At 43.0% G+C, this 461,373-nt stretch carries 427 protein-coding genes, 2 tRNA genes and 1 other RNA gene (2 of these 430 cut by a window edge); 204 read left to right on the top strand and 226 right to left on the bottom strand.

What is annotated here, in order from left to right; genetic code table 11:
• Nucleotides 1-135, top strand: the 3' end of a protein-coding gene (locus R8G66_22490; protein ID MDW3195160.1) for a hypothetical protein. It extends 429 nt beyond the left edge of the window; the window shows 135 of its 564 coding nt (coding positions 430-564); its start codon lies beyond the left edge, outside the window; its stop codon occupies nt 133-135.
• A 63-nt stretch (nt 136-198) separates the two neighbouring features.
• Here the strand turns inward: R8G66_22490 and R8G66_22495 are convergent, their stop codons facing one another.
• On the bottom strand, nt 199-1,233 hold the full coding sequence (locus tag R8G66_22495) for a response regulator (protein MDW3195161.1): 1,035 nt from the start codon (nt 1,231-1,233) through the stop codon (nt 199-201).
• Nucleotides 1,211-2,827, bottom strand: a complete 1,617-nt coding sequence (locus tag R8G66_22500) for a PAS domain S-box protein (protein MDW3195162.1) — start codon at nt 2,825-2,827, stop codon at nt 1,211-1,213. The genes R8G66_22495 and R8G66_22500 overlap by 23 nt, the downstream gene beginning before the upstream one ends.
• 118 nt (nt 2,828-2,945) lie before the next feature.
• On the opposite strand from R8G66_22500, the gene R8G66_22505 reads away from it, so the two are divergent.
• Nucleotides 2,946-3,380 (top strand): universal stress protein, encoded by a 435-nt coding sequence (locus R8G66_22505; GenBank protein MDW3195163.1) that lies wholly within the window; start codon nt 2,946-2,948, stop codon nt 3,378-3,380.
• Here the strand turns inward: R8G66_22505 and R8G66_22510 are convergent.
• Nucleotides 3,366-3,611 carry a hypothetical protein gene (locus R8G66_22510; protein MDW3195164.1) on the bottom strand — a complete coding sequence of 82 codons (246 nt, stop codon included), beginning with the start codon at nt 3,609-3,611 and terminating at the stop codon, nt 3,366-3,368. The two genes, R8G66_22505 and R8G66_22510, sit on opposite strands and share 15 nt — an antisense overlap.
• Before the next feature lie 239 nt (nt 3,612-3,850).
• The gene (locus R8G66_22515; protein MDW3195165.1) at nt 3,851-4,717 is read right to left on the bottom strand and encodes a universal stress protein; all 867 of its coding nucleotides are present in this window, start codon (nt 4,715-4,717) and stop codon (nt 3,851-3,853) included.
• Nucleotides 4,718-5,103: 386 nt separating this feature from the next.
• Here R8G66_22515 and R8G66_22520 point away from each other — a divergent pair, with 386 nt between their 5' ends.
• Nucleotides 5,104-5,697 (top strand): DUF6567 family protein, encoded by a 594-nt coding sequence (locus R8G66_22520; GenBank protein MDW3195166.1) that lies wholly within the window; start codon nt 5,104-5,106, stop codon nt 5,695-5,697.
• Here the strand turns inward: R8G66_22520 and R8G66_22525 are convergent.
• The 5 genes from R8G66_22525 to R8G66_22545 form a co-directional block, all read right to left on the bottom strand.
• Nucleotides 5,692-6,399: a methyltransferase gene (locus R8G66_22525; protein MDW3195167.1), complete on the bottom strand. Its 708-nt coding sequence runs from the start codon at nt 6,397-6,399 to the stop codon at nt 5,692-5,694. The two genes, R8G66_22520 and R8G66_22525, sit on opposite strands and share 6 nt — an antisense overlap.
• 61 nt (nt 6,400-6,460) lie before the next feature.
• Nucleotides 6,461-9,130 carry an ABC transporter permease gene (locus R8G66_22530; GenBank protein ID MDW3195168.1) on the bottom strand — a complete coding sequence of 890 codons (2,670 nt, stop codon included), beginning with the start codon at nt 9,128-9,130 and terminating at the stop codon, nt 6,461-6,463.
• Between the two features lie 10 nt (nt 9,131-9,140).
• The gene (locus R8G66_22535; protein ID MDW3195169.1) at nt 9,141-9,473 is read right to left on the bottom strand and encodes a helix-turn-helix transcriptional regulator; all 333 of its coding nucleotides are present in this window, start codon (nt 9,471-9,473) and stop codon (nt 9,141-9,143) included.
• A gap of 397 nt (nt 9,474-9,870) precedes the next feature.
• Nucleotides 9,871-10,329 carry a ribonuclease HI gene (rnhA, locus tag R8G66_22540; protein MDW3195170.1) on the bottom strand — a complete coding sequence of 153 codons (459 nt, stop codon included), beginning with the start codon at nt 10,327-10,329 and terminating at the stop codon, nt 9,871-9,873.
• Nucleotides 10,330-10,899, bottom strand: coding sequence for a MarC family protein (locus tag R8G66_22545; protein ID MDW3195171.1), 570 nt, complete (start codon nt 10,897-10,899; stop codon nt 10,330-10,332). It abuts the gene before it with no gap.
• Nucleotides 10,900-11,027: 128 nt separating this feature from the next.
• Here R8G66_22545 and R8G66_22550 point away from each other — a divergent pair, with 128 nt between their 5' ends.
• Nucleotides 11,028-12,335, top strand: a complete 1,308-nt coding sequence (locus R8G66_22550) for a hypothetical protein (protein ID MDW3195172.1) — start codon at nt 11,028-11,030, stop codon at nt 12,333-12,335.
• Here R8G66_22550 and R8G66_22555 read toward each other — a convergent pair.
• The 3 genes from R8G66_22555 to R8G66_22565 all read right to left on the bottom strand — a co-directional run bounded on the left by R8G66_22555 (nt 12,332) and on the right by R8G66_22565 (nt 14,807).
• Nucleotides 12,332-13,399 (bottom strand): aminotransferase class V-fold PLP-dependent enzyme, encoded by a 1,068-nt coding sequence (locus tag R8G66_22555; GenBank protein ID MDW3195173.1) that lies wholly within the window; start codon nt 13,397-13,399, stop codon nt 12,332-12,334. The two genes, R8G66_22550 and R8G66_22555, sit on opposite strands and share 4 nt — an antisense overlap.
• Nucleotides 13,392-13,826: a type II 3-dehydroquinate dehydratase gene (gene aroQ, locus R8G66_22560; GenBank protein MDW3195174.1), complete on the bottom strand. Its 435-nt coding sequence runs from the start codon at nt 13,824-13,826 to the stop codon at nt 13,392-13,394. The genes R8G66_22555 and aroQ overlap by 8 nt, the downstream gene beginning before the upstream one ends.
• 114 nt (nt 13,827-13,940) lie before the next feature.
• Complete coding sequence (locus tag R8G66_22565) at nt 13,941-14,807, bottom strand: AraC family transcriptional regulator (GenBank protein ID MDW3195175.1); 867 nt, start codon at nt 14,805-14,807, stop codon at nt 13,941-13,943.
• A 128-nt stretch (nt 14,808-14,935) separates the two neighbouring features.
• On the opposite strand from R8G66_22565, the gene R8G66_22570 reads away from it, so the two are divergent.
• The 5 genes from R8G66_22570 (at nt 14,936) to R8G66_22590 (ending at nt 20,106) form a co-directional block, all read left to right on the top strand.
• A complete protein-coding gene (locus R8G66_22570) occupies nt 14,936-15,844 on the top strand; it encodes a dihydrodipicolinate synthase family protein (protein ID MDW3195176.1) in 909 nt (302 codons plus the stop codon).
• Between the two features lies 1 nt (nt 15,845).
• Nucleotides 15,846-17,450, top strand: a complete 1,605-nt coding sequence (locus tag R8G66_22575) for an aldehyde dehydrogenase (NADP(+)) (GenBank protein ID MDW3195177.1) — start codon at nt 15,846-15,848, stop codon at nt 17,448-17,450.
• Nucleotides 17,407-18,363 carry an ornithine cyclodeaminase family protein gene (locus tag R8G66_22580; GenBank protein ID MDW3195178.1) on the top strand — a complete coding sequence of 319 codons (957 nt, stop codon included), beginning with the start codon at nt 17,407-17,409 and terminating at the stop codon, nt 18,361-18,363. Before R8G66_22575 ends, R8G66_22580 begins: the two co-directional genes overlap by 44 nt.
• 1 nt (nt 18,364) lies before the next feature.
• Nucleotides 18,365-19,366: a 4-hydroxyproline epimerase gene (locus R8G66_22585; protein MDW3195179.1), complete on the top strand. Its 1,002-nt coding sequence runs from the start codon at nt 18,365-18,367 to the stop codon at nt 19,364-19,366.
• Nucleotides 19,367-19,560: 194 nt separating this feature from the next.
• Complete coding sequence (locus tag R8G66_22590; GenBank protein MDW3195180.1) at nt 19,561-20,106, top strand: hypothetical protein; 546 nt, start codon at nt 19,561-19,563, stop codon at nt 20,104-20,106.
• A 160-nt stretch (nt 20,107-20,266) separates the two neighbouring features.
• On the opposite strand, the gene R8G66_22595 is transcribed toward R8G66_22590, so the two are convergent.
• The gene (locus R8G66_22595; protein ID MDW3195181.1) at nt 20,267-20,728 is read right to left on the bottom strand and encodes a hypothetical protein; all 462 of its coding nucleotides are present in this window, start codon (nt 20,726-20,728) and stop codon (nt 20,267-20,269) included.
• A 209-nt stretch (nt 20,729-20,937) separates the two neighbouring features.
• Between R8G66_22595 and R8G66_22600 the strand changes: the two genes are divergently transcribed.
• The 5 genes from R8G66_22600 to R8G66_22620 all read left to right on the top strand — a co-directional run bounded on the left by R8G66_22600 (nt 20,938) and on the right by R8G66_22620 (nt 23,652).
• Complete coding sequence (locus R8G66_22600) at nt 20,938-21,669, top strand: hypothetical protein (protein MDW3195182.1); 732 nt, start codon at nt 20,938-20,940, stop codon at nt 21,667-21,669.
• Between the two features lie 146 nt (nt 21,670-21,815).
• Nucleotides 21,816-22,418 (top strand): MarR family transcriptional regulator, encoded by a 603-nt coding sequence (locus R8G66_22605; GenBank protein MDW3195183.1) that lies wholly within the window; start codon nt 21,816-21,818, stop codon nt 22,416-22,418.
• 42 nt (nt 22,419-22,460) lie between these two features.
• Nucleotides 22,461-22,661, top strand: a complete 201-nt coding sequence (locus tag R8G66_22610) for a hypothetical protein (GenBank protein MDW3195184.1) — start codon at nt 22,461-22,463, stop codon at nt 22,659-22,661.
• A 204-nt stretch (nt 22,662-22,865) separates the two neighbouring features.
• Nucleotides 22,866-23,180 carry a hypothetical protein gene (locus R8G66_22615; protein MDW3195185.1) on the top strand — a complete coding sequence of 105 codons (315 nt, stop codon included), beginning with the start codon at nt 22,866-22,868 and terminating at the stop codon, nt 23,178-23,180.
• A gap of 43 nt (nt 23,181-23,223) precedes the next feature.
• Complete coding sequence (locus R8G66_22620; GenBank protein ID MDW3195186.1) at nt 23,224-23,652, top strand: DUF1801 domain-containing protein; 429 nt, start codon at nt 23,224-23,226, stop codon at nt 23,650-23,652.
• Between the two features lie 68 nt (nt 23,653-23,720).
• Here the strand turns inward: R8G66_22620 and R8G66_22625 are convergent, their stop codons facing one another.
• Together R8G66_22625 and R8G66_22630 are read right to left on the bottom strand one after the other, a co-directional pair.
• Complete coding sequence (locus R8G66_22625) at nt 23,721-26,282, bottom strand: ABC transporter permease (protein ID MDW3195187.1); 2,562 nt, start codon at nt 26,280-26,282, stop codon at nt 23,721-23,723.
• Entirely contained in the window at nt 26,282-26,626 is a 345-nt protein-coding gene (locus R8G66_22630; protein MDW3195188.1) for a helix-turn-helix transcriptional regulator, read from the bottom strand. The genes R8G66_22625 and R8G66_22630 overlap by 1 nt, the downstream gene beginning before the upstream one ends.
• Before the next feature lie 251 nt (nt 26,627-26,877).
• Here R8G66_22630 and R8G66_22635 point away from each other — a divergent pair, with 251 nt between their 5' ends.
• Nucleotides 26,878-27,774: a DUF2807 domain-containing protein gene (locus R8G66_22635; GenBank protein ID MDW3195189.1), complete on the top strand. Its 897-nt coding sequence runs from the start codon at nt 26,878-26,880 to the stop codon at nt 27,772-27,774.
• A gap of 481 nt (nt 27,775-28,255) precedes the next feature.
• Here the strand turns inward: R8G66_22635 and R8G66_22640 are convergent, their stop codons facing one another.
• The 8 genes from R8G66_22640 to R8G66_22675 form a co-directional block, all read right to left on the bottom strand.
• Nucleotides 28,256-28,777 (bottom strand): hypothetical protein, encoded by a 522-nt coding sequence (locus R8G66_22640; protein ID MDW3195190.1) that lies wholly within the window; start codon nt 28,775-28,777, stop codon nt 28,256-28,258.
• Between the two features lie 36 nt (nt 28,778-28,813).
• Complete coding sequence (locus R8G66_22645) at nt 28,814-32,548, bottom strand: M12 family metallo-peptidase (protein ID MDW3195191.1); 3,735 nt, start codon at nt 32,546-32,548, stop codon at nt 28,814-28,816.
• Between the two features lie 12 nt (nt 32,549-32,560).
• A complete protein-coding gene (locus R8G66_22650; protein MDW3195192.1) occupies nt 32,561-33,073 on the bottom strand; it encodes a hypothetical protein in 513 nt (170 codons plus the stop codon).
• A 72-nt stretch (nt 33,074-33,145) separates the two neighbouring features.
• On the bottom strand, nt 33,146-37,309 hold the full coding sequence (locus tag R8G66_22655) for a S8 family serine peptidase (protein MDW3195193.1): 4,164 nt from the start codon (nt 37,307-37,309) through the stop codon (nt 33,146-33,148).
• Between the two features lie 96 nt (nt 37,310-37,405).
• A complete protein-coding gene (locus tag R8G66_22660; protein ID MDW3195194.1) occupies nt 37,406-38,206 on the bottom strand; it encodes an SDR family oxidoreductase in 801 nt (266 codons plus the stop codon).
• Between the two features lie 8 nt (nt 38,207-38,214).
• Entirely contained in the window at nt 38,215-38,715 is a 501-nt protein-coding gene (locus tag R8G66_22665; protein MDW3195195.1) for a dihydrofolate reductase, read from the bottom strand.
• Between the two features lie 27 nt (nt 38,716-38,742).
• Nucleotides 38,743-39,654 carry a methionyl-tRNA formyltransferase gene (gene fmt, locus R8G66_22670; GenBank protein ID MDW3195196.1) on the bottom strand — a complete coding sequence of 304 codons (912 nt, stop codon included), beginning with the start codon at nt 39,652-39,654 and terminating at the stop codon, nt 38,743-38,745.
• 97 nt (nt 39,655-39,751) lie between these two features.
• Entirely contained in the window at nt 39,752-40,924 is a 1,173-nt protein-coding gene (locus R8G66_22675) for a DUF1343 domain-containing protein (GenBank protein ID MDW3195197.1), read from the bottom strand.
• Between the two features lie 38 nt (nt 40,925-40,962).
• Between R8G66_22675 and R8G66_22680 the strand changes: the two genes are divergently transcribed.
• The gene (locus R8G66_22680; protein ID MDW3195198.1) at nt 40,963-42,180 is read left to right on the top strand and encodes an FtsX-like permease family protein; all 1,218 of its coding nucleotides are present in this window, start codon (nt 40,963-40,965) and stop codon (nt 42,178-42,180) included.
• On the opposite strand, the gene R8G66_22685 is transcribed toward R8G66_22680, so the two are convergent.
• Nucleotides 42,137-42,916 (bottom strand): polyprenol monophosphomannose synthase, encoded by a 780-nt coding sequence (locus R8G66_22685; GenBank protein MDW3195199.1) that lies wholly within the window; start codon nt 42,914-42,916, stop codon nt 42,137-42,139. The genes R8G66_22680 and R8G66_22685 overlap by 44 nt on opposite strands.
• A 51-nt stretch (nt 42,917-42,967) precedes the next feature.
• Here R8G66_22685 and R8G66_22690 point away from each other — a divergent pair, with 51 nt between their 5' ends.
• Together R8G66_22690 and R8G66_22695 are read left to right on the top strand one after the other, a co-directional pair.
• Nucleotides 42,968-43,495, top strand: a complete 528-nt coding sequence (locus R8G66_22690) for an HAD-IIIA family hydrolase (protein MDW3195200.1) — start codon at nt 42,968-42,970, stop codon at nt 43,493-43,495.
• Between the two features lie 205 nt (nt 43,496-43,700).
• On the top strand, nt 43,701-47,528 hold the full coding sequence (locus R8G66_22695; protein ID MDW3195201.1) for a two-component regulator propeller domain-containing protein: 3,828 nt from the start codon (nt 43,701-43,703) through the stop codon (nt 47,526-47,528).
• Nucleotides 47,529-47,598: 70 nt separating this feature from the next.
• Here the strand turns inward: R8G66_22695 and R8G66_22700 are convergent, their stop codons facing one another.
• The 3 genes from R8G66_22700 to R8G66_22710 all read right to left on the bottom strand — a co-directional run bounded on the left by R8G66_22700 (nt 47,599) and on the right by R8G66_22710 (nt 51,915).
• Entirely contained in the window at nt 47,599-50,019 is a 2,421-nt protein-coding gene (locus R8G66_22700; GenBank protein ID MDW3195202.1) for an FtsX-like permease family protein, read from the bottom strand.
• A 97-nt stretch (nt 50,020-50,116) separates the two neighbouring features.
• Complete coding sequence (locus tag R8G66_22705) at nt 50,117-50,884, bottom strand: LytTR family DNA-binding domain-containing protein (GenBank protein MDW3195203.1); 768 nt, start codon at nt 50,882-50,884, stop codon at nt 50,117-50,119.
• Nucleotides 50,881-51,915 carry a histidine kinase gene (locus tag R8G66_22710; GenBank protein ID MDW3195204.1) on the bottom strand — a complete coding sequence of 345 codons (1,035 nt, stop codon included), beginning with the start codon at nt 51,913-51,915 and terminating at the stop codon, nt 50,881-50,883. The genes R8G66_22705 and R8G66_22710 overlap by 4 nt, the downstream gene beginning before the upstream one ends.
• Nucleotides 51,916-52,242: 327 nt before the next feature.
• On the opposite strand from R8G66_22710, the gene R8G66_22715 reads away from it, so the two are divergent.
• From R8G66_22715 to R8G66_22760, 10 genes are all read left to right on the top strand, one after another.
• The gene (locus R8G66_22715) at nt 52,243-52,461 is read left to right on the top strand and encodes a hypothetical protein (protein ID MDW3195205.1); all 219 of its coding nucleotides are present in this window, start codon (nt 52,243-52,245) and stop codon (nt 52,459-52,461) included.
• 456 nt (nt 52,462-52,917) lie between these two features.
• The gene (locus tag R8G66_22720) at nt 52,918-54,300 is read left to right on the top strand and encodes a vitamin K epoxide reductase family protein (GenBank protein ID MDW3195206.1); all 1,383 of its coding nucleotides are present in this window, start codon (nt 52,918-52,920) and stop codon (nt 54,298-54,300) included.
• A 63-nt stretch (nt 54,301-54,363) separates the two neighbouring features.
• Complete coding sequence (locus tag R8G66_22725; protein ID MDW3195207.1) at nt 54,364-56,565, top strand: peptidase domain-containing ABC transporter; 2,202 nt, start codon at nt 54,364-54,366, stop codon at nt 56,563-56,565.
• 6 nt (nt 56,566-56,571) lie between these two features.
• Complete coding sequence (locus R8G66_22730) at nt 56,572-57,060, top strand: hypothetical protein (protein MDW3195208.1); 489 nt, start codon at nt 56,572-56,574, stop codon at nt 57,058-57,060.
• Between the two features lie 6 nt (nt 57,061-57,066).
• The gene (gwsG, locus tag R8G66_22735) at nt 57,067-58,077 is read left to right on the top strand and encodes a grasp-with-spasm system ATP-grasp peptide maturase (protein ID MDW3195209.1); all 1,011 of its coding nucleotides are present in this window, start codon (nt 57,067-57,069) and stop codon (nt 58,075-58,077) included.
• Nucleotide 58,078: 1 nt separating this feature from the next.
• A complete protein-coding gene (locus R8G66_22740; GenBank protein ID MDW3195210.1) occupies nt 58,079-58,327 on the top strand; it encodes a hypothetical protein in 249 nt (82 codons plus the stop codon).
• On the top strand, nt 58,324-59,361 hold the full coding sequence (gene gwsS, locus R8G66_22745) for a grasp-with-spasm system SPASM domain peptide maturase (GenBank protein MDW3195211.1): 1,038 nt from the start codon (nt 58,324-58,326) through the stop codon (nt 59,359-59,361). Before R8G66_22740 ends, gwsS begins: the two co-directional genes overlap by 4 nt.
• 87 nt (nt 59,362-59,448) lie before the next feature.
• The gene (locus R8G66_22750; GenBank protein ID MDW3195212.1) at nt 59,449-60,027 is read left to right on the top strand and encodes a TetR/AcrR family transcriptional regulator; all 579 of its coding nucleotides are present in this window, start codon (nt 59,449-59,451) and stop codon (nt 60,025-60,027) included.
• Between the two features lie 278 nt (nt 60,028-60,305).
• Nucleotides 60,306-60,749: a hypothetical protein gene (locus R8G66_22755; protein MDW3195213.1), complete on the top strand. Its 444-nt coding sequence runs from the start codon at nt 60,306-60,308 to the stop codon at nt 60,747-60,749.
• 35 nt (nt 60,750-60,784) lie between these two features.
• Nucleotides 60,785-61,267: a VOC family protein gene (locus tag R8G66_22760; protein MDW3195214.1), complete on the top strand. Its 483-nt coding sequence runs from the start codon at nt 60,785-60,787 to the stop codon at nt 61,265-61,267.
• On the opposite strand, the gene R8G66_22765 is transcribed toward R8G66_22760, so the two are convergent.
• Entirely contained in the window at nt 61,268-61,783 is a 516-nt protein-coding gene (locus R8G66_22765) for a GNAT family N-acetyltransferase (protein MDW3195215.1), read from the bottom strand. It abuts the gene before it with no gap.
• A gap of 92 nt (nt 61,784-61,875) precedes the next feature.
• Complete coding sequence (locus tag R8G66_22770) at nt 61,876-62,742, bottom strand: AraC family transcriptional regulator (protein ID MDW3195216.1); 867 nt, start codon at nt 62,740-62,742, stop codon at nt 61,876-61,878.
• 147 nt (nt 62,743-62,889) lie between these two features.
• Between R8G66_22770 and R8G66_22775 the strand changes: the two genes are divergently transcribed.
• Entirely contained in the window at nt 62,890-64,020 is a 1,131-nt protein-coding gene (locus tag R8G66_22775; protein ID MDW3195217.1) for an MFS transporter, read from the top strand.
• Nucleotides 64,021-64,030: 10 nt separating this feature from the next.
• Here the strand turns inward: R8G66_22775 and R8G66_22780 are convergent, their stop codons facing one another.
• The 4 genes from R8G66_22780 to R8G66_22795 all read right to left on the bottom strand — a co-directional run bounded on the left by R8G66_22780 (nt 64,031) and on the right by R8G66_22795 (nt 65,953).
• Nucleotides 64,031-64,681, bottom strand: a complete 651-nt coding sequence (locus tag R8G66_22780) for a fibrobacter succinogenes major paralogous domain-containing protein (protein MDW3195218.1) — start codon at nt 64,679-64,681, stop codon at nt 64,031-64,033.
• 129 nt (nt 64,682-64,810) lie between these two features.
• Nucleotides 64,811-65,041: a hypothetical protein gene (locus R8G66_22785; protein ID MDW3195219.1), complete on the bottom strand. Its 231-nt coding sequence runs from the start codon at nt 65,039-65,041 to the stop codon at nt 64,811-64,813.
• Nucleotides 65,042-65,049: 8 nt separating this feature from the next.
• Nucleotides 65,050-65,415, bottom strand: coding sequence for a hypothetical protein (locus tag R8G66_22790; protein ID MDW3195220.1), 366 nt, complete (start codon nt 65,413-65,415; stop codon nt 65,050-65,052).
• 46 nt (nt 65,416-65,461) lie between these two features.
• Nucleotides 65,462-65,953 (bottom strand): hypothetical protein, encoded by a 492-nt coding sequence (locus R8G66_22795; protein ID MDW3195221.1) that lies wholly within the window; start codon nt 65,951-65,953, stop codon nt 65,462-65,464.
• A gap of 220 nt (nt 65,954-66,173) precedes the next feature.
• Between R8G66_22795 and R8G66_22800 the strand changes: the two genes are divergently transcribed.
• Nucleotides 66,174-67,100 carry a nucleoside hydrolase gene (locus R8G66_22800; protein ID MDW3195222.1) on the top strand — a complete coding sequence of 309 codons (927 nt, stop codon included), beginning with the start codon at nt 66,174-66,176 and terminating at the stop codon, nt 67,098-67,100.
• A gap of 23 nt (nt 67,101-67,123) precedes the next feature.
• On the opposite strand, the gene R8G66_22805 is transcribed toward R8G66_22800, so the two are convergent.
• The 6 genes from R8G66_22805 to R8G66_22830 are packed head-to-tail and all read right to left on the bottom strand — an operon-like array spanning nt 67,124 to nt 75,857.
• Entirely contained in the window at nt 67,124-67,630 is a 507-nt protein-coding gene (locus tag R8G66_22805) for an endonuclease V (GenBank protein ID MDW3195223.1), read from the bottom strand.
• 56 nt (nt 67,631-67,686) lie between these two features.
• The gene (locus tag R8G66_22810; GenBank protein MDW3195224.1) at nt 67,687-69,351 is read right to left on the bottom strand and encodes an alpha/beta hydrolase-fold protein; all 1,665 of its coding nucleotides are present in this window, start codon (nt 69,349-69,351) and stop codon (nt 67,687-67,689) included.
• A gap of 22 nt (nt 69,352-69,373) precedes the next feature.
• A complete protein-coding gene (locus R8G66_22815) occupies nt 69,374-71,071 on the bottom strand; it encodes a hypothetical protein (GenBank protein ID MDW3195225.1) in 1,698 nt (565 codons plus the stop codon).
• Nucleotides 71,072-71,109: 38 nt separating this feature from the next.
• Complete coding sequence (locus R8G66_22820; GenBank protein MDW3195226.1) at nt 71,110-72,954, bottom strand: serine hydrolase; 1,845 nt, start codon at nt 72,952-72,954, stop codon at nt 71,110-71,112.
• Nucleotides 72,955-72,979: 25 nt separating this feature from the next.
• On the bottom strand, nt 72,980-73,867 hold the full coding sequence (locus R8G66_22825; protein ID MDW3195227.1) for a hypothetical protein: 888 nt from the start codon (nt 73,865-73,867) through the stop codon (nt 72,980-72,982).
• 40 nt (nt 73,868-73,907) lie between these two features.
• The gene (locus tag R8G66_22830; protein ID MDW3195228.1) at nt 73,908-75,857 is read right to left on the bottom strand and encodes a serine hydrolase; all 1,950 of its coding nucleotides are present in this window, start codon (nt 75,855-75,857) and stop codon (nt 73,908-73,910) included.
• 228 nt (nt 75,858-76,085) lie between these two features.
• On the opposite strand from R8G66_22830, the gene R8G66_22835 reads away from it, so the two are divergent.
• Nucleotides 76,086-77,771 carry a histidine kinase gene (locus tag R8G66_22835; protein ID MDW3195229.1) on the top strand — a complete coding sequence of 562 codons (1,686 nt, stop codon included), beginning with the start codon at nt 76,086-76,088 and terminating at the stop codon, nt 77,769-77,771.
• A 102-nt stretch (nt 77,772-77,873) separates the two neighbouring features.
• A complete protein-coding gene (locus R8G66_22840) occupies nt 77,874-78,572 on the top strand; it encodes a LytTR family DNA-binding domain-containing protein (protein ID MDW3195230.1) in 699 nt (232 codons plus the stop codon).
• Between the two features lie 9 nt (nt 78,573-78,581).
• Here the strand turns inward: R8G66_22840 and R8G66_22845 are convergent, their stop codons facing one another.
• On the bottom strand, nt 78,582-79,220 hold the full coding sequence (locus R8G66_22845) for a membrane-binding protein (GenBank protein ID MDW3195231.1): 639 nt from the start codon (nt 79,218-79,220) through the stop codon (nt 78,582-78,584).
• Nucleotides 79,221-79,286: 66 nt separating this feature from the next.
• A complete protein-coding gene (locus R8G66_22850; protein MDW3195232.1) occupies nt 79,287-80,060 on the bottom strand; it encodes a YHYH protein in 774 nt (257 codons plus the stop codon).
• Nucleotides 80,061-80,314: 254 nt separating this feature from the next.
• On the opposite strand from R8G66_22850, the gene R8G66_22855 reads away from it, so the two are divergent.
• Nucleotides 80,315-81,325: a histidine kinase gene (locus tag R8G66_22855; GenBank protein ID MDW3195233.1), complete on the top strand. Its 1,011-nt coding sequence runs from the start codon at nt 80,315-80,317 to the stop codon at nt 81,323-81,325.
• Nucleotides 81,322-82,008, top strand: a complete 687-nt coding sequence (locus tag R8G66_22860) for a LytTR family DNA-binding domain-containing protein (GenBank protein ID MDW3195234.1) — start codon at nt 81,322-81,324, stop codon at nt 82,006-82,008. Before R8G66_22855 ends, R8G66_22860 begins: the two co-directional genes overlap by 4 nt.
• A 153-nt stretch (nt 82,009-82,161) precedes the next feature.
• Here R8G66_22860 and R8G66_22865 read toward each other — a convergent pair whose 3' ends face one another.
• The 25 genes from R8G66_22865 to R8G66_22985 form a co-directional block, all read right to left on the bottom strand.
• Nucleotides 82,162-83,949, bottom strand: coding sequence for a D-arabinono-1,4-lactone oxidase (locus R8G66_22865; GenBank protein ID MDW3195235.1), 1,788 nt, complete (start codon nt 83,947-83,949; stop codon nt 82,162-82,164).
• Nucleotides 83,950-84,350: 401 nt separating this feature from the next.
• A complete protein-coding gene (locus R8G66_22870; protein MDW3195236.1) occupies nt 84,351-84,809 on the bottom strand; it encodes a VOC family protein in 459 nt (152 codons plus the stop codon).
• Nucleotides 84,810-84,858: 49 nt separating this feature from the next.
• Nucleotides 84,859-85,152 (bottom strand): hypothetical protein, encoded by a 294-nt coding sequence (locus R8G66_22875; GenBank protein ID MDW3195237.1) that lies wholly within the window; start codon nt 85,150-85,152, stop codon nt 84,859-84,861.
• A 1-nt stretch (nt 85,153) separates the two neighbouring features.
• Nucleotides 85,154-85,660, bottom strand: a complete 507-nt coding sequence (locus R8G66_22880) for a sigma-70 family RNA polymerase sigma factor (protein MDW3195238.1) — start codon at nt 85,658-85,660, stop codon at nt 85,154-85,156.
• A gap of 114 nt (nt 85,661-85,774) precedes the next feature.
• A complete protein-coding gene (locus tag R8G66_22885; GenBank protein ID MDW3195239.1) occupies nt 85,775-86,167 on the bottom strand; it encodes a DUF1428 domain-containing protein in 393 nt (130 codons plus the stop codon).
• Between the two features lie 563 nt (nt 86,168-86,730).
• Nucleotides 86,731-87,771, bottom strand: coding sequence for a serine hydrolase domain-containing protein (locus R8G66_22890; GenBank protein MDW3195240.1), 1,041 nt, complete (start codon nt 87,769-87,771; stop codon nt 86,731-86,733).
• 298 nt (nt 87,772-88,069) lie between these two features.
• Nucleotides 88,070-88,513 (bottom strand): hypothetical protein, encoded by a 444-nt coding sequence (locus R8G66_22895; protein ID MDW3195241.1) that lies wholly within the window; start codon nt 88,511-88,513, stop codon nt 88,070-88,072.
• A gap of 115 nt (nt 88,514-88,628) precedes the next feature.
• Entirely contained in the window at nt 88,629-89,123 is a 495-nt protein-coding gene (locus R8G66_22900) for a hypothetical protein (protein MDW3195242.1), read from the bottom strand.
• Between the two features lie 6 nt (nt 89,124-89,129).
• A complete protein-coding gene (locus tag R8G66_22905) occupies nt 89,130-89,720 on the bottom strand; it encodes a hypothetical protein (protein MDW3195243.1) in 591 nt (196 codons plus the stop codon).
• Nucleotides 89,721-90,008: 288 nt separating this feature from the next.
• The gene (locus tag R8G66_22910; GenBank protein MDW3195244.1) at nt 90,009-90,452 is read right to left on the bottom strand and encodes a hypothetical protein; all 444 of its coding nucleotides are present in this window, start codon (nt 90,450-90,452) and stop codon (nt 90,009-90,011) included.
• Between the two features lie 364 nt (nt 90,453-90,816).
• Nucleotides 90,817-92,976 carry a prolyl oligopeptidase family serine peptidase gene (locus R8G66_22915; GenBank protein MDW3195245.1) on the bottom strand — a complete coding sequence of 720 codons (2,160 nt, stop codon included), beginning with the start codon at nt 92,974-92,976 and terminating at the stop codon, nt 90,817-90,819.
• A 220-nt stretch (nt 92,977-93,196) separates the two neighbouring features.
• A complete protein-coding gene (locus tag R8G66_22920; protein MDW3195246.1) occupies nt 93,197-94,309 on the bottom strand; it encodes a Gfo/Idh/MocA family oxidoreductase in 1,113 nt (370 codons plus the stop codon).
• A 317-nt stretch (nt 94,310-94,626) separates the two neighbouring features.
• Complete coding sequence (locus tag R8G66_22925; GenBank protein ID MDW3195247.1) at nt 94,627-95,136, bottom strand: DUF2262 domain-containing protein; 510 nt, start codon at nt 95,134-95,136, stop codon at nt 94,627-94,629.
• A 308-nt stretch (nt 95,137-95,444) separates the two neighbouring features.
• Entirely contained in the window at nt 95,445-95,990 is a 546-nt protein-coding gene (locus R8G66_22930; GenBank protein ID MDW3195248.1) for a hypothetical protein, read from the bottom strand.
• A 140-nt stretch (nt 95,991-96,130) separates the two neighbouring features.
• Nucleotides 96,131-97,216, bottom strand: coding sequence for a serine hydrolase domain-containing protein (locus tag R8G66_22935; GenBank protein MDW3195249.1), 1,086 nt, complete (start codon nt 97,214-97,216; stop codon nt 96,131-96,133).
• A 61-nt stretch (nt 97,217-97,277) separates the two neighbouring features.
• The gene (locus R8G66_22940) at nt 97,278-97,850 is read right to left on the bottom strand and encodes a Crp/Fnr family transcriptional regulator (protein ID MDW3195250.1); all 573 of its coding nucleotides are present in this window, start codon (nt 97,848-97,850) and stop codon (nt 97,278-97,280) included.
• A 63-nt stretch (nt 97,851-97,913) separates the two neighbouring features.
• Nucleotides 97,914-98,552: a hypothetical protein gene (locus tag R8G66_22945; protein MDW3195251.1), complete on the bottom strand. Its 639-nt coding sequence runs from the start codon at nt 98,550-98,552 to the stop codon at nt 97,914-97,916.
• A gap of 264 nt (nt 98,553-98,816) precedes the next feature.
• On the bottom strand, nt 98,817-99,308 hold the full coding sequence (locus tag R8G66_22950) for a nuclear transport factor 2 family protein (protein ID MDW3195252.1): 492 nt from the start codon (nt 99,306-99,308) through the stop codon (nt 98,817-98,819).
• A 44-nt stretch (nt 99,309-99,352) separates the two neighbouring features.
• Entirely contained in the window at nt 99,353-99,745 is a 393-nt protein-coding gene (locus R8G66_22955; protein MDW3195253.1) for a hypothetical protein, read from the bottom strand.
• Between the two features lie 144 nt (nt 99,746-99,889).
• Entirely contained in the window at nt 99,890-100,522 is a 633-nt protein-coding gene (locus tag R8G66_22960) for an AraC family transcriptional regulator (protein ID MDW3195254.1), read from the bottom strand.
• 534 nt (nt 100,523-101,056) lie between these two features.
• Nucleotides 101,057-101,494, bottom strand: a complete 438-nt coding sequence (locus R8G66_22965; GenBank protein MDW3195255.1) for a hypothetical protein — start codon at nt 101,492-101,494, stop codon at nt 101,057-101,059.
• Nucleotides 101,495-101,650: 156 nt separating this feature from the next.
• Complete coding sequence (locus R8G66_22970; protein MDW3195256.1) at nt 101,651-102,103, bottom strand: hypothetical protein; 453 nt, start codon at nt 102,101-102,103, stop codon at nt 101,651-101,653.
• A gap of 20 nt (nt 102,104-102,123) precedes the next feature.
• Complete coding sequence (locus R8G66_22975; protein ID MDW3195257.1) at nt 102,124-102,465, bottom strand: YciI family protein; 342 nt, start codon at nt 102,463-102,465, stop codon at nt 102,124-102,126.
• Between the two features lie 68 nt (nt 102,466-102,533).
• A complete protein-coding gene (locus R8G66_22980; GenBank protein MDW3195258.1) occupies nt 102,534-103,349 on the bottom strand; it encodes a sigma-70 family RNA polymerase sigma factor in 816 nt (271 codons plus the stop codon).
• 249 nt (nt 103,350-103,598) lie between these two features.
• Nucleotides 103,599-104,444, bottom strand: coding sequence for an alpha/beta hydrolase-fold protein (locus R8G66_22985; GenBank protein MDW3195259.1), 846 nt, complete (start codon nt 104,442-104,444; stop codon nt 103,599-103,601).
• A gap of 334 nt (nt 104,445-104,778) precedes the next feature.
• Here R8G66_22985 and R8G66_22990 point away from each other — a divergent pair, with 334 nt between their 5' ends.
• Together R8G66_22990 and R8G66_22995 are read left to right on the top strand one after the other, a co-directional pair.
• Complete coding sequence (locus R8G66_22990) at nt 104,779-105,642, top strand: histidine kinase (protein MDW3195260.1); 864 nt, start codon at nt 104,779-104,781, stop codon at nt 105,640-105,642.
• Nucleotides 105,635-106,330 carry a LytTR family DNA-binding domain-containing protein gene (locus tag R8G66_22995; protein ID MDW3195261.1) on the top strand — a complete coding sequence of 232 codons (696 nt, stop codon included), beginning with the start codon at nt 105,635-105,637 and terminating at the stop codon, nt 106,328-106,330. Before R8G66_22990 ends, R8G66_22995 begins: the two co-directional genes overlap by 8 nt.
• A gap of 160 nt (nt 106,331-106,490) precedes the next feature.
• Here the strand turns inward: R8G66_22995 and R8G66_23000 are convergent, their stop codons facing one another.
• The 12 genes from R8G66_23000 to R8G66_23055 form a co-directional block, all read right to left on the bottom strand.
• Nucleotides 106,491-107,552 carry a S41 family peptidase gene (locus R8G66_23000; GenBank protein MDW3195262.1) on the bottom strand — a complete coding sequence of 354 codons (1,062 nt, stop codon included), beginning with the start codon at nt 107,550-107,552 and terminating at the stop codon, nt 106,491-106,493.
• Nucleotides 107,553-107,640: 88 nt separating this feature from the next.
• Complete coding sequence (locus R8G66_23005; protein MDW3195263.1) at nt 107,641-108,738, bottom strand: helix-turn-helix domain-containing protein; 1,098 nt, start codon at nt 108,736-108,738, stop codon at nt 107,641-107,643.
• A 174-nt stretch (nt 108,739-108,912) separates the two neighbouring features.
• Complete coding sequence (locus tag R8G66_23010; GenBank protein MDW3195264.1) at nt 108,913-109,692, bottom strand: hypothetical protein; 780 nt, start codon at nt 109,690-109,692, stop codon at nt 108,913-108,915.
• Between the two features lie 246 nt (nt 109,693-109,938).
• On the bottom strand, nt 109,939-110,499 hold the full coding sequence (locus R8G66_23015; protein ID MDW3195265.1) for a hypothetical protein: 561 nt from the start codon (nt 110,497-110,499) through the stop codon (nt 109,939-109,941).
• Between the two features lie 158 nt (nt 110,500-110,657).
• On the bottom strand, nt 110,658-111,683 hold the full coding sequence (locus R8G66_23020; GenBank protein ID MDW3195266.1) for a leucine-rich repeat domain-containing protein: 1,026 nt from the start codon (nt 111,681-111,683) through the stop codon (nt 110,658-110,660).
• A gap of 150 nt (nt 111,684-111,833) precedes the next feature.
• Nucleotides 111,834-112,235, bottom strand: a complete 402-nt coding sequence (locus tag R8G66_23025; protein ID MDW3195267.1) for a RidA family protein — start codon at nt 112,233-112,235, stop codon at nt 111,834-111,836.
• Nucleotides 112,236-112,418: 183 nt separating this feature from the next.
• Nucleotides 112,419-113,528, bottom strand: a complete 1,110-nt coding sequence (locus R8G66_23030; GenBank protein ID MDW3195268.1) for a YARHG domain-containing protein — start codon at nt 113,526-113,528, stop codon at nt 112,419-112,421.
• Nucleotides 113,529-113,615: 87 nt separating this feature from the next.
• Entirely contained in the window at nt 113,616-114,026 is a 411-nt protein-coding gene (locus tag R8G66_23035; GenBank protein MDW3195269.1) for a hypothetical protein, read from the bottom strand.
• 4 nt (nt 114,027-114,030) lie between these two features.
• Nucleotides 114,031-114,531, bottom strand: coding sequence for a hypothetical protein (locus tag R8G66_23040; GenBank protein MDW3195270.1), 501 nt, complete (start codon nt 114,529-114,531; stop codon nt 114,031-114,033).
• Nucleotides 114,532-114,844: 313 nt separating this feature from the next.
• Nucleotides 114,845-115,351, bottom strand: a complete 507-nt coding sequence (locus tag R8G66_23045) for a DUF5063 domain-containing protein (GenBank protein MDW3195271.1) — start codon at nt 115,349-115,351, stop codon at nt 114,845-114,847.
• Between the two features lie 128 nt (nt 115,352-115,479).
• Nucleotides 115,480-116,151 carry a hypothetical protein gene (locus R8G66_23050; GenBank protein ID MDW3195272.1) on the bottom strand — a complete coding sequence of 224 codons (672 nt, stop codon included), beginning with the start codon at nt 116,149-116,151 and terminating at the stop codon, nt 115,480-115,482.
• A 79-nt stretch (nt 116,152-116,230) separates the two neighbouring features.
• Nucleotides 116,231-117,163, bottom strand: a complete 933-nt coding sequence (locus R8G66_23055; protein MDW3195273.1) for a tyrosine-type recombinase/integrase — start codon at nt 117,161-117,163, stop codon at nt 116,231-116,233.
• Nucleotides 117,164-117,552: 389 nt separating this feature from the next.
• On the opposite strand from R8G66_23055, the gene R8G66_23060 reads away from it, so the two are divergent.
• Nucleotides 117,553-118,260 carry a hypothetical protein gene (locus tag R8G66_23060; protein ID MDW3195274.1) on the top strand — a complete coding sequence of 236 codons (708 nt, stop codon included), beginning with the start codon at nt 117,553-117,555 and terminating at the stop codon, nt 118,258-118,260.
• A 513-nt stretch (nt 118,261-118,773) separates the two neighbouring features.
• Here the strand turns inward: R8G66_23060 and R8G66_23065 are convergent.
• The 4 genes from R8G66_23065 to R8G66_23080 form a co-directional block, all read right to left on the bottom strand.
• Nucleotides 118,774-120,195: a TlpA disulfide reductase family protein gene (locus tag R8G66_23065; GenBank protein MDW3195275.1), complete on the bottom strand. Its 1,422-nt coding sequence runs from the start codon at nt 120,193-120,195 to the stop codon at nt 118,774-118,776.
• Nucleotides 120,196-120,551: 356 nt separating this feature from the next.
• On the bottom strand, nt 120,552-121,685 hold the full coding sequence (locus tag R8G66_23070) for an alpha/beta hydrolase-fold protein (protein MDW3195276.1): 1,134 nt from the start codon (nt 121,683-121,685) through the stop codon (nt 120,552-120,554).
• Nucleotides 121,686-121,762: 77 nt separating this feature from the next.
• Nucleotides 121,763-122,905, bottom strand: a complete 1,143-nt coding sequence (locus R8G66_23075; GenBank protein ID MDW3195277.1) for a hypothetical protein — start codon at nt 122,903-122,905, stop codon at nt 121,763-121,765.
• A 155-nt stretch (nt 122,906-123,060) separates the two neighbouring features.
• Entirely contained in the window at nt 123,061-125,283 is a 2,223-nt protein-coding gene (locus R8G66_23080) for a DUF5916 domain-containing protein (GenBank protein MDW3195278.1), read from the bottom strand.
• A 202-nt stretch (nt 125,284-125,485) separates the two neighbouring features.
• Between R8G66_23080 and R8G66_23085 the strand changes: the two genes are divergently transcribed.
• The 4 genes from R8G66_23085 (at nt 125,486) to R8G66_23100 (ending at nt 128,374) form a co-directional block, all read left to right on the top strand.
• On the top strand, nt 125,486-126,550 hold the full coding sequence (locus R8G66_23085; protein ID MDW3195279.1) for a histidine kinase: 1,065 nt from the start codon (nt 125,486-125,488) through the stop codon (nt 126,548-126,550).
• Between the two features lie 435 nt (nt 126,551-126,985).
• A complete protein-coding gene (locus R8G66_23090) occupies nt 126,986-127,708 on the top strand; it encodes a LytTR family DNA-binding domain-containing protein (GenBank protein ID MDW3195280.1) in 723 nt (240 codons plus the stop codon).
• Nucleotides 127,709-127,759: 51 nt separating this feature from the next.
• The gene (locus R8G66_23095; GenBank protein MDW3195281.1) at nt 127,760-128,026 is read left to right on the top strand and encodes a hypothetical protein; all 267 of its coding nucleotides are present in this window, start codon (nt 127,760-127,762) and stop codon (nt 128,024-128,026) included.
• A 3-nt stretch (nt 128,027-128,029) separates the two neighbouring features.
• On the top strand, nt 128,030-128,374 hold the full coding sequence (locus R8G66_23100) for a type II toxin-antitoxin system RelE/ParE family toxin (GenBank protein MDW3195282.1): 345 nt from the start codon (nt 128,030-128,032) through the stop codon (nt 128,372-128,374).
• Between the two features lie 15 nt (nt 128,375-128,389).
• Here R8G66_23100 and R8G66_23105 read toward each other — a convergent pair whose 3' ends face one another.
• Complete coding sequence (locus R8G66_23105) at nt 128,390-129,517, bottom strand: 8-amino-7-oxononanoate synthase (protein ID MDW3195283.1); 1,128 nt, start codon at nt 129,515-129,517, stop codon at nt 128,390-128,392.
• A gap of 53 nt (nt 129,518-129,570) precedes the next feature.
• Here R8G66_23105 and R8G66_23110 point away from each other — a divergent pair, with 53 nt between their 5' ends.
• A complete protein-coding gene (locus R8G66_23110) occupies nt 129,571-130,548 on the top strand; it encodes a lipid A deacylase LpxR family protein (protein MDW3195284.1) in 978 nt (325 codons plus the stop codon).
• Between the two features lie 270 nt (nt 130,549-130,818).
• On the opposite strand, the gene R8G66_23115 is transcribed toward R8G66_23110, so the two are convergent.
• Complete coding sequence (locus R8G66_23115; GenBank protein ID MDW3195285.1) at nt 130,819-131,373, bottom strand: hypothetical protein; 555 nt, start codon at nt 131,371-131,373, stop codon at nt 130,819-130,821.
• 263 nt (nt 131,374-131,636) lie between these two features.
• On the opposite strand from R8G66_23115, the gene R8G66_23120 reads away from it, so the two are divergent.
• The 10 genes from R8G66_23120 to R8G66_23165 all read left to right on the top strand — a co-directional run bounded on the left by R8G66_23120 (nt 131,637) and on the right by R8G66_23165 (nt 145,538).
• Nucleotides 131,637-134,570, top strand: a complete 2,934-nt coding sequence (locus tag R8G66_23120; protein MDW3195286.1) for a hypothetical protein — start codon at nt 131,637-131,639, stop codon at nt 134,568-134,570.
• Nucleotides 134,571-134,596: 26 nt separating this feature from the next.
• A complete protein-coding gene (locus R8G66_23125; GenBank protein MDW3195287.1) occupies nt 134,597-136,024 on the top strand; it encodes a M20 family peptidase in 1,428 nt (475 codons plus the stop codon).
• 319 nt (nt 136,025-136,343) lie between these two features.
• Entirely contained in the window at nt 136,344-137,036 is a 693-nt protein-coding gene (locus R8G66_23130) for a hypothetical protein (protein ID MDW3195288.1), read from the top strand.
• A complete protein-coding gene (locus R8G66_23135) occupies nt 137,033-139,312 on the top strand; it encodes a TonB-dependent receptor (GenBank protein MDW3195289.1) in 2,280 nt (759 codons plus the stop codon). The genes R8G66_23130 and R8G66_23135 overlap by 4 nt, the downstream gene beginning before the upstream one ends.
• Entirely contained in the window at nt 139,312-140,217 is a 906-nt protein-coding gene (locus R8G66_23140; protein MDW3195290.1) for a DUF4249 family protein, read from the top strand. Before R8G66_23135 ends, R8G66_23140 begins: the two co-directional genes overlap by 1 nt.
• A 75-nt stretch (nt 140,218-140,292) precedes the next feature.
• Nucleotides 140,293-141,630, top strand: coding sequence for a DUF2851 family protein (locus R8G66_23145; GenBank protein MDW3195291.1), 1,338 nt, complete (start codon nt 140,293-140,295; stop codon nt 141,628-141,630).
• Nucleotides 141,627-142,835: a hypothetical protein gene (locus tag R8G66_23150; GenBank protein ID MDW3195292.1), complete on the top strand. Its 1,209-nt coding sequence runs from the start codon at nt 141,627-141,629 to the stop codon at nt 142,833-142,835. Before R8G66_23145 ends, R8G66_23150 begins: the two co-directional genes overlap by 4 nt.
• A 36-nt stretch (nt 142,836-142,871) precedes the next feature.
• Entirely contained in the window at nt 142,872-143,507 is a 636-nt protein-coding gene (locus tag R8G66_23155; GenBank protein MDW3195293.1) for a NeuD/PglB/VioB family sugar acetyltransferase, read from the top strand.
• Nucleotides 143,508-143,634: 127 nt separating this feature from the next.
• A complete protein-coding gene (locus R8G66_23160; protein ID MDW3195294.1) occupies nt 143,635-144,624 on the top strand; it encodes a rhodanese-related sulfurtransferase in 990 nt (329 codons plus the stop codon).
• Between the two features lie 56 nt (nt 144,625-144,680).
• Nucleotides 144,681-145,538 (top strand): nucleoside phosphorylase, encoded by an 858-nt coding sequence (locus R8G66_23165; GenBank protein MDW3195295.1) that lies wholly within the window; start codon nt 144,681-144,683, stop codon nt 145,536-145,538.
• Here the strand turns inward: R8G66_23165 and R8G66_23170 are convergent.
• Nucleotides 145,506-146,303: a hypothetical protein gene (locus tag R8G66_23170; GenBank protein ID MDW3195296.1), complete on the bottom strand. Its 798-nt coding sequence runs from the start codon at nt 146,301-146,303 to the stop codon at nt 145,506-145,508. The two genes, R8G66_23165 and R8G66_23170, sit on opposite strands and share 33 nt — an antisense overlap.
• A 795-nt stretch (nt 146,304-147,098) precedes the next feature.
• Between R8G66_23170 and R8G66_23175 the strand changes: the two genes are divergently transcribed.
• The gene (locus tag R8G66_23175) at nt 147,099-147,620 is read left to right on the top strand and encodes an NAD(P)H-binding protein (protein MDW3195297.1); all 522 of its coding nucleotides are present in this window, start codon (nt 147,099-147,101) and stop codon (nt 147,618-147,620) included.
• 166 nt (nt 147,621-147,786) lie between these two features.
• Here R8G66_23175 and R8G66_23180 read toward each other — a convergent pair whose 3' ends face one another.
• Together R8G66_23180 and R8G66_23185 are read right to left on the bottom strand one after the other, a co-directional pair.
• Nucleotides 147,787-148,491 (bottom strand): hypothetical protein, encoded by a 705-nt coding sequence (locus R8G66_23180; protein MDW3195298.1) that lies wholly within the window; start codon nt 148,489-148,491, stop codon nt 147,787-147,789.
• A 211-nt stretch (nt 148,492-148,702) separates the two neighbouring features.
• On the bottom strand, nt 148,703-149,095 hold the full coding sequence (locus tag R8G66_23185) for a glyoxalase (protein MDW3195299.1): 393 nt from the start codon (nt 149,093-149,095) through the stop codon (nt 148,703-148,705).
• Nucleotides 149,096-149,193: 98 nt separating this feature from the next.
• Here R8G66_23185 and R8G66_23190 point away from each other — a divergent pair, with 98 nt between their 5' ends.
• Nucleotides 149,194-149,973: a hypothetical protein gene (locus R8G66_23190; GenBank protein ID MDW3195300.1), complete on the top strand. Its 780-nt coding sequence runs from the start codon at nt 149,194-149,196 to the stop codon at nt 149,971-149,973.
• Between the two features lie 110 nt (nt 149,974-150,083).
• Here R8G66_23190 and R8G66_23195 read toward each other — a convergent pair whose 3' ends face one another.
• The gene (locus tag R8G66_23195; GenBank protein ID MDW3195301.1) at nt 150,084-150,482 is read right to left on the bottom strand and encodes a hypothetical protein; all 399 of its coding nucleotides are present in this window, start codon (nt 150,480-150,482) and stop codon (nt 150,084-150,086) included.
• 2 nt (nt 150,483-150,484) lie between these two features.
• Complete coding sequence (locus R8G66_23200) at nt 150,485-151,069, bottom strand: hypothetical protein (protein MDW3195302.1); 585 nt, start codon at nt 151,067-151,069, stop codon at nt 150,485-150,487.
• Nucleotides 151,070-151,351: 282 nt separating this feature from the next.
• Between R8G66_23200 and R8G66_23205 the strand changes: the two genes are divergently transcribed.
• From R8G66_23205 to R8G66_23245, 9 genes are all read left to right on the top strand, one after another.
• Nucleotides 151,352-151,639, top strand: coding sequence for a winged helix-turn-helix transcriptional regulator (locus tag R8G66_23205; protein MDW3195303.1), 288 nt, complete (start codon nt 151,352-151,354; stop codon nt 151,637-151,639).
• Nucleotides 151,640-151,737: 98 nt separating this feature from the next.
• A complete protein-coding gene (locus R8G66_23210) occupies nt 151,738-151,935 on the top strand; it encodes a hypothetical protein (GenBank protein ID MDW3195304.1) in 198 nt (65 codons plus the stop codon).
• 94 nt (nt 151,936-152,029) lie between these two features.
• Complete coding sequence (locus R8G66_23215; GenBank protein ID MDW3195305.1) at nt 152,030-153,520, top strand: glycoside hydrolase family 30 protein; 1,491 nt, start codon at nt 152,030-152,032, stop codon at nt 153,518-153,520.
• 28 nt (nt 153,521-153,548) lie between these two features.
• A complete protein-coding gene (locus R8G66_23220; GenBank protein ID MDW3195306.1) occupies nt 153,549-154,403 on the top strand; it encodes an AraC family transcriptional regulator in 855 nt (284 codons plus the stop codon).
• Nucleotides 154,404-154,470: 67 nt separating this feature from the next.
• Complete coding sequence (locus R8G66_23225) at nt 154,471-155,049, top strand: hypothetical protein (GenBank protein ID MDW3195307.1); 579 nt, start codon at nt 154,471-154,473, stop codon at nt 155,047-155,049.
• A 141-nt stretch (nt 155,050-155,190) separates the two neighbouring features.
• Entirely contained in the window at nt 155,191-156,033 is an 843-nt protein-coding gene (locus tag R8G66_23230; GenBank protein MDW3195308.1) for an NAD(P)H-binding protein, read from the top strand.
• Between the two features lie 62 nt (nt 156,034-156,095).
• Nucleotides 156,096-156,671: a DUF1080 domain-containing protein gene (locus R8G66_23235; GenBank protein MDW3195309.1), complete on the top strand. Its 576-nt coding sequence runs from the start codon at nt 156,096-156,098 to the stop codon at nt 156,669-156,671.
• Between the two features lie 7 nt (nt 156,672-156,678).
• Nucleotides 156,679-157,419 (top strand): hypothetical protein, encoded by a 741-nt coding sequence (locus R8G66_23240; GenBank protein ID MDW3195310.1) that lies wholly within the window; start codon nt 156,679-156,681, stop codon nt 157,417-157,419.
• A 151-nt stretch (nt 157,420-157,570) separates the two neighbouring features.
• Nucleotides 157,571-158,842 carry a hypothetical protein gene (locus tag R8G66_23245; GenBank protein ID MDW3195311.1) on the top strand — a complete coding sequence of 424 codons (1,272 nt, stop codon included), beginning with the start codon at nt 157,571-157,573 and terminating at the stop codon, nt 158,840-158,842.
• A gap of 137 nt (nt 158,843-158,979) precedes the next feature.
• Here R8G66_23245 and R8G66_23250 read toward each other — a convergent pair whose 3' ends face one another.
• Entirely contained in the window at nt 158,980-159,621 is a 642-nt protein-coding gene (locus tag R8G66_23250) for a peroxiredoxin (GenBank protein ID MDW3195312.1), read from the bottom strand.
• 242 nt (nt 159,622-159,863) lie between these two features.
• Here R8G66_23250 and R8G66_23255 point away from each other — a divergent pair, with 242 nt between their 5' ends.
• Nucleotides 159,864-161,135: a hypothetical protein gene (locus R8G66_23255; GenBank protein ID MDW3195313.1), complete on the top strand. Its 1,272-nt coding sequence runs from the start codon at nt 159,864-159,866 to the stop codon at nt 161,133-161,135.
• Nucleotides 161,136-161,171: 36 nt separating this feature from the next.
• Here the strand turns inward: R8G66_23255 and R8G66_23260 are convergent, their stop codons facing one another.
• Nucleotides 161,172-161,444 (bottom strand): hypothetical protein, encoded by a 273-nt coding sequence (locus tag R8G66_23260; protein ID MDW3195314.1) that lies wholly within the window; start codon nt 161,442-161,444, stop codon nt 161,172-161,174.
• A gap of 114 nt (nt 161,445-161,558) precedes the next feature.
• On the opposite strand from R8G66_23260, the gene R8G66_23265 reads away from it, so the two are divergent.
• Nucleotides 161,559-163,166: an ATP-binding protein gene (locus tag R8G66_23265; protein ID MDW3195315.1), complete on the top strand. Its 1,608-nt coding sequence runs from the start codon at nt 161,559-161,561 to the stop codon at nt 163,164-163,166.
• Between the two features lies 1 nt (nt 163,167).
• On the top strand, nt 163,168-163,857 hold the full coding sequence (locus R8G66_23270) for a response regulator transcription factor (GenBank protein MDW3195316.1): 690 nt from the start codon (nt 163,168-163,170) through the stop codon (nt 163,855-163,857).
• A gap of 2 nt (nt 163,858-163,859) precedes the next feature.
• Here the strand turns inward: R8G66_23270 and R8G66_23275 are convergent, their stop codons facing one another.
• From R8G66_23275 to R8G66_23290, 4 genes are all read right to left on the bottom strand, one after another.
• On the bottom strand, nt 163,860-165,140 hold the full coding sequence (locus R8G66_23275; GenBank protein ID MDW3195317.1) for a site-2 protease family protein: 1,281 nt from the start codon (nt 165,138-165,140) through the stop codon (nt 163,860-163,862).
• A 40-nt stretch (nt 165,141-165,180) separates the two neighbouring features.
• Entirely contained in the window at nt 165,181-167,397 is a 2,217-nt protein-coding gene (locus tag R8G66_23280; GenBank protein ID MDW3195318.1) for a c-type cytochrome, read from the bottom strand.
• 351 nt (nt 167,398-167,748) lie between these two features.
• The gene (locus tag R8G66_23285) at nt 167,749-168,141 is read right to left on the bottom strand and encodes a DUF559 domain-containing protein (protein MDW3195319.1); all 393 of its coding nucleotides are present in this window, start codon (nt 168,139-168,141) and stop codon (nt 167,749-167,751) included.
• Between the two features lie 53 nt (nt 168,142-168,194).
• Nucleotides 168,195-169,091, bottom strand: a complete 897-nt coding sequence (locus tag R8G66_23290) for a pirin family protein (protein MDW3195320.1) — start codon at nt 169,089-169,091, stop codon at nt 168,195-168,197.
• Nucleotides 169,092-169,436: 345 nt separating this feature from the next.
• Between R8G66_23290 and nudK the strand changes: the two genes are divergently transcribed.
• The 4 genes from nudK to speB are packed head-to-tail and all read left to right on the top strand — an operon-like array spanning nt 169,437 to nt 172,544.
• On the top strand, nt 169,437-170,021 hold the full coding sequence (nudK, locus tag R8G66_23295; GenBank protein ID MDW3195321.1) for a GDP-mannose pyrophosphatase NudK: 585 nt from the start codon (nt 169,437-169,439) through the stop codon (nt 170,019-170,021).
• Nucleotides 170,018-170,869, top strand: a complete 852-nt coding sequence (locus tag R8G66_23300; GenBank protein MDW3195322.1) for a hypothetical protein — start codon at nt 170,018-170,020, stop codon at nt 170,867-170,869. Before nudK ends, R8G66_23300 begins: the two co-directional genes overlap by 4 nt.
• A complete protein-coding gene (locus R8G66_23305) occupies nt 170,862-171,722 on the top strand; it encodes a hypothetical protein (protein MDW3195323.1) in 861 nt (286 codons plus the stop codon). Before R8G66_23300 ends, R8G66_23305 begins: the two co-directional genes overlap by 8 nt.
• Before the next feature lie 12 nt (nt 171,723-171,734).
• Entirely contained in the window at nt 171,735-172,544 is an 810-nt protein-coding gene (gene speB / locus R8G66_23310; protein ID MDW3195324.1) for an agmatinase, read from the top strand.
• Nucleotides 172,545-172,558: 14 nt separating this feature from the next.
• Here speB and R8G66_23315 read toward each other — a convergent pair whose 3' ends face one another.
• Complete coding sequence (locus R8G66_23315) at nt 172,559-177,136, bottom strand: PKD domain-containing protein (GenBank protein MDW3195325.1); 4,578 nt, start codon at nt 177,134-177,136, stop codon at nt 172,559-172,561.
• A gap of 275 nt (nt 177,137-177,411) precedes the next feature.
• Here R8G66_23315 and R8G66_23320 point away from each other — a divergent pair, with 275 nt between their 5' ends.
• Genes R8G66_23320 through R8G66_23330 form a run of 3 tightly spaced genes read left to right on the top strand, consistent with a single transcriptional unit; the run spans nt 177,412 to nt 180,082 of the window.
• Nucleotides 177,412-178,344, top strand: a complete 933-nt coding sequence (locus R8G66_23320; protein ID MDW3195326.1) for a hypothetical protein — start codon at nt 177,412-177,414, stop codon at nt 178,342-178,344.
• Nucleotides 178,344-179,390, top strand: a complete 1,047-nt coding sequence (locus R8G66_23325) for a PorP/SprF family type IX secretion system membrane protein (GenBank protein MDW3195327.1) — start codon at nt 178,344-178,346, stop codon at nt 179,388-179,390. The genes R8G66_23320 and R8G66_23325 overlap by 1 nt, the downstream gene beginning before the upstream one ends.
• A complete protein-coding gene (locus R8G66_23330; GenBank protein ID MDW3195328.1) occupies nt 179,387-180,082 on the top strand; it encodes a class I SAM-dependent methyltransferase in 696 nt (231 codons plus the stop codon). Before R8G66_23325 ends, R8G66_23330 begins: the two co-directional genes overlap by 4 nt.
• A gap of 22 nt (nt 180,083-180,104) precedes the next feature.
• On the opposite strand, the gene R8G66_23335 is transcribed toward R8G66_23330, so the two are convergent.
• Nucleotides 180,105-180,983 (bottom strand): DUF72 domain-containing protein, encoded by an 879-nt coding sequence (locus tag R8G66_23335; protein MDW3195329.1) that lies wholly within the window; start codon nt 180,981-180,983, stop codon nt 180,105-180,107.
• A 140-nt stretch (nt 180,984-181,123) separates the two neighbouring features.
• Here R8G66_23335 and R8G66_23340 point away from each other — a divergent pair, with 140 nt between their 5' ends.
• Nucleotides 181,124-181,777: an alpha/beta hydrolase gene (locus R8G66_23340; protein ID MDW3195330.1), complete on the top strand. Its 654-nt coding sequence runs from the start codon at nt 181,124-181,126 to the stop codon at nt 181,775-181,777.
• A gap of 16 nt (nt 181,778-181,793) precedes the next feature.
• Here R8G66_23340 and R8G66_23345 read toward each other — a convergent pair whose 3' ends face one another.
• The 5 genes from R8G66_23345 to R8G66_23365 all read right to left on the bottom strand — a co-directional run bounded on the left by R8G66_23345 (nt 181,794) and on the right by R8G66_23365 (nt 186,721).
• Entirely contained in the window at nt 181,794-182,642 is an 849-nt protein-coding gene (locus tag R8G66_23345; protein MDW3195331.1) for an SDR family NAD(P)-dependent oxidoreductase, read from the bottom strand.
• Nucleotides 182,639-183,043: a thioesterase family protein gene (locus tag R8G66_23350; GenBank protein ID MDW3195332.1), complete on the bottom strand. Its 405-nt coding sequence runs from the start codon at nt 183,041-183,043 to the stop codon at nt 182,639-182,641. The genes R8G66_23345 and R8G66_23350 overlap by 4 nt, the downstream gene beginning before the upstream one ends.
• Before the next feature lie 27 nt (nt 183,044-183,070).
• The gene (locus R8G66_23355) at nt 183,071-183,682 is read right to left on the bottom strand and encodes a 3'-5' exonuclease (GenBank protein MDW3195333.1); all 612 of its coding nucleotides are present in this window, start codon (nt 183,680-183,682) and stop codon (nt 183,071-183,073) included.
• Nucleotides 183,682-185,184: a Na+/H+ antiporter NhaC gene (gene nhaC / locus R8G66_23360; GenBank protein ID MDW3195334.1), complete on the bottom strand. Its 1,503-nt coding sequence runs from the start codon at nt 185,182-185,184 to the stop codon at nt 183,682-183,684. Before nhaC ends, R8G66_23355 begins: the two co-directional genes overlap by 1 nt.
• A gap of 391 nt (nt 185,185-185,575) precedes the next feature.
• A complete protein-coding gene (locus R8G66_23365; GenBank protein MDW3195335.1) occupies nt 185,576-186,721 on the bottom strand; it encodes an FAD-dependent oxidoreductase in 1,146 nt (381 codons plus the stop codon).
• Between the two features lie 69 nt (nt 186,722-186,790).
• On the opposite strand from R8G66_23365, the gene R8G66_23370 reads away from it, so the two are divergent.
• From R8G66_23370 to R8G66_23385, 4 genes are all read left to right on the top strand, one after another.
• A complete protein-coding gene (locus tag R8G66_23370; protein ID MDW3195336.1) occupies nt 186,791-187,285 on the top strand; it encodes a hypothetical protein in 495 nt (164 codons plus the stop codon).
• A 110-nt stretch (nt 187,286-187,395) separates the two neighbouring features.
• A complete protein-coding gene (locus R8G66_23375) occupies nt 187,396-188,247 on the top strand; it encodes a PstS family phosphate ABC transporter substrate-binding protein (protein ID MDW3195337.1) in 852 nt (283 codons plus the stop codon).
• Nucleotides 188,248-188,467: 220 nt separating this feature from the next.
• A complete protein-coding gene (locus R8G66_23380; GenBank protein ID MDW3195338.1) occupies nt 188,468-191,845 on the top strand; it encodes a methylmalonyl-CoA mutase family protein in 3,378 nt (1,125 codons plus the stop codon).
• A gap of 121 nt (nt 191,846-191,966) precedes the next feature.
• Nucleotides 191,967-192,425: a nucleoside deaminase gene (locus tag R8G66_23385; protein MDW3195339.1), complete on the top strand. Its 459-nt coding sequence runs from the start codon at nt 191,967-191,969 to the stop codon at nt 192,423-192,425.
• A gap of 120 nt (nt 192,426-192,545) precedes the next feature.
• Here the strand turns inward: R8G66_23385 and R8G66_23390 are convergent, their stop codons facing one another.
• Complete coding sequence (locus R8G66_23390; GenBank protein MDW3195340.1) at nt 192,546-192,812, bottom strand: hypothetical protein; 267 nt, start codon at nt 192,810-192,812, stop codon at nt 192,546-192,548.
• Between the two features lie 231 nt (nt 192,813-193,043).
• Here R8G66_23390 and R8G66_23395 point away from each other — a divergent pair, with 231 nt between their 5' ends.
• Nucleotides 193,044-194,168 carry an amidohydrolase family protein gene (locus R8G66_23395; GenBank protein ID MDW3195341.1) on the top strand — a complete coding sequence of 375 codons (1,125 nt, stop codon included), beginning with the start codon at nt 193,044-193,046 and terminating at the stop codon, nt 194,166-194,168.
• A 6-nt stretch (nt 194,169-194,174) separates the two neighbouring features.
• Here R8G66_23395 and R8G66_23400 read toward each other — a convergent pair whose 3' ends face one another.
• Nucleotides 194,175-194,705 (bottom strand): dihydrofolate reductase family protein, encoded by a 531-nt coding sequence (locus tag R8G66_23400; GenBank protein ID MDW3195342.1) that lies wholly within the window; start codon nt 194,703-194,705, stop codon nt 194,175-194,177.
• 472 nt (nt 194,706-195,177) lie between these two features.
• On the opposite strand from R8G66_23400, the gene R8G66_23405 reads away from it, so the two are divergent.
• The 5 genes from R8G66_23405 to R8G66_23425 all read left to right on the top strand — a co-directional run bounded on the left by R8G66_23405 (nt 195,178) and on the right by R8G66_23425 (nt 197,648).
• On the top strand, nt 195,178-195,687 hold the full coding sequence (locus R8G66_23405; GenBank protein MDW3195343.1) for a hypothetical protein: 510 nt from the start codon (nt 195,178-195,180) through the stop codon (nt 195,685-195,687).
• 29 nt (nt 195,688-195,716) lie between these two features.
• Nucleotides 195,717-196,292: a Crp/Fnr family transcriptional regulator gene (locus R8G66_23410; protein ID MDW3195344.1), complete on the top strand. Its 576-nt coding sequence runs from the start codon at nt 195,717-195,719 to the stop codon at nt 196,290-196,292.
• A gap of 63 nt (nt 196,293-196,355) precedes the next feature.
• The gene (locus R8G66_23415) at nt 196,356-196,712 is read left to right on the top strand and encodes a DUF4406 domain-containing protein (GenBank protein MDW3195345.1); all 357 of its coding nucleotides are present in this window, start codon (nt 196,356-196,358) and stop codon (nt 196,710-196,712) included.
• A 56-nt stretch (nt 196,713-196,768) separates the two neighbouring features.
• Nucleotides 196,769-196,930 (top strand): Lacal_2735 family protein, encoded by a 162-nt coding sequence (locus R8G66_23420; GenBank protein MDW3195346.1) that lies wholly within the window; start codon nt 196,769-196,771, stop codon nt 196,928-196,930.
• 85 nt (nt 196,931-197,015) lie between these two features.
• Nucleotides 197,016-197,648: a hypothetical protein gene (locus tag R8G66_23425; GenBank protein ID MDW3195347.1), complete on the top strand. Its 633-nt coding sequence runs from the start codon at nt 197,016-197,018 to the stop codon at nt 197,646-197,648.
• Here R8G66_23425 and R8G66_23430 read toward each other — a convergent pair.
• Nucleotides 197,645-198,409: an NUDIX domain-containing protein gene (locus R8G66_23430; protein MDW3195348.1), complete on the bottom strand. Its 765-nt coding sequence runs from the start codon at nt 198,407-198,409 to the stop codon at nt 197,645-197,647. The genes R8G66_23425 and R8G66_23430 overlap by 4 nt on opposite strands.
• Nucleotides 198,410-198,523: 114 nt before the next feature.
• Here R8G66_23430 and R8G66_23435 point away from each other — a divergent pair, with 114 nt between their 5' ends.
• From R8G66_23435 to R8G66_23455, 5 genes are read left to right on the top strand one after another with little or no spacing between them, the layout of a single operon-like run.
• Nucleotides 198,524-201,913 (top strand): ThuA domain-containing protein, encoded by a 3,390-nt coding sequence (locus tag R8G66_23435; GenBank protein MDW3195349.1) that lies wholly within the window; start codon nt 198,524-198,526, stop codon nt 201,911-201,913.
• 2 nt (nt 201,914-201,915) lie between these two features.
• The gene (locus tag R8G66_23440; GenBank protein MDW3195350.1) at nt 201,916-202,764 is read left to right on the top strand and encodes a ThuA domain-containing protein; all 849 of its coding nucleotides are present in this window, start codon (nt 201,916-201,918) and stop codon (nt 202,762-202,764) included.
• 57 nt (nt 202,765-202,821) lie between these two features.
• Nucleotides 202,822-203,469 (top strand): hypothetical protein, encoded by a 648-nt coding sequence (locus tag R8G66_23445; protein MDW3195351.1) that lies wholly within the window; start codon nt 202,822-202,824, stop codon nt 203,467-203,469.
• The gene (locus R8G66_23450) at nt 203,462-203,812 is read left to right on the top strand and encodes a hypothetical protein (protein ID MDW3195352.1); all 351 of its coding nucleotides are present in this window, start codon (nt 203,462-203,464) and stop codon (nt 203,810-203,812) included. The genes R8G66_23445 and R8G66_23450 overlap by 8 nt, the downstream gene beginning before the upstream one ends.
• Before the next feature lie 32 nt (nt 203,813-203,844).
• Entirely contained in the window at nt 203,845-204,675 is an 831-nt protein-coding gene (locus R8G66_23455) for an alpha/beta fold hydrolase (GenBank protein ID MDW3195353.1), read from the top strand.
• Nucleotides 204,676-204,691: 16 nt separating this feature from the next.
• On the opposite strand, the gene R8G66_23460 is transcribed toward R8G66_23455, so the two are convergent.
• Nucleotides 204,692-205,180 (bottom strand): DUF3124 domain-containing protein, encoded by a 489-nt coding sequence (locus R8G66_23460; protein MDW3195354.1) that lies wholly within the window; start codon nt 205,178-205,180, stop codon nt 204,692-204,694.
• A 381-nt stretch (nt 205,181-205,561) separates the two neighbouring features.
• Between R8G66_23460 and R8G66_23465 the strand changes: the two genes are divergently transcribed.
• The gene (locus tag R8G66_23465; GenBank protein ID MDW3195355.1) at nt 205,562-206,233 is read left to right on the top strand and encodes a DUF2461 domain-containing protein; all 672 of its coding nucleotides are present in this window, start codon (nt 205,562-205,564) and stop codon (nt 206,231-206,233) included.
• Between the two features lie 18 nt (nt 206,234-206,251).
• Here the strand turns inward: R8G66_23465 and R8G66_23470 are convergent, their stop codons facing one another.
• The 7 genes from R8G66_23470 to R8G66_23500 all read right to left on the bottom strand — a co-directional run bounded on the left by R8G66_23470 (nt 206,252) and on the right by R8G66_23500 (nt 213,514).
• The gene (locus tag R8G66_23470; protein ID MDW3195356.1) at nt 206,252-207,409 is read right to left on the bottom strand and encodes an LLM class flavin-dependent oxidoreductase; all 1,158 of its coding nucleotides are present in this window, start codon (nt 207,407-207,409) and stop codon (nt 206,252-206,254) included.
• Between the two features lie 27 nt (nt 207,410-207,436).
• Nucleotides 207,437-208,327, bottom strand: coding sequence for an aldo/keto reductase (locus R8G66_23475; GenBank protein MDW3195357.1), 891 nt, complete (start codon nt 208,325-208,327; stop codon nt 207,437-207,439).
• Nucleotides 208,328-208,533: 206 nt separating this feature from the next.
• On the bottom strand, nt 208,534-209,529 hold the full coding sequence (locus R8G66_23480; GenBank protein MDW3195358.1) for a LacI family DNA-binding transcriptional regulator: 996 nt from the start codon (nt 209,527-209,529) through the stop codon (nt 208,534-208,536).
• A 229-nt stretch (nt 209,530-209,758) separates the two neighbouring features.
• On the bottom strand, nt 209,759-210,160 hold the full coding sequence (locus R8G66_23485) for an HIT family protein (GenBank protein ID MDW3195359.1): 402 nt from the start codon (nt 210,158-210,160) through the stop codon (nt 209,759-209,761).
• 26 nt (nt 210,161-210,186) lie between these two features.
• Nucleotides 210,187-210,657: a transcription elongation factor GreA gene (gene greA, locus R8G66_23490; GenBank protein MDW3195360.1), complete on the bottom strand. Its 471-nt coding sequence runs from the start codon at nt 210,655-210,657 to the stop codon at nt 210,187-210,189.
• Between the two features lie 164 nt (nt 210,658-210,821).
• Entirely contained in the window at nt 210,822-212,204 is a 1,383-nt protein-coding gene (locus R8G66_23495; protein MDW3195361.1) for a sodium-dependent transporter, read from the bottom strand.
• A gap of 209 nt (nt 212,205-212,413) precedes the next feature.
• Nucleotides 212,414-213,514 carry a hypothetical protein gene (locus tag R8G66_23500; protein MDW3195362.1) on the bottom strand — a complete coding sequence of 367 codons (1,101 nt, stop codon included), beginning with the start codon at nt 213,512-213,514 and terminating at the stop codon, nt 212,414-212,416.
• A 94-nt stretch (nt 213,515-213,608) separates the two neighbouring features.
• On the opposite strand from R8G66_23500, the gene R8G66_23505 reads away from it, so the two are divergent.
• Nucleotides 213,609-213,923: a YbjQ family protein gene (locus tag R8G66_23505; GenBank protein ID MDW3195363.1), complete on the top strand. Its 315-nt coding sequence runs from the start codon at nt 213,609-213,611 to the stop codon at nt 213,921-213,923.
• A 460-nt stretch (nt 213,924-214,383) separates the two neighbouring features.
• Here the strand turns inward: R8G66_23505 and R8G66_23510 are convergent, their stop codons facing one another.
• The 8 genes from R8G66_23510 to rsmA all read right to left on the bottom strand — a co-directional run bounded on the left by R8G66_23510 (nt 214,384) and on the right by rsmA (nt 222,342).
• A complete protein-coding gene (locus R8G66_23510) occupies nt 214,384-215,160 on the bottom strand; it encodes a hypothetical protein (protein MDW3195364.1) in 777 nt (258 codons plus the stop codon).
• Nucleotides 215,157-215,846 carry a hypothetical protein gene (locus tag R8G66_23515; GenBank protein ID MDW3195365.1) on the bottom strand — a complete coding sequence of 230 codons (690 nt, stop codon included), beginning with the start codon at nt 215,844-215,846 and terminating at the stop codon, nt 215,157-215,159. The genes R8G66_23510 and R8G66_23515 overlap by 4 nt, the downstream gene beginning before the upstream one ends.
• A 76-nt stretch (nt 215,847-215,922) precedes the next feature.
• Nucleotides 215,923-217,185 carry a hypothetical protein gene (locus R8G66_23520; protein MDW3195366.1) on the bottom strand — a complete coding sequence of 421 codons (1,263 nt, stop codon included), beginning with the start codon at nt 217,183-217,185 and terminating at the stop codon, nt 215,923-215,925.
• An 82-nt stretch (nt 217,186-217,267) separates the two neighbouring features.
• Nucleotides 217,268-217,867: a hypothetical protein gene (locus R8G66_23525; GenBank protein ID MDW3195367.1), complete on the bottom strand. Its 600-nt coding sequence runs from the start codon at nt 217,865-217,867 to the stop codon at nt 217,268-217,270.
• Complete coding sequence (locus R8G66_23530; GenBank protein MDW3195368.1) at nt 217,864-219,141, bottom strand: hypothetical protein; 1,278 nt, start codon at nt 219,139-219,141, stop codon at nt 217,864-217,866. The genes R8G66_23525 and R8G66_23530 overlap by 4 nt, the downstream gene beginning before the upstream one ends.
• 130 nt (nt 219,142-219,271) lie before the next feature.
• Nucleotides 219,272-220,210: an NAD(P)-dependent oxidoreductase gene (locus tag R8G66_23535; GenBank protein MDW3195369.1), complete on the bottom strand. Its 939-nt coding sequence runs from the start codon at nt 220,208-220,210 to the stop codon at nt 219,272-219,274.
• Nucleotides 220,211-221,575 (bottom strand): magnesium transporter, encoded by a 1,365-nt coding sequence (mgtE, locus tag R8G66_23540; protein MDW3195370.1) that lies wholly within the window; start codon nt 221,573-221,575, stop codon nt 220,211-220,213. It lies immediately after the preceding gene.
• The gene (gene rsmA, locus R8G66_23545) at nt 221,572-222,342 is read right to left on the bottom strand and encodes a 16S rRNA (adenine(1518)-N(6)/adenine(1519)-N(6))-dimethyltransferase RsmA (GenBank protein ID MDW3195371.1); all 771 of its coding nucleotides are present in this window, start codon (nt 222,340-222,342) and stop codon (nt 221,572-221,574) included. Before rsmA ends, mgtE (R8G66_23540) begins: the two co-directional genes overlap by 4 nt.
• Nucleotides 222,343-222,619: 277 nt before the next feature.
• On the opposite strand from rsmA, the gene pdxA reads away from it, so the two are divergent.
• The 15 genes from pdxA (at nt 222,620) to R8G66_23620 (ending at nt 237,508) form a co-directional block, all read left to right on the top strand.
• Nucleotides 222,620-223,642 carry a 4-hydroxythreonine-4-phosphate dehydrogenase PdxA gene (gene pdxA / locus R8G66_23550; protein MDW3195372.1) on the top strand — a complete coding sequence of 341 codons (1,023 nt, stop codon included), beginning with the start codon at nt 222,620-222,622 and terminating at the stop codon, nt 223,640-223,642.
• A gap of 435 nt (nt 223,643-224,077) precedes the next feature.
• Nucleotides 224,078-226,846 carry a hypothetical protein gene (locus R8G66_23555; protein MDW3195373.1) on the top strand — a complete coding sequence of 923 codons (2,769 nt, stop codon included), beginning with the start codon at nt 224,078-224,080 and terminating at the stop codon, nt 226,844-226,846.
• A complete protein-coding gene (locus R8G66_23560; GenBank protein MDW3195374.1) occupies nt 226,843-227,874 on the top strand; it encodes an FAD-dependent monooxygenase in 1,032 nt (343 codons plus the stop codon). Before R8G66_23555 ends, R8G66_23560 begins: the two co-directional genes overlap by 4 nt.
• A gap of 28 nt (nt 227,875-227,902) precedes the next feature.
• Complete coding sequence (locus tag R8G66_23565; GenBank protein MDW3195375.1) at nt 227,903-228,055, top strand: hypothetical protein; 153 nt, start codon at nt 227,903-227,905, stop codon at nt 228,053-228,055.
• A 707-nt stretch (nt 228,056-228,762) separates the two neighbouring features.
• Nucleotides 228,763-229,290: a DUF177 domain-containing protein gene (locus R8G66_23570; protein MDW3195376.1), complete on the top strand. Its 528-nt coding sequence runs from the start codon at nt 228,763-228,765 to the stop codon at nt 229,288-229,290.
• Nucleotides 229,291-229,311: 21 nt separating this feature from the next.
• Complete coding sequence (gene rpmF, locus R8G66_23575) at nt 229,312-229,503, top strand: 50S ribosomal protein L32 (protein ID MDW3195377.1); 192 nt, start codon at nt 229,312-229,314, stop codon at nt 229,501-229,503.
• 66 nt (nt 229,504-229,569) lie between these two features.
• Nucleotides 229,570-230,568 (top strand): beta-ketoacyl-ACP synthase III, encoded by a 999-nt coding sequence (locus R8G66_23580; protein ID MDW3195378.1) that lies wholly within the window; start codon nt 229,570-229,572, stop codon nt 230,566-230,568.
• A gap of 21 nt (nt 230,569-230,589) precedes the next feature.
• Nucleotides 230,590-231,156 carry an elongation factor P gene (gene efp / locus R8G66_23585; GenBank protein MDW3195379.1) on the top strand — a complete coding sequence of 189 codons (567 nt, stop codon included), beginning with the start codon at nt 230,590-230,592 and terminating at the stop codon, nt 231,154-231,156.
• Nucleotides 231,157-231,267: 111 nt separating this feature from the next.
• Complete coding sequence (gene accB, locus R8G66_23590; GenBank protein ID MDW3195380.1) at nt 231,268-231,741, top strand: acetyl-CoA carboxylase biotin carboxyl carrier protein; 474 nt, start codon at nt 231,268-231,270, stop codon at nt 231,739-231,741.
• Between the two features lie 12 nt (nt 231,742-231,753).
• The gene (gene accC, locus R8G66_23595; protein ID MDW3195381.1) at nt 231,754-233,100 is read left to right on the top strand and encodes an acetyl-CoA carboxylase biotin carboxylase subunit; all 1,347 of its coding nucleotides are present in this window, start codon (nt 231,754-231,756) and stop codon (nt 233,098-233,100) included.
• A 93-nt stretch (nt 233,101-233,193) separates the two neighbouring features.
• Nucleotides 233,194-233,766 carry an adenylate kinase gene (locus R8G66_23600; GenBank protein MDW3195382.1) on the top strand — a complete coding sequence of 191 codons (573 nt, stop codon included), beginning with the start codon at nt 233,194-233,196 and terminating at the stop codon, nt 233,764-233,766.
• Between the two features lie 3 nt (nt 233,767-233,769).
• Complete coding sequence (gene obgE / locus R8G66_23605; GenBank protein MDW3195383.1) at nt 233,770-234,753, top strand: GTPase ObgE; 984 nt, start codon at nt 233,770-233,772, stop codon at nt 234,751-234,753.
• A 112-nt stretch (nt 234,754-234,865) separates the two neighbouring features.
• Nucleotides 234,866-235,450 (top strand): nucleotide exchange factor GrpE, encoded by a 585-nt coding sequence (locus R8G66_23610; GenBank protein ID MDW3195384.1) that lies wholly within the window; start codon nt 234,866-234,868, stop codon nt 235,448-235,450.
• 2 nt (nt 235,451-235,452) lie between these two features.
• Nucleotides 235,453-236,565, top strand: a complete 1,113-nt coding sequence (gene dnaJ / locus R8G66_23615) for a molecular chaperone DnaJ (protein MDW3195385.1) — start codon at nt 235,453-235,455, stop codon at nt 236,563-236,565.
• A 49-nt stretch (nt 236,566-236,614) separates the two neighbouring features.
• Nucleotides 236,615-237,508, top strand: a complete 894-nt coding sequence (locus tag R8G66_23620; GenBank protein ID MDW3195386.1) for a hypothetical protein — start codon at nt 236,615-236,617, stop codon at nt 237,506-237,508.
• 15 nt (nt 237,509-237,523) lie between these two features.
• Here R8G66_23620 and R8G66_23625 read toward each other — a convergent pair whose 3' ends face one another.
• The 8 genes from R8G66_23625 to R8G66_23660 form a co-directional block, all read right to left on the bottom strand.
• On the bottom strand, nt 237,524-238,195 hold the full coding sequence (locus tag R8G66_23625) for a lysoplasmalogenase (protein MDW3195387.1): 672 nt from the start codon (nt 238,193-238,195) through the stop codon (nt 237,524-237,526).
• A 28-nt stretch (nt 238,196-238,223) separates the two neighbouring features.
• Nucleotides 238,224-239,363 carry an MFS transporter gene (locus R8G66_23630; GenBank protein MDW3195388.1) on the bottom strand — a complete coding sequence of 380 codons (1,140 nt, stop codon included), beginning with the start codon at nt 239,361-239,363 and terminating at the stop codon, nt 238,224-238,226.
• 36 nt (nt 239,364-239,399) lie between these two features.
• Nucleotides 239,400-240,035, bottom strand: a complete 636-nt coding sequence (locus R8G66_23635) for a hypothetical protein (GenBank protein ID MDW3195389.1) — start codon at nt 240,033-240,035, stop codon at nt 239,400-239,402.
• Between the two features lie 262 nt (nt 240,036-240,297).
• A protein-coding gene (gene prfB, locus R8G66_23640; GenBank protein MDW3195390.1) for a peptide chain release factor 2 occupies nt 240,298-241,390 on the bottom strand; the annotation gives its coding sequence in 2 pieces (ribosomal slippage) (nt 240,298-241,329 and nt 241,331-241,390; 1,092 coding nt in all).
• Between the two features lie 71 nt (nt 241,391-241,461).
• Nucleotides 241,462-242,562, bottom strand: coding sequence for a hypothetical protein (locus R8G66_23645; protein ID MDW3195391.1), 1,101 nt, complete (start codon nt 242,560-242,562; stop codon nt 241,462-241,464).
• Nucleotides 242,563-242,737: 175 nt separating this feature from the next.
• Entirely contained in the window at nt 242,738-243,379 is a 642-nt protein-coding gene (locus R8G66_23650; protein MDW3195392.1) for a hypothetical protein, read from the bottom strand.
• A 72-nt stretch (nt 243,380-243,451) separates the two neighbouring features.
• On the bottom strand, nt 243,452-243,898 hold the full coding sequence (locus R8G66_23655; protein ID MDW3195393.1) for a hypothetical protein: 447 nt from the start codon (nt 243,896-243,898) through the stop codon (nt 243,452-243,454).
• 7 nt (nt 243,899-243,905) lie between these two features.
• Complete coding sequence (locus R8G66_23660) at nt 243,906-244,616, bottom strand: DUF6624 domain-containing protein (GenBank protein MDW3195394.1); 711 nt, start codon at nt 244,614-244,616, stop codon at nt 243,906-243,908.
• Nucleotides 244,617-244,715: 99 nt separating this feature from the next.
• Here R8G66_23660 and R8G66_23665 point away from each other — a divergent pair, with 99 nt between their 5' ends.
• The 3 genes from R8G66_23665 (at nt 244,716) to R8G66_23675 (ending at nt 248,581) form a co-directional block, all read left to right on the top strand.
• Nucleotides 244,716-245,504, top strand: coding sequence for a LytTR family DNA-binding domain-containing protein (locus tag R8G66_23665; protein ID MDW3195395.1), 789 nt, complete (start codon nt 244,716-244,718; stop codon nt 245,502-245,504).
• Nucleotides 245,505-245,611: 107 nt separating this feature from the next.
• Nucleotides 245,612-245,935, top strand: a complete 324-nt coding sequence (locus tag R8G66_23670; GenBank protein MDW3195396.1) for a PadR family transcriptional regulator — start codon at nt 245,612-245,614, stop codon at nt 245,933-245,935.
• Nucleotides 245,936-245,938: 3 nt separating this feature from the next.
• Nucleotides 245,939-248,581, top strand: coding sequence for an ABC transporter permease (locus R8G66_23675; protein ID MDW3195397.1), 2,643 nt, complete (start codon nt 245,939-245,941; stop codon nt 248,579-248,581).
• Nucleotides 248,582-248,585: 4 nt separating this feature from the next.
• On the opposite strand, the gene R8G66_23680 is transcribed toward R8G66_23675, so the two are convergent.
• Entirely contained in the window at nt 248,586-248,999 is a 414-nt protein-coding gene (locus tag R8G66_23680; protein MDW3195398.1) for a DUF4249 family protein, read from the bottom strand.
• A gap of 236 nt (nt 249,000-249,235) precedes the next feature.
• On the opposite strand from R8G66_23680, the gene R8G66_23685 reads away from it, so the two are divergent.
• Entirely contained in the window at nt 249,236-250,000 is a 765-nt protein-coding gene (locus tag R8G66_23685; GenBank protein MDW3195399.1) for a glucose 1-dehydrogenase, read from the top strand.
• An 11-nt stretch (nt 250,001-250,011) separates the two neighbouring features.
• On the top strand, nt 250,012-250,485 hold the full coding sequence (locus R8G66_23690) for a YciI family protein (GenBank protein ID MDW3195400.1): 474 nt from the start codon (nt 250,012-250,014) through the stop codon (nt 250,483-250,485).
• Here the strand turns inward: R8G66_23690 and R8G66_23695 are convergent.
• The 12 genes from R8G66_23695 to R8G66_23750 all read right to left on the bottom strand — a co-directional run bounded on the left by R8G66_23695 (nt 250,482) and on the right by R8G66_23750 (nt 268,233).
• Nucleotides 250,482-251,348, bottom strand: coding sequence for an ion transporter (locus R8G66_23695; protein ID MDW3195401.1), 867 nt, complete (start codon nt 251,346-251,348; stop codon nt 250,482-250,484). The two genes, R8G66_23690 and R8G66_23695, sit on opposite strands and share 4 nt — an antisense overlap.
• 57 nt (nt 251,349-251,405) lie before the next feature.
• Nucleotides 251,406-251,741, bottom strand: coding sequence for a gliding motility protein GldC (gene gldC, locus R8G66_23700; GenBank protein MDW3195402.1), 336 nt, complete (start codon nt 251,739-251,741; stop codon nt 251,406-251,408).
• Nucleotides 251,742-251,798: 57 nt separating this feature from the next.
• A complete protein-coding gene (locus tag R8G66_23705; GenBank protein ID MDW3195403.1) occupies nt 251,799-253,979 on the bottom strand; it encodes a T9SS type A sorting domain-containing protein in 2,181 nt (726 codons plus the stop codon).
• 100 nt (nt 253,980-254,079) lie between these two features.
• Nucleotides 254,080-257,196, bottom strand: a complete 3,117-nt coding sequence (locus R8G66_23710; protein MDW3195404.1) for a T9SS type A sorting domain-containing protein — start codon at nt 257,194-257,196, stop codon at nt 254,080-254,082.
• Between the two features lie 76 nt (nt 257,197-257,272).
• Nucleotides 257,273-257,956: a hypothetical protein gene (locus tag R8G66_23715; GenBank protein ID MDW3195405.1), complete on the bottom strand. Its 684-nt coding sequence runs from the start codon at nt 257,954-257,956 to the stop codon at nt 257,273-257,275.
• Between the two features lie 79 nt (nt 257,957-258,035).
• The gene (locus R8G66_23720; protein MDW3195406.1) at nt 258,036-258,569 is read right to left on the bottom strand and encodes a hypothetical protein; all 534 of its coding nucleotides are present in this window, start codon (nt 258,567-258,569) and stop codon (nt 258,036-258,038) included.
• Nucleotides 258,570-258,586: 17 nt separating this feature from the next.
• Nucleotides 258,587-260,020 (bottom strand): SusD/RagB family nutrient-binding outer membrane lipoprotein, encoded by a 1,434-nt coding sequence (locus R8G66_23725; protein ID MDW3195407.1) that lies wholly within the window; start codon nt 260,018-260,020, stop codon nt 258,587-258,589.
• A gap of 14 nt (nt 260,021-260,034) precedes the next feature.
• Nucleotides 260,035-263,148, bottom strand: coding sequence for a SusC/RagA family TonB-linked outer membrane protein (locus tag R8G66_23730; protein ID MDW3195408.1), 3,114 nt, complete (start codon nt 263,146-263,148; stop codon nt 260,035-260,037).
• A 310-nt stretch (nt 263,149-263,458) separates the two neighbouring features.
• Nucleotides 263,459-265,846 carry a sodium-translocating pyrophosphatase gene (locus tag R8G66_23735; protein MDW3195409.1) on the bottom strand — a complete coding sequence of 796 codons (2,388 nt, stop codon included), beginning with the start codon at nt 265,844-265,846 and terminating at the stop codon, nt 263,459-263,461.
• Nucleotides 265,847-266,151: 305 nt separating this feature from the next.
• Nucleotides 266,152-267,171 carry a ligase-associated DNA damage response exonuclease gene (locus tag R8G66_23740; GenBank protein ID MDW3195410.1) on the bottom strand — a complete coding sequence of 340 codons (1,020 nt, stop codon included), beginning with the start codon at nt 267,169-267,171 and terminating at the stop codon, nt 266,152-266,154.
• Nucleotides 267,168-267,863, bottom strand: coding sequence for a GTP cyclohydrolase I FolE (gene folE / locus R8G66_23745; GenBank protein MDW3195411.1), 696 nt, complete (start codon nt 267,861-267,863; stop codon nt 267,168-267,170). The genes R8G66_23740 and folE overlap by 4 nt, the downstream gene beginning before the upstream one ends.
• Entirely contained in the window at nt 267,826-268,233 is a 408-nt protein-coding gene (locus R8G66_23750; GenBank protein MDW3195412.1) for a 6-carboxytetrahydropterin synthase, read from the bottom strand. Before R8G66_23750 ends, folE begins: the two co-directional genes overlap by 38 nt.
• Nucleotides 268,234-268,381: 148 nt before the next feature.
• On the opposite strand from R8G66_23750, the gene R8G66_23755 reads away from it, so the two are divergent.
• Both R8G66_23755 and R8G66_23760 read left to right on the top strand, forming a co-directional pair.
• Nucleotides 268,382-269,038: a phosphoadenylyl-sulfate reductase gene (locus R8G66_23755; protein MDW3195413.1), complete on the top strand. Its 657-nt coding sequence runs from the start codon at nt 268,382-268,384 to the stop codon at nt 269,036-269,038.
• Nucleotides 269,035-269,952, top strand: coding sequence for an SDR family oxidoreductase (locus R8G66_23760; GenBank protein MDW3195414.1), 918 nt, complete (start codon nt 269,035-269,037; stop codon nt 269,950-269,952). Before R8G66_23755 ends, R8G66_23760 begins: the two co-directional genes overlap by 4 nt.
• Here R8G66_23760 and R8G66_23765 read toward each other — a convergent pair.
• From R8G66_23765 to R8G66_23780, 4 genes are all read right to left on the bottom strand, one after another.
• Nucleotides 269,949-270,329 (bottom strand): hypothetical protein, encoded by a 381-nt coding sequence (locus R8G66_23765; protein MDW3195415.1) that lies wholly within the window; start codon nt 270,327-270,329, stop codon nt 269,949-269,951. The two genes, R8G66_23760 and R8G66_23765, sit on opposite strands and share 4 nt — an antisense overlap.
• A 185-nt stretch (nt 270,330-270,514) precedes the next feature.
• Nucleotides 270,515-271,615: a DNA polymerase III subunit gamma/tau gene (gene dnaX / locus R8G66_23770; protein ID MDW3195416.1), complete on the bottom strand. Its 1,101-nt coding sequence runs from the start codon at nt 271,613-271,615 to the stop codon at nt 270,515-270,517.
• 54 nt (nt 271,616-271,669) lie between these two features.
• Complete coding sequence (locus tag R8G66_23775) at nt 271,670-272,467, bottom strand: hypothetical protein (GenBank protein ID MDW3195417.1); 798 nt, start codon at nt 272,465-272,467, stop codon at nt 271,670-271,672.
• A gap of 140 nt (nt 272,468-272,607) precedes the next feature.
• On the bottom strand, nt 272,608-273,510 hold the full coding sequence (locus R8G66_23780) for a carbon-nitrogen hydrolase family protein (protein MDW3195418.1): 903 nt from the start codon (nt 273,508-273,510) through the stop codon (nt 272,608-272,610).
• A gap of 46 nt (nt 273,511-273,556) precedes the next feature.
• Between R8G66_23780 and R8G66_23785 the strand changes: the two genes are divergently transcribed.
• Both R8G66_23785 and ssrA read left to right on the top strand, forming a co-directional pair.
• Complete coding sequence (locus R8G66_23785; GenBank protein MDW3195419.1) at nt 273,557-274,840, top strand: hypothetical protein; 1,284 nt, start codon at nt 273,557-273,559, stop codon at nt 274,838-274,840.
• Nucleotides 274,841-274,873: 33 nt separating this feature from the next.
• Nucleotides 274,874-275,279, top strand: a transfer-messenger RNA (tmRNA) gene (ssrA, locus tag R8G66_23790).
• 1,586 nt (nt 275,280-276,865) lie between these two features.
• Here the strand turns inward: ssrA and R8G66_23795 are convergent.
• Nucleotides 276,866-277,051: a hypothetical protein gene (locus R8G66_23795; protein MDW3195420.1), complete on the bottom strand. Its 186-nt coding sequence runs from the start codon at nt 277,049-277,051 to the stop codon at nt 276,866-276,868.
• 278 nt (nt 277,052-277,329) lie between these two features.
• On the bottom strand, nt 277,330-277,806 hold the full coding sequence (locus tag R8G66_23800) for a hypothetical protein (protein MDW3195421.1): 477 nt from the start codon (nt 277,804-277,806) through the stop codon (nt 277,330-277,332).
• Between the two features lie 2,031 nt (nt 277,807-279,837).
• Here R8G66_23800 and R8G66_23805 point away from each other — a divergent pair.
• The 3 genes from R8G66_23805 to R8G66_23815 all read left to right on the top strand — a co-directional run bounded on the left by R8G66_23805 (nt 279,838) and on the right by R8G66_23815 (nt 283,522).
• Nucleotides 279,838-280,638 (top strand): helix-turn-helix transcriptional regulator, encoded by an 801-nt coding sequence (locus R8G66_23805; GenBank protein ID MDW3195422.1) that lies wholly within the window; start codon nt 279,838-279,840, stop codon nt 280,636-280,638.
• Nucleotides 280,639-280,702: 64 nt separating this feature from the next.
• Nucleotides 280,703-281,266 (top strand): dihydrofolate reductase family protein, encoded by a 564-nt coding sequence (locus R8G66_23810; protein MDW3195423.1) that lies wholly within the window; start codon nt 280,703-280,705, stop codon nt 281,264-281,266.
• 3 nt (nt 281,267-281,269) lie between these two features.
• Nucleotides 281,270-283,522 (top strand): excinuclease ABC subunit UvrA, encoded by a 2,253-nt coding sequence (locus R8G66_23815; GenBank protein MDW3195424.1) that lies wholly within the window; start codon nt 281,270-281,272, stop codon nt 283,520-283,522.
• Nucleotides 283,523-283,684: 162 nt separating this feature from the next.
• Here R8G66_23815 and R8G66_23820 read toward each other — a convergent pair whose 3' ends face one another.
• Entirely contained in the window at nt 283,685-285,343 is a 1,659-nt protein-coding gene (locus R8G66_23820; protein ID MDW3195425.1) for a T9SS type A sorting domain-containing protein, read from the bottom strand.
• A 1,064-nt stretch (nt 285,344-286,407) separates the two neighbouring features.
• On the bottom strand, nt 286,408-286,536 hold the full coding sequence (locus tag R8G66_23825) for a hypothetical protein (GenBank protein MDW3195426.1): 129 nt from the start codon (nt 286,534-286,536) through the stop codon (nt 286,408-286,410).
• A gap of 137 nt (nt 286,537-286,673) precedes the next feature.
• Between R8G66_23825 and R8G66_23830 the strand changes: the two genes are divergently transcribed.
• Nucleotides 286,674-287,153: a hypothetical protein gene (locus R8G66_23830; GenBank protein ID MDW3195427.1), complete on the top strand. Its 480-nt coding sequence runs from the start codon at nt 286,674-286,676 to the stop codon at nt 287,151-287,153.
• A gap of 6 nt (nt 287,154-287,159) precedes the next feature.
• Here the strand turns inward: R8G66_23830 and R8G66_23835 are convergent, their stop codons facing one another.
• Both R8G66_23835 and R8G66_23840 read right to left on the bottom strand, forming a co-directional pair.
• A complete protein-coding gene (locus tag R8G66_23835) occupies nt 287,160-287,840 on the bottom strand; it encodes a LytTR family DNA-binding domain-containing protein (GenBank protein MDW3195428.1) in 681 nt (226 codons plus the stop codon).
• A gap of 53 nt (nt 287,841-287,893) precedes the next feature.
• Nucleotides 287,894-289,003: a hypothetical protein gene (locus R8G66_23840; GenBank protein ID MDW3195429.1), complete on the bottom strand. Its 1,110-nt coding sequence runs from the start codon at nt 289,001-289,003 to the stop codon at nt 287,894-287,896.
• 123 nt (nt 289,004-289,126) lie between these two features.
• On the opposite strand from R8G66_23840, the gene R8G66_23845 reads away from it, so the two are divergent.
• Nucleotides 289,127-289,483, top strand: a complete 357-nt coding sequence (locus R8G66_23845; protein ID MDW3195430.1) for a hypothetical protein — start codon at nt 289,127-289,129, stop codon at nt 289,481-289,483.
• Here the strand turns inward: R8G66_23845 and R8G66_23850 are convergent.
• From R8G66_23850 to R8G66_23905, 12 genes are all read right to left on the bottom strand, one after another.
• Nucleotides 289,475-289,846, bottom strand: coding sequence for a response regulator (locus tag R8G66_23850; GenBank protein MDW3195431.1), 372 nt, complete (start codon nt 289,844-289,846; stop codon nt 289,475-289,477). The genes R8G66_23845 and R8G66_23850 overlap by 9 nt on opposite strands.
• Entirely contained in the window at nt 289,833-291,563 is a 1,731-nt protein-coding gene (locus tag R8G66_23855; GenBank protein MDW3195432.1) for an ATP-binding protein, read from the bottom strand. Before R8G66_23855 ends, R8G66_23850 begins: the two co-directional genes overlap by 14 nt.
• 179 nt (nt 291,564-291,742) lie before the next feature.
• Nucleotides 291,743-292,261: a DUF3124 domain-containing protein gene (locus tag R8G66_23860; GenBank protein ID MDW3195433.1), complete on the bottom strand. Its 519-nt coding sequence runs from the start codon at nt 292,259-292,261 to the stop codon at nt 291,743-291,745.
• A gap of 134 nt (nt 292,262-292,395) precedes the next feature.
• The gene (locus tag R8G66_23865) at nt 292,396-293,316 is read right to left on the bottom strand and encodes a mechanosensitive ion channel family protein (protein ID MDW3195434.1); all 921 of its coding nucleotides are present in this window, start codon (nt 293,314-293,316) and stop codon (nt 292,396-292,398) included.
• Nucleotides 293,317-293,432: 116 nt separating this feature from the next.
• Nucleotides 293,433-293,705 (bottom strand): YtxH domain-containing protein, encoded by a 273-nt coding sequence (locus tag R8G66_23870; GenBank protein MDW3195435.1) that lies wholly within the window; start codon nt 293,703-293,705, stop codon nt 293,433-293,435.
• Between the two features lie 106 nt (nt 293,706-293,811).
• Entirely contained in the window at nt 293,812-294,330 is a 519-nt protein-coding gene (locus tag R8G66_23875; GenBank protein MDW3195436.1) for a DNA starvation/stationary phase protection protein, read from the bottom strand.
• Between the two features lie 249 nt (nt 294,331-294,579).
• On the bottom strand, nt 294,580-296,028 hold the full coding sequence (locus tag R8G66_23880; GenBank protein MDW3195437.1) for a PAS domain-containing protein: 1,449 nt from the start codon (nt 296,026-296,028) through the stop codon (nt 294,580-294,582).
• Nucleotide 296,029: 1 nt separating this feature from the next.
• On the bottom strand, nt 296,030-297,406 hold the full coding sequence (locus R8G66_23885) for a sigma-54 dependent transcriptional regulator (protein MDW3195438.1): 1,377 nt from the start codon (nt 297,404-297,406) through the stop codon (nt 296,030-296,032).
• Nucleotides 297,403-297,756: a response regulator gene (locus R8G66_23890; GenBank protein ID MDW3195439.1), complete on the bottom strand. Its 354-nt coding sequence runs from the start codon at nt 297,754-297,756 to the stop codon at nt 297,403-297,405. The genes R8G66_23885 and R8G66_23890 overlap by 4 nt, the downstream gene beginning before the upstream one ends.
• Before the next feature lie 74 nt (nt 297,757-297,830).
• A complete protein-coding gene (locus R8G66_23895) occupies nt 297,831-298,658 on the bottom strand; it encodes a formate/nitrite transporter family protein (protein MDW3195440.1) in 828 nt (275 codons plus the stop codon).
• Nucleotides 298,659-298,675: 17 nt separating this feature from the next.
• The gene (locus R8G66_23900; protein ID MDW3195441.1) at nt 298,676-299,521 is read right to left on the bottom strand and encodes a universal stress protein; all 846 of its coding nucleotides are present in this window, start codon (nt 299,519-299,521) and stop codon (nt 298,676-298,678) included.
• The gene (locus R8G66_23905; protein MDW3195442.1) at nt 299,518-300,339 is read right to left on the bottom strand and encodes an OmpA family protein; all 822 of its coding nucleotides are present in this window, start codon (nt 300,337-300,339) and stop codon (nt 299,518-299,520) included. The genes R8G66_23900 and R8G66_23905 overlap by 4 nt, the downstream gene beginning before the upstream one ends.
• 454 nt (nt 300,340-300,793) lie before the next feature.
• On the opposite strand from R8G66_23905, the gene R8G66_23910 reads away from it, so the two are divergent.
• From R8G66_23910 to R8G66_23925, 4 genes are all read left to right on the top strand, one after another.
• Nucleotides 300,794-301,042 (top strand): hypothetical protein, encoded by a 249-nt coding sequence (locus R8G66_23910; GenBank protein ID MDW3195443.1) that lies wholly within the window; start codon nt 300,794-300,796, stop codon nt 301,040-301,042.
• A gap of 407 nt (nt 301,043-301,449) precedes the next feature.
• Complete coding sequence (locus R8G66_23915; protein ID MDW3195444.1) at nt 301,450-302,199, top strand: NYN domain-containing protein; 750 nt, start codon at nt 301,450-301,452, stop codon at nt 302,197-302,199.
• A gap of 258 nt (nt 302,200-302,457) precedes the next feature.
• Nucleotides 302,458-305,268, top strand: a complete 2,811-nt coding sequence (locus R8G66_23920) for an AAA family ATPase (protein MDW3195445.1) — start codon at nt 302,458-302,460, stop codon at nt 305,266-305,268.
• 130 nt (nt 305,269-305,398) lie between these two features.
• On the top strand, nt 305,399-306,187 hold the full coding sequence (locus R8G66_23925; GenBank protein MDW3195446.1) for a DUF4263 domain-containing protein: 789 nt from the start codon (nt 305,399-305,401) through the stop codon (nt 306,185-306,187).
• A gap of 81 nt (nt 306,188-306,268) precedes the next feature.
• Here R8G66_23925 and R8G66_23930 read toward each other — a convergent pair whose 3' ends face one another.
• Complete coding sequence (locus R8G66_23930) at nt 306,269-306,484, bottom strand: helix-turn-helix transcriptional regulator (GenBank protein MDW3195447.1); 216 nt, start codon at nt 306,482-306,484, stop codon at nt 306,269-306,271.
• A gap of 100 nt (nt 306,485-306,584) precedes the next feature.
• On the opposite strand from R8G66_23930, the gene R8G66_23935 reads away from it, so the two are divergent.
• The 4 genes from R8G66_23935 (at nt 306,585) to R8G66_23950 (ending at nt 308,799) form a co-directional block, all read left to right on the top strand.
• Nucleotides 306,585-306,860, top strand: coding sequence for a hypothetical protein (locus R8G66_23935; protein ID MDW3195448.1), 276 nt, complete (start codon nt 306,585-306,587; stop codon nt 306,858-306,860).
• A gap of 80 nt (nt 306,861-306,940) precedes the next feature.
• Nucleotides 306,941-307,657 carry a hypothetical protein gene (locus R8G66_23940; GenBank protein MDW3195449.1) on the top strand — a complete coding sequence of 239 codons (717 nt, stop codon included), beginning with the start codon at nt 306,941-306,943 and terminating at the stop codon, nt 307,655-307,657.
• 136 nt (nt 307,658-307,793) lie between these two features.
• Complete coding sequence (locus tag R8G66_23945) at nt 307,794-308,519, top strand: hypothetical protein (protein ID MDW3195450.1); 726 nt, start codon at nt 307,794-307,796, stop codon at nt 308,517-308,519.
• A 64-nt stretch (nt 308,520-308,583) separates the two neighbouring features.
• Nucleotides 308,584-308,799, top strand: a complete 216-nt coding sequence (locus R8G66_23950; GenBank protein ID MDW3195451.1) for a hypothetical protein — start codon at nt 308,584-308,586, stop codon at nt 308,797-308,799.
• 224 nt (nt 308,800-309,023) lie between these two features.
• On the opposite strand, the gene R8G66_23955 is transcribed toward R8G66_23950, so the two are convergent.
• Nucleotides 309,024-309,476 carry a hypothetical protein gene (locus R8G66_23955; GenBank protein MDW3195452.1) on the bottom strand — a complete coding sequence of 151 codons (453 nt, stop codon included), beginning with the start codon at nt 309,474-309,476 and terminating at the stop codon, nt 309,024-309,026.
• Nucleotides 309,477-309,640: 164 nt separating this feature from the next.
• Entirely contained in the window at nt 309,641-310,147 is a 507-nt protein-coding gene (locus R8G66_23960; GenBank protein MDW3195453.1) for a DUF2391 family protein, read from the bottom strand.
• A gap of 168 nt (nt 310,148-310,315) precedes the next feature.
• Between R8G66_23960 and R8G66_23965 the strand changes: the two genes are divergently transcribed.
• From R8G66_23965 to R8G66_24005, 9 genes are all read left to right on the top strand, one after another.
• Nucleotides 310,316-311,212 (top strand): DUF3078 domain-containing protein, encoded by an 897-nt coding sequence (locus R8G66_23965; GenBank protein MDW3195454.1) that lies wholly within the window; start codon nt 310,316-310,318, stop codon nt 311,210-311,212.
• A 154-nt stretch (nt 311,213-311,366) separates the two neighbouring features.
• Nucleotides 311,367-311,807 carry an Hsp20/alpha crystallin family protein gene (locus R8G66_23970; protein ID MDW3195455.1) on the top strand — a complete coding sequence of 147 codons (441 nt, stop codon included), beginning with the start codon at nt 311,367-311,369 and terminating at the stop codon, nt 311,805-311,807.
• A 596-nt stretch (nt 311,808-312,403) separates the two neighbouring features.
• A complete protein-coding gene (locus tag R8G66_23975) occupies nt 312,404-313,921 on the top strand; it encodes a Do family serine endopeptidase (GenBank protein ID MDW3195456.1) in 1,518 nt (505 codons plus the stop codon).
• A 252-nt stretch (nt 313,922-314,173) separates the two neighbouring features.
• Nucleotides 314,174-314,608 carry an Hsp20/alpha crystallin family protein gene (locus R8G66_23980; protein MDW3195457.1) on the top strand — a complete coding sequence of 145 codons (435 nt, stop codon included), beginning with the start codon at nt 314,174-314,176 and terminating at the stop codon, nt 314,606-314,608.
• Nucleotides 314,609-314,745: 137 nt separating this feature from the next.
• The gene (locus tag R8G66_23985; protein ID MDW3195458.1) at nt 314,746-315,000 is read left to right on the top strand and encodes a DUF2158 domain-containing protein; all 255 of its coding nucleotides are present in this window, start codon (nt 314,746-314,748) and stop codon (nt 314,998-315,000) included.
• A 101-nt stretch (nt 315,001-315,101) separates the two neighbouring features.
• Entirely contained in the window at nt 315,102-315,275 is a 174-nt protein-coding gene (locus tag R8G66_23990; GenBank protein ID MDW3195459.1) for a hypothetical protein, read from the top strand.
• A gap of 12 nt (nt 315,276-315,287) precedes the next feature.
• Nucleotides 315,288-315,491 carry a hypothetical protein gene (locus R8G66_23995; GenBank protein MDW3195460.1) on the top strand — a complete coding sequence of 68 codons (204 nt, stop codon included), beginning with the start codon at nt 315,288-315,290 and terminating at the stop codon, nt 315,489-315,491.
• A 666-nt stretch (nt 315,492-316,157) separates the two neighbouring features.
• A complete protein-coding gene (gene mgtE / locus R8G66_24000; GenBank protein MDW3195461.1) occupies nt 316,158-317,507 on the top strand; it encodes a magnesium transporter in 1,350 nt (449 codons plus the stop codon).
• Nucleotides 317,508-317,576: 69 nt separating this feature from the next.
• Complete coding sequence (locus R8G66_24005) at nt 317,577-317,885, top strand: hypothetical protein (GenBank protein MDW3195462.1); 309 nt, start codon at nt 317,577-317,579, stop codon at nt 317,883-317,885.
• A 6-nt stretch (nt 317,886-317,891) separates the two neighbouring features.
• Here the strand turns inward: R8G66_24005 and R8G66_24010 are convergent, their stop codons facing one another.
• Nucleotides 317,892-318,278: a hypothetical protein gene (locus R8G66_24010; protein MDW3195463.1), complete on the bottom strand. Its 387-nt coding sequence runs from the start codon at nt 318,276-318,278 to the stop codon at nt 317,892-317,894.
• A gap of 229 nt (nt 318,279-318,507) precedes the next feature.
• On the opposite strand from R8G66_24010, the gene R8G66_24015 reads away from it, so the two are divergent.
• Nucleotides 318,508-319,644, top strand: a complete 1,137-nt coding sequence (locus tag R8G66_24015) for a putative porin (protein MDW3195464.1) — start codon at nt 318,508-318,510, stop codon at nt 319,642-319,644.
• A 51-nt stretch (nt 319,645-319,695) separates the two neighbouring features.
• Here R8G66_24015 and R8G66_24020 read toward each other — a convergent pair whose 3' ends face one another.
• From R8G66_24020 to R8G66_24050, 7 genes are all read right to left on the bottom strand, one after another.
• The gene (locus R8G66_24020) at nt 319,696-320,004 is read right to left on the bottom strand and encodes a hypothetical protein (GenBank protein ID MDW3195465.1); all 309 of its coding nucleotides are present in this window, start codon (nt 320,002-320,004) and stop codon (nt 319,696-319,698) included.
• A gap of 415 nt (nt 320,005-320,419) precedes the next feature.
• Nucleotides 320,420-321,949: a retropepsin-like aspartic protease gene (locus R8G66_24025; GenBank protein MDW3195466.1), complete on the bottom strand. Its 1,530-nt coding sequence runs from the start codon at nt 321,947-321,949 to the stop codon at nt 320,420-320,422.
• A gap of 60 nt (nt 321,950-322,009) precedes the next feature.
• Nucleotides 322,010-322,246 carry a hypothetical protein gene (locus R8G66_24030; protein MDW3195467.1) on the bottom strand — a complete coding sequence of 79 codons (237 nt, stop codon included), beginning with the start codon at nt 322,244-322,246 and terminating at the stop codon, nt 322,010-322,012.
• A gap of 24 nt (nt 322,247-322,270) precedes the next feature.
• Entirely contained in the window at nt 322,271-322,501 is a 231-nt protein-coding gene (locus tag R8G66_24035; GenBank protein ID MDW3195468.1) for a hypothetical protein, read from the bottom strand.
• Nucleotides 322,485-322,856, bottom strand: a complete 372-nt coding sequence (locus tag R8G66_24040; GenBank protein MDW3195469.1) for an HTH domain-containing protein — start codon at nt 322,854-322,856, stop codon at nt 322,485-322,487. The genes R8G66_24035 and R8G66_24040 overlap by 17 nt, the downstream gene beginning before the upstream one ends.
• Nucleotides 322,857-322,874: 18 nt before the next feature.
• Nucleotides 322,875-325,040, bottom strand: coding sequence for a peptidase domain-containing ABC transporter (locus R8G66_24045; GenBank protein MDW3195470.1), 2,166 nt, complete (start codon nt 325,038-325,040; stop codon nt 322,875-322,877).
• Nucleotides 325,037-326,194 (bottom strand): HlyD family efflux transporter periplasmic adaptor subunit, encoded by a 1,158-nt coding sequence (locus R8G66_24050; GenBank protein MDW3195471.1) that lies wholly within the window; start codon nt 326,192-326,194, stop codon nt 325,037-325,039. Before R8G66_24050 ends, R8G66_24045 begins: the two co-directional genes overlap by 4 nt.
• A 525-nt stretch (nt 326,195-326,719) precedes the next feature.
• Between R8G66_24050 and R8G66_24055 the strand changes: the two genes are divergently transcribed.
• Nucleotides 326,720-326,896, top strand: coding sequence for a hypothetical protein (locus tag R8G66_24055; GenBank protein ID MDW3195472.1), 177 nt, complete (start codon nt 326,720-326,722; stop codon nt 326,894-326,896).
• A gap of 172 nt (nt 326,897-327,068) precedes the next feature.
• Nucleotides 327,069-328,409 carry a tetratricopeptide repeat protein gene (locus tag R8G66_24060; GenBank protein ID MDW3195473.1) on the top strand — a complete coding sequence of 447 codons (1,341 nt, stop codon included), beginning with the start codon at nt 327,069-327,071 and terminating at the stop codon, nt 328,407-328,409.
• A gap of 42 nt (nt 328,410-328,451) precedes the next feature.
• On the opposite strand, the gene R8G66_24065 is transcribed toward R8G66_24060, so the two are convergent.
• A complete protein-coding gene (locus tag R8G66_24065; protein MDW3195474.1) occupies nt 328,452-328,991 on the bottom strand; it encodes a helix-turn-helix transcriptional regulator in 540 nt (179 codons plus the stop codon).
• A 148-nt stretch (nt 328,992-329,139) separates the two neighbouring features.
• Here R8G66_24065 and R8G66_24070 point away from each other — a divergent pair, with 148 nt between their 5' ends.
• Both R8G66_24070 and R8G66_24075 read left to right on the top strand, forming a co-directional pair.
• Nucleotides 329,140-329,451, top strand: coding sequence for a hypothetical protein (locus R8G66_24070; protein MDW3195475.1), 312 nt, complete (start codon nt 329,140-329,142; stop codon nt 329,449-329,451).
• Between the two features lie 475 nt (nt 329,452-329,926).
• Nucleotides 329,927-330,358: a hypothetical protein gene (locus tag R8G66_24075; protein ID MDW3195476.1), complete on the top strand. Its 432-nt coding sequence runs from the start codon at nt 329,927-329,929 to the stop codon at nt 330,356-330,358.
• Between the two features lie 168 nt (nt 330,359-330,526).
• On the opposite strand, the gene R8G66_24080 is transcribed toward R8G66_24075, so the two are convergent.
• Genes R8G66_24080 through R8G66_24090 form a run of 3 tightly spaced genes read right to left on the bottom strand, consistent with a single transcriptional unit; the run spans nt 330,527 to nt 338,270 of the window.
• Nucleotides 330,527-331,057, bottom strand: coding sequence for a hypothetical protein (locus R8G66_24080; protein MDW3195477.1), 531 nt, complete (start codon nt 331,055-331,057; stop codon nt 330,527-330,529).
• A 19-nt stretch (nt 331,058-331,076) separates the two neighbouring features.
• On the bottom strand, nt 331,077-334,634 hold the full coding sequence (locus R8G66_24085; protein ID MDW3195478.1) for a DUF6443 domain-containing protein: 3,558 nt from the start codon (nt 334,632-334,634) through the stop codon (nt 331,077-331,079).
• 6 nt (nt 334,635-334,640) lie between these two features.
• Nucleotides 334,641-338,270: a hypothetical protein gene (locus R8G66_24090; protein ID MDW3195479.1), complete on the bottom strand. Its 3,630-nt coding sequence runs from the start codon at nt 338,268-338,270 to the stop codon at nt 334,641-334,643.
• 260 nt (nt 338,271-338,530) lie between these two features.
• Here R8G66_24090 and R8G66_24095 point away from each other — a divergent pair, with 260 nt between their 5' ends.
• From R8G66_24095 to R8G66_24105, 3 genes are all read left to right on the top strand, one after another.
• A complete protein-coding gene (locus R8G66_24095; protein ID MDW3195480.1) occupies nt 338,531-338,815 on the top strand; it encodes a hypothetical protein in 285 nt (94 codons plus the stop codon).
• A gap of 68 nt (nt 338,816-338,883) precedes the next feature.
• Complete coding sequence (locus R8G66_24100; GenBank protein MDW3195481.1) at nt 338,884-339,615, top strand: restriction endonuclease; 732 nt, start codon at nt 338,884-338,886, stop codon at nt 339,613-339,615.
• A gap of 117 nt (nt 339,616-339,732) precedes the next feature.
• Nucleotides 339,733-341,250 carry a hypothetical protein gene (locus R8G66_24105; protein ID MDW3195482.1) on the top strand — a complete coding sequence of 506 codons (1,518 nt, stop codon included), beginning with the start codon at nt 339,733-339,735 and terminating at the stop codon, nt 341,248-341,250.
• A gap of 20 nt (nt 341,251-341,270) precedes the next feature.
• Here the strand turns inward: R8G66_24105 and R8G66_24110 are convergent, their stop codons facing one another.
• The 4 genes from R8G66_24110 to R8G66_24125 all read right to left on the bottom strand — a co-directional run bounded on the left by R8G66_24110 (nt 341,271) and on the right by R8G66_24125 (nt 344,417).
• Nucleotides 341,271-341,747 carry a hypothetical protein gene (locus tag R8G66_24110; protein MDW3195483.1) on the bottom strand — a complete coding sequence of 159 codons (477 nt, stop codon included), beginning with the start codon at nt 341,745-341,747 and terminating at the stop codon, nt 341,271-341,273.
• 42 nt (nt 341,748-341,789) lie between these two features.
• Nucleotides 341,790-343,136, bottom strand: coding sequence for a winged helix-turn-helix domain-containing protein (locus R8G66_24115; protein ID MDW3195484.1), 1,347 nt, complete (start codon nt 343,134-343,136; stop codon nt 341,790-341,792).
• Between the two features lie 85 nt (nt 343,137-343,221).
• Nucleotides 343,222-344,088, bottom strand: coding sequence for a hypothetical protein (locus R8G66_24120; GenBank protein ID MDW3195485.1), 867 nt, complete (start codon nt 344,086-344,088; stop codon nt 343,222-343,224).
• 122 nt (nt 344,089-344,210) lie between these two features.
• Complete coding sequence (locus R8G66_24125) at nt 344,211-344,417, bottom strand: hypothetical protein (protein ID MDW3195486.1); 207 nt, start codon at nt 344,415-344,417, stop codon at nt 344,211-344,213.
• 373 nt (nt 344,418-344,790) lie between these two features.
• Here R8G66_24125 and R8G66_24130 point away from each other — a divergent pair, with 373 nt between their 5' ends.
• The gene (locus R8G66_24130; GenBank protein ID MDW3195487.1) at nt 344,791-345,105 is read left to right on the top strand and encodes a hypothetical protein; all 315 of its coding nucleotides are present in this window, start codon (nt 344,791-344,793) and stop codon (nt 345,103-345,105) included.
• A gap of 446 nt (nt 345,106-345,551) precedes the next feature.
• On the opposite strand, the gene R8G66_24135 is transcribed toward R8G66_24130, so the two are convergent.
• The 3 genes from R8G66_24135 to R8G66_24145 form a co-directional block, all read right to left on the bottom strand.
• A complete protein-coding gene (locus tag R8G66_24135; protein MDW3195488.1) occupies nt 345,552-345,902 on the bottom strand; it encodes a hypothetical protein in 351 nt (116 codons plus the stop codon).
• A gap of 371 nt (nt 345,903-346,273) precedes the next feature.
• Complete coding sequence (locus R8G66_24140) at nt 346,274-347,155, bottom strand: putative DNA binding domain-containing protein (GenBank protein ID MDW3195489.1); 882 nt, start codon at nt 347,153-347,155, stop codon at nt 346,274-346,276.
• A 154-nt stretch (nt 347,156-347,309) separates the two neighbouring features.
• A complete protein-coding gene (locus R8G66_24145; GenBank protein MDW3195490.1) occupies nt 347,310-347,759 on the bottom strand; it encodes a nuclear transport factor 2 family protein in 450 nt (149 codons plus the stop codon).
• Nucleotides 347,760-348,105: 346 nt separating this feature from the next.
• Here R8G66_24145 and R8G66_24150 point away from each other — a divergent pair, with 346 nt between their 5' ends.
• Complete coding sequence (locus R8G66_24150) at nt 348,106-348,768, top strand: DUF2490 domain-containing protein (GenBank protein MDW3195491.1); 663 nt, start codon at nt 348,106-348,108, stop codon at nt 348,766-348,768.
• Between the two features lie 109 nt (nt 348,769-348,877).
• Entirely contained in the window at nt 348,878-349,723 is an 846-nt protein-coding gene (locus R8G66_24155; protein MDW3195492.1) for a LamG-like jellyroll fold domain-containing protein, read from the top strand.
• A gap of 94 nt (nt 349,724-349,817) precedes the next feature.
• Here the strand turns inward: R8G66_24155 and R8G66_24160 are convergent, their stop codons facing one another.
• Nucleotides 349,818-350,282 (bottom strand): GNAT family N-acetyltransferase, encoded by a 465-nt coding sequence (locus tag R8G66_24160; protein ID MDW3195493.1) that lies wholly within the window; start codon nt 350,280-350,282, stop codon nt 349,818-349,820.
• 40 nt (nt 350,283-350,322) lie between these two features.
• Nucleotides 350,323-351,096 carry an AraC family transcriptional regulator gene (locus R8G66_24165; GenBank protein ID MDW3195494.1) on the bottom strand — a complete coding sequence of 258 codons (774 nt, stop codon included), beginning with the start codon at nt 351,094-351,096 and terminating at the stop codon, nt 350,323-350,325.
• Nucleotides 351,097-351,160: 64 nt separating this feature from the next.
• Between R8G66_24165 and R8G66_24170 the strand changes: the two genes are divergently transcribed.
• The 3 genes from R8G66_24170 to R8G66_24180 all read left to right on the top strand — a co-directional run bounded on the left by R8G66_24170 (nt 351,161) and on the right by R8G66_24180 (nt 355,163).
• Nucleotides 351,161-352,087 carry a universal stress protein gene (locus tag R8G66_24170; GenBank protein ID MDW3195495.1) on the top strand — a complete coding sequence of 309 codons (927 nt, stop codon included), beginning with the start codon at nt 351,161-351,163 and terminating at the stop codon, nt 352,085-352,087.
• A gap of 160 nt (nt 352,088-352,247) precedes the next feature.
• Entirely contained in the window at nt 352,248-353,249 is a 1,002-nt protein-coding gene (locus tag R8G66_24175) for a YhdH/YhfP family quinone oxidoreductase (protein ID MDW3195496.1), read from the top strand.
• A gap of 3 nt (nt 353,250-353,252) precedes the next feature.
• Complete coding sequence (locus R8G66_24180) at nt 353,253-355,163, top strand: propionyl-CoA synthetase (protein ID MDW3195497.1); 1,911 nt, start codon at nt 353,253-353,255, stop codon at nt 355,161-355,163.
• A 78-nt stretch (nt 355,164-355,241) separates the two neighbouring features.
• Here R8G66_24180 and R8G66_24185 read toward each other — a convergent pair whose 3' ends face one another.
• On the bottom strand, nt 355,242-356,066 hold the full coding sequence (locus tag R8G66_24185) for an alpha/beta fold hydrolase (protein ID MDW3195498.1): 825 nt from the start codon (nt 356,064-356,066) through the stop codon (nt 355,242-355,244).
• 139 nt (nt 356,067-356,205) lie between these two features.
• Here R8G66_24185 and R8G66_24190 point away from each other — a divergent pair, with 139 nt between their 5' ends.
• Together R8G66_24190 and R8G66_24195 are read left to right on the top strand one after the other, a co-directional pair.
• Nucleotides 356,206-356,601 carry a hypothetical protein gene (locus R8G66_24190; protein MDW3195499.1) on the top strand — a complete coding sequence of 132 codons (396 nt, stop codon included), beginning with the start codon at nt 356,206-356,208 and terminating at the stop codon, nt 356,599-356,601.
• A gap of 62 nt (nt 356,602-356,663) precedes the next feature.
• Entirely contained in the window at nt 356,664-357,548 is an 885-nt protein-coding gene (locus R8G66_24195; GenBank protein MDW3195500.1) for a glycoside hydrolase family 16 protein, read from the top strand.
• 44 nt (nt 357,549-357,592) lie between these two features.
• Here the strand turns inward: R8G66_24195 and R8G66_24200 are convergent, their stop codons facing one another.
• Nucleotides 357,593-358,540: a DUF6268 family outer membrane beta-barrel protein gene (locus R8G66_24200; GenBank protein ID MDW3195501.1), complete on the bottom strand. Its 948-nt coding sequence runs from the start codon at nt 358,538-358,540 to the stop codon at nt 357,593-357,595.
• 434 nt (nt 358,541-358,974) lie between these two features.
• On the opposite strand from R8G66_24200, the gene R8G66_24205 reads away from it, so the two are divergent.
• Entirely contained in the window at nt 358,975-361,731 is a 2,757-nt protein-coding gene (locus R8G66_24205; protein MDW3195502.1) for a tetratricopeptide repeat-containing sensor histidine kinase, read from the top strand.
• Here the strand turns inward: R8G66_24205 and R8G66_24210 are convergent.
• From R8G66_24210 to R8G66_24235, 6 genes are all read right to left on the bottom strand, one after another.
• A complete protein-coding gene (locus R8G66_24210; GenBank protein ID MDW3195503.1) occupies nt 361,728-362,378 on the bottom strand; it encodes a DUF6515 family protein in 651 nt (216 codons plus the stop codon). The genes R8G66_24205 and R8G66_24210 overlap by 4 nt on opposite strands.
• Before the next feature lie 42 nt (nt 362,379-362,420).
• Nucleotides 362,421-363,269 carry an AraC family transcriptional regulator gene (locus R8G66_24215; protein ID MDW3195504.1) on the bottom strand — a complete coding sequence of 283 codons (849 nt, stop codon included), beginning with the start codon at nt 363,267-363,269 and terminating at the stop codon, nt 362,421-362,423.
• Nucleotides 363,266-364,339 carry an SRPBCC family protein gene (locus R8G66_24220; protein ID MDW3195505.1) on the bottom strand — a complete coding sequence of 358 codons (1,074 nt, stop codon included), beginning with the start codon at nt 364,337-364,339 and terminating at the stop codon, nt 363,266-363,268. Before R8G66_24220 ends, R8G66_24215 begins: the two co-directional genes overlap by 4 nt.
• Nucleotides 364,340-364,608: 269 nt before the next feature.
• Nucleotides 364,609-365,796 (bottom strand): hypothetical protein, encoded by a 1,188-nt coding sequence (locus tag R8G66_24225; protein MDW3195506.1) that lies wholly within the window; start codon nt 365,794-365,796, stop codon nt 364,609-364,611.
• Between the two features lie 33 nt (nt 365,797-365,829).
• On the bottom strand, nt 365,830-366,621 hold the full coding sequence (locus R8G66_24230; protein MDW3195507.1) for an outer membrane lipoprotein-sorting protein: 792 nt from the start codon (nt 366,619-366,621) through the stop codon (nt 365,830-365,832).
• A 28-nt stretch (nt 366,622-366,649) separates the two neighbouring features.
• Nucleotides 366,650-369,022: an MMPL family transporter gene (locus tag R8G66_24235; protein ID MDW3195508.1), complete on the bottom strand. Its 2,373-nt coding sequence runs from the start codon at nt 369,020-369,022 to the stop codon at nt 366,650-366,652.
• 174 nt (nt 369,023-369,196) lie between these two features.
• On the opposite strand from R8G66_24235, the gene R8G66_24240 reads away from it, so the two are divergent.
• The 3 genes from R8G66_24240 (at nt 369,197) to R8G66_24250 (ending at nt 371,943) form a co-directional block, all read left to right on the top strand.
• Entirely contained in the window at nt 369,197-369,667 is a 471-nt protein-coding gene (locus tag R8G66_24240; protein MDW3195509.1) for a winged helix DNA-binding protein, read from the top strand.
• A gap of 909 nt (nt 369,668-370,576) precedes the next feature.
• Nucleotides 370,577-371,305, top strand: coding sequence for a hypothetical protein (locus R8G66_24245; protein MDW3195510.1), 729 nt, complete (start codon nt 370,577-370,579; stop codon nt 371,303-371,305).
• Entirely contained in the window at nt 371,302-371,943 is a 642-nt protein-coding gene (locus R8G66_24250) for a response regulator transcription factor (protein MDW3195511.1), read from the top strand. Before R8G66_24245 ends, R8G66_24250 begins: the two co-directional genes overlap by 4 nt.
• Before the next feature lie 55 nt (nt 371,944-371,998).
• Here the strand turns inward: R8G66_24250 and R8G66_24255 are convergent, their stop codons facing one another.
• From R8G66_24255 to R8G66_24265, 3 genes are read right to left on the bottom strand one after another with little or no spacing between them, the layout of a single operon-like run.
• On the bottom strand, nt 371,999-373,852 hold the full coding sequence (locus R8G66_24255) for a multicopper oxidase family protein (GenBank protein ID MDW3195512.1): 1,854 nt from the start codon (nt 373,850-373,852) through the stop codon (nt 371,999-372,001).
• Nucleotides 373,853-373,872: 20 nt separating this feature from the next.
• Nucleotides 373,873-374,166 carry a hypothetical protein gene (locus R8G66_24260; protein ID MDW3195513.1) on the bottom strand — a complete coding sequence of 98 codons (294 nt, stop codon included), beginning with the start codon at nt 374,164-374,166 and terminating at the stop codon, nt 373,873-373,875.
• A gap of 5 nt (nt 374,167-374,171) precedes the next feature.
• Entirely contained in the window at nt 374,172-375,668 is a 1,497-nt protein-coding gene (locus R8G66_24265; GenBank protein MDW3195514.1) for a tyrosinase family protein, read from the bottom strand.
• Between the two features lie 382 nt (nt 375,669-376,050).
• On the opposite strand from R8G66_24265, the gene R8G66_24270 reads away from it, so the two are divergent.
• The 4 genes from R8G66_24270 to R8G66_24285 all read left to right on the top strand — a co-directional run bounded on the left by R8G66_24270 (nt 376,051) and on the right by R8G66_24285 (nt 378,853).
• On the top strand, nt 376,051-376,623 hold the full coding sequence (locus tag R8G66_24270) for a YeeE/YedE thiosulfate transporter family protein (protein ID MDW3195515.1): 573 nt from the start codon (nt 376,051-376,053) through the stop codon (nt 376,621-376,623).
• 12 nt (nt 376,624-376,635) lie between these two features.
• Complete coding sequence (locus R8G66_24275) at nt 376,636-377,049, top strand: DUF6691 family protein (protein ID MDW3195516.1); 414 nt, start codon at nt 376,636-376,638, stop codon at nt 377,047-377,049.
• A gap of 65 nt (nt 377,050-377,114) precedes the next feature.
• Nucleotides 377,115-377,741: an ATP-binding cassette domain-containing protein gene (locus R8G66_24280; GenBank protein ID MDW3195517.1), complete on the top strand. Its 627-nt coding sequence runs from the start codon at nt 377,115-377,117 to the stop codon at nt 377,739-377,741.
• On the top strand, nt 377,738-378,853 hold the full coding sequence (locus tag R8G66_24285) for a hypothetical protein (GenBank protein MDW3195518.1): 1,116 nt from the start codon (nt 377,738-377,740) through the stop codon (nt 378,851-378,853). Before R8G66_24280 ends, R8G66_24285 begins: the two co-directional genes overlap by 4 nt.
• A gap of 66 nt (nt 378,854-378,919) precedes the next feature.
• Here R8G66_24285 and R8G66_24290 read toward each other — a convergent pair whose 3' ends face one another.
• Entirely contained in the window at nt 378,920-382,060 is a 3,141-nt protein-coding gene (locus R8G66_24290) for a multicopper oxidase domain-containing protein (protein ID MDW3195519.1), read from the bottom strand.
• A gap of 149 nt (nt 382,061-382,209) precedes the next feature.
• Nucleotides 382,210-382,410, bottom strand: a complete 201-nt coding sequence (locus R8G66_24295) for a DUF2892 domain-containing protein (protein MDW3195520.1) — start codon at nt 382,408-382,410, stop codon at nt 382,210-382,212.
• 95 nt (nt 382,411-382,505) lie between these two features.
• On the opposite strand from R8G66_24295, the gene R8G66_24300 reads away from it, so the two are divergent.
• Nucleotides 382,506-383,018 (top strand): DsrE family protein, encoded by a 513-nt coding sequence (locus R8G66_24300; protein MDW3195521.1) that lies wholly within the window; start codon nt 382,506-382,508, stop codon nt 383,016-383,018.
• Between the two features lie 11 nt (nt 383,019-383,029).
• Nucleotides 383,030-383,296, top strand: coding sequence for a hypothetical protein (locus tag R8G66_24305; protein ID MDW3195522.1), 267 nt, complete (start codon nt 383,030-383,032; stop codon nt 383,294-383,296).
• A 28-nt stretch (nt 383,297-383,324) separates the two neighbouring features.
• Here R8G66_24305 and R8G66_24310 read toward each other — a convergent pair whose 3' ends face one another.
• Nucleotides 383,325-383,960 (bottom strand): Crp/Fnr family transcriptional regulator, encoded by a 636-nt coding sequence (locus R8G66_24310; protein ID MDW3195523.1) that lies wholly within the window; start codon nt 383,958-383,960, stop codon nt 383,325-383,327.
• Between the two features lie 64 nt (nt 383,961-384,024).
• Between R8G66_24310 and R8G66_24315 the strand changes: the two genes are divergently transcribed.
• The 3 genes from R8G66_24315 to R8G66_24325 all read left to right on the top strand — a co-directional run bounded on the left by R8G66_24315 (nt 384,025) and on the right by R8G66_24325 (nt 388,162).
• Nucleotides 384,025-384,654 carry a Crp/Fnr family transcriptional regulator gene (locus R8G66_24315; GenBank protein ID MDW3195524.1) on the top strand — a complete coding sequence of 210 codons (630 nt, stop codon included), beginning with the start codon at nt 384,025-384,027 and terminating at the stop codon, nt 384,652-384,654.
• 302 nt (nt 384,655-384,956) lie between these two features.
• Nucleotides 384,957-386,672, top strand: a complete 1,716-nt coding sequence (sulP, locus tag R8G66_24320; GenBank protein ID MDW3195525.1) for a sulfate permease — start codon at nt 384,957-384,959, stop codon at nt 386,670-386,672.
• A gap of 80 nt (nt 386,673-386,752) precedes the next feature.
• The gene (locus tag R8G66_24325) at nt 386,753-388,162 is read left to right on the top strand and encodes an MBL fold metallo-hydrolase (protein MDW3195526.1); all 1,410 of its coding nucleotides are present in this window, start codon (nt 386,753-386,755) and stop codon (nt 388,160-388,162) included.
• Nucleotides 388,163-388,974: 812 nt separating this feature from the next.
• On the opposite strand, the gene R8G66_24330 is transcribed toward R8G66_24325, so the two are convergent.
• The 3 genes from R8G66_24330 to R8G66_24340 form a co-directional block, all read right to left on the bottom strand.
• Entirely contained in the window at nt 388,975-390,330 is a 1,356-nt protein-coding gene (locus R8G66_24330) for a TolC family protein (GenBank protein MDW3195527.1), read from the bottom strand.
• A gap of 144 nt (nt 390,331-390,474) precedes the next feature.
• Nucleotides 390,475-391,188, bottom strand: coding sequence for an ABC transporter ATP-binding protein (locus tag R8G66_24335; protein MDW3195528.1), 714 nt, complete (start codon nt 391,186-391,188; stop codon nt 390,475-390,477).
• A gap of 44 nt (nt 391,189-391,232) precedes the next feature.
• Entirely contained in the window at nt 391,233-392,486 is a 1,254-nt protein-coding gene (locus R8G66_24340; GenBank protein MDW3195529.1) for an efflux RND transporter periplasmic adaptor subunit, read from the bottom strand.
• A gap of 770 nt (nt 392,487-393,256) precedes the next feature.
• Between R8G66_24340 and R8G66_24345 the strand changes: the two genes are divergently transcribed.
• From R8G66_24345 to R8G66_24355, 3 genes are read left to right on the top strand one after another with little or no spacing between them, the layout of a single operon-like run.
• Complete coding sequence (locus R8G66_24345) at nt 393,257-393,649, top strand: BlaI/MecI/CopY family transcriptional regulator (GenBank protein ID MDW3195530.1); 393 nt, start codon at nt 393,257-393,259, stop codon at nt 393,647-393,649.
• Nucleotides 393,646-394,698 carry a M56 family metallopeptidase gene (locus tag R8G66_24350; GenBank protein MDW3195531.1) on the top strand — a complete coding sequence of 351 codons (1,053 nt, stop codon included), beginning with the start codon at nt 393,646-393,648 and terminating at the stop codon, nt 394,696-394,698. The genes R8G66_24345 and R8G66_24350 overlap by 4 nt, the downstream gene beginning before the upstream one ends.
• A 56-nt stretch (nt 394,699-394,754) precedes the next feature.
• On the top strand, nt 394,755-395,978 hold the full coding sequence (locus tag R8G66_24355) for an alpha/beta hydrolase-fold protein (GenBank protein MDW3195532.1): 1,224 nt from the start codon (nt 394,755-394,757) through the stop codon (nt 395,976-395,978).
• 60 nt (nt 395,979-396,038) lie between these two features.
• On the opposite strand, the gene R8G66_24360 is transcribed toward R8G66_24355, so the two are convergent.
• The 3 genes from R8G66_24360 to R8G66_24370 all read right to left on the bottom strand — a co-directional run bounded on the left by R8G66_24360 (nt 396,039) and on the right by R8G66_24370 (nt 398,471).
• Nucleotides 396,039-396,120, bottom strand: a tRNA-Leu gene (locus tag R8G66_24360).
• A 99-nt stretch (nt 396,121-396,219) separates the two neighbouring features.
• On the bottom strand, nt 396,220-396,762 hold the full coding sequence (hslV, locus tag R8G66_24365) for an ATP-dependent protease subunit HslV (GenBank protein MDW3195533.1): 543 nt from the start codon (nt 396,760-396,762) through the stop codon (nt 396,220-396,222).
• Nucleotides 396,763-396,830: 68 nt separating this feature from the next.
• A complete protein-coding gene (locus R8G66_24370) occupies nt 396,831-398,471 on the bottom strand; it encodes a pyruvate dehydrogenase complex dihydrolipoamide acetyltransferase (GenBank protein MDW3195534.1) in 1,641 nt (546 codons plus the stop codon).
• Nucleotides 398,472-398,617: 146 nt separating this feature from the next.
• On the opposite strand from R8G66_24370, the gene R8G66_24375 reads away from it, so the two are divergent.
• The 6 genes from R8G66_24375 (at nt 398,618) to R8G66_24400 (ending at nt 408,064) form a co-directional block, all read left to right on the top strand.
• The gene (locus R8G66_24375; protein ID MDW3195535.1) at nt 398,618-399,574 is read left to right on the top strand and encodes an alpha/beta fold hydrolase; all 957 of its coding nucleotides are present in this window, start codon (nt 398,618-398,620) and stop codon (nt 399,572-399,574) included.
• Nucleotides 399,575-399,600: 26 nt separating this feature from the next.
• Nucleotides 399,601-400,272, top strand: coding sequence for an SOS response-associated peptidase family protein (locus R8G66_24380; protein ID MDW3195536.1), 672 nt, complete (start codon nt 399,601-399,603; stop codon nt 400,270-400,272).
• A 96-nt stretch (nt 400,273-400,368) separates the two neighbouring features.
• On the top strand, nt 400,369-402,387 hold the full coding sequence (locus tag R8G66_24385; protein MDW3195537.1) for an OmpA family protein: 2,019 nt from the start codon (nt 400,369-400,371) through the stop codon (nt 402,385-402,387).
• 207 nt (nt 402,388-402,594) lie between these two features.
• Nucleotides 402,595-404,649, top strand: coding sequence for an OmpA family protein (locus R8G66_24390; protein ID MDW3195538.1), 2,055 nt, complete (start codon nt 402,595-402,597; stop codon nt 404,647-404,649).
• A gap of 91 nt (nt 404,650-404,740) precedes the next feature.
• Nucleotides 404,741-406,273, top strand: coding sequence for a hypothetical protein (locus R8G66_24395; GenBank protein ID MDW3195539.1), 1,533 nt, complete (start codon nt 404,741-404,743; stop codon nt 406,271-406,273).
• A gap of 189 nt (nt 406,274-406,462) precedes the next feature.
• On the top strand, nt 406,463-408,064 hold the full coding sequence (locus R8G66_24400; GenBank protein MDW3195540.1) for a two-component regulator propeller domain-containing protein: 1,602 nt from the start codon (nt 406,463-406,465) through the stop codon (nt 408,062-408,064).
• Here R8G66_24400 and R8G66_24405 read toward each other — a convergent pair.
• The 5 genes from R8G66_24405 to typA all read right to left on the bottom strand — a co-directional run bounded on the left by R8G66_24405 (nt 408,061) and on the right by typA (nt 416,163).
• On the bottom strand, nt 408,061-409,512 hold the full coding sequence (locus tag R8G66_24405) for a TolC family protein (protein MDW3195541.1): 1,452 nt from the start codon (nt 409,510-409,512) through the stop codon (nt 408,061-408,063). The genes R8G66_24400 and R8G66_24405 overlap by 4 nt on opposite strands.
• Nucleotides 409,505-410,854 (bottom strand): ABC transporter permease, encoded by a 1,350-nt coding sequence (locus R8G66_24410; protein ID MDW3195542.1) that lies wholly within the window; start codon nt 410,852-410,854, stop codon nt 409,505-409,507. Before R8G66_24410 ends, R8G66_24405 begins: the two co-directional genes overlap by 8 nt.
• Nucleotides 410,855-410,885: 31 nt before the next feature.
• On the bottom strand, nt 410,886-412,184 hold the full coding sequence (locus R8G66_24415) for an efflux RND transporter periplasmic adaptor subunit (protein MDW3195543.1): 1,299 nt from the start codon (nt 412,182-412,184) through the stop codon (nt 410,886-410,888).
• 213 nt (nt 412,185-412,397) lie between these two features.
• Complete coding sequence (locus R8G66_24420; protein MDW3195544.1) at nt 412,398-414,257, bottom strand: peptidase M61; 1,860 nt, start codon at nt 414,255-414,257, stop codon at nt 412,398-412,400.
• A gap of 106 nt (nt 414,258-414,363) precedes the next feature.
• On the bottom strand, nt 414,364-416,163 hold the full coding sequence (gene typA, locus R8G66_24425) for a translational GTPase TypA (GenBank protein MDW3195545.1): 1,800 nt from the start codon (nt 416,161-416,163) through the stop codon (nt 414,364-414,366).
• Nucleotides 416,164-417,214: 1,051 nt separating this feature from the next.
• Here typA and R8G66_24430 point away from each other — a divergent pair.
• The 5 genes from R8G66_24430 (at nt 417,215) to R8G66_24450 (ending at nt 422,340) form a co-directional block, all read left to right on the top strand.
• Nucleotides 417,215-418,450: a hypothetical protein gene (locus R8G66_24430; protein MDW3195546.1), complete on the top strand. Its 1,236-nt coding sequence runs from the start codon at nt 417,215-417,217 to the stop codon at nt 418,448-418,450.
• An 87-nt stretch (nt 418,451-418,537) separates the two neighbouring features.
• Entirely contained in the window at nt 418,538-419,548 is a 1,011-nt protein-coding gene (locus R8G66_24435; protein MDW3195547.1) for a histidine kinase, read from the top strand.
• Nucleotides 419,545-420,303: a LytTR family DNA-binding domain-containing protein gene (locus tag R8G66_24440; protein ID MDW3195548.1), complete on the top strand. Its 759-nt coding sequence runs from the start codon at nt 419,545-419,547 to the stop codon at nt 420,301-420,303. Before R8G66_24435 ends, R8G66_24440 begins: the two co-directional genes overlap by 4 nt.
• Nucleotides 420,304-420,736: 433 nt before the next feature.
• Nucleotides 420,737-421,951, top strand: a complete 1,215-nt coding sequence (locus R8G66_24445) for a hypothetical protein (GenBank protein ID MDW3195549.1) — start codon at nt 420,737-420,739, stop codon at nt 421,949-421,951.
• On the top strand, nt 421,948-422,340 hold the full coding sequence (locus tag R8G66_24450; GenBank protein MDW3195550.1) for a hypothetical protein: 393 nt from the start codon (nt 421,948-421,950) through the stop codon (nt 422,338-422,340). The genes R8G66_24445 and R8G66_24450 overlap by 4 nt, the downstream gene beginning before the upstream one ends.
• A gap of 312 nt (nt 422,341-422,652) precedes the next feature.
• On the opposite strand, the gene R8G66_24455 is transcribed toward R8G66_24450, so the two are convergent.
• Nucleotides 422,653-423,138 carry a hypothetical protein gene (locus R8G66_24455; GenBank protein MDW3195551.1) on the bottom strand — a complete coding sequence of 162 codons (486 nt, stop codon included), beginning with the start codon at nt 423,136-423,138 and terminating at the stop codon, nt 422,653-422,655.
• Nucleotides 423,139-423,443: 305 nt separating this feature from the next.
• On the opposite strand from R8G66_24455, the gene R8G66_24460 reads away from it, so the two are divergent.
• The 7 genes from R8G66_24460 (at nt 423,444) to R8G66_24490 (ending at nt 429,105) form a co-directional block, all read left to right on the top strand.
• Nucleotides 423,444-424,691: a hypothetical protein gene (locus R8G66_24460; protein MDW3195552.1), complete on the top strand. Its 1,248-nt coding sequence runs from the start codon at nt 423,444-423,446 to the stop codon at nt 424,689-424,691.
• A gap of 200 nt (nt 424,692-424,891) precedes the next feature.
• A tRNA-Gln gene (locus R8G66_24465) sits at nt 424,892-424,964 on the top strand.
• Between the two features lie 52 nt (nt 424,965-425,016).
• A complete protein-coding gene (locus R8G66_24470; protein MDW3195553.1) occupies nt 425,017-425,955 on the top strand; it encodes a ribose-phosphate pyrophosphokinase in 939 nt (312 codons plus the stop codon).
• A gap of 24 nt (nt 425,956-425,979) precedes the next feature.
• Nucleotides 425,980-426,579, top strand: a complete 600-nt coding sequence (locus tag R8G66_24475; GenBank protein ID MDW3195554.1) for a 50S ribosomal protein L25/general stress protein Ctc — start codon at nt 425,980-425,982, stop codon at nt 426,577-426,579.
• A 231-nt stretch (nt 426,580-426,810) separates the two neighbouring features.
• Nucleotides 426,811-427,371: an aminoacyl-tRNA hydrolase gene (gene pth, locus R8G66_24480; protein ID MDW3195555.1), complete on the top strand. Its 561-nt coding sequence runs from the start codon at nt 426,811-426,813 to the stop codon at nt 427,369-427,371.
• Nucleotides 427,364-427,900: a GNAT family N-acetyltransferase gene (locus R8G66_24485; GenBank protein MDW3195556.1), complete on the top strand. Its 537-nt coding sequence runs from the start codon at nt 427,364-427,366 to the stop codon at nt 427,898-427,900. Before pth ends, R8G66_24485 begins: the two co-directional genes overlap by 8 nt.
• Nucleotides 427,897-429,105, top strand: coding sequence for an aminoacetone oxidase family FAD-binding enzyme (locus R8G66_24490; protein MDW3195557.1), 1,209 nt, complete (start codon nt 427,897-427,899; stop codon nt 429,103-429,105). The genes R8G66_24485 and R8G66_24490 overlap by 4 nt, the downstream gene beginning before the upstream one ends.
• On the opposite strand, the gene R8G66_24495 is transcribed toward R8G66_24490, so the two are convergent.
• The 3 genes from R8G66_24495 to metG form a co-directional block, all read right to left on the bottom strand.
• Nucleotides 429,089-429,415: a hypothetical protein gene (locus R8G66_24495; GenBank protein ID MDW3195558.1), complete on the bottom strand. Its 327-nt coding sequence runs from the start codon at nt 429,413-429,415 to the stop codon at nt 429,089-429,091. The two genes, R8G66_24490 and R8G66_24495, sit on opposite strands and share 17 nt — an antisense overlap.
• 49 nt (nt 429,416-429,464) lie before the next feature.
• A complete protein-coding gene (locus tag R8G66_24500; protein MDW3195559.1) occupies nt 429,465-430,358 on the bottom strand; it encodes a hypothetical protein in 894 nt (297 codons plus the stop codon).
• Nucleotides 430,359-430,449: 91 nt separating this feature from the next.
• Nucleotides 430,450-432,504, bottom strand: coding sequence for a methionine--tRNA ligase (gene metG, locus R8G66_24505; protein MDW3195560.1), 2,055 nt, complete (start codon nt 432,502-432,504; stop codon nt 430,450-430,452).
• A 283-nt stretch (nt 432,505-432,787) separates the two neighbouring features.
• Here metG and R8G66_24510 point away from each other — a divergent pair, with 283 nt between their 5' ends.
• Nucleotides 432,788-433,522: a DUF2927 domain-containing protein gene (locus R8G66_24510; protein MDW3195561.1), complete on the top strand. Its 735-nt coding sequence runs from the start codon at nt 432,788-432,790 to the stop codon at nt 433,520-433,522.
• 8 nt (nt 433,523-433,530) lie between these two features.
• Here R8G66_24510 and R8G66_24515 read toward each other — a convergent pair whose 3' ends face one another.
• Nucleotides 433,531-434,184, bottom strand: a complete 654-nt coding sequence (locus tag R8G66_24515) for a hypothetical protein (GenBank protein ID MDW3195562.1) — start codon at nt 434,182-434,184, stop codon at nt 433,531-433,533.
• A gap of 92 nt (nt 434,185-434,276) precedes the next feature.
• Here R8G66_24515 and R8G66_24520 point away from each other — a divergent pair, with 92 nt between their 5' ends.
• The 4 genes from R8G66_24520 to R8G66_24535 all read left to right on the top strand — a co-directional run bounded on the left by R8G66_24520 (nt 434,277) and on the right by R8G66_24535 (nt 440,368).
• Nucleotides 434,277-435,521, top strand: a complete 1,245-nt coding sequence (locus R8G66_24520) for a competence/damage-inducible protein A (GenBank protein MDW3195563.1) — start codon at nt 434,277-434,279, stop codon at nt 435,519-435,521.
• Nucleotides 435,522-435,577: 56 nt separating this feature from the next.
• A complete protein-coding gene (locus R8G66_24525) occupies nt 435,578-436,918 on the top strand; it encodes a dihydrolipoamide acetyltransferase family protein (GenBank protein MDW3195564.1) in 1,341 nt (446 codons plus the stop codon).
• 414 nt (nt 436,919-437,332) lie between these two features.
• Nucleotides 437,333-438,970, top strand: coding sequence for an acetolactate synthase large subunit (locus tag R8G66_24530; protein MDW3195565.1), 1,638 nt, complete (start codon nt 437,333-437,335; stop codon nt 438,968-438,970).
• A 6-nt stretch (nt 438,971-438,976) separates the two neighbouring features.
• A complete protein-coding gene (locus R8G66_24535) occupies nt 438,977-440,368 on the top strand; it encodes an aldehyde dehydrogenase family protein (protein ID MDW3195566.1) in 1,392 nt (463 codons plus the stop codon).
• A gap of 1 nt (nt 440,369) precedes the next feature.
• On the opposite strand, the gene R8G66_24540 is transcribed toward R8G66_24535, so the two are convergent.
• Entirely contained in the window at nt 440,370-440,900 is a 531-nt protein-coding gene (locus tag R8G66_24540; protein MDW3195567.1) for a hypothetical protein, read from the bottom strand.
• Between the two features lie 634 nt (nt 440,901-441,534).
• On the opposite strand from R8G66_24540, the gene R8G66_24545 reads away from it, so the two are divergent.
• From R8G66_24545 to R8G66_24555, 3 genes are all read left to right on the top strand, one after another.
• A complete protein-coding gene (locus R8G66_24545; protein MDW3195568.1) occupies nt 441,535-442,278 on the top strand; it encodes a response regulator transcription factor in 744 nt (247 codons plus the stop codon).
• Nucleotides 442,279-442,801: 523 nt separating this feature from the next.
• A complete protein-coding gene (locus tag R8G66_24550) occupies nt 442,802-443,017 on the top strand; it encodes a hypothetical protein (GenBank protein MDW3195569.1) in 216 nt (71 codons plus the stop codon).
• Nucleotides 443,018-443,113: 96 nt separating this feature from the next.
• A complete protein-coding gene (locus R8G66_24555; GenBank protein ID MDW3195570.1) occupies nt 443,114-445,045 on the top strand; it encodes a hypothetical protein in 1,932 nt (643 codons plus the stop codon).
• Here the strand turns inward: R8G66_24555 and bioA are convergent.
• Nucleotides 445,035-446,300 carry an adenosylmethionine--8-amino-7-oxononanoate transaminase gene (bioA, locus tag R8G66_24560; GenBank protein MDW3195571.1) on the bottom strand — a complete coding sequence of 422 codons (1,266 nt, stop codon included), beginning with the start codon at nt 446,298-446,300 and terminating at the stop codon, nt 445,035-445,037. The two genes, R8G66_24555 and bioA, sit on opposite strands and share 11 nt — an antisense overlap.
• 12 nt (nt 446,301-446,312) lie before the next feature.
• Nucleotides 446,313-446,921, bottom strand: coding sequence for a dethiobiotin synthase (gene bioD, locus R8G66_24565; protein ID MDW3195572.1), 609 nt, complete (start codon nt 446,919-446,921; stop codon nt 446,313-446,315).
• 71 nt (nt 446,922-446,992) lie between these two features.
• On the opposite strand from bioD, the gene R8G66_24570 reads away from it, so the two are divergent.
• Complete coding sequence (locus R8G66_24570) at nt 446,993-447,367, top strand: hypothetical protein (GenBank protein MDW3195573.1); 375 nt, start codon at nt 446,993-446,995, stop codon at nt 447,365-447,367.
• A gap of 1 nt (nt 447,368) precedes the next feature.
• Here R8G66_24570 and R8G66_24575 read toward each other — a convergent pair whose 3' ends face one another.
• Entirely contained in the window at nt 447,369-449,990 is a 2,622-nt protein-coding gene (locus R8G66_24575; GenBank protein ID MDW3195574.1) for an FtsX-like permease family protein, read from the bottom strand.
• A complete protein-coding gene (locus R8G66_24580) occupies nt 449,990-450,325 on the bottom strand; it encodes a helix-turn-helix transcriptional regulator (GenBank protein MDW3195575.1) in 336 nt (111 codons plus the stop codon). The genes R8G66_24575 and R8G66_24580 overlap by 1 nt, the downstream gene beginning before the upstream one ends.
• A 180-nt stretch (nt 450,326-450,505) precedes the next feature.
• Between R8G66_24580 and R8G66_24585 the strand changes: the two genes are divergently transcribed.
• A complete protein-coding gene (locus R8G66_24585) occupies nt 450,506-451,012 on the top strand; it encodes a hypothetical protein (GenBank protein ID MDW3195576.1) in 507 nt (168 codons plus the stop codon).
• Entirely contained in the window at nt 451,000-451,809 is an 810-nt protein-coding gene (locus R8G66_24590; protein MDW3195577.1) for a hypothetical protein, read from the top strand. Before R8G66_24585 ends, R8G66_24590 begins: the two co-directional genes overlap by 13 nt.
• A gap of 3 nt (nt 451,810-451,812) precedes the next feature.
• Here R8G66_24590 and R8G66_24595 read toward each other — a convergent pair whose 3' ends face one another.
• Nucleotides 451,813-452,289 (bottom strand): cytochrome c, encoded by a 477-nt coding sequence (locus R8G66_24595; protein MDW3195578.1) that lies wholly within the window; start codon nt 452,287-452,289, stop codon nt 451,813-451,815.
• 35 nt (nt 452,290-452,324) lie between these two features.
• Here R8G66_24595 and R8G66_24600 point away from each other — a divergent pair, with 35 nt between their 5' ends.
• The 4 genes from R8G66_24600 (at nt 452,325) to R8G66_24615 (ending at nt 457,665) form a co-directional block, all read left to right on the top strand.
• Nucleotides 452,325-453,017, top strand: coding sequence for a DUF1080 domain-containing protein (locus R8G66_24600; protein ID MDW3195579.1), 693 nt, complete (start codon nt 452,325-452,327; stop codon nt 453,015-453,017).
• A 495-nt stretch (nt 453,018-453,512) separates the two neighbouring features.
• Entirely contained in the window at nt 453,513-454,604 is a 1,092-nt protein-coding gene (locus R8G66_24605) for a proline racemase family protein (GenBank protein ID MDW3195580.1), read from the top strand.
• A gap of 159 nt (nt 454,605-454,763) precedes the next feature.
• Nucleotides 454,764-456,803 carry a hypothetical protein gene (locus tag R8G66_24610; protein MDW3195581.1) on the top strand — a complete coding sequence of 680 codons (2,040 nt, stop codon included), beginning with the start codon at nt 454,764-454,766 and terminating at the stop codon, nt 456,801-456,803.
• Complete coding sequence (locus R8G66_24615; GenBank protein ID MDW3195582.1) at nt 456,787-457,665, top strand: T9SS type A sorting domain-containing protein; 879 nt, start codon at nt 456,787-456,789, stop codon at nt 457,663-457,665. The genes R8G66_24610 and R8G66_24615 overlap by 17 nt, the downstream gene beginning before the upstream one ends.
• 15 nt (nt 457,666-457,680) lie before the next feature.
• Here R8G66_24615 and R8G66_24620 read toward each other — a convergent pair whose 3' ends face one another.
• Nucleotides 457,681-458,583 carry an alpha/beta hydrolase gene (locus R8G66_24620; protein ID MDW3195583.1) on the bottom strand — a complete coding sequence of 301 codons (903 nt, stop codon included), beginning with the start codon at nt 458,581-458,583 and terminating at the stop codon, nt 457,681-457,683.
• 281 nt (nt 458,584-458,864) lie between these two features.
• On the opposite strand from R8G66_24620, the gene R8G66_24625 reads away from it, so the two are divergent.
• Both R8G66_24625 and R8G66_24630 read left to right on the top strand, forming a co-directional pair.
• Entirely contained in the window at nt 458,865-460,310 is a 1,446-nt protein-coding gene (locus R8G66_24625) for a bifunctional UDP-sugar hydrolase/5'-nucleotidase (GenBank protein MDW3195584.1), read from the top strand.
• A 204-nt stretch (nt 460,311-460,514) separates the two neighbouring features.
• Complete coding sequence (locus R8G66_24630; protein ID MDW3195585.1) at nt 460,515-461,255, top strand: hypothetical protein; 741 nt, start codon at nt 460,515-460,517, stop codon at nt 461,253-461,255.
• A gap of 68 nt (nt 461,256-461,323) precedes the next feature.
• On the opposite strand, the gene R8G66_24635 is transcribed toward R8G66_24630, so the two are convergent.
• Nucleotides 461,324-461,373: the 3' portion of a glucose 1-dehydrogenase gene (locus R8G66_24635; GenBank protein ID MDW3195586.1), read on the bottom strand. The gene runs 700 nt beyond the window's last position; 50 of the gene's 750 nt are visible here — the last part of the coding sequence; its start codon lies off the right edge, out of view; its stop codon occupies nt 461,324-461,326.

Raw genomic sequence — 461,373 nt, forward strand, 5'->3', positions numbered from 1 at the left:
CAAGGCCAGATAGGCGCGAGTATGTCCTACCAATTCAATCCCGATATTGATGGCACTCCTGCTACCTTCAATGCGGGCTTCTCACAGCAAGATGTGAGCCTAATTCTGGCATATCGTTTTCGAAAGAGAACTTAACCTAACCAGCTCAATTGATAAAGTGTTGTCACACTGATCAGCCCCCCCGAGGCGCTCGAATTGTCACCACTTCACGGCTTCCAGCTTCTGCCGATCCAGGATTTTTATGCCGTGACTTTTGATATCAATGACGCCTTCCTTTTTGAATTCGGAGAGGATACGGATGACTGATTCTGAAGCGGTACCCACTAATCCGGCCAGGTCATTTCTAACTACCTTGAAGTACTCCTCACCTTCATAAGAATCGGCAAGCATCAGCAGTTTATCGACCACCCTTTTGCGGACAGTATCATAAGCCAAATGCAGCAACTCAGATTCTTTTTCACTGACTTCATTTGCCAATTGCTTTACAAAACTTACTGAAATGTGTTTATCCGCAAAAACCAACTGATGAAAGGAATCACGCGTAATCAGCTTGAGTTCTACATCTTCCAGGCAAGCCGCAAATTCCGTGTGGTTGGCATCCAGCAGCAAGGCACGATAGCCAAAATATTCACCGGGACCTAAAACCGAAAGGATGAATTCTTTGCCTTCTTCACTGATCTTATATGTTTTGACCTTCCCACTGACGATGTAAAACAGATAATGCGGAAAGTCTCCATCCCGAAAAATGATGTCCTGTTTCACATATCTCCGATCTTGTGCCGCAGCGGCTTCCAGGGACTTCACTCCCGACAAGCCATTAAGAAAATCATCCGGAGCTTTTGCATCGGAGTTCGCTTTGAGCTTATCATATTTATCTAGTCGGCCCTCGATGGCTTTCAGCAAGTCCATGTCATCAAAAGGCTTGGTCAGATAATCATCAGCTCCCAGACTCATTCCTTGTCGGAAGTCACTTCTTTCAGACTTTGCGGTCAGGAAAATGAATGGAATGGTTGAAGTATTCGGATCCTTACCTAACATATACAGTACTTCATAGCCGTCCATTTCTGGCATCATGATGTCACAGAGGATCAAGTCTGGATGCTCATTTTTGGCCACCTTCACTCCCTCTTTACCATTTGGGGCTTCTACTACCTCGTAGTTGGATAGTTCCAGTATCTCAACGATGTTTTCTCTTACATCAAGGTTATCTTCAATGACTAGTATCTTTTGCATGTTTAGGTAGTTTTAGAAAAAACGACGTGCCTTTATCTTCTTCGCTTTTGAATGAAATTTCACCCCCAAGCATAGTTAAATAATTCTTCACAATGTAAAGCCCGAGTCCGGTGCCTTGAATGTTGGTCACATTGCCTGCGCGGAAAAATCGAGTAAAAATATTCGATTGCTCCGCCTTCGGGATGCCATTGCCGAAATCCTGAATGGTCATATCGAGATAGCTACCACGATCGACACAAGCCACCATCACTTGTTGATTTTCATCTGAATACTTCGAGGCGTTGGACAAAAGGTTGAGAAAAACATTCTTCAGCAGCCTTGGATCTGACCAAATCTCTATCCCTTCCTTACATTCACAGACCAGTTCCTGCCCACCTTTCAACGAAGGCTCTATTTCCTCACGAGTTTCATGGATCAGAGCCGTCAAATCTACTGTCTCAAAAGTTGGATCTACTTTCCCTTCCTCCAATCGACCTATCGACAGAAAATCATTCAGAATATTGGTGAGGTTCGCAATCGCAGATTTAATCCTGAGAATGTGCTTTTGTCGTTTTTCGCGGGCATCATCAGGGTATTTGCCTATCAGCGAAACAGAAGACAAAATAGTACTCAAAGGTGTTCGAAATTCGTGGCTGGCCATGGAAACGAATCGGGACTTCAACTCATTCAATTCCTTCTCCTTTGCCAGGTTCTGTTGAACCTCATCTTGCGCTTTCTTTTGCGCTGTGATGTTCTCTTCCACGATCAACAACTGAAAAACCGCATCTTCATCATCCCTTAGAGGTGCTCCATGCAACTGATAGGTTTGATCAGCCAGGGTCACTTCTATTGATAACTCTTTCCCGCTAGCAATTTCATGTAGAAAAGGCTCCACATCCTCCGGATTGCTCACATAAGACAAGTAGGTCTTCCCAATCAAATCCGCTCTATCCAACCCACGTCGATTGAACTCTGATCCATTCACAAACACAAATCGGAAATCCATGTCCAGCACAGAAATAAGGCCATTTGGGAAATTTTCAGCAATGGCTGTATATAGTTTTTGGGCCTCAACCAGGGTTGCTTCCGCTACTTTTCGCTCTTGAACCTGACTTTGCAATCCTAGGTTCAGAAACTCCAATTCCTGTGTGCGTTCTTTTACTTTCTGCTCCAGTTTTTCTGAATACTCCTTGAGCCGGGCCTCATTTTCCTTTATATTCAATTCATGCTGCTTGCGTAAGGTCACGTCTACGATGAATGCAGCAGTATACATCTCATCATTCGAATAAAAGGAACTCAGACTGATCTCCACGGGAAGTTCTGTTCCATCCTTTCTCAAGGCGGTGAGGTCGAGTCCAGATGCCATTTTTCTAGATTTAGGCGCTTGAAAAAAGCCTTCACGATGTTGTGGGTGATGTGCCCTGTAACGACTTGGAATCAATACTTCAAGGGTCTCCCCCTCCAACTCTTCAGACTCGTAACCAAAGAGGTTTTCTGCACTTTTATTGGCCAATACAATCTGGCCTTCGCGATTCACTATGATGATACCTTCAGAGGCTGATGTAAATACACTCTGCAGCAGGTTGAAGTCGTAAGAAGTAACTTGATGATCCATCGAATGGTGACAAAGGTCAGGTGCTCAATATAGTGAGGACATGACAAAAATCAGTCGTCTCCAAAATGAATGTCAGCATCATTTTTTTAATTTCTATAGAAATTGCAATGAATTTTTTATGTCTTCTACGTTGCAACAAATCAAAAACATCTTAGTACCTACGGATTTTTCTCCAGCATCCTGGGAAGCCACACGCTATGCCCTGGATCTTTGTCACCAGCATCAGGCGAAGATGACCCTGCTACACATCGTTCCCGGAAAGAACGGCAGCCAGGCAATGCAGGTAGCACACATGAGCAAAAAGCTCGATGAACTCACGCAAAGCCTGAATACTAGTGACCTGAACAATCTCATTTCAGGGTTGACCAAATCAGGCATGGTTGTCCAGGAAATCCTCAATCATTTGAAGGAAGTACCTTACGATATTGTGGTGATGGGGGTCAATGGTAATGGCGGAATGAACATGAATTTGGGCAAAAATGCCAGGGAAATTGTAGAAAACTCCCAGATACCCGTTCGATTGGTCCCCAACAAAAAATCAAACGGTAGCTAAAAATGCCATTGCTTCTTCTAGCGTGTCAAATGATCGATTGTTTCCTTTCACGATTCGGACAAATCCCTGAAAAAGAATTTTCTTTAATCCAGTAATACCGACAATGGCGCGCTTGTTCACTTTGTGGCCTGTTTTCTTGCCAACCTCTTTCACGCGAGCCATGTATTCGGAACTGCCCGGTGCTCCGGTCACATCCACCAGCACCCTGGCTCGTCCATCATAATCCAGCAAAAATTACTCACTCTCATCCACAACAGCAAGGGTCTCTTCGGGCACCTTACAGTGGGAGTAGTCGATCAAAATGATTTCCGTTCCGCGATGTTGTATGAGTTTTATGGACATGGTTTTACTAATGGTATATGTTACTAACAAGCCGAAGAAAACTTGGTTCTATCCTGCCACACCTCAAGCACAAAAAACCCCCACAGTTTGCCTGCGGGGGTCCAACCAACTACCTGAAGTATTCACTGCTATGCGACAGCCTCCTCCAATTGCTCTTGCATTTTCAAAGTCCAGATAGGAATGTCCGCATGGTTCGCCACAGATTCAGATACGCTGCCTCCAAACAGATGAGCCAGCCCTGTTCTTCCATGAGTGCCCATCGCCGCCATGTCTATTTTGTTATGTGTCGCGAATGTCAGGATACCTTCTTCTGCAAATTCCGCTTCGACCGTGCTCAGAATATAGTTTTTGAAGTGGTGTTTTTCGGCAAAGGCATTCAGTTGATCCATGGCACTGCTCTTCACCAGAAAGTTATAGGGTGTGATCACCCGCACCAGGTACAACTGAAATCCGAGTAGTTCCTGAAGTGCTTTCACATGCCCAACCACTTGTTCCTGCTCTTCCGTGCAGTCCGTAGCGTATACAAAGGACTTAATATCTTTCAGGTGTGTTTCACCTTTCACTGTCAGTACCGGGCAATTCGCATGTCGGATCACTTTCTCTGCGTTAGAGCCAATGAAGAACTCAGACAAACCAGAAGCACCTTTGCTACCCATCACGATCATGTCCATGTCCTGTGCCGTGACGGTCTTGTGGATGTGAGAAAAAGTATTGCCAAACACAAAATGGGCAGTCGTATTGATCCCGCGACCCACTAAATCGTCCACTAGTTCATCCAGTTCCCGTTTTGTTTGTTTGATCAGCTGTACTTGAAATACATTTTCGAAGGAAGAAGAAGGAATGAATTCACCCATCACGCTGTAAGAGCCATAGGGGATTTCCATCACATGTAGCAGGTGCAGTTCAGCCTCAATGCGCTCAGCAATTTCAGCAGCAAGTTGCATGGCGTAGTTGGCTTCTTTAGAAAAGTCGGTAGGTACTAATATTTTTTTCATGGCATTATTATTTAGAGGATGGAGACATCCTGATCATTCACGAAATAATTACAGTACCAAAGTTGATTGATGCGGAAGCGTTTTACACTGATGTATGTCAGGTGCCGTAATGACTTTCACAGGCCAGGGTATCAGAATGCAAGTCATCCCGAAATGAGTCTTAACCTCTGAGTCTCCTGGGAGGCCCTACTTAAGAGCAATGTGATTTGGAACAGTGTGTATTGAAATCTGCAAATACGATAGCATCCATTACGGAAATTCAATTGAGAAAATCTGTGATGGCCTAACAAATTACGATCGGGGAAGAAAAGTTACCGTTTTATGAAAATTAAAAGCTATATCAGCGTAAAAGTTGCAATCAATCTGGAAAAATGAAATATCAACTAATGAAGAAATTCAAAACTTTAGGACTTCTGTTTAGCATTCTCTTATCATCTTGCTCTTACCATATTGGAACAATTGGAGGAGGAACAGGAACCATTACTAATAATCAGTTTAAAAGCATAGATTTCGGATATGGAACGGCAAAAACCACAAAATTCTTAGGAATAGGTGGTAACGAGAAAGATGGATTGGTTCTTGAAGCGAAAAGAAATCTATATCGGAATTATAAACTCCGACCTGCTCAAGTAATTGGGCAAACAACTGTTGATTTTAAAAGAACTTTCTTCTTTCCTATTAGTACGACGAAAGTGACTATCTCTGCCGAGATCATAGATTTTTCAGACAGTGTCATGGATTCGGCTCAAATTCAGCAAAACAAAGAACAATTTGAAGGGCAGGAAAACACGGGAGAATTTGCTTTAGGAGAAGTCGTTATTTTTCAAGAAAATGAAAAAAAATACGTACACACGGCAACGATTCTTTCATTTAAAGACGGTAAATACACCATAAGGTACGTTAGTCGCAGAAACATTATAAAAATTAAAACGGTACATCCAGTTCTTTTGAAGGCACAAACAAAAAAGGTGACGTTATAAATAATAAGGAGCTACTAATCCTTGAAACCGATCGCTATATGTTCCATTCTCTTCTTTGATGAAAATCACTTCCGATTCAGGTTCATCTTGTTTATAACACCCAAAAACTCCAACCTTCCTGAAAATAGACTTTTCTGGCCGATCATAGATCTCAAATTGTTTCTGCAGTAGCAGCCCTTGAGACTTTGCGACTTCCACCATTTGGTCAAACTCGTAAGAAGGATAGATCACCCATAACAGGCCTTTCTGTTTCAATAGATTGATTACCGATTGGCAGAGATCTTCTAGAGACAAATCATCACTATGAATCGCCTGGTCCTTTGCCTTTCCGGACTTCAGATGGCCTTTGAAAAAAGGTGGATTCGATACAATCAGGTCATATTTTTGATCAGCAACCGATGCAAATTCCTGAATGGCCCCATTCCATACGCTTAGGCGTTCGGACCAGGGACTGTTATCGAAATTTCCAGTCGACTGATTCGCAGCATCAGAAGATAACTCAACCGCATCAATCTTAGCCTCTGATCGCTGAGCGATCATTAAAGCCAACAATCCTGTACCTGTTCCAATATCGAGGATTTGTTGCTCGCTTCCCTCCAACGACACCAGCGCACCAAGCAAACAACCCTCAGTGGTCACTTTCATGGCTGTCTGACCTTGCTCTATTCGAAACTGCTTGAACTGGAAGTACGTGTTGGGCATAGCGAAGCAAAAGTAATCTGATCACTTAAGTGATCAGGTTACTAGCTAAGCTGGCCGAAGCCTACTCGTACCTTAAAGCCTTCACAGGGTTGGTTCTCGCAGTGGTCACGGTTTTGTATCCTACAGCCACTATGGCGATCAACATCACAAGCAAAGCCGCAACTAACAATACCGGAATCCCAATACTGATCCTGCTAGTAAAATTGTTCAACCATCCATCCATGATCAGGTAGATCACTGGCCAGGATATTACATTGGCGATAGCAAGTAAGATGATAAACTCTTTGGATAGGATCATCACGATCTGGGAGACTCCTGCGCCAAGTACTTTTCTCACCCCAATTTCCTTGGTACGTTGCAACGTACTGAAAGAGGTTAACCCAAACAGACCCAAACATGCCACGATGATGGCAAACAGGGCGAATAGAGTGAACGTTCTGCTGAAGTTTTGTTCATTGGCATACTGCCGATTGTAAAACTCATCCAGAAAAAAGGTATCAAAAGGAGAACCCGGGAAATAGCGATCGAAAGTGGCTTGTACTTCTTCGAGCGCTTGCTGATATTGGTCCGAACTTAGCTTGACCGTGATATAGTTGGAATTTTGCTCGATCAGGGGAAATACCAATGGATTCACATCGTGCTTCAACGAACGCTGCGTATAGCTATCCACGATACCGATGATGGTACGGGTGTCGCCGCCTACATTTACTTTCACGCCAATGGCTGCTTCCGGATCTACAATGTCTAGCGACTTCATCGCAGCATAATTGATCAAAATGTTTCCGGTATCGGTCGACAAGGATCTGTCATAGTTCCGCCCGGCGAGGATATTGATATCATACGACTCGAAATAATCGTAATCCACGCCAGCCAGATAGACGATGAAATTTTTGTCTTGCGTATCCTCCAGTTTACGCATGCCACGAGTCCAGAAAATCTCATCGCCGGGCACATTCGAACTGGTAGTTACCTTTTCTACGATTGGTTTATTGGTCAGGGTATTTCGGAAAGCCTGCATCGTCGAATTAAAAGTCGAGTCAGTACTCGCAGGTCCCTGGATCACCATCGTATCCGTCATGTCAAAACCCAGGTCCAGGTTTTTCATGTGATCCAGTTGCTGGTACACAATGATGGTTCCTGCGATCAGCGTGATAGATGCCGCAAATTGAAAAACCACCAAAGACCTCCTCAGCATGATTCCCGATTTATTAGTCGTCAACTTTCCTTTCAATACATGGATCGGTCGGAAAGAAGAGAGAATGAACGCTGGATAAAGACCTGAAAGTGCCGAGCCCAATACCAGAATTCCTCCAACAATTCCCCAGAAGGATGGTCGCAAAAAGAATTCCCTGCTGAGAGGTGCATCTGCCAGCTGGCTAAACATAGGGGTCAGCAGTATCACCAGTACAACTGCAATGACCAACGCCAGTAAATTCAGCACAAAAGACTCCACCAAAAACTGATAGATCAACTGCTTTTTGTAAGCACCCATTGATTTTCGGACTCCCACTTCCTTGGCACGTTCCAGTGACTTAGCGGTCGACAGATTCACATAGTTGATCCAGGCTATTACCAGAATAAATACCGCAATCACGGAAAGGAAAAATACTGTATCTCCGTCGCCCTGTTCTTGTGGTTCAGATTCCTGCAGTAAATTAGAATAGAGATGAATATCCGTGATTGGCTGCAAAGGAAAGTCCGCCCGAAAGTCATATTTCTCAAACACTTCTCCACGTTCCTCCCATAAGACTTCTTTAAATTTCGCATCAAAGACTTTCGGGTCTGTGCCAGGACGTAGCGCCACATAAGTATTAAAATCATACCACCCCCAGGCAGTCTCCGAGGAAGCCTGCCCATCGTCATTCCGAGTCTGGTTGTTCAGTGTCTCATAGGAGATCAACACATTGTACTTCAAATGAGAATTGTTAGGAACATCCGCTGTTACACCTACTACCTTGAAATTACCACGGGGCCAGGAAACCATTTCCAGGGTCTCACCCAGCACATCTGTTCGACCATAGTATTTCTTGGCGGTGGATTCGGTAATCACCACTTGATTAGGTTCATTAAGCGCCTCTTCCAGGTTACCGTATAGCAACGGATAATCAAACATGGTCAAAAAAGACGGATCGGCTATCTGCACCCGTTGTTCACGGTATTGAATGTTATTGCTTTCAAATACGCTCTCCATCGGGAATGCCCGTACAAATGCTTCGACCTCAGGCATTTTTTCTTTCATAAATGGCCCTACGCGTGGCACCGCTGCCGCACAGTCTATGTCCAGATCCCCTCCCCGATAGACCATGTATTTCACACGGTACAAGTTTTCGTGGTTGGGATGGAATTTATCGTAGCTGTATTCATAGTCCACGTATTGTACAATGAACAGACACGCCGCCAGTCCCAGCGCCAGTCCCATGATGTTCAGGGTGGAATAGATCCTGTTTTTAGAGAGCGTTCTAAAGGTGGTTTTTACATAATTGCTAACCATAGGTAATTTATTATTTCGAGTGACCTTTCTTTTTCTTCTTAAATCGTAGTTCCTGAATGATAACACCGCATCTTTGAGATAAAGCATCTTGGCATGAGTGGCGCCGTTGACCTCTGCCCTATCCTGATAGATCTCATCAAGGTCACCCAAAATGTCATCGATGAGCGACTCATCGTAGATGAACTTTAGCAACCTTTCCCCCATGCGAGGTGGGCGATATTTATGTTCTTCAGGTTTCACACTTTTTCAATCACAATTTGACAAATGCCAATCGTGGTATGGTTTTCCAATAGTCCTGGCGCAAATCTTTTGATTGTTGTAATGCCGCATATCCGGCATTGGTAACCTGGAAGTAGCGTTTGCTTTTCCCGCCTCTTTTTTGTGTAGCTCCTCCGAATGCCGAGGTGAGGAAACCTTTGTCTTCCAATCGATATAGCGACGAATGTATCGCACTGATGTTCGTGGTTCGTTGGGCCCTTCGCTCCAGTTCTTCTTTTACCGACACAGCGTACGCCTCCTGCTCCAAAGCAGCGACAGTTAGCAATATCAGTTCTTCAAATTCGCCCAGGTTACTTCCCTTCATAATGATGATTTTAGGATAATCCTCATAAATGTAAATGTTTACGAGAGTATAATACTCATGTTTGTAAACAAAAGTTACATGACATGACATCATTTTACCTGATGATCAGGTTACGTGTTTATAGACACTTCCATTTTATAATGGATGCACGCATTCAATAATTAGTGATTAAACCGTGATTGGTTTGATCACTAGCAATAAGTGTAAAGGATTAAAAAGCTGCAAAAGGTATTAAAATCACCCTGGTCTTCGACCACCCCCTCTACAAAGGGGAGGTTTAACTATACCGTCAATAGCGGTCATTGGTCATATGACCGGCGACAGATTATTTGAGGATAAAAAAGCTTGAAGAATATCGAAGAATCCCCTCACTCCCTTTTCAAAGGGGGATCAACATCTATACCGTCTTCTCAAATTCCGTATCGACGCTTTGCTGGTATTCCTGAAGTTCGGCGGCTTCTACCGCAAGCTGATCACAGCGTTCGTTTTCGGGATGACCGGCGTGACCTTTCACCCATTGAAAGCTTACCCGATGACGGTAATACACTTTTAAAAATCGCTCCCACAGATCCCGGTTCTTTTTCCCTTTGAAGTCTTTGACCACCCAGTTTTTCAACCAGCCCTTTTCCACGGCATCCACCACGTATTTGGAGTCGGAAACGATTTTCACGGTCCAACCATCCTTTTTGATGGACTCCAACCCTACGATCACCGCCAGTAGTTCCATGCGGTTATTAGTCGTCATCCGAAAACCCTCCGAAAGCTCTTTTCGTTTGCCTTTGTAATCGAGGATGGTACCAAATCCACCAGGGCCTGGATTTCCTTTAGCCGCTCCGTCTGTCCAGATCGTAATCATTTATAAAAACCAGTTTGCTTTGAATAATTTAATAGCAATAGAAAGCAGGATGATCCCAAATACTTTCCGTAATACGTTGAAACCTGCCGGGCCGATTCTCTTTTCAAGCCATTCTGAAGATTTCAACATGGCATAGACCAGAATCAGGTTAATCACTACACCTATCAGGATATTGACTTCATGATATTCTGCTCGCAGCGAGATCAAAGTAGTCATGGTACCCGCTCCTGCAAGGATCGGAAACGCCAACGGCACGATGGAAGAAGCTGATCCCTCGTCGGTAGAAGGCTTAAAAATCTGCAACCCCAGTACCATTTCCATCCCTATGATGAACATGATAATGGCTCCGGAAATGGCGAATGAGCCAATATCGAGCCCAAACAAATTCAGAATCTGCTCTCCCAGAAATAAGAACAACACCATGAGCATACCTGCTACGAGGGTCGCTTTACCCGATTCGATTTTCCCCCACCTTCGACGCAAGTCGACGACCACAGGAATATTCCCCAGGATATCTATCACCGAGAAAAGAATGAGGGTTACTGAAAAAATTTCCTTGAAATTGAGCATTTAGACCAACTTTACTTAACACAAAGCTAATGACTTACGTAAGGTATGAAAGTCAGAATTTTACTCACTTTGCGGAAAATTTAAGCCGCACCTAGACGTATACATCTATTTACCATATCCTTGCAGCTATGAGATCCCTTTTGTTTAGCATTTTTTCAATGGTGGCTTTGGCCATGTACGCTCAACCCGGTTGGAATTGGCCTGAAGATGAGACGTTGCGTGATCAGGCCAAAGAAAAACAAGCCTACTACAAGATCCAGGCTCAATTAGACGATCAAAACGCCACTTTCAATACGTTGCAATGGCTTTACCAAAACAATCCGGACCTCAATGCGTCCATCTACATCGATGGCGCAAAAACCCTGGGGATCATCATCAAAGATGAGGCTGACAAGGACCGAAAGACCAGACTTCAGGACTCTTTGCTCTGGATGTACGATCAGCGGATCAAATATTTTGGCGATGAAGCAAAAGTCATAGATCGAAAGGCTTATGATGCCTTCAAGCAATTTTATCGTTACCCTGCCCGATATCCCATGCTATTGGAGCTTTATCAAAAAAACTTCGAGATGAATGGCAATGATGTGGCAGATTTCAACCTGATTCCCTACATGACCCTGGCCAAGTTCTATTACGAAAGATCCCCGGAGGTTATGACTGGTGAAATGGTACTGGAAATACACAGTCAGGTCTCTGAAGCGCTGGCCTATAAATTAGCCAATGGTGCAAAGCCCGATAAGGTTAAAAAGGACCTGGATAAAATAGATGCACTGCTAACTTCACTGGACGGCATCCTGAATTGTACATTCATCGAAGGCAACCTGGTCCCACGACTGGAATCCAATCCTGAAGATTTGAATACGGCAAAAAAGATCTTCAAATATTCACTTCAGGCAAAATGTACTGATCAAGCTTATTTTACCCAGGCAGGTGAATTGGTCTATAACGAAAGCCCTTCCTTTGGCCTGGCCAAGGCCCTGGGGGATAAGTACGCTAGCGCAGGGGATTATGCCAAAGCGCATGAATATTATGACAATGCCATCACCCTGACAGAAGATAATGAAGAGAAATACGAAGCTTACATCAACAAAGCCAACGCTTATTACAAGACTGGCGACAAAGTCAAAGCTCGTACCACCGCCTACAAAGCCAGCTCACTTAGTCCTGAAAAATCAGCACCTTATAACCTGATTGGTAACCTGTATTTCGGAAGCTACGAGGAATGTAAGGAAGGAAAATCCAGGGTATTGGATCGCGCGGTATTCATAGCAGCTTACATCATGTACAAAAAGGCAGGTAATGAGTCACAAATGACTGCATCCGCAGAACAATTCCCATCTATTGAGGACATCTTCAATGAGAATTACGAAGAAGATGATGAAGTAGACATCAAATGCTGGATCAATACCTCTGTTTCTGTTGAAAGAAGACCTTAACGCGAGGTGGAATATTGCTTTCGCAAGAATTTGCTGAGAAGTTCAATCTCTTTGCGTTTGATGGCAGGAAAATTGGCAATTCGAAAACTTGAGGCTTTCCAATCTCCATACCCGTTGCCCAGGGTAATTCCAGCTTCCTGCGATAGCTTCTTTACTTCCTGGGCATGATCACTGGAAATGGCGACGACCGTTGGAGATCGCACCAGGGGATTTTCAGCCAAAAAGGTAAACTCCTTAAACTCCTCCAGAAACTCAATCCAGTAAGCGAACCTTTTCCTTAACTTTTCCTCCACCAGGTCAATGGTTTTTGAATATTCCTGAGTCCGGTAGAGCAAATAGATCCCCAGCACATTTGGAGTTAGATGCGTCTGATGCTTAGCTTCATTTTCGAGCATCCGCAACAGGCTGTTATAATGACCCTTTTCACCGATCTCTTCTGCTCTTTTCACTGCTTTTGGTGAAACTACAGCGATGCCCAGGCCTGCCGGAAGGCCAAAACACTTTTGCACCGACGCATACCAGTAATCTCCCTTTTCCCATGGCAAATGCAATCCTCCCATGCTACTCGTAGCATCGATGGTCACCAGTTGGTCGGGATTTCGCTGCTTGTCCAACTCTTCCAGGAGGACAGATGAAATGAAGGTACCGTTGGAAGTCTCACAATGGGTCAGGCAAATGCAATCCGCTTCCGGAGATAATTCCTGAATAGGTAATGCGGAATTCAGCCCAAAAGTGGTTCCAAGGGTATGATCTAAAATCGAATCCGCGTACTGGTGCCATTTCTTCCCAAATGCACCATTGTAAAAATGCTGGGAGCAATTTTTGGTGAGTGACTGAGCAGTCACCTCCCAGGATTCAGTTGCAGATGAAAGAAAAAGTATTCGATAATCCTGTGGGATCCCTAATTTCTCATGTAAGACCGATTTGGTTTGTTTTGCGAGCTCCATGAACGCATCACTTCGGTGATTGATGGTCATGATCCCGTCCTTGTGCGCTTCATAGATGTATTCCGGTACGTTGGAGTACACCCTGCTCGGACCAGGATAAAACGTCACATTAGCCATGTTGTTCCAGCAAGAATTTCAAAGCCAATTCGTAGCCTTTCAAACCAAAACCAGTGAGCACACCGGCACTTACCGGGCTGATGTAACTGTGCTTTCTAAACTCTTCTCTGGTAAAAATATTGGAAATGTGTACTTCCACCACGGGTGCATCTACGGCTGCCACCGCATCCGACAGAGCGACGGAAGTATGTGAATATCCTGCAGGATTGAGAATGATCCCAACGTTTGAAAAACCAACTTCCTGGATTTTTGAGACCATTTCACCCTCGTGATTGGATTGAAAATACTCAAAGGTCACATCAGGATATTTCTCCTTCAATTCCTCATAAAAATCAACAAAAGACGTACTTCCGTATACCTCAGGTTGACGCTTTCCTAACAGGTTCAAATTAGGCCCGTTAATAATGATTATACTTTCTACTTTCATAAATGGTGCTACAAAGTAAGTAACAAATCAAGGTTTCAGTGGGCGGAGTGTCGACTAAAACTAATCTTTCTAGCTGATTTTTGTCATGAAAAGGTTTTCAAAATCCGTTTTCCATTATATCAGCTGTCTTCCATACTTGCCCGGCGTTACCTGCATGACCTTTTTGAACGAACGATTGAAATGTGCCAAATTCTGAAAACCCGATAAATGTGCCACCTGACTTACCGATAATCTGTTCTTTTGCAAGAGCTGACAAGCATGTGCAATCCGAATCTCATTCAGGTAATTCAAATAGGTTTTCCGAGTCCTCAACTTGAAGTACCGACAAAAGGAATTTGGTGCCATATGTGCCACAGCGGCGATCTCATCAATACCTATGGGTGACTTGAAGTTTTTCAGTGTGTATTGCACCACCGCATTCATGCGCTGCCCTTCATCATCCTTCATCACTGGAAAAAGCTCATGACTTAGAAATTGTGGATTTGAATCGCTCATCAATGCTTCTATCAATTCCAGAAAAACCACAATCAGAGACAACCCCTCCTGATGGATACTCTTCTCCAGTATCGCACTACCCTTTTTAGCCGAAGTTTCTGAAAATTTTATGCCATAGATTGCTTTTGCTAAAAACTTTTTCAATTGTCTGGACTCTTTCAACTCCAGAAATCGGGCTCCCAAAGCATCATCCTGAAAAAAGACAGAAACCATTCGCACATGTAGTGCGCTGTTCTGTTCGTAGTACTCCTCATCGCATTTCAAGACATGCGGTTGATTAGATCCAAAGAAAAAAACATCCCCTGTTTCAAACCGTCCCAGGTATTCGCCACAGATCAGGGTTCCCGATCCTGCAGCGATAAACGTGACCTGATGATCTTCATGTTTATGCAGCGTGTCATAAAAGTATTCCCCTTCGTCCACCTGTACCACCACTGCCGGATCACCAGTCTTAGGAATTTTAAAGGGTAAGGCATTCAGTGACATAAACTATGTATTACTAACTTAATTTGCATAAATACAATACAATCTAGTTAATATCATACATTTTTAAACTCATATTCCCTCTTCCTTTGCTCACCTAAATCGTTTTATTATTCGATCTCATGCAAACAATCAATTGGTCCGGGGTATTTCCGGCTGTTACGACCAAGTTTACCGAAAATGACGAACTGGATCTGGATCTTTTTCGTCACAACCTGTCTGCCCAAATTGATGCAGGGGTCAGTGGTATCATTTTAGGAGGCACACTCGGAGAAGCGTCCACACTGGATAATGATGAAAAATATCGATTGGTAGCTGTCGCTGCAGAACATGTAGCTGGTCAGGTTCCGATCATAATGAACATCGCTGAGCAAACCACAAAAGCAGCCATAGCCACCGCAGAAAAAGCGGAAGATCATGGTGCGAGTGGACTTATGATGCTTCCACCCATGCGATATAGTGCGGACGATCGGGAAACGGTGGCCTATTTTAAATCCACGGCAAAAAGCACTTCATTGCCAATCATGATCTACAATAACCCTGTGGACTACAAGATCCTGATTACCTTAGACATGTTTGACCAACTGGCCACTTGTGATAATATCAATGCAGTTAAAGAGTCTACCAGGGACATCACCAATATCACCCGAATGATCAATCGATTTGGAGACAGGTATTCGATCCTTTCCGGGGTAGATACCCTGGCCATGGAAAGTATTTTGATGGGTGCAAGGGGCTGGGTAGCCGGATTGGTTTGTGCGTTCCCTAGAGAAACGGTGGCCATCCACAACTTGATCACCTCCGGAAGAATAGAAGAAGCCCGGGAAATCTACCGGTGGTTCATGCCCTTGCTTGAATTGGACATTCATCCAAAGTTGGTTCAATACATCAAGTTGGCCGAACAAGAAGTGGAATTGGGATCTGAGCATGTACGTGCGCCTCGATTGCCTTTGGTGGGTGAAGAAAGATTCAACGTGGTAAACATCATTCGTACAGCTCTCGAAAAACGACCGGTACTTCCTGAATACGAACTTGTCTGATATGATCACGGGGAAGAACATCATTGGATTTCAATCATCAGACCTTGGGCATGTGAAACTGCATGCGATCAATGCGGCCACTCAGGAAGTCCTGGACGGAACATTCGTGGGAGCCACTGTTCAGGAAGTGGCTTTGGCCGTTCAGATGGCTAAATCTGCTCATCAGAGCTTTGCAAAGACGGTACCAGAGGAAAGAGCCACTTTCCTTGAGGCAATTGCCGAAGAAATTGAAAGTATTGGAGAAGTCTTATTGGAACGTGCCTCCAAGGAAAGTGGTTTGCCTCTGGGGCGGTTTCAGGGAGAACGAGGACGTACTTGTGAGCAACTCCGATTATTCGCAAAAGTGGTTAGGGAAGGGTCGTGGGTTGAGGCGACCATCGATCTGGCAGATCCTGATCGCACCCCACTTCCCAAACCCGATCTGCGAAAAATGCTTGTCGCGACAGGGCCCATTGTGGTCTTTACTGCCAGCAATTTCCCATTGGCCTTCTCAACCGCCGGTGGAGATACCGCCTCTGCCTTAGCCGCAGGTTGTCCGGTGATCGTGAAAGCTCATGAAGCACACCTGGGCACCAATGAATTGGTGGCGCAATGCATCAAAAGGGCTGCAGAAAAAACAGGCATGCCTGAAGGCGTTTTCTCTTCCTTGAATGGTGATGGATTTAAAACGGGAGAGCAACTCGTCAATCATCCTGACATAAAGGGGGTGGCGTTCACTGGCTCAGGAAAAGGAGGCATGGCCCTGTATCAAATGGCCCAAAACAGAAAAGTACCTATTCCTGTCTTTGCAGAAATGGGCAGTGTCAACCCCGTGATCTTGCTCCCGGAAAAACTAAAAAAAGATGGTGCATCTGTTGCTGAGGCCTACGCAGGTTCCATCACTCTGGGCGTTGGGCAATTCTGCACAAATCCTGGCTTATTGATTGGCATCGCCTCTCCTGAATTACAGGATTTTAAAATCAGCCTGTCAGGAAAGCTGAATGAAACTTCAGCCGCTACGATGCTCACGATGGGCATTGAACAACACTTTGAAGAAGGCAAGCGTTTGGCCATTGAACAAGTAGGCGTTTCGAAATTGACCCAGAAAAATGGTCAGGCAACCTTAGCCGTGGTGACCAGCGATGCTTTCCTATCTAATCCGACCCTCCATCAGGAGATTTTTGGCCCCATGAGTATTTTGGTAGAGTGTCCGAATGAATCGGCACTCATGCAAGTAATCAAGAGCTTAGAAGGACAGTTGACCGGTACACTCATCGCCGATGATGCAGATATGGAACTGGCCCAACAAGTAAGCGAAACATTGCAGGATCGAGTCGGTAGAATCCTTTGGAATGGAGCACCTACTGGTGTTGAGGTAGGCCATGCCATGCATCACGGCGGCCCTTTCCCTGCTACGACGGATAGTAGGTTCACCTCGGTAGGTGCAGCAGCGATCAAGCGGTTTGCCCGTCCTTTGTGCTATCAGAATTTTCCAGATAACTTGCTTCCGGACGCACTCAAGCAAGAGAACGTCCTGAACATTCTGAGAAAAATCGATGACCGTTGGGTCGTCCCTGAAGCACATGAGTCAAACCATACCGTACCTTACCGCACAAGCACTTCATAACACCCTTAATTACCCTGATCTGGTAAACGCCTTGCGCGAAGGATTTACCAAAGACTACTTGGTTCCACCTAGAATGCACCTGAATTACTCCAATCAGCCTGAAAAAGCAGCAAACACCATGCTGCTGATGCCTGCCGTAAAATCGCAGGAAGATGCAGGGGTAAAGATCATTACGGTCGCTCCTGACAACAGTCAGGTAGGCTTACCTAGCATTCAAGGCATTTATTATCTGATGGACGCAATCACCGGATCACCAAAAGCACTATTGGAAGCCAAAACCCTGACCAACTGGCGAACGGCAGCCGCTTCAACATTGGCTTCTACTTTCCTCTCGCGCGAGGATAGCTCAAGCTTGTTACTGATCGGCACAGGATCATTAGCTCCGTATCTGATCGAAGCTCATGCAGCAATCCGTCCCATCAAATCCGTGATGGTCTACGGTCGTAACAAGGCAAAAGCAGAACAGTTAGTGGAACGCTTCTCCGATCAATTTGAACAGGTGGAAGCAGTGACCGATTTAAGTGAAGCTGTTCAACAAGCGGATATCATCAGCGCCGCCACCTTGAGTGCTGAACCCTTGATTTTGGGTAGTTGGTTACGACCCGGCCAACACGTGGACCTGGTAGGGTCTTATCTACCAAACATGCGGGAAGCCGATGATGAAGTCATTGCTAAAGGCCGAGTTTATGTCGACAATCTGGAAATGGCTCCTAAAGAAAGTGGAGACCTGGCCATTCCATTGGCTTCGGGGGCACTAAGCATGGAAGACATTCAAGGCGACTTGTTTGGCTTGTGTAAAGGCGAAGTAAAGGGTCGAGTAACTCAAGAAGAAATAACTGTTTTTAAATCTGTAGGCCATGCGCTGGAAGACCTGGTCGCGGCGCAACTCGTACTAAAAACCATTAACCCATAAAATGGCAAAAAGAACTTTCAGTTGTATTGACGCGCATACCTGCGGCAACCCCGTTCGGGTCGTATCCGGAGGTAGTCCACTCCTCAGTGGTAGCAACATCTTCGAGAAGCGTCTCCATTTTCTGGAGGAATACGACTGGATACGGAAGGGACTGATGTTCGAACCCCGAGGGCACGATATGATGTCAGGCAGCATCCTCTATCCGCCCAATGACCCTGAAAATGATATTGCAGTACTGTTTATCGAAACAAGTGGCTGCTTACCGATGTGTGGACATGGTACGATCGGCACCGTCACTATTGCCCTGGAAGAAGGTCTGGTTACTCCCAAAACCCCTGGGAGCCTTCGTCTGGAAACCCCGGCAGGACTGGTAAAAGTCAGCTATGTTCAGGAGGGGAAAAAAGTAAGATCTGTTACCCTTACTAACATCCCCTCCTACCTCCATTCCCAATCGCTAGAAGTCAATTGCCCGGATCTGGGATTGCTCAAGGTAGATGTGGCTTATGGTGGCAATTATTATGCGATCATCGATCCTCAGGAGCACTTCGCCGGGATCGAGCATTACACCACCCAGCAACTGATTCCGTGGAGTCGTGCCATCAGGAAGGAAATGAATGCACGATATACCTTCCAGCATCCGTTAAATCCTAAAATCAGTGGATTGAGTCATGTCTTATGGACAGGCAAAACACTGGATAAAGCCAGTACTGCCAGGAATGCTGTATTCTACGGAGAAAAAGCGATTGATCGTTCTCCCTGTGGCACGGGTACTTCCGCCAGAATGGCCCAATGGCATGCGAAAGGCAAATTACAACAAGGAGCACCTTTTATTCACGAAAGCATCATCGGTTCGAAGTTTACCGGCCGAGTCGAAGATACTACCAAAGTTGGAGACTATCCTGCGATCATTCCTAGCATCGAAGGCTGGGCACAAGTCACAGGCTACCAAACCATCTTCCTGGACGATGACGATCCGTTTGTGGAAGGGTTTTCGGTGATATAGGTTGTTTTTGGTTTCCTGTCTCTCAGAATCATTCTTCGAAGACTCTGAGAAATCAATGATCTCACCTTTCTAAATCAGAATCCTCTCCAAGCGACTCTGATGAAGGTTCGATAAAGCAACCTTCCCACTACAGGACTTGTCTCATTGACTTGTTACACCCCTGATGATATTGCATCAAAACATTAAACCAACCCATGTCTTTAAATCAACTGCCGAAGTATTTAGCTGTCCTAATTGTTGCTACTTTTTTGACTTTCTTCTTTCACGAGATGAGTCATTGGATCGCTTATGAACTATTAGGCTATGATGCAGGATTCACGTTGAATGGTGCTTCTGTGAAAGACCCTGCAATTAAACTCAACAAGTCAGAACGCATGTTCACCAGTGCCGCGGGACCTATTTTCACAATCATACAGGCCATTGTATTCTATTTCATTTTACTGAAGCGAAGAAGCATCATGTTGTATCCTTTCTTGTTCCTTCCTTTTTTCATGAGGCTGGGGGCAGGTTGGGCCAATCGGTTTCAACCTAATGATGAAGGCAGGATCAGTCTGGATTTGGGCTTGAATCTCTATACAATCACGTCCATTGTTGTCGCTTTCCTCTTATTCCTGGTAATTAAGATCTCCAGAAAGAATAATTACTCACTAGCCCAAAATGCCATCACGTTTATCATTTCAGCCATCCTGTTGTTCACGCTGGCATACGTCGATGCGAAGTTTAAGATTAGGTTTGTTTAGTTTCCATTTCCATGAACTTAAGCCAAAAAATTATTATCCGTCATTCCGCGCGTATGCCGGAATCTCAAGCTCAAATTGTACATCCTACATTGAGATTCCTACCGTTCCCGGCCGGGATCAATGTCAGGAATGACGCTTAAGTTGATGTTTATGATCCAGTTTAAGCATTCTTAGACTTCACCAACGACCTAATCAAAAAGAAGAGCGAACCTATTTCTATCACGACCCTTCCCCAATGCCAGGTACTCCAGGTAACCAATTCCCTTTTTAAATCTGCTTCAGAAAAGGCGGATTGAAAAAAGGCTTCATTGGCACCTTTGAAATAGACATAGAAAGCAGCGATAAACAGAACAGCCAACAGCGTGGAAATGAGTGCTTCATTAAAACCCTTAGATTGAGTCATTCGAAAATAGACCGCAAGCCCCAAAGGAATCAAAGCGGCGATGATCGTGAGGATCGTATAAAAGCGACCAATCATTCCTCCAAACGCTCCATAAAAGGCATAGAAATCCGGCCCACTTAAGGACTGCCAATAAGGGACCAGAATGACCCCTTCAGTAATTTGACTGCCTACAAAAATGGCGAATATGGCTACAAGCAAGTAGGATAAGAATTGTTTCATGACGGGCTAAAATTAACCGAATCAGAATAATTCGATCAGTGCTCCCATCACCGTATGCCCCAATACCCTATTGAGGGAATGACTCTGATTGGCTTCGAGATCATTTTAGCATCAATTAAATTTTAATAAGGATTCCTAATTAAAATGGAACTATTAAGAATAAGATGAAGTTGTGAAGGTATATTTAATAAGGATTCCTGATTATTATAATGAAAACACTTATCACAGTATTTCTAATTTTCGGATCAATCATCACATTTGCTCAAGGAGGAAATGAAGATCCGACCTTTGCCCGATCCAATGACCTACAGATCAAAAAAGCAGAAGTGAATTATGATTCAGACCTGGAGCAACTGATCTTTTCCATTGAAGTGAAAGGCGACGCAGGTGCATCCAAACCAAAAACGTTTGGCAGTCTGAATGGCGCCCCTGTATTGGGTTACGTATTTCCTACGTCATTGAAAGCAACAGACGTAGGTTTTTCTGCAGTTGAGGGAATCGTGGCACTGGCGCTGACCTCCCATCCTGATTTTGATGACACGCCGCTATGGGATGAGAACAATGACCGGGACTTTCTCAATGACGGACTGATCTGGCACGCCCACTGGGTGGTCCTCAATGGAGATGATCGTGTCCCCGGTGGGCTTTCAGTGATTCAATTTGATGCGAATGATTCGAATATCAAACTGCCTCCTACCAATCCTGGCATGCCGATCTACATGGACTCTCCGGGTTTCAATATCATTACCAGAGGTAACAAAATCACGGTTGTCGTGCCGGCTTTCCGCATGAATCGCCAAACGACATTCAATTTTGATGCGGTGACTGCTTACATGGAAGTGAATACTGAAAACAAGCAAAAACCTTTACTGGGTGTGTACGCGGTTTATTCGGTAGCTTCCGGTGATTTGTCTTTGCCGTATTCGGTGGGTACGCGGTGATTTACTTTCCGTTATAAAGGGAATGAAAAGAGCGTCGAATGAGATTCCAGACATTTTTCGATTTACGATAACTTAAGCCGAAAAATGCTGGAATGACGCTCTTAATTCTCAAAACGACTTACCTTGGAGCCGCATAAGCACATTGCATGGATTCTGCCTTTGACGTCAATCAACAACTGGAAAGTAAAGACCATAAAATCGTGGTGGCGCTGGAAAGGATCGCTGAAGCCTTCCGGGTATTACTTTGGCAAGAAACCAAAAAAACAGGCTTAAGTCCAATTCAATTGCAATTACTGATTTTCCTGCTTCACCATCCGGAACAAACCACGACACCCAGCTACCTGGCCACAGAGTTCAACCTGACAAAAGCCACGATCACGGATTCTTTGCGTATGTTGCTAAAAAAGGACCTGATCGTAAAACACACGGATCCGAGTGACGCTCGTAGCTATTCCATTCAATTGACCACAGCAGGGAAAACGATCGGTGAGTCTGCTACGCAATTTTCCAATCAGTTATTGGGTTCGCTGGAAGGTTTATCAGCTTCTTCCAAAGGAAACCTGTTAGAGGGATTACTCCACATGATCGGCCAACTCAATGACCAATCAGTGATCTCGCTCCAACGCATGTGTAAAAATTGTCGATTCCTCGAAAACAAAGATGGTGGACATTATTGCAGTTTTCTGGAACAACCTTTGGCTCCTGCTGAATTGAGGATCGATTGCTCGGAGTTTGAAAAAATTGCTTGAGTTGAAGATGTCTAGAACTCCTTATGAATCAATCATTCAAGGATGAAACAATTTGACACATTCATATTGCTAGAAGATGTAAACCCTAAAGTCAAGCAGGGAATGGAAGGGGTGATTCTGGACATCTACAATCCAATGATTATCGAGGTTGAGTTTGTGCAGGAAGATGGCACCAATATTGAATTTGAAGGTCAAATAACCTATCAAATCAGTCCTAAAATCATCAAGATCAAAACAACCTAAGCTCCGTTTTGTGAATAAATGCTAAAATCCGGTCAGCAACGCTATCCGGAGAAATATCTGTTCTAGCAAATCCGTTATCCTCTCACAAAACATTGATATCGTGACGGTCAAAATCCTAACTGTATTGTTATTATTCACTTCTTGCGTGGCCAGTAATAACCTGAGTAAGCTTGATCCAAAGCATTGAAACAGAGTCGAATGATCATGAAACGATTAGAGAAAGATGAAGACTTACAAAAAGAACTGGGAGGAGATAAGGCTTATGTACTTAGCAAAATTGTTGATGATCATACGAATTGCCCATTTAGTTCCATGAAGCAATTCGACATGTTTAATGGGAAGATAAGAGGCGAAGCCAACACGTTTCAATTTGTTTCTTTTCAAAATCAGCATTGCTCGGATAAGGTATTTATGATTGTGCATCAGATACATCAATGTTCGATTCAATTTGAAACCATATGGATCTTGCCAAGAGATGACTACAGCAAGCAAAAACAGAAACTATTGAAAGGTTATTGAATCAGGAAATGGGTAAGTTTGGATCAGTTTAATGCACAAGCACATGGCCAAACCCACCATCAAAACAGACCCTCAAGTTGAAGCCGTAATCGCTGATTATCCTGATTTTGTTCGTAACAAAATGCAATACCTAAGGACACTGGTTAGAGAAACCGCGGAGGAAATTGAAGGACTTACGATTTTGGAAGAAACGCTAAAATGGGGTGAGCCTAGTTTCGTGACGAAGCATGGAAGTACTCTTAGAATGGATTGGAAAGAAAAAACACCCGACAAGTATGCTTTCTATTTTCAATGTACCAGCCGGTTGGTAGATACCTTTCGGTTGGTTTTTGATCATCAATTTCAATATGAAGGAAAACGCGCCATCGTCTTTGAAATCAATCAGAAAATTCCGGAAGCGGAATTGAAAGCGTGTATCAAAGCCACGCTGACTTATCACAAAGTGAAGGACTTGATGACGTTGGGGTTGTGAAAGAAGAAAAGGTAGCCGCGCTTCGACAGGCTCAGCATGACTACCTTTTCAGCATGACATTCATTTAGTTAATCTCCTTTCAAGATCACAGCAGGATTGATTCGGATCACTTTTCGGATCTGCATAAATACGGTCAAGCCAATGGTAAATAGCATACAGATAATGGCAAGAATGATCGGCGTTGCGCCTAAAGGCTTGGTAATCGCAAACAAAGCTTTTACAAAACCTTCAATACCAAACCCTCCTAACGGAACTCCTACTACAAATGCAATCATCAGTATCCAGATAAATTCACGGTTCGCGACCCGGATGATATGACCTTTTGAAGCACCCAATACTTTTCTGATACTAAACTCTTTCAATTGATTTTGTAGTCGGAAAGCTAACAACCCATACAAGCCCAGGCAAGAAAGGAAAATAGTCAATGTTCCAAGTACTGCCATGAACCAAATATTGGTGTCTACATTATCATAATAGCGATCAAAACTATCTGCCTGGAAATAGCTCACATACGGATCGAATGGTGCCACTACCGACCAGCTTTCTGCCAGGTACTCGTCTACTCCTACCAAATTCGCAGGATCGGCCTTTACCACCAAAAAGTTTGGTTCGGATTGCCCGGTCGTAAACACCATGGGTCTTTGGATATCTGATGAGAAAAAGGCATGATAGACATTGGACACGACTCCAATGATCATTTTTGATTTCCCGGCAAACTCAATTTGCTGCCCAACAGGATCTTCAAACCCCATTTGGTCAACAAACAATTGATTCACTACAATGGAATTTCGATCTGCTCCTTCATTTGTGAAATACTTCCCATCAATCAGGGGCACGTTCATCAAACCCAAATAACCAGGCATAACATCATAAGTCATAACTCGAAACTGCTTCCCGAGATAGTCATAGGCGATTGGATTATTATTCACTCCCATGTGTCCACTGGCAGTAGCTACCGAAGTGATATGCGCATTGCGCAGTGCTTCACTTTTCATGGCCTCCAGAGTGGATTGTTCACCTATAGGTAAAGAAAGAATTCCTTCAGGATTATATCCCCAACTCAATTCCTTCACATATCGGGCATTGTCGCTGAAAACGAAACTTGCCAGAATGGTCATAAAAGCCAGCAAAAACTGGACAGTAAGCAGTACCCGGGTAAAATATGATCTTCCACCTAGCGATTTTTCTCCTTTGAAAATTCTAAGTGTCTGGAACCTGGAAATGTAGAGGGCCGGATAGCTTCCGGAGAGCAAGCCCAGAAAAAAGAACACACCGAGGAAATAGTATACCGCTGTTGCCACGGAGGAGAAGGCAAACGGAATAACGATAGGAGTCATCAGGTTGAAGCCCGGCAAAAGCAGAAAATAGGCTGCCAGTGTACCGATGGTCATAGCAATGGCGCAAGTGAGAAAGTTTTCAACCAAAAACTGGGTAGCGATGTTGCTTCTGGAACCTCCCATAACCTTTCGAACACCAATTTCTTTCAAGCGTGTTGTGGCAGAAGCAATGGCAATATTGATATAGTTGAGGCAGGCAAAAAAGATCAGCATAAAACCTATGCAAGCAATGGCAATGGTGCCTCCTTTATGGTTTCCAGGCACAATTTTGTCTTGTATTTCATTATTACTGGTGAGTTCATCAAAAGAAATGAGTTCAAATGCCAGGACCGGATCAGCCGCATTCGCTTCATTTTGAACTTTTGTGTAGTCGCGTAGTAATTGATTCGCAGAGGCCGGATCAACTTCTGGCCTTAGTGAAACAAAAGTGGCCTTGGCTTCATCTATCCAGTTATTTTTTCGAGCTTCCAAACGAAAAAAGTGATCTATGTGGAGCAAGATCTCCGGACCAAATGTCGTATTTGATGGCATCTGATCAAATACTCCAACTACATTAAAAGAAAGCACTTCCTCATCAAACTTAATATCGATACGTTTCCCCATCGGATCAACTTGACCAAAGTACTTTATCGCCATTTCATTGCTTAAAAACACCTCATTGGGATCAAGCAATTCACCATGCCCTTTTGCGAGCGGGAAATCGAAAACTTCCAAAAAACTCGGATCCGCAAATTGAATCAGCTCGCGAAATACGTTTTTTCCAAACTTGACATTGCCACGCAGGTATTGCACCCTGGCAACGTGTTCTACTTCCCTAAAATCTTCTTTCAATCGTGAGGCTATGATCATAGGTGTGGGACCATAGAGCTCTTCCGCATTGTTTTCTTCGATTCGACTAATGACCTGATAGATGTTGTCTTTGTTCTGATGAATGGAATTGAGATTCAGAAAGAAATCTGCGAACAAAAAGGTGGTAATAGAGCAGCCTACCGCAAGAGATAGTCCGGAAATATTGATCAGGGAATTACCCCAATTTCTTTTCAGGCTTCTTAAGCCTACTTTCAAATAATTGCTAATCATCATGACGTTTGAGTTATTGACTTTTCTGAAATTTGAGGGACGAAAAAATCGAAGGACATCCCAGATGAAGGCCAAGTTGGCTTTGGTCTTTCCATCTTCATCCACCCTAAATCCATAGAGCTCGTGGAGATCGCCGCGGACAAATTCGACCAGGTCCTTGCGGCAAAACCATTGTAAAAACCGATCAGCCCATTTGGGAGGAGAAGGTCTCATCAATAGGAGAAATTGAATTTGATCTCAGGGATACGTCCATAGAGGTTGTTCCTCAGTTCCCTTGAATGATCCAGTGCTGATTTGCCCTCAGCAGTAAGGTAAAAGAACTTCTTTCGACGGCCGCCACGCTCTTCGGTAGCTCCGCCGATTTCTGCTCGTAGCAATGCTTTTTTCTCCAACCGCTTCAACACTTCATGCACCGCACTGATGTTGACCTTTCGGCCTGTTTCCTGAATGATGGCATTGCGTACTTCTACACCGTAGGCATTGTCATGCAACATCCCGACAACCAGCAGTACCAGTTCTTCAAACTCTCCAATATTGACTCCTCTTGAATTCCCCATTTGATTTTCGTTGAGTTATACAAACGTGAATCTAATCAATATGTTTCAGTTTTGTATAGTTTCCTAAAAGCAGTAGTTCAGCTTCGTGAAATCAGAGTCCTGTTCTAGTGACTCTGATGGGCTTTCAAAAAAACTGAATTGCCGGGCAGCCGGAATATCGATCTTCTGTAATTGTCTCTTCTTGTCAAAGGTTGTCACCGGCCTGGGCCATTATGGTCTGTTCTCAGTTACCTTAACAAAAAACTCATCCTATGAAGAAATTGGTCTTCCTACTGATCGGAATAGTTCCGGCGCTAGGGTTCGCTCAAAAGAAAGGGAATAAGAACATCATTACGGAAACCTACGCTTATGAAAGCATCCGGTCCGTAGTGGTCAATCTATATGCTGAGGTTCAAATTGATGCTTCTGCCAATGACAATGAGTTCACCATTACCATCGATGAAAACCTACTGAACAAAGTGGACAGAACACTCGATACGCATGGTCGCCTGACATTAGTACAAACTGAATGGATCCAACCAAGTGAAAAGATCAAGATTAGCATTGGCGCACCAGATTTAGAAAGAGTGCAGCAGGAAGTGCATGAAACAGTGGTCGTCAATAACCTGGACCGGGTATCCTTCAATTCAATGGCCATAGTAGGTCGCATCAAGTTAAATGGAAAAGTAACAGAATACCGGGCAAATGGAGAAATAGGCTACACCGATGCACGTGGACTGGAAACTGAAAAAGTTTATCTCAACCTATGGGACCGGGGCCGAATGGACCTGGGTACTGCCCAGAAAATTCAAGGCAATGTGGAAGAAGGTGGCATCGTCATCTATCGCGGATCAGCACAGGTTAAAACCTCTGGAAAGGGTCAGGTACTCTCAGCGAATCAATCCGCCACAGCCGTCAATCCTGATGCTCGCTTCATCAAATTTGATGTGAAAAACAATTCCTTGAAACGCATCAATTGCTATGTAGTCGGTCCTAAACCGGACGGCAGTAAATTCAGTTATGGTTTCCCGATGAACCCTGGCCAAACGCGCGCTAAAGACTGGTCCATCGGCAGCAAAGTCTTCAAAGTATCTGCTTTAGGCACCCGAAAGCTCCTAAAAGAAATAACCGCTGAAGATGAGGGGCAAAAGGTGAAACTTTTTCCTTAAGCATCGGCATTGATGAAATTTCATAGGTAAAATGAACATTAGCCATTTATCGGCGATAGTCATTTGCTCTAACCTTGTCGATACTTCTTCATTACAAACAAGTTATACTTGGTACTTCAGGCCGTCCTCATTTTTTGATGGCGGCTTGTTCTTTTTCAGGGGTTCGCGAAAAAGAAATTCAAGTATCAAGCATCTCCCTGAAAAGCAGATTAATTCAAGTGTGGTAATAAACGGATCATTAAATTAACGTGAGTTCGAGATAAGGATTATTGAATTCAATTTAAAATGACTCAAATACTCTCCTCTTGGGACTGTCCACCGAAGTGGGAGTATGAGGTGAGTTGATGGAAAAAGGTGATTTTAAATTGAATTCAATAAAGAGCAGAAAACTATATTTATGAAACCCACCCCTTCACCCCTCCAAAGGAGGGGATTATAGGCGTTTTCTTCTCTATCTTATCCCGAACTCATGTTAAATCCCTTATTCTGCGTCATCTAGTAGGTCAATGACCTTTTGCATTTTTGCATCCGTATACTTCCCTGAAGTGGTCATGACGATCTTACCTTTACCATCCAGTACAAAGAAATACGGAACGTCCTTGCCCTTGAAATTGAGCGCATCTTTATAGTCTTTCAATTTTCCTTTGTAAAACATGACATGCGGTTGCAATTTCGGATCGATCGTCTTTTGCACCTTTTTCATCACGGACTTATAGGCCGTTCTTTTGGCTCCGGTAAACATGGGGACAAAGTAGACATTGACATCATAGTTCCCAGCAAACAAAGAAGGAGTCTCTGGTTTGTAGATGAACTGATTATAGGTCGGATTGAACCAGGTTTTCAGGTCTTGCTCTGATTTCTTGGAATATGCCAAACCTATGAGGGTATATTTCCCTTTCACATCCGCAGGAATATTCACCACCTGATTGGTCAGACTTTCGGCTTCCATGTTCGGAAAATCATTCCCCACCTGCGCCATAGCAGAAGTGCACAAGCAGACCATTAAAAGAGTTTTTAGAAACTTCATACGCAAAGTGAATTACCTCGTTTTAACGATCTTCAGCACTTGCTTATTGTCATTAGCATCAGCAAGTTGGACGAAATAAAGCCCTGGATCCAGGCGCGAAAGATCAATACTTATGGACTCGTTTTGGTTCAAAGAAGAACGAATCAAAATACTTCCTTTCAGATCATAAATGGTCAACCGTTCGAAGTTTTGAGCAACCGAAGCACTCACGGTAATCGCTTCAGCCGTAGGGTTCGGATAGATCATCGAGGGATCCAGCCTTTCACTGGAAAGAACCAATACCGTGATCTCGTTGGACGGATCGCTGGTACCAGACACATTGAATGCGCTAACCCGATAAGCATAGTCCACTCCTCTCTCTGTATTGTCATCACGGAAACTAGTGATGTTCGCAACCAGACTCGCTAATTCGGTAAACTCGCCGTTTCCGGCGGCGCGATCGAGAGTAAAACCTTCTTCTACGTCACTGTTGTCCGTCCAGCTCAGGAGAATACGCCCTTCGCTATCAAAACTTCCCTCCAGATTAGAGGGAGCTTCCGGTGGGTCGGGTAAGGTAACAACCTGAGCAATATTCGAATACTCACTGAAGCCTGCCGGCAATATCGCTCGTACTCTATAACGGTATTCCGTTGATGATTCTAAGCCTGTAAAAGTGGCAGAAGTGACATTAGCGGCTACTTCCGATACTTTCTGAAAATCGTCATCTCCAAGCGCCTGCTCAATTTCATATCCTTCATCAATGCTGATGTCATTCCAGGCTATATCTACCTGATCCGCGGACTCAGTAGCAGCCGTTAAAGCAATCGCCTCGGTTCCTACGACAAGCACCAAATTCCAGGCATTAATGGAGCCCTGATCTCCAGGTCCATTATCAGCAACTGACAGGGTCCAGTTACCCATGGCATCTTCATTTTCGAAAGCCGAAAGGGCCTCTAAAGGCTGGTAAGTTCCGTCATCATTAGGAGGACATGCTGTAGCTTCATCAGCCCCATCATCAAAACTGATGAGTATATCTCCGGCACTTCCACATTGCTCTCTAAAAAGCGTTACGGCGGTACCCGCAGGAGAAGTCAGGATAATGGTCATATCCCCCACAAACGTATGCGTGATGTCCAGGCCTTCTACTTTTACCTCACCCACGCTCACGTTCTGAGTCACTTCAATAACGGAAGTGGTTGTATTAAAATCCGTGATATCTAATGGCAGGTCGCTTGCTGCTAAATCGACTTCCTGAACAAAAGCGGTCGTAAATGTTTGTTCGGCTTCAGGGCCTATTCCACATTCATTCACACCCGCAACTTTCCAATGATAGGTTGTACTACTGATCAGGTCTTCCGACAAACTAAAAGAGGTAGCCACTTGTCCCAGGCTTTCCACCAAAATGTCAGTGAAAATTTCATCGGTGGCCAACGTGAAATTATAACTCGTGGCTCCAGTAACTTCTGACCAGCTAAAATCTACATCCAGGTCGACTCCCGACTCTTGATTGAGCGGCAAAATCTCTCCCGGACGTTCTGCTGGAATCGATAAAAAGGAGAATGAAAAGGCGGATTCACTCTGAATATCCCCAGCAGTCCCTCGAAGTGTAATGGACTTCTCTCCTATTTCTTCAGAATTCTCAATGGTCAGGGTGATTGACTCTCCCGGAGATAGGGAGGTTTGTGAGGCCGATACAGTAAGTCCGGTATTATCTGTAGCAAATGTCAAGTTAATTGCTTCTGAAAAGCCATTCACAGCAACAGCCTCCACCGTAAAATCGATGGTGTTGTTACAAGTGATTCCAGGCACCTCCGAGACCAGAAAACTAAATCCTGGCTCACTATCTTGTTGGATTTCAAAACTACTCTGGTTCACATTGAAAAAGACATTGCCTACAGCCGCAACCATGATTCGTGCATCGGCTATATTTTCGTTGGGCATCAGCACAAACTCGGCTCCATCATTTGCAGTAGATTCACTCAATACCTCAGAAAAAGTGGCCCCACCATCAGTGGATAATAATATCTGCACATTCTCCAGGCTGATCGGTGCTTTATCCGTGTTGGCCACATCCCATTCAATCAATTGGGAAGATCCTCCCGGATAGGTTACGGATGCATTTTGAGAGGTAACCCGAAAAGGACCTGCCTGATCGGTGGTATTGAACTGCACGTTGGCTTCATTAGTACCTCCTCCCGCACTGTTGTTATCGCGCACGGTTACCCTAAAGTTCATTTCACGACTATTGGCTGGTAATATCTCACCAAACACCGTGGTATTGTTCAACAAGTCACCTAATCGAGGAAAATATCGAGTTGGACTTGTCGTTGGCGAAAAAGATCTGAACAAAGGTGACGTACGACCAGGCAGGTCTGGCGATCCCGCGTCACCCAGATCATATTGCTCCCAGGAATAAGTGATGGCATCGCCATCCGCATCAGAACCGCTTGCAGTCAATGAAAAAGGCGTCCCTATCGGGATCGTGAACCCTCCTTCCGGGGCACTTACCTCCGGTGGCGTATTCCCGGTCGCTGTTACCGTCGGGCAATTGCCCCCTTCGAAATCTGTCGTATAGGTTAAAATCTCTTCCAGTGAGACGGCATGAAAAAATGCGTCAGAATTATTTTGAATATTATGTGCAAAACAGATTCCTGCGTAAGCCATGATGGTGGAACCCGAACCTGGCTCATAAGCCGTCGAGGGATTGCGATTAGCCCCCGAACAACTACCGGCAGATCCATTGAAGGTATGATTACCTCCAAATTGGTGACCAATCTCGTGCGCCACAAAATCCACATCAAAAGGATCACCTTGAGGTGAATCAAGTCCGGTTACTCCCTGTCCTTTCCTGTTGGCATTACAAACAACACCCAATCCAGCCAGTCCGCTGCTTCCAGTTTTGAAAATATGTCCGATATCATAATTCGCTGAACCTATAATTCGGTCCAAAACTTCCTGATTTTCTTGTATGATTGCTCCATCTCCGTCCAAATCAGCGTAAGGATCACTTGAGGCATTAGTAAAAATGAGTTCATCATTATTATCAATGATCACAAACGTTACGGCAAGCTCACTTTCGTAGATTCCAGTCACCCGATTCATGGTAGTGACAATTGCTGCTAAAGCGTCGGAAACCGAGCCTCCATGAAATTCCGTGTAATCATTACTCGCTGCAATCGCGATGCGATAAGATTTTAACTCCGTACCACTGGAACGACCGTAATTCGTTTTCATTTGAGCCGACCGCTGTACTTTCCGTAAAGGTGTAGCAGGTTTTTCGATAAGTGCTTCGTCGAAAGCAGGTGCTTCTCGCTTGTTCTTGAACTCCTGACGGTAATAACTCACATAATCATTGGAACCGGATGTTTCAGGGTCTATGTAAACAGTCCCCTCTCGGGTGAACATGATGCCATGGAATCCTTTCGGGTTTACATCGATCCGAATGGTTTCACCCAACTCATTCGTTCCTTTATATGTCCTTATCTCAGGAAATTTCGCTTGTAATCCCGGCGCAAGGATGGATGCTTCCTGCATTGAAAATGATCGAAATGTCCCATCAGGCATAGGAAATTGCATTGGTTGTACTGCTTTACCAGAAACAGCCAATGCCTCGACAAGGGCCTGATCATTCAACCCCATCCGGATAGTTTCCATGTCCTTCCACTGGTCATCAGCCAATCGTTGACTGCTATGTGGGGCTTGCCAGGTATTTTGGCTCTGGACACCAAATGCCAATAGAACAAAGAAGTAGATAAAGGTTAATCTCATAATTGGGTGATTTTATTTGATGCGTCCTTCCCAGAATTGATTGTCGGATGGAAAGGCAGATTTATGGTAAACCATGTACAACTGCTTTTCAGCATGATAAGGCGCAATGAACCAGACCTCTCCTGAATTTCTTACCATCACTTGTAAGCCCGCTTCCGGCAATTCCATTCTGATATCGCTTTGATCTGCAATGTTAAATCCCTTGTAGGCGCGTAAATTGGGATATTTTTCCAAAAGTGCCTCAGAAACCACTGAAGAACGCCAGACCTTGAAGCTACCTACGTTACCATCTGGATCAGGAAACTGGATAATGATCCCTTCTTCTTCGTTGGCCCCGACTCCTTTGAGTGATTTAGAAAGCAGGTCAATTTGAATCTCATACAACCCAAATTCAGAAGGCAGTACATCGGGGACGGTGGACTGATCCGTAGCAGTCATTGGTCTCCAGAGTGCAGTAGCTTTCTTAGATGCTGAACAGGCATTTAGAAGGATCACTACAATCAAATAAGGCAATATTTTTTTCAATGGTCAATCTAATTTTTGACTTGGGAAGATAATGCATACGAATATGATTGCCGCTTATCAACCACTAAAGTCTTATTCTTTTCGAAACTTCCTGGTGACTACCTGGCCTGGCAAATGCAACTGAATGACATAGACACCTGTTTCCAGAAATGATACATCCAACTTGGCAGGAACCCTATCGGACTCATCAAATTCAAGCACCAAAGTTCCTTTCAAATCAAAAATATATGCACGGTTAATTTCGGAAGGGACATCAATGACAAGTTCAGCCTGAACCGGATTTGGAAAAATACTGATCATAAATTCCAAATCTGTATGAAGAACAATAGGCGTTTCGGCAAAAACAAGGTAATCCATTGAGGCTTTATGAACACAACCGTCTTCATCCTGGGCGATCACATGGATCTGATAGACGCCTGCCGTATCAAATGAAAATATGGGTGTCTCTAACAATTCAGCAAGCTCATCATTCAAAAACCACTGCGGTGAAAAAACCATAGTATCCAGTGAAAAATCCACGCTACGATCCTGATCAAGATACAATGTGTCCGGATTGGCAATGATCAAAAACTCAAAAGCATTAGGCGATAGTAATACTTGCAGTGTATCTCCGGGAACGCCTCCATCTATACCAAAAATGCGCAGGTCTACTGGCTGAATGAGGCTATCTAGAATGATTGATTCAGCCTTCATAAACGTTCCTTCGGGATCAGCTGAATCAAAAAAACCGAAATAAGTCCCGTTCGATGGCTCTACGATTACCTGATCTCCTCGACAAATGATGGCCGGAGGTGTGAATTCCGGTAAAGGTGCTGGAACAAGTTCTACCATTTCACGGGCCGTTCCCGAGCATCCAAAACCCGAAGTAATACTCAGGGTCACATCCAGTTGGCTAAATCCAGCTTCATAAACTACCGTATCTCCCAGCGCTTCGAGACCATTAATGACCCAGGACGCTTCCACCGAAGCTGGCGTCTGGTTGACAAGCCACAGGTAGTCCGTATTTGCGGAATCTAGTGCAGAGATGATGGTAAACTCAGGCAAAACGTCATACACCTCAATAGTAACCGCCTCTCTATGGCTTTCATGACCGTTTACCAAACTTGAAACGTAGATCAAGGTGTCAGCAGTGACAAACCGCCATTCAAATGCTGATCCTTCAAAAGCTGGTATTTCTTCCGTTAGACTCTCATAAATCCTTATGCTATTACCTTCTGTTGCGGCTATGGTTAGATCATCTCCAAAGCAGGTCTCCAGGGAGCTTAAGCCTAGAGGTTCAGGGCGATACAACACTTCAACCTGACGTAAAAAAGTCCCAGAACACCCGTCTGAGTTTTCGACTACTAAGGTGACCGTATAATTGCCGGGTTCATTGTAAACTACCGTAGGATTTTCGACAGTAGCGCGAATCCCATTTCCGAAATCCCAGTCCCAGCCAATGGCGTTGAAACTTTCATCGGTAAAGGTCACGAGGTTATCATTTTCTCCTAAATAAACCACTTCTGTAGATGCGCTAAATCTGGCAATTTGTTCAAGGAACCGGATGTCTATGCGTCGTAATGGCCCTTCATAAGTGCTATCTGCAGCACTAACGTAAATGACCGTATCCGAATTAACCGGCCCAAAAAGTAAGGATGAACCAATGCCCAGGGTATCTTGCTTTTCAAAATCTGCATAAAAGTTGAAGGACGCACCTCTTAACGGAGCTATCTCCATCATGCCCCCTTCACAAGAAACCTCCTCGCTAATCACCGGTGGATTTTCTTCAAATTCCCCAAACAGACCTTCCGCAGCATCAAGTCGATCTTCCATTTCCTGCTGATCCCTTCCGAATCCCAGAAGGAAGGTAATGGTTGATGCCTGGTTTGGTTCTAGATCTGTTAATAATGCTCCCAGCATATCGGCTATATCATTACCTCCATCACTCCCTGCAGATTCCAGATTTTCCCTTACCAAAAATGTATATTTCAACGAATCCGAAAACACACTATCCAGGTCGGCCATGTTTTCATTTTCATCAGAAAGATCCAGAGCTGCATGCCTGACGACACCATCTGTTAAGATTCTGTAACCTGCCCAAATGCTGGAATCATTATCGAAAGCATAAGCTGTATTGGCCTGATCCCATGTGGCCTGGTTGGCCAATGGATTGTTCAGTTCCCAGTTAATGAACATGCCTACGGCCAGGCTATCGATCGCGCTTCCACTGTTGTTAACGATGCGATAAGATAGGACGAGGGCACTATCAAGCTCCTCCCATGACATAGTCGATTGTTCTATTTTCACCCCGAGCGTATCTTGCTCGATGAAGGTATTGAAAACATACTTATCCGCTGCTGAATTTCGGTACGGTTTGATGTGCTGTTCAACTTGAAAATCCGAATTTTTCGACGTTCCGAATATCAACGGGGCATTGTCGATCACGGAATCCACCCCAGTCGTCAGGATCAGACCTATTTCAGAAGCCAGTGTATTTGTTCCCAAAACAAGGCCAGTACCTGCTGTACCCGATGCTACTCGTCCTAACTCACCGTTTCCTCCAAGCGTTAGAGTCGCCTGCCCTCCTTCCAGATCAAGATGATCAGGAGCAAGGGTCAACGAAAATTGTTGAAAGTCAGTATAGTCCCCATCTTCCAAATTCACTCGAATATCAATTACCGAACCAGGTTCCGCATCTGAGGCTATGACCGCCGAGATAGACTCGATACTGGTTGTATCCGCATGGGCAATGCTTCCAAAGTTGATCTCACTTGTAAGATACTCGAGTGCTAAGGTAGCGTCAGAAAGCGACAGCACTCCCTGATCAATATCTTCCAGGAAATTTTCCAGTTCAATATCAATCGATATCGAATCACCGAAGTAAAATACCTGATCATTTTCACCAGATACCGTAAAGTTGCTGACACGGATCGACTTTAAGTTTGCGTCATTCAGGGCACGAAAAGCATTCAATCGACCTTTCCCGAGTTTCCCAATAAAATCAGCGTTCACACCATCAATATCATCGGCTGTTACACGCAGGCGTTCCATCACCTCCTCAGCGTTCAAATTGGGGTATTCTGAGCGGATCAAACCTGCTACTCCAGCCACCATTGGCGCTGCAAAAGAGGAGCCCCAGTAGTTGCCATAAGTATCATTCGTCGTGGTGTAAATCGCTGAACCAGGAGCCGAAATGTCAATGAAATTACCGTAGGTAGCAAAGTCGGATTTCGTATCGTCAAGCTTCGTAGCTCCTACAGCGAGTACATGTTCATAGGCTGCCGGATAGAAATTTACTTCCGTACTACTGTTTCCCGCAGCGGCTATGACCACTACATCATTTTCCAGCACCGCATAGTCGATGATGTCCTGATTGAATTGTGAAAAGGTATTGATTGACCCCCAGGAAAGATTGATCACATCATAGTCATTGTCAGCCGCATAGATGATTGCATCGTAGTTACCCGCAGATTCTGTAGTGGTAGTCAAAAAAGCTTTCAGCGGCGCTAATTTGGACTTAAAACCCAATCCAGCAATACCAACACCATTGTCCGTATCAGCCGCTGCCAATCCTCCGACCTGACTTCCGTGGCCGCTCCCGTCGGATTGTGGGTCTGGGTCATCATCGGCAAAATCGTATCCTGTACGATCATCGATGAATCCATTGTTATCATCATCGATGCCATTGATGAGCTCCACCTCATTGACGTACAGGTTACCTGCAAGGTCTTCATGGTCCAGGTCCGCTCCTGTATCAATCACACCTATGATAATGTCTTCACTTCCTTGCGATAAGTCCCATGCTTCATAAGCCTGAATCACGCTGAGATAGCTCTGCGCTCCTCCATCTGTCTCAGCCTCCGGGTCCGATGGCACAATTAACAACTCTTCCTTAAAAATGGGCTCAGCATACGCAATTTCATCATCGGACATCAGCAAATTACAAAGTGTGATCACATCTGAATCCTTATGAACATAGACTTTATAAATGCCCCGTAGCACAGATACATCCTCGCCATTTTTGGCGAAGGCTTTTCGGTAAGGAACGGGAGCAATGGATTCTGCTTTGAAAGGCAGGTTAGTAAGAGAATAGGCGTTTCGTTGATAGCCGGAAGATTCCTGCTTAAGCTTAAACACCAGTACACCGGGTTGAATCTGACTTTGGGCTACCCCTTTGGGCAGGACATACTTTTGTTGTGCCTGAGCGATGACCAGGCCTCCTAGAAAAATAAGCGTCAGTATTACGATTCTCCTCACACTGCTTTGCGACTGAACAAGTGCAACCTACGACAGTCTATGAAGAATAGCAGCTAATTTTCGACTGAAAGGGTATTGAACTCGATGAAAAGGTGATCAGGTGACACTCATCTTCCGCACCATGATGCTGAACAGCGATGGAAAGAAGCGTTTGACATAGATACCCATCTTTTCTTTGAGACCTCCGATGTAGACTTCTTCCTTCTTGCGTCTGACAGCTAATAGGATTTGACGGGCACATTCTTCAGCAGTCATGCCATTGGCCTGCGCCTTGTCCATCGTATTTTGTTTGCTACCATCACCTACCAAAGCATTGATAGAGATATTGGTCCGAATGAAGCCCGGCAAAGCAATGGTTACCCTGATATTGTCATCGTAATGTTCGGTCCTGAGCGAATCAAAAAAGCCGTGCAAGGCATGTTTGGCAGCTGCATAAGAAGACCGCAAAGGCGTACTAATGATTCCGACTGCCGAAGTGATCACCACAAAGTGACCTTTCTTACGCTCCACCATTCCTTTGAGCACAGCCTTGGTCAGTCCAATGGTCCCAAAGTAATTGATCTCCATGATCTGACGATCTACCTCTATTTTGGTATCAATCGCTCGTTCTCGCTGGCTGACACCTCCGTTATTGATCAGCAGGTCTATACCATCATCGAAGAACGTCTCGGCCTCTTTGGCTTTTTGAGGCAAGGAAAACGCATCAGCAAGGTCTAGTTTGAGTACACGCACCTTCTCTGGGTTGGCACAGTTTGCCTGGACGCGTTCCAGTTCTTCCATTCGACGGGCAGAGATGATCAGGTTTGCTCCTTCGTTACTCAATTGATAGGCCATTGCCTCTCCAATTCCGGAAGACGCTCCGGTTACCCAAACGGTTTTCCCTTCAAATGACTTCATAGATCAGGTCAGATTTTTTCGTAAGTAACATAATCAAAAGCAAACTTATGTCGATCGTCCGTAGGATGATGGCTGCGTGCCACTTCTCGCCAAACTTCTTTATCAAATTCAGGAAAAAACACATCTCCGTCAATTTCTCCGTCTATCTCCGTCAGGTAGATCGTTTCCGCAATAGCCAGTCCCAGGCGATAGATCTCCCCTCCGCCAATGATAAACGCTTCTTCTTCACCTGCTTTTTTGGAAATCTCCAGTGCTGCTTCGAGTGAAGCAACAACTGTCGCCCCTTCCACCGGATAGGCATCCTGACGAGTGATGATGATGTTGGTACGATCCGGTAGCGGTCTGAACTTGTGAGGCAACGACTCGTAGTTCTTTCGGCCCATGATCACATGGTGATGCTTTGTCGTATCCTTGAAAAACTTGAAATCATCCGGCAAATGCCAGGGAATGTCATTGTCTTTCCCGATGACACGGTTACGGCTCATGGCCGCTATCATGGAGATTTTCATAAGCAGCGAAGTTATCTTTTATTCCTCTCAAGAAGGATTCAGGCCACGCAATAAATCTGCCACAGCCATGCGTTTTTTACCTTCAAGTTGTACGTCCGTCAATGACAACACGCCATCTCCGGTCCGAACATGCAAGTAGGTTTTCCAATCAGACTGGATGTCACCAATGTTGGTTTTCAGTTTCGAATCAACTAATTCCGAAGCAAACACTTTCAGATTCTTCCCTTGAAAGGTGGTCCAGGCTGCTGGGTAAGGAGATAAGCCACGGATATGATTCCGCACGGCTTCTGCAGATTTAGACCAATCAATTTCACAAGTCTCGCGGAAGATCTTAGGTGCATGTTTCAGGTCTTCGGGCACGACTTGCGGTACGCTTGGATACTCACCATTGGCAATGGCCTGAGCCGTCTTCAATACCAATTCCGCTCCTTTCTGCATCAATCGAATGTAAACTGTACCGACATTGTCCTCGTATGCGATGGGTTCTTTTTTCTGAAAGATGATCTCACCCGTATCTATCTCATGCTTCAGGAAAAACGTGGTAATGCCAGTCTCCTTCTCGCCATTGATGATCGCCCAATTGATAGGGGCCGCTCCCCGATATTGTGGCAGCAGTGATCCATGCAGGTTGAATGTCCCGATAGGCGGCATGTCCCAAACTGCTTCCGGCAACATCCTGAAGGCCACGACAACCTGTAAGTCCGCTTTCAGGTCTCTAAGCGTTTGCTGAAACTCAGGATTTTTTAGATTGGTGGGTTGTAAGATATTCAATCCCGCATCCAGGGCATAATCTTTCACCGCTGAAGTGGCCAGTTTTTTACCTCTCCCTTTGGGTCTGTCCGGTGCCGTGATCACACCTACTACATTGAACCCATTTTCTACCAAAATCCTTAGACTGGGCACCGCAAATTCGGGTGTCCCCATGAATACTATTCGCATAAATTGTTATTACCCCGCAAGCCCTTTTCCTAAAATCTCCCTTCACCCTCTTTACAAGAGGGAATAAAGGCGCTTGCGGATGTCGGCACAAAATTGATCAGTCTTCGGAATAAAGCAGGTATTTTTTGCGCTTGTTTTTAAAGTCTGTCAATGCGGGTTCCCAACTTGCTCGTATTTCTGACTCACTTAAGCCTGCTTCTATTTGCGTTTGTAAGGCTTTCGTTCCGGCCAACCGGTGAAAATAAGGCTTAAAAAAAGCCTCGCTTTCCATGGCCGCATACAGATCGATCAAAGGCTGTACGGTAAATGCATACTGGATTGGTTCCTGTGCATAATCCACTCCAAAGCATTGCTGACCTTCGAACAAAGGTGATGAGGCGCCCTCCCTACTCTCCGGAATGAAATAAAACGATGTATCTGGATAATCAGGATGCCCGATTTGCTGAAACGCACGCTCTGTTCCTCTACCTACGGAAAACATGGTTTGCTCAAATAAACACAGGCTGGGATACAAGGCTATGCTTTGATCATCAGGTAAATTCGGAGATGGCTTCAACGGTAAGCTGTAAGGCATGGAATGGTCCCAGTTCTTACAAGTAACTACGTCCAATTCACAGGACAACCCACTGGACAACCAACCTTCTCCATTGATCATCTTCGCAAACTCTCCGGAAGTCAGCCCGTGGACAATCGGTACAGGATGCAATCCAACGAAAGACCGATAAGCCGTATCCAATACAGGCCCGTCAACATAGCTCCCATTGGGATTGGGTCGGTCCAGCACCAGAAATGAAATATCATTTTTAGCACAGGCATCCATCAGGTAGGTCATCGTACTGATGTAAGTGTAAAACCGCGCGCCCACGTCCTGAATGTCATACACGACCACATCCAGATCTGCCATTTGTTCATCCGTTGGCTTTCTGTTCGATCCGTACAATGAAATGAGTTCAAAAGCTTGTTCATTTTCATCATAATCCACTTTTTCACCAGCATCCGCCACACCCGTGAACCCATGTTCAGGAGTGAAAACCTTCTTTACCTCGATACCTAACGCCATCAAAGTATCCAATAAGTGTCCGTCACCAACAATCGCCGAATGATTGATACAAAGCCCTACGCGCTTGCCCTCCAATTTCGGCAGGTAAGCTTCCAATTGTTCCGCCCCTGTGAGCATCGGAGCAACTGTCACGGACTCCTTTGGCGCCCGTTCCTGTCCACAGCTCAGGTTGAGGGTAAAAATCAATGCGATCAAATAATTTCGGACCATCTGTATTTTGCTCGTATACTTGCACCAAAGTTAAGCGTTTGAACCTTCCGTATTTCATTTCGGCGCGGATCTCTCAACAAGCAAAAGGATCCTTTTCCTCCATCATCAGTCGGGTGGCGGTCATCTCTATTGCTGTTGGGGTGGGTTCAATATTGCTTTCCTTCATGATCTTGCTGGGTTTTCAGGATAAGATAAAAGACAAGATCTACAGCTTCAGTGGCCACCTGATCATCAGTAAATACACCCTGACCAATGCGTACGAAGACCGGGTATTAGACCTGACGGATTCCCTGGCCTACCAACTGGACAACATGCCAGGCATTGTTCATTGGCAACCAAATGCCTTTCGCGCAGGCTTACTCAAGACTCCTGAAGAAGTGCAGGGCGTAGTGGTCAAAGGATTCAGCAAACGTCAGGATACAGTGGCTTTCAAAAGACATCTGATAGAGGGTCGACTCCCCATGCTGAAAGAAAAAGGGTATACGACCGAAGTGGTCTTAAGTAAAAAAATTGCCCGGTATTTGCGGCTGAATGTGGGCGAAGATGTACTCATCTACTTTATTCAAAACCCGCCGAGGTATCGAAAACTACAGATTGTAGGCATTTATGAAACAGGGCTTGAGGAATTTGATGAAAACATCATTTATGGCGACATGGGCATGGTGCGACGCATCAACAACTGGAATGCACAGGAGGTCGGTGGAATTGAAATATTCATCGATGATATTTCCAATATCGACCAGTACAGAGAAGACATTTTTGACGCCATAGATCATGACCTTTATGTGGAAAAAGTCAGCGACAAATACCTTCAGATCTTCGACTGGCTGTCACTCCTCAATCGAAATGTGGTAATCTTCCTGGTACTTATCTTATTCGTCGCGGGTTTTAGTATGGTCTCTATCTTATTGATCCTGATCATGGAACGTACCCAAATGGTAGGGGTCCTGAAAGCCATGGGTGCTTCCAGCAAGCTGCTTCGCGATATCTTTCTGGCCAATGGCATAAGGCTGATCATCAAAGGGCTGGGATGGGGAAACCTCCTTGGCTTTGGTATCGGATTAGCACAATATTATGGTCAAATCATTCCACTGGATGCGGCAAGCTACTACATGGACCATGTACCCATTTCTTTCAATTGGGTTCCGGTAATTGGGGTCAACTTGCTGGTGATTATACTGATTAGTGGAAGCTTGTTTATCCCACTTTCTGTTATTTCGAGGATTCAGCCGATAAAATCGATCCGGTTTGACTAACATGGACCGGCTGATATTTTTTAAATAAGCTTCGGATTTTCATCTCCAGTACACCGATCACGGCCTCTCTGAAAATACCCGAAGACATCTTTGATTCACCTTTGGTTCTATCTGTGAAAATGATCGGGACTTCCTTGATCTTAAATCCATGCTTCCACGCGTTGAATTTCATTTCAATCTGAAATGCATATCCAATGAATTTGATGTTTTCGTGTGGCTTTAAAGTTTCGATCACATGTCGGCGGTAGCATTTGAATCCGGCTGTGGAATCATTGATCGGGAGTCCCGTGATCAGGCGGACATAGATACTAGCAAAATAGGACATGAGGACTCGCCCCATCGGCCAATTCACGACATTCACCCCTCCAATATACCGGGAACCAATGGCCATGTCATGTCCCTGGTGTTTACATGCATCAAGCAACTTGACCAGGTCTTTCGGATCGTGAGAAAAATCCGCATCCATCTCGAAAATGTACTCAAAGCCATTCTCCAGGGCATATTTAAATCCGACAATATATGCGGTTCCAAGCCCCATTTTACCTTCTCTTTCGATCAGGTGAAGTCCCTTAAATTCTTCCTGTAATTTTTTGACGATCTCGGCCGTACCGTCCGGGGAACCATCATCGATAATCAATACATCAAAGGCGGTTGCCAAGCCAAAAACTGTACGAATGACGTCTTCAACGTTCTCACGTTCTTTGTAGGTGGGTATGATGACAAGACTTTCGCTCACAGCTTTGGGTTCTGAATCTTACAAATTAATTTCTTTTATCTAGACTTGTTTATGTCTTTAACGAAAAATCTCAAAAATCGTGCAGTTTTTTTTGATAGAGATGGTGTAATTAATGTTGATCGGAACGATTACACTTACTGCCTGGAGGATTTCCAATTAATGCCGGGCATTATCGAAGTGATGCAAGCATTGAAAAAGCGAGGATTCCTACTAATCGTGATCACTAATCAGGCGGGCATCGCCAAAGGTATTTACACAGACCAGGAAGTGGATGAATTGCATGACCATTTCCAAAACATTTCCGGACAATTAGTAAATAGTTTTTATCATGCTCCGGGTCATCCTGACTATTCGGAATCTTTAAGCAGAAAACCCGACAGTTTATTATTTGAGAAAGCCATTGCGAAATTCAAGATTGATCCCGGCCAAAGTTGGATGATTGGAGATAAAGAAAGGGACCTGATACCTGCGAAGAAACTAGGAATGAAGACTGTACTTCTGGGTAATCAAAGCGTTATCTCTATGGATTTTAGGATCAAAGAGTTATCAGAACTCAACGCTATTATTCAGAACAAATAGCCACAACAAACGATTGTATGCTTGTCATGTCAACTCAAATAAAGATTTCTACACTAAGAATCTGAATATACTCATTCATCCTAATTGAATTGGATACTATGCTAATGTATACCACCTTTAATAAATGGACAGTGAATGGTTATTTTTCATCAGGTTCATTAACGACCAAAGAACCAGCGAATTAAATCCCTTAGAGAAATAAGCAATGTTTCGAATACTGATCTCGTGCTGTTTTTTGGCCCTTTCCTTTGCCAGTTTTACACAATCATTGGATCTAAAGTTTGAGCGATTTACCGTAGATGAAGGGCTGTCCCACAACAATGTAAAGACCATCATGGTCGACCAGTACGGCTTTGTATGGTTGGGTACCGAAGATGGTGTGAATGTTTTCGATGGCTATTCTTTCCAAACCTACCGCAAAGACCCTTCTGACTCCACGACTATTTCAGACAACTGGGCAAGGGCAATGGTCGAAGATAATAATGGCTATGTCTGGCTGGGCGCCATCAATGGCCTTAACAAATTTGACCCCAGGACCAAGCAATTTGAACGATATAAACATGATACGCAAAATCCAAGAACTTTACCCTATCCAGTTGTCAACGCCTTGATGGTAGACAGTAAAGGTCAATTATGGATTGGAACCGAAGGTGGGATATGTGTGTATCAGGAAGAAACGGATGACTTTCTAAGATTAAACGACGATGTAAATAGGCCCGGATCGTTCAATGGAGGAGTGATCATTCAAATGACGGAAGATCAACAAGGCAGGATCTGGATAGCCACTGATAAGGGCTTATCAGTTACAGAGGATTGGGGGGCTTCTTTCAAAAACTATCAACCTGCCACCAACACAAAGAACCCGTTCCCTATCTTAGGAGACGATGTGAGAAGCATATACACTGATCAAAATAACAATCTCTGGGTTGGCTATCTGGATAAAGGGCTTCAAATTGTAGACCTTAAGGACTGGAGTGAACGTCGCTTCGAACACCGCATGAATGACCCTTATAGTTTATCCAATAATTACGTAAAAGCTATACAGGAAACAGCTCCTGGAGAAGTTTGGATTGCCACCGACAAGGGGCTTAATCTTTATCAGAAAGATCGTTTTCAGGTTTTCGAAAATGACCCTAATAATGAGTATAGCCTTGGCAGCGACATCATGAATAACCTGGTAGTCGACGAAAATCGCAATCTGTTCGTTGCTACAAGATTAGGGGGACTATCAATGGCCTCACTGGAAAAGGAAAAATTTGCTTGGTACAAAAACGTCCCTGGTGACCTTAGTAGTCTTTCGAGTAATTACACAGCAGGATTTGCCGAAAGTCCTGACGGATCGTGGGCCGTAGCCACTGACGGGGGCGGGATCAATCTCTATGATGCTAAAACCAATTCATTTCGATCTTTACAAAACGACCCGCTTAATAACAATACCATATCCACCAACAAGGTATTAGCGCTACTGTATGATGGAAATGATATTTTATGGACTGGTATGTGGGATGGTGGTGTCAACCGCATCGACCTTCGTACGGGAAGGATCAAAAAATACCGACATAATCCAAACGACAGGAGCAGTATTTCATCCGACAATATCTTCCATCTATTCAAGGACAGTAAAAATCAAATATGGGTGGGTACGTGGAGTACCGGCCTCAATAAATACAACCGCGAAACGGACGATTTCAGCCCTTTTTTTAACGAATGGGATGATGAGCACAGTGAAAATATCGGGACCATTAACCGGATGCAGGAAGACAGTGAAGGTACACTGTGGATTGGCAGTGAAGTTGATGGCCTGCTCATGTTCAATGAACGCCAAAACAAAGTCCGTTTGTACGAGGACAAGGATGCTACAGGTAAACTGATCCGTCACTACATCTATGGTTTACTCGTAGATTCTCAGGACCGGGTTTGGATCGGAACCGGAGCGACAGGACTGGTCCAACTGGACAAGGAAACCGGTAAATTCAATTACTTCACTCAGATGAATGGTTTACCGAACAATGGCGTCGTTGGAATCCTTGAAGAAAGCCCGGACGTAATTTGGCTGAGCACCAACAATGGTCTGAGCCGATTTAATATCAAAGAGAAAACCTTTAACAACTACGACAAAAGTGACGGACTCCAAAGCAATCAGTTCATGCCCAGGAATCACCTCCAGTTGTCGACTGGTGAAATGTTGTTTGGCGGCAATAATGGATTCAACCGATTCTTTCCGGAGAACATCAAGAAAAACACGGCCAAGCCGAGGGTCCATCTGATGGACTTCAAACTATTTAACGAATCAATAGCCATTGGAAATGATGAGATACTGCAACAAAATATCCTGTTGACGGAAGCAATCACCCTGAACTATGACCAGAATTTCTTTTCCATAGATTTCGTGGGTCTGAATTACAAACACAGTGAGAAAAATCAATACCAATACATCCTGGAAGGGTTGGATGATGACTGGATAGATGCTGGCACGGAAAGAAAAGTCTCCTACACCAGTGTAGAACCAGGCTCCTACACATTCATGGTCATGGCTTCCAATAACGACGGGGTTTGGAATGAAATGCCTCGTACATTGGAAATTAACATTCTCCCTCCTATTTGGGGCACCTGGTGGTTTAGGATACTCAGTATTTTACTGCTTACCAGTTTGGGGGTTTGGCTCTACCGAAGAAGACTCAATCAACTTAAAAAGGATAAAGAATTACTTGAAACCAAGGTCGAGGAAGCAACTCAACAAGTGCTCGAGCAAAATGAGCAATTGAAAGCGGAAAGTGAGCGCTTGCAAACGGCCATTAAGGAAACCAATTATGTCGTCAATCAAGCAGTGAATTCTGGAAATTTTCAGGCCAGGATTGACATTAGTGACAAAAGTGGATCTTGGAAAGAATTGGGGATATCCATCAATACTTTGTTTGATACCATCGTACAACCTTTCCATGCGATCAATGACATCATCGATCATGTATCCAAAGGTGACCTGACCAAACGATATACGAACGAAGCCAAAGGGGAAATCCTGGATCTGGCAACGAACCTCAACTTTGCACTGGATAATCTGAGCAATCTTCTGTTCAATGTATCGACCAGAACCTCTGAGATTTATTCCTCGACCAAAGAAATGCTAACCTCCAGCGACGAAATGAGCATCAGTACCGGTGAAATCGCTACGGCAGTTGGACAGATCAGCCAGGGAGCCAGGGATCAGCTCACAAGAATTGACGAGTCTTCGGAATTGATTGAGAAAATCCTTAACACCTCAAAAAGCGTCGGTAGACAAGCCGAATCGATCAATGATAGCGCCGAAAAAGGCGTAGCAAAAAGTAAGACTGGTCATGACCTTATTCAACAAGTGAATGTAGGCATGAAGAACATTCTCGATCATTCGGAGGAGACCAATGTATCCATCATTGACCTCACGAAAAAAGCTCAGGACATCTCACGTGTTCTGAACATCATCAAAGAAATTGCTTCACAAACGAACCTACTGGCATTAAATGCAGCGATAGAGGCGGCACAGGCCGGTGAAGCCGGCAGAGGATTTAGCGTGGTAGCAGCTGAGATCCGAAAACTCGCTGTGGGCTCCAAGCAATCGGTGATTGAAATCGAATCTCTGATCTCTGAAGTCCAGGAAGGCACTTCAGCAACGGCCCAGCTTATCGACGTGATGGGCAAGAACATCAAGCTTTGTGAAGAAGCGGCTTCAGAGTCCATGGTGACATTTGAGAGCATCACCCAGTATTACACCGATTCACTGGACAAATCTCAGGAGATCGTACAATCGACGCGAAAGCAAACCGATCGAGTAGGCGACGTATTCGAATCCATTGGTAATGTGGTGATCATCGCCGAAGAAACTGCCGCTGGTACCGAGCAAACCGCCTCTTCAGCTCACGAACTGTCCAGTGGCATGACCAATTTCTCTCAAAAGAGCCGTACCATTGCGGAAATCACCGAAGAACTATCTCAACAAATGGGGCAGTTCACACTTCCTGTTGATACTTCCTCTTCATCCGAGGAGATTTCTGAATGATCAGAGCTTCTTCTAAATATCGGCAGTTTAGCCAATGGTGTTAAACTTAAATCGATCACTTCAATCAAAATCACTCTTTCCGCAAACCTTCCACCGGGTCTGCTTTTGCAGAACGTAGCGACTGAAAGGATACCGTAAAAAGCCCTAACAAGAGCACCATAAATCCGGGAATAAGGTAATACGCGTAGTTGATCGGCAGGCGATAAGCAAAGTCCGACATCCACTCCACGATCGCATAATCAGCTAAGGGAACAGCCACGATAAAAGCAATCCCAATAAGGACGATGTAATCTTTGGAAAACAACCACAGGATGGTCGCTACTTTGGCTCCCAGGACCTTGCGGATACTGATCTCCTTGGCTTTTTGGCTCGCGGTAAAGGCAGACAGCCCAATCAATCCCAATAACGAGATGATGACAGATAAAAAAGACAGCAGTGAAATCAAACGTTGTTGCGTCTGATCCGCTTCATATTGCTCGTGATAAAGATCATCAAGAAATCGGTAGCTGTAAGGCCGCTCCGGAGCGAAACGGGTCCATACTTCCTGCACATATTGTAAGGTTTCTTGCATCTGATCACTTTGGATCTTCACGTAAAATGTACCCCCTCTTCCCCTATCCAGGACCATAAACAAAGGCGTAATGGAATTATGCAAGGATTCATAATTGAAGTCTTTAAACACCCCCACGACTTTGAACTCACGGTCTCCATGGAAGAATTTGATTTTGCGGCCAATCACCCGATCTTCCCAACCATAGGCTTTCACAGCCGCTTCATTGACCAGGTAAGAATTGAAATATTCATTTTCAGAATCTTCCAGAAAAGCACGACCCTCAATGATCTCAATGTCCATCAGGTCAAGGTAATTTTTACCAACATAAAGGCTCCTCGAATTTTGCTGAAACATCCCGGAATCTTTTTCGATCATCATGACTTGACTGTAAACGACTCCCCCAGGCACCCCATAAGAATTAGAAGTTCCGAGGATGTTGGGATCTTTCATTAACTCACGCGAAATCGTCTCCATTCGAGTTTCTGTTAGTGAATCTTGTACCTGGATCAACATCGTTCGTTCGGTATTGAATCCCAGGTCTTTGTTTTGCATGTACTTGACTTGTGCATCCATCAATAAGGTGCAGATGATCACAAACAAGGAAATCACAAACTGAAACACAATCAGGACCTTTCTCAACAGTGTACTTGATTTGTCTCCAGTGAACGTGCCCTTCAATGCGGCAACCACGGGAACAGAGGGAATGTATAAGGCCGGATAAATACCTGATAGTAATCCAATCACCAACATGATCAGGAGATTTCCTAAAACCAATACCGGATTCTCAAGATAGTTGATGTGCAAGTCCACCCCTATGATCGACTGAAAGGTTGTGAATTCCAACAGAAAATAAGTGAGCAAATTGGCTATGACCATACCCAATGCACTCATCACCAGTGCTTCCAGGATGACACTAAAGAACAGTTTTCTTCGGGAATTTCCAAGCACTTTGCGAATGCCCATCTCGCCAGTTCGCGTTGCCGATCGTGCGGTAGCGAGGTTCATGTAATTGATACAGGCCAGCATAATGATGAATAACCCGATCGCCGCAAAGGTGTAAACATATCCGAGATTACCGGTAGGAAGATCTCTGTTCAATTCAGCATGAAAATGAATACGGTCCAGGCGCTGCAACATGGGTTCTACCCGACCGTCAATTCGCTCACCGAAGATGCGAAAAGTTTTGTCATATATGGCCGGAAAGTTGTCATAGAATTGCTGTACGTTGTAGTCTTCAGGCATCAGTAAATAGGTATAGGCACTGGGATTCCAGTAGACTTCTGACGCTCGTTCAGGATTACCATCCTGCCCCCAGCCTACGCCTGGTAACTGCGACAGTAATACTTCATATTTTAAGTGGGTATTGGAAGGTAAGTCCGAAATAACCGCTGTGACTTCCCTGGTACCGAACCGATCTACCTCAATGAGCTTACCCAACGCTGGCTCATCCCCAAAGAATTTCTCCTTTACTTTTTGGGTCAAAACTGCTTTGCCAGGTCCGACCAGTGCACTGGCTGGGTTACCTTCCAAAAACTCGTGATCAAACAATTGAAAAACCGTACTATCCGTGAGAAAAACATCTTCTTCGTAAAACTGCTTGTTCACGCCCTGTGGGTCGTAGGAAATCAAAACCTGATTGGTTCTCAGAAACCTGGCATACGATTCAACTTCAGGGAGGTCCGCCTTAAAAATGGGTGCTAATTGTCTGGAGGTTTGTGCGATATTGAAATCCGCGCCTTGTGCCATCATGTGATTGGTGTAGCGATAGATGCGGTCATATTTGGCGAAATGTTTGTCGTAACTGAACTCATGTTGCAGGTACAACATCAGGATGATCCCTACAGCTATACCCAGCGTAAGACCTAACATGTTGAGGATAGAATAAACCTTATCCTTTTTAAAAAGTCGGATGGCAAAAATGAGATGATTCCTAAGCATGCGTTTTGATCAAGATAGTACAGAACCAAATTACGGGCATCACTTTAAGCTCGTTGAGCTTATGCAGCCAATGGCATCAACCCTGCAGTGAATTGCACTATTCCACCCAGTCCCGAACTTCATTCAGTTTAGATCGACTGATTTTGGCCTGATGATCTTGGGCCAGTTCTAATGCGTAATTACCAGCCGAGCGTTTGGTGAGTGCCTGAACAAAGTGCTTATTGACAATATAGGATTTGTGCGTACGCATGAACTGATCCTCTATCAATTGATCCTCCAGATGCTTCATGGTTTCACGAACTAAATAGAATCGTTCGTGTGTATGGATTTTAACATAATAATCGTAGGCCTCAAAGCAAATGATCTCTGACTTGGGAATAAAATGCACTTTCCCATCTATTTTGATGACCATTCGCTGTTCATCCTGATGACGAATGTCAGGTGTATGGTCTGTCGGACGGTCGTGGGTTTTGATCAGCGAGCTGAAATCCACTGCATTTTTCGCCCTCACTTTTTCTACCGCTTTTTGGATGGCCTGATCGAATCGCTCATCGGTGAATGGCTTGAGTAAATAATCAATGGCATTGAGTTCAAAAGCCTTAATTGCAAACTCATCGTGCGCCGTGATAAAAATAACATTAGGGAGTGGCTTTTCTAGACTGGTCAGCACTTCAATGCCATTTACTTTGGGCATTTGAATGTCGAGCAGTACCAACTCTGGCTGTAGTTGGCGGATGCTGTCAATGGCTGCTATCCCATTGCGACAAGTCCCGACTACCTCCAGTTGATCATACTTCGCACACATGAAATTCAACCCTTCAAGAGCTGCGTATTCATCATCCACCAACAAGCACTTTATCTTCATGATTTCAGCGGTATACTGATCTTAAAAACCACTCCGGATTGTCCATTCAGACTTTGGAATTGAAAATCTGTTCCGTAAAACCTCCGGAGGCGATGAACAATATTAGGTAATCCCACATTGCTATTAACATAATTTATATTGGAATGATCCAGCTGTGAATTATATACAGACAAGACCAAATAATGGTCGTTTGTTTTACCTTCAATGCGCAACTCCATTTCCTCAAACTGGTGATGCATGCCGTGTTTAAATGCATTCTCAACCAAAGGCTGCAGGATCAATCTGGGAACCTTTACCCGCATCAATTCTTCGGGAAAATCCATGCTCAGGTTGAAGTGTTCACCAAATCGGCTTTTTTCAATGAGTAGGTACTTATTGAGCAGTTCAAGTTCTTCCTCAATCGTGATTTGCAGGTCTTCTTTTTTACTCAGGTTAAGTCTTAGCAAATCCGTCAACGCCGCAATCATGTTCACTGCCTCACTATTTTTTTCCATCCGTATCTTCATGGAAATCCCATTCATGGCGTTGAACAAGAAGTGCGGACTCATCTCCTGATTCAGCGCTTTCAAGTCTACTTTCTCCAATTCTTTTTCCATCTCCTGCCTGGCTTCTGCAAGATTTTCCCCTTTCAATTGCGACCGAATCCAGGCAAAAAGGATCAGATATACCGAAAACCAGATAAAGCCATCAAGGACAAGCGAATAATGATCACTCAGATATAGGTGAAAGGCCTTTAAAGAATAAGATTCTGGTAAACGGAAAAATCGCGTTAGTAGCACTTCAAAGCACCCTGTCAGGATCCAGTGAGCAACTGAAAATATCACTGCAGCGATGAATACCTTCAACCCTAACAAGATCCGATCTCTGAGATGAAACGCCAGGCTACTCAAAACCAATAGGGACAAACAAGCAGCAATTGGCCATTGAAGCCAACTCACCTCTGTATTGTAAAGTCGCAACAACATGCACATGCTCAGGAGTCCCAGAAAATTCCAGGCATAGAAGTTTTTGATGTACGAACTGATCTGCAATGCGGTCTGGGTTTGTACGCACTATATTACCACAAATCAGCTGACCAGTGGACTTCACGGTCTGTTCAGGCTCATTTTTATTAAAAGAATTTTTTATTGCCTTAACAAGTAAAACAGCACACCAATCACTACATCGACCCTTATTGCGAAAAACTGCTCATACGTCACTGTAACAAAGAATAAAACATTACAGTAAGTACAATAGGTTATATTTTGTTATAGGACAATTTCATTACATTCAACTCTTTCAGTTCTTTATTGTAAATTTTTATTCTTCATGAGTATTCGTATATTTCACTCAGAATTAACTTAAATCGTCAATTGAACATGAAAAAAAGTAAATTGTTAAAAGAGTTCGAAAAGTTCCAAAAGAACGAAAGCGTACAAGCTGAGGAACTTGCAAAAATCAGTGGTGGTACTTGTATCTTCTACTGCTCACACTCACAGCATGATTGCGATAGAGATGACTATACTTTGACCAACGTTGGTGGCAAGTATCAGGACATTGATCACAAAGAAGTGCCTGTAGAAGACGAGGCGTCTTAAGTAATACCATTACTTAAAGTCAAAAATAAGGCCGTGATAGTAGCTATTGCTATTGTGACGGCCTTATTGCTAAAGCAAAAGCATTCAACCTAAAACTATCTTTCACGAAGCACATCAATTATTGGTGACGATTGAGAAGTCCCTAAAAGCGAGCGCTCAAAACATTAATGTATCCCACTTTGAACAGTACTTTGAGTAAATCTCAAGCTAGTAGGTTTTTCACCTGATCCATTTTTTATTTGTTGTATGCCATCAAAGGATCTAGCCCTCACCTCACTTATACAAGTCTCCTCTAACATTTTCCAGCAAGCTAAACACCAGCTGCCTCCGGGGTTCATTGAACAGGAGCTTAAAAAGAGTCCGTACTTTCCTAGTTTGCAGTCATTGGCCACACTGTTAAATGACAGCCATATCGAAAACTTATTACTGAATATCGATGGCAGTCATTTGTCGGAAATGAGATTTCCCTGCGTGACAAAGATCACCAGAGCCGGCCATGAGGAATATGTAATCATCGAATCAATCCAACAAGGTCAGGTGCAGCTTCATCAGTGGAATAAAACCCTGGGACTGCAGGCGTTTCAAAACATCTGGCAGGAAAGCACACTGCTGATTTACGATACTACCCAAAACCGACTTCCGGAATCACTTGCCCCATATCTGTCACAAAAGCGACTTAACACCGCTGTAAGCGTGACATTAATTGTCACCCTCATCGTCACGGTCCTTTGGAAGCTGGTTCAGGCCCAGCAATTGGAACAACTTCCGATTGCTCTGGCTTACCTTTTGCTATCTGGTACCGGATTATGGATCTCTCATTTGATTGTACTGAAGTCACGCGGGCATACCAGCGACGCACTGAGTCGATTTTGCTATGTAAAAAAGGCAGATGGATGCGACATGATCTTAAGGTCTTCTTTGGCTTATCTCCTTCCTGGCGTATCGTGGGCATCTATTGGCATGACCTTCTTTTCCGGTGCAATGCTATATTTCTTTATATCCCCACTGCCTGATCCTTCCGTTTTGGGTTTTACTTATCTGCTTACTTTACCTGGTGTGGTATTGGCGCTGATTATACAGCAGGTCTTATCTGAGTTGTGGTGTAAATTATGTTTAGCCATTCACGCCCTTTTGGTCGGTGGCATCATACTAGGTCTATCGTGGCACGATGGATGGTTTTGGCCAGATATTACGGGATTCACCTACCTGGTATTGGCCATGCTACTCGGCTGGGTGGGCTGGCAGCTCTACCGCCAATACCTGGATCATCAATCCGATGGTAAAATGGCTGCTCAAGACCTGAAAACTGCCAAATTTCATCCTCAGACTGTCAGCTGCCATTTTTCAGAGTCCGCATCGCTACCATTTCCAATGAACCTGGCTTTGACATTGGGGGAGGAAGATGCTCGTATATCAATCTTACTCATTACAAATCCTGTTTGCCCCAATTGCGCAGCAGCCCATCATCATATCCATGAACTAATGGAGCAATCCGACGAAGTAAGCCTGAATATCCTTTTTCATACTTACGAGGATGAGCCAGATACAGTCGAACTGGTTCAATGCTTTCACCAACTGTACTTAAAGGATCACGAACTGTTCTTGTCGGGATTAAAAGATTGGTACGAAGACGTGGATCAACCCCGCAATAGATGGATCAAAAAGTATAGTGAGCATTTGCAAGACACGGATGAAAAGAGTGAGCAACTACCATTGATCAGTTCCGATGCCGTAGGTCACGTACCTGCCGTCTATTTGAATGGAGCCATGCTACCTGAATTTTATGAAACCCGAGACATTTTCCATCTATTGCCACAGCTTCGACATCCTTTGACCTAATGAAATTAGCAGTAACCTAAAGCCATTATATTTGAAAAATGAACCTCATTAACCAGCATCTTCTTGGGCGCATTTAAGTTCTTCCCTCAACTGGAGTCCATGGATTGCGGGCCTGCCTGTCTGCAAATGATCACCGCGCACCATGGCAAGACTTACTCGCTGGAGTTCATACGCACCATAAGTGACCTGGGAAAGATGGGTACCAATTTTGAAACCCTGTCTTATGCGGCCAATCAGCTGGGAATGAGTACCACAGCCGTTCAGGTGCCATTCCAAAGCAATCAGTCGGATATCCCCGGACTTGCCGAAGCCCCATTGCCCTGTGTGGTCTATTGGAATCAAAAGCACTTTGTGGTAGTGCACAAGATCAAGGGCGATCACATCTACATTGCCGACCCGGCGGACGCTAAACGAAAACTGGACAAAGACTTTTTCATTCAATGCTGGAACGGTGGTACCGACGAACAAAGCAAAGGATTTGTGCTGTTGTTCATGCCCAACGACGACTTTGGCAAACTGGAAGAGCCTGAGCGGGAATCTCGTTCCAGCCTGCAGTTTATCCTGAAGTATGTCAAGCCATACAAATGGCTAATGTTTCAGGTCCTCATTGGACTAGTGCTCGTCAGTCTGCTACAGCTGATCTACCCTTTTCTCACCCAGTCCATTGTAGACATTGGGATCTCCAATAAAGACCTCAACTTCATCTTTCTGATCCTCATTGGGCAACTATCTATTTTTCTAGGCCGTACCACGATAGAAGTCATCCGCAGCTGGATCATGCTGCATATTGGAAGTCGACTCAACATATCCGTACTCACGGATTTTCTCGGCAAACTCATGCGGCTGCCCATCCGGTTCTTTGACGCGCGGCTTGTCGGTGATATTTTTCAACGGGTGAATGAAGTCTCCAGAATAGAGGCGTTCCTGACTGGTCAATCCTTCAACGCCCTCTTCTCCATCTTAACGCTACTCATCTTTGGAGTGGTCCTGTACATCTACGATGCGCTGATCTTCTTTATTTTCTTTGGATCAGCGATCGTTTATGCGGTTTGGATCCTGCTGTTTTTGAAGCGGCGCAAAAAGATTGATTATCAGATGTTCAGTCAGTATTCCACGAAGCAAAGTAGCTTATTGGAAATCGTGCAGGGCATGCCGGAGATCAAGCTGCACAACAGTGAGGCGAAGAAGCAGAGCGAATGGGAGAACATCCAGATTGACATGTTCAAGATACAAATGCGCTCCCTGGCCATCGATCAATGGCAACGAACAGGCGCCAGCGTCATCAATGAACTCAAAGACATCATCATTTCCATCATTGCGGCTAAAGCCGTGATCGACGGGAACATTACCCTGGGCATGATGCTGGCCATTCAATACATCATAGGTAACCTCAACGGACCATTGCTGAGTTTGGTGGAGTTTGTGAAATCTACCCAGAATGCCACCATCAGCCTTGACCGATTTGTAGAAATATTCCGCAAAGACAATGAGGAACGAGCAGCCATGCTAGAGGACGTTGACCTTAAAGAAGGAGACATAGCGCTGGAAGACGTCACATTTTCTTATGAGTTGAGCGGAAATCCGGTATTGAAAAATATTCATGCCACCATCCCTCAAGGCAAGGTTACGGCCATTGTAGGAGCAAGCGGAAGCGGCAAGACCACCCTGGTGAAGCTACTCCTCAAATTTTACGAACCTATCGGAGGTAAGGTATGTGTTGGAAATCACCAGCTTGCAGACATCAAACATACCTATTGGAGACAGCATTGCGGTGCGGTACTACAAGACGGGCACATTTTTTCAGACACACTAGCCTACAATATTGGCCTTTCTGATGATGAAGTGGATCTACAGAGACTTCAGCTTGCTGCAGAAATTGCGAATATTGATGATTTTGCTCAAGGCCTGCCGATGAAGTTCGATACCAAGATCGGAGAAGAAGGGCAAGGGCTCAGCCAGGGACAAAAGCAGCGCGTGTTGATTGCCCGGGCCGTGTATAAAGATCCAGAAATCTTGTTTTTTGACGAAGCCACCAATGCCCTGGATGCCACGAACGAGCGTGGAATCATGGAAAAGCTGGAAAAGTTCTTTACTGGCCGAACCGTAATAATCGTTGCTCATCGACTAAGCACCGTCAAGAACGCCGACCAGATCCTGGTACTGGACCAGGGGATTATTGCTGAGCAAGGTAATCATGTCTCACTCGCGGAGAGAAAAGGCTTGTATTACAACCTGGTGAAAAATCAATTGGAAATGGGTAATTGAAGCAAGATGGCAACAGAAGGAAACGATATCAAAGCAATCATACGGCGCCCTCCACATTGGATGATCCGTTTTGGGACCATCATCATGACTTTGCTCATCGTTGGGTTCTTGCTGATCTCCACGAAAATATCAGTTCCCGACCAGATAGACATTCCGGTTGAGTTAGATGCACAGGCATTAGCCGATCAGCCTACATTTTTGGCAAGTGATTCCATCCCTGGTCATTTTTCGTTGCCTGTCAATTTATCAGCCACACCCCCTTCAACAGGTACTGTACACTTGTCTGATGGATTTGAAAGTTTCACTTATATTTCGACGATTCTTTCAGACAAAGACGGACAAGCTTTTGTTCAGGTACCTCGTACGTTCCAATCTAACCAAGGTCAATCTGTTTCCACGGATTGTCAAATTAAAATTACTCTGGAAATTCCTATGGAAGACATTACCCTCTATCAAAAACTCGTTGACGCTCTCTTCGGCTCTTTCAAAATATAAGCACCTATGATTTTAATTATATCGGAACAGTTTGAGATCTCCACCTGTGAAGTGATGGAATGGGTGGACCACCTGGGTGGAAAACCCGTAAGAATCAACGGCAGTCAGTTTTTTGAAGTAGGCTCTTTTGGACATGCCCTTTCCCTGAAAAATAACATAGGACAAAATCTCAAAATCCATTTCAAGGGGAAAGACATCAATCTGGATGACATCACGTATGTCTGGTTTCGACGAGACGAACGTGCTCGCATCCCGGATTTCATGAAGGCTTTGAAAAGCAAAGCTCTCAGACAAAAAATGGGCACACACTTTAGCATGGAGATGCAGCGCGCCAAAGACTTTTTGACCCTGGCATTATTACAAAAACCGCACTTAGGGGATCCGCTAAAAAAGAGTTTCGCCAAATTCCTTCCATTGCAAATCGCTCAAAGTCTGGGAATGGATATTCCTGCAACCATCCTCACCGATGACAAGAAAGCACTCACGGATTTTAAGCAATCGCATCAAAAGATCATTACCAAAGCCATCAGCGATTCTGATTTCTTCGAACTGGAAGATGGCACCATGCTCTCCGGCTACACCAGTGAGTTGGATGACGACATGCTGAAAAACGCCAACCAACAATTTGGCACAACCCTGGCGCAGGAAATGCTGGAGAAAGAGGTGGAAATACGTTCCTTCTATCTATTTGGGAAATTTTACTCCATGGCCATTTTCTCACAGATCGATCAAAAAACATCGGTGGACTTTAGAAGGTACAACATTGAACGACCGAACCGAAATGTCCCCTTTCAGCTACCCATCGATCTCGAAAGAAAAGCAGGTGAACTCATGCGAACCATGGGACTCACTACCGGATCACTCGACTTTGTAAAAACTACCGATGGTCGATTTGTATTTCTGGAGATCAATCCGGTGGGTCAATTTGGAATGACCTCCAAACCCTGCAATTATTACCTCGAAAAAACCATTGCCAGTTACCTGGTAAGTCAAGAATCGCCTAAACAAGCCATATAAGATGTCACAAGAAGCAAACAAAGACCGACCTTTTGATCAGTACATTGAAGGAGAAAAAGCCACCAACAGCTTTCCGTTTTTCTACCGCTATTTCGAGCCTTACCTCGACAATATCTCCCTCGATGTGGAAGATGTCAACCTGGTGCACAGTAATTTTCATCAAAGTGAAGCGCATGCCATTGGCTTTTTTCATAAAAAGGCCAGCCTCGTCCATCTCAAACCTTCAGACCTGATCTACAAGCTACAATGAACAAGAAGCCTTACTTCATGCTGTTTGCCTGCTGTCCCGTGATCAAAGGACATACCCGCAGCCTCATTTATGACCTGCAGCGCAACAAGTTCAAATACATCCCTAACATGCTCTATGATATCCTGAAGATGTGCAACAGTCAGCCAGTGGAGCAAGTCATGAGCATGTACGATCATGAGGAGGATGAGGGCATCATGACCTACCTGGAAGCGCTGGTAGAGGAAGAGCTGGGGTTTTTCACGGATTCACCTCACCAATTCCCGCCACTTCCATTGGATTATGAATATCCTGGTGTCATCTCCACGACCATCATCGAATATGATGATCATTCGTCTTACGACCTGTTCGATCTGTTAACAGAGTTGGAACAGCTGCGATGTAAAGTGGTCCAGATCCGGTATTTCGGCGCTTCCTGGGAACGATTACAAGCACTCGCAAAAAGGTTGAAAAGCTCCTATCTCTACATTGCCGATGTAATGCTGCCCTATGAATCACATATGACACTGGATAGCCTTGCGAAATTACTGATCAGTGAACACCGAATCAGTCCGTTGATGATTTACGATTGTCCGGAAAGCCTGGTAGCAGGCATGGAACAGCAGACCAATTTCGTGAAATCTCGTCTTGTGGCCACACGTCAGTCGTTTGAGCCGGCGAAGGTTCCTGAGTTCATCAATGAGTATCAATTCACCGTCAATACGGAGTTTTATACTGAAGCTCATCATTTCAATACGGGGCTTAACACGAAAGTTTGCGTCGATGCTCAAGGCCAAATCAAAAATCATATTGATCATCAGCAGGTATTTGGGCAAGTGGGAAAAGATGACCTGGCTGCTGTAGTTCAAGGTTCTGATTTTAGGAAGATGTGGCACATTACCAATGACCAAATTCAAGTCTGCAAGGATTGTGAGTACCGCTACATGTGCCTGGATAATACTGAAATAGTCATGGACGAAGATGGTTACCGAAAAGTGAAGGAATGCGTTTATCAGGTCTATGAGGGCGTGTGGGGAGACCAACCGGAATTAGTCTAGTTGCGAACAGCAAGGTTCGACAAAGCTTTTGATAAATACTATATTGCCATGATTAAGCCAATGAGTTGAAGGAATTCGTATAGTGCTATGGCAAATAAAAACGCAAAAAAGAAACAGCCCTGGATTGACATAGGTTATCAGTCATTTGCCTACGAAGGACCCCATGGATTGAAAGTAGAAAGACTGGCCGATGGTGTAGAAAAGAACAAATCCTCTTTCTACCACTACTTTGCTGATCTGGAAGTTTTCACGAACCATTTGTTGCGGTATCATTTGGCGCAAGCTGAAGTAATTGCCATCAAAGAAAGTGCTTGCGAGACCATAGATGATTTTATCGATGTGCTCGTAACTCACAAGATTGATTTACTGTTCAATCGACAACTTCGAGTCCATCGAGAGAACCCGGATTTTGAATCGGTGTTTTGTAAGACCAATGAAATCACAGGTCAGGCCATCGCTCTGGTTTGGCCCAAACTGATCGGACTAGCCAATCATCACCAGCTGGCGGAAATGATGCTCAAGCACAGTATCGAGAATTTTTACCTACAAATTACAGACGAAACGCTGAATCGACCCTGGTTGCGACAATATTTCGATGACCTCCTTTTGTTGGTAAATGAATTCATGAAAACGGGAAATGTACCTGCGATAGATCGTACTAGTTGACCCTCAAACTCGGCAAAGCCGAGTAAATATTTAGTCGTTATCAGTATAAAAGCGCTTGAAACGAGATACCGGTCTTTTTTGATCTTTAAAAAAGATCAGATCAAAAAAACCGGCATGACGCGCTTATTTTAGTCTGTCATTTCTGTTTATTTTTTTAGTAAAAAAATACCACCTCAGAGTGGTCTTAAATCAAAAGCATTATTTCTTCTCTTAAACGGTACCGTCTAAAAGTTTTCCGCTCTGCCTCGTAGCATTGTATCAGAAAAATTTGAACTACAATGAACACAAACTCTGCACTTTCCGAATCCCAAAAATTTCATCAATTCTGGCTGAAGATCACAGCCATCGTCGTAGGATCATTTGGCCCGATATTCTTCCTTGGCACCATGGAAGCTACTTTGGAACCAGCAAGATTGACCTTAGATATCCTTAGTTGGCCACTTGATGGTGCAACCACTTATGATTCTCCTGATACCCGATTTCTTTCCGCGCTTTCAGGTGGATTCCTCCTGGGTTGGGGAGCAATGATTTGGTGCTTATCCATATGGGTGTATGAAAAGGCACCTGAAGAAGTTCGAAAGACTGTTCTCATTGGCACACTCTGCTGGTTCGTTCTGGATACTTCAGGATCTATTGCGTCAGGTAATGCCTCAAATGCCTTTTTTAATACACTGATACTCTTATTGGCCATTGGTCCATTGTGGAAACCTGCCAAAAACTAAATGGAATACTTCCTGAAAAGGGTTAGCTTGTAGGAATGAAAAGAACATCCTTCCTGCTTGTATGGGCGCTATTTTTTGGCTGCTGGAATAAGTCCTTTGCCCAACCTTCCTCGCCGCCAGACCTCACAGCTTACTTCAGCGCCATATTGGTGGAGGACATCCAGGTGTCTAAACAGTGGTACACTGAAATACTTGGATTTGATGTCGTGTTGGAATCACAAATTGCTAAGGGTTTCACAATCCTTAATCTGAAAAGAGGAAATAGTGCCTTGGAGCTGATCCAACTTCCAGGTGCATTGTCTCCGGCTGAAGCCATTGAAAGTTACCATTCAAAAACGCGGATCAAAGGCTTTTTCAAAGTGGGTTTTAAAGTAAATGACCTGGAGGCATGGGTCGAATTCCTACAGAAGAATGAAGTTCAATTCAATGGTGGTGTGGTCGAAGATCCGGTATCTGGGAATCCAATGGTGATCATTCTTGATCCTGACGGGAACAGGATCCAATTATTTGAAGAATGATCAATTGATCAATGGCTTGACCATGTCCCAATTATCGAGTCCATCGTAATGGAATTCTCCGAGCTTGAAAAAGCCATTTTTCTCGTAATAGCGAATCGCCCGTTGATTCCTGGCTTGTACTCCACCCCAAAGCACAAGATGTGTTGCTGCTTGAGGTTGCAGGTAATTTTCGATATATGCCAACATGATACTTCCGATCCCCTTGGACTGATGTGCATCACTTATCGAAGGAGCGTATAAAAAGTGATTCGTTGAATCCATAATGATGTCATAATTCGGATATCGGTATAGCTCTCCTTCCGAATAGCCTTGCTTGATGACGGTATAGCCTATGATGGATGTTTGCTCTGTTACGACAAAGGCCTTGAAACTTTCATAGCTTCCATCACATAAGGCCCGAAGGGTCGGCTCATCAAAAGGGTGAGGACCGTAGAAACTCCGCGTCTTTTCTGACAGGCTATCAAAATATTGGATCAATTGGGGCAGGTCGTTTCTATGGATGGGCTGGCAATTCAAAGGGCGTTTCGTTTTTTGTTCAAGTTAATCAATCTCGGCTAAGCCCAGAAAATAGCATGTCGCTTGGTAGGACTCAAGCGACTGCAAAAGAATCATTGCTTAAACGTTCTCCTTTCATGTTGTTTCAGATAAGTCAGAGGTGATACTCCTTTGTACTTTCGGAATTGTCGATTGAAAAAAGAGGGGTCATTGAATCCTGATTCGTACATCACCTCCCCTACTTTTTTGTCTTCCAGGTGAATGGATTCCGCCGCTTTATTGATTCGATACTCATTAACGAACTGTATGAAGGTTTTTTGCGTCATCTTCTTGAAGAAACGACAAAACGAATTTTCAGTAAGGCCTAATTGATCAGCGATGGCAGCTACTTTTATTTCTTGCCTATAATTCGTGGCTACATAGTCATAAGTCTGATTGATGCGATCATATCCCTGATCTCGCTCTTTATAAATGCCCTGAATATTGAGTGATGCAAATTCCTCGCTTTCTGAAAGCATGACCAGCACTTCCAAAAACTTACACAGCTGTAATGATTCTGGTAACTCACACAAATTGAGCAGTAAGTCAGTCACCTTGTTTTTGGTTTCCGGACCGAAGATCAATCCTTCATGACTCTTCAAACACAGTTGCCGAAGTTTTTCAAACTCCGGAAATGAGGCCAAATGCCTTTGCGGAAAATCATTTCGGAATTGCACAACTACCTCCAGACTATCCTCTTGATCAGGGTTATGGAATGGCATATGCGGGATATTTGGTCCCAAAAAGATCAATAGCCCATCATCATAGGCAGAAAAGTGACTACCCGCATAGACGGTACCGGATCCTTTAGAAATCATGACCAGTTCATATTCAGGATGGATGTGCCATCCGGGACTGGGACAGCCTTTTTGGTCTTCGTACTTTCGTGCCTTGAAAGATTGTCCTGCAGGGTTTTCAATGTCTTCTAAAATGGCTTCCATTAGGATGAAATTACCACCAAAAATAAGAAAACCTCAAATGAAAGAATAAAATAACCAATACCCTGAATAGATCAACCAAATTGATATGCCTGACACACTTTTCCTTTGCTTTCACAATTATTCATCCAGATTTAAAGCACTTTCCAATTGAAGCATCAACGAATTGCGGTATCGGCCTTTTTCTTCATCAATGGATTCACCCATGCGAATTGGGCGTCTCGCTTACCCGAGTTACAAACTTTCCTGGGTATCTCCCATTCGGGACTAGGCTCTCTGCTATTTGTTATGGCTTGCGGTGCGCTGTTTGCCATGCCATTCACTGGTGCTTTGACCGCAAGATTTGGGAGTCATAAAGTCTGTCAGTTTACCGGTATATTACTGGCTTTTGTGAGCGCGAGCATCGCTTTACAAAACAACCTCTATGTAGAAGGTGTAATCTTCATGATTACAGGCTTTGCCAATGGCTCCATGGATGTTGCAATGAATGAGCAGGCTGTGTTGGTTGAAAGGGCTTACCAGAAGCCCATCATGTCTTCTTTTCACGCTTTCTGGAGTATTGGAATGGCCATTGGTGCAGGATCAGGTGCCATTTTTGCCAAGGCTGGAATTCCACTTAAAGTGCACATGTTTGTGATTGCCGGATTTGCACTGATAAGCTTCCTTTGGGCCAGCAACAAACTCATCAAAGTGCAGAAAGCAGCTGAAGAAAATAAACCGCCTGCATTCATCCTTCCCAATTCAATCATTGCTCCATTAGGCTTCATCGCCTTTTGCGGCATGCTTTCGGAAGGCTCTATGATCGACTGGTCCGCGATATACATCAATGAAGTAGTAGGCAGTTCCAAAACCATCAGTGCGATCTCCTTTGGGGTATTTGGTGCCGCAATGACGCTTGGTCGTATCTTTGGCGATTACTTCACACTCAGGCTTGGCAAGAAAAAATTACTGGTCATCGACAGCATCTTAGCCATTGTCGGATTAAGCGTTGTTCTACTCTTTCCGGTGATGCCGATCACCACCATCGGCTTGTTCCTGATCGGAATTGGTTTATCTACGATTGTACCCATTGTCTACTCCACCGCAGGCAACACACCTGGTGTTTCTCCTGGCATCGGTATTTCCATGGCTACCACCATCGGCTATTCAGGTTTCTTTATTGGACCTACTTCCATTGGTTACTTAGGCGATCATTACGGCTTAAGGATCGCTTTAGTATTCACGCTTGTGCTCCTGCTTCTGATGTTCGTTTTGATTTTAATACAACGGTTTAAAGCATAACAAAAGGTCCCTACTCTTCGAATTCGCCGGTCTCGGTTGCGGATTGAATGAGATTCCTATTCATGGAAGACTTTGATTTTACGCACCTTACCGAAAAAGCATACGTAGGATGCTGAGAGGCAGTACGAAGAGAATCCTTACCTCGCTCAAAGATGTAGGTCCAGACAAAATGATCATCCTCCATTGTTCGTGACCAGAACAATGTCCTGTCTCCAAAATGATTAGGGAATTCGCCGTTGTTCCCTGAACCGGTAGGGCGCACAGAAAACAGACTATTGTTAGTATTTACATCTCTCTCCCAAAATTGATCGTCTTTGTAGTCACTGGCAAGATAACCTCCATTGTCACCCAATAGCTTTTCCCATTCTTCATTGTTCGGTAAACTCCATCCTTTCGGACATACTTTACATGCTGTTTCAAAGTCATATAATAAACCATAGGTATCTACCAATGTTGTGTCATCATTTGGTACATAATATTGGATGGGTCTCCCTGATAAATCGACAGTTATCTTCAAGTTTTCTATCATCCAGACTGTCTCTCCGTACAATTTCAGGGTATATTCATTGCCCTTAATATCGATCAATTTATTCGGTTCTGTTTCCTGACAAAACATCAGCCACACCAAATTTATCGTCATTAGAAACTTTAGGTTTTTCATCACGGAATTCGCTTATACCAAGCTTTCTTTACATGGTCAATTTCGGGAATTAGCACCAAAGAATGTCGCTCGACAAACCATCAAAGCAACTTCTATTTTACTATTTATTTTGTCAAAGAAATTTCACGGCTAGTAAATGATGTCCATGATCAATTCCTGCTTTTCTTGCATCAAATCTGTGTAAACTTCTTTGATCTCTCGTTTCTCCTCTGGAGAGAATTCATAAATGCCGGGTCTTGGAGGTGGAGCTAGAATGTCTAATTCATACCCAATCAATTCCTTGACTAAATACTCTCCTATCAACATGGTTTCTTCCTCACAACCTGACATAAAATAAACGAGATCCGATCTTTCGTTCATGGCATTCATCAACAACTCAATTCCTGACCATCAGAAGACCTGATCAATCCCTCATAAGCCATTGCTTTTACAGCACCATTCGGATATTTCGTTAATCTCAGCAGCTCTTCTGCTGAAGCATTTTCCGTGATCCATTTTCTGCGATAAAACTGCAATGGCGCCCTACCGGAATTGCCAACAATCCCGGAAGAGATAAAATCCCTTTCTGCAACCAACCTGGTGGAATCTCTTATTTCAGTTTGTATCCCATCCCAGTCATAAGTCCAGTCAGGTTCATAGGCAATTCCATAGTAAAGCGAAGATGCTATTATTACAATTGAAACCACAGGTAGTAGAAGAGAGTACCGATAGGGGTTTTTGAAGGTACGACGCATATATCGATCAAGTTGTTTGTTCTTAAAGCTATTCAATTCAACTGGTTCACAAAAGCGGATCTGCTTGACTTAACCGATCTAAGATCAATTCTTTATCTGCCTTGGCACATAGGCCAAACCTCCTTTTCATGTCTGCCACTTCAAAATGACTTAGACCTCCTAACACGGCAGGCACCTCCTTTTCGAATGTAATGATACAAACCATCTTGTAGCCATGAACGATCCGATCATAAGGCAAAATGGTATTCATCAATACTTGTGTCACAGTTGCTTTTACTTCAAATCCGCCTATCGGATCATTTTGATCAATCAGGTAATCATAAGATTTCGGCACAGCAACCTCGGCATACCCATAACCACAATAAGCAACCAACTCATTTTCAGCTTTTTCCCAATGCAGGTATTTTTGGATATACTGATCAACCGAATCTCCGCTTCGCCACGAGTGAATCAACTCCTCTGTTGGAAATTGCTCTTTAGTAATATGGCAATGAATCGGTAAGAATCGTTTATTTCTCGGGCAATCTTTCTCCAGCATTACTTCGGACCGTATTTCTTCAGGATGAGCTCTTTTTCAAACTTTCTTTTGAGTGTTATTGTATCTGAAGTCATCGTATTTTGGACATTAAAGATAATCTCAGGCAAACGATATGTCATAACCCGCAAAAAGGCCACCGATCACCTTGACAATAACTTCTTCAAGCAACTAAAGCAACTACTTTTATCAGATCTGTGTTTATTACGAGAAATCAGACTTTATGCACCTTATCAGGCTCTTTGCCCTACTTATCGCTTTCCTAATAATCGCCAGCTGTACTGCTCAAAAAGAGCGATTACCACTCATCATCGATGCAGACACAGCTAATGAGGTGGATGATCTATTCGCACTTGTACGGGCCATTGAAGCGCCTGAGTTCGATCTATTGGGCATTACTTCGGCACAGTTTCATACCTCACCATTGGCCAGTGAACAGTCGGCCAATGAAAGCCAGACAATCAATGAAGACCTCATTCGGTTACTGGATAAAAAAGACTTACCACTTCCTTTGGGTAGCAATCAACCCTTGCAGGCAGTCGATCAACCGCAAACTTCAGAAGCGTCAAGGTTTATTATCGAAAAAGCGCACGCCATGAAGGAAAACCAAAAACTACACTTGGTCATTTTGGGCTCCTGTACTAATGTTGCTTCTGCTATTCTTATGGACCCAACGATTGTCCCCAAAATTCAAGTCCATTACCTCGGATTCTGGCATACCCTGGCAACTAATCAATATGACAAAAAGGAGTTTAATTCCGGTAATGACACCCTTGCGGTGAACTTCCTGCTCGATCACCCTACTTTGGATTTAAGTGTCATGACAGCCACTACCAGTCAGCACCTCATGTTCAACAAAAAGGTCGTTGACCAGCAATTAAAAGGTAAAGGTGGCATCCACGACTACCTGGTGAACAGATGGGAAACCTACGATCGATGGTGGACGGAAGAAGATCCTGAAAAAACCGAATGGATCATGTGGGATGTGGCCATCATTGAGGCGCTGGCTCATCCTGAGTGGGCTACTACCCAAACGTTTCTAACTCCTCCGGAAAACACCCCACGTGAAATCAAGATACATACCTCGATCGACACCCAACAAATGGAAGCAGACTTTTGGGAACACATGCACAAATTGTCCAACAAATAGAACTGGGTAGTGCTGCTTGATGGTCAGTCCAGTGCTTTAGTTTGCTGATCGAGTAATTGCAACAATGTGGGCATTCTAAAGTTACCATGCATCGATTTTATATGATCGAAAGCGGTATCTAATGTTGTGCCTATTGCAGTAATGTAGAGTGGTTTTTTACTCTCTCCCCGGAAGAGTTCTTTCTGATCATTTTCAATCCTGGAGAACTTGGACTTGGCTACCCCAATAACCGGAATGGACTCACTCAATTCGTGGTGCAAATGACCTCCAAGTCCCAACTTACCTGCATCATCCAAAAACACAAAGCCATCAACTATGATTGTATCAATCTTCTTTATGTGAATTTTCTCCAGCAGGCTTAGAATGCAAGGTAATTCCCGTTTGTAAAACGCTCCCGGTTCGTATGCAGCTATACCTTCGAGGATTTCTTCATAAATATCTCCCGGCTCAACATCCTTCCAATTTTCAAAAGCCACACAAACAGTTTTTGCCTTGTCTTGATTGTAGTATGTATCAAATGCCAGAATCAAAGAACCTAAGTTTTTTCCTAAAATTAATCCTTAGAAAAAATCTAACTATTTCTAACCTATTCTGGTGGTCTTAGGCGTTCTATGACTTCCGTACTTACCCAATAAACATCCAAGGTTCCTCCGTCTTTATTTCTTCGTAGGAAGAATAAAAACTTACCATCAGGGGTGATACTAGGGGTATTTTCGTCAAAATCGGAATTGACCGACCCACCCAGGTTGATAGGTTCCGTCCAGGAGCCATCCTTCTTTTTAAAGTAGACGAAAATGTCATGGTCTTTTCTATTCGGATCTTCCTGATGGCGGTAATTGACCACCATGTACCCCTGATCCGGGGCAATGAATCCATGAAAGCCAAAATCGACTTCCATCTCTTGAACGTCAGGGTAATTTCCATTTTCATTCTCCGCCTGATTCATCTTGAAGGTTGACACGTTGGTAAAGAACAGGTCGCCATTTGCGGATTGATTCGCATAGAAAGCCTTGTCCTCGATAGGCAATGCTAGCCTTTGGGCTTTACCCCAGGAATCCTCATCACGATCAACGTACCAAATTTTAGTATCTGACAGGTCTGAATTATGCCCCGTGAAATAGATCTTCTCATTATCGAAACTCACGAAAGGTTGCATTTCACCACTCTTCCGACCTTCCGTGAATCCTGCCTCCTCAATGACAGTCCATTTCCCATTTTCTAACTTCGAGAAATAGATAGCTGGATCTCCATTTACCTTTTCGGCAGAAAAAAACACCTCATCCAAATCTGGAGAAAATGAAATACCATTCTCTTGTCTTCCATCAACAGAGATCGTCCCTGGAGCAAAAATACTAGGTTCCAGCTCAGGTATCTCCTGACCAAAATAAGGTCCCGACAGGCTCGGAAAAGCATAAAGATTTGAAACCCACTCAACACCTCGAACAGCAGTCATAGGGAAAGCTCTTTGATGGTCACCTTCAACAACTACTGGATTAAGTTTAAGGCTTTGATCATTTCTGGATTTCAACATATCAATGAAAGTCTCAATGCGCTTACCAGCCGCCTCTTCTTCCGAACCATAAGAAATGAATACCTGAGCATTAAGTTCTTTCACTTGAGCAGAAATTTCCGTGAGCTCAGCAATATCGTCTTCCCTTATAGATGGACTTCCCAGGATATACTGATTAAACAAGCCAGGTTGTGCTAGCATCAGATAGGTGCCAAACTCACCACTCATTGAATAGCCAAAGTAAGATCGCTGATTGGGTTGAGTTCGGTAATTATGCTCAACATAAGGAATTACATCTTTTTCTATGAACGCCATGTGTTTGTCTGCTTGTCCAAAATTGTACTTCTTTTGATACTCTTCATTGCTTATCTCCCGAAAGGAATAATCCCGGTACCTACTTACATGGGCGCCTAGTTCCTCTATCGAAGCTGCGTCAATATCCAATTGCCAGGAAATTCCCACCAAAATCGCTTCTTCCATCAGGAAGTCAGTAGCACCAGACAACATCTCCACATGCCACATGGCATCTGTATAATAAAGCACAGGGTATTGCTTATGGACACTATCCGCATAATTCGCCGGTAATCTGACGTAGAGTTCGTACGCACGGTCGTTTTGTGTATCCTGAATAGGAATGACTTCTGTGCGTGAAAATTCCAGCCCTGTTTTGTCCTGGGCCAGGACAACATTGACTGCTATCATAGCTACCCAAAGAAATGCTTTTAACCTTTTACTTTTCATCTTGACTTTTATTTATCAAATGTTATTGAGCCCTTTTTAACCACGCCGGAGCTCCCCCTTGCTCAATGAATTTCCTTAATCCAGTACCATCTTTATTGATGAGATAAAGATGCCTCTCCTCCTCTGATTCCCGGGAAGTGAACAAGATTTGAGACCCATCAGGTGACCAGGTCGGTGTGGAATCCCGAACTTCATTGTACGTCAACCTTCGGGTATTGGAGCCATCAATGTTCATCACGTAGATCTCGTGATTCCCGTCACGGTTTGACATGAAAACAATTTCATTTCCATCAGGAGAAACCTCCGGATGATATTCTTCCGCATCATTGTTTGTGAGTTGCTTCAGGCCAGAACCATCCTGATTGGCAATACATATCTCTCCTGTACCTGAAGAATGAAAGACGATTCTCCCGTCCGGAGTAAAGGTTGGGCCTCCACCATCCAAATCTGGCAATTGCTGTGATTCACTCCCATCTGCATTCATGATCCAAATCTCCTGTCGCCACGCACCCTCCGTATCACGATAAGCTCTTCCATGAACGATTTTCTTTCCATCCGGGGACCAGGCCGGCGCACTGTCCCATTTGTTCTGTTCATGGGTCAACCGCTTCCTGTCCGAGCCATCACGATTCAGGGTGTGAATGGACCAGGTCTTTCTACCGTCATGATATGCATAAATCGCAAGGCGTTTTCCATCCGGGGACCAGGCCGGATAGCCATCATTGACGGCACGGTCAGTTATCTGCACTTTGGATTGGCCATCATTATCTGTCACGAAAACTTGTCCATGCCCGGAAGCAAGCCCTGCATAGGCAATTTCATAGGTAGACTCATTCTCAGGAGGTTTGTTATACGCAGGCCTCAAGGTTTCTATAATTTGCGCATCGATCCAATAGATGTCGATGTTATCATAATTCTCACCCAAGGCGCGATTAAACATCAGGTATTTACCATCAGGAGTTACCGAACCATAAGCATCCCAATACGGCGTATTGACTTTATCACCCATATTGATCGCCTCCCCCCAGGAACCATCGGCCTGTCGAAAGCTGATGTAGAGATCGGACCCGCCGAATCCATCTTCACGCTTACCATCCCAAATGAGGTAACTTTCATCAGGAGCAATGAATGGGTGTGCATTCCATGTTCCAGTGTTGATCACTTCTGGAAATGGTTTGGGATCTTCCCGAACGCCATCAATCATCCGCGAGTATCGAATGATTCCGTCACCATCTGGCATGCCTGCTTCATCAAACGCATAGGTCTCTTCCGCCGAAGCAGTCAATCGCATGATTTGGAATTCCTGAAAAACAGCACTCAGTTCCTGACGATCTGACCAACCTTTACCATTTCGATCTTTGTAGCCTTTGGCCATGTGCATGCGTTCACCATCTGGTGAAAAAGCCAATTCACCCTTGCGCTTAAACTCAGTGTATTTCTTCCAGACCTTACCTTTCTGACGATATCCGATGATCGTGGGTTGGAAGGGTTCTTCAACTGAGGTACAATAGTAGAATTCCTTCATCCCAGGAGCAAAAACACCTTCAACTTCCCAACCTTCGGTGGAGACCACACCAGGAGCAAAAGGCTCCGCCACCATGCCCGGCGGTTTTTGTCCCAGATAGGGGCCTTTTAGTTTCGGCAAGTCCTTGATCTCCTGAGCAAAACTGAGGTGACTAGATAAAAAAGTGATCAGTATTAAAAATTGATAAACTCTCATTTTACGCTTTTGATTACTGTAAATTCCTACGGCCATGTTCACTCCCCTTTTCGTAACTCCTCCAATTCATGGGCTGCCAGGTTATTTTCCGGGTTTAATTCGAGTGATTTGGAAAAGTTTTCAATGGCCAAATCCGTATCCCCTAAATCTTTGCAAGCCCGCGCATAGCTGTGGTAAACCCGGGAGCTTTCCGGGTAGAGCATCGTATTTACCTTGAAGGTGTTTTGCGCCAGCTTTTTCCGATCACTATGGTAGAAATCAAAACCTATGTCGTCGATGTATTCTTCCTCAATCATCGGGTGATCAGGATCGGCATCTTGTAAAGTGCTATAAGCCTCCAGTGCTCCATCCAGATCTCCGTCCAGTAAGTATTCCACCGGACTTTTATCACCCTGATCCTTTTTAACCAAAGTAGTGGCGAAGGATTCATCATAACGATCTTTAGAAACCAGCGTGGCTGTTTCATTCTCGGTTCCAGGGTTGAATTGGATCAACCGATTGGCCGTTCTTCTGGCAAATAGGTTATCGGAGACTTTAATCAATTCTTGGGCATTAACGTCCAATATATTTTTAAAGAAAAGTTGATCATTCTCTTGATAGACCTCTACAATGGAATTGCTCGCCTGATACCTACCCGTGATCTCATCCGCTAACGTCTGGTCAATTGGCACCTTAGTGTGTTCGGGAACATAATCATCCCATCCATAGGTCCGGGCTACTGCACGAATCACTTCTGCATTGAAGGCAGGAAACGTGTTATTAGTCATGACCACCACCCCATAATCTCCTTCACGATTCACCATGAACTCAGAATAGTACCCCCTGTTCCATCCCCAATGTCTGAGGTAGACCTCTTTTTTGTTGACCAGTTGAAATCCAAGACCGTAATCAAGTCCATTTCCGTAACTACTCACACTATGAGGTGTGACCATTGTTCGTGTCATCTCTTGTGATAAACCATGATCACGCTTCCCTTTCAAGGTTTGCTGAACGTGAATGAGAAATTTAGCAAGGTCCGTTGGGGTGGTCCATAAGCCTCTTCCAGCCGATACCGGGTGAACAAATCTTTTACCTTCTACCATGGCACCGTCTTGCTCGTAAGCAGTGGCTGCCCTTGCCAGTTGTTCCTGAGAAAGTTCCAGGCTAAAGGTGCTATTGGTCATAGCTAATGGTGCTAACACCAGGTCATCCATGATCCCGGGAAAAGCCCTGCCTTCCACATCGACCATCATCTGCTGAATGATCCCGTAACCCGTATAGGAAATGTAATAACTTACATCTGGCTCTCTTTTAATGGCAATCGGCTCATTGATCGCGGGAGAAGTTCCACTTAAGACCTCTATTAATGTTGGCCTTGGCGTACTAGAACTATAGCCCGGCGTTGCGTGAAGCGTAATCCCCGCAGAATGATTTAATATGTTTCTAATGGTGGCTTTCTTTTCTTTGGTGAATTCACTTTCGGGTACTTTCCAGGACTTCAAATAGCTATTGATGTTTTCATCCAATTCGACTTTGCCTTGTTCTACCATACGAATTGCTCCATAAGCAGAAACGGGAATACTCAAAGCAGAAGCCTGAAAAAGTGTTTCGCTGGTAACCGGTGCCTGACTTTCCTTGTCCATGACACCAAAGCCTTTTGCCCAGGCAATCTCACCCTTGTGAATGACCGCAATACTCACGCCCGGAACACCATAATGCTCCATTCGTTCTTCAATCGACCAGGTAGCATCACCATCGATATACACTGGTGTGGTAAGGCCAGTCGCAACCTTCTCGATGAGCTCCTGGCTTTTCGAAGAAGTTGATTCCTGTGCGCATGAGGGTACCAGCAACGCAATGATCAAAGTGGCAATAAATGATTTTAAGTTAGGTTTCTTTTTCATTGATTCTGAATTTTGATGTGTTTGGTTAACCTTGAGGCTTGAGGTTTTCAATGACCTGTGTAGAGACCCAATACCTACCTCCGACCCAATCACTCGTTCCATCTGATTTGACGATTTCTTCGTGCCTACCAAAAGTGAAATATTTGCCATCTGGAGTCAACCGAACGGCATTTTCATGAAATGACGTATTGACTTGATTTCCCATGTTGATGGCCGCTCCCCACGAATCATCTGATTGTCGAAAACTAATGTAGAGGTCCGAATCTCCATACCCTTCTTCTCGCTCACTGTCCCAGATCAAATAGGATTCATCCGGTGCGAGAAAAGGATGGGCCGTCCACTTGCCAACGTTGATCTCTTTGCCTAACAGCTCAGGAGTCTCGCGATTGCCTTCCTTGACCCTCGAAATACGGATCACATCGTTATTCTTCCAATCATCGAATACCAGGGTGCCATTTGCGGAAGCAGTAAGACGCATGATGCCCCAATCTTCGCGATCAAACATCGGCCCAAGACTTTTCATGGTTGACCAACCAGCTGCAGTCCGTTCGATGTAATTACTTTTCGAATACAAAGTATTTTCATCACCGCTGAACGAAGTATAGAAGTCATACTTTTTCCAAACCCGATTTTCCTTACGGAAGACGATCACGTGTGGCTCAAAAGGGTTTTCTTCGGAAGTAGTGAAGTAAAACTCTTCCATGCCTGGCTCAAACATCCCAGCCAGTTTCCAGTTCTCCGTCGTGAATTCATCCGGTAGCTTTTCCGGAACTAACCCCGGGGGTTTTTGTCCATAGTACAAGCTTTCAGTGCCAACTTGTTTAGCATCTACTAACTTCTCCTTTTTGGGCTTGCAAGCATGAATCAACAGGACCCCCATGAGTAGTAAATACAAGAAATGCAGTCTTATCATCTTTTTCTAATGTTATCCGACCTTTATTCAGGTGAAATGATTATTGTTTCGCTCTAAAAGTCTCAATGATCCTGGCATCCACCCAATAGGGACTCCCAACCAAATACTTGCTCCCGTCTTCTCTTTGCTTTTCCTCTCCTTTCCAGAAAAACAGGTATTTCCCATCGGGAGTCACCCTTGGGCTTTGATCATATAGCCCTGTATTGATCTGAACTCCCATGTTTACTGCAGTTCCCCATGAACCATCTGGCTGTCGAAAACTGATGTAGATATCAGCTCCATGATCACCTTCTCTCTCAACATCGAATATGAGGTATGATTCATCTGGCGCGATGTAGGGATGAGCAACCCATTTGCCTGTATTGATCACTTCGGGAGCTAGCTTAGGCGCTTCACGCTCGCCATTGATCAGCCGTGCAACTCGCAAAGGGCCATCTCCTTCTGGGGTGTATTCATCAAGGTAATAGGTTCCATTTGCCGATACTGATAGGCCATGAACGTCCAGATCTTTGTAAGGCGCCTGGCGTTTCATCTCAGACCAACCCGGGATGAATCGATCCCGATATGGATTGAGGTCCGTTCCCAGGTCCACTGCTTCACTCCATGCACCATTTTCATATTTTGTCACGAATAAAGTCGATGGCTTGTATTCCCCTCCATATCTAGTGAAATAGAACTCTGTCATATCGGGCGAAAAATCACCACGAGATTCTACATACGCTTCTGTCGACACGATGCCTGGTGCAAATAATTCAGGAGTTAATCCTGGGGGATTTTGACCCAGGTATCGATCTTCAAGTGGCGGATATTGTAAATGTTCTTTGCTGGAAGTTGGAATAAATGCCGGTAAGATCCGGTCTGCAATCAGTTGTAAAACGCTCTTCTCTAATCGATGGACGGTGGTCACCACCATCAAGTCCAGCTCTTCAATCAACACGATGTATTGACCACTACCTCCTTGTGCCGAGGTGCTGAAGTAGCTTTTATTGCCTACTTTCAAATCGGCCTGCCACCAGAAATAACCATAACCAATATTCATTACATCACCTGTATCAGTAAAATTTTCATCATCACTCTCACGAACAATCCTGTGGATGGCTGTTTCAATAAAAGATGCAGGAATCAACTGTTCTCCATTCCATTTACCCCTGTTTCTGGCAAGTGTACCCCATTTGATCATATCGCGAGAAGTCATACTTGTTCGCCAACCTGCTTCAGGTAGTCCGCTGGGTGCTGTCTGCCACTGGTAATTGGTAATCCCCAATTTATCCAGGAGTTCACGCTTAATAAAGTCTTTTGCTGATCCAGGAACTACCGTTTCTATCACCTGCATGATCAGGCCTGGACCAGTTCCATATAAAAATTTTTGTGATGCTTTTGTAATTGGTTCACTGTGTTCCAAAATGGCCTGTACCTCCTGCTGCCCTTTGATCTGTTCCGGGTTATTCCTAAATGCTTCCCATTGTTCTCGTGGAATCCGAATCCCTGTCGTCATGGTAAGGGCATTTTTCAGGGTGATTAATTCTGCCCCTGCGACAAATTTTGAGGGGTCCAATTCATCCAGAAAACTGACCAATGGTTTGTTCAGGTCTGCCATGGTCAGATAGCCCATTTGTATCGCACGACCAAGCGCTAAGCTGGTGTAAGTTTTAGTAGCTGAGGCTTGGGGATGTGGCAAGTTGATGCGGCCTCGTAGACCATAATATTCAAACAGCAGCTGACCTTTATGGGCAATCAGCAAACCATCAAAGTTTCCATGTTTACCCTCAGACATTTCCTCAGCCAATTTTAAGATCATGGTTTTATCACCGCCATTAACTCCCAATTGCCCCACTGGAATGCCGTCCATTCTTTTATTAGGCGATGCATCGAAATAAGCCTTTTTCAGCACAGGAATATCCCAGAAGGAAAGCGTATCTTCTCCAGGCGCGGCCTCTGCCGAAGGTAGATACTGTTGTGCATTTAAGTTGGAATAACTGAAGCAACTCATCAGGAAGACTGATGTCATTAAACCGTTATAAATTAATGATCGAATATATCTGTTGAAAAAATGCATAGGTACCGTTGATCTTTTGGGCTTATACCTCAATATTCAGTTGAGAGTTTCTGATCCGCCTTGTTTAAATCACCAACTGCTCTATGCCTGAATGAACTGCTCTGATCCCGCGACAAAACCCATTTTTATGCGGTTACTTTACGGTTGTAAATCAGGGACTAAATGAACTTGAAACATTTTCCATTTTTACTGCTTCTGGTGAGCTTGTTGCTGACTTCTTGTTCTGAGGAGCCTGTTTACAAGGAAGGTGAAACGGTGTTTATCGTAGCAGACGAGCCGTATTATAGTTCCAAAGTCCTGAATGACCGGTACTGGATAGATAACCTGAGGCTTGTTTTTGGAGGCAAAGTCTTCTGGTCCAGAACCAGGATTGATCTCCTGGAAACTCCTAAACCTTTTCAACCTTACGGAATCAAACTTGAAGTATATGGTGAGTATGAGGTCTTTTGGGATGGGGTACAGATCGGGAAAAATGGTAATCCCGGACTTGAAGATGTCATGGAACCTGAAGGGAAACTTTGGGCAACATTTAGTATCCCTACACACCTCACCGAAAAAGGAGAGCATGTATTGGCCATCAGGTCCAGTCTTTATCATTTTGGCAATCATGTTCAACTAAGGCATATTGAAATTGATGATTACGATGCGCTACTGACTGACCAGCTAATTAAGACATCTTATCTGCACATTTTCGCGGGTGCTTTTTTGATTACTTCGTTCTATTTCATCTTCCTTTTTATGAGCAATAGAAAGGAGTACACCATGCTGGTATTTAGCGTGAGTTGCTTCCTGTTTTTTGCGCTTACGATCACCGAGTTCATGCGTACAACTGTACCTATTCATTACAGCCTTCATCATGTCCGGTTCGAAATCATTGGTGCGCTGATGTTCGGGATCTCCTTTATGATCCCTTTGTTCTTTTCGATGCAATTCCCTTATCCCAAACGGGTATGGGCCCTGATCATCTATGCCATCATTCTTTCTACTTTGTTCTATTCCAAACACGATTACTTTGACCTGGCTCCCAACTATATGGTGGTGAGTACCTGGGCTTTTTCTTCACTGATCGTGTTGCATGCGGTATACAAAAGAGAAAAAGGAGCGCGCATCGTTCTCCTTAGTTTGTTGATCAGCATCATTCTTTCCTCGCTGGTACCTTTCGATACCAGTATCTATATCGTATTCAGTTTGTTGCTGTTGAGCATGTTTTATCTGCTCTCGCTGAAGATCAAAGAACAACGATTGGCCTACGAATATTCATTGGTTCAGTCTACGCGGCTCAGGTTAGAATTATTGAAAAAGAACATTCAGCCGCACTTCCTGATGAACACACTCACCTCCTTGATAGATTGGGTGGAAGAAGCTCCTAAAAAAGGAGTAATGTTCATTGAAGCGCTGGCCAGGGAATTTGATCTGTTCAATCAAATTGAAGACCAGACTTTGATCCCGATTGAGCAGGAAATTGCCCTTTGTCGGTCCCATTTGGAAATTATGGCGTATCGAAAGGAAATCAATTATACCTGGGAACAAGAGGGTATTGATCCAGAGCAAAAAGTACCTCCGGCAATCTTTCATACGTTGTTGGAAAATGGCATTACTCACAGTCTGCCGAAAGAGAATAACGAGATCCATTTCAAGCTCATCTATTCATCCAATGAGGCGTTCAGGCAATATCAATTCCTGACTTTTGGAAAAAGCTTAAGGAAGGCACAGGAAGTAAATACCGACGGGACAGGACATAAATACATCAAAGCCAGAATGACGGAAAGCTTCCAATCGCATTGGGAATTCACCTCAGTACCAACTGATCATGGGTGGAGGAATGTCATTAAAATTTATTTGAAATGATATCTAGAATCTTGGCACTTTTCAAATCCCCCGACCTCTGGCCACTTCTACGCGAGCCGCCCTTTCAAATGGGGGACTCGAAACAATTAATACAGTGAATCTATGAACATCCTCATTGTAGAAGACGAAGCCCGGATTGCGAAACGGATTCAGCGCATGGTCCATGACATTCTTGGCCAGGACCTACAGTCCATTCGACATATTTATACACTTCAAGAAGCGCTTCACGCCATTGAAAACAATGCTCCTGACCTCTTATTACTGGACTTGAATTTGAATGGAGACAATGGGTTTGACTTATTGACAACAGCTGTTTCCAAGTCCTTTCACACCGTCATCATTTCAGCCTACAAAGACCAGGCTATCACCGCTTTTGAATATGGTGTTTTGGATTTTGTACCCAAACCCTTTAATCAGGAACGGCTGGAGCAAGCATTGGATCGAGTGCTATCCAAAACAAGTACCACCAAACAAGCAACCAAATACCTGGCCGTCAAGAAACGTCACAAGGTAGCACTGATCCCGATTGAACAAATCGTTTACATCAAAGGAGCAGGTGCTTATTCCGAATTAATATTAATCGATGGCCAGAAAGAGTTACACGACAAATCCTTAGACAAGTTGGATCAGTTACTAACTGAATCATTCCAACGCATCCACAAATCCTATCTGGTCAAGCTATCCGAGATCAAAGGCATCCAGGTGTCCTCCGGCAGTAAGTACATGGCCGAACTCAAAAACGGAGAACAAATCCCAATTGGCCGGACAAGGTATAAGGAGCTGAAGGAGAAGTGGGTCTGAAATAATCACTTAATCTTCAGGAATCGGCATCTGTTCTTCTTCTAATCCATAGCACAGGGACGTATTTTTCAATCCAAAAATTCTTCCTCCCCTAGCCTCATAATTTGCATACAGTACTCCATTTTGCCTGAATGCCTGCTGCAAACCTTCCTCCTTCCCCATGTTCAAGTTGAGCACCGTAGATAACTCCCCCGTAGGATACCATTTCTTTTGCTCTCCATGTGGTTTACCTTGATAGTAGCTGAAGTGAGCGATCAGCACATGGTTTGAATCTTGCGTCCACAACTTTTTCTTCCCATGCAATTTTCCTAAATGGTAGTCAGCAACATGCTTAAGGTGTCCATCTGGAAACCATTGCACATATTTATTTTGCTTTTTCCCATCAAGGACGCCAAACAATTCCTTGAGACTTTGATCCGGGTAATAGGCCACTGCATATCCTGAATAGGGCAAACCTGCTAAGGTCCACATCGAGCGTTCAGGGTCATAGACCATTATTGACTTATTGACCATTGTATCAGGCACACTCATCACCAGATCAATAGGGTTTTCAAACGTTGGCTTTTCATTTTGCACCACACAGCTTGTGAAAAGACAAACAGCCGATATAAGTGCCCAAAGAAATATTTTCGCCGCAACAAACTTCATTGTGATAGGTCTAAGTGATCTGACCGAAACAGCTATTAATTAAAGGCAATATCTTTCATCATTTCATTACATAATGGCATTGGGCGTTCCTTTCAAATCAACCGCAAAAAGAGCAATCACGTTTCCAAAAAAGAATTCGTTGATGATGTGATAATGGTAGACCTCTTCTCCATTACTGTGAGGTGTCACGCCAAAATGTCCTCCAGATTCGTCCAGATCTGTGGGATAAGACCCATCCGCTTCCCTTCTTCCATACAACAAAAAGCCATCCGCCATGATGCCTACCAATTTTTCATCGTCATGTGACAACACGGTATTTTCAGGGATATTAGAAGACTCAATGTGATAGTGATAGCCACTAGGTCCATTATGTGCACCTGCGTAATCGAAAGTCTCAGCGATCATTTCTTCTATCGGCCGATTCCCTCCTTCCATATGATTAAAAATGGGAACACCTGTTACCGCGATACCAATCGGCCCTAGTCCCGTAGCCGTACTTGAAGCAGCTAATTCTGGCGCAGCCGGCACAGTCACTGTATAGCTCCGGTTACCACCGATGCGGCCAGGTGTTAACGCCAATGCCACAACCGGCTCAATGTATAACGGGTTGGTCTCTTCCCAATAAGGAGAGGTATGATTGGGCACTCCATTTGATTCAATCTTAATTTCATTGCCGTCAAAAGAAATGGTAACAGCCTCCGAATTGAATTCATCAAAGGCAGCTATTGGAGTGAGTATCCCTTCTGCAGGTTCATCGATAATTGAATTGTCATCGCCATTGCTACAAGCGGCCAATACCAGGGCGGAAAGAAGAAAAATTGATCGAGCTAACTGTTTCATTAATTAATTTTTTAAGAATGGTATTTTGTCATACTTCTCATATCTGCCACTTGAAAAACGCTAAAAAAACGAGATATGGATTAGTTACTTTGAGATCAAATGTGTCTAATCCTTTCGTTAAGAAATGTTTAATTCAGTGAATAGCTCATAGTTTTCAACCAATTGGCAGTTATACCCAGTGAAAGACTACATACCAAAATCCCTATCTTCTCACTCCAAAGCATCTCCAAACTATATTTCGCTTTATTTGACCCATGAATCCACTGAAGAGGTACTTTTTTCAATTGCTGTCCTGGTTTGGGGTTTGGTGTATCGTATGGGTATCTATGAGTTCGGAAATTCACTTCATTCGAGCAAACGGCCCTTCATTTGTCCTTCAATCCATTTTGCTTTTTGGCCTGGTTTATTATGCCATACCTAAGCTGTTATTTAAAAACAGGCTGCTCGGTTTTTTAATTGTGATTATTCTTTCGGTTCTTTTGACGTCTTATCTCGCCATGGAATTTGGGCCTCCACGAATCGTTCGGCAAGATCTTCCAAGGCCAGACAGGGCGCCACCTTTCGTGGATTCACGCTTTTTCAGGCAACTCCTGATCATGTCCATTACTTGTTTGATAGCAGTAGCCATAGAGACATTCACGCTGGCCCAACAAAAGCAGCAAAGCGAATTATTGGCTAAAGCTGAATTGATGGAAAGTGAGTTGAAATTCCTTAAGATGCAGATCAACCCTCACTTTCTATTCAATGCCCTGAACAACATTTATGCCTTATCAGTGACCAATTCCGAAAAAACACAAGAGGGCATCAATACCCTGTCTTTGATGTTGCGATATGTTCTTTATGATTGTGAACAACCGCAAATAGAATTGAGAAAGGAATTGGAATACATTGCGCATTTCATCGAACTATTCAAACTCAAGAGCAGTGACACCTACAACATTCAATTTATCGAGGAAGTGGAATCACACACGATCAGGATTGCGCCAATGCTATTTGTACCTTTTATTGAGAATTCATTCAAACACAGTGGTATCGAAAAGAGAGGCGATAGCTTTGTTAACATTCAAATCGTAGCTACGAGTAAGGAGCTTGAATTTTCGGTAGAAAACAGCCTTCCTGTGCATCCGCACAACACAGATTCACAAGGAGGCATCGGCATTCAAAATGTCAAAAAAAGACTTCAATTGCTCTACCCAGGCACCCACCTCCTGGAGATAAAGGAAATGGATACTTTCAAGATTAATCTAAAGTTGATGCTCACATGAGTCCAATCAGTTGTTTAATTATCGATGATGATGAGCTGGCAAGAGAATTGCTTGAAACCTATGTAGGAAGAATACCTTTCCTTACCTGTCATAGATCATTTGAAAATCCACTGGAAGGACTGTCTTTTCTTCAATCCAATACGGTGGATCTTTTGTTTCTGGACATTCAGATGCCTGAAATAAAGGGTACGGACTTTGCAGAATTGATTGCCCGAACTAAGTCCAAAATTGTTTTCACCACCGCCTATTCCGAATATGCCATAAAAGGGTTCGAATTGAATGCGCTGGATTATTTATTGAAACCCATCACCTTCAATCGGTTTTTGAGTGCTGTTGATAAATTCCCTCGGGATGCATCAATGGGTGATTTACATGCTGACCATATCGTGATTAAATCAGGATACGATCTCCATAGAATAGCCTTTCACGAAATCTTGTACATAGTAAGCGACAGTGAATACGTACACTATCATTTGGAAAATGGAAATAAGATCATTGCTAATCAATCCTTGAGAAAGCTCGCCCTATCATTGCCTGACAACTTCCTACAAGTACATCGATCTTATGTCGTTAATGGTAAAAAGGTATCGGGTTTAAAAGGACGTGAATTACTCATTGGAAATCATCCTATTCCAATTAGTGATCGGTACTATGAAGCCACCAAGATTAAGCTATTTTCCTAATAAGTGGTGTGGACCATGCTAAGGGTCATCCCCTGATTGATCGAATTGTGCTTATGGTGTAATTTCGATTGATCCAAAAACAGCACTGCCACTGATCTTGCTTTCAACAAAATCAATGGCAGTCCATTCTCAAGTGAGATGAATTTTCAGATCCTATCCCTGGAAGATCTTCTCTGTCCAGGAGTACAGGAACGTTTCTGTGGGATCCAGTTGATCACGCAGCGTTTTGAATTGCGTTAAATTATCTCCGTACATATCCTGCAGTTTCTGGTAGATATTGATCTCGGGTGTGTCCAATATTTGCCATTCTTTCGCCCAGTGTGGTCGACCGCCCAGGTCAATCCATTTTTGACCGATGAGTTTGCAAAATTCCTGCCAGGTCGCCATATAATTCTGGTACCAATCTTCGTCTGGTGCATCCGGGGTGGGTGAACCAGACAGAAACTCAATCCAGCAGGTGTGTGTTTCCGAACCAGCGGGCTGGTAGGCAGGAGAAAGAACGGACTGGCTATTTTTAATAAAGCGTGCATGAAGGGTCACATTCACCGGGTAGCGCTCATAAAAATGCTCTTTGGTTCTGGCATACTCGTCAACGGCATCTACCACCGCATACCAGGCCTTGGAGATCACGTCATAGTAAGGGTCTGTGGATGCATCCATTGGAATGGCAAAGGAAAAATCAAGCACCGGAAATGCGGACTTCTGATAATGATAGAATCGCGTAGCGGGAGCGATATAGTCGTCAGTTGCCTGTTTATAGGCCATGAAGCTCATGAGCTTTAACAGGCCTTCAACCGTCGCATTTTCCAATACATTTCCACTCGACATTTTGGCAATCTCCGTATAAACGAATTTACCAAACTTGGTCTCCAGATTATCCCATACCTGGCTAGGTACATCCCTTGGACAATCAGGCGAGATCGTACCCTCTTCGTTCTTGAGCGCTTTGCCCATTTTCTTCCACACTTTCGTTTTTTCCAGATCCGGCAAAAGCCTCAATTCCAGGTCGGTTTTGCTCTCATTGAAAGGGAACCAAAACAGCTCGAGGTAATTCACATCTTCATCCTCGACCAGATCTTTTAAAGGGTGGTTGCTTGCATCTGGCTGTCGACTGATCACGTCGGACATCAGGGTATCGGTCGTGTCGGTACCATGAATACAAAACAGCGGTTCACCCTTCAACGTAATTTTGGTCATGATGCCCATCGTACCCAGGTTCACACGGATCACGTCCATTGGGTCGTCCTCATTTTCCTCGCTAAAGGTTCTCACAGTCACATTCTTGTTTTCATCCACAAGAATCATTTCCACTGAGTAGATCAGATCGGGTATCGTGGGTTGATCCCATCCGGTACCATGACAGCCGGCTCCAACAAAACCACCAATTTGCAATTCCGTAGGAATCACGCCATTTGTGGGAAGCGCCACCAATGGATCAGGAGCAGGATTATCCGGCCATTCGCCCATCGTAGCTTGCTCCAGGTCGCCCATCGTGGCACCAGGCTCTATATTGACCAGGTATAACCCGGCATCAGTTTTCTCTTTGGTGATGGTCTTCATGGCACTCACATCGATAAGGCAGAAGTCACTACCCTTCAGCGTACCGCCATCTACGTCTTCGTCCGTCATTACCAGGGGATACCAGGAATGCCTGCCACCCGTGACCCGGACTTTCTTCCCGTTACTCACGGCATCTTTTACGATGTTGATCAAATCATCCTTATCGGATGCCTGATAAAAAGTTCCCGGAGTAGCCGTGAGGGTCTGGGAAGTATTTTTCCAGGTGTAATCAGAAATTGGATTGCTCATTGTGTCTATGTTGGATTTATGTGTTTCCGTATGGGTCTGTTGAACTTTTGTGGGTTCAGGTTCTGGCCGCTGCAGGCCAAAAAGGTTCATGAGGCGGTATTTGATAAGGCCCCAAATCGATTGATTTTCCATATCTGATCTGTTTTTGAATGAATCATATCCGATCAGCAATGAACCAGTGAGCCCAGGAATACTTCTCACCATCGAAACAATATGCTCCAGAGGATTTTTTTCAATCTCAAAAAACCAAACATCAAACGGACACAAATTCCATGTGATTGGGTGATGTTCATTTAGGAATCGGCTGGTATTCCGATACCTCAAGTCTATGCTGATCTACAATAAGGTAGTTTTACTGTATACAAGGTACGAGAATACCCAATGAGTTTCAAGTAACTGGAATACTTAATTTTTAGAAAGTATTTTCATAGCATACCTCCGTTGAGGTATTTTGATTCCTAAAAGGATATGGATCATAATTGAACCATTGAAGTCAATGGTATAAGGGTCTGAAATTGTAAAGTGATCTCTGCCTATTCTTCAGAAACAGTAAACTCCGGATTATAAATGATCCCTAAAATATTGCCCCAGGGGTCAAGGACAGTAGCAGTCATGATTGCGCCTCCTACGTTGGTAGGCTTTTCATTTGCTTTAGCACCGATTGAAAGGAGAAAGTCGTAGGTCTTTTGAATATCATCCACTCCCCAATAGCTGATGACCGTTTTCGTCTTGATGTCTGGTGCCGTATCATCAGGTTGCAGCCCCAGTTCATATCCACCGATATTGAAACCCACATAAAAGGGTTCATCAAAATAAGGATCGGTGTTGAATGCCTTGGAATACCATTGTTTGGCCGCATTGATATCGTTAACCTGATAGATCGTGGTTCTTAGTCCTTTCATATTACTTTTTTGGTCTGCATCCTGAGCGAAGGTGATCAAATTTAGGCCTATCATCGAAATAAGGGCAATTGCTTTGAAGGCTAGTTTCATTGGACCAAGTTACCATGAAGGTTGAATTCTACACTACCTTAATCTCATTTCAATTCCGTTTTTTGAAGAAGTCGAAGAAGCTTCTTAGCGATCGGGTGATTTTATCCAAATCGTTCTTGATCGCATCTTTTTCAAACTGTGAAGTCATTTGCTGGAAATCCGAAAAGAATTGATCAAGGTCTTTCAAATCTTGCTTCATAGCATTCATTTCGAATTCGCTGGTATTCGCTTTTAGTTCATTCATCAGGTCCGATAATTGGATTTGGATCTGACTGCCTTGAACAGACCCTTCCCAAAGCTCTTCCAGATCCTCCCACTCAAATACTGTTTCCTTGTTACTCATCTTAGTCTATTTTCAAATTGATACATGTTAGCAATGTTTTCTTAATCCGCTTCATCTTCACAGCGATGTGATTCTCTGTGAGTTGAGTCACGGCCGAGATTTCTTTATAGGGATTCCCATCCAGGACCATGATGACAATCGTTCGATCCAAATCATCCAGAGATTTCAAGCATTGATACAGTGCTGCTTGCCTTTCCTCCAGTCCATTATCCGACACCCTTTCTGACAATTGAAATTGAATGGCCTCAAGTCGTATGGTCTTCTCCTGCTTTCTTTCAGTCTGTTTCTTATGTTGCAAGCACACATTGAGCGCAATTCTGTATACCCAGGTATTGATATTGGAATTCCCATTGAAGCCGGCAAATGATTTCCACACCTGAAAAACTACTTCCTGAAAAAGGTCTTCCGGCTGATCCGGCGACATGGCATAGACCTTACATATCCGATAGATACTCGCTTTGTTGTCTTCAATGACTTGCTCAAATGATGAACTAACTGCGTCTTGCATATTCTTTTTCAGGGTACTACTTGTTTAGTTGTTCCCTCAGAATAAATATGACAAGAGAGTTTACTTTTTTCCAGGAGGGCATGATTTCCCAAGTTTCTTCCTCCAACCTGATTTTCAACTTTGTGCGACCCTACCGGAAGCAATCAATGGCTGAAAACCACCATAAACCATCCTGCTCGCATCAAAGATCAATGTTGAAGGATTCATCAATGGAGCAATCAATTCGGCCATTCTCGGATCTTTGGGGACTTGTTGGTTGGCTTGCACACGAACCTCCTCGGAAGGAAACAATACCCAGCCAAATATGACAACCTCGTCTTCTTTCGATTCTACCGCATCGATAAAAGAACGCGTCCCTTCTAAATGCAAGTCTGCTCCAACATACTCGAAGTACTCCAGCGCTCCATGTTCTTTCCAAATCTCCGCGACTTGCCCAGCCACACTTCGATATGCTTCGAGGTGAACACACGGGATCGGAAATACAAATCCATCTATATATCCTGACATATGAATTAGTGATTTAATCCTTCTCAAAGATACCTCGCCTGCCGACTTTCATCGTTGGTTACTGAAATGTGATATTGTGGAACGATCCAGGGCGCAAATGCTCCATTTGATCGGCCCGCCGGAGGGTTCAACACCCATTGATCTTGATTCCAGTATAAAACCCGAACTGAGTTACTTTAGGTCAGATTGAGGTTTACTCTCAGCATTTCAATCTGATCTTACCTTGGTATTTTTCGAAGGGCTGATTAACCTGCGATAGAAGTTGTATCAAAGTTTCCGAATGATCGATACTTTGATCAGGAACTAACCTTCCTATTCGTTTTACTTCAACAGGATCAATATCCAGCCATTCCAAATCTGCTATACGGATCGGACCATATCTTTCAAATTCGACATATCCCTCTGCTGGAATAAACAACCAATGACTCCACAATTCCTCAATCTCCTGATTAATTATTTTGGGTCGGTAGCGTAGAGGAAGATCGCTTAGCAAATTGATTAGCCTCGTTTGAAAAGGGCATTTGTAAGGGATCATTTAACCTTCAATGGTAATTGAATCGGTGTTATGACGATTGCTGTTGTTTTCTCAAGATCTTCACGATCCTGCTATTGATGATTTCTGACAAGTTCCAATTGTAAAGCTTGGCATCTGTTGTACTATAGAATGCAACTATCACAGCATCTACCTCTTCATAATATTCCGCAAAACTCTGGTAGCCCGGAACCCAGCCAGCATGTTTATACTCATAAATTGATGCGTAGATTTCTCGCTCCTCTCCTTCAAATAATGATCCATCGTTCAATGCCCTCAGAAAAGCACCCACATCCGCTGCGGTAGCATGCATACCATAATCATTTTCCTTTAAATCATGAGGGTAACCTACATGGTAGCCACTCATCACCTCCTTGATATTCACCTCACTTACGGAGCTAAAAGTACGTTTGAGTTGAAGGGGGTCTAATACTTCTTCCTGGATGAATTGAAAGTTGTCATACCCCAATTCAATGTCCATGATCTTATTGATCAATAGATAATTCGAATTACAGTACTCATAGTCTTCACCTGGTTCGAAGTTGGCGGGTTTGTCCAGGATCAATGCCAGACTCTCTTCATAAGTCCCTGTTGGAGCAGCCCAAAAATTGGGAGTATCCGTGAAATTGGGAATGCCACTTCTGTGCTGAATCATCAGCTTCAAGGTGATTTTGTCTGCATGCTCGATCCTGTCCGCCAACTCAGGTAGATAATCAGCAATCGATTTATCTAACGATAGCCTTCCTGCACTCACCATTTTAGTGACTGCCACGGCATCATATAGCTTACTGATACTGGCAATCTTAAAAAGCGCATCAGGCTTAGCAGGTATTTCAGCTGCTTTATTGTGCCAACCAGACGCGAAGTACTGATGGGGTTGATCCGCCTGGTTTACATGAACAATAATGCCATCAAAACCATGTCCAATAGCCTGCTCTAATTGACCCTGAATCGTATCCGGTAGTGGGAGTATCCATGCTTTCACCAAAAGCCAAGGGACGAAGAACAAGGAAACGATTGTCCCACCAAACAGGATGATTCTGATGATTAGTGTTTTTCGGTTTTTGGTCATGTTTTCTGGCGGATAAGCTATTGCTCTTGACTTCTACGAATTGTTTGTGGCCAAGTTATCTAATTATTTCTTTTGAAGCATCAAACGAAAGTCTCAGCAATTTTCTTAGTAGAAGGCACAAAAAAGGCATCCCGAAAACGGAATGCCTTTATCACTAATCTCTTTTTTACTTAATTATCAGGGAGTGTGGTTTCTCTGTGAACTTTTAGGGTAGTCGAACCTCCTAAGAACTCTCCTGGCACCACACCATTACCCAGTTCAACATATACATCGCCAACTAATACTTCGTAGGCAATAGTTACCCCATCAATCCAGTTCTTGGTGACCGTGATTGGCTGCTTAATGTATTTCTCATATCACTCTGAAAGACAAATGAAGGATCTGAAGCTTCAAACAAATAAGCTCTCCTAACCTGATCAGTGGCGTCCATCTCAATGACATACGTATAGTCTGTATTGGAATTCAGGTCGTTGGCAAAGCTCCTTCTGTTGCTTCCACTGTTACCTACTACCGTGTTGGCGTAGGCCAAATCTCCTCCCATAAGGCCAATAAAGAACCATGAAAACAAGGAGGTAGTGGAAGGGTCATCACCTATGTCCAAAATGGTCTGCGGCGAGGCAGAAAAGTCCGTCGTTGCATTGAACGTCCTAATCCAAATCTGCGATTGTGTATCATCTCCCGATCCCTGAACCGTACTTACACCGGGTGAAAAGGTATAATCCGGGGTTTTGATTCTGCTCATTGGAGTATGAAAACTTAGGTCCATGTATGAGTTTTATGCCTACGCAGCCCGACCCTCACTTTACGGATAGCAAGCACTAAAGTAGTGAAATTTACCACTTGATGGTTTGTTCGCATCAGTTTGCGTTGTTGTTCACCGGAATCCCTAAAGTTCGGATCGTTGGTTCTAGTCTTTTAAGAAGTTCTTGAGAGTTGTCAGCCTCACCGAGATAGATGGACTCATGGTACTCAAATTTCAGGTAACCTATTGCCTTTCGTTGGTTCGAATGCATGCGGTTGAAATCAAGATCGCCAAATGTAACTTCCTGATTAGCTGGATTAATCACGATGTTCGAGGGAGTTGGGAATGGCTTGTTCTTGCCAATTTTGAAGCCCAGGAACCAAATATACTCTCGGAAAGTGTTGGCACTTAAATCAATCTGTAAATGATGGTTAGTTGTCAGGAAGATCGTTCCAAAAAGTAGAAATACAGGAGCAAGGAGATAGTTCTCCTGAAAAAGCAGTAAAACAGTTCCAAGAATAAGACCTGCGCCAAGAGTAATAAGTTGAATAGGAAAGTAATGTGCAGTCCGAATTTCTATCACGTCTTTTGTATTGATGCTAACACCCATACTTTTTCATTTTAGATTTATTTTCATTTTTCCATTGGAAATCAAGCATGATAGTCTTTCCCCCTTAATTATGTTGTCCGTTGCTACTTCGTATTCAATTTGACCAGAAAACCTTAACCTAAAATCCTTTTCTTTCTTTTCAACAATCATATTGCCAATCACAGAATCCCTTAGAGGTCCAGAAACTGAAAGATGTCCGATAAATGATATTTCACCTCTTTCAAATCGAAATATGTCGATACCAGACATATATTCATAGCCTTCCTCCGCTATTAGTAATCTAGTTCCATCATTAAATGCAAAGATGTATGGATTGTAAACGTATGCTTCTCCTTTATTATTTGATATGAATCGAATTGGAAATCTTCCAGTCGTTTCGTCTCTAAAAAGGTAAATAAGTCTAAACCCTTCGTTTTCCACATTGAAGACTTCATCTTTTCCGATGAGGAGGTATTCCTTTTCATTCAGTCTAAAAAATTTCGAGGTTTCGTAATCCTTTAGCTGGATATTTTCCTTTAGTTGCACTGGAGATAACTGATCTCCAACCTCCCAATCAGAATGAGTGATCAATAATAAGATGAAGCTCAGTATTTTCATTTATTGTTTTTGTATGAAACGTTTCAGTAAAAATTCGTTGGCTCGCTGTTTGTTTATTTCTCATAAAAACCGGATATCTACGCTCCCTTCCAGCCATTGAGTAAGTTAAGGGTGGGCAGGTTGGTTTACAAGTGGCTTAGTAAGAATGCACCTCGTCCTGAAAGAGTAGGAACCTATGAGATTTGCCAATTAGAAGGCATTGTCATATCTCAGCAGCAGATTCATGTCCTATGTGGCGCGGTGATGCCTTCACAAAAACCAGTCAAGAGGAAGTTTGGCGTATTCCCGCTAGCGCTTGTTATCGGTAATTTTCAAGTGTTCGTTTAGATGGTCTATTGAAGAAGAATCTACATTGGCTTCTCCCCAAAGAAGTTCCTCTCCATGTGGGAAGTTGTCAACCATTCTGATCTTTAGAAATTTAGCTAACTCTCGTCCGTCATAGATCATGGAATTCTTTGATCCAAAATCTCGAATTCTAATTTTTACAGAGCTTCGAAGTTTCAATTCAAGGAATCTGTCATCAGCGCCATTATTGAATTCATAGTTTATTTCAACCGCTTCAATCTCGTCAAGTCGACTTTTCCTCATCCCGTTGAAAGTTAGTTCGTTTAACTGCTCATCAAAATGGTATTTCTCCCCTATAATAAACTTTTTGATTCTCTTAACAAGGTCCCATAAAATTAAGACTGGCAAAAGGTACACTAGTCTAATTTGTGGGTTGGTCGCTGCCATTTCTGAAGTTGCAAATTGGTGAACAACCCAATAGGCAAACACAACTCCAATTAGTTCGAATAACACAACTCGCCCGGCCCCAAAAGGAGTAAGTGAGAGTGTCAGAGCTTCTTCGTTGAGCTCAATTTTTGAGTATTGGAACATGTTTTTATCGATAACGACCAGATTTGTCTGGACTATTTAAAGTATCCATAAAATTATCGGTTTTGCAGTTCAGTTTCAAAGAACTCAGCGGAAGTGTGGCTAGCTAAGTGCGACCGCCGAGGTGCCGTCGGCCAGACATGTGATACATTGCTTATTATGCAGCGTTCTTAAGATCTATCCGGCGATTCTCATCACCTTGCGACATGACACCAACAAACATCTACTCAGATGGTGCGGCCAGGTGTCGGTCAAAGTATTCGATTAACTTGCCAAACAGGTAGCGATTGTAATTCCGCTCACGACTCCATCCATGCGTAGCGCCCGGTGCAAATGCAAAGTCAAAATCCTTGCCCTGTTTAATTAGTTCCTCAGCCAACACGGCAGTCGTCTTAAAGGGTACCACATGATCCTGGAGGCCGTGGATGAACAGTAGTTTATCCTCGAGATTCGCTGCATAGTTGAGCGCCTTTCTTTCGAAAATTTCCGGGTGTGTCTGTGGGCGACGAACAATCGCAACATCGTCTGTACCAAAGAACAGCGGGTCTACCGCCGCAGCTGCAGCAACACCCACCTGGAATAAGCCCGGCTTCATCAACAGCGAATAAACAGACAGTGTGCCTCCGTAACTACTGCCCCAGATACCGATGCGATCGGGATCGACATAATCCAGTGACTCCATGTAGGAAACGGCACTTGCATAATCCTCAATGTCCTGGTCGGCAAACCCCAGCAGGAATTCTTCACGGAATGCTCGGCCATAACCGTTGCTACCACGTGAATCCACCTGCACGATAATATATCCCTTCTTGGCCAACAGGTGTTGTACGAGGCTGTAGTTGCCGGCCCAGCGATTCCTCGCTGTATTCGAATAAACGGGCCCAAACAGCACAGGATACTTCTTGCCGGGTTGCATATTGGAAGGTTTCAATATCCGGGCATGCAGCGTGTAGTCATCTACAAGACTGGGAAAACTAACGTAATCCGCAGCTGCCCAGGTTCGCTCCGTGAAGGCCGATAATGGTGAGTGGGTTATACGCGTAGCATCACCCCCCTCGCTGCTTACCACGTAAAGCTCGGGCGGTGATGTGTCGTTGCTGTGCATGAACGCCAGGTGCCGACCATCCGGTGAATGGTATCCATCGTTCCGACCCGAAAGGCGCGTCACCTGCACGGGATCGCCACCGGACATATTCAGTCGATAAATGTGTTGTTCGTATGGGTTAACGCCATTGCCTGCGTAAAACAGTGCATCACCTGTAACACTTGGGGTAGACAGCACATCGTAGGACGGGTCTGTCAGGAGCCGCGGACGATCCTTAGACGGTGAGGCATCGATCGTATAAAGGCCGTAGCGATCACCCATATCGCTTAAAAAAACGACTTTCTTTCCATCGGGATGCCAGGTAGATCCAAACGATGTGTACATGCGGCTCTCTCGCACACCTCGCCAAATCTCGTGCAGTTGGCTTTCTCCGGGTGCAACGACAAACAACTTACGTTCAATCGCCGTGTCGGATGCAATATCCACCAGCAAAACACCGTCCGGTGACCAGTTGAAGTCGATGACCTGGTTGGCGTGTGGGTCTGGCAAATCGAGGTACTTGATGTTACCGCTTGCTACATCGAGCAGGCCAACCCTGCGTATCTCGTTTGGGTCGCCCGGATAACCTCGGCGTACCTCGTTGGGGTTGGTTTCGGCAGCGAGATAATCCGGGAACGGCACCTTTCTCATCTCACGTCGGTCTACGACATGAAACGCGATCGTCTTACCATCCGGAGACCACTTGTACGTTGGCCCACTCCAGAAACCTGGACCAATTTCACGTTCCGGTCGGCTGTAGCGCCCTTTCGGTAAGCTCGAGAGACTGGCGATGCCGATTTCGGTAAGCTGGCGATTCTGTTTGGAAGAGATGTCTGCGAGCCACAGATCACCGTTCACAATATATACCGCCTGGTTGCCGCTTGGCGATAACGACAAGTTATGTGCACCTGTCTCGACGGACATCAACTGGAGGTCGTCTTTCTCGCTCAGCCTTGTCTGCCATAGGTTGCTTCCTCGCAGGCTGACAATGGTATTCGCGTCAGTCCAGACAATATCGCGCACTGACGCGGATGCTGTATCAGAAGTGAGGCGCACTTCCCTCCCATCGCTTGTGGATATCCAGAGGCCACGCCCAGGATTTCCTGGTTCATTCCAGGAAAAAGCAAAGTGCTCGCTGTTCGGTGACCAGACAGGCCGGGACGGGGTGGTTCCTGTCAGTTTTGGTGTTGCGAACAGGTCATCAAGTGTGAACTCTCCTTCCTGTGCTGAAACTATTGTAGGCATCGCCATCAGTAAGCCTGCTACTAGCCATGTTTGCCAAAAAGAGATTTTTTGCATGTGTTTGCTTTATTAACTGTCTGGTAAAATAGCTTATACTGCTCAAATAGCGCGCGCCCAGAAGGTTTTCCAAGTTGGCTTTTTTATTTTCTTGTAACCTCGTCTATCGTGGAATAGCTCAATGAAGGTAGCCATTGTTATATGCTGGCTTGTTTTAGTTCAATTGTCAATTGAAATTCATTCTAATATTTTGCATCTGACATCTTGAATAAAGTGCGTTTTAATTCGCTTTATTTTTTGTTGTAGAGAGTTTTATTGTTCTTTTTTCTTCAGAGGAGAGCTCAATTGTATCTAGGAGCCTGTGCATCATTAACGCATCTTGAAAGTTCGGATGAAATTCCTCTCCGTTTACAATTGCTTCTGCCATATTTCCATAGTTAATTCCAACATTTCTTGCGGGACCATCGGGTAGACCTTCTATTGTTAGATACTCTGGGGGTGCTACCATCGTCATAAGTTCATCTTCACCTTTAGCACCCTGAATTGCGATAGGTGTAATCTGGGGCATAACTGGTGAGGTAGCAACAATTCTTCCTTTGGTTCCATAGATTTCGATTTGCCATCCTGTCGCTTTGTTGGGGATTGCCGTAAGCTGGGTAGAGAATGGAATGTCGTCTCCTAACTTTCCTTGAATTAGAATCTGATCATAGATCTCGTTTGAGATCTTTTCACCTGTATCTCTTAATCTCAACTCTTTAATCTGAGTTGATAAATCTGCCGAGAGTTCCGAAATGCCCCCTATGACATGAGTCAAGTAGTAAAGCGTGTGACCTCCAACAATTGAAAACAATGTTGCCCTTCGATGTTTCTCATTTTCCCAGGCTTTTCTTGATGCTTTCTCTAATGAAGTCTTGGATTGTAATGCCATCCTAATATTGACAATTTGACCAAACCAACCAGTTTCAACAAGATTCTTTATATAAAGCAATTCAGGTGATCCGTGACCTTGCAGTCCGATTGCTGATACAACTCCTTTCTGGTTAGCGAGATTCGCCAGTTCTTCAGTCTCTTCTACAGTAGCTCCCAGGGGCCATTCGCAGTAAACGTGTTTTTCATTTTCCAAAGCTGCTTTTACTACTTCATAATGGCTCGGAATGTTTACAACACAAGAGATGATATCTAGATCGGACTGTCTTACGATATCATTAATGTTATAGTAGGCTCGATCAATGCCGAATGCTTCTGAGGCAGCTTTTGCAGATTCAGGTCGACTTGTGCACAGCGCCTCAAGTTCTATATTTTCAAGTGCTTTTAATGCAGGTATATGTGCAACGGGACTCCAGCCTCCATTGGCACTAGCTCCGACTATACCTACGTTTAACTTTCTTTTCATTGAATGACACTTAATTCTGCACAACGTCATAGCTAAGAGGCTGGGCGGCATAGGCGTCCGCACCCCGTAACAATCCCGATAGCTATCTGCTCCCACCAAAATAGTGAACCTATGGCTAACCACAAAGCCCTGCCTGGCGGGCCTGGTCGGCCTCGCCTTCATTTTTGGCCGGGATGTGTAGCCTTGACCCAAGAACGATCGGATCACAGAACTGCTCTAATTCGTGATTTCTTTCCAGGCCAGAGGGACGCGACTATGGTCTGATGAACCGTTAAAACCATAGTGCGCGGATGCCTCTTAGCACTTGTTGGCTTGTGTCAGATTGAGCACTTTCCTAATTGGAAATCAGCTGTTATCGGCAAAGTAATGCAGTGTCCGCCAAAAAGCTGTTCATCATTAAATTGGATAACGATACTTTGATCAACGTAGAAAACTATTTCAGAAAAACTTAGCTTATTGATAAACTCTTCAGCGCTTAATTGTCGATCATCAATCCAGACAGTGTTTTTCAATTCAAGCAAATCGACTACTAGCCTCTTCTGAATAAGCTCTTTACTGGATTCAATATCTTGTAACCGAAGATTAATAAATTCGATAAAAGTTGACTTTTTCTCAATTTCATTACCGTCAAAAGACACCTTAACCTCTTGATCCCAGATTGAAGTCGTGGCATTGAATGTGGACAATTCGACAACTGAAGAGTTATCTTGTTCAGAACTTAAATCTTGAGCAAAACCATCTCGTTTGAGCAATTCGGGAGTAATGTTGACGGTGACTTTTGATTTGCTTTTCTGTTCAACAAAACTCTCAACCGTTAATTGTTTCATAAATACTCCTTAATTGTCTTTGGGTTAAAGGTAACCCATGCATGCCAACATCCATGTATAAAGCGTGTGCCTGTTGAGCAAGCTCTCACTTTGTGGACAGCACTAAAATAGCTTATCTGCCGGGGACGGCCCGCGAAGGGTGCTTCCAAAGTTTGTAAAAAGCACTTCATTCTGTAAGTGAAAAAAGCCTTCGAGATGCCCCGAGTAGATAGCACCGATTTTTGCCAGCGGCAGATTCATGGCGCTTTTTGCACTGCGGTCAGCAGAGAGGCACATAGGTGCATTCGTTCTAGCCCCCGTTATCAGTCTTAATCCAGTTCGAGGTTCTGGTTGATAATTCGTTGTTTGTTCTTACGATCTTTCTTCCTCCGTTCCGACTTTTTTTGTTTGGCATATTCGTTGCTATCTGAGTCAAATCGCATATGCCATTCGGCCATCCATGAGCCTTCTTTGATCATTATCCCGTTCATTGGACAATCTTCATATCCACAGTTGTGCTTTGAATATTGTCCAAAGTTCCGATGATTCAACTTCTTTTCCTTGATTAACTTCTCCTGATTTGTTCTGATGTTCTTCCATGCCTGGTGCTCATCGGCTATAGTCAATTCCTGGCCGAGAGTTGAAACCTCCAGATATGTTCTTGGATCTTTTAATTGAAGGAATTCAAAAGTCTTGAAGAAGTTCTTATGAGCATGTTCTCTTATCTCAATTCTATGTTCAATCGAAAGTTTGTCGTTCTCAAGAAGTGATCGATAAAGGCCAAGAGTGTTGAAGTCAGTATATTTCTTGTGCTCCGAAATGTATCGTAGATATTCGTTTCGTGTTAAAATGTTGAATGGTTTGTCAATTCTCATAATGCTCGATAAGAAATTGCTGATAACGTCCGGATATAGCGCGTGTCTCTGGGCTTTGTTTATTTCTCTAAGCTAGCGGATTTGCACAGCACTGTCAAGTGGCTCTTTAGAGGTATGTACTATATCGTTTGTTAGCATTTTTATTTAAAGTCAAGGTGTTGCGCATCTAGTTTACCCAGGATTCTTTGATCTGAAAAGCCGGATTTATTGGTTAAAAGGTAGGTAGCTATGCCTTTCTCAGGATATATCCTCATTTCCAGATAGTAGCCACCTCCACCACCTGCGTGATGAACGTATTTTTCCCCACTGAGAGACCCTGTGAACCAACCCAAAGAATGCCCGGATGGTTTTTCGTTAGAAAGGGGTTGCTGCGTAAACATTGCATTCCTCATTTCCTTAGAGAGAATTTGGCTCTCTGAGCTTAGTAATTCCTGCAGAAAAATGTTTAGTCCATTCGGACTGGCCAGTAATCCTCCATAAGCAGATCCATTCAAGTTGATTTTCTTAAAGGGAATGAATCCTCCGGTTTTAGGCTCTGTGAATTTCTTTTTATCCATTAGGAAACCAAGCATTAAACCTCGAATCCCACTGCGGTGGTAACCCGTTACCACATTATTTTCCTTCCACTGAAATCCCACTTCATCGTTGTTCAAGACATTTTGTGTTATATACTCTTGATAGGATAGTCCTGAAATTTTTGAAATTATATCTCCAAGAAGAATAAAATTCAAATTTGAATATGCTGCTTTTGACCCAGCTTCCGATTTGACTTTGGCTTTTTGAGTTAGAATTTTATTATTGAATTCGTCAAAGTCGAATGTGTCATCGTTTTCAGCCAAATGAATCCAACGAATGGGTAGTGGATTGTTAATGCCAGACTGGTGAGTCAATAAATGACGGATGGTGATCTCTCCAAGAAATTCGTACTGAGGTAGATGTTTTATAGCTGGATCATCCAGACTAATCCCTCCACTTTCTACCAATTGCATGATGCCAATAGCGGTGAAAGTCTTCGTAATACTAAACAAGGCAAACTGCGAGTGTTTATTTATAGCCTGATTGTTAGTGATGCTGAGATTCCCTTTTTTATAGGTGCATAAAACCGAGTCTTGGGACACAGCTCCATAAAAGATGGCTGGAGCATCTAATTCATCAAAACCATTCGATGAAGTATCGCATGAAGTGGCTAAAATTGTCATGAGCATGAATAGAGTTATAGTTTTCATTTCTTTTTTCTTCAAAAGAAATATCCCGTTCACTCCTTTCCATTAACAAATGATAAAACGCTCAGGAACCCTTTCTCAATCTGCTCAGCGACACATTGGTTATTCCTAAATAAGTTGCGATCATACTGTGTGGAACAAGATTCTCTAGCATTTCATAGTCTTTCCTGAATTGTTGAAGTCTGTCTTTTCCTGTCCAAGAGATTAGCCTGATTTCCTTATTTATCTTTTGTAAGAGTTCATTTCTAAGTATAGTATTGGCAAATTCTCTGATTTCAAGATTCACTTCGATCAGGGTTTCAAATTCACTTGCATCAATTTCTGCCAAGGTACATGCTGTAATAGCTTCTAAATTGATTATTGACAGTGAATTACTGGTACGAGTTACATGAGGACTTAATATGCTTGACTTTTCAAAAAACAGGAGGGTTATCAGCTCACCATTTTGGTTCATAAGATAGCTTCGAACTATTCCGTTTAGAAGGAAGTATTCGCTGTTGTTTCTTTTACCTTTTTCAACAATAAGTGAGTTTTCAGTTACCTTGATTTCCTTGCAAATCTCAGTTATCTCATTTCTTGATTTTAAGCTTAGGGTTGGATAAAATTGGTCAACGACCTTGTTGATTCTTTCTTTCATAATGCAGGCCTATTGATTCTAACGTTTAACAATTAGCTGTAGCGTCCCGTAGGGAGCTATTGCTTATAGGTTTTTGTAGCCAGAAATTGTTAACTTATAATTCCATTTGGATTCTAAAAATATAAGATAATCGGCCCTATTTCGGTAAGGTTCTATATTGATTTTATATAAACCAAACTCTTTTTCTGATATTTGATTCGAAAACTCTTTAGTATAATTTCGCTTTATTAGATCTGCTTCTTTCCTTATTTTCTTCAAATTTTCGTCTTGAGTATAGATAAAGATGCTTAAGTCGAGAAATGAGGAAAAAGATGTATGCATAGAATGAAGTCCTTCAAAAATTATAATATCCGAAGTATTCATTTCATATGATTTAGAGCTGGCCATGCCACTTAGGTGATTGTATGGATAAAAATGGATTGATTTCCCATCTTTTAAATCCCTTAAATCTTTAATAGCCTTAGTCAAATTGTATGCCTCTATATCATAGCCACTCAATTTTTTTTCCAACCTTACTTTTCTATCCATCAGATACGAGTCCAATGTCAAATGATTAGAAGTTAAATTATTCCTGGTTAATGATTCTGTTATTCTTTTAGCTATATGTGTTTTCCCTAAATCCGCAGCACCACAAATGGAAATTACTGAGGCTGTTTCACAATTTCTTCTCGCTAAAATTTCAGATGAAATTTTATCAATCATCAAGTTCATCATTTCAATTGTCCACAACGCCAAGCTAAACGCCGTAAGCTGAGCGGTTAAAATTTATTCTAATCTAGCGGATCAAAGGAGCCCTTGCAAACTAGCTTGGTAAGCTTATGATGTGTTAGCGTATGTTGTGTGCCGCATCCAAAATAGGAAAAGGCCGCTCGGAATAGCAGCCCATATTCACTTAATGCTTTATTGTCTTGAGGGATACTCTATCTTGATTCTTTCATTATTGATGACAGCCTTCTGTCACTGCCGTTAATTTCGAGAATGAGAATTGAATACTTTTCCACTAATTTTCCATTGGTCGTTTTCTTTATATAAGATTAAAAAATCTGTAAAACGGAAACCACCCCAATTGATGAATTCGACCCTGGCCGCAGCTGCTGGACCGGAAATATCAATCCATGCTATTTGGTGTTGAACATTCTCCGAAGGGCCCATTTGACTTAATGCATTACCAAACTCACTGATTGGCATATAAGAAATCTGACCGTCTACGGAACCTACCATTTGTGTGTGTTCATAGAATACAGAAGTGCCCAATTTACCATCCCCTGTACGCGCACTTTCGATGTATGATTGAAGGGCTTCCACAATGTCTTTGAAGTCATTGAAGCTTTTTAATTCTTGTTCTTGGTTGCTCATTTTTTCTGTATTTGATGTGTTTATATTCGTGTCTGAAGTCGTTTGTGCATTGGCATTCATGACTAAAATGCCTACTAGTAGTGTATAGATGCACTTTTTCATATGGGTTTATTTATGACATTAAATTATTTTTATCATAGACCAAACTACCCGGCAACAGCTCCACGTTTCCTACGAATTAAAACCAGGCCAACTATCCCTCCGAGAAATGTCACCACCATTGGTATCTGAAGCCAGGCCATGTATGGCAAGACGAACGTGCTGGGCATGCCTAGCACAGTTACGAGGCCCCATGCGGGATATACCAGTCGTCCGGCAAAGACATTTCGCTTGTGTCCTATTGCGTGAACAACAATTATTAGATATAGCAGGTGAAGAAGGATCGCAGGGATGACTCCTCCACGAACGGCTTCTTTAGGGTCGAACCCAAACCGGACAGACCAAACAAGGAATACATGCAGTGACACAATACCTAGCATAGCGGGAACAACCCAGCGGGCAATATTCTTTCCATTGGAGAAACGGGCGAGCATTGCCACGGTAACTCCGAGATAGCCTAACCAAGCGGTTATAAAAGTAATTGTATCCAGCATCGCTTTTTGGTTGGTAAATGATGTAAACAAAGATGCCTTTTTACCTTAATGAGGAAATGGAGTATTAATCCAAGAATATGGATTATTTGATCAACCTTTTAATTCTTCTCGATATTGTGTTGGTGACTTTTTTGTTTCTCTTTTAAAAAGACGACTAAAATAGAGAGGGTCATTAAATCCCGTGCTGTAGGCGATATCAGCAATAGATTTGTTGCTTTGTTGTAATAATTCCTGTGCTTTTTCGATACGACGATGATTAATGTAACTGACAGGCGAATCGTTGAACTCTTTCTTGAAATTCCGATTAAACGTAGATAAGCTCATGTTGCACATTTTCGCTAATTCTTCTGTGCTAAGTGTAGAATAAAGGTGTTTCCTAACAACCTTTCTCAATTCAACATGAGGCCCGGAATTTATTTCTGAAACTATTTCGTAAATCGATTCAACATTTTTCGTCTGGATCAGAAGCAGGACTAATTCTTTGATCTTCAGGAATAAGATATCGTCGTTTGCTAAAGTTGGCGTTTGGAAATATAGCTCCAAAGAATCGATGTACTTAGTAAGCACCTTTTCATGAGAAACGATGTTTAAATGATCAAAATGATCTCCTTTTCTCAGTGCATCGGGTAATTCGTTAGCGAATACTTCTTTGAGTATGTGAGGGAAAAGGTGAATAAAAACGACCTCTACGACTCCATCTCCCAGGTTTTTGACAAGATCCACAAAGTGATTACCACATTTCAATAAAAGGCATTCAGATTCTTTTAATTGAGCTATGCCATCCGGTGATAGAACATGAGAATCGCACTCTATAAAATGAATGAAACAACCTTGATTTTGAACCAATGCTTTATATCGAAATGGCGTCTTGATCTTCAGTTTTTCGATCACAGGAAATTTACCATAAGAAATTGTTTGACGATCTAGAATCACAATATTCTCTGCATCAACTATGGTACACAACGAGTAGTTATCGTCGCATTTCCGCAGCTAGTGAATAGCACTAAAGTAGTGAAATCTGTCACTCCCGGCAAGGAGAAGCTCACAACGGTTCAAAGAGGCACTACGTTCCGAAAGTCAAATTCTCCTACGAGAAAAAGTTGGAAGAAAGCAATGCGTTTCAAAAGTCAAAAACTCAAGTGAACTGAAGTCTCCATACAGCACAAAACTTTCTTGGCGGTAGACTCACGGGCAAGTCTTGGTGCAGTTTGCAGTAAGCACACAAGCACATGCCTCATACATATTGTTGCAGCATGTTTATTGGCGAAGATCTTCTCCGTTGGCTCCTAATAGCATTTGTTCTCGAATGTACACTTTGAATGTTTTTTTGGTGTCAAAAATTGTTCCGTCCTCATGCCAAAATTCGACGACCAAGTTTGGATCTCCGCTAAAATCGAATCCTGCAAAATCTCCAGCGAAGTTGTCTCCAAAGAATTTAATCTCGTCTTTTATTTGATAGACATCCTCAAGACCCAAATCCTCAAGGGTGAATAGCCTATTATGTATATTAAATTGACACTCTCGGAAACTGCCGCTACCTATTTCCATAAGATAATCGATCAATTCATCGGAGATTCCTTCAAACTCACTTCTCAAATTTTCGATTTCAGAATTTGACAGGATATCTCTTTTATTCGTCTCATCCTCGTGACTTTCTACTGCATCTAAGAATTCGAATTCAGCTGTATACTTCATGGAGGTCCAGGTAATGGACTATAACGTTTAGTATATGAGCAGTAGCGAATATAATTCCAATAATATGTCAAATAGCAAGATACTCATTTAACTGAAAAATGCGGTTCAAGTTTGCACTTAAACCGCTATTTATTACATACCCTGTTAGGTAAAGTTTTATCCAACCAAATTAGGAAGTCCTTTTCCTGTTTCTAAATACTGTTTCAGGCTGGTCGAAATAAAATAAGTCCATCCAGCATCACATATTTCATAGCAATTTAATTCTGGAGTTAATCCTTTATGCTCAAAAAATATTTCGATTGTATCTGTATTCAACTTTTTGAAATTGAACACAATTTCACTATTTAGCCATTCTTCCTTAATTCCTTTGAGGTCAGAAACACTATGATTTGCATAAATACACTTCCAACGTACTTCGTCAAATTTGTTTAATGTAGTTACTTTAAATCCCCATGCAGTTTCTTCTTCAAAAAAGACAGAAAATTCATCATCAACTGTGGTTATTACTGAATTATTTACGTTGCCCCACCAGTTTCTAATACCGAGAGTGACTGCTTCAAAAGCTTTTTCTTTAGTAGAAGATACTATTATCGTTTGTTTGAAATTCATTTTACTTTTTTTACCAGGTTTTACATCATTTCTAATACTTCTCTGATTTCGAGTATCCAACTGGCGTCTTCAAAACGAGGATCTTCTTTCAATACTGCTATCAAACTTTCATTATCCTTTGCCTGCAATGCATAAAACCCAGCAATGCTTGTTTCCACCAACGTTTCTTCCGAAAGCACTGAACCGTTACCAATAAGATTAGTTCCAATTGGTTGTAAAGGCTGTGCATCAAGCAAATGCCCCTTTTCTTTTAATTGCCCTAAATAGGCACCAACTTTTCGTACATGCTCCTTTTGAATTTCTTCCGAAAGATTAAAAATTGATTCTCCCTGCGGGTAAATGAATACCATAAATTTTTTCATTTGTTTTTGTTTTTAGTTCTTACTCTTTAGACTGGAGTAGAAGAAAAAACGGTTGTAACAAATGAATTTTATAAGTCCTTACAAGCTTTTTCCACCTTGGGATAGGTTTTTCCATTGGCGGCATTAGTTTGATTTAGCAAGAAATCGTGTAATAGAAAATTATTGCTCTGCAAAGGATCAATCCCTTTTATCAATGCCGCCCTCATCTTGTACAAATTGGTTGCGTTAGCATTGGTCTTTTCTTTTACCATTTCGAGTTCGGCAATTTTCCTTTGTGTTTCGGCCTTAGAATTGCCAGTATTGCTTAATTCCGAACATTTCCAACAAGCTCCTGTTTTGTGGATTAGCGTACAGTCTTCAGAAAAAACATCTTTCATGGTTTTTCTACCCTTATGCAACAAGTGTTTTATTCCTCCTAGAGGTTTGTCCATGATTTTGGCAATTTCAGCTACTTTGAAATCGTAAATATCTGCCAACATTATGGCTGTGTGACGTTCGAGAGGCAAGTATTTCATTACACAAGTAAAGCAATAATCAATGTGGTTTTTGATGTCAAACTCGTTTTTAAAGTAAATGTCCATTACCTGCTGTTGGAGTTTTGAAGAGTTTTTGATTGATTGACTGCAATTATCCTGTGCATTTCTAGTCCATCTTTTTTGTGCGTGAAAATGATCTTTGATCAAATTGTTAGCAATGGCAAATAGCCAGGTTTTAAAAGTTGATTCCGCTTTATAATATTCAAGATTCTTATATGCTTTTAGAAAGGTTTCTTGACTAAGATCTTCAACATCTTCAGAATTTGCCACTAGTCGGTATATGAAAGATTTCAACTTGGCTTGATTTTCCTTGAATAATTTTTCAAACTCAGTTTCAGTGATTTTCATTTCAATTTTGCCTTAACGCTTAGTATAAGAATAGTAACAGTATTTCAAATGCTAGCTTTTTCAAAATAGACTTCCTATAAATATGAAAAAGCGACTTTGATTAAGCACCAAAACCGCTATTATTTTTATACATTGTTACCTGACGTGAGTATAAATATTATTCGATTTATTTATTTCATGTTTTTAAGTTTTGGTCAATTTCTACTCACAAAAAATGACCAAAATAAAACATATTGTGTTTTAGATTCGCTATTGTTTTATCAAGTCTGATAACCAATACATACTCCGTACTGCAGCCATGGGGACTGCTGTTCGATGGTCGAGACCGTTAATTACATCATGTTCTACTGTTAAATTTCCATCATTTATATTTTTAAGCATATTAACAAATTTTTTGAAATCCTTGATCTTTTTCTCTCCTTCCAATGAGCCATATGTAAAAAAAACATTTCCTTTTAATTTTTTTCGCTTTTCAGCCGTAGTAGACTCAAGTTCATAAATTTTCTGTATGATTTCATGATCAACTCCAAGAACTGGAGCACCAAGAATGTAATTTTCAAAGGTATTGGTGTGTTTCGATAATATGTATGTACCAACTAAAGCAGCGGCAGAATATCCAAAATAGGTACGTCTTTCAGCATTAGCACGGTACTTGCTTTCTACCATCTTAAAGACATCATTACGAAGAAACTTCACATAACTGTCCAAATTCCCATAGTTTATTCCTTTTGACCAGGTAAGCCCAACTATAATAACGTCTTTTATCAGATGTTCACTGAGCGCAGATAATCTTTCGATATTCTCTAACGGATTAGTAAAATAGATTACAGGGTATTTTAAATCTGTGTTTTCTTCATATCCTTCCGGTAGTTTTATGTAAAGTGTATTTAGTGTATCAGTTTCTGAATTACTGATCTGAATGACCTGAGTTCTGGGCATTTCATATGCCTTTGGTTCCTGAACCTCAAGAGCTGGTAAACCATTGCCTTGTGCTTTCAGGCTGTAATTATTGCAAGCATTTAAAAATATTGTAAGTACAAGTACTGGAAATATAAAATTGTTGTTTTTCATGTTTGATTTTTTTTTGTTTTTCATGCTTAGTTTTTGATTTAAATGTTGAATAAATGTATTGTATATCCAATGTGGAAATTCATTAATAGGATAAGCACAACAATTAAATGATAAAGTCATTTCGTCATTGATATGAGGCTTTTGTAAGGAATTAAAGAATATTGTTTTTGGGGAATAGTAGCTTTATTAGCTATTAATATTTATGCTTAAGAAGTCATTAAAGAATACAATCCTTATAAACATAGGCGCCTTTTTATTGGTACTCATACTTGATGTATTAAGTATTTGGGCGAATAAGGATAGATTTGATACTAATTATTCTTTTTTCTTACATGGCCTTAATTATACAATAGTCATTATGGCCATCATTTGGATAAATCATTTTATTTTCATTCCATCTTTTTTTGATAATAGACGCTATTTTTTATATACGATATCTCTTATTGGGATTGTGTTTCTTGGAGCATATTTGAAAGGATATGAGAAGGGTGGCTGGTATGATGTTTATAAAACGATGTTCTTTCTAACATATACTACCGGAATGGGAATGGCTGCTTTCTTTGTAAGAAGAAATATAGTGTTTAAAAGAGAAAATGATGAGAAAGAAAAGTTGCAAAAAGAGATGGAACTTAACTATCTAAAAGAGCAGGTGAATCCGCATTTTTTTTTCAATTCATTGAATAGTATTTATGCCCTTTCCAGACAGCAATCACCCGAAACTCCTGAAGTCGTTATGCAGCTTTCAGAATTATTGCGGTATCAATTGGAGAGTTCTAAAAAAGAGACCGTTTTATTAAAAGAAGAGCTTGAGTTTATAGAAAATTATTTATTTCTTGAAGAAAAGAGATTGAGTAATCGTTGTACCATTGAATTTTTAATTGACGGAGATTTGTCCGGCTTAAGGATTTCTCCGATGTTGCTCATCACTTTTGTTGAAAATGCTGTTAAACATGGTGCCCAAAGTACGAATAAACAGAGCACCATTGATATTTCTGTCACTATAAAAAACTCCACTCTTCACTTTTGTATTGATAATTCAAAGCCTCACAAAGTTTCTTCATTGAAAAGAACAGGGCTGGGTCTCGAAAATGTGAGAAGACGTTTAAATCTTTTATATCCAAACTCTCACGTATTGGAAGTTGATAATAAAGAAGAAAAATATCATATCAATTTATCTATTGATTTAACAGTTTCAAAATTTAAAAAAACTGTTAATGATTAAAGTTGGTATTATAGATGACGAAATACTAGCACGTAAAGTATTAGAGGAGTATTGCTCTAAAATTGACAATTTAGAATTAGTATTAAGTACAGGAAATCCACTTGAATTCATCAATTTCACTCAGCAAAATGACCTTGATCTCATTTTTCTTGATATAGAAATGCCTGAACTTAATGGCATGGAAATTTTGCGTTCCATGATAAAACAACCTAAAGTTATTTTGACTACTGCGTATTCGGAATATGCCTTAGAAAGTTATAACTATGGTGTGGTAGATTATTTATTGAAACCTATAAAAATCGAACGTTTTTTGAAAGCAATAAACAAAGTTTCAGCTTCAAAAATAATGCAGCCTAAAAAAAATAGAGGAACTGAAGAACTTCAAATAAAACATGATGGAATCCCCGTTAATATTTCCTTTAAATCAATTCTTTATATTCAGAGTTTTGGAAACTATTTGAAAATTTTTACCGATTCAAGAATGTACCTTATCTCCGAAACGCTGATTAATATTACCGCCCTATTATCTAAAAGCTTTCAACGCACACATAAATCATACATTGCGAATTTGGATAGAGTTACAAAAGCAACCAGAACATATTTGTTAATTGAAAATAGTAAAGTGCCAGTCAGTGCTATGTATAAGGTTGTTGTTTTTAAAGAATTGGGAGTATTAGCAAAATCATAAAATAGTTTATTTCAGACCTAAAATATAATTCTTAGTCATTGTGTAAATTTTTATGATGTTTGGTAACGACCAGATAAGCTCAGTGAGCATATCTTTTTTCTAATGTTTAAAGCTATTGTTTGTTCTGAAAAATGCTCGTAGCTCGGCTAGTTCATTGAGCTTATTGTTTGTTAGACTCTTTTTCAATTTCTATGATGGTTTCAAAAAATTTAATTGCCTCAATGATATTTGGATCCTTCGAGAGGTCCTTGAAATTGGCCTGCTTTTCAATGATGACATCTGGCGTTATAAGAGGCTCATGAGATGCTTTCCTGTCGGTCAGGAAGCTCGTGGTAAGGGTTAGCTTCACATCAAATGGCAATTCAGTCAAGCTATTTCCGGTTAGCAAGCCTGCTGTAGCTTCTCCGATAACTGTGATATTTTGCCGGCCTCTAAAAGATACAGGAATCAGCTCTCCACTGCTTCCCGTCACTATGCCAGTGATTAATGCAACTGGCGTCTTCAAATCTGGTTGAGCTATAGGGATGATACGCGCTCTGTCGATGCCGTCCTCTGTATCATGAATTATTCCGCCACGGAGCGTTACTATACTCCTAATAGTGTGATTGATACCCAGGGAAGTGTAAAGCGTGTCGTCCCCAAGAAAATGGTACAAAGCAGCCAGCATTGGAAATACGTTACCACCGCCATTAAACCTCAAGTCTATTACCCATCCTTCAATTTTATGAGAGTTAACTGTTTTCATAATTTGATTGTACATCTGCTGCGTTTCCAAGTTTATACTGTCCTGTGAAATGTCCAGCATGAGCATCGAAGGCATGAGTATATATCCGTACTTGCCGTCGATCACCTTTACTTCAAAGCCTGGTTGTTCCTCGTATTTAAGCAGAAATTCGGTGTGGAATTGTTCTTGGGTATACTGTTTGCCTTTGCTCCACCTAAACCAACCGTGATCAGAGAAAATATTCAAGTGCGAACCATTGATTGTATCAAAAAGAGTAGTACACATTGCAAGTGATTTGCCAAAATTCTCGGCTTCCAGTGCACTCTTTTTAAGCGGATCAATAGTCTCCCAATCCACATCACCTCGATAGAGGTATCTGGTTTGTAATTGATAGATGAGGCTGTCATAGAAGATGGATATGCTGTCTTTTGTGGATAACACCTGTGCGGTACCCTGTAGAGTTAGTGAAAGGAGTAGAAATAGAAGTACTTTTTTCATTTTGTTTTTTAGCAAATCAACGTATGGAGATGCTTGAAAACAGCGAATTTGAGAATCTGAAAGTCCCAGATTTAGGATTCTGGAGTTATTACTTCATGGTCTTGACGAAAGTTGAAGGTGTCTTTCCCGTCTGTTCCCTAAAGATTTTGTAGAAAGATGATTTAGAGTTAAAACCTGCATCCTTTGCAAGCGCTTCCAACTTGTATTTATCAGAAAGCTCTGTACTGATCAACTTTATCGCTTCCTCAGTGCGGTACTTGTTCAGGTATTGCGAGAAGTTCAACCCTAACTGGTCGTTTAGGTAGCGTGTCACTTCATGTATTGGGAAGTCAAGCGTGGAAGCCAGTTGCTGCGAAGTAAGTTTTGGGTTTTTGAACAATTTATCTTCTTCCATAGCTTTCTTAAGCGCATCATGTAGCTGTCCGTTTTCCGGTTGAGATGGTTTTGACTTGAGGAGCGGCTTGAAAAAGAGCAGGTTTGGTTTGGAATAACCGATAAACCCGATCCAATAGACAAATAGGGAGTTTATAATAAGTGTTGGGTAGTAGAATATGCGATCATGCAAACCCAGCGTATGAAGGCTGGCAAGAACGAGCAGCAGGTGAACACTTGTTAGGCCGATGAACACTATAAGCAGGGTCTTTAACCAGGACCAGTTTTTCCCGGTTCCAAAAGAAGTTCCCGTTTGTGAAAGGTGGTCTCTTGTCTTTTTAAGAAGAACCAGACCAAGAATCAAATTGAAAAAAAGATAAACTAGCTCATTTATTGTGAAGAAGCCAGTATCGTACACTTCCCTTATGATCGATTTATTTTCACCACTCAGTATCAAGTAAACCCAAAACATCCTTACCAGTCCATAAAAGAGAGCGGGAAGCAGCAAAAACCAGATGATCCTTCTGGATGTGGAATTTAGGGGCTGAATACTATAAGAGACATAACCAAAAAAGGTCGGAGCAATCAGGTATTTATAGGGGACAGGTTGCGCTCCCGAAGGTAGCGTACCAATTTGTATGTCCATAAAGATTGCAGCATATCCCAGGTTGTAAATGGATAAACAGAGTAGAAACAGGATGAAAAACCACTTCGCTTGTTTATTATACGATTTGCGAAAAGTGAGATAGACACAAAGTGAAAATGCCTGTATTCCGCCGAATAAAATGATATTGTCGAGAAGATCCAAATTCATATCCAAAGATGACATCATCCATATCGTTGGAGAACAAAGTTAATTATCGTTTTGAGTCTAACGTCAAGATATAGCATGTGCCACTGGACTTATTAATATCTACAAGCTAGCAGTTTTACGGATCAGTTTCAAGTAACTGAGTAGAGGCATATGCTATATCGTCTGTTATCGCCTTTATTCATCTTTTATCCAAATTGGATATCCGAAGACTGATACTTTATCCCAGTTTGTTGCTCCTTCTCTGCCATAGTCTCTTATTACATAAAGAGCTTTAATTGATCTTTTTGGTGAGACAAGACATCCCCATTCTGTTAACAGTTTATCTGTGTTTGATATAAAGTCATACGCAAACAATTTTACATTATGAGCCACTTGTTCTGAATCGTTCCTTCCTGTGAGATCGGAATTTGGATTGGGATGTGAACTTGCAGGAACGAATGAATCAAGTTTGGTTAGTTCAAATTGCTTTCTAGTATAGTAAATTAAAGACTGCAACAAAGTATAGCTAGATGCATTACCAAAACTCGTTGGGCTAGTGTCATTGCCTCCATAGTTTTCAAGTAAGCATAACAAACTGGACTTTTTTTCATTAACCGTTGGATCTCCAATCCAAAATGTGAATTCTGGAGTTTGTCTACCGAAATAATCCATTTTCGGAACAATTACTTTCTTTGCTTGAAAAGACTCCATGAAATATCTATTATCCAACTCGGACTCATTGATAGGACGCTTATTTCCTATCAGTTTTTTCTTTATTAGAAAACTATTCACAACTTCCATATCTTCAATTACCGTCCGTTTTCTAAACTGATCTGAATTTTCAAATTTTAGCTTAGGGTTAATGGAAATTTCGCCTCCGATTTTTGAAGAGCTAATGAAAGTATCTGGAGAGCCTTCAATTTGCTCTGCATAAAGTTTTAATCTGTATTCGTCAAAATATTGAAAATGTTCCATAGATTGGTGATAACGCCAAGCTAGCAGGAATGCGCCCACCAATTGGCAGAAAGCACTAAGCTAATGAATCTGCCGGTGCTCACAAAGTATCCAGAATACACTGCGAAAAGAGAGAAAAAAACTCCTGCAATGTGCGCTCAGTAGTAAGCACAGCCCTTTCTCAGCGGCTGATTCATGGCGATGATTGCACTGAAGCCAACTGAGAAGCAGTTTGGCACATTCGAGCTAGCGCCTTTTAGTTTTTCGTCAAAATAAGATTTGCGCAGTTATTCCGGCGGCAATAACAAGAGCGTTCGCAATAATTAGTTGAAGGCTAATTTTAGTGTTAATCAGTTCGGCCGTAAAGGATGAGTTATCCTGTGGTGGTTGTTCGATGACCTTAGTTCCAGCGATAAAATCTCCAATTCGTTGTTCTGCTCCGCCGAAAGCAAGTAAAGCTTCGAGTGGCCAAAGAATACTCGTTATGTTTCGGATGAAGCATTGAAATTGAGTAGCGGGTTCTTCTGAATTGTTTTTTACAATTGCGAATCCAAGTTTTCGTTTGGCGATACTCCGTCCACTAACAATGTCCTTGTTAAAGAAAACTAGGACTGTTAACGGCCAAAATGCATAGAAGTCCAGTTTACTTATTGGAAAGTAATTGTCAAGCACAAACAGTGCAATTAAAAATGGAGCAAGTATTGCTATTCCACGGGCAAAGTCAGAAATCATTGATTGGGCTCTTGGTGGTAACGGCCATATTTTCTCAGCTCGTTCCGCAAAAGTGTTCGTTAGAGGATTAAACAAAAGACTATCTAAAATTTGCATTATTCTTGGATACTACCGATATGAAAGCTAACGATCAGCTAAGCACAGTCGGCTCAGCCTTTCGAATATCTCAAATGTATCGGATTCAAATACCCTTTGCAAATAACTAAGTAAGCCCGGGGCGCGCAGCCGATTGGGCTTAGCGCCTGTTACCAGCTTTATTCTCGTAATTCGATGCTTGGTGCAAGGGTATTGAACCGTTTGATTTCTATCGAATCAATCTGCGTTTTTCCAATATAGATCGTCTCAAGGTTCGGCATTATCGCAAGAGCATCAGGTAAACGTTCAATAGGATTGCCGTTAATTGCCAATAGTCGTAAGTTGGTTAGTTGAGAGATTTCATCACCAATTTGAGTTAGTCTGTTTTGACTGAGGTATAAATCCTCGAGTTTATCGATCTCCAAAATAGGTTTAGGTATCTCGGTTAGATTATTACCAGTAAGAATGACTTTATAAACATCCAGCTCACTCGCTTTTTCTGGTAACCCAGTTAGATTCTTATTTTGTAACCAGAGGTACTTTCCTTTGTTATCATTCCAGACTAATTTATTAACTGATTCGTAAACGCTAGTTACTTCATTACCCAAAATTTTCTCTGCTAAGTCAACAGCTTTCTTCTGTATTTGGAGTTCGGTCGCACTGTCAACAGTAAATATCCATGCTTTTATTACTTGTTCGGAAAATATGGTGGAGTATTCGAAATTTGGATTCCATTTAACTCGTTGAAAGTCAGCACTACTGCCATCTGACCATTTAAATCTTATTGAATTAGGTATATCCTCAACTCTGGTCGATGTTAGAATCACACCAGAGTCGGGAATCTGAATTTTCTTTTTCCAGAAGATCGTTTTATTAAGTTCGGGATATCCTTCCAGACCGAAAATTATTCCAGTTTGACCAGAATAGTCTTGAGGGAATATGACTTCATTGTGTTCCTGCCACTCCATGAAGAATATGAATACACAAATTGCATACACTGAAGTTAGTGTCCATTGGATGCTTTTGATCAATGACTTTTTCCATGTGATTTTGGAGATGCCGTAATCAATTAGAAAGAGTATGATTCCAACGGCTAAAATATATACCCCAAGGAAAAGCAAGTAAAGCGTTAAACATGCAATTACTCCCAAAATGAATGTTAGAGTAGCTGAAGTTCTAAGAGGGGTTTTGAAAATCTTCTTCATGGAGGTATTGCTGGTAACGTCCATCTAAAATGAGTATGCGCCACAGTTGCTAGAAGCACCAGGACTTCCGTTTCGCAAAGTCAACTCAAATGGTTCGGTAAGCATATTCATTTTAGTGTTTGTTAGCTTCCATATAATTTTTCCAAGTGATTAAATTACTCCTTGAGCTTCTATCTCTATCATAAATTCTTTATTTGCCAGTCCTTGAACACTCACCCAGGTGGTTGCTGGAGGACTAACAGTCCCAAAGTTATCCTTCAGGATTTTACTAATTTTTAAGCTGTCCTCTTTTTGATAATTGACAATGTAAATATTCAACATTACAATATTTTCTAAAGTCCCACCGGCAGCTTCTATGGCTAATTTTAAATTGTTTATTGACTGTTGAGTTTGTTTGGCTAAGTCATTTTCTCCAACAATATTTTGCTTTTCGTCCCAGGCAACTTGTCCGGAAATAAAAACCATTTTCCCTGGATTAGACACTACAACTTGAGAGAATCCATATTCTCTTGAATTAAATAACGAACTGGGATTAATGCTTTTCTTTTTCATTCCAAGGTTTGTCAAAATGGAAGCTAACGACTTGCTATGATGAGTGGGGGTTAGAAAGCACTAACCTATCGTCTCGCACATAGCCACGCCTTGGTTTGAATTTAAAAACTTCGGGCCGCGCAGGCGTGACGGACTTTCCAAACACCACAAAAGTATCCTGACCGATAGAACCCCATTCATTCATCAGCGTCTGTTAGCATCTTCTGATTCCAGATTTACGGTGATTTTGGTGTTCAGTTCGTTCGCTCCAAAGAATTTACCGTTAGTAATTGGGATGTTGAATTGTGCCTTTTCTCCAGTTCCCTCGCTCCAAAATTCAATGAATATCGAGAGGCCACTAATATCACTTAGAGTCTTAGCAAAATTGCTTCCCCATAATCTAATTTCTTTTCCACCTCTGATAATCTTATTCTTTTCATTCTCTGTTCGGAGTTCAACTGTTGGGGTAAAATACCATGGGAGGTCTTCTTTACTTTCTTGACTAGTTGCAACAAATGTAATTGAGCTAACCACTCCGTTCAGAGTTGATAAATAAAGAGTTGATATTGTCGCTCCATCTCGTCCTGAATTTTCATGACAATAACCGATAAACATATGGATTTTGCTGTTCGGTATATCAACTGTGAAGTAGGATTCATTGAATTTCAAAAAGGGTTCATCGGAGTTATAAGTGAAGAGCTCTCCATAGTTCTCTTCACCACAACAACCATACTCAACAGCATGAAAGTAATTGGTCTTAAATTTTAAATCATCGTAATACTTGATTGTTTCCCAAAATGGTTTTGATGGGTCGGTAGATTCAGCGTAAATAACGGTAGGGAATTTTTCTGCACCAGTGAAAGTTCGTTCGACTACTTTTCTAATCGTACCGTATTTGAAATGTCTGTGGAAAGTAACATTCCTTGAGGTTTCAAGTTTGTTGCCAGTTATTGGATCTTTGTAGACCCTGAAATATGCATCAGTTTCGCTTGCAATAGAAGGGTTAAATGAGTCTTGCTTTGCTAGATTTTCAAAATTCAAAATTCTCTCAATGTTAGACTTATCAATGTCGGTCAGTTGATCATCGACATTTGTGTTCTTTGGCTTGTACCAGAGCTTTGTTTTGAAGTATTCTGTTAAGTCTGAAGATTTAAATATGTAACCATATCGAGCAAAAATTTCATTTCTCAATATTCTGAGTTCGTTCGCAGACTTACCTTTTAGAACAAATTCAGGAATTGGCTGTTGGTTTGGTGATTGCGCAAATGCAGCAAATTGAGTGATAAATAATAGTAAGAGGAGTAGGTTTTTCATGCAGTAAATTGATGCTAACGTCCAGATAAGCTCAGTGAGCGTATCCTTTCAAATTGATTCTAAAGTTACCATTTGCATAAAAATCACTCATAGCTCAGTTTGCTCATTGAGCTTATCGTTTGTTAGCGTCTTTTCTCCTTCCTTAATAGGATCCTTCTTCCTAGCGTTTAATAATTGAGTCCCATAAAGTACAATGAATATTGTGCTAATAAAGAAAGTTATTGCTTGGATATGCTGAGGAATAATAATGTTTGATCTTACCTCAATTCCTTTTTGCACTGTCCCAGTAATTGAATACAAAGTCCAAATACCAAATAGGATAGAAACCATATATCCAATCCATCCAATTCGCACGAAAAGTTGATTTGCGTTGGTAGATTTGACTTTATCGATTAAGCTTATTGAAATTGCCAAAATTCCTGTTGACAAAGTTATGTATTGCTGAGATATGTTTCTCACATTATCTAACAGCAGTTTATATAATTCAAAATCATTCATAACCTTAACAGATAGTGTAGATTGGACATAACTTTTCTCGTACTGCAATAAGTGCTCTGTCCCACCAACCTAATCCGAGTTCTGAATCTTGTCTATCAATTATTGCTTGTTCAATTAACTCTTCGAAGAACACAATCAAGAATTTTTCCATGTGTCTATAAGAAAGTTCTTGACCATTATTTCTCCATTGATCGTAGGTGTTCAGTAAAAATCTCCTAACAGACTCCACAGACTCAGGCGTTAGGGGAAGATCTCTCAGTTCCTTTTCGTGGTTAGTAATGATTTCAAAAAAAGGGGTGAAATCACAAAGGGAATCTCCTTTAATGAGAAGTTCGTTAAGGACACGAACATCTTCCCTCCATTCTGGTAATTGAGTTCTTTCTGGCCTTCTGTTATCAACAAGCCAACCTTGAATACTTGGAGAACAACCACCTAGACAGATAAGCAGGAGAATAGAGAGCAGATACTTAATTAAGCTTAGATTATATCGTATTGGAGATATCATACAATAAATTTCCTAAAAGAGAAATACATTTCATATACCTAAAAATGGGTATTTTCTAATGTTGACGCTAACGCCTAACTATCGGTTTGTGTGCCCACAGTTGGCAAGTACAGCTAAAATAGTGGAAGTGCACCACAAGCACAACGGTTTCCAAATGGCACTGCGTTGTGGAAGTGAAATTCCAGAACCACAGAAGTCTCCAAAAGCGATGAAGTATCAGAAGGTGCACTGGAGCGGGCAAGTCCCGATAAAACTGGCAGAGAGGCAGTTTGGCACATAACCGATAGTGTCTGTTGGAGGTCGTTTTCTACGGTTAGTTCTTCGTTAGGAAGTAGAGAGTTCGCAAGGCATCCACGGCGTGTTGACCCCAATGAGTCTCGAAGGAAAATTTGAGTTCCCAGAGAGCATGTTCCTGTTCGGCTGTTCGCCCATGTTCGATAAGTTCTAAGTTGGGTTTAATGTCAGCATACATGTCCCCTAGGTCATCTAGTAGATCTCCAGCAACCAGTTCCATATCGTCATTGTCGATTGGGTTGAATTTCGTCCAATAAAACCTGTTAGTGCCAAGTCGCTCAGAAGTTCGTGAAAGCAGAGGATGCAGTTCGTCAGTTGTCAAACGATTATCAAAATCTTCGTTATTGTCAAGCTCTACGTTAGGAAGTTGAGAGGCTCGAAATATGAGGTTGGAGACCTGAATGAAAAGTTGGTTGCAGAAGTCCAGTTCGGATGTCGTTCCAAGTTCGAGTTCGTTGCAAAACTCGTTTGCGGCTTTAAGAAACTTGTCAGTTTCCTCTGTTGCAATTGCTTCTTGAATGTTCATGGATTATGCGATCTGAAGTATATGGCCTCCAACGCCCAGATAAGCTCAGTGAGTATATCCTTTCAATTTGATTCTAAAGTTACTGTTTCGCACTGAAAGTTGCTCATAGCTCTGTTTGCTCATTGAGCTTATTGTTTGTTAGCGGAAGTTTTCTCCTTTTCTTTTGGCTTTTCCTTTTTGTAATCTTTCCAAATGGCATAAAAAAAGTTCAAAAGGATTGGAGCAAGAACTAAAAGAATAACATTTGTTGTTTTGTCGGCACTTTCAGTACGATAAAGCACATTTCGACTAATTGACTCCAGATTATTTTCAATCCTCTTTTCAAAGTTTGATTGTTGTTCCTGAATCGATTTAATTTCATCCATCATTCTAGCAATCGTCAATACTTCATCTGGATTTATCGGATTTAAAGCTTGTCTAAGAGCTTTGAAATCTTCAAAGTTTTTGTCCACTCTTTCTTCAACGGAGTTTATCTCTAACCTAAGTTCAACTAATTCTTTATTGTGATTTTGTACTTTGCCGTTTTCATTGTCACTATCGGGCAGAGAATTTTCAGATTCTCTAATTTGAAAAGCTCTAATAATACTTTCTAGTGAGTCAATGCGCTGAATGAGCTCAGATTTTGTTTCAGATTCTGGAATTTTTCTAACGAATTCATTGTCCGGAGTTCGGTTGAATACTTTGTCATAGACCTCACTAATTTCAGTGAAATAAAAAACCACAATAAAAACTATATAGACCAGAGTGGCAATGATCCTAGTTCTTTTATTTCTTATAAAGTCGAATATATTATTTGACATAGTTCGATACCCGTATTGACATTATTTCCGCTAACAATTGGTTATTGTGGACAAAAGGTAACTATAACCAATTTCATCCTTACGAATCTAAGGGATTTATGATTTGATTGAACCCCTTTATTGCAACGTGTGTGTAAATTTCTGTGGTTTTGGCACTGTTATGTCCGAGAAGAATTTGAATATAACGTAAATCAGTACCCGATTCTAGTAAATGCGTTGCGAAGGAGTGTCTAAGCATATGTGGAGTGATGTGTCTTTTCATCCCTACCTTGTGAGCTGCTCTACTTACTATCTTTCCTACGCTGGTCGGAGAATATTGCATTCCATAGGCACCTTCGAATAAAAACATTTTTGGTTTGTACGCTTTGTAGTAGTTACGCAAATCAGATAATAAATGAGTACTCAATAAGCTAATACGGTCTTTTTTTCCTTTTCCTTGTCTTACGGTAATTGTCATGCGATGGCTATCTATGTCTTCAATTTTCAGGTCAATGAGTTCTTGCTTTCTTAATCCGGCTGAATAAAGCAGAGCGATAATACATCTATGTTTGAGATTTCTGGTTTGATGAATCATTTTCAGAATATCTTCTTTAGCCAGGACTTTTGGCAATGACGCTGATCGTTTTGGTAGTGAAATGTTATAGAAACGGTTAGGCATTTCTTTGACCACTTCAAAGTAGAATTTAATGGCACTCAAAGCAATTTTGGAATATGATTCAGAGAATCCTTCTTTAACGAGATTACTCATATATTTCAAGATTTCTGCTTCAGTGATAGACATCAGTTCTTTTTCTCTCGGGAAACTGTTAATAAATCTTTCAAACTGACCTAGATAAGATCTTGCTGTATTCAAGGAGTATCTTCTAAGTTCCAGTTTTTGATAAAATTCTTCTGGACAGTACCTCCAACGATCCTTTGGAGGTCTTTTACGAAAATCATTGACAGAAAGCGGGGCATTACCTTCGTTGACGGGCTTGTTGATAAAGAAGTAACGTGTATCAATCCAGGCCACTCCCCGAAATTGACGAAATATTGAAGCCAGGTTCTCCTTACTGTTGGGTATGACCACCATTTGATTCGCTGCACTCCACCTGGGGGAAGGCAATTGCTTGACCAGTGCCTGTATGACTTTATCCGGGTAAAATTGGATTCCAATCATTCTTCTCTGATCCAATACCAGGTGTCTTAGTGTAATGGACTTGTTTTGAGCATTCTAGTTCCGAAGGAGTCATGGTACAAAAAGTATTGATTGTACAATATCAATCCTATATGAAACTTTTCGATCCCTGGACTTTTTAAAAGTTTTTTTTCAACCCCTTGCACCGGATCATCCGTTAACAATGACAACAAGACAGCTGTCCTACAACTAAATTTTTAATAACACTAAACATTATTTTCAAAATGACTGATGATGTAATTCAATCAGAAGAAACGACTATTTCCAATGACGTACTGATGGCGAATCCAGCCAGTGAAGTGCGGCTACCGACCATTCCCGTATACACCTTCGTACAGGAGGCATATGACTTGAACGAATGGATCGCTGATGATCAATCACCGCTCACCAATGCCGGATTGGATGGTGAGTTCATCACTGACCTGCCCAACCGCGCTCGAATGCTACGGCAAGCGCAATCCGTATGGATGAAAGAGCGATACAGCAGAGAAGAAGCACAAAGGGAATGGGACGAGCGATCCATAGAGGCTTACGACCTCAAAGACACACTGGAAGCTTCTTTCCGATTTGCCTTCCGCCGACATCCCGATCTTGTCAGTAAGGTCAATGCCATCTCAGAAGGATCAGGACATGCAGATATGGTACAGGACCTGAGCGACCTCAGCGTGCTGGGCAATGCGCACGATAATCTGTTATCCGCCATTGGCATGGACATGACCCAACTGGATATTGCAGCCACCTGGGCCGATGAATTGGCTACTTTACTGGCTCGGGTCAATGGTGAAAGAAGTGATGACAACAGTGCCAAACTGCTCCGAGACAAGGCTTTCACCTACTTGAAAGAGGCCGTGGATGAAATCCGGGTGACCGGTAAGTTTGTCTATCGCAAAGACCAGGAAAAACTCCGAGGTTTTCAGCGCACTCGAAAATAACCTGTTCTCATTCCAGCAGAAATCATATAAAACGACTCGCAGAGATCGTTTTTTTTTGCCCCGTCCCCTCTACAGTCGGCAAAAACCTTTTTAGCATCAGCATTTCAGACCCCATTACTCTAACTAAGCCTCCGTTCAGTCGGATCATTGAGCCACGGTCTAAATTTTGGCTCCACAACGATGATTTTGCTAACCACGATTGCAAATGACTCTGCCCTACATCGAAAATGCTAATCACGATTGCACTTAAGCTTCCACTACGACCAATATGCCAATCACGATTGCAAAACACCTTCCATGACTCTAAAATGCAAACCACGATTGCACAACCCCTTCCATTACGCAGTGGAGGCGGTTTTTGCCCATCTTTTCATCAAAGCTAATATCCGTCTCTTTCGCTAAAGCTTCAGCGGCAGCTAGTAGACTAGCTGTTTATCGGATGCTTAAGGGTTCGTAAGGACGGACTTTACATTTAGGGCGTTGTGCAAAAGCTACCCTTTGACTTTCATTTTTTTACAGCGAATTGATCAGAGACAAGATTTTACCTGATGATGGTCTGGGGGCATTTGAATCGACAATCATTCCATTTTGATCAATCAAAATATATCTTGGTACGCCCCACATTTTATAAGCTTCCTGAATCTTTGGATGGCCAATTTTGATTGCTTCCCTGATATGAATTCCTTTCGGTGTTTCTTTTTCCTTTATAAAAGATGCCCAATCTTCAGCCTGATCGTCTACTGATACGAAAAAGAATGCGATATCCTCTCTTTGGTTAAGCCTCGTTTTTAGATCTTCATAATATGGAAATTCTTTGATGCAAGGGGCACACCATGTTGCCCATACATCAATATAAACCACTTTCCCCCTTAGATCGCTTAATGAAATAGTATCATTATTGATCGTTAATCCGGTAACTTCAGGTGCAGGCTGCCCTTTCCCGATCTTAAGCCATTCACTGTATTTTTTCCCTAACTGCTCCGAGTAATCTGAGTCCTCAAAATCCCTTTTAAATTCAGCATAAACAGTCTCTAGTCCCTCTGAAATTCCCTCGGATGCCAACCAATAGGAAACATCCTTTGCTCTTAAAAATTCACTTATTACCGCCGGGAAATTCCTATCAATAATTGCTTGCTGCGCTTCAATAGGAAAATAGTCCTTCAAGGAATCCAATTCATCTACACTTTCTCTATCAAACAGAGGTTCTTGTATTTCGGACCTAAGAAATAAATCGAGAACCTGTGCATAATCTAATAATGATAATTCAAGAAAATAGGAGTCCGATGGAATGCCTTCTGATAATCCAAACGAAAAGTTTTTAGCATCTTCAGAGGTATAGGAATCAGCATTAATCAGTCTATGTTGTTGACTCAAGTTAATCAACGTAATTTCATTTTTTGCCTTCAGGAGATCGAGGGTTCTCTTATTAAAATCATATGGTTCCAGCGGAATGTTTAAATAGCGCGCTAGTGAATCTAAAGTGTTTGAAAAAGTAGTTGCATTCATCTGAAACCAGGTAGGGTGAACACGATAGTATTCGCTGATGATCTGAGAAGATTGTTCCAGATAATTGTTTATCTCAGCGCCATCACCGCAATATTTCAATTGATCAAATCCATCATGGTTGTCCATGGAAATCTTTAAATCATACCCAGATTCCAAATATATCTGGTGGAACGTTTCATCTATCTTGAGGTTTGCAAAGACTGGACCACTTAATGTGATATCAATTGATTTGTTTCTTAAGGTTTCAATTGATCCTGAGAATACAATACTTTCAGAGTAATCGAGCATGTCATAAGTGATTAGCTCAATTGAATCAGCATTTTGTAGTTTACCATGCAGTTCGATTTTTAGCATCTGTGAGTTTTCCTGTAGCTCACAACTTGCCACAATAATCAAGACCAATAGAGCTAAAGATATTTTTTTAATCATAATTCTGGTAAAATGATGAAATAGAAAACTAGACGCTTATAGATTGTAACGTCACCGCCAAAATCCGTCTCTTTCGCTAAAGCTTCAGGGGCAGAAAGTAGGCTATCTGTTTCATTTTTCTTCTAAAGTATCGGGTCCGTACGCTGCATACAAGTGGCGACTTGAAGCTTATGAAATTTTAACAAATATGTGGTGCGTAAGATCTACTTTTTATAAATCCTTAACATTCACTTTGCTAAAATCAATAAAGGAAAACCGCTCAAGTCAGGTACGATAGTAGCGAGCACATAGTAATCGCAGTGGAGGCATTTTTTAACATCTCTGTACCAGGAGAACTTTGATCAATACTATGGGAATTATTCAACCTTAGCCGCCGTTCTAATATTGGTGCCATCGAAATCTCGCTGATAAGAGAAACCGATGACCTTTCCCTCCTCATTCCTTTTGAAATGAAAATCGAAGTAGGTTCCCTGCAAGGCAAAGGATCCAGGGCTCGTTGCTTGTATTTTAGTCCCTGTGGTTTGTCCCTGCCGAACTAAATGCAGGTCTCCCTGGCTAATAACAACCTCTCGAACATAACTACCATCCTGATAGGTCCCGCAATACTCCTCCAAGGTCTCTTTGGGTAATTTCATTTCCGGAAGCCGGTAGGCAAACCTCATGCCCTGATTAATGGCCTCTGCTTCACCTCCCATGTGACCCATATGATCCACTTCCCTGAAACCTAAGCTCAGGTTGGCATAGTCGTGCTCCCTGATCTGATTCACCATTTCGATGACTTCTTCGACAGCATCATATGCTCCTATGGTGTACAGTACCCGGGCATTCAAGGATCTTCTCTTTTGATAAAAAGCTTCCTCGAGTTTATAACCATAATCTTCTTCCCACCAAAAAGTGGGGTTATTGATGAGATAGTTATTGAACAATGTTGGTTCATTAAAAAGCGTATAGTGGGTAAACAAGCCTGCAAAGGACGTGCCGGCCAGGGTTCTGTTCGTGGGATCCGTTCGGAAGTGCTGATCAATGAAGGGAATCAACTCCTCACGCAACATCTTCAAAAAATTGGCGGCACCACCTGAAGTAGGGATCAGTTCAATATTCGTCGGCGTTAAGTCCCTGGATCGGTTTAGGCCATAGTCTGCTTTTGATCCACCGTAGGTTATGCCAACAATGATGACCTCCGGTGCAAACCCATCAAATCTAAGACTTTGATAAATCTGTGTCGACATCACAAAAGTGCGGTTACCATCCAGTGCGTAGTATACCGGATAGGTCTTGTCCGAATCATGCGCATAGTTCTCTGGCAGGTTGACATATAGTCTGTAATCACTATCGGTGACCTCTGATTTAAAAACGATGGATTCACTGCCTACAATAAACAGATCTTCTGGGGCTTTTGAAATGACCTGCGCAGTGACTGATTGTGGAATCAGCAAACTCAATAAGAACAGGACTTGGAAGATAGAAATGCGATGTTTGATGGTTTTCATGTTAGTATAATTGGTAGTATGGTATCGTCGCTTGGTCCTAAGACTAACTACGATGATAGTTGTGTCATGAGATCATTCTACGGTTTCAATTCCTCTATCACCAAAATAAGGTCGCCTTCCGGGTCTGGTTGCAAGCTTCTTCCCGTATAGATGAGCCGATCACTGTGGATCAGGAGGGTTTGCCCCGCTGCGTCATCTTTTGGGCTACCGAATGCCTCATACGAATGCAGTTGTCCAAGGGGATCTATTTGTAGTCGTAACAGGTCTACGTTCGATTCCTTGAGTACATACCCCAGCAAAGAGATGTCCCCATTTGCAGCAATAGTCGCACTGACAATCCGCTCTTCCGCTTGACTTCCATAGGATTTGTCCCAGATCACTTGTCCACTGTTGTCGATTTTTACTATCCATGGACTATTGGCCTCCTGTTCGAATCGTTTGGCATAACCTGAGGCGATGATGGCACCATCGGGACTGGTATGAATGGCATGAAAAAGGTCCTGGCTTGCTCCACCGTATGTTTTCGTCCATTGTTCAACACCGGTAGCAGAGAGGCTGGTGACGAAACCATCCAGATCTCCAAGACCAGTTGCTATCAAGCCACTGATGAAGTAGTCATCCCCCAGTCTTGTTATCCCAAAAGCGCGATTCAAATGCTCGGATGAAGACTGATATATCCAAAGTACCTCTCCTTTCGGGCTAAGTTTTACGCAAAGTGTTGTTGCTTTTTGTTCATCCGTATCATTGGATTGCCCGACCACCACATAACTACCCTCGGCTTCTCTCCATAAACTCCAGGCGTATTGATCACCGGGCATCTCTAAATTCTGCGACCAAACTTCATCTCCGCTTTCATTGATCTCTATCAGGTAGATGTCCCAATCTCCTTCGGAATAACTATTGGAAAACCCGGCAATCAAATAAGTGCCCTCGTTGGTTCTCTGGATAAACCAGGCATTATCATCTTGTGGTCCGCCAAATGTCTTTTGCCAGATCAGGTTTCCACCAAGATCTGTTCGTACCAAATAGATGTCTTCACCTAAGGCACCGAAACTGGTGGTCAGTCCTGCAATGAGGTATCCATCCTCATTATTGGTCATGGTGATCCCTACTCCCCGATCCATACCTGCACCTCCAAATGATTGAGGATCAAATTGAGCAAAACCTGAGTAGATGGCCAGGTAGCTGAGCAGTCCAAAGGTGATTCGATTAAAATTCATGCTAAGTAGTTTTAACGCCTTTGTCAGCACATATCAACGACAAACATTCATAGTAGATCTCCAAACTCATTTTGCCGAGAAACCAAAAAGAGCAACGGCCAATGGTAATACCTATCACTGCATTCCCACTGGCCGTGACGCTCCGATAAGTTTGCCTATAAATTCAACCAATACGTCATCTTAAACACCACCCCTCGGTTTTTGATGTTCAGGTCATTGGAGGTGTAGTTCTCGGAGTAGACCAGGAAGATGTCGGACATGGGCAGGTAGCGCCACTGGAACCGGCTGTTGATGTTGAAATTTTCGGCCTGGGTATTGTACTGCAGGAAGGTGGTCCAGAACATCTTGTTGCTGAACGTCACCTCTGCAGTGGGTCCAAGAAGGTGGAGTACGGTCTCACCATGTGCAGCTCCCAAATCTACCCTATTTTGCACGTACCGTACTCCAAAATTGCCCCATGGTTGTTTCCTGAAATTCACATTTGTCCTCAATTCGGTTCGGGTGCCTGTATAAAACCGGCCGCGTCCTACGGATATCCCCCCGCTGATCATTTTGCGCCCATCGCTTTGCCATTCCAAACGATAAAACGTATTGCTATACAGTCCTGTAGGCAGTGGTTCCGCATCATCCACGAACTCCGCGGGCACCACCAGCCGCTGGTCTCTGTGCGTCAGATCTATGGTCACTTCATCTCTTGACTTGAATGATATGGTACTCCACAAGCCAAAATTGTGTTGGAGCGTATTGCCGTCATAGTCGAATTGCCAGACGGTCCACGGGTTGACATCCAGAACATTGATCGGACCTGATTTAGGTCGGAAACTCCGTCCAGCCCATAGGTTGATTCGCCTGAAACCCACTCGGATCGTCGTGTCTTCTACCGGATCATAGTGATTGAGCTGCGGAACGAATCCCATATCGGGGATGTAGTTCTCTCCGACCTGATGAAAGAAGGTCCCGAAAAAGTACTTCCCATTGTTGAAATTTGCTCCGACAGTCGCATAACTGTTATTATCCAATTGTTCTTCATCCGTAGCCACGTGGTACTTTGCCGTAGCTGTAAATTCGCCATTATCTGAAACGTAATCGAACTCCAGTCCTCCGGCTCGATTGTAATCTTCCTCTCCTCCATTTTCATCGCTGTTGATTCCCTGTCGGTTGGTGGCTAATAATTTGATCCGGGATCGTGAAAGGATTTGCTGCTGAGCGGAAGCCACGAGATAGTTATTGGCATTGAGGTCATCTGTGGCCCTGGTCTGCACATCCATCACGCCGATACGCAGAGATTCACTCAGGTTTCCCGTGAGCCGGGCACCAAACAAAATGGGTACAGCATCTCCCCCATCCAGGCCGATGCGCCGCGAGAAAAAAGGTGTAACGCCCCAGGTTCCATAATTACTGAAAAGGTCGCTGTTCTCAAGAAAGAACCCACGGCGTTCTGGGAAAAACAAATTGAACTGGGTCAAATTCGTTTGTTGCTGATCTACATCCACATTGGAGAAATCCGGATTGACCGTGAGGTCCAGATTGAGTGCCGAAGACAGAGCGATCTTGGCATCCAACCCCACATCTCCATCAAGGTTGCTTTCATCGTCTTCAAAATTTTGTGTGGATGACCCAGCTACATAAGGAACGACAATTACATTGCCACTGGTGGGCTTGGGTGCTTCGTTCCAGGTCATGGTGCCCATGTAACCTAAATCAACCCCATTGAAAGCGATGGGTACTTGTGCCCAGGTACTGTAGACATTGTTCTTCATGTCATGACGAATGAAGTTGATGGCCCATTCCCGATTGTCCGTATCATACCGCAACGCGTTGAAAGGGATGGCCATTTCCACTACCCAATACTCATCGTATATCCGGGTAGTCGAGTACCACTTGTTGTCCCAATTGAGGTCCCCGCGTGTTTGGGTACCTCGAAGTGTAAGCGTCCCTTCCGCCTGAGCACCACCTGCATTGACACCAAATAAGTAACCATTGCTTCGCTGATTCAACGGATCTATGACGAACGTAAAGCCATCACTCCCCCAGTGCCCATCTTCATTGTCACGCTTTAGTGTCTGTATCACCAGATCCTCTCGCTTTTGATAGTTGATGGCAGAGACATAAATGAAATGATCATCGTATGTGAGTTTCACTTCCGTTTGTGCATCCGCAAAACCTGAGTCTACCGGCCATTTGTTGATGAACTTTGAAAATGGAGCCACTTTACCCCATTCGTCTTCGTCCAGTACCCCATCGATGCGAATCTCCGTTTCGCTCAAAGCTTCCAATGCATAATTGAATTGTGTGCCTGCACCTGGTTTTCCTCCAGGAAAGAATGCCATGGCTTCCACGAGCATGAAGCACAGAAAAAGTGATACGATTGCCTTCATTTCTTTGATTGGTTACACTACCTCACACGGATATGCTGAAATTCAGTGGTGACAACTGGTCCAATGACTGCTATCAGTAACCAAATACCAGCGACCAACACACTGAAGGCCTTTCATCATGAGCAAACGCCCTTTCAATCGCAATAGTGGGTCGTTGGTGAAGGAGCGGAACTTATTTGCGCCCAAAAGGTATCTTTGACTTGTGTACGAATGGATTAACGGCAATTCAGCTTTTTCAAGGATCTCCCGGCATGTCGCCTTTTGGGTGTTTGTGGTGGGATTTTTTACGTTGCTATATGGCAGCTTTAGTGAAGACTATGGCCGCCAATTGGAGCTGCAATTACTCTTTCTGCCTGATAAGCTGATCCCTACTTACATCACGCTATACATTCTGATGCCAAGACTTCTCCTGAAAGAGCGTTATACCGCTTTTGGGTTATGGCTGCTGGCGACCTTAGCCTTAGGAGCATTTGTTCATTGGACCTTTTCCTATCACATTGAGCGGGTCTTTTATTATGGCGGAGAGCATTGGGGAGGATTCCTGAATCCTTTGAAAATGATCAAGGCGCTGACCTATGTCTATCCCTACGTAGTGTTGGCCTTTTCCATCAAATTCCTCAAACACTGGTATTCACAAAAACAAAGGACTGCCAAAATGGAGAAGGGTCGTTTGGAAAGCGAGCTGAAATTCCTCCGTACCCAATTACATCCGCATTTCTTGTTCAATACGCTGAACAACCTCTACGCCCTAACGTTGAAAAAGTCGGACCAGGCACCTGAGTTGGTACTGAAACTATCAGACCTGATGGACTACATGCTTTACGAATGTGGAGACAGTGAATTAGTGCCGCTGGAACGTGAAATTCAGTTCATTCGCAACTACTTCGAAATTGAGCAACTGCGCTACGGCGATCGACTGGAGATCAAACTTGAGGTGAGCGGAGGGATTTCCGGAAAGGAGATTGCCCCGATGATCTTTTTGCCGTTTCTGGAAAATGGATTCAAACATGGGGCAAGCGCCGACCTGGACAAGGTATGGCTTCATGTGCAGATTACGGTGGATGAGGACAAGCTCTCTTTCAGCATGAAAAACTCTAAACCAGCCAATCGGCCTCCGCTTAATGGCAATGGTCACGGCATCGGTTTGAAAAACCTAAAAAGAAGACTGGAACTACAATACGGCGAGGATCGATTTATGCTGATCACCTCGGATCGCAAAGACAACTATGAGTCGTTGTTGAGTTTGTCTTTTGAGAAGGATGTCTGAAGCCAATCGGCTACCTGATTACCAACCATTTAATCGCATCTCATCAATTTACTTGACCATTTTCCACGGTACGCCGCGCGGCGATGAAAAAGGCCGAAAAAATCTAGCAGATCCCCGCCGGGAACGGATTCATTTTTTAACCTTTTTTGATCTGTCAGAACAGGAATAAAATAAACTCGCCACAATAATTAATTTTCAAAATTTAGATCCCTAAGGCTCGAACAGAATTTTATTCTTACCTGTTCTCAACAATTCAAAAAACTAAAATGAATCAAGGCCATATAAAACGTTAATGCTAAGTATCTATTGATATTAATCTTTATAATTCTCTACTCAAAAAAAGTTAACGAGAAGTTAAAAACCAGCTGAATTCCGTGGCTTCCTAACCCATTTCTCTCCTATCCGTAAACAATTCTAAGCTACCCGAACTATCTGATGTCTAAACCTCTCCGATGCGTCGTTGTTGATGACGAACCGCTTGCTATTGAAGTAATTGAATCCTACCTGGAACAATTCGACAACATGACACTGGAGCAGAGCTTCCAAAACCCCATCAAAGCTTTCGAATACATTCGTACCCATCCGGTGGATGTATTGTTCATGGACATTCAGATGCCGAAGCTTACGGGACTTGATATTTTGAGGTCGCTACCCCAACGACCCCAGGTAATCATTACCACGGCATATCGCGATTATGCGCTGGAAGGATTTGAACTGGAAGTAGCGGACTATTTATTGAAACCCATTTCGCTGGATCGGTTTGTAAAAGCCATTTCGAAAGTACAGGTCGCTAATCAGGCCGTGACCACTGTTCAGGTTTCTGCTGAATCAAAAGATACGTTATTCTTCAAGGTGGATAAAAAAATGGTCAAAGTGGTCCTGCAAGATGTCCTTTTCGTGGAAAGTCAACGTGACTATCTGAAGATCGTTCGCGATGGCGAAGATGTGGTCACCCGGATGGGAATTACCGAAGCAGAGGATGTTTTCCCAGCAGATCAATTCATGCGCGTTCACCGATCATTCATTGTCGCCAAGGACAAGATCAACTCCTTTTCACAAACCGAAATTGAATTAGGGGACCAAATGGTACCCATCGGCAGGAATTATCGAGCGAGTGTTTCCAAAGCTTTGAATGAGCTAGCCAAAGTGAATGGGTGATTTAAATGGTGACATAATAGCATTTATTATGACATTTCTTACCTTTGAACCATGTCAGATCGAGTCAATGCACGCCTTCCGAAGCCTCTTGCAGAGCATGTCAAAAAAATGGTAGGACCTGAAGGGCTATACGAAACTCCCAGCGAGTACTTGAGATCACTCATTCGTAAAGACATGAATAGTGATGTAAACTATGTTTCCACGAGCCTCATTGAAGGCTTTACTGATATTTCCGACGGTCGCTATTTTGAATCAACCGGTGACTGGGAGAAAGACAAAGCAATATTGGCTGATAAAGAAGCTGCAGGCTGGAAATAAAGTTTGGCAAAGTTTTATTTTACATCAAGAGCTATACATGATCTGATTGAGATTGAAGAATCCTCCATTTTAAGGTGGGGTGAAAATCAAACAAAACATTACATGAAAGATATGTATGAATCTTTCAAGAAAATTGCCCAAATACCAGAGATTGGTAGGCTGCGGAGAGACCGAACTTATCCATTTTTTCTGGCCCCTGTTAAACAACATTATGCTGTTTTCCACCCGATTGATCAAGGAATCATCATTGCCACGGTTTTGCATGGAAGAAGAGATATCGAAAGAATTGTAAGTAATCTATCGGACCGGCTTTCTTATGAAATAGAAGACCTACTTAGCAAACTCTAGTCTTAAAACTAGAAGTCACATCACCTCCTTCAGACACCCAATCAACCCATCAATAGACGCTTTGGAATTGAAGGTGTGCAAGCTGATGCGTAACCGCTCCGTACCTGCTTTGACGGTAGGTGGTCGGATGGCCAGAGCCTGATAGCCGTTTTCCTGTAGCTGCTTAGACGCCTCCAGGGCTTTGTCACTGCCGGAAATCCATACGGGTTGTATCGCAGAATAGCTCTTACTTGCTTTGTCGAATACTTTTTCGCAGGTCTCCCGATAATACTTAACGACCTCTCGTAATTCGTCTTGCAAACCCATGTGTTCCCCTAAAAACTGAAAGGATTCAATCAAAGACAACACGGCATGCGGTGGCATAGCAGTGGTATAGATAAAAGATCGAGCAAAATTCGTTAGGTACTCGGTGAGGACGGAGGAACCCGCTATGCAAGCGCCATGAGCTCCCATGGCCTTCCCAAAGGTATACACCCGTGCAAAGACACGATCAGCCAAACCCTGTTCGATTAGCCAACCTCCACCTGCAGCACCATATGCTCCTGTTGAATGGGCTTCATCCACAATCAGATAGGCCCCGTATTTTTCACACAGATCAAGCATCTCCGCAATGGGTGCAAAATCTCCATCCATGGAAAACAGCGTCTCTGTTACCACAAACGTGCGTTTATCTGTATCTTGTTTGAGCCTTCTCTCCATATCCTCCAGATCATTATGCCGAAAAGAAAACGAGTCCGCTTTGCTCAACCACGCTCCTTCCTTGAGACAGACGTGTGATAATTCATCGTAAAGGATGCGCTCGCCTCGTGAAGCTACGGATGCAACCAAAGCCTGATTGGCCTGATAACCCGAATTGAATACCAGTACACTTTCTGCCTGAAAGACTGTTTGAAGTAAGGACTCCAGTTCTTCATACAGGTCATGATTCCCGGAAAGCAAACGAGAACCGGTCCCACCGACTTGTTTCGGCGCATGAAGCTGCCAACGTGCATCGATACGTTGAATTAGATGGTCATTATTCGCCAGTCCCAGATAATCATTCGACACAAAATCCTCCCCCTGAATAGCTGAAGGAAGTAATCTTTTATTGCCGGCTGCTGCTCTCGCCTCCAAGCGCTCCCTCAAAAAATCATCATTGATCATGGTTATCCTCTTGCTGACATTTCATAACAAGCCCAAAACTATATCTTTGGCTGATGCGATTGAATCTGATGCTGCTGCTTTTTGCATTCAGCTTTCATCTTACACAAATAAAGGCGCAAATTCCCCGTAAGGAAAAGGTGCTCAAGCACGAAATTGGCTTGATGGTTGAGAACGACGTATTCGTTTCTCTGATCCGGGACCGTTACTACAGCAGCGGCATTTTTGCCTCCTATCGCTACCTAATGGACAGCAGTAAATACGGCGACAAGATCCTGAGTCAGATCCGATCCTATGACATCCGTCAGCGAATGTATACGGCTGTTTTTGTGGAGTATGATCAACTGGAAGACATTGATAGGCCGTATGCTGGTTTACTTTCGGCCTCTGCCAAACAGCAATGGTATTTCAAAAAGCCGCATTACTTGTCGGTCAATTTGGAATTGGGTTGGATGGGACCTGCCAATGCGACCGGAGACATTCACCGGATCTGGCATGGCTGGTTTGGCCTTCCCGAACCTCGTGGTTGGTTTACGCAATTAGAAAATGCTCCGATTGCTAACCTTTTTGTGGACCATGCCTTCGAAATCGTAGGCTCCGATGACCCATTGGTTAATGGGGATATTATCCTGAAAAGCAGCCTGGCAGCAGGAACCATCTACAACTATGCACAAGAAAGTGTGATCTTCCGGTTTGGGAAGATATTCGATGTGAATAAAACCGCACATTTCGGAAATACACTAGGAAGTACACGAACCAAATTCAAATCTGAAGTCGCTGTTGAAGCATATGTATTTTATGCTCCCGGAGTTCGATACACCCTATATGACGGCACCCTCGAAGGGGGTTTGATCAATACAGGTGAATCCATTTTTACCAAAGAACCACGTAGATGGCTCTCTCACCAGAGTTTTGGCCTCATGCTCCGTTATGGCACTTTCGACTTTAATTACCTGGTCTTCATCAACTCCCGAGAAACTGATGGCGTAGCCAAGCATAGCTATGGCGCCATTGAGTTGAGGCAAAGGTTTTAGCAGGTCATTTAAGCCTCTTTAAAATCGTCATACCGGTTTTTTCAGTGTAAATTTCGAAAAAAGTTGAAAAAATACCGGTATCCCTTTCGGCGATTTTATTCAACCCAGATAGCGCGCGTTTTCAACGCGTGAATCGGTGTTTATTTAATACTGGCGTCCTTACTGAAAGAGCACGCGTTACAAACACGCGACAGTTCAGTTATTTTCTTTATGAAATTAAAGCATGGAACTCTTTCAATAATCGTCAAAGAGATACTGGACGATCAAGTTTTACTTCGAAAACAGCGCATCGAAGAGCTTATTGAACAGCCCTTTTTTCATTTGCTCATTGCCGGCTTCAGCTTCTACCAATTCCGGTGATCCGCCTTCGGCATCCATGGCCAAAACATCCTCAACCATCAAAGTACCTTTCTCTTCCGCTTCACGGAACCAGGCCAGGGCCTTTTCCATACTTGGGAAAAACTTGAACTCCATGGAAGGATAGATCAACGAAAAGGTTTGATAAATGGCCTTACCATAAATCATCCCAACAATGGACGCAGAGTTCACGGCTGCTACTTTGTTTAGTTTGGGAACCAGTGGCTTAATGTGGGTTTTGAGATATACGTTTTTTACCCAAACCCGACATTCTCCATCAATTTTCTCGATTTGAGAGCGATCCATGATGACGTTTCTGACGCCATTTGACCGGACTTCTTCGGCAGCAGCCAAAAGCAATGCCGTATAATCATCAAATTCTACATTGCCAATAAAGGCACAAATGAGCATGGCTCGGTTGTAGTCGACGCTCAAGCGTCCACTTCCGTTCTCTAATATTGTTTTCATGGCGGTGGTGTGTTAACGTGCGAAAGTCACTTTTGACTTCCATGGTTAAATCTCTGTAGAAATTCTTAAAAGATGAAGTCCTCTGAAGGAAATAATAAGCTGTTTGATCCTAATTGATGACTTTTTAATCATTCAAATAAAAGACAACTAAACGACATCCCCTGGTAATTCCATTTTTCACGACGAATGAATAACAAATCCAACTAGGGTCTAAGCAATACTGGATTGTATATGTATATTAACCGATTGGAAATTATTGATTGATGAAGCGACTGTTATTCCTATCTCTACTACTTAGTCCTGTATTATCGTTCGCGCAAGGTTTTGTTCTTGGACTGAACCCCACAAGCATGAAGTGGGATCAAATTGACACGGATAAAGTACAGGTAATCTATCCTCAAGGCATGGATAATCATGCACAGCGTGCAGCCAACATCATTCACATGCTGTACGATAGCAGCTTTTATTCGCTGGGCGATAAACAAGGGAAAGTAAGCATCATCCTTCAAAACCAAACCACCGTTTCCAATGGGTTTGTGACTGTGAGTCCGTTTCGATCGGAATTCTTTACTACTCCTCCACAATTCAACTTTCTGGGAGCCGCCTCGTGGTGGGACTTCCTCACCATTCATGAGTACAGACATGTAGAACAGTTCCTCAATGCCAAAAGAGGCATTACCAAAATCAATTCGATCATCTTTGGTCAAAATGGATGGGGTGGCGCGAGCGTCCTTGCCCTTCCCCGATGGTACTTCGAAGGAGATGCCACTTACTACGAAACAGCACTAACTACCGCAGGACGTGGCCGAACACCGGATTTTGATAAACTGTATCGTTCCTTGTTACTGGATGGAAAATTCTACAATTACGAGAAGGCATCTGCTACTTCTATCAAAGATTTTGTCCCCAATCACTACAACCTGGGCTATTACATGGTTACACATGTACGCAACAAATACGGTGATGATGCTTTTACGCAGGCTACCCAGGACGCTGCCAACTACAAAGGCATTCTTTATCCCTTCAGTCGCGGCTTGAAACGTGGGATCGGACTGAGAACACCACAATTGTACAAAGAGACATTCAGCACGCTGCAAAAGGAATGGGAAATTGAAAAGTCCACCATTGAAGTAACCCCTTCTTCACGGATCAATGCTAGCAAGAAGCGTGCTTTTACCAGCTACACCAACCCCGTTTTCCTGAATGACAACCTGATCTTGGTAGAGAAAGCAGGCTTCCAGGACATCATGCAATATGTACAGATTGAAATGGGAGGTCGCGAAAAACGCATTTACACACCGGGCAGGTTTATCCCTTTCAACTCTAACTTATCCGTAGGAAGAAATAAAATTGTCTGGGCAGAAATGGCCTTTGATGAACGTTGGGGCAATCAGGACTTCTCCATCATTCGCACCTATGACATGGAGAGCAAAAAGCGGAAGACCCTCAAAACCAGAACCAAATACTTCGCTCCAACTTACTCTCCGGATGGTACTAAAATCGCAGCGGTACAGATCCCCGAAACAGCCCAATCGGAATTGCACATCTTGCAAGATGAGACAGGCTATCTAATCGGGAAAGTGCCAAACCCGGAAAACTATCAGATCTCATTCCCTTCCTGGGTGGATGACCAAAATGTAGTGGTCGCACTGACTCATCAGAGTAAAACGGCTATTGCCAAAATCAACCTGGAGTCCAATGAATACACCATGGTCAAAAACTGGACTACCGAACAATTGAGTTATCCATACGCCTGGGGAGATTACATTTTCTTCAACAGCACCGTATCCGGAATCGACAATGTTCACGCCGTAAATACGGAAACTGGCGCTGAATATCAGGTCACTTCCACACTTTATGGCGCAAAGCAGGTGACTGTTTCTCCCAATGGCAAAAAGATCGCTTACTCCGAGTTTACTTCCGAAGGCTGGAACCTCCAGGTTGCTGACATGGATCCTGGCTCCTGGAAAGCAGTTCAAGCTTCCTATGCTACGGAAATTGACTTCATCGATCCTACATTGGACTATACCAACATTCTTGATCGAGTACCAGAAGAGAAGTTTGAAAAAAAGAAATTCAACAAAAGCAGTGGCTTCTTAAATGTGCACAGCTGGTCTCCGATTTTACTTCACCCGAATTACGGAGGTATCGTTTATGCCAGCAACGTGTTCTCTACTTTCGGGGCAGCTGCGTCGTATCAATACAATGTCAATGAGGAAAAGGGCAGATTTTCTGCAGGTGTCCTTTATGGTGAACTCTATCCCGTCTTACAGTTCGGTTACAGTACTGGAGACAGGCAAAGAGCAACTCGAATTTTCGAGGAAGACCTGGACCGATCCAGAGCGGACTCCATTCGATCACTGGCTTTCTCAGAATGGGAAGAACAAGATGCCTTTTTCGCCGTACGTCTACCTCTAAACTTGTCTGCTGGTAATCACTTCGCCAACATGGAAGTAAAGGGTGCCTATCATTATTTGCAGATAGACGACTTTACGGATGTTGTTCCACTGTTCAGTGGCAGAAGTGTAAGTTACAACCAGGTCAGTTCCAATTTTAGTGCTATCGAATTATCGTCGGAGTTCAGTCGCTTCCAGCGTACTGCTCGTCAGAATGTCATTCCGAGATGGGGTCAATTGCTAACGGTAACCTATGAGAAGACCTTTGGCAGTGAACTCTACCAGGGTGAGTATTTTCAGGTAGATGGCCGCCTATTATTCCCGGGTCTCCTGAAGACACACGGCACGGCCCTTCGGTTCAACTACCGACAGGAAGACTTGCGCGATACTTACAAGTTCCGCGATAACTTCTTCTATGCTCGTGGCTACAATGCACAGCTCAGTGACGAAGTGCTTCGGGTCGGGTTTGATTACAGTCTCCCCCTCTGGTTGCCGGATATAGCCCTCGGACCTTTTGCCTTCATCCAACGCGTCAAAGCCACGGCATTTTTCGATTACATGAGAACGACGGTGAATGATCATCCGATTACTTCCTTGAGGCCTTTGTCCCGAGTTTCATTTGAAGGAACCTTCCCAGGGTTTTCCGAAACTTTCGGATCCGTTGGAGCAGACATTCGTTTCGATTTCCGATTCTTGCGCATGTTGGATGTAGACATGGGCTTCCGTTACAGCTACTTATTGGACGATGTTACGGGCGAACCCCATCAATTTGACCTGATAATTGCTAGCTTAGGGTTTTAAAATTTACCCTAACCTGGTTTTCAACGATGCTGAAGAAGGTCCTAATTGCACTACTTTCGATAGTGCTACTACTTGTTGCAGTCATTCTGGTAAGAACTTTTACTTTCTCTTACGAACCCATGGCTGTCGAGCCTGTAGAACCCGTATCTATTCCTGACGATGCAGTAGTACACTTACAAAAGGCCATCCAATTTCCAACCATCTCTTATAAGAAAAATGTAGTTTCAGATACCAGTGCTTTCATTGGCCTGGCCAACTACCTGAAAGCGACTTATCCCCTTGTTGATTCCATCCTTGAACGTAAGACGTTCAATTATAGCTTGCTCTATGAATGGAAAGGCAACCAACCTGAATTGAATCCTGTGGTGCTGATGGCACACATGGATGTGGTGCCTGTGGATGAAACCACCCTCGATCAGTGGGAAGCTCCTCCTTTCTCAGGAGATGTAAAAAATGGAAAGATCTACGGTCGTGGCACCATGGATGACAAAGGCAATGTCATCGCATTACTGGAAGCTTGTGAAATGATGCTAGCTAAAGGAATCATACCTCGTCGAACGGTGTATTTCGTTTTTGGGCATGATGAAGAAGTCGGTGGAGAAAATGGCGCTAAAGTGATTGCGGACTATCTCGAATCAGAAGGGGTTTCTCCTGAATTTGTCATGGACGAAGGTGGGTTCATCGCCGAAGGCATGGTACCTGATTTCCCTAAGCCACTGGCGGTGATCAATACCGGTGAAAAAGGCTATGTATCTTACAAAATATCCATTCAAACTCCGGGTGGACATTCCTCCAACCCTCCCAAAGACAATACCATTGGTGATCTTGCACGTGCCATCGCGAAGCTGGAGGCTAATCAGTTTGACTATCACATGATCCCCGTAATAGAAAAGCAGATCAGTATCATCGGGCCGGAATTTGGCTTTGTACAAAAGATGGCTTTTGCCAATACCTGGCTATTTGGCGAAAAGATCCTGGAAGGATTAACGGCTCGAACTACCACTGCACCTACCATGCTTGAAGGAGGCGTGAAAGACAATGTAATCCCTACACAAGCCTCTGTAGTTGTGAACTTTCGAATCATGCCCGGTGAGACCGTAGAGGACGTAAAAAACCATGTAGTAAGTGTGATCGATGACGATCGCTTCACAGTCGAATCATACAGCAATGAGAATAACCCATCAAGAGTAGCAGATCACAATACTGAGTCTTTTCAGTTGGTAGAAAAAACCATACGTCAGCTGCATACTGACATTGTGGTGACCCCTGGTCTTTTGCAAGCAGGTACGGATTCAAAGCACTTCCTGAAGATCTCTGATAATGTATATCGCTTTTTCCCTACTCGTATTAACCCGGACAATGCCACTGGTTTTCATGGCAAGAACGAATACATCACGGTAGAGAATTACAAAGAGACCATTCAGTTTGTGTATCAACTGATGAGTAATTTGTAGCGTGATCAAATGCCTCCTTCGATAGGCTCGGGGACGCCTAGCCGGCCACGCCTAGTGAGGATGACATTTGTTTTAGTTTGACACGCTGAGAAAGATAGACTGATTCAAGGGCATTACTTTCCACAACAATATTTCTTTGTTTTGTCATTCAGTCAAAAGATTGTCGGACGATCGAATAAATTGTTCTTAAATAAAACATTTCTACCGATCCTGAAAACCCAACCTGACGCAATATTTATTTAAATTATTATTAGGGTTTTAAGCTCCATAAATGAATACTTTGTGGAGATCTTTTCGCCGTAATCAACTCGAATCCAGATTGAGAAAGCCACTGTTCATTTTATGGATATGCCTTGCTTATTTACAAGGATATGCTCAGGTTTTAGATAGCCTGGAAATCCAGTCTATAGAATGGGTCTTCCCAGGCAGTCGTGGTGAAATTGCTAGTCGGGAATTTCATCAACTACAAACTGATTTCAATTTTGGCGAATTCTTAAGCTCACCCTCTCAAACCTTCAACTGGTCAGGTAATTTCCGAAGCTCGACCATGGGTTTTGCCTTTCGTGTAGGTTCAAAAAAGAAACAGCGAGCCGATCACTCTGGGATATTAGCCTTGCGCAAGCAAGTGATCAATCTGGATTGGTACAACGGCAGTAATGATTCACTCACGATTGACCTATCAGGAAGATATGAGTATTTTCAAATCGGCCTGGGGTACGATTACCGAAGTGTAAATACGAAATTCCTCAAACTGCTTTCTGGTGTAAGAATGGATGTCGGCTTGCCTGTATCGGGATTTCAAACGGAAATGGAAGCCTTAGAATCAAAATTCGTTTCTAAGGGAGCGGTAACCTTCTCAGCCACTGTTAATCTTGTACTGGAATTTCGACTTTTCAAAAAGATCTACTTCAAGCTTGGCCCAAGTTGGGGTTTTGGACACTATCATTTTGATGGTGTTTCAGCATGGGTTCCCCAATCAGGATTGATCTCAGGATTCAAATTTGGTTTATGAGAAGCTGGGCAGTCATATTGACTTTTATAAGTGTGCCGGCCTTTTCACAGCACACCCTCAGTGGCTATGTCTTTGATTCCTCGACGCAAGAAGAATTGATTGGCGCCACTATTTATGATCAAAACTCCCAACAAGGTACGGCTACTAATGTGTTTGGTTTCTTCTCTTTTACCACCACACAGAAGACACTGGATTTACGAATTTCTTCAATTGGATACGAAACCGAATACGTCCAAATCATCCTAACGGAAAACATCCGGCAAAACTTCACCCTCACTCCTACTTCGAGAGCATTAGAGGCCGTAGAAATCACCGGGGATCGCTTTTTAGTGGAAGAGGAAGTCCGATCGTTGGATATGGGTGTCTTTAACCTGACGCCAAAAGAAGCACTCACTCTTCCTACAATTGTAGGTGAATCCGATATACTCAAGGTAGCTCAACTCATGCCCGGAATCACCAAAGGCGGAGAAGCGACTACTGCCTTGTATGTGCGAGGTGGAACTGATGATCAAAATCTGGTGACACTTGACGATGCCACGGTGTATAACCTTAGTCATTTGTTCGGTTTCTTTTCTGTGTTCAATACCGATGCCCTAAAAAACGTGAAGGTGATCAAAGGGGGATTTACGGCCGATTACGGTGGTCGACTTTCAGCAGTGATGGACACCCGGATGCAAGAAGGAAATCAAGAGAAATTCGAAGGCACCGGCGGTGTAGGCTTATTAACGTCCCGATTGACCTTAGATGGCCCACTCTTCAACAAAAAGGGTTCTTTTATGATGGCAGGGCGAAGGACCTACATCGATCAGGTCTTGGGTCTCGCTGGTGTTGATCTACCCTACTTCTTTTATGACTTGAATGCAAAGGCCAGTTATCGGATTTCGGAACGTGACCGTATTTACATCAGCAGCTATTTTGGTGATGATGTATTGAAGGTACGAGAATCAGGAACAAACGATGAAGAGGAACTGGAGGAACTGACCTTCGGGTTTAATCTCGGCAATTTCACCACTTCTCTCCGATGGAATCATATCTATCCGAATGAAAAACTCTTTGCCAATTTCACCTTATTGCAGACTCGGTTCAAGTATGACATAGAAGGTGATTTTGTCGACAACTCGCTTCTCATCCGATCACAAATTCAAGACATTGGTTTGAAGGGCCAGTGGGAGTATTTCCGATCTCCCGAAGACCGGATTGATTTCGGTGTAGATGCGGTAGTTCACCGGTTCCGGCCCAACATCGTGAATACCGGCGGTGAAATCTCTGATTTTTTACGATCACGTCCGGCCAATCTCATCCAAACCCTGGAAGTAGCTTTATATGGTGGTCGGGAAGAGCGCTTGCTACCGAAACTGACTGCTTATTACGGACTCAGGTTGTCTTCGGCATGGGTCCAGTCTGCTAGCTATCTTGGTCTGGAGCCCAGGCTTAATTTCAATTATGAACTGAGGGATTTGGTTTCGCTCAAGGCAAGTTATTCGGTCATGCGGCAGTACATGCACCGGGTCAGTTCCTCCTCAGTGGTGCTCCCGACCGACTTATGGTACCCGGTGACTCAACAAGTCCAACCTCAAATTGCTCAACAATGGTCTAGTGGGGTATTCGTCGGACTCCCAAAAGAAAAGCTAAGCTTATCTGTCGAAGGTTATTTGAAGACCAGCAATCGACTGATCGAATACCGAGAAGGCGCCAGGCTCCTGTTGAACGATAATTTCGAAGAAGAACTAGTGACTGGAAATGGTCTTTCCTACGGTGCAGAGTTCCTGGTCCGAAAAAGAACCGGCCGATTGAATGGCTGGATTGCTTACACACTCAGTAAATCCACTCGCACATTCGCAGCACTCAACAATGGCAAGACCTTCCCGGCAAGATTTGACCGACGGCATGACATCTCTATAGTAGGGACACTCGACATTTCGGATCGTGTAGCCTTCTCTTGGGTTTGGGTCTACACTAGCGGTGCTAATTTTACGGCACAAACTGGCCAATACATTGCGCCGGGTGCCACAACTAATGAAGTAATCATTGTACCGATCTACACGGAGAGAAATGCAGTGCAGCTATCCCCAACCCATCGATTAGACTTGAATTTCATTGTTAAGTCAAAACTGAAGAAACGATTCCAATCAGAATGGCAATTCAGTGTATATAATTTCTACAACCGTGCAGCTCCATATCGAATTGAGGTGGACTTTAATGGAAGGGCTTTCCAATATGTACAACCTGGCATTTTTGGCTTCCTGCCAAGTGTCTCATATAACTTCAGTTTCTAATGAAAAGGTGGCATTACTTCATAGGAATCTTCTTTTTGTGGCAGGCTTGTGCTCCGGAAGATGTATTTATCGATGTATCGCCAGCGCCCAGCCAGATAGCAGTATCTTCCCAGATGCTGGGCGATAATGTGCTATTGGTCACTTTGAGTAGGAGTTTCTCAGCTTTGAACCCCAATACGCTGGAAGACCTGGAGGAAGATTTTATTGGAGAGTTACTTGTAGATAGTGCGTTCGTCACGGTCAATTCTCAAGGGTTTCTGGATACACTTTTTGAGATAGGTCCAGGTCTTTTTGTCGGAGAACTTTCACAGGCTACAGAAGGGGCGGATTATCACCTCAATGTATTCGATTCCACTACCTCGGTAACGATTCGTGCCTCCACACAATTACAGCAACAAATCGCTTTAGATACGGCTTTTCTGGAGTGCATCATCGAAGGAGAAGACACAACCTATATCGCCCACTACCAATTTCAAGACCCTCCTGAAGAAAATTGGTTCATTACTCAGGCCACCTCGTTTTCAGGTCTGTCTTTTGAGGAATTATTCAATGCGGAAATTGTTGGAGACAGTATTGTTTTTGAAAATGACAGTGTCCCGGACTTGTTCACCGGAGAAGATAATGCCACTTTATTGTACACCCGATTATTGGCTGATATTACCTTTCGAGATTCAGCTGTAAGGAATACGGTAACCTTACCGGAACAACCAGGTGACACCATTCTTTTCAGCCTGACCCACGTGAGTGAAGGCTATTTCCGTTATTTGGATGCACAGCAGCGAAATGGTGGCGTGCTGGCCTCAATCGGCAGTGAACCCATCAATTTCCCGTCAAACGTCGAAAATGGACTAGGCTATTTTGCCATGAATCAACCCAGTTTTTTGGTGTTTATAAAAGAGGATTAGTGGTTAATTTCAAATACCGTTTCTTTATTTGACACATCGCGACTATCTTTCCGACTCAGAACAACAAAACATCTTATGATCAAAACAACACCTGTACAGGAAAAAACTCCTGTTATCTCCACTCCTGCTATCTTTAAAAACATGGACGAGCGATTTCTGCATTATGTTTGGCGATTTCAGCAATTCGATGCAGGTAACTTGTTCAGCACCTCGAACGAAGCAGTCTCTATTTACCATCCGGGAACACTTAACCACAACTCTGGTCCTGATTTTTCCGAAGCGCGACTAAGGATCGGACCCATGGAATGGGCGGGGCAGGTCGAAATTCATTTAAGGTCTTCGGACTGGCTCAGACATGGTCACCAATCAGATGCAGCCTACCACAATGTGGTCTTACATGTGGTATACGAGCATGACAAAACCATTAGCAATCTCGACGGATCTCCCATCCCAACCCTGGAACTGAAGGATCGCATTCATTCCGATCAATTTGAAAAGTATCACCGCCTGCGACACGATGCAGCGGGGATTCCATGTACTTCCAATATCCAAAGAGTTCCGGAAATCATCCGCACAGCTACCATCGATCGCATGGTCATGGAACGGCTCGAACAGAAAACAAAAGAAGTGGTTGATGGCTTAAAGACGGATCTGCATGATTGGGAAGCGGCGACCATGCATTTACTGGCTCGTTCACTGGGCATGAAAACCAATGCACATACTTTTGGAGAATTTGCAAATTCAGTCCCCTGGAATAAGCTTAGCCGTCACCATGATTTTCAGAAAGAGGCGCTCATCTTTGGTCTGGCAGGATTTCTCGATGATCAACCTCAGGATGAACATCAGCAAGCCTTACAAAAAGAATTTGTCTTCCTGAAACACAAGCTTGGTCTGACTCAGAAAGTTTCACGCCATCATTGGAAGTTTTCAAAGCTGAGACCTCCCAATTTCCCAACCGTTCGCTTGTCGCAATTGCTGGCTATACTTCAAAAAGAATCCAGGCTTTTCAGTAAGCTTATTGGTGCTACGTCCATCAAAGAAGTAGAAGCTTGTTTACAAGTGCCACTATCCAACTATTGGTCCAATCACTATGACTTTGCCAAGGGTTCCAAAAAAGTTATAGGCCCAATTGGCAAAACCACATTAGATTCGATCGTGATCAATGCAGTGGTTCCCTTATTGGTAGCTTATGGCCGGGCCATCGACGAGCAAAGTCTCATCGAAAAGGCTATTTCATGGCTGGAAAAGATGGGGCCTGAAAACAATGTGATTACCCGAAAATGGGATGAAATAGGACTTGAAAATCAAAGTGCTTTACAAAGTCAGGGTCTGATCCAACTATATAAAAATTACTGTTCCAGAAGAAGGTGCTTGCAGTGCGGCATCGGTAATAAGATCCTGAATATGGCATGATCTTTTTCCTGAACATATTGATCCTGGGGGGAATCAGCTGGAAGCTTGGAAGGCAATTCTTTCAAACGTTTGGGGTGTTCGCACTTTGGGGGTTGCTTGCAAAAGTACTTGGAGCCGCCTGCGTGGGCTGGCTCTATTTTTATTATAACAAAGAAGGAGATACCGTTGCCTTATGGTCACAGATTGAAGCTTTCAATAAGGCCAATGCAACCAGCATCAGTAAGTATTTATCCGCATTATTCGGAAACATCGATCCTTTCCAGGGCAACCCAAGATCCATCTTCTTTGTGCGACTCATGAGTCCAATTGGCTTATTAAGTCAGCATTCGTACCTGCTGCTTTCCGGATATCTCTGTTTGTTTTCTTACTGGACTTCCTGGACTTTTTTAGCAGTATTTGATCGGTACTATCCGCAAGCCCTGTTACTCGCCATGGTTACTTTTTGTTTCCTTCCTACTTACCTGTTTTGGACTTCCGGACTTTTGAAAGACACATTAATCAACGGTGCATTATTCTACCTGACCTCCAGTCTACTTACCTGCTATCACAGCAAAAAGTTGAGCCTGACCCAATGGCTCTGCTCTATACTTTTGTTCGGATGCTTGTTCATGACCCGCCACTACCTGGCCGGGCTTTGGACCATCGTGGCGACAATCATACTGATCGACAAATGGATGATGAAAACCAGTCGGCCTTATCGGATGATGTTGTACGCTTTATTCCTGGCGATTGGCGCATACAGCATGAGATTTTTCTTTATTCGTTTAAGGCCCGAACGTTTCCCGATTACCTTTCATGAGTTGCAAGAACAATACAAAAGCAGGGTTTTAGCAGGAAGCAATATCAAATTTGACCTTGAACCTACGTGGTGGAGCCTGTTAAGCAATCTTCCCAAATCGCTTTGGACCGGACTATTTAGACCGGGATTGTGGGAAGTGAAAAACGTATTTCAGGTGCTTGAAGCCGCACAAACCTCCATATTGTTGGTCTGTTTCATTTTATCAGCATATCTGTTCAGAAAGCTCAAAGCATATCCAATCATCGTTTGGCATACACTGCTCTTCATCGTAGTACTTGCCACCTTATTACCACTCGCTGCTCCTAATTTCGGCAGTCTGTCGCGATACCGGGTTGCTTTCACCCCATTCCTGGCTTTTTTGATCATGTATTTACCGTATCGACGATTTGTACGCAAGGACTTCTGAATTTATCTACTTTTGCGAACTCAAATTTTCGAAGACATGGAAAAACCTGTGATCATATTTGGCGCCAAAGGAATTGCCAAGGCTGCCTTAGAGATTTTTGAAAGCAACAACGTCGTGGTTTACGGCTTCCTGGAAGAGGACAAGGAATACCATGACAAGGAGATCAACAGCATCCCAGTTTTGGGAAGCCCAGACGATCACGGATTTCTAAAACTGATCGGGCAAAAATGCGAAGCCTTTGTAGCAACAGACGAAAATTCAGTTCGTCAGGATAATGTCGATTTCCTGATGAATACTCGAAAAGTGATGCCTGTGAATGCCATCCACCAAATGGCGCACATTCCTGATTCAGCTTCGATCGGACATGGCAATTTCATTGCTGCTGGAGTTGGCCTTGGCATAGACGTTAAGATTGGTCAGCATTGCATTTTGAACATGGGTGCTATGATCGATTATGGCGCCGAGTTGGATGATTTTGTTCAGGTAGGTGCCGGTGCGGTGATCAATGCTGGTACGAAAGTAGGCAAAGGTGCATTCATCGGTAGTGGTTGTATCATCGTGGGTGGCGTAACCATCGGAGAAGGAGCGCGCATCGGAGCTGGATCAGTAGTGATTTCAGATGTTTCCGAAAACGAAACCGTTTTTGGCAATCCAGCTAAGGTAGTTGGGTGATTTGATTTGAAAATTTGAAGATGTTTCAATTGATCAATTTTCAAATTAGGTTCATTTTCAAATTCACATAACTTTGCGTTTTTAAATTTCTAAACGAGCACCCTGCTTGAAACAGGGCGAAGCTAATATGGAAAAGAAAGACTTTTTAGTACTCCTGTACTATTGCTACACCCCTATTGAAGATCCCGAAGCTTTCAGGGAAGAGCATCACCTCTTGTGTCTGAACCTTAATTTACGAGGACGGATCATTGTTGCCGGAGAAGGATTGAATGGTACGGTCTCCGGCCTTCGAGCAGATTGCGAAGCTTACATGAAGGCAGTGAAAGCCGATCCTAGGTTTGACGCCCTGGAATTCAAAGAGGAAGAACATGCTGAAATGGCTTTTGCCAAACTGCATGTTCGGGTAAAACCTGAGATCGTTCACTCTTCTCTGCACACCATCGATCCCAACACCAGAACCGGGACGTACGTGGAGCCTGAAGAATTTCGTCAAATCCTGAAAGAGAAAGATGAAGACACAGTGATTGTGGACGTTCGCTCCAACTATGAGCACAACGTAGGCAAATTCAAGGATGCCATCACTTTCGATATTGACAATTTTCGGGACTTCCCTGACCAGATTCCTGAGTTAGAGCAATACAAAGACAAGAAAGTAATCACTTATTGTACCGGAGGTATTAAGTGCGAGAAAGCCAGTGCCTACCTGCTGGAGCAGGGCTTTGAAAATGTATATCAATTGCATGGTGGCATCATCAAGTACGGAATTGAAGCAGGTGGTGAGGATTTCGAAGGCAAATGCTATGTTTTTGATAACCGGATTGTCGCGGATGTCAATACGGTGAATCCATCAATGATCTCGAAGTGTTATGTGACCGGAGAGGCCAGTGATCGCATGGTGAACTGTGCCAATCCTGAGTGCAACCTTCACATGCCACTGTCTGAGGAAGGTGCCAAAAAATACGACGGCTGCTGCTCAGAAGACTGCATGAACGCACCCAACGTAAGAAGCTATGATGGCTCCGGATATTATCAAAAAGATTCAAATGGTTACAATCCTCACAAAGGATTGAAGCGTCCGAACCCTCCCAAGAAGGAAATTAAGTCAAAAGTGTCCTGATTTTCATGCACATAGCTTGGAAATAAGCCGAATTACCGGCATCTTGAGCCGCAGCTATGACAAAGATTTCGGAGACCGACCTGATTATCAATCCGGATGGTAGTGTATACCATCTAAACCTGAAGCCGCAGCACATTTCAGACACCATCATTACGGTAGGTGACCCCAACCGGGTGCATCGCGTAAGTCAGTATTTCGACAAGGTGGATTTCGAGATGAATAAACGCGAATTCATTACCCATATCGGACGTTATAAAGGCAAGCGCATCACTGTGATTAGTTCCGGAATGGGCACTGATAACGTGGAGATCTTAATGACTGAGTTGGATGCGTTGGTAAACGTAGATCTCCGTAAGCGCGTCCCTAAGTCCAAGCTCAAAAAGCTTAAAATCATTCGGATCGGTACCTCTGGGAGTATACAGGAAAGCATCCCTTTAGGCTCTCATGTCATGAGCGAATACGCCATTGGCATGGATCCACTGATGTACTATTACAACGTTGAGCAAACAGACCTTGAGGCGCATGTGAGTGAGCAGTTGCAGAATGCCATCAGTCTGCCTCATCAACCTTATTGCATCAAAGCCTCAGACGAACTGATTGGTCGTTTCAAAGAAGTCACTACCTCAGGCAATACGGTAACATGTCATGGTTTCTATGCACCACAAGGAAGATCCATTCGGACGCCCATCAAATACCCCCATTTAGTCGATGAGTTTACGAGATTTCATGTGGATGATTTTTGGCTGACCAACCTGGAAATGGAAACGGCAGGATATTATGCCATGGCTCGGTTATTGGGACATGAGATGATCTCCTTGAATGCCATCATTGCCAATCGGTCACGTAATGAATTTTCAAAAGACCCTAATCAGGTGATCGACTCATTGATCCGAAAGGTGCTTGAACGGGTTTGAAGGACGCTGATTCAATTGCTGATAATATGTCCTGGCAGCCTTCCTAACCATCATACGGGCTTTTTTCCTTTTAGAAAACCCTGAAATGAAGAAGCCATAGGAAGCCATATGAACCAAAGCCCCAGTAGTAATCAACGGCTCACCATCCCCTTCTCCAAAGGCCAGCGAGAATAATCCCAACATCATCAATCCGAATCCGCCAACATTGGTACCCAGACCCACTTTGAACTGGTTGCTGGCTCGAGTTCGCCAACGGTAGGCTTCATTGAGCATGACATTCAAAGATTGTGACTTCCCATCATAGTGATCTACGTGGAAATTATGTCTTTTGAAGAATCGGGTCTGATCACGGTTTCTAAATTCTTCCAGGCCTTCAAAAGTTCTTCCTCCTAATAACAGGTCATTACGTCTGATGGTAGCTGCATGCAGAAACTCTCTTCCTCTCGTCAATTCCTGGCTTCCGTAGGCAACTCCTACAATACCCAGTGGGAATATGATAACGGAAACGATCACTCCTCCTGTTCTGATCAGGTTACCATTACGTCGATATTGCAGGGCTTCTACCAGATATCGGTTGATCAGGGAATCGGAACCATCGTAATGCTGAACATCGAAATTCCTCCTTTCCAGCCATCGATATTCACTACTCTTGAGGGAGGTATAAAACGGACTTGAATTCGGATTTACCTGTGCGATCAAAGAGGAACTGAGCAGAATAACTATCAACAAAACAACGTACTTCAGAATTCGATTTTGGGTGTGCATGACGTAAATGGTATGATCTGATACAAACATCGTATCACGCTCCCGATACCATGAATCGAATCTTACAACTATAGATCATGACAGTTGCACATATCCGTAAATTGATTTTTAATTAATGACAGCTACTCCATCCTGACGTCTGATTTTAACGATTTAATCCGACCATTGACATACTTCAAAAATCGTTCCGATAATCAGCAATTCCTTACAACTCACAAGTTTAGAAAGGGCACAAAAACACTCTAATTACGCTTTATTCGCACTTTTTTTAGATAGAAATAAGAAGAAAAATCACCCCAAAAAAGAAACATGGCCTACCTCGTTTTCGTATATATTAGTATGCTAAATAACACGCGCCAAGTCGCCGGCCAAAAACGCGACAGAAAAACTTCCACCGTCTTCGGAGGAAGGGTTTCTTTATCCTTTGGACTTTTCTCGTTGAAGTTTTTCTGGAAAAAAGAAAAGTAAATTGTGATCAAACACAAGCAGTACAGCCCAGTCGATTTGACTGGGCTGTTCTTTTTTTAGCCACTCATTTCCCAAAAACTACTATCTTTAGCTCATTAAAATTGTTTATTAAATATGATTCCCAACTTGATTCAACCCTGAATTAAGTCCTTTTCTCAGGCACGCAATTCTGCTGTGTCAGAATTTTCTATTATCATATTTATAGGCACATGTTGCAAACAAACACAATAGCCGTTATTGGCGGCACTGGTAAATCAGGAACTTATCTGGTGGACCAACTTCTAAACCAATCTTATCACGTAAAATTATTAGCAAGAAACATTGGCCGTGTCCAACGAAATAGTCCCTCTACTTCAATTGGTAGAAGGTGATGCCAGAAATTACGAGGACATTCATCGACTAGTTGAAGGCTGTGGAGCTATAATAAGTACTTTGGGTCAGCCCAAAAACGAGCCTTCCATTTTTAGTGATGCCTCAAAAAATGTGGTTCGGGCTATGCTAGCACTGAGTGTCAATCGGTACGTCGTTACGACTGGAATCAATGTCGACACTCCGGTTGATGAAAAAGATCCGAAAACAAAGTTTGCCACTGACTGGATGCACGAAAACTTTCCGGAAACTACTCAGGACAAACAAGTTGAACATGATTTCCTCGCAACGTCAACTGTGGCGTGGACGATGGTACGTCTACCTATGATCATTCAGACCGAAGAGTCTTTCGAGATACAGACAGACCTTAAGAATTGTGCAGGAGACAAAATCAGTGCATTTGATCTAGCCAATTTCCTGATCGATCAATTAGAGGATCAGACTTACGTGGGAAAGAGTCCGTTTCTTTCTAATCTGTAAGATAAGCCTTAGAGGGCGTCTCAAAAGGGCTCTACTTGTCAGGTTGACTAGGCGTCCCCAGGCCTCACCGAAACTTTATTTCTGTTGCTGAGGTACACATTTCGACTAGCTCAATATGACAGACTCTTTAATTGTTGACTTTTGAGACTGCCCCCTTTGTTCTAACCTATTTAGAAGCTTGCTTCTTGTTCAACTTTCTGAACCACGACCGGGAAGCTTTATTGAGAAACCCCCTGGCTTTGCTTTTGCTACTGCTCGCTGAGGCGGCGAATGCATATGAACTTAAATGCACCACAGTGCCCGCCATAAGCCAGCCCTGCGAAGCATCATAAGATCCAAATGCCGCAAAGAAACCTCCCATCAAAATCATCCCAATACCTCCGATATTCGTCCCCGCAGCAACATACCATTGATTATTGGATTTGTTTCTCCACCTATAGGCTTCATCAAGTAAAGCGTTGATTTCGGAAGATTGGCCATCGTAATATTCGACATAAAAATTTTCTTTCCTGTACCATTCAGACTGATCCCTTCCCCTAAATGTCTCAACTCCCTCAAAAAGCTGACCTTTCAATAAAAGATCATACCTACGTTGTGTTGCCAATTGCAAGTTTCGATAGGATACTTCGTCCTCTGTTCCCCCATTTAAATCGATCAGAAATGCAGTAAACGGGTCTTTACGGTTATTCACTGCTTTCGTAAGATAGATATTGACCAAAGAATCATTTCCCCTGTAATAATCCGTGTCAAAATTCTTCTCTATCAACCAATCTCTGGCCTCCAGGGTAATAAAGGGATAGTTGTCCAATTGGGCGATTACCTCATTCGGCCCCAGGATAAGCATGTTAAATACAAGTCTCACACTTATCATCCTGCTGATTTGGTAGAGAGTACTATTGTTCTTGCATATGAAATTGAAGGTTGACATAAGCTGTAGTAATTATGCTACAAACCTATATGCCCTGTTAACGCCCCCTGAATCAAATTTTGCAACATCAGCCAACCTGACTTGCACAAATCCATAATAAAGAATGAATTGAATATGTTGTGCCTATTGGAATAAAGTGAGGTCCTTCAATATCTCAATAATAGAATTGCCCAAAGTGCCATAACACACCAGAAGGATCGTGCAAAAAGCATTCTTTGCCCCAAGATTCTTCTTTAACTGTACTGAGTCTTACGCGGGTAAATCTGTCCTGCAATTCAAGTGATTTTAAATGCTCATAAGTTGCATCTGCATCTTCCACCTCAAAAAAGATCATGGAATTGTCTACCCAGTCTTTGACAAAATACTGCTGTAGATAAAACCCGAAGTTACGTATGCTGAAATAGGACATATCATCAGATATCATAGATTCTGTAAAACCCAGTTCCTGATAGAATTTACGTGATTGATAAAAATCTTTAGCGCCAATGAACGTACGTATGGACATGGCTTGCCCTGATAAAAATGAACGTTGTTGCTGATTATCCATGGTAAATTATCAATAAGTTCATCTATTCCAAATCTACGTCAGATGCTTCACACCCCCTAATGACTGAACAATCCGCTACTATAAATGGTCTTATACTCATGAAACCTAGAACCCAAGCCATACTCAATACGCTATCGGTCATTTACGTACTGTTCATCAATTACTATTCACAAGTGGCCGGCATCAACGGCAACACGGTAGGAAGCTTGAGCCGCAAGTATGACAATCTGTTTACACCTGCCAGTTATGCCTTCTCCATCTGGGGGATCATTTTCTTATTGCTGATCGTCTATGTAATCCATCAATGGGTTAGCCTGAGAAACCAAACATTTCGTGAAGGATTTAAAAAAAGGGGGCCATGGTTCCTGCTAGCCAATGCCATGAACGGACTTTGGGTGATTGTCTGGCTATACGAATGGACCGCTATTTCTGTATTGGTTATGACTGTCATGCTATATGCCCTTCTTCGTGAATTGCTAGCTGTAACATCTGAGACAGCAGGCTGGCGTGAAAAAATCTTTCAAAATTTACCCATCTCTATTTATACCGGCTGGATCTCCGTGGCCATCATCGCAAATACTGCAGCCTTTCTGAGTAAACTCGGCTGGACAGGCGGCCCGTTTTCCGAATCCACCTGGACATTGATCATGATCGCAATTGCCATCGTAGTTAACTTGTTTGTTCTGATCACCACGAAAAGAGGGGGCTATATCTGGGTAGGTGCCTGGGCTTTGTTTGCCATCTCTGTTCGTCAGGAAATCGCTAACCCTGATATCGGTCAATTCGCCTGGTTGGGCACCTGGATACTACTGGGAAGCTGGGCTCTATTCACCATTTGGTCAATATGGAGGTCGAGGGTTGTGTTGAAGGCTGCTTGAGGCTAATGATTTTCGTATTCGTCGCATAGCGGATGCAGAAAGATCGTCGAAGAGATACCGGTCTTTCGTTGATCTTGAAAATTTAGATCAACAAAAACCGGCATGACGATCTAGAGAGATTTCTTCACTTTCACCAACCAAATTATCGCAATCAGATTGGGGAGCAGGAACATCAACAAAGATTGGATCACTCCTGTAACATCCACAATTAACCCTGTTTGCCAACCGGCATACAAATCCAGTACATCCATGGTGAAGCGGGTTAACAAAGCAGTAAGAATTGATGAATAAGTTCTAAAAACCCAAATACCCAGAATCATGGCAACGGCAATGGCCAGGTACCTGGCAGCAGAATTGAGCATGATGAATTCACTCGCACCTCCTGTCTCCACCTGAAAAGCTTCCATTATTCCCTGTCCATCTACGAAACTCCAAATGCTAAAGGCTACCGTCCAAAGGGTGAGGTATCCCGGTAAGAGATACCACCACCATTTCAATTGAAGTCTCATGATCAATAAACCCTTGCCAATGGAATTTGCAACTGATGAGGTCGGTTTTCCACCTTATCAAAAGGCGTTCCATCCACGTGCTTGGCTCCCATAAAGAGCAGGCCATTGCGGAAATAGATCAAGTCATAATCCGAGACAATCTGGCCCTCTACAATATTGAACATTGGAAACGCTTTTTGCAGAATGTCCTGTTGTTCATTCGCCGCAAAGGCTGGCATTCCAGGAGGCAAAGCCTGGTTCAACATTGCGGCGGCCTGATCGTTCAAAGGTGTCACGCCGAAACCTCCATTCAGGACGTAATCAATTTTCCAGGCACCTGCTGCGATAGGATGCGCATCTCCCCACTTCAAGTCTCCTTTGAATTCAAACTCCATCAGGGGTAGTTGTCCATAATTGTCTCCGAACAACGTGATGGTACCCACAAATTTGTCTCCATCCAAATATGTGAAATGTCGCTTCAAAAAGGTCGGCTCAACCTTTCCCGAACCTGTTCGGTCTTCCGTAGGACGTAATTCCACAGTAATACTCTCCCATTCCCCAAGTGCATAGGCTTGTACTTCTTCCAGTGTTTTTGGTGTCTCTATCATGTGCATGGCTTTTTTTCAATCTTGCGCTGATCCTACCAATACAAAGGCAGCAAAAGCGAAGGTTAAAACAGTTTTAATTCGATAATTGAAATTCATTTCTCATTCATTTTTTCGAAGCTTCAGAGATCCAAAATTTTTATATTTGTATGATTATATCAAGTAGTCATTTAAAAATGTTATAGTCATTAAAAAATGACTAATATTGATTATCAGATAGTTATGAAATGAGAAATTTTCAAAATGTCGCAAGTTGAGCATTCGGATTGTCCAGTCACGTTCTGCATGAGTAAGATTGGAGGCAAGTGGAAACCCATCATTATTCACTTGATCAGAAAGGGAGCGAACCGTTTTGGCATCCTGGGAAGAGGGATCCAGGGCATCACCAAACAAATGCTCACCAAGCAGCTCCGGGAGATGGAAGCAGATGGTATTTTGGAGCGAAAGATCTATCCTGAAATCCCACCAAGAGTGGAGTATTTTTTTACACCTTATGGTGAAAGTCTATTTCCAGTCATTGATGCGATGAGTAGTTGGGGGTTGGAGAAGATGGCTTCGGCAGGCTCAGCCTAAAGGCATTGTGGTACACTATAGTTAATGTAACATTCATTTCAAGGTCTTTTGTCTTTTCATCTGACATCACAATCAGTTAACTTTAGAATAAAAAGATCATGCATGAACTCATGGAAGTAGAAGACCTGTATGACAACACCTTCTACATCGCTGTTAACCAGATCACTCACATCATTTCCATCAATAAAGGAAGCAATGCCCGTGTCTACCTCTCCAATGGCTTGTATGCAGACACGAAGGAAGACCTGGATTCATTGAACACGAAATACGACGCCATTATCAACCCTGTTCCCTAATCTGGGTTTGCATGATGTAGTTTTGATGTAGTCGCCTTTTGCAATCACCTCTTCCGCTTTCCTTAATTTCGGAGCCACTTCAATCTGCCTTATCATGAAACTGTTCCGAATTTTTCTTATCCTCCTAACAGCCACTTTTATGGCGTGTAGCAACACCGATCAGCCTTCGCTTAATGTCGAAGTGTATGAAACCTCTGCAAGCGGCAATCAACTTCAAAAAATGGAAGTCAGCAAGGTGGAAAAAGCATCCGTCAAGGTCAAATTATATCCTGACCAACAATTCCAAACCATTACTGGATTTGGAGGTGCCTTCACCGAATCTTCAGCCTATTTATTAAACCAACTGAGTCCTGAAAACCGGCAGAGAGTACTGGAAGCCTACTTTGGAGAAAGTGGTGCACGATACTCTCTGACTCGTACACACATCAATTCCTGTGACTTTTCTTTAGGCAACTATTCCTATGCACCCATAGCCGGAGACACGGATCTTGAGAATTTCTCCATTGATGAGGATCGGGAAGACTTGATTCCAATGATTAAAGATGCGATGGCAGTATCCAAAGACGGATTCAAAATCATGGCCTCACCTTGGACTGCTCCGCCATGGATGAAAGACAACAACAGTTACAAAGGCGGAAAGCTACTTCCAGAGTATTACGATACCTGGGCTTTATTTTTCTCTAAGTATATAAATGCATACAAAGCAGAAGGAATTGATATCTGGGGGTTGACGGTAGAAAACGAACCACTTGGCAATGACAGTAACTGGGAAAGCATGCATTTTACTCCAGAGGAAATGGTCACTTTCACCGCCCGGCACCTTGGTCCTAAGCTGGAAGCAGATGGACACAACGTTAAGATCCTGGGCTATGACCAAAACCGAGACCCTGAAATGGAGGAATTCGTCCATGCAATGTACGCGGACGAAGCTTCTTCAAAATACTTTGCCGGAACAGCGGTGCACTGGTATGCCAGCACCGTGGATTTCTTCCCTGAATACCTGAACCTGGCTCATGAAGCGGCACCAGGAAAACACCTGATCCAATCAGAGGCTTGCGTGGATGCGGAAATACCCCACTGGCAAGAAGATGAATGGTACTGGAGCAAAGAAGCTACAGATTGGGGTTGGGATTGGGCACCTGATCATTTGAAAAAAGATCATCCTAAGTATGTGCCCGTCTATCGTTATGCTCGTGATATCATAGGCTGCCTGAACAATTGGGTTGATGGCTGGGTGGACTGGAACATGGTCCTTGACCGCCAGGGCGGGCCAAACTGGGCCAGCAACTGGTGTGTGGCTCCTGTGATCGTGGATCCTGAAAATGACGAAGTTTATTTCACACCACTCTATCACACCCTGGCTCATTTCAGCAAATTCATGCGTCCTGAAGCCGTCCGAATTGGATTTGACAGTTCAGATAGCGACTTAATGATCACTGCTGCTAAAAATACCGACGGTTCTATTGTGGTGATTGCCTTGAATATGAATGCGGCTAAACAAAGCATAGAACTGACCCTGGGTGACCAATCTTCTATCATAGACATCAATGGCCAGGCCATACAGACCATTGTGATTTCCGGTTAAATCAGGGTGTAAGCCAACAAAGGAGTAAATGGAAATCACTCAGTTTGACCGACAAAAGTACGGCCGGGAATTGCTGATCGATTGTGGAAAGATTTCGGAGAATCCACATTTCTTCGTGACGGACAATCCATTTACGGTAGACTTTTTTGAGATTTTCCTGATACTGGAAGGGAAGGGTGAGTTTTTTCTCAATGAAGTCTCAACCCAATACGAGCCTGGCACTGTGCTGTTTCTGCCTCCAGGCAAAATCAGACAATGGGGCGAACAGACCGAAACCGATGTTCAATACCTGATTTTTGAAGAGGAGTTTATCCAACGTTTTTTCAAGGATCCACTGTTTCTGTACCGCCTCGAGTTCTTCTTTTTTGATAAGCCGTTTTTCCTGCAATTGAATCCTACAGAAAACGAGTTTTATCAGGGATTGATGCGAAACATCCAAACTGAAATTGATTCTTTGAGGACCGATAGCGATCACCTGCTTCGGGCCTTTTTGTATCAAGGTCTGATCAAACTCAACCGTACTTTTCAAGCGCAACACCAACTAACAGATGCGCACTACGATAATTCGTTAGCCCTGGATTTTCGAATGGCATTAGAAGAAAACTATGTCCAGAAACACCAGGTGCAGGATTACTGCGAATTGCTCAACATCAGTAAAACCACCCTCAACAGCAAGATCCATGCGGCATTTGGCAAACACGCCGGTGACATGATTCGCGAACGGTTGGTACAGGAAGCCAAACAGCAACTGATGCACTCGAAAGAACCTGTTTCTCAGATTGCCTATGACTTGCAATTCAACGAAGTATCCAATTTCAATCGCTTGTTTAGGAAATTGACCGGAATGAGTCCTGGAGATTTCAGAAGTCACTTTACCAATTGACTATACTTTAGACTGATTGATAAATAGCGTCATTCGAACAAAGAGGACCTTTGCAAATAAAACTTGCATGGACCCATTTGAATACGTTGTTGTCATCACCTCGTTGATCACGGGCCTGGGTATTGCTCAGATCCTCAATGGCATTGCTGATGTCGTTTCGGACATCAAAAACATTCGCTTAAGTGCACCACTATCGTTGTTGATCTTAAGTACGTTCCTCAACCTGATTCAGGAATGGTTTTACAACTATCAATACGCTACACATGTCACTTCATGGACTTTATTGACGGTATTAGGTGTTTTGATCTACCCTATTCTTTTGTTCCTGCTGGCCAGGATGCTGTTCCCTACCGGATTGAAAAGTGATGTCACTGATCTGGATGGTTACTATTTCGAGCAATGGAAATGGTTTTTTTGGCTGAGTGGTTCCATTATTCTGGTAAGTGTCTTTCACGATATTTTCATTTCCGGATTTACACTCCAGGATCAAGTGCTAAAACTGGTGTTGATCGCCATTCACTTGTACTTTTTATTATTTGACGTTCACAATCGAAAAGCACATTACGTTTTCCAGGCCATGTCTGTCATCGGATTGATTGCCTTCATTGTTTTGACGGACAATGAATTGGATTCGTATTTGCCATGATTTTAACCCACAAAAGGAAGTTTTCAAATATGATATTCCCAAATCCCCCGGTCTCCGACCACCCCTACGCGGGCCGCCCCTTTCAGGGGGGACTTGTAAAGCTGAAAAATCATCACTCCATCCTCTAAACATGACCTCAACATGAAAATAGCAGTAACCTCTGTCAGCGGGCAATTAGGCGCCGCCATTGTCCAACAATTAAAAGCAGACATAGGCGCTGAAAACGTCATTGGCATTGCCAGAACCGTATCGAAAGCAGCGCACCTTGGTGTGGAAATTCGCAAAGGCGATTATACCTCTCGAGAAGATTTTGAAACGGCTTTAAAAGGCGTGAACGTAGTAGTTATTCTCTCGGGAAATGACGCCCCTGAGAAGCGCATTAACCAGCATCGAAATATATTGGAAGCAGCCAAATCCAATGGCCTTCAAAAGATCGTTTACACCAGCATTCTGGGAGATCCTGAAAAAACGGCATTCAGCCCCATCATCGCCAGCAACCGACAAACCGAAGCAGATATCAAAGCCTCGGGTTTGGATTGGTCCATTGGACGAAATGGCATCTATATTGAACCGGATGTCGAGTATTTGGAGCACTACACGAAAGCGGGAAAAATCACCAATTGCGCGGGCATTGGAAAATGTGCCTACACCAGCCGGGCAGAACTGGCCATAGCCTACGCCAAAATGGCTGTCGAAAAGAGACACAATGGACAAACATATAACCTCGTAGGCGAGGGAATTACTCAGAAAGAACTGGCTTTTTGTCTCAACAAGACCAAAGGTACTTCCCTGATATTTGAAGACATGTCCGTGGAAGCATACACTGCTGAAAGAAAAGCAGAATTGGGAGATTTTCTTGGAACCGTGATTGCAGGAATCTATGAAGGGATCAGAAATGGTGCTTTTGACGTTCCTTCGGACTTTGAACGAGCAGCAGGAAGGCCTCACATACCTATTCTAGACATTATCGGAAATCTGAGTTAATACTATTACTTCCTTTATCCGCTCTGATCCAAATTGCCTATTTTAAATCAAATTTTTATTCGATGAAGACCATAGGCCCTTTGATACTCCTGATTTTATTCGTTTTAGGATGTAGTCCCTCCTTCGAGGAGAAAACTTTGTTTCTCGAATCAGATAATGACGCCTGGTTTCAGGATGGAACAGCAAATTGGAATTGGAATGACGGAATAATCACCGGAACGTCCACGAGTGGTTCCAGCTTTTTGATGACCACCGAATCCTATTCATTTTTCGAATTATCACTGGAGTTCAATCCTGACAGCACGGTTAATTCCGGTATCTTCATCCGATGTTCGAACAAAGAAGTTTCGGCCACAGATTGTTACGAATTCAACATCTGGGACCTGCATCCGAATCAGGACTTTCGAACAGGAGCGCTCGTAGGAAGGGCCACGCCATTGGCACTCGTTGAAACATTGAATCAATGGAACACTTACAGAATAAAGGCCCACAATGGAATGCTGCAGGCTTGGATCAATGACGTACTAACAGTTGACTACAGAGATAGCGACCTATCAGAAGGTTACATCGCGATACAGGCAGGCGAGACCGGAAGTATTCAATTCAGAAACATAAAAGTCAAGTATCCATCGAATTAATTCGATCATGAAACGTTTCCTAAAGGTCATGAAAATAGCTGCGATCATTATTTCCCCACTCCTTCTTCTTGCTGCCTTGGTGCTGGTCCAGAAAGTAGAACCTCAGCAAATTGAACCAGATATTGTCCCCTATGCTTTTCCAGACAGTCTGGCCAATTACAATTGGGACCTGGACAGCATCAAAACGGTGATCGGAGACAACAAAGGACTCCCTCCGGGTTATGAATTAGCAGCAGCCATTGCCTTCTCCGCCTACCCTGAATTGAAAGACGTAAAAATAGACATGGTACTGGTGGATAAAGGCGCACCCATGGAATCTAATTTTGACCTTTGGACCATGTTCGTACCAGGCAAGAAAAATCGACTTTATAAAATCCTGCTACTGGAAGCCGAGGTACCCTACGACCCCATCCTGATGAAAAACCTTCCACTAGACGCACAAGTTGGTATTCTGGCGCATGAACTAGGGCATGTGGTATACTATCATGATCGGAATTTGTTGAAGATCGGAAAATGGGGACTGAGATACATCAACGATCCTCAATTTCGGGCCACCCATGAGCGTACCACCGACTTAATGCCTATCTATCATGGTTTAGGGAGCCAGATCTATCAGTACGCCTACTTTGTAAGATACGATCCTTCTTGTGTGGCGCTTTATGCCAATGGGAAACAATTCATGGACACCTTCTACATGACCGATAAAGAATTGGCGAAAGCCTGGGAGGAGTGGGAGGCAAAACAATGAGTGTTTAGGTAATAATACTTCATCACTTAACTACTCTACTTTATTTACGAACTGAAAATGAGGATTTTCGATCCCCATAACTCTGAAAGCCGCAGTACGTATGATCTAGTCTAGTTTAATGATGCGTTACATTACAGGTAACAAATTCAAAATGGACTTTTTCAAATACAACTTTCGATCCGCAACAAAATTCATCTTTTTGTTAGGCTTAGTGTTTTTATGCGCTTGTAAGTCTGACAATAGTATCGCGCCTGAAGAGGAGGCATCTATCGTGATGGACATGCCCAATGATAGTACAGGAAGCGTAACCGATAGCGTTCAACTGATTGAGCATAAACTCATGATCAATCTATTCCAATTTTTTCCTGATGCTATAAACTTGTTCCGATCAGAACGTACAAATGGATATTTCCTCACTGTACGTGGCCGAAACTACAGCTCTGCTATTAACCGTGTCTTCCATATCGATGACAGTGTTCAAATAGACTGGAATTTGGATGTCACTCCAATCCCTTCGGGAAGTTTTGGAGTTCAATTTTACTCAAATGACGAAAATCAAAGATTGAATTTCAGAAAAAAGTCATCCTCTTATCCCGAAGGTCTGATCATTTCTGAAATTGGCCATCGTGGCTTGATTAATGTGATATTCGAACTTTCTGAACCATTCGGTTTTGCATCATCTAACCTTCCCCCAGTATCAAGGTTAGGAGAGCTATACGTATTATCTTGGGTAAACACGGATCACGAAGCACCCAACCGAACACATCGGGTTATTGGGTTCAATTCAGCTGGAATCCCTGTTTGGCAAGACGAATTTCCGAGTAGAAGTAATACTTACGCCAAAATGAGGGTGTTCAACAGGCAGTTGTTCTACGCTTATAAAACACTGGACGAATCAGGCGCAAATCAATTAAGGCTAAGAATTTATGATGAGAATGGTCAGGTCCAGGTTGACTTCTTTTTGTATTCTGAGTTGATGGGATGGAATACCGCACAAGAAAACGTTGCTGATATTATCGTAGAAGACAATATCCTATATGTGCTTTCTCAGGGATGGTCCTACACCAAAAACAGAATCGCTAAGTATGATCTAACAGGAGAATTACTGAGAGAAATTGAATTTGGCCAACGACTCACTGATTTTGATCTGAACCAAGCGGGTTTATGGTCGATTGGAAATGATTTCAGCCATGATCCTGAACTTACTCTTGGTAACCCATTCATTCTAAAACTAACTAGAGATTTAGAGATTTTATTTCAATCTGAAATTGTGGATATCACTAGCCGTGGAGGAAGAGGCAAAATTGTTACTCATGAAAATGGTATGCTCGTTGCAGGATTCAGCCATTTCGAAGACTTTTCGGCTAAACCATATGTTATCAGCCTTGATAATGAGGGACAAATTGTTACCTCTGAAAAATAAAGTAGGAAAAGAGCTTTTCTCTTCACCCGAAGAGCATAAGCTTTTCATTAAATAACGAAGTATCTACTATTTAAGAAAATTAATGAATGTCATTCGTCAGGGGAGAATATTCACGAACGACATTCATTAAATAATACCTAGTCCAAATTTGGCTGAGGCGTCATTCTCAAATAAGGCTTTACTTCTGTGTGACCTTTCGGGAATAATTCAGGAATCTGCTCATTGGAAACTGCAGGTACGATCACGCAATCATCACCATTGTTCCAGTTGACAGGAGTCGCCACCTTGTGGTAAGCAGTCAATTGAAGCGAATCGATCACACGTAGCAATTCATCAAAATTCCTACCCGTAGATGCCGGATACGTGATGATCAATTTTACTTTCTTATCAGGTCCGATCACAAAAACAGATCTTACCGTAAGCTTGTCATCAGCATTGGGGTGGATCATATCATACAGTGTGGCTACTTTCCTATCCTCATCGGCGATGATTGGAAAATTCACTTCCGTACCCTGTGTTTCATTGATATCTCCGATCCAGTCTTTGTGAGAAGCTAATCCATCAACGCTCAGCGCCACCACCTTGACGTTTCTCTGATCAAATTGCGATTTGTATTTGGACGCTGCGCCAAGTTCCGTGGTACAAACAGGTGTGTAGTCTGCCGGGTGAGAAAAAAGTACGCCCCAGCTTTCACCTAACCACTGATGAAAGTCAATCTCGCCTTCCGTAGTTTGTGCTTGAAAGTTGGGAGCTTCGTCACCTAATCTAATGGTACTCATAATGGAAACTTAAGTTTTATATAGTTTTAAGAACCTATAAAACACTAGCCCAAAAGAGATCGTTCTTTGTAGTCCGGGAAATTTGAAATAATGGATACCGGAGAAAGAAACACTTATTCCAAACTAAAACGCTATAATTATGAGAAATAAGCGGAACCGCAACCAAACATTTTAATAACTTTATTTGTAACTGTACTTTACAAGACTACTTCAGTAACAAATATACGAGCAACACCTTCAAAATGAACTCTTCCAAAATCAACTATATTTTCCTCATTCAAATGGTTATGTTACTACTGCTATCGTGCCTATCTGCTTGTCAGTCGGATGATAAAACGGAACCAGAAGTCGTGGACGAGACCCCCGAAGAAGAGGTCCCTTCCGATGATATGGAAACAGATAGTGTACAACTGATAGAGCATAAGCTATTATTAAACCTCGCTTACCCAGATCAAATAAACTTGTTTTCGTCAGGCGCACCGGGTAGTTTTTTTCTTGCCGTAAATGGCTTTGGAAATTCAGGTTTTTATGACCAGGTGTATCTTTTCAACGAAAAAGCCAGGATAGATTGGGTACAGAATCTTACCCCAGCAGGACTAAACGTTCATATTCCTATTGGATTTTCCTCAAGTTCACAGGAATCAAAGGTTGTTATTCGTGAAAACGCAATTGGAGATCCGGAAGGCATGATTATTTCCAGTATTGATACTGCAGGCATCATTACCGGAGCTTTTTCGCTTAAGGAGGATTTCGGATTCAATTCATCAGATATACCACCAGTCACAAAAATCGGAGATCATTACGTACTTTCCTGGGTGAAAAGAGAAAACACGGAGCATAGTTCCGTTCATCGGGTTATTGCCTTTAATGCTGAAGGCACAGAACTTTGGAGAGATGATTTTACTGGATTAAGATACAGCATAGCTAAAACCGAAATACACGACAAGCATTTTTTCTATGCTTATCAAAGTTTAGATTCAACAGGAATAACAAGGAGTAGGATACGAATATTCGATGAAAATGGCCAGGCCATTGAAGACTTCTACCTAGCATCGAATGTGCTGCCCGAATGGGGATTTGAGGATGAAACTATAGTAAAGTTACTAGTTGAAGAAAACATCATTTATGTATTATTCGAAAGAAGGGGACGCTTGCCTGATCGAAGAATTGCCAAATACAGCCTGACTGGAGAATTACTGGATGAAGTTGAAATTGACAAAAAACTCTATGATTTTGACCTATATCCCGATGGGTTGTGGTTCATTGGAAATGACCTCTCATTCGATTATGAAGTTTCCACAGGCAAACCCTTTATTTTGAAAACATCAAAAAATCTGGAGGTTTCATTCCAGTCTCAATTTGTAGATGTCAATGCGAATGGTTTATTGAGCAGAATCATCGCACATGAAAATGGCACTTTTGTAGCTATTGCCATTTCAGACGAGAATTACAGACTGACACCATTTGTGGCAAGCCTCGATCATCAGGGACAAATAATCAAGACAGAAGAATGATCAATTATCAAGAATACAGATTGAATCTGAGCACAGCTACCCCTTCTTAAACACCTTCTCCATCGCTTGTTTCAGCTCGTTGGCTGCTGATGAAAAGTGCCCCTTGGCTTCCTGCCAGCGCTCCTGATTTTTGAACTCCTGAAACTCATCTTCGAGTTTATCTTTTCGCTCTTTTAATTCTTCTATTTTTTGATCTACCTCTTCCCGGACATCTTCCGATGCATCTTTGGCCTGTTCTATCAGGTGATCAATTTTCTTTCCCAGCTCGGTTAATAGGTTTTCGACCTTTCCTTTGGAATCTTCTGACATTATCGTGGTGTAAAAATTTGTAAAATGAAGTTAAAGAATAACTTTTTGAAAACACAAACTTCCTGACACTCCGTACAATGGTATTAAATTGTGATCTGGTAAGAAATCCCGGAGATGCTCAAAAACAGCAAACGACTTATCCTTATTGTCATTGGCACCATTGTACTGCCTCTGGTCATGTATATGGTCTATGAAGTATCTTCTTTGCAAGAGGACGAAGAAGTGATCCAGCGCATTTATGAAAATCAACTTGATTTCGTGATTTTCTCTGCCAATCAATATTCCAATGACTTTTTGGATGGCCTGGTCAATAGTTTGGAAGAAGACCTGGAGTCCTCCTGGAGTTACCAAATCAGTCCAAAAACTCAGACTTTGCTTACGACTAGTGGATGCACGTTGATCAACCTCAAAGCCATCGACTCTACAGGTGTACTGGGACCAGGAAAAACTCATCCCGAAAAATTACCAGAAGCTTACAATCAATTGATTGACAACCTCCACGAGTCCAATAAAGACGTAATCGGTCAATTGGTGAACTACAGGAAACTCGGCGACTACCGAAAACTGGAACCCAATCAAATGGTTCATATCGATAGTATGGAATTGCAAGTGCTTTATGCTGTACTCCTTGCCCCTGATGGGGACATGGTTCTGATGACCGGATTTATCGAACCAACAACATTTGCGAATGAAGTACTAAGCCCAAAACTGCAACAAATCGCACAGCAAGACCTGATCATTTCACTTGTCAATCGGCAAAGAGGCTTTGTGGTCCTACAAACTGATACACTATCCAATGAGGTCATCGCCAGTGACAACATGTGGTTATTTCCATCCTTGCAATTGGGCATCAGCCTGAAAAACCAAACCTTAAAAAGCCTGATCAATCAACGGCTGGAATACAACCTGTATGCTTCTGGCATTCTTATCACATTGCTGCTCGTCGGGTTTACATTGATTGGCCGAAACATCTACCAGCAAATGCAACTGGCCCAAACCAAGTCTGATTTTGTTTCCAATGTCAGCCATGAATTGCGAACGCCACTGGCACTTATCAGCATGTTTGCAGAAACATTGTTACTCCAACGGGTCAGAAGCGAGGAGAAGAAATCCGAATACGTTGAAATCATCTTTAAAGAAACCAACCGATTGACCCGTATTGTAAATCGCATCCTGAACTTCTCTCAGGTAGAGGCTGACCGGAAGAAATATCACTTCATTTCGATGGACATCAATGCCATTGTAGATGAATTGATGCATGATTATTCCTTCCATTTAGAGCACAATGGATTTGAGTATGAATTTGAAAAGGTAGACGAGTTGGTAAACATCCAGGCGGACAAGGAAACAATCTACGAAGCGTTGGTTAACCTGATGGACAATGCCATCAAATACAGTCGGGATGAAAAATTCATCGCGATCCGCACGAAATTACGTGGTGAACACGCCATCATCGAAGTACAGGACAAAGGCATAGGCATTCCGAAAGAAAACCTGAAGCAGATTTTTGACAAGTTCTTCCGGGTATCGGAAGGCAATGTACACACCGTGCAAGGTGCAGGTCTGGGGCTATCCCTGGTCGCCTCTATCATGGAAGCACATGGGGGCAACATCGAATTAGAAAGTAAACTAGGCGAAGGAAGTACCTTCAGATTGGTCTTTAATTTATCCGAATCCGCACAAGCTGCAAACAGTACACTTCAACCCGAATTAATCAATTAATATGGCAAAAATTCTAGTCGTAGAAGACGAACCTAACATGCAGATCGGTCTGCGAGACAACCTGGAGTTTGAATCTTTTGATGTGACGGTAGCCAAGGATGGTCAGGAAGGGTTGGATGAGCTGCTAAAACACTCGTTTGATCTGGTTTTACTGGACGTAATGATGCCAAAAATGTCAGGTTTCGATGTGTGCAAAGCGGCTCGAAAAGAAGGGGTGAAAACGCCGATCATTTTTCTGACTGCCAAAGGAGAAGAGATTGATAAGGTGTTGGGACTAGAATTGGGTGCAGATGATTACATCACCAAACCTTTTAGCATTCGGGAATTGGTGGCTCGCGTAAAAGCGGTACTTCGCAGAACCGAAGGTCAGACGGAAGACCAGCAAGGTCCGACAGAATTGGAGATCGGAAGGCTCAAGGTGGATTTCACACGGTATGAAGCGGAATCCAACGGTGAAGAGGTAAAAATGTCACACAAAGAGTTTGAGGTTCTGCTTTATCTATACAAGCATAAGAACGAGATCGTAAGTCGCTATCAGTTACTGGAAGATGTTTGGGGATATGAAGCCACCCCTACCACAAGAACGGTAGACAACTTTATCCTAAAGCTCCGTCAAAAGATCGAGGAAAATCCGAATGATCCCAAGTTCATTTTGACCGTCCATGGAGCGGGCTATAAGATGATTGGGTAGTCTCAAATAAAATTTAATATGTCATTAATGATCGTGCCAATCATCATGATCATGATCAGTGCCCAACCACCTTTATAGATGTTATTATATACCTGAAGAGATACCTGCTTCTTGAATAGCACCTCTATCAATACTGGAATACTTTTCAATGCTGCAGATTTAGGCAACGGCATAAAGTCCCATAAAAACATCATGACCAAAAGAATGGCGGAGACGTTGAAGAAATTTTGAATGCCATTATCAAATAGGCCCGATATCCCAACCGGCCCACTCAAGCTTCTTCGCGAGTCTATCTTACCCGAGAATATTTTTCCAAAAGCTTTGAAGTTGACCCCCATGATTGAAAATGGACGCACAATTCCAATGGCCAATGCTTCGAAAACCGATCGGGATCTAGTCGTATAATTAATCTCCATCTCAGGATAGAAACCAATTTTACCTTCACTACTTACACGAACTTGAAATGGAATAGACTGACTGTCCCGAAGTATCACCAGGGTTATCGTTTCATCGCTGAATTCCTGAAAAATATCCCTGGCTTCGTAAAAACTCTCCACAGGTTGGCCATTGATCGATTGGATTACATCCCTGGCTTGGATCCCGGCAACATCTGCCTGTCCACCTGGTGTGACTGTGCCAACTTTGAATGGTCCATTGGGGGAAAACAAGTATTCTCCAGGGCCCCTTTCGATAAATTCTAACCAGGAAATAGACAATTTTTGCGTTTTTCCATTCCTGGAAACCTCATATACTGTCGGTTCATTCGAAATGTCTCTCGGACTAATTAAGTCACTCCAACGTTCATAGTCTTCACCATTGACAAGTAGTATTTTGTCGCCTGTCATAAAACCTTCCTCATAGGCAAATTCTGATGGGGAAATTCCATGCTTGTTCAGCTCTTCTTTGGGCAGGTAAGTATCCTTCTCGATAAATGCCAATATTGAAAAGAGCAGTATCGAAGCTATCAAAGCACTGATCGCTCCACCAAACGCCGCAAGTACACGTAAATACCAGGGCTGATCAAAGAATTGCCATTCATAGGTTATCGGCTGCTTTATTCCATCTTGATAACTATTAAACTGCGCAAAAAATGGAAGCGGAATAAAAAGACCTATGTGGACCGTTACTTCTTTGAATTTCAGCCTAATTGCTGAGTAACTTCCGAAACCTAAAAAGACTTCTTTGTCATAAATACCCAGCCTTAAGGCGATAAAGAACTTCCCAAAAATATAGACGCAGTAGATAAATAATATCCCTAGCAAGTAATAGTAAACAGTTTCCATTGGTTGCTTTAGTTAAAGTTGTCAGATATAATTACAGGACTTATTCCGTAATATCCAACAATTCTTCCTCCGTATAAGGCTGCCCACTGGGTCGGGCACTTCTCAGTTCCTTGATCATTTCTCCGGTGGACTCCCAGCGGGATTCCCCAAAAGCATTATTAATGTACATGATCAGGTTGGACAAGTCTTCATCAGAGATATTCGGATTATTCAGGAGTCCGGGCATTTGTGCATTGAATTCGTACCGCTGCCCATTGACATGCAGTGGCCCTTTCATTCCGTGCAGCAACAAGGCAGCCAGTCTTCTTGAAGGGCCTTTGATGTATTCAGAATTCGTCAAAGGCGGCGCTAACCCATCTGAACCCTGCCCTAAATCACCATGACAAGCCGCACAGACTTCCCGGAACAACTTTAACCCTACGGTGCGGTTGTCAGAAGGTAATACTGCCCGGCGATGGATCCAATGTTTATTATCATCCGACTGATTTTGTACCAATTGCACAGTTCGTTCAAAAAGTCCGGAGGTAATCGAAGATTTAAAATCTATGCTTTCATCAGCTGTTTCCAGTGCACTTAAGAAACCATCATGATACAATAGGGTGTCATAGTCATAGAGCAATGAAAATAAGGGGCTATTATAAGCTTGCTTTTGTCGCGCCAGAAACGATATCAGGTATAGATCAATACTGGGATCTTTTCTTTCGATCAAAGACTCTACCAATGCATTTATCTTTTCATCAGAGAGAGCAGCATCCATGCTATCCATCAGTTTCAGCGCGTGGACCACAAAATCAGGACCACTTCGTAGGATGGTTTGTGCCATCTGATCGGCATCTATGACATCATTGGCTTCTAAGACATATAGGGCATGTGTTTTACCCATATCATTGTCACTGGAACGGAGATAGGCTTGAACTTGATTGATCACTTCTTCATCTGTTTCCCGAATCAATAGATGTTGCGCCCGATCCCTAATCCAACCATTTTGATGTTCGAGCAACAGAATTAATTCATCTGTATTCAATTCATCGAACGCGGGAATTTTTAGCGGCTGTGAGTGCTCATGTGTGACCTTCAGAATTCGGCCCATACCCAGAAGTGTATCGAATCCTCTTTTTGCAATCTTGTCCCTGAGGTAGGTAGTCATGTACGCCTGATGCTGGATGATCCCCCGATGCAAATCAAGGATGTACATAGCACCATCTGGACCATTGAATAGATTGACCGGACGGAAAGCCTCATCAGTCGTTACCAAAAACTCTTTCCCGATTTCCGCTTGCACGCCTTTCGTGTAAGGTCCATTGAAATGCAAAATGTTTCGTTTTACGGCATTGACCTCCGGCACACATACGAAGGCATTCTGATCATAGGCAACAGGAAATTGTCCTCCTCTATAGACCATAGGGCCGCAAGCTGAAGTTACATTGACTAACATGCTGTCCACATCCAAAACACCAGGTTGATAGCCACGATTCACCATGGTAGCTTGTATAGGATATACACGCTGGTTATCAGTGAGCTTATTCCCTATTCCACCTTTTGGTTGCCAATATGGATTTTTGATGTGGTGATTGGGCAAGACATAATCTCCTGCTAATTGTGTTGAGTTATCATTGTAATACAACCGGCCCAGATTGTCTTTGGTAATTCCCCATTGCCCTCGGAAGGAAGTCACTTCTTTGATCCATTCATCATTGATCCGACGGTACCGAAAGTGCGAACGAGAATTGTAGATCCAGTTGTCAATGTTCATCATCAGGCCATTGGCCTGGTGTTCCACGTTTCCTTCTGTAGCATACAAGGAATCTACCAGCGTTCGTTTTCCTGGCAAATCATTTTCGATCTCTACGAACCACAGATTCGGAGGCTCCGCATACAAGAGTCCGCCATAGACATGGGCGATTGCCCGGGGAAGCACCAAATCATCGAGAAAAACCTTTGAATGATCAACCTTACCATCCTTATCCAGATCTTCCAGAATCACAATCGAACCAGATGGTTCATCTTCGGTATCACCGGCCATGTTTTCCATGTAGCCTGGCATTTGAACCACCCACATCCGTCCCTGATCATCGAAATCCATCGCTACCGGAGCTTCTAAAAGAGGTTCTGAAGCCACTACTTCCAGGTTAAATCCTTCCTCAACTTGATAGCCTTCCAGGGATATTTTTGGTTCCTGATATTCCTCCGGTTGGCAGGACAGAAAAAGGAATGGTACTAAGAAAGCAAGGGTGATTGCGATTATGTTGGGCCTCATGGTTACAATATAGGATGCAATACCGTAATGTAAAAGTTATCACTACGCCTGAACCTTTCTTTACACCAAATTGATCGTCACTCCCTGGATCTTTAGAGGTTATTATCCAGGGCCTGGTACAGTGTAGATCATAAGGGAATCTGATCGATTTACTCTAATTACTTAGCGCTTCAGATTCCCTTACAATTAATCTCATTAGCTCTTCTGATTTAGTATTCAATTTAATAATTCAGGATGACGAAGCGCAGAAAGGTAAAATATCAGTTCATGTCATTTTGGATTTGGCTGCGCCAATAGCATGTCTAGTCCACACCACACCCCCTCAAGGGGGTACATTTCTGCTCCTTTTCATTAGGACTTATTTTTCTCTTCCCAGTCCAAAATCCAATTTTCAATAGTTCGCACCACGTTTTTAAGATCCTTAAAGACTTCTTCATCTTCGGAAAGAAGAATATGATATCCAAGGGATCCTAGCCTTTCCTCCATAATTTGATCTTTCCTGGCCATTTCCTCAAACTGATGGATATATCCATCAAGTTCTATGATAAGCTTTAACTCTTTAGAAAAGAAATCTGCGATATACCGATCGATAGGCCGCTGACGAAGAAAACGATAGCCCATCATTTGTTTCCGAGAAAGCACATCACGCGATACCATGGCTTCAGACTTTGTTCCATCTTTTCGCAACTTCCTCGCGAACTCCTTTAAACTTTTGTTGTAATGATTATTCGAAAACCTACTCAATTGAAATGTGTTGTTCTGTTCCCCATCGAGGGGGATAAGGGGGTGAGGAATCCTTACTTCCTCCGAAAATTCCCCTTAAACTCTGGCATTGGAACGTAAGTCTCATCCCCTGCCACTTTAGGAAACTCCTTGTTTATCCATTGATCTTTGGCCTCTTCGATTCGATCCTTGGTAGATGCCACAAAATTCCAGAAGATCTCACGCCCATCTTCAAAGGGCTGTCCTCCGAATAATAGCACCCTGGTCTTAGGCGCCAAACGAATCTGACAGGCATCTTCCGTTTTGGACACCAACATGTTGCCTTTTTCTATGACATTATCACAGGCTTTTATGGCTCCTTCCACAATACAAATACCAATCTCGCCTTGAAGTTGCCCTGCAATTTCCAAATCATAGGCTTCATCGGATTGAACATCTACCATAAACAATTCTGAATGCACATTAACCGGTGACTTTTTGCCATAGCCATCTCCTGCCACCAATGTAAATGATGCAGCTCCATCTGACCATCGAGGTAATGCTTCTTCCTTTACATGCTGAAATGCTGGCTCCATCATTTCCAAATGCTTTGGTAAGGCCACCCAGATTTGGTAACCATGCACGTTACGGACTTGTCCATCACGAAATGTGTCAGGTGTTCGTTCTGTATGTGTCACACCTTTTCCAGCGGTCATCCAATTGACCGAACCCGGTTCTATCAGCTGATGTGTGCCGATGCTGTCTTCATGTACAATCGCTCCCTCGAACAAATAAGTCAAGGTCGAAAGGCCGATGTGAGGATGCTGATCTACATCCATGTAATGACCCGGTCCGATTTCAGAGGGTCCCATATGATCGATGAATATAAATGGGCCCACCATGCGTTTGGAACGAAAAGGGATCAACCGGCCGACAAGAAAGTCACCAATATCGCGGCTTCTTTCTTCTATGATCAAATCTGAGTTAGACATGTAATAAAGGTAGTGGTATCCGGTTAATTCTCAAATTCATTGAAAAAAGTGCGTTGATAGTGTGTCAAGGCAGATTTTTCTAGTATCTCAAATCTACCCCTACCCTAAAGGGAGTAAAGGAAATCTCCTCTTTAGGGAATTGAAGGGTCATTTTACAGGCTTTCTATTATTTCGAAAATTCTCCTAGACACTATTATTTAAAGGTAGATAGTTCGAGCTATTTATCGAAATAACCCGTGGAGTTGACGATAAATTCCATCGATTCTTTCACTCAGCGTGTATCTTAAAGTAGCTTAAGTGATATGAGCAATAACTCATACATCTTTATGCAGAAAACACCGAGCAATTATGAGTAAACAAGTAAAGATCACTTCAAAAGAACTCCTCTCTGACAATTGGTACGTCCTTCATAAATATGCTTACGACTTCCAACATGTCGATGGCACCTGGGAAAAACAAATGCGTGAAGTGTATGATCGAGGAAATGGGGCTACCATCCTATTGTACAATCAAGGAAAGAAGACCGTGATACTTACTCGCCAATTTCGCTTGCCAACCTATGTCAATGGCAACGACACGGGCATGATGATTGAAGCTTGTGCAGGACTATTGGATAAAGATAGCCCTGAAGATTGCATCCGAAAGGAAACGGAAGAAGAAACCGGCTATCAAATCTCCAATGTGCAAAAAGTCTATGAAGTCTATATGTCTCCTGGCTCCGTCACAGAAATTCTCTATTTCTTCATTGCCGAGTATACCCAGGATATGAAAGTCAGCGAAGGTGGCGGGCTGGCAGATGAACAAGAAAACATTGAAGTATTAGAATTAGACTTTAAAGCGGCATTGAACATGATCAAAACTGGTGAGATCAAGGATGCCAAAACGATCATGTTGCTGCAGCATTTAGTGATTGAAGGAGTCATGAAATGAGGCTACTACGATCGTTAAAGATAAGTATGGTAATATGGGCTTTGTTTCCAACCATTGCTAAATCTCAGGATAAAAGCGATCCGGCAATATATCAGGTCATTTATCAACAGGCGGCCTTTCGGAGTGGCACTTCACTGAAGAAAGAAGATTTGATTTACCCAGGAGATTACATCAAAAATGAGCATGGTCTTCTAGTATTGTTTCATCTCCAAAATCATTCCTTGCACCTATCAAAAAACAAAAATTTTCTGGCTTCTGATTTTCAGGATACTAATGAACCGATTGTTAGCATTCTAGAAAAAAACTTTATCCCTTGCCTGTTTGATTCAACAAAAAACAGACGAGAACATCCTAAGACCATATCCAGTACTAGGCCTTCATTTGAGTTCATTTACCCACATCAGCCAAGTGAAAAAATAACGCGTGATCAGGAGCTATGTGTATGGTGGAAGACCACCAATTACTTTCAACCTGCAGGTCACTATAGGATTGAATTGAAAGATATTTTTGAGAATCTCATTCAGGAAATAGCAATAGATACGACTGTACTGACATTACCAATTCCTGAAATACCAGAACCCCAAAATGACTTTTTGGTAGTTGAAGTATACGATGATCAAAATGACTTTTCGGAACGACTGGGTTTCGACATTGAAACCGAAAAGTCCAGTCTGTCTCCATGCGATTCCCAACGTGCACCGGAATTCCTATTTCTCGCTCAAATGCTTGAGGAACATGGAAATAACAAAGAAGCTTTGATCTTTTATGACAAGTCAGCTCAAAGTTCTACACATGAGCTTTACCAGTTGATCTACCAATTTGCACAAAGCAGGCTTGCCAATGAATAGATCATTATTGAAAATAATTACTCCTTTTTGTTCGGTACTTATGGTACTGACCACCACTTCCTGCGTCTATAATCAGCACTTACTCAATAATCAACCCGAGCATCTTTCTAGACCAGCCATCGTCCTTCATGCTACGGGAGCATTCAAAGAAGATCATGCACCCTTGAAACGATTCGAGACCCTGAAATCCGATGAATTGATCACTTTAAAGGGTGGATATGTGCTCTTACAACATTACTCTGGCCGGCTCTTTGAGTATGTAGGAGACACCATACTAGTCGCTGGCAATGCAGTCGCGCACAGTCCGAATGACAATCAATCAGTACCTGTTGAATTGAAATTCCTTTTCAGCGACATACCCTATAAAAACACGCCAACTGCATCAACCAGAATAGTACCGGACTATCATTATTTGTATCCTTTCAGTTCCACTTTTGAAATCAATCGTGATGAACTCATTTGTCTATGGTGGGAACGAAAAGATACTTCAGTCAGCCCCGAAGTAGAGATATCTATCAGAGACTTTGACGACAATATCGTTTCCTCTTTTCGCACCGATCATCGAAGAATCGAAATCCCTATTCCGGAAAATACCTCCAAAAATCTTTTTGTAATTGACTTGGGGCATGAAGATGAATATGCGGGTACTATCGGTTTCCAGGTGAAAGATAAACAGCCCGGCTTCACGCCCTGTAATGCATCGGCAAGTATTGAGTATTTACAAATTGCTACAACGCTGGAAAGTAAGCGTCATTTCAAAGAAGCTTATGAATTTTACGACCGGGCTGCAAAAGCATCTCCACAATCAATCTATGAACAGTTCAAACTCAAGGCCCTTCAACGACTTTTTTAATATCTTCAAGGCATGATCCAACTCCTTGGCATTCCTTACGATCTCAATTCTTCTTTTTTGCGTGGCCCCTCCTATGCCCCTCCCAGAATTCGTCTCGCTGACAAAGAAGGATCAGCCAATCAGTTTACGGAAGATGTCCTTGAGATCAAAGAAGGAGTCATTTATCACGATACAGGTGATCTGATGTTCGAAGACCCTGCGCCAAAAGCCGTGTTCCAGACCATTAAATCGAACATTGCGTCTTTAATTAAAAACGGTGATCAAGTACTCTCGTTGGGTGGAGACCACTCCGTCAGTGATCCAATAATCAGCGCATTCGCGGAGCAGTACTCTGGATTGCATATTTTGCATCTGGACGCACATGCAGACCTCTACGAAGATTTTGAAGGCAATCCATACTCACATGCCTCTCCTTTTGCCCGAATCATGGAAGAAGGAAAAGTGTCTGGTCTGACACAGGTAGGTATCCGCACCTTCAACTCACATCAAAAAGAACAAGCAGAACGATACGGTGTGAACATAGTAGAAGCCAAAGACTTCAATCTTGATTTCATTGTAGGGTTACAAGGCCCCTTGTACATTTCATTGGATTTGGATGTTCTGGATCCAGCTTTTGCACCGGGTGTCTCCCACCATGAACCCGGGGGACTTTCCAACAGAGATATTCTTGATATCATCCAAAAAGTGAATGTCCCGATCGTTGGAGCAGACATTGTGGAATACAATCCGATGCGAGACATCAATCACATGACTGCCATGGTGGCATACAAGATGATGAAGGAATTGATGGGGAAGATGTTCACTTCGACAGGCTCAGGATGACAAAGCTTAAAAGATCATTTCACCAAATTCAAGTACCCTTCCAGGTTCACCTCCTCGCCATCTACCCCTATGGCCCTTACTTTGTAGACGTAGGTGTCTGATTTTTGAAGTCTTCCATTATATTTCCCATCCCAGCCTTCTTCCATGTTGTTGGTCGAAAAGATCATCTCTCCCCAGCGATTGAAGACTCGGAATTCCAGTAAGGATTCCAATAACCAACCTTGCACAAAGACGATATCATTAACGCCATCACCATTCGGCGTGAAGGATTGGGGCATGCTGATAAACGAAGGTGGGATGACATAAACGGTCAGATTGTAAGTAGAATCAAAACAACCTTTGATGTCCTGGACATACAATTCATAAAAAGCATCCTCCAGAGGGGATACCTCCGGTCGATCACAATCCAGACAGCTCAGGTCTTCCTTTGGAGATACATCAAATTGATACAATTCTTCAAGTACAATCGGAAGCTTAGCTGTTTTACCTTCCTGGATCGTGGTGTCCCAATCGGCAAACATATATGGCAAAATCACCTGAATGGCCGTATCCATGGTTTGAACACATCCAGCATAATTCTCTTCTGTGATGGTCAAGGTGAAAGATGAATCAGGGATGGCAGTGGCTGAACTACCACCCCCGGATCCAAAGTACTCAGTGGGTCCCCACAGATACAAACTGGAATCGTTTGGATCATCTATGGTTGCAGTGAGCGATTCGCCATAGCACAACGTATCTATTGATAAGGTTAAATCGATATCCGGGATACCTTCTACCACCACATTGCGGGTAAGGCTATCCACACATCCGAATTCAAAATTTTCGACAATCTGAGTAAAGCTGTAAGTATCGGGATTGGTATATGAAAAGGTAGCTCCCACATCATCCTGTGGTGTTTCATTAGGAATGATCCAACTGTAGGTATCAGCATTTTGTGCCTGACTTTGCAAGGTAATACCCTCACCTACACACAAAATACTGTCTTCAATTCCCTCACCATTCAACGTTAGAAAATCAGCTTTCACCTCATGGAAGAATACCGTATCTGAAACCTCGGACGCACAACCATTATCTGAGTATAAAAATAATCGGGCCACCGCCTGGAAGTTGTCAGGTGTCGAATTATACACGTGACTGGTGTCCATGACCTGACCAATGTTCAAACCATCTCCAGAGGTGACCAGTGCACCATCACCAAATACCCAGGCCATAGAATCTACATCTACGGTATCCATTGCCGTGAAAGGCACCAGATCACCTGCACAAATTTGATCGTCCAGAATGTCAAAATCCCCTTCAGGCGCATTCACATTGAAAGCCACGGATACAGAATCGATGCAACCATTATCCGTTTCGGCGTTAAGCGTGACTTCCCATGCTCCTTTGCTATAAAAAGAACTGACATCTGATGAGGAGCTGGAAACACCATTGCCAAGGTCCCAACGTACGGAATAGCTGCTGTTGGACAAGGTAGTATCCATCAAATTGACAAACAGAGGATCGCAATACACTGTATCAGAGCTACTGTCTGTATCGAATGAAAAGCCAACTTTCGGAGAGGTCTGGACCGTAATTGTTCTGTCTACAGAATCCCGACAACCATCTGCCGTTTCACCATAAAGCGTAATATCATAATCTCCTTCGGTGGCAAAAGAGATCGGGCCAGACTGGATGGTGTCCAAAACGTCCGCTAATCCATCATCATCAATGTCCCAGGAATAAGAAAGTCCTGAATTACTGGAGCGGTCTCTTGCGGTCAACGTGAATTCCTGGTCTGTACAACGTCCGTTTCCTCCCTGGTCAATGTTGGTCCGGAGGTCCAGCGGCTCATAAAACAGGGTAAGTAAGGTATCCTCTATGGCATAGGAACAACCAACACTATCAGCAATTCTCATAGAAACGAAAATGGAATCTCCTACTGATTCGCTCAGTGTATATTCTAAACTCAGATCAGTTCCTCCGAATATGGTATCCGTCGTTAAACTGGAGATCAGCCAGGTAACAGAATCCAGAGTATTGTCCGAAGTTGCCGTAGCACTCAGATTGAAAGTCTGTCCATTACATAAAAACGTATCACTTACGGATAGCATCGGGATAATGATATCCGGATCATATGCAAAAGTGGCTGTGTCTTGGCAACCGTTATCGTCCTTGACCACTAACCATACTTCCTGTGGTTGACTCAAGGTATCCGGAATCTGATAAACCAGGGAATCATGGGAATGTGTGTAAGGACGCTGGACATCTTCGATCGTAGGAAATTGGAAACTGTACCCTCGACAAGCCACATCCACAGAACCACTGGCATCAAATTCAATTTCTGAACCTGCGCAGGCCAATGAACCACCTGAAAGGCTCGCCGTTATCTGACGCACTTGCACCTTGTGGGTCACCTCGTCGGCTTCACACCCTGAATCATCAGAGACGGTTAGTTTAACCGAATGATCCTGTCCTGACATGCCATCATGGACATAGGTATGCGTAGGCGCTGCAATGGTTGCAGTACTACCATCACCAAATTCCCAACCCAAGGTTTGCGTACCGGTCGAGATAGACGAAGAGTAAAACCGATAATCCAGTGGCGTATCACAATGACTCCCAAAAGCGAATTCGGCTTTGTTACCATTTACTTGAATATTTTGTGCATTGGATTCGGATAAGCAACCAGCAGATTCTAAAACCAGGGAGACTTCATGTGTACCTACTTCCGTAAACCCCCATTTCACCGAGCTTTCTGAAGACTGATGAAAAACCCGATTGCTATCGGCATAGAAATGGAATGCATCGATCAGACTGAAGTCAACCATTGCAGTATTCGTTACCAGATTGAAAGAATCTTCCTTGCAAGTTGTCGTAATTGGGGTTCCGCCCAGGCCCTCGATTGAGAAACTGATATCACTGGCGCTGAATGATTTTCCAACATGTACTTCAGCGGCAAAGGAGGTATCCTGGCAACCGGAACTGTTTTCGACGGCCACAAATACGTCGTAGGTTCCGGCAGAAGCATAAGTATGCTCCCACTCGTCCTGTTCAGTGGTATAGGTCGTAAAACCAGCCCCCTCGCCGAAATCCCAGGACCAGGAAACGAGGGGGTCTGTATCACTCACCGTTACACTATCTGTTACCGTTATTTCTGCATCAGTCTCACACAACAATGCAGAGCCACTATTAAACCATACCCTTGCCGAAAGTGGCGTATGTGTAAACTCTACTGTCGCTGTATCCAAACAACCTGTGAGTCCATCGGTCACGACCAACTGGCTGCTGTACAGGGTCTCAGATACTAATCCGTATTCCAGCGTATCGTTCGGATCAAAATAAGAGGCGGTTGCATTGGTGGCGGTTTCATCCGAAGAACTGGTCAGGTAATCTCCCTCGAAGACCCACTGATAGGTAGGCAAACTGGCGTCCGTATTCACGAGTTGATAATCTACTGTAATTGGATTGTCACATCCTGCGCCAGGATCAGCAATCGCATCAATCAGGATTTCCTGCACATAAACGGAATCAATAATGGTAGGGGTTGTACAACCTCGCACGGCTACATCCAGGCTGATATACTTCATTCCTGCTGTTCGATAATAGATCTCAATACCTGCCAAATCCGACGTATCTCTGATACTGAAATAGCGGTTTCGGTCTGAATCAAAGTACTCCGCTCCATCATCGAAATCCCAGTCTATCGACCGGTAGCTGGATCCAAGTGAGGAGGATATGGTCAATGGGACGTCCTTGCAGACAGTATCAGGTAAGATGATGGAGGGAGCACCTATTGATTCAGTTATTGTTAATGAGTCACGGCAACCTTGTGCATTGGTTGCTATTAATTGAATGTTGTAAGTTCCTGTTGGGTAGGTTTTGGCTGGTGGGTTTTCATTGGTACTGGTGGTACCGTCACCAAAATCCCATTGGTAAGTCAGCGCATATACATCAGTCGTGTTGTTATTGAATGAAATCTCAGAACTCGCTTCACAGGGGGTACTGGAATTGGTTTCGAAATCCATTTCAGGTATATCCCAAACTTCGATAAAATCCTCCTCGCTGGCATAAGGCGCACACAAGTCAATACCTGTTGCAATTTCCACTGCCACCTGATATTTATTTCCAGGACCTAAAGAACTGGCGTAAGTATAAGTCACTGTATCATCAGCAGAAACGAGGGAATTGCCATCGCCGAAGATCCAAGTCAGGTCTCCGAGTGGAATATCTGTTTTGGAAGTTGAAAAATTCAACTCATACCAGAATCGTACATCAAAGGGAGCACATCCTTCGCTGGCCGAAGAGAAGATGGTTACTTCAGGAATTTCATATACTTCCACATTATACGTGGCTAATGGAGAAGTTGTCGCGGCATCGTCATAGGCATTGACCGTGTATGATCCAGCATCGGAAAGCGTATAAACATAGGCCACGGTATCGCCAGAAATCCTGGTGCCATCACCAAAATCCCACCAAAAGACTGTACCACCTCCGAAACCATTTAAAACAAAGGATTGATCGCGGGAAACACAACCATTCGTCGTAGCTAGTGTTTGTGCAACGAGGTGAGAGTAGGAAAATAAAAGCAATAAAGCGACTAACGCGGTTCGCATGGAACGAGTAACAATTGGCGAATAATAAAACAGTCGCTATAGCTGAGTGAGCGATTTCTGTGGTTGAAAAGCGGAAGATTATTGCTAAGCAGCTCTTGAGGGGCGTTTTTGAATACCAGAGCTGGGCAAATATCACAGAATTATTCAAAAAAATAATACTTTAGTGCAAATTTTTCTCATTTTTTCTTGTTTTGACTTTCCTAGCCTTCTAAATTGCACCTGCTAGCTCACGACAAAAAGCAACTGACCGGGATTCGTCCAATTCGCCATTTTGTATGAAAAACCGTTTTTTCTCCCTCAGTTTGAGATTGTTGGGACTGCTTGCTATCCTGTCATTTTGGGCATCAACACCTTCCACGAAACCTGATCTCATTCCTTCAAGGTCCTTCCATGCCTGTTTCTTACCTAAAGCTCGTGCCTTTGGGCCAGTCTGCACCCAGCATCTCCATTTAGGGGATTCCAGTTTGCCACAAGTCAATAAGAAATTCCTCATCCAGTTACACATTGTTCGTGACTCTCTCGGCATGACGCTTACAAACGCGGAGGTATCCACCGTTCGAAACAGTGTAGCCGACGCCAGTAGTGCGTTTTCAGATATCGGCATCTCTTTCGAGACCGAAGACAGTGTGCGCATCGTAGATAATTATCGGTTCAATCGTCCGGAAGATACCTGGCGACTTGATGAGATGGTTAAAAATCATGCAGTAGCGGATCGCATCAACCTATTTGTATTTGAAGCTTTTGCGGGTGTGCTAGATGGTGCAGCAGGTATCGCTTCAGGAGAAAGCATGTTCTTACCCTATGCCTCGCTGGAAAACAGTGGCACGGTCACCCATGAATTAGGTCACGTATTTGGACTGGCACATACTTTTGGCGCCGGAGACGTGATCGCCTCCGCACAAGGTGAGCCCTTCGATGCTTCCATGGAACTTGTAGATGGCAGCAATTGCGAAACGACCGGTGATCAAATTTGTGATACACCCGCGGATCCGTATATTCCCAATGACCCCAATGGAACTGTCTGGATAGATGGCAACTGCGTTTACATCTATGACGGCAGGGATGCCAACGGTGACTACTATGAGCCGGATATTGATAACATCATGGCATACTATTTTCCTGATGATCCTTGTTACTGCAACGGAGGGTTTAGCCGTGGGCAACTGCGAAAAATGGCTGCTTCTTACAACAGAAATGACTGGTGGTAATGAGAAAGCTATTCTTCCTGGGCGCGTTACTCCTTTGGGTAATGCCCAATTTACTCGTGGGTCAAGACCCTCATTTCTCACAATTTTATGCGTCACCATTATTACTGAATCCCGCCCTTGCAGGTGACCATAAAGGTCCGGTTCGGGCGGCTTTGGTGAACCGTAGGCAGTGGAACCAACTAGGAAAACCAATTCAAACCACCGGTGCCAGTGTAGATAGCAAAATCTGGCTTAATGGTGATTACATTGGCATCGGTGCATTGTTCATCAATGATAAAGCGGGACAAGTGGGTTATGTCACCAATAGCCTGTTCATCAGCTCAAGTTATCTTAAGCAAATAGGCACCAATACCCTTTCAGCAGGAATTCAGTTAGGCATGTCTGATACGGGTATTGACCCAAGTCAGACCTTCCCCTCTCAGTTCAATTCGGCGACTGGTGTCTTTGACCTGGGTAGCAACAATGAAACTTCCCTGGATTTTAACCGCAAGCAGTTGGACATCAACCTGGGGGTCATGTGGCATTCTGTCATCGGTGGCCGATACCAGATGAAAACCGGATTTTCTGTTGCACATCTCAACCGTCCGAATGAAGCCCTGTCTGATCAACGTGTCGTAACGCCTTTGCGATTTGCGATACATCACCGGTCGCATTACCTATTGGATGCCTCATGGTCCCTGATTTCCGAGAGCCAGGTGATGTACACGGCTACTGCCAAACAATTTGGTACGGTCTTTCATGTGAAGCGACAATTCAATGAAGAAGTCGCAATGTTCGCTGGGCTCGGCTATCGAGGTTATGGCATTTCCAATGAAGGGGCAATCATCGTAACTGGCTTAACTTACGGCCTGTTTGATCTGGGTGTAAGCTATGACTGGAATATTTCTCCCTTAAGTCGAGAAAGTACCCAGAAGACAAGCCTGGAATTCACGGTCATCATCAACACACCTGAACCACGTCGAAAACGAACGGTCATTTATAAAAAGAATAAACCCTGTCCCGTTTTTGTCAAACCCGTAAAAACGCCAACTCGTAAAAAATCATGACGCAACAGTTCAGTCCTTTTGTTGAATCCCTGATGGATTATGTGGAATGTGACACTTCCTATCCATTGATCTTGCATAACACCTACGGGGAGCCTGAAGAAATGTCGGTGGAGGTTTTTTTCCGAGAGCAAGACGACCTAAGTGATATTGAAAAGATGGCGCTACATTCTTGCCGGGGAGAAATTCTGGACCTGGGCGCCGGCGCCGGGGCTTTGAGTCTGATTCTGCAGGACATGGGCAAATCAGTAACCGCTCTGGAAAGTGATGGCGGTTGCTCACAATTGATGCAGGCATTAGGTGTTAAGTCTGTGATACATGATGATTTTTGGAAACACACTGGACAATATGATACGGTCCTTGCTATGATGAATGGACTGGGCCTGGCTGGTACACTGGATAGGGTACCTAAATTTCTCGAAAAGTGTCTGCGTCTCTTAAAACCCGATGGGCAATTGATTTTCGACTCCTCTGACATCAGCTATCTCTATGCTGGTGAAGCAGAAGATAAGGCTTTTGACTATTATGGCGAGGTGCGGTACCGCTACGAGTACAAAGGTCAAACCGACGACTGGTTTGATTGGGTATATGTGGATCAGGATACGCTCTTCAGTATCTGCAAACAGCTAAAGCTGAACTTTGAGATACTACACACTGACGAGTATCAGCAGTATTTGGGGAGGATTTCTAATTAATCCGATTATTGGAAAAATCAGGTTACTGTTTGACGCGCTGCTTCACCGGCAACTTCAACTCAAAATCAAAGGCCTTATTCAACTCCTGTATGAACTGATAGCTCAATAGCGGCGACTCTTTTTCTAAGTTTTGATGAATGAAAAAATACAGTTTCTCGAGACCCTGGTCTTTCCAGGTTTTGATCCGCTCGATCCAGTCATTAAGTCGATCATAGTCACTCGAATGGTTCGCCCCAACATATCTCACAAATGCAACTGGTGTGGTCAATCGCATGTGCATGAGGTCTCTTCTACCAGCCGTATCGACGATAATATTGGCGGCACCGTGTGATTCTAGTAAATCATACAATTCCTCGGCAACTACTTCATCATTGAACCAATCCGTATGTCGAAGTTCGACTGCCAAAGGAATGTCCTTGGGCCAAAATTCCAGCGTGGACACCAGTCGATCCATGTTTTTAGGCGCAAAGTTGTTGTGAACCTGCAAAAAAGCCATCCCAAGTTTATGCTCAAACGAGCGGACGGTTTGACAAAATTCTTCCAACGACATCTCTACATTATTCAGTCGTTTAATATGACTAATATAGCGGTGAACTTTTGGGAAAAACTTAAAGCCATCAGGTGTTTTCTCACGCCATTCTACTACATGGTCAGGGCTGTATCGGTTGTAAAAGGTTGCATTCAGCTCAATGGAATTGAATTGTTGCGCGTAGTACGCCAGTTCATCCTTCGTTCCTCGAGGATAAAACCCTTTCAAATCACTCTTGTTCCATTTCGCACAACCAACGAAGACTTCTTTCAAGCCTCCTGTGCCTTTTGCAAGTACACCGGCTGTTGCTGAATGATCTGATGGAATTGTAAAATCGACCATTTCAGGATTCTCAACACTTCCAAACTTCATGAGTCAGATTATAGCCGCTAATTTCTAGCTATGTAAATTAATCAATTCAAGTTTCACGTTGACTTCTACAGAATTTGAATAATCATCTTGCATAATTCATTGGTTTTACCAATGTTGTTTCAAACAAATTTCAGAGCCAATTGAAAGTATATGGAATCGGTGGATTAGGGGTAGATGAACGGGTCTTCTCCGAATTAAAACTCAATTTTGAGTTAACTCCTTTAAAATGGATCAACCCAAAACCAGACGAATCAATCTCAGACTATGCAACTCGGTTTTCTGAGCAAATTGACAGTAGTGTACCATACGCAATAATTGGAGTCTCCTTTGGAGGAATGCTGACCATTGAACTCAATAAGATTTTGACCCCTGAAAAGATCATCTTGATTTCATCTACCACCAGTAAAACAAACATCCCTAAGGTTTTTCGTTTTCTGGGTCAAACTGGTTTTTTTCAGCTCCTTCCTAAATCCCTCTTGAAACCTCCACCCTTTTTGGCAAATTTTCTTTTCAGTGTTTCCGAACCTCAATACAAGTCGAAACTCAAGCAAATCATCAAGGATACTGATGTTGATTTTATGCGCTGGGCCCTGGGCGAAATTTCAAAGTGGAACAATCGAGAAAAAGCTAACAACATAGTAAGCCTTCACGGATCATCGGATCGTCTTTTTAAGCATCCCAAGAATCAAGACATATTCACTATATCAGATGCCGGGCACTTCATGGTGATGAATCGAGCAGAAGAAGTGAGTGAGGTGCTTAACCAAGTGATCACCAGTAAACAGATTACTTAAGTAACCTGTTTACTGGCTAAACTCTCATCAGCTTCTTCGTAATCGCATCGAGCCAACGATCGGGTAAAAGTCTTGGAAGGTAGAAATTCACCAGGGCCTGAGGAGCCATTGTATAACGGGTTTTGGGTCTCCGTTTTTCAAAAATCTTTACAATTTTTTCAGAGAGGTATTCAGGCGTAAATCCGCGCTCGATGCTTTTCTTGACCATCCCTTTCTCAAATCGCTGAAGCATTTCACCATACGGCGTGTCGTAGTAGGGTTCCAACTTGATGCTTTTCTCCCAAATAGGTGTCTTGATCGGACCTGGGCCAATGACAATCACATCAATCCCGTAAAGCAATAACTCTCTCCTGAAGCTATGAGATAGTCCTTCTAACGCGAATTTCGAGCCAACATAAGGTCCAACAAACGGCATCCCAAGCTTACCAGAAACAGATCCGATGTTGATGATCCTCCCAGGAGCGGACTTATGATTTTTCCGGGCGCCCAGCAAGGGAGCAAAAGCCTGGGTACACTTGATCAACCCAAAAACATTGACCTGGAATTGATATTCAAAATCTTTGATATCTACATGCAAGGATGGACCTCCAACCGCAATTCCAGCATTGTTGATTAACCCAGCAAGGCCTTCATCGCCCACGGCTTGCTCCACTTCCAATACTGCTTTATCAATCGCTACATAGTCCGTCACATCGAATAATAGTGGTGTGAAACCTTCACCAAATTCTGAGGTAAGCCGGTCCGCATCTGCTTGTTTTCGAATACTTCCGAAAACCCGATAGCCTTTTTCGAGAAATTGTCTGGTCAGTTCATGACCAATTCCGGTGGAAACTCCCGTAATGACCAGGCTATTGCTTTTATTCATTGACCCGCTGGAATAAAAAGATCACCAAATTCCTGTGGAACCCGCTTCGGTCGCTGACTAGCCTTGTCCAGTAAACACCAGGTTGTTTTTGCCTGGACCAGCAGCGTATCTCCTCTTAATATCTCCACATGTCGTTCGGATTTCGGTCCATCGTAGTTTTGGACATAGGTACGAGCCGTCAACTTTTCGCCTAGCAACGCAGGCCTCTTATACTCCAGGTAGTGATTCAACACCACCCAGATATAACCTGACTTCATCTGTTCCGTGGCCTTATGATTCCAGTGCGCGGCGGCCACATCTTGCACCCATTGCAGGTAAACCACATTGTTTACGTGGTTCAGGTCATCCAAATGATGTGCTTCTACCGTAATGGGAAGTTCGAAAATTTCTTGTGCTGACATGATGCTAATTTGTCGACAACTAAAACGCTATGTCACATTGAGGTACTCAATATCTGAATCTAAATATCCCTTGCGCTCCAGGCAGTCATAGATTTCCATGCAGACCCAGGCATCTGTTGCGGCATACAGTTGCTGACTTGGCGTCAGTTCCTGATTTTCCCAGTTAGAAGTTTGCTGGTTTTTTGAAATACGTGCTTCCAGAAATATGCCTGCCAATTTCTTCACGCCCCGGTCTTCCACGCCTACTTCGCCGGCAACATCATTCAGTTCGAGAAAGCCTTCAGGCTGAAAATCAGAGATCTTTTGCAATGCCTTAATATCATCCATGATACTGATGCCTACCTTGATCAATTTAGGATCTGCCATCAGACTAACTAAGGATGGAGGAAAACCGATTTTATTGACTCGAATTAAATACGCCTTCTCTAAAGTGGACAACTGGATTAAAGCGGTAGGGTGGTATTGCCCTCGCTGGAAAGTAGGTTTCTTTTCCGTATCAAACCCCATGCAGGCTTGCTGTTTGCAGTGTCCGATTACTTCAGGTAGCTGATCCATCTGATCCACTACCACAATCTCTCCCCCAAATCGGGTCAAGGGTAAATGCTGGAGCTTTTCTTTCGGTATCGACGCAGGAAACATTATGCGTTTTCTTTACTAGATGTTAGTTTCCTTACTTTGAAACCCGTGTAAGCAACAAGAATAGTCATCAAAGGGCTGACAATATTGAATATACAATAGGGCAAATACGCCAGAGTTGGTACCCCCAAGACATTACTATGGAATGCGCCACATGTATTCCAGGGAACCAGAACGGATGTTACCGTTCCCGAATCTTCTAAAGTCCGGCTGAGGTTTTCTGGTGCAAGCCCTTTCTCCTTATATACATCGGCATACATCCGACCGGGAACAACAATGGCCAAATATTGATCGGAAGCAGTGACATTGAAAAAAACGCAAGTACCTGCGGTTGAAGCAACAAGGCTTCCAACAGAGTTCACCATAGATAACACAGCAGCAGCAATTCTCCTCAAGAATCCAGCCTTTTCCATGATTCCTCCATAAACCATGGCTGAAACAATCAACCAGACCGTTTTTAACATGCCGTTCATTCCTCCGGAAGCCAAAAGTCCTTCTTCATCCAATTTGGCAATTCCAATTTCAAATCCGATATCACCAAAAAGAGCCTGCATCATTCCCATGAAACCCAATAAAAACCCATTGGCTTGTTCAATGCCTCCAACCATTTTCAGTAGTTTGCCATCAGCTGAGACTTTGCGACCAACTTCAAATACCAATTCGGGCTGAAAAATGAAAGCAAAAACAATTGCCAGCATTGTTCCTGCAAAGAGTGCCGGTAGAGCAGGAGTTTTTCTTACAATCAGGACAATGACCACTATCGGAACTATAAACAACCATCCTGAAATATGGAATTTATTAGCAATGGCGTTGAGGATCAAATCTTTCTCTTGCAGTGACCCTTCTCCTCCTGTAGTAAAGCCATAGATCAGAAATACAACCAAAGCCAGCAGGATACTAGGTCCTGTCGTAATTGTCATGTAACGAATGTGCGTAAACAAATCCGTTCCAGCCATGGCAGGAGCCAGGTTCGTGGTATCGGATAAAGGGGAAAGCTTATCACCAAAATAGGCTCCGGATAATATGGCTCCTGCAACCCAACCTACAGGAATTCCGAGAGCAGTTCCAATTCCAATTAGTGCAATTCCGACGGTAGCAGAAGTCGTCCAGGAACTACCAGTTGCTACGGAGACAATTGAACAAATTACACATGCTGCGAAAAGAAAGATGCCTGGGCTTAATATTTGTAAGCCGTAATAGATCATCGCGGGAACAATACCAGCAAGCATCCAAGACCCGGCAAGGGACCCTATCAATAGAAGAATAAGTATGGAGGTCATGGCCGAACTTATTGTTTTCACTACACCTTCACGCAACTCAAACCAAGAATAGCCCAATCGAACAGCCACCAATCCGGCTACAGCTGAGGAGATAATCAATACAATTTGGTTAGACCCACCTAAAGACTCGGAACCAAAAAGTCCCACATTAAGTGATAGCAGAAGGATAAGAAAAATAATAGGTATAAAAGACTCTAGAAGAGTAGGTTCGCGCTTTTCCGCCATGAATGATTATTTACACAAATCGAAAAGTTAGCGTAAAAATACCAGATAGAGCTTTGGTTTGAATAAACAATAATTATAAAACCTTGCATCTCTGATCCGTAACAGCAATTCTAGGTTATTGATATCTCAAGTCTTAATTCTTCAATTTGATCAATTAAATGATTGTATAACTCCCTGGGCCGTCTTTCAATTAAGGTATGAATGAATTTTCCGTAGCAATGGATTATTTCGTCATGAGATCGTGCTTCAAGCATACCAGACAAATTCTGAATCAAAGGCGATACATTGACCTTCTCCATCTTAGGTTGACTTTCATTCCACTTCACTATCGATTCTTGAAGATCTTTGATTTTCAACTCTACCTCTGAACGACTCATCGACATTATTGTGCTCAAACGAATGACTCGATAAGTAATTCTGCTAATTCCTCCCCCACCATACTGCCAATGGCAACGCCCATTCCTCCCAAACGAACCCCGATGGCAATCCGATCACTCATCTTTTTCACAATGGGAGTTTTGGTGTCTCCAAACGCCATGATCCCGGACCATTGCTGGATCACCTCATAATCTTGTCCTGGAAGTATTCTGTCCCGAAGGTCGTCATGTAAACGTGATTCGATTGCTGGGTTAATGCCAAACTCTGTGGTCTCTTCTGCTTTTTTATCCAGATTTCTTCCTCCACCGAAAATCAACTTGCCATAAAAATCCCTGAAATAATAATAGCCTTCATCATAGTGAAATATCCCTTCAAAAGGCAATGGGTTTCTGGGCTCAATGGCCATCACCATCCCACGCCCTGGCTGAAGGTCCACATCCATGAATTTTCGTGTAAAGGCATTGGTACATATCCCGGCACGTTTGCATTGGAAAGAGGCTTTGGCTGTATTGACCCTCACTCCACCTTCTTCCTCATTCACAGCAATCACTTCCGCCCCAGTCAGGATCTTGACGTCAATTTGATTGCAGTATTCCCATAAGTTTCGGATGAGTTTTCCGGTATCCAGCTGACCTTCGTATTGGTTTAAGATCAAACCATCGAAACCGGAAAATCCAAAGTTCGACAATTGATGATCGATACGTTGAAAGACAGGATTTTCGAAAGAATCGGAAAGCAAGTGATTCACATGAACCATCTTGTCTTCCAGGTCATCGATGGCATTGATCAATTCATATCCACCTTTGATCTGCAAATCAATTAATTCCTTCCCCAGCCGGGCTTCTGTTTTCCTGAGTCCGTTGATGCGCTTCTCAACCAATGCCATCATGGCTTCCTCCCCCATTACATCAATATCAGCAAGTAACTCGGTCAGGCTACCGAAGCAAGCAAAACCCGCATTTTTGGTACTGGCTCCCGTGGGCAATAACCCTCTCTCTAACACCAGTACTGAACTAGAGGGATCTCGTTCCTTGATCGTCGCTGCTGTGGACAATCCTGTGATCCCCGCACCAACGATGATGAAATCATAATTGAAGAATGAACGTTGCTCCCAAAAACTAATCATGGCATCAAAGATGTCAAAACTGATTGAGATCACGTGGATTTCTACAATTGTTAAAAAATCTCAATTGCTTCTAGTGCCGATTCACAGTTGCTAGATTTAAGTATGTGTCGGTTGTTCCTTCTGATCCTATTCATTTGCTGGTCTGCTTTTGCCAGTAGTCAATCCTTTCTTTACCTGAAAAAACTCGGGGGAAAACAGGCCATTATTTATAAAGAAGGAGACGAGATCAGGTTTCAAATGAAAGATAATGAACACTTTGCCCAGGGTATCATTGAAAGTTTTGGAGAAGATCATTTCGTGATACACGAAACAATCGTCAAACTATCAGATATCTACCGATACGATATCCGTGGGATATCTAATAACAACTTCAATTACCGATTTTCATCCAACACCTTAATCTTCGCAGGGGGCATATTACCATTAGCAGAATTGGCCAATCAACAAGTTTCAGGCTCTGGCGAAAACAAAGGTATTCACGGTTCTGTCTGGACGGCAAGCGGCCTACTGGTTGCAGGCGGATTACTCCTAAAATGGCTGGAACCTAAATATTTCAAGCCAGGATGGAAAAGAAAAGCGACGATTATTCAGAAGTAGAACATTTAATCCAGAAAACTCACCATTCTCTACTACTTAACACATTCGTAACCTGCTCTTCCTCATAGATTCTCATTGGCAAAATACATTCGCCAGAACCAACAATTGCTATGAGAAAACTTGTCCTAATTCCTTTCCTCGCGGTTCTTTTTATCGCCTGTGACTCCACAAAAGCACCCAAGACCTACACCCTGAAACTTCGTGGAAGCGAATCCATGCATGAAACATTCAATGCACTTAAAAGTGACTTTGAAAAGATGCAGGATACCTTGACGATCGTACTTGAAGGCGGAGGAAGTCGTACAGGAATGATGGGTGTATACGAAAACGAGGTTCAGGTCGGTTTATCATCTTACCCTTTTGACCTGGATTCCATTTTGGGCAATGGCCATGGACTTCAGGAGCAGGTGGTTGCCTACGATGGTATTGTTTTGATCAGTCATGAAGACAACCCAGTACAACAATTGACCAACGAACAGGTTTTCGGTATTTTCTCTGGAAACATCACTGACTGGAGCGATTTAGGAGGCAATGTCGGAAAGATTGTTCCCATTATTCGAGATCAGAACTCTGGTACGCAACAATTCTTCACTAATTTCTTTGACATAGAAAGTCCGGCCAGTTCTGCCATTATTGCAATAGAAAACAGGGAGATTGTCAATACTGTTTCTGAAAATCTCTCTGGGATTGGGTTCATTGGATTTGCCTACTTCACCCAGCGAGTGCACAATATGCTCCTACCGAGTCCCATTGAAGGCGACACCCCTTTTGTGGCCCCTTCGTTTAAAAATCTCCTGGCAGGATCTTACCCTCTGAAGCGATCACTACGTATATATTACAAAGACACGAATGATCCTGCAATCAATGCTTTTTTAAGCTACCTCAAAACCACCCGAGCCCGATATGTAATCGAATCCAATGGATTGGTTCCATTGCAACAAAAAGCCATTGCAAACCAGTAAACAAATCACGGGTTTGAAAAAATTTTCTTCTGAAAACTCGCCCAATAATTAATCGACTTAATAATTCCACTGGCATGATTGCCAATACACCATATATTCATCTAAGAATCTTCTAAAGAAGATATTGATCTTAGGCAGAATCCGGTTATCACAAATGCGCGCTCAAACTAACAGGGATTAGCTATTTTTGTAGTCTGTTAACCCTTAATATCAGTTGATCATGAGCCACGCAACTGTCCCCCCGTACAAACCCAAAAATCATATTCGAATTGTAACTGCTGCCTCTTTGTTTGATGGTCACGATGCTGCCATCAATATCATGCGCAGAATCATCCAAACAACCGGTTGTGAAGTAATCCACCTGGGGCATAATCGTGCCGTACAGGAAATCGTGGATTGTGCGATCCAGGAAGATGCACAGGCCATTGCCATTACCTCCTACCAGGGTGGGCATGTAGAGTACTTCAAGTACATGTATGATTTGCTCAAGGAAAGAGGGGCCTCTCAGATTAAGATATTTGGTGGGGGTGGTGGCACCATCCTTCCTGAAGAAATTGATGAGCTGCACGCTTACGGCATCTCCAAGATCTATTCTCCTGATGATGGGCGCGCCATGGGACTTCAAGGCATGATCAACGACCTGGTAAAGCAAAGTGACTTTACTGTTGGAGAGAATTTGAATGGTCAATTAGACCGGCTACCTAAGAAACAATACTCAGACATTGCCCGACTCATCTCATCTGCAGAAAATTTCCCAGACAAACATGCGGATGTCCTGTCGACCATTCGCGAAAAAAATACTGCTGAAAAAGTAGCTCCAGTACTGGGAATCACCGGAACAGGTGGGGCTGGAAAATCTTCTTTGGTAGATGAATTGGTTCGTCGTTTCCTGATCGATTTTTCAGACAAGAAAATTGCCGTTATCTCAGTGGATCCATCCAAAAGGAAAACCGGTGGTGCTCTATTAGGTGACCGGATCCGAATGAATGCCATTTTCAATGACCGGGTATACATGCGTTCGCTGGCTACCCGTCAGTCTAACCTGGCACTTTCGAAATACGTGCAGGATGCCATTGACATCACCAAAGCTGCAGGTTTTGATTTGATCATTCTGGAAACTTCAGGCATAGGTCAGTCAGACACAGAAATCACAGAACATTCCGATACTTCACTTTATGTAATGACACCAGAGTACGGTGCAGCTACACAGTTGGAGAAAATCGACATGCTGGACTTTGCGGATTTAATCGCCTTGAACAAGTTCGACAAGCGTGGCGCACTGGACGCACTCCGGGACGTTAAAAAACAATACCAGCGCAACCATCAGCTTTGGGATACACCTGAAGAAGATATTCCAGTTTATGGCACCATCGCTTCGCAGTTCAACGATCCAGGCATGAACCAGCTTTACAAAGCGATTATCGATACCCTGGTAGAGAAGACCGGAGCCACAGCACTCACTTCAAATTTCAGCAGCACGCGGGAGATGTCAGAGAAAATCTACATCATCCCTCCTAAGCGAACACGCTACCTTTCTGAGATCACCGATTCCATTCGGGACTACAATCAAAAAGCTGAGCAACAAGGGGCCATCGCGCAAAAGCTCTACAGCCTCGATCAATCCGCTGCTATTTTGAAGGATCAGGAAGCTGCTTTAAAAGCCATCGAGGAAGCACGCGCTTCCTTGCAATTGGACCTGGATCCTCATAACCAGAAGATCCTGGAAGATTGGCAAGCCAAAAAAGCGAACTATGAAGGTGCAGAGTTCACTTATCACGTTCGCGGCAAAGAAATTAAAGTGGCCACAACCACCGAATCTTTATCTCATACACAGATACCAAAAGTCAGCCTACCTCGCTACGAAGGCTGGGGTGATATTTTGAAGTGGTCATTACAAGAAAACGTACCAGGTGAATTTCCGTTTACTTCTGGTGTGTTCCCATTCAAACGACAAGGTGAAGATCCTACCAGGATGTTTGCTGGTGAAGGTGGACCTGAACGTACGAACAAGCGATTCCACTATGTTTCGCACGGATTACCTGCAGCGAGATTGTCTACCGCTTTTGATTCAGTAACGCTTTACGGAGAAGATCCTGATTACCGTCCGGATATCTATGGAAAGATCGGTAACTCCGGCGTAAGCATCTGCTGCCTGGATGATGCCAAGAAATTGTACTCCGGCTTCAACTTGTGTGATCCGACTACTTCAGTTTCCATGACCATCAATGGGCCTGCGGCTACCATCGCAGCCTTTTTCATGAATGCGGCAATTGATCAGCAGTGTGAAGTGTACATCAAAGCCAATGACCTTGAAAAAGATGTCGATGATAAGATCACTTCGATTTACAAATCATTAGGTGCCGAACGCCCTAAATACCTTGGTGAGCTTCCTGAAGGAAATGACGGTCTTGGACTGATGTTATTGGGCGTAACCGGAGATCAGGTATTGCCTGCGGATATCTATGCACAGATCAAAGCCGATGCCTTGTCCAAAGTTCGAGGTACGGTACAGGCAGATATCCTGAAAGAAGATCAGGCACAAAATACCTGCATATTCTCTACTGAATTCTCACTCCGGTTGATGGGTGATGTTCAGCAATATTTCATCGATCAAAAAGTGCGGAATTTCTATTCTGTATCGATCTCTGGATACCACATTGCGGAAGCGGGTGCCAATCCGATCAGTCAGCTGGCCTTTACCCTGGCGAATGGCTTCACGTTCGTTGAGTATTACCTATCAAGAGGTATGCACATCGATGATTTTGCGCCTAACTTATCATTCTTCTTCAGCAATGGGGTAGATCCGGAGTACGCTGTGATCGGTCGAGTTGCAAGAAGAATTTGGGCGAAAGCCATGAAGTTGAAATATGGCGCCAATGAGCGTTCCCAAAAGCTGAAATATCATATCCAGACTTCCGGAAGGTCTTTACATGCACAGGAGATCGATTTCAACGACATCCGAACTACTTTACAGGCGCTTTATGCGATCTATGATAACTGTAACTCCTTGCATACCAACGCCTATGATGAAGCGATTACGACACCTACCGAAGGTTCTGTAAGAAGGGCAATGGCCATACAGTTGATCATCAACAAGGAATTGGGGCTAACCAAAAATGAAAATCCTATCCAAGGATCATTCATTATTGAAGAATTAACTGATCTGGTAGAAGAGGCAGTGATGGCTGAATTTGATCGGATCACGGATAGAGGTGGAGTTCTCGGTGCCATGGAGAGCATGTACCAACGTGGTAAAATCCAGGAAGAAAGCCTTTATTACGAAACCAAGAAGCATACAGGAGAACTTCCAATCATCGGAGTGAACACCTTCCTGTCTTCTCAAGGCTCACCAACCATCATCCCTGATGAAGTGATCCGTGCAACGAAAGAAGAGAAAGAAGCGCAGATCAGCAACCTGGAGTCACTACATGGCAGAAATGAGTCTAAGTCCGCTGAAATGCTCAGTGCTTTACAAGACGTAGCCTTGAATAATGGCAATACCTTCGAACAACTCATGGAAACCTCTAAGTATTGTTCTTTAGGTCAGATCACTCATGCGATGTTCGAGGTAGGAGGACAGTACCGACGTAACATGTAAGTAGCATTTTGCATCCTCCCCCCGAGCGTGTCGAAGGGTAGGAGGTCAGAGTCGCAGGAATATGTAATCCTTGTTCTTCTGAAGACTTCCCTCTTCAAGGCTGTAAATAGGGAAGTCTTGAATGATAACCAAACCTGCGGTTCTCAGTTCTACTTTCATGACTTTTCAGGTGGCCTCGATTATGCAGCAGTGTATTGACATTGCAAGAGCACATCACACTCCTTTTGGAGCCGCTTTGGTCAATGAAGCGGGCAAAGTCCTGGTTATGGCACCTAATACAACCAAGATTGATGGGTCTACTGCTCATGCAGAGATGAACGTACTTAAGGATGCCAATAAGTACCCTGGAGAACAACTATTTCTGATCACTACTTGTGAGCCGTGTCCTATGTGTGCCGGAGCAGCACTTTGGACCAAGGTCAAAGGCATATATTTCGGCGCGTCCATCGAAGATGCAAGTCAATTCATGAAACAAATTGACATTTCCTGCCAGCAAGTCGTTGATGCATCTTGGGTCAATATTCCGGTTGTAAGTGGTATTTTAAAAGAGGAATGTTTGGAACTCTTTCGAAATAGATAGCCTGATTATTCAGGCATTACCAATGCCATAAACATTTCGACCGCTCGCCCTTCCAGCCTCGCGGCAAGGCGGGCGAGAACCTCAGGGCTTGAGAGCTACTGAAAGGGACAATCCTACAAATTAATCTTCCGAAAAGTCGCGATAAAAACCAGGACCATCTCTCGGGGTTAAAACACATGATTCAAAGCTTCCCTTCATCCCATCTGGATATTCAATTCTGGCAGAAATCTGTTTCAGATGTCCTGATTCATCAAAATCAAGTAACTCGTAATTCAATCTAATTCTCCTTGACTTCATGTCAGCCTGTATTTTATCCAAATCCGCCTGAACAAGTTCCGCTGTGAATTTTAGATCCACTACCTCCTTCTGCGTCTGACACCCTGCCATAAGCATGGAAAATAGAACGACAAGGAAAAAATTAGAGCAGGAATGATTCTTCATGATTGTATTTAGAAGTTTTCATTGAAAATAAACGGATCCATGGCTTTCTGCAAAGCAAAACACCGGCGACACCATGAAAAAGAATTGCAATAGGTTCGCCTTTATTAATTAAACAGTTTTTTGAAATACATTTCGATTGAGTTAATTTCAACAAACCAACCATCAAGACACTATACCATGTCTAACAATCGTGCACGGCATTTTCTTGCCCTCTTAGGATCTATATTCTTCATCTTCGCTTGTGCCTCCTCTTGTTGCGAATCCCAAAAAAGAAGAACGTTAGCATCTTTCAAAAAAGGAACGAAACAAGTACCCTATGACCGGGAGACAGAACCTTACACACCAATTGTAGACTCACACGTCCATTTTCGTCCGTTCGGCGGGAAAGAGATTCCTTTCAATAAATTGGTGAATACGATAAAAAGTAATGGTGTACGATTTGTCAATGTATATGGAATCGGGCAAAGAGTCGACATTGACTCTAATTGCATTTACTATTTGGACTGTCCAGGAACATCCGTATTGCCTTCCACGAAAAATGACATGGCAAATGCTGAATCCTACATTCAGGAGCAGCCCGAAGGCATACATCTGACCGTCTCTATGACTTTCCCGGACCTGGCAAATCCGGAGCATATTTTTGAAATCATGCAATTCTACGAGCAGGAATATCGAGGTGTTTTCAAATGGATGGGTGAAGTCAATTTGGTAAAACAGGCTTTGTTAGCTAACCATCATGAACCTGCTGACTCAACTGATATTCCAAATTGGAGTGAATTTATGGCAGAATTGAGAAGCAAAAACATGCCTATCAACATTCATTGTGATCTCGGAAATGATTCTTCGACCTATCATTATACCAAGTATCTTGATTTAATGAAAATGACCTTGGAAACCTACCCTAACAATAAAATTGTCTGGGCACACATGGGGCTCTCTAAGGAACTGACACAACTAGATCCGGATCAGCATATTCAAATCATGAGTGGTTTATTGGAAAAGCATGCAAATCTCATACTAGACATCAGCTGGAGTGTACTGGAAGCGAATTACTTCAGTAAATACCGCGAAAAATACCTTGCCTTCGTAAATGCGTATCCTGAGCGATTCCTACCAGGCACGGACTTTGTCGCCGCCGCCAATAAGCATACTGATCAATATAAAATTGATCTGGATAGTACCAGTCTAATTCACAAAGGCCTAAGCGATGAAGCCTTTAGAAATATCGTTTTAGGAAATAACTATTTTAAGCTACTGGACCTGGATTATGAAGCACCACCAATTGCTCAGCAGACGCAGTGATCTAATTCACCGCTTTCTTCGGTAATAATTCTGAACGATCGCATTCAGGTATCGTCTCGACTCCACATGTTGGAATTCCAGATTTTCGTCCAACTCCCCAAACAAAGAACTCCCACCCCCTAATAAAACAGGAATGGTCGATATGATCAATTCATCAATCAGGTCTTCTTTCAGAAAACTTTGAATGGTAGCTCCCCCATCAATGTACAACCGCTTATGTCCATTTGCATGGATTTCACTCAGCACCTCATTGAGGGTTCCTCTGACCAGAAAGGCATGCTCTTCGTGTTTTGTGGGAATGCTTTCCATGGTCCGACTCAGCACATAAACAGGGATGGTGTAAGGCCAGGGGATATCAAATCCACAGACTGTTTCAAAAGTAGTCCGTCCCATCACTAATGCATCTACCCTGGCAATGAGTTCATTGTAGCCCATGTCATCCTGATCAGGATTGGGAATGGAATGCAGCCAGTCAATTCCTCCATGCTTATCCGAGATGTAACCATCCAGACTGGTCGCAATGAATACGGTATTCATAAGGGTAGATATAAAAAAGTGAAGTTACCTAACTAAATATGAAGCATGCAATTCTTATTGGATAATCACTTATGTTCTGACATAAAAGAATATTCATCTAGAATCGTTCATCTCTATTTTGTTCTTTTGGCCTTAAGCCTGGCAGGCTCTTCATTTTTGGCCGCTTCGGAGGACCGATGACCCAAAAACGAACCGAGTCTACGGTGGAAAAAAACTCTAGAAACCGCGGCGGACCTCTTTGAATGCTGCCCACGCACGATCCTTCGCACACCCCGCCAAACTTTCGGCCCGACCCTCCATATCGCAAGATTTATGGCAAGGTTTTCACTACACCGCACAGAAGAAATTTTTCATTTCTTACACCATCGGTACAAGATCAGGATAGAATTTACGTTAACGAACGAAACCAACAGCAAACGCTGAGAATGATGATGCATGAACATCTCATTGTTGAAAACGTCGACTTCCTAGCATGAAATTCTCGCTCCGATTCTTATCAGCTTTTATTCTTACTGCGGCGATCTATTACAGCATCATCACATACATCAATTATGGACTCTCAGGATTTGGCATGATCCGTTTTGCTGGTATTGCACTTTCAGGATGCCTGTTCTTTTTAGCGATCCGTGACGTACCCTGGATCATTCGGTTAGCACATAAAATGCGCTTGAACCGAATTGAACGACATGGCATCATCGTTTTGTCCTTTTTCCTTTCTGTCGCCCAATTCGTACTCGTCGATGAAGTCTCCGGCATTTACCATGATCATTTACTGGATGAATCTAACCAATCGACTGTTGCCTGGGTGGTAGATTGTGAGGATCCCTACTGTGATTACCAATACAAGGTGGCCGACAGGTTACTCAAACAAAAAATTGAGGTTCCTGATGACGGTTCAGGAGCAAGGGACACCATAACCATTCAATATCACCAAACCAACCCCAACATTTTCAGGCTTGCCGAAGCTTACCATAAACCTTAGGGAAGAATAAAGTATTAACTTCCTGACTTGTGAACTCCAACCTGGTTTTTCAAAATATCTCCAAACACATCAGGCTACAGCAGCGAGAAAAAGAATTCTTTGAGAGTCTGCTCCAAGAGGTTAAATTGAAGAAAAGATCATTCCTACTCCGACAAGGCGATCCATGTCATTTCATCCATTTCGTAAATACGGGTATCCTCAGGGCTTACCATCAAGATGAGAATGGGAAGGAATCTACCATTATGTTTGCTTCCGAAGACTGGTGGATCACAGACATGCACTGTTTTCTCAATCAACTACCGGCCATGGTCAATATTCAAGTGGTACAAGATTGCAGCCTGTTCAAATTGTCATTAAGCGACTTAAATGAATTGTATAAGCAAGTGCCTATTTTCAATACGTTTTTCCGTATCCTCATGGAAAAAGCTTATTGCCGAGAACAACTCCGAACCATTCAAAACTTATGCATTCCTGCCAAAGAACGATACGAAAATTTTATTTCGAAATATCCCTACATCGCTTCAGCGGTTCCTTTGAAACACATTGCTTCTTATCTTGGAATTACTCCTGAATTCCTTAGTACCATCCGAGCTCAAAGGCAGTAATTTCTTAAGGTACCTTATTCTTTTTCAGCACTGAAACACATTGATTTGTTTTAAAAAAAGAACATGCTCATTTTGATTGCAGGGCCTTATCGAAGTGGAACCAATGATGACCCGAAGCTCATTCAACAAAACATGGATAACCTGGAAGCAATGGCATTGCCCTTATTTCGGAAAGGCCATGTGCCTATGATTGGAGAATGGGTGGCACTTCCTATCATGCGACAAGCAGGCTCCAAAGTCATCGGAGACGAAGTTTGGACCGAAGTTCAATATCCGGTGGCTCACCGTTTGCTAGAAAAGTGTGACGCCATTCTGCGTATCCCCGGAACCTCAAAAGGAGCCGACCAGGATGTCGAAGTTGCCAGAAAATTAGGATTGAAGGTGTATTTCAGCCTGGAAGAAATCCCGGATACCGAATGAATGAATAATTTACCCTTTATTATCAAACAATCTATTCCCTTAGGGGTTCTTTCCTTATGGGACTATTCAGTAAGAAATCTCCAAAGGAAAAACTTCAAAAGAAGTACGAGAAGTTGATGAAAGAGGCGTTTGAACTTTCAAAGGCAGATCGCCAGGCAAGTGACACCAAATATGCCGAAGCCGATGCGGTGATCAAGGAAATGGAGGCCATGGCATAATCAGTGCCCCCTATTAACAACTAAAGAACTCCCGTGGCATCATTTTGGCTTGTCAGTAACTATTTACTGATCGAACCTGCCTGCCATGAAATACAAGATTATTGCTTTCTTTCTTGTCACTTTTATAATGTGTCTGGATTGCTATGCCCAGGAAAACCCCAGGAACATCAGCATTCAAACAGGGTTAGCATACAATCAATCCGACCAGGAATTCAACACCACGACCGGCATTGGCGTATTTTTTGAAGCGAACTACCATCCCACGGAAGACCTAAGGTTTAGTTTCAGATTTGAGCCTACGGCCCTTGCTTATGGGGTAGCAGTTTTCCCAGGTGGTTGTACAGAAGAACACAGACGTTTCCCAGGATTTACTTCCTGCAGAGAAGGAGCCAATTATATCCTCAACAGCTACTTAAAAGCACAGTTACTTTTGGGCCAACCAAGATTCGACAAAAAGGACAAACTGATTCAGGGATACATAGGAGCGCATGTCGCAATGCTCAGCCATCAACGCTACATCATCACTTCCCGAGAGCCTGGCAACTGGAGAGATGCGCGAAAGAACGTGACCAATTTTGGTGTGGGTCCTAATATTGGTTACATCCTGGGTCGATGGGACGTTTCTGCTTCCTACAGCTTTGTGGGAACGGAATTTCGAGATTTTCTGGGCCTCAACCTAGGCTACACGATCTGGTACAACAAGAAAAAAGCAAATTAAAAGCCCAAGCGAAAGGCTTGAATCACATTCGTATTATTACCCTCCTTAAAGCGGTAGAGATCAGCTGGCCGGCGTTTACCCGTAGCATCTACCCCTACTTTTTCGATCCGGTCAGACTTCAGAATCTTTCTTCTAAAATTAGGTCGGTCAATCGAACGGTTCAAAATGGCTTCTACCAGTGCGTGGAGTTCAGGCAAAGTGAATTCATGGGTCAACAAATTAGACTCGATGGGCTCATGTGGTAAAGATCGGATCAGGTAATCTCTGGCATTATCCAGGATCTCGGAATGGTCCATCGCCAAAATCTCCCCGCTATTCACCGGAAGCCAGGAAGCAGCTTCCAAAAACTGGGTTGGTTTCAGGTCGATATTTGAGGCGTCTACCAATGCCAGGTAACAAATACTGATGAAACGCCCGGAAACCCACTCGATCAATTCTTTTTCTTGTTCCAACCAAGATGCTTTATTGAATTCTGCTGCAAAAGACCGGTCGGCTTTTCCGAACACAGCAAATTGTCGGAAGAGGATGTCACTCAACCCAGTACTCTCCAGAACAACCCGTTCAACTGTCTCTGTCAAGTCTTCGGATTGTTTGATAAACCCACCTGGTAAGACGGTGATTTTTTCCGACTCCACCTCAATTTCATTGACAATGACCTGCAGTTGCTTGTCTTTAAATCCAAAAATTACACAATTGACGGAAAGCTGAGGAATGGCATCCTTGGGAATGGATTTAAAATGTTCTTTCAGCTTTTCAATCATGAAATGATGAGGTCTCAGACCGTTTCAGGCTCGATTATACAAACTATATCGCAAATAATTTTATATTTGAGTCATAATGACTCAAATAAATTTCTTTGAGCAAACCTGATCTCCATGAAAAAGCGATATAAAATCCTGCTCATCCTTGTGGCCATTCTGACAGTAGCATACTTCTATTTCACACGTGATACACGGGAAATCAAAGTACTGGTCTTTTCAAAAACGACCTCCTTTAGGCACGAATCCATTGCTGCCGGAAAGAAGGCCATTCTTGCCTTAGGAGAAATGCATGGTTTTTTTGTGGATACCACGGAGCGCGCAGATCAGCTCACGGAAGAAAACCTGGCCAACTATAACGTGCTAATTTTTCTCAACACCACAGGTGATGTACTCAATGACGCACAACAATTGGAGATGAACCGCTGGGTTCAGGCAGGGGGCGGATATGTGGGGATACATGCCGCCGCGGATACAGAATATGATTGGCCGTGGTATGGAGAATTGGTCGGAGCTTATTTTGAAAGCCATCCTAATGATCCCAATGTACGGGACGCGGAGATTCAATTAGTCGACAAAAATCATATTTCAACCAGTCATTTACCGGATGTTTGGGCACGCACCGACGAATGGTACAACTACAAGGAGATTCAACCTGAGATCAATGTATTGCTCAACCTCGACGAATCCTCCTATAAGGGCGGGACCAATGGCGAGGAACACCCTATCACCTGGTATCGCGATTTTGATGGTGGGCGTTCATGGTATACCGGACTAGGCCACACGCCCGAATCTTTCGAAGATCAGGATTTTCTAACGTTGTTACTGGGAGGTATTGAATATGCTGCTGGCCCTGGCGTTCCTGTAAATTATGACAATGCCAGCGTGGCTCCCGAAGAAAACAGGTTCCAAAAAGTGGTGCTGGATTCGAATCTGGATGAGCCAATGGAACTCGAAGTACTACCAAATGAGGACTTACTGTTCATTGAGCGAAAAGGTGCTATCAAACTATATAAAGCCGACGAGCAAACCACAAAACTTATCACCACCTTACCTGTATTCAGTGAATTGGAGGACGGACTCCTCGGGTTGGCATTAGACCCGAACTACTCCGAAAACAAGTGGATTTACCTCTTTTATTCACCAGAAGGGAACGAAAGCATCCAACGGGTTTCCCGGTTTTCTTTCGTCAATGAATCTCTTGATCTTGATTCGGAGCAAATCCTTTTGACTATTCCCACACAGCGAGAAGAATGTTGTCACTCCGCCGGTTCCCTCGAATTTGGTCCTGAGGGTCACTTGTTCATAGCACTGGGAGACAATACAAGTCCTCGCGCCACCGGCTATGGCCCAATTGATGAAGGAGAAGGTAGAAAAAACTGGGATGCGCAACGTACCTCTGGGAACACACAAGACTTGAGAGGCAAGATCTTACGAATTCTTCCTCAGAGCGATGGCACCTATACCATCCCGGATGGCAATTTATTTTCAGATGAAACAGAAGGTAAGCCAGAGATCTATGTAATGGGTGTCCGAAACCCTTTCCGCATTGCCATCGATCAGAAAAACGGCAATCTTTATTGGGGTGATGTTGGGCCTGATGCTGGAATGGACAGCACCGGGTTTGGATCCAGAGGATACGATGAAGTCAATCAGGCCAGGGCTGCCGGAAACTTTGGCTGGCCTTATTTCATCGCGGCGAACTTCCCTTATCACGATTATGACTATCCCAACGCAACGAGTGGCCCCCTATTCGATCCTGCCAAGCCCGAAAACAGCTCTCCCAATAACACCGGAGCCCAACAACTTCCCCCCGCTCAACCAGCCATGATCTATTACCCGTACTCGGTTTCAGAGGATTTCCCTCTTACAGGAGAAGGGGGACGAAATGCCATGGCCGGACCTGTATTTTACGAAGACTTATTCCCCGTATCAGAAAACCGGTATCCCTCCTACTATGACGGAAAGTTATTCACCTACGATTGGATGCGTGGCTGGATCATGGCTGTGACTTTCGATGATAATGGAGACATGGAGCGTATGGAACGCTTCTTACCCAACACTAAATTCAACAACCTGATGGATTTGATCAGTGGGCCATCAGGTGACTTGTACGCCTTGGAATACGGTACTAATTGGTTCACGCAAAACATGGATGCACGATTGATTCACCTGGCTTACTCTTCTGCCAATCGCGTACCTGTTGCAAAAGTATCCGCAAGCCAAACCATTGGCAAAGCACCTTTGAATATACAATTCCAGGGCGACGGATCACTGGATTTTGATGGAGATGAGCTCACCTATGTCTGGGACTTTGGTAATGGACAATTCTCCTCGGATGTAAATCCTGGCTTTCAATTTGATGAACCGGGAGACTATTCCGTTTCACTTCAGGTGACCGATCCTTCCGGCGAACAATCTTCGGATCAAATTGACATCAAAGTAGGGAATGATCTACCCAATGTGAGGATCAACTTCACTGGCAATCGTTCCTTTTACTGGAACAACGGCAAACTGAACTATGAAGTGACGGTATCGGATACCGAAGACGGCCAAATCAATGATGGAATTGATCCAAATGAGGTAACCTTCACTGCAGACTATTTGGCACAAGGTTACGATGTGACCACCATCGTTCAAGGACATCAGGCCAATCAGGAAGCTTCTGCCCATGTAGTGGGAAAGTCACTACTGGAAGGATCTGACTGTCAGGCTTGTCATCACAGTGTCAATCAATCGGTAGGCCCTAGCCTTACTGAAATCGCCAACCGATATGCCAGTGAAGGAGATGCCGTGATTAAGACTTTGGCCCAAACGGTGATCAATGGAGGCTCCGGACAATGGGGAGACCTGATGATGGCACCACATCCCCAGTTGAGCGAAAGAGATGCCGAAAAGATGATCAAATTCATCCTTTCGCTCAATGAAGATTTCGTATCGAGTGGGCTCCCGCATCAGGGAACTTATGCTCTGGATCAGCACGGTGCCAAAGAAACAGAAGGCACGTACATTTTCACAGCGTCGTATACGGATCGTGGGGCCAAAGGGGCAGAAGCATTGACCGCCACCGATGTGATTTCCTTGAGGTATCCATTGATACAAGCTTCGAACTTCACCGAAAAGAAGAAAGTCATGACTTTTCTGGTCACCAAAGAAGTTTGGGATGCCGTGGAAGAAGAATTCACGCTAGTCATTCCAAGCCATGAAGGCTTCTTCAAATATGAAGACATAGACCTCACGGGTGTTGGTAGCATCAAACTCACTTTGGCTGTAGCCCCCACCTATTTCTCAGGAGGCTCGCTGGAAGTAAGCATCGATCAGGTAGATGGACCAGTGATCAGTAGGGCCGATTTTGAAGTAGGGCTAACCGACATTGGAGCGGAGGAATTAACCATTTCCCTGGATGCAGTGGATGGAATTCATGACTTGTATTTCAAAGTCAATTGCAAAGATCTATCTAAGGCTTTTGCAGGGTTTGCCACCCTGGAATTTCAACAAAGAAAGTGATCATGAAAAAGGTTTTAAAAATCGTCCTGATCTCAATGCTCAGCCTGATTATCATCCTTGCCGGATTGATGTGGGGCTTCTTTTACAAAGTGAAAAATGGGTTCCCTGTGAGTTACGAAACAGATCAACCCACCCTAAATATTCCAGCAGCATCCACCAGGAGCGTTCTACTTTTCTCAAAAACAACCGGATTCCGACATGGTGAATCCATTGAAGCTGGAAAAGCAGCCTTGCAACAGATGGCCGTTGAGAACAATTGGTTCCTACATGAAACCGAAGCAGGAGGCGTCTTCAATGCTGATCAACTACCAAAGTTTGATATAGTAATTTTCAACAATGTCACAGGCAAGGTCTTTAATATGGAGCAAAGACAAGCCATGCAAGCTTATGTAGAACAAGGTGGAGTCTTCCTTGGCATTCATGGGGCCGGAGATTTCTCTCACCCCTGGGACTGGTATGTCGATGAGTTGATCGGGGCAGAATTCTCCCATCATTCGCTGGACCCGCAATTTCAAGAAGCAGAAATGCGTTTGGCCCCAACTGGACATGCCAGGCTTACCAGACGTCTTCCAAAACGTTGGAGACACACCGAAGAATGGTATGTTTTCTATGATAGCCCAGCAGAAAAGGGAGCTGAGATATTGTACAGTATTGATGGCACATCCATCGACCCAAATGGGAACATGCTTTGGATCAAAGACAAAGATTTTGGCATGGGAAAAGAACATCCGGTAGCATGGTCAAGAAACGTAAAAGGAGGACAGGCCTACTACACGTCTCTCGGACATGCGGGTGCAGTTTGGTCTCAAGAACCTTTTTTACAAATGCTTAAAAATGTGATTGAGCAGTAATGATTGGATAATCCACTAACTTTCTCATTGATAGAAGTTTTTACTTACTCACTGAGAATGATGAAACTGATCTGGATTACGTTTTTGATCGTAGTGGCGTGTAGTCCCAAGAAAACTACCAATACTGAGTCAATAGCTGCATCACCTCCAATTAATGAACCTTCTTTTTCATCAGAAAAGTTTGACGTAAACTTCCCTTCCTTTCTTCCCCAAGAAACACTAAAAAAGGCCGGGACATTTGCTGACAATCAGATGGAAAGTGTAGTCTTAATGAGTCTACTTCCTGATTGTCAGGTTCAGGAAGGAGAAGAACGTTGTTACGAAACGACTGTCCTTTCATCTTACACGGGAGACAGCCTACAAATGGAACATCGTCCCTACCTTGATTCAGTCCTAATTGATGCTGATCGGTTTGGAATGGCCAAAACTTTGGAAGTAGAAGACATAAAGAAACTGCTTCCGGCATTATTCACTAGCGACAAAAAAGAAGACTACAGCTTTTGCTACAATCCTAGACATGCCATCGCCATTTTCAATCCTGACAAACAAATGAAGGGATTCATCGAGCTCTGCTTTGAATGTTCGGAATCCATTACCATCATCAATTCAATCGAACTGCCGGACCTTAGTCAAAATGCACTCAATGAGATCGGGGCATTGTTCCTGGCTTACGGTTTCGAGGAAAAACAAATACAAAGTGACTGAGCCTAAGTCAAAAAAAGGAGCCCGATTCTTATTTATCCTCAATGGGATACTTTTTCTACTGGGAGCATATAGCCTGATTGATGAAGCCAAGTTCATACATGCCACGGTCCAAGGGCTGGCAGGAATCATTAACCTGATCATGTTTGTTCGCACCAGAAATGATCTCCAACAATTTAAGGGTCACCTGATGATCTTCCTGATGAATGTGATCATCTGCCTGATGGTAGCCTATGACCTGCATACTTCAGGAAAGTCTTACATTCAATATGTTTGGTTGCTTTCCGCCTTGTTTTCTATGATTGCCATGGTCATTTTCTACCGAAAGGAACGCGGCAAGCAGTAGGATTCTAATGACATATACAATAAGTTTGATCAATGAGCACCTCAATCACCAGTGCGTTCACAGAAGTAAAAGGCGTCAATATTCACTACAGAACGGCAGGTAGTGGTACTGCACTTTTACTACTCCACGGCTGGCCAACTTCTTCTTATCTGTATCGGGAAATCATTGAACAAGTCTCTGAAAACCATCAGGTGATCGCAATGGATCTGCCTGGCTTTGGAAAGTCCGATAAAAAACTAGAAGACTCCTACAGTTTCCGTTATCATACACGTATCCTTAATGGATTCCTTGAAAATCTTAAGTTGGATAAAGTAACACTAGGTGTTCACGATATGGGTGGCCCGATTGGACTATACTGGATGACCCACCACATGGAGAAAGTAGAACGACTGATCTTGTTCAATACCCTGATCTATCCTAAGTTCTCTTTCATGGTCAAACTGTTTGCCTTCGCGACCATTGCACCTGGAATCAAAACGGCGCTCATCAGTCCCTGGGGAATCAAGAGATCCATGCACTTTGGTGTGTTTCAAAAGGAAAAATTGAACGATGAGATCATTAGAAATTATCAGGAACCTTTTCTAGGAAAAAAAGAACGGTTGTTATTGATCAAAACCGTGCAACGCCTAAGCATGCAGGCCTATGGTGAGATCGCCAAAACTTTACCGAATTTCAAAGGTCCAGTACTGATCTTGTACGGAGAAAAAGACAAAATCCTGCCCGATGTAGCCAAAACCATGACTCGAGCCAAAAAAGACCTACCCCAGGCGATTGTAAAGTCTTATCCCAATGCCGGGCACTTTTTACAGGAAGATGTATCTGAAGAATTGAGTGTAGAAATCAAAGCCTTCCTCAACGCATAGTACATCCTCTCATTTTCTATTTAGGTATAAGGTAACCGTCCGACTCAAAGGCAAATGCTTTGTTACTATATTCTCCGACCATGATCGCCTGTACCAGGGGTTTCACTTCCGGCGAACGAGCATGAATGTCGACCACAAAGTGGGCGCCGGAACCTCCAGTATCATCGTCCCTATCAATCACATAATTGACCGTTGCCATGGGTGATATCGCAATTTGCTGATCTACGAAAGATTTAACCAGTTGTCCATCGGTATTGTAATAATCAATCTTAGAGATGAACAGCGTATCCGTAAAACTGGTATTCCTTAGGCTCAACGTGGCCGCCAAAAGCTCCTTTGGGATATTATCCCCCACATAAATGTCTGAGTAAATAGGAACATAGTAGGTTCCATCAAATTCTACTTCCGATTGCTGAATGGGGGTATCTATTTTTCTGGCCGATAGTTCATCCTGCCCCTTCTCATTAAGATTGGGATTGTTCGTTTGACATGATACCAGGCTCATGATTAAAACAGTGCCAAGAATGGAAATAAAACGCATGTTTTTGAATGAATGGTTAATTCATCATTAAACCGCAAAGACCTTGCTATAGGCGACCAAAATGAAGAAAATAAGAATCATATTTTCTTATCATGATCATAACTTTTTCGAATAAGAATCACATTACCATGCTTCAGTAAAGAAATGAAGAAACCGAATTTCCTATTTTACTGTTAATTCCAATATCCTTGATGAAACATCATCTATTTCACATTTGGACATCAAATCCCACGCCTCAGGTACCTCCTTTCAAGGGGGATTAGTAATCCAAAAATTTTAAGAAGGTAGTCATTCTCGTCAAGTAGCATTGAAATAAGATAGATCAATAGTTCAACCATACCTACCATGTCATTACAAACCACATTCGCTTTCCTCAACGAAATCAAAGACAACAACAACCGTGAATGGTTCAACGCCAACAAGTCCACGTTTCAGGAGGCTCAAACTGAAGTCAAGACATATGTAAAGCAACTGGAGGAGGCCATGCTAACCCATGACACACTGGAAACGGCGAAGACTAAAATTTTCAGGATCTATAAGGACGTTCGTTTTTCAAAAGACAAAACACCTTACAAAACCAGCTGGAACATCAGTTTCAAGCGATTGGGAGCAGACCTCAGAGGTGGATACTATTTGCAATTGAAGCCAGGTAACAACTACATCGCAGGTGGGTTTTTCGGACCTAATCCGCAAGACTTGCTGCACATCCGTAAACACATCAGCCAGGATGCTGAATTTCTGCGAGAAGCAATTGCAGCTACCTCAAAAAACCTGGGCAACATGGAAGGCGACCAGGTAAAGAGTGCACCAAAAGGATTCAGCAAAGAAGATCCCAACATTGACCTTTTGCGATATAAGCAATTCCTTTTCAGAAAGTCATTTACGGACAAGGAAGTGCAAAGTGATCAAGCCGCTCAATTGATCAGTGACGGCTTCAAAGCCTACCGACCTTTCTTCGATGCAATGAGTGAGATCCTTACCACAGATTTGAATGGGATTTCGTTGCTTGATCGGTAATTCTCCTTTGGTCGGAAGCTATACTCTCACCCCACCTCCAAGTGGCGTATTGGGTATTGCACCATCTACCCTACCTTGTTCTACCGGCATAGAAATAGTTTTCAAATGAGGTAATACATGCTTCGCAAAAAGCTCACACTCCTGCTTGTGCGGATAGCCCGAAAAGATGAACGAACGAATCCCCATGTCCATGTACCTATTTATTTTGGCGATGATCTGATCAGGGGTACCGACTAATGCCGCGCCACAGCCGGACCTTCCTTTTCCGATACCGGTCCAGACATTATCTTCAATATACCCATCATCTTTAGCGATTTTACGCATTTCGGCTTGTCTGCTTACTCCGTAGGATTTGGCATCCAGTGCACGGTTGCGCAATTCTTCGCCTTGCTCAATGTCCAGTTTTGAGATGATACTGTCTGCGTAGGCTTTTGCCTCTTCTTCTGTTTCACGAACTACTACATGTATCCTCAAACCAAAATCGACCTTTCGACCATAACCTGCCGCTTTCTCGCTCATGTTTCGCATCAGCCCCTGAAGGTTTTCCTCCGTTTCCGGCCACATCAGGTAAACATCACAATGCTCTGCGCAAAGGTCTACCGCAGGTGGCGAATACCCTCCAAAATAAAGTAACGGTCCTCCTTTTTGGTAGGGCTTTACGGGATTGGTAGGTAGCTTAATATCGTAAAACTGTCCTTTGAAATTGATCTCTTCTTGCGTCCAGGCCTGCTTTAGGATCTGGATCACTTCTCTGGATCGTTCATAACGATCTTCAGAAGAAAGATCCGTTCCCGGTAAATTGGAAGAAATGATATTGATGGTCAATCGCCCTTCCAGGATATGATCTAACGTGGCAATCGCCCTTGCCAACATGGGTGGATGCACCTCTCCACATCGGATGGCCGCTAATAGATTAATTTGCTCTGTCAATGGCGCCACAGCCGATGCAAACGTCAAGGTATCCTGCCCTACCTGATAAGATGACGGGCAGAGGATGTTTCGAAAACCTGCTTTGTCCGCAGTAAGGAGGATCTCTGACGTATTTTTCCAATTACTTTTAAAATCCATGCTGCGCTCACCCAGGTAGCGATCATCGCCATCGCATATTGGAGCAAACCAGGAAACTTCAGCTGCGTCTAGTGATTCAGATCGGATTTGTATACCGTTTGAACTCATGCCTTTTAAACTATACTTGTAATTACTTTATGCTATTTCTTCTCCAGTTGCTGCTTGCCACAAGCTATACCATTCCTCGTGCGTGAGTTGAATCCTCTGGGCATCTTTTGCCGCCTTGATCCGATCAATTTTTGAGGTCCCTAAAACGGGAATTATGCCCGATGGATGCTTCTTTAACCAGGCAAGGAGGACTTGATCCATCTGCGCATTGTACTTTGTGGCCAGGGCTTTTGTCATGTCTTGTAGTGCTTTGATCTGATCGTTGACCGGCTCCTGGAATAACGCGCCGCCACCAAGTGGTGACCAGGCCATAGGGATTATTTTCTTGGAGATACACTGATCAAGAACGCCATTGTCAAAAGCCAGCCGGTTTTGAATGGAGATTTCCACTTGATTGGTGGCCAAAGAAAAATAATCGTTCAGTAAATTGAACTGAGAAACGGAAAAGTTGGAAACGCCAAAACTGAGTACTTTTCCTTCTTGCTTCAACTGGGTAAAAACCTCCGCTACTTCTTCCGGGTCCAATAAATAATCAGGTCGGTGTAGTAGCAAAAGGTCCAGATAATCTGTTTGTAAATACTTTAGTGAGTTTTCTACTGACAACCGAATATGGTTCGCACTGGAATCATATGACTTAAATTGATGATCGGGTCGATTTGGGGCCACCATTTTGATCCCGCATTTGGTGATCAACCGCATCTGCTCTCTCAAATGAGGTTGTTGCTGCAATACCTTACCGAAATCTCCCTCGGTGGTATAATCACCATAAATATCTGCGTGATCAAAATCTTTCAAATCAAGCTCCAGGCAATCCTTAATGAAAGCTTCCATCTGACCCGTCGTAAATTGTTGTCCCCATTTACCGATACGCATGGCACCAATTATAAACGGCGAAACGGATGCTTTTGAAATACTCATATGAACAATACTCTCTTACAATTCTGGAGTAAACATAATGAATTTATTCACCATGTAAACGTTTACATATCCACACAATAAGAAGCCGATTTCTTCCATTCACTAATTCCTGAATAAAAAGAATGAACTGGTCTATGACCAGATTAAAGTAGCATTGAGTCTTAGGCAAGAAGAGTTCATGAATTGAACCTGAAGGTTTAGAACAATCACTCGGTAGAATTACGCAGAATCATCCTGGGAAGTAATACTTGCTGTGCGCAAATAACCTCCTCTGCCTCTATTTGATTGAGCAGTGTCTCGGCAGCCAACTGCCCCATTTGATCACAATTTTGATCAATCGTAGATAAACGAGGAGTTACATGAGCTGAAAAGTCCGCGTTTCCGAAACCGATCACTTTCACTTGGTCCGGCACACGAACATCCAGTTGCTTTAAAACATCGAGTAAATAAAGTGCATGCACATCTCCATGAGCAAAGAATCCATCTATGTCAGGATACTGTTCAAATAGTTGCTCGATCAGTATTTTGTTGGTGGACATGTCCTCGTTGAACTCGATCGACTGCCCGAATACTCCGGATTGCTGACTTACAGCCTCTTCAAACCCTTTCTTACGGGCATTAAAGATAGGAACGCTTGAATGGCCTGCGATGTGAACAAGCTGCCTACATCTTTTATCTATCAGGTGTTGTGTGGCCATAAAAGCTCCTTTGTGGTCATCCAATAGCACTGAATTGATCTGATCCAGGCCCTCTGGCATCCGATCAAAGAATACGAATGGGATCTTGCGATCAATCATTTTCCTGGTCTGACCAAAATCACCCTTTTCTTTAGCGACCGACATCAAGACACCATCTACATTCAATCTTTGAAATGAAGAAAGCACATCGTTTTGACTTTCAGCAGATTCATGTGACTGGGCGATGATCAGGTTATAACCCCGACATTTCAACTTCTTCTCAATCCCATTGATGATCGCCGCAAAAAAGGTATTGCCGATCTCAGGAACAACGACGCCAATGATCTTGCTCTTCCCACTTCTTAAGGCCGCAGCAACAATGTTGTGTTGATAATCCATCTCTTTGGCCACCTTGAGGACTTTATTCCTTGTTTTAGGTTTTACCAAAGGGCTATTATTGAATACCCTGGAGACCGTAGCAACGGAAAGCCCAGCCTTTTTGGCAATGTCTTTAATATTAGCCATAGAAATAGATGCGGCTAAAATACAAGGATTTCCAAAAGCAACGTGGTAACGTTTAATTACAGGACATCAACAAATATTCGGTAGTATTTTACTCTTCAAGTCCTTTCTACCAGTAATCGGCAGCACAGGAAACCACCTTCAGAAATGTTGATTTCAGAAACTAAAAACCATTAAGAATGGCTTACTTTCCAAACTGGAAGAAAGACAAATCCACTGAAATCAGGAGGGATTAACCTTTTTTGTAAGTTTCGTTGATCTGTTTGGCAGTGGCTGCCAACTCCTCTGGGGACAATGACAACTTCAAACGAGTAAAGTTCATGTCATCAATACTATTCATGGGGATCAGGTGTACATGAGCGTGCGGCACTTCCAGGCCGATCACACTCACACCTATTCTTTCACAATCAATCACCGACTCGATTGCTTTGGCTACACCTTTCGAAAAGACCATAATTTTAGACAAAACCTCATCATCCAGATCAAAGAGGTAATCCACTTCTACTTTCGGAATGACCAGAGTGTGGCCTTCAGCAAGTGGATTTATATCTAAAAAAGCCAGAAACTCGTCATTCTCTGCAACGATGTGTGCAGGAATTTCCCGATTGATGATCTTAGTGAAGATGCTTGCCATGATCGTCTTTGATGGTTTGTATTAGATCAGAAAGATATATCTAAGATCTCAAATTCCAACATGCCTGCCGGCGCTTTGATCTCCGCTTTATCTCCAACTTTTTTACCAATCAATCCCGAACCGATCGGCGATTTCACAGAAATTTTATTGGCTTTGAGATCCGCTTCTTCTTCCGCCACCAGTAGATATTTTACTTCCATACCGTTCTTGGTGTTCTTAATGGTCACATTCGAAAGAATGCCCACTTTAGAATTATCCAGACTGGATTCATCAATGATCCGTGCATTGGCTACCAGGTTCTCCAACTTGGAGATTTTCAATTCCATCAGGCCCTGTGCATCCTTTGCCGCATCATATTCGGCGTTTTCACTTAAATCACCTTTATCACGTGCCTCGGCGATCTGCTTCGCCATATCTGCCCTTCCGCGTGTCTTGAGATCCTGGAGTTCGTCTTTCAACTTCTGCAAACCCTCCTTCGTGTAATAACTATACGCCATTTTCAAATGCTTTCTATCCCTTAAAACAAAAAATAACGGTCCCGTTCGGGACCGTTTTATTATCATATCTCTTGATATGAGGACACAAATATAGCAAAAACAGGCTGCTTCACCAATACTATTATCGTCAGAAGCTGAGGTTCGTACCCACAGAATCTTGTTGGCTAAAGCCCAAAAAATGTGGATAAAACCGTGTATATGCACAGTATTCCTAACAAAACCGGAATTACGTAAGTCATGGAAAAATGCAGATAGCGTTGATAAAATGATCCGTGATATCCCGGATATCCTTTACTGAGCTCCTCATCCAAATGACGCTTTTTCCAAACGAATACTGCAAAGCAAACCATCAAGCAACCACCCAGGGGCAGGAAAGTATCGTTTGCTAAATTGAGCATGAAGTCCATAAAATTGGTGGCTTGCTCTGCTCCCATATATTGAATGAATTCTCCAAAGTAATCAGAGGCTCCCTGACTCAGCAAGGACGGAATTCCTACGAGAAAAACAACAAATGCGACCAGCCAGGTGGCTTTCTCCCGCTTAAGCTTTGTGGCCTGAGTCACGTAAGACACAGGAACTTCCAGCAAGGAAATGGTGCTGGTCAGTGCCGCAAAACACAAGAGCAGAAAAAAAGCTGTTCCTACAAACTGACCAGTCCCACCACCAATGGTTCCAAAAATGGCTGGAATGGTAACGAAAATGAGTTCTGGCCCACGACTCACTCCCTCCATCGTACCACCGGACATATGACCAATGAGTGGAAAAATCATCAAGCCGGCCAATAGTGCAATCCCAACATCGGCCAATGTGATCAATGAGGCAGACTTCAGCAGGTTATCTGTGCTTCGGACGTAACTCCCATAGGTAATCAATGCACCCATGCCAAGCGAAAGGGAAAAGAAAGCTTGTCCCATGGCATTGTAAATCACTTTCCCTTCTAATGACGAAAACTTAGGCAATAAATAAAATTGCAATCCTGCCATCGCATCTTCCAGTGTCAATGCATACGCAGCCACTCCGATGATCATGAGGATAAGTACAGGCATCAAGACTTTCGCTACCCGCTCTATCCCTTTGGCAATTCCTCTGGAAACGAAGAAGGAGGTCACGCTCATGAACAATAAGCCATAGAGCCCAATTCTGACATAGTCCGCGGTGTACTCGTCAAATGATTGGGTGATTTGGAAATTCCCACGAACCATCTCGAAGATGTAACCGAAAGCCCAGCCCGCAATCACGTTGTAATACGAGAGAATCACTACTCCAGAAAGGAGTCCTAAAAAACCAATGAACCGCCACTTCGGGAAACCCAGTACCTTAAAAGCATGGACCGGGTTACTCCCGGATTTTCTACCAATGGCGATTTCTACCAACATGACCGGAAGGCACAACGTGAAACAAAAAAACAGATAGACCAGCACAAAAAGTGCTCCTCCACCTTGTCCTACTTCATAGGGGAATCCCCATATATTTCCGAGTCCTACTGCTGATCCAGCCGCTGCCACTACAAATCCCAATGAACCACTGAATTGATCTTTCGCTTTCATGATCTTCTGTGATGTTTTAAGGGTTCGTCTTTAATAAGTCTCAAAATCTCATGCCGAGATCGATAAGTTGCATATGCTACCATGTCTGAAAAATTTTCAAGCAAATTGTAGCGCTGAAGGCCTGAAACAGGGATTTGTCGAAATGGAAATAGCGGCTTGTCAGTAGAAATAGTTACTGACCAACATGGGATTGAGCTAAGTCTATGTCTTTAATTGGAAATGATCACCGCATTTTTAGCCGGTATGGCCAATCTGATCTTTCGTTCTCGTTTTTCCGACATTTCAAACAATGTTTGCCTCAACGGAAGTTCGTGCAACTCTTTATTCCATTGCCCCTTACCATAAAGGCCATCCAGCATACCTACCAGCAATCGCTTGATCTGATTATGGTCCTGAATATCGTAGGAGCGGTTCGTTCGTTCATCCGATTTGGGCTTGATTTCGAGCCAGCCTTCTCCATCGTGAAAGGCTTGAATGAACTTACTGAGCAATTCAAATAAGGCTGGAGATAACTGAAACTCTGCCTGAGTATTTGGAATACCAAAAAACTTCACTCGATGTTCCATTTTGCCAGTGGGATGCTTCTCTTCAATCAGTTGTAATTGTAGGTACTTCGCTGCTGGAATCACATGCTCAGATAGTTCCTTGACCCAGCTCAAGGCCAGGGCAAAAAAGATCATGATCAGAAAGGTTTTGAAGATAGCCGATAGCAAAGCGGGATTGATCTCGAAAGAAGGATGCTTCAGCAGCTGGGCCAGTAAGGTCGTTAAAATACAGGTAAGCGATAACCAGGCCAGCCATTTCAGTCTGCGTTTTTGAAAAGATTCCCAAAGTACTCCTCCCAGGAAAAAAAGTGTGAAAATCCCATAGTAAATATCCGGCTCATAGATTAAGCCAATCTCTCTGGAAAAAAAGACTCGGCTGATGGTGGGTAGGATAGAAAAACCAAATGGAATCAAGACGATGATGGTCCAGGACTTGCTTTTAATCACAGGAGCAATCCGTTCCGGCAAATACCTGAACCAGGGTAAACCCAGAAGAATAAAAAGACTATTGGATAAGGAAAAAACACTCCTCAATCCATTCAAATAGGGGGCATGATCAGGGTTTTGAAAAAAGGAAATGAAGATCACTTCAGTCGCTCCGGACAGGCTCCAGCATAAAATCGAGAGGGCCAACCAGACTTGTCCTAGGTCGCCTTGCTTTTTGCCCAAATGCCACCAAATGGCCAGCAAACCCATGAAGGCAAACAGGCAAACAATCAGTTGCCACCAGCCATAAAACCATAGTATTTCCTGATCGATCGTCATGAATTGATAAATATAGCCTGGTAGGGGGAATTCGAAGGAAAGGAAACCTTGAGACCCAAAATTTGCGTATCAATAAGTAACCAATACCATACAAATGATCATTACTACAACTGAAACACTACCTGACAAAACAATAACCGAGGTGATCGGAATTGCCAGAGGAAGCACTGTACGAGCAAGAAATATTGGCAGAGATATTTTTGCAGGACTGAAAAATATCGTTGGTGGAGAGATAGAAGAATACACCAAACTCCTGGCTCACTCGAGGGAACAGGCCATGCAGCGCATGGAAGATGATGCTCGAAGACTGGGTGCAGATGCCGTGGTGAATGTCCGACTAACTTCATCGATGGTAATGCAAGGGACTTCTGAAATTGTAGCTTACGGAACTGCAGTAAAACTATCCTGATGGACGGATTTTCACTTTTTGTCTTAATCTTATACGGAATGTTGTTCGCTATCGGCTTTTGTATACTCGTTTACCTAATCATTCGTAGGGTAAACATCAAGGATCAGGAAACTTTCGAGAAGCGGGATAATTGAATAGGCGTAAGACAAGCGTCATCCCTGCCTGTCTAGCCGGACAAGGCTGGGATCTTTATAGTTTCTATCCCAGTTTCCTTAAGCAAATTTCGATCATAGGGGAATCTGCTTGCCTGATAGAATGATGAGTATTCATTCTGGAATTTCAGAATCCCGTACAATTATTCTATGAAATACAATCAGAGTCAGGACGTCAATAATTCCTGGAATGACGAAAATCCAATTTATCTGCTCTTAGAATTATTCTTCGAAGACTCGGAAGCTTAAAGAGATCTTCATTTTTATCAGGGTCCTCTTCGAGTGACTCTGATAGGCCTACACAGGGGTTACCGAATCTCCATCCCGATCTTAAACACCGTACGACTGTACCAGAGCTTAAAATCCGTTTCGATCGGTTGATTGAATGGCCCTGTGGTTACGTCTTGCCCCGAAGTGCGTTGAACGAAACGAGCCAAACCGATGTGCCACTTCAAACCTGATTTAGAAGCAAAATGCAATCCGACTCCTGGTTGGAAATGAAATCCACCATTGTGTTCATCGCTAAAGCCACCTTGTGCCATACGGGCAAATCCATATCCTAATCTTGAATCAAAATAGAATCGTGTTTTCGACTTACCCAGGTATTGTCTGCCGTATAAAAAGAGCGTGGTAAATTCATGGGTCATCCAGGTGCTGGCCAAAATAATGTCACTGATGGCCAATCCTGCACCGATACCTATCGATTGGTTAGGATTTGTCCGATACCCCAGGGTCAGGTCTGTGATACCGGTAAAGGTGTCATTGGCTCCTCCTCCTAACATACCCGTCATATAGACGTATATACCATCCTTATAATGGAATTTTCCTCGTCGAAAGAGGCTCATCCTTCGGGCATCAGAAAAACGTCCTATCAGGGCCTTGTTGATGTTGATTGTATCAAGCGTCGATAATACCATGACATAATGCAGCGGATCCTCATCGATCACTTTCCCTTTGAAGATGGACCCGTCTTTATAATAAACGACAGTCTCTTCTGAGGGCTGATTAATTCTTTGGGCATCAACTTCGGAGATCACCAAAATCATAACCAGTACGATAAGGACCTGAACCAAGTATCTTTTCATATCTCTACGCCAAAGGTTAATAAGAGTCTTGAATACCTGATGCGATAATCAATCTCTATTGGAGTATTAAATGGACCAAAACCCCCTTCCGTTCGCTGCCCTTCAGTAGGCTGATAATAAAAAGAAAGTCCCATATTCCATTTAAATTTGCTTCTGGTGGCCGCCTGTATGCCAACCCCAGGTTCAAGATAGACACCACTACTATGATTCCTTTCTCTGGTAGAGAAGCCATATCCGGCCTTAGTATCTACATAAGGCCGCAAGTTATTCTGATTGACATAATAGCGTCCGTAAGCATAAGGATTAACAAACGTGGTGAAAACCCAGGTATTTTGAGTCACCAGTGCATCTGATTGGGTAATGCCCAAACCAAAACCTAGCTGCACTTTTTCTGATAACCGCTTTCCAAATGTCATATCCCCTTTGTTAGTTACTTCAGCATTATAAGACCGAAAAGCATAACTCACATGAACAAAAAAGCCGTCGGTTTTGTGATATCGGTCGCCTTTAAGGGAGATCGAATTGGCAGGATCAAATGTTGAGATACCAGCAATTTTATCTTTATCAAAGATCACCGTATCGCCGGTGGCGATAATCATTTCAATGTGATACCCGGATTCATCAATTTTCGTTCCGCGGAAAATTGACCCATCCTTTAATTGTACTCTGGTATCAGGCTTTTTCACCTGGGGCTCGGTTTGCCCGAAAACCCCAAATGAAAAAGTGACCAGAAGAACGAACCATATTGATCGTTCCAATGGATTAAAATGCTATTCTACTGATCTCTTCCTGTATATCTCCACCTTGAATAAGGTATTGACTAAAACCTTCAGGTCCGGCAATCTGTACGATGTTGGTGTACTGTGGATGTGCCAACACATCATACGCCTGAATGCTGCGATCATGTTCGATCAATCGGAGGTTTCGTCGGTCAGAAGCGTCGAAGATCTTAAGGCCATTCGCGCCTTCACCAACGTATAATCGATCGCCGATCATGGTCAGGCCATATGGGCTTTCCATGTCAATTTCCTGTAACTGGTTCACAAACGTCAAATCAGATACATCCATGACGATCAGTGCATTATCATCTCCAGGGCAGAAATTATCATCTCCGGTACGAAGGGTTGCATAAGCTACATCACCATCCACAGGCAATACAGGATCGCAAGAAGTCATGTGCGTAAAGGTTGACTCACGCTGAGGATTTGAAGGATTTTCAACATTGAAAATGTCTACAGAATTTCGGGTTCCGATGAATAGACGATCCTGGAAAGGATATACAGTTTCCATTTGCCACCCGATCGTTTCAGAATAGATCTGACGGAAGCTACCCGTATTGTCGTAAACACTCAATCGGGTATTGCCAATCACGTAAACATATCCGTTCATCTCAGCGATTCTATTGATAGAACCGATCGCTGAATTACTGCTTCCAGCAAAAGAGGTAGGAACTGCTGAAGGCGGAATCAGGTTTTGCTCGTAATCGTAGTAAAGTGGTCCGCTTGAATTGATGATTTGACCATAGATATCATCATCTTTATTCACCTTTTCGGTGACTTTCTCAAATTCAAAACCAATTAACGTCTCTCCCTCAAAATTGGTCAACTCGGAGCTGATCGCATTTTCAAGACGAGTCTCTAATCTCGGGGCCATCGCATCGCTGATGTCAATTTTCACCATGTCATAGAAGCTCTCAGCAAAAACAGTATTGTCTTTGACGAAAAACTCACGGTTACCCGGAATATTCAAAAACCCGATGGCAACCGGATTCTCTGTATTCGCATTATTGAAGACGTGAATTCCTTCACCTTCTTCACCGATCAGCAATAATTCCTCATTGCTAAACAATTTTCCAGCATTAATGATGGCTCCACGCGGGCCTTCAGCTACAGGAGTACTTCGGATCGCAGCCAAATCACCGTAAATGGCGGTTCCTTTGGTGTATGTGACGGTTACGTCGGCAGTGTCGGTACATCCTACAAGGACGACCATGACGGCCAAAAAGGCCAGTTTAATTGTCTTCATAAAAGCAGGTATTTAGTATTGAGAAGAACGTTTGCGTAAAAAGTGTATTATTAAATCTTGTTAATTTATTTCTGCATCTGAGTCATATTTCTATTCCTATGGACAACTCGGTGCGATTAAAGTTTCTCCGCTGCCGGTTGATATAGGTCGGTTCACCTTGATTATAAGAAGTATCGGTGATCGTTCCTTTAAAAAACCGGTAACCAGCCGTCAATTGGATCCAGGCATCTTTTACTCGAAATTTCAACCCTGCACCGAGATTCCACATCCAGCCTCCTTCAAACTCTCGCCCAAACCATTCATTTTCTCTTTCATCTTTCGTCGTAGCAAAACTGTAGCCCCAATGGGTAAATCCGACCAGTTTTGCATTTTCATCTCCAGCTTCTCCCTGGACCACTGCGAACAGTGGCAGAAATTGCATTTGCTCAAACTGCCAATAGCTATCTAACAGGCCGATGCCACCACCTACACCTAATCCGGGAATAGGGTGATGACGAAAGGTTCCAATGAACGACAAGGGGAAACTTTCATTTTCCCCTTGTTTATTTACAGTAAGCGCCCCGGTAAACCCTACCCGGTTGAAGCTCTTTTTTTCAATTTTAGTGGTATCTGCCGATTGGGCTGTAACGAATTCTGCAACAGCTAGAAAAATCAGTACGGCAAAAACGTTCTTGATCCTCAAAGCTTTGCGATATGAATGGTACTTAAGAAAGACCATTCTTTGGCCTCACAGTCGTAAGAATATTGATGGAATCCATCTTCACCGATCACCATCAAAATGTCATTCAATGCGATCACATCTATTGTGTGTATATCTCGGATCTCATCTACCAACGTGATACCATCCAGATTCGAGGCATCCATGAATTTCATACCATTAGCTCCCTCGGTAATGAACAGGCAATCATCGTCGATTCCTAAACCATGTGGATTCTCCATCTGATAGGTCTGATGAAGAAACGGATTGGTCAAATCGGAAATATTGACCACATCCAATTGATTGGTGAAGCCCTGACATACATTGCCGCTACGAAGGGTCACATAGGCCCAGTCGCCTTGCACAACCACCGGATCACAGCTATTGACATGATCATAAGTAGATAACCATTCCGGAGAAGCAGGATTGCTGTTGTCATAGATATGCATGCCATTTTGAGCTCCCAGGAACAACTTATCCCCGTAAGGATAGATGGTTTCAATGCCCCAGCCCAATGGAATAGTTTCTGTTTTTTCAGGAGTGGTCTGATCGCTCAGATCGAACAAACGCATGTCTGTCCAGTCGATGGTATATAAGTAGTCATCGTAGATCGTGAATTTCGCCAGAGATCCTCCAACCCCTGCACCGGGTGTGCCACTCGCTTGATTAGCTATGCTGAAATTTGTAGCATCTTCCGCCATCAACCAGCCGCCTCGGCCACCCCACCAGGAGCCACCGTCATCGCAATCCATGGAAATTTCATCTTCCACCCAGGTCTCATTGTATCCGACAAGGATGGTTTGATTGGCTTCATCCCATCGACCTGACCAGGAGTTGTAATCAGAGAAAACACTCTCTACGCGATTCACCAGGGTAATATTCGTGGGATCACTGATGTCCAGAACTACCAGATCAACATAACTGTCTGCATAAAGGAAATTCCCTTTCGCAGCCAGGTCGAAATTTCCGGGGATATTAACAAAGCCAACACTTACCGGAAATGCCGGATTGGTGTTGTTTACGATATGAATTCCTTCTCCGGCTTCATTGATGTACATGTAGCCATCTTTGAAATACAGACGTCCGGGATTATTGATCTCACGAGGGGCATTGGAAAAGCTCAATGCAGAACGAACTTCATCTGTGGTCCGATAAATCGGCTCATAGTTGATGTAACTGACTGTTCGCTCACAGGTATCTGAGCAGGAAACAGTAAAAAATACGGTCAAAAACGCTAGTGGGTAAAGTAACTTTTTCATCTTCAGAATAGGTTGAAAATGTCATTGCAAAGACCATTCCGAATTTAACGCAACCCGGATTTTTTAACATTTTTCTTCCTATTCAAAGACAAAAAGAAGTAGCAGGACACTCAAAAAGCCTGATACTTTTTTAAAGCAATCCCAGTTTTTCCAGCTTTCCAATCATCACTTCATTGATGCGAACGTACGATTCATGGCTCCATCCAGCTACATGTGGCGTCAAAATTACCCGATCTGAAGCAGCCAGCTGATCAAATTCTTGTTGTTGCTTTTCGCTGAGGCGATTTAGCTTTTCATTTTCCAGCACATCAAGCCCAACACCTTGTAATAGACCCTCTTCCAATAAACTCAATACCGTCTCATTGGTCATGATACCTCCTCGCGCAGAATTCAACAAAATGCGAAGCTTCGGAAACTGTTTCAGGAAAGGCACATCAAAGAGATTGTCCGTTTCAGGGGTCAATGGCACATGGATACTTAGAATATCCGTTTCCTGCTGCAAAGTTTCCAGAGATACCTCTTTTACATAAGCTGCACTGAATCCGGTTTTATACTTATCATGTGCGATAATCCGACATCCAAAGCCTCGCAATTTCTCCGCAAATGAACTTCCCATGAAGCCGTACCCGAAAATACCTACGGTTTTATCCTTGAGCTCAGTCCCGCGATTGCCTTCCCGGTCCCAGACTTTGCCACGTACTTCCCGATCAGCTAAATGCAGGCGGTGTAGTAGTGCAAGTAGCACGCCTACATTATGTTCACCCAGTGCATCACGATTTCCCTCCGGGGCATTGACCCAGGCAATTTCCTTTTCCTCCAGATAGTCGGTATCCATCTTTTCCAGACCTGCTCCGGCTCTGGCCACAAAACGCAAACTATCTGCTGCATCGATCAGCTCTCGGTCAATAGCTGTTTTGCTCCTGACCACAAGCCCGTACGCCCCTTTGACACGTTCCAGAATTTTCTCCCGCTTGATCTCAGGCTGATAATCGGCTTCTGCCCCTTTGTTTTGTAACATCTCGAGGATGGATTCGTGCATCCTGTCAATGATCAGTACTCTTTTTGTCATTTAGAAATTGAATATGGCGTGTGCTACAGAGAAATAAACAGCCAGGCCTAATAAATCATTCGCCGTAGTGATAAAAGGTCCGGAAGCCAATGCAGGATTCACTCCCAGGCGATGCAGCACAAGAGGTGTAATGGTCCCCATGAACGAGGCCAGCAAAACCACGCTGAACAGTGCAATGCATACCGTGTAGGCCAGCAAGGCCTCTCCAAAAATCAAAATCACAGCTCCCAAAACCATTAACGCCAGGATCACTCCATTTACCACGGCTACAAATAATACTTTCACTAACCTGGAAACGATACTGCTTTCGAATGCGCTGGGGTTGGCCAGGCTTTGCACCACAATGGAAGATGATTGGATGCCGACATTTCCACCGGTTGCCATGATCAAGGGGATGAACAAGGCCAGTCCTGAAATAATAGCAATGTCACCACGAAATAAGTCAGTGATCTGAGCTGCAATCAGCCCTCCACCCATGCCAATGATCAGCCAGGGTAAACGCGCCTTGGATAATGCCCACACAGAATCATCTTCTTCCACATCCGAAGAAATACCTGCCATCATTTGGCGTTCTTCCTCTGCAGTTTCTGTGATCACGTCTACAATATCATCAATGGTGATCCTACCCACCAGTTTACCACGTGGATTGATGACGGGAACGGCATCCAAATCATACTTCTGCATGATGGAGGCCACTTCATCTTCCTCGATGTAGGTCTCTACGGCATGGATGTCTTTGGAATAAATGTCTTCGACCTTTACACTGTCATCTGACAGAATGATCTTCTTCAAACTGACTTTACCTAACAGCTTATCAAAATCATCAACCACATACACGGAATATATCTTTTCTACCCGGCCCGCCTGCTTTCTAATCTCTTCAATACACTGCTTGATGTCCCAATTGAGATTGGCCTTGATCAGCTCTTTGGCCATCAGACCACCAGCAACATCCTCATCATATCGCAATAAGTCGGTCAGGTTGCGTGCCTTCTCTTCATTGCTGATGAAACCAATGATCTCCTCGCGTTTCTTCAAAGGAAACTGCATGGCAATATCAGCCGCATCATCCGAATCCATGTGAAGCAGGAATTCAGCAATTTCTTCTAGCGTAAAATATTCGAGGAACTCTTCTCTTACATCTTCATCAAGACCAGCGAGAATGGCAGCATCTGTTTCTGCAGGCAAAAGGTCGAAAACGAATTTGCAAACCTCGCCCTCGAACTCATCTAATAAGGCAGAAATATCTGCAGGATTGGCACCATCGAGGGTATCGAGTATAAAGTCCTTGTCCTGGGTCTCTACGGCTTCTTCAAACCGTTCCAGGTACTCTTTGGACAACTCAAATTCCATCGTGGTATTCATGCGGTGCCGATGCGTTTGGTAAGTGTGACAAAATCATTGACCGACAATTGTTCAGCGCGCAGATCAAAGGTCTTGTCTTCAGTCAGTGAAGTAGGCAAATTTAGGCCTTTCAGCGCGTTGCGCAATGTTTTACGCCTTTTTCCAAAGCCTTCTTTAACGACTCTTTTGAAAAGCTTTTCATCACAATCCAGCTCAGCAGTTTCATTCCTTTTCAATCGAATAACGGCCGAATTCACCTTGGGTGGCGGATCAAAAACATGTGGCGGGACCGTAAACAAATATTCTACCTCATAGAAAGCCTGAAGCAACACACTCAGGATGCCATAAACTTTATTGCCATGTGGTGAACAAATACGATCTGCTACTTCCTTCTGGATCATACAAACGACTTCCTTTACCAGTATTCGTTGATCGTAAGCCTGAAAGAACAGCTGCGAAGAAATGTTGTAAGGAAAGTTGCCAATAATTGTGACGTCCTTTTCAAATTGCGAAAGGTCCAATCGCAGGAAATCTTGATAGCGAAAGCGGTCCATGTGTAATGGATAATTCACCTTCAGATAATCAATGGATTCCTCGTCCAGGTCATAGGCATAGAAATCCATTTTTTTCTCAATCAATCCCTTGGAAAGCACCCCGGTCCCTGGTCCGACCTCCAATACCACACGATCATCCTGCGAAGGTGAAAGCGACTCCACAATGCTTTGCGCAATGGACTCATCTCTCAAAAAATGCTGACCAAGGTGTTTTTTAGGCTTTACGGATCTCAAAAGACTATCCTTTTAGATTGAATCAATTAATTTCGGATGCTAACTACGGCGTGAGCTACCGCTTTGCGAAGCTAACCCTACTTTGCCACGATATCTCACTTGACTAATTATTTATGTCATATTGAGCCTGCCTTGATGGCAGACAGGCCTGTCGAAATAGACATAAAAGCAAACTCGATATTTCAACAGGATATACTTCTTAAAAGCAAAGCGGGACTAATCCTAAATGGAGGTATGCATATTAATTTTGCTCGCCTGACTTGAATCTTGTCACACAATGAGTAAGGATAACAAAGACAGACATAAACCCACGATAGGCATTTCTTGTGGAGACCTGAACGGCATTGGGATGGAAGTCATCCTAAAAGCACTGAAGGACAATCGCATTTCGAAGATCATGACCCCTGTGTTGCTCTGCTCTTCCAAAGTGGTCTCTTTTTACAAGAAGCAATTGGACATGGAAGATTTCAACTTCTTCCAGGTCGATGCTATCGACAAAATACATCACAAGAAAATCAATGTGCTCAATGTTTGGGACGATAAACTGGAGCTTAATCCTGGTGAAGCATCCAAGGAATTAGGGCAATACACCAGAATGTCTTTATCCATAGGAGTAGAGCTGCTAAAAGAAGGAACAATCCAGGGCCTGGTCACCGCTCCATTAAATAAGGAGTTGGTTCAGGATGAAAATTTTGATTTCCCTGGACATACCGAATACCTGGCTGATGCATTTGGACAAGAAGAAAGCCTGATGTTCATGGTTCACGAGCAACTACGCGTGGGTGTTGTCACCGGGCACATCCCTTTGACCGAAGTTTCGGGAGCAGTGACCACCGAGAGTATCGTGAAGAAAGCCAAGATCATGTTCAAGTCGTTGCAGAAAGATTTTGGCATCAAGAAACCACGGATCGCCGTATTAGGCATGAATCCACATGCAGGAGAAAATGGCTTGTTAGGTAAAGAAGAAGAAGAAACGATCATTCCTGCGATCCAGCAGCTGAAGGAAGGTGGAAATCTCGCATACGGGCCTTATCCTGCAGATGGATTCTTCGGAAGCTCGCAGTTCACCAACTTCGATGCAGTACTTGCTATGTATCATGACCAGGGACTGATCCCATTTAAGCAATTCTCTTTCGGTGGAGGCGTCAATTTCACCGCAGGACTACCTGCAGTACGTACTTCACCCGATCATGGTACTGCCTTTAATCTCGCTGGCAAAAACGTCGCAGAAGAGTCTTCATTTAGAAGTGCCTTGTTCTGTGCTTGTGATATCATTAAGAATAGAGGGGAGTACGAATGAATTTGATTGTCTGCATTCGGAAAAACTCATTCGACGGGAGTTTTCTGATGATATCAAAGGGAAATGCTCGAAAGAAGTGAACAACTAATGTCTTGTGACATCAAAGCAATATCCTTAAAGGAAATCCAAAAAGGAATGGCTTCGCGCACCGGAAAGTAAATGTCAAATTTTCTATTTCACCCGCTAACTCAACAAGAGCTTTGGGAGTAATTGATTGGTATATTTCGGTCAATCAGAAAGTAACTAAGGAGTTTTAGATTCAGATCAACCACGAGTTCGAAAGGGTTTAAGAATCAAAGTAACTTCCTGGGTAACCAACAGGCTACTTGCTTCACGTCTTTAGATTGATTATTTTAGGAAATACCTGTATGAGATTTCATCTCCATCTCTTGTTCAGGCTAATATTTAAATAATCAGCATAAAAACTCACTAGTCATGAACAGGCGTGATTTCACCGCAAAGTCATTGGCCTCCTCGGCCCTTTTGGCAACCCTCCCACTTTCAGAATTGTTTGGATCTAATTTACCATCAGGAGAACTTCCTGTTCTTTCCTATGATCAGATCAATCCAGAAACGAAGGATCAATTCAAAACAACACTGGATTGGATGCGGAACAATGGGTGGAATGGCTTCCTAAAGAATGAACTAAAGATCAACATTGATCTGTCATCCAATATCTCTTTGGACTCGTTACAAAAGCCCTTAGCTGATATCAAGCAACTGAGAACCATCAAAGGACTCGAGGATTTTTCTGGTCAGCAATTGATCCAGCCTGGCATTCCGGAAGAAAGCTTGCTCTATCACCTCATGGCTTCTCCCAGGGTCAAATCTTTACTAATCAAGTCTTACCCGGAAATTGGCGAACTGGAAGCATTGGAAAATTATATTTACAGCTTCGTTGATTTGGATCGCTACCCTTTCCAGAACAAAGACAATGTTTTCCTAACTGTATTGTCCTACGAATATCGGCCTGGATTAAAGACTCCTCCCTATTATCAAAACTATTTGGATCGATCTAAAGCATCACGAATGGTCTTTTCCAGATGCGGCGTTGCCCGAATTGGTACAGACCCGCTGAATTATGATGCTGAAAACCGATTATTCACCAACGAACCAAAAGCAGCAAACAAAAACAACGTTGCAGTAACTGCCGCGAGATATGGACTGTTTCTAGTGGAATTGGTAGACGCCAAAGATTCCCGTATCAAGATCATGAATCGGCAAAAAGAAGAAGCAAAAGGTAAAAGCCCCCGTCGCTTTGTATGCCCGATTGCGAAAATCACGGATACGGATGCTTATCAGATCGAATATGGACATCATCATATCAATGAAAAACTGTATCGTTTGAGTCAGTATCGTTATCAGGATCGTGCGATTGAATTCAATAAAGACCTGGATCTCGAGAAGGAACCATTCATCAGAGTTGATTCAAGTGAACCAACACTCCAAAAAAATGATCAACCAATGGTCGATACCATGGCAGTCGGCTCATCGATCCTGGTAACTTCCATTCCTGATGAATTGATCAGATTTGCTTATCAGGACGGAAAATTATTGTCTGTGCCTGTACCTGAAGGATGGGCCAAAAGAATGCATTCGAATCGAAGGCACTCTGCCATGAAACTCCCTAACGAGTATGGTAAGGAAGTAACCAATGTCATCATATCCGATGTGATCTATCGCAGATCCAGACGAGTAACGAGCCTTCGTTCTCCAAAAATTGCACCTCTGTTTCTCAACATCAAGTTTGAAGCAGATGAGTCAGCCCAATCGGGCTATAAGCACATCGATGGAGAAACTTATCCAGGCACTGGCTTTGAAGATAAAATCCAAAAAGGCGGTTATCAAACCATCATTTTTGAAGACAGCATTTGTGATGGTTGCGTTGCTGCAAAGCTCGTTAGCAAAAACAATTCACTTAGTGGAATTCTGGAAGAAAAGTCGAATCAGGTGCTGCCTGCTTTCTCTCTGGTCACCGCCCCCGACTTCTTTCCCTATATTGATAGTAACGACATCCGTGCTTCATACAAACCTGGCCGAGGCGTCAATACTGATCAGGATTTTTTCGAAGGTGGGACCATGAACCTTAGCGGAATCCGACAAAGGGGCAATCCTGCACTAAGAAATCCATTCAATCCTACCGAACCTGCCTTTGCAAGTACACTTGAAGAAAACAAAAGCCATGACACCCTCACCGTCGTGGTTTCGAGTGGAAAGAACATGGACGATACAACGAATCAACCCATACAAAATTTTGAGCGAAATTTCCTTACTTCAAGCTTTTTGCCAGATACAGGTACCGGTGTATTTTTCCCCGGTTGGGATGTTACTTATTCCGCTGAGCCTGGAAAAGTCAAGAGCCAAAGTCCCTATATCGCTACTTATGGTTTAGGCTCTCCTTTTCCGGAAGACATGAAATTGTGTGCGGCCGCTAATGGCATGTGGCCGGTTACTTCACCGGATGCCGGACGTACTTTCCAGGGTTCGTTGGAGGCTTTTCCCATTGTAAACCTCAAACCCAATACGGCCATTCCACTGATGGATCAGGAGATAGGCATCCACCCCAACAGTCCGGCAGTAAAGACACACAGACAGTCTCCGAACTATGGCTGGGATGGCGAACAAGGACCGTTCGTTGAATGGAGACAAAACAACCTACAGGTCAATTATACGGATATCGGTCGAGCGGACTACTTATTGAACCTCCTGGATGATAACATTGGATTTGACATGTCTCAATTGCGTAATCTGGAAGGTCAAGAAGTGGTGCGAAGAATGGATTGCCTGAGAAAGACCATCAAAAAAGTGGACCATAAGAAATTATGGAGTACCAAACTTTGGCTCATCAACGCGGTAAAAGTGGATGACTGGAGCAAGCCTTTCGATCCGAAGTGTCTTCCGAATGAGGGGATCTTCAGCCAGATCGATTATAAAACCCCTCAAAATGATATGCTGTCTGGCAAAGGATATTTCTTCGTGATCGCCAAAACAGGAAAAGGTGAATCCCAGAATATCGGTGATCTGGACGATACTGACGAAGACAAAAAGAGACTGATGCTTCCGGTCAAGAAAATGTGGATCTGCCAAATCACAACTGGTGCATTGGCTTTTACCCAAATCAAAAAAGACCAAAAAAAACCTGGAAAGTGGAAAAGAGAAGTGTGGTACGTGCCCAATAAAGAGAAAGAAAATAGTCAGGCATGAAATATGACGTCATTGTCCTTGGCAGTGGACCAGCTGGTACCGCAGCGGCGATCACCTGTCATCAAGCCGGGCTTCAGTCAGCCTTAGTGACTTCCGGAAAGAAAGCATCTGTCACTGAAGCAAATCCTGTCCAAAGCATCCATCCCGGCGTGGTGACCTTGCTACAAGAATTAGGCTTGGAAGACACCCTGGAAGGAAGTACCCGATCTTCTTTTGAATCGATCCAGGTGAATGGAAAAACTAACCCATTAAACCCCTACAATAATGAAGCCTGGTATGGCCATCACTTGAATCGTCATCTATGGGATAAGGCCCTATTAAATCACCTGGATCATTTACCGCTGGACTTGTTCACTGATACAACCGTCAATAAAATCACACGTGGAACCGATTCGATCATTGAAGTTTTTATCAATCCAAAAACCAAAATACAAGGTAAGTACCTGATTGATGCCAGTGGTTATCGTCGAATTTCACGTCACTTTCTCAAACTCGATGAAATATTTCTGACCCATCCGATGACTTGCTGGACGGGAAGATCCCGGAGCTCCAAACGGCACGATATCAGCACTTCTTTCACCATGAATAAAAACGGTTGGACATGGCTGGCGCCAGAGAGTGAAAACATTGTCACCTGGAACACTCTCCGGGTTGATAAAGGGTTAGCCCCTAACGACCTACTTCCGGATTTGGAACCTGTGGGCAAGGCCACAGCACATAATGTGAGATGGCGTGTGTTCCGGCCAATATGTGATCAACAAGTATTATTATGCGGGGATGCCGCGGGCATCTTAGACCCGGCAGCCGGCCAAGGTATTCTCAGTGCCCTATTATCTGGCATCAAGGCCGGGCAATGCCTGAACGAATGTAATTCAAATCCCGAACAAGAAGTTTTCTTCTTTGCGATGTACGATCAGTGGTTCATCTCACAATTCGAACAAAAGGTAGAAGATTTGGCGAACTATTATAAAGTGGCAGATATCTCTATTTTATTACATCATCAAGAGGACACAATTACCACTTCATAGACTATTTAAAACATTATCTTTATATACTATGTCGAATACCACACAAACGCAGGAAAAGCTTCCCAGAAAGCTAAAAAAGGCCCAGAAAAAGCAACTCAAAGCAGAGAAAAAAGCAGAAAAAAAGTTGAGAAAGGAGATGAAAAAACGACTTAAAAAGAAGAAGAAACTGAAGAAGAAGTGATTCGCATGGCAGTGTGTCTTTGTAGCTGTATTTCAACTACTGTACTAAAGGATAGCATTCGTGTTAGAGGCTAGTGGCCATAATCGATTTATAAGATTCATGACTAATTGAATAAACTCTGACTCCTTCATAGAGAAGTATGATCTGTAAAGAAGATGATGACTAGAAAATAATGTAATTCCTAGCGGCAGCCCCGCATCTGCGCCGGGCTGTGAAGCGGCGTGTGGGTTGGGGCGTCTGGTTAGCTCTCGCAATTATTTAGAATAACATAACTTTTAAGCTAAGCAACAACCTAAAAAGGTGAGTACCTGACCATAAAATCTTAATATTAGAAATGCTAAATGATTTTGAGATCCCGGTATTCCTTCACTACGCTTCGGAAACCGGGATGACGCTTTTAAGGTCGAGGCACCTTCTCGGCTCCGGCCGAGAAGGGAGTATTTGATCGGCTTGGCCGATTGGACCATTCCATATACAAGTATCTTTAGCTCTTATTAAGTTAAGGCTTATCATCAAAGTCTCAATACGCTCTTCCCTGTGGGAATCTTTTGAAAAATGAAAAAACAGTTAAACTGTTGGGCAAAGACTCCTTCAGGAGTGACCTTAAATGAATAGCAATGCAATCCTCCTAAGAAAGGGAAATTTGTATTCTTTTTTGTTTCAATCCACTAATAATCACTAGCTTTGCGGTTCTTTATTGCGCTCTAATGGATAAGAAGGCGTTTCGGACATTTGAAATCAGCATTTTTAACCTCTCTAACAAGGTTCATGAATACAGATTTCCTATTAATGAAACCTTATTCAATCTGTTTGAGCAAAGTATCGCTGAGCGTGGAGAAGGCACTTGTGAAGTGGTTTTGACACGATCTGAAACCATGATAACCTTGCATTTTAATATTAATGCCAAGGTCGAACTGATCTGCGATATCTCTGTTAAGCCTTTTTGGCATGACATTGTTGTAGAAAAAGACATCATGGTGAAGTTTGGCGAAGAAGATGAGGAGTTGAGCGAAGATGTGATTGTGATCCACCGAGATACACAGTTTTTCAACGTGGCGGAGTACATCTATCAGTTCCTTTTGTTGAGCATCCCGATGAAGCGGATTCATCCGGATATCAAAGATGAAGAGCGGCCCGACATTGTTTACAGCTCTGGTGAGCAGGAACAAGATGAAACGGAGGAGCAGGAAATTGATCCCCGATGGGCAGCATTAAAGAATTTGAAACAAGAATAGAAGAGATAAAATAGTTGTATCATGGCGCATCCAAAGAGAAAGATCTCGAAAACGAGACGGGATAAACGAAGAACTAACGTCAAAGCCACTCCTAAAAGCTACGTGATTTGCCAAACCACTGGCGAAGCTCACTTGCCACACCGTGCTCACTGGCATGAAGGCAAACTTTACTACAAGGGAAAAGTAGTAATGGAGAAAGAAGTTTTAGCGTAAGCATTTATTACCTTCGCAAATTGTCAGCCTGGAATATTCCGGGCTGATTTTATATAAACCATAGGCATGTCAAAAATTAGAGCGGCAATCACCGGGGTTGGCGGATATGTTCCCGAATATGTGCTAACCAATAAGGAATTGGAAACCATGGTAGAAACCACCGACGAGTGGATCACTACCAGAACCGGAATCAAACAACGACACATCCTGAAAGGTGAAGGCCAGGGCACCTCGGTAATGGGGACCAAAGCCGTTGAGCAATTGCTCCAAAAAACCGGTACCTCTCCAGAAGAAATTGACCTGCTTATCTGCGCTACAGTCACTCCAGATATGGTTTTCCCGGCTACTGCGAATGTCATTGCCAACAATGTGGGAGCAGTCAACAGCTTTAGTTACGATATTGGCGCAGCCTGCTCTGGCTTCCTGTATGCCATGGCTACAGGTTCAAAATTCATTGAATCTGGTTCTCATAAAAAAGTAGTGATCGTTGGTGGCGACAAGATGTCCAGCATCATCGACTACACGGACCGTGCCACCTGCGTGATCTTCGGAGACGGAGCTGGTGCCGTTTTGCTCGAGCCTACCGAAGAAGAAGTTGGGGTGATGGATTCTGTCTTAAGATCCGATGGATCCGGTGAGACTCACCTGCACATGAAAGCGGGCGGAAGCCGAAAGCCTGCTTCGCACGAATCCATTGATGCAGGAGAGCACTTCGTATATCAGGAAGGAACGGCAGTATTCAAATTTGCTGTTACCAACATGGCAGATGTCGCAGCGGAGATCATGCAACGCAACAATCTGGTAGCGGACGACATTTCATATCTGGTTCCACATCAGGCCAACAAAAGAATCATTGACGCGACGGCCAAACGCATGGGTATTGAAGACAGCAAAGTAATGCTGAACATCATGCAGTATGGCAATACTACTGCCGGTACGCTTCCACTTTGTCTCTGGGACTATGAGTCCAAGCTAAAAAAAGGTGATAATATTGTATTCGCTGCATTTGGCGGAGGCTTCACCTGGGGTGCGACCTATGTCAAATGGGCTTACGACACCAAGTAATTCACTCATAAGTAATTTATCATGGCTACTACTGCCGATATCAAAAATGGCCTCGTGATTGAATACAATCACGATCTTTTCGCTGTTGTTGAATTTCAACACGTGAAGCCTGGAAAAGGCCCAGCTTTTGTTCGAACCAAGCTAAAAAGTCTGACTTCAGGCAAAGTGATCGACAATACCTTTTCTGCAGGACACAAGATCACAACCGCTCGTGTTGAGCGACATAAATATCAGTACTTGTACAAGGATGACATGGGCTACAACTTCATGAATTCTGAAACGTACGAGCAAATTCCGATCGAAGAGAAACTGATCACCAACCCTCAGTTCCTGAAAGACGGTGAGATCTGTGAAGTCATCTTCCATACGGAACAAGAGCGTGTATTGGGATGTGAATTACCACAACATGTTCAGTTGAAAGTGGTTTACACCGAGCCTGGATTGAAGGGTGATACCGCCACCAACGCATCAAAACCTGCGGAATTGGAAACCGGTGCTACGATCAATGTGCCGCTTTTCATCAACCAGGATGAGATGATCAAAGTAGACACCAAGAGTGGTGCATACGTGGAACGCGTAAAGCAATAATCCACGTTTGTTCAAACGATATTAATTTTAACCCGCTAATGATGTGGCTCTTGATGTGTCAGATCATTGGCATTCAGATTTAACCTGAGTTTTAATTCCTAATCTTAACCCATGAAGGCCAAAGAAATTCGCGAACTTATCGACTTCATTTCGGGCAGTGGACTTGAAGAAGTAAACATTGAAACCGAAGAATTTAAAATAAGTGTAAAAAGGTCTCCTGACCAGCAAGTAGTGGCGGCTGCACCTGCAGCTACTCCGGCACCCGTAGCGGCGCCTCTTCCTGCAGCAGCACCTGCGGCTACGCCAGCAGCGGAGGCAGCACCGGCAGCTAGTGATGACGGCAATTACGAAACCATCACCGCTCCTATGATCGGCACTTTCTACCGTGCATCTAAGCCCGGAGCAGCCCCATTTATCTCAGTTGGTGATTCCATTTCTGTTGGAACCAAACTTTGCATCCTGGAGGCCATGAAGACCATGAATGAAATCGAAAGTGAAGTTTCTGGCACCATCGTTAAAGTATTGGTGGACGATGCTTCTCCTGTAGATTTCGGCAAACCTCTGTTCCTGGTAGATCCTTCTTAAGAGCGAGCGCTTATGTTCAAGAAAATATTGATCGCCAACCGAGGCGAGATCGCCCTGCGGGTCATTCGTACCTGTAAGGAAATGGGCATTAAGACGGTAGCGGTCTACTCTACTGCAGATGCTGACAGCTTGCATGTTCGTTTCGCGGACGAAGCAGTATGCATCGGACCTCCTATGGGTAAGGACTCTTACCTGAAAATCCCTAGTATCATTGCTGCGGCAGAAATCACCAATGCGGATGCGATCCACCCGGGATATGGTTTCTTGTCTGAAAACGCAGAATTTTCGGCCGTATGTGCCGAAAATGGCTTCAAATTCATCGGCGCATCTCCTGAGATGATCAACATGATGGGAGATAAAGCGACGGCAAAGGATACCATGAAAAAAGCGGGCGTACCGACTATTCCTGGTTCCGAAGGTTTGTTGGGATCTCTGGAAGAAGGCATGGGTCTGGCCAAAGAAGTTGGCTATCCTGTCATGCTGAAAGCCACTGCTGGTGGTGGTGGTAAAGGAATGCGCTTTGTCAAGGAAGAAGGCGAATTTGAAGCGGCATGGGACAGTGCTCGTGCGGAAGCTGGTGCGGCATTCGGTAACGATGGCATGTACCTCGAAAAATTCGTTGAAGAGCCTCGTCACATAGAGATTCAGGTGGTGGGTGATAAGAATGGCAAAGTATGCCACTTGTCGGAGCGTGATTGCTCGATCCAACGAAGACACCAAAAACTGATTGAAGAAACTCCCTCTCCTATCGTTACGCAGGAATTGCGTGAGAAGATGGGACAGGCTGCCATCAAAGGTGCAGAAGCCATCAAATATGAAGGTGCAGGCACCATTGAGTTTCTGGTTGACAAATATGGGGATTTCTACTTCATGGAAATGAACACCCGTATCCAGGTAGAGCACCCGATCACCGAGGAAGTGACTGATTTTGACCTGATCAAGGAACAAATAAAAGTGGCTGCCGGTATCGAAGTGTCCGGAAGAAACTATTATCCGCAATTGCATGCCATGGAGTGCCGAATCAATGCGGAAAACCCAGGCAAGGATTTCAGACCAAGCCCTGGTAAAATCACCAATTTACACCTTCCTGGTGGACATGGTGTTCGGGTAGACAGCCATGTGTACGCAGGCTATACTATTCCTCCTTACTATGATTCTATGATTGCAAAATTGATCGTATCTGCACAGACACGTGAAGAAGCCATCATTAAAATGAAGCGTGCTTTAGAGGAGATGGTGATTGAAGGCATCGACACTACCATTCCTTTGCACCTGGAACTCATGGAAAATGAAAATTTCAAAGCGGGTCAGTTTACTACCAAATTCCTCGACACGTACGATTTCTCTAACTTGAAGTAAGTTTTTATAAGAATCTTGAAGCGGCCCAATGATCGAAAGATCATCTGGGCCGTTTGTCTTACCTTTGGCGATCAAAATTGAATAACCCATACAATGCTTAACATCGTACTGTTTGGCCCTCCCGGTGCTGGCAAAGGCACACAAAGCAAATTTCTGATCAACGATTATCAGTTGGTACACCTTTCGACCGGAGATCTTTTTCGTAAACACCTCGGTGAAGGAACAGAACTCGGTAAACTGGCTCAAGGTTACATGGATGCTGGCAAACTAGTTCCTGATGAAGTAGTGATCGGGATGGTAGAGGACAAGATCAAGGATCATCTTGATGCTAAAGGGTTCATTTTTGATGGATTCCCTCGAACAGTAGCTCAGGCGGAAGCACTTGACACGATGCTTGCCTCTCACAACCTAAACATCTCTGGCATGATCGCATTGGAAGTACCTCACGATGAGCTCAGAAAGCGACTATTGGAAAGAGGAAAAACTTCCGGTCGCGTGGACGATCAGAATGAAGACAAGATCAACACCCGAATTCAAGTCTACATGGATGAAACCACACCTGTGGCGAATTTCTATCAAGACCAAAATAAATTCAATTCTATCAATGGCGTTGGTGGAATAGAAGAGATCTCTACCAAAATTGGAGAGGTCATCCAAAGTTTCTGATCCATGGATACCAATTTCATAGACCATGTAAATATCTACACCCGATCGGGTGCTGGTGGCGCAGGGTCTGTACACTTCCGACGGGAAAAATTTGTTCCGAAAGGAGGTCCTGATGGCGGTGATGGCGGTCGTGGTGGGCACATTATTCTCAAAGGAAATAAACAACTGTGGACACTACTTCATTTGCGCTATCGTAAACATATCAAAGCAGATCACGGCAAGCCAGGTGAAGGCGGCCAACGACACGGGCAGAATGGTGCAGATACCATTTTGGAAGTCCCTATAGGCACCATTGCCAAAGATCCGGAAACTGGAGAAAAACTGGTTGAGATCTTAGAAGATCAGGAGGAACAAGTACTATTGGCAGGAGGCCGTGGTGGCCAAGGCAATAGTCACTATAAAACTTCCACCAATCAAGCGCCAAGGTACGCGCAACCAGGTGAAGACGCTACAGAAAAATGGGTGGTTCTGGAATTGAAATTGCTCGCCGACATTGGACTAGTAGGCTTTCCTAACGCTGGGAAAAGCACCTTACTGTCTGCGGTTTCTGCCGCTAAACCAGAAATCGCAGATTATCCTTTTACCACTTTAACCCCCAATCTCGGGGTTGTGGCCTATCGCGATTATAAGTCTTTCGTCATGGCGGATATTCCCGGGATCATCGAAGGAGCTGCGGAAGGAAAGGGATTAGGCATTCGCTTCCTGAGGCACATTGAACGCAACAGTGCCTTGCTGTTTGTCATCCCGGCAGATACCGATGACATTCGAGAAGATTATCGGGTGTTGTTAGGAGAATTGCAGCAATACAATCCCGAACTACTGGACAAGGAAAGAATCCTGGCCATTTCCAAATCTGATCTACTGGACGATGAATTGATCGGGGAAATGAAAGAACAATTACCGGATATTCCACATGTCTTCATTTCCAGTATTACCCAACAAGGACTGCCAGAGTTAAAGGATCTTATCTGGCAAAAACTGAATTAATCTAAGATTTACAGGTATTTCTGACTGCCTTTCTGACATTCTGTCACAGAATTGATTTTGGCAAAGAAATTGACAATGCGTCGCTAGCAAAAGATTGTGAAATAAACTCCCAATGGATCAAGAGGTGAAAGACCAAAACGAAGAATTGGAAAACGAATTGACGGAAGCTGCCGAAGAGGAGCAAGAAGAGACAACTGCGTCTGCCGAAACTGAAGCTGAGGAAGAGGAAGAAGAGGAGGACATTGAAGTCAAACTATCTCGCGAAGTAGCTGAAGCCAAAGACAAATATCTTCGATTGTATTCTGAGTTTGAAAACTTTCGAAGGAGAACCGCAAAAGAGAAACTTGACATCATCAATACGGCCAGCCGTGAACTCATGGTGGATCTGTTACCTGTCTTAGACGATTTTGAGCGTGCCTTGAAATCCCTGAAAGACAATGAGGACGGTGAGAAAGCGAGTGAGGGGATGGAATTGATCAGCAACAAATTCCATAATACACTTAAAAATAAAGGCCTTAAAGTGATTGAGGTCAATGCTGGTGACGAGTTCAATGATGAATTTCATGAGGCCATTACGCAAATACCTGCACCCAGTGAAGACCTGGCAGGTAAAATTGTGGATGTAGTAGAAAAAGGATATTTCCTAAACGACAAAGTGATCAGGTTCGCTAAAGTCGTAACAGGAGCAAAAGGTTAATCATGGCAAAACGGGACTTTTACGACGTACTTGGAGTTAGCAAATCGGCTTCCGCCGACGAAATCAAGAAGGCATATCGCAAAATCGCGATCAAGTTTCACCCGGACAAAAATCCGGGGGATGCAGAAGCCGAAGAGAAATTCAAGGAAGCAGCGGAAGCATATGAGGTGCTGAGCAATGCCGACAAGAAAGCGAAGTACGATCGTTTTGGTCATCAAGGCCTTGGCGGCGGAGGCGGCGGTTTTGGGGGCAGCATGAATATGGAAGACATATTCTCCCAATTCGGCGACATTTTCGGCGGTGGTGGCAGCCCGTTTGACAGCTTCTTTGGAGGCGGTGGTGGCGGACGCAGAACCCGAAAGGGCAGCAACCTGCGCATCAAGCTCAAATTGTCCCTGGAAGAGATTGCCAATGGCGTTGAGAAAAAAATTAAAGTCAACCGTCTTAAAGTTGATCCGAATACGACTTTCAAAACCTGTCAAACTTGCCAGGGAACTGGCCAGATTAAAAAGGTGATGAACACCATGCTCGGCCAAATGATGTCTACCACAACCTGTTCCACTTGTGGTGGTTCTGGTCAGATGGTGGATTCCAGAGCAGCGGGTGTTGATAGTTCCGGACTGAAAAGTCAAGAAGAGGTAATCTCAATCAAAATACCTGCAGGTGTAGCGGAAGGGATGCAACTCTCCATGTCTGGTAAAGGAAATGAAGTTGCGGGTGGAATTGCCGGTGATCTTTTAATTGTCGTTGAAGAAGAATCTAGCGACATCCTTCAACGAGACGGGAACAACGTCATCTTTGAATTGTACCTAAGCTTTATTGATGCGGTTTTGGGCACTTCCGTGGAAGTACCTACCATCGACGGCAAAGTGAAAATCAAGATAGAGCCAGGAACTCAAAGCGGTAAAATACTGAGGCTCAGAGGAAAAGGAATAAAAGACTTGGAAGGGTACGGTAAAGGTGATCAGCTGATACATGTCAATGTCTGGACGCCTCAGGAGCTGACCAAGGAAGAAAAAGAGAAGCTGGAGTCCATGCGTGATTCTGAAAATTTCCAACCCAATCCTTCGAAAAGCGACAAAAGTTTCTTCGAAAGAATGAAGGAATATTTCTAGTCTTTTTCTATCATCGCAACATGTCTGTAGACTTTCCGTATTATAGGGCATGTTGAAGTTGGCGTTGACGGTTGGGCTCAGTATTGCGTTGAGTTTTGGAGGGGTAGCCCAACTGAAGAAATTTTATTCTTTGGACGATGTTACGGATTTTGATACCGTTAATTTCGATTTCGTGGCAACGTCCGGCCATTCTTTCCTCAGATACATCCCGCAGCAAAACCCCTTAAGCATTTACGGTAATCCGGATCTGGAAAAAATCAATCCTACTTTTGATGCATTGATCCAGGGCAGGACTTGTAATGTAAACCTGGAGCTAGAAGAATATCGCGCATCCGGACTTGGTGATGGCCTGGCTTTTGCCATGATGGGTACTTCTGCAACAGAAGAAGACGCGAATTACTGGAAAATATTACTCAGCAACGAAAAGGTCTATAACCTGGACCTCCACTTCGGAATAGGCACTTCAGATATTGACCTTAGTGGTGCCAGTGTTCAACGCTTAAAAGTTAAGACAGGCAGTGCTGACGTTCGGATCAATTACAATCACGAACTTCCCAATGTTTGCGAAATGGATACCTTCATGGTGAAGGTAGACCTGGGTTCTTTTTCTGCCACAGACCTGGACCATGCGAGAGCAAGCTACATCATCGCTGACATAGGCTTTGGAAGCGCCTTGCTGGACTTTTCTCATGCTTTGACCAAGAAGTGCGAGGTGCAGGCCAATGTAGCGCTAGGAGGCCTGGAAATATACCTTCCAAAGGATGAACCAGTAATCATTTACATCAAAGACTCTCCTTTCCGAGGCATGAACATGGTCAAAGATTTCGAAGAGGTAGAAAAGAATGTCTTCATCAATCGGCATTATGACAAGGAAGCCGACAATCTGTTGACCTTTAAGCTCGATGTTTCTTTAGGGAATATAGCTTTTAAATATTCGGATTAGAATACGCCCTACTACTTATCCAATTTCAATCCTCCACTTCTGGATCAGGATACCTCGAACAATCAATAATTGCGCGGTGGTGTAAGTCAACATCACGAACGCATCTGCTAACTCAAATGGCATCACAAACTTGTTCCAGGCAATTGTACAGTCTGAGATTACAAAAATGATGGCACCGGCTACCACCAGCTTAAAGCTCTTCTCCCCTACTTTACCATGCCTCGCAATGGCAGCGATAGCCATTACAGAAATCGCAAGTGCATAAACAGCAATAGGAATTTGAAAGGCTCCCGCTTTGGGGAGCACTTGACTTAAAAAACCAATGGTCAGTAACAAAACCGGCGCGATGTACCACCACTTCCAGTGGATCTTCAATTGAATGGACTTTTTAAATAAATAGGCATAGATCAACTGTGCAATCAGGAATGATCCCATGCCCAGTAAAAAATAGGTATCACCTTCATATAACAAGGCTACATCGCCGCCCCAGGAAAAAATCAATGCTGCGCAAAGCAGCAAAACCAATAGCGTCACATTCTTTTTAGCGGCTTCATAGACATAGGCAATCAATAGGGGCATCAACAAGACCTTGGAATACATGGCCACTGCATCCAGAACCAATAAGCGCGCAACTACATTGACGATCGCAGCTGCGATGTAAAGCGAAAAGAGTACGTAGGAAGTCATCACTGATAAAAATACCAGAAACGACGAATTATCGCTTCTTCATGATATAGAAAAATCCAAAAAGTGAAAAGAAACCAGCTACTGCAAAAATGATTGGAAAGCGACTTGGATCCTGTTGGAAGACCCATCCGGAAACTAATGACCCTGATCCAATTCCTATCTCCAAAAAGATATAAAGCGTGGCAATTCCTTTTCCCCGAAGATGATCCGGACAAAGGTCCACTGCCCAGGCAAACAAGGTGGGATTGGTGAGGCCATTTCCCACACCGTAGATCAATGCACCGGCAAATAACCAGGTAGGACTGTTGGCAAATCCCGTGAATACCATGCTCACAAAAATGATCACCATACTTACCCGCAAGACGCGGATCCGACCATATTTATCGGACAACTTCCCTCCTACCATCCTGGCAATCATAGAAGCTCCCGTGTAAAAACTAAAAAACAGTCCTTTATTTTCAATACCCAAATGCTTACTGAAGTCTGGTGATAGCGTCAATAAGGCACCAAACGCCACCATAGACAAGATCATGACGATACATGCCGGAATCACAGTAGGTTCGTACAAATCGTCTTTGGTGACCTTCAGCATTGAAAACCTGAACTTCTGAGGATTAGGTAATGTCTCCTTTAGCCCGGCCAGGATGATAATTGACAAAATAGACAGTACCCCACTGACGTAAAACAATACCTCGATATCGTACATCAGGAAAATCTCAGAACCCATAGACGGCCCCAGGGCCATACCGGTAGAGCTAAAGAAGCTGGCCAGGCCTAAGGCTTCACCTCGATGTTCTTCAGGCGCAATATCTGCCACGTACGCAGAAGTTCCGGTAGGTTTAAACCCTGTGGCGAAACCATGCAAAAACCTCAACGTCAGAAATCCATATACGGAAGCCAGGGCCGGGTACGCAAAGCAAACGATCATTCCAATTACTGATCCAAAGATCATGACTGGAACACGGCCCCACATATCGGTCAGTTTGCCACTAAAAGGCCTGGAAATACCCGCTGAAAGCGTGGCAAGGGCAATGATCAGCCCCAAATACTCCTCTCCTCCAAGGGATTTTAAATAATCCGGCAACTCGGCCAGAATCATCGTCAAAGAAGAAAAAAACAGAAAGGTACTTAAGCAAAGAAGCCAGAAGTTTATGGAGTACTTACGCACGCGGCGAAGGTAGTCATTCGCCCATGCTGATCCAATTTAGTGAAAGAAAGAGCGAGAATTATTTTCCGCAGCAATTGATTCATCATCCAACGCAACCAGCGATTTCAATTGGCGTAAGCGATACCCCGACAAAGGCAAAGTGATCATGTCCGGGCCGGCATAATATCGAAATTGTATACTTTCTGCATCCATCACCATGTCCATGACTTTCTGACTAAGGTTATACTCCACTTTGTAGTTTTTCCTGGTTATCTGAGAATAACCTGTCACTACACTGATCTCCTCCTGATCGTCGTTCAAAGCTTTTCCTGTCTCTTCATCGATTTTTGTACTCAATTCACGATGAAAAGCGTCGATATCCAGGGTCACCACAATCCGATCATCCAAAATGAGATAGGCTTCTTTTTCCAATTCATGGCTACCCGGCCTGAATAGCAACAGGTCATAAAATTGATAGAAACTTTCATTATCCTGATCTATCTCTTTCACCACCGATTGATACATCTTCACCAGTGGTGTCCCGGGTTCGATTGGGAAATAGTAGACAATGTCCCATTCCAGGCGGGTGGATCCACGGGCTATGTCTTCCCGAACCTGGATTCCATCGGTAACCTGTAAGGAATAGCAACTGGTTAAGAGTAGCGATAAACAGAGGAGTCGAAATGTGGCCATAGGAATAGTAGTTTTGACCATTACAGTCAAAAACCGTACCTGGCTTTCAATAACCGCAGAAATACATGAATGCTGCTAAGCGAAGGCTAAACATATTTCATACAAGTCATGCCTGATAGGAATCTTTGGAAATCGGATAGATATTCAATCTATTTTACAAAGACTCCCAAGGCCGTACGCGGAAGCGGAGTGACCTTCGCTTAGGAGGGTCGAAGAACACTTAACTTTAGGATTTTATGGATTGGCCCTTAATTTCAAATGCTTAATCCGTGGGTTCTTGAGCTTGGAGCAGGACTGATTTAATGAAGTCATTGAGATCGCCATCGAGTACATTTTGCACGTCTGTACGTTCAAAGCCTGTCCGGGCATCTTTAATGAGCTTGTAGGGGTGCAAGACGTAATTCCTGATTTGCGAACCAAAATCAATCTTCATTTTTCCCGCTTCAACCTTGTCTCGTTCGACGTTACGTTTCTCTACTTCACGTTGATACAATTGCGACTTCAGCATTTGCATGGCGCGTTCGCGGTTGGCCAATTGTGATCGCTCCACCTGACAAACTACGACAATACCTGTTGGCTTGTGTGTCAACTGCACTTTGGTTTCCACCTTGTTTACATTCTGACCTCCCGCACCACCGGACCTTGATGTCTGTAATTCAATGTCATTGGGGTTGATATCAATCTCGATGCTGTCATCCGCTACAGGATACACGTATACTGAAGCAAAGGAAGTATGTCTTCTTCCCCCACTATCGAAAGGAGAAATCCGCACCAATCGATGTACGCCATTTTCGGATTTCAGGAAGCCGTAAGCCAACGCTCCTTCAAATTCGAGGGTCACGGACTTCACTCCTGCCACATCACCAGCCTGAAAGTCAATTTCTTTGACTTTATAGCCATTGGCTTCGCCCCACATGATGTACATCCGCATGAGGATACTGGCCCAATCATTACTTTCCGTACCACCGGCACCCGGTGTGATCTGAAGCATCGCCGAAAGCTGGTCCTCCTCTGAGGAAAGCATTTTCTTCATTTCCAGGTCTTCCAGCTTTTGCATGACCTTTTGGTATTCTGCTTCTACCTCCTCAGGAGAAGCTTCGTCCATTTCCGCGAATTCCTGAAGGGTTTCTACATCCTCCAGGCCACTGTGCAAATCTTCAAAACTGGTCGTCCAGGATTTTTTGGCACGAATGGCTTTAAGCACTTTTTCCGCGCCGGCAGGGTCATTCCAAAAATCGGGTTGGGCTGTAACGAGTTCTTCCTCCTCTAGCTCCTTTTTCTTACGATCATAGTCAAAGGTACCCCCTCAAGGCATTAACACGAGCCTTTAAATCTTTCAGCTGATCAGCAGTCATATCGGTGTGAAACTTATTTTTTTAGAGAGGCGAAATTAATGAAAACCCACCGTCTTATCCTAGTTGAAATCTTAAGCCCGATGCAAATAAATTTCCATCAAACCGGTGAATATCTCTGATGCTCCCAAATAAATCCCAACCCCATACGTCAGGTGATTCACGGTCAGGCTTTTGATGGCATAGGGTAAACCGGAAACATTAATAACACTGAAGGCTACCGCACTTAGTACGCCGCCGACAATGAAAACCGGTGCATTGGGGGCCAGGATCAGCACAATAACGCCAATCAGCAACACACCAAATCCTACCATCAATACATTGGTCAGGTTTTGTTTAGATACATATCCTCCGATCGCAAACGCCAGCAAGGCCGCAAATCCCAATAGTCCGAAAGAAACGTATTCTCCATTGATCGCGAACCCCTCAAAGGTAGTGTCCATGTAATCCGGAAGAAACTCCACCAAAAAGGCCTTGGCCACTCCTAACAACAACCCAATTACCAGAATGGCAAGAAAAGACATAAAAGTCTGCCCTTTATTATAGGTTGACGCAAGCAATTGTTTTTTACGCTGAATTACTTCATCCGAGGAGACCAAATGGAATAAATAGCCGGAACCAGCAATTAATATACCGCCAACCACGAAGGTTAAAGTATCACCGAAAAAGTGTACCAGACTTACCACGAGTGGCTCCAACGCATAAATCAATTCAGTCACCAAAAACAACACCCCCATGACCATTGGCAGTTTTTGTACCGGCGCAAATGCCTCAATCATTGAATTAGCAGGACTGATGAAAAGGTTCATGGACACCAGCCACAAAATGATCATGAACGGAAGAAAAGGCCTTATTGCACTGACGGGTCCTGCACCAATGATGCTTGCCACAATCATGAAGATCATGGCAGTAGCTCCTATGCCAACAGTGAATATGATGAAGAACTTGCCGTTTTTCTTCATGATCCTATCCGCAAATAACCCGGCAATCGGGGGTATGACTACCAGCACTATCGCTTTGGTCACGATGAGAAAGTCCACCAGCGAAGTAAAGTTGAACTTTTCCATGAGTACTGGCTGGTACTCGTGATAGGCGATCCAACTGATCACTACAGCGGCATTCAGGGCTGCCAGGCTATAAATCTCACGCCATTTTACCGTATTATTTTCGGTCATGATGCTTAAAAATTGAGACTCGTCTAAGGGACAAGATAAAAAAAGTTTTGACAGTCCCTTAACTGTACCAGAAATCCGGCGGAAAAGATGCCTGGAGCGAATAAAAAAAGCCACACCCGAGGATATTCAGGTGCAGCTATCGTTGCGTCCTTTTAGATTGATTGGGAGTATCTTGTCAGAAAGCGTAATTCACGATACGCACTTCCTTTTCGGCAAGGCTTTCAAGCTTTTTAAGTTCTTTTTCAAAAGCGCGGGTATTCTCTACATCCAGCAGTTTCTCGGCATTCTGCAGCAATGAGATCAGGTTATTCACCAATTCGGTCTTTGTTCGATGATCACATTCACCAGCAGCCTTTAGCTTCTTGCCATAGTCCTGGTAGATCGCGGAGTAAGCTTCATAGATGGGCTTCTTCCGCACATTGGATATCTCGCTTTCAATCATCAAAGCCTGATTTCCACCCTTCGCTTTAGAGATGTAGAGGTTATCGACGCGTTTTTTCAATTGAGAAACTTTATGCCAGGAATCGAAATACATTTGTCTTATCCGACGTTCGTCTTTATTAATCGTCAGAAGCAATTCGTATCCGTATTGCAGTTTGGCAAAAGTCAGCTGGATCTCTTCAAGATCATCATTGTTGGGACTGCTTTCGTAAGCTTCGATTTGATCCCTAAAAGCTTCAAAGTCTGCTTGAAATCGGTCTGGCAGGTAATTGATATTAAATGCCATCTCATCAACTTCATTTTTGATGGTTTCGATGGTGAGGCCTTGAGTACCACCCCATAGGGCAATACAAAAAGTCAATACTGAAAAAGTCATTCAGATCAGGTAGTTTGGTGTCGTAGTATAATTTGGTCTTATCCTATACAATTCAGGATACCATTCCCCTAGCTACCTGACGAAATTTATCTTTAGTTTCGACACATTCGATCTTAACATAAAGGACCAAAACACCACGACATACATGCCAAAGTTCAATATAGCAGCACCGAGAAATAGTGGCTTGATGTACCAATACACTTGAGGAGCAGGAACAGGGTTCAAAAGCTGATATCCGATATCAATGGCCCAAAAAGAGGCAATAGCAAGCAGGATCATTTTCGAAAGACGCCCGGCAATATCCAAAAAACTGTATACCATACCTCCCAACAACGTCAACAGGATCAGCAAAACGGAAAAGAACAAATTCAGGGCAAATAAGGACCATTCAATAATTGGTGGCAGGTCCTGGGTAAACCTGGACCATCCCCATTGATAAGGCAGAATAATGTGATAGAGACCAATCAGCACACCATGTAAAGTCGCCACTTTGAGCAGGACATTCGCATATTTCATCATCTATGGCTTATTTAAAGCTAAAAGTCACCTGTCCTTCTTCGAGTACTTCCGGTATTGTGCCGTCGAATGCTTCTTCAAGCGTGGACAATCCCATTTCCTTTCGGCGTTCATTCACCTTTTCCATATCAGCAATTGGCCACAAGAATTGTTCTCCATTTAAGATCAACATTTGACTTCCGTAAAGCTGAGGCTCTCCATTTTTCATCAAAATCCGGTCTTGCAAGTAAGCCACATATCCAGCAGGAGTTTCTCCTTTTTTTGCTGATTCTAACATGACAGGCAAATACTTTTCCTGGATCTCAAAATTGTGTTGAACAATAAGAAAGGCCGTCTTATTGGCCATTCGACTGGTAACACTGCGATCCGGCCAGCCATACCGACCAAAAATTTCATCCAGTCTCTTCGCATTTTTTTCGTCTTGTTCAGTAAATTCCTTTTCCGCCATTTTGTGTTTCTCCGCCACCAATTGAAATGTCGGATCATCTTCTCCTTTCGTTTCCCGCAACTCATTCAACCACTCTTCGATATAACCTTCGGTGAATCGTAAGAATTGATCATCGTCATACATGTTTTCCAATTCATGAATCACTGCCTCTGGAAATCTAGTTTCATCCCGGACCTGCTGATCATTAGACGCTGAAGTTTGCGAGGAACAACTCCATTGGATCAGTCCAATCATGATAATTGTGCAAATCGCTAGTTTCTTGTTTCTTACCATTCGTATTAATTTGTAATTGTAGGATTGCAATCGTAGCGCCGGTTTTTCAGGCGAAAAAAGTATTGTGACCAACAACCTGCTAATTGTGACCATTGACACATGATACCATCCTTGCTTCGAGAACCTTTTATCCTACCGGAACATATATACAGCACAATCAAGCGCAAGCTCCTGATCGGTTCTTTGTTTGTTGTGGTATTTGCGGTAAGTGACCCTTTTCGATTGCACCTTGGAGGCATTATCATGTTACTGCTGGGAATCAGCTTTTTGATGATCGCGATTGTGCTGCAGTTGGGGCTGGACCGACTCAATCTTGTATTGTCCAAAAAGATCAATTGGACAGTCGCACATGAAATCGTAAAAACCCTTTTTTATCTGCTACTATTGGGCAGTACTGTTGCGTTCATCTTCCATTTACTCGGATGGATCAAACTCAATCTGGAAGCATGGTTAAAGTTTCAGTTCTTTACCTTGCTCTACGGAGTAATCCCAGTAGCCATTTCTATTTTACATCGACAAAACAAACGACTACTAGAACTTCTTCAAGCATCTCAACCAAATGATCAGGCCATCGAACTACTAGGTAGTGACAAACAAAAATATAGCGGTACCCTTGACGAAATTCGCTATCTGAAGGCCGATGAGAATTATGTAATTATCGTGGAGAAGGATCAGCGTTTTCATGTCCGTATGACCATGAAAAACGCGCAAGAGCAATTGTCGAAGGGTGGTTTTTTACGCGTTCACCGATCCTACCTGGTCAATTCCGCTGCTATCAAATCCATCAGATCACGGCATCTGATGCTTACAGATGATGAACAAATACCCATTTCTCGCAGCTTCAGGTCCGAATACGTTCGGGGATTGCATCATATAAAGCCTTCCTGAAGTACCGACCAACGCTTTCCAAGGCCTAGATCAGGCCTATCCTTCTGTCACTTTCATCATAACACAACGTAACCTTATTTGTTTTCTGACGTCAAAACAAATAGAAAATGGAAAATATCAGTAATCAGGAAGAACTGGTCTTGTTATCAGTTGGTGCACTTTATCCGGACGCCTATGCTTATGCGATCAAAGAAGAGATCAAAAAGGAGTCCGGCAAAAACATGTCACTTGGCACCATTCACACCATTCTTTATCGACTCGAAAATGAAGGGCTGCTAAAGTCGCATATGGGCGGCAGTTCCAATAAAAGAGGCGGCAGAAGTAAGCGTTTGTTCAGCCTCACGGCGAAAGGATATCAGATGGCAGAAGATCTAAGAAAACTTCGCCAGTCTTTGTGGAGCAGGATCTCACCCGACCAAATCAGTTTCTGAACCATGAGTCGCCGGCCACCTAAACTTGCCCAATATTTTGTTCAATGGTTCTGTGATGATACCTGGAAAGACGAAGTATTAGGTGATCTCGAAGAGCAGTTCCTCGATAACATGGAAAAGTCTCTTTGGCTTGCAAGACTGATCTATTGGTGGGAAGCTTTCCGTTTCCTCCGCCCCCATATTCTTAGAAAAACTCAAAAACTCAATCATACCATGATGACGATCAATCATATCAAGATCTCCTATCGCAACCTGGCGAGGAACAAAGTCTACGCTTTCATCAACATCATTGGCCTTTCCGTGGGCATTGCCAGCATGATCCTGATTGGTTTGTATGTGCACTTCGAAACTTCTTATGACCAATTTTTCTCGAATAGCGAGCGTATCTATCGGGTAGCCCTTCATCGGGTCTATCCCACCCGAACCAAGGATTTTGGCACCTCTTCTATCAATCTTGCACCTGTCTTAAAGCGAGACTATCCGCAAGTAGAGGAAGCCACCCGCCTGCATCGACTCTTCTTCCAAAACGAAATACCGGTGCAAATTGAGGGTCGAGACAAGGCATTCATTGAAAAACGTTTTCTCTTTGCTGACTCGCTTTTCTTCCGGGTTTTTGAACATCCATTTATCCATGGTAATCCAGCCACTGCCCTGGATGGGGAATCTTCGGTAGTGATCACACGATCTACCGCCTTGAAGTATTTCGGGACAGATGCCGCGCTCAATCGCACCATCAACCTGAGTGGTCAGACCGCTGAAATCACAGGGGTTATTGAAGACATTCCGGATAATTCGCACATCCATTTTGACCTGCTTGGCACCATTACCGGGCTAGGTTTTCTGGATCAGGCCATTGCAACGAACAACTGGACCAATCCCTGGGTCTATTCCTATGTGAAGCTACACGAAGGTGCTGATCCGGACGCCCTGGAAGCGCAATTTGATGACATGGTGGCTAAAAATGGTAATGCCGAACTTTCTTCCTCGCTTGGTGCTGATTGGCAAGAGGCTGGACATGCTTTCGAATATTACATGCAGCCTGTTTCTTCTATTCACCTTGAGTCGCAGTTGGATGTAGAGGTAGAGCCAAATGGCAGCCTGGCCTTTGTGTATGTATTAACCGCTATCGCCTTTTTCATCCTGATCATTAGTTCAATCAATTTCATCAACCTTTCTATCGCCCGATCTACGGAACGTGCCAAAGAAGTTGGCATTCGCAAGGTGCTAGGTTCATTTAGGAGTATTCTCATCGGTCAATTCCTGACAGAATCAGTATTCATCTGCTTTTTGTCATCCATACTTGCCCTTGGAGTATTGTACCTGTTCATTCCCAATTTCAATCAACTAGTGGGCACTCACCTACACTACTCTACGCTCATTCATCCAGTAGCTATTGGGGGTATACTCGCTTTTATTTTATTAACCGGCGTACTTTCGGGGCTATATCCAGCCATAAGCATCTCTTCATTACTTCCCTCCAGAGTACTCAAGGGAAGTTTCAAATCCAGCAGTAAAGGCGTTTGGCTTAGGAATGCGCTGATCATGGTCCAATTCCTAATTTCCATCGTGATGATCTCTGGGTCTGTTGTGGCATTTCAACAAATGGACTTCCTCCAAAATAAAAACCTCGGCTTTGATCAGGATAATGTATTGGTGGTAAAACAGGCGTTTAATCTTGCAGAAAACTACCAGTCCTTTCAAAATGAATTGGCTTCCATTCCAGGTGTAATGGAAATTGGTGCGGCAACTTTGCTTCCAGGTTCATTTCACGGCAGTGGCGTTTTTAAATGCACCAATCCTGAAATTCCTGATGTAAGAGCCAATACTTGTTCCGCAGATGATAATTATTTCAATGCCATGGATTTTGAACTGATAGAAGGCCGATTTTTCGAGGAGCGGTTTGATGACTCTTTGTCAGTTGTTGTGAATGAGGCTTTTTTAATTGCTATGGGCATTGAAGAAGCAAACAATCACAAATTGTATTCCGCAACAGCGGATGGCTCCAGGGGGCCAGAAAGAACCATCATCGGAGTGGTCAAGGATTATAATTTCTATTCCCTTCATTCTGAAGTTGGGCCGATGATCGTCTTTAATACCTCGCCCGGGGTTTCCTTATCCAATGTGGTGGTTCGTGTAAATTCAACTAACACTACAGAAGTAATTCGTTCAATTGAAAGGCTATGGCAGGAAATGAGTCAAGAGAATTTCAACTATTCGTTTTTGGATCAGGATCTTCAGCAACAGTATGAATCAGATAACAATACCGCTAAGATGTTCAACATATTTACGTACATCGCAATCATCATGTCCTGCACAGGGCTATTTGCTCTTGCTACTTATGTGGTCAATCAGCGGAGTAAGGAAATGGGCATTCGAAAGGTATTGGGTGCCTCACTACCACACATCATTGCTGTTTTCTCTAAGGAATTTATCATTTTGATCAGTGTGGCCTTCGTGATCGGAATTCCAATTGCCTTTTATGCTCTCAACGAGTGGTTATCGAGTTTTGCATATCACGTCAGTGTCGGTGTGCTTTCCTTTGCAATTGCGGGTGTGTTAACCGCTATGCTCGTATTGATCACAGTGAGTTATCAGGCATTAAAAATTGCCACAATCAATCCGGTGAAGGTGTTGAGGAGTGAATGATTACTTATTCCTTGGCTACAAAATAGCCCAATCCATTTTCGATTTCGCCTTTAACAAGGGTGTCTGCTTTGATCACCGTTGAAGTAACTGCCACTGCGTCTTCATGCTGTACCCATAGCATGTATTCCTGGCCGGAAACAATTTCCAGATCAGAGCCATAGTAGCCATAAAAACCAGGTTTACCAGCAATTTCATTAAGTAAGTAGGTGACGCCTTGTGAGAGTAATCTCACGTCAGCATTGGATACGGGTTTGGCATGTTCCAAGCCATGCTTATCAACTAACCTGACACTGATGTTTTCTACCGGCTCACCTGATCTGATACTGGCTTCCACCACCAATTGTTGTGTCTTCTCTTTACTTACGCATTGTGAGAAGAGTAGAGGAACAAGTAAGATTTTGAAGAAGCGAGCAATCATAATGGTGGTGTTTGAAAAGCTATCTCTAAGATATTGACCTCATTAATATACGTACCTACTTATTCGACAGATCCCTGCAAGTTGAAGGTGAATGACATGGAGCCAATGATAAGCTGCTACTCGTTCATACCTCAAAATCATCGCCATCCATGGCTTCCTCTTAATAATCCTGGAGCTTACTCACCCGGATTTACTGAATTATGGATAATTTCGGAGAACTGACTTAATTTGATTGCATGGGAATTATTGAAAAATTTGATCTCTCCGGACGAACAGCTATTGTAACCGGCGCCAGTAAAGGAATTGGACTTGCTATTGCAGAGGCCTTTGGACAACAAGGCGCCAATGTGGTGATCTCCAGTCGTAAACAGGAAGCCTGTGACGAGGTAGCGGAGGAATTCGCCAAACAAGGTATCCAGGCCAAGGGCATTGCTTGTCACATGGGAGATTTCGATACCATTCCCAAGTTGGTGGATCAAACGGTCGAGGCTTTTGGTTCCATCGATGTGATTGTCAATAATGCCGCGACCAATCCGGTATTTGGTGGCGTGGAAGAAGCTGATCCTGGGGCTTTTGATAAAATCATGGATGTCAATGTGAAAGGTCCCTGGGCACTGTGCAAAGCAGCACTTCCACACCTCAAAGAAGTCAAAGGATCTATCATCAATATCAGTAGCATCGAAGGCATTACTCCAGGTCAGGGGCTGGGATTGTATAGTGTCAGTAAATCTGCATTGATTGCGCTAACCAAAGTACAGGCCCGTGAATGGGGCAAAGCAGGTGTTCGTGCCAATGTTATTTGTCCAGGATTGGTAGAAACCAAATTCAGTGAAGCATTGACTTCCAATGAACACATCCTGAAACATGTCATGGTCAAGCAAGCTTTGCCAGATGTCGCACAACCCATCGACATTGCCGGACTGGCCTTGCTTTTGGCAACAGACGCTTCCGGTTTTCTGACCGGCGGGGTTTATACAGCCGACGGAGGTTATACCATATAACCTTCCTCAACATGAAGCATTTTTTCACCTTATTTCTGATAGCAGGCATATTTAGCTGTAGCACGCCTTCGGGAGAAGTGGCAGAAGCGCCTGAATCTTCAGGGTATGATCCGGCATTAGCAGCTGAGGTTGGTGCGGACCAATATGGCATGCGCCAATATGTGTTTGCGTACCTCAAGACAGGCCCCAATCGTGACCTTCCACAAGAAGAAGCGGACCAACTTCAGAGGGCACATCTCGATAACATCACTCGTCTGGCGGAAGAAGGTAAACTAATTTTAGCAGGCCCCTTCATGGACGATACGAATATCCGGGGCATCTATATTTTCGCAGTGGAGTCTCTTGAGGAAGCAGAAAAACTTGCCGCTTCAGATCCGGCCATCCAAGCAGGAAGCTTGGCCATGGAACTTCATCCCTGGTATGGATCAGCGGCCTTGATGAAAGTCAATGAAATGCACGTAAGAGTGGCGAAGGAAGGGATTTAGTCGTGAGAGTGTTCTCTGTCTTTCTTAAACTTCTCCCCACACCTTTTGCAGTAGTTGGCGTCCATATCCGTGGTGATCATGTCACATTCAATATTTGGACAGATCTGGACTGTACTCTTAGAGGTTTTTTCCACCATCGTCGCAGCCGTCATCTCCGCAGTTACAATTCCCGTAGGCACTGCAATGATGGCATAACCCATTAGCATGATAAAAGACGCGAGGAACTGCCCAACAACCGTCTGTGGGGCAATGTCTCCATAACCCACGGTAGTGATGGTCACAATGGCCCAATAGATACTCCTGGGAATGCTTGTAAATCCGTTTTCACCCCCTTCGATCAGGTACATTAGTGTTCCCGTGATGATGGCCAGCGTAAATACAGCTCCAAGAAACACCATGATCTTGTAACGACTTGCCGCAAGAGCACTGGTGATCACATTGGCTTCCCCCATGTATCGGGAAAGCTTCAGTATCCTGAAAACCCTTAACAAACGAATGGCGCGGATGACCACCAGGTAACTTCCACCGGCAAGGAATAGTGTTAGGTAAGTAGGCAATAACGCCAGGAAGTCAATGATGCCGTAAAAGCTGAACGCATAGCGTGTTGGTTTTCGCTCGATGAACAGTCGAAGCGTATACTCCACGGTAAACAGGATGGTAAATGCCCATTCTGCTACTTCAAAGAAACTACCGAACCGCGCGTTCATGGAAGGAACACTTTCCAACATGACTTGTATGATGCTCAGTACAATCGCCCAGAGCAGTACGATATCAAATAGCTTACCTGCTGGGGTATTCGTACCAAACACGACAATAAATAGGCGGGTCCTGAGCCCCTTTAAATATTTGTAGTCATGTCCCATCGTTTTAAAAATAGCAAACCGAAATGGAAACCAATCGTATTTTGGTCAAAAAGGAACTTACCCGAATTCCTTTTTCACGTGTTCGACCAATCGGTCACAAACGGCATTTAGCTCCTGAGCCATGTATTCGTCGCCAGTTGCATTGAGTATGCTTTGAGCCAATCCACCCACACAATCCACATAGAAGCGCTTCATTTCATCGACAGGCATCTCCTTAGACCACAGGTCCATTCGAAGCGAGTTTTTATTGAGATGGTCCCAAAGCGCGATGGAAATGGACTTGGTTTCGCTCCAGCCAGGAACATCCTTATGGTCAGCATCCCACTCGATCTTCTCGGGAATGCTTTGGTCATCCAGTTGTACTTTGAATTTGATTTCGGAGACAGAACTCATTTTTCGATCAATTGAAAATAAGCCGCAAAATTAGTGGTTAAAAGTGAGTAGCAGTAGTTATTTCCGAATTCGAATTCGTCGGGTGAATTGCTGTCCATCAATATTGAACAGCATCAAATACAGGCCTGCACTTACTTCCGGCATGTTGAACGTAACCTGACTTCCATTTTCATTACTGATCGATTCGCGATATTGCGTTCTCCCCTGTAAATCAATCAATCGAATATTCATTTCCTTAAAAGCAAAACCCGCATCAATAGCAATCACATGACCGACTGTAGATGGATTTGGAAACACTTCCAATTTAGCCTCCAGACGATCCAGCAAAAGCACCAGATCATTTCCAAAGACAAATTCTGCGAAATTGAATGCATCAATGCCTACTTCTATACCAATGAGTCTTCCTGGAATGTCATCCGCCGGAGGATGTATTCCACCCCATATTCTAGATAAGCTGGTTTGATCCGAAGCATCGCGATACGTCGCCCACTGCAATACGACATCCTGACTGGGTCCTTCCTCAAACACCAGAAACTCATTTTGTTTTGCTTCGAACTCACCTACTCCTCCTGGGAAAAACTCATCACCAGTCAACAAAGTCATTACTTCTGCAGCTGCCCTGGAAAAGGTCGAATGTCCGGACACATAACCTGCAAAAGGAGGCGTTACAAATGTCGGTCGTTGATAGGGCCACCAGTTCTCAGCCAATATCCATCCTACCCCCGCCAGGTCAGTATCAGGATCATCGATATATTCTGGGCCACGCCAACTATACAACTTGATCTTCCCTACATGTTCATCGTTATCTCCTGCTAATGGATCCCCTACTTCCACTAATTCAATCAAACCATCGTAAATAGAAATACCGTTGGGATCATAGGACATTCCTTCAGGAAAGGTACTTTGCCCCAGATCAGCGAGATACCTAATGGCGGATATTGGTCGAATATAATCGTGCCAACCCTTGATGCTCCAGGCAGCAATCGCAGCATCATGCATGGCTCCTCCTAAAACAAAATAGGCCTTTACATCCCATTCCAGGTCATCCAATACCTCTCCTTCGCCCTTGAATCGCTTTTCAAACAGTGGATGATCATTGACATAGTTGAGAATCGTAAACCAGTGGCCGGGAGGTGTTTCAGAATCCGGTCCATCAGCCCAGAATTCCGCCAGTACACGCGCATAATCCGCACGAGGCACCATTTGCGGCTCATATGGCAGTCCGGTTGCAGGATTTTCATCCCATCCCAGACTTGGATCACCCCCATCTACCAGATTGTAGAATTCCAGCATTTCAAAAAAAGAAGTAGGTAATGAAGGAACATTCCCGATTCGACCTGGTGAAATATCCCACATCACTTCATCTGCCGGATCGAGGTGTGACCCCCAGATAGCGACCAGCTCAAACCCCCACTTGTACAATGAGTTGTCTTCATCAGAAAATAAGGGCGGTGGCCCGGGATCATGATAAACAAACATTTCCTGATCCCGCATTTCAACCGTCTTATCTTCTTCCGTAAGCGCGAACGGTGACACAAACCCCCATTCCGGGCTTAGGAAATCGATGGCCCCATCGATGAGGTTTCCTGATTGATCGATGAACATCCCCAGGTCCAGTGGTTGCCAGCGATCAGGGTCCGAAAGATTTGGGTTACCCGGAATTTCAGGATCGAGGGCGTCATTGACGGTCTCATAAAAATTATTACCGTAGTTGGATGACTCATTGGCTCCATCCTGCAGTCCATAGGTTATGACATTTTCAGCAATCAGTTCTCCAAGTACGGCCAGGTCATTAGGTGGGTCAGAAAAATAAGCTCCATAACCCCATGCTTCCATTCTGTCGCGCATTTCTCTGATCAAAGGAGGGTAAGCCGGAGAATTCCTGAATCGAAATTCCAGTAACCGATACATGGCCACACTGAGGACCTCTCTGATCTCCTCTTTTCCGGCATTTTCCACCGGCACGGCTGGCATGTCCGTCTCAAAACCATGGATGGTCCTGCCTAGAAAATAGGTTGGTCGCCCCGGTTGAAAAAATGCCCAGCTATCATACATGATGATGGAAGAGTGGAACAAATTACGGGCGTGTACCGTAGGCCTTGCAAAATCATCGCGGATGGCTTGTAATAGGATTTCATTCCACTCACGTGCAATTGATGTTTCCTGCGCTTTCGGCACCTGAACAAAAGCCAGTAACAATAGTAGTAATAAAGCCCCTTTGTGTACAGATCTCCTCATTGATCATTCATGAATCATTATACAATACTCGATTTACAAAAATAAAATGAAAAAGGGGCCATCTAGCCCCTCTTCCTTATATTATCAAAGTGTACTAAACTTAATCAATCACCAATTTGCCAGTTATGATCTTCCCTTCCTGATAGATGCGAGTAAGAAACAGTCCCTTTTGATCGAGTGAATAACTTTCTTGTGGTTCATCAAATACTTGAATGAGCTTACCTTCTAAAGACCAGACCTCAAGGCGATTAATGGGCCTTCCGTCAATAATCACACTAAACTTACCTTGTGATGGATTAGGATAAACAACAGGTTCTTCTTCAATGGGTTCATTTGCATTCAATAGCAACTCTTGACTAGGATAATCGATCCCCATATCAGCTGTCCATATACCGCGTCCATGGGTAGCCATGATCACTTCACCATCTACAACTTTCATGTCCCAAACCGTAACAGCAGGAAAACTATTGGGTAGAATGTTCCAGGACGCACCACCGTCCAGGGTTTCATAGACACCAATTTCCGTTCCAGCCCACATGCGATTTGGATCAGGGAACACCAACAGGCTAAAAGTACCTACATCAGGAAAACCTACGGTGGAAACTCCATCTACAAATCCTGAGATATCTGTCCAGGTCTGTCCAAGGTCAGTGGTTTTGATAATTTTCGGTTCAGCTGGTTGGGAAAACACCACATACGCAGTTTGACGATCGTTTGGATCGGTGACGATGGTAGTAATGTTCCCTTTATCAGGATACGCCTCAAATACATTTACCGTATTGAAGACATTTCCTCCGTCTGTTGATACAAATAACTTGCGATCTGCATCCATCGCACCACCTGCCCAAACTACGTCCGTATCCACATCTGACACTTCTATATCTAACGCCCCTCCCCATTGGTTGCTGACATTCCTGATAGACCACCGTTCTCCAAAGTTCTGGCTAACCCAAATACCATTGTCGCTGACCGCAAATGTCCTGTCAGGCCCCAGCTTAGAATACGCAATTTTGGTAAAGAATGGGGCATCGGGATCTTCTCCAAAAAAATCAGAATCCGAAATACCCGCACGTGATTCCGACCAATTTGCCCCTTCGTCATCTGATCTGAAAATAAAATTGAATTGATTGGATCCCAGGACCCTACGACCGTCTCTGTTCCAAACTACCTCAAAACCATCTCCAAAGAAGTTGAAAAATGCATTGTCGTCCCAGGAAGTTGAAATAGACGGATTTAGAGATGACAAATTCACATCATTGTCTTGTGTGCCGCCGATGTAGACCTGTGCCCGGGGTTTCTTATCTGCGCTATAATACTGACTGGTCACCAGGCCGGTCTCCCGTTCCGTAAATAAGAGGCCTTTGTTATCACTAAAGGCTACACCCCCATCGTTGACAGATATCAGGCGATCACCAGCGAAGGTCAGTAAGTGATGATCATCATGAACGGTATTTGTACCTGGCATTTCAATGATATTCCCCTCCTGAAATTGGATCACTGCAAATTTCATTCGAAAAACAGACGAAGGAAGGTTGTCCGGATCCCAGGTTCCTCCATCCGTTAGAGTCGGCCAGACAAAGACCAACTGATCATTTTCATGACCTCCATCTACGGTAAGGTCCACATCCGGTGTATTCGCATCATACGACCTGTTGTGAATGAATATGTACTCCCTATTGATGCTTTCATCCGCATCTAATCCGCGAAAATTTAGATTGAATGCACCATCTCTGGATTGATCTCTAAAAGAAACCATGAGCTGCCGATTCGCATCGATATCCCACACTTCAAAAGGAACGTCAACGTAATCCTGGTAGGTATAATCATTCGCAGGAACTCCTGCATTTCCGCCTACAGGTACATGAAAGCGATGTGCCTTTTGTGTAAGCCCTCCAAAACGAATCTCAATGTTTGGGGTATTTTGCGGATTTCCGATTAAGAGCCTGTTACCAAAGTGCGTCCCTGCGTTAAAGTTCACAAAAGATAAAAACGTTTCCGTATTTTCTTGATCCACACCAATGAAGTCTCTGGTAGAAGTTCCAATTGCCATTTCATCTACCGTACCTGTCCATAATTCAACCCCACCCCAGTAAACCTTATTTTCATCGGACGGATCAATAGCTATTGAATTATCATATTCTCCCTGAAGCAGAAAATCGGTACCGTCCTGCGCCGGATCTCTGATCTCCTTCCAGCTTTCCCCTTTGTCCGTGGACCAATATAGTCCTGAACCCGTTCTTCTGTTATAAGCGACAGAAGCATAGATTTTATTAGGATTTGTTGGCGCGATGGCAAATTCGGTCCTACCCGGTTCCCCACCACTTGCAAGAACGATGCTGCTTAGAGGTGTCTCATACCAGCTAGCTCCTCCGTCAGTGCTTTTATAAATCCCGTTGAGGATCAAAGAAGCGTAAATGGTATTCGGGTCTTCCGGGTCAAATGCCAATTGTTGAACACGTGAGTTAGCTTCCAGCAATTGTTCCCAGGAAAGGCCTCCATTCTCACTTTTAAAAATACCTGAAATGAAGTCCTGTCGTACCCCGTTGGAAGTGGCCGCATAGAGTAGATTGGCATTTTCCGGATGAACGATGATCCTGTTTGTGTTTAAGAAGTTGCTTACATTTTCGCCAGTAGTAGATTGCAAAATTGCCCAGTTTAAGCCCCCATCCAGTGACTTATAAATACCTATACCATTGACAAAATTTCCGCCTAATCCACCTTCCCCTGTACCTGCATACATGATACCTGGATTAGCAGACGATTGAGCTATGGTAACTGTTGCCAGGTTTGGCATGTTGGGAGTGACGTTGGTCCATGCATCTCCGGCATTTGTTGTTCTCCAGATGCCCCCACCTGCAGTTCCTACCAACCAGGTATTATTGGACACGTCTGAAGCATCCACTAATATTGATCGAGTTCGCCCTCCTATGTTGCCCGGGCCGCGTTCTACCCAGGGGATATCATTCGATACTTTAGCCTGTTCTTTTGATCGATCTCCTGACTTAGCAATAGCCAGGGATAAATATTCATCAGAGTAGCCAATGTCCTCCTGACCAGTTTTGGTCTTGATCATTTGATGAATGTGCCTTACCCCATCAATCCTGGATTTCATCTTCACTCGCTGTGGAACCTGGTCTGGCTTTTCAAGCAACCCAACCACCATGAATACAACAACTACCATCACGGCTAATCCAAAACTTACTCTTCTCCTTCTCATACTACCTCCCTAAAAACACATTTTGATACCTATACCGTATCTGACCACCAAATGGATGCCTTAACCAAAAGGCAAATCAGATAATCGTCGTGATGAATCTATTCAATTTTCGAACGTCTTTATCCGATGAAAAATCTGTTCCGTATTGTTTAACAAATTGCTTCACCTCATTAAAGTAGTCCGTCCCTTTGAAGGACTTTAACTTCCTGGAAAGATCAATTACGCCTTTCCCTTTCACATCGATGAAATATTTGACTTTGTGCTGTAAGGTATAATTTCTGTTCCCTGTGTCCAATGCCTCGTTGTAGGTAGGTTTGATTACCTGGACATCCACCGTTTTATACAGCGTGGATTTACTGTTACTATCCATGATCAAGGCCATCATGCTTGTATTGATAGCATCAGATTTAGTTTGATAGTCCATTACTCGCAGACCTTGAAACAATGCCGAGTCAATTTTTGAGTAATTGATGGAATACATGTTGTCTTTGATGTCTACCAGTACTGCCTTATTGATCAGATCAATATTGGCATTTTCAATATTATAAGTCCCCTTCCCATCTTTGAGATATAATGTTACCGGAACTGTTTCTTTGAAGTACAGATAATCTCCTTCTATTTCAGGGTCCGGAGCGAAAGTATCGATGTACCCAAACATGCTTCCCCTATTTTTCACAAGCAGGTTGGGATCATTTGATACTTGAGCATAAGTCCCACCAAAAATCAGCGTAAATGCTACGATAGTTAAGATTTTTTTCATTGTCATGTATTATTAAGCATAAAAAAAGCACTTACAACAAGTGCAAGTGCTTTTATAACAATTAGAAATTGCTTTTCAATTAATCTTCATCAGCAATATTTACTGTCGCTACACGAAGGAAGTCAGTTCCACCACGGCCAACAGCAATGGTTTCTGAACCTCTAGCAGCAGAAGTAAGTGTTACAGTCAGGACTTTATCTCCATCTACAACTGCGTCACTCAACAACTCAACAGCAATATTACCACGATCAGTAAAGGCTACACCACCCGTGGTTTCAGTACCCGCTTGATTGATATTGTGCTCAACAGTTACCGTTCCACCTGCAGCAGATGCACCAGCAACGTTAAAATCAACACCAAATACGGCATCTCCACCAAATGAGTAAGATACTACGATATCTTCGAGCGTTCCAGCAGGAGCCTCAACGATCAAATCTACACTAGATCCTTCTGTCTCATCGAAGGGAGGCAAAGTGGCATTCAAACCTGGCGCATTAAATGCTACGTACTCAGGAAGATCCTGAAGGTTATCCAGGCCATTATCCGAAAGATCGAATCCATCACAAGATGACAGGATAATGCCAACAAAAAGAATATATACTAAATTTTTCATCAATTAATTCTTTGAAATTAAAGGGCAAACCACATTTTCACTGCATTATCCACTGCCTGAGGAGGAGTATTTGGATTCGCTCCAACCTCATCAGGAGGGAATGAAAATCGCTGAAGGAAATCATCAATTACAGCGCCTGGTACTTCATCAAGCTCAGGAACTCTGGTTCTTCTTACATGGTTCCAGGAAACTACTGGTCGCATGAAAGTTTCAAGGTACTGCTGCTCATGAATCTGCTGCTGAGTAACACCAACGAAAGTCGCTGCAAAAGCATCGATATCAGCTTGTGCGATCGATGCAGTAGCACCGTCAATAGCACCACCATAGTACTGCAAAGCAAGTGTAACACCTTCCTGAGTCAGTGCATCAGCATCACCAGTTACCTCGCCAGCCAAAGCCAACTCAGCACGATAAAGTGCAGTCTCAGCAGGCGTATACCATACAGCTGGGAAGTTGTAACGGATCATACCAGTTGATACAACTGCTCCGAAAGCTCCAAAAGAGAAGCTACCGTAAGGAGGCGTATCGTAATCATCACCACCGTTGATATCAGTAAGAAAGATACCCAAACGAGGATCACTGTTATCTACCAAAAGATCCCTTAAGACAGGAGAAGCAGCGTAAACACCAACAACTTCATTGTTTTCAGTTCCAAAGAAGGTATTGTTCAAATCTGCAAATGCATTTTGATTACCAACATTGTTAAAGAAAGGGAATCTTGCTACGTGTCCGAGCTCTGTGATCAAAGGACGAGTAAGAACGTCAGCAATTCTAGGAGCAGCGTATCCAGGATCAGCATTTCTGATCAACATCAAAATACGCAACTGCAAAGAGTTAGCAAATCGCTCCCAATTCGCCATGTTACCACCGTAGATGAAATCCTCAGACCCGATAGGGAATGCACCTTCTGCAGGGATAGCAGCGATCAATGATACTGCTTCGTCCAACATATCAACAGTACCTTTCAGTACAGTCTCTTGTGAATCAAAGTTAGGAGAAGGGAAATCGATACCATTCAATGCTTCGGTGAATGGAATTTGCTCGAAAATAACTGACAACTCATAGAAAGCCAGGGCTTTCATGATCACTGCAAATGCAGTTACGTTATTCTGAACTTCACCAGCTGCTCTCGCATCATTCTCTAGCAATACCAGGTTACCCAACACAAGGTTGTAGTACATGAACCAGGTGTTACCTGTCAAGAAACTTGTGGTTATACCTGCACGAGGCGAGTTGAAACAAGCTGAGAAATGTTGAGGAACGTCCATGATTCGAGTTCCAAGCTCAGTTTGCTTTCTAGCTTCATATGATACCAAAACATTTGGTATGATCGTAGCAGGGTCAGCAATTGTAGACGCCAATGGGTCAGAATTGATGTCCAGCTTTTCCTCGCAGCTAATTGCTCCGAAGAACATCGCTGCGATAAACATATATATAGAGATTTTTTTCATTACTAGTCTTCTTTTTAGAATCCGAATCTAAGGTTGAAACCAAAGCTTCTAGTAGAAGCTACTGACTGACGCTCAACCCCTACACCATCACTAGCAGAACCGAAAAGGTTAGCTTCTGGATCGATGTGAGGAACTGTAGAGTAAAGAAGAGCGAGGTTACGTCCTTCGAAACCTACTGTAATAGATCGGATAGGAGAGTTAGATAACCAAGAAGAAGGAAGCGTGTAAGAAATGTTTGCTTCTCTTAATTTCACATAAGTAGCATCAAAGATGGTAGCTTCGGCGATACTGTTATCGTCGAGGCTCTGCCAGTACGCTTGAGCGGATCTTACAGGAACGTCATTGTCTCTGAATGTTCCGTCACCGTTATCAAGTACACCTTCCAAATCGATGAATGTACCTTGTCTGTTACGCAATGTCTCTTCAGTCAAACCTGCTGTCCACAATGCATTTACAGTAGAAGATCTCATCAAACCACCAACACTTGCATCGATAGTGAAACCGAAGTTGATGCCTTTCCAAGAGAAGTTATTGGTGAAACCACCTTGCCACTCAGGGAATACAGAACCGAATGTTCTTGCTTCACCAGCCTGACGAGCTCCGTTAACAGGGTTGATGATAGGTCGACCAGAAACAGAATCTCTCAAGAAAGGAATACCGAAAAGTTGGAATTCTTTTCCTGGCTCAGCAACAACTTGTAAGCTGTTGAAAGCAGAAGCGATCAATAGACGATCAACACCTTCGGTCAATTCTTTTACTGTAGACTCAGCAGTAAAGAAGTTTGCGTTTACACTCCACTGGAAATCTCCTTGCTGGATGATATCCACGTTCAAAGAAAGCTCGATACCTTCGTTTTGTACTTCTCCCGCGTTCAACGCAATGGTTGCAAAACCCGTACTTTCTGGAATTGGAGCAGGGAAGAACTGATCGGTAGTAACCGCATTGAAGTATGTCGCATCTAAACCAACTCGACCATCGAAGAAACCAAGTTCGAATCCAAATTCGACCGTTGCTTTGTTCTCAGGAACCAAATTCTGGTTAGGGAATCGGTTTGTTTTTCCGAAAGCAAGAACGCCATTATAAGGGAAGGTAAGGTTCAAACCATACTGTCCGTTTGCAGTAGTTCTAGGGAAGAATCGGAAATCCGCCTGATAAGGCACAGCATCGTTACCAATGTTTGCCCAGCTAGCTCTGAACTTACCGTAAGAAAGGATGTTGTTAGAGATCTGGAATGCATCAGTAAATACGAATGCAGCACTGATCGATGGATAGAAATAAGAATTGTTATCCAAAGGAAGTGTTGAAGACCAGTCATTACGAGCTGTAGCCGTTAAAGTCAACCAGTTCTTGTAAGAAAATTCAGCTTCTCCGAAAACACCATATAATCTGATTTCAGAGAATCCTCTATCAGGAGAGTTGTTAGCAGCATTCGCAGTTTGGAAAAGACCTGCAATTACAAGATCCTGAGCAAAGTTTGTTTCCTGCTCGAAGATTCGCTCGTTATACTGAATTCCACCAAGGATGTTGATATTGATGTCCTCGTTAACAGGGATATTGTAGTTAGCAATACCATCAATAGTCAACTGTCGACGGTTGATGTTATCAGTTTGAAAGTCTCCGTTAACTCGACCTAATGTACCTTTTGCGTTGGCAATGAATCGATTATCCTGTACGAAATCGTATCCTACACGTCCTTTGAAAGTCAGGTTATCTATAGGAGAGTAATCGATAGAATAGTTTCCTAAGAATCTAGAAACTTTCTGATCATTTTGGTTCTCTCTTCGAGTCCAGTAAGGGTTGTTAGTAGACTGCTCGATAATACCAACCTGGTTACCATTGTCATCAGCCCAATCCTGGAAATCTTTGAAATCGATTGAACGACCAAAGTTTGCTATACCGAAGATGTTAGGGTCGTTAGCACCCTGAACACCAACACCTCTGTTGATAGAGCGAACGAATTGTGCACTGAATCTAGACTTCAGGTTCTTGCTGTGATTGAAACCAGCATTTAAGCTAGTAGTCAAACGATCAAGGTTCGCACCTGGAAGGATACCTTCCTGATTCAAAGAGGTAATACTCAATCGATAATCACCTCGCTCATCAGCATCAGCAATTGAAAGGTTGTTGATGAATGTCAAACCATTGTGGAAGAAATCCTTATAGTTCTCATCTTGTGTTTGCAAAGGCTCATCAATACCAAGAATGTTATTTCTTCTGATCTGACCCTGGATAGGCTCACCCCAGCTAGTAGAAAGGAAAGATGAATCATACTTTCCGAGCGTACCAGTTGAATAACCATTCTGGAAATCAGGAACTTTAAAGATTTCATCAACTCTGAAAGAAGTACTGAAATTAACAGTAGGCGCTCCAGAAGCTGATTTTTTACCTTTCTTGGTAGTTACAACGATTACCCCAGCACCTGCTCGAGATCCGTAAAGTGCAGCAGCAGCTCCACCTTTCAATACGTTGATAGACTCGATATCATCTGGGTTCAATAGTCCTGCGTTGTTACCGAAATCTCTGTTACCAGCGATTCGGCTAGTTGAAGCATCCTGAGCGTTAGAGATTGGCACACCATCAACTACCCAAAGTGGGTTGTTTCGACCTGCCAAAGAGGATACCCCTCTAATAGTGATTTTTGATGATGATCCCAGGTTACCAGAAGAACGTCCGATTCTTACTCCAGTTACTTTACCCTGAAGTGCGTTAAGAATGTTGGTTTCTCTGGCTTTTACCAGTTCATCACTTTTTACTCCTGATACAGAGTAACCTAAGCTTCTGGACTCTCTCTCGATACCCAAAGCAGTTACAACTACGGTTTCCAGTTCCTGTACATCAGAAGTCATGGCTACGTCGATCACAGATCGTGAGCCAATCTCAGCTTCTTGAGAAACTAAACCGATAAAGGAGAAAATAAGCACTCCACCTTCGTCAGGCACAGTGAGACGATAGTTACCATCTAAGTCTGAGGTAGTACCGGTAGTTGTACCTTTAAGCACAACATTTACTCCAGGGATAGTAGACCCATCCTCAGCAGATGTGATTGATCCGCTTACTGTCCTTTGTGCGAATACGGACGCGATCGCACAAAAAGAGAACAGTAAACTAAATAGTAGTTTTCTCTTCATAAAAACACATTTGATTAGTAAAACTTTTAACACATTGGTGAGCAACAACCAGGCAACGCAAAACCCGGAATAGGCAATTACTCGCTTCAAATATATAGCGCTTTAACAATTATTAGCATATCTGGAAGATTTAAATATTGAGATAATGTTATGTTTTGGCGATAAAATCAACAGAGGTTTAAGAATAAAATAGGGATTTTCCAAACTAAACAGTAGTTTAATTCTTAACGATCTCCTGATTGTTTACTAAAAGACAAAAAAAAGACCCAGACGATGGTCCGGGTCTTTGTCTCATGATTGATGTAAAGTGTTACCTTATTTCATCAAGTTTTTCGTCAATTTCTTCCTTGCTACCTTTCAGAACAGTAACAGAAGTTTTTTCTTCACCGTTTTCAGTGGTCTTCGTCGTAACTGTAGCTTCGTAATCCTCTCCTTCTGTAGCAGTCATCTCTACCTTCACCTCTTTTGAGATGGAAGTTGTCTGGCTTACACCATCGTCATTCATTGCTACAGTTACGGTAATCTCGTTATCAGACTGTGCATGTCCACTTCCATGACCACCTAAAATTGGTGCAATGATCAATCCTACCAGACAGGTCAATTTGATCAGGATATTCATGGAGGGACCGGAAGTATCTTTGAATGGATCACCTACGGTATCTCCTGTTACTGCCGCTTTATGTGCATCTGACCCTTTATATGTCATCTCTCCATCAATCATAACTCCTGCCTCGAAGCTTTTCTTGGCATTATCCCAGGCTCCTCCCGCATTGTTTTGGAAGATCGCCCAAAGTACTCCAGACACAGCAACACCTGCCATGTAGCTACCCAATGCCTCAGGTCCCATTACGAATCCTATAATAACAGGTGTCACTATGGTGATGGCTCCTGGCAACATCATTTCTTTGATAGACGCCTTAGTGGAGATTTCTACACATTTATCATACTCCGGCTTGGCCGTACCTTCCATGATACCTGGAATCTCTTTGAATTGGCGTCTCACTTCTTTCACCATTTCCATGGCTGCTTTACCTACAGATCTCATAGCCAAAGCAGAAAATACCACAGGGATCATTCCTCCAATAAACAAGGCCGCCAAAACATCTGCTTTAAAGATGTTAATTCCGTCAATACCTGTGAAAGTCACATAAGCCGCAAATAAGGCCAGAGCTGTCAATGCCGCAGAAGCAATTGCAAATCCCTTTCCGATCGCAGCAGTGGTGTTTCCAACAGAATCCAGGATATCTGTTTTCTCACGAACGTCTTCAGGAAGTTCACTCATTTCAGCGATACCGCCCGCATTATCAGCGATAGGTCCAAATGCATCAATGGCCAATTGCATGGCAGTCGTAGCCATCATCGCAGAAGCTGCAATACCTACACCGTAGAATCCAGCCAACTCATAAGCACCCCATATCGCGCCAGCAAATAAGATAATTGGTGCGAATGTGGACATCATACCGGTAGAAAGACCAGCGATGATGTTGGTACCTGCTCCGGTTGCAGAGTTTTGTACGATTTCCAAAACAGGTTTCTTACCCAATCCCGTGTAATACTCTGTAAAGTAAGAAATTAGTCCGCCTACAGCCAGACCTACCAATACGGCATAGAACACGTGTCTCGAAGAAACAGCCAATGCCCCCTCCCCGAAGAAATACATGGTCATCTCTGCTGGCAACAACAGTTTAATGATAAACCAACAAGCAATTGCAGTTAAAATGATGGAACCCCAGTTTCCTTTGTTCAAGGCAGCCTGAACCTGTGGTTCTTTCGCTCCTTCATCTGTCACCTTGATCAGGAATGACCCTAAAATGGAGAAGATGATACCAACTCCGGCAATCACCAAAGGCAACAAGATCGGTCCGATACCATTGAATGCATCGTTAATTGATCCGCCCATGTCACGAATAACATAGTTACCCAATACCATAGAGGCCAAAACAGTAGCCACATAAGAACCGAACAAATCAGCTCCCATTCCTGCAACGTCACCTACATTATCTCCTACATTGTCAGCGATGGTGGCAGGGTTACGAGGATCATCCTCAGGGATACCTGCTTCTACTTTTCCTACCAGGTCAGCTCCTACGTCAGCAGCTTTGGTGTAAATACCCCCACCTACTCGGGCAAAAAGAGCGATAGACTCTGCTCCAAGTGAGAAACCAGCCAATGCTTCAAGTACGACAGTCATTTGATCCACACCGTCAGCCGACCATGTGCCGTTCATAAACCAGTGGAACAATAAGATAAAGAGTACGCTCAATCCGAATACCGCCAGACCAGCAACGCCAAGTCCCATGACCATACCACCAGAAAATGAAACTTTCAATGCTTTTGGCAAACTACTTCTCGCTGCCTGAGTGGTTCTGACATTGGCTGCCGTGGCAATGCGCATTCCGATGTTTCCAGCCAAAGCGGAGAAAACAGCTCCAAATACGAATGCCACCACGATAAACCAGTGTGTGGTTTCCACGATGGTTGAAACAATCCCTAGTAATACACCAGCGATCACCACGAATATGGCCAACACGCGGTACTCAGCCGAAAGGAAAGCCAATGCACCTTCTCGGATGTATTTGGCCAGTTCCTGCATCTTGGTATCTCCTGCATCCTGACTATTTACCCATTTGGCTTTAACTGCCATTACAAGCAGGCCAATCAGTCCCAGCACAGGAACTGCATAAATCAAGTAGTTCATAAGTTTTTAGAATTTCTGCAACGGTCCATCAATCTTCTCTCTCTGGAGTTTCTTATCTCGTTAATTGACTTTTGAATTTGGTTCTTCTCACGACCGTTAGGTTGCCTTTTTTTGAAAACGTCGTGCAAAGATATAGGAATGATGAAATTATAAAAACGCTAAATGTAGGATCTGAAAATACACTGGAACATCGGCAATGGCAAACAGGAACCGATGCCTGTCTCTTTGAACATTTAGATCAAGTTAGTTCAATAGAAAAATTTCAAAACCACACTTATATATAAGGAGTGCTCTCCCCCTTCTATTCAGGTCGGCTCAGATGTTTCTATTTCCTCTCGGATGGAAAGGGAGTTGACGCTATGGGCATCCAGGCCTTGCTGCTTTAGCCATCGGGCATATGTATCCGTGTAGCCATGTGTAACCCACACTTTTTCTGCCCCTGTCTCTTTGATTGCCCAGTTGAGTCCATCCCAGTCGGCATGATCTGACAGCACAAACCCATGCCCGCTATTGCGACGTTTCTTGATCCCACGGACATTCATCCATCCAGAAACCGTTGCTACTTCGTATGGCTGGAATTTTCGCATCCAGCTCGTGCCTAGCGCCGAAGAAGGTGTGACGATGAGGCTTCCGGCAAAGTCTCTGTTTTTGTTACGTTCTTCGGAGACATAGGAAACCTCTGGTAGTTGGGCTCCATCACCATTCAGGGCCTGGTGTACATTCCAGACAGCTCCATGTACATAGATAGGGCCAATGTCTCTATTGACACTCGTGATGATACGCTGCGCCTTACCCAGGGCATATGCACAAATGATAGACGCTTTCCCTACCCGAGCATTGGCCGCCCACCAATCATTGATCTCCTTCATGACCTCTACCTGAGGCTGCCATTGAAAAACGGGCAAGGCAAACGTAGATTCCGTGATAAAGGTGTGGCACTTTACTGGCTCGAAATCCGGTGAAAAATGATCAGGCTCTGTTTTGTAGTCTCCAGATGCTACCCAGACTTCTCCTTTGTATTCCACGCGGACTTGCGCACTACCCCAGATGTGCCCAGCTGGATGGAAGGAGAATTTCACCCCATTGACGGTGAATGATTCTCCAAATTCTTTAAGGGTAAGATGAATGTCCTGGCCAAGCCTGAGTTTGAGAATTTCGTTGTTTTGGCGTTGGGCGATATAGTATTTGTGTCCCCAACGTGCATGATCTGAATGGGCATGGGTAATTACCGCTTTGTCCACCGGATGCGTAGGATCTATGAACACGTCTGCCCGAGGGCAATAAATGCCCTTCGGAGAAAACGTCAATAGATCCTGTTCAATCAAATTTCAGCTCGACTATTTACATAATTCAGGAATTCATTCTTGATGTCCTGATCCTTAAATTTACCGCTGAAGTGAGCCGTACCTGTACGGCTATTAGTATCGTTGACTCCTCGGGAAGAAACACACATGTGCGCAGCATCCATTACCACTGCTACATCCTCAGTTTCAAGAATCTTTTTCAGCTCATTGGCTATCTGCACTGTTAGACGCTCCTGAACTTGTGGCCTTTTACTGAAATATTGTACGATTCGGTTGATTTTAGACAATCCAATCACTTTGCCACTAGAGAAATAAGCCACATGTGCTTTTCCGTAAATAGGCACGAAGTGATGCTCACAATGTGAGTAGAAAGTAATGTCTTTCTCAACCAGCATTTGATCATACTGATACTTATTCTCAAAGAGCTTTGGCTCCGGCTTGTTGGCAGGATTGAGACCTGAGAATACCTCCTTCACATACATTTTAGCAACTCTTTTAGGCGTACCACTGAGGCTATCATCATCCAGGTCAAGTCCCATGATGTGCATGATCTCTCTAAAATGCTTCTCGATAAGCTCAATTTTTAGGTCATCGTCCATTACGAATGCATCTGCTCTCAAAGGCGTTTCATCCGAATTAGAAAAATGATCGAATTCTAAATCCTTGTTATCGTGATCAGACGGGGTACTCAACAAAGTTTCTTTCTGTTTCATAAAGGGTTATTTTCATATCCAGCGAAGAATCGATCTTTTCGCGTAGGATATTGTAGATCACTACAGCGATATTCTCTGCCGTAGGGATCAAATTTTTAAATTCTTCAACGTCAAGATTCAAATTCCGGTGATCGAACTTGTCCGTCACATGTTTCTTGATCAGGTCGCTTAACAACTTCATGTCATAAACATATCCTGTATCAGGATCTGGTTCGCCAACCAGTCGAACGATCAACTCGTAATTGTGACCATGCCAATTAGCATTGTTACATTTCCCAAATACCTCCTCATTCTTTTGCACATCCCAACTGGGATTATGCAAACGATGAGCGGCATTAAAATGTTCCTTCCTAAATACTGCGACCTTCATTCCAAACGATTAACGAATAGCAACCGGAATTAATTCCGTAACGAGCAGGATAACCCGCATTGGTGATACAATGTTCTGATTTATCCAATTTGCTTCAAAGAAAAAGAATTATTCGTTGCTTGCCGCATTACTACTATATCTTCGCCGCATGGTCGTCTCCGAGATAAGGTCCAGCATCCAGCAATACCGGGCCAAAGGCATGCGCATGTTCACTACGTCATCTTTTCAAACGCATAGCCTGGTCATGCTTCACATATTAAGCGAAGTTGACCCCACCATTCCTGTGTATTTCATCAACACGGGGTATTTATTCCCCGAAACCCTCTCTTTTCGGGATCAGGTAGCCGAATCTTTTGGCCTGAATGTGATCGATCTAAAACCACAAACCCCTAAGTATTTGCAAAGAGAACCGAATGGCAAACTCATGTTCACCACGGACCCTGACCACTGTTGCTACCTGAACAAAACCCAACCGATGGAGGCTGTCTTGAGCAGTTTTGACATTTGGATCAATGGGGTGCGTGCCGATCAAAGTGCCACGAGAAAGGCGATGAAAGTAGAACAGCCTGCTCCCTTCAATTCCATGCGTTTTCATCCGATGTTGGACTGGGACAAGCGCATGATATTCAGGTACATCAAAGAAAAAGACCTGCCCCGACATCCTTTGGACGCCAAAGGGTTTGTCAGTATCGGTTGCGAACCGTGTACGCGACAACCCGACCCAGAAATGCAAGAGCGTGAAGCTCGCTGGTATGGCCTCAATAAAGTAGAATGTGGACTACACACTGATTTGGTAAGTAAATGAAAGTTTTGATCACCGGCGGCGCCGGATATATAGGCACTGTCCTGACCTGGCAATTGAGTGAATGCTCGGAAATCTCAAAAATTCTGGTCTATGACAACCTGAGCAAAGGCCACCATAATTTTTTCATGGGGGAGCGCTATCCAAACGCCAAGATAAAATTCATTGAAGGAGAAATCCTCGATTCGAGGCGACTCAAAAAATACATCAAGGATTGTGACGTGGTGGTCCATCTGGCGGCTAAAGTGACCACTCCATTTTCCAATACAGACCCACACTTTTTTGAACAAGTGAATCACTGGGGTACTGCCGAGGTAGTTTATGCGGCTGAAGAAAGTGATATTTCAAAGTTCATCTACCTGAGTAGTACTACCGTCTATGGAGCTGGCAAAGAGATTGCCACTGAAGATACCCACCCCAACCCACGAACATTTTATGGCATTTCGAAAATGCGTGGTGAAGAACATGTGGATCGCTTGAAAGCTATTAAAAATGCGATCGCACTTCGTGGCGGCAACGTTTATGGACCGAGTAGAAGTATGCGATTCGATGCGGTGATCAACAAATTCATGTTTGAAGCAAACTTCAACAACCGCATCCAGATATTTGGATCTGGCAAACAAAGTCGCGCTTTTATTCATGTTGACTATCTGGTGGAATGTATCAGAAATACCATCATCAATGAAGTGCCTTCCGGAACCTACAATGTCGTGGACAAAAACCTGCAGATCCTCGACATTGTCGATGTGCTGAAGGAGCTATATCCCAACCTGGAGTTCATGTTTACGAACCAGCATATGAAATTGCGAGAGTTGCGCGTAGATCCGGCTTCCAGACTATTTGATTACATCCCACGTTGGCAGGACAAGGACTTTTCAAGTGAGATTGCTGCCTTTAAGGATCGGTTTGCGTTCTAATATTCAAAATCCATCCCCAGCTTCTCCTTCAAGGTGACAATGGCGGGATTGATCTCAGCCATGTATTCGTAGATGTCCTTACTGGTGTAGAGTTTCTTGGATGTTTCGACCTCCTCCACGCTTTTTATGACGGCAATCTTGTCGTTTTCCAGTTTTGATCGAAGAAACCCAACTACTTCTATTTCGATCCTTTCGAAAATGGTGATCTCCAAAGAGCTGACCAAATGGACTTCTACTTCATGCCCATGGGCCTTGGTGATCTTTCGTTTCAGTACTTCATTTTCCGTTGAGGTTCGTTCCACATCCAAAGCTTTGAACGCCGACCAGGCTTGCTCCAATTGCTCTTGTGTAAACTCAGTAACACGCTCTTCTTTCAACGTCGGTGTTTCACTCTCTGCTGTTACTTTTTTTGGACGCTTAAATAAGCTTGGGGTTTCCCTTTCTCCGCTTGAGCCACTGCCATCAGCAGGCTTCCTTAAAGGTCTGGTGGTTCCGGCAGAGGCAGGTGCATTACCTCCTGAAATAGGTTCTGATGTAGGAGGTGGAGGCGTTTCGGACTGGACTAGGCTACCTTTTTTTTTTCGGCAGCTGCAAGTGTTATCGCTCGGTTCAGACTGGAAAGTTTCATCAAAGCCAACTCGATATGGAGTCGCTGATTTTTACTGGCCTTGTAGCTTAGATCACACTGACTCAGTAAATTCAATCCCGTCAACAAGAAAGAGGAATTGATCGCTTCTGATTGCGAGATGTATTTCTCTTTCACTTTCTCGGAAACCTCCAATAGTGCGATGGTGGACTTGTCCTTACAAACAAGTAGGTCCCGAAAATGCGATTGAAGTCCCACAAGAAAGTTATGGCCATCAAATCCATTCCTCAGGATCTCATCGAACAACAGTAGGGATCCGTTCAGGTCTTCTTTCAGAAAATGATCGACCAGTCGGAAATAGTAGTCATAATCTAAGATATGCAGGTTTTTGATCGCCTGCTGATAGGTGATCTTGCCATCTGATGAAAAGGTGACAATCAGGTCAAAGATTGACAAAGCATCACGCAAGGCACCATCTGCTTTACGCGCGATCAGATGCAAGGCATCTTCCTCTGCTTCCACCCCTTCATTATCGGCTATTTTTCGTAGCTGATACACGATATCACTGATCTCAATTCGGTTGAAATCATAGATCTGGCAACGGGAAAGAATGGTTGGAATTACTTTGTGTTTTTCCGTGGTAGCGAGGATAAAAATCGCGTATGCAGGAGGTTCTTCCAGGGTCTTCAAAAAGGCATTGAATGCCTGATTAGACAACATGTGAACCTCATCTATGATGTACACCTTGTATTTGCCCTGCTGAGGTGGATAACGAACCTGATCAATCAGGTTTCGGATGTCTTCTACACTGTTGTTGGAAGCCGCATCAAGTTCGTAAATATTAAAATTGCCTGAGTTATCTCCTTGTTCTTCCGCCTCAAAACCATTGACCATTCGGGCCATGATCCGGGCACAAGTTGTTTTACCTACTCCTCGAGGGCCACAAAAAAGGAGGGCTTGTGCCAATTGATTGCTATCAATGGCGTTTTTGAGGGTAGTGGTAATGTGTGATTGACCGACTACCTCATCAAAACCGAGAGGTCTGTATTTACGAGCAGATACTACGAAGCTGTCCACGGCTGCAAATTAAGGAACATCTCACCGAATCTTTGTCAAAAAATTCGATCAAGATTAAAACTTGTATCGGATGCCGTTATTTAGCTGATAAAAGAGGTTTTTCAAATTGTCTATGACCGGATTAAAATCATAGTCGTAGGTAAAGTTAAAGATCAGGTGGAAATTTTTAAAGATCTCGTCATCCACTTCGAATACTCCACTTAGTCGATTCCTCCACACCTCATCAGTAGTATCGTAACCTACCTGATAAAATTGATTGTAGGAAATCTTTACATGCTCGAAGTTTCGATAGATTCCGACATAGGTAGCCAATTTTGGCAAAGTTCGTTCAGAAACACCCGATTCGTCGATGAAATCCCATCGCTCATGTTCGATGATACCTGCCAAGCCATACTCCAGTTCCGCTTTTTCACTTCTAAAAAAAACATACCGATACCCCAGGCCACTTACAGCCCTTAATCGCATTTGTCGGGTGATATCATATTGAACCTGCGCAAAAAATTCGGGAGAGAATTTCTTCTTGTAATTCAAATCCACCCGAAAGTGTGAATAACCCTGACTGACAAAGGTAAAATTGCCTGTCTGGCCATACGCCATGTAATTTTTCCAGAAGTAATGGTCCTTATTCGTGAAGTAGGAGACATTACCATTCACGCCCAGGTAGAGAAATATCTCGTTCTCTTTTACAGGTTCATTCAGGTTATTGAAGGAAAAATTGACCTGAATATCACCCAACCAACCATGTATGGAATCGTTGGCAAATTGTCGATGATCTACCTGTAAGATTTGGCTTTCTGCCAGATGCACACTCAACATCAGCACGAGCCCAAGAAGTTTATGCCGGCTATTCACGAGCTTAAATTACGTGCCTCGCTCATCATAACCAACAGTAGCAGTGAAAATCAGCCGAAAGGATTACGTCATTTGCGGTATAACTAACTGTGATAGCATAAGAATGAAAATCGCATTGCTAATTTGTCAGGTATGTGCGGTTACAATTCCTTTTCAGGTCCAAGCAACTGGAAAACATCATTCCTCGCGTAGTGTCCCACCGGATCAAAGTCCATTTTACCCTTAGTCACCAATTTCAAGTCTAATTCAGCCCTCAGGATACCTCGTTCATCCCACAACGGGCCCGCGATGACCTGGCCCAGCGGATCTACGATCACACTTCCACCCCTACTGCTGACTTCAGGCAACTGGGACACATCTTCACCCGGAAGATCATTCGGGTAATCCGCACGGGTTACGTATTGGTTGCATCCTAAAACATAACACCGGCCTTCGCAAGCGATGTGCTGCATGGTGGCTTGCCAACTATCTCGCTGATCGGCTGTGGGTGCCATGTAGATCTCCACGCCTTGCTGATATAGCCAGGTACGGGCCAATGGCATATAGTTTTCCCAACAGATTAGCCCTCCCAGCTTACCGTATGGGGAATCATAGACATGCAAGTCCGTGCCATCTCCTTCACCCCAGACAATCCTTTCCGCTGCCGTAGGCTTAAGTTTCCTATGTTTACCCAGCAGTGTCCCCTTATGATCAAAATAGAGCATCGTGCAATACAGGGTTCCTGTTTCGCCTTGCTCGATCACACCAATCACCAGAAAACAATCATGGGTTTTAGCGATTTCACCTAATCGATCCACTGCCTGACCGGGTACTTTGAGGCTACTTTCCCAATACCTCAACCACATGTCCCTTCCGAATTCACTGCGGCTACCTACTACCGTACCGAAGGACAATCCCCGTGGATAAGCGGACAAATAGGCCTCCGGAAACAGTACCAGGTCTACTGAAGGTTCATTGGCTTCCGCAACCAATGTTTCTACTTTTTGCAAGCTGGCTTCCAGATCGAAAAGCACCGGAGAATCTTGGATAAGGGCTACTTTCATGGTTATTTCGCGAATAATTTCGAATGTAATCAAACTAAAACAACACATGAGACAATTAATATTTGTAGCCCTACTGCTTTGTGTTCAGTGGGCAAATGCACAAACCAACTTTGAGCCTGGATATATTATCAATAATGCTGGGGACTCAGTTCAGGGAGAAATCAATTTCAACTGGACAACCAGACCTGATGCGCTCACTTTCAGGACCAATGGTGGAAAAGAAGAACAATTCACACCCTCCAACCTGAAAGGATTTAGCATCGAAAACGGAGATTACTTTCAAAGTTTGACTGTCGAAGTTGACGTCAGTCCCACGGACCCGGATCAATTGCTGGAATTGGGGAAAGATCAGTTTGAGGAACAAAGTTTCTTCGCCAAAGTTTTGCTGCTCGGATCGGCTAATTTGTACCAAAACTTTGATCAGGAACGCGGGCGATACCATTATTTTCTTGAAAATGCACAATCGCCCAGCCCGGTAGAATTGATCAGTGGAAAGCGAAAGGTATCTGATGAGACCACCATGCAGCCCAATGCTTCAGGTGCTTTCAAGACAGTCGATAAATACAAAGGGCAGCTGACTTTTTTACTAGGAGATTGCCCTGAAGTAATGAGTAGCATCCTTGGATTATCACAACTCACTGAAAAAAGTGTTACGGCCATCATCACAACTTACAATGGATGCAACAACAATGTTTCAACATATCGAAAGCCAAAAGTGGCTCGCGGTTCGAGGGCCCGGTTCGGTCTGATTCTCGGCGCCCAGTTATTTGATGTCCAACTAGAAAACTCAGGCAGAATCCCGGCAGATTTTGACACACCCGCAGATTTTGTGCATAATATTGGGTTTCACATACTTTTAAATACCAGAGAACGTAAACGTTTCAATCTAGGCTTATTAGGGTTTCACCGCAGCTTCAAAACTTCAGAAGTATTTTTCCAGGATGGGCCGGTTGTGGACGGATTTTCAACTGTGGATTATAACTGGCAACAATTTACTTTTATTCTGAATGGCAATTTCAATTTTGGAGTAGGAGATAAATATCTATTTCTGAGTGTAGGACCTGGGATTGGATTCACCACAAGTGCCACTGGAACCAAAACGTTTGAAACAGCAAATCCCGTCAATCTTGCGCAGAAGAACTCAGATCGCCAATTCCTCATCAACTTTGAGGCGGGTTATCAATGGCGACGCTTGCGAGCCTCTTTAAGCTATGAGCTAGGTGGCTCGATGGCATACATCAGTACCGATAGTAGTCAGGGCATGGGATTGCGTTTAACTTATTTCATCCCACATCCAAATCCAACACACCAAAATTCTCGTAAAGATTAATTGTAACATCGTTATTTTTGCTGTCCTTTTTAAGGGGCTGACTGGAATCGACAGGAAGTGTGAGGTATGTACTTGCATGCCGGGTGTTGAGTATGCATCCGTAATCAATATGCTCAAATTTTAATTGGCGAGTCTAACTATGCCATGGCTGCCTAATTCGACTACTTGTTGAATAGACAGGCTTAAAGGGTTGACCGTCCAGCGACGATCCCCGGCCACATCCTGCTAAGCCTCTGTCCTTTAGGCTGGATCACAGGGTGTCAAAATTTAGGACTGGCTGCTTCGAGGTTACTAAGGAGCAGTGAGATTTCAGTGACTGGCTAGTAAGTAGGTAGTCTTACCACCAGCTTGCTAGCAAGATTTCAAGGTTTGACTAAGCATGTAGAGGGTGCATAATTCCCTTCTCTGGACGAGGGTTCGAATCCCTCCAGCTCCACCAAATGGGGGAAAGTATTTTTAGAGTACTTTCCCTTTTCTTTTTCCTCTCTGTAATGAGCTGATAGTGTGGGTATTACACTGAAATATATGTTTACTCTTTCGGTTCGAACTTCGTCTTTTTCTCGATTATACCTGATCCCTTCTGGAAATACCAAGGATTGAATATTTTGCTTGCCCAGAACATCTGCTTCTCGCCACATTTTCAGCAAGTTACCACTTAAATCAACCGTGTATTCTACGCATTGCTCAAGGTTCGAACTGCTAATTGAGGCATTTTCCAACATTCCCTCGATTTCAAGTTTCTCCCCCTGGTATTTTAGGTGATATTTCTCGAATATAGGGCGATCTATTTCCCCAATAGCAAATCTTTCCTCTATGGTTTCCAGCTTGCCCGTAACCTCTGTTAAATTGGCTTTGTAAGCCTTTAATTCCTGTAGCTTATCCTCATTCAGCTTGAAGAACAATTTCTTCATCTGAGCGGCTAATATGTCCTGATATCGGCGATCTAATTGAAAGTTGCTGAGTAGAGACTCAAATCCCTGTTTGACGACATCTGCGTTCCTGTTTTTGCCACAGCCTTTCGTTCTGCACTTGTAGTAGTACAATCCTTTCTTCTTGACTAAATAACCAGTCATAGGCGCTCCACAATCATCGCACTTGGTAAATACTTTCAATGGCAGTCTATCATTGTGTATTTGCACCTTGTACCCTTTCTTTCTTGGTCGGTTATGATTGGGATCATTGATCTTCCAGAATAGCTCTTCGGTGATCAGAGGGATGTGTTTTCCTCGATGCACTTCTCCTGGTAGTAAGCTGCTCGTTAGCACACCACAGTAAAATGGGTTCTGAAAGATCTTGGACAGTTTCTTGTCTGTCATCTTCAACCCCTGATTGGTTAACCGCTTGGCAATATCAACGGTCGGCATGTCCCTTTCAGCCTTCCAGTGAAACGCTTGTCTGAGTAACTCTCCTTGCTCTGTGATGATGAGTTCATGTTTATCGGCTGTTTGTCCTCTGTTCAGGTTCTTATAACCGATTGGAATAGCCCATACCCAATGTCCATCTCTGATCTTTTCGCGCATCCCTGTGATGGACTTTTCTGTTCTTTGCGTATTGTCAAACTTGCCGAACAGATAGAACATGTCTCTTTGGAAAGCTCCTGTTGCATTTTCGGGATTGACTTCCTGAGTGACTGATAAAGTAGAGACACCATACTTCTTTTGTAAGTCCTCACTGATCATAGCTCCGTTATTGCCGGAGCGAGAAAATCGATCATAGGAATAGACAATGATGGCCGCAACGTCTTTTGATCGCTTTACATAGTTGATCATGCGTTGAAACTCCTTTCGGTCATCTGATTTAGCTGATTCGTAAGTACCTCCAAAGAAAGCAACAACATTCAATTCCTTTCTCCGAGCAAATTCCTTACAGTACTTCATCTGTGTATCCAAACTTGCCCCATTCTCCATTTGGTCTCTGGAGGATACACGGGTATAGATGACGACATCTCTTGAATTCCTGATGGGTACACGAACGTTTTTGTTAGCGAACTTCAGGAACCTGTCCAAATTTTTATTGCTCATAATGCTATGATGTCTTGGGTGTACTAACGTAGTTTTCGTAAATAAGGATGCAAAAGCCATGAAGAAAATCGATGAGTTCCTGCCCTTGTTCTTCATCAATATCCTCAAAACCGTCAAACTGTCTTAGTTCTTCGATGGTGAGCTTCGTCTCCTGTATGTCTTTCTTTTCTGATATTGAGCTTTGCCGCATGATGTTGTTAGCTATTCCTTTCACTGTTGTTATGAGGATAAGATTAGCTGTGAGGAGGAAACAAGACAAGGTTCGCTTTTGTACCAAGGGTATAAACTAATGTTTGACAAAAAAATCTTGATTCATCTTCAATAAGGATGATAATACCCATTTTATCGTGTCAAAATGCCCCATTTTATTCCAATTAATTGAGCGTCAAAAAGTGCTCCTTATTTTCAGCTGAAATTGAACCTGGTTTTTATCCTTTTTTCGGCTCATCCTATTTCTTATATCAGCATTCAATTATGTTCTTCAGTCTTTGGAGATAGCTTAGAAATGAATTGCAGGAAAGTGCTTTCAAGCAAGTCGTATTTCTCAACAAATCCTTCATAGTAGTAAGGCACCGATAGCTTCTCCTCACACTTTTTAGCCCCGTAAAGGATGTTGCGTTTTGTTAATCCAAAGTCTTCAGCGATTTTGGAATAGCTCAATCCCGTGTATTTCTTCAGTAAATGATAGCAAACCATCCTCGCGTCTCTGTATTCCTGGATGTTGGAAGTAAAGAACAGTTTGTCATTGAGTTCGAAGACGCGGATGCATTCTGTAATCAGGTAGCGGGATAGCATCTGGAACTTCTGGGGTTGAGAGACGGCAATGTCTGAGGAGTCGATAAAACTTGAAAGTAAAAAGATGGTTTTGTCTAATCCGATCTTGCCGATTACCTGGTCGATTTGTTGTTGTAATTTGCTGTAATTGTTCAGGGTTTTGTTACTCATTGTAAATTAGATGTAAAGCGAGATGAAACTCATTGTAAACTATTTTAAAACTGAGGTGAAAGAAATTGTAAACTAGCTCAAGTATTTGTCTATCAATCACTTACAAGTATAATTAAGCTACTTTCTAAAGTCAATTTTCGACGATATTTCTGTGTCTGAAAATGGCAAATTGGTACAAAAACATACCTTCACACTTACCTTAACTACCTCTTTTTAGTGGTAATAATTGATGAGAATGCCAGGAAGGTTACTTGGAAGCTACCAATAAGCGATATTAGAATTGTTCAATTTCAAAGAAGGGTGATGTGAGTTTTACTCTCCAGGCATCACGTAGTACGGATTGATTGATGGAAGATCAGCTATTCCATTTAAAGAATTGAGATCATTAGTCTACTTTCTATTATCTAAGGACTTGACCGTTCCTCGATACGGTTGGCTCTCGCAATGATCTTTTTGAGGAGATTGGAGGATCCCTGTCTTACTTATTTAGCTACCTCCTAAATCGAAGTTTTAATTATCCCCCATATAAATTACTGCCCACTAAGTGTTGAGATAGATCATCCAAATGCCTTTTAGTTGATAGAGTCGAACTGGAATGTCAGATGATTACAGTTATCATCCAAGAGCAGATCGATAAGATTTAAGGAATGCTAATTGCTTTGAAAAGCGAGATTCCGTTCCTTGCTTGAAAAGAAATATCCATGAAAATATGATTTTTCTAAGCTACTCCTAAGGAAGCCCCACTAATGATTGCACTTGGCTAAGAATTCGTATGGAAATGTAATACCTATTCCTTAAGAAATATTGGCCTAAGAAGATCAGCTCCTTAAGCAAGCCTGTGTTGATGTTCTCATTGACCCCAACAGTGCTTAATTATTGAGATTTAAGATGCAGGTACGCTAAAAGAACTTGTTTTGATTGTAAGCGCATGCTGACGTGTAAATCACCGCATTTCCTTAAGGAAACTTGATTTGAAAGTGCTGTTTCCTAAGGAAACCTCTTTGATGGAGCTACATTCAATACCCTGCCATTTTCAGCTTCTTCCTCCTTTAGCGTGGAGATGCATTTGCTAAGGATTTTCATGCCCACACTCCTAAGGTTGGTTCGCTAAAATTTGAAAATCCTTAAGGAAACTCGTCCATGTAAGCGCTTCTCCTAAGTAAACTCGCTTGATGAAGTCAATGCCTTTTGCATGGTATTTCAAAAAAGCACAGATGCGCTTTAGAAACCCGTTTTGATTAAAGCGAATTCTAACATGAAAATCACTGCATTTCCTTAAGGAAACTTGATATTTCCTAAGGAAATCTCTTTGATGTAACTACACACAAAGTCTGGCCATTTTCAGCTTTGTTCCACTTCAGCTAGGTGATCCCTTTGCTAAGGAAATTTAAAAATTGCTTAGGGTTTTTTATTCCTACACTCCTTAAGGCGGGTGTGTTGAGTTTTGAAAACCCTTAAGGAAACTCGACTATATAAGAGCCTTTTCCTAATTGAGCTCGCCTAAATGACACCATACCTCTTACATCCTTTTAAAAAAGCGTAAGAGCGCTTAAGGAGCTTGTTTTGATTAAAGCGAGTTCTGATATGAAAAATCACTACATTTCCTTAAGAAAAATTGATATTTCCTAAGGAAACCTCTTTGGTGTAACTACATACAAAGTCTGGCCATTTTCAGGTTCTTCCTCCTTTAGCGAGGAGATGTATTTGCTAAGAATTTATTCCCTCACTCCTTAAGGGGGTGTATTGAAATTTGAAAATCCTTAAGGAAACTCGCACGATGTAAGCGCTTTTCCTAAGCGAACTCGGCTGGATGAGGTCAGTGCCTCATACATGGTGTTTAAAAAAGTGCAGGTGCGCTTAAGAAGCTCGTTTTTACTACAGTGCATGCTGACGTGTAAATCACCACATTTCCTTAAGAAAACTTGATATTTTCTAAGGGAACCTCTTTGGTGTGCCTACACACAAAGTCTGGCCATTTCCAGGTTCTTCCTCCTTCAGCGGGGAGATGCATTTGCTAAGGAATGTTAAAAAATGCTGAGGGTTTTTTATTCTTATTTTTATACAATTATCGATTATCATACCACATACAAACCTGAGTTCCCGCTAAACCAAATAATTGATACTATATGGGTAGCAAAAGCTGATTCTTTTGATTTCTCAGCAAGACATCATGCACCACTGTTTACCGAACTAATCTTTAATTATGGTGATCAATTTCGGGTAGAGGGTGAAAATACGGACAGCTTTGGGGCATCTAAATCGGGTCACTTCATAATCTCTGGCTTAAAAACCACTCCTTTTCGAACCACTCTATCGGGTAAGCATTTGAATGTAGGATTTCTGCTTAAACCTCATTATTATGGAATACTTCAAAGAAAATTGGGAAGTAAAGAAATGTTTGCTTTATCCAAGGTAATCTTTCATGAGTTAGTAGAGCCTGGAACTCCAAATTTCAAAAAAGCGGAACCTGCACTTATTAGTTTCTTTGTCTTTGCGGATATCGATCCTGATTTGGAAAAGTTTGAGCGTCAGATCTCACCGCAATTCATGCGGAGTGGAGCATTAAGAGATTTCAATCATTCAATTACTGTCACACAAAAGTCGTTCATTGAAAAATTTAAGAAATTCTATGTGATTACGCCTAGTGAATTCCTAAGGTTGAAGCAAGTAAACTATGCAACAATGTTGATTCAAAGACATCCAAATGCTGCCTTGACCCAAATTGGCTTTGAGTCTGGGTTCTATGATCAGTCTCATTTTATCCGAGTCTTCAAGAAACATCACGGATGCACACCCAAGCAATTTCAAAATAGCAGATTTGGTAGGGGGTAAACTCTGTACAATTTTGAATCCAACTTAATAATGAGGTTTGCCGACAAAAATCTAGGATTCATTTATGAAATGTTCAGTTTTTATTGCGACCAGTTTAGATGGATACATTGCTAAACCGGATGATAGCGTAGATTGGTTACAGCGTGCTGGCAATCAAGAAGCAGACATGGCAGGCAATGCGGGAATGGGATTGTTGGAATATTTGGCAACCGTGGATTGTATGATTATCGGGAGAAAGTTAATGGAGGTTCTTTCAAGTTTTGAATTAGCTCCAGATCAGTGGCCATACGGTGACATTAAAATCTACGCGCTCAGCAATTCTATTAAAGAAGCACCTGATAACTTAAAGGATAGGGTAGAAATGTATTCTGGGGATATCAACGTGTTGGTTTCCAGACTTGAAGATGACGGCTATAAGCATGCTTATATTGATGGGGGTAATACAATTCAAGGATTCATAAATCAAGAATTAATCAACGAAGTAACTATTACTATTGCTCCAATTCTTTTAGGAGAAGGGAAACGTCTTTTTGGAAAAACGTCCAAGGACATAAACCTGAAATCAGCGAAAGTTGAATCTTATCCAAATGATTTTATTCAAGTGAATTACACTGTGGATTATCTCTAACCCATGTCAAATATCATTATAAAAGGGGCCAGGCAAAACAATCTAAGAAACATAGATCTAGAGGTACCTAGAAATAAAATAGTTGTATTTACTGGTGTTTCTGGTTCTGGAAAATCTTCTTTGGTCTTTGAGACCATTTCTGCGGAAGCTCAACGACAGCTATATGATACCTTCAGCACATTTGCCAGAAGTCGATTACCGAAATTCGTTCAAGCTGACTATGATTTAATACAGGGACTTTCTCCTGTAGTTCTGCTGGAGCAAAAGAGAATCACCGGCAATGCGCGTTCAACAGTAGGAACAATCTCTGAAATTAGCAGCTTTCTTAGGATTTTGTTTTCACGTATTGGTCATCCATCAATTGGCCCATCAAATTACTTTTCATTTAACTCTCCCGAAGGCATGTGTCCAATATGCGGAGGAGTAGGCACAATAAATGAAATTGATATAAATAAGGTATTTGATTGGACAAAGTCACTGAATGAAGGTGCTATAAAATTTCCCGATTTTAAGGTTGATTCGTTAGGATGGAAAATAGTAGCCAACTCCGGATTTTTTGATAACGACAAACCTCTCAATCAATATTCCGAGGAAGAGAAGAAACGATTACTTTATGCTAATGGAGAAAAGTTCAAATATGGACATGGTGACACTGCTTTTGATGCAAATTTCAATGGAATTGTAACGAAGATTAAAAAGGGTTTCCTGAATAAAGATATTAGTAGTTTATCGACGAGAAGAAGAAAAATAATTGAGCAATTTGTCACTTCTAACGCCTGTAATGAATGTCACGGGAGCCGTCTGACTCAAAAAGCTTTAAATGTTCAAATAGCTGGAAGTAATATACATGAACTGTCGGAATATCAATTAAATGACCTCCATGATTTCGTTTTGAGCATTGAAAACGAAGAGGCAATTACTGTTTTAGATCAAATCACATTTAGATTAAAAAACTTGATTGATTTGGGCGTAGGTTATCTGAATTTGTCCAGGCAAACAGGAACGCTATCAGGAGGAGAAGCGCAAAGGGTTAAGCTGTCAAAGCAGTTAGGTAATAGTCTGACGGAAATGCTCTATGTGTTGGACGAGCCTAGTGTGGGATTGCATCCAAGAGATGTGCATTTAGTAAATGATCTATTAATGGATCTGCGTGATGCTGGTAATACCATTTTAGTTGTTGAGCATGATCCCGACGTGATCAAAATAGCGGATCATATCATAGATATGGGGCCAAAAGCAGGAAGACATGGAGGAGAAGTTGTATATCAAGGTTCTTATGAAGGAATTAGAAACAGCAATTCTCTGACGGGAAGAATGCTAAAGGAAGGCGTACCCAAGAAGGGCAATTATCGACAAGCAAATGGATATTTCTCAATTTCTGATGCGAATGACAACAACCTTAAAAACATATCTTTAGCAATACCTACGAACATATTTACGTGTGTTACTGGTGTGGCAGGTTCTGGAAAAAGTTCATTGATACATCAGGCTTTCTTAAGAGAACATCCTGAATCGATAGTGATTGATCAAAGCCCCATCGGAAAATCTAATCGTTCCAATCCAGCTACTTACGTTGGTGTCTTTGATGACATCCGCAATTCGTTTGGTAAAGTAAATAATGTACACCCGTCGACTTTTAGCTTCAATGCTAAGGGTGCTTGTTCAAAATGCGGCGGTACTGGATTTATTCACATTGATATGGCCTTCCTTGATCCAGTAAAGACACAATGTGAACAATGTGAAGGTAAGAGGTATAATGAAATGGCTCTAGTCTATGAGTTGAATGGGAGGAATATCGCTGAAGTATTAGATATGACGATCAATGAGGCAATCCGATTTTTTGAAGAGGAATCGATCCTAAAGAAACTCGTATTACTTGAGAAAGTAGGAGTGGGTTATTTGAAATTAGGACAATCCCTTTCAACGCTTTCAGGAGGAGAATGCCAACGTGTGAAATTGGCAAGTGAATTACATAAAGAAGGAAATGTTTACATATTGGATGAGCCTACATCAGGATTACATTTATCTGATATATCACTAATCATCAAACTATTCAATGAATTGGTTGATAATGGGAATACGCTTATTGTCATTGAGCATAGTCTTGATATTATTCATGTTGCCGATTGGATTATTGATATAGGGCCAGAAGGCGGATCATTAGGAGGTGAACTGGTTTTTGAAGGGACTCCAAATGAGTTGATGAAACATCCAACGAGCTATACAGGAAAGTATCTCAAAATGTATACAAGCTAAATTAACCCTTAAAAAAGCAAACAGGAATCTGTACCTGTTCTAGTACCGTACTGATCAAGTACTTTTCTAGGCTATATTACATCATTCAATTTCGCTTCGTAAATCTGAATTGTCATTATTAATTCGATTAGTGATAGTCTGATATAGATGAAGACTGTCAGCTTATTGTATTAGCACTTTTAAAGGATTTTGAGGGCTATCTGGAAACTTCAATAGATAGGTTCCCTTCGATAAGTTCCCTGTTGAAATGGCCTGTCCAGGTTCTGATTTTCCTCGAAGGAGCAATTGGCCGCGTAAGTTTCTCAACTCCCAGCTTGCGCCAAAGGCCAAATTGGTAACTGAGAAAGCATTCCCCTGTTGAATTGGATTAGGAAATACTTTAGGTGATTCAAAGGTAGAGGTTGATTCAATTAAGACGATTTCAAATGACTCACTGGTACCATCGTAATCTGTTTGTGTTAACTGATAAAAAGCCTTCTGATTCAGTGGAAAGGGATCTACATAGGAGTACTGCTGCGGTGTGCCTGTAGTTCCTGCACCAGAGATACGTGCTATTTCGTCAAACATGATGCCGTCCATTGATCGTGTGATAGTGAAGTAGTCGTTGGAAATTTCCTGGGCGGTGACCCAGTTTATGATCACTTGGTTGTTTTCGATCTTCACATTGAATTCGGCTAGTACAATAGGAAGTGTACTACAATTACTTCCGCTACAGCCACCACTTCCACCAGAACAAGTGCCTGTATCTCCAGTAGGCTCATCACCAGCATAACTTCCGCCAACAATTACTGTTCCTCCGTCTACATCGGTGCTACCTCCACCAGAATTGTTGTAATCTCCATCAACCTGAACCGAACCACCATCATCTGCAGATACATTTCCACTACCGGAGTTATCAAAATCACCCTGTACCTGTATGGTTCCACCGTTTCGGACTTCCAAGATTTCAGAGCCGGCATTGTCGAAATCCCCGGTAATGACCACATCAGAATTGTCGATGTACCATTCATTATTGATCACCGAACCTCTAACGGACATTTGTGTATTATTCAATAATGTGAGCACACCTCCGCCGTTCATGTTGAGTGCTACTGCGTCATTTGTACCTGCATTATTAAACCCAGAGCGAACTGTGGAATTTGAAATGGAAACATTTCCTGATTGAATCGATAACGTTCCTCCAGCATCCATCGACCCATCTGAAAATTGCGTATTGCGTAGAGAGACTGAAGTGCCAGCATTCACATTACTGTTACTCAGACTATTTGAACCGTTGGCAGTACTGAATGAACCAGATGCGTTGAATGTGCTATTACTGACCGTTACATCTTCCAACTGAATATTGCCGCTCGCACTGATGTTCGTTTCGCTGAGGCTAATGGCATTAACGTTAGTTGTCCAATTGGCTACGTTGGTGAAAGTTGTACCGGAGATTTGAACGTTGCTTCCTGCGATGGCAATGTTTGTGGCACTATTCAATTGTATTTGTGCATTTGAAAGCGTGAAGTTTCCACCTCCGCCTGTCTGGAAAGAAGCCGTTTGATAGGTACCACCGGAAATGGTGTTTAAGCTGCCGTAGGTTTCGCTAAGGCCACCGAGATTGAATGTAGCTCCAGTAGCGTTTAAGGTGCTACCTCCTCTGATAGTTAATGTCCCCGTGACGGTAACAGTCACTCCAGACTGAGCGGTAAGCGTGTTTGAAGTGATAGTCAAATTGCCACTAGTGGTGCAATTTGAAGCAATATTACCTGATGTTGGACATTGTGATAAACTCTGATAATTCGCAAGGCTGAATAACAGCAACCCAAAAACGTATTTCATGTGTATTGGTCAAATTCAATTTGTCAATGAATAGACGGACACTACTTGTGTCGGTCACACTTTTTGTCTTAGCTATGATCTGTCAAAATCAGGGTAAGAATAGGACTAATCGAATTTTGAATATCACTTTATCTATAAACTAAGAGAATCGCTGGTTGAACGATGAGAAAAGGAGAATAAGTGCGCTATCATGAAGAAGTGCATTTCATTCCCTTCTTTGAAAGCGTAATCAATTTTGAAGAGCAAGATTCATAGATGAAAGTCTGAACAGATAGAGATTTGTTGCTCTTTCTATGGTGCGTTTGAATCTCATTTTTTACAATTAGCAGAGTTATGCAGTAAGTCAAGCCAGCTAATTTGCTCTTTTACCTCTGTGATCTTAGTTCTTGTATCTTTTCTGCAGTTGTTCTCAGGGGTTTTCGTCATCTAATTGTGGTAGCTGGTCGTAGAAGGGGGTCAGGTCGATATAGGTCAAATTAAGTTTTTAAGAAACGATACGCTTCATTGATGATATCAATGCTTTTTTGTCTTAAATTCTCTTCTAAAGATTCGATATTCTGAGATATCATCCCTTTGGATGGGTGGAGTCGTACGCATTGCCAATTCTTGGGTGGTAGAAGATAGTAAATTGATCAAAATCAATTAGACTGATTCCAGACATTGGAATATTTGCGTGCTGCTCTCAGGCAGTAACTTGCTAAATTTCTGATAAGGGTAATAACGAAGGGTTTTTCACATATAAATACCCAAAATGATACCGCCAATGATGACGGCAAATTCTACTATTTCTTTGATTGAGAATTCTGCTTTTAATTCTTTGAACTTCATATGCGTTTCTATCGTGGACCTTTAGAATTTCGAATATCATCTTGGTTGGCATCTGCTACAGCATTTTTCGATAGACGCTACATTCTTTACCGTGAGTTACTAGTTTTTGTATCTGAGTGATAAATGGACATGGCTCTTATTTGATGCCATCGAGGACTCATGCTGAAATGTGATATTGCTGTGTTGCTCTTTCTTTTTCAGTAGCATCATCACCGCGCTGGGAGACAGGTTCAAGACTACTTGTAGTCTTGATCTTCTTTTCCAATCAAAGCCAGCGCCTCACCTTCCTGACTTTCTTTCAATTCCCGTTGTTCTGCAACTTCCAAATTTTCTTGAGCGGCATCTGCCAAGATCGACGAGTGCAAAAACAAGGCCGATGAACGCTGAATAAATTAATCCTAGTGATTATCACTTAATCCGTATTTTGCTTAGTTCACGGGAAGAACCCTTGCGTTTACAGAGAATGTCAATTTGCTGTACTGGAGTCCGGTAATTTCACTCTATGAGTGAATTATCGATAGCAACACAACAAGAAACAACTATTCTCTGGGACCAGAAGATCAATTTAGTGCTTACCGATCAGGAAGAGCTAATTGGTAACCTGGCGCTGGTCATCGCTATCTATGAGAAATGCTGGTTTAAGGCCACAGATAGAGATATCAATGACTATTTGGGTAAGTGTTTATCCCTGAAGGAACGACAATCCAATGAAATTATGTCGACGGTTGTTTCCTCTAAAACGTTTTCATCCATAAAGAATAGCCTCTTTGTTACACTATACCCTGCTTCTCAACAAGCCGATGATATAGTGAAAGACTTATCAGATGAGCAACTAGTCATGTTCTGCAGGGCACAGGAGAACTCACTGCTAAAGAGTTATGAGAAGATGATCGAATTTGGTGACCGATCACATAGATCCGTCTTAATTAAACAACTTGGTGAAAGTAGAAGGCAAATTCACAGAGGTAGCCAGTTTCTATGATCAGTATCAAATTTGTTTGATCAATTCCAATAGGTCTTTTTTCCTTCTTTGACCAATCGGTAAGGCTGCATCATCAATTTCGAGATTATTCTGTTCGATGTTTTGAATGGCATCTATCCTTACAATGTATGATCGGTGAATTCTAAAAAACTGGTTGGTGGGCAATTCCTTTTCAACGTCTTTCATTGAAGATGAGGATAGAAGCATGCCATCTGCCAAGTGAACTTTTAAGAAATCACCATAGGCCTCTATATAATTAATTGATGACAATGGTACATTTCTGAGTTGGCTATCTACCTTGATGAAGATGCTTGAAACGGCATTAGAACTGGTCATTTTATCTCTAGCCTTTCCCACGGCTTTCAGTACTTTCTGGATGTTGAGTGGTTTTACCAGATAGTCTAACGCTTCTACTTCGAATGCTTCCGGGCCGTAAGCTTTGTTAGAGGTGATCAGAATAATCATGGGACGCTGTTCGATTGGAATAGTCTCAATCATTTCGAACCCATTGAGTTCAGGCATTTCTACGTCTAAGAAGATTAAGTCTGGCTGCTCCTGTCTAATGCCTTCTAACCCAGAAATAGGGTCCTGATAGGTTTCTACTAAAGTTAGGTTGGGGATTTTGCCAATGATCCCACTTAATAGCTCACAATAAGCAGGATCATCGTCGATCACAATACAATTCATCGGGAATGAAATTAATACAAATCATTCCCGTGATGGACTAATTGCTGGAAAATTTAGTGAAGAAAGTAATCAAACAGACCTGTGAAAAGCTCTGAAGCCCCGATAAAAACTCCTACACCATAAGTGATATGGCGAATAGATAAATTTTTGATTGCGAAAGGTAAGCCACTTACATTGAGTACACTAAATGCAACAGCCGTAATTATGCCACCAAGAATATATAAGGCAATGGATGATCCCATGATGATCAATAGGACCCCAGGGATAAGTCCAAGTGTAGCGTAAGTGATGACTTGATCAGCTTTGGCCTTCGCCACCTTTTTACTAACGGCGAAAGCCAGTATCGCGGCCAATGCTAGAAGGCCCAGCGCCACATAATCTGAATATGCTGCGAATTCAACAAACTTCTCATCCATGCGATGGGGGAAGAACTCAACCAAAAAAGCTTTGCCAATACCTAGTTGTAGTCCAACCATGACAATAGCCAGGTAGCCCATGGCACTGGTTTTTACAGCAGGTTGCTCTACCAATTCCTTCTTTCTTTGCATCACTTCATTAGATGAAACCCTGTGGAAAATATAACCGGTTACTGAAATTAAAATACCACCAACAACAAAGGTTATTGTATCGCCAAAAAAGCGAACTAATGCCACAATAACAGGCTCCAGGGCATAGATCAGCTCAGTAACCAAGAATAAGAAGCCTACTACGATCGGGAGCTTTTGAGCTGGGGCAAACGCTTCAATCATGGAATTAGCGGGACTCACAAACAGGTTCATTGCAATGAGCCATAAAACGATCATCACCGGAAGAACAGCTCTGACGGATTCTAAAGGGCCTGCTCCGATCAACGAGGCTACAATCATGAATATCATGGCTGTGGCGCTGATCCCTACGGTGAAAACCGTGAAGTATTTGCCGTTCTTCTTGAGTATTTGATCAGCTAACCAACCTGCCAGGGGTGGGATTACAACGAGGATGATCGCCTTGGACGCAATCATAAACTGTACGAGACCCTGGAAGTTGAATTTTTCAACCAGGACGGGTTGATATTCGTGGTAAGCAATCCAACTGATCACTACAGCAGCGTTTAGTGCGCCAAGACTGTAAATTTCAGGCCACTTAAGCGCTCTCTTATCTTCAAGGGCAATGGATGTATTCATAATTCTCTCTTAAACTGATAGTGCCGCAAGAATATTCGTATTGAAACTTATTGTATAACTTTCTCTACAAGCGCTTAGATAGAAGGCTTAGATGCTAAAAATCGTCGTTAAACGAAATCAACCTTGGAAGACTTAACTGAAAAGATCAATCTGGACTTTTTACATTCTCATGATCTGGGAACGGCATTTGTTAAAAATATGCTTGGCATCTATGAAGGTGATATTCGCGATCGTCTTGAAATTTTTGCTGACAATTCTGTCAGTGCCTTGGAGCGAGAGGAAATTGTGAGGCACGTACATACCCTGGGATCTCATACACGTGATTTGGGTTTTCAAACTGTTCATAACCGCTTAGTAGCCATAGAAGATCAAGTGGTTCACATGGATGAGGAGGTATTAGAACGGGAACTAACAGCAATTATTACTCTGCTTCAAAAGGTATTGGAGCAGATTACGGAGGAGCTACAAAAATTATCCTGAAATCTTGCCTATAAGTGCTTCTACCTTTGGTCTGGTAATGGGCTTTTCCATGAAGTGTCGCACGCCATAATCTTTTAGCCTAGCTAATTCCGGAGGTGTCAGGTTAGTGGTCAATGAGATGACTTGAATGCTATCAGGTAGTTGGTTGTTCCTTTCAAGGAATTGAAAACCATCCATCACAGGCATTTTCATATCTAAAAACAATAGATCAGGTGTATTTTCCTCAAGTTTATGAGTTGCCTCTTCGCCATTTTTTGCTGTATCAACATGTGCAGCCAGGTCCATGTCTTGCAGAATACTTCGTGCAAGGAAATTCGAAGCTTCATTGTCGTCAACGAGCAGAATTCTATCAATCTTCATCATTTGGAAATTTAAGGTGGAAGGTGGTTCCCTGGTCAATTTGGCTTTCTAGTTCAATGTCTGCACCATTCCGAAGCAATATCTTCTTAACCAGGTAAAGGCCTAATCCATCTCCTTCCCGATGGTCATGGAATCGTTGAAACATTTTGAAGAGTTTATCTTTTTGTAATTCAAGATCTATGCCCAGTCCATTATCTGAAAAAGTGATGATAGTCCATTCCTTTTCGATTTTGGCTTTGATACTGATCTCAAGCGGCCTTTTATCGGACTGATATTTTACCGCGTTGGTTAAGAGGTTCTGAAATACACTCTCAAAATCTGATCGTGGAAACCAAATGTTGGGGGCATCTTCCAGATTGATTTGGATATGATTCTTGTCTATTCCTGGTATGGCAGTTTCTATGAGTTTTGAAAGGACTTGATCCACGAGAATTACTTCCTTCTCCTTGATGGATTCATTTCTGAATTTACTGACTCGGACCAGGTTACTGATTTTACTTTTTGCCTCTGTTATAGATTTACTCATCCACTCAATAGATTCATTGACTTTTGGATTGTCTTCGGAGATATGATCTTTCGTATAAAGCAGATAGCCTTCAATGTTGGCGAGTGGAGATTTCAAATCGTGTGTTGCAATGGTAGTGAGTTGTTCTAATTCTTCATTTGCGGATTCCAGTTCACTGGTTCTGGCCATTACTCGCTTTTCCAGTTCATGGTTAAGCGACTCAATTTCGATTTCACGTTTTCTACGAAGGTCAACATCCTGAAAAAGCCCCTGAACTTTATAGATCTTTCCGTTTTCATCAGCTACAGGTTCTCCGATTGCTCTCACCCAAATTTCACGCCCTTTGGCGGTGACCATCTTCAATTCCAGGTCGTAAGTAATTCCCTGTTCAATGGCTTTTTGAAAAGCTTCAGTTATTTGATTTTTGTAATCATCATGATAGAAATTAAGTGCGTCCGAAACACCTGGTGGATTTGATGTTTCGAGTTCGTGAATTCTAAAGATTTCGTCAGACCAAAACAGTTTTTGTGTTTCAAGATCAAAATCCCAATGACCAATACCAGCAACTTTTTGGGTGGCTTCCAAGCTGGCATTCTTGCGTTCTAGTTCGGCGTTGAGTTTCAAAAGTTCCTGTTCCGCTTCTTTTCGTCTTTGGATTTCTGCTTCTAGTTGGGCGGGACTTTTGAGTTGCAGTGCACTTGGAGTGACTCGGACTAGTGCGAAAACCGTACCCACAGATACTAGCGCTGTTCCAAATTTGGCTATCGTACTGATCTTGTAGATAGGTACCCAGAATATCACTACTTCTATCAAATGGGTGATACCACAGGCTGCGATGAATAGGATAAACAATGAGAAAACTCCTTGAAAGGGAAGTCTTTGATTGCTTTTGCGAATGAAATAGAACAGGGTGAGGGGTATGGCGAAGTAAGCCAACCAAATGAGGAAATCACTGATGATGTAGAACCAGCCGTGAAAGGTGGACCACTCTCCACAATACCATCTAGGCGGCCATTCACTGGTGGACCCTAATGTTGAGAAAAATTCAAGTGCCTGTTGAGAAATAGAAGCCTGGTTTACCGCGATCGGCACCTGACAAACCGTGATATCTTCCGTTGGAATATCCTCGATTACATTCTCTGAGAATGCCTGAGTGGTCAAACTGGTGAATATGATCGCGAAAGTGAGCAGTGCCTTCATGTAAATGTGGGACATGGTGAGACATCAAAAGTAAGGAGAAGCACATACAGTACTCCTCCCTTTTTCAACCAGCTATGGAATAATTCGTACTCCTAAAAAGCAAATGAAATACCCAGATTATCGAAGTTATTGAAATGTCGATGAGCGCTGGGTTTGGGAGGTTCAGTGATTGGAAAAGGGCAATGAACGATTCCTTAATCTGATAAAGACTTCCCTTCCGTAGTAAATGCCACGCCTTGCTGGCCATTGGTAGAGATCATTACGGCCTGGATAATGGGTTGCGTGGTTGATGACTGGCTACCCCAAACTACGATAAAATTAGCACCACTTCCACCGGAATCATCTTCCTCATCCACTACATAGTCAATGGAGGCCATGGGTTTGAGAAAGATAGGCTGCTCCAGATATCTGTTTACCAGGTCACCTTCGGTATTGTAGTAGTCAATGGAGTTGATGTAAAGCGTATCGCTGAAGCTTGTGTTTCGGATGCTCAAGGTGGCGGTCAACAAGAAGCTCATTTCTTTTGAACGGCTGTAAATATTAGAGTAAATGGGAACGTACACGGAATCGGTTCTCACATAATCACTGGGCTTAAGGTCCTGTGTTATCTCGTTTTCCTCAAGGACTTGTTCGCTATAGGTGTCTCGATTAGGATCTTTGTCCAGGCATCCGAAGAGGATGACAGTCATGATCAAAAGGATAGGGAATTTCATGTCAAATTTGATTTTGTAGAGAGTTACTATTTTTCTAAAAGAAGCGTATCCGCAAGAATGATGGGTATTATGTCGATGAGTCATAGTTATGACAGGTTTAGTACTAGCTATTGGACTTTGAGCGTTCTCCAGGGCTAGTTGATACTTAAGGTAGTGTGGTTGTCCTTACGGGTAACCATTTGTTGATGGAGCGATTGACCACCCTTTATACCAAAATCCAAGGTGCGAATAGGGAATGGTATGGTGATATCATTGGTATCAAAAGCCTTTTTGATCGACTTGATCACATCGCTTCTTCCCTTCAGATAACCTGGTTCATCTGGATAGTGGATCCAGACCATCATCACAAAATTGATACTGCTATCTCCGAACTCTTTGTAGAACAATTCCACCTCCTTATCGGGCAGTAGGTAGGGTAACTGAGACACTGCTTCAATGGCAACTTCTTCCACCTGATCCAGGTCCTCTGCATAAGAAACTCCAACTTCCAAGTCAATTCTCCTTTCATACGTCTTGGTGAAATTGGTGACAGGTGATTGAAGGACATCTTTGTTTGGAATGATCACATGAAGCCCCTGGAATGTCTTGATCATGGTCACTCGTAAATCAATCTTCTCCACTTCACCCATGAAATCCTGAACCTGCACAATGTCTCCAATTTGAATTGGTTTTCTAAATGCCAGGAGGATACCACTGATAAAATTTGCTGTAATGTCCTGGAAGGCGAAACCAAGGGCCAGACCGATGATTCCTGCACCGGCCAGCAGCGAGGAAACGGTACGATCCAGGTGAAGTACATTGAGTGCCATCACCAGCCCCATGCCTATAACGATCAGGTAAATGATGGTTGCAAACAAGTTGTTGATGGCTTCTTTTTCGGAGAAACGATCGAACAGTTTTAGGCTGACTCTTTTGATGATCCGTGCTACGAAGTAGGAAAATAATAAGACCACAACAGCAACCAGAAGGTTAGGAAGCATACTGATCAGCTCTTCTAACCAGGTGGTGATCTTTGCTAATAAGATGTCTATTGCTCTTGAGATATTGAAGTCCATACGGTTTTTCCTTAAGAGTTGGAGGATTGGGGATAATCAGAGAGCGTCCTAAAAAATGCCAACCCGCCCAACTGGCAGGTTGGTAAACGCTCCCTTAGATCAATACACATTTCATCTTAGTTGTCGGATACTTTGAGACTTTCAGCGACTTTGTCGATCTGCTTTTTCGAAGCTTCCTGAGAAGTCTCAATGCTCTTATTTAGGATTTCCTTGGCTTCTTCCAGCTTTTTGGTTGCTGCTTCTTCCAATTTCTCTTTTTGCGTATTGATGTCGGTTACGATTTTCTTTCGTGTATCCTTGCCACTTCGGGGTGCTGTCAAAAGCGCCGTGATTGAACCAATGATTGCACCTGCGAGAAAAGTAAAAAGGGTTTTTAAAATGGTATTCATGATCAATGTATTTAATATTGAAAAATTGGATTTCGATTTAAGCTAAAATCCCCCTGCCCCCCTTAAAAGGGGGAATTAGTAATTTAGAGGGGGTAATGGGTCGTATTTATGACTTTTGAGAAAATGCTGTGAACATCCAGTGGTTCTTTTCAATGGTCTTCACGAATCCTTTCACCATGTCTTCTGTTCCGCTATCACCATGCTCTAGCGCTTTTTCGATGACATGGAACATTTGCTCTAACAGCATTTCATAGTCTCTTAAGACTTCACTGACCATCTCGATAGAAGAAAGGTCCGTAGGGCTCTCATGAATGTCGGAGTTTTCAAGGAACTCTCTCATCGTACTCAAAGGAGTCTGACCAAAGACCCGGATTCTTTCGGCAATGTCATCAATGGCTACTTTGGCATCGTTGTATTGCTTTTCGAACTGCTCGTGGATATCGAAGAAGTCAGGACCTTTTACATTCCAGTGGAAGTTTCTCAGTTTCTGATAGTGGACACTGTAATTCGCCAATAGCTTATTCAAGCCTTCCACCAATTCTGCCGTTTCGAGGCGCGTGTATCCAAGCTTTACTGCAGTGATTTTCTTAGCATATTGCTTATTTGACGTTTCTATGTTATTCATATTTTGATTCTAATTGATTTCAGCCTCTTAAGTGAAAAAAGGGTGCCAAGTAGGAATAGAGCGGAATCTGGGTGTTTTGTGGTGTTTTCGTGGGGAGGTAATGCCTCAAGCTGTGTAGATTTTCCACAGGTCAACAATGAATGGTCTCACCTTCAGCTAGGAAGCAAAACATCCATAACAACTTGCTCTGATTCTTACGAAACCAAAGTCTTTATACTATTGAAAAGAAAATCCGCAGTAAGTACGGACTTACCGCAAAGGCAGATAAATAGAAAACGTGGTACCCTCACCAGGTTCGCTATCCACTTCGATGTAGCCCCGATGACCGTGAATGATGTTTTGTACAGCCAATAGCCCTAAGCCGGTACCATCTCGTTTTTCGGTGAAGTAGGGATCAAAAAGTTTATTGATTTGATCGGCGGGGATGCCTTTGCCATTGTCTTTTACGGAAATGATCACCTGATCTATCGAGGTTTTACCGGCAATCGTGAGCACACCTGTTTCCGATTGCATGGCTTCCAGGGCATTCACGAACAGGTTAAGGAAAGCCACTTTTAGCTGTTCATGATCAAGCTGAATTTTGGGGATCTCCTCGGTCATTGATAATTCGAGCCGCATGTTTTTGAGTTGCAATCGATCCTGTATGAGTGCCACGGCTTCATTGACAACTTGGGTGACTTCACCTTCGGCCAGTTGCAACGCTTTTGGTTTTGCGGAGTTGAGGAGGTCATTGATCAGATTGCCAATTCTATCGGCATTCCGGCTGATCATGTCCAGGTACAAGTCGGCATCTTCTACATCAGAGGGGATCTCGTCTTTTAACTGCCCAAGGGCCAGGTTCAGGTTGGTCAGCGGATTACGCACTTCATGAGCGATGGTCCTCGCAATCTTTCCGGTTAACGAGAGTTTTTCAGCGCGAACCAGGGCTTTCTCCGACTGGTTTCTTTTGGTAACGTCACGGATGACCAATAGGTAGAGCAGGTCTTCATCTCGTTCCGTAGGGATGGCCACAGCGTTGATGAAGCAGGTCTTTTTGTTTCCTTGTGCATCCAGAATGAACAATTCCCGGTCTTCAATGCGTTTTTGCTGAACCATGTCTCGCCAAAAGGCATCTCCTTGCTCAACCTTTGCCGTCATCCGCTTCATCGAAACGTTTGGAAGTGCTTCCTCAGAAAAGTGAAAGACCGTTTGAAAGGCCTGATTGGCTTCTCTAAAAGTGCCATCCTGACCAAGTAGCAAAATAGGGTCGATGGACTCATCAAAAAGACGCTGATATTGCTTATCTCTTACCGCGGCCTCTTCTGTGGCCTTTTTGAGATCTGAAATGTCCTGAAAAGTCACGGTAAAACCATCTTCTAGCTTGACAGTTGATATGCGGAACCACCGGTTAAGATTTTCACCTGGATAGAACTGTTCGAAGGTTGCTGGCTTCCCTGTCTCAGTTACTTCCCGGTAACGATCAAATAGGCCTGCCTCCTTATTACCTGGAAATAATTCCAGGAGTTTTTGCCCAAGTAGTTCCTGTGAGGGCCGGCCTACCATTTGGCAAGCTTCCTGATTGACAAATAGCCATTCAAAATCGACGATTTGTTGCCGTTCATCGCGAACGGATTTGAAGGTCATGATCCCGTCAAAAGAGGAGTTCAGGATACTTCGTAGGAATTCTTCCTGATCATTGATCGGGCCCAGATTACTCATGTTAATGCTCGATTTCGTATTGATTTAGTTTGTTGTAAAGGGTCTTGCGGTCTACGTCAAGTAATTTGGCTGTTTCTGATTTGTTGTTGCCGGTGTGTTGTAGGGTAGCCAGAATGGCCTGTTTTTCAGCTTTTTCAACCACAGCTCTCAGGGTGGTCGGAAATTCGGTGGTCATGACTTCCTGAGCATCTTGCGTTGCCTGGATCAGTTCGGGAGGAAGAACCTCCATCTTGATCTGTGCACCTTCTGTTAATAAAACCGCTCTTTTGATCACATTGTCCAGTTCCCTGAGGTTACCATGCCAGGGTTTTTCTTTGAAAAGATCGAGTACTGAGTCATCAAAACCGACCACTTCCCGTCCAATTCTAGCATTGGCTTTTGTTAAAAAATGCTGTGCAAAAGCTGGAATATCCGCTTTTCTTTTGCGTAAGGGTGCTAAATCAATCCTGAATTCATTGACGCGATGAAAAAGATCCTCCCGAAATTCATCTTCGTCCATGCCTGTACTCAGGTCTTCGTTAGTGGCGGCAATGATACGGACATCCACGTTTTGTTCTGTTTCGCTGCCCAGCCGTTTGATCTTGTGGTCCTGGAGTACGCGAAGTAGCTTGATCTGATTATCATAGCTGAGGTTTCCGATCTCATCCAGAAAGAGCGTACCTCCATGGGCCAGTTCGAAACATCCTTTCTTATCGGATACGGCCCCGGTGAATGCACCTTTGACGTGTCCAAATAACTCACTACCGGCGAGCTCGTTGGGTAGTGCACCACAATCTACCGCGACAAAAGGTTGATTGTTTCTCTTGCTTTTATCGTGAATGGCCCTGGCCGCATATTCCTTGCCTGTTCCTGTTTCTCCAAGGATCAACACCGATAAGTCGGTGGGAGCAATGAGCGCAATATGCTTTTGTAAAACCTGACTTTGACTACTCTCGCCCCAGACAAATGTGGAATCCGGTTGCTTGGTGACTTTTTGGCTTGCTTTGGTTTTCGTGTCGCCTACAGCAGATTCCGTTTGCTCCAAGGCATTCTGTACGGTCAGATGGATTTCATCAGGATAAAGTGGCTTGGTCACATAATCGAATGCGCCTTTCTTCAGGGTTTGGACGGCAATACGTACGTCGGAGTAACCCGTAATGATGATCACCCTGGATCGAGGTTGGATGATTTTTATTTTCTCGAGCAATTCCAGTCCGTCATAATCCGGCAACTTGAAGTCACAGATGACAACTTCGAAGGTCTGCTTTTTTAATATTTTCTCGGCTTCCTTACCTTCCTGAGCGGTGGTAACTTCATAGCCTTTCTTGGTGAAAAATTTATTCAATAAAAGACAGATGTCTGCCTCATCATCAATGACCAGAATGTGGGCCTTACTCATGATTTGAATCCTTGGACTACCTGGATAACTTCGTTTTTAGTGAATGGTTTTTTGATGAATGCATCGACTTGAAATTCGTCCAGCTTACGCGCTTCTTCTGGTCCATCGTGCGCGCTGATCATGACGATATTGTAGGGGTCATTTTGCTCATGAATGGTTGGAATCAGGTCGAAACCAGTGCCGTCGGGTAAGTTGATGTCAAGAATGTAAAGGTCATAGTCTTTCTGGTTCAACTGTTTACGGGCATCATTGATGCGATTTGACACATCTGTGGCAATGCCTTCTTTTTGAAGAAACCGGGAAACCATGAAACCTATATCGTCTTCATCGTCGACTATGAGCGCTTTCATCTTATTTAATTATCGTAGGGTAAAGTAGTTCAATTTCTTGTTAATCACAGGCTTTAAAAGGGGATATCCTTTGTCTATCCATCTGCGAACCGTACGTGACTGTATTTCAGGAGGGCAACAAAGACCGCTCCACCAATCACATTTCCTAGCGTGGCCCAAAGTTGGAATTTTAGATAGTGCATCAGGGTGATGTCCTCACTGGTGATCATTCCGGAAAACACCTCAATGGACCCTACGATGCAATGATGCAGCCCTGCCATACCGATGATGGCTGTTACCAAAATCACGACAAAAATCCGGCTAATGGTTTCCTGAGAAGAGGTGACCAGCCAGCCAAGTAATCCCATCATCCAGCCCGCAAGCAACGCACTGATCAAAATCGTATGCCATTGATGGTGGGTAAGCTCCTCGGCGAAATGGTGCAGGGAGTCTAGACTCAGAAATCCCACATCGGGACCAATGCTCACAATAAGTAAGCTAAAGACATAGCCACCAAGTAAGTTTCCTATATACACTAATGCCCAAAGGATCAATAATTCTTTGACTTTTACTGACCCTTTCAAAACGGGTAAAATGGCCAGTGCGGTATGCTCGGTAAAGAGTTCGGAACGGCCGATGATCACGAAAATAAAACCTATCGGGTAGCACAAGGCCAAACTCAGGCGCAAAGTCTCGGTTGACATCTGATCGGCGAACAAGGTAAAGATCGTGCCCATGAGCAACAAACTGAAGCCCACTTCCAAGCCTGCCGAGAACGCACTGATCAGGAGTCCCTGATTTGATTTGTTGAATTCTTTCAGGCTTGCTTCTACCTGCTCGTCCAGGATTTGCTTGACTTCCTTAGGACGATCAGTAGGTAGCTGTTCTGATGGGGTAGGTTTATTTCTGAATATATTTAGCAATGGGATTGGGGGTTATGTTAAACTTTCTCGACTAACACCGGCACATCGAACTGTTGCATGACTTTTTGTGCAAGTCTGCCTTCGAAAAATGACCGGAAAGCCGATTTATCATAGGTCTTCATCAGGATCATGTCCGGATTGGTTTCCTGAACGATTTCATGAAATCCTTCCATGAAGTCCGCATTTTTCTTCACGTGATACTTGGGGCGACCCAGTTGATTGGCCCAGGCATACTCAACCAGTTTGTCGGTCACTTCTTCTTTGGTGAGGAGCTCAGATTCGATTACGTTGGCCAGATGAAGTCTGGCTCCTTCGTGTTGGAATAATCGACTGACTTGCAATAGTCTTTCAGGAATTTCGGTGCTTAGATCAGTGAAGATCAAAACATCAGTCATTTCAATACTTTGCTCCTTTCCAATATTGAGCAGGGGAATGTTCGTATTCTGGATCAGGTCCTGCGTCAGGCTTCCGGTGAAATGTTCCCAAAAGGAATCTTCTTTTTCTGCACCGACGACCACCAGGTCCACTTTGTTTTCTGTTGTGAAGTGTTCAAAGGCGTTATAAAAGTCTTTGAAGATGAATGAGATTTTTCCCTGGATGGTCGGAAATACCTGTTCACGCATGATGTGGATGAGCTTCTCCTTCATTTCGTTCTCTTCAGCCAATTCCAGGTTGTACTGCACCGGCGCTAAGGCACCCAATACATTGTCATGTGTATTCGTCGAAGGAGCGCCTATTCCAGGGTCCTGGATGGCTACCAGGTGAACCTTGGCTTTGAACTTCATCGCGAGTTTGCTGGTGAAAGCTAAAGCCTGAAAACTTGCTTTCGAAAAATCAAAGGGTACTACTATGTTCTTAATCATGATTTGTTGCTTAATAATTCACTAATGGTTTCATCGAGTACACCTACTGGTACTAGCTGGACTTCTACGCGTCTGTTGAGCATACGTCCCTTTTCTGATTCATTGTCCGCCATGGGATCATAAGGTCCTTTGGCTACCGAGCTTATCAAGGTCGGGTCGATTCCTTCTTGCTGTAATGCTCTAACTACGGCCAAAGATCGATCTGCACTCAGGTCCCAATTATCATAGCTGGGATGGTCAAACGGTTGACTATCGGTATGGCCAACAATGCGTACGTTGACTTCCTGATTCAGGCTATCAATGGAATGTGCCAGTTTGGATAATAAGGCCTTGCCATTGCCGGTTAATTCAGCACTGTTCAGCGGGAACATCAGATTAGCATCCAGGTCTAACTTCAGGAGCCCATTGATTTCGTCTACTTGCCATTCCTGGTCAGATAAAGCGGATACCACCCGGTTGGCATCGTTCAAGGCGCGCTTCTGGAGGGTTAAAATTCTTCGTAGCGAGTCCATGCGTTTGGCTTTTTCAAACAAGGCTTGCTCTTTACTATAAATGTCGTTTTGCTTTTCATAGAGCTCACTTGCGTGATCATATTCCTGAAAGGTCTGATCGACTTTCAATTGAGCCAATTGGGTTTCTGCCGTATCTTTCGCTTCTACTGCAGCATTATATTTTTGAGTGGAGACACAGCTTGTTGCAAAGCCACTGATGATCAAGGTGATCAATAAACCTAGCACGAGACTAACAATGTCAGGCCTTTTGCGACCTCCGTATGGCTGTGTTCCTTTGTATGGTTTATAATATCCTAAGTTTTCCATAATATTTCATCGTTTGATTCATCTACTATAGTGAAAAAACCGATCCAAGCTCGAATAAAGGCCTGAAGGGCGTTTTGAATGGTTTTAATTGTGGGTCTCTCTCCCCAGGTGTGGAATTTCCACCACAGTTTTATTAAAAATCTAGCAGAGGGAGTTTCATGCTGAATGGCTGTTTTGGTACATTGTGGCTTCAGGTTGTTGTGAACACGTGAATTCGACGAAAAGAAAAAACGTCATTCTCGAAAAATGTGTGTTAAATTCTCATAAAGGCACATTTGGTCGGGAATCTCACCAGCGCGGCAAATGAGATTACGGATATTTTTGGCCTTTCCAAAAAGTCTAAAGCCAAAAATTCCGAAATGACGCGCTGAGGGACGTTTTTTCATCGGATCGAGGTTGTACGGTTCTTGACCTTTAGCAGGTGCAAATCATTTTCACCTTTAATCTCGATCAAATGAAATCACTCAGGATCATATTTATACTAATCGTTACCTTACTACTCGTCATTTTTTCAGTTCAGAATGCGGAGCCGACTTGTATTGCTTTTCTGGGGTTTGAAGCGGAATTATCGAAATCCATTTTGATGCTGCTTTGTGTGGCAGTGGGGTCTATATTTACTATGCTGGCCTTTCTGCCTGGATTGATCAGGAAGAAGAAAAAGCAACCAGAAACTACTTCCGAACCACCTACAGCCAATGATTAGTAGTGTTCACCTGGTTGAATAATATGGGAGTGAGCATGCGTTCATCCCCAGAAATGATTCGCTAAATACCTATGTGTGGCGTTTGTCGAGAAATTACAAGCTAATAAGCATGTAAGATTAACTTGGAGTATTAAAAGGAATTAAACCTGACTTTCACATGGAGTCAGCAATATGGCTTACTGTATGCAGGATGCAGCTTTTTCTGAGATCGGGAATAAATCCCTTAATGAACTTCTAAAGTTCATTACTTCATTTGAGCGATCAATTATCCTGATGAGGTACCAGGATGGATTGACGTTAGAGCAAATCGCGGCACTTCGAAACACTACTTGCGCGGAATTGAAAACTGAACTGAATCGCATAGAGTTAAAATTGGTTCGCCTTAATGAGGATACTACCTTTATTTCATGAGTAACCAAATCAATATGGCTGTCCTGATCGATGGCGACAACATACCCTCCGCTCACGTGAAAGAAATGATGGAGGAAATCACGAAATACGGCAATCCGACCATCAAACGGATCTATGGAGACTGGACGCGCCCGGGCTTGAATAAATGGAAAAGCCTGCTGCTAGAAAATGCGATCACCCCGATACAGCAGTATGCCTATACCAGCGGAAAGAACGCCACCGATTCCGCAATGATCATCGACGCAATGGACATTCTTTACAGTGGCAAAGTGGAAGGGTTCTGCCTGGTGTCCAGTGATAGTGATTTTACTCGATTGGCGACCCGTTTACGTGAGGCAGGAATGCTCGTGATTGGTTTGGGTGAAAAGAAAACACCAGATCCGTTTATCGTGGCTTGCGATAAGTTTGTGTACATCGAGATCCTCAGAAGTCAGTCGGATGATAAGACCGAGAAGAAGGAGAAAGGAAAGTCAGCCGTAGAAAAAATCAGTAATCGCGAGGTGCAGCTGATCCAGTCATCTATCCGGGACTTATCGGATGATGATGGATGGGCTTTCTTGGGTGATGTGGGCAGTTTGATCCAAAAGAAACGACCCAATTTTGATTCCAGGAACTACGGGTTTGATAAGCTCACGCCATTGATCCAATCCATTGGTAAGTTCGAAGTGGAGCAAAGAGAAGCTTCAAAAAGTAAGCACAAGCTGATCTATGTACGAAACAAGCAAAAAGCCGGGAAGGGGAAGTAAGGTTGTTGCCCCTTCAAAGAGCTGAAGATGGAAGGAGTGATTGAGGGGTAGTGTTTTTTTTGCAGGAAATGGGTTGGCTATTGGAGAGGTATGTCTTACCTTGTAAGCGTAAGTCAAAGTGTACTTATTTCTGACAATAAACGCTTTTGACGTTGGAAAATGAAAGCTTAACACCTGAAAGTATAAGGTGGATAAGCGCACATAGGTGTTCTTATCATTAAAGTTAACAGCCATACTCACTATCAAAGCCTAGCCTAAATGGATAAAGGAAATCACTTCTATAAATGTGACTTACAAATTCACTCCCCTAGAGATAGAGGATGGAAGGGAGTTTCAGCGACTTCAGAAACCGAAAGAACCGAATACAGCAAGTCATTTATCAAAGATTGTAGAAAAGCCGGATTACACGCAATTGCAATATCCGATCATCATGATATGATCTTTTACGGATACATAAAGAGAGCTGCTAATGATGAAAGAAGGGAAGATGGTGAATTGGTACCAGAAAAGGATAGGATAATTGTATTTCCAGCAATTGAACTAACCCTTCATACACCCTCCATTCAGGGTATTTTAATTCTTGACTACAACTTTCCAGAAAACCTGTTCACAACCGTCTTAGGAATCCTTGGAATAGTTCAGGCTCCAGAAAGTGATGAAAAAACAATTCAGACGGAGCCAATTTCTAATGGCACTATCTCTAGTATCAATGATCTCCATGTCAAACTAGATAGCGTTGGTGACATCAAAGGCAGGTACATATTCTTACCTCATGTAAAAGAGAAGGGACACAAGACTTTGGTTAAATCGGATTTCAGAGAAGCATATTCCAATATGCCATGTGTAGGCGGTTATATTGACGGGAAATTAGAAGGAACAAGTATTGGATATAATAATAAAATTCAAGGCAAGGTTGAAGAATATGGGTTTAAGTCAGTTGCTGTCATTCAAACCTCAGATTTTCGAGGTGACACTAAAATATACGAAAATGACATTGCTTCATGGATTAAATGGGCCAGTCCAACAGCGGAAGCATTGCGCCAAGCTTGTCTAGCAAGAGAATCAAGAATCAGCTTGTCTGATCCTGAAGTACCGAACATTTTCATTGAAAAAGTTGACGTAACTGCTTCCGCATTTATGGGCAAGTTTGCTCTTGACTTAAACCCACAAATGAACTCCATCATTGGAGGAAGGGGTACTGGAAAATCAACCATTTTAGAGTATATAAGGTGGGCATTATGTGATCAGACGGAGAGTTTTAATCAGGATGAGGAAAAGTCAGAGATTCAAAGGAAAAGACAAACTTTAATTGATAAGACTTTAAAAGAACATTCTGCCGAGGTTCGGGTCTTTTTTTTGGTTAATGGAACACGACATATTATTAAAAGGAATATCAATTCTGAGGATGTACTATTGAAGATTGGAGATGGTGATTTTCAGAGCGTATTGCCCAATCAGATAAAAGAGCTTTTGCCAATTCAAGCTTATAGTCAAAAACAACTGAGCAGTGTAGCTGTTAGGCCAGACGAACTGAAACGGTTTATCGAACAGCCAATATCAAAAAGCATTGATGAGTTTAACTCTGAAATAAATAGTCTGTCATCAAAGGTGAAGTCAGCTTATTCAAGCCTAGCTCAGGGTAAAATTATCAATGCCGAACTTGATAAGCATAATACAGAGCTTAATTCCTATAGATTGCAAATAGAAAAGCTCAGAAGTGAGTTAAAAGGTATGTCTGAAGAAGACAAAAAGACCATTGAAAGGGCATCTTTCTTCGCCAATGAAAGAAATAGAATCGATGAAATTGAACTGGATTACTCTTCATTAAAAGATCAATTGGGAAACCTCAAAGAATCGATTGGAACTCTGATTAATCGCCAAGTTGAGACTAGGAGGTATGAAAATGGCATCCTAATTCAGGAAATGGAAACTGAACTTTCAAACTTCCTGAAGGAATTAAATTCCAGCGTTGATTCATGGTTAGTTAAACGAGAAGAATCGAACATAAAAATTTCAGAAATTAAAAACAGATGGCTGGTGATTCGAAATGAATTTGAAGAATTGTATAAAAAAGCCAAAGAAAAAACTACATCAAGTCAGCAAACACTCAACTCAATTAAAGAATTAGAATCGAAGATTGACCGACTCGATAGTGTAATTCGCCAAAAAAGAAATGAACAATCATCAATTATTTCTACGGACGATAGTTTTGACTCATTATACCAACAATTCATTGATCGTCAGAAGGCAAAGACTGATGAATTAAAAGCCGCGACTTCCCTATTTACAAAACTCTCAGGTGGCTTAATAAAGGCTGATTTTTCTCAAATAATAGATAATGATAAACTCTCGGGGCATATAAATTCTGTTTTCTCATCACATGGCCTTAGTATTCAAAAATCGCGCGCTGAGTCATTATGTCAACTTATTTCAAAAGCTGAGGACCCACTCCAAAAATGGAAGGATGTCATCTATGAATTTAAGAGTTTGATTGAGTTTAATCTTAGATCAGATTCCAAACAAGATTTACCCCATACACCAATTCTCGATACAGCCACTTTTACAACGACAAACAAAAGGAAATGCGCTGAAAGTCTTGGAGCAGATTCGTTAATCAATCTCGCATTAACAAAGCTCCAATACCTTCCGAAGTTCAATTACCTCACAAATAATGAAATGGGTGATGAAATCCCTTTCGAAGATGCTTCTGCTGGTCAACAAGCTACTGCGTTATTAAATGTCCTTTTAAACCAAGGGGGCTACCCATTGATAATTGACCAACCTGAGGACGATATCGACAACCGGCAGATTGATGTAATAATCAAGAATCTGTGGTCTTCGAAACAGAAACGGCAGATAATCATAAGCAGTCATAATGCGAATTTGGTCGTGAATGGAGACTCTGAACTTGTGGTTTGTTGCGATTATAATGAGACCAGTGAACAAACAAATGGATATATCAAATACCAAGGTTCGATTGACTCTAATGAAATTAGAGACGAGATTACATCAGTCATGGAAGGTGGAGAACGAGCATTTAAACTTAGAAAAGAAAAGTATGGATTCTGATGAGATGCAGGAAACAAACACTATCATCTCTAAGATAACGGAGCTACTTGCAAAGGTTAATGTGATACGAAACTTTAGTGAAAATTTGAAAAGATAAGCTTACGGATGAAAGTTGGACGTTGTTTTCTATATGCTTTACGAAAGAAATTACCTAGAACTCACTGAACAAGAAAAATCAGAACTTGAAAAAGCGAAAAAACCATTTTCTTCAGATAGTGGTGGAGTGATCATTGATTACGAAAAAATGCCCAAAGCTGCTTTTTTCTATGAATCACTTTTTCCAAATAATATGTTGGATATTGATGAACTTATGATAAGCGATAGAACAACTAGGATTCTGTCTGATTTTCGTTCTTTAATTGATAGTAGAGCATCGACGGAACGAGACATTTTAAACTTTATTAAGTCTAATAGAGCGTATTTTATTATTGCATCTGTACTAGTTGATTTCCATTTCGGCCACCATGTGGCTTATGCATTCCCTGAATTCGAACTGCCGCCAGACTATAGAGTAGACTACTTGATTATTGGAAAAAGTTCCTACGGACACGAATTCGTATTTGTTGAGTTGGAAAACCCATATAATAGTATTACCGTCAAGGATGGCGGTCTAGGAAGTACCTTTCGAAAAGGAATAAAGCAGCTAAGCGATTGGAACAATTGGATTGAATCTAACTTCAATCATTTACAGTTGATGTTTGAGAAATTTAAAGGTACAACCTGTGAATTCCCTGAAGAATTTAGGAAACTAGACACAACTCGAATGCACTACATTACAGTAGCAGGGAGACGAACTGATTTTAATGAAGTGACTTATCGAATGGCTCGGAAAATGATGAGTGACAGATTCAGAATACTCCATTATGATAATTTACTCGATAAAGCTGAGCAAGTGATTGGAAATGGTAACTATGTTTAAGAGGAAACTCTATAAGCCCTTTCACTCAGCGTATTTTGAATTGCCCTAGTATCTGCGTAGGATTTATCTCAACCAAATAATCTAAAAGCTGACCACCTCCTTCAAAGAAACCTCCAAAGCCTTCGCCACTTCATACAAGGAATAAAGTGTAGGGTTCACTTTGCCATTCTCCAGCTTTTCTATTGCTTGACGATCCTTCCCACAAGCCCTCGCGAGATCTGATTGACTCCAGCCTTTAGCTGTTCTCAACTCAATGATCCGCTGACCGATTCTGGTTTTAAGCTCGTCTTTCGTCACAAATCAAATGTCAACGAACAGTACGACAATTGTGTCATATAAAAGTTTGACAACTCAATTTCGGTTACTATGTTTGTCGTATAATTAATTGACATTGTTTATGAGCCGGCTTACCAAAACAATCCATATTCCCGAGTCTTTCCCCATTTCCGAACCTATGATCCTTGAGCTAGCAGAATTGTTATCTGGTACGGATCTTAAAACCTTAAGTCGCTCTTTAAGGATGCTTACTTTTTACTATTTGAATCGAGAGCATCAGGAATTATCTGCAGAATTTCAGGTCTTTATGAAGGAGGTGCCGGCCTTGTTTGATTTTCTGGATTTGGTGGAGGATGAGCTAGGGCATGTTAATCAAGAGGTGTCTGATCAAGAATAAGTCTTTCATTTTGTTGCAGAAAATGGTTGTAATTATCAAGGTATATCTTAATTTGACGCAATTGACAATGATAGTATACCTTGGAAGAAATAGAACACCATAAGTTTTTTCAAGTATTTCTGCCTAAGAATACTGATACTGAAAATATGAGTGCGGTTGAAATGCTAATGGAAGAATTTCACCTCAGTTATAATGGCAAAGTCACTCCAGATTATGAATATGATGACTCAGAAAGGTCACCTTTACAAGTAATTCTTTACCCTTCTTTTATCTGGGCATCTCGAGAATTGAATCGTAATAGTCCATTCGAACAAAATAAGTTTGTCAATGAATGCATCGATTCGGAGTTTGTGAATATGTTATTCAGGATCTATCCGGTTTACAAAGTTCGTGACTTCATAGAGTATCATTTTCAGTTTTATGAGGGAGAAACTTCCGAATTTCTGAGACATATTAAGTATTCGATCATTCCAATAATCAGAGCTAAAATTGAAAATGCTAGAAATAAGGACAGTGAATTATTCGGACGAGAAGTTCCGGAATTTGATGTTATAAAGGATGTAATTGAAGACTGGATGACTGAAAAGAAGAACGATCAATCTAATAGTGAGTATACTACTAATATTCAGAATGCTGATAATGTTATAGTGAACAATAATAGCACGATCGAACAACAAAAATATCAGAAGACCAAAGCCGCAAAAAACAAGCTAGCATTAATTGGTATAATCATTTCAATTTTTATGCTAATGATAGCCTTGATTTCCAACTGGGACAGGATCATTGGATTATTCTAGAAATCTATACATCAATGGGAATACGGATCGCGTAAAAAATGAATCACTGATAGTGGGCGTATGATATTAAAGCGGTATTCATTACTTTTAACAGAAATGAACGAAAGATTTAGGATTTGCTTTTAGCAGCTTATCAATGGATATCAAATTGACACTCACAATATTGATACCTTCTATAATTAGCTTTATCGGAGGGTACCTGCTTTTTAGATTGAAAAGCTCCTTAGTACGATTACAAAAAAGAGTTTCAATTCAAAGACTTGCCAGTTCGAATGATGATTTTTGGGGAGACATTTCAATTCAATACAACAAGCAAAAAATCAATCACCTCCAGTCCGTACATATCGAAATATTTAACAATACTGGCAAGGATGTTGATGATTTTATTCTAACCATACTTTCCCCAGACAACAGTAGAATTCTATCCAGTTTTGCTACGAATACAGATACTCATGTAGAACTGGAAGATTCATTTTTATTTCAGGAGCAAAAGGAGGCTAAAAACTGGGGTTATCTTGATACAACTAGGGAATATAGTGTTCAAGTTCTGAATAGAAGGACAGAGCTTAGCATTAGCCTCTTGCTGGAATCTACTGATCAAAATCTAGACGATAACTTCATAGTATCCATTGAAAAAAAAGGTGTAGTCATAAAGCCCTATAAAAAGCCCACATCGGATTTGGGATTTATATTAACTGGTTTTATAGTGGTCATTTTAACCGCCTTTTTTACATATCTCGCTTATCCCGAATCCCTAATTCCAATCGCTATAGTTGCGTCTGTAGGATCTTTGCATATATGGATTGGCTTGATCATTTATTACACGATCATGGGATGGAAGCATTATGAAGATGAAGATTAACTGAAATTACCACAGGTGAATTCAAGAAGGCTTTAACTACAATTAACCGAGATACTCTAGAAATATGTGGACAGAACTCATTAAAATCGAACAACTAAAAACACTCAAGGAAGGTGATCGGCTGAAATTTGAAAACTTCGGATACGATCCAATTTTTTTTATTGTAGAACAAGTTGGTACCCATACGGTATCCATTCACAATGAGTTGCATTCGGATATTCCATTGCTAACACCTATTGAACTACTTCTAGGGTTGGAATTAGAAATGGAAGATGGTTAATTGTCTGTCACGTAAGTTGTTAGAATAAAAAACAGCGGAGCCGAAGCCACGCTGCAATACAACCAGCATAGACCATGCGCAACAAGCGCACGTGCTCTTTTCATGAATATCTGGCAATGAATTCATTTTCCTAAAACTTTAAAAAAAGGACCTTACCGAAATAAGTTCCTTCTGCCAACCGAATGTGGCTGACGAATTGATCAACATATGGGCCGTTTCAATGTCTAGAATTGATAAGTTTCGTGTTCTAGTCGTAAAGTGGATATGAAGGAAGTAGAGGTGATCAATGCATTGGCCAATACTTGTTTCTCCTCCTTCACAAATGCGGCTTCCTTGATCGCTTCTCTTAATTCTGCATTCAGTTGTTCCTCGTAGTTGATACAATACTCCAGTACTTTTTTGTTGCTGTATTCAATCAGGAGTCCGTGGAGCTCTATTCCAACCTGGTCCCAGGTCAGTTTACTTTTCTCCAGAAAATCCAATTCAATTTCTGAACGATCTATTTTGAAAACATCAGCGAAGCCATTCAAAATCTCGTCCGTATGCTCGGCAAGCTCCCGGTAGATATTTCGGTTGGGACAGTTTTCGCTGCTCACGATTTGATTGTAAATTTTGTGTGCCATGAAAAGCTTGTCCAGCACTTTATCTATTTGGGGATGTATCGTCGTAATCGTCATAATTTCTTATTCTAGTTCGACAATACAGGTTCAAACAGTATGCCACCTACTTACAAGGGCAGACGATACCTATGACGATGCAGATGTGTGGATTTTATGCAACACATCAGGCCTTTTTGTGGTGCTAATTCTACAACCTGGCGATGGCTTCAAATATCTATTTGCTATTTAATAGAATCGCTGAGTGTACCACTCATCGCAGCTGGGAAAGCGACAATGACGATGCGTTTTAAGGCCAAAAGGTTATCTACACCCCAGGGGCATTTATCAATGAGCGTGAGAATGATGGCAACCATGGCCATGGAGATGAGGTAGGTGCCTAGCACGCGCTTTAGAAATTCAAATTCGTGCCCTTTGAAAGCGATTCGGTAAAAGTTGGAATAGATAAAGATGGAAGTGAGGAGCAATGAGAATACCGTAATGCCAATGATGTTGGCATTGGACAAGGTTTCGGCCAGTTGCCAGGCCTCTTCTGTAAACGAGACGGGAATCGCCAGCAACGCAGAACCCACAGACACCTGAAAGATGTCTCGCAATTTGAATTCGACCATCAAGGGCCGTAATACATAGTTGAGTATTTCGCCAGACTTATTGGCTACCGGTGTGATGCGATGTAGATGCCCGCCAATTCGCTTTTCCGTGGAGGGTTTGATTTCGATTTTCTCTTCCATGCATGAGGCTTTTTGCTAATCTACAAAAAGGTAATTGGTCGGTATATTTTTAATATCTCCGAAGTGACATGGGAAGTGGAGTAATCGTGAGTTTTAGGTAAATGGATCAACGGTAATAATTTCTACCAGGCATGATTCTCGCATAGTACCCTGGTAATATTAATTATTATGCGTTACATCACTCTTTTATTCCTTTTGCTTTCGTTACGTGGGTTTTCTCAAGAGTCCTTGAAATTTAAAGAAGCAGACTCCCTTTTCGGATGGACTTCCAAAGGATCACTGAATACCAACTTTGCCAATGTGGGATTGAACAACTGGTCCGGTGGTGGTGAGGACGCGCTTTCTCTGACACTGGACCTGGATTACAGCCTTGATTATTACGGTAAGAACATCATTTGGGACAATGAAATAAATATACTTTATGGGTTGACCCGATTAGGGGATAATAAAGAATTCCGAAAAACAGATGATCAGTTTGTATTAAGATCCCTCTTTGGTCGGCGCTTTAATAAGCAGCAAACACTGACCTTCCTGGCGGAGTTCAGGACGCAACTTTCCAAAGGATTCAACTACAGTGATGATGCGGACGAACCGTCCAGAACCCTTGTATCGAGCTTATTGGCACCTGGATATCTGAATTTGAACCTGGGTTGGACTTTGAAAAAGAAGGACATTTATTCGGTGGCTTTTTCCCCGTTGACAGGCAAGTTCACTTTCGTGGCAAATGACTCGCTTTCTAATGCGGGAGCCTTTGGAGTCACTCCCGGTAAGCACCATCGATTTGAAGGTGGGGCCAATATCAACGGAAATCTGTCCTGGGAGATCTTCGAAGGTGTCACGTTCAAGTTGGCTGCAGACTTGTTTTCTGGATACCGAAACCCTGAATTTATTGACGTGAACTTACGCGCGGCCCTTCGCATGAAAGTGAACAAATTCCTGACTTCTGGTATATCCGGGACGTTGATCTACGATGAAGATGTGGATGTGCTTCGGGACGATGGAACCACTGGCCCTGCGGTACAATCGAGGTATACGATCAATGTGGGATTTGCTTTGAGTTTGTAGCTTCGATGAGCTAATCCTTGTCAAAATGACAGTGCTTTAAGTATGTGAAAACCTTGTAGACTGCCAAATTTGCAGGATTTTAGACCGAAATAAGGATTGGTATAGGGTTTGAAAAAAAGCAAGAACATTCTTTTATCATTAAACAGTTAAAATCATGACGCTTGTAGCAAATCGATCAGTTTCTCCGTCATTCAGCCATCTGTTTGACGATTTCTTCAACACTGAGATTGGTGTTTGGAGACGAAATAATTATTCTTCTAGTAACACGACACTGCCGAAAGTCAACATCATGGAAGATGTGGACGGGTACGTGGTAGAAATGGCCGCTCCTGGCATGGAAAAGGGAGATTTCAAAATTGACTTGGAGAAGAACATATTGACCATAGCTTCTGAGAAATCCCGGTCAGAGAAAGAGGATGTGAAATACACCCGATGTGAATTTGCCTATCATGCTTTTCAAAGGTCATTCACACTTCCTAGTAGTGCGGATAGTGAGCAGATCAGTGCGGTTTACGAAAATGGCATCTTGCAGGTGAATATTCCAAAAAAGGAAGAAGCCAAGCCTAAGCCACCGAAAACCATACAGATCGGATAATTCATTCAATGCCGGGTGGTCTACCACCCGGAAGGACTGAGTGTTTAGTATAGTGTTAACGAAGATTTTTCAAAAACAAAAGTAACCTTACTGAATCACCCTTCAATTCCCTAAAGGGGTGGCTTAGTTTACTCCCATTAGGGCTAGGGGTAATTTGAGATTCCTGAAAAATCTTCGTTTGCAATCAAAATGCGTTCTTTATTAGCGTATTTCTGATTTAACCAATTACTACTTATTATTTAATACTTGCACATGGGCTTGTTAGCTATTGGAATGGTGGTAGTGTGCCTCTTCTATGTATTGCTTTTGCTCCTGATTGAGTATCGCACAATTATTGTCAGATCAGTGAAATGAGCATAAGATCAGGGTCATAGCAACCTAGGGTGAATATCATTGATGCGAATTCCATGTGGCGATTGAAATAAAACCATACACATGAAAAGCAGCATTAGCACGCTTCGATCTAAGAAATCCATTCACTTCAAGTTGATGGTTTCAAAACGAATCGAAAGCACCTCTCGCAAGCTTAACAAGGCCGCATGAGCAAAATCCATTAACGTCTGTCTTGTGGATAACAGGACTAAAATTTGGTGAAAATGAAAAACTACATTGTGACTGGAATGATCGCCCTGGTTATTTCTCTGGGCGTAGTTTGGTTAGCGCCAGATCTTATTCGAAGCGACCAAACGATTAAAATAGAACATGTGAACGGTACACCTGCGCAAGGGGCTGTTTATACTGTGAATAGCGAAAATGAAATTGTACCATTGAACTTTACGGAGGTGGCGGCTGATGTAATGGATGCGGTCGTACATATACGATCCACCCAAACCAGTTCCCTGACGCAGCAACGTCAGTATCAGCAATCACCTCATCCATTTCGAGACTTTTTTGGGGATGACTTCTTCAATGACTTTTTTGGACAGCCGGGACCTAACAGGAGATATGAATACCGTTCACAGCCGCAGCCCAGAGTGGGTACAGGTTCAGGTGTGATCATTAACGAATCTGGCTACATCGTAACCAATAATCATGTCATTGCGGATGCTGATGACATTGAAGTGACGCTCCATGATAATCGCACCTATAAAGCTTCCGTGATCGGTACGGACCCAAGTACGGACCTTGCCCTTATCCAAATTCAGGAAACCGGTTTGAAATCCGTACCCTTTGTCAATTCAGATCAGGTACAGGTAGGTGAATGGGTATTGGCGGTAGGCAACCCATTTAATCTAAATTCTACCGTCACAGCAGGTATTGTAAGTGCGAAATCTCGCAACATCAACATCTTACGAGATCAGTATGCTGTTGAGTCCTTCATCCAGACTGATGCGGCGATCAACCCGGGAAACAGTGGAGGTGCACTTGTCAACTTGCAGGGAGGACTTGTTGGTATCAATACTGCCATTGCCAGTCCGACGGGAGCTTATTCGGGATATGGTTTCGCCGTTCCTGCAAACATGGTCAATAAGGTCGTAGAGGACCTACTGAAATATGGAGCGGTGCAACGTGGATACCTGGGCATTACCATCCGTAGTGTAGATGGCAATCTCGCCAAGGAAAAAGACCTGGACGTTACCAAAGGTGTGTACGTAGATAGCCTTGCCGAAAACAGTGCAGGTATGGACGCTGGACTAGCTTCAGGTGATGTCATTATCGCAGTAGAAGGTATTGAAGTGGCTAGTGCTCCTGAATTACAGGAAATGATTGCGCGACACAGGCCTGGTGATGAAGTGGCATTGAAGGTGGCAAGAGGTAATAAGGAACTGGAATTAAAGGCGAAGTTGAAAAATCGTGAGGGTGAGACCCGCTTCCTGGCAAAGAACAGAGATGAGGTGCTGAACATGTTGGGTGCCGAATTTGAAGATCTCGATAAGAAGACCGCCAGGGATCTCGGATTGAGCGGAGGTGTAAGGGTGAAAAAGCTCTTTCCGGGCAAGTTGCGCCGTGAAACGTCCATGCGCGAAGGGTTTATCATTACCAAGGTAGATCGTCAGGTCATCAGGGATCAAAAAGACCTGGCGCGTGTGCTTCAGCGTAAAGAAGGTGGCGTACTGATCGAGGGGTACGATCCAGATCGAAAAACCAGACAATTCTACGCCTTTGGATTGTAGTATTTCAAGGAACATGGAAGAATGTGGGTATATAGGCATGCTTCCATGTAATTATCCCAATTTGTTAAAAAATATTAAAGACTAAAATTTAGTGAAACCAAAGACCTACTGAGTACCGTATTGCAAAATAACCGTATGGTCGAGTAGCGACCTGCCTTGTTTATGGCAATAAGTTTTGATAGCCCTTTCTGAAAAGTTGGGTTACGGTTTAGCAAAAACAGTTGGATTGTTTAACTATTAGAATTTACTAAAATGAACATCGTAAAGAGAAGCAACTTCTATCCTTCAACGTCGTTTTTTGACGACTTTTTTACCAGAGATCTGTTTGATTGGTCAGGTTGGACCAACAGCGATCAAGTAGTACCAAGAGCCAATGTGCTTGAAAGAGACAATGAATTCCTTGTTGAGGTAGCCGCACCAGGCTATAACAAAGAAGACTTTCATGTGGAATTGGAAAATGATATGTTGACCGTTCAGGTAGAAATATCTAATTCTGAGGAAACGGAAGGTATCCGATATACCCGACGGGAGTTTAGTTATCATACTTTCAAAAGGGCATTTTATCTGCCAAAAACGGCTGAGGCTGAAAACATCCAAGGAGCCTATGAGAATGGTATTTTGACTGTAACGATCCCCAAGAAAGAGGAGGCACGTAAAAAACCGGTTAGGACCATTTCCATTTCCTAATCAGATCAGCATTCTATTTTGAGCCCGCCTGCCGACGAGGCATGGTTTATCTGCCAACGAGGCAGGTTTGACTTGAGTGTATGGTGGGGCTCGTTTATGGGCCTCAGCATCTTGAATTAATCAAAAAACATTTTACTATGATAAGACATTTCAAACCTGGAGATAGAGTTCAATTGAAGTCGGGCGGACCTGTGATGGAAGTAATCAAATACGTCCAACAGGGTAAACGTCTTGGGAAATCAACTGTAAGCAATGCAAAGGTGCTTTGTGTCTGGTTCGAAAGTGGTGGAAACCGAAAGGAAGAGGTAATCCATCAAAATCGATTGATCAAAAGAAGACTACCACAATCGATGATCAATGTGAAGGCGCCTATGAGACAACCCTTTGGGTAAATAAATAATGATGGCCAGGATGGGAGCCCTGGTCGAGGTTGATGGTGAGCGAGTAGAGGGGGATGAGAGACCCCCCTCTAACTTTTAAAATCAATTGACAAATGAAGATACTGAGAGCAATACTTGATTTTTTCTTACTGTTCGTGGCCACCATGCTGATCGTAGGAATGTTCTTGAGATTCGGAACAGAGGCCTTCCAGCGATTGTGGCTGCAAGTAAAGACACGGCTAAATGCAAATGGAAGATTGCATTTGAGTAGTGAAGTTCTTGAATGACTAAATCTGAACATGATGAAGCAGACATCTTTCTTAAACTATTACCAGACGATACTAGCAAAAGTGAGTTTCGACCCTGCTTTGCTGAAAAAGGAATACAACAAAGCCCTGAACATTCTTCACCCCGATGAACAGGCATCACTAAAAACATGGGTGGCTGAAAATGGATTGGATCAGGCAATGGAAGAGCTTTCTCTGGTAGAGGTTGGTGTTTGACCTGGAAAGCGTCCGGGTCTCGGTTAGGGGTTGAGCGGCAATTGAGAGGTTGCCGCTCTCCTTGTTTAAAAAGAAGTACAAGTCATGTGACTTTTCGAGGGCCTCCCGGCTGAAGTGTATAAGAAACTGAAAGCTTTGTACAAATTGATCGCACTGCTGGTACTGATTTTGGCATCTTTATCAATGATTCGCAGCAGTTTCAGGATCCGCAGTTGTACAAGGTGATACTTGATCTAGAGAACCTGCATGAGGAAAAACTTAGTGATAGGCCCTAAGAGGATTTAAGTCTCAACGTGAGTAAAAAAGTGTCTATGGATTGGATGAATTTCCTTGAATTGACCCTCTAACCATCCCGAAATTTGCACTCCGTGAAGAAAGTAACAGAATAGTTGTTTGTGTGAGTTGTTTGATCTATTGATGGATTTGGACCCTTTTCCTAATCGCATTATCGCTTTTGCCTGGTCCTGATGTTGGTGAAACCCCTGCTCGGGTTTTATTTAAATCTACACAAGAAGGGAAACCTTTGAAAGTTTGTCTTTGATGGAGCCTTATTTGTTTCATAAAAAATTAAGATCAAAAAAAGACCCTGTAGAGGGGCGGTATGATGATCTTTACATGTTGCTAAACCATTTAAGAAGCCAATAGCATTATTTGAAAAATCAGACCATGATCGTTGAGAAACCCTGGGAAGTCATCAAAGAACAATTGGCGGCTCCAGATCCGGATGAGATCAAGCTGTTTCTGGAGGAATTGAGATCGGAGGACATTGCCGGTATCATTAGTCACCTGGAGGAAGAGGAACGAGTAAAACTGCTAACTGTGCTTAAACCTGCGGAGGCAGCAGAATTGATCGATGAAATTCCCTGGCAGCAAGCAGTCAAAATACTGGAGGATCTTGATGCGAAGGAAGCTGCTGTCATCCTGCAGGAGATGCCTAGCGATGATCAGGCGGACTTTCTTACGGAGCTTGAAACGGAAGAGCAAAATGCGATTCTGGATGAATGGCAACCAGAGGCGCTGGAGGAAGTCAAGAAATTGATCCAGTATGATGATCAGACCGCTGGTGGTTTGATGATCACGGAATTCCTGGCTTTTGATGAATCCATGACTGTCGGTGAAGTAGTCAAAAATCTCAGTGACAATGCCGAGAAGTATGAACGCTACAATCTGCTGTACATTTATGTGACAGCCCATGAGAAGTTTGAAGGTGTCCTGCAAATGCGGGACTTGTTGTTACGAAAACAGGACACTCGCTTGTCGGAAATAGTCTTGAGGGATGCAATCACGGTAAATGATGACGATGAGTTAGAAGAACTGATCAGTTTCTTTGATACCCACGATTTTTATGGAGTGCCTGTTGTCAATCACAAGCGTGATCTCTTAGGCGTGGTGTTGCGCAAAGACCTCCGCGAGGCGGAAACGGAACAGATCAACTATGAGCACCTGGAAACGCAGGGTATCGTCGGTGGTGAGGAACTTAGAACATTGCCGATACTAACCAGAGCGAAACGACGATTGTCCTGGCTAAGTGTTAACATTCTTTTGAATATCGCTGCGGCCAGTGTGATTGCGGTCTATCAGGATACGCTATCGGCAGTCATTGCTATGGCAGTGTTCTTGCCTATCATTTCTGACATGAGTGGCTGTTCCGGTAATCAGGCCGTGGCCGTGAGTTTACGTGAGCTCTCACTTGGGGTAATCAAACCTTTCGAGTTGTTGAGGGTATTGTGGCAGGAAGCTTCTGTTGGTTTGATCAATGGTGTGGTATTGGGAATGCTGATAGGAACGGCAGCCTGGATATGGAAAGGGAATATCTATCTGGGGCTGGTCGTTGGTGGAGCCTTGGGGATCAATACCCTGATTGCAGTTTCGTTAGGTGGAGCAATCCCTTTGATCTTAAAGCGGTTCAATGTAGATCCGGCGCTGGCCTCTGGTCCTTTGCTTACCACCGTGACCGATATGTTGGGTTTCTTCCTGGCACTGACTTTTGCCAGTATGATGATGCCGTATTTGTAGTTGACATCAGACCAGAACGATGAATGATGAGTTCGACGATTTTGTTGTCGCCAGGATGTGACCTAATAAATGGACAAAGGATTTACACTCAAGGAAACCAAGAATTGCAGAAAGTATACCAAGCATGTATATGAACTGAGTCAACGGATTGATGAGTCTTTTGTCCAGTCCTTCTCTCTATTTGGGAGCTCGGAAGTTACAAACTTTAGCCAGATGCTTCCTGGGAGCTATGATATGATAAAGATCCGGAACTACGAGTTTTCTTTCGAAATCGCTGCCAGTTTAAATGGACATGACATGATTGTCACCTACCAGAAGAAAGATCAACCCATCATGGATATGGTAGAGGTTCATTTGAAAGGGTGGATATTTGGTTAGTTTAGACTATTCCGGCTCTATCCCATCCTTGATCCATTTTTCAGCTCGATTTTCCCAATCGTGATGTTGGGTGGAATCAATGTACCTCTTTGTTGAATCTTGCTTCCATTCTTTTGATAATCTTCGGGATTGCATTTTGACCAGTGCACTATCGATAATCGTCGCAGACCGTACAATTCGGGTGACTGTCCATTCCGGGTGTGCACTGAGAATAGCCTGACTTTCCACTGGGAGAGGTTTCATGCTGCGCATATCTGCCAATAATCCAAATTGTTGGGGTACCAAATCCAATGTTGTTTTGAATTCATCCTTATAGGCCTGCATCTCCTCCGGACTAATAAATCCTTCGAAGGTGAGTTTGATTCCATAACTTTTCACTTCAATCTTGTACATGTCCGATCAGGATTTTTAAACCACGGATGAAATATACATAGAACGTTAGCAGGATAACCAGATTCATGATTGATTTCGGCTAATAGGACCATATTGTAGGTGAGTCGAAAATTGCAACGGACTTGCCTATTCCTTGCCGAGTACAAGGAGATAAGCTACTTGATAAATTGCTTTTTCAAATAGACATTGCATAATATCTTAGCGAGGATAGCACTAACCAATACACCATTTGATCAGGTATCTCTCTATTTTTTCATTCCTGGCTTTTTCATTTTCTCTGGCTGCTCAGACCGATTCCCTCAAGTCGAAGATTAACTTTAGTGGCGATTTCAGATTTAGGGTTGAACAAGATTGGGACTCTCGCAAATCAAGTGGAGAGTTCAGAACTGATCGATCAAGGCTGAGGTACAGGATAAGAGCTGGCGTAGTATATCAGCATATTCATCAAACCCAGGTTGGTGTCAGATTACGAACCGGTAATCCCAGAAAACAGCAAGACCCTCAACTGACATTAGGTGAAGGGTTCAATGAATTTGGGACTTTACCTATCGCATTGGAAAAAGCCTATTTTCAAACAGAATTGGGAAGTTTTAGGATTTGGTTAGGTAAAAACTCATTCTCATTCAAGAAACAAAATGAACTTTTTTGGAGTGACAATGTATTTCCCGAGGGGATATATCTGAATAAAATAGTTCCTCTGAATGCTGGATGGATAGATCGTTTATCATTTAATGCCGGCCACTTTATCATGAATACAAGAGGAGGCAGATTTGAGGATGATAGCTACATGCAAGGGATTCAAATCGTCTCTCAAAATTTCAATGACAGGGTTTCTTTTTGGCCTTCGCTATATCTATTTAAAAATATTCAAAACATCCCTGATGGAGCTGAAACCTATCGCTTGAATTATTCAATCCTAAGTATCGGAGGGTATATCAAGTTGAGCAAGTCACCATTAGTCAAATTAGAAATGGACTGGTACCATAATCTCGAAGACTATAGTGAGAACGATTCCATTCCACAGAATTTTGCGGGGCAAAAGGAAGGCATAACCATGGCTGTAAGCTATGGGGAGCTATCGGCTAAGGGTAACTGGCATATTAAGCTTACTTATGCCAATTTGCAGCGCTATTCGGCTTTGGATTTCATGGCTCAGAATGATTGGGCTAGATGGGATTATTCTGCTTATGATTCCCCAGATGGCAGATTGACTAATTTTCAGGGTATAGAATTTACAGTAGGGAGAAGCATGCATGATAACATCACCCTGAAGATGAAGTACTACAATGTTCAACAATTGGTGGCTCTTGGAGCCTTTAAAGAAAATGGACAAAGAATTCGATTTGACATAGACGTAAGATTCTAGGTGGTCGGTAAATACTTGAAGAAAGCGAAGAAAGCTGATGCGCTACCCTCGCTAGAAGTTGACCTCAGTCGCAAGTTCCAAATTGATTTGGAGGATGCCTTCAGTCGCTCCGATGGGCATGTATCTCAGGATGTAGGAAGAGGAATCGCATTCCATGATAAAGACCGTATCTATTTTTCCTGGTGAAAGTTGCATTTCGTCGATCAGCGATTTGCCATTGAGGTTCCCCTTGATAGAAAGTGATAGGTGGCTGATACTTTCATGAGAAGCAAGCTTAAAACCAATAGTATCTGTTCTCGCTTTGGACACATCGTCGATGATGATCTCTCTGTTATACTGATGCCTGCATGCACTAATCATCGTTAAGAAAACGAGCAGTGAAATAAGTAGGTAAGTCTTAAACACGTGCTAAGATACTGTGGACATAACACTTGAAAAGGATCTTACAATTATTCGCTGAGCTTGGGATAGTAGCTTCTTGTTTGAGAGAAATAGGCCAAAATGTACGATTCTAGCCGCACATTTTAGGGTTATAATCCATTTACCCCGTCTCAAAATAAGGGTAAAAAAAGAAGATCATGCCCACTTCTTTTGCAAAGTGTATTTAGTTTGATTTTCTACCTTTGAATTGAAGCAGTAACACTTTATCATAGAACCTAAGAAAGTCGGGACGAAACGTCCCGACTTTACCAATAGAACCAGCATCGGTATTACTCCGCCAAACAGAGCATACATCTTAATTATTTACGCGCGTTTAAGTCTGTCAACTTAATTTCTAATAGCTATTGAACAAGTATCTCTTTTTTAAGGAAATGGCTTCTGGGTGTTCTATGAATGTGATTTTTATTGAGTCCTTTCTGAACGCGGCACTTACCAATTCGCAATAGTTATCGGCGTTGATTTCATGATCATTCAGGGCTGAGACTTTCCATCCTGGTTCGATACCTGATGATATATAGACATCTTCATCCACACTAGATATTAACACGTCCATTGAGTCACTTATATCATATGTTAACCCGTAACCTCTGGGATTCATGGATATGGACCTGCTGCTGTCTTTTCTGATGAGAACTTGTTTATTCTGATAATCCAACACATAGTCCCACCGCTTCAAAACTTTGTTTCCGAGTAAATTTGCTCTACCAGGTGATATATACCCTGCGACATTCCGCGCTAATACGAAATTTTCCTCTGAGGTTTTAACCAAGGGAATCTTGTATCTGTGCAATTCATCTGATTTGTTGCTGAGACTCCTTCCAGCACTTCCAATAACTCTTACTTTATCTTCTCCGCCAATAGATTCTGGATTTGCGGAAAGTCCAATTCCTCCATTGTAACCTGTATCTAATATAAAAGGCTCTTTTACGCTATTATCCACTTTTAGCCTTAGTCTAATGTGATGGCTATTCCTGTTTATACTCACATTTAGGGTATCAAATACCTGATCCAAGCTTAAAGACTCAATGTTGTTTGCGATTACAATACGTCTATCACTGGAATTAAAATACCATGTGAAATGCTTCATTAAGTCTTTTCCAATAATCCCCTTTATATCGGAATCGCAGTGATTGGGCTTAAACCTTACTCCATCAAATTTGAAATTGTTAAAAGTTAATCCTGACATCTTAAATTCTTCGACTTCATATATCCAGGTGAAAAACAAGTGAGATGTAGCGTCAAGCCCCACAGAAAACCATTTCAGGCCCACGCCAGCTTGTTTATGAAGGGGATCATCAGCATCCATGAAAATGATGTTACTTGCTCCTGTATCTAGGATAAAAGGGTAAGATTTTCCTTCTATCTCACACCATACTTTAAGGTGGCTACTGTTTGTATATTCAATTGGTAATTCATAGGTCTGAACACTGTTAATATGTTGAGGATTACCTTGTTGTGAAAAGAAGAACCCAAATACTGTAGCTCCCAGGAAAAAAGTCCACAGTAACGATACTCCTAACCCAGATAGAAAAGCATAGTTCAAGTATTTGTTGCTGATTATTGTATCCTTCCAAACCTTATACAAGGCAAGGGGAAAAATGAACCATCCGAAGTAGAAGCAAGCCAGCGCAGCAGGGAATTCCAGAAAGATTGAAAAACTTTTCAAATACTTTCTTAATGGGATCTGCAATAGAAATAAAGTTGTTACTGTGACGTAGCCCCATATCCCAGATAAAACAACAATTACTGAGACATTTTTAATAGATGGGATATTAGTTTTTACTTGAAAATAGAAAGAACATAACCCCATAAGAATCAATCCTGTGGCAATCAATGTTCCTTTAATTAGTCTTTTTCTTTTCAAACTGGCTCTGTTCTTATTAAAACAAATAAAGGCTGGGCCTTTCGGCCCAATAGCACAAATTTATTCTTCACCACCACTGGTGCCAGAACCATCTGCATCGCTATCACCTCCATTTTTCAATTCAGAATATCGGTCACCCACCCACATGAATCCTGACATTACACCAGCGGTCACATAACCCATGAGATAACCAGCTCCGTAGAACACATCAGCAAATGAAGTTGGATAAGCTGGTATTCCACCATTTCCCCCATCAATAGTCATTTGCTCCGACTTGGATAAATCTTGTAAGTACATAATCTTTTGCTTTAAGTTGATTAATTATTCTTCGTCACTTGAAGATGGATGTTGACCAGTGTGCTCAAGGGCCGTTTCTATTCCATCGTAAACTCCCTGGAACCAAGAGCCAATGGTATTATTGTAAACATCGGCAACTACATTCCATGCATCTTGAGCGGCCCTGTGCATACCTGGGCCAAAAATGATCTGACCTCCATTGGTATTTCTCATTTCTGCCTCTGTCAGGATAGTTAAGTTAGAATTCAATTTCATAATTAAGGTTTTTAATGAAACAATTTCCTCCGAAGATAATTTTGCTCCGTACAATAGAAAGTACGGAAGTGATTTTCCCATAATCCCCTCCTGAAATGTTCTTGTACTCTTCCTCAGAAAGCTCTTCAATCTGAATTTTTAACGGGTATTTTCCATCTAACCTGTAGGTTTTAGCACTTCTATCATAAGTGATACAAGCCCCTTTTGATCTTAATTGATCAATCATATTATAGATCTGAGTTCTGCTGACTCCAATTTTTTCTCCTAGCTCTGAGGGGGAGCCTGTTCTCTCATTTTCCAATAGTTTTTGAAACCGCTTAAGCTTTCTGGCCTGTTCTAAAAAATGATTGATCATAGGTTGATTTATTAAGCCTTAATTTTCTATCATTTTTTGCGCATGATGCCAATGACTCTTGTAGGTTTCACTCTTGGATAGCAAATTATTGTGACTCCCAATTCCAACAATCTTTCCTTTTTCCATATAAATCACTTGATCTGCCATTTCCGCGGCATAAGAACGGTGAGTAATGGCAATAACCATCTTCCCCGAATTTCTCAGTTTAGTCATGGTATTGATTACCAAATTTTCTGCTCCGTGATCCAGGGCGGATGTAGCTTCGTCAAATATGAGAATGTCCGGCTCATTATAAAGTGCTCGTAGAATCGCCAATCTTTGTCTTTGACCACCCGATAAATTGATTCCATTTTCTCCAAGTAAGCTGTTCAATCCACCAGGAAGTTCATGGATAAATTCCATTGCTCCTATTTCCTCAGCTAGTCTCATGATCTTTTTGGTATCGGCATCAAACTTTCCAAGGGCAATATTTTCAATGACAGTTCCGGCGAATAAGTCAACTTGCTGTGGAACTATCCCTATAATTCTATTGATGCTATCCTTACTGACCGTGGCTAAATCATAATTACCTATTGATACTTTTCCCTCATCAATTGGATAAAGCTGCTTGATGATACCAGCTAGAGTAGATTTACCAGAACCACTTTTTCCGACTACAGCAGTTAATTGACCTTTCTTGATCACAAGATTCAGGCTTTCAAAAACATTCACTCTGGTGCCATAATTGAAAGTCACTCCTTCAAATATTATATCGCCAATCTCTGCAGATGTGATATTAATCCGGTTTTCTGCATCATCATTTTCTAAATCCATGATCTCGAAGAGTCTGTCAGCTGCAATTCTTGCATTCTGAAAAGACTTGTTTGCACCAATTAGAGAACTTATTGGTCCAGTGAAATAACCGATGATAGCATAAAATGACATCAATTCACCAGGGGTAATGGTTTGATTCAAGACGTGATAAGAACCTAGCCATAACATTGAAATTGTAAATGTTCTTGATATTACGAATGTTGCGTTTCCAGTAAAAACACCATTCATGCCCGAGGTATATACTGAGGTTAATAGATTGATAAATCTTGATTCAGTCTTTAAATTGGTATAGTCTTCCATTCCAAAAGACTTAATTGTCTTCACGCTATTTAAAGACTCTACGAGCTGGGCTTCTAGTTCAGCTGCATGTTCCATTACTCGCCGTTCCACCTTCTTATTTAGTTGGTTGGATATCAAGTAACTCACAATATACAGGGGTATGATCACCAGGACCATTAAGGCCAATTTCCAGTAGTATGTGAATAACAAACAAAAAGAGAATAGAACAACGAACACGTTGATTAATATGGTAATTCCTACTTCGTTAATGAAGGTTCTGATTTTTACCGCATCACCAATTCGGCTCATGATCTCTCCAACCCTCATGGTGTCAAAAAAACGCTGAGGTAGAGATAAAATATGCTTGTAATATCCAAGGATCAGTTTAGCATCGATGCTCTGGCCTGTTTTGAATATGAAAATAGACTTGTAGACCCGCAGCAAGACTTGTACTACCAACAATCCAAGCATAGCGGCACTCATTACGTTCAACAGTCCAGAATTGCCAGTAGGGATAACAAAGTCTACAATTTTCTGAACATATATGGCGGTTGTCAGTCCAATTAGAGTAAAGAAAGTGGCTCCAACGATAGATTGAATCAAGACAGCTTTATGCGGTTTCAACAAGAACCAAAACCTACTATTGATTGAAATCTTTTGATTTCCCTTTTCAAACTTTTCGCTAGGAGTTAACAGTACAAGTACTCCTGACCAAATGTTTTGAAACGTCTCAATGGCGTAAATTTCTATTTTGCCGGTCTCAGGGTCCATTACTTTTAGGCCATTCGTTTTTGAAATTCCGTAAATGACCACATAGTGCTGGATTATTTCTCTCTTCACTACATGTGCAATTACTGGCGTTGGTAATTCCATGAGTGCTTCTAGATCACCCTTAACACCCTTGGCGGAGAAGCCCATTTTTTCTGCAGCTTCTACCATTCCATAGATATTGGTACCCTTCTGGTCGGTTCCTGCAATTTGTCTGATTCGGGAAACCGGAAGTTTTAAGTCATAGTATCCGGCTATAGAAGCAAGGCACGAAGCTCCACAATCTGTAATATCTCGCTGTTTTATCAGTGCTGCTTTCTTCATATGCTCTGCGTCCTAGGATCCAGCCAATCCTCAACTTCATCTTGTAATAGATTCCAAATGCTTCTATCAGTAATCTTGAAGTGACCTTCAAGTGACATGCCCTTTTTTAAATAACCGATATAGCCGTTACTCAATGTCATGTTATCTTTTTCTAGTGAGCACTCAACCTTGAAAAGTGATTGTTGATTAATGTTATAAGCACTTTCAGAGATATGTTCAATGACTCCATTCACAAAACCCCATTCATGATGATCATAGGCATCAATACTGAATTTGCCTTCCATCCCTTTATGTAGCAGACCTATACTACCAGGAGTAATCCAGCATGTTACATGTAGGTCATCCCGAAATGATAGTTCAGCTAAAAATTGCCCTTCCATTAAATTTTGCCCCACACTAGTGTTTTGTACATTTTGTAACTCCCCTGAATTGGCAGCGATAATCACATATCTGGATCGTTCAATCTCAAGCTGATTCAATCTTAGATCGATCTGTCTTAATTTATCTTTATTCTGAATTACCTCTTCTTGCCAGTTGTTGCTCCACTGTCGCTTAAGAAGCGTAAGTTCTGCCTGACTCTCCTTAAATGCATCTAAATAATTTTCATATTCTATTTCAGGGATCACCTTTTTCTCAAAAAGTAATTCCTGTCTTCGGAGCCTTCTTTCTGCATTCCTTACATCTAATGCTAACCTTTCTAAAGCGCTTGTAAACTTCAAGAATTGCACCTGATATAATGAAGACCTGAGTGCTTTATGATCATTCAAGTTTTCAGTTGAGAGTAGGATGCTTAAGTCTTTTAGAAATTCGATTTTCTGACGTTTCTGTTCAAGCAGTTCATTTTTTTCAATATTCAAATGGGTTTGATCAAAAACCAACAGTGTATCGCCTTTATTGACGTTAACATTCTCAACTAAAAAGGATTTTGAAACCATACCAGATGCAGATCCACGAATTTCGTGTCGATCTGAAGTGGTTGATATTGAACCCCGTGACCTCTGTGTTACCTCAATTTTCACAAGAGGTAACAACACTATAACTACACCCAGAGAAGCTAGTATAATCCAATAAATGACTGAGTTTTTGGTAGAGATTCGAAAGGTGTAATGTTCAATTGTCCTTTCAATGAATTCCTTTGGAAAGAGCTGTTTCATTTTATTTGAAGTCGCTCATTCGGTAAAGTTGTTGTAGGAAAGTGGCAATCAAACAAAGCCAAAACGATAGGCTTGTACGGCTCTTCGAAAAATAGAGAAATAAATAGCATTAATATGGTTCTTAAATCAAACACCAAAACCAGAATTTCGATGTTTTCTATTCAAAGGCTATCTAATATGACAATATTTTAGTCATAAAGACAACTTTATTGTCAATATTAAAGAAACTTTTTATCTCTCAAAACAAATCGAGCAAAATAAGAGCAAATACCTACGAAAAAGGTTCTTTCATATTTGTAACTCTTTAGCAAGAACATCTTGGCTTTCGTGGGAGAAACCCGAACACTAAAAACATGACCACTTAATCCTTTGGTCTTTTTAACCCACTTCTAGAATTCTTATTTAAGTGTCGTTCGAAAACAAAATCAAATAGTCACTCACAAAATACATGCGTTATATGAAAATCAATGAAAAAGTGATGGTTCCGCTAACTTTCACGCTACGTTTCATTTAAACATAATAACCATGAAAAAGCTATTGAAGTCTCTAGCTATCGTTTTGTTCATTTCATCACTTTCCTATTCTTGCGACTCATTTACTGAGGGGCTAGATGAAATTTCTAGTCCTTCAGATATAATCCTCACAGAATCAGGTGATGCGGAGAGCGGTGGGACAGTTAAGCCGGGTGAAGAACCCGAATAAGGGACTATCGCACTAGATTTAAGTCCAGAGGCTAAGGCTTTGCCTAGCCTCTCATTTCTTCCTATATCGTCAAAACACTTACATTGTCTGCAAAATGCTCTATCTTTTCGGCCATGTTCTGTCATAATGGTTTGATCCATTTGTGATAGAGACCAGCTTACTACTTGAATCCATGGAAAAGATAATTCTATATTCTATTGGTACACTTATATGCCTTTTATTACCGTCTTCTACTATTACTGCTCAGAATTTTGCTCTGCTCCAAGAGAAAGTAGCTGGAATTAAAGAAACTGACCCCAAAGCAGCAATTACATTAATTGAATCCGCTATTAATGAAAATAATTATAGCTACGGTGAGAGAGCTGAACTGTTTTATTCAATAGGAGATATAAATCATTCTTTTCTTGGAGAGGTTGAAAAGGCTTTATTGTCTTTTTATAATGCTCTGCGCTTTTTCCGGCTTGCCAACAATTCACTTCGTGAACATCAAACGCTTGTCTACTTAGCGATTCTTTTTCAAGAATCTAATCACTATAAATACGCTATAGAATATTATACTGACGCTATTAATATTCCAGGTTTGGATTCTGCAAAAATCCGATATGCTCTATATAACCTGGCTGATGCTTATCGTCTGGACAAGCAGCATCAAAAAGCCCTAGACATTTTACTCGACCTTGATGATTACTACACTTCTGTAGGCAAAACCAAATGGTTGCTATTGTGTAAATCAAATATTGGCCACACTTATTTTCGAGATGAACAATATGAGGCATCCAAAAATGCCTACAATGAAGTTTTGGCTATCATCGATACCACTTCAGATTACCGAAACCTCGGGAGTAAGTCCATAAATAGTCTTGGTATACTTCAATTAAGACTAGGCAATTTTTCTCAATCAGAAGAATTGCTTCTACAAGGATTAGAATTAAAACGCCAAAAAAATGCATCGAACCATTCCTTAATCGTTAGTTACATTAATCTCGGGCAGTTGTATATCAAAACTTCAAAACCTAATATAGCAGTGAATTATTTCACTTTAGCTTCAGATTTAGATCCTAATTCTGTCAACTATGAATACTTCTTTGAGGCTCTTAATGAACTTACAAACATTGCTAAGTCCAATGACAATAAAGATTTAGTCATTGAATATAAAGATCGGATTATTGAGCTTCAGAAACCACTAGTGGCCAAGTCAAAAAGGCTAGAAATTTTTCATGATCAATACATTGCTGAAAGGGCCAAGTATCTGCATGAGAAAATCACTTTAAAGGATCAATTGATAACTTCTCAAAATCGCAGCATTCTAGGAGGAACCTTTCTTATTGGCCTATTGATAATCGTTTTGATCTTTTTTGTTATTCAAAACAGAAAACTAAGGGATCAAAATGATTTGATGCCATCGCTTAGAATGAAGGACAAGCTTCTAAATTACATAAAGAGTACCTACGGCATCAATTTAGAGGTAGCCGAAGAAGCGTTAAGAAAGAAAGGGAGACAAGCTCCAGATTAGTAACAGGTACCAGATCAATCCAGTTTCAGTGTTAAACTCAGGTCAATCTTCTGATTTTGATTGTTCCAATAACGCAATGTACTTTTCTGAAAGATCCCCATTTTTGGACGAAGTTTTGATGTTCAATTCTTTCAATCGCATGTTTTCTTTTACCAGTATCTGCTTCGCGAGAAGAGATTCAATCAGAAGCTCCTTTAAATCCTTCTCTGAATATTCATCAAGGTATTGAAATTGATCGGTTTTGTTAAGATCACCTTGAAAGAATAAGTCAATGACCGCACCTCTGTCACCATCACCTTCTTGGTCAGACCTCTGAACTGAGGCTTTCTCCATATCTAGATTGACAAACTTGCTCGGATCGAGGTTAAAATGATCCATGATCCGAATGAATGTTTCCAGTTTTGGATAATTGCCTGATTCATAGGAGTTAATGTTACTTCTGGTCAAGCCAAGTAAGGTAGCGAATGCACCCTGTGTATATCCATTTTCCTCTCGAAGCCTTTTGAGGTTCTTACTGAAATAATTCACCGGAGTTTTTTTATTCAGGAATTTATCCCTATCATTGGGCAATATTATTGTCATAATTGACAATTAGGTTGTCAATTGCCACATTCAACATGTTTAAACCAATGAATAAAGCTAGATAAATTTTATTCATTCCGACAAGTTGAAATTGAACTAGCAAAAGTGATGGAAATAATGAAGAGCAGGAAGTCGTCCTGCCGTGTAAGTGTATTTAACCGAAGAAGTGGTGATTGGTACTGTAAGTGAGGTTAGTGACTCGGTAAATAAAGATGCTCGTTATCAAAGAGTTTGTGATTTGCTCAATGAAATCGTAGTAAATCCGAACCTCAATTCTGACTCTTTATCTCCGATCCCCGAAATAACTATTCTCATCGAAAGGATATTACAGGATACCAATGACTTAAAAATTCTTCTAAATCTTCTACTAGAGGAACCTAGAGATTATCAATACATCAAAATACTGCTACAAAAGATAGGTTTTGATAAGGTTGATTTTATGGAGAATCACAATGAATGAAACGTAACAGCGTGTAAAATCTTCAGTTTGGCTAGACCATGTGACCTGGAGCTTCTATGGTTAACACTATAGGTTAATTTGAGTCAGGGTGGGAGTTTACAGGGGATGGAGTACCCCTGGACCTGCCCGACTTTTTAAAGGCTGACAATTTTCAATCCTGATAAATCAGGAACAATAACGATTATCAAACGAAAACGGGGCTCGTTCCCGTGACTTTTCTGCGCACGCAGAATTTGTCTATGCTGGTTGTAAGAGGTGGTCAATTTGGCCACCTCAACCTTTTCATAATCAACTTGAAATGATAATGTGTGATTTAAGGTCTACAAGTATCATACTCAGTAACCAAATGACTACTCTTATTGACTATGTACGAAAAATGGATACGACTATGGACTCACGACTATTCAGTTATAGCACCATAATTTCTCAATGTGTAAGCGTACTTAATAATCTCCATTTTGAAAGTCCGCGGAAATTGAATGACATTCTAACAGACTTGATAAGCATTATCATGCCATTGGCTCAAAGTTCTGATATGCTCTATCAAGATGCCCAATTCCTCGTTTCCGCTATCATATTCAAACACAAGGGCCGAGATGCCATTTCACCAAAATCTTTTGACTTACTTCTTAATAATGCTGCGTTGTTGAAAGATTTAGAGAGTGATAAAAAGACATTGGCCTGTGGAGCCTTGTATACTATCAAAGGTGAAAATTATGTTATACTAGGACCATTAGCTCTTGGTACTGACTATTGGATTTATAACCAAATCAAGCTCGATCAACGTAAGACCTTGGTAAGCGTGCCTTCTCATCGCTTATTCGACTTAATGCCACTCTGTTCAGCCGATTTTACGCTTAGAGGGTTCGTGCAACTGGAAGATAGTGGGCTTTGGTCATCACGTTGATAATACTGTTTTCTGCAAATTCATCGTGCTTTTCTTTCAATTATTCACCAAGAATCAACAACCTAGTCCTTTTTAAATACATGATTAGCGAATCATAACATTGATGGCAGCGTTTTAGATAACATTCATAAAAGCCTTTCTTTCCTCAGAAGCTAAATAATCATTTTGCTACTTCAAATACCACAAGACATTGTCGGAAATAATTTTACTATTCTCTTTCATTGAAAATTTCATATTCTCACTTATCGGCTTGGGGTCGATACGGTAATAAATACCGCTAATTAGACCAAAATCAGTATACCCTACTTCCACGGAGTTTTCAATATTGGGTGCCTGCAAAAGCGCTAAACTTTTGCAATTGACCTTGTCAAGTCGATTTTTAACCTCTAATAAATCACTTTCAGACCAATTCAAATCCCTTAAAGCATCTGCTAGATTCAAATTTGTAATAACCTTGGATTCAATTTGATATTTGATTTCCTTCAAAGTTTCATCCCTGACCCTTAGTGTGATGTACTCGTCTTCAAATAATAGATACTGAACTCTATCAGCATTATTGAGAGCCGTAAAAAAGGAAATCAATTGATCAAACTCTCTCTCATGATCTTGATAATGAGAAATAATTCGTTGTTCATCTAAAGTGCCACCACAAGAAAACACAACGGCAGAAAGTATTAATAGATATCCAATATATTTCATCTCCAATAATTTAAAAATTCTACCGAACTCCTCTAGGTGCGAATCTGCGGTATGAAACTCCTGCATCGTAACCTCTTTTACTCCAGCGGTATTGCTGTAGAGTCTCTCCATACACTGGAGCTGGACCATATGAACCACCAAAGTAGACATGCAGCATGCGACCTACAGTTAGTTCCTTTGGGGGATTGGAGTGATTTAATGAGTGCAATGCTCCCGCCAGTCTTTGAAATGTGTCAAAATCGAGATGATGCATGCTTGCGTTAAGTCCGGCCAAATAATTACCAGCGCTTTTAGATGAAATATATTTTCCATTTAACATCTTACCTACTCCAGGCTGTTGATCTTGAATAGAGAAAACCCCGTTATTTCGAGATTCCATAGCTATCTGGATAACATCCATTCCTTGTGCTTGGTTGGCTAAACTATTGATCTGTGAGTCCCACGACTCACCAAACATAATCCTAAACCCTACACCATATTCATTTACCACATCTCCGGTTGACTCATATACAAAATCATCCCAATATTCGGTTTCTCCCATTTTTTTCCCATCACCAGATGTTGTTTCTGAATCAGCTCTTTTCTGATCAACATCTTCTTTAGTCGTAGCATCATCATGCCGGTAAACGCCTAAATCTCCATCATCATATACTGCTATTACATTTCCAGTAGAATCAGTGTGGGTACTGAATAATCCTGTAGGATCAACATAAGCAATAGGGTTATTGTAATTGAAATGATAAGGGTTCCATGACTCTTGTTTAGTATCGGCAAGAGGATCTATTGAATTAAACCGGCCTAGCCAGGAATCGAACATTCGGGCATTAAAATCGAATACTCTCCATTCTTTTTGCTCTTCGTTTCCAGTGAGTTTATAAAGGTTTTCAGGACTTAAGGCAGAGTGGTTGAAGGTGCTTCCAAATGGATAATAAGCATCTCTCTGCATAACAGAGCCATTTTCACTTACAGTAACTCGGATGTTTCCAAGGTGGTCCGCCACATTGTAGTGATAATTCCAGCTGGATTGATTTCTTAACGCCCTACCTTCTGCGTGTAGGATAAACTCAAGTTGCGCACTTCCTTCTGAGGGTTCCTTTTCGTAATGGAATACGCCGTCATAAGTCCATTCTTTACCATTGAATGTTTTTAGGTGTTTGACCCCTGTTGCATCATAGGTGTAATTGATGCTTTGCCCTGTATTCATTGTGACTCGTTGTGGAAGGTTCAGGTAGTTGTACTGGATATTGGTGATGCCCTTATTGGAATCACTGGTCATATTTCCATTTTTGTCGTACTTGTATTCTTCGGTCCCCACTGATGATGAAACGTTCATAAATCCTTGTGTGTTGTTCGTTGCATCTTCTACACGTGTCAACTGATTTCCAATGTAGTCATAACCCAGGTTATCAATGGTATTGCGCTGTAAGGTTTGAAGGTTCCCATTCTTATCATATGTGATGCCACTTACATCGTAGTTGCCAACTCCAGTATAATTGGCAAGCTTTAGCCTATTTAGATTGTCGTAGGAGTACTGGTAATTCTGAGTAGCCTCTGTTACACCACCGCCTTTCGCCTTCCAGAGCATCTGAGAAATATTACCATTGAAATTACCTGAAGAAGCATCGTTATACTTCAGTTCCATTCCAAATTGGTCTGTCGAAGGATCATCGAAATCGTTAGCTCCTCCATTGATGGTCGTTAGCCAACCTCTTTCATTGTAGCGGTAATCTACCGATTGTGCGGGTGAACCATCATCATGCAGGTCTTTCTCGATCAATTGACCGATGGCATTGTAGGTATGACTGGCCAAAGGTTTGGTTCCATGTCCTACGATCTCATGGGTGTGGATCAGTAAACGGTCTCGATGATCATAAGTGAAATTCTCCTCGATGGTAGTGGTAGAAGTTCCATTTCTATGCAGCGTAGAAGAGCGCTTGACTAAGGGTGATACTTTGTTTCTGTAAGTGATAACCACCTGGTCTGCATCACCGAAATAGTTTTCAGTGATAGTTGCTTTTGATCGCAACCTGTCGTCATAGTAGGCTACCGACTTTAGGTGCTTGACCGGACTTTCCTTAAGCAATTTGGTAAGCCCACCAGTAACTAATCCTTTTACCGAGGGATAGTGATTGGCATAACTATAATCTGATCTCCAGCTAAAGTCAGTAATAAAATCATACTTGTCATAGTAAGTGACTGTCAGTACCTCTGTACCCGAGGCCTGAGGATAGCTTGTATCATCATAACCGTGTACATTCCCACTTACATTACCGATGTAAGCCACGCCAAAATCATAGTTATTGTTACCATCGATGATCGCCTGAAGTTCACTCCGGTTTTGAGTCATGCTTTTAATACCCGTCATCACGGGCCTGTTCAACTCATCGTATTTGGTGTACAACCACTGATGTTCGTAAGTCGCCTGACTGGTCGATTTGGTTGCCGAAAAGTTATCAGCCTTGGAAGCACTGAAGTTGGGTTTCTTGAAAAGGATCTTCGCTCCAGGCGCTCTGACATAGTTTTTACCCTGATAACTTTCTACCACCAGGGTACCCGACTCAACGTACTGTACTGAGCCTGAAGTAGTGGTGCCAGAAATCACAGGAACATTCCTTCGGTTACCGTCCAGTGTAAAGACCAACCGATCTCTTTTGTCATATACCATCTCAATTTTCTCCGCTCCAGGTACTTGTTTTTCGATCATGCGATTGCGATTGTCGTATTGATAGCGGAACAGCCATTTACTGCGGAAATTATTGTCATTCAACAAACTCCAGTTGGTTCCAATCTCAGCAACTGCCTGCGGGGGAATCACAAAGGTTAAGAGGTTGTAATCATCAAAGACATAATAGGTATAAGTTTCATCGGTAGTCCCTACCGCATTGATCTTACAAACCACTTGTCCTGTCTTGTTGGTATACTCCAGCATCATCTTTCCATCTTCATCAGTAGTCAGCATGCCTCGAAGCTCATTGGCTGGATAGTTTCCAGTAGCAGTCATGATCTGATTTGCACTGTTATCGACGGTGATTTGCCTGATTTCATTGGCTTCATTGAATTGATAGGTATAACTAACCGCATGCGTTCCTCCTTCAGCAGAACTTCGCCACGGGGTTCCAGGTGAACTGGTTTCAATCGCTCGATTCAGCGGAGAGTCATCAAACAAGGTTTGGGAATAAGGGTAGTCAATGGTATCAACTCCGGTTGGAGGTGCGTCATAAAACCCTTCCAGGCCCGTGAGTGGACTGTTGTAGTAAGCACCGGATGTGGTATTCGCTCGAAAAGGCAAATAGTCCTTATCCGCTCTGCCGATAGGGTCATAGCTGTACATCTTAACCATATCTGACCCATTGGGTGAGGCTTCGCGCATCACTTCCTGACTGGTTCTTCCTAATCCATCAACATATACGATATCGGTCTGTACTTGCTGTTGGTTGGCCCTTTGAGCATTCAGGTTGGTCTTTATCGTATCACGGGCCGTAAGGCTCATGACATAGTTCTTCGTACTGGTTTGTCCAAGGCTTACGACACTAGAGGTAAGCGTAGCTAATAGAAGCAGGATTACTTTGAGATTCATAAGCGTTTAGTTGGAGTAGTTGTATTTGTATTCTTTCAAGATGTTCTGATCCTGGTCCTTGACCTGGTAAAGCCGATGAAAGTCATCGTAGTGGTAGGTGATAATCAAACCATTCGGGTCTATCTGCTTGGATATGCCTATCCCCGGATCATACAAGTAAGTCGTCATTATGGCATGGTCGGGTATTTCATTCCTGAGATCCGATAGAATCGATTCAATGGTTGCCGTACTGGTTTGTGATTCCAGATTCGATATCGAAGAAGAAATAGCATTCAAGTCGGTGGTGAGCTGAGCGTAGGAGTAATCAGTAATGGATGCCACCTGCATCGTACCATCATAACTCCATAGCTGAATGGTCTTCAATCCATCCCTGACTACTTCTATCAAATTGCCAGAAGTCGTTTCATAATCCAGTTGAATCCGTTCTTCTCGTTCTGAAGACGATCTGCCTAGCAATACTCGATCAGGCAGGTGATAATTACCATAGGATCCAAACTCAACTTTTCTACTAAGTTGTGATGTTTGGCCATTGGTTACATTGCTTTCCAAGACTTCAGCTATTCGGTGATTGGCCAACAGCTCTGTTTCAGAAAGGTCAGCAGGATATTTGAAGGTTTCCGTGATTTCATCACCAAGACTGTTGAAAACTGACTTGCTTCTGACCTGATAGGAAACCGAAGGGTCATACACATATTGGGTAACCTGATTCAAGGGATTACCATCATCATCGTATGAGGTGGTCAAGGTTCGATTGAGCTTGATGAAATACCTGCTACTTGCCAAAGTGCGTTGCTGATGGATGGGCATAGGACCACTTCTAAAGCAGGAGACATTGGAGGTACATATTTCTCCTTCGTATTGTGTATTCCCAACTCCCGAAAAGACATTGACCCAGAACTGAGCAGGATTAGAGGCTAAGAACTTGTTGCAGATTGCAGAAGTGCCGCCCCACCAGGGCTTCCAGCATTTCTTGGAGGTACGGGTAAAACAACCTGGCCCAACCCACATGCAAGGAGCTTGATCGCCTTCAAGCCAATCCACATAATCGAAAAATACATGATCGCCGGTGTTATCGGCCTGGACGATCATGATGTCACGGTTATCTATATCGGCTAATTGTTTGAACCAAAAACCGTGAAAGCCCTCACCGATGTATTCAACGCTGTATTCATTGGCTACTTCCTCCACCTTGGCATGTATGTCATTGGTGGTGTCTTTTCTGTAGATGGACTGATCCGTTACTCGACCATTCATCTGATGGTAGTTGATATAGGGATCTATACTCTGCGCTTCACTTCTGTTTTCGAAATAGGTAACTGAAACGCCATTGTAATCCGCATTGGTCTCGTCCCAATCTACCTGTGAAACGGTCGAATAAGTGATGACATTCGGCGTAGGAGTAGCTTGGTTGTTGGCATATCGTTGTAGGTACTGACAGTCTCCAAAAGGCTCATAGATCCTTTCGAATAACCGTGGCTGATGAAGTTGCGCACTGGAAGCGGCATTGGACTCCAGAAATGATTTAGTGATCTCACTTGGCTTTTTTAGAGATAGATCACCGTAATAGTAATAGGTAGTCTTGGCCAGTGCATTGGTCGCTTCATAGTCCAGAGTTTTATATACCCTGGGTGCACCCACATTCAGGTTGACCGTTGAAGTTGTTTCTTCATAAACGTCCATGGTGATGGTTACACCAAAGATGTTATTGACCAGCAACATGTTGTAGATCCCTGGGCCAAGGGTTACTTGTTCCAAAACAGCAACCGCAGCCCCGTCTTCACGGAATTCTGTCACAATGGCACTGTTGTTTACAAAATCGCAATAGTCATTGCCATCCCCATTGACGCCAGATGCATCAGTGAGTGCCGCAAAGTATAAGGGAGCTGTTTGAACAGGGAAGTTGCTGCCTGTTACGGAAATCTCAACGGTGTAAGTCCCAGATTGAGTTAACCTGAAATTGTCGGTTGCAGAATTAGGAATACCTAGCACGCCATCATCGCAATAGGTACCTGCTGTCTCACCACCGGAAACCGTGAGTCTCCCCAGATACTTTCTGTTCTCCACCAATTGACTGCCACTGACCCAGGGAAGCTGATAGGAAAACTCGGTATATCCTCCTGTAGGATAGGTGACCTTTGACAACATGCCAACAGTCGCATAAGCTACCCTTGATTCTCGGTTGACACCTGTTAAATGACTCGCATCATCATAGTCACTATTCTTAGGAAAGAGGTTGTTTCCTCCCCATCCATTGTAAAAGCCCCAATAGTCCTGTGCATTGCTCGTTCTAGAAGGGATGGAATTACGGTCTTTATATTCAAAAGTGTACTTCTGAGGATTAGCCGAAGAAGCTGCAAATAATTGAACTTCATCCAATAGGAGCCTACTTTCCCAATCAGGGCCATTTTCATCCGGTCCGGCATAGCTGTACTTTAATTCACATCTTTGAAGTGTATTCTGGGAAGTCAGGTCTTTGATAATGATTTCTTCTACTGCTTTTCTTCCCGCCAGGTCTTTTCGATCATTGGTCTGTCTTTTTAGCTCCAGCATGTCTTTGTTATTCCTTCTGATCTTATTCAGAAAGGGCTGACTGATGACATAGTTGATCTGTGAGTTCATCGTGTAAGTTTCAGCGGCCTTACAATCAGGGTCAGTAGGGGCATTGTTATGCCAATCCGTGTAAATGGCTCTTTTCAATGCGGGTTGTTGTGCACTCCAGGGAGTCGGTGACAGGTACGAAAAGTTGAAGGTATCACGTTTGTCTCCGGAAATGATTTGTGACACGTACCATGCTGAATTGTGCTTCAAATGATCAATGAAGTCTGAGCTGTCGTCAAATGATTCAGTCGTTTCTGCGTGATTAAATATGTAGGTGTTCCCGTTGGCGTCCCGAACTTTCCAAGAAGCAATTTTTGTGCTGTGTGTGGTGCCATTTGAGGCAAATGTTACTTCTACATCCAGCGTGGGATCATCAATGGCCATTGCTTTCTTTACAAGCGGGTTTCCGGTATCAAAATCATAATCGATGTACACTTTAGCGGATACATTCAGTACGTTGATGGAATAGAGGTCTACTTGTGTGTCAATCTCTCGCTTGATCACCCTGTCCCTGTATTGCAAGAAGTCTTCAATGAGGTTATCATTAGCTGGGAATACATCCCCTCTTTGGATTTCAAGAGACTTGAACAATTCGAAGTATGCCTGATAACTAAAGTCTCCTAGTAGTTCACTGCTGCTTTGTCTTTGAGGAAAAGGATCTGGGCTGTACGTCGTATAATGGCTGCCAGTAATGTAATGGTCCGGTAACCCTCTGACCTCCTTGGTTACCATACCTCCAATTCGGAGATTCCAGCCCAGGCCAACTTCTGTGGCAAGCTGCTCTACCTTGATTCCTCCACCACCGTAGGTGAGGCTCACAGGAATAGCAAGAGATCTGCCTGAAACTGAACCTATGGGAACTGATACCGAAGAAGCTCCTGTAAACATGGAGATGGGTTGGTTACCATAGGCACTAAAGGCAGCGGCTTCAGGAGACTTGGGGATCGTGACAAAATCTCCGGGATCAATCTGCGCCTTTAGGCTTGGCAGGCACAGCAAGTAGCTAAATAAAAAAAGTGTTAGGGCTTTGTTATGCATACCGAAAGTTGAACTTGTTAGGAAGAAGTTTCAACTAAGGAACAAAAACGGTTTTATAAAGTCCAGAAGAACTTCATGAACGTACCGAAAAACTTCATGTAGGTAACGGATTTGCCAATGAACGTAAAACGGTTTGGTGTTTATGTTACTTTGTTTTCACAGAAAATGGTTGGGTTTTGATTCGATAGATTCTAACTTAGATAAAGAGTTATCTATGAAAGCCTGATGATCAGTTGTTACTGTTAATTGGGCTCATGTCTATGTTTAGAAAAGTTGCATATTGGTCAGCATTGGTTATTTCTGTGCTTTTTGTGTGTACGACTATGATTTTACTTGTTGCTACCTACGTCGATATAAAAGCTCACTCCGAAAATATCAACAAGCTCTTACCAACCTTGACACTATTTATTTCGGCGATTGGCACCTTTTCAACAGTTTTTTTTGGATGGCGGATTGATAGACGTCAGTCTAAAGAACTTGAATTGAAAATAAAGGAGTTGGAGGCGAAATATGATTCAGAATTAAAACTGAAAAGAGATAAGTAAATTCATCTATTATGGCCTGAATATCGTAAGTATAGACTCATATACTAATACTGGACTACTCCCTAACTATGAAATTGAATAATGAGTTTAACCATTTCACCAAGCTACGTAATGCAGTACTCCCACCAGCTTTTCGATCAATTCAGGAGCTAAAGAGAAGGATAAAGCCATTTGAATCACCAGTTTCCAGGAGTGCAGCCCTTTTTGATCAATATCAATCTATTGCAATATTTCAAGATTTGAAAACTGGTATTCCAGAAAAGTTTTTGCAGCATGAATTCTTTCATGGAGAAACTGAAGATTATGCTGGACTGGAATACGGTTTCGAAGACCAAATGGCGGAATTGGATGAGAAGCAGGTAATTGAAGTTATCGATGGTACTAAACTCATCATCTCTGACATCTACAAGGACAACAATCTTTTGGATATAATTGAACCCAGACAATTTGAGGAAGTAGTAGCAGAATTACTTCAAAGTGAAGGTTATGATGTTGAATTAACAAAACGGACACGAGATGGGGGATATGACATCATTGCATTAAAAATGGCTTCGGGGGGATTACCATTGAAATTTCTTGTAGAGTGCAAGCGACATAAAAGCAAGATTGGTATTGACATTATTCGGAGCTTCTGTGATGTTATAAGGGAGGAAAATGCCAATAAGGGAATCATTTTCACTACTTCTTACTTTTCAACAGAATCAATAAAGAGACAACAAAAAATGGGTACAATCCTCGATTTTCAAAATAGAAAGGACGTCATTGACTGGGTCATCAAATATGAAGAATCCAGAAACTGAAAGCATGTCATAATAATAGATATGATGCTTATCCTTTAAGAAAACAGGTGTTAAAATATTCCAGCCAGCCAAATTCAGGGTTTGTGGGGCGTGATTAAAAAATTAGATATAATAAAAATGGCAGATGAACTTGATTTCAAAGAAATTGTAAAAGATGTTCATATGCATCTGATAGCGAATGTGATGGATCGTATCCTCCTTTTTGAAGTGGACTCCATTTTAGATCATTTCGTCGATCTATTTCTTGACAAGCCGGAAAATGCCAGCAAAGTTCTAATTGTTACCGATAAGTTTTGGATCTATAAGAATCTATGGAAAGCAATTATGGAATTGCTTTATGAGAGGTATTTCCCTGATAAAAATTACGAGTTCAACTGGTCAATAGAAGTTACTCCATACACACTCCTGATATGTGACTATATGGATGGAGAAGAAAGTACAGAGTTTAGCCGGTTTACTTCCCAAGCCGGATTTACCGAAGAAAAAATTGAGGAGAATTTTAAAGAGGTTGTAGATGAAGTTCGGCTAAACGATTACATCGACAGAATACCAGAGAATTTAAGGCCGAATACTAGGAAAGAGCAATTGATATTGATTTTCCGATTGATGAATTTTCCTCCACTAGAAGAATTGGCTTTTTTCTTTGGCGCATTTAATTCCAGGATTCAACAACAGCTAAGTGATTTGAAAATCGGCTTTAAATCTCTTGAGAAAACAGAATTCCCAAATCTGAATATGTCAGAGCCTCTTCATTATTCTTTTTTCCACTTTAGTCATGAAGTCATTTCTGAAAATGGAATACTTGAGCTTGAGCAAAATGCTTCACTCAATCATCTAGCCAATGAATTTAAGGTAATTAAAGAGACTGTCGATAAAATCGATCCGCCAACAAAGGAGGTTATTTGTCCTTGCTGCGGTGAGGAACAAGCGGTGGAAATTCCAAAATACCTTTTACAATACAAAGCTCTATTAGCTCGAAAAGAATTGTCCAGAGAAATTGGCTTGGTATTCTTTCAAAATTTTAAGGAGAATTTCAAAGCAAAGCTTTCAGAGAAATTCTATCAATTCATCCCAAATATTAATAAGGTCGATAATCCTAAATGTCTGATTTTAGTAGAGGGGGAAAGTGAAGAGTATTCGATCCCTTTATTGGCCTTTCGTAAAAGGTTCATCCTTGCACAAGAGGGAATCCAAGTCTACAACTCCAAATCGAAACAAAAATTGAAGGAGGATTTCTTTAACTATAAAATCAAATACCCAAATAGAAAAATGATTTGCCTCTTGGACTCGGATGCAATAAAAGAGAAAGATGACCTTGAACGAGTAATACTGGACAATAAAGACAAGTACAGGTTATTTTACCTAGATAATGGCACTTTTGAAGATCTATTTGACTTAGAGTTTTCCGTTCAGATACTTAATGAAATATACCCAAACGGTGATGAAATTTTTGTTTCTGATTTTGACTCATCAAAAGACTTCCTTCAAAATGCCAAGAGACTTTTATTTGAAAAAAAGAAGGCTCAATTTGATAAAGTGCTTTTTTCAAAATCTATATCCTCCAAAATTGATGTGGACTTAATTCCTAATGTGATAAATGAAATTTTCGAAGTGGCTCATGGTTTTACAAGATAAGGTAATCTGAAGGCTTAAAGTCAGCAAAATTTTATATCCCCTAAAGAAACACCTGTCAAAAAAGTCAAATTATTGAAGACTTTGATTTTTGTCTGATCTTCCTGAGCAGAGATCAGCAACTGAATATTGGAAGTGTCTACAGAGCGCTTATTGGCATACTCTTGAATCAATGAGTGAAAAACGTCGCTTAACCTCATTTTGACCTTGGAGTTATCTGGACCAAAAAAGCAGCTTTCTAATTCTTTGATCGTCATTTCCTTAATTTCTTTCCCTCCTGAAAGCAGATAAATGCGCAAGGTCTGACTTGATTTTACAATTCTCACAAAAACAGTTTGGAAACCGACTCCTTCTTCCATGGCAGTTTCCAGTATAAAACACTGATAATTTTGATTGATCAGTTTCTCTAAGCCAAAAAGGCTTGCTGACAGATTTTCCATGTAGGACGTCAATCCATTCTTAATTCCTGTTGCTTGCTGTTCTTTCATTGTCGTTTTCATATTGTTTAGTGTTTAAGCGTTTTGAAATATGTCTGTTTGATTTTAATTCAGTTGAAGATTGGAATGGTTAGAGAGTATCGAAGCATGGAATTGCTTCAACAACATTGGATCACCAAGTTTGCCGATTCGCTGTTCACAGTCCCGATACATTTCCAGTGAGGGCCTTCTCTTAGCCGTATCTTTCTTCTCATTGTTGAGGTATCGCCGGATTTGAGCATTCAGAATCAGCTTGAGCTGCACCTCTTGTTTTCGTTTTTCCTGTACTTCCCACCACTTCTTCGTTCCTGTGAAGCCATGACGGTTCGTTGGATCAAAATATCGGTCAGGAAGTTGTACAAATCGATTCTCAGGGTCTTTCTGGATAAACTTCTTGACCAGAAAGATGCGCTCGGTGTAAATCTCATGGACTCGCGTCAGGCGGTTTTCAGTCACAGGTTCATACCATTTTCGAAGTAATCTCTTTGCAGCCAGTTCCCGCCTTTCTGTGAGATACACATCCTTGTAAAGCACGTTCTTCGCCAGATTCCAGAGCCTATCTGCGTAAAAGGAAGTGGCGGCCCGAGCTGGATTTTCAGGGGATTTATCCCCGTTTTCCTCTCCAACTCGATGCCACCCTTTTTCCCCTGCATCTTTGTGGGCCATTTCGGATAACTCACACTTATCCACAGCCGCCGCCCGGCCAGCCGCCTTTTCGCTTTTAATCGCCATTTTTTCCCCTGTGTGTCCCGCAAGGGTGTTGCCAGTGTAGCCTGAAGAGGCTTGAGGACTTGTGAGCGCACGCTCACGCCTTTTTGAAGTGTTGCCAGTTGAGACGTTTCGGCTGTTGATGCCCTCATTCGAAGGTATTTTCATCGAGTTAACCACATCTATTATTATATTATTAGTGTTTCTAGTGTTACCAGCATCTGTATGTAGACGTTTTGTCGTTTGTTCTTTTTCAAAATGGCCTTTCTGAGCTTCTACGGCCTCTTTTGCTGATTTAACATCTTGCGCCTTTTTTGCCTCATCTGGGCTTATTCTCTCCATTACCAACAGGATATCCAGGTTTATCCACAACTCATAACTAGCATTACTACCATGCCATACCTTCCTGGTGATCACACCTGCTTCCATTAACTTCTGGATATGACGTTGGACTGTGCGGGTGCTTGAATGACTCAATTTGGCCAGCTGCACATTGTTGGTTCTCAGTGATGGCAAATTGTCCTTATCTACTTTTTCTATTCCATTGGCTTTGATCAGAGCTGAACCATATAGTCTTATCAGTTCCTTAGCTGTTGCTGAAACACTTTGTCTTATCTGTAGCGATAGATCCTCAGTTTTGCTGTTGTAGGTTTTGACATATCTATCAAGGGCTTTGAAGGCCGTATGGTAATGGAGAAAGATCATTGTTGCTTTAGTTATGGATTTAATTGTTTGAAAAGAGTTTGAATTGGATGTTGATCAGTTATTGTTCTTTGCTGTTGCTTCGTGATCAGGGTTCATGTTCAACAGGTGAGACATTGACTGATAGCTTCTCTTCCTGACTGGCTTTGTAAACCTTACACTTTCGTTGATGTCCAAACTTGGAACTCATGTCTTTGAAGCTTTTGCCACAGATACAGATCAACTCCTTTTCAGCTTGCTCTTTGAAATTTCGGAGGTTTTCCAGTTCATCTTGTTGTTCCGTGTTTAGCTGTTCTTGTCGTGTTAGCTTCTCCTCACAACTAGAAAGCTTCTTGTTCAATTCATCATTGTTACCTGTTAATTCTAGTTCCTTTTCCTGATGAGATTTCAGTTGAGTCTGGTATTGGGTAAGTTCTGATCTGAGCTTGTTGATATAGATTCTCAGGTCATTGACCAACTTGTTGAATCTTGATCGCTTCATGATCTGAGCTTTGAATAGTTCACTGAAATGGTGGACCGTGAAAGCGAATGTTCCTCCGTAGATTAACATCGTAACTGCTTTTGTGATCAGTTCGAGGTAATTGCGGGTATGAGGATCGATTTGTTGTTCAGGATTAGAGAACCGATAGAAGAGCTCATAGAACACAACCACACCATCCCAGGCCAACTCATTGATGAAGAAGATGGAAATGGCGAAGATGACGGCTTTTGAATCTCCTATCCATATAAGCGCAAAGACAATGAGGTCAAATATGATGACCACTGAGTAGGCGTGGTAGAGGCTGACTGAAGTGCTTATCTTCATATATAGATGCGCACTGTGGTCAAGGTTATTGATCATTGCCCCGCTGACGATCAACATCAGGAAGGTGCGGAAGTTGAAAACAGTCGCTATCCATTTTTCGCGGATTTCGATAGGATTACCAGAGGAGTCAGTTTTTTTATTACTATTCATGTTATTCGATGTTTGAAGCTATGAAAGACTTGGAGTTTGTTATCAGAGAATCACTAGGGCGGTGATGCCTCAAAAAAGGAGTGACCTCAAATGAAGCTTCTCACAACCTTGAATTGACTTGATTAATTGTCTCGTTGATTTCTGATAGCTGCAACTAGATCATGGAAGGCCAGAATAGCTCCAGACAGGAATTGCAATACAAAACGGCCCGCTACGAGTCCAACAATGACCCAGACTCCCGTCTTGACAACTTTGATCTGACCCTGGCTAAGGATCTGATTTTGATACTCGAATAAATGAGTGGCTTTTTGTGATGTTGAATTTCTCATTTGAAATGGATTTTGATTGATATCACACCTCTCTAGCTCACATAGAGAAATTCAGAATAGCACGGGTATCCGCACCTAGAAAATTCGAAATTGGGACCCTTGGGCCCACTTGTTGGTATTCATACCACACCAAAACCCTTCATACGATATGTGTGAAGGGTTTTTTATTTCCTGTTGTTGTCTTCCATTCTGATAACAGCATAAACTGAAAGGCCAACACAGTAGTAGGAAGATACTTGTTTTGGACACAGTTCCAAGTCATTCAATTTGATGAAATCACCATTAGCCTTCAACGCTGATTTTGTTAGTATTTACCTATAAATATTAGCTTTTATTCCCTCAGACTAATGTAGATGTAATAATCTCTTTTTTAATGGTCTTCACGCCTTGGATATTTTCATTATTAGTGCTTTACAAGAAAGCTAGATCGAAAAGCGAAAAATTTATATTCGTTGGAGCCATGTCAATAATGATTTTTGCCTTGATATCGATAATCGTAGAGTTAATTAGGGAAGAAGAATTTGGAGGTATTAAACCGTTGGCCCTTTTTTGGTCCACGATATTGCTATTCCTCTACATCTACATTAGCCCGAAAGATGGAAGAAAAAGCTTTATAAAAACATTCATTGCAGTAATTATAGTCCTCATCCTTGCAGCAATAAACAAAGGCTTACAGGCACCTATTTGATTTTGCCACTCCATTGAGAAGGTCAGTTCTTCAGAACACACCCCTAGCCCCTCTCAAGAGGCGAATCATTTCTGCTGTGAATTCCTCAGGATAATGATTTAGCCTGCAATCCCCGCAAGGGGATATATAAAGAAACTGCGCTTTGTCGTAGTACGATGCTGGTTGTATTTGAGAGCGGGCGAATGTCCGTTCTTTTTTACCAGTTAGGAGACTTTATCTGCATTGTGAGTTCAATATTAGCTATTGGCTTATCTGTATTGATGACATGACTCAGAACTTTCAATAAATCACTCTTGATTTATTTGATAATACCAACTTTTATCAAGTTGTTTCATATTCCTAAACTGACTAGACCAATAGTCAGTTAAAGATTCCAAGTTATCCAAGTAATATATTTTAATCCTATCATTGATTTTGAACTCAATAAACCTGCCAAGTCTCGGGGTTCATGTAAAAAATATATTTGAATAACCAAGCTCTTTCGGTATTGACAGCTCGGAGTAGTGCAAATGAAATAATTCAACGGTTTGCCGGTAGTAGAAAGCAACACTATCAAGGTCAGTTGTGCCATATTTTTCAGATAGATATCTCTTATTCCAAGCACTTGTATTTTGGAAAGCTGAATCTTTTTTTAACGGTGAATCACTACTTAGGAAAATCGGCATAGACATATATTGATTAGTATCGAGATCAAAAACACAAATGCGATTAAATACTAAATCTGCTTGACGTATCTCTTTATTATAAATAGCCTTTACCCTTTCACAGCCAATAGCTTTATCAAAGAAAAACTCCATATCAGTAGTCTTATTCAACTCATAAAACTCCCTGAAATTGATTCTTCATTGATCGACGTATCCGCGCACTTAATCAAGAATACAAATAATGAAAATAAAAAATAGCGCTTCATCTATAGTAATTTCACACTTTTCACTTGAGTAAACACGTCGATGAAGTGCTCTTAATGGATTAAATGAAGCTTTTTTGTTATCCCAATAACTTCCAGAGTCATTTTCGTTAGTCATCCTTTAGAAGGATTAATTCAACACGTAACCTGAATGACCCTATTAAGTATTTTCAACAATAACTTATTATAAGTTGATTAAGAGGTGTTTCCTTTTACTGTAATATTCCTAAAATCACCAACCCTTCCTCGCTTAACTCAGCCTTAAAACCGCTCATTAATATAATCATATACCTTACTCAGCCTAAGATCGCTGGTAGAGGGGCCACTTCTAACAAAGAAGTGATCCGTATTATCATCCAGGAAATAGGCAGGTGAGGAAGCCGGTTTACAATCCACACGTAACAATTCCTTTCCTGAATAGGTCTCGAACGTAAAGTGTAAAAATTGGAGATGGACCGTACTGATCCGTTCTTTGATCAGGTTGGTCAGGTGCAACAAGAGTTTATCGTGGTTCTTGAAACGGTCGTTTTCTAACCCTAAAACTGTCCCATCATCGGCCACTCCGATCAGCAAGACGCCCCCACTGCAATTCATAAAAGCCGCGAGGGTTTTCAGTACTGCCTTTTCGATGGCTTTGTCCGTTTTTTGGGCATGCAGGTTCCATCGCAGTGTACTTTTGAATTCTACATGTTCATCTTCTCCACTTTCGATGATCTCCATGGTCGAAATCTCCTCGCGTGAACGAAGGTAACTGGTGATCTGCTTCGCCAGGCCCCTAACAATTTTTAAGGCTACGGCTGCGGCAACGTAGGACTCATCGAATAGCAGGGTTCCTGAAATAGTGATCACTGTAGAATCCTCGGCTGCAAATACGGTCCCTGAACGAAAATCTTTGTTGAGGACACCTATTTCTCCAATCAACTGCCCTGGTTGCAGTGTTTTGTATTCTTTGTTCGAAAGCCCGAGTGTGAGGCTTCCGCTTTCGATGTAAAACAGGTATTCAGGCTTCTTATTCGCATCGAAGATCACTTCTCCTTCATTGACGTGTCGCCGTTCCAGAATGGGCTTGAGGCTTAGCAGTTCATCTTCGGTCAAGTTTTTGAATACCCTGGAATTCGCCAGAAGTTGCAGCATTAGGTCCATGAATGCAAGATAAATGCTTTTCTTACCGGAAGTAGAAGTCCGGTCAATGAACTGAAAAAAACCATCATCAACAATACTCCAGCCTCTATCATGAACATGAAATTCAGAAAAGTGACTTGGAAATAGTTTCCTGAAGGGCTAAATCGGAACGATATCACCAATATTCCTTGATCCGGGAAATCTTACCATCCCTAAATTCGAACAGGGCCATCTGGGGTGTTTCATCGCCTTCCCTGGTAACAAAAATCTTCTCCGTAACGACCGCATTTAATCCGGCAATCCTCCTCAATACTTTGACATCAGTGACACTACCATCATATCCACCATTTTTCTGATTCCTGACATATCCATTGTACAAATCCTGACGACTGTACGTACCACCATACTTAGGATGGACATATTCAAAATCATCCGTAAATAAGGAAAAGACCTTGTCGATATCCGCGACGGTAGAACCTACCTGAAAGACCTTGACATTTAGCTGGTAGTATTCATCGATTATCGTATTCAATGAGTCCTTATGTTGGGGAGTAGCTTCTTGTGCCCTGGTTGCACTGCAAACCATTAGACCCGCCAGAGAGAGTAAGATTGCGTTGAGATTCATGATTGATTTCGACCTTCAAAAAAATTACTTACGTAAGATGTAGCAATAGGTAAGGATTTAGAAGGGCCAAGCCTCCCCTACTGACAAAAAGCCTGCACTTCCTGACATAAGCTATTATCAGGTTTGCGAACCTACACTTCAAACCCTAGTAATCTGATCGCTTAAGTGATCAGGTTACTGACAGATATCAGTTCTGCTCACCACTTATCTCAGTCTCAGAAGCTTCCATGCACGAGACCTTTGTCCTGGCTAAAAATTCACAGTCATGAAGGTTTATGTCTACCTACTGACCTTATTTTTCTTAAGTCTTTTTTGTCCCATTCAGGGTCAGTCCCAATCTGAACCCATGATTTGGCTTCATTTCTCCGAAAAAGTCAATTTCACGCCGAGATTATCAGGTCTGGCTCTGTTCCAAAAAAGGTATTTTCTTGATCGTCACAATACCTATCAGGATCTGTTTTGGGCCAGTGGAGGATATCAGTTGAAAAACATTCAATTCGGCGGAGGTATGATGTTTATCACCACACATAAACTCCTGACTTCCGTTTACAAATCAATTCCGGAACATCGGCCTTTTCAGTACTTGAGTTATACCAGCGCGATACCCGAAACACGTTGGCGATTTCAAATTCGAGCGATGGTCGAAGAAAGATTCCTAAGCAAGGTCATGGAAAACGAAATAGCTACTGCCGAAGCATTCCAACTACGGTACCGGCTTAGGAGTAATCTCATGTTTGATTTTGCGCGCAATGCCCAATTCAAGTTGAGCAATGAATGGCTCTGTACACATGAATTGGACCTTACACAGAACCGTGCCTTTGCTGAAGTCGCTTATGCTTTTAAGACCCTGCAGGTTAGTACAGGTTATATGAATTGGTATATCAAAGGGATCAACAAGCCCTGGCGACATATATGGCTATTGAGAGTTGATCATAAGATCAGATGGCAGGAGCTAGCCCAAAACCTGAGGGTTTTTGATCAAATCCATCCACAATCGATGATTGATTAGAACATAATGCCAAGCAGTTTTAGTCAGTTCTGACCCTGGTAATTTGCTACTGCTTTGAACCATTCTCCATTCTCTATCTTTGTTGGCTAATTTCAACAGACCTATTTCTATGAATTCTCGATTGACCTATCTGATCATTGCCTTTGCATTTTTTTTCCTTGGCTGCAGCTCCGATCCAAACAAAAACTTGCGAGAATCACTGACCTTATATGCCTCGTTTGATCAGGCGGAAGCAGATTTTGCCATGGGCGATAAAGCATTGTATGCCGCAGCTTCGCGAAGATCAATGGACAGCACTACGCAGCAAGGCCTTGCAACCGGAGTTCATGAACTGGAAGCAGGTGGAAAATGGGGCAATGCCCTGAGATTCATCAAAAGAGACGATGCCGTCTTGTTTTTCAAAAGTGCCCAAAACATCAATCATACTCCTCAAAACTGGTCCGGCACGATATCCTTCTGGCTCAAAGTAAGCCCTGAAACGGAGCTGGCTCCCGGTTTTACCGATCCCATTCAAATCACTGATACGCGATATGATGACGCATCCATATGGGTCGACTTTACCAGAGAAAGCCCCCGGGTTTTTCGATTGGGCATCCTCGGCGACCGCACTTCCTGGCATCAGGATACAGTACGCACCTCGGCAAGAGCGGAATATGAAAGAAGATTGATTCCCGTTGCGACCCCTCCGTTTGATAACAGTACATGGACCCATGTTGTGATTCTGTACAAGGATCTAGGAACCCCAATGGCCACATACGAACTCTTTTTGGATGGAAATACAATGGGCAAAAGAGAAGGCATTGACGATCCGTTCAACTGGGAACCTGAAAAATCGAATATCTATCTTGGATTAGGTTTTGTCGGTCGAATGGATGAACTGGCCATTTTCAATCGACCTCTTTCGAATGAAGAAATCATTCAATTGAATCAAATGAATGAGCCATTTAAGTTTTAGCCAGTTCACAAATGGAACGAATATCTACAGAAAGCTATTAAGGGGGTTTGCGTTAATATCATGAGTATGTAAATGTGCGCTTACTCATATCTGATCAAGGAAGTAGCTTCTTCCAGAAAATCACCTTATCATCACCCTCCGTCCAGAAATCACGTATCGTGGCCTCCAGGTTGTAACCCAATTTCAAATAAAACTTTCTGGTCAATTCAAATTCATCGGTACCTGAAGTCTCTACGATCAACAAACGAATGGATTGCTCTTTCAGGATTCGCTCGATATAGTTCATCATTTCAATACCAATCCCCTGGCCCTGTCGCTCTTTTAACACGCCGATGGCCAGCAGATTATACGTTCCTTCGGTGAACTTTTCTGGGGTGCAGTAGCCAATCGCCACAATCTCGCCGTTCTGCTTTTTGGTAAACCAAATATCATCCGTGGCTTCGTTCGTAAGGTAATCCGACATCATTCCCTCCAGATATTCCGATGGAAAGAGACCACTGGAATCTACCACAGTTTTCAACTGTTTGATGTCTTGTTTTTCTACTTTTCTAATTGCCATTACTTCCGTATTTGTCGGCAATTTAGGTGACTGGCTGCTCCTAAAGTTGTACGGTTCTGCTATTGTAAGCTTTCACAGGGTTAACCCCTAACATGGTTTTAAATGCTCTGCTGAAGTGTGGCTGATCATAGAATCCGCTTTTGATCAGAGAAGCAAATAAATCCTCTTCTGTATCGAGGTGTGCTGCGATCGTATTCCGGAGCTTGCACCACAATAAATACTTCTTCAGAGAAATGCCTGTGTTTTCTTTGAACAGGTGTGAAATCCTGCTGGCTGAGAGATGTACCAAATCGGTCAATTCATTCAGCATCACATCATAGGACACGGCTTGTTGCCGTAGGTAAATCAAAACCTTTCGCACTCGTTCGTCATAGGCCGACATTGATTCAACTGCCGCTAACCGGGCCTTGAGTGCATGAAAATCATTGTGTGAAGATTGATCTTTCATTGACAAGAAGACACCATCCTTCAGGGTAATATCAAGTGTAGACAAGACCCGCTTAGCATGCATTTCACGGTGCTCAATCATGGTTACTTGCACGTTGCTTCCAGGGGCCAAAACACGATGTAAGACATTGGCATCTATGACTAACAGAGAAACATGATCATAGGTAGTATGGCCATTCGAAAACTGCATATTTCCTGATGCATCAAACAATACCTCGATTGCCGGGTGGCTATGCAACTCCGTCTCCAATCCTTCAAATTGGAATTCATACACGCCTCGGGCAGGGTCGAATTGATGAACAATCATTAGGTAAGTATACCCAAAATGCACCAATGTGCTGCGAAAAGTCTGTTGTCCTACTGACAAAAGTCAAGTAGTCAAATTAGCAATACCACTAACATTGAGTTTAGCAAATTCAAATGGTAATCACATGGACAAGTATACAAAAAACAATGATAAAGTCGCAGTAGTGGGATTAGACTTGAGTGAAATGGACGACCGTGTTCTTGAATACGTCCATAAGTTCAACCAATCCTTTCCATTCGAGAAAATCATTTTTGCACATATATCGAAAGAGCAGGACCTGCCAAACGAAATTTTGTCCGAATACCCATCACTGGCTTCACCATTAGATGAGGGGATTACTATTGGACTTGAACAAAAAATCGCACCGCTTTTTGAAGGTTCAGCAACGCAATATGGCATCATCGTTAAACACGGATCGCCGTTAGAAAGCTTTCTGAAAATATCTAAAGAAAATGACGCAGATCTTGTGATCCTGGGCAGAAAAAAAAGCCTGGATGGCTCTGGATTATTGTCCGGACATATTGTTCGGAAGAGTCCAGCTTCTATCCTATTTGTTACTGAAACATTTAAGCCTGCTATCAAAGATATCCTGCTACCAGTCGACTTTTCCAGGCACTCCACTATCGTTTATGACCTGGCTCAAAAACTTCAAAGCGAGGGTCAGGCTCAAATCAGGTTTTCTCATTTGTACAGTGTCCCACTTGGCTATTACAAAACAGGAAAGTCATATAAGGAATTTGTCGAAATCATGAAGACGAATGCCTCCAGGGACTTTTCCCGTTTCATGGAAGTTAATAACATTAATCCTTCAACAACGTGTGACTACCTGCTCGCGGATAAAGGACCTAAGGCGCAGTTGATTTACCACCATGCTCTTGAGACCGGGGCTGATTTGATATTGATCGGTTCACGAGGACGAACCGCAACTTCTGCTTTGCTCATTGGTTCAGTGGTAGAAAAACTACTTCAAATTGATGACGAAATTCCCATTCTGGTGGTCAAAGACAAAGGAGAGAACATGGGCTTCTTCGAAGCGCTTATGAGGATTTGAACTTCATATTATTAAGTATATAATTGGTTTGAGACGAAAAAAATAAACCAAGCCGACATATGCTTGTTCCTTTAATATCAATCAAATCGAAAAATAAGAGGGTTTTAGGTAATTTTCTCCTCCACTAAAAAGTACTAACCCAAAAAGCAAGAATAGACCTATGAATAACCCCACCTTTAAGGCCTGGCGTGTCACGGAAGATGCCTCCGGTAAATTTCACCGAGCCATCACAGACAGAACATTGGAAGACCTCCCGGAAGGAGAAGTTACTATCAAAGTCCACTATGCCGCGCTCAACTACAAGGATGCATTATCCTTCTCTGGCAATAAAGGGGTCACCAGAAAATATCCACACACACCCGGAATTGATGGTTCAGGAACGGTAGTTGCAAGCAGTTCCAGTGATTTCAAAGAGGGAGATGAAGTCATGGTGACCAGCTATGACCTGGGCATGAATACTGATGGCGCATTTGCGGAATACATCCGGGTACCAGCCGAATGGGTTATCCCATTACCTAAAAGCATGACCTTGCAGGAAAGCATGATCATCGGAACTGCAGGACTCACCGTAGGAATAGGACTTTATAAAATGGAAAAAATGGGGCAAACTCCTTCCATGGGTCCGATCGTGATCAGCGGAGCCACAGGTGGTGTAGGCAGTATGGCCGTAGGCATTCTGGCTAAAGCGGGTTATGAAGTCATTGCCTCATCTGGTAAATCCGAAATGGCCGATTATCTCAAAAGCCTGGGAGCTAATCAGATCGTCGATCGGGAATTCATCAATGATGATTCCAACCGACCGCTCATGAAACCCCAATGGTCAGGAGCCATAGATACTGTGGGTGGAAATACCCTCGCGACATTAATCAAGGGCTGTAAGAGAGAAGGAAGTATCGCTGCTTGCGGATTAGTCAGCTCGCCGGTTTTACCTACTACGGTCTTCCCATTCATTCTCAATGGCGTCAATTTGATCGGCATAGATTCGGCCACATTCGCAAAAGAAGACCGACTGCAAGTTTGGGAAAAGCTTGGAAGTGACTGGCGTCTGCCAGACATGCAAAGTCTAACGACTGTTTGTTCCATGTCGGAGTTGGAGCCCCACATCGATGGTATGCTACAGGGAGGTTCCAAAGGTCGGGTGATCGTAGACATGATTGCCTGAGCTATGCCCAATTATCAAATGCATTATCAGGAAAGTCTGGACAATCCCGAAAAGTTTTGGATGGAACAAAGTCGGTCCATCGATTGGTTTGTTCCACCTCCTGAGGGTCTTAGTCAGGATGAAAATGGATTTTATCGCTGGTTCAAAGGCGGTAAACTCAATACCAGCTACCTCGCACTTGACCATCATGTCAAAAACGGCAGAGGAGATCAGCCGGCAATCATCTACGAATCTCCGGTAAGCTTTACGAGCCAGACCTACACTTACAAAGAAGTACTGGAAGAAACTGCCCTGCTGGCAGGTGTGCTAGAAGCACAAGGTGTCACAAAAGGAGATACAGTCATCATCTACATGCCTATGATCCCACAAGTCGTGTTTGCCATGTTGGCGTGTGCCCGGATCGGCGCAATCCATTCGGTGGTTTTCGGTGGTTTTGCAGCAAGGGAATTGGCTATCCGTATTGATGATGCGCGACCAAAAATACTCTTGACTGCCAGTGGCGGCATTGAGGTTAAGCGCGTGATCCAGTACAAACCACTGGTTGATGAGGCCATTGAATTAGCCGAGCATCAGGTCAATCAAGTATTGGTATGGCAGCGACCTTTTGTTACGGCAGGCATGACAGAAGGACGCGATCTCGATTGGCGTCAGCTATTAAAAACTGCAACACCAAGTGAACCCCTACCACTCGACGCTACCGATCCATTGTACATCTTGTATACCTCTGGCACGACGGGTAAACCCAAAGGTATCATTCGGGACAATGGTGGTCATGCCGTGGCCTTGAAATACAGCATGCAACATCTCTACCATGTGGGACCAGGGGAAGTGTACTGGGCTGCATCAGACGTGGGTTGGGTAGTCGGGCATTCCTACATTGTGTACGCCCCATTGATCCAGGGTTGTAGCACGGTGCTATTTGAAGGGAAACCAGTTTTCACCCCGGATGCAGGCACTTTCTGGCAACTGATCCAAAAACATCATGTAAGTATCCTGTTTACTGCTCCCACCGGCATCCGAGCCATCAAGAAAGAAGACCCTGAGGGTAAAAAACACCAAAGGCACGATACCTCATGCCTAAGAAATGTATTTCTGGCGGGAGAACGATGTGATGTTTCTACCTACGAATGGCTTAAAGCATTAATAGGTGTTGAAGTGATAGATCACTGGTGGCAAAGTGAATCCGGCTGGCCCATGATCTGTAACCCGCTAGGCTATGAAGCCGTCCCAGTAAAGCCCGGGTCTTCTTCGCTACCTGTCTGTGGGTATGACATCCAAATTCTGGATGAAAGTGGCAACGCTTTACCGGCCAATAAAGAAGGAGCAGTGGCCATCAAACTTCCCTTGCCCCCAGGGTGTTTACCGACCCTATGGCAAAACAACGAACGTTTCCAAGCCTCCTATTTGTCTCACTATGAAGGGTATTACCTGGCTGGTGATGGTGGCTATAAGGACGAAGACGGATACATTTTCATCACAGGTCGTATCGATGACGTGATCAATGTAGCCGGGCATCGTTTATCCACTTCCGACATTGAGGAAGTTGTTTCAGGACATGAAGCCGTAGCAGAGTGTGCCGTTATCGGAATCGCCGACCCGCTCAAAGGTCAAGTTCCCGTTGGGTTTATCGTACTGAAAGGCGGCATCCGAATCGATTCGGAAACCCTGGAAAAAGAACTGATCAGAAAGGTGCGCAAAGAAGTGGGGCCTGTGGCTAGTTTCAAACGTGCCGGCATCACCAAACGGCTACCGAAAACACGCTCAGGGAAAATCCTTAGGTCCACCATGCGGGCCATTGCTGATGGCAAACCCTATCATGAACCTTCCACCATAGAGGACCCGAAAGTTCTGGATGAGTTGAAAGTGCTGATGGAAAAAGAAGAAATTGGCGTAGCGTATACCCAGGAAATTTAATAAGACCAACAAACTAAAAAAAGCTGGTCATACTGAGCTCATCGAAGTAAGATGAGCTTTTTTATATAAGAGCTATTCTTATTTAACTATTGTAAATATGCTGGTGAGCACCTCTTTTCTCACGATTGACTCATGGTCCTCCCCATCGAATATCTTTATTGACACATTACCTCCGATAGCTTTAAGTTCATCATAGTATTGCTGAGTCAGAAAAGAAGGGGCGACAACATCTTTATCTCCAACAAATAAGTGGATACTTCTATCCTGATCCAGTTCCGAAATGGCATCAAGAGGAGATAGTCCGGGCATCGGATTGAGCCATCCAGCATCGCCAGTCAGTTCATTCATAGATTTCCTCCAGGCATCTAAATTACAAGGACATGCCGCCAAGATTGACTGTTCCATGAGTTGAGGCTGGGATGCTGCTAATAGTGCCGTCAAGGCCGCTCCTCCCGAATGCCCCATTACGGTTGTCCTGGTAGCTTTGATTTCTTTTTTTACTTCCTTGATCACTGAACCAATGGCATTAACTACTTCCTCTGTATAGTTATCTCCATAAGTCAATCCTTTCGTACCACCCGATACATCTCCACATCCATCACCGTAACCTGGCCTTAACAATGCAACCGTGATCGCATTGGTGATTTTTGAGATATTTTTAGCGACGAAATATTGGTAAAACGGATCTCCGAATGGCGAATCTCCGTGTATAAAAACAACTAATTCAGTAGGTTCTTCAACTTTTTTGGGATAAACGAATAACGCCTTTTGTGGACCAAGAGCGGTTTCATACCACTTGATTTCCACGTTTTCCGGATGTGCATCACAGTACCATTTTGCCTCTTGAGAGGAACCTGACAGACAAATTGAAAAAGTGAGTAAAAGAAAAAAGTATTTCATCATTGTTGAGTCATCAAATCCTTAAGACGAATTTTCGCTTTGCGTGTTCTGAAAAATTGATCTTTTCGAAGCAGCATTCAACTGGATACAGAATTGGAATAGTGTTTGCTATATGGTCGGGACTATAAAACCGAAACCGATCATGAAATACTTCGCATTTTCCTTATTGATTTGCTTTTCTTTAGCCGTTTCAGCTCAAGAATTGAGTGGTTTTCCGAATGAGCATTCTTCCACGGATCCATCCATTAATTTCTTCGAATTGAATACCCCTCATTTTCCTTCAACTGAGATAAGTAAGATCAATTTAAAGATGCCTTCACTTTACGAGCAAGGACAATTCGGAACCGAAGATAATTGGTCAACCCCATCAGTAGATACCCGAGTATTCTGTCCTACAGGGGGCAATCCAATCAATGGCTTAATTGGAACTCAATCTGTTTTCAATTTTCAGCTATCAAAAACGCGGGTTACCACTATTTATACGTTTGATGTGATGGGCAACCTCGTGAATTCCGAAATCATTTTTGGAGGGAATTAGATGAAATAGGCGATCATCATATTTTGTTACCTACCTTAGAAGCCTCTTAAAGTCAACAGAAAATGAATAGAAGTGCCTACCCGAAACTGATCGCCCTTGCGTGTTTACTTTCTCTTGCAGCCTCATGTTCTAACCAAGAAAAGCAAAAGGCCACCACACCCGCTCAAAAAGAAGCTTCAATTGAAAATCCGAAAACTTCGGCATATGATCCCGGAGCAGAATGGCAATTGAGTTGGGCGGATGAATTTGATGGAACGGAACTCAATGAGGACGACTGGAATCGTCAGATAGTTGAGGCGGGACACTTTAATGAAGAGTGGCAACGCTATACCAACAGCACCAATAATGCCTATATTGACGAGGGTGTCCTTGTCATCAAAGCCATTCACGAAAGTGGAACACACGGATTGGATCAATATACTTCAGCAAGACTGAATACCGCGGGCAAACAATCCTGGAAATACGGAAAAATCGCTGCTCGCATGAAACTACCCTACGGACAAGGCATCTGGCCTGCCTTCTGGATGCTTGGCGCCAACATCAATGAGAACGGCGGCGATACACCCTGGCCACAGTGTGGTGAAATAGACATTTTTGAGTTATACGGATCGAAAAACGATGCGGAAGTGGAAGGCAACCTGCACTATGCCAATGCCAACAACAAACACACCATGATGGGTGCAAAAGGGTTTGAATTAGAAGAGGGCATCTTCGCAGATGATTTTCACATCTTCGAATTAGAGTGGACTGAGGAGAAAATGGTTTGGTTGGTTGACGGACATGCCTATCATTCTCAATCTATTACCGCTCCTGAATTGTCGGAATTTCATGAGCCGTTTTTCATCCTTCTCAATGTAGCAGTCGGCGGCACATATGCCGATTATCCAGATGTAACGAGTACATTCCCGCAAATGATGTATGTGGATTGGGTAAGGGTGTATCAGTAGGGTTCCTGCCTAGGCAGGCGGGCGAGAACCTCAGGGTTCGGGAATTATTTGAAGAATTTTCTGGGCGGGACGATGAACAGGGACAGCTTGGTGTAGGCAGCATCCTGAGATCTTAGGTCAATCAGTGCGTTTCTGGCTCGGTCTCCTGGATTAGCTACGAAATATTGCAAGTTCTTGTTGTAGCCTACATCCAATCCAAACCATAACCAATCGTGGATTTCATGTTCCCAAGACAGAGAAAATTGTAAGTCTACCCTTCTGAGCATCAAGTTGCGTTGATAAGTAGGAACAGCCTCGGTGAGGTTATATCTCCAGCCTCTGAGTTCCGAAGTTGCAATCAGAAAATTGCGATCATTTAAATTGTATCGCATCGAAACGGATTTGGGAAGCGTCAGGTTCATATTCCATCTGGGCGAAATATCCTTATTGACCAGAAACAAGGGATATACAGCGGTAATGCCCATCACGTGATTGACCACTACGCCTGCGCCAAACTCTGTAGTTTCGGAAGGCTTCCAACTGTAGGTTCCACTGATGAAATGTTTGGTTGTGTTTCGATTCCATTGAAACACATCGCTTTGTAACTCAGCACCGCCAATGATTCTGAATTGCTGATTATCACGAAAATTTTGCTGATAAAAAAAGCGAATGCCCGCACTAGTAAAACTACGTGAGTTCAAATGCTGAAAAAGATCATTATTTGCCGCCTGATCCTCCTCATCAAATTCGAATTGATGTTGGTAATATTTTAACTGTAATCCGAACAGACGATCATCTTTTATCAAAACGGGAATCCCAAGCTTCGCTTTGATCAACCGGTCTTCATCCACTTCATTGCTGTCGTTACCCAAGCTCTCAGAATTTGACTTTACGTCATAGTTCCTTAAGGTCTCAATGCCAAACTCGGCGATTTTGGGCCGGTAGGTACTTTGCCCGCAACATAATTGAGCGGTAGCCAACAAGACTAAGACGATGAAAAGGTTTTTGTACAATGCTTCGAATTAAACTTTCAAATTAACGCAGAATAACCTGAATTTGATATTGATATTCGACGGTTTGCAGGAATTTGTCGTGCAGCTTAACCTGGTGCTAATGCTCGACATTTGGCGCCAAATATTATTTTATTCAAACCAACATCATCTTGTAAAAGTTAGGTGTTTGATTTGCAGTGATTTAGCAAACTAAACCCCTTAACGGTCACTTACGTATGTCATTTTGGAAAAAGATTTCCCTTCCATGAATTATTCTTCACTTCCGCAGGTTAGTAATTCCTCATCTAAATAAAAATTTGTACTTTTTGCCAGTGAGGAGAGGATGTTTGATATTGATTTTCGCTCTTTTTTGTTTTCAAGCTTCAGCACAACAACTAATTGACAGCTTAAGGCATATCTATGAAAATGAAACGAACAGAGATTCGACGTTGGTTATGGTCATCAACGATCTTGCCATGGAATACCTCAATTCCAATCAAAAAGTAGCGCTGGATCTCATCATAGAGGCCAGTCAATTAGCGGACTCACTCAATTACAAGGAAGGTCTATTCTGGGCTACCGTAAATCGGGGAAATTCATTTTGGATGGCAGGTATGTATGATGCTGCCCTCAACACCTATTTTCGAGCAGCTCATATGACTGATAACAAAATGATCTTCCCGAAACTGGCTGTTTACAATAACATTGGTGAAGTATTCAAAAGAAAGAGTCAATTTGATTCCGCGCTAGTTTATCTGGAGCTGGCAAAAGACCTGGCCACTGATCAGGATCTTCAATCTGAAGAAGTGCTACTTCTCTACAATGTCAGCGAGTTATATCTCAAAACCAACAATCTGAAGCTTGCAGAAAATTATATTGAGCAGTCCGTTAGTAAAATATCTTCCAGTACAAATCCGAGGTATGAAGCATATGCTTGGTATGGTAAAGGGGAGGTTGCAGAGCGGAAAGGAAATATTGAAGCGGCAATTAACTTTCACCAGAAGTCCTATGAAATCAGAAAAGAGAACAAGAACATATCTGGACAAATCAACAGCCTCAACAAACTGGCAACAATTCTCATGAATCAGGGAGAAATGGATCGGGCTGACCAACTGATCATTGAATCCACAAAGCTTGCAGAATTTACCGAAAACAAGAATTTCCTTAGCCAGACCTTTTTAGTAAAAGCCAATTACATGATGGCTATAGGCAACCATCAAGAAGCAAACAATTGGCTTTTGCAACACTATTCAATGAAGGATAGTGTTGAACAAGCTGATTTCGCGGATCAAGTGGAAAGAATCAAAGTGGCACTAAATGCCGAAATCAAAGAAAAAAATTTCGAATTACTTGAAGAAAAGCAACTACTGCAAAATGAAGTAATCAAACGGCAAACCTGGATCATCATTTCCGTATCCATTTTAGCGGTAGTCTTACTCATCTTCTTCATGAATTATCGCAGAAGTCTACGACACCAGAAAGAGCAGAGTGATTCACTAAATGACCTCAATAAAATAATTCTCACGAAGAATCAAAAAATCGAACAGATCAATGCCGCCCTGGATCACAAGCTGATTCACGCTACGAAGCTGCTCTATGAAAGTCAAAAAATCACCAAAATAGACAGTTGGGAATACAACCTTGAGACTGGCGGCGTGCAATGGACTGGTGACCGCTTTGAAGAACTGGGGATGGCCAAAGAACTTGAAACCCCAGTGAATCCTTTGATCATGGGGTATATCCTGAAGCAAAGCTACGAGCGGGTGGTCTCGATCTTAAAATCCTCTTCCAAAGAAGGGCTAATTTTTGAGGAAGATGTTAAGATTGATTCCGATGACGGGTGTCAAAGATTTTTTCGCTTCCGTTATTTTATGGATCGAAGCGAAGGGCAATCGATCCGCGCCTATGGTTCCAGTCAGGAAATTACCGATCTGGTAAAAGCAGAAGAGCATGAAAAAGCCATTATTCGTTCCTTGTTCAATTTATCGCGTTCCGCGAACCTTAGTCTGGTCACTTATGATTTTGAGCAATTTGTCGAGCGACTGTTGAAAGAAGCCACCGAGACGATGGACGTAGCAGGGGCATTATTTTGGATCTACGATGAGCCGGCAGGTCAGCTAAAATGCCTCAAATCCTTTGGCGTATCAAGCATAGAACCCGGCGTGGAGCTTAGTATGAAGTCGTATCCGAAGTATTTCCAAAGATTGCTGGACTTCCGATCTACACCCGTCAGTGATTTATTAGAAGATGAGAAAACAGCCCTGGTGAATGCCTATTTTTATCAATCCCATGGCGTGCGGTCATTGCTCGACTCAAAGGTAGAATTGGAAAGTGAATTGGTGGGGGTATTTACGGTGGTTCATGACCAGCCTAAATCCTGGACTTATTCTGAGCAGCGCTATGTGGGTTCATTGACAGACATCATCACTACAGCCTATTCAACCAGTCTGAAAAAGCGGCTGGAACAAGAAAAAGGTGATTTGATCAAAAAACTCCTTAAACGAAATGAGAACCTGGAAGAATTGACCTATGTCATTTCTCACCACCTAAGAGGTCCGCTTACTCGCATTATCGGGCTCTCCAATCTCTATGAGGATCCACAATCTCAGGGCATAGAGCAAGAAATCATCAGTCGGATCAATCAATCTTCACTGGAGTTGGATCAGGTGATCAAAGATCTGATCGAGATCATCAAATACAGTGACGAAGAAACACTACAAGACGAAATCGCATTACGCGCATTAGCTGAAGAAACCTTGCAAGAAGTGGGTAAAGAATGGCCTAGCATCACTTCAAGTGCCAAGATGTCCATCGATCCGGAAATCAAAGTCTATGGCAATACCTCTCAGGTCAAAAACATTCTGTATGCGCTCATTTCCAATGCTTTTAAGTTTCGACGAATGGACCGAAACCTGGAAATAAGGATGGACGCAAGAAGGGCCTCCGGTATGATCCAATTATCAATTGCTGACAATGGACGTGGCATCGATCTCTCAAAATTCGAATCCAAGATCTTCAAGATGTATCAAAGGTTCCACACTGATATTCCTGGTACTGGCATCGGGTTGTTCATCGTGAAAAGTCTGATCGAGTCGATGGGAGGCCAGATCAATGTGAGTAGCCTCCCGATGGACGGAACCGTATTTACTTTAGCATTGCCCGACCATGCTCCGATGAGCATCAGTAAGATGAATTTGACGGATGTGGCTTAGCCCTCTTCCGATTGTGATTGTCGGACATCATTGAAAGCCACTAATTCATAGCCCACACCATCTTCGAATTCATCCGTTTCCACTTCCTGATAATATTCCCCACCCCAGGAGTAGTACTCGATCCCTGCTTTTTGGATCACCTTATACCCATCTGGCAGGCCGTTAACCATGGCCCCAACCGGAGCTTCGACCACCTCGTAGGCTCCACCGGATCGCGTGTAGTAGTTTCCGTAATAGTAATAATAAGTTCCGGTGGGAACAACCACGGTAATTCTTGTGGATGGCAGCGTTGCTACTCGTACTCCTCGTGCCGGTCGTACCACAACATATTTGCCCGCTTTTTTCACATAAAATAAGCCCTTGCGATAATGATAATTGACACCATTTCGCTTTACAACTGCTGTACCCGCCTTCATGGAGGTAACCACAACTCCATATCTCGGTAATGTCGCATATCGAATATGAGCCCTACGAGTCACTCTTCGTCTAACAACCCTTCTGGTCCGGTTTCGCTTCCTAACTTTTGCCTTCGCTACTTTTCTTTTCGCAACACGTACTTTTCTGTCCTGTTGAGCGCTTGCCTCTGGTTGAATATTAGGCACCAGCATCAAAAATGCCAGAACCAAAATGAAATAAAACCTTCTCATAATTTTCGAATTTGTCCTTAGACCATTCGAAAGATGGAAGGTTTAATGCTGAGAAAAATAACTTCGGAAGTTGGACGGAGAATAGCCTGAATGTGCCATAAATACTTTTGAGAAATAATTAGGATCAGAATAACCCAATGAATAAGCTATTTCAGAAATAGAACAGGTTTGTGCCGATAAAAGCATCCTGGCTTTTTCCATTCTTCTGTCACGAATGTATTTTCCAGGGGAGCTTCCAAAAACTTCTTTGAACTTTCTTTTGAAGGTAGCTAAACTCATGGAAGACAGTTGAGCCAACTCGTCAACGGAGAGTTCTTCGTAAAGATGTGTTTCCACGACTTGCCTAATGTTCGTCTGCTCTTCTTTAAAAAGATTGATGACCAAATTGGATAACTCCTCTGATTGAGGAAGTTTCATGATCATCATCACCAATTCCGTCAATTTTAACTCGACTAGCTTATCGTCCACAAGATCCGGATGATCAAAATAGAAAAAGAGGCTTTCCATGTACTTTCTCATGAATTGATCGATTTGAATCAAATTCATCGAGGCAAGCGAAGACGAAATTGTCTTTTTTGAGATTAACAAACCTGGATCAATCACTTCATTGATGATCTCGGGATACAGCCTAAGAATGACTACTTCAGCATGTTGCTCTTTATTGGCCGCGCTCCACTTGTTCACATAAGCTCCGCATTTCATCAATACACCCTGGTCGCTTTTCACAGATACTTTGCCGCCACTTCGATATAAATCTCCTGAAGTATTGACGGGAAAAATAAAACACCCATGCCCCTCTAAACTTGCGGCTGCAATCAGCGGTGGCTGGAATTTGAAGTGACTGATCACTTTCCTGCCAGACATTTCCATGTGACGTTCACTAAATGTCATTTGTATTTTTTTCGGATGTCTTTCCAATTATCACTACTGATGGCTTCACCGGTCATCACATGATGATCGATCGCCCAGGCGTATTCCTTAAAATTCTTTTTTAGCCCGCTTTTCGCTAACCCTTTTAGAAACCCTGGTTTTGTCAAATAATTGAATCTTATGGTAAGCTCAGTAGCTCCAGAGGCCAGTGCTTCCAGATCCATGTTGACCCAGGTATACGCTGGTCTTATCGGAAATCCCTTCTTTTCGGCAATTTCAATCGTCAAATGCTTTTCGGGATCCAACTTTGCTAAACGATCGACAAAGTATTTCTTGCGATTTTCAGACATGTACATGATCCGTTTGGCCCCAACCACCGGACGATCATATCCGTCAAGATATGCTGAGTGAGTCGCGATGGGATTGCTAAGATGCACGTTCCCAAAATCCTCGGCAACAACTCGCCAAACCCTGGAAACGGGTGCTTGTATTTCCTGAATTACTTCGAATGAAACCATCTTTTTGCGCATCTTGAGATCCTTCTCTTCCTTTTCGCGTATCGCTTTCAGCTTGTTTGGGTGTGGTTTCCCGGTCTCGATATAATGCTTCAACTCCTGCCCTTTATCAGATAAAACGTCTTCCAGTTTTTTCCGCATAAACCCTTTCATCGTCTTGCCCAAAATACCTTTGACAAGCATTTCGTTTTCGGAAATCCAATGAGTCTTGCCGTCTTCCGCTATCAGTTGATCTTTATTGATAGAATAAGCTACCATACCTGGCAGGCCTCCATACAGATCGTATTCAAAATAATAATCCTCTGGTTCGAAACGGATGATTTTTTCACGGGTATCATTGAAGCCGGCGGCGTTGATCTCACAGGACCTTTTTGCTGTGATCCCCTCGCCGCTGAATTCCACTACATGGTTCACTCCAGAGGCCCATTTACCGATGCCCCCATAATCCAATGCAAGCGCTTGCCAGACAGCTTCGATAGGTGCATCGATCAACACTTCATATTTCGCAGTAATATTTGGCGCTTCCCTTTCCATCTGTCGAGCTTGTGATTCATTCATTGTCATTATTGCTGCCATAACCAGAGTGGTTTTTTGAAAGAATTTCATTTATGAATCGTTTTATTTCGATTCCAAAATTCAAAAAATCGATGCTCGAAGCGCTGGATGATTGGCTCAATAACGAGTAAAATCGGCTCAGAAACGGTTCTACCAGGCACATGAACAATCCGGCAATCATGCCCGAAAGTGGCGCTGAACAATAGAGAGAATAGAGGTTGTTTCGAAGGTCAGTAGATGGCAGGCACAATGACTCCTTCCTGTGTATCAGTGAAACAGCCTCTATCACTTTAAAAATATCTGGTCACCGACGCTTGCAAAAAATTATCATCCCGGATAAAGTAGGTGAATTCTAAAGGATCAACATTTTGAAAAAATCTTGATTCCAAGACAGCTTTCCAATTGCTACCAACCCTTCTGCTAAACTCTACAAAATACAACTCAGTCGTCCGGTTCACATCATAGATGGCACCCATCAGGAACTGCGTATCCTGCACATCATTGAATCCTAGTCTAACACCGGCAAACACATCGCTTTGCAAACCATTTAGTGATAATTCATCTCTATCATCGTACAAGAATTCACCCAGGACACCAATATCCAGGCCCGATCCTCCGACATTTCCAAACGTATATTCAAAGCCTCCTACCAACGCGAATACATCCTGAAAAGGATTGGCTCTGTAAATCGATTCCAGTTTCAGAAGCAAAGGCCCTGTCGTCAATTGCATATCGAGACCAAATTGATGGATCACTCCATAAATTGAAGTAAAAGTTGTGAAGTCCGTGATGATTGGTTCTCTTCCAGTACCATTGAAATACGACAATCCAAAGTCCAGTGGTCCGATATAATTGGACAACCGCGCAGCAAAAGAGGGCCGCCATCTCCCTGCGTCACTCTCAAAATCAAAATCTCGACTATCGATCACAATGTCACTTGCATCACCAGGTCTTAATCGGCCTTTTCTACCTGGAAAAACTCGCTTACGGAAGTAAGGCATCACAAAGAGTTCGACCGTCCCCAGGTTATTGAGGATACTTAAATGTGCCATGAATTCTCCGAGTTTGGCTTCACCATCGAAACTTTCTACTGCATCCGTTTGATTGATGATATCAACCAGATGGGCTGATTCGGTTTTACCCCAAAACACCTTTTTAAAGCCTATCGAAAAATCTAAATCATCGTTGTATGTCTGCCAATAAAGTTCACGAATGTCCAGATGTGTCCTTCGGCTGTCGTGCTGATCCAATCGGGCAAAACCGACAAATTTCAAACTATGAACGCCATCTGCCCATTCCAATAAGTACTCCGGCTGCACTCGGAATGAAAGGTAATTTTGTTCCTGACCAGGATACATGGCATCCTTGAAGAAATAACGATTACTGCCCTCAACCTCCAGGGAAAATTCCTGATAGGTTTCCTTATCTTCCTGCGCCTTTAACATCAAAGGGAAGAGACCCAGGACAATCCATCCCAAGCCTCTCACTAATCCACCGCCTAACACTGTTGATTATCTTCCTATGCGCTGCAAAGTGGTCTGGTTGAAATCATCTTCTTCCAGTCCCGTCTTGAATTTGTAACCCTCAAAGAACAATTCCGTTTCCTTTCCCGTCTGGTGATTGACCATGTAAAATCGACCTGCTCTTTGGTGTTTGTCCAGATAAGTCTCGTAATCGTGATAAGTAAGCGTCTTCAACATGGCCCCTTTGCGATCAAAGAATTCCATTTTCTCGAAGCGATAGTTCTTGTCCGGATTGTAATAGGCAATTCGCTTTTGATATCCAGACTTGGGATCTACCGGAAATTGCTCCACTAGCAGTACATTCTCTCCGTTGAAATTGTCCTCTTTAAGGAACTTGTAAGTGTACTTTTCTACCTCATCCGATGAAAGGTCCTCATACGCAAATTCACTACCCATAAATGGTCCGGATTTGTTGCTGGAAGAGATACGCTTTACCCGCTTAATAGAAGGCAAATACAACCACTGGTCGTCGGATCCTTCTTTATGTGTGAATGTCAACGTAGCTGTTCCCTGGACATCTCTGGGACTATTGAATACGATCAGTGATTTATCCCCATCTGTAGTCAATTCATAAGTCATGTTCGTCATGAAACGCTCACTTTCCTGCCCCTGACGATTCCTTAGTACCATGCGAAGGTCCACTTCAGATGATTCAAAACCTTCATCGGCTTTGATGGCTTTTTGTGCAATTTCAATCCCTTTTTCTTCGGGAGATTGGCCGTATGATGGTCCTGCAACAAACAAGACGATCAAGGCTATGATTGATAATTTAGTTTTCATTTTCAAAGTCATTTTACGTATTAATGGATTAGGATACTTGGCTGGTTGCCAATGTTGGTTTTTGGTCTTTACCGGCAGAGATCAACAGAATAGCTGGTAACATGAGGAAGTCTATGATCAGTGCACTGATGATGATGATCGTGGTGACCTTGGCCATCCCTTCATTCATGCCGAAACTGGATTGTGATAAGATCACAAAGCCCGAAATAAGTACGATAGTGGTCACGACTAGGGCCCTTCCAACCGTATCAAAGGCATATCTCACCGCATCTTCAGCAGAATAACCATGCTCGCGACGTGCTCGCAGGTACTTGGTGAGGAAATGAATGGTGTCATCGACAATGATCCCCAGGGTCATGCCAAACACGATGGATATCCCTACATTGATCGTTCCTCCAAGTAAGGCCCATACCCCAAATCCTACCAAAGCAGGAGTCAGGTTCGGGATCAGGCTCAGGAACCCATGTTTGAAACTTCGAAGTGCCAAAGTCAAAACCAAGGTGATTAGGCCTATTGCAATCAGATTGCCGCTGATGAGACTCACAATCTGTGTTCTAGACAGATAAGCAAACATCATCGTCGGACTGATCCCTTTGGTATGCATGTATTCCGGTGTATTCTGTTCCAACCAACTTTCTGCTCGTTCCGTGAAGCTAATCATGTCTTTAGTAGGCATGTTGACGTAAGTAGCCGTCAATCGGGTCTCTGACTTATCGACATTGATCTGGTTATTGAGGTCCAGACCGAACGGCAGCGACAATTCATATAGCAATAAATATTGTGCAGCTTCCTCCCGATTTTCAGGCACTCGGTAGTACGTCTGATCATCTCCGTGCATGGATCGATTGATCCTTCGGGCTACTTCCGAATAAGCGTTAACGTGGACCACTTCTGGCTGGCTTTCTAACCACATCTCAAATGCTTCCAGATTCTTCAGGTATTCCGGATTGTTGATACCTCCTGGTTCACCAGAAGCCAATGAAAATTCCGCATTGTAAATGCCCGTGAGGTTGTCATTGATGAAATCTGTGTCTTGTCGGAAAGTCACACTGTCATCGAAGTATTTCACAAACTCATCATTCAATTCGATGTTCATCGCAAAGAATCCCAAAACGCTAATTACCACGACAGACCCTCCCAAGGTCGCGACCCGCCGACCGATCACAGCGTCAGCAATTCGATGGTAAAAACCGCCACTACTTTGCGCATTGTCTTGCGTCGTTGAAGCTTTTACGCGAATAGGCAGTAGCGACATCAATACCGGAAGCAACGTCACCGAAAAGAAGAAAGCACCTGTCATGCCCACCGCGGCGATATTACCCAGGTCTCTGAATGGAGGCACTTCGGCCGAATTAAGAGATAGAAAACCGATAACGGTCGTCAAACTTGTAATAAAAACCGGCATGAAATTCACCCTCAAACTCTCGATCACTGCGGCTTTCTTTTCCAGACCCTTGCGTACTCCCTGGATCATTGTGATCAGGATATGGATACTATCGGCCACTGCCAGGGTCATGATGATGATCGGAGCAGCGCCAGATGGTGGTGTCAATTTAATACCCATGTGCCCTGCAAAACCCATCCCAAACATGATAGAGAAAACAATCACCAAAAGGGAAGCAAATGTCCCGGAAAGGGTTCTTGTCGCGATAAGAATGGTAATCAAGATCGCCAAAAACATGGCGGGAATTAAGGTGGAACTGTCCTTTTGAGATGCTTCAAAGAATGCGCTGTTCAACATGACTAATCCTGAAAGGTGTGTTTGAAGCTCCGGATGTTTCGCCTCAAAGGCTTCCGTCATTTCACGCACGTGAGCAACGATCGTAGGATTCTCACTGACGTCTTCACCGGGTAATTGTACCGTCACATTGATGGCCGCCACGGTTCCCTCCTCATTCAGCAAACGATGAACCAACAACGGCTCATTGGTCGCCACTTCTTTGATCTTTTTGATCTGTTGCTGCGTTTTTTGTGCGGCATCTGTCACCAGATCTTCTACAAAGAGATCATCTTCCTCCGCATAGGTGTGTTGAAAGTTGGTGATGGCGTCAACACGTGTGGAGAACGGCACCTGCCAGGAGTCAGCCGTTAATTCCTCTATGGCTTCGAGCGTTCTGGTATTGAACACTTCTCCATCCTTCGGAGCAATCACAATCAAAACATTGTCGTCCTGTGTGTATTTGCGTTGCAATGCTTCATAGGCTTGTAACTGAGGATTGTCTTTCTTAAAAAAGACCCTATAATCTCCGTCAAAACCTAGTTTGGCTCCTCCTGACCCAAAAACCATGGCAAGAGCTATGCTCAAGATCAATACAGGCCATCGGTATTGGATGACCCATCTACCCCATCGCTCCCCAAACTGCTGGGAATTTTCCTTGAGGTTTTTTATCGATTCGTTCATTGATTAAGATATATAAATACGATTGATGAATATTTCGATTTTCGAAGTAATATGTCTTTAATCGAAACTCAGATATTTTAGTTTCAAAATATTTCGATTTTCGTATTATATTTTTTCTGAAACATTTTTCTTGAGATTTTTGTAGTTATCATAAGCACATAATTTTTTGATGACATGACGAGCGAGGCGGCAACAATTGGACAGGATAAATTGAGTTTCTCTGAATCTTTCCCTAAGATCTTCTCCAAACTATTGGTCAGGATGGAGGAAGTGGACGATTGGTGTGTACAAATCACTCAGGATATCACAAAACAAGATCTGTTGTTGATCGATCACATCGGGGAAAGTGAATACCTGATCATGCGAGACATTTCGGAATACCTCAATACACCGCACAGTACGGCAACAGGCATCGTCGATAAGCTGGTGAAGAAGTCTTATTTACAGCGATTCTATTCTGAAGAAGACAGACGGACGGTACTGGTTGGCTTGACAGACAAGGCCAAAGAATTGAAGGAAATGTTTTGTAGTAAGCGTCATGAAATGAGTGAGAACATTGCATCCGTGCTTACTCCCAGCGAACAAGATGAGTTGCTCCGGATTTTTGAAAAAATCGATCGTACGTTACAACCTCAGAGTGAATGACTTGGATCAATCGAAATTCCGGTAGAGGAATATCATTTCTTCAGTGATCCATTATTTATTGAGTTAATTAGTTCTTGAGTTTCTCTGCTTCTGACTTTGTAATTTTCTGGTTCTGGATTTCCTGACATAGGTATGCTGAACCATTTTGAGCGGGTCACTACAGCAGTGCAGCATGATTCGTTAAATTGAAACTTTCACTTTCAAAGATGATCCCATATTGATTGATCGAGAATTACCGCTTTATTCCACTACTGGAATTGATCGTTTAGGCTAATGAAATTTCTTTGAAATAGATAGGAAAACATCCCAGGAAGCAAGGTCGGTTCTGACCTTGTTTCAAGATCCTGGGTGTCTATGCAGGCGGAACCGATCTGGTCTGTGAGTACCTATTTTCCACATACATGATATGTCTTCGAGGGTTGTTTGGGAGCCGATCTGAGCGTGCGTTTTGAACTAGCGTGGATAGCACGAACCAATTGACTTTCAATACTTATCACTCCCTCTAGTGACACTGATAACTGATACAAAACTCCGTTAGAAACCATACATTATCAAGGGGAAAAACCCTGTGATGACGCAAGTGTTTTTCAGGTAGGTAAAAAGAAAAACCCTGTTTTACTGTGACCGCTATGACTGACGGATGGATTTGAAATTATCATTGTTAAAGTATTATAGAAATACTAATATATATAGCAAAATACTAATATTAATAGTACTATATTTACTCCCCGAAATACTAAACAGTAAAAGGGCAGGTGATATTAGGGGAGATTGCTCATGGATTAATGGGCGATTTGGAGCCTCCTGAAATGGCCTCTATTCGGGGCCGAGCTCGCAACCATAAACACCTGAAAACGTCGTTTCGCGGCAACCAGGCTTGATTTTTCTGCAACCAGTGTTAACATTTTAATGAGTAAGCAACCATCTTCTAAGACGTACCCACCAAAGGACAAAGATTTCCGTGAGGATCCCGCGACCGAAAATATGGCTGTGTCTGATAAGGAATTGGTCTTGCAATTGCGCTCGCAACTGGAGTTGTCTCAACATGAGTTGAATCATGCCGCTCGAGAGATCCATGACAATCTCGGCCACCTTGCCAATCTGGTACATATTCACCTAAAATTATTGTTAGAAACTCCCAAGGAGGATCAGCAGCAAAAGGTTGAAGACATCAGCGCTTTGGTCTCTGAATTGAATCATGAAATCAAACAATTATCGATCAATCTGACTGCTTCCGGCGCGGATACAACAGCTTTCGATCAACTCCTATTGAAAGAGATACTGCGATTGAAACGACTTAATCTATTTCAGGTGGTTTACATGGAGCCTGAGCACTGGCCGGACCTCCCTTCATTTAAGGGTCTGGTGCTATTTCGGATGGTTCAGGAAATCCTTAATAACGTACTTAAGCACAGTAACGCTTCTATGCTCAAAGTGCAGGCTATCCAATCTGGTTCTTTCCTGAATCTTCATTTGGAGGACAATGGTGATGGTTACGATCCAACGAGTGAACCGGATAGACCGCAATTAGGCATGAAGCACCTGTACGAACGTGCTAGAATGATCCAGGCGCAGCTGCAGGTAGAAAGCAAACAACAAGAGGGCACTTCTGTTCACCTTAGAATACCGATCCCATGAGTATCGCAGCGCGACCAATCAAACTGGGTATCGTTGATGATCATCAACTCTACCGCAAAGGGCTGATGAGCCTTCTGGAAAAGTGGGGTGCACTATATGAGATTGTACTGGAGGCCATGGATGGCGAAACATTGGCGAATTTGATTAATCCGAGTGTGTTACCAGATGTCATCATCATGGACATCAACATGCCCAGAAAGGATGGGTTTGAAAGTATATCCTGGCTAAATGAGCATTATCCTAAAATCAATGTGTTGGTATTGAGCATGGTGGGTCAGGAGGAGAGTATCGTTCGTATGATCAAATATGGCGTCAAAGGATACCTCACGAAAGACATTGATCCGGATGTATTACATGAAGCCCTGCAAACGGTAGTTCAAGGCAAATTTTACTACACGGACTTCCTTAGCCGAAAGCTCATTCATGCCATCCAGGAAGATGATCGAGTCACTTTGACGGAAAGAGAACTGAGATTCATCAAGCTGGCTTGTACGGAAATGACCTATCAGCAAATCGCCGATGAGATGTTCGTCAGTCCCAAAACGGTAGACGGCTACCGAAAAGCCCTGTTCGAAAAACTAAAAGTCAAAAGTCGGGTAGGGCTTGCGATGTATGCGGTGAATAATGGGTGGGTATGAAAAGGGCCAGATGGAGCTTCCTCCGACCCTTCAAGATTTCTTTCTGAATTCAGATTTATGGTTCTAACGCAGCTAACTGCGCGTTTTCATCACAAATGGTGATCTCCGGAAAATTCACCTGGCTCACCTCCTGGCCCTCCTCTAAAATTTCCACTGACTGCATCATTCCCTGATCCTCATGATCGAGTATATGGCAGTGAATCACAAACTTACCGGTGAAGTCTTTGTAGACGGTTCGTATCCTGGTCTTTTCTCTAGCTTTCACAAAATAGGTGTCCTTCCAAATCGGTTGATCAAACTTGGTCGGGGAGCCCCATTCATTACAAGTATTGTTGTCAGAGTTCCAATCAAGACAAACAGATTTCTCCAGAATTTGAAAGTGATTGATATGGATATGGAACGGGTGATTGGCTAAACCAGAGGTCAAGTCCCAATCTTGCACCTTATTCAATGTTAGATACCTAATATTTGACGGTTCGAAAGCCTGTCTATCGATTTGAAACTGTATTGGATTGACATCTGTGTCAATATAAAACTCCATGTTTTCCAATGCCGCTGTAGGCGCTACATCCACCAGGGATGGATAAGGGGCCAGACTTGCTAAAGACTCAGAGGAAGGCATTTCTTTGGCCACCGTTCCACTTTTATCTGTAAGAACAATCATTGCCAGTAACTTTGGATCTTCCGTACTGGGTGATTCATCGAGACTACCCAATACTTCTGTCCCCGTATCCATCAGATAAAGCGTATCGCTCAGTTTATTGGGGGCCTTGACCATCATGTCTACCCGATAGCCTGGCTCTAGCTCCATGCTCTGAACCTCATTGATGTACCCATAAGCGATACCATCTTCAGCAATGGTATGAAGGTCTTGTGAAAGCAATTCCGAGGTGTTTCCATCCTGATCAAACAGTTCCAGATTGATGGTCTCACGAACTCCCGCATGCACGAATCGCCATCGTTGTACCTCTTCAGGTGCCATGTCGATTACTGGAATACTCTGACCATTTATAGTCGTTCTCCATCCCTGCGCTTCATAATTATTGCTCCAGGCATTGGGTCCAAAGGTGGTGTTGTTCCATGGAATGTGATAACGACCCGCGGCGCTATCATAGAGATAAGGCATCTGCTGAAGTACGAAGATTTTTTCCTCCATGGCGCTGATCTCCGGTACATTATCCAATCCACCTTCGATGATGATAGCACCCGCCATCCCTGAAGATACCTGAATCGCCGTGGATCCATGGACATGACCATGATACCAAAATGTCCCAGGTGCATGGTCCGTAGGTATGTCATATCGATTTTGGAATTCACACCCAGGTTCTATTTCCACAAAGACATTATCAGCGTGATCAGAGGGCGAAACATGAAAACCATGAACATGCAAGTTCGTCGTATTAAATCTCGCCGTGTCAATAACATTGATATCATGGCCTGTATGAGGGTTCGGATTTAACGGATCGCTATCACAAACATCATTCGCCAGCTGGTTGTTCACATCTACCGAAAGAAAATCGCCTGGTTTGATGCGCCAGGTCCTCCCGACCAATTGATCATTATAGGATCGATGATAGATATCAACATTGCTTTCCTGCACGGTATTGTACATTTGATTGGTAGCAAACCTCAGGTTCAGCTCAGTTTCTAAGCGGCCATTAATAGTCGTATCCTCTGGAGGATTTTGAAATGGCTGGAAAATCAAATCTCCCTGAGTTACATCTGAATTGGACTGAGTGGACTTTAACAGCTGCCTTTTTTGAAAAAGTGGCTTTATTTCACGGATTGCATTGAGGACCTGAGTCTTATCTGGGCGATCCTGAGTTTCTGGTAATTCTTCTTGTTTCTCTGGCTGACATCCCAGGACGATAAGTGCCAGAATGCCGTAATAAAGAGTAGTTTTCTTCATCTTGATTAATTTCAAAGCTATCATGACACAGAGGCCGTTTCAGGCATACCAGCGGCTAACCAATCATTATACATAGCAATTGATTCATCAGGAAGCGGACCTCCTGGTGGCATGGGGTGCGCGGTTCTTGGACCTCCATTGTAACCCCATCCCTCTATCGCAATTTTGATATTCTGATTTAACCTCTTGACTGATTCATAATTTCCTAAGTCAAGGCTAAAAACACCGTCATCAGTAGCAATCGATACCTCCAGCATTGGCTGAACGTAAGGTGCAAAAATATTTTTTATGTCTGGGTCAAAATAAACGCTCATGTTGGTTATAATTTATTGTAAACAATAGTTAGGGTGCAAGTTTCTCCTGGATATCTACTATTGAGATCATCAACAACTTCCGTCAAATCAAGATTGAACTTATGGCTTTTTCTTGCGTGACTGCTATGGTCACTACTAAGCCATGCAACTCCGGATTTTACAAAATACTTTTTCTGAAATTTCTCCGACGCTATGTTTGCCTTCACCTTCTGTCCGTGGATATATAAATCAATGCGGTATGAAGAACTAGGATCCTTCTCTTCGTAAACAAAGACGAACGGATTGTCTCTATTTGCGGCCCGAACGGTAATGGGTTGATTCGTCACCGTTCCCTGGGCCTCTGGTCTCCAGGAAACACCTCCGGTATACATCTTGTAGTAGGGACTTATTTTACTCTTCCCAAAAACCAGTGTTTTATCTCCGCTTCCAGTAAGGTATTCATTCGTCTGGTTTTGATCGAGAATGCGGTCCGCAGGATTATCGCTGTAGTTATATCCCAATTTTTGTATATCCAAATACAGCTCTGCTCTACCCATATTCGGACGGTCACCAGCACCTGGATCATAATCTGGCAAGTTAAATTCAGTTGGTTGTTGAGCCCTAAGAAAATACCTCAATGAAGTCATTCCTTCTGTACCATGTTCTTCAATCCATGCCTCAAAAATGTAGTCAACATAGGCATGAAATGAATAGAATATTGGATCATATGCTGCTGTAGCTGGATTGGCCATACTACCACCTACATAGGGAACATGCATAGGGTTATGGACTTCTGCTTCGAACCTTCCATAGCCTCCTTCAGTAGCATTGGGATATCCGCCAAAAACATTCCAATTGGCTTCTCTTACGATATTCGCCAGCAGATGCGGCGATGTGAACGTGGTATCTCGAGGGTTAATCTGATTGTTTCTGGGCTCGTGATAAAGGACAGAACTTTGATTTTCAAATACCTTGGGAAACTTATTCCCACTAGGGGCTCGCGTAAAATTCCAATAAGGAATACCTATGTTCTTCGTAGCATATTTATTTCCTCTGCTATCAACTATAGTTCCCTCCGGATCCGTATTCTGAAGAATTTTTTCAAAGTAGTAAAACTGAGCGCGGTGCCAGACAAAAAATATATCCTTCCCGTGTTCGCACATTCCAGGATAGCCATAGGTTCCATCAGCATATTGTTGAGCAGCTGCAATTTGATAGAAACTGGTGGGATCCTGATCTCCTTGCTTCAGCTCATTATTAACAGGAACAGAAACCCTATTCACGTTATGAACCCACGCTTGCCATGCATATCCGTCTAGCAAATAAGGGTTAGATGCACTTCGATCACGGATTAATTGAATGGCATGCTCATATGCACCCAATTCAGTAGGTGACAAATCGTCAATATTCTTGCGAGTGACTTGCTGGGCATCAAGATAGAAGGAAGTGAAAAGGCACAGACACAGCCATAAGGTTGTTCTTGTGACGAAGATTACGCCACATCTACTGTTTAGGACTTTCATGATTAATTACTGATTGTATAATTCGCTTTATAAGGTCCGAAAAAAATAAATACCAAACAACTAATTCAACTCATTTATAAGTTTTAATATCGATTAGAATAGGACATGTGGATGCCAGGAATTGTCCCCTGTCTGAGAAAAATTTCGCATCTCTTTTTGGTATATATATCCGAAACAAGAAGGAAAGAGCTATCTCCGAAGAATTATTCAATACTGAGGCTGGGACTTATCAACTGTGAAAAGATAGCGCATTGGCACCAAATCACACCTAACCACTTTAAAACAATTGACTTCCACCGAACATCTCTGCAACAAATGTTACACCGAAGGAAACCATCTGCCGCTACTTTCGAGTTTAGAATTGAGTTAGACAATCCTCTACATGAATATAATTGAGTTCATCAGCCAGCCATGGCCGTGGTATGTGGCTGGTCCCATGATCGGAGTGGTCATGTTTTCGTTGCTGTTCTTCGGCAAAAGTTTTGGTATTTCTTCCAACCTTCGAACGCTGTGTTCCATCCTGGGAGCAGGCAAGAGTTGCGAGTTTTTTGATTTCAATTGGAAAGCTCAAACCTGGAACCTGGTGTTTGCTGCCGGAATGCTCCTCGGAGGTGCGATAGCAAACCACTTTCTTACTTCGGAAACAGGTGTTCAACTATCGGAAGGCACCCTCCAGGACTTGAACGCCCTGGGCATTGAAAGCCCGACGGATTCGCTGGTACCTGCCTCACTATTTTCATGGGAGTCGCTACTTTCTTTGAGAGGAGTGATCATGCTGGTTTTTGGAGGTTTTCTCATCGGGTTTGGCACCCGATACGCGGGCGGTTGTACTTCCGGACACGCCATCAGTGGATTGAGTAATCTGCAGCTTCCTTCACTGATTGCGGTTATTGGCTTCTTTATTGGAGGCCTGTTCGTGACTTACTTCATTCTCCCCTTCTTACTAACCCTCTGAGTCCAGGCAACTATGAAATTCCTAAAATACTTATTCATCGGCATCCTTTTCGGCATCATCCTGACCAAGGCAGAAATTATCTCCTGGTACCGCATATATGAAATGTTTCGCTTCCAATCTTTTCATATGTATGGTGTGATCGGATCGGCAGTGGTCGTAGGGATCGTTATTACTCAAGTGATCAAGCGCTTCCGAATCAAATCCATCGACGGAGATGTAATCGACATCCCTCCCAAGCAAGCTGGAGTTACGCGTTATTTGGTTGGTGGAACTTTGTTCGGATTTGGCTGGGCCATGACGGGCGCATGTCCAGGTCCGCTTTTCATCTTACTGGGAAATGGCATTGGAGTCATTGCTGTGGTTATCCTATCTGCGATGCTCGGCACGTATGTGTATGGGTTGTTGAGAACAAAGCTACCCCATTAGTAATCTGATCGCTCCAGCGATCAGATTACTGCTAACCAACGCCTCCGATACACGTATAGAGCATCATGCTCGCTTTCTATCAATTTGAAAAGTCCTATCAGGGACGTACGATCCTTAACATACCTGATCAACAATTGTCACCTGGATTGTATCACCTGAAAGGGCAAAATGGCGCTGGAAAAACGACCCTGATCAAAAGCATCGCCGGACTCATCCCGTTCAAGGGAAGTATCAAATTGATGGATGTTCCGAACGACCTGAAACACCAGCAGGCTTATCGCAAGCTGGTAAGCTTCGCTCCGGCAGAGCCAGTCTACCCAGGTTTCATGAAAGGTATCGACCTAATCCGGATACATCAGGAACTCAGAAATACAACCCCTGAGAAAGATCAGGAATTAATTCAAAAGTTAGGGGTTGATCGATTTCAAGACCAGCACATTCTTGGTTACTCCAGCGGGATGTTAAAAAAGCTCTCTCTGATACTTGCATTCATCGGAAGCCCAAAACTGATCATCCTCGATGAACCCATGAATGCCCTTGATACAGAAGCTGTTCAATTGCTCGAACCTTTCATTGCACAATACCAACTTGCTGGCTCTTCTTTCTTAATTACTTCTCATCAGGACTTTCACTGGGTCCAGCATCCATACGCCACACTTTCCATCCAAAACGCTCAATTGGCTGTGGCATGAATTCGGAACGTGTATTTCTATTCAAACTGGTGGTGGTTCAATTCTACAAGCAGAACACTGGACTGTTTCTATTTTTCTTTTTGATCTTTTTTGGGATCATTCCTCCACAATTTCTGATTGCTACACATGCTGCTTTGATACAGGCGCAATTAACCAGCGTTGCACTGATGATTGGAGTCAGCTTCTTTTGGGCACTGTATGCCTTTCGTTGCCTGCGTTTCATGGATCAAACTTTTTCTCACTACCAACATGCTTTTTTGAACATTTATCAAGTGCTACCCACTACAAGGGTTTACGGTTTGATCGCAGGTTGTTTTATTGCGATGTTCCTGCCTGTATTGATTTACGCTATTATTGTGATCATGATGGCCATCGTTCAGTCGGTCTTTTGGTACATCATCAGCACCTCTTTATTGATCATAGCAATCACATTTTGCACAGTTGTCTTGGCCAAATCCGCTTTTCTCACATCACGTGAAATCAGTTCCAGGTTTTTAACCTTACCTGGATTCAGTGGTGCAGATATCAAACGAAGTATTTCTCTAAAATTCATTCTACTGGCGCATCTCTGGTCCGACAAAAAACTAGGTCTCTTAGCTCAAAAGCTATTCTCTTACCTGGCTTTCAATTTCTTCTTCATTCGAAACGCTGAGATCTTTCGAGAAGATTACTTCACCTTCTTCATCTTTCTGATCGGCGCGATGAACGCCTTGTTGATTTTCAATCTCCACAAAATGACAGAAGAGAAACTCGGATTCTTAAGAAATCTTCCGCTCACCATGCCTCGAAGAATTGTCATGATTCTACTGACTGGGACCGTCTTATTCGTACCAGAATTGATTATGATGCTGATCAGCGGATTTGAATTACTGGCGATTCAGGACAGCCTGATCCTCTATGGTGTGTTGGTCAGTCAGTTTGTGTTGCTGTTTTCCATTTTGTATACCTCTACCCTGAATCTGAAAAAATATGTGCAGTATGTATTTCTGTTACTGCTCAGCTATCTGGTGCTTTATCTGTTGATCCCCGCCGTATTGATCATTCTATTCAATCTAGGTCTAGCGTACCTGATCTTTCATGAACAGTATCATGCGCATGAATTTAAAGCCTAAGTCCTAGGCACAAAAAAGGCCCGAATCCATCTCAGACCCGGGCCTTCGACGCTAGATCGAAATTCTTTACTCTTTCAACTTTTTCGTAATCACAGGCATCATCATTCCTCGATCTTCGTGTCGCAAGATATGACAATGGTAAACCCAGATGCCTACCCGATCTTGATTGTCATTCACTGTGATATTCGGATATGTATCACCTTGCTGTTCGGGCACATTGAACCAATACCGTACCCGAACAAATCCATGCGCGGGAATCACAATCGTATCCCACCAATTGCCCACAATTCCTGGTACTTGCATGGAACTTTGGAATATATCACCCGGCTTGGCGTCAGCCCAGGACTTCCGTTTCGTCTCTTCACCTTCAGCCATGACCGACTTCATGTACCAGTCGAATTTCTTGCCATTGTCCTTACTCATGTAAGCCAGTTGGCCGACTTCCACCACAAAAAATGGATTGATATGGATATGAAAAGGGTGACTTACATCGGAGTTATTGATCAACAACCACTCCTCCGCTGATTGGGCCCGAGGTAATCCCGGATCAACCTTCTTAAGATCAAGCACCTGATAATTTTTATTACTCGCCTTTTGATTAACAATCGCAGTAGCATCGTCCTTTAATCCAGTGACCTTTTCCCAGGTCGGGCTGCTTGGATTTACGACATCACTGAAAGAAAATTCACCTGTACTTCCATTAAATTCGATGGTTTTATAATAACTAGGATTAACAAAATACCAGTTCTTCTCCGTAGTAAGACCTCCTGGCATGTAGTTCTCACTTGGATAAAGTGTTCCTGCAGTTTTATTGAACGTGAAAGAATATCCACTATCCGCGAGTGACTGTGAATCGTGTATGCCATGCTCATTGTCTAAAAGTTCCCTAGGTGAGCTGTAACTTTTTGCTACCAGGCCCGGCGCTACAGGATTTCCAATGGGGTCATTGAGTTCGAAAAAACGACCATTCAAAGTAAATTGATTGGAATGCGCCTTGGCAGTATGCTCATTGGTGACTTTTTGTATTCCAATCCCTAAACCTGAGACATCAAAGACAACAGGCCTGGATTGGAGAACATCCTTCTTCCGATCAATGTTGCTCACATAGGAAGGTGGTTTATCCCAGTTCGTTGGCGCAATTCCTTTCAGCGTCGCTCTGGTTGGCATTTTTGGCACATATCGAGGCGTTTTCACTTCTGTAACCTCAGCAGTCACCAACCTTCCTGCTGGGACAGCTACTCCGAATGCTGCCGGTTTCCAATCACCAGCAGTGCCAACAATATCCGAAGGAACGGTAGGAAAAGTAATGTCTAAAAAGTAGTCGTCAACCACTTCGGCTTTCATATTGGGCACCACATTAAACTGATAATCCCATGCCTTATTTTTCGCACCTTTCCATCGATGTAGATATCCCAAATAATTGATGGTTGAGGTATCGGTATTGGGTGCGAACAAATAAGGATTATGCTTATTGCTGGCAATGTATGGCCAGAAGCGAGGCTTATCAGGCGTCTCCGAGTTAAAGATCGGTATACCATGCTTATCCTTGATATACAAATTTTTGATATTGTAATTTTTGAACAACACATATGTACCGGGTTTTGGTAATTGGACCAGGAAATCAGAACGATTTCCCGGAGCAAGCAATGCGGGCTGTTCGGCAGTTATTTCAATGGGTTCAGCCAGTGTGATACCGTCTACGGCAACCAGGTGAATTGGCGTGGATATCCAGGAATTATCCAATGAATCATAGCGACCTAACCAGATATGAGCGAATGCACGGTGGTTTGTTCCTGCATTGACCAGTCGCCACCGCTCTAGCTGACCTGCTTCAAAAGAGATGTTGGGATTAGACTCTCCATTAACTGTCAAATCCAAGGTTGTCTTACCAACAATGGTGGTATCTCCTTTTCTATTGCCTTCACCTAAATTAAATCCATAATTGGAGATCTCCTGAATTGAGAAGACACGTTCATGATTCAATTTCCAGGTTTCATAAGCAGGTATATCTGCTGGATTCTCTGGATATGGAACTAACGAATTAGTATTATTCTCTTCGATGATGATGGTCCCAGCCATGCCATTTTCAACCTGTGCAGCCGTTGCTCCATGCTTATGAGGGTGAAACCAATGAGTTCCTGGCAAGTGGTCTTCTGGTATCTTGTATTGATAATTCCATTTGCCCCGCTTAATCCCCTGATCAGCTACAGAATATTTATTCAAATCTTCTGCACTTGTCACCGGAGCATCCGTATCAGGCGCGTCGTAGGTCGTTGTATCCCCTTCAGGTACAATTACAATGGTAACATCGTCTTTTGAAGGGTCCACATGTAATCCATGAACATGGAGATTGGTATTATCCAAATTATGCGGAACATTGATCTCACCGTGCAATGGGGCCTCTGCCAGCTCCTCATCCTCTAGCAAACGATCACCATGTAATTTTTCGAACTGCTGTAAAACAGGACTTGTTTCTTTATCCAGTTTGTTGATGATCCCTACTTCCACCAAATCACCAGGACTGAACCTTAAAATGGGTCCGGAAATCATATCAATACCCTCAGCCAATCCATAGGCACGCGTCCAGATGGAGTCACTTTTAGCTCCTGTTACCTGATCGGTTCGAGCAAACTGAGAATAGATGGTGGTTTGCAGGTGATTCCCTTTTGCCACAACATTTTGAGGGATCTTTCTGATCTCCTTCAAATAGAAAGTGCTTCGTGCTTTGAAATAAAGTTTGCAGGAGTAGGCGACGTTTAATTGTACATATCCTGTTTTAAAGGGTCCATATTTATCGTCGATCGTCAATTGCATCGTATCGACCACCGCTCCGGACTTATCTGAAACTCGAACATCCAACGTGACATCTGCTGAGCTGATATCATTAAAGAATGCCACTTGTACACGACCAGGCTTGGTCGTCTCTATCACAAGTTCAAACGTGGAATCCGCATTGATCTTATGCCCATGAAGTGACTCATCATAAATAGAAGCTGGTTTTTTGGCCCATTCAATCTTCTCAAAGTTCGAAGAACCTGTTGGCATAACGATTGTAGGGTCAGCCACAGTGAAATCCGAAATGGCATATGACGTAAACTTTGGAGCGAACGTAGTACCATCGTCGGGAGCAGGCTCTTTAGCACACCGTATGAACAACAGCGTCAGGCAAAAAAAGACTGATCCATAAGTTAGTCTGGTAAATTTCATGTCTATGAAGTTGGTGTAAGTAGACATGAAAGTTAACCTGAAAAAAGGATTATTGATGATACAGGTCTGAGGGAAGTGAAATAATTATATGCCTACAAAAAAGGCCAGCTCTAATGAACCGGCCGTGGAAAAAACAACTGGTTGAGTATCTAAGCCTTTCGAGTCCGTATCCTTAATGCAGCATACAAAGGGCAAAAATTAATAAAACCAGTTATGATAAAGATTACTGCCACAATAGAGAGGACAGTAAGCAAAACACCTCCTACTACACCGAAGTACCACAAAGCGATGATGGCCGCCGCAACGATCAGTCGAATGATGCCATCCGTTTTACTCATATTCTTTTTCATCTCTTTTCTTTTTTGATTCAAAGATTGATGCTTAGCTTTTCATTGTCAGTGATCTTGATCACACAAGCCAAGAATTTTATCAAAAGCTTATTTAAATGAAATTTCTCTATCCGCTTCTATTGCTCTTTCCTGTATTATGCTCCGCTCAGAACTATCAATATCCATCAGTTCAGGGTTATGGAGCAGTGGTCAACTATGAAGGAGTATCCTTACCCTCCAATGGAGCTAAAATTGTGATCGATATGACCACCGCTAACCCAACCGAACAAGGCCATAGCCAATCCATGGATCGAGTAGCCCGACTGATCAACCTGTATGGACTAGGAGGTGTTACACCCGAACAATTAGAAATTGTGGTGGTGGTGCATAGTGCGGCTTACAAAACGATCTTAAGTAATGAAGCTTACCGCAAGAGGTTTCGTGCAGACAACCCCGATCTGGATGCATTGAATACACTCACTGAAGCGGGAGTACAATTCATGGTTTGCGGTCAATCCATCAATGCTCGCCAGGTAGCTCTGGATGAGATCAATCCGAACGTCAAGCTGGCTATTTCGGCAATCACTACTTTAGTGGAGCATCAGCAAAAAGGATTTGCTTTACTATAAAGGCATTTATAATGAAAGAAGAAATACGCGCTTTTCTGAATGCTTTTGAAGAGGTATTTGATCGAGACTGGCAATACTCCAAAGAAATGATGGGCATCCGGGACTTATCTGAAAAAGATAAAGAACAGGACCGAGCCATGGGACTTGAATCGATAGAGGTGATTTCATCCGAAGGAACGTTCCTAAACCCGAATGTTGATGACGAAATCGAGGACTGGGGTAACCGCGGAGCACTGTTACAAGCTTATCGGCAATTGAAGGAATCATTAAACGATTAAGCTTGACATACACACCACAGCAGCAGTGCTAATTGTTCACTTCTATCCAGCCCCGATGCAATTTCACAGTGCCCTCCATTTCAAGCTTTTTAAGCATCCGGGATATCGTCTCTCTGGCCGTCCCCAGCTCATCCCCCAGTTCTTGATGGGTCGCTTTGATTTTCCCTGACCCGAGGGCTTTGGTCTTTTCATGCAAGTATTGCAACAGACGTTCATCCAGGCTCTGAAATGCCAGGGCATTGTAAGCATCAAGCAAATCATCGAATCGCTTTTGATACAGATCAAGAATAAAACCAGCAAAGGATGGATACTTTCGTTGCCATTCTTGCAATACGGTCGATGGGATCAAGATGGCCGTAGAATCCTCTTCCGCAATGGCCTTTACCCGGCTTTTTATATCGTTCAATCCACAATTGATAGAAACAATACAACTCTCCAAAGGATAGATATAATAAAGCAAAAGTTCCTTCCCTGCAGATTCATGTTTGACAACCTTGGCCAAACCTTGCAGCAATATGGGCACAGTCTTCACATAACTGCCCTCTCTTAATATTTCGGTTCCTGCAGGTACATTCACCACTTGTGCTTTTGTAGCCAACTCTTCTTTCAAGGGTGATTCTCTGAAAAAGGGCAGCTGTAAAGAAAGGATGTCTTTTATATCCATAAAAACCTAAATTGGAACTGGAATTAATCGGCGAAAGTTAGTTCAACACAAATTCATCATATCTATGTCCGATCTGGTAACTCATTTTTTGGAAGCTCAGGATTTTGATCCGCAATTGGTAGAGGAGATCAAAACGATAGGAAGGCTGAAAAAAGCTACTGCCGGAAAAGTGATCATGAGTCCAGATCATCCAGGCACCGAAGTTCCGATGGTACTTAATGGTTTACTTAAGGTCGTTCGTCAAGAACCCAATGGCAAAGAAGTATTCCTGTATTACCTGGAAGGTGGAGAAACCTGTGCCATGTCGATCACATGTTGCCTGGAAGGGAAAATGGCCGCCATCAAATTAGTAGCGGAAGAAGATTCCACCTTATGGATGATCCCCATGACCTACATGGACATATGGGTGGTAAAATATCAATCCTTCCGAAAATTTGTATTCTCCTCTTATCAGGCCCGTTTTGATGAATTGCTTTACACCATTGACAATGTCGTGTTCCACAAAATGGACGAGCGGTTATATCGGTATCTATTGGACACCAAGCAAGCGACCGGTTCTTTTGAGATCCGAAAAACGCACGAACAGATCGCGAAAGAACTCAACACATCCAGAGTAGTGATTTCCCGACTGTTGAAGCAACTGGAACGTGAAGAAAAGATCGAGCAACATCGTAATTTGATTGAGATTTTGTGATGGCTTACTGAGAAAAATAAATTGCTTGTAATTTGGAAAATCCCCCGACCTAAGACCAAGGGCCTAAACTCCCGTAACAGATCGCCGCTTCGGCGGTCCGATCGATGCCTCGCGAAGACAGGAGATTTTATAACACTTTCCTTAAGTTGACTGCTATGCCTTTTAAGAGAGATTCCTTCTAATTCAAAGTTTTTGAAATCAATTATCAGCCTCCAAAAGCCAGGTTATCTTCCAGTGTCACAATTGTTACGACCATCTGCTTGTTAGGGCATTACTTTTGAGCGACATTTATAACACCCCGAATGACGTTCCTGCACAAAATATTCCCCATTACCTATTGGCTTACCCATTACAAAAAGGCCGATTTAGGAAACGACCTGTTTGCGGGAATCACAGTAGGAATCATGCTCATACCTCAGGGCATGGCCTATGCCTTGATTGCGGGTCTGCCACCGGTTTATGGCCTCTATGCATCCATCGTACCTCAGTTGATCTACGCCATATTTGGAACATCCCGGCAGCTTTCTGTAGCTCCGGTGGCCATGGACTCTTTGTTAGTAGCCACAGGTGTCGGTGTATTGGCGACCGAAGGAACCGACACTTACATTGGCTTTGCGATTCTGCTGGCCTTTTTCATGGGTGCTTTTCAATTGTTGCTCGGTATTTTCCGAATGGGATTCATCACCAACCTCCTAGCCAAGCCTGTGATCAGTGGTTTTACTTCAGCGGCAGCGATCATCATTGGGCTCAATCAACTGAAATATCTGCTAGGCACGGAGATTGAAAAAAGTAGCCAATTCTTTCAACTCGTATTCAATGCCTTCAAGCAAGTAGATCAAACTCATTTATTGACTCTATTGATTGGAATAAGTGGCATTATCATCATCAAAGGCATCAAAAGGATCAATCCACGCATCCCAGGGGCATTAGTCGCGGTAACGTTTGGGATCTTGTTAGTTTATCTGATGCAATGGGATCGGGAAGGAGTTTCCATCGTAGAAAGCATACCTGGAGGGCTTCCTCCATTTCAATTCCCTAACTTTTCACTGGGTCAGTTTGCCCAATTGATCCCTCTGGCTCTCACCATCAGTATCGTTGCATTCATGGAAGCTTTTTCCGTGGCCAAAGCCATTGAAAGCAAAAGAAAAGACTATAAAGTGGTAGCCAACCAGGAATTAATCGCACTAGGAGCATCTAACGTAATAGGATCACTCTTCCAGACCTACCCTGTGACGGGTGGTTTTTCACGATCGGCAGTCAACCATCAAGCTGGAGCGAATACACCCTTATCCTCAATGATTAGTGCGATATTGGTAGGACTCACTTTACTGTTCCTGACACCCCTCTTTTACTACTTGCCACACGCCATTCTTGCCTCCATCATCATGGTTGCAGTCGGAAGCCTGATCGATCTTAGATACGCCCGTAAGCTTTGGAAAGAAAACAAACTGGAATTTGCGCTTTTGCTCATTACTTTTCTTGTCACACTCAATTTCAGCATGGTCCCCGGTATTGTAAGTGGTGTGGTGGCCTCCATCCTATTGTTACTATATCGGGCTGCTTACCCACATATCGCTGAATTGGGCAGACTTCCTGAACAAACGGAATTCCGAAACATTAAACGATTCAATGAGCTAGAGACCTGGGAGGATAAAGCCATTCTAAGGGTAGATGCTCCGCTGACCTTTATCAATATTCAATTTGTAAAGTCCTACATAGAAGAAGTATTGATCGATCGACCCGAGATCAAGACTTTAGTCATGGATGCTTCGGCAATAAGTCAGGTCGATGCTTCGGCCATTGAGGAACTTTCTGTTCTATTGCTTGATTTAAGAAACCAGGGTAAGGTGTTGTTGCTCACCGACGTAGTGGGACCGGTCCGTGATACTTTATTTAAAACGGGACTGATCGACCAAATTGGCACCGCCAACATTTTCCTTACATTGAATGATGCACTTGAAGCTAGTAGCGAAAAAGAATATCTTCGCCGTGAAGATGCTCTTCAGCATGAAGAATGAGTGGATAATCGTTCAGCGTAACGAATGTTACATTATCCGGCAACGTACTTACGTACAATTGCAAAAGAATTGATAGCGATATGAAGGTAGAACAGATATACACAGGTTGTCTGGCACAAGGCGCCTACTACATAGAAAGCAATGGAGAAGCGGCCATCGTAGATCCATTAAGGGAATCTAAGCCCTACATAGAAAAAGCTGAAAAGGAAAACGCAAACATCAAATATATTTTTGAGACGCATTTCCACGCTGATTTTGTTTCTGGTCATGTGGATCTGGCCCAAAAGACAGATGCGAAAATCGTCTATGGCCCCAATGCAAAAACCCAATATGACATTCACGAAGCCAGAGATGGGGAAGTTTTCGAACTGGGTGAAGTGAAGATCAAAGTACTCCATACACCTGGTCACACAATGGAAAGCACCACTTTTCTGTTGATCGATGAATCAGGTAAAGAACATGCGATCTTCAGTGGCGACACATTGTTTATAGGAGATGTAGGCCGACCAGACCTTGCCCAGAAAGGTGAGCTTACGCAAAATGACTTAGCTGGTTATTTGTATGATAGCTTAAGAAATAAGATCATGACGCTGCCTGATGAAGTGGTCGTTTATCCGGCTCATGGCGCAGGATCCGCTTGTGGCAAGAACATGAGCAAGGAAACCACCGACTTGCTGGGTAATCAGAAACGCAACAACTACGCGCTTCGTGCTGACATGACCAGAGAAGAATTCATCAAAGAAGTGACCGATGGATTGCTTCCTCCGCCACAGTATTTTGCACAAAATGTAGCCATGAATAAATCCGGTGCCCAGGGAATAGATGAGATACTGGCTACTGGAAATGTGCCTTTAGATATCGAGGCTTTCGAGGCAATGGCCAATCATGAAGGCGCAATGGTGTTGGACACACGTAGTGCTCAGGATTTTGCACAAGGACATATCCCCAATTCCATTTTCATTGGAGTGGATGGAAGTTTCGCACCATGGGTAGGCGCATTGATTACCGACCTCCAACAGCCCATCGTATTCATTGCCGATGAAGGTCGTGAGGAAGAAGTGGTCACACGATTATCCAGAGTAGGATACGACAACACTTTAGGATTTTTAAAGGGAAGCTTTGAAGCCTGGAAAGCAGCGGGAAAGGAAACTGATCAGCTTTCATCCATTCCTGCCAGCGAATTTGCCACACAATTTGCAGCTGAAAAGCTACACGTGCTGGACGTAAGAAAGCCCGGGGAGTTTTCCGCTGAACACATCGAAGATGCGCAAAGTTTCCCACTGGATTTCATCAACAAACACATGGATGAATTAGATATGGGTGCAACTTATCATATCCACTGCGCAGGAGGATATCGATCAATGATCGCCGCGTCTATCTTAAAATCCCGTGGTTATCATCAGGTTGTCGATGTGCAAGGAGGATATCAGGCCATTACGCAAACCAATATCCCTACCACAGATTATGTCTGTCCTTCTACACTGAAGTAGCAACCACATAACCAAACGAACCAAAAGCCGGGCCTTCAAGTCCGGCTTTTCTTGTTTTCAAAAACAGCAACATATCAACAGTTTACAGGGAGATTCGATCCATTCTCCTTTAATCCATCAAAGGTCAGTTAGTCCAATTCTAGTTTTGAACCTCACGTTCTTAATGAACCCTTTCGGTCTTAAGAAAAGGCATTAAAGAGTACTTGCACAGATTGTGAAGATCAAAGCCGCATCCACGTGCAGGCATTGGGAGCTATGCCTCACAGTGGCTTTGGCTTCACACTTCAACGGTCTCCATCTCAGGAGCAAGGGAAAAACTTGGTTGGTGAGTATTTATTACTTGGTTGTGAAAAAGCCGGACCTTAGTGTCCGGCTTACTATTTTTCAAAAACATTCGGATTTCAACAGTTTTCCGTACGGAAATGTCCGTTCTCCTTTGACAACCCATTCACGGAAGCTTCATTCACTAGCTTAGTTCCACGTTGAGAAAGGTTTAGAAAGTGGGAGCGTATCGTGCCTCCTCGTGTTAAGCACAAGTCGGGAAACTGATATTAGCGGCTCAACTCTCCTGCTTTCTTACTTAAGATTAGTGAATTTTACTACTTGGTTGAAGTCAGGTCTTCAGAGGTCTGACTTCTTTTAATTTTAGCAATCGACTAGTAAGATTGAAAAAGAGATTCAAAAGAAAAAACCAGGCCCTAATAGGCCTGGCTTATTATTCACAGCAGCTTGATCTCTTCTCAAAAAAAGACTAAACAAAAACAGGACCCTTGGGCCCTGTCTAAGTTCTTTTTGAGTGTTGACCAATTTCTTTACTGATTTTGACCTCTGTAGAGATCCAAAATTCTTTTTCTCAGAACAATGCTGTATTTGGCATTCGCCAATTGCACTTCCGCTCTATTCTTATTGTTAAGGCTTTCCAGGTACGCGTAGAAGTCAGAGTTTCCAGACTGGTAACGCTTCTCCATGAAATCAAAACTTTGCTGCAAAGCGACCAGATTCTCTGATGCAGAGATGTAGGTATTTCGTGCAGCGATCAAATCCAGATAAACCGTCTGCACCGTATTCGTTGCAGTCATTCTTGCCTGCCGGTTATTTACTTCAGCATTTGCCATTGTAAGTTTAGCCGTCTGTATGGAGTTTCTATTGCTGAATCTGGTGAAAATCGGAATGCTCATATTGAAGCCAACGAATTGGAATTCGTTGTAGCCCATTTGCTCTATGAATGTAGCATCGGGCTCAAATGATTCCTCCCCGGTAACATCCGGATTAAATGCTCCATTTGAAGAATAACCACTTCCATACTGACCGAAAACTGAAATGGTGGGAAGTAATTGTCCCTGAGCTGCCCGGTACTGGAAGACAGAAGCTCTTTGAGATGCCTCAGCCGCTCGTACAGCGGGGTTATGATTCAGTGCATCATTCAAAATAACATTAAATGGATCGGGATCCGCAGTGAGATCAATTTCTGAAATATCGTAGGGCTCCACTTCGTAATTTGCAGCAGTAGGATCAAGTTGCATCGCTTGCAATAATTGCAACTTGTTACTCTGATAAACATTTTCCAATGTGGCCAGATTCAGCTTTTCAGTAGCTAGCTGTGAACGAAAGTTATATACTTCCTCAAGATTTCCTACCCCAACCGATTCGCGCTTCTCAGCCCGGTCCAATTGAGCAGTCAGTAAATCTACCCGTTGCTGCGAAATCTTGATATTTTCCTTACTTAGTATAACATTCAGGTAAAAAGTCATGATGTTGGCTTCTGAGGTAAGTTTGGTATTCCTTGTGAATTCCTGAGCCGCCTCGTATTCATGCTGCCGCTGATTCCGAGTATTGAGAGTCGATAGCCCCTGGAATATGATCCAGTTGGCTTGAATACTAGGACTTGAACGCTGCGTGGTTATGTTAACTACCTGCAGTGTGTTTTGATCAAATTGATTACCTACAGAAATGTTCCAATTGATACCTGCATTGACGGAGGGTAAAAATTGCATTACAGATTGCCATTTAACAGATCGCGCAATCAATTCATTGTTTCGAGCTCTTTCTATCTCCAACCCATTTTGAAGTGCCATATTGATGCAATCATCTAAGGTCAGCATTTTCGATTCCTGTGCGGAAGCTGCCACTGTTACAGCGAGCAGAAGACATAGTAATACTTTTCTCATAGCTATGATATTTTTCTAGCAGTGAGAAAGAAACCGTCCCGGAGGACAGCTTCTTACTTACTTGCCAGGTTAGAGTTTGAGTTTGCCTTTGAGTTCAGGGACATACGGAAAGCTCTGTTTCTAAACGTCCCCCAACGGATACTGTCAGACTAGTGCAGAATCCTTGGAATTAATGTTCTCAGATACGATTTGACCATCGAATAAGTGGATTACCCGATGCGCATACTCGGCATCAATTGGAGAGTGCGTCACCATGATCACGGTAGTACCGTTTTCATTGAGCTCTGTAAGCAGGTTCATCACCTCCTGACCGTTCGCAGAATCAAGGTTACCCGTAGGCTCATCCGCAAGAATCAGTTTAGGTTGGGCAACTACCGCTCTTGAGATCGCTACACGCTGCTGCTGTCCACCGGATAGCTGCTGTGGGAAGTGATTTCTACGGTGCATGATCTTCATCTGCTCCATTACTTCTTCTACACGCTTTTTACGATCAGCAGAAGAGTACTTCAAATAGATCAATGGAAGCTCGATGTTTTCATAAACAGTGAGTTCGTCGATCAGGTTAAAGCTCTGGAATACGAATCCGATGTTCGCTTTTCTCAGATCTGCTCTTTTTCTCTCATTGTATTGGGAGATCTCCAATTCTCCGAAGTTGAATTCTCCTTCAGAAGGATTATCGAGCAATCCGATGATGTTAAGTAAAGTAGACTTACCACAACCTGAAGGTCCCATGATGGCGACAAATTCGCCCTTCTTTACTTCCAGGTTGACGCCAGCTAGTGCTGTGGTCTCGATCTCGTCAGTGTAGTAGAATTTCTTCAATCCTGACGTTTTGATCAGTTGACTAGAGTTTTCCATTTGTATTTATTTATGTGCTGTGAAAGTTGATTTAAAAAGTTAGGTTATTTAAAAACAAGTCGATCTTTATCTTCATATCCTTCATATGAAGAGACAACAACTTTTTCTCCAGGTTGCAATCCTTCGAGAACTTCGTAGTATCTGGGGTTTTGTCGACCCAATCGAATGTCTCTTTTGACCGCAAATGATTCGGTTTCATCCAGAACGAAGATCCAGTTTCCTCCGGTAGTCTGGTAGAAACTTCCTCTAGGAATTTGGACGGCTGTGATCTTCTGGCTCAATTGCAATCTGATTTGAAGCGTTTGACCTCTACGAATTCCTTCAGGAGGAGTAGAATCGGTGAACTCCATATCTACAGCGAACAAACCGCCGTTTACTTCAGGATAGATCTTGTAAATTCTCAAGCCATAATCTTCACCTGCGAATGGGAACGATCCGGCAAGGCCTTCGTAGATCCGGCTGATGTAGTGCTCATCAATGGATGCTCGCACCCTAAATCCGTTCAGGTCATCAATCTGACCGATGTTCTGACCAGAGCCAATGGACTCCCCTACCTCGGCACTTACGGTAGAAAGACGACCAGAGATAGGTGCTTTGATGTACAGGTTGTCCAGGTTACCCTTGATCATCTCCAGGTTATTTCTGGTTCGCTGTAAGGTATTTTCGGCCTGAGCGATCTGTAGAATTGCATTCATGGAATCGAATTTGTTAGATTCGATTTGGATCTCACGAGTTTGAGTCAATCGCTCGTATTCTCGCTTCAGGTTTAGGAATTCTTGCTCTGAAATGATTTTCTCCTCGAACAATGGCTTTCCTCTTTCATAAGCATCTTTTGCCTGATCAATTTGAAAATCAAGCTGGGTCAATTGATTTCGAAGGTTGAATTGATTTCGCTGAAGACCTAGTTTGGTATTCTCCACATTGTTGACCAAAATAAAACCTTGCGTTTCTTCCCGGACGAAGTTTTGCAACAAAGCATCATTGGATAATTTCAGGATCGTGTCTCCCTCATCAACCAGGATACCCCCTTCGTAGTATTTCTTTTCAACAACGCCACCCACAATCGCATCCAATCGAATGGTTTTGATCGGCAACACAGATCCGTCTACAGGAATAGTTTCCATAAACTCCCCTTCCTTGACGCCTGCGACGTTAATTTTCTCTAACTCTACTTTCAATCTAGCGCCACCGCCAGCGAACACAAAGCTGTAGGCAACGAAGGACAGGAAGAGCGCCACCCCGCCTATGGTGAGGAATCGCTTAAGTGTCCACTTCTTCTTTTTTATTTTTCTGTCCATTTGGAAAATTAGTTTCTGATTCTCGAATACCAATATGCCAATTTGGGTGCCACTATTGCTAAGTGGCTGATTTACAGGAAAATAAAAAATAAGGTGATGAGAGGTGCATGTTGAACTTGTACGGAATGATACAAGAAAGTGTCCGGTGGCGGTCACTGAGCGGACATAAAAAAAGGTTCAGGCGGTCAACCTGAACCCAAAGGTCAAAAACTCAAAATAAAAGGACTAATAAATTCTTAATCCACAACAACAGCTCGAAGGTAATTAATAATTACCAAATAGTTAAGTCAAATAGCGAACAAATTGTTCCGTTTGCGACTCCAACCAGGGCAATTTTTGTGGATTTTAAGACATTTCTTAGTCCCATGGTTAGAAATGATACAGGTTAAGGGGAGGAAACCCTACCACGATGTTTATTTCAATTGGTAACTTTCAAACACTCCTTCTCTTTTTCAATTTCATCGAAATTGTGTAAGAAAGATTCTTCTTTTTGCACTTGATCTCTCCATGTGTAATGAGCAAGAACCGCTGAAACAGAGAGAGTATAGTGAGAAATCTGAAAGTTATTAGCTCTGAAAAACTCAATGGTATATGGATGAAAAATATCATCAAACTAATCGTCGATAAAATTCCATTGACTACCCAGTTCCTACACAACCTGATTTTTGTTCGCCTGAAGGCGAATTCCTCCTTTAGCTGTTCACATTGAATATATCTTCAGGAGTCTATTCTACACTTGTAGAATAGAATCATTATTCTATATTTGTAGAATGAAGTCTACAAATGACGAAATAAAACTTTCAAGTAAAGAGCAGTATCTCATGGGGCTTATATGGCAAAAGGGCCAGGTTTACATGAAAGAACTGATGGATGCCTATCCCGACCCAAAACCAGCTCCTACCACGCTTGCCACGCTCCTGAAGCGCCTGACAGATAAAGGAGCCATCAGTTTTCAGTTGAACGGGAATTCTCGTCAATACTATCCCCTTATAGACAATCAAGACTATTCATCGTCCTACTTACAGAACATGATATCGACGTTATTTCAGGGGTCTTCGAAAAGGTTCGCCTCTTTTTTCGCCCAAAACACTGACCTATCAAAAAGTGAATTGGAAGAATTAAGAGCAATTATCGATGAACAATTAAAAAACACCCGTCAATGATTCTCTACGTCATCAGATTTAGCATTTCACTTGCCTTGATTTACGGCTTCTATCGACTGATCCTGGAAAGAGAAAGGACATTCGTATTCAATCGATTCTTTTTGTTGCTGGGATTATTGATCTCGTTAATTGTCCCGCTCATTTCATTATCAGGACCTGAGGAATTTAAATCCTTGCTAAGCACACCTGAGCAAAGTCTGGATCATAACCTATTGATGTGGGAATCAATTGCTGAACTTATCTATGGGCTGATCACGATATTCTTTTTAGTCAGATTTGGAATCGATACAGCCAAACTTTTACTCAGAGCAAGGAGCGGAAAACTAAAAATGATCAATGGGATCAAAATAATTTTAACTGACAAATCTCATCCTCCCTATTCATTTCTGAACTATGTATTTATTAGTGAAGACAGTTTTCAGCACATCGAAAGTGCGCTAATCGATCACGAAATGGCACATGTAAAACAGAGGCACACTTACGATATTTTATTGGTCGAGTTTGTGAAAGCCTTTATCTGGATCAATCCAATTGTCCGCCTGGTCAAAAATGCCATGAGATTGAACCATGAATTCCTTGCAGATCAGTCCGCTATAAAAAGAACATTAAGTATTGAAAATTATCAAAAAACACTGCTCGATTATTTGACATCAGACAATGCACCAACCATTGCCAGTGCGTTCAATTTTTCGCTCACCAAGAAACGTTTTAAAATGATGACCCAACAACCACAAAAAACCGGATATCTAAGGCAATTATTAGTTATTCCTTTGCTTCTGGTTATTATTTGGTCGTGTTCAGATAATCAAGGGGTGAGCGGAAAAGAAATGCTCAAATACTGGAGGTTTACTGCCAATATGGAAGAAGTCCTTCAAACAGGGCAAGTCAATGAAAACGATTTGAAAGAAGGCGTCATATTACTCATAGAAACCAAAAAACAATACGACGAGCTACAAGACATTTACAGCAGGATGAACAACTCACAGAAGAAGTCTGTCTACGAATTACCTCCCTACCTGGAACCTATCGAAAACACTACCCCTGAGTAAGAGGAGCTAGTCAAAAATATTTTATCCAACTCACATCACCTTTAAACCAACAGGCCTTGAAAACTATTGCCAAAATCTTATTTGCATACACCTGTCTTTTTTCATCGCTGTTGCATGCACAAAATAAGGATCAATCCTATTCCCCTTTTCAATCTGGAATTAAAGAAAGCATCACTTCAAAAGTACTGGGTGAACAGCGGGAGTTCTGGATTCAGGTTCCCGAAAATGCCAAACCTTATGAGCGCTTCCCGGTGGTATATGTGCTTGATGGAGAAGAACAAATGACCGGGCTGATGGCAGTTCACCACTACTATTGGGGACATTATCTGCCTAAAATGATACTGGTGGGGATTGCCAATAAGCAACATCGAGACAGAGATTTAACTCCAAGCAAGCTTAAAGGAATGGAAACGGGCGAAGCAGAAAAGTTTACCGAATTCATTGAAAAGGAACTCATCCCATACATTGATAGCAACTACCCTACTACTTCCTACCGCACGTTAATTGGACACTCTCATGCAGGACTATATACGACGCACGTATTTGTAAACCATACTGACCTGTTCAGCAATTATATTGCTATTGACCCAAGCCTCTATTGGGACAATCAAAAGTTCCATAAGAATTCCATTCAAAAATTGGATAAGCTGAGTCCGGCAAAGAAGACACTTTTCATTTCACTAGCCAGCCCTCTTGATCGCTCGGATGAATCCATTGGCATTGACGAAGTATTGAAAACGGAATCTCCACATAGTCTGCTAGCCCGATCTACTTTGACTTTTTGTAATGCCATTGAATACAAGCACTTTGAAAATTTTAGATTTCGATGGAAATATTATCCCGAAGACATCCACGGTTCCGTTCCTTTATCCACGATGATTGACGCTTTGCGATTCTCCTTTGCTTGGTATCAACTGAAAGACGCTTCGAAATTCAATGATCCGAGTACTTCCATTGACACACTCGAGGCGATGTTGAACGAAAGAGCCATGGTACTTACAAATCATTTTGGATACCCCATGCCACCCGCTGGAGAGGACCTCCTGACCATGGGTGCGGAGATGTATACCTATATGGAGCAAATGAATAAGGCCAAACTCTTCTTTGGTCTTGCTGCGGAACATTATCCGGAAAGCGAAACAGCGCAACGAAACCTGGCAGATTACTACCATCAAAACAATGAATTGGACAAGGCGGTGAAATACTTAACCCTCGCTTACAAGATAAGTGGAAACAAGACGCACTTAGAAAAAATTGAAGAGATAAAGTCCAGGGATTGAGCCACCTGAATTGGATAGCACTAAAAACAAAAAACCTCTGATTTCTCAGAGGTTTTTTCGTACCCAGGGCCGGAATCGAACCGGCACGGCCGAAGCCATTGGTGTTTGAGACCAACGCGTCTACCAGTTCCGCCACCTGGGCTAAGGAATTCCGATTTCAACAAAAAAGTCTCAATCGGGACTGGTATACTTCTGAGGTCGCCCTCAAAAGGGATGCAAATCTAGAAAAAGTTATTTTAAATCAAAGCGTTTCAACCACCAAATTATGATTGGTGTAAATATCGATTTCAGCAGCGATGTGCAGGCTTTCTTCTACCATCTCCCTGGCCGTCAAATTAGGTGCATGTTTGATCAAAGCCATGGCTGCAGGCTTAGCATAAGCACTCCCACTTCCGATAGAAGCAACATCCATATCAGGCTCTAAAACATCGCCATTTCCAGAGATGATCAGGATCTCATTTTTATCCGCTACGATCATCATCGCCTCTAGTTGACGCAGGTATTTATCCATTCGCCAGTCCTTGGCCAGCTCAACGGCCGCACGCTTGAGGTTTCCTGAAAAATTACTCAGTTTCTCTTCAAAGCGATCCAGCAAAGTGAACGCATCTGCGGTGGAACCAGCAAAGCCAGTCACAATTTTTCCTTCAGCCAGCTTTCTGATCTTTTTTACGTTGCTTTTGGCGACAGTATTGCCCATCGTGGCTTGTCCGTCCGCACCAATTGCAATCTGTCCATTATGTTTGATTGCCACCACCGTGGTAGCATGTATTTCCGGTAAACTCATAGCTTGTAAATATAAAAAGAGCCCATTCCTTCACAGAAACAGGCTCCCTTTTCCTTAATTTCTGAATATTAGATTAGTATCCTAACGGGATCTTCCAACAATGTTTTCAAAGTTTTCAAGAAAGCTGCTCCTGTCGCACCATCAACCGCACGGTGATCGCAGGACAAGGTTACTTTCATCACGTTGCCAGGCTTCATTTCTCCATTCTTCACAATCACAGTTTCTTTGATGCCACTTACAGCAAGGATACAGGCATCTGGTGGATTAATGATCGCGGTGAACTCATCCACACCGAACATTCCCAGGTTAGAAATGGTAAAGGTGTTACCAGAGAATTCCTCCGGCTTCAGTTTCTTATCCTTGGCTTTTTGTGCCAATTCTTTTACTTCCGCAGAAATGTGTGAAATGGATTTATTATCTGTAAACCTTACCACAGGCACGATCAAACCATCAGGAATAGCCACTGCTATTCCAACATGGATATGGTGATGCTGCACCATTTTATCGCCCATCCAGCTCACATTGACCCCAGGATTTTGACGCAGCGCAGCAGCAGTAGCTTTCACTACAATATCATTGAAAGAGATCTTGACCGGAGAGATTTCATTCATGCTCTTACGAGCCGCAATGGCCTTGTCCATCTCAATCTCCATAGTGACATAGAAATGAGGAGCTGAAAATTTACTACCACTCAAACGACTGGCAATGGACTTGCGCATTTGAGAGAGTGGCAAGTCTTCGGATCGCTCCTCTCCTACTACTGTAGGCAAACTGATGGATGGCGCTGCTGGTGCAGCCTCACTACTTGCCGCAGGTGCAGGTGCCGCTGCAGGGGTGTAATTTTCAATATCTCGTTTGATGATTCGACCACCTTCTCCTGTTCCTGCCACAGCACCGATATCGATACCTTTCTCTTGTGCCATTTTCTTGGCTAGTGGAGATGCTTTGACCCGACCATTACTGGATGGAGCAGCTACTTCAGGAGTGGCCGTTGGTGCAGGTGTTGAAGCAACTGGTGCCGGAGTTGCCGGAGCAGCTTCAGGTGCAGGTGTTGTGGCTCCGGATGCTTTTTGATCTTCTGCTTTGAGTAGCGTGTCTACATCAGCTCCCTTTTCTCCAATGATGGCGATCACACCATCTACACGCACGGCATTACCCGCTTCTACGGCTTTATACAAGAGGACACCTTCATTATAAGACTCCAGTTCCATGGTGGCCTTATCGGTCTCTACTTCGGCGAGGATATCACCTTCAGCTACCGCATCGCCAACTTCTTTTAGCCAGGAAGCGATCACCCCTTCTTCCATGGTATCACTCATTTTAGGGAGCGTCACTACTTCAGCATTGATCGAGGAAGTATCTATGGTTTCTGTTGGAGCTGCCGCTACAACAGGTGCAGCCTCCGCAGCAGCAGTTGCCGGAGCGCTTCCGCCACCTTCTATTTCTTTTAGCAGGGCACTGATATCTTCGCCCTTTTCACCGACGATCGCGATAACCGCATCTACTGGCACTGTATCTTTTTCTTTTACTCCTACATGGAGCAACACACCATCCTCGTAATTTTCGAGTTCCATGGTGGCTTTGTCCGTTTCTACCTCTGCCAGGATATCCCCAGAACTTATTTCCTCTCCTACTTGCTTCAACCAACTTGCGATAACACCCTCTTCCATGGTGTCACTCATTTTTGGCATTCTAATTACTTCGGCCATGTTCGCGATTAGTTCTTAAAAAACTCAGTTAAGGCGTCAAAGTTAATCCATGTGCGTCTTCTATACACACATCATAAATCTTTTACGCGTTGCATCACTTAATAATAAAAATGACACTTTTTTTGTTCCGGTAATATTAATGCTAAATGCCAGTAATCAAAAAGTCTAGCTATAAAGCTCCCTTTCCTTTTCAAAATGGCCATCTGTGCACGATGTTTCCGGCAATATTTCGAAAGCCGAAATTAATCAAGGATTACCGACGGGAACGAATCGAAACGAGTGATAACGATTTCCTCGATCTCGACTGGATGGACCATAAAAAAGAACGGGCAGTAATCCTCTCTCATGGATTAGAAGGACATACGGACCGTCAATACATGATCGGTATGGCCAATCATTTTTATGAAGCAGGTTATGATGTCCTGGCATGGAGCTATCGCGGCTGCAGTGGTGAAATGAATCGAAAGCTTCAGATGTATCATAGTGGTGCTACTTACGATCTGGAAGAAGTCGTGAAGCATGTAGAAGCACAGGGGATCAAAGAAATTTATTTGGTGGGATTTAGTCTGGGCGGCAATCTGACTTTAAAATACCTCGGTGAATACCATCGGGCAAGCATCAAGGCAGCTGTTACTTTTTCTGTTCCGCTCGATCTCTACACGGGTTCATTGAAAATCAGAAAAAGACAAAACTGGATCTACAGCAAGCGTTTTTTAAAATCATTGAAAAAGAAAGTGATCATGAAAACGGAACAGTTTCCTGATCAAATATCGCTTGAGCCTTTCAAAAAAATCAAAAACCTGATGGATTTTGACGATGCATACACTGCCCCCATACATGGCTTTGAAAATGCAGTGGATTATTACGAGAAAAGCAGCTCACGAAATTTTCTTCAACACATCCAGGTCAACACACTGGTCATCAACGCACTTAATGATCCATTCCTGTCAGATGAATGTCTGGATCATTCCTTGTTCGAGCCCCTGAATCTCGTACATTTCGAAACGCCCACACATGGTGGCCACGTGGGTTTCGTTACCAGAAATAACGAAGGAAAATACTGGTCAGAACAACGCGCACTCGATTTTTGCGAAAACAAATAGCGGAATGGAGTTAGATTTGTGAATAGATGATCAACAGATACTCGATCACCGGTTCTCCTTATCAATTTTCCTCGGAACAAGGTCCCTGGGAACCATGCTATAATGCTTGCCCTTCCCAAACGCTACCTGTCCTGGTCCGGGAAAATCAAGTTGCCATGTTCAATTGGGGAATGATGGTGAAAATGTCCACCAAAAAAGCGACGAGCGCCAAACTTTTTAATACGGCCAGTGCTCATGTGTTCTCTAAAGCATCCACCAAAGCGGCCATGAGGGACAGACGTTGTATCATCCTGGCAGATGGTGTGTTCTTATGGAAGCAGATAGGTAAGAAGAAACAAACGCCGTATTATTTCTATCAGGACAATCAGCAGATTTTTGGCATGGCAGGTTATTGGGAAAGCTCAGAAGACCTGGAAGGCAATGAATTCAAGTGCTTCATGTTGATCACAGGGACACATCAACAATTGGCTTCCACGCAGGAAGAAACGCCTATCTTCATCAGCACCAACGATTTCAAAACATGGCTGGATCCCAATACAGAACAAGCAGCACTCGAAACTGTAATCTCAAAAAGTGCTTCATTTCAGTTTGCCAGCCATTCGGTAAGTCCTGAGATACAGAATGAAGAAATAAATCATGCAGACCTGATCCGTCCATCTACTCCTTCGGATCAACACGGTAATTACACGCTGTTCTAAAGGTTTAGTACAAATTTTACTTGGCAGAATTCTAAAAATCAGCTAAATTCATAGCTCGCTGCTTAAATTTTTACACCAATACTAAACTGCCTAAGTGTGTCTACTCGCCAGCTGATTATGGTGACGTTTTTCGTCATTTTAATCATTCCAGTTGCTATTCCCCAAAGCAATAAGAAGCTCGATAAGCAATATAATCGAGCCCTGGAACTGCTCTATGAAGAGCATTTTGATATTGCAAGAATCGAATTTGAAGAGATCAATCGGGTGAATCCGGATTATAGAGATGTAGAGTATCGGCTAGAACTCACCTATTTTCTGGATGGTGAAAGTAACCGATCCCTTGACCGATTACTAAGTTTTGAAACGACGCTCGGCAGCAAAGACAAATTCTATCATTATTGGTTGGGTCGGGTTTTCGCGAAAAAATACATGTTTGGAGAAGCCATCGGATCCTGGAATGACTTTCTAAGTAAAGATTTCTTCAAATCGAAAGAAATCCGTCAGGAAACTTCTGACTTTATTCGATCTACCGAAGTGATATCCTCTTTTTTTGAAGAGAACACGGACTATGTAGTAACACTGCTTCCTGAGACCATCAATACAGCGGAGGCAGAACTGAATCCTGCTTTCAGCGCTGATAACCAACAATTGTTGTATTCTACAGCGGCAGTCTCCAGCAATAAAAAGGAGATTTTTGAGATTCGTGGTAGTAAACTAGCCCGATACGAGACCGACATGATCTGGCAACCCCCTATTGCTGTAGCTTCGTTGAACGCCGTTGAAGATAATAACACTCGATTCTGCCTCACTTACTGGGGCGATCAGGTAGAAACTTTAGTGGCAAAGAACAACGGCATATTGCACACGAGCACCCTGAGTGGCGAAGATTGGCAGGCTCCTGTACGATCCCGGCATGAAATCAAGCTACCGGGATTAGGACCTGATTTCACCATGAACCGCAAGCAAGATCGTATCATTTTCACCTCCCGAAAAAACATCAAAAAAAATGGCTACGACCTATATGAGATGAGATATGACAGCATTTTAGGGGGATGGACAAATCCCGAACCTATTCCTGCCATCAATACTACCATGGATGAAAGTAGTCCATTCCTGACCTACGATGAAAACACACTCTACTTCAGTTCCAACGGCCATGATGCCATCGGTGGATTCGATATATTTTACAGTAAATGGGATCAAATCAATTTCCGTTGGGGTAAGCCTGTACAAATGAACTATCCCATTAACACACCAGACGATGACATCAACTTTAAATTGGCAAAAGATGGCGCCAGTGGTTATTTCAGCTCCAATCGGGTATTTAGCAGAGGTGACTTTGACATATTTCATTTCTCAAAAGTCCCAAAATCGAGGGTTTACGGGAATATCGTGACTGCTTCGACACAAGAACCTGTTTCAGATGTACAGATTATTTTCCTACCTAAAACGTATGTAAGCGAAAGGTATGCAACAGTATCTGATAAAAATGGCTCATTCGAGATGCAACTACTCGACGAAGAAAGTTATACGGTCCAGATCAAACGAGGACATCAACTGGAGGTAGAGGACGAACTACGGATCAGTGGTGAGCTCAGCCAGGAACTCAAATTCATGATCAGTGACAACCCTGAGGAAGGCATAGCATTAGTTCCGGTAGTCAAAGAAGTGGTAATGGCAGAACCAAAAAGCAATCAACGTCAGACAACTCAAGCCCCTAAAGTATATTCCGAGGTAGACCGACTTGAAAGAATAAAAAAAGGCTACAAACTGGTTCGCGAAAACATCTACTTCCTACCCGGTGGCAATGAAGTAAGTCATGACCCGGATGACATCCTCTATAAAGCTGTAAGATTATTGGGAATCAAAAAAGAATTACAAATTGAAGTCGCCGGACATACGGATAATACGGGAAGCAATTCGGATAATCTAAAAGTCTCATTGGCAAGGGCTAAAAAAGTCAGGAACTGGCTGGTTAATCTGGGGGTTTCATCCGATCGAATTAAAATTGCTGGCTACGGAGATGCTAAACCAATATCAACTAATGACGATGAAGAGGAGGGGCGAGAACTTAATCGGAGAGTAGAACTTCGGGTTGTTTCAGCTCCAATATAGGTTCATTCAAATTTGAATGCAGGGGGGATCATATCAATCCCGCATAATTTACTTCACACGAATCAGCAACTCTATTTAAAAAGAAATTCTAACTACTCCAGGGCTTCCATTTTGGATATCCACTTGGAAGGTTCTGTTGAAAATGCTAATTTTCAATGTACCATTGCTCACCTGCAAGCTGATCCGCCTAACTAAAATGCTTGAATTGTGAATGACCTTAGACTGAAATCAGCCCTACTCTTCATTGCGTTTGCTGCATGTACGCACCTGTGCTTAGCGCAAAACGACAAAAAACTTGAAAAACAGTATAACCGGGGCCTGGAGATGCTCTATGACGAAGAATTTGCCAATGCAAAGGCTACATTTGAAGGGATCACAGCCGTAAATCCGAATTACAAGGATGTCCCTTATCGACTGGAAGTAGCCGCTTTCCTTTCCGGTGATAGCAACAGGCCGCTGGATAATCTCCTGAGTTTCCGAACTACCCTGGCAAAAAAGGACAAGTTCTACCACTACTGGCTCGGCCGGGTTTATGTTTCGAAATATCTCTTTGAAGAGGCCATTGGTTCATGGAGTAATTTCCTCCGCAAGGACGTCTACAAGTCCAAAGAAATCCGACAAGAAACCAACGATTTTATCTCCTCGACCCAAACGCTCTCGGACTTTTTTCATGAACATGCAGATTACGTTGTAACACTGCTTCCTGAAACGATTAATACTGAAAAAGCAGAAGTCAACCCTGCATTCAATGTAAGTAACCGACAGTTGTTATATTCCACTTCATCCACTGCAAGTGGCAAAGAAGAATTTGAGATCCGGGGAAGCAATGTGATCAGTGGAGACATTGTCCATAACCTGGAATGGAGTGAACCTGTCAGGATTCCCACCTTAAATAGTATCGAGAAGAACAATACAAGATTCTGCCTCACTTACTGGCAAGATCATGTAGAAGTACTCGTCGCCAAAAACAGCGGCGAGATCTTTGAAAGCCCGCTGATAAATGGTGAGTGGCAAACGAGCGAACGTGCACATCACCAGATCAAATTGGCACACCTGGGGCCGGATTTTACTGTCAATCGAAAGCAGGACCGCATCATTTACAGTTCCTCTAAAGATTTGAAGAAAAGTGGAATGGACCTCTATGAAATCCGTTTCGACTCAGTACAAAATAAATGGGGCGAACCTATCGCAATCTCCAGGATCAATTCAGAATCCGATGAAAGTAGCCCTTTTCTCACCGTCGATGAGAGGACCTTGTATTTTGCCTCGGACGGACATCATGCTCTCGGCGGTTTTGATATCTTTTATTCCAAGTGGGACAAAACCAGTCAGGAATGGGGAGATCCTGTGCAAATGAGTTACCCAATCAATACGCCGGATGATGAAATCCATTTCAAACTTGCAGCGGATGGTGCCAGCGGGTACTTCAGTTCTAATCGAGTATATAGCCGGGGCGATTTTGACATCTTTCATTTTGAAGCGGTCCCTAAACTTCAGATTGCCGGAAATGTCTTGACTAAAAACGATCAAACACCCATCGCAGGAGCAAGTGTAATTTTCACACCTCACCAATACGTCAATGAACGTTACACAGCAAACACCAATGAAGCAGGACTATACGACTTGCAGATCTTCGCCAATGAGCATTACGACATTAAGGTGACTAAAGACGGGAAAGTTTTACTGGAACAAGAAATGAAAGTGGGAGATCAATTTGAAGACAAAATCGATTTCTTGATCGATCCTACCGGCGAGTCATCCATGAATGTGGTGGCCGCAGCAACTCCCTTCACAAAACCTGAAACGCAAAACGTAAGAGAAGGCCTGATTGTAGCACCGCCCAAGAAGGAAGAAACCAAGCCTGCTCCACCTAGCAAACAAATTCCGAATAGAACGCAATTTGCAGCCGGAAGCAAACTATTGGCGGCTAACCTTTATTTCCAAAAAAATTCGAGCCAACTGGTTACTGAATCACGGGCCTTGTTGAAGGAATACCTAAAAACGCTTGAGCGCTACTCCCACATCAAGGTAGAAGCAGGAGGGCACACGGACAGCCTGGGACCTGCGGCTGACAATCTGGCCTTGTCCCTGACCCGGGCACGCATCATTAAAGACTGGCTGACCAAAAATGGCATTGATCCGGATAGGATCTCGATCAAAGGCTACGGGGAAAGTCAACCACTCTCGACCAATGATGATGAAGAAGATGGCCGCGAACTCAATCGAAGGGTAGAGATTCGGGTAATCTCCGCCTCGTTCTAACGCCGGTTTTCTATATTTGACCTAGCATTGTATGTCTTCCGGAGAATAGTTCGTTCTATACTAATTCCGTGATATAGTTTTAGACAGATTCATGAAACACGCATTACGTTCGATCGCCCTTATACTTCCTATATTTCTTGCCTACATTTCTCATGCCCAGGAAACCGCATCGGAACTCTACGATTTTGGTAAAATCTATGAAGAGCGGGGAGAATTCGATAAAGCACTGGAAAATTATCTGGCAGCGAAAGAAAAGAAAAATTCCATTCGCGCTGTGAATTACAAGATCATGGCACTGGAAATGGCTTTGGGTGAACGTCGGGAGGAACCTTTGGATCAGTTATTAGAATCTCGGGAAACCGATGGCAGAAAAGATGAATTGTATCTCTACTATCTTGGCAAAGCATACGACTACCGTTACGAATTTCAAAAAGCAAGCGACAGCTATGAATCACTACTCAATGGCGCTCGTTCTTTGTCTAATACACATGAGGAGATTGTGAAGGAAGCTTTGGCACTGACTCAAAGAAAGATGGAAGCATTTGCCAATCCGGATAATTACGAAATCCAGCAATTACCAGCTCCCATTAACTCGCCATTTGCCGACTTATCCCCTACTTACTTCAAAGAAAAACATGAGCTGCTGTTTGCTTCTTCTCGCTCATCCTATGAAGGAGATGAAAAATTTGACATCTATCACGCCAAAGGCGATGCCGCCGACTGGTCGAACATCTCGACAGTACCGGTGTTAGGTCAATTTGATCGACAGACCGCTAACATTGAAGTAGTAGATGAAGATGGAAAACTGTTCCTGTTCAATCCAGCCAAAGGGGGCGATTTGTTCTTCAGCGAAACTGTGAACGGCTCGTGGCAGATCCCTACTGAATTTGACTCCAAGATCACTAGCACGCATCTGGAATCTCATTTCTTCATCAATGAGCATGAGGATCGGATCATCTTCGCTTCAGCGAAAAATGCCAAGAAAACCGGATTGGACCTCTATCAATCTTTCAAAGATCCCGAAACTGGAAAATGGACCAAGCCTGCTCCCTTTGCCAATATCATTAACAGTGAATATGACGAGGACAGTCCTTATCTGACACATGATGAAAAAACTTTGTATTTCAGCTCCAATGGACATGATGGGATCGGAGGCTATGACGTATTCAAAAGTGAATTTGATGAAGCTACCAGTACCTGGTCAGAACCTGAGAATTTGGGTTTTCCCGTTAATTCGCCAGAAGATGAAATACATTTCAAGATCAATGCCGATGGGAAATCAGGCTATTTCAGTTCGAACCGTCTGCATACAATGGGTGACTTTGACATATATTTCTATTTTGAGATCAGCAAAGTAAAGATTGAAGGAAAGGTATTTGACGAAGCTTCTAAACGATTGCTCTCAGACGTAGAGGTCGTTTTCACTCCTTCGAAGTACGAAGATGAAAAGTTCAGGTCCAATACCAGCGGACGAGGCGTTTACCAAATGGAGATCATCTCAGATGAAACGTATTATGTAGAGATCAAAAGAGGTGATGAGGTGATCTTTACAGATGAATTTGAGATCCATGAGGTAGGTGGAGAGTACGCTACTACTCACATCAAGGATTTCATAATCCGATGATCAAGATTTAAATGATCATGTAGCCGGCTAATAGTAGGTCTGCAATCTTACCTCAGGGTATTTTTACTACCAAGGATGACTGGTAAATGTTATCATTGCGTTCTCATTAAGTTGTAATACACGACTAATAATCGTTATTACTCAGAAAACCTGCGTCGGAAAAGGTGAAAGCTTAAGAGCTAAATTATCTTGGTAAGATCGACGAATACAGGGAGAGAACAATTCATTCTCTTAGCTAAAGAAATAGGTATACCCTTTATCCTATTTTTTCTGTCATGCACTTTCCTGCATATAACTTCCTTCGGACAAAGTGTACCTCCTGATCTCAAATTCAGAAAGTACGGACTAAAAGAAGGGCTATCTCAAGTCACTGCACGTTGCATGCAGGAAGATCAAACTGGATACATGTGGATTGGGACACAAGAAGGGCTCAATCGTTTTGACGGCTCAGGTTTCAAGGTGTTTAGACATAACCCTGATGACGAAAAAAGCCTTTCGAGTAGTTTCATTTATGATTTGTTGGTAGACAGCCAAAATCGCCTTTGGGTAGGCACAAATGCAGGGATTAATCTTTATAATGATACCCTACAGCAATTTTTGAATTGGCGGCATCAAACAGATGAAAATAATTCTTTAAGCGACGATCATGTATTGTCTCTATTTGAAGACAGTCAGCAAAGAATTTGGGTGGGCACTTCAAACGGACTCAATCTCATAGACCCGATCAGTGGCACTTTCCGCCGGTATGTCTATGATGAATCAAAGCCTGGTACCATCAGCAATAATCATATTAATTCAATTGTTCAGGACGAACAAGGTAACCTTTGGATCGGCACCAATGACGGGCTGAATAAATTCAATCCTAAAAAGGGGACTTTTAAAGTCCATCGTCATCAAGCAGAAAAGCCAGAAACTTTAAGTGATAATCGCATCAAAAGTTTGTTCATCGATCATGAAGGCATTTTATGGATTGGTACACGCGAAGGTTTGAACAGCATCGATATGGCCAATGGCAGGATCAAACGATTCACGCACGATCCCGATCAAACTCATTCGATTAGTGATAATGATATATCAGTAATTTTCGAAGATCATCAGAAAAAGCTGTGGATTGGGACCGGGAATGGAGGCCTTAACCTTTTCAACAAAAATACCTCACACTTCTCAAGATACCAGTATGATCCCCGAGATCCCTACTCCTTAAGTAATAATACTATATGGAGTATCCTGGAAGATCGTGATAAGAACCTATGGGTGGGCGTATCCGCCAAAGGTGTCAATTTCCACGATCGACAAACCGAGCGATTCAAACACTACAAGCATGTGCCTGAAGATGAAAATTCATTACTTCACAACTCCGTAAGAGCAATCTTGCGCGATAAAACGCATCAACTTTGGATTGGAACTTTTGAGGGCATAAGTGTTTACGGTGTTCGGACAGGAAAAAGTAGAAGATTCCAGCATGATCCGAAAGATCAGAATTCACTTGACGCGAATTACGTTTTATCCATCTTTCAAGATCTCGATAATCGCATTTGGGTAGGAACTTCCCGAGGGCTGAACCTTTATGATGCCGAAAAGCTGGAAGTATTCAAAAAACTGAGCGAACAACCTACGCCGTTACCCAATTCAGACTTGATTCCTTACTTTCAATCACTTATTCCTGATTTGGACACCTACGCCATTGCTGAAAGTCACTTGAAGAAAGTCATCAAATGGTACTTCCTGATCGGTGAGAAGTTTGGTCTTGAACTGATCAATGAAGAAGAGGAAGGCTTACAGATCATTTAATCTTCTTCCGCAGTGTACAACAATTCGCTGTTCACAAAATCATATAACGTCAATCGTCTTAATTCAAAGTAAGAAGTCCAGAAGCTGCGCAAGGCAGCGATATAGCTTCTTCGTGCCGCATCCTTTTCCGTCAGGGCAATGTTGAGGTTGGTAATGTCGATCTTCCCGATCAAATAACGATTTTGTGCGACCAGATAGCGCTCCTGCGCCACCTCATCCGATTTTTTAGAAATGGCGATCTGGCTCCGCAACACTTCGAATTGCTTCACCTGCGTAATTACTTCTTGTTCAAAATTTTGTTCTTCCTGACTAATGACAAACTCTGTCAATTGCTGGTTAGCAAGAGCTGTTTTACGGCTGGCTTTGTTTCTCCCCCAGTCAATCAATGGCATACTGAGTGTCACATTGACCCGCTGCTGATTGTTTGGATCGTTGTAACTATCATTGAATGTTTCACCTGCGGCGTTTAGGCCAAACGCTGCTGAAAAATTGGCCGAAAAACGATCTGCTTTTGCCCTTGCTACTTCTCGTTGCGCCTCCGTCCGTCTTCGCTCGAATGCCAGAAAATCTGCTCTGTTAGCTTTAGCATATGTCAACGCCTGACCTTCATTGGGTGTAAATTCAGGAAGCTCTTCAGGTAATTGAAGCTCAAACGCTTCTCCTGGAGTGAGCCCCAGGTAAGTGATCAAAGCCAGGCGACTTGTTTCAAGATCAAGCCGCGCCTGAGCTACATCTTGTTGAGAACGCAATAATTGCAACTCTACTTGCAGCAACTTGTCCTTGGAGGTTGTTCCAATATTGTATCGACCCTGCTCGATGTTATAGATCGTATCATTGTTGGCCAGGTTAAAGGAGGAAATCTCCAGATTGACCTGAGCATCCAGATAGTCAAAGAAGCGATTGACGGATTGTTGGGAAATGAATTCCAGTTCTTCAACGTATTCCCTTTTGGACTCTTCGTACCGCAATGGCTCAGTCCTCTGTGCCCATTTCAACTCATTGAACGCAAACAAAGGCTGATCCAAACGAACATTGATCAAGGTCGTATTCCATTGCGTGAAGTCTCCAGTAATGTCGTTAAATTGATTCAAAAAAGAGTTCACGGAAATATTTCCCCCACTAAATGCCAATGGCTGTTGTAGTCCCAATCCCAAATTAGAATTGGTTTGCTCCCGACTTTGAAACACGATCTGACCATTGTCCTGTCGGTTGCCAAAAAAGTCGCGGTTATAATCAGGCAATCCACCAAACAAGCTCAGCTGCGGATTGTAATCCGACTTGAACAACCGGTATTGCCAGTATCGGTTTTCTTTTCTGGTTTCCGCCTGTTTCGATGCGGGTGACTGGCTTTTTGCCTGCTCAATAATATCGATCAGGCTATATTGTTTTTGTGCATGAAGTGCGAGGCTCACACATAGCAAGCATGCACAAAGAAAAAACTTACTCATACCTTAAAGATTGTATAGGATCTTGATTAGCTGCTTTTCTGGCCGGAGCAATACCAAATAAAAGACCTACTGATGCGGCCACTCCGAAGGAAATTAATATCGAAAGAAAGGACACAATGGTTGGAATTTCAGCAATTTGACTGACCAAATAGGCCATTATCACACCCAGGATGATACCGATCAAACCACCTGCCACACTGATCATCATGGCTTCAAACATGAACTGATTGACAATGTCCGATTTTTTGGCCCCCAATGATAGACGTAAACCTATTTCTTTGATTCGCTCCAACACGGAAGCCAGCATGATATTCATGATACCGATCCCGCCAACAATAAGCGAGATACCCGCAATCGCACCCAAAACATAATTGAAAATATCCTTGGTCCGCTGTTGCTGTTTCAATAATAATTCTGGTATTTCAATTTCATAGTCCACCACATCGTAATGCTTTCGCTTCAACATTCTGGAGATGGTTTCTGCCGAAGAGCCAAGCGTTTCGGTATTTTCCACTTGCACCACCAATCGATCCAACTGGTGGTAATTGACAGCTGGCTTATCACCACCCTCATCATTCCTTCCTGAGCTACGATTGGCGATATTGATCATCTTTCTGGTCACCAGGTCCCGGTTTTTATAACGGATCAGCACTGTATTCAAAGGAGTGTACACATCCATGTTGTAATCTCGGATTCCGAGACTACTAATACTACGATTACTGATCAACCGCTGTTCCAGAACGCCTATTATGGTCAGCCATTGATTGCCACATTTAATGGCTTTACCAATCGGATTCTCCGTAGGGAAAAATTTAGTCTTGATCGATTTTCCAATGATGCAAACTGGCAAACCTTTCTCTAAATGTGTCACATTGAATTTATTTCCGGATTCCAGTTGGAAATTGAAAATATCAAAATAGGCATTTTCCACGCCCACGACCTTTGCGGACCTTCGAATTCCTGACTTGATGATGTAAGTTTCGAGCAATATTTCAGGGCTGATACTAGTGACTCCAGGGACTATCTGCTCGATAGAAGCTTTGTCTTTCAAGGAAATACCCGGCGAAAACTTTTCCTTTTTCTCGCCACCTTCCTCGTCTTCGTTTACATTTTCTTCCGTTTGCTCAACCACCGGAGTAATCACGATGTTGTTCAAGCCAACGAGCTTGATCTGTTCCAGAATTTCCTGTTGAGCACCATTACCTATGGCTAGCATGGCAATCACCGCGGACACACCGAATATAATACCCAGCGCGGTGAGGATCGATCTCACTCTATTGGCCAGAACGGCTTCAAGAGCAATATATAGATTGGAGAGTAACCTCTCTTTGTCTTTGAACATGTGTTCGGTTTAGGTGAGTCAGAATAGGAAATTAGAGCGATTGAGATACCGTAGCACCTCTATTCCGCTTTCCATTAAGTTCACTAAGCAACTCTACCTTATCATCTTCATAGCCTTGAGGTGAAGACAAATAGATTTGGTCATCTTCGTTAATACCCGCATCAACTATCACTTCATTGGCATTGGCCTGACCTAACATCACTTCTTTCTTAACGATATTTAAGCCATTCTTTACATAAACATAGGTGATCGAATCATTCTGGCTATGCAAGCACTCCAAAGGTATGAAGAGTGCTTCATCTACCGTATTGACGAGGATTTTATTACTGGTGGTCATTGCTGGCTTGATGAGATCATCGGCCTCATTCACCTCAATATCTACCTGAAAGACTTTTGCGTCAGAATTGGGACGTTGCTCACCTACATTCGCCACTTTCACTACTTTTCCAGACAGTCGCTTATCCGGGAATGCATCCAGACCAATGATCACATCCTGGCCTTGTTGAATTCTTCTGATGTCCACTTCATTCACGAAGGTCTTTGACATCATTTTTGATAGATCGGGAAGTGTCGCCACAACTGGATCCCACGCCCCAATCTGAGAACCTTCTTTGATCGGAGAACCGCGCCAGTCTTTCTTATAGATCAGCATGCCATCCTCTGGTGCAAGAATGGTAAAGTCTCGCTCTAACTGTTGTAGACCTTCCAATTGGTTGCTTACCTGCCGCTGGTCAGCGGCCACTTCAGACATCTTTGCAATGTTCTGCTGATGCTTGATCTTATAATTTTCTTTCGCCTGATTCAGCGCTCTTTTGGCTTTCTCCAGTTCAATTTCCGCTTTTTGAATTTGGGCTGGTGGCTCGAATTGAGACTGATCCAGGATCAGTTGTTTCTCTGTTACCGCATAGTCCAGATTGATGAGGTTATCTCTGGATTCCCGCATTTGCAACGTGGTATCCAACTTCGTCTGAATGAATTGCGAACTTACTTTCTGCAATTCAAGGTTGGCTTCGTTCAGTTTATTCCGTACTTCGGAAGGGTCCAGGTTGGCCACGCGCTGGCCTTTTTTCACATATGTTCCTTCGGGAATAATGCTTTGGATGGTTACATTCCAGATGTGGTGGTTTCTGAGGGTACTGGGCCCAAAAATTTTAACTGAATTTTTGGCTTCCAATTCGCCAGTAGTGGTGACATCCACAGTAAATGGACCCTTTTTAGGTGTAATGATCAGTCCGCTTTCAGCACCGGACGCACCTCCTCTAACAATAAAAAATACGGCCACTACCAGTACAAGGCCAATTGAGAGTTGAATTATTCTCCTCTTAGTCATTTGAAATTTGGTTAAGTAGTATTGTAACTTATACTGCTTATCACAGCAAAGGTTACTGAATTAACTTTTAATTAACCAATAAAGTATTTGAGAGGTCTGTTAAAGTTTCCTAAACAGCATTTTCTTCACTCTGGATGAGCAATCGAACTTACCACTCTTTTTCAAACAATTTGATTAGTTAGTAAGAACTTATAAAGGAAAGCTGACTGAATGCTAATTTGCATTCAACCAGCTATCTCTTAAGTATTGTTGATCTTCTGAAGGATTTTCAGTGAACTTCAGAAAGTGGCGCTCTGTGCGGGTAGTCTTGACGGATTTGGCTTTTAGTTTTAAGCGCTTTCTCTTGCCATTGACCTCTCGATAAACTTCAACCTTGACCTTGTCTCCTTCTTCCATTCCCTCACCATAACTTCCAAGTACACGCTCGATCGTAGCTAGTGAAATTTCCTCACCATTGATGGATTTCAACACATCACCTTCTTCATAACCCATGGCTTTGCCGAAATCATTCATACTTGCGGTTGTGGTAACAAATATTTCTCGGTCCTCATTCACGTTCAAACCAATTTGCCCCAAACTAAAGGTCTCAACCTGACGCTCTGGTTCATAGTCAATACCGGCCCACCGCAAGTACTCTTGCAATGGTAATTCTTCTTCTCCCGAGACATAAGTGCGTAGAAAATCGCCAATCTCAGGATAGGTCAAGGCTACAATCTCATCGAACAGCTTGTCATCTTCAAATGACTTTTCAGGTCCGTATTTTTCAGCCAGGTCTCTCATCAGATTTTGCAAATCGTATTTACCATCCGACAATTTCAGCAGCTGTAAGTCCAGACACATACCAATCAAGGCGCCTTTATAATAAACATTGCTGTACATGGGCTCATACTTCTCCTCAAGGATTCGTTCACTCATGACCGTGAAGGGAACATCTTTCGGAAACTGATCTCGTGTGCGCATTTTATCCTGAATTTCTTCAAGAAACTTATCTCCATCATAAAGACCATACTTTGCCTGCACATGCATCGCTGCATATTCGGTACATCCTTCATATAGCCACAAGTGCTTGGACATCTTAGGATCGATGTAATCGAAATTCCCGATTTGCTCCGAATGGATATTCAATGGTGTAACGATATGGAAAAACTCATGTGCCGCCACATCTCTGACCGTTTGACCGATCTGATCTGCTCCACCTTCGGGCAAACTATACACGGAAGAATAAGAGTGCTCCAATGCGCCCATGGCTCCAGACAAGGTCGGACCATCCAACAGGTAGATGAGATAAGCATAACGTTCCACTGGCAACTCACCTCCCAGGTATTTGCTTTGTGCTTCCATCAGATCAGATATCTTGTCCATCACGTCTTGAGCAGACAAGGCCTTATTCGGTGAAAACACCGATACCAGAATCTCTGCATTGGCCAACTTTTTGGTCGCAATGTCCGGAACAGAATACATTAATGGTCCATCTGCAAGGAAATTGAAATCGCGTGCCGTGTATGTATCTGTAGTCTCCGTGGAGCCGACCTTCTCGAGTGCCGTGGCACCTTCGACTTCTTCTTTATGCGAAATAGTCAGCTCATAAGGATGGAATTTGTGCCCTTTGAAATACCCGACAAAACCAAATGTATTGATCACGAAAACATTGCGCTCCGGTTCAATATTGGTCCCGCCTGGCTCAAATACGATATTCTCAGAACCGCCATCATACGCTTCAAAAGCATCGAAGGTATCGTGTACTTTATACGTCAATTTGGCCAAAGCCCGAGCATTCGATATTTGCCATTTATTGGTAGACACTTTATTGACTTCCAAAGCACCTCCTTCCGAATCGAATGCCTGAAAGTCCACAACAAATCGACCGAAATCAGAAATAGAATAGGTTCCTGGAACGATTTTCGCCATGTGATATTCGGCGACATCTTCTTCCATTTTTGGTGGAATAATCGTCACTTTGACCTGATCGTCAATGACATTTATCAAATCCAGTGAAACCTGATATTTAGCCTCCTGTCCATTAGCCAGACCGACCTGGACCAGGATGGCCAGTAAAAAGAAAAGCTTACGCATTTTTAAATATGAGTTTTTGATCTAGAACGTAAGATATGGCTTGTATTGCTACAAGGAATCTAATTTTCTTTAGAAGGACACTACTTCCCGCCAATGGCTGTCAAAATCAGGCGAAACTGTTCTTTTTCCGATCATGCTCGCTCAGATAGATCTTACGCATACGCATGGACTGTGGCGTCACTTCCAGGTATTCATCCTTCTGAATGTACTCGAGGGCTTCTTCCAGTGAAAACTTTCTGGCAGGCGCAATCTTCATGTTATTATCAGATCCGGACGCACGCATGTTGGTCAGTTTTTTACCCTTTTGGATATTCACCACCAGGTCATTATCTCTGGAGTGCTCTCCAATCACCTGACCGGTGTATACGTCCACACCCGGATCCACAAAAAATACGCCTCGATCCTGCAACTTGTCAATTGAGTACGGAGTTCCGGGGCCATTCTCCATAGAAATCAGCGATCCGTTGATTCTTCCGGCAATGTCACCTTTGAATGGGGCGTAGCCTTTGAATCGGTGCGTCATGACCGCCTCACCTGAAGTAGCCGTAAGCATGTTATTTCTCAATCCAATGATACCACGAGCTGGAATGTCGAACTCCAGGTGTTGGATATTGCCTTTAGGCTCCATGATGGTCATCTCCCCTTTTCTGGTCGTTACCATTTCAATCACCTTTCCCGAAAATTCCTCGGGCACATCAACCACCAGGTGCTCAATGGGCTCGTTCTTTTGACCTTCGATCTCTTTGAACAACACCTGAGGCTGGCCTACTTGCAGTTCATATCCTTCACGTCGCATGGTCTCAATCAATACAGACAAGTGCAGTACCCCTCGACCAAACACATTGAATTTATCCTCAGTATCTGTTTCTTGCACACGTAGGGCAAGGTTTTTCTCAAGTTCCTTCATGAGGCGATCCCGCAAGTGACGAGATGTCACGAACTTACCTTCCTTACCGAAGAATGGTGAATCGTTGATCGCAAACAGCATACTCATAGTAGGCTCGTCAATGGCAATTCGTGGCAAGACCTCCGGGTTTTCTAAATCAGTTACTGTATCTCCGATATCAAAATCTTCCAGACCAGTAATCGCACAGATATCTCCCGAGATCACTTCCTCTACCCGGCGTTTGCCCAATCCTTCAAAAACATGCAGCTCTTTGATCTTTATACGTTTCAAAGAACCATCTCTTTTACTCAAGCCCAGTTGCTGACCTTCTTTCAGTACGCCCTGATAAACCCTACCAATGGCAATTCGCCCTACGAAAGAGGAAAAATCCAGGGAAGTGATCTGCATCGCAGGAACACCTTCTTTGACGGGTGCTGAAGGAATGTCTTTAATGATCTGATCCAGCAATGGGAAGATATTGTCGGTAGGATTTTGCCAATCCTCACTCATCCATCCGTGTTTGGATGAACCATAGAGCGTAGAAAAGTCCAGTTGCTCTTCTGAAGCATCGAGAGAGAACATTAAGTCGAAAACGGCTTCATGTACTTCATCAGGACGGCAGTTCTCCTTATCTACTTTATTGACCACCACGATTGGTTTCAATCCAAGTGACAAAGCCTTGCTCAATACAAATCGTGTTTGAGGCATGGGCCCTTCAAATGCATCCACCAACAAGATCACTCCGTCGGCCATTTTCAGTACACGTTCTACCTCACCACCGAAATCGGCGTGACCAGGGGTGTCAATGATATTGATCTTGATCCCTTTATAATTGACGGACACATTCTTGGAAAGGATGGTAATTCCTCGCTCGCGTTCCAGGTCATTGTTATCCAAAATCAATTCGCCGCGTTCTTCATTTTCCCGAAGAACCTGAGAGGCATAGATGATCTTGTCAACCAGGGTCGTTTTACCGTGATCAACGTGGGCAATAATGGCCACATTTCGAATGTCTTGCATGATGCTATTCAATTGAGCCGCAAAATTAGCTACTCCTATGGAGAAATCATTCAATTCCGCAAAAACACAACAGAAACATCACTTACATGCAACGAGAGTACATTTTCAGCGTATGTCAAGGTGAATTAAAGGAAAAATGTCAGTTTTTTGAGCAAATGACACTTCTGTTATCACATTTGACTTATTTGGAATTATTGAATGAATATTTCATTGGAAAAAAATTTTAACATTTTTCGCAGAATAATATAACTAATTGTAAAAATTCCCCGTAGAAATATATGGATATCATCCAATTGTTCAACCTCTAAAATTTACTACTATGACTGTGATAGTGATTACTGCTACTATTATTGGCCTTGTTGTCCTCTCCCTAAGGCCAAACGCTTCCGTCCAAGGAGGTCAAATCAATTTCGAAGCTTTGTTTTCAGGAACAATGGGTAAACAGTACTCGATGGTACGAATATCGTCGAATAAATCGTCTGTAAATTAATTGCTCCCAAAACAGCGCTAAACGCAACAACTAAAACAAACAACGACTAGAGGAATCTTAGAAGTGGCTGTCTCAACTATGAACCTAAAACCAGAGTGAGGCTGCCCTTTTTTTATACCCTTTAAAAAAACAGCCTCTTTCTTTCGTTGCTTATTTGGCGTTTTTTATCAACAGGTAGACAGCCCGTTTCAGTTACCATTTCAACATCCCTATATCCGGGTTCGATAGTAGACGAGGGGATTTATTCTCAAGTCCCGCCAACAGCCACTTACTTACCAGATTAATATTCATCAATTATCGTTTCCTGGAATAAGCTCCCTCCAGGACGAGAAAGGTAGCTTTTTCAATCATTAATTACTTATTCACTCCTTTAATTTGACTGGTAGAGCTCTAATATAAATTCCTATTAATTGATAGGGCCCAAATTACTGGGTGACATTTCGGTCCTTTTATATCCGGTTTCGGTCATAGGAAATGCGTACTTAGAGAAATCACCTTTTCTTTTTCTATATTCCGTTCGTTATTTGGATCATGGAAAAAGCGCAGTTGACAAATAAGAGCATGAGAACAGTTCTGATCATTATCGGAAACATCATTGCCTTGTTGATCTTAATTGGTGCAGCCAACGCACAGGAATCATCGGGGTACATTTATGGAACCGTAACTACCTATAGTACATCTTACACTGGACAGATCAGATGGGCAGATGAAGAGGCCTATTGGAATGACTACTTCAATGCCTATAAAATGGGTGATGAATATTACGAGTCCATCTTGTCAGAAAAAGGTGACAATAAAAAAGATGGTGACCTGTGGGATGATGTTGACTTCTTTGATTTTGCCAGTATTTGGGAGAATAAGCACACAAGCCGACATGAATTCCGAACTCAGTTTGGCAATATCGCTGCGCTCGAACCCAGAAGCCGTGGAAGAGTTCGACTGACGCTGAAAAATGGACAAGAGATCGATCTTAGTGGATCAGGAACAAATGATGTGGGTACCACTGTAGTAGTATTCGACAATGAACTTGGAGATGTTAAACTTCCCTGGGATAAGATCGAAAAAATTGAATTCGCCGGAGCCCCACGAAACTTCGAGCCTTCTGGTGGTGGGCCGCTCTATGGCACTGTTGAAACATTCAGAGGGTCTTATACAGGATATGTACAATGGGATCATGACGAGCGCCTTGGCAATGACATCCTGGATGGTGACAACCGAGATGGAGACGTAAAGATTGCTTTCAAACACATCAAATCCATCGAAAGCCGTGGCAACAGCTGTAAAGTTGTCCTCAACTCCGGGAGAGAATTCAGATTAGACGGATCTAATGATGTCAATAGCGGCAATAGAGGAATCATTGTAACCGTACCGGAAATCGGAAAAATCGACATCCCCTGGAAGGTATTTGATCGTGTAGAGTTTGAAAAAACCAAAAACACGCGTGACGCTTACAATAACTATAAAGCTCCAAAAGGCTTGAGAGGAACTGTTGAAACTTTCAGAGGTGAAAAGTTCAGCGGTAGAATTGTCTATGATGTAGACGAAGCCTGGGAAGTTGAAACGCTTGATGGCAATGATGAATCGATTGAATACAAAATACCTTTTGATAAAATCGAAAGCATCACACCAAAGAACAGTTATTACAGCATGGTTCAGCTCCGAAGTGGAGACCGGGTATTACTGGGAGATTCTAACGATGTGAATTCCAGTAATAAGGGCATCATCATTTTCGTCAGTGGAAATCGGGAGCCTGTCTACATTAAATGGAGAGATGTTGAAAGTGTGAGCTTCGACTGATCGAAATAAATGCTATACTTTAGAATCCAGAGGTTCCTTCGTTCGAGGAACCTCATTAGTTTTAAGGCTTAGTCGAACCCATCAACTTTGTTCAAGAAAAAAAACCTTATTTGGATCCTTGGCCTGGTAGTCGTCTCTGTTCTGGTCTACCTGGGAGAGCTTGATCCGGAAAACTTCGCCTACCTGACTTCAGGATGGATCCTGTTTATACTGATCCTGCTTTGGCTTGGTAACCAAACCATCACTCGTTTTTTCGATCGCAAGTATTCCTGGGTAAAATATGGACGGAAACGATTCTTCTTTCAACTCGTCAGCGGCATCCTCTTTTCATTGATCATTATCAATGGCGCCTATCTCATTTTTAAATACCTACTTACAGATGAGCCGCCCATTGCCTCACAGATCATTCTAATGAATCTTTGGGCATTTATCCTGATCATCCCTACCTATTCGGTTTATTTCGGACTGCACTTTTTACGCAGCTGGCAACAGTCCACCATCGAGGTAGAACGATATCAAAAAGAAACGATGATCAGCCAGTTGACCAATCTAAAAAATCACCTGGATCCACACTTCCTTTTTAACAACCTGAACATTCTTTCCTCGCTCATCGACAAAGACACAGACCTCAGCCAGGAATTTCTGGTTCGCTTTGCCCAGGTTTACCGTACGCTGCTGCTCAACAAAGGAGAAGACCTTGTGACCTTGGAGGAAGAATTGGAATTCATCCAGTCCTATATTTTCCTGATCGAAACGCGATTTGAAAACAACATTCAGTTTGCGATCGACATTCAGCCAGACGCTTATGATGAAATGATCCCACCATTGACGATCCAAATGTTGATTGAAAATGCGATCAAACACAACATTATTACGGAAAGTCGGCCGTTGAGCATCACCATCGCATCGAATGGAGAGCGATTGCACGTGAGTAATACACTTTACGAAAAAGCAGAAGACTTAAAGAGTCGTTCAGGCACTGGATTAACGAACATCAAATCAAGGTTCAAATACTTTTCTGATGAGGAGTTGGTAGTACACAAATCGGAGGACGAGTTCAGGGTAAGTGTACCTTTACTTAAAATAGAGACTTTATGAGGGTATTGATCTTAGAAGACGAAACGCTGGCAGCTGACAGGATCAAAAAGATGATCCGTGAAATCGATGATTCCATCGAGATATTAGCCGACATCAAATCCATAGAGGAAGGCCAACGCTGGTTTGAATCAAATGACGAACCGGATCTGATCATCAGCGATATCCGATTGTTGGATGGTCTCAGCTTTGACCTGTTCAAGAAAGTTAAGATTGAAGCTCCCGTCATCTTCACTACAGCTTACGACCAGTATGCCATCAAAGCCTTTGAGGTCAACAGCATTGACTACTTGCTCAAGCCTATTCAAAAAGAGAAACTCCAAACGAGCATAGAGAAACACATCAGGCGTACGCAAGACAATAAATTTCCAGCGGACTTTAGTAGCTTGTACGACCTGATCCAGGCACAAAAAAAGGCATTCAAAACGCGGTTCATGATCAAAGCGGGACAGAAGATCCTTGCTTTACCTGTAGAAAAGGTGGCATACTTCTTCAGCCAGCACAAGTTGACTTATGCGGTAACCAAAGAAAACAAAAAGTACCCTATAGACCAGCCGTTGGAAATCGTGGACAGTCAACTGGATCCCAAGCAGTTTTTCCGAGCGAATCGACAGTACATCATCAGCATCGATTCCATTGGAGAGATCCATCCTTATTTCAAAGGACGCATGAAAGTAACCCTGACTCCAGAGGCCGAAGACGAAATCACGATTTCATCAGAGAGAACGCCGGAATTCAAGATTTGGCTGGATATGTAATAGCTATTTTTCTTTATAAAAAGAACGATAACCGTCCTCCGGATCAATACGGAGGAATTAACCCCTACAGTCCATCTTTATGATATCCCGATTCGGTCAGGCAATGGCCCATCTCGTCGGAAAACCCTTTTTCACACCTTTATATTGATGCATCTTTGAATCGTCAAACATTCATACTGATTGCTTGACAAGGTCAGTACTCAACTAGAGGTTAGAAACTCGAAATAAAGAATTGTAAGCGTGAAGATTGGTCCCTTCACGCTTTTCTTTTTTCCTGGTATTTTCAACATACTTTTTCTAATCAAAAACCTTTCCTCGAACAACGCAATTTTTAGCGGGAGGAAGAAATTCACAACGAATTACCTCCAAAAAAACATCAACTCATTCTACCTTTGGCATATACAGCTATTTGCACAGCAAAGGAAACATTACAATGAAAGCGAATATTCTTACGATCATCGTGTCGATGGTCCTTATTTCCAATTCTTGGGGACAATCCGTTTATAGAGACGGGTATATTATTGACCAACAGGGGGATACAACCTTGCTGAAGATCAAAGATCGATTTATAAGTAAACGAGATTTTGTTATCGTCGAAGAGCAAGGGGTTCAAAGAAAAATTCCTGCAGAACAATTAAAGTACCTCCAAATTTTCGGAGATCGTCTGTTCAAAATTGATTCATCAAAATTCTATCAAGTCCATATTCACGGCCCTATTTCACTATATCAATACAACGGATTCCTATGGGCGGAGAAAGACCACCAAAAAACAAAACTCAAAACAGAAATCGCAACTAAAAAAATTCATGGCTTGACCAAGGAGGTTTTTATTCCGGTATGGAGAAATGCATTAGCGAGATTAACCGGAAGTTGCATCTCCATCGAGGAGTATCATGAATTAAGTGTAAATGACCTCATTGAGATTCTGAGTGCCTATTATGCATGTTCAGATGAACCACACAAAATCATAAAACTTGCCAAAACAAAACATGGTCTAACCTTTCGTTTCGGGGCTAACGCAACCCAATCCATTATCAATGTGAAGAAACAAGAACAACTATTCGAGCCTTCAGCTATTTTCCGAGACCTAGACGGCATTCCATTTACTACTCCGAAAAAATATTATTCCACTGACCAGTACTACGATGTTTCCCTGGCCATAAATCTCGACAGAAGAAATGAATTCTTTCTTCAGTCAGGATTGATCTTTGGTTCCTCTACTTATTCTGGCATTCAGGAGTTTGCAAGCGACAACAAAAGATTCGTCAGTAGACTAAGTTACGATGCGGTTTCCATTCCCTTGAAGCTTGCTCTTCAGTTTGGTTCGGAAAAATTCAAGCTCAATGGGGGCATAGGTATTTTTTACTCCAAATTCTCTAATATCAACACCTTACTTATTGAGGAATCAACGACAGATTACGGCCGAGTAACACGTCGATTAAATGACGCTCTGAAGATTCATAATTCTCTTCTGGGTTATTCCGCTGAAATTGGTGGAAGTTATCATTTCGGCTCTTTCCAAACCGGCCTTCTACTAAGGTATTCTTTGCAAAACGGAATTGCTCCGAAACCTGCACTAAGTGCCACATACATCCAACAATCCGCACAACTATTTTTCGGCTACACCCTTAATTCATCCAAGAAATGAAACGACTAATCTTTTTATTACTCATCGTGTTCTGCGCATGTAAAGATTCAGGTGAGTTAGATATCCAGCCATATCCATATCTTGTAATCTCAAAATTCACTATTAACTCACCGGAAAACGTCACGGTTGATGCTCGTTTTATTCAGTTAGGTACTGATCCCATTTTAAGACATGGCTTTGTTTGGCACTGGACGCAACAAACTCCTCATTTGAATGAACTCAATAATGACGGTTTTTTTGAAATGGATTCTCCGCCGACAGACACAAATATCTCTCAAGAAATATCACATCAATTTCTACAAAATCAAGTGTACTTCTTTCGATATTACACCATGAGTGCGACTGATACAACTTACTCCGGTTCTGCTTCTGTTATCCCTAATCCCTGAGCAAAAGATTACCCGCTGCCCTTCAAAGATTCCATCTCTACCATATCCCGATTCGGTCAGGCAATGGCCCATATCGTCGGAAAACCCTTTTTCACACCTTTATATTGATGCATCTTTGAATCGTCAAACATTTATACTGATTGCTTGACAAGGTCAGCACTCAACTAGAGGTTAGAAACTCGAAATAAAGAATTGTAAGCGTGAAGATTGGTCCCTTCACGCTTTCGTTTTTTCTGGACAATCTTAATACCGGATAACAATTACTTTCTCTTATCGCATCTTACTCCAGAATAGAGGATATTATTAATCTCCTTACTGGCAGATAGTGACTGTAAAAGAGCCTGACACTTCATTCAAAGCATCCAGGGAAGCATTGAGCTCGCCTCTTACCTGAGTATTGGTAATTTCAGTGATCTCCACATACCCACTGGTGGCCAATTCGAATCCACCTACTGATCGGTCCGGATAGAACTTCACTCCCTGGTTCGCGAATGTAAAAGGGATCTCAGTCCTGCCTACCTCCGCACTCACGGTGAACCTAACGTACTCTTCACCTGGAAAAAGAATGCTACAGCCGTCATCCGTGGCTCCTTCAGCTACTCCTAGCAAGTTGATGGTGTATTGATTGTCAATTTCTTCCAAGAAGGCTGTTCCCACATCAAACTCCCAGGCCTCTCCGGCGATTACACCCGAAGCAGGGGTTCCTCCTCCTGGCTCATCCATAGAATCATCTTCTGAACTACATGCCACGAATGCAACCAATGAAACAAAAAGTGTGAATTGAAAAATGGATTTCATAGTGGTTTTTATTTTCGAAGTTACCAAATTGATTCTGAGAAGGCTTCTTTTTCCAAAAAACTCCAAGAAATCCCATCTCTACGATATCCCGATTCGGTCAGACCATGACCCGCCTCGTCGGAAAACCCTTCCACACACTTATTATTTATAGCATCTTCGAATTGTCAACCATTCACAACGAGTGAATGCCCTTAGGTCAAATCTCAAAGTAAAGAATTGGTAGAGTGGAGATTGGTCTCTCCACTCTCTTTACTTCCCCCTAAGATCGTTGGCAGTTTTAAAAGATTGACTTAAATACAATGAACATGCACAACCTATTGAAATCCTACGTATTGGTATTGGCAATTCAGTTCACCCTGCTCCCACAACAAGTTCAGGCACAGGACGAAGGCTTTATTTACGGCAAAGTGACCACAGAAGATGGCGATGAATTTGTAGGTGCCATCCGTTGGGGGAAAGAAGAAGTGTATTGGACGGACATGTTCAATGCTGCCAAAATGGTAAACGATAATGTGGACTACCTATCGCGGGAAGAACGAGATCAAATTCGCTATCGCGGAATCAACAGAGGTGATTGGGAAAACATCATCGAAAGATGGGGTGGCTCCAGTTGGAATAATTCGCGTCGATCATTCATTCACCAGTTCAGCGTACAATTCGGAGAGATCCAATCCATTAGTACCTATCGTAACGATGAAGCGGAAGTATTCTTAAAAGACGGTACCCGAGTAGATGTTGATGGGAGTGGCTATAATGATGTAGGGACGAAAATCGTAATCATTGATTCGGAAATCGGAGAAGTAGAATTGCGATGGAGTCGTATCAAAACGGTGGAGTTCATGTCAACACCAAAAAAACTTGATGAGAAATTCGGTGAGCCGCTATACGGCACCGTGAATTCAGACATAGGCGATTTCACGGGGTACATTCAGTGGGATCATGATGAAAGAGTATCCAAGGATGTCCTGGACGGAGACACCTACGATGGAGATGTATCTATCCAATTCGGAAAAATCAAGAGCATTGCCAATGATGGCAGTAGAAGCGATGTGGTGTTGCTCTCTGGTCGAGAATTAACGCTCAGGGGATCTAACGATGTAAACTATGAAAACAAAGGGATCATCGTCACCATGGAAGGAATTGGAAGAGTAGACATTCCATGGAAAGATTTTGACAAAGTCACCTTTAGCGAAGCCAAGAATTCCGGAAAGAGTTATGATGATTTCAAAAAGCCTGCCCCTCTTGAAGCCAAAGTAGTCACCAAAAATGGCACGCTGGATGGACGAATTGTTTATGACCTGGATGAAGAGTGGGATATCGAGGTGTTGCACGGAAAAGATGATCGTTCTGAATACGTCATCCCTTTTAGAAACATCAAGACCATTCGCCCAAGAGGATACCAACGATCTGAGGTGGAACTAAGAAATGGCACGAAGTTGGTACTGGAAGAGAGTCAGGATGTATCTGAGGACAATACCGGCTTGTTGGTATACGAAGGTAGTGACCCCATGTATGTGCCCTGGGAAGATGTAGAAGAGATCATCTTCAACTAAAATTTGGATTTTCTTTACAAATAAAAATTGGTTTTTGAGGTTCCGTAGAGTATCACTTTACGGAACCTTTCTCATTTTATTCAGAAGAGTTAATTTTTTAAAAGCAGAGTTTTGTGTTTTAGAGAAAACACTTACTTTTGCCCTCCGTTTTGGTCTAAACCAAAAGAAGTGGTTGATAGCACTTTAACATATCAATAAATTGGTCTATGGTGTAACTGGCAACACGTCTGGTTTTGGTCCAGAAGAGTCTAGGTTCGAGCCCTAGTAGACCAACATCAATCCCGGTCACAAGCATTATGATCGGGATTATTTGTTTTAATGCCCCATGTCTACAGTAAAGATCTTCGCCGGAAACGGCACTTCCGTACTCGCAGAGAAAATTGCCCAATTCTACGGCAAGCCATTAGGAAAATGCGTGTCGCAAACGTTCAGTGACGGGGAGATCAACTTCTATTTTGACGAAAGTATCCGTGGATGTAAAGTTTTCCTGATCCAGTCTACCGTGCCTCCAGCTGAAAACATCATGGAATTGCTCCTGATGATCGATGCTGCGAAGAGAGCCAGTGCTGCCTCCATTACCGTGGTAGTACCTTATTACGGTTACGCACGTCAGGACAGAAAAGACAAACCAAGGGTAGCCATTGCGGCCAAATTGATGGCCAATCTGCTTTCTGCTGCAGGCGCTGATCGTATCATGACCTGTGATCTGCATGCGGGTCAAATTCAGGGATTCTTTGATTTTCCAGTGGATCACTTAGATGGAGCGGCCATTTTTGTGCCCTACCTCAAGTCACTCCATCTGGAAAACCTGATCATTGCTTCTCCTGATGTTGGAGGTAGTGCCAGGGCCAGAACTTATGCTAAGTATTTCAAAGCGGACATGGTGATCTGCGATAAGCACCGTAAACGTGCCAATGAAATCGCCTCCATGCAGGTGATTGGGGATGTAACGGATGCCAACGTCGTACTGGTAGATGACATGATCGATACTGCCGGAACGATCTGTAAAGCGGCGGGTATTTTGAAAGATAAAGGAGCAATTTCTGTAAGAGCTGTTTGTACGCACGGTGTACTTTCAGGAAAAGCCTACGAAAACATTGAAAAATCGGTATTGGAAGAGGTGATCATCACCGACACTATTCCGATGAGAAAAAAATCTGATAGAATCAAAGTATTGACCGTGGCCGACCTTTTCGCGAAAGCCATCCAAAGGATCAACAACCACGAATCGGTCAGCACATTGTTCATCACTAACGATAAATAAGCACTTAATTTAATTTTATACTATATGAAAACTGTTGAGATTATAGGGTATAACAGAGCAAATCTCGGCAAGTCAGAATCTAAAAAACTGCGAGCCGAAGGAAGCGTACCTAGCGTACTCTATGGTGGAAAAGAACAAATTCATTTCCACTCTCCCATGATCCTTTTCAGAGATCTGGTTTACACCCCTGAAGCACGTTTTGTAGACCTCAACATCGAGGGACACAAAACCAAAGCAGTATTGCAGGACATTCAATTCCACCCCGTAAGTGAAGTTATTCTTCACGCGGATTTCCTGGAGTTGTTCGATGACAAGCCAGTGACCATGGACATTCCTTTAAGAACGGTTGGTAACGCACCAGGTGTTCAGAGCGGGGGTAAATTGATCATGAAATTGACGCATGCGAAAGTGAACGCTTTGCCTGCGAACATGCCCGAATTCATCGATGTAGATATTTCTACGCTCCAACTCGGTAAAACCGTGAAAATCGGAGCATTGGAAGCAGGAGATTACACCATCCTGAACAGCGAGTTGGTGACCATCTGTTCTGTTGAAGTACCTAGAGCCATGCGTGGTAAAACAGGTGAAGAGGAAGGTGAAGAGGAAGAAGAGTCTGCTGAATAAGCAATCGATAAATCTTAATCATAAAAGTCCCATTTCAATGGGACTTTTTTATTTTACGATCACCTCATAAAACTCCATACTGTCAGGTTAAATAGGTGTATCCTTAGCATGTGGAAACCTTAATAGTCTGTTTAATTTACATTTCGACAAGCTCAATGTGAGATTAAGTTTGCAGTAGGTTTCTGAGGGCCTTCTTTTCATTATTTGAGCGATCATAACATATCATAACAGGTGAAATACTTAATCGTAGGACTTGGTAACATTGGAGCCGAATACGAACTCACCCGACACAATATTGGGTTCCTGGTATTGGATCGGTTGGCGGATGAAAATGGAGCCAAATTTGAACAAGCCAGACTGAGCTTCAAGGCGGAGGTTAAACACAAAGGACGTACGTTGCATTTGGTCAAACCCACGACCTACATGAACCTGAGCGGCAAGGCCGTCAACTTCTGGATGAATGAATTGAAAGTACCTAAGGAAAGCATCATGGTCATCACAGACGATATCGCACTGCCCTTTGGCAAATTACGCATGCGTAAAAAAGGATCTGCAGGTGGACACAATGGCCTTAAAAACATCGAAAGCCTCATTGGTGGCCAGGACTATCCACGCTTAAGGTTTGGAGTAGGCGATAATTTTCACTCCGGGCATCAGGTTGATTACGTACTCAGCAAATTTTCCAATGAAGAAATGAATGATCTGGTGGCAAACATGGACCGGGCCATAGAAGCAACATTGGCTTTTGCAACCATTGGTATCGAACGGGCGATGAATTTTCACAATGGGTAAATACATCATTCAAACAGACCGACTAGGTCTGCGCACATGGACCACTAAAGACCTGGAGCCGATGAGCCAGTTCAACGCGGATGAACGGGTCATGGAGTATTTCCCTAGTACCAAATCTGTGTCAGACACCAAAGCATTTATCGAAAGCCAACAGCGTGCCCAGGCCGTAGAAGGCTACTGTTTTTTCGCAGCGGAAGTATTGGCAACCCAGTCTTTGATTGGATTCATCGGGATACTGAAATTCAAATTTGATGTGGACTTTGCTCCGGGTGTGGAGGTCGGCTGGCGACTGGGACATGCGCACTGGGGAAAAGGTTATGCTACTGAAGGCGCAAGGGCGGTACTAAAATTCGCTTTTGAAGAGAAAAACATACCTGAGATCTGGTCCTTCACTACCCTCACCAATACGCGTTCCGAAAATGTCATGAAGAAAATCGGGATGTCCCGAACCGGAACATTTGATCATCCTCTGGTTGATGAGGGCCATCCGCTAAAGCCACATGTACTGTACCACCTGACCAGGCCATGAAAATTGGGATCATTGGAGGAGGTGCGGCCGGTTTTTTTGCCGCCATCAACATCGCTGAGAAGATTCCTGGTGCACAAATCACCATTCTGGAGAAATCCAACAAGGTACTTTCCAAAGTAAAAGTCTCCGGTGGAGGACGATGCAATGTTACAAACGGCCGTGAAAAGCCTGCGGCTTTAACCCCCTTTTACCCTCGTGGGGGCAAGAAGCTGTATAAGTCATTCCAGACTTTCGGGACCAATGAAATGCGACATTGGCTGGAAAAACGGGGCATTCCCACTAAAACAGAGGAAGATCTACGTGTATTCCCCGCCAGCAATACCTCTCAAACCATCATCGATTGCTTCCTACGCCTGTCGCAAAAACACAGCATTTCAGTCCTAAGAGGATTTGGTGTCTCAAAAATTGAGCAAGCTGGTGAATCATGGCAAGTCCATACCAATGAGGAGGTGCTCAGTTTTGATCAATTGATTGTAGCTTCCGGTGCTTCTGAACAAACATGGCGTCTTTTGGAAAATCTTGGACTGCAAACTGCGACAAGAGTCCCATCTCTTTTTACCTTCAACATCAAAGATCCAAGACTCAAGGAACTACAAGGACTCTCCTTTCCTGAAGCCACGATTAAAATCACCACGACCAAGCTGGTGGAATCCGGACCTTTACTTATTACCCATTGGGGACTCAGTGGCCCTGCCGTACTGAAATTATCAGCATGGGGTGCTGAGAGGCTGGCGGAAAAGCAATACACCTTTGAAGTGATCGCCAATTTGATCAATCAGCCTTCTGATTCGTTCCGTGCCTGGCTCAAACAACAACAAACTGCCCATGGGAATCGTCAGGTAGGCAATCTTCAGATTGAAGGCTGCCCCAATCGGTATTTCCAACAACTATTGGACGTTGCCGAAATTCCCTCTACCAGAAAATTGGCTGAACTGAGTAAAAAGGACCTCAACAAAATCACAGAAGAGTTAACTCAGGCTCACTTCTCGGTAAAAGGGAAAAGCACTTTCAAAGAAGAATTTGTGACTTGTGGAGGTGTTTCCCTCAATGAAATAGATTTAACCAACATGCAAGCCAAACGCTTTCCCGGACTCTACCTGGCTGGAGAGGTAATCAATATTGACGCACTAACCGGAGGGTTCAACTTCCAGGCTTGCTGGACAGGCGGCTGGCTTATCTCAGAACACCTTAAGACGTCTGCATAAGCAAAATCATCATCGACCCCATCATCAGTGCTGAGAGTCCGATTAGCACAGCGAAAACTGTTTGCACTTTTCGACATCTCTGAAAAGTCCGGCGTTGTTTAATGATCAGCACCAGGGAAAGGCCAACAAATTGAAGTAAAAAAGCCAACCCCACTGCCACATATTTCAAGGAGTCTGGTCGTCCCAAATAAGTGATCGTGAGAAAGCAGAAAAACAAAGTCAAAGTCGCCCAGAACCAATACTTGACGACTTGTTGAATTCTTTGTTCCTGTGCTTCGGATAAGATCCCCTGACTGGATATGGAAGGCATAGCGGAATGTTGTTTACACCTTCAAGATAAGCATTATTCCGCTACCAATTTATTCCAGTAATCCACTAAAAATATGTGCGCCCTGCGGGATATCAAAATAAGACTGCTCCGTCTCAGGCCGAAACGCCAGATCAGATAAAGTAATATCCGTCACATACTTACCAATTGAGCCATCCGCTTCCCACATGAATGTTCGGTGCTTTTGTGGAAACGTGATGCCCCTGACCTTTTGTTCACCTTCATACGTCATCAGTTTCTCCTGCGTATGCCCTCCATCCGGGAAGTAACCCGGATAAGAAACGACGTACCTTATGGCCGACAATCGGTAAGTTTCCTGATCGATGTATAGCACATAAAAATCATCTGGAGCATCGCCTATACCGTCGCCAAAAGTGACTCGAACAATGTGATAAGTTTTACCATCATAGTCGGCAGGTGCTTCCAGCGCCAGGTTCACGCCTTCATCCGCAAAGAGGAAAGGCATGCCCGCAAAATAGTAAGGCGTCAATGCCCAAAAACGGGTATTGTAAGGAATAGTAGCCGTATCCGGTGCATACCAGGCCTGATTCCCATCCCATCCATATTCCACAGAGGTGTTTTCCACCCGCTGATGGCGGGTAATAGAACGCCAGTAATCAGCAGTCTCATAGGTATCACGGTATTGTCCTGTTCCTGGCTTAGGCCGGTAATTGAATCGGAAATACAAAGGCCCATTGCTCCACCAATTGTTCAAACCTCCATGATATTCAATTGCCTTCCAAACCAATTTTCCAGCCTCTGAGCCATTGAGTCGGGATTCAGCTTCCGCAACTCTCGCTGCAACCCAGTCCGCTTTCGGCTTAGCCTTTGTATACGGTACCTCTTGCTGAGGGTCATTGGATTGTTCGGTTGTTCCACAGGCAACCACCATTATGGTTATTAATACGAAGGTTAGATTTTTCATCGAATTACTATTTGGTGGGTAAACCCTATTGGCACGCTTCCAGTTTCCAGGACTTAAGGTGAATGAAACCAATTGTCGCTAAAGCAACAGCTTAGCTGATTCCTGCACCATTTTCTGCGTCCGTATCGGGAGCTACAGCCTTCAGAGAACCATCTTCATTTTCCGCAAAGAGCAACATGCCCTGAGACTCTACTCCCATGATCTTTCTTGGAGCAAGGTTCACCAATACTGTCACCTTTTTACCGATCATTTCCTCCGGTGTGAAGTGCTTGGCCACACCACTCAGTATCGTACGCTGATCGATACCTGTATCCACTTTGAATTTGAGCAGCTTGTTGGATTTCGGAACTTTCTCCGCTTCCAGTATCTCCCCTACTCTGATGTCCATTTTCATGAAATCATCATAGGTAATTTCGTCTTTTGCCGGAGCTACAGTTACTCCAGCGGCTTCCTTTTCATTTTGTGCTTTAGTATCCATTAGTTTTTGTACTTGTTTCTGAACAACAGCATCTTCAATTTTCTCAAACAGGAGTTGTGCTTTCGCGATCGTCTGACCTTCAGCAAGCAGGTCTGATCTTCCAGCATCTTTCCATGCAAGTGGCGCAAGCCCCAGCATACTTCTTATTTTACTGGACGTTTCAGGCAGGAAAGGTTCAGCAACTACAGCGATGTTGGCCACAATCTGCAACGCCACATGCATGATCGTATTAACACGATCCGCATCCGTCTTGATCAGCTTCCAGGGCTCCGTGTCCGCCAGGTATTTATTCCCTGCGCGGGCCACTTCCATCATAGACGAAAGTGCTTCCCGGAATCGGAAGGCATCCAGGCTCTCTCCTATTTTGGCAGGATAGCTTTTTACAGCTTCCAGCACTTCCTGATCAATGGGCTGAACATCACCCTTAGCTGGCACCTTGCCATCATAGTATTTGTGTGTCAGTACAATGGCTCGATTCACAAAATTCCCGAGGATGGCCACCAACTCATTGTTGTTTCTGGCCTGAAAATCTTTCCAGGTAAAATCATTATCCCTTGTCTCCGGTGCATTGGCTGATAAAACGTATCGTAATACGTCCTGCTTATCCGGGAATTCCTCCAGATATTCATGCAACCACACGGCCCAATTTCTTGAAGTAGAGATCTTGTTACTTTCCAGGTTTAGAAATTCATTGGCAGGCACATTTTCCGGTAGGATGTAGCTACCCTGCGCTTTTAGAATTGCAGGAAAGATGATACAGTGAAAAACAATGTTGTCCTTCCCGATAAAATGCAACAAGCGAGTATCATTTGACTTCCAGTAATCCTCCCAGTTTTTACCTTGCTTATCCGCCCATTCTTTAGTGGCAGAAATGTAGCCAATGGGTGCATCAAACCAAACGTAGAGTACTTTTCCTTCCGCTCCTTCGACTGGCACCGGAATTCCCCAATCCAGGTCACGTGTCATGGGTCTGGGTCGCAATCCGCCATCAATCCAGCTTTTGCACTGCCCATACACATTGGATTTCCACTCCTCGTGCCCTTCCAGTATCCATTCTTTCAACCAGTCTTCATATTGATCCAAAGGAAATGACCAATGCTTAGTAGGTTTTTTCACAGGAGCTTCACCACTCAACATGGATTTTGGATTCTTAAGCTCATTGGGGCTTAAGGTCGTACCACAATTCTCGCATTGATCACCATAGGCTTCCTCAAAACCACAATTGGGGCAAGTTCCTTTGATGTATCGATCAGCCAGGAATTGTTGTGCCGATTCATCGTAGAATTGCTCAGAAGCCTCCTCGACGAATGTTCCTTTTTCATACAGTTCCTTAAAGAAATCAGCAGCCGTTTCATGATGAACTTTTGCCGAGGTTCGGGAATAAATATCGAAAGAGATCCCAAACGCATCGAACGAACTTTTGATCTGCTCATGGTAACGATCCACTACTTCCTGGGGAGTGATTCCTTCTTTCCTTGCTCGCAAAGTAATGGCCACGCCATGCTCATCCGAACCACAAACAAAAGCCACATCTTCCCCTTTTAGTCTTAAGTACCGAACGTAAGTATCCGCAGGCACATAAACCCCTGCCATGTGACCAATGTGAATCGGTCCGTTGGCGTATGGAAGTGCGGCAGTAATGGTATGTCTTTGGAAGTCTGTTTTCATGTGTATGAGTTATTATCCTACGGTCACCGGTTCGCCGGTGCGATGGAATTCGCGATAAACATTCATTCGCGGATAGTATAGTCCGCGTCTGCGGTCCGATAGCCCTCGAATCTTTATGCTCATTTCATGGCATCGATGAATGAGGTCGCAAATATAGAAGGATCATGGTCTTAAGGGAAAATTCATCCTCATCATCAAGAATTCTGGCACTACAATTGTAGATTATCAGCACAGATAAAGATGGAGCACCTTAATTACTACTACACCGCTTAGCTTTGAAACAATGAACCAGATTTTGAAACTGACGCCCTTCTTGGCCGCTTTACTATTACTTGGTGCTTGTTCGTCCGATGAAGAAGTCCGACCTGTAAACAATGCTTTCGAAGGGCTTTCACAACACGAAATTGATGTAGTTACCTATTTCAGGGAGATCGCCCTGGGATTCGAATTCGGAGATGCCTCTCGCATCACCCGGAAATGGACTCGACCCATGCGCATTTTTGTAGGTGGCGAACCTACTCAAGCGCATTTTACAGAACTGGACAACATCATCAATGAACTCAATGGGTTGGCCACAGATGATTTTGAAATGGTGGTGGTGGATGATACACTTCAGTCTAATTACTATATTTTCATCGGTCCCTATCGGGAATATCAACGCATGTTCCCCAACCTATCGGAACTTATTCTTAGTAATTGGGGACTTTTCAGTATCTGGTGGGATGGGAATCAAAACCTAAACAGAGGACAGATGTATGTAGATACGGAACGCCCTGATGAACGCGCACAACTACATTTATTGAGAGAAGAGCTCACTCAATCACTAGGACTGGCAAGAGATTCTGGAAGGTATCCCGACAGTATTTTTCAGCAGGAATGGACCACTGTTACCCGGTACATGGATATTGATCGGGATTTGGTCAAGGTGCTTTACCATCCCAGCATGACATCAGGCTACAACACCACAACAGTGCTTCCGATCTTAAAACAAATTTTTGAAGACGGAGGATTAGATTAATCTGACAATCACCACATGGCGCCATCCCAGAATCCGAATAGCCAGTTACCAGGAGCGTCCTTATCATTACTTCGATAAAATTCCCGAACAGCACTGAGCAACTCCTCACGGCTGATCAGGTCGTCTTTGTTCAGGTCAATTTTTGTAAAACTTTTGGCAGAATACCGGATCTCTATGCGGTAGGCCATGAATAAGTCAATGTATTCGTCGAGTGAAATGAAGCCGTCACCGTTCGCATCGAATACATCAAAAATATCTTTTACAAATTGATTGACGTGCTTCTCGTACAATTCGTCACTACCATTTACGATTCCCTTGTCCGCAAACTCTAACCACTCTTGCAAGCTGGCGCTTTCTTCAATCTCCTGATTGATGAATTCTCTAAAGCTAACCCAAAGATTTTCACACTTTGTGATGTATTCGTTGTATCGGTCAGAACCTGGCTTAAACCCCCATAGGATGCATAGATTCTCTCCAATAGACGTAAAATCATCTTTCTCGATGAGCTTATTGCTATCAAAATCCAATACATTAAAGTAGTGAGTAAGCTTTTTCTCTTGTATCTCTGTTAACATGCCAGCGATCTTGGAATCGTAAAACCAAGCGCAAGATAACCAATATTGGCTACACAATTCCATACCTGCGGAAATGCGATTTCGCATGAGAATTATTGAAATTACGAAACTCGCGTCTCCGGCAATCAGTTTATAGTTTGATTTGCAGCTTGCTACTACCTTAATGCCCCTATTTACTTATGCCGACTAAAGCGGAAATAATTACTATCGGAGATGAAATTCTCTACGGACAAACACTCGACACCAACAGCCACTGGATGAGTGGTGCATTAGATGAGATCAACATCAAAGTCTATCAAAAAACCACTATCGGCGATACGGAAGAACACATTCTGGCGTCTTTGAAGGAAGCTGAAGCCAGGGCAGATGTAATTCTGATCACCGGAGGTCTGGGGCCCACTAATGATGATTTAACCAAACCTGTCCTTGCTAAATACTTTGGGGTAGAACTGATCCGGAACGAAGAAGCCTTACAAGAAATCAAAGACCTGTTTTACCGAGCAGGTCGGGAAATGTCTGTCATGAACGAACGCCAGGCGGATCTTCCGGCTAATTGTCGAAAAATTACCAATCACGTAGGGACTGCTCCCGGGATGTGGTTTGAGGTAAGGGGCAAAATTTTCATTTCTATGCCGGGAGTACCCTATGAAATGAAAGAAATGATGGAACGTAACCTGCTGCCTATGCTTCGTGTGAAATTCACGAAAGAGGTGATCCATCATCGTGTCATAAAAACGCTGGGTGTTCCCGAATCTACGCTGGCAGAGCAAATCAAAGACTGGGAAGCCAACCTTCCCTCACATCAAAAACTGGCTTATCTCCCGACTTTTGGTCAGGTCAAATTGCGACTGACCAGCACTGGAACAAATTTGGATACCCTGAAAAAAGAGGCACAAGCGCAAATTGACAAGGTACTTCCATTGATTAAAAAACATGTCTTCGGTTTTGATAAAGATGAGCTGGAGCAGGTACTTGGAGATAAACTCAAAGCTCAAAATGCCACGATTGCCGTTGCGGAAAGCTGCACCGGCGGACAAATCGCAGCCGCTTTCACCAGTGTCCCAGGTAGTTCGGCTTACTTCAAAGGAGGTGTGGTCGCTTACGACAATCAAGTAAAAATCGACCAATTAGCAGTGGACCCTGCATCCATAGAAACACACGGTGCTGTTAGTGAGGAAGTGGTGAAGCAAATGGCTGAAAATGTAAGAAAGCTTTTAACGACAGATGTGGGCTTAGCTACAAGCGGCATTGCCGGACCTGGAGGGGGAACTCCAGAAAAACCAGTAGGCACCATCTGGCTGGCATATGCGGACAAAGACAAAACCATCGCCCGAAAAGTACAATTCACCAGAAACCGTCAAATGAACGTTAAGTTCGGAGTGATGTCCGCATTGAACCTATTTAGAATGAATTTCAATGCCTGAAATACAAAATATTGTATCTTTGTGATACCCAAAAATGATATAAGAGCGAATAATCTATGGCCACGATTGAATTATTAATGCCTAAAATGGGCGAAAGTGTGATGGAAGGCACTGTCTTATCCTGGTTGAAATCCAAAGGAGATTCTGTGGATGAGGACGAAGCCATTCTAGAAGTAGCTACAGATAAGGTAGATACAGAAATTCCTTCTACACACGCAGGTATCATCAAAGAGATTCTGGCCGAGGAAGGAGAGGTCATTCAGGTCGGCAAACCTATTGCCATCATCGAGACTGAAGGAGAAGAATCTTCCGACGCTGCAGCCGATGCTCCCGCTCCGGAAACTTCAACCGTAGAAGCTGCTTCTTCTTTATTGAATCAAGCCATCGCTGAACACAGTGCAGCGACAGAGCACATCCCAGCCTCTTCTGATTCTGGTAGATTCTACTCTCCACTGGTCCGAAACATGGCCAAAGAAGAAAGCATCTCTTTATTAGAATTAGAAGCCATCGTCGGAACTGGCAAGGACGGTCGTGTGACAAAGCACGACATGCTGGCTTACATCGATACCCGCAAAAAAGGAAATGGTGCTCCCGTCACTGCACCAGCTGCGGTTCCTGCTAAATCCAATGGTACCGCTGCCCCAACCGTAGAAAGAAACATCCAGGCTGTTCCTGCCGTGATCGACGGACAGGATGAGATCATCGAGATGGATCGCATGCGTAAAATGATCGCAGAGCGAATGGTGGCTTCCAAAGCCATCTCACCTCACGTGACTTCTTTTGTAGAAGCGGACGTAACCAATCTTGTGAAGTGGAGAAATCAGAAGAAAAACCTGGTAAAAGAAAGAGATGGAGAAGCGCTGACGTTCACGCCGATCATGATTGAAGCCGTCGTGAAAGCCATCAAAGATTACCCGATGATCAATGTTCAGGTGGATGGCAACAACATCGTAAAGAAGTCTGCCATCAATATTGGCATGGCCGTGGCCCTACCGACTGGCAACCTGATCGTACCGGTGATCCATCATGCAGATCAGTTGAACGTACTTGGGTTGACCAAGCGCGTAAATGATTTGGCCAGAAGAGCACGGGAAAACAAACTGAAGCCGGATGAATTGTCAGGAGGTACTTACACGGTTTCCAACGTTGGTTCCTTCGGCAATGTGATGGGTACTCCGATCATCATGCAGCCTCAGGTAGGCATCCTGGCACTTGGAGCCATCCAAAAGAAACCGGCCGTCGTTGAAACTCCGGAAGGCGATTTCATCGGAATCCGACACAAAATGTTCTTGTCACACAGCTACGATCACCGAGTAGTTGACGGTGCGCTAGGAGGCATGTTTGTGAGAAGAGTGGCTGACTACCTGGAAAGATTTGATTTGAATACGGATATCTGATCCGAACACATCATTAAATACAAAACCTGTAGGACTGAGATCTTACAGGTTTTTTTTGTTTTTGGGCGTGTCCTTTCAGGCCGGGTCTTCGCTACTCGTCCATCCTTCGATAAACTCAGGATCACAGGACTCAAACAGGCCGCTTACCCCCTCACGCGAGAAACTGCATCAATCATTAAGACTAAAAACTGCTTGAGCACCATTCAAAAGGCATTTCAAATGTGGAAAGCAATCGCCTGCCTTTCCAAGGCGGAAGTGCAATTGCGGCTGAGCATTATCAAATTTTACATCAGTTCACCACTCAAACCCTGTCCCTTCCCAGACACAAAACCACCCTTTCGAGGAATTTTTCTTCATCAAATCCACTTGATCTTTATGATTACCTTAACTTCATAAAAAAAGACCCAATTCTTGATGAAAGCCTCCGATCTGTTCATAAAATGCCTTGAAGCAGAAGAAGTAGAGTACATATTTGGGATTCCCGGCGAGGAAAACCTGGACTTCCTGGAATCACTTCGACACTCCAAAATCAAACTGATATTAACCCGTCACGAGCAGGGGGCCGCCTTCATGGCTGCTACCTACGGACGATTGACGGGTAAACCCGGCGTTTGTCTATCCACTCTCGGACCTGGCGCAACCAATTTCGTAACTGCAGCAGCATATGCACAATTAGGCGGAATGCCGCTCTTGATGATCACGGGGCAAAAACCCATCAAGAAAAGTAAGCAAGGCCGCTTCCAGATCGTGGACATTGTGGACATGATGAAGCCACTTACCAAGTACACCCGTCAGATCGTTAATGGAAATACGATCCCTTCTATCGTGAGAGAAGCCTTTCGAATCAGTGCGGAAGAACGCCCCGGAGCAGTACACATTGAATTACCCGAAGATATCGCAGCGGAGGAATGCGACGCACATGTATTCAACAAAAGCTATGTAAGGCGACCTCTGGCAGACAGCAAAGCATTAGATGCGGCCATTGAGATGATCCAACTGGCTCGAAGGCCTTTGATCCTACTAGGTGCCAGCGCCAATCGAAACCGTACCCGCAAAGCCGTGACTGACTTCCTGGACAAGACGGGCATGTTTTTCTTCAATACACAAATGGGCAAAGGTGTTGTAGACGAAAGACACCCTCAGTTTTTGGGTACTGCCGCCCTTTCAGACCATGATTACTTGCACAAAGCCATCGAGCAGGCTGATCTCATTCTGAACATAGGTCACGATGTAATCGAAAAGCCGCCATTCTTCATGCACGAGGATGGCTGCAACGTCGTACACGTCAACTATTTCTCCGCAGAAGTGGATCAGGTCTATTTCCCACAGGTAGAGGTAGTCGGTGACATTGCAGGAAGCATTTCTTACCTGGCAGAACGCATTGAGCCCCAAGATCACTGGCAACACAACATTTTCAATGAAGTTCGAGATGATGTAGAAAGTCACATCACCAAGTATTTTGAAGATAAGCGATTCCCTATGCTCCCCCAGAGAGCGGTAAACGAAATTCGCAAACTGATGCCAAGCGATGGCATCCTGACCCTCGACAATGGGATTTACAAGATCTGGTTTGCTCGAAACTATAAAGCACACGAACCCAATACCGTGTTACTGGACAATGCGCTGGCCACGATGGGGGCCGGACTCCCCTCGGGTATGGGTGCCAAAATCACCTACCCGGACCGGAAAGTTGTTGCGATTTGTGGTGATGGTGGATTCATGATGAATTCTCAGGAATTAGAAACCGCAGTTAGGCTGAACATGGACCTGACTGTGATCATTCTCAATGACAGTGCCTATGGCATGATCAAATGGAAACAAGAAGGAATGGGTTTTGCCAATTTCGGGCTGGATTATCATAATCCGGATTTTGTGAAATACGCAGAAGCCTATGGCGCCAAAGGTTATCGTATCTCGGATCCTGATGACTTTACCACTACCCTGGACAAATGCCTCAATGAATCGGGTGTACATGTCATCGACTTACCCGTGGATTATTCCCTGAATCACCAAATATTGATCAAAGGCCTTCAAGAACAGGACAAAAAATAAGACCTCATGAGTACATTGACCGTAAATGCCCCGTTTGACCTGAGTGTCATTGATGAAATCCCAATGCATAATAGTGCTGCAGTAGAAGCGGCACTGGCCACTGCTCATGATCACTTTCTGGATCGGTCTAAATGGATACCCAAATACGAGCGGGTGGCCATTCTTGAACGGACCATGGCGCTGATGGAGGACCAGAAAGAGGCATTGACTTTAATCGCCGCTGAAGAAGGTGGAAAACCATATGTTGACTCAAAAGTTGAAGTTGAGCGTGCCATCAATGGCATCAAGATCGCCATTGAAGAGATGGCTCATTTTGCAGGAAGTGAAATACCTATGGGCCACACAGCCTCTTCCGCTAATCGCATGGCGTTTACCAGAAAAGAGCCAATTGGTGTAGTAGCTTCTGTGAGCGCCTTCAACCATCCACTCAACCTTATCGTCCATCAAACGGTCCCTGCCATTAGCGTGGGTACACCGGTTATTGTAAAACCGGCGCTAACCACTCCACGGTCCTGCATCAAATTCGTGGAAATACTAAAAGAAGCGGGACTACCTGACGGATGGTGTGAATACCTCATCACCAGCAATGAAGACTCGGAACAATTGGTGGTTGACAATCGGATCAATTTTTTCTCTTTCATCGGCTCAGCCCGGGTCGGCTGGTTCCTACGATCCAAGTTATCTGCAGGTACGCGCTGTGCGCTGGAACACGGTGGTGCCGCACCCGCGATCATCGATCAAAGTGCGGATCTGGACGAAATCATTCCTCCCCTGATGAAAGGGGGCTTTTATCACAGTGGCCAGGTTTGTGTCTCCGTGCAACGAATTTTTGCGCATTACACCATTGCCGAGGAGTTAGCACAAAGAATGGCAACGGCCGCTGAAAAATTAGTGGTAGGTGATCCTAAAAGTCCTGAAACCGAATGCGGTCCATTGATCCTTCCCAGAGAAGTTGATCGGGTGGCACAATGGGTAGAGGAAGCAGTAACTGAAGGCGCGCAATTGCTTTGTGGTGGTAAGAAGATCTCCGACACGCTGTACGCACCAACAGTCTTGCTGAATCCTTCTGCGGAGAGTAAGGTATCAAAAGAGGAAATTTTTGGCCCCGTAGTTTGCATCTATAGTTACGAAAACCAACAAAAAGCCATTGCACAAGCCAATGCATTACCCTTTGCCTTCCAGGCGTCCGTATTTACCAAGGATCTGGACCAGGCCCTGGACCTAGGCCACCAACTCAACGCCGCTGCAGTGATGATCAATGATCATACGGCCTTCCGCGTAGACTGGATGCCTTTTGGAGGTCGAGATGCTTCAGGACTCGGAATGGGTGGCATAAAATACTCTATGGAGGACATGTCACGCGAGAAGATGCTGGTTTTTAAGAGCAAACACTTATAGCCTACAGATCGGCCTGTTCTTCATCGTTGTAATAATCAAAGATCCGGGACAGGTCTTCTCTACTTTCGAAGGAGAGACCATTGGCTTTTACAAACTCCTTCACTTTCTTCTGACGCTGGCCAAAAGTGGAAAGGACATCTTTTTTGGTTGCTAATGAGTAAGCCGAGCGGTCTTCCAAAACGAAAAACGGAGGAAAAGCTTCATCATCATAAGGGTTGAATTTCACGCCTTCTCTGTACAACAGCGACTTACCGCCTTTACTGAGTACTTCAAAAATGAAATACCGAGACTCAACCCCAAAAGCAGCCACACAATAGTGTCGGTCTGTTTTCTTGATCCATCTGACCTGAGATGCTGTGATGAATTGATAATTTTTATCGTTTCGAATACGGATCTTATTGGTAATAAAATCAACATGCACTTCACCGTATAATGTATCAGCCAGTGTAACAACCATATCCTGCTCTGAGCTTGCACTGATCGCATGAGACAGGAAGAAGAAAGATAGAATGAATAGTGACGGAAATTTCATAGCAGCTGGAATTCTTATAAACCAAAGAAAATGGCTTTATTGACCTCCAAAAGCGCATGGAATAAAACTTAACATAAGCATGATTAGCCGTTAAGGAAATCATAAATATTCCTTAACAACCCTCCTCAAAACATATTGAGAAGGGTGCCAGGGAATCTGTTGTTTTAATGTGTATTCAGTTGGTTTTGTTGCGTTGTTGTGTTGTTGTTCTGTTGTGGTAAGGAATCAAGACGGCATGGATCCAAATCTTTAGTTCGTTCTAATGTAAGACGCTCCCAAAAACCAGAACGGTTGGATAGACATGGTTAAGCGAAATAAGAGACGTTGTTTCAGAAGCAATGTTACATCCAAATCCGTGTCGACATTTTCCTTAAATAACTGCTGAAGCAGTAAAATCAAAAAGTAAAAGACCGTGTTGCGTTTGACTAGCTCATAGATCAACGACAACAGTTACGAAGTTGGATTGCTTTCCTCATATTTAAAACAGGAACTTCATGAACGTATCGAATTTCTTCATGTACGTATCGAATTTGCCAATGAAGGTAAAACGGTTTGGTCTCCTGATTTACCAAAATCTCACCAAAAAGGAGGCAATTCTGTATATCTTTGAATACTTGAGTAAGCGCTAAACCCAGTGAAAGCATCGGTAATTGTTGTAGAGGACAATCTGCTTCTAGCAGAAGACGTCATAGAAACGCTTGAAAAGTTTGACTATGAAGTACTGGATTCATTTTCCACTGGTGAAGAAGCACGTGACTGGTTGACGGATAATTATGACAAGGTAGATTTCGCCTTACTGGATATTGAGTTGGCCGGCAAAATGACTGGTATCGACTTAGCCAAACATATCAACAAGAAATTCAAGAAAAAGAAAATCGGATTGATCTTCCTAACGGCTTTTCAGGATGACCTGCATTTTCGACAAGCCAAACGCTCAAAACCAGCTGCTTACTTGTTCAAAAACCAAATCGGGGACAAGGATTTAAACATTGCAATAGAGCTGGCACTGGCCAATGCTAACGACGTGCAACCCGAAGAGCAAACAGATGGTTATTTCCTGAATGACCGGATATTTGTTCGGCAAGAAACCAACAAATTCGTTCGTATGGCCATTGGTGATATTGAGATCATCGAAGCAGATGGAAGCTACACTTCGATCATTGCCAATAAAAAGAGATACATGTTATCGGAAAGCCTGAAGAAGGTAGAATCAAAAATGTCAGGCGTCAAAGAATTTGTGCGGATTCACAAATCGTATATCGTTAATGTGAACAAGATCGATGGCTTTGAAAGCACTTACATCGAAATTGGAGAAGACCACTATCCTATTGGGAAAACCTATCTAAAGAACTTTTTAGCGAAGTTCAGGTTCATCTAATTCGAAAAAAGTTCATTTTTCTTAAAAGTATGATAATCAGAAAGTTACCCAAGTATATACTCCAATTTTCGGCGCTTACACATAAAATTTACTGCCTAAAAATCAACCAGTTATAACCTTTTATTTAAAGCCGCCGTATATTTGTATACTGATTGGCACTTCAAAACACGCTGATCATTTTAACCAAAACAAAATAACTGAAGATGAAAAAAAACGAAATCAAACGAAAATTCCTGTTTTAGCCATTGGCATTACTGACTGAATAAAATCCAAGGGATTTTTGGCTTCAGTAAATTTTTCCACCTACCGGCATGAATGCGTCGTTTATCTGGAAAAACTCAATCTCAACAGCTAAAAAAAGAAATTTTCAAAAGAGGGGTTACCTTTTCAATTTCAAACGAATATATAAGTGAAACAACAATACATGAAATATCATGTATATATTTAAGTTAAAATTTGGATTTTTCAGAAGATTTATCTAAATTCACAAACAAGCACAACAACTAATTTTAACAACTAAACAATGCTTAACAAACAACTATGGGCTGCGATCCTACCAGGTGGGGTACGCGCTAAATTGAACGTAATTGCTTTCGTCCTATTGGCTTTTGTGACTTTGGTATCTTGTGAAGATCCTATGAATGACATTACAAAAGAGGATAACACGGAGATTAGAACTGGAGCATGTCCACAAGGTGAATGTGGAGATGGTCAAACACCTCCTAATACCGGAGGTTGATAATCAAATGAAAAACCCTAGCATAACTAGGGTTTTTCTATCTTCGTTGTAATAACATTAAACTCATATTCAGATTTGTCTCTAAGCTTATTTTTAATGTTTTTCGTCATCAATGGAGGTTCCTCAAATGAAGCGGACTCATTGGTAAATGATTTGTTTAAAACTAAGAACTACACTGAAATAATCGAGCTATATCTGAGACAAGACACCCTTTCAAATTCCTCACTTGACAAGGTAGGAAAGTCGTATTTCTTTATCGAAAGTTATGATAACGGCATTTCCATCCTTAAGAAGGTCATGTCTAACAATATCAATGCACGTAAATACCGAGATGCGTATGCAAATGCATATTACATTGCTCAGTGCTTTTACGGAAAATATGATTTAGATAGTGCAGGTATATATTTAGAATTTGGGCTTCAATATGCCACGAAGAGTAAAGATGATAATTCAATCGCGGGAGCAACAAATAATCTCGCCGTAAATTATCAACAACGAAATCAATACTCTGCGGCTCTTACTCTTTATCAAAAGGCAATCGAATTAAACAAATCTGACACTATCTTCATGATGAAGATGCGGTGCAACATGGCGCCAAATTACTACAGAATAGGCCTCGTTGATAGCGCACTTCAATTATCTTCTGAAGCATTTAATTTCTTTCAAAACAGTGACATTCAGTATTGGAAATGGCTTAGTACATACAGAATGGCAATTATTGAAAAAGATATAAAAAACTCTCTTGCCAAAGAATATTACGAAAAAGCAATTGAGTCCGCCAACTCTGATCAACAAGTTGCACTTGCGTTAATAGGTCTTGCAGACACGTATCGACTAAAAAAAAGTGATTCAGTTTTATCCAGCATAAATGAGGTGCAGGTTTTTCTTCAGGATTCTAAAGATGTTAATCTTTGGAGGGATTTAAATATTGTAAAAGCAAAGACTTTTTTGGAGTTCAATATGAGCAAGGACTCTCTCAGGAAAACAATAAATTCCTTAGATAGCTTACAAGATCTAAGTTTTGATCATCGTTTAGAAGCATTGATACGCATAATTGAAAGTAAATTCCACTTAGGCAATGAAAACATGGATGAAAGTCTTAAATCCATCTCCGTTGCTGTAAGGAGTTCAGAAAATCACAATGATAAAGACCGCCTCTCCGAAGCCCTCACCCAAAAATTTAATGTTCTTAACCATTTTGGTAGATACAAAGAAGCACTAGACGTAAAAGAAGAAGAGATCAAGGTCCAACAAGAGCTATTCAATGATCGCTCGGAAGCGGTTTATCAGATCCTGCGTACGCAAAATGAGATGGACAAGCAGGAAAGTACGATCGCGAACCAGCAATTGGAGATTGACAACAACAACCTGCAGATCACCCTCATGTACATCTCCATTGCTTTAGTGGTCAGTGCGCTGGTCTTTATTTTCTGGCAATACCGAACTCGAAGCAAATACGCTCAGAAACTGGAAACAATGTTCCTTGATTCCAGGCATCGGTACATGAACAACCTGCTTCTATTGAAAAACTGGTTCAATGAAGGAAAGACGGAGAATAATGATGAGATCATCTCCTTTGCTCAGAATCGCATAGATGCCATCTCTACGGTAAACCGACACCTGGACCGGCTTTCCTACAACAAAGACACCATCGAATCCCAATCTTTTCTGGAAGACATTTCTCACAACTTACTTGCTAATCGGGAATTCACTTCAGAGATCGAGAATGTACCTATCAATATGAGTGTGTCCGGTCCATTGGGCATGATCACCAACGAGATCATCACGAATGGCCTGAAATATGGAGAAGAACCCTACGCCATTCGCTTCCACAAAAACGGCCAGGGATATATACTGGAAATTGAAGACCATGGCCCCGGTATCGCTGATCCTGAGAAAAAAGGCACCGGCTCCAAAGTACTACGACTGCTGAGTCGCCAATTGAAAGGAGAGCTGACCTATGAAAACAAAGCGGACCATACTCCCGAAGGACGAGGCACGCTGGTGTCCCTCACCTTTAAAGGGTAGCTAAAAACTCCTCAATAGCAGTATAGCACAATTTCAGTTCCGCATCTGTAATGATGTAAGGCGGGATCATATAGATCACATTACCCAAAGGACGCAAAAGGATTTCTTTTTCCAGAAAATGGGCATAGATCTGATCTTTGATTGTGCTCACGTAACCGGGATCGTCCGCTTTAAGCTCCACCGCCAGAATCGTACCTGTACATCGAACATCAGCAACGATATCTGGCGGATTGAATGCGTCCACAAAACCCTGATGTGTTTTCGAAATCCTGGCAATCGCTTTTTGGGTTTTCTTTTTCAACAAGAGTTTACAACTGGCATTAGCAGCCGCACACGCCATGGGGTTCGCTGTGTAGGAATGCCCATGAAAAAAGGCTTTTCGCTTATCCGTACTATCAAAGGCTTTGGCAATCCGATCATTGACCGTGGTAACACCCATGGGAAGGAAACCACCGGTAATTCCTTTGGACAAGCAATAAATCTCAGGTTTGTGCTCAACATAATCACAAGCAAATGTCTTCCCAGTTCGCCCGAAACCTGTCATGACTTCATCGGCTATACAAATGATCTCCGAAGCCTGTGCCATTTCGATCAATTGATCCAATACTTCAGGGGAATACATCCGCATGCCACCTGCTCCCTGCACCAACGGCTCGAAAATAAAGGCAGCTACTTCATCTGTCGCTAGCTGCTTCATTGCCTGCAATGTGTTTTCTCCTGTCCCTTCCGGAAAAGGCAAATACTCCACATCAAAGAGGAAATCGGTGAACGGAACGTTGAAAATGGAAGTACGATCACCAACAGACATGGCCCCAAACGTATCGCCGTGATAAGCCCCTTCAATAGCGATGATCTTTTTTCGAGGCTTGCCCTGATTGAACCAATATTGAATGGACAATTTGATGGCCACTTCCGTAGCAGTACTGCCATTATCCGAATAAAACACTTTGGATTGATCGTCTGGCAACAACTCCAATAAAGTTTCTGAGAGCTTGATCGCAGGCTTATGCGTAAAGCCAGCAAAAATCACATGTTCCAATTCACGCGCTTGTTTAGCAATGGCTTTCGCAATTTTGGGATGTGAGTGCCCATGAACATTGACCCACCAGGAAGAGATCACATCCATGATCTTGCGATCGTCCTCCGTGTAGAGATAGAGACCTTTGGCATGGGTCACATAAAGTGGCTCATTTCCTGCCAGTGGCGAAAACGGATGCCATATATTGGCTCGGTCAGATGCAGACCAATCTTTCATATCAAATGTTTTTTAACTCCAGGAATTCCTTACTTCTTCTGCATACCGCTCTACCAAAACGGGGGTAACTGCTTCATGTTGCGCTACTTTAAACAGCAGGGGCCAGCCGGACTTCTCCAAGATGATGCGTTCGCTCTCTTCATTGGTAGGACCATTAAAGACAATCCCCTTCACCGGATATCCTCGCTGTTTCAACAACTCAATGGATAGTAGGGAATGATTGATACTGCCTAAATACAAGTTGCAGACCAGAATTACTTCCGCATTCACCACCGGCACCATGTCGACGATCACTTCTTCATCATTCAAAGGAACCATCAACCCACCAGCACCTTCGATGATCAGATCACGATTGGATACGGGAGGGTGAAAATCCTTCAAAGCAATGGTTACACCATCAATCCTGGCGGCTGCATGTGGTGAAGCGGGAGTTTGCAAGACATATCGCTCCCCGTAGAAACGAGAATCCGGAGAATCCGTCAATTGCCTGACGCTTTGGGTATCCGCAGGAAATCCTGCCTGTACGGGCTTCCAGTAATCTGCTCCGAGCGCCTGCACCAAAATGGAAGAAATGAGCGTTTTACCACTATCCGTTCCGATCGCTGTTACGAAATAATTCACGACGCGAAATTAATTGCGTCCTGATAACCCTTGCCCTCTTTAAAAGGTTATTTTCCTAAACATCTCTACACATGGTTCCTTTAAAACTCATGTACGCAGCCAATATTCTGGTAGCAGGCTGGATCAGTATTACCAGTTTATTCAATCCTACCATCGCACAGAAAACCGTCTTCTCCGGAAGTGTGGCCTACTCGGAAACCATCCGATTGGTAGGTGCATTATGGGGAGCCATTTTTATCTTATCCATACTGGGAATGGCATATCCAAAGCAGATGAGTCTGATCTTGCTGTTCCAACTGATCTATAAAGCTAGCTGGCTCATTTTCGTCGCCATACCTGCGATCCAACAGGAACAACCCTACCCGAAAGAAATGGCCCTGTTTTTTCTGATTTGGGTAGTAATCCTTCCATTTGTCATTCCCTGGGCTCACATTTTTCAGCGATAACCTATTCATACCTCAAAGAGGTCACAGGATTCATTCTGGCGGTTCGCCAGGTATGCAGCCCAACGGCAGCAAAAGCAATCATTGCCGTAATCAAGGTAGCCGCCAGAAACAATAAAGGATTCAACTCGGTACGATAAGCGAAATTATTGAGCCAGTTATTTCCGTAAAGCCAGATCAAAGGCATTGACAAGACATTTCCCAATAAAACCAGCAATATGAACTGGCGTGACAGCACATAAATGATATGACTGGTATTGGCGCCGAGCACCTTTCGAATACCTACTTCCTTGGTTTTACTCAGCGTAATGAACGAGATCAAACCCAATAACCCGATGATGGAAACGATGATCACAATCGCAGCAAAGATGGAAAGTAGTTGCGCCAATCGGTTCTCTTCTTCGTACTGACGGGCAAAATCCTGATCCAAAAACCGGTATTTCAATGGGTATCCGGAAAAAACTTCATCCCAGGAAGTCTCTAGCTGAGCCAGCAGGTTATCAATTTGCTGCGGATTGAATCGGATGGCATAATATCTACCGTACGTTTCAGCGGAAAAATCCATGGCTTTGGGCCAGATTTTTTCTTGTAATCCCAAACCATGATAATCCCGCACTACACCGATCACAGTACCCTGAGGGGTTTCGGATGGTGAAACAATCCGCTTGCCGATAGCGTCTTCAGGGCTCTTCCATCCCATGGCTTTCACACAAGATTCATTGATGATCAATCCTTCTGATAATTCAGAAGGCTTATCCAAATCGAAATTGCTGCCAGCGATTAATTCTAATCCCAGTGCAGGAAGATAAGCCTCATCGATTGCCATGTATTCCGTATCTACTGGCTGGTCGGAAAACTCATCAGGGTAAGCCCACTGTCCTTGCCAACCGGGTCTTCCTGGTAAGGCGTTACTCTGACTGACCATTTCCACGCCGGCAAAGGCGCTGATCTTGTTTTCTAATACTTGTCTCCCAGTATTTTGATATACGTCTGTTGCGTCGATCGTCAACACCTGATCCTTGTCAAAGCCCAGGTTTTGTTGCTTCATAAAATTGAGCTGACTGATGACCAATAAAGTACTCAGTACCAATCCGGAAGAAACGAAAAATTGAAAGATTATCAATCCTTTTCGAAGCTGTGCGCTGCTTTTTGAATTCAGCCCTTTGCCGCTCAGAGCTTGCAATGGCTTAAAGCCCGACATGATCAGCGCTGGATAAAATCCTGAGATAAAGGAAACGATCAGCACCATGGCCAACAGCATCAGCAAATAAGTTGGAGTCAGGAAGTCTATTGCCACGTATTGCTTATCCATCAGGTGATTGAACAAGGGCAATATTGCGGTTACAATTCCTATGGCGAGCATAGCTGCAAACACCGTCAACAAGGTGGACTCTGCCATGAATTGACCGATGATGAATCTTCTGGAAGACCCGACTACTTTTTTGATGCCAATTTCTTTGGCTCGATAAGCAGCCCTGGCCGTGCTCAAATTGATGTAATTTACACATGCCAGGAGTAGCAGAAAAGCAGCAATCACCAATAAAGTCCGCAACTCATCTTTGGAGCCATTCGGACCGAATCCATTCCAATAGGCTGCGTTCAGATATACTTCCTGTAAAGGAATCAAGTCCAGGGTGAATTCTACTCCCATTTCTTTTAACCACTCTCCTACTTCTTCTTCATATACTCCACTGATTTTGGATTGAAAGGCTTCACCATTCACACCTTTTTTCAATAGTAGATAATTTCGCATATTGAAAGTGCCCCAACCATATTCGGCGCCGTAAGAAAAGTCTCCCATGCTCACTAGCGTACTGAATGACGCCAATACATCGAATTGAATATGTGAATTGTTCGGCACATCAGCTACAATGCCTGTTACCGTAAAATCCAATGAATCGCGCATGGTTAAGGTCTTCCCCATGGCATCTCCCTCAAAGTATTTGTCGGCCAATTCTTCGGTTATCACTACTGAATAAGGATCAGCAAGCGCATCTTCGGCACTTCCCTGTTTTAGATCGAAAGAAAATACGCTGAAAAAGTCTTTGCTGGCAAAATGAACTTCATGTTCGTAGCGCTGCAGGTTGTGATATACCTTGAATCCCACAGGTGCACGCCTGGCGTAAATGATCTTATCTACTTCCGGGTAATTCGTTTTCAAGTGTTGCCCTACAGGCCACGCATTCGTTTCAAGTCCGCCCCCTGCAGAGGCAGTAACAATTTTAAAAATGCGATCTTCATTGGCATGGAAATCATCATAAGTGAACTGGTCCACGGCATATTTTAACACAAGCCCACCGATGGCCAGACCGACGGATAAACCAATAAGATTAATCGCCGAATGGCCTTTGAATTTCAACAGACTTCTTAGTGCAATCTTTAATGTTCTTGTCATGGAGTTTGATGTTCTTAACTGATACAACCATTTAATTCTTTTGATCAGGTTGGGCCTGACCGCCTTAAAAACACCCAGATTGTAATGTTTCCTGGCCGTTTTGATCCCATAGTATTCCAGGTCGTCCTGAAAAACTTCTTCCAGGTCTCCTTCTATCTCTTCTAAATAAGCACCTCGGATCAGGGTCTGTAAAATCCGGGTACTCCATTTCGGTGGAGTCTGCTCGGACATCAGATGGTTCGCAGCTCTTTTTCTAAATTGATCTCGGTCCAGAGCCCCTGACGGATGTCACTGATCTCTTTGAGTACCTGGTGTGCATGAGGCGTGGCCGTGTAAATTCTTTTTCGTTTACCACCTCTTTTTTGGGTGGCTTCACCAAGCGCTGATTCTAAAAACCCCTTTTCCTCCATTCGCTTCAACGCCGACTGGATGGATCCTACACTTAATCGTTCCTTAAGCCTCGCTTCCAATTCACGCTTGATCTCCACTCCATAGGCCTCTTCTTTCAACAGGATCACCGTGAGCAGCACCATTTCTTCAAATTCACCAAGTTTTGTCTTTTTCATCTAGGAAGTTTTTACCCTTTCGAGGTTATTATTCGTAATTGCAGTAAAAATAGTTTCAAATATTATTCGCAATTGCAGTATTAATTAAAATATTGACCCAAACACCGTGATTTAGAATGAAAAAAGAAAATTTTATAATGAAAGTGTAAGAAAATTGAAAATTCAGCTACATATGAAACGATGACTCAAGATCAACAACAACTTTGGAAGCAGATCAAGGACTTTGATCTCAATGCGAGTGGAGCCAGATTTTCATTCACAGATCGACTTGTGCGTGAAAATGACTGGCCACTGGCATATGCACTTCGGGTCGTCATGGAATACAAACGATTCATGTTTTTGATCTGCGTGGCAGAACATCCGCTTACACCTTCTGACGAGGTGGATCAGGCCTGGCATTTGCATTTGCTCTACACTGAATCGTACTGGGAAGACTTCTGTATTAAAACCCTGGGTCGCAAGATCCAGCATGGCCCAACCAAAGGCGGACAATCGGAGAAAGATAAGTTTGACGATTGGTACAGTGCCACCAAGGCCCTCTATCAAACCTACTTTGATAAAGCGCCCCCTGCAGACATCTGGCCTAGTAATGAAATTAGATTTTCTAACACAAATTACACAAGGGTGAATCGGCATCAGCATTGGGTGATCCCTAAACCAAGATTTTTACGCTTATGGAAACGTTGAAAAAATTAACTCCAGCAGAAACACTGGTCCTGAGAGACACTTCGCAGGCTTCATTTCGTGATTTGCTCAAGTTCACACTGATTGATCTGATCCTTAAAAAAGTACTGGTTGTCAGAAATGAGTCGAATCCTGAGCCTGAGGAAGAAAACAAGGTCGCATACAAAAATCTTGAAAAAGGACCTGCTTATGACAGTTATCAACCTAAAGCACACGAGTGGATCTATTTAGCTCCGTATGAAAAGGATGCAGACTTGAGCATTCAGTTCAGACATCTGGTGAAAATGGGCTGGGAAAGTGCAAGGAGCAGAAACAACTACCTGTTCAAGCAAGTGTTGATGAGCAAAGATATTGCCCGAGCGGCCAAAGAAGGTTGGTTTTATCGCACCTTTGGTTATTGTAATTTGACTCCTGAAGGACAGTTGTTGCAGCAACGAGTCAATGCGGAACTCGGCAAGCTTGCAGACATCCTACCGAATCTCATTGAAAACAACCCTGAAGGTGCAAAAGAGTTGATGGGTCATATCTATGGCAATATCATGCTGGTACCTTCTTTCGACTATAGTCTGTTGAAACAATTGGATGAAGTATTCGAAGAAGAATTGATCGAAAGGAATACGGATATGCATACCGACACAGCGGCAATATGGTTCTTCTTCCTGTACGATGACTTTCACTCCTCATTCGATAGTGAATATGATTCCTACGGCGGTGATAGCGGCTGGGGTGGAGGAGGCTGCAGCGGCGGAGATGGCGGTGGATGCAGTGGCTGTGGCGGTTGTGGCGGCTGCGGTGGTTAATTATTACAGCGTACGGAAATACTCCAAAATTGCCCGAGCTTCTTGCTGCGTTAATCCCTGATTGGCCATGGGTGCTCCATTGAACTCCATGAAAAGATCCTTGGCCAGCTGATCTTCTTTGAGCATGATCTCGGGGTACAGGATCATGTTCATGACCCATTCAGGGGAACGGCGCTTCAATATCCCATTAGGTGGAGGCCCAACAAACTTCTCACCTACCTTGTGGCAAGCAGTACATTTCTGCTGGTAAAGTACGGATCCGGTTTCGGCGAGCGGCGCATCGATCACTTCGGAAAGTTCCACGATCTGGATGGGCCCCACTCCTTTATTGGTCAGGTCTACTCGAATAGAGGCCGGCGCTTTCTCTGAGGCCGGAGCGCTTTTTTCGAGCTTATCGAAAGAAAATTCTGATGACTTGTCGGTTTTGCTACTACAAGCCAGCAGGAAAAAAACAAATACCCCTGAAATAAACAGTCTCATGCCGGCTAAATTGCGCAATTCAAATGAAAGTAAACATGAGAAATACGGTTGCAATTCTAATTGTAGTTTTGGCTACTTTTTCAGGGTGCCAAACGGAAGATGGATGGACACCTCTTTTTAATGGAGACAACCTGAATGGATGGCACATTTACAATGGGGGTACAGACTACAATGGATGGGTCGTTCAGGATGAAGTCATGGCTTTCGACCCGAATCGTCGCACGGAAGCCAGCAGCGCTTACCTGGTGACCGATAAGGAATACACCAACTTCGAAATTTCATTTGAATGGATGATTGGAGAACAAGGAAATTCCGGTTTTTTCTGGGGAGTTGTGGAAGATGCAGCTTACGAGTATCCTTACCTGACGGGTCCCGAAATTCAAATCCTGGATGACAACTGGTCCGAGTACATTGAAGAGCGTGGAGACATTAACCGCGCCGGATCGCTTTATGCCCTCATGCCCCCATCGAAAATCGTGAGCAAACCTGCTAATACCTGGAATCATTACCTCATTCACATTGACTATCAAAAAAATGAAGGCTTTGTTGAATTCAACAATGAACGTGTTTTGGAATTCCCCGTAAATGGCCCTGAATGGGACAAACTGGTCGCAGCTTCCAGTTTTGCGAATGCCCCTGGTTTCGGCGCTTCACAGACCGGACGACTGGCCTTACAAGATCACGGTAGCACAGTGGCGTTTAGAAAGATAAAAATCCGAGAACTTTAAGCATCCTCAGTATTGATCATACCCATACACGGGGCGTTACAAAGGATCAAGCATGTCTTATAACTTTGTACATCTCTGTAAAAGTTTTCTAGGATTACCCGACAAATCCCGTAATATTCTTCTTTTAGAACATTTTTTTTCGGACATTAGCATTCGCCTATGACCAGACTATCGTTCGCCGCTTTTTTGTTGGCTGGAACTGGAATTATTAAAGATTTCTCCAGACAATCAAAAAAGGTTGATTTATCTGCTATTTCAATTTTACCCGAAATTCCTGAAAATCTCGTAAGGCGGATATACAATCTGATCTTAAGTTGCACACAACCCAATCCTTCCTTCTCATTTATTGGCAATCTCCTGCCAGCTCCAATGCCTGATACGGCAAACGCTCAGCTTATCTCTTCAAGAAATACCTTCGGAATAGGATTACGTAAAGACCTGAGCAACCATAGGGGCATACAACGCAAAGCATAGATTCTGCGCACTCAGAGACCAATGACATCACAACCAGTCATTGGTCTCTCTGAGTTTTTCTTCACAGGTATTACATTTGAACCCATGTACAATGCTGACTCATATTCTATCCCTGGTGGTTGGATTCAAATAAAAACGATCGAAATGCACACCGCTGGTGAGCCACTGCGGGTGATCCTTGATGGATTTCCTGAAATCCAAGGAACTCGAGTACTCGACTACCGACGATTCATTCAGGAGCACTACGATCATCTGCGAACTGCGTTGATGTTTGAACCAAGAGGACATGCAGATATGTATGGTGTCATTGTGACTCCAAGTCAGGTCGCAGACTTTGGAGTGGTGTTCATCCACAATGAGGGCTACAGTACGATGTGCGGCCACGCTACCCTGGCAATTGCCAAATTGGCGGTGGAGGCTGGTTGGGTGGAGACGGTCACTCCAGTTACAAAAATTACGATCGAAGCACCATGTGGCATACTAACTGCTTTTGTGCATGTGGATGCAGGTAAGGTGACTCAAGTACGCTTCCTAAACGTTCCGTCCTTTGTTGCAGCGATGGACCAATCAATCTCACTTCCAAAATTTGGAACGATCAGATATGACCTTGCTTATGGTGGCGCCTTCTATGCTTTTGTTGACGCACAACAATTCAATTTAAAGCTCAATTCGGATCATTATCAAGAGCTTATTGACCTGGGTATGCAAATCAAACGGGCCGTTGCCTCTGCTCAAACCATTGCACATCCCGAGGAAGCCGACTTGAGTTTTCTTTATGGCACCATCTTCATTGACCGACCAGAATCCACCGATGCCCACAGTCGCAATGTCTGCATCTTTGCCGAAGGAGAAGTAGACCGATCACCAACCGGATCTGGTGTATCAGCTCGGATAGCCATTCATCATGCACGTGGAGAGGTGGCGTTAAACGAAGCCATTCCTATCGAGAGTATATTGGGTACCACATTTGACTGTAAGGTCGCCGAGGTGGTAGACTACCATGGTATCAATGCCGTGATTCCGGAAGTTGCCGGGGACGCTTATGTCACTGGCAAAAACATATTTACCATCGACCCGAACGACCCTCTGAAGGACGGGTTTATTTTCAGATAAATACTAATTCCGAATCAGAAGCTGCTTACCTCTCGACTTGAGATCAAAGCGTCAAACACAAAACATATTTTAGCTATTGCAAAGAATCGCTTGATTCGTTTGGCGCGTAAATCGTTTTCCGTTTATTTCGAGGTACTAAATACAATTAAGTTCTACATCATGACAAAACAATCACTCATACTCATGCTATGCTTGACGTATAGTCTTTTGAATTACGGTCAACAAGTCATTGGAGTCTCTGATCTCAACCCAAAACTCCAAATCAGGGGTTTCATCCAGTTAGTAGCCTACGCAGAGGATTCGCTCTATATTGGTGGCAACGTGGGTTTCATCAATGACCGCATTTCAAACCCAATTGTCAAGGTCAGTTTAGATGGACAGTTAAGTGAGTCTTTCAATTTCGACATGCCGTTTTCATCTGATTTGTTCAATGAACTTTTCCAACCTCACGTACTTTGGAATAATCGCTTACACATACAATATCAAGGAGAGGTTCGCAGAATTAATGAAAACGGATCTTTCGACGACTCATTCGTCATCAATGACGCGCCGAATGTACAAATGCTAATCACTCACCGCGATTCGTTATTGATCCTGTCAAATGGAGAGCGACTCGCCCTTTATGGAGATGATGGCGATGAACGAATCATATCAGACATTAACACGGAGGAATTTGGTCTGCAATGGCTATATCAACTTGACGAATCATCGTTTCTTATCGAAACAAGGGAAAGATCCACAGACAATCTGCAGCTACGTCTCTTTACTAACGGTCAATTGGATGATTCTTTCGAACCAATAAACTTCACTCGACCGGGAGCCCCGGCAAACGCCGAAAGACTAGCTAATGGAGAAATACTCATTTATGGCAATGAGATTGTTCTGGGTGAAACGCAAGGAAATGGAATTTATATTTTAAGTGCGGATGGAAGTTTATCATCCAATTCCCCACATGAAGCTGACCTTTCATTCATTGATGCTTATGATAATAGCATCGAAATAGTAACCTCTGATGGAAATGGGAAATTATTCATCCTGGGCCACAATGACCCTAATTCATTTGCCAACCTGGGACTGGCCAAAATGAGCCTGACAGGTAGACGAGACGATGAATTTCAAATAAGGAGCATGACTGTTGAATTCGGAACAAGAGATTTAATCCCTGCCGGGACAGGAAGGTTTCTACTGGCTGTGAATCAATCCTCCTATGATGGTCAACCATCGAGAGGACTGAATCTGATTGATATCGATGGAAATGCCATTGAAGCATTCAATGTGAAGACCGGTGGTCTTCCGTTTACAATAACGAGTTTTCGCAAAATCAATGATGACGAGTTCCTTATTGAAGGTCCCTTTGAGTCTTCGGAACCAGACGGCCAGGCTTACCTCACAAAATTCTCTCCGACCGACGGACCGAAGAGCACAGACCTGGGATTTACACTGGGAGTAGAAAATGGACTTGGTGCCTCAAAATTCCTGGAAAATGGTGATTTCATGGTAGGTTTTCAGGAAGAGAACACGAATTATTTGAAGGTGTTTCGCGATGGGGAATCAGTAGAGGTTTCTGCACAAATCTTCGAACCTTTTGTCCAACGTTCGCTTCGTTCCATTGTACAAACAGAGGAAGGGATATATGCAAGCGGAAGTATTGGATACAATGTCTCCGACACGAATCAATATGGCATCATCAAGCTAGATTCCGATTATAATCGAGATGAAACCTTTACTTCGCCATTTAGAGAAGATGAAATCGTAGAAAACGTCTTCGCTCAAGACGACAACCGTTTAGTTGTTCAAACTTCCTGCTTCAATGAATCCCAATATAAAGTCATCAGATTGATGCCTGATGGCACAAAGGACGAAACTTTCTCAGATATCATCAGCAATGGAGCAAGTACACCCCCCGTCTTTTCATTTAGTGATTCGTTGTTCATGACCTACGATGTGGACTTCAACGAAGATCAGCGCATCAATATCCATGACAAAAATGGAGAAATGGTCAATCAGGATTTGTTCCGTATTGACGCGGATAGAAACATCGGTGACATACAAATGATCAGCGATTCCACTTTCCTTATTTCCGGAAATTTCCGGTTTGTCAATGGTATTCCCCGTCGAGGAATAGCCATACTGGGGACTAATGGAGCCCTTTACGACGACCTTGATCTGGATGTGGTTGGCAATGTTTCGCAAATTTGAAATATATGGAGATACGCTTTTTGCGCTAGGTTCTGCGTCGATTGATGGCATCAATTCCGGAGGATTCTTCGCGGTACGCCTGAGCACGGAGAAGGTTGAAATCAACGAAATAGTTAATGATAATGATGCTAATGTCACATTGGATTGGGAAATGAATCCAAATATCAGAACATTGGAAATCATTCAAAGTGATGGTGAAAATGAGGTCAGTTCCGGACGCATTGAGAGAGATGTAACATCATACACCTTTGAATCCACTACACCAAATGTCACTTACACCTATCAAATCATCTCAAGAAATTTGTTTGGTCAAGCTGAGTCTTCATCGCAGACCTATGAAATAGTTCAGCCTGAGGCCCCAGCAAACTTGACAGCCGAACGACAAGAAGAGCTGGTGCTCCTCAACTGGGAAGACCTCTCTGACAATGAAACGGGCTTTACCATTTACAGATCAGCGGACAATGGGGATTTTGAAGCATTGGCTTCCACTGAACCGGATGTGGTTACGTTTACTGATGAATCCGCCGTGTTGAGTAGCGCTTACACTTATGTGGTTGAAGCTACCAGTGAAAATTTTCGTTCTGAGAGGACTAATGAGGCAATCATTGATATCGTACTTAGCGTCGATCAAGATGAATTGTTCCGAATTTATCCGAACCCCTCAGACGGAATCATAGGAATTTCGAGTAGTACGGTCATTGATCGAATAGAAATTCTGGATGTATCTGGTCGTCTGTTAGAACAACATCAAGTCAATAAGACACAACTTGTTCGGGACTTAAGTGGCCTGGAAAATGGCGTTTATATCCTGCGCATCCATGCTAAAAACAGCCTGAAAACTCAACGAATCATATTGGATTAAAAAGGATGGCCCAGATTATCTGGGCCATTCAACTAATTGCTCTTCTAAAAACTCATCCACCAATCCCCAGTAGCGATCGGGATAATTCTGGACATCTTTCACGTGGGCAGACCCCCAATCCGTGTGATGAAAAGTAACTACTTCCGGATCCATGGCCGCAGCAATGGCCTCTGATTGGTCTGAAGAAGTGGCTTCGTCTGATTGTGAGTGGATTAAAAGCACAGGTATATCAATTGCTTTGGCCCTTGCTATGGTATTGGCCTGATCAGGCTCGAAATCTGCCCGCCATTTCACCAACGCATATATGGTTGGTCTGAGTAATTTGATCCAGCTACCGTAATCCCGGATCGCGCGTTCCATCACAGCAGCGTTCAAATCTTTGAAAGGTGAGTCTGATAAAATGAAAGCCAGATCATTGACTTCAGGTCCTGCGTGTAACACCGTGGCTGCACCCCAGGAAGAACCTACCCAGGAAATCTGCTGATTCGACAAGCCTGTTGATTTCTGGAAGTATTCATGCACTTTCAATAAGTCTTGCGACTCTTTGACCCCAAATGTGCCGTAAGTACCCTCACTATCGCCATGTGCACGATGGTCATATAAGAGTACATCACAACCTTTCATCCAGAAGTAGGGCATCCAATGTCGCATGCCGTAGCGATTACTCCCATGGCCATGCACCATGATCACACCACAATCCGTAGAGTCTGCATTTTCAAATAACCATCCATTTAGCTTCAGACCATCATTAGTTGTTATCGCGACATCCGTAAATGCTCCATATTTCGCAACGAGTTCTCGAGGGTCCTCCAATGGTTTCTGAGGTGGCTCAATGACTCTTGAAGAGAAATAAGAACAGGTCCCTCCGTATAAAACAAGTATTAAAACTCCGAAGATGATAAGTATGCGTTTGATCATAATGACTGACTATTACAATCTAAGATAACTGGATTATTGGATTCACCCAATCACCAGACCCTCGAAAGATTCTACTTATTTTTTTCATCTCAAAGTGTAATTACAAAAGCTCGAGAAAGAGATACCCTACGTGGGTCTCCGATCTTTTTCAGCTTCCTTTGGGAAAAAACCGACATGACGTGCATACTTGAAACGCCATCTACCATTCATCATTTATTAATCTCATTGACCTAATTTGGCATTCTATTTGAATCAAAGGGTTTTCAAAATCTCCCTAGAACATGAACAACAAACAAAACTTACTATGGATGATACTGGCCCTTTTTATGGTCATATCTTGCTCGGAAAAAGAAACCCCCGCCATTGGTGGTCGGCCTGATGAAATTCCCGAGAGCGCTGAGCAATTGAGTATTTTCTTCTTCAACGATCAGCACGGCCAAATCGATAATTTCGGAAAAATAAAAGTGATCATAGACGAAGCCAAGGCCAATGGCAATGCTTTATTGGTTTGTGCCGGTGACGCTTTTTCAGGTAACCCGATCGTCGATCAGTTTGAAGAGAGGGGATTGCCAATGATCGACTTGATGAATCAGGTTGGTGTAGATGTAGCAGCTGTTGGCAATCACGAATTTGATTACGGGCAGGAAACGTTGACCAAACGCATGAACCAATCACAATTTCCATGGATATGTGCCAACGTAGACATGGGTGAAACAGGTGTGCCACAACCGGAAGATTTTGTAAACCTGGAAGTAGGCGGCTTGAAAATTACATTTCTAAGTCTACTCGAAACCAATGGCAAAGACAATGAAATCCCGTCAACCCATCCATGGAGGGTAGAAGGCATGACATTCACCAACCACACCTCTGTTGTTAGCAATTTTCAGGACTTAAAAGAACAGGAAAATTCGGATCTTTTAATTGCTTTGACGCATTTGGGAAGTACCGCCGATTTAAGTTTAGCCAGTAACCATAACTTCATTGATACGGTAATCGGAGGTCACAGTCATGAGGTAATTGATGACGTACGAGGTGGTATACCAGTGGTACAGGCTGGAGATGATCTGCTCAGGCTGGGACGAATGGACCTTACGGTCTTCGCGGGCGGAATTTTAAGTTCGGATGTGACCTTCATCAACTTAAACAACAATGATCTGGCAACAGATGCGACCATTCAAACTGCTATTGATGCTTACAATAGTGCTCCGGAATTTTCTGAAGTTGTAGGAAGTGCTATTTCGGATCACAGCAGAGAGGAAATAGGCTGTTTTTACACCAATGCCTTGAAGGAATACATGGAAGTTGATTTCTCCATCCAGAACGCCGGAGGAATCCGCGCTGAAATCAATCAGGGCCCAATCACCCGCTTGGAGATTTTCGAAATGGATCCTTTCAATAATGGTAGTGTCATCTTCACTAAAACGGTCGGTGATTACAAAGACTTCTTCTGTACGGATGGAGGTTGGTACACCATCTCAGGAGTGGTCATTGAGGAAGGTACCGGAAGTATTCGAATGTTCATGGCAGATGGTATGGAATTGGCCGATGGGGAAGAAATTCGCATTGGCATGAATGACTTTATTCCAGCGAACAATCCTGAGTTTTTTCCTATCGCAGATGCAGAAATTCGGAAGTTAACCACAGCAGAGACGGTCCTTCGATATTTGAGTGAAGTCAATGGCACAGTTGATTTTGAGGGGTGTGATAATTTCTTTAGATGTGACTGAGGGGTTAGTGAAAAGCACCAGAAACCATAGAAACCTGGAATTGCTTCAGATTTATCGTTTTGGCTCTTGGGATCTACTACGTCAATGATCATTTGAATGAATTCCAATAATCCTGAATGTCACAATTAGTTGATGCTGGTGGTCAAAAAAAATTAAATGACCATTATCCATTATTTTTATCGAATGAACTTTTGATGCCAACATATGGAATTTACTCAGGATACCAGGGAAGGAATTAAATCCAAACGTCTGAGTGAGTCTGATTTACCTTCAAATCAGCACACAAAAACTCAATTGGACAACCGCCCAACCAGTCATCGAATCAGCCAGTTACAGAAAAAAGTAGATCAGCGCCTCGAACAGCTGCCCGAGACTGGTCCCTTTATTTCCTCAACCTCTCCGATCCAACGAAGGCTATACGGCCAGGATCTGTCAGAATCTCACAAAAATTGGAACAAAATGATTGATTTTTATGAAGGTTTACCAGAAGGTCTCAACAATAACAATAATATCCAATCCTATATCGACGACCATGAAGGTGAGATGCATGAAGATTGGAATACCCAGATCGGGGCTTTGTATGGATTGAAATCCATCATTAAGGAGGAAATCAGCGATCTCAAAGAGGAAAGAACCGAAGCAGATAATCTAGGGTGGAATCAAATCTGGAATTTTCTGAATGGGACCCTGGCAGGTCATGGACTCGTTACTGCCACGCAAATAGCAGGACTCGGAGGCCAGCATGGAAACAACGGATTTAGATGGCAAATCCATAATGCACGAACCAACGATTTGATCCAAGACGGATCAGTTCCTGGCAATGGGCATCACGGCAGGAATGACGGGGCCTTAAACGGTGCTCGTGGTAATGTACGCACCGCAATTGATGGTCACAATACTGAAATAGATCATTGGTACGATCTAGCCAATGATTTAGCTTATTAAACAAAAAAGCGGGTATCCCCACCAGGAACCCGCTTCTGATCTATTGCTATGTCAGGTAAACTGACCGATTAAATTTGACTTAAACCACCGTCTACTTCGAGTTCGATTCCGTTGATGT

Source organism: Cytophagales bacterium, assembly GCA_033344775.1.
In the GTDB taxonomy this organism is placed as follows: Bacteria; Bacteroidota; Bacteroidia; order Cytophagales; family Cyclobacteriaceae; genus JAWPMT01.

What these genes read in the sequence shown, in the direction of transcription:
- fmt (MDW3195196.1), bottom strand. Translation starts at nt 39,654, where the DNA reads ATGCGAATAGTATTCATGGGGACACCCGAATTTGCGGTGCCCAGTCTA.
- R8G66_23105 (MDW3195283.1), bottom strand. Translation starts at nt 129,517, where the DNA reads ATGATCAATGATGATTTTTTGAGGGAGCGCTTGGAGGCGAGAGCAGCA.
- R8G66_24460 (MDW3195552.1), top strand. Translation starts at nt 423,444, where the DNA reads ATGCACAACCTATTGAAATCCTACGTATTGGTATTGGCAATTCAGTTC.
- folE (MDW3195411.1), bottom strand. Translation starts at nt 267,863, where the DNA reads ATGAAACAGAAAGAAACTTTGTTGAGTACCCCGTCTGATCACGATAAC.
- R8G66_24035 (MDW3195468.1), bottom strand. Translation starts at nt 322,501, where the DNA reads ATGAAATTGAATTCTAACTTAACTATCCTGACAGAGGCAGAAATGAGA.
- R8G66_24445 (MDW3195549.1), top strand. Translation starts at nt 420,737, where the DNA reads ATGAAAGCGAATATTCTTACGATCATCGTGTCGATGGTCCTTATTTCC.
- R8G66_22545 (MDW3195171.1), bottom strand. Translation starts at nt 10,899, where the DNA reads ATGCTCAATTTCAAGGAAATTTTTTCAGTAACCCTCATTCTTTTCTCG.
- R8G66_24415 (MDW3195543.1), bottom strand. Translation starts at nt 412,184, where the DNA reads ATGACTAAGAGGAGAATAATTCAACTCTCAATTGGCCTTGTACTGGTA.
- R8G66_24100 (MDW3195481.1), top strand. Translation starts at nt 338,884, where the DNA reads ATGAAATTGAATAATGAGTTTAACCATTTCACCAAGCTACGTAATGCA.
- gwsG (MDW3195209.1), top strand. Translation starts at nt 57,067, where the DNA reads ATGATTTTAATTATATCGGAACAGTTTGAGATCTCCACCTGTGAAGTG.
- R8G66_24525 (MDW3195564.1), top strand. Translation starts at nt 435,578, where the DNA reads ATGGCCACGATTGAATTATTAATGCCTAAAATGGGCGAAAGTGTGATG.
- efp (MDW3195379.1), top strand. Translation starts at nt 230,590, where the DNA reads ATGGCTACTACTGCCGATATCAAAAATGGCCTCGTGATTGAATACAAT.
- R8G66_23480 (MDW3195358.1), bottom strand. Translation starts at nt 209,529, where the DNA reads ATGGCTAATATTAAAGACATTGCCAAAAAGGCTGGGCTTTCCGTTGCT.
- R8G66_23755 (MDW3195413.1), top strand. Translation starts at nt 268,382, where the DNA reads ATGGTCGTCTCCGAGATAAGGTCCAGCATCCAGCAATACCGGGCCAAA.
- R8G66_23145 (MDW3195291.1), top strand. Translation starts at nt 140,293, where the DNA reads ATGATCAAAACAACACCTGTACAGGAAAAAACTCCTGTTATCTCCACT.
- R8G66_23095 (MDW3195281.1), top strand. Translation starts at nt 127,760, where the DNA reads ATGTCAGATCGAGTCAATGCACGCCTTCCGAAGCCTCTTGCAGAGCAT.
- R8G66_22895 (MDW3195241.1), bottom strand. Translation starts at nt 88,513, where the DNA reads ATGAGCAGAATCAAAACCCCGGATTATACCTTTTCACCCGGTGTAAGT.
- R8G66_22850 (MDW3195232.1), bottom strand. Translation starts at nt 80,060, where the DNA reads ATGAAACAGTTAGCTCGATCAATTTTTCTTCTTTCCGCCCTGGTATTG.
- R8G66_23150 (MDW3195292.1), top strand. Translation starts at nt 141,627, where the DNA reads ATGATCTTTTTCCTGAACATATTGATCCTGGGGGGAATCAGCTGGAAG.
- R8G66_24375 (MDW3195535.1), top strand. Translation starts at nt 398,618, where the DNA reads ATGCCAGTAATCAAAAAGTCTAGCTATAAAGCTCCCTTTCCTTTTCAA.
- R8G66_23325 (MDW3195327.1), top strand. Translation starts at nt 178,344, where the DNA reads ATGAGAAAGCTATTCTTCCTGGGCGCGTTACTCCTTTGGGTAATGCCC.
- R8G66_23725 (MDW3195407.1), bottom strand. Translation starts at nt 260,020, where the DNA reads ATGAAAAAAATCTCTATATATATGTTTATCGCAGCGATGTTCTTCGGA.
- R8G66_23735 (MDW3195409.1), bottom strand. Translation starts at nt 265,846, where the DNA reads ATGAACTACTTGATTTATGCAGTTCCTGTGCTGGGACTGATTGGCCTG.
- R8G66_22770 (MDW3195216.1), bottom strand. Translation starts at nt 62,742, where the DNA reads ATGGAAGCCATTTTAGAAGACATTGAAAACCCTGCAGGACAATCTTTC.
- R8G66_23390 (MDW3195340.1), bottom strand. Translation starts at nt 192,812, where the DNA reads ATGGCAGGGTGTCAGACGCAGAAGGAGGTAGTGGATCTAAAATTCACA.
- R8G66_23280 (MDW3195318.1), bottom strand. Translation starts at nt 167,397, where the DNA reads ATGAGGCCCAACATAATCGCAATCACCCTTGCTTTCTTAGTACCATTC.
- R8G66_24330 (MDW3195527.1), bottom strand. Translation starts at nt 390,330, where the DNA reads ATGAGAAAAGTATTACTATGTCTTCTGCTCGCTGTAACAGTGGCAGCT.
- R8G66_22505 (MDW3195163.1), top strand. Translation starts at nt 2,946, where the DNA reads ATGTCTTCTACGTTGCAACAAATCAAAAACATCTTAGTACCTACGGAT.
- R8G66_23695 (MDW3195401.1), bottom strand. Translation starts at nt 251,348, where the DNA reads ATGGGACATGACTACAAATATTTAAAGGGGCTCAGGACCCGCCTATTT.
- R8G66_24420 (MDW3195544.1), bottom strand. Translation starts at nt 414,257, where the DNA reads ATGCGTAAGCTTTTCTTTTTACTGGCCATCCTGGTCCAGGTCGGTCTG.
- R8G66_23620 (MDW3195386.1), top strand. Translation starts at nt 236,615, where the DNA reads ATGTTGAAGTTGGCGTTGACGGTTGGGCTCAGTATTGCGTTGAGTTTT.
- R8G66_23510 (MDW3195364.1), bottom strand. Translation starts at nt 215,160, where the DNA reads ATGAAAAGATACTTGGTTCAGGTCCTTATCGTACTGGTTATGATTTTG.
- R8G66_23890 (MDW3195439.1), bottom strand. Translation starts at nt 297,756, where the DNA reads ATGAAAGCGCTCATAGTCGACGATGAAGACGATATAGGTTTCATGGTT.
- R8G66_24155 (MDW3195492.1), top strand. Translation starts at nt 348,878, where the DNA reads ATGAATTCTCGATTGACCTATCTGATCATTGCCTTTGCATTTTTTTTC.
- R8G66_24105 (MDW3195482.1), top strand. Translation starts at nt 339,733, where the DNA reads ATGGCAGATGAACTTGATTTCAAAGAAATTGTAAAAGATGTTCATATG.
- hslV (MDW3195533.1), bottom strand. Translation starts at nt 396,762, where the DNA reads ATGAGTTTACCGGAAATACATGCTACCACGGTGGTGGCAATCAAACAT.
- R8G66_24150 (MDW3195491.1), top strand. Translation starts at nt 348,106, where the DNA reads ATGATTTGGCTTCATTTCTCCGAAAAAGTCAATTTCACGCCGAGATTA.
- R8G66_22555 (MDW3195173.1), bottom strand. Translation starts at nt 13,399, where the DNA reads ATGGCTAATGTGACGTTTTATCCTGGTCCGAGCAGGGTGTACTCCAAC.
- R8G66_23225 (MDW3195307.1), top strand. Translation starts at nt 154,471, where the DNA reads ATGGACCCATTTGAATACGTTGTTGTCATCACCTCGTTGATCACGGGC.
- R8G66_22905 (MDW3195243.1), bottom strand. Translation starts at nt 89,720, where the DNA reads ATGAAAATACTGAGCTTCATCTTATTATTGATCACTCATTCTGATTGG.
- R8G66_23165 (MDW3195295.1), top strand. Translation starts at nt 144,681, where the DNA reads ATGACAAAGATTTCGGAGACCGACCTGATTATCAATCCGGATGGTAGT.
- R8G66_23025 (MDW3195267.1), bottom strand. Translation starts at nt 112,235, where the DNA reads ATGAAAAAGAAAAGCATTAATCCCAGTTCGTTATTTAATTCAAGAGAA.
- R8G66_24275 (MDW3195516.1), top strand. Translation starts at nt 376,636, where the DNA reads ATGAAATTCCTAAAATACTTATTCATCGGCATCCTTTTCGGCATCATC.
- R8G66_22780 (MDW3195218.1), bottom strand. Translation starts at nt 64,681, where the DNA reads ATGAAAAACCTAAAGTTTCTAATGACGATAAATTTGGTGTGGCTGATG.
- R8G66_23570 (MDW3195376.1), top strand. Translation starts at nt 228,763, where the DNA reads ATGGATAAGAAGGCGTTTCGGACATTTGAAATCAGCATTTTTAACCTC.
- R8G66_24265 (MDW3195514.1), bottom strand. Translation starts at nt 375,668, where the DNA reads ATGAAAGTCCTAAACAGTAGATGTGGCGTAATCTTCGTCACAAGAACA.
- R8G66_22690 (MDW3195200.1), top strand. Translation starts at nt 42,968, where the DNA reads ATGTCTTTAACGAAAAATCTCAAAAATCGTGCAGTTTTTTTTGATAGA.
- R8G66_23645 (MDW3195391.1), bottom strand. Translation starts at nt 242,562, where the DNA reads ATGACCGAAAATAATACGGTAAAATGGCGTGAGATTTATAGCCTGGCA.
- R8G66_23495 (MDW3195361.1), bottom strand. Translation starts at nt 212,204, where the DNA reads ATGAAAGCGAAAGATCAATTCAGTGGTTCATTGGGATTTGTAGTGGCA.
- R8G66_22565 (MDW3195175.1), bottom strand. Translation starts at nt 14,807, where the DNA reads ATGTCACTGAATGCCTTACCCTTTAAAATTCCTAAGACTGGTGATCCG.
- R8G66_22980 (MDW3195258.1), bottom strand. Translation starts at nt 103,349, where the DNA reads ATGAAAATCACTGAAACTGAGTTTGAAAAATTATTCAAGGAAAATCAA.
- R8G66_22815 (MDW3195225.1), bottom strand. Translation starts at nt 71,071, where the DNA reads ATGAGAGTTTATCAATTTTTAATACTGATCACTTTTTTATCTAGTCAC.
- R8G66_23420 (MDW3195346.1), top strand. Translation starts at nt 196,769, where the DNA reads ATGGGACTATTCAGTAAGAAATCTCCAAAGGAAAAACTTCAAAAGAAG.
- R8G66_24230 (MDW3195507.1), bottom strand. Translation starts at nt 366,621, where the DNA reads ATGAAAACTAAATTATCAATCATAGCCTTGATCGTCTTGTTTGTTGCA.
- R8G66_23865 (MDW3195434.1), bottom strand. Translation starts at nt 293,316, where the DNA reads ATGGACTTCAATATCTCAAGAGCAATAGACATCTTATTAGCAAAGATC.
- R8G66_24295 (MDW3195520.1), bottom strand. Translation starts at nt 382,410, where the DNA reads ATGAAAAAGAATATGAGTAAAACGGATGGCATCATTCGACTGATCGTT.
- R8G66_22880 (MDW3195238.1), bottom strand. Translation starts at nt 85,660, where the DNA reads ATGCAAGACGCAGTTAGTTCATCATTTGAGCAAGTCATTGAAGACAAC.
- R8G66_22715 (MDW3195205.1), top strand. Translation starts at nt 52,243, where the DNA reads ATGAAAAAAAGTAAATTGTTAAAAGAGTTCGAAAAGTTCCAAAAGAAC.
- R8G66_23120 (MDW3195286.1), top strand. Translation starts at nt 131,637, where the DNA reads ATGAAGCGACTGTTATTCCTATCTCTACTACTTAGTCCTGTATTATCG.
- sulP (MDW3195525.1), top strand. Translation starts at nt 384,957, where the DNA reads ATGACGTTCCTGCACAAAATATTCCCCATTACCTATTGGCTTACCCAT.
- R8G66_22830 (MDW3195228.1), bottom strand. Translation starts at nt 75,857, where the DNA reads ATGAGTTGCTTCAGTTATTCCAACTTAAATGCACAACAGTATCTACCT.
- R8G66_22950 (MDW3195252.1), bottom strand. Translation starts at nt 99,308, where the DNA reads ATGAAAAAGTGCATCTATACACTACTAGTAGGCATTTTAGTCATGAAT.
- rpmF (MDW3195377.1), top strand. Translation starts at nt 229,312, where the DNA reads ATGGCGCATCCAAAGAGAAAGATCTCGAAAACGAGACGGGATAAACGA.
- R8G66_22610 (MDW3195184.1), top strand. Translation starts at nt 22,461, where the DNA reads ATGAAACAATTTGACACATTCATATTGCTAGAAGATGTAAACCCTAAA.
- R8G66_23855 (MDW3195432.1), bottom strand. Translation starts at nt 291,563, where the DNA reads ATGTCCCACATTTACATGAAGGCACTGCTCACTTTCGCGATCATATTC.
- R8G66_23610 (MDW3195384.1), top strand. Translation starts at nt 234,866, where the DNA reads ATGGATCAAGAGGTGAAAGACCAAAACGAAGAATTGGAAAACGAATTG.
- R8G66_24145 (MDW3195490.1), bottom strand. Translation starts at nt 347,759, where the DNA reads ATGAATCTCAACGCAATCTTACTCTCTCTGGCGGGTCTAATGGTTTGC.
- R8G66_23425 (MDW3195347.1), top strand. Translation starts at nt 197,016, where the DNA reads ATGAAATACAAGATTATTGCTTTCTTTCTTGTCACTTTTATAATGTGT.
- R8G66_24255 (MDW3195512.1), bottom strand. Translation starts at nt 373,852, where the DNA reads ATGAAGAAAACTACTCTTTATTACGGCATTCTGGCACTTATCGTCCTG.
- R8G66_23600 (MDW3195382.1), top strand. Translation starts at nt 233,194, where the DNA reads ATGCTTAACATCGTACTGTTTGGCCCTCCCGGTGCTGGCAAAGGCACA.
- R8G66_23880 (MDW3195437.1), bottom strand. Translation starts at nt 296,028, where the DNA reads ATGAGTAATCTGGGCCCGATCAATGATCAGGAAGAATTCCTACGAAGT.
- R8G66_24575 (MDW3195574.1), bottom strand. Translation starts at nt 449,990, where the DNA reads ATGTCCGAGCAGACTCCACCGAAATGGAGTACCCGGATTTTACAGACC.
- R8G66_23565 (MDW3195375.1), top strand. Translation starts at nt 227,903, where the DNA reads ATGTCGAATACCACACAAACGCAGGAAAAGCTTCCCAGAAAGCTAAAA.
- R8G66_22605 (MDW3195183.1), top strand. Translation starts at nt 21,816, where the DNA reads ATGGATTCTGCCTTTGACGTCAATCAACAACTGGAAAGTAAAGACCAT.
- R8G66_24500 (MDW3195559.1), bottom strand. Translation starts at nt 430,358, where the DNA reads ATGAAAAATCTAACCTTCGTATTAATAACCATAATGGTGGTTGCCTGT.
- R8G66_23060 (MDW3195274.1), top strand. Translation starts at nt 117,553, where the DNA reads ATGACTGATGATGTAATTCAATCAGAAGAAACGACTATTTCCAATGAC.
- R8G66_22985 (MDW3195259.1), bottom strand. Translation starts at nt 104,444, where the DNA reads ATGAAAAACAAAAAAAAATCAAACATGAAAAACAACAATTTTATATTT.
- rnhA (MDW3195170.1), bottom strand. Translation starts at nt 10,329, where the DNA reads ATGATTACGATCTGGACAGACGGAGCGGCTAAAGGAAATCCAGGCCCT.
- R8G66_23710 (MDW3195404.1), bottom strand. Translation starts at nt 257,196, where the DNA reads ATGAGAAGGAGAAGAGTAAGTTTTGGATTAGCCGTGATGGTAGTTGTT.
- R8G66_24120 (MDW3195485.1), bottom strand. Translation starts at nt 344,088, where the DNA reads ATGAATAGTAATAAAAAAACTGACTCCTCTGGTAATCCTATCGAAATC.
- R8G66_22995 (MDW3195261.1), top strand. Translation starts at nt 105,635, where the DNA reads ATGATTAAAGTTGGTATTATAGATGACGAAATACTAGCACGTAAAGTA.
- R8G66_23440 (MDW3195350.1), top strand. Translation starts at nt 201,916, where the DNA reads ATGAAAAAGGTTTTAAAAATCGTCCTGATCTCAATGCTCAGCCTGATT.
- R8G66_23990 (MDW3195459.1), top strand. Translation starts at nt 315,102, where the DNA reads ATGAAGATACTGAGAGCAATACTTGATTTTTTCTTACTGTTCGTGGCC.
- R8G66_24310 (MDW3195523.1), bottom strand. Translation starts at nt 383,960, where the DNA reads ATGGATATAAAAGACATCCTTTCTTTACAGCTGCCCTTTTTCAGAGAA.
- R8G66_24260 (MDW3195513.1), bottom strand. Translation starts at nt 374,166, where the DNA reads ATGAGCGTTTATTTTGACCCAGACATAAAAAATATTTTTGCACCTTAC.
- R8G66_22615 (MDW3195185.1), top strand. Translation starts at nt 22,866, where the DNA reads ATGAAACGATTAGAGAAAGATGAAGACTTACAAAAAGAACTGGGAGGA.
- R8G66_24090 (MDW3195479.1), bottom strand. Translation starts at nt 338,270, where the DNA reads ATGCATAACAAAGCCCTAACACTTTTTTTATTTAGCTACTTGCTGTGC.
- R8G66_23465 (MDW3195355.1), top strand. Translation starts at nt 205,562, where the DNA reads ATGTCATTACAAACCACATTCGCTTTCCTCAACGAAATCAAAGACAAC.
- gldC (MDW3195402.1), bottom strand. Translation starts at nt 251,741, where the DNA reads ATGAGTTCTGTCTCCGAAATCAAATTCAAAGTACAACTGGATGACCAA.
- R8G66_24080 (MDW3195477.1), bottom strand. Translation starts at nt 331,057, where the DNA reads ATGAAATATATTGGATATCTATTAATACTTTCTGCCGTTGTGTTTTCT.
- R8G66_22730 (MDW3195208.1), top strand. Translation starts at nt 56,572, where the DNA reads ATGGCAACAGAAGGAAACGATATCAAAGCAATCATACGGCGCCCTCCA.
- R8G66_24030 (MDW3195467.1), bottom strand. Translation starts at nt 322,246, where the DNA reads ATGTACTTACAAGATTTATCCAAGTCGGAGCAAATGACTATTGATGGG.
- R8G66_23505 (MDW3195363.1), top strand. Translation starts at nt 213,609, where the DNA reads ATGATCATTACTACAACTGAAACACTACCTGACAAAACAATAACCGAG.
- R8G66_23350 (MDW3195332.1), bottom strand. Translation starts at nt 183,043, where the DNA reads ATGTCAGCACAAGAAATTTTCGAACTTCCCATTACGGTAGAAGCACAT.
- R8G66_24215 (MDW3195504.1), bottom strand. Translation starts at nt 363,269, where the DNA reads ATGACATTTAGTGAACGTCACATGGAAATGTCTGGCAGGAAAGTGATC.
- R8G66_24470 (MDW3195553.1), top strand. Translation starts at nt 425,017, where the DNA reads ATGTCTACAGTAAAGATCTTCGCCGGAAACGGCACTTCCGTACTCGCA.
- R8G66_23235 (MDW3195309.1), top strand. Translation starts at nt 156,096, where the DNA reads ATGAAGACCATAGGCCCTTTGATACTCCTGATTTTATTCGTTTTAGGA.
- R8G66_24020 (MDW3195465.1), bottom strand. Translation starts at nt 320,004, where the DNA reads ATGATTAGTGCATGCAGGCATCAGTATAACAGAGAGATCATCATCGAC.
- R8G66_23355 (MDW3195333.1), bottom strand. Translation starts at nt 183,682, where the DNA reads ATGTTTCCTGCGTCGATACCGAAAGAAAAGCTCCAGCATTTACCCTTG.
- R8G66_24250 (MDW3195511.1), top strand. Translation starts at nt 371,302, where the DNA reads ATGAGTATCGCAGCGCGACCAATCAAACTGGGTATCGTTGATGATCAT.
- R8G66_24350 (MDW3195531.1), top strand. Translation starts at nt 393,646, where the DNA reads ATGATTCTCTACGTCATCAGATTTAGCATTTCACTTGCCTTGATTTAC.
- R8G66_22595 (MDW3195181.1), bottom strand. Translation starts at nt 20,728, where the DNA reads ATGAAACAATTCTTATCCTACTTGCTTGTAGCCATATTCGCCATTTTT.
- R8G66_22740 (MDW3195210.1), top strand. Translation starts at nt 58,079, where the DNA reads ATGTCACAAGAAGCAAACAAAGACCGACCTTTTGATCAGTACATTGAA.
- R8G66_24590 (MDW3195577.1), top strand. Translation starts at nt 451,000, where the DNA reads ATGGAAACGTTGAAAAAATTAACTCCAGCAGAAACACTGGTCCTGAGA.
- R8G66_24570 (MDW3195573.1), top strand. Translation starts at nt 446,993, where the DNA reads ATGGTTCCTTTAAAACTCATGTACGCAGCCAATATTCTGGTAGCAGGC.
- R8G66_23470 (MDW3195356.1), bottom strand. Translation starts at nt 207,409, where the DNA reads ATGAGTTCAAACGGTATACAAATCCGATCTGAATCACTAGACGCAGCT.
- R8G66_23200 (MDW3195302.1), bottom strand. Translation starts at nt 151,069, where the DNA reads ATGATAGAGACACCAAAAACACTGGAAGAAGTACAAGCCTATGCACTT.
- R8G66_24045 (MDW3195470.1), bottom strand. Translation starts at nt 325,040, where the DNA reads ATGAAGAAAGCAGCACTGATAAAACAGCGAGATATTACAGATTGTGGA.
- R8G66_23400 (MDW3195342.1), bottom strand. Translation starts at nt 194,705, where the DNA reads ATGAATACCGTATTCATTGCGACCAGTCTGGATGGTTACATCTCGGAT.
- R8G66_23265 (MDW3195315.1), top strand. Translation starts at nt 161,559, where the DNA reads ATGCTCAAAAACAGCAAACGACTTATCCTTATTGTCATTGGCACCATT.
- R8G66_24130 (MDW3195487.1), top strand. Translation starts at nt 344,791, where the DNA reads ATGGTCTTCACGCCTTGGATATTTTCATTATTAGTGCTTTACAAGAAA.
- R8G66_23705 (MDW3195403.1), bottom strand. Translation starts at nt 253,979, where the DNA reads ATGAGGAGATCTGTACACAAAGGGGCTTTATTACTACTATTGTTACTG.
- R8G66_23830 (MDW3195427.1), top strand. Translation starts at nt 286,674, where the DNA reads ATGAGTGAATTATCGATAGCAACACAACAAGAAACAACTATTCTCTGG.
- R8G66_23210 (MDW3195304.1), top strand. Translation starts at nt 151,738, where the DNA reads ATGCATGAACTCATGGAAGTAGAAGACCTGTATGACAACACCTTCTAC.
- mgtE (MDW3195370.1), bottom strand. Translation starts at nt 221,575, where the DNA reads ATGAATACCACGATGGAATTTGAGTTGTCCAAAGAGTACCTGGAACGG.
- R8G66_22535 (MDW3195169.1), bottom strand. Translation starts at nt 9,473, where the DNA reads ATGAAGGGAAGTAACCTGGGCGAATTTGAAGAACTGATATTGCTAACT.
- R8G66_24040 (MDW3195469.1), bottom strand. Translation starts at nt 322,856, where the DNA reads ATGATCAATCATTTTTTAGAACAGGCCAGAAAGCTTAAGCGGTTTCAA.
- R8G66_22630 (MDW3195188.1), bottom strand. Translation starts at nt 26,626, where the DNA reads ATGGGGAATTCAAGAGGAGTCAATATTGGAGAGTTTGAAGAACTGGTA.
- R8G66_23975 (MDW3195456.1), top strand. Translation starts at nt 312,404, where the DNA reads ATGAAAAACTACATTGTGACTGGAATGATCGCCCTGGTTATTTCTCTG.
- R8G66_24510 (MDW3195561.1), top strand. Translation starts at nt 432,788, where the DNA reads ATGAACCAGATTTTGAAACTGACGCCCTTCTTGGCCGCTTTACTATTA.
- R8G66_22575 (MDW3195177.1), top strand. Translation starts at nt 15,846, where the DNA reads ATGATCACGGGGAAGAACATCATTGGATTTCAATCATCAGACCTTGGG.
- R8G66_23850 (MDW3195431.1), bottom strand. Translation starts at nt 289,846, where the DNA reads ATGATGAAGATTGATAGAATTCTGCTCGTTGACGACAATGAAGCTTCG.
- R8G66_23110 (MDW3195284.1), top strand. Translation starts at nt 129,571, where the DNA reads ATGCGATTGAATCTGATGCTGCTGCTTTTTGCATTCAGCTTTCATCTT.
- R8G66_24335 (MDW3195528.1), bottom strand. Translation starts at nt 391,188, where the DNA reads ATGGAAAACTCTAGTCAACTGATCAAAACGTCAGGATTGAAGAAATTC.
- R8G66_23045 (MDW3195271.1), bottom strand. Translation starts at nt 115,351, where the DNA reads ATGAACATTCAAGAAGCAATTGCAACAGAGGAAACTGACAAGTTTCTT.
- R8G66_22990 (MDW3195260.1), top strand. Translation starts at nt 104,779, where the DNA reads ATGGCCATCATTTGGATAAATCATTTTATTTTCATTCCATCTTTTTTT.
- R8G66_24280 (MDW3195517.1), top strand. Translation starts at nt 377,115, where the DNA reads ATGCTCGCTTTCTATCAATTTGAAAAGTCCTATCAGGGACGTACGATC.
- R8G66_23090 (MDW3195280.1), top strand. Translation starts at nt 126,986, where the DNA reads ATGTCTAAACCTCTCCGATGCGTCGTTGTTGATGACGAACCGCTTGCT.
- R8G66_23805 (MDW3195422.1), top strand. Translation starts at nt 279,838, where the DNA reads ATGCTGAGGGTTTTTTATTCTTATTTTTATACAATTATCGATTATCAT.
- R8G66_24615 (MDW3195582.1), top strand. Translation starts at nt 456,787, where the DNA reads ATGTTTCGCAAATTTGAAATATATGGAGATACGCTTTTTGCGCTAGGT.
- R8G66_22825 (MDW3195227.1), bottom strand. Translation starts at nt 73,867, where the DNA reads ATGATAAGACTGCATTTCTTGTATTTACTACTCATGGGGGTCCTGTTG.
- R8G66_23530 (MDW3195368.1), bottom strand. Translation starts at nt 219,141, where the DNA reads ATGAAAAAGTTACTTTACCCACTAGCGTTTTTGACCGTATTTTTTACT.
- R8G66_22860 (MDW3195234.1), top strand. Translation starts at nt 81,322, where the DNA reads ATGAGTCCAATCAGTTGTTTAATTATCGATGATGATGAGCTGGCAAGA.
- R8G66_22925 (MDW3195247.1), bottom strand. Translation starts at nt 95,136, where the DNA reads ATGAAACAATTAACGGTTGAGAGTTTTGTTGAACAGAAAAGCAAATCA.
- R8G66_22550 (MDW3195172.1), top strand. Translation starts at nt 11,028, where the DNA reads ATGAGATCCCTTTTGTTTAGCATTTTTTCAATGGTGGCTTTGGCCATG.
- R8G66_24515 (MDW3195562.1), bottom strand. Translation starts at nt 434,184, where the DNA reads ATGCGAAATCGCATTTCCGCAGGTATGGAATTGTGTAGCCAATATTGG.
- R8G66_22700 (MDW3195202.1), bottom strand. Translation starts at nt 50,019, where the DNA reads ATGCTTAGGAATCATCTCATTTTTGCCATCCGACTTTTTAAAAAGGAT.
- R8G66_23910 (MDW3195443.1), top strand. Translation starts at nt 300,794, where the DNA reads ATGAAATCACTCAGGATCATATTTATACTAATCGTTACCTTACTACTC.
- R8G66_23820 (MDW3195425.1), bottom strand. Translation starts at nt 285,343, where the DNA reads ATGAAATACGTTTTTGGGTTGCTGTTATTCAGCCTTGCGAATTATCAG.
- R8G66_23375 (MDW3195337.1), top strand. Translation starts at nt 187,396, where the DNA reads ATGAGAAAACTTGTCCTAATTCCTTTCCTCGCGGTTCTTTTTATCGCC.
- R8G66_23315 (MDW3195325.1), bottom strand. Translation starts at nt 177,136, where the DNA reads ATGCGAACCGCGTTAGTCGCTTTATTGCTTTTATTTTCCTACTCTCAC.
- R8G66_24210 (MDW3195503.1), bottom strand. Translation starts at nt 362,378, where the DNA reads ATGAGAAGGTTTTATTTCATTTTGGTTCTGGCATTTTTGATGCTGGTG.
- R8G66_22840 (MDW3195230.1), top strand. Translation starts at nt 77,874, where the DNA reads ATGAACATCCTCATTGTAGAAGACGAAGCCCGGATTGCGAAACGGATT.
- R8G66_22755 (MDW3195213.1), top strand. Translation starts at nt 60,306, where the DNA reads ATGAACACAAACTCTGCACTTTCCGAATCCCAAAAATTTCATCAATTC.
- R8G66_24585 (MDW3195576.1), top strand. Translation starts at nt 450,506, where the DNA reads ATGACTCAAGATCAACAACAACTTTGGAAGCAGATCAAGGACTTTGAT.
- R8G66_24405 (MDW3195541.1), bottom strand. Translation starts at nt 409,512, where the DNA reads ATGAGTAAGTTTTTTCTTTGTGCATGCTTGCTATGTGTGAGCCTCGCA.
- R8G66_24325 (MDW3195526.1), top strand. Translation starts at nt 386,753, where the DNA reads ATGAAGGTAGAACAGATATACACAGGTTGTCTGGCACAAGGCGCCTAC.
- R8G66_23650 (MDW3195392.1), bottom strand. Translation starts at nt 243,379, where the DNA reads ATGACTTTTTCAGTATTGACTTTTTGTATTGCCCTATGGGGTGGTACT.
- R8G66_23140 (MDW3195290.1), top strand. Translation starts at nt 139,312, where the DNA reads ATGAAAAGGTGGCATTACTTCATAGGAATCTTCTTTTTGTGGCAGGCT.
- R8G66_22945 (MDW3195251.1), bottom strand. Translation starts at nt 98,552, where the DNA reads ATGATTGATAAAATTTCATCTGAAATTTTAGCGAGAAGAAATTGTGAA.
- nhaC (MDW3195334.1), bottom strand. Translation starts at nt 185,184, where the DNA reads ATGGCGGAAAAGCGCGAACCTACTCTTCTAGAGTCTTTTATACCTATT.
- R8G66_24300 (MDW3195521.1), top strand. Translation starts at nt 382,506, where the DNA reads ATGAAATTTCTCTATCCGCTTCTATTGCTCTTTCCTGTATTATGCTCC.
- R8G66_24410 (MDW3195542.1), bottom strand. Translation starts at nt 410,854, where the DNA reads ATGTTCAAAGACAAAGAGAGGTTACTCTCCAATCTATATATTGCTCTT.
- R8G66_22635 (MDW3195189.1), top strand. Translation starts at nt 26,878, where the DNA reads ATGAAGAAATTGGTCTTCCTACTGATCGGAATAGTTCCGGCGCTAGGG.
- R8G66_22645 (MDW3195191.1), bottom strand. Translation starts at nt 32,548, where the DNA reads ATGAGATTAACCTTTATCTACTTCTTTGTTCTATTGGCATTTGGTGTC.
- R8G66_23980 (MDW3195457.1), top strand. Translation starts at nt 314,174, where the DNA reads ATGAACATCGTAAAGAGAAGCAACTTCTATCCTTCAACGTCGTTTTTT.
- R8G66_23925 (MDW3195446.1), top strand. Translation starts at nt 305,399, where the DNA reads ATGCTTTACGAAAGAAATTACCTAGAACTCACTGAACAAGAAAAATCA.
- R8G66_24160 (MDW3195493.1), bottom strand. Translation starts at nt 350,282, where the DNA reads ATGGCAATTAGAAAAGTAGAAAAACAAGACATCAAACAGTTGAAAACT.
- R8G66_24530 (MDW3195565.1), top strand. Translation starts at nt 437,333, where the DNA reads ATGAAAGCCTCCGATCTGTTCATAAAATGCCTTGAAGCAGAAGAAGTA.
- R8G66_24065 (MDW3195474.1), bottom strand. Translation starts at nt 328,991, where the DNA reads ATGACAATAATATTGCCCAATGATAGGGATAAATTCCTGAATAAAAAA.
- R8G66_24345 (MDW3195530.1), top strand. Translation starts at nt 393,257, where the DNA reads ATGAAGTCTACAAATGACGAAATAAAACTTTCAAGTAAAGAGCAGTAT.
- R8G66_23535 (MDW3195369.1), bottom strand. Translation starts at nt 220,210, where the DNA reads ATGACAAAAAGAGTACTGATCATTGACAGGATGCACGAATCCATCCTC.
- R8G66_23335 (MDW3195329.1), bottom strand. Translation starts at nt 180,983, where the DNA reads ATGAAGTTTGGAAGTGTTGAGAATCCTGAAATGGTCGATTTTACAATT.
- R8G66_24125 (MDW3195486.1), bottom strand. Translation starts at nt 344,417, where the DNA reads ATGAGAAATTCAACATCACAAAAAGCCACTCATTTATTCGAGTATCAA.
- R8G66_23430 (MDW3195348.1), bottom strand. Translation starts at nt 198,409, where the DNA reads ATGATTGAAAAGCTGAAAGAACATTTTAAATCCATTCCCAAGGATGCC.
- R8G66_24455 (MDW3195551.1), bottom strand. Translation starts at nt 423,138, where the DNA reads ATGAAATCCATTTTTCAATTCACACTTTTTGTTTCATTGGTTGCATTC.
- R8G66_22795 (MDW3195221.1), bottom strand. Translation starts at nt 65,953, where the DNA reads ATGCTGGAGAAAGATTGCCCGAGAAATAAACGATTCTTACCGATTCAT.
- R8G66_23555 (MDW3195373.1), top strand. Translation starts at nt 224,078, where the DNA reads ATGAACAGGCGTGATTTCACCGCAAAGTCATTGGCCTCCTCGGCCCTT.
- R8G66_22855 (MDW3195233.1), top strand. Translation starts at nt 80,315, where the DNA reads ATGAATCCACTGAAGAGGTACTTTTTTCAATTGCTGTCCTGGTTTGGG.
- R8G66_24290 (MDW3195519.1), bottom strand. Translation starts at nt 382,060, where the DNA reads ATGAAATTTACCAGACTAACTTATGGATCAGTCTTTTTTTGCCTGACG.
- R8G66_22585 (MDW3195179.1), top strand. Translation starts at nt 18,365, where the DNA reads ATGGCAAAAAGAACTTTCAGTTGTATTGACGCGCATACCTGCGGCAAC.
- R8G66_24115 (MDW3195484.1), bottom strand. Translation starts at nt 343,136, where the DNA reads ATGATCTTTCTCCATTACCATACGGCCTTCAAAGCCCTTGATAGATAT.
- R8G66_24170 (MDW3195495.1), top strand. Translation starts at nt 351,161, where the DNA reads ATGGACAAGTATACAAAAAACAATGATAAAGTCGCAGTAGTGGGATTA.
- gwsS (MDW3195211.1), top strand. Translation starts at nt 58,324, where the DNA reads ATGAACAAGAAGCCTTACTTCATGCTGTTTGCCTGCTGTCCCGTGATC.
- R8G66_23080 (MDW3195278.1), bottom strand. Translation starts at nt 125,283, where the DNA reads ATGAAGGCAATCGTATCACTTTTTCTGTGCTTCATGCTCGTGGAAGCC.
- R8G66_24270 (MDW3195515.1), top strand. Translation starts at nt 376,051, where the DNA reads ATGAATATAATTGAGTTCATCAGCCAGCCATGGCCGTGGTATGTGGCT.
- R8G66_23625 (MDW3195387.1), bottom strand. Translation starts at nt 238,195, where the DNA reads ATGACTTCCTACGTACTCTTTTCGCTTTACATCGCAGCTGCGATCGTC.
- R8G66_23560 (MDW3195374.1), top strand. Translation starts at nt 226,843, where the DNA reads ATGAAATATGACGTCATTGTCCTTGGCAGTGGACCAGCTGGTACCGCA.
- R8G66_23655 (MDW3195393.1), bottom strand. Translation starts at nt 243,898, where the DNA reads ATGATGAAATATGCGAATGTCCTGCTCAAAGTGGCGACTTTACATGGT.
- R8G66_22920 (MDW3195246.1), bottom strand. Translation starts at nt 94,309, where the DNA reads ATGAAAAGAAAGTTAAACGTAGGTATAGTCGGAGCTAGTGCCAATGGA.
- R8G66_24010 (MDW3195463.1), bottom strand. Translation starts at nt 318,278, where the DNA reads ATGTACAAGATTGAAGTGAAAAGTTATGGAATCAAACTCACCTTCGAA.
- R8G66_22590 (MDW3195180.1), top strand. Translation starts at nt 19,561, where the DNA reads ATGTCTTTAAATCAACTGCCGAAGTATTTAGCTGTCCTAATTGTTGCT.
- R8G66_23730 (MDW3195408.1), bottom strand. Translation starts at nt 263,148, where the DNA reads ATGAAGAGAAAACTACTATTTAGTTTACTGTTCTCTTTTTGTGCGATC.
- R8G66_22810 (MDW3195224.1), bottom strand. Translation starts at nt 69,351, where the DNA reads ATGAAAAGTAAAAGGTTAAAAGCATTTCTTTGGGTAGCTATGATAGCA.
- R8G66_24370 (MDW3195534.1), bottom strand. Translation starts at nt 398,471, where the DNA reads ATGGCCGAAGTAATTAGAATGCCAAAAATGAGTGACACCATGGAAGAG.
- R8G66_22660 (MDW3195194.1), bottom strand. Translation starts at nt 38,206, where the DNA reads ATGAAGTCATTTGAAGGGAAAACCGTTTGGGTAACCGGAGCGTCTTCC.
- R8G66_22935 (MDW3195249.1), bottom strand. Translation starts at nt 97,216, where the DNA reads ATGAAAACTATAACTCTATTCATGCTCATGACAATTTTAGCCACTTCA.
- R8G66_24520 (MDW3195563.1), top strand. Translation starts at nt 434,277, where the DNA reads ATGCCGACTAAAGCGGAAATAATTACTATCGGAGATGAAATTCTCTAC.
- mgtE (MDW3195461.1), top strand. Translation starts at nt 316,158, where the DNA reads ATGATCGTTGAGAAACCCTGGGAAGTCATCAAAGAACAATTGGCGGCT.
- R8G66_23995 (MDW3195460.1), top strand. Translation starts at nt 315,288, where the DNA reads ATGATGAAGCAGACATCTTTCTTAAACTATTACCAGACGATACTAGCA.
- R8G66_23455 (MDW3195353.1), top strand. Translation starts at nt 203,845, where the DNA reads ATGAGCACCTCAATCACCAGTGCGTTCACAGAAGTAAAAGGCGTCAAT.
- R8G66_23015 (MDW3195265.1), bottom strand. Translation starts at nt 110,499, where the DNA reads ATGCAAATTTTAGATAGTCTTTTGTTTAATCCTCTAACGAACACTTTT.
- R8G66_24395 (MDW3195539.1), top strand. Translation starts at nt 404,741, where the DNA reads ATGAAACACGCATTACGTTCGATCGCCCTTATACTTCCTATATTTCTT.
- R8G66_23985 (MDW3195458.1), top strand. Translation starts at nt 314,746, where the DNA reads ATGATAAGACATTTCAAACCTGGAGATAGAGTTCAATTGAAGTCGGGC.
- R8G66_24630 (MDW3195585.1), top strand. Translation starts at nt 460,515, where the DNA reads ATGGAATTTACTCAGGATACCAGGGAAGGAATTAAATCCAAACGTCTG.
- R8G66_24135 (MDW3195488.1), bottom strand. Translation starts at nt 345,902, where the DNA reads ATGGAGTTTTTCTTTGATAAAGCTATTGGCTGTGAAAGGGTAAAGGCT.
- R8G66_22900 (MDW3195242.1), bottom strand. Translation starts at nt 89,123, where the DNA reads ATGGGTGTTAGCATCAATACAAAAGACGTGATAGAAATTCGGACTGCA.
- R8G66_23185 (MDW3195299.1), bottom strand. Translation starts at nt 149,095, where the DNA reads ATGGATAATCAGCAACAACGTTCATTTTTATCAGGGCAAGCCATGTCC.
- R8G66_23715 (MDW3195405.1), bottom strand. Translation starts at nt 257,956, where the DNA reads ATGAAAAAAATCTTAACTATCGTAGCATTTACGCTGATTTTTGGTGGG.
- R8G66_22875 (MDW3195237.1), bottom strand. Translation starts at nt 85,152, where the DNA reads ATGAGTAACAAGGAAACAGTATTTGAGTGGGAGGATCTGGAAGAGCTT.
- aroQ (MDW3195174.1), bottom strand. Translation starts at nt 13,826, where the DNA reads ATGAAAGTAGAAAGTATAATCATTATTAACGGGCCTAATTTGAACCTG.
- R8G66_23675 (MDW3195397.1), top strand. Translation starts at nt 245,939, where the DNA reads ATGAGTCGCCGGCCACCTAAACTTGCCCAATATTTTGTTCAATGGTTC.
- R8G66_22665 (MDW3195195.1), bottom strand. Translation starts at nt 38,715, where the DNA reads ATGAAAATCTCCATGATAGCGGCCATGAGCCGTAACCGTGTCATCGGG.
- R8G66_23900 (MDW3195441.1), bottom strand. Translation starts at nt 299,521, where the DNA reads ATGATTAAGAACATAGTAGTACCCTTTGATTTTTCGAAAGCAAGTTTT.
- R8G66_24495 (MDW3195558.1), bottom strand. Translation starts at nt 429,415, where the DNA reads ATGCCTTCCATATCCAGTCAGGGGATCTTATCCGAAGCACAGGAACAA.
- R8G66_23275 (MDW3195317.1), bottom strand. Translation starts at nt 165,140, where the DNA reads ATGGAAACTGTTTACTATTACTTGCTAGGGATATTATTTATCTACTGC.
- R8G66_23760 (MDW3195414.1), top strand. Translation starts at nt 269,035, where the DNA reads ATGAAAGTTTTGATCACCGGCGGCGCCGGATATATAGGCACTGTCCTG.
- R8G66_22500 (MDW3195162.1), bottom strand. Translation starts at nt 2,827, where the DNA reads ATGGATCATCAAGTTACTTCTTACGACTTCAACCTGCTGCAGAGTGTA.
- R8G66_24060 (MDW3195473.1), top strand. Translation starts at nt 327,069, where the DNA reads ATGGAAAAGATAATTCTATATTCTATTGGTACACTTATATGCCTTTTA.
- R8G66_23750 (MDW3195412.1), bottom strand. Translation starts at nt 268,233, where the DNA reads ATGAAGGTCGCAGTATTTAGGAAGGAACATTTTAATGCCGCTCATCGT.
- R8G66_23435 (MDW3195349.1), top strand. Translation starts at nt 198,524, where the DNA reads ATGAAAAAGCGATATAAAATCCTGCTCATCCTTGTGGCCATTCTGACA.
- R8G66_23385 (MDW3195339.1), top strand. Translation starts at nt 191,967, where the DNA reads ATGATAACCAAACCTGCGGTTCTCAGTTCTACTTTCATGACTTTTCAG.
- R8G66_23395 (MDW3195341.1), top strand. Translation starts at nt 193,044, where the DNA reads ATGTCTAACAATCGTGCACGGCATTTTCTTGCCCTCTTAGGATCTATA.
- R8G66_23415 (MDW3195345.1), top strand. Translation starts at nt 196,356, where the DNA reads ATGCTCATTTTGATTGCAGGGCCTTATCGAAGTGGAACCAATGATGAC.
- R8G66_23160 (MDW3195294.1), top strand. Translation starts at nt 143,635, where the DNA reads ATGGAAAAGAAAGACTTTTTAGTACTCCTGTACTATTGCTACACCCCT.
- R8G66_22760 (MDW3195214.1), top strand. Translation starts at nt 60,785, where the DNA reads ATGAAAAGAACATCCTTCCTGCTTGTATGGGCGCTATTTTTTGGCTGC.
- R8G66_22940 (MDW3195250.1), bottom strand. Translation starts at nt 97,850, where the DNA reads ATGAAAGAAAGAATCAACAAGGTCGTTGACCAATTTTATCCAACCCTA.
- R8G66_24195 (MDW3195500.1), top strand. Translation starts at nt 356,664, where the DNA reads ATGAATAGAAGTGCCTACCCGAAACTGATCGCCCTTGCGTGTTTACTT.
- R8G66_24580 (MDW3195575.1), bottom strand. Translation starts at nt 450,325, where the DNA reads ATGAAAAAGACAAAACTTGGTGAATTTGAAGAAATGGTGCTGCTCACG.
- R8G66_23030 (MDW3195268.1), bottom strand. Translation starts at nt 113,528, where the DNA reads ATGAAAAACCTACTCCTCTTACTATTATTTATCACTCAATTTGCTGCA.
- R8G66_23905 (MDW3195442.1), bottom strand. Translation starts at nt 300,339, where the DNA reads ATGGAAAACTTAGGATATTATAAACCATACAAAGGAACACAGCCATAC.
- R8G66_22580 (MDW3195178.1), top strand. Translation starts at nt 17,407, where the DNA reads ATGAGTCAAACCATACCGTACCTTACCGCACAAGCACTTCATAACACC.
- R8G66_23635 (MDW3195389.1), bottom strand. Translation starts at nt 240,035, where the DNA reads ATGGCCACATTTCGACTCCTCTGTTTATCGCTACTCTTAACCAGTTGC.
- R8G66_23250 (MDW3195312.1), bottom strand. Translation starts at nt 159,621, where the DNA reads ATGAGTACCATTAGATTAGGTGACGAAGCTCCCAACTTTCAAGCACAA.
- R8G66_22600 (MDW3195182.1), top strand. Translation starts at nt 20,938, where the DNA reads ATGAAAACACTTATCACAGTATTTCTAATTTTCGGATCAATCATCACA.
- R8G66_22890 (MDW3195240.1), bottom strand. Translation starts at nt 87,771, where the DNA reads ATGACCAAAAACCGAAAAACACTAATCATCAGAATCATCCTGTTTGGT.
- R8G66_22835 (MDW3195229.1), top strand. Translation starts at nt 76,086, where the DNA reads ATGAACTTGAAACATTTTCCATTTTTACTGCTTCTGGTGAGCTTGTTG.
- R8G66_23960 (MDW3195453.1), bottom strand. Translation starts at nt 310,147, where the DNA reads ATGGAAGAGAAAATCGAAATCAAACCCTCCACGGAAAAGCGAATTGGC.
- R8G66_23685 (MDW3195399.1), top strand. Translation starts at nt 249,236, where the DNA reads ATGGGAATTATTGAAAAATTTGATCTCTCCGGACGAACAGCTATTGTA.
- R8G66_22625 (MDW3195187.1), bottom strand. Translation starts at nt 26,282, where the DNA reads ATGAGACCTTCTCCTCCCAAATGGGCTGATCGGTTTTTACAATGGTTT.
- R8G66_23040 (MDW3195270.1), bottom strand. Translation starts at nt 114,531, where the DNA reads ATGATATCTCCAATACGATATAATCTAAGCTTAATTAAGTATCTGCTC.
- pdxA (MDW3195372.1), top strand. Translation starts at nt 222,620, where the DNA reads ATGAGTAAGGATAACAAAGACAGACATAAACCCACGATAGGCATTTCT.
- R8G66_24180 (MDW3195497.1), top strand. Translation starts at nt 353,253, where the DNA reads ATGCCCAATTATCAAATGCATTATCAGGAAAGTCTGGACAATCCCGAA.
- R8G66_24185 (MDW3195498.1), bottom strand. Translation starts at nt 356,066, where the DNA reads ATGATGAAATACTTTTTTCTTTTACTCACTTTTTCAATTTGTCTGTCA.
- R8G66_23050 (MDW3195272.1), bottom strand. Translation starts at nt 116,151, where the DNA reads ATGTCAAATAATATATTCGACTTTATAAGAAATAAAAGAACTAGGATC.
- R8G66_24175 (MDW3195496.1), top strand. Translation starts at nt 352,248, where the DNA reads ATGAATAACCCCACCTTTAAGGCCTGGCGTGTCACGGAAGATGCCTCC.
- R8G66_23840 (MDW3195429.1), bottom strand. Translation starts at nt 289,003, where the DNA reads ATGAATACATCCATTGCCCTTGAAGATAAGAGAGCGCTTAAGTGGCCT.
- R8G66_23690 (MDW3195400.1), top strand. Translation starts at nt 250,012, where the DNA reads ATGAAGCATTTTTTCACCTTATTTCTGATAGCAGGCATATTTAGCTGT.
- R8G66_22790 (MDW3195220.1), bottom strand. Translation starts at nt 65,415, where the DNA reads ATGCGTCGTACCTTCAAAAACCCCTATCGGTACTCTCTTCTACTACCT.
- R8G66_24485 (MDW3195556.1), top strand. Translation starts at nt 427,364, where the DNA reads ATGGGTAAATACATCATTCAAACAGACCGACTAGGTCTGCGCACATGG.
- R8G66_22820 (MDW3195226.1), bottom strand. Translation starts at nt 72,954, where the DNA reads ATGAAAAAGAAACCTAACTTAAAATCATTTATTGCCACTTTGATCATT.
- R8G66_23115 (MDW3195285.1), bottom strand. Translation starts at nt 131,373, where the DNA reads ATGAAAACAATATTAGAGAACGGAAGTGGACGCTTGAGCGTCGACTAC.
- R8G66_23520 (MDW3195366.1), bottom strand. Translation starts at nt 217,185, where the DNA reads ATGAAGACAATTAAACTGGCCTTTTTGGCCGTCATGGTCGTCCTTGTA.
- R8G66_23320 (MDW3195326.1), top strand. Translation starts at nt 177,412, where the DNA reads ATGAAAAACCGTTTTTTCTCCCTCAGTTTGAGATTGTTGGGACTGCTT.
- R8G66_23970 (MDW3195455.1), top strand. Translation starts at nt 311,367, where the DNA reads ATGACGCTTGTAGCAAATCGATCAGTTTCTCCGTCATTCAGCCATCTG.
- R8G66_24110 (MDW3195483.1), bottom strand. Translation starts at nt 341,747, where the DNA reads ATGAAAACGACAATGAAAGAACAGCAAGCAACAGGAATTAAGAATGGA.
- accB (MDW3195380.1), top strand. Translation starts at nt 231,268, where the DNA reads ATGAAGGCCAAAGAAATTCGCGAACTTATCGACTTCATTTCGGGCAGT.
- R8G66_23220 (MDW3195306.1), top strand. Translation starts at nt 153,549, where the DNA reads ATGGAAATCACTCAGTTTGACCGACAAAAGTACGGCCGGGAATTGCTG.
- R8G66_23885 (MDW3195438.1), bottom strand. Translation starts at nt 297,406, where the DNA reads ATGAGTAAGGCCCACATTCTGGTCATTGATGATGAGGCAGACATCTGT.
- R8G66_23870 (MDW3195435.1), bottom strand. Translation starts at nt 293,705, where the DNA reads ATGAATACCATTTTAAAAACCCTTTTTACTTTTCTCGCAGGTGCAATC.
- accC (MDW3195381.1), top strand. Translation starts at nt 231,754, where the DNA reads ATGTTCAAGAAAATATTGATCGCCAACCGAGGCGAGATCGCCCTGCGG.
- R8G66_23875 (MDW3195436.1), bottom strand. Translation starts at nt 294,330, where the DNA reads ATGAATAACATAGAAACGTCAAATAAGCAATATGCTAAGAAAATCACT.
- R8G66_23955 (MDW3195452.1), bottom strand. Translation starts at nt 309,476, where the DNA reads ATGACGATTACGACGATACATCCCCAAATAGATAAAGTGCTGGACAAG.
- R8G66_24450 (MDW3195550.1), top strand. Translation starts at nt 421,948, where the DNA reads ATGAAACGACTAATCTTTTTATTACTCATCGTGTTCTGCGCATGTAAA.
- R8G66_23245 (MDW3195311.1), top strand. Translation starts at nt 157,571, where the DNA reads ATGGACTTTTTCAAATACAACTTTCGATCCGCAACAAAATTCATCTTT.
- R8G66_23255 (MDW3195313.1), top strand. Translation starts at nt 159,864, where the DNA reads ATGAACTCTTCCAAAATCAACTATATTTTCCTCATTCAAATGGTTATG.
- R8G66_24620 (MDW3195583.1), bottom strand. Translation starts at nt 458,583, where the DNA reads ATGATCAAACGCATACTTATCATCTTCGGAGTTTTAATACTTGTTTTA.
- R8G66_23935 (MDW3195448.1), top strand. Translation starts at nt 306,585, where the DNA reads ATGAGCCGGCTTACCAAAACAATCCATATTCCCGAGTCTTTCCCCATT.
- R8G66_24380 (MDW3195536.1), top strand. Translation starts at nt 399,601, where the DNA reads ATGATCAACAGATACTCGATCACCGGTTCTCCTTATCAATTTTCCTCG.
- R8G66_22640 (MDW3195190.1), bottom strand. Translation starts at nt 28,777, where the DNA reads ATGGTCTGCTTGTGCACTTCTGCTATGGCGCAGGTGGGGAATGATTTT.
- metG (MDW3195560.1), bottom strand. Translation starts at nt 432,504, where the DNA reads ATGAAAACAGACTTCCAAAGACATACCATTACTGCCGCACTTCCATAC.
- R8G66_23665 (MDW3195395.1), top strand. Translation starts at nt 244,716, where the DNA reads ATGATACCATCCTTGCTTCGAGAACCTTTTATCCTACCGGAACATATA.
- R8G66_23135 (MDW3195289.1), top strand. Translation starts at nt 137,033, where the DNA reads ATGAGAAGCTGGGCAGTCATATTGACTTTTATAAGTGTGCCGGCCTTT.
- R8G66_24205 (MDW3195502.1), top strand. Translation starts at nt 358,975, where the DNA reads ATGGTCATCAACGATCTTGCCATGGAATACCTCAATTCCAATCAAAAA.
- R8G66_23300 (MDW3195322.1), top strand. Translation starts at nt 170,018, where the DNA reads ATGAGGCTACTACGATCGTTAAAGATAAGTATGGTAATATGGGCTTTG.
- R8G66_24235 (MDW3195508.1), bottom strand. Translation starts at nt 369,022, where the DNA reads ATGAACGAATCGATAAAAAACCTCAAGGAAAATTCCCAGCAGTTTGGG.
- bioA (MDW3195571.1), bottom strand. Translation starts at nt 446,300, where the DNA reads ATGAAAGATTGGTCTGCATCTGACCGAGCCAATATATGGCATCCGTTT.
- R8G66_23010 (MDW3195264.1), bottom strand. Translation starts at nt 109,692, where the DNA reads ATGGAACATTTTCAATATTTTGACGAATACAGATTAAAACTTTATGCA.
- R8G66_23965 (MDW3195454.1), top strand. Translation starts at nt 310,316, where the DNA reads ATGCGTTACATCACTCTTTTATTCCTTTTGCTTTCGTTACGTGGGTTT.
- R8G66_22845 (MDW3195231.1), bottom strand. Translation starts at nt 79,220, where the DNA reads ATGAAGTTTGTTGCGGCGAAAATATTTCTTTGGGCACTTATATCGGCT.
- R8G66_22495 (MDW3195161.1), bottom strand. Translation starts at nt 1,233, where the DNA reads ATGCAAAAGATACTAGTCATTGAAGATAACCTTGATGTAAGAGAAAAC.
- R8G66_24305 (MDW3195522.1), top strand. Translation starts at nt 383,030, where the DNA reads ATGAAAGAAGAAATACGCGCTTTTCTGAATGCTTTTGAAGAGGTATTT.
- R8G66_23230 (MDW3195308.1), top strand. Translation starts at nt 155,191, where the DNA reads ATGAAAATAGCAGTAACCTCTGTCAGCGGGCAATTAGGCGCCGCCATT.
- R8G66_24340 (MDW3195529.1), bottom strand. Translation starts at nt 392,486, where the DNA reads ATGGACAGAAAAATAAAAAAGAAGAAGTGGACACTTAAGCGATTCCTC.
- R8G66_24600 (MDW3195579.1), top strand. Translation starts at nt 452,325, where the DNA reads ATGAGAAATACGGTTGCAATTCTAATTGTAGTTTTGGCTACTTTTTCA.
- R8G66_24315 (MDW3195524.1), top strand. Translation starts at nt 384,025, where the DNA reads ATGTCCGATCTGGTAACTCATTTTTTGGAAGCTCAGGATTTTGATCCG.
- R8G66_23445 (MDW3195351.1), top strand. Translation starts at nt 202,822, where the DNA reads ATGATGAAACTGATCTGGATTACGTTTTTGATCGTAGTGGCGTGTAGT.
- R8G66_23795 (MDW3195420.1), bottom strand. Translation starts at nt 277,051, where the DNA reads ATGCGGCAAAGCTCAATATCAGAAAAGAAAGACATACAGGAGACGAAG.
- R8G66_24095 (MDW3195480.1), top strand. Translation starts at nt 338,531, where the DNA reads ATGTTTAGAAAAGTTGCATATTGGTCAGCATTGGTTATTTCTGTGCTT.
- greA (MDW3195360.1), bottom strand. Translation starts at nt 210,657, where the DNA reads ATGGCGTATAGTTATTACACGAAGGAGGGTTTGCAGAAGTTGAAAGAC.
- R8G66_23070 (MDW3195276.1), bottom strand. Translation starts at nt 121,685, where the DNA reads ATGAAAACCATCAAACATCGCATTTCTATCTTCCAAGTCCTGTTCTTA.
- R8G66_23460 (MDW3195354.1), bottom strand. Translation starts at nt 205,180, where the DNA reads ATGAGCCTGGTATCATGTCAAACGAACAATCCCAATCTTAATGAGAAG.
- R8G66_23920 (MDW3195445.1), top strand. Translation starts at nt 302,458, where the DNA reads ATGGATAAAGGAAATCACTTCTATAAATGTGACTTACAAATTCACTCC.
- R8G66_24050 (MDW3195471.1), bottom strand. Translation starts at nt 326,194, where the DNA reads ATGAAACAGCTCTTTCCAAAGGAATTCATTGAAAGGACAATTGAACAT.
- R8G66_23500 (MDW3195362.1), bottom strand. Translation starts at nt 213,514, where the DNA reads ATGACGATCGATCAGGAAATACTATGGTTTTATGGCTGGTGGCAACTG.
- R8G66_22910 (MDW3195244.1), bottom strand. Translation starts at nt 90,452, where the DNA reads ATGGCAGCGACCAACCCACAAATTAGACTAGTGTACCTTTTGCCAGTC.
- speB (MDW3195324.1), top strand. Translation starts at nt 171,735, where the DNA reads ATGATCCAACTCCTTGGCATTCCTTACGATCTCAATTCTTCTTTTTTG.
- typA (MDW3195545.1), bottom strand. Translation starts at nt 416,163, where the DNA reads ATGCAAGACATTCGAAATGTGGCCATTATTGCCCACGTTGATCACGGT.
- R8G66_23330 (MDW3195328.1), top strand. Translation starts at nt 179,387, where the DNA reads ATGACGCAACAGTTCAGTCCTTTTGTTGAATCCCTGATGGATTATGTG.
- R8G66_23720 (MDW3195406.1), bottom strand. Translation starts at nt 258,569, where the DNA reads ATGAAAAATTTAGTATATATTCTTTTTGTTGGCATTATCCTGTCATCT.
- R8G66_23305 (MDW3195323.1), top strand. Translation starts at nt 170,862, where the DNA reads ATGAATAGATCATTATTGAAAATAATTACTCCTTTTTGTTCGGTACTT.
- R8G66_23000 (MDW3195262.1), bottom strand. Translation starts at nt 107,552, where the DNA reads ATGAAAAAAGTACTTCTATTTCTACTCCTTTCACTAACTCTACAGGGT.
- R8G66_23915 (MDW3195444.1), top strand. Translation starts at nt 301,450, where the DNA reads ATGAGTAACCAAATCAATATGGCTGTCCTGATCGATGGCGACAACATA.
- R8G66_24555 (MDW3195570.1), top strand. Translation starts at nt 443,114, where the DNA reads ATGTTTTTCGTCATCAATGGAGGTTCCTCAAATGAAGCGGACTCATTG.
- R8G66_23020 (MDW3195266.1), bottom strand. Translation starts at nt 111,683, where the DNA reads ATGAAGAAGATTTTCAAAACCCCTCTTAGAACTTCAGCTACTCTAACA.
- R8G66_23670 (MDW3195396.1), top strand. Translation starts at nt 245,612, where the DNA reads ATGGAAAATATCAGTAATCAGGAAGAACTGGTCTTGTTATCAGTTGGT.
- R8G66_24610 (MDW3195581.1), top strand. Translation starts at nt 454,764, where the DNA reads ATGACAAAACAATCACTCATACTCATGCTATGCTTGACGTATAGTCTT.
- R8G66_23860 (MDW3195433.1), bottom strand. Translation starts at nt 292,261, where the DNA reads ATGAAATTCCCTATCCTTTTGATCATGACTGTCATCCTCTTCGGATGC.
- R8G66_24055 (MDW3195472.1), top strand. Translation starts at nt 326,720, where the DNA reads ATGAAAAAGCTATTGAAGTCTCTAGCTATCGTTTTGTTCATTTCATCA.
- R8G66_23660 (MDW3195394.1), bottom strand. Translation starts at nt 244,616, where the DNA reads ATGGTAAGAAACAAGAAACTAGCGATTTGCACAATTATCATGATTGGA.
- R8G66_23075 (MDW3195277.1), bottom strand. Translation starts at nt 122,905, where the DNA reads ATGAATTTTAATCGAATCACCTTTGGACTGCTCAGCTACCTGGCCATC.
- R8G66_23005 (MDW3195263.1), bottom strand. Translation starts at nt 108,738, where the DNA reads ATGAATTTGGATCTTCTCGACAATATCATTTTATTCGGCGGAATACAG.
- R8G66_24475 (MDW3195554.1), top strand. Translation starts at nt 425,980, where the DNA reads ATGAAAACTGTTGAGATTATAGGGTATAACAGAGCAAATCTCGGCAAG.
- R8G66_22750 (MDW3195212.1), top strand. Translation starts at nt 59,449, where the DNA reads ATGGCAAATAAAAACGCAAAAAAGAAACAGCCCTGGATTGACATAGGT.
- R8G66_22785 (MDW3195219.1), bottom strand. Translation starts at nt 65,041, where the DNA reads ATGAACGAAAGATCGGATCTCGTTTATTTTATGTCAGGTTGTGAGGAA.
- R8G66_23290 (MDW3195320.1), bottom strand. Translation starts at nt 169,091, where the DNA reads ATGTCTAACTCAGATTTGATCATAGAAGAAAGAAGCCGCGATATTGGT.
- R8G66_23240 (MDW3195310.1), top strand. Translation starts at nt 156,679, where the DNA reads ATGAAACGTTTCCTAAAGGTCATGAAAATAGCTGCGATCATTATTTCC.
- R8G66_22695 (MDW3195201.1), top strand. Translation starts at nt 43,701, where the DNA reads ATGTTTCGAATACTGATCTCGTGCTGTTTTTTGGCCCTTTCCTTTGCC.
- R8G66_23815 (MDW3195424.1), top strand. Translation starts at nt 281,270, where the DNA reads ATGTCAAATATCATTATAAAAGGGGCCAGGCAAAACAATCTAAGAAAC.
- R8G66_24140 (MDW3195489.1), bottom strand. Translation starts at nt 347,155, where the DNA reads ATGGACCTAATGCTGCAACTTCTGGCGAATTCCAGGGTATTCAAAAAC.
- R8G66_23215 (MDW3195305.1), top strand. Translation starts at nt 152,030, where the DNA reads ATGAAACTGTTCCGAATTTTTCTTATCCTCCTAACAGCCACTTTTATG.
- R8G66_22975 (MDW3195257.1), bottom strand. Translation starts at nt 102,465, where the DNA reads ATGAAAAAATTTATGGTATTCATTTACCCGCAGGGAGAATCAATTTTT.
- R8G66_24085 (MDW3195478.1), bottom strand. Translation starts at nt 334,634, where the DNA reads ATGAATCTCAAAGTAATCCTGCTTCTATTAGCTACGCTTACCTCTAGT.
- R8G66_24190 (MDW3195499.1), top strand. Translation starts at nt 356,206, where the DNA reads ATGAAATACTTCGCATTTTCCTTATTGATTTGCTTTTCTTTAGCCGTT.
- R8G66_23485 (MDW3195359.1), bottom strand. Translation starts at nt 210,160, where the DNA reads ATGGCAAGCATCTTCACTAAGATCATCAATCGGGAAATTCCTGCACAC.
- R8G66_23950 (MDW3195451.1), top strand. Translation starts at nt 308,584, where the DNA reads ATGTGGACAGAACTCATTAAAATCGAACAACTAAAAACACTCAAGGAA.
- R8G66_23785 (MDW3195419.1), top strand. Translation starts at nt 273,557, where the DNA reads ATGAGACAATTAATATTTGTAGCCCTACTGCTTTGTGTTCAGTGGGCA.
- R8G66_23810 (MDW3195423.1), top strand. Translation starts at nt 280,703, where the DNA reads ATGAAATGTTCAGTTTTTATTGCGACCAGTTTAGATGGATACATTGCT.
- R8G66_23170 (MDW3195296.1), bottom strand. Translation starts at nt 146,303, where the DNA reads ATGCACACCCAAAATCGAATTCTGAAGTACGTTGTTTTGTTGATAGTT.
- obgE (MDW3195383.1), top strand. Translation starts at nt 233,770, where the DNA reads ATGGATACCAATTTCATAGACCATGTAAATATCTACACCCGATCGGGT.
- R8G66_22620 (MDW3195186.1), top strand. Translation starts at nt 23,224, where the DNA reads ATGGCCAAACCCACCATCAAAACAGACCCTCAAGTTGAAGCCGTAATC.
- R8G66_22525 (MDW3195167.1), bottom strand. Translation starts at nt 6,399, where the DNA reads ATGCCCAACACGTACTTCCAGTTCAAGCAGTTTCGAATAGAGCAAGGT.
- dnaJ (MDW3195385.1), top strand. Translation starts at nt 235,453, where the DNA reads ATGGCAAAACGGGACTTTTACGACGTACTTGGAGTTAGCAAATCGGCT.
- R8G66_24595 (MDW3195578.1), bottom strand. Translation starts at nt 452,289, where the DNA reads ATGAGACTGTTTATTTCAGGGGTATTTGTTTTTTTCCTGCTGGCTTGT.
- R8G66_23680 (MDW3195398.1), bottom strand. Translation starts at nt 248,999, where the DNA reads ATGATTGCTCGCTTCTTCAAAATCTTACTTGTTCCTCTACTCTTCTCA.
- R8G66_23945 (MDW3195450.1), top strand. Translation starts at nt 307,794, where the DNA reads ATGGATATCAAATTGACACTCACAATATTGATACCTTCTATAATTAGC.
- R8G66_24605 (MDW3195580.1), top strand. Translation starts at nt 453,513, where the DNA reads ATGACATCACAACCAGTCATTGGTCTCTCTGAGTTTTTCTTCACAGGT.
- R8G66_24430 (MDW3195546.1), top strand. Translation starts at nt 417,215, where the DNA reads ATGAGAACAGTTCTGATCATTATCGGAAACATCATTGCCTTGTTGATC.
- R8G66_22870 (MDW3195236.1), bottom strand. Translation starts at nt 84,809, where the DNA reads ATGAAACTAGCCTTCAAAGCAATTGCCCTTATTTCGATGATAGGCCTA.
- R8G66_22720 (MDW3195206.1), top strand. Translation starts at nt 52,918, where the DNA reads ATGAGATTTCCCTGCGTGACAAAGATCACCAGAGCCGGCCATGAGGAA.
- R8G66_23155 (MDW3195293.1), top strand. Translation starts at nt 142,872, where the DNA reads ATGGAAAAACCTGTGATCATATTTGGCGCCAAAGGAATTGCCAAGGCT.
- R8G66_23065 (MDW3195275.1), bottom strand. Translation starts at nt 120,195, where the DNA reads ATGATTAAAAAAATATCTTTAGCTCTATTGGTCTTGATTATTGTGGCA.
- R8G66_23205 (MDW3195303.1), top strand. Translation starts at nt 151,352, where the DNA reads ATGAGTAAGATTGGAGGCAAGTGGAAACCCATCATTATTCACTTGATC.
- R8G66_24220 (MDW3195505.1), bottom strand. Translation starts at nt 364,339, where the DNA reads ATGGCAGCAATAATGACAATGAATGAATCACAAGCTCGACAGATGGAA.
- R8G66_23405 (MDW3195343.1), top strand. Translation starts at nt 195,178, where the DNA reads ATGAAATTCTCGCTCCGATTCTTATCAGCTTTTATTCTTACTGCGGCG.
- R8G66_23380 (MDW3195338.1), top strand. Translation starts at nt 188,468, where the DNA reads ATGAGCCACGCAACTGTCCCCCCGTACAAACCCAAAAATCATATTCGA.
- R8G66_24540 (MDW3195567.1), bottom strand. Translation starts at nt 440,900, where the DNA reads ATGAAATTTCCGTCACTATTCATTCTATCTTTCTTCTTCCTGTCTCAT.
- R8G66_22885 (MDW3195239.1), bottom strand. Translation starts at nt 86,167, where the DNA reads ATGTCAGGATATATAGATGGATTTGTATTTCCGATCCCGTGTGTTCAC.
- R8G66_22965 (MDW3195255.1), bottom strand. Translation starts at nt 101,494, where the DNA reads ATGAAGTATACAGCTGAATTCGAATTCTTAGATGCAGTAGAAAGTCAC.
- R8G66_23475 (MDW3195357.1), bottom strand. Translation starts at nt 208,327, where the DNA reads ATGAGTATTTCAAAAGCATCCGTTTCGCCGTTTATAATTGGTGCCATG.
- R8G66_22520 (MDW3195166.1), top strand. Translation starts at nt 5,104, where the DNA reads ATGAAGAAATTCAAAACTTTAGGACTTCTGTTTAGCATTCTCTTATCA.
- R8G66_23370 (MDW3195336.1), top strand. Translation starts at nt 186,791, where the DNA reads ATGTGTCGGTTGTTCCTTCTGATCCTATTCATTTGCTGGTCTGCTTTT.
- R8G66_23580 (MDW3195378.1), top strand. Translation starts at nt 229,570, where the DNA reads ATGTCAAAAATTAGAGCGGCAATCACCGGGGTTGGCGGATATGTTCCC.
- R8G66_24240 (MDW3195509.1), top strand. Translation starts at nt 369,197, where the DNA reads ATGACGAGCGAGGCGGCAACAATTGGACAGGATAAATTGAGTTTCTCT.
- R8G66_24490 (MDW3195557.1), top strand. Translation starts at nt 427,897, where the DNA reads ATGAAAATTGGGATCATTGGAGGAGGTGCGGCCGGTTTTTTTGCCGCC.
- R8G66_24005 (MDW3195462.1), top strand. Translation starts at nt 317,577, where the DNA reads ATGGACAAAGGATTTACACTCAAGGAAACCAAGAATTGCAGAAAGTAT.
- R8G66_23180 (MDW3195298.1), bottom strand. Translation starts at nt 148,491, where the DNA reads ATGATAAGTGTGAGACTTGTATTTAACATGCTTATCCTGGGGCCGAAT.
- R8G66_23780 (MDW3195418.1), bottom strand. Translation starts at nt 273,510, where the DNA reads ATGAAAGTAGCCCTTATCCAAGATTCTCCGGTGCTTTTCGATCTGGAA.
- R8G66_23195 (MDW3195301.1), bottom strand. Translation starts at nt 150,482, where the DNA reads ATGAGACTTCAATTGAAATGGTGGTGGTATCTCTTACCGGGATACCTC.
- R8G66_23260 (MDW3195314.1), bottom strand. Translation starts at nt 161,444, where the DNA reads ATGTCAGAAGATTCCAAAGGAAAGGTCGAAAACCTATTAACCGAGCTG.
- R8G66_22930 (MDW3195248.1), bottom strand. Translation starts at nt 95,990, where the DNA reads ATGAGAATTGACAAACCATTCAACATTTTAACACGAAACGAATATCTA.
- R8G66_24535 (MDW3195566.1), top strand. Translation starts at nt 438,977, where the DNA reads ATGAGTACATTGACCGTAAATGCCCCGTTTGACCTGAGTGTCATTGAT.
- R8G66_24550 (MDW3195569.1), top strand. Translation starts at nt 442,802, where the DNA reads ATGCTTAACAAACAACTATGGGCTGCGATCCTACCAGGTGGGGTACGC.
- R8G66_23125 (MDW3195287.1), top strand. Translation starts at nt 134,597, where the DNA reads ATGCTGAAGAAGGTCCTAATTGCACTACTTTCGATAGTGCTACTACTT.
- R8G66_23835 (MDW3195428.1), bottom strand. Translation starts at nt 287,840, where the DNA reads ATGAATTGTATTGTGATCGACGATGATCCTGCTTATTGTGAGCTATTA.
- R8G66_22865 (MDW3195235.1), bottom strand. Translation starts at nt 83,949, where the DNA reads ATGGAAAATCAATCGATTTGGGGCCTTATCAAATACCGCCTCATGAAC.
- R8G66_23035 (MDW3195269.1), bottom strand. Translation starts at nt 114,026, where the DNA reads ATGAATGATTTTGAATTATATAAACTGCTGTTAGATAATGTGAGAAAC.
- R8G66_23270 (MDW3195316.1), top strand. Translation starts at nt 163,168, where the DNA reads ATGGCAAAAATTCTAGTCGTAGAAGACGAACCTAACATGCAGATCGGT.
- R8G66_23345 (MDW3195331.1), bottom strand. Translation starts at nt 182,642, where the DNA reads ATGAATAAAAGCAATAGCCTGGTCATTACGGGAGTTTCCACCGGAATT.
- R8G66_24245 (MDW3195510.1), top strand. Translation starts at nt 370,577, where the DNA reads ATGAGTAAGCAACCATCTTCTAAGACGTACCCACCAAAGGACAAAGAT.
- R8G66_22705 (MDW3195203.1), bottom strand. Translation starts at nt 50,884, where the DNA reads ATGAAGATAAAGTGCTTGTTGGTGGATGATGAATACGCAGCTCTTGAA.
- R8G66_22675 (MDW3195197.1), bottom strand. Translation starts at nt 40,924, where the DNA reads ATGGTCCGAAATTATTTGATCGCATTGATTTTTACCCTCAACCTGAGC.
- R8G66_23800 (MDW3195421.1), bottom strand. Translation starts at nt 277,806, where the DNA reads ATGAGTAACAAAACCCTGAACAATTACAGCAAATTACAACAACAAATC.
- R8G66_22915 (MDW3195245.1), bottom strand. Translation starts at nt 92,976, where the DNA reads ATGCAAAAAATCTCTTTTTGGCAAACATGGCTAGTAGCAGGCTTACTG.
- R8G66_23190 (MDW3195300.1), top strand. Translation starts at nt 149,194, where the DNA reads ATGAAACCTAGAACCCAAGCCATACTCAATACGCTATCGGTCATTTAC.
- R8G66_22515 (MDW3195165.1), bottom strand. Translation starts at nt 4,717, where the DNA reads ATGAAAAAAATATTAGTACCTACCGACTTTTCTAAAGAAGCCAACTAC.
- R8G66_24440 (MDW3195548.1), top strand. Translation starts at nt 419,545, where the DNA reads ATGAGGGTATTGATCTTAGAAGACGAAACGCTGGCAGCTGACAGGATC.
- R8G66_22800 (MDW3195222.1), top strand. Translation starts at nt 66,174, where the DNA reads ATGCACCTTATCAGGCTCTTTGCCCTACTTATCGCTTTCCTAATAATC.
- R8G66_24285 (MDW3195518.1), top strand. Translation starts at nt 377,738, where the DNA reads ATGAATTCGGAACGTGTATTTCTATTCAAACTGGTGGTGGTTCAATTC.
- R8G66_24625 (MDW3195584.1), top strand. Translation starts at nt 458,865, where the DNA reads ATGAACAACAAACAAAACTTACTATGGATGATACTGGCCCTTTTTATG.
- R8G66_22970 (MDW3195256.1), bottom strand. Translation starts at nt 102,103, where the DNA reads ATGAATTTCAAACAAACGATAATAGTATCTTCTACTAAAGAAAAAGCT.